Here is a 461,373-nt window from a genome sequence, read left to right as displayed (position 1 = left end):
CCCTTCAGCAACAACGATAATTGCAAACTTGCGATCGCAGTTGTGTCTGAGTTCTTGGAGGTGCGCACAGATACCTTTGATGGTGTAGGGGATTTCTGGGATTAAAATTACATCTGCACCACCCGCAATACCTGCATGTAGTGCTAAATGTCCAGCACTGCGTCCCATGACTTCAACTATCATCACCCGGTCGTGACTGGCTGCGGTGAAGGTGAGACGGTTGAGGGCTTCGACGATAGTATTAACGGCGGTATCGAAACCAACTACATGTTCAGTAATTGCCACATCGTTATCGATGGTTTTGGGAATACCAATAAATTGCCAATTTCCAGCGATGCGAAGTTGATTTAAGATAGCGAGGCTACCATCTCCACCAATTCCAATGAGTGCATCTAGGGCTAGTGTGCGATAACCTGCGAGAATTTGCTCAATTTGATTAAGGGTATCGCCTTTGTTGATACTACCAAGAATTGTCCCCCCCATATTGAGTAATGGGTCAATTCCCCGTAGGTTTAAACTGTGTATTTTTAGGGGGATGGCTTTAGCTGACAATAACCCTTTGGTGGCGTAGGGAATGCCTAATACTTGCCAATTATAGTTGAGGGTGGCGTGGTTGACAACGGCGCGAATTACTGCGTTTAATCCAGGACAGTCTCCCCCACTGGTTAAAATTCCAATTTTTTTTTGCATATTATATTATACCTAACTCTATTTAGCTTGTAGTAGCACTTTAGCGCTATAGGTAGAGAATATTAGGAGACAAAATTGATTTAGCTCATAGTAGCGCTACACACGCAGCGTTCTCGCTACGACAAAAAATAATTATTTTCACAAGGACATCTTGATATGTGGGAATATGTTGCAGCAGACCTAGTGCTAAAGTGCTACCACGAACAAGTGATGATTACACAATTTTCTATCCACCTGATTATCTTGGGATTGCGTAACGATTTTGCAGGGGTATCGTCGCTTTGACAACACTTGGGTCAGTGGTTCGTTGGATGGTAAATCCTAGTTTTTCACATACCCTTTGCATGGCATGATTTTCTAATAAAATTTCGGCATTTATTTCTGTGAGGTTTTCGTTTTCTCCCACTTGTAAGAGACGTTTTAATATTTCACTCCCTAATCCCTGACATTGGTAAGAATCAGCGACAATTAAGGCAAATTCTCCTTTATTTTTACCATGTAGTTTACTCAATCTACCCACTGCTAAAATTTCCTGTTGTCCTGTTTCAGGGTTTTGATAATCGGCGACTAGGGCCATTTCCCGGTCATAATCGATAAAGCATAATCTGGTTAATCTTTCGTGGGCAATTCTTTGACTTAGTTTAATAATATGAAAATAACGAAAATAAACACTTTCCTGGGATAATTTATGATGAAATTGAATGATTAAAGGTTCATCTTCGGGACGAATTGGTCGAATTATGACTTCCATGCCATTTTTCATTTTCCAGGGGGAAACGTATTGAATCGGATAGGGAAGAATGGCTGGTTTGGGTATGTCTTCTGGCTTGGTATCTAAGTCATGTAAAATAACTCTTCCATCTAAAGCAATTAGGGAATTTTCATGACCTGGTTTCACCAACAGAGGATTAATATCTATTTCCTTAATCGCTGGTTGCTCCACTACTAATTGACTAAAACGCACCAGAATTTGTTCTAATTGTGATAAGCCAATTTCTCTTCTACCTCTGACTCCTTTTAAAGCTTGATAAATGCGAGTTTGTTCCATCATCCGCCTTGCTAAGGTGGTATTTAAGGGCGGTAATCCCAAGGCTCTATCTGCAAATACTTCTACTAATTCTCCTCCAGTTCCAAATAGTATGACAGGTCCAAATTGAGCATCAATACTACTACCTAAAATTAGTTCGTAGCCATTTTTTAAATCTACCATCGGTTGCACTGTCACCCCAGCAAAATCCCTTGCTCCTACTTTTGTTGTCACCGATGTGTGAATTGCATTATATGCCTCTTTTACTGCCTCTGCGCAATACAAATTAAGGTGTACACCCCCCACATCTGTTTTATGGGTAATTGTTGGGGAATACACCTTTAATACTACCGGATAGCCAATTTTTTCTGCTTTTTGAATTGCCTCTTCCACACTGGTAGCTAAATAGGTTTCTACCGTGGGAATTCCATAGGCTGCTAATATTTTTTTGGATTCAGTTTCTGTTAGCAAATACCTTCCCGATTCCCGTGCTGTTTGGATAATATTCTCCACCTGTTTGCAGTTGGAAAAATCCACACTAGAACTTGCTAAAGTTGGCGTTTCATACAAACTGCGCAAATTATAACTATAACGCCACATATAATTAAAAATACGCGCAGCAGTATCGGGATAGGGAAAAGTGGGAATGGAAGCTTGATTGAGAATTTCTGCTCCAGCTGCGATATCTGCATCACCCATCCAACTTGCTAAAACTGGTTTACCAATTTTGCCATAGGGTGCTAACAGTTTGGCGGTTTCCGTCGGATTTGTCATGGCTTGGGGTGTCAAAATTACCAGAATCGCATCCGTATTTTCATCCTGACTAATAATTTCCAAAGCTTTTTGGTAACGCTCTGGTTCCGCATCTCCCAATAAATCAATCGGATTATTATGATTACCAGTCATGGGTAACACTTGATTTAATCTCTCCCGTGTTTTCCCTGATAAATCCGCTAACTCTCCTCCCCCCGCAATTAACGCATCCGTCGCGAGTACACCTGGTCCCCCAGCATTGGTAATAATTGTCATCCGTTTACCTTTAGGTCGGGGTTGTTTGGCTAACACCTCAGCCATATCAAATAATTCGGAAATCCGTTCAACCCGCAATACTCCACAACGTCGAAAAGCCGCATCAAAGACCGCATCGCTACCCGTCAAAGCACCCGTATGGGAAGTCGCAGCAGCAGCAGCAGCAGCAGTCCGTCCAGCTTTAATCACAATAATTGGCTTGGTTAAAGCAACTTCCCGCGCTGCGGATAGGAAGGAACGGGCATTACCGACAGATTCCATGTAAATAACAATACTTTCGGTGTGAGGGTCATCACCTAAGTAATAAATTAAATCTCCCCAATCCACATCCAACATGGAACCGATGGAAATGAAAGCACTGAAGCCGACATTTTCCCGGAAACTCCAATCCAAAATTGCTGTACACAAAGCGCCACTTTGACTAATAAAACCCACCTTCCCCGGTGAAGGCATACTACTAGCAAAACTAGCATTTAAACCCAGGTGAGGATTAATCACACCCAAACAATTAGGACCAATTAAGCGCATGTCACCGCGACGAAGTTCCTGGAGAATGCGCTGTTCCAACTCCATCCCCGCACTTCCAGTTTCCCGAAATCCTGCGGAAATTGCGATCGCGCCTTTGACCCCTGCATTCACGCACTCAGCAATTATACCAGGAACAGTCGCCGCCGGGGTGGCAATAATTGCCAAATCCACGACATCAGGAACATCAGCAATTGTGGGGTAAGTTTTAATACCCATGACACTGTTGCGCTTGGGATTAACAGGAAAAACAGTTCCTCCAAAGGGATGACTAATGAGGTTCCACAGCAGAGTTCGTCCCACACTACCTGGTTTTTCCGTTGCACCGATGACAGCGATATTTTTGGGTGCAAAAATCACATCCAGAGGATGATGTTCGGAACGGAGAATATCATAAGCACGGTCTGAAGCTATTTTGATCGACGTTTGCATATATAATCCTTGCTTGTAAATAGGAGTAAATAGGAATGGGGTTCTGTTTTGTGTGTATGCAGTTTTCTCCGGGAGGGTTACATCTATATGATGTAGTAACCCCTCCTAGTGCGATCGCTATACCTTATAAATCCTCATCTTCTGCAACTTTCAAGGGAGGAGTGGATACGCAGTATGGGAAAGCTCATACTTTGAAGGGGGTTTGCGATTTTCAAAATCTATAATTAACTCTACGCTCACATTTGCTGTATGGGAATTCCCTCCTGTCTCCCGTCTCCCCTTCAACTTACACAGTTTGCAACATTAAATTTTCCGATTCATCGCTATAGAAAAGTGCTGCATCAGTGCGACAACCAGCATAGGCTAGTACATACAATTCTCGTAAATCATTAATTAAGGGATAACGAGGATTTGCACCAGTACATTGGTCATCAAATGCTTGTTCTGCCATTACTTCCAAACGACTATAAAAAGCTTGATCATCGCCTCCTAATGCTTCTTTAATGGTCAGGGGAATATCAATTTGTGCCTTCAAATTTTCCACTGCTTCCACTAATTTCTCCACCTTTTCATCCAAACTATTACCACCTAATCGGAGAAAGTCCGCAATTTCTGCATAACGCTGTTTCGCATTGGGATATTTGTACTGGGGAAAAATAGCTTGTTTAAAGGGAACATCAGTGGCATTATAACGAATTACATGGGATATCATCAACGCATTTGCTAACCCGTGGGGGAGGTGAAAAGTTGCACCTAATTTATGGGCTAGGGAGTGACAAACTCCCAAGAAAGCATTTGCAAATGCCATTCCCGCAATTGTCGCTGCATAGTGAACTTTTTCCCGTGCTTCTGGGTCTTTTGCTCCATATTTATAGGCACGCGGTAAATACTTAAATAACAAATCAATTGCTTGCAAAGCTAACCCATCAGTAAAATCAGTTGCCATCACCGAAACATAGGATTCTAAGGCATGGGTTAGGGCATCAATTCCACCATAGGCAGTTAATTTTTTCGGCATTTCTAACACTAATTCTGGGTCAATAATCGCCATATTTGGTGTCAAGGAATAATCCGCCAAAGGATACTTAACTCCCTCTTTTTCATCCGTAACAACAGCAAATGGTGTGACTTCCGAACCCGTACCAGATGTGGTAGGAATTGCCACTAACATTGCTTTTTTTCCTAATTCAGGTAATTCATAAACACGCTTGCGGATATCCATAAATCGCATGGCTAAACCCGCAAACTCCACATCTGGATGTTCATACATCAACCACATTACCTTTGCTGCATCCATCGGGGAACCACCACCAATGGCAATAATTACGTCCGGTTGATAACTTCTTAATAGTGCTAAACCTTGGTTAACATTCCCTAACGTTGGGTCAGGTTCTACATCATGGAAGATATCGTATTTAATCCCCATTAGGTCCAAAACCTGAGTCACCTTCGTGGTAATTCCTAAGTCAAATAGGGGTTTATCGGTGACAATAAATGCTCGTTTTTTACCTGCTAAATCACCTAAAGCCACAGGTAAACATCCATACTTAAAATAGACTTTGGGAGGAACACGAAACCACAGCATATTTTCCCGACGCTGGGACACAGTTTTAATATTTAGTAGGTGACGGGGTGTAACGTTACCGGAAATAGTATTACCACCCCAAGTTCCACAACCTAAAGTTAAAGAAGGGTCTAATTTGAAATTATATAAATCCCCAATCGCACCTTGGGAAGATGGGGTATTAATCAGAACCCGTCCGGTTTTGATTTTATGCTCAAAATAGGCAATATCATCCAGATTTGCTGGGTTTGTATATAAGACAGCCGTATGTCCAGGACCTCCAAATTCCACTAAAGCTTCAGCTTTTTCAACAGCTTCATGGAAATTTTTAGCTCTGTACATGGCTAAAATTGGTGATAATTTTTCATAGGCAAATGGTTCACTGGCATCAATTTTTTCGACCTCAGCAATCAGAGTTTTATAACTACTTGGTAAAGGACAATAGGTATCAATACCTGCTTCGGAAATCTCATGTTTTAAATTAATTCCTACTAGTTTGGCAATATTTTCTACCGACTGTCCAACAATAGCTGGATTTAAGCGACCATCTTTGAGGATGAAATTACCAAGTTGATTTTTTTCCTCTTCATTGAGAAAGTATGCACCACGATGGATAAATTCCTGCTTCACTTGATGATAAATTTCATCCACAACAATGACTGATTGTTCCGAAGCACAAATCATCCCATTATCGAAGGTTTTACTTAATAAAATTGAACTGACAGCAGTCGGAATATCAGCCGATACATCAATCACTGCGGGTGTATTTCCTGCTCCGACACCTAAAGATGGATGACCAGAAGAATAAGCAGCACGTACCATTCCTGGTCCACCTGTTGCTAGGATTAATTTAATCTCCGGATGCTGCATTAAAGCTTGGGATAATTCAACTGTTGGTTCATCAATCCAACCGATAATATCTGTGGGAGCACCAGCTGCAATTGCTGCTGCAAGGACAATTTTTGCAGCTTCAATTGTACATTTTTTGGCTTTAGGATGGGGAGAAAGGATAATTCCGTTGCGGGTTTTGAGTGCAATTAGGGTTTTAAAAATGGTAGTCGATGTGGGATTGGTGACGGGGACAATTCCCGCAATAATTCCTACGGGTTCGGCAATTTTTTGAATTCCGAAGGATTTATCTTCTTCAATTAAACCGCAGGTTTTTTCACTTTTGTATTTGTTGTAGATATATTCAGAAGCAAAGTGGTTTTTAATCACTTTATCTTCTACGATACCCATACCTGTTTCGGTGACAGCTAATTTTGCTAGGGGTATTCTTTGATTGTTAGCTGCTAATGCAGCTTGTTTGAATATCAAATCAACTTTTTCTTGAGAATATGTAGCGAATTCCTCTTGTGCTGTTTTGACTTTGGCGATTAATAATTCTAACTCTTGAATGTTGGTAACTTGCATGGTGTACCTCAAGGTTTATATGCAGAGTTTTGTGAATTCGTAATTTGTAATAGCCTGCGGCAAGCCGCTTCGCGTAAATACCCATTACGCGGGAAGTAAGCTGCGTGATTGCCTACGTAATTACAAAATCTGGATGTAGCAATGATTTTGTAGATTCCATCTATTGCCTAATTTTAGATAATTGGTCAAAGTAGGTGGGTACTAAAATTATCCTTTCTTCCTACACCCTACTTACCACTGTCTACTTCCTTTGATGTTCGATGGTTAATATTAGGAGATTGCCATAACACCCTGATTTCGGAAAATATTTAATGCTTGTTCAACTTCATCTGGGGTTGGTGGGGGAGTGTCTTGGAGTTGATATTCATAACCAAGTTGTTCCCATTTATATTCTCCCATTTTGTGAAATGGTAAAACTTCAACTCGTTCGACATTCTTTAATGTGCTGACAAATTTCGCTAATCCAGCAATATTTTCTGGGTCATCGGTTAAACCGGGAACTAAAACGAAGCGAATCCAAGTCGGTTTATTGATATCACTAAGGTATCGAGCTAAAGTTAAAGTTGGTGCGAGATCAACACCTGTGACTTTGGTGTAGGTTGCTGGGTCAAAGGATTTAATGTCTAGTAATACTAAATCGACAAATTCTAAGACTGATTTAGCTATTTCTAAATGACAAAATCCGGAAGTATCTAATGCGGTGTGTATTCCTAATTCCTGACATTGTCGAAAGATTTCTCTGACGAATTCTGGTTGATATAAAGGTTCACCTCCACTTATTGTGACACCTCCACCAGATGCTTGCATGTAGGAAGTATATTTTTGTATTTCCCTAATTATTTCATCGACAGTCACTTGTTTACCATTTTCTAAATAGCGACAATCGGGGTTGCTACAGTATAAACAACGGAGGGGACAACCTGTTGTAAAGATTACAAAACGGATACCAGGACCGTCAACTGTACCGCAGGTTTCCAGGGAGTGGATATAACCAGAGGTGGTGGGTTTTGACCTGATGTCGTGGTCTGTAGCAAGGGTGGGGATAGCTCTATTTTGCATTATGCCTACTTGAATGAGGTTTTCTCGCTGCCTGTGAATCCAAGTATATTTATAGGTAATAAATGTGAGGAAGTTGTGAGGGTACCTGTGGTACAGTTGTTTTGTCAGGGAATGGATACAGCAATCTGATTTAAGTCGTGAAAAATAGCATGCCGTTGACTGTTAAGTGTTAACTGTCAACCGTTAGCAACCCTACATGTAATATTTCACAAATAATTTAGGACTGCTGTATATAGCAGGAGACAGAAGACAGGAGCAGTAAGAACAAGTTGCAATTAGGAGGCAATATAAACTATGTAGGGAGCTAAATGATGGCAAAATTAACGATTAAAATACCTGACGAATTAGCCTTACATTCACTAAACACAATAACTCTCAAAAATCTGCCATCTGCTGTATATTAATTTTCCTATTTTCTACCTGGTCTTCAAGGGTTTTTCTTAATAAAGATGTGTGCATAAAGCAATACAGTTCAGTTAGACTTAAAAGCCTGATTATTGGGTAGGTTGGGTTGAAGAATCGAGAAGCAGAGCTTCGTAGAAATATAAACTATGTAGGGAGCTAAATGATGGCAAAATTAACGATTAAAATACCTGACGAATTAGCCTTACATTCACTAAACACAATAACTCTCAAAAATCTGCCATCTGCTGTATATTAATTTTCCTATTTTCTACCTGGTCTTCAAGGGTTTTTCTTAATAAAGATGTGTGCATAAAGCAATACAGTTCAGTTAGACTTAAAAGCCTGATTATTGGGTAGGTTGGGTTGAAGAATCGAGAAGCAGAGCTTCGTAGAATGCGTCCCCACGCGGAGCATAGGGACGAGATGAAGGGAGCTAAATGATAGCAAAATTAACGATTAAAATACCTGACGAATTAGCCTTACATTCACTAAACACAATAACTCTCAAAAATCTGCCATCTGCTGTATATTAATTTTCCTATTTTCTACCTGGTCTTCAAGGGTTTTTCTTAATAAAGATGTGTGCATAAAGCAATACAGTTCAGTTAGACTTAAAAGCCTGATTATTGGGTAGGTTGGGTTGAAGAATCTAGAAGCAGAGCTTCGTAGGATGCGTCCCCACGCGGAGCATAGGGACGAGATGAAGCTGTTTTTTCACACCTTCTTGTTTTCCTAGATAATCATGAAATTTTAAGTCATATATTCAGCAAAAAGCCCACATCAGTGGGCCGTTAAAATCTAATAATTCAATAGTAATTCAAATGATTGGAGAAGCCTAGCCTAAATCAAACAACAAAATTTCTCCCCTATCTTGGCTGCTAATCTCTAAATGTTCTGCACCGCGAATTTCTAATCCATCACCTCCATATAATTCAATTCCATTCACATTTACCGTTCCCTGAGCAACCTGTACCCAACCATAGCGATTAGCACTGACATCAAACTCCACCACATCACCCTGACCTAAAATAGATGTGTACAAATCCACGTCTTGGTAAATTTTTACTGCCCCATCTCGTCCATCCTTGGCTGCAATCAAGCGTAATTTTCCTTCTCTTTCGTTGAGGGGAAAAGCTTTTTGTTCGTAACGGGGTGTTAATCCTTTCCTTTCCGGTAGTATCCAAATTTGCAAAAAGTGTACAGGTTCGGTTTGGGAATGATTAAACTCACTGTGCATAATTCCCGTTCCCGCACTCATAATTTGGGCTTCTCCCGGACGTATCACTGAGCCAGTGCCTAAACTATCTTTGTGTTCTATAGCACCAGACAGGACATAGGTGAAAATTTCCATATCCTTGTGACCGTGGGTTGCAAAACCTCCTCCTGGAGCAACTTTGTCATCATTAATAACTCGGAGACTGCGAAACCCCATATGTTCAGGGTCATAATAGTTACCAAATGAAAAGCTGTGGCGACTATCTAACCAGCTAATTTGGGTGACACCCCGGTGATGGCGATCGCGTACAATCATGTTTGCTGTTGTTGTCTTGGTCATTGTTTACCTCGGTCAAAAAATTTAGCGATAAAATCTGTAATTACAATATTTATTTAATGGAAATTGGGTGTGGTTTAAATATTTGTTGAATTAGAGAGTTTTATTGGTCATCAATCAAAATTTATTATTCATTTAACATGTTTTTATTCTATAGAAACCACAAGAAAATGAAAAGTACGCACTTGCAAGTAAGATAGTTACAAAAAAGTAAGTATAGAAATCATATTTAATGTTTTAATCTATTTGTTAGGGTTAGGGAGTAGGGAGTATACTATATTTAATGCTTCTCTATACCAAAGCCTGAGAGGTGTGTAGAGCAGCTCTTCTTTAATGTAAAAGCGCTTTTTTCCCTACTTCCTGTTCCCCACCCCCTACTCCCTTTCAATCCAAAATCTCAAATCTCAAATCCCAAAAAATATGAACTATTACGTTATCTACGATGGTGACTGCAATTTATGTGTCACCCTGGTGCAATTACTAGAACAAATTGACGCTGGCAAAGAATTTTCCTATGTACCCATGCAAGATACCCAAACCCTAGCACAATGGCAAATTCAACCGGAAGATTGTGAATTAGGGATGATATTAATTGATGCGAAACAAACTCAAAGACGTTGGCAAGGAAGTGATGCAGCTGAAGAAATTGGCCGCATTCTACCACTTGGAAAGTTATTTGTTGATGCTTACCGTAGTCTCCCCGGAATGAAAAATATCGGCGATCATATTTATGCTCAAGTACGTGACCACCGCTACCAATTATTTGGTCAAAGGCAAACAACTTACTTCTCTAATTTTTGTCCCCAGGGGGAATGTCAGCTTTAAACATAGATTTTTATTCATGAATAACTTGAAATTCACTTGGCTTCAAAGATAATACTAGGTTCATCTCCGTTACCAAAATTAACCAACGACTACTAGGTTTGTTGTCGGCTAAAATTTCCTGGCCACAAACCTCTCCCCGCATCCCTGCGACATATGCGGGTCGGATCACGATGACTTTATCACCTGTTTTGATGTTTCCTGAACTTTCCAAGGGTAGTGAATATGACACGAGTAATTGTAGACTTTCCATCATATAATCTTTCCTTAACCTCAGCTGCCTATTTTTCTTAAACATTTATATAGATAAAATCCTATGTTGGAGGTAGATTGACTCGAATGCTTGGCTAGGAAGGGTTTTCATGGGGTAACTCCTTGGTTTCAGGGATGGGGACAAAGGGAACTTAGTAGAAGTTTCGCACTATACTTGATTGATTACTGATTACGTGATGAATGAAAATGACGATTGCCAAAATTATTTGACAAGTTCTAATTCATTTAGCTTCAGATTTCTCACAAACCTCTAAAACCTTCAGGGTGTGAGGAGTAGGGAGCATCAACCCCTTACTCAATACCTGTTACTCACTCGTGAGAAATACAGGTAGCGTGCATGTAACAACCTGATATCTAGTATTCCCAACAAGATATGGAAAACTAGATTGACAGGGTAGAAATTTTTGGTGACTTGACCCGAATGATGGGAATTCCGTCAGTTGTTTGTCTGACAGGACTGTTTGCAGGCAATTATCATAAAAATGTATTTCAGATATCAAAGGGTGACTTATGATTTTAATCAATTTACATCCCAGTTGTGCATCATCCTTTGATTAGATTTTTGCTGTATGGGTACTTGGGTGCCGTTTCAAGTAATGTATCAAAACACTGGTGTTATGCGTGAAATTACTGTGTTAATTCGGCGATCGCCATTCATGAGCAAATAAATTTAGCACCGCGTTTCTACTGAAATCCCATCCTATACGGCAAAATCAAAAAAATCGAAGATAAAGTTACAGTAGTCTTCCTGCATTTCTCACAAGGGAGTGATAAGCCTTGAGAGTAATGGGTTAATTTTCCTACTACTCCCTACTCCCCGCTCCCTACTCAGTGAAAGCTTTAGGAGTTTGTGAGAAATCCGAGTCTTGTTTAGCTTTAACATTAAATAGGGACTTATAGTTTTATCCTGAGTATTTTAATTTTATCAATAGCCCTACTATCCAAACATGAAAAAATCCCCATATATCAAGTAAAAACAGATAAAATTGGGGATTTAGTAGATTATTTATTCAAGAGATTTTGAGTCATCGAAGTGTAAATTCACGGTCGCAATTTGTGGTTGATAGTTATCAAAATAACTAATAGGAGCAGGTTTCATTTCTCCTCTAGCATCGAGAAAAAAGACAATAATCAAATAGGCTAATGCTAGCAAAATCGAAATTGCTCCAGTCAGGATAGCGATAATTTTAGAACGGGTCATGGGATTTTAGATTTTGGATTTTGGATTTTAGATTACTGCTTTTTTGCGTTGCATAATCAAGGGATGATTTTAATCTATATGCAGAAATTTTTTTTAATTTAACAAAAGTTTCAGCCTATGCAAATTGGATTATCATCCCGCAAAGATGCAATACCGTTTTTTTAGGTGTGAACCTTCTCTGTCAGAAGTTAATCCGTACTATATGCTTCTATGGATTTGTGAAAATATGATTAACGTTAGATACTAGCAAATCCAGCTATTAGTTGTAAATTCTGGATACGGATCAGTTCTTCTACAGTAAGTTCTGTTCTGCCTTCTATTTGGGCAATTGTTTTAATTGTACTCAGTAATGCTTCGGCGGCGCTAGTTGCGGTGTATCCCTTTTGTTGGGCGATTTTAATTGCTGTTTCATCGGCGTTGATCGCATTTTGCTGGGAGTTATGGTTACGCCAAATGCGGAAGATGCTGACGGTGAGTAACCCGCAAGCGACGGTTATTCCAATTGGCTCAACTTGAGTAATTTCCACGATTGTGGTTCCGCAACCAGCAATAAATAAAACGTGATTTATACTGGGTTGAAACCATTTGATGTTGAGTAACCAGCCAACTGTACGTAGTAACAACAAATCACGTTGCGATCGCGATAATTTTTGCCACAGGTCAAAGTTAATGTATATGGGACGGGTAAAACTCCAGGGTAGGGGAAATTCTGCTGCAATCACTGATTTCTGTTCTGGTTTACTAATAATTGGTGTTAATATCCGTGCAGATGTGGGTATCAGCTCAAGTAAACGATTTATTTCGACTTTTGGCTCCATAGGTCAATTATTGTCCATAATAGGCTAGGAATCTAGGATGTTTGTGACATGGACGCATTCGCTACCCACCCCCCGGAATGGACAAATTCTGCTATTCATTCGTTTACTTTTACCTGTCCCCAATGTCATGCTAGCAGTCGCGAAGCTGTCAATGTTTGGCTGAATCGTCATTCACCTGTGATTACCTATGATTATCGCCGTAAATGGCAAGAATTTTATTACTGTCATTGTGGGTGTGCTTGGTGGGCTTGGAGTACGGATCGTCCTCCTAGTAGTTTAATTAAACCCCAGGATATTGAAGGATAGTTGGATTTTAGATTTTGGATTTTGGATTAAACAAGCGTGTAAAGAAAGGCACGTAGTAGTGCTCATAGCGCCTTTATCATAAAGCTTTTTTGGAGCTAGAGCCACAAACTAAGAACCCCTCAGAACGAATGACACAGACCACTAGCCGCTGACACCTATATGGATTTTGCGGAAACCGATTTCCGAAACTAAATAAATATAAAAATATGTAAACAGTTCTAGGGGAAATATAGCGATTAATAGTTAAATAGTTGTGATAGAAGCCTGCATGGTTGGTTAAAGAATCAATATTAAATTATTTAGTACTCTGACCAGTCAGCACAAGCAGGGTAAATACAGTATTGTTTTCTTTTGACCCAATTACCAATTATTCATTAATAAATTTGGATGTAAATCAATGGTTTCCCAACTTCCTAGTGGTGTGAAATTTGACATAGATTTAATTAAAAAATACGATACACCAACACCTCGATATACTAGTTATCCTCCAGCGACGGAATTAACAGAACAATTTACCCATGATGATTTTGCACAAGCGATCGCAGACTCAAATCATCGACAAAACCCTTTATCTTTATATTTTCATATTCCATTTTGTCAAAGTGCTTGTTACTTTTGTGGTTGCAATGTTATCGTCACCAATAGTCAAAATGTTGCCCAACCCTATGTAGAATATTTAAGTCGAGAGATTCACCAAACAAGTCAACTACTCGACACCAATAGACCTGTCACCCAATTACACTGGGGGGGAGGAACACCCAATTTTCTGACTATTAAACAAGCTGAGTTCTTATGGCAACAAATAAATCGTCATTTCCAAATTAGTCAGGATGCAGAAATTTCTCTAGAAGTCAATCCTCGCTATATCCAAAAGGATTATATTTTTGCTTTACGGGACTTAGGTTTTAATCGCATTAGTTTTGGTATTCAAGATTTTAATCCCCAAGTGCAAGCGGCTATTAATCGGGTACAACCGGAAGAAATGCTGTTTAATGTGATGGAATGGGTGCGTCAAGCTGGGTTTAATAGTGTCAATGTGGATTTAATCTATGGATTACCCTATCAAAATTTGCATAGCTTTCATCGGACAATTCAAAAGACAATTGATTTAGATCCAGATAGAATTGCTGTCTTTAATTTTGCCTACGTCCCTTGGGTAAAACCAGTGCAAAAAAATATTCCCCAAACAGCCCTTCCTAGTCCCGAAGAACGCTTAGATATCCTACAAATGACCGTGGAAGAACTTACCCAAAGTCATTATTTATTTATTGGCATGGATCACTTTGCTAAACCCACCGATGAATTAGCCCTAGCGCAACAACAAGGCACACTCAAACGTAATTTTCAGGGATATACAGCCCTGGGAAATGCCGAATTAATCGGTTTTGGTGTCACATCAGTGAGCATGTTAGAAGATGCCTATGCCCAGAATTATAAACGGCTGAAGGAATATTACCAAGCCGTAGATCAAAAAATTATTCCTACCCATAAAGGCTATGCCCTCAGCCATGATGATATGATTCGTCGAGATGTGATTATGTCGATTATGTCAGGAACATGGGTAGATAAACAGGAAATTTCTCAGCAATATCAAATTGATTTTGATGATTATTTTATTGCAGAACTGCAAGAATTAAAACATCTGCAAGCGGACGGTTTAGTGAATTTATCACCACAAAAAATCCAAGTCACCGAAATTGGTCGTTTATTAGTACGTAATATTGCTGTCATTTTTGATGCTCACAAAAAACAACGCGATCGCATTTTATCTCGCGCTATTTAAACAACCCCTTCAAAATCCTACTTGTCAACAATTTCCAGCCAATTTAAGCTACAATACACACAGAAATCAACTCCTAAACCCGCTTCTAGTTCTGGAATATACTGGAGACCCCAATGACCCCAGCAACCATCACCAAACCCAGAAAAGAACCACCCTTTCTATTTGAGGGATTGACCTGGAGAGAATTCAAAGCCGTTGAGCAACTCCTGGAAAATCCAGGATATCGGCTTTCCTTTCTAGATGGAGTTTTAGAGATTCGACAAATGCCTGGTGAACCCCACGAAATCGTCAAAAAAAGGATTGCAGCACTGGTTGAACTGTATCTACTGGTAGCAGGTTTTGATTTTACTCCCACTGGTTCAGTAACCCTGGAAAGCGAATCGGGTTCTGTCAAACGAGAAGCCGATGAATCCTACAAACTTGCTCCCGGTCGAGTGCGTCCAGATTTAGCGATTGAAATTATCTTTAGCAGTGGTGGGATCAACAAGTTAGAGTCCTATAAACGCCTAAAAATTAAGGAAGTTTGGTTCTGGGAAGATGGGGTACTAGCAGTTTATCACCTACGCGGTGAAGGAAATAACCTCAGTTACGAAAAAGTTTCCAGTAGTGAAGAAGTTGAAGGAATTGATTTAGATTTATTATCCCGTTGCATCAATATGCTCAACCACGTAGATGCAATTAAAACCTTTCAAAAAGCACTGCAAAAATAACTACAAAAACAACGATTTGAGATTTTGGATTACTTCGGGTTTGCTGAATGAAGGTATAACGCAATCTGTGACTCAGCAAACCCAACTTAAACCATTAACTTATTTCTCCTGTCTCCTAACATCTTTGCAACTGCGCTAACAATACAACCACTTCATCGATTGCTTGACGAATATTACGGATGGAATCTTCGCTTTGATTAACAATAATACTAAACACCAATGGTTCGTATCCGGGGGGATTAATATGACCAGCTAAAGCCACCACTCCCGTCATTGTTCCCGTTTTGGCTTGGACGATACCTGCTGCGGGGGTATTGCGAAAACGGTTGCGCAGAGTACCCGTTTGTCCCGCAATTGGTAGGGAAGCGCGAAACTCGGTTTTATAATTAGTTTTGTCTACGGCTTTGAGTAGCTGTACCAAGGCTTGGGGACTAATGAGATTTTTCCGAGATAAACCGGAACCATCGATAATTTTATAACTTGCGGGATCAACACCCAAAGAAGTGAGGGTTTGACGCAGAACATTTAAACCGATACTGACACTGGTTTGATTCGGTTGACGGGTTTGTCGAAATGCTAATCCCCTCAATAAGGCTTCTGCATAGGAATTATCGCTATCGATGTTAGTTTTAGCTACTAATTGGGAAAGGGGTGGTGATTGGACTGCGGCAATTTCTTGACTACCAGTTCCTGTCCCCACACTAGTTTCCCCTAAACGAATATTTTCCCTTAGTAAAGCAATCCGGAAACGTCGCAAGAAGAAATAACTGGGGTCAACCACGGGTAAAGTAACTTTAACCGGATTGGCATTTACGGGTAATTGTCCTCGAATGCGTAACACATTTCCCGATAAATCGCGAGTCACATTTACCCCGGAGGATTGATTAGCTGCAACCGTAGTCGATTGGTTGACAATTCGCCACAAACGGGTTTCGTAGATATCATCCCAAGTCACCCTTAAGGGTTGAGCGATCGCAACTGGTGCTAAATTAATTGTAAATGTGTTTTGATTAACAATAAAACTACCCACCGGTGCGCCATAGTCGGCTTGAATATCTTCCCATTGCCAACTTGACTCTACCACATCTCCCTCAACGAAACTATCATCGGCAATAATTTTACTAATGTTGGTAATGCCTTGCTGACGCAATTGCTGGGCTAAACGAGCCAACTGAGCATCATCCAAACTGGGATCACCCCGACCAATCACCCGCAAAGTATTATTTGCTTCCCGCACCACGGAAGTCCGAAATTGGAAATTACTTCCTAATTGTTGCATCGCCGCAGCAGTCGTCAACAGTTTAGTCACCGATGCGGGGGTAAACATTTTTTGCCCATTTTGGCTATAGAGGGTTTGTCCAGATGCTAGGGGTTCAATAATTATCCCCCAATGCGATCGCACTAAATTCGGTTTGTTGATAATTTGATTGATTTTCCCCGTTAACTGTGCCGGACAAACTTGAGTTGTGGTGGGTGGAGTGGGATTGGGAACCGGAGTTTGCCCTAACACCATTAAAGGTTGCAGTCCCAGAGATGTCCCTAAGATAACTGGTAAAAATCGACAGGAAAGGTATTTTGACATGTTCAATATTCGATTTTAGATTAGAACTGTTTGCTGTTTGAAGTTAATCTACTACAACACCGTGTAAATAAAACTACTATTTGCGATCGCATTAAAATCAAGTATAAAAATAGGAAGTATGAAATCTTGACAAAACAAAACAGAAATTTTCTGGACTATCGCCCTGGACTGGCCAAAAACTTGATACCCTAGACTAAACATACATAGCAAAACTAATCTCCTATCCTGTACTTTCAGCGAGGGAGCCATAAATCTAGTACCACACGGTGTCAATACACCTGCCATCCTCTCTAGCTCCCATGCTGCGTGTGGGAGTTCAAGGGTGTGAGGTTCTTAACTCGTGAATGAAGGCGGTAGCCTTCACGCACTGGATGACTACGCAAAGCATAGTCACCAGATAAATGGTCTGGATATTTCCGCCAACTTGTACTAGAGTAACCAATTGGGGTTGGTTTCCCCAATACTCCCCACTCCCTAATCCCTACTCCCTGTAAACTTTAGGGACGTGTGAGAAATCCAGGGTATGTTGATCAAGATTTTGCTACATAATTCGCATCAGCACAATTTTTCGTGACAAGGAAGGGAACGTGGGAATTCGCTACGATTGGCAAGAAGCAGAAATCCAAGATATCTACAATAGACCGTTTCTGGAATTAATTTACCAAGCTGCAACCGTACATCGTCAATATCATAATTCGCAAGAAATTCAAGTTTGTAAATTAATCTCCATTAAAACCGGTGCGTGTCCGGAGGATTGCGGATATTGTGCCCAATCATCACGCTACAAAACAGAGGTGAAACCCCAAGCCTTGATGGACAAGGAAACCGTCGTGAATATTGCCAAACAAGCCCAAGCTAACGGTGTCAGTCGGGTGTGTATGGGTGCTGCTTGGCGAGAAGTTAAAGATAATCAGCAATTTGACCAAGTGTTAGAAATGGTACGCGAGGTCACGGATATGGGGATGGAGGTTTGCTGTACCCTAGGTATGCTGACGGAAAATCAAGCCCAACGTTTAGCAGAAGCAGGTTTATATGCCTATAATCATAACTTGGATACATCCCGTGAATACTACAGCACAATTATTTCCACCCGTACCTACGATGACCGCTTAAATACAATTGAAAATGTCCGCCAAACCAATGTCACCGTTTGTTCTGGGGGAATTTTAGGATTAGGGGAAAGCGTCACAGACCGGATTTCCATGTTACATACCCTCGCTCATCTCCAACCCCATCCCGAATCCGTACCCATCAATATCCTATCTCAAGTTCCCGGTACACCCCTAGCCAATAATCCCGATGTCCCCATTTGGGATGTGGTACGAATGATTGCGACAGCAAGAATTATTATGCCCACATCCGATGTCCGTTTGAGTGCTGGTAGAGCTAGACTTTCCCCAGTGGAACAGGCTTTATGTTTTATGGCGGGAGCAAATTCGATTTTTTCCAGCGATGACGGTAAAATGCTAACGGTGACAACCCCCTGTCCGGGATATGATACTGACCACGAAATGTTAAATTTACTCGGCTTAACGATGCGTCCTCCCTTTGTCGGTCAGCAAAAGCGACAGGAAAGTTGTGAATTATGTAGGGAATAGGGAGTAGGAAAAACTACATTAATTTCACGCAGGGGTGAGAAGGTGGGTTTTTGGATAGATATCTGTGAATAAGTAGTCATCATGAACTGCGTACACCAGGACGTATGAAAGTGATTTTTCTCCCACTCCCGACTCACTACTCCCGTACAGACGCGATATATCGCGTCTCTCCCTAACACATGACACAAATAGAGAAAAATAGAGAAGATTTCATGAAATGATCCGGTTTGCGGACATAGCCCCAGGAAAAACAGGTTAACTTATATACTATGCTCCAATAATAAATCATTAGTTTGAACAAGGGATGTCATAGATAATCCATTCAGACCTGGGTGAAACGCGATCAATGGAAAATAATAAAGAAATTTTCGACTACTGGCACAAACGGGTAAAATTAAAACAGCACCGATTGATCGGTGCGGCAGAACATGTCACCACCTATCAACTACGTCACGAATGCACTAACTATGATGATTTACGTTGTTGTGCAGAAGTGATGGCTTTACCAGAGGCAGAAAGAGCTAAAATTATAGCTATTATTAAATATGAGTGTACTTCTCGTGTCCTCCAAGCGCGAACCGGTTTTCTGCGGGAAAAAGCCGAAGAATATCAAAATATTTTTCAAGAACTAACCGCAGAGCGATCGCGACTACACAGATTGTTTAAAATTCTTCAGGAGAAGCTATTTGGTAAAGACAATGAAATTAAACAGTTAGAAGCAAAAGTTGCAGCTTTAGAAGTCCAAAATCAAGCATTACAAGCTAAACTAGAGGCTAGTCATGCCTATACAGAACTACTCCAAGAATTTGAACAGCTAAAGAAACAATTTGAGCAAACCCAAAAAGCTAGAGAAAAATTAGCGAAGAATAACCAAAGTTTAGGAGGGAGGGTTGCTCATACCCTCAGATTCCAACAGGAACGAGACCAAGCTCGTCAACAAGTTAAAGAATTACTACAAGAAAATAAAGCTTTGAAAGTAGAGATTGATAAGTATAGAAAAATCTTAAAAATTCATCCTCATGTCTAAAACAGGAATTTACCTGTGGTGTTGCAATGACCTAAAAATACTGGGTGATAATCGACTGCAAATGTAGGGTTCAAAATTACGGGAAAAAAGGCTTATTGTTTTGATAAATTTATCTGGGTGCATGATTTGTTCATCGGTACACAGCCGCATACTGTTACATGTCATGGTTTGCAATTATATTTGAAATTCATGAAAATGGTTCACAAGATTTATTTCCAGATTTGAATATATACAACACTGTAGGAGTCGTACTTGAATCTTGATCAATATTCAGCCAGACTCAATGTCGCTTCTATCACCTGTTCCCTAGCTCAAAAAAATATATAAATCTTTTCAAATTAATCAGGATAATGAGATGAAGCTACAACAGTTAAAAAAAAAGCATTCGAGTTAGCCCAAGTCACAACAACTCGGGAATTGAAGGGTAAATATACCGAGTTGCAGTTCAGTGATTTTCGTTATAAACTCACTTGGGAAAAGGCAATTAATATTATTCAATTGAAACAACAGCCTTTCGATGAATATCAAGGGATTTTTGCCGAAATAGAAGCCAGTTTTCAGCAGTTAGATCAAAAGCTTGCTGAAGGGAAGCATTTGGTAGAGGGAATTAACTTGATTGCGGATGACCTAGAACAGTTAACCCATGAACTAGAAGGGGAAGCTAGTAATTTGGAAATTGAAGTTCAATTGGCTAGTGAACACAGACAACAAGGGGAATTAAATTAACCTTCTTGAGTTGCAGTTATGTCGCTGACCCTACAATTTAGTACAAAAAAGAATCCCCATTTAGAATCTATCTGGGAAGTTTTGGCGGAAGAATAAATCTCCCCGAAGTTTACCGGAAAGCGCAAAGTCTGTGGGGGGATACTCCCCCCGTAGAACTTTGTAAGGAGAAAATCTTCCCGGTAACTTCTCTTCCCTGACTTTCCGTAAAATCCAAAATCTAAATTTAGGGTATTATTTGTACCCTCCCCCTGTATTTACCTCACATTTCTCACTGGTTGCACACCCTGAATTCGAGCTTGTATATCTTGCCACGTTACCGAAGCCAAACTCGGTAAAACTACGTGGGCATGTCCTACCCGCTCCTGGGGACCTAAGCCAATGGCACACATTCCCGCAGCTAAAGCCGCATCAATTCCGGCACTGGCATCTTCCACTACCACGCACTGATTCGGTGTCAGTTGCATTTCGCGGGCAGCGTATAAAAACAAATCAGGGGCAGGCTTGGGATTCACCACACTATAGCCGTCGGCTACCACGTCAATTTTGTCGGCGATTCCCAACTTTTCCAGGACAGGACGGGCATTCTTACTGGCGGAACCAAGCGCGATTTTTATACCAGCACTACGCAATTCATCTAGTAATTCCCCCGCACCAGGTAGTAAATCCGCTGGAGTAATATTCTCAATCGACTCCACATAGTAGTTATTTTTACGTGTCATCATGATTTCTAGTTCCTCCTCGCTGTATTTGCGATCGCCGATAATCCGTAGCAGGGAAGCACGACGAGAAACCCCCCGTAATTCTTCGTTGATGGTGCGGTCAAAGGGTATGCCTTCTTCGTCGGCGAGGCGTTGCCAAGCGCGGTAATGGTATTCGGCGGTATCCGTAAGTACGCCATCCAGGTCAAATATAAAACCTGCAATATCTGTATTTTTTACCATGGGTGTGGGCTGAGGGGTATGGAATTCGGTTACTTGGGCGGAGCTTTGGGTAATATCAATTTCGTGCCATTTTCCACACCAATGGATTTTGAATTGTAGTCGGTTCCAGGTGGGGGGTAGTTGGGGTTTGGCGATGGGGCCGGAGTTGCTAAATTGGACACCACCAAAGCCAAATACAACCGCTTGCCAAATTCCGCCGGCACTGGCTCCGTGGATACCTTCATGGGCATTTCTACGGGTATCCTCGATATCGACTAGGGCTGCTTGGATAAAGTTGTGGTAGGCTTGTTCCGATTGATTGAGGTCGGCGGCAAGAATGGCGTGAATCGCCGGTCCCAGGGAGGAGCCGTAGGTAATATCGGTGCGGGGAGCATAGTATTCCCAGTTGACCCGGAGGTTTTCGGGTGTATAGGGAAATTCCTGGGATTGGCGCATTAAATATAACAGCATTAACACATCCGGTTGTTTGAGGACTTGGTAATGATTCGCACCTTCAATTCCCAGGATGGTTTGCATGGATTTGTGACGGGGTTCGTAGGATTGTAAATCGATGTCCTTGAGTTGGAAAAAGCCGTCGTGTTGTTCGATTAAGCCGGTGTGGGCATCGTAATTAATGGTAATATTGTCGATGATGTCTTGCCAACGGTTACGGCGAGCAACGGTGATTTGCAACTTCGTATCTAGTTCCCCCGCCTTTTGGGGATAGGCTCCCCGCAGCCAATCGTGAACCCGTAGGGCTTTTTCCAGATGCCACTGCACCATCCGATTGGTAAAAGTGTTATTATTGCAGTTTTCGTGGTATTCATCAGCACCAATCACACCCTTGATTTCATACTTTTCATTTTTGGTGTTGTATTCTACCCGACTACCCCAAAACACCGCCGTATCGAGGATAATTTCCGCTCCACAATCGCGCATCCATTCATCGTCCCCCGTTGCTTGCCAATAGCTCCATACTGCATAGGCCACATCGGCACTAATATGAATCTCGCGATCGCGACACCAAATGCGAATATCTTCACCATAGGGGTCGTTGGGGGGCAACCACCGAGGTGTAATTTCATCCCCCGTATCACCACTTTCCCAGGCATACATTGCTCCTTTGTAGCCGTAGTGGGCGGCTTTCCGCCGTGCCCCATCTAAGGTTTTATACCGATAGGTGAGTAAATTTTTCGCTAGTTCTGGTTGGGTAAAAATAAAAAAGGGCAAGATAAAAATTTCTGTATCCCAAAATACATGTCCTCGATAACCAAATCCACTGAGGGTTTTGGCGGCGATGCTCACCCGGTCATCGTCGTGGGGTGCAGCAATTAATAGTTGGAAGAGGTTGTAACGGACGGCTAAGGCTGCGCGGGTTTCACCTTCAATGGCGACATCACTGTATTGCCAAATCCGATTCCAAGCTCGGATATGGGCTGTTTTCAAATGGTAGTAGCTAGGTAATACCGCCAATTTACCCTGGGCTGATTTTAAGGGTTTTTCCCCATAGCGGGATGTGGAAAATGTGACTAATTTTTCGACAGTCACCCGTTGTCCTGGGGTGACAGAGAAACTGGCGATTTGGGTGGGATAGCCGGGGGGATTAGCTACGGTGATGGTTGCTCCCGTACCCACGACGTGAAGACGACTAGCCATACCTAATTCAATGCGGGAACTGCGGGTACGTAGGTGTAGCCAAATTTCGCTAGTTGTAGCCGATTGATCCAATAATTCCCAGTGATTGTAGCCTTGGTTTTCCGGATAGCCATTGAGACTAGCTTGTACCTCAATTTTGCCGCTAAAATCCACCGCAGCGATCGCGCATTGGATGGCGAGGACACGGGTATCAGCACGACTAGCAAAGCGTTCAAATTCCAAATCGATTGTTTTGCCACTGGGACTACGCCAACGCATTTTCCGTCGCAACAAAGCCCGTCGTAAATCTAGTAACCGTTCATATTCGAGGATTTCTCCCCGGTCAAGGCGAAACCGTTCGCGAGTCACCTCACCGGGAGCATCACCGGTAATAATGGTGATTTCTAAAGGCAACCAATCTGGACAATTGGCCAATTCTGTGTAGACAATGGGTACATCATCGAAAACACCATGTATTAAGGTTGCTTGGTTTGAACGGGGATAACCTTCCTCAAAACCACCTCGCGTTCCCAAGTACCCATTACCGATAGTAAAGGTGGTTTCCCGGTGATGGATTTGCTTGGGGTCAAACCGCGTTTCAATCAAATTCCAGTCAGTATAAACAAAATCTCCGTGCTTCCAAGTCATATCCATCAGTTTCGCTTCTCCCAACTTCCATAGAACCAGTTACAAGTAAACAGTAATTATTTAATTAGGGAATGGGGAATGGGCAATAGGGAATAGGTGGTAAACAGTTGACGTTGCTGAATATGAATATGAATAAATTGAAAATTTGATGTTGTGTCGAGACGTAGCAGCGCTATATCTCCGGGATAGATTGGGAATTCATACCTAAATTTAGCAACGCCACGCAGTTTATTCCTCTGCGAGTTCTTCCCTTCTCTGCTGAGGGAGTGGGGACACAATTAGCAAAACTCTTGTTTCTTGTTCTGTGCTACTAGCCAAGTCTCCCATGTCGTCACGGCAAAGCCAAACATCAAAATCACCCATTCCTACTCCCTACTCTCCACTCCCTATGTATCCAGCCATGAAAAATACCTATTCCACATGGGTAGTTTTCGTGGTTTGAATCATTGCCGCGCGAGGTTTATAAACAAAATGATACAAAGTATCCAGATACCGCCATAAACCTTGTCTTGCACCTTGAGCATAGCCTTGAGCGGTTTCTCGCTTGACAAAATCCCAGAAGCGATAAATTTTCGCCAGCAGAGATAATTGTTTTGTATGTACTTCCCAGGAATAATGCGATCGCACTCTCTCAATTTGATGATTTGATATTTTTAACCAGTATTCGGGGTTGGTATCACAATCATCTAAAAATTGGCGAATTTTTGCGGCAGTACCCTCCAGGTCAGTCGGGTTGAGATGGAAATTTTCATCATCAATTACCTCGGATGCACCACCAAACTTTGTCGCAAAGGTTGGTAAACCAGAAATCATCGCTTCGATTAAAGTGCGTCCAAAGGCTTCAAAGCGAGCAAAATGGACAAACACACCCTCCCTATCTGCAATGATGCGATATGCCTCGCCAAGTTCCATTGTCGGAATCCGCATTCCTACCCAACGGATACTATTTTCTAAATCATAGCGGTCGATAATTTCATGTAGTTTCGCAATTTCTCCTGCTTCTTCTGGGTGGGTAGCTTGTTCCGGGTGTAACTTACTAGTTAATAAAATTAAATTACACCGAGCTTGTAATTCCGGACTTTGCCCAAAACATTCTGCTAACCCAGTTAAATTTTTAATGGTATTTATGGGTGCTACAGCTAATAATGGACGTTTTTCCGGATTAGTCAAGTGACCACGAATACTGCTGTCGGTACTGGTAAATAACATTTCTCGTACCCTGTCCCGTAATTCTAAATCCCGTTCCGGTGACGAATAGGGGAAAAAGGCCGTTTCATTAATACCTGGTGGTACATAATTAAATTTGGGATGGAATAAATCAATCCCATCTACCACATGGTACAACTGGGGCATGGTAAAACATTGGTAGGATTCGTATTGACCAATGGTGTCGGGAGTACCGACAATTTCCTGGTAGGAAGAAGTAATAATAAAATCTGCCCCATTCATACCAATTAAATCGGCTGTAAACTGGGCGGAAAAGTGATATTGCTCCTCCAAGTCTTGCCAATAGAGATTACTAAATAAATACTTCGGCTTTTCCAGGGAATGGGCAATCTGACAATGGAGGGTTTTTAACCGCTTACTCAATAGATAGGCAACCAAATTCCCATCACTGTAATTACCAACAATTAAATCCGGTTTACCCCGTAACTGAGCAAGGATTTCCCGTTCCGCTTCCAGGGCAAAATTTTCCAAATAGGGCCAAATTTCAAACTTCGACACCCAATCCTGGACTATTTGCCCCTGTTGATCCACAAATGGTACCCGGAGAATCCAACCATTTTCCGTACCCTGTAGCTTTTCTAACCGTAAACCACAGGCAGTACCTTCACAATTGGGAATTAACCGGGTGAGAATCACCACTTGGGGATGGATATCCAAACTATCCAAACCAGCCAATTTTACTTCTTCCCGTAATTTTGCCTCCAAAGCTCGTGCTTGTTCTAACACATACATTACCTGTCCTGCTGTTTCCGGTCTACCTAATACCCCCGATTGACCGACCCAACCATGAACAGAAACCAGAACCACCCGAAAAATTGCCGGAACACGAGCGACAAAAGCCTCCAATACGGCAGATTCTGCCGATTCCATCAACCGATTAAATAATTCTAAAGTTTCCCTGACCCTTCCTGCCGTATTTCCCCAACCCGGTTCCAGACCCAGGGACTGTAAATCAAAGCGGAAATTGGCAAACGGTTCATTATCTGGGCGATCGCGCAGATAATTAATCGCCTGAGTTACTTGTTCGGAAAACTCCCGACCGGAACGAATGCGATCGCCGATTAAAAGTTGGACACCGTTATAGCGAATCCGATGGAAAACTTTATATAACAATTCCAGCCAATATTCTGGATTACTCGCCATTTCATCACAGAGATGATGGTTGAGAAAAGCTAATCCCTGGCCAATTTTGCGCGGATCATCCAAATGGGGATCACCCTCATAAAACGGACGGAAATTCACCTCCAATAACTGGGGTTGGTAACGATTCACCAAGCGATCGCGTACATCCAACAAGTCTTGAGCGCTCATCTGCTCAAAACAGGTCATCTCATTTGCCAGCAGCCAAACCTCCTGATAGGCTATCCGGGGACGCACCACAAACCAGACATTCTCCTCCTCCAGAATAATTTCATGGGTATAGTGGATCAAAGTACCTAAAGCCGATGCATGGAAAAAATACGCGGGCTTTTCTGAACTACGACAATATTCCCCAAATGCCTGCAAAATCTCATTTCGCAGTAAATAGGGCTGCTGTAAACGACGAAAAACCGAAACGAGTTGGCGCAAAGCCACCTTTTCATCGCTATTTAACAACGCTTGAACCAAGTCATGCATGGGCTTACACTCCCCAACATTAAGAACAACTGTGGACAACTTGGGCATTCCCTCACAGCCCAGTGGGTTCATAACACATACGTTAGCGTAGAATCCTCTCCTTGACCGTCAAGAAGGGTAAACAAAAGTTGGGGGAGTAGAGAGAGAAGCGATATATCGCGTCTGTACGGGAGTAGGGAATGAGCTATGTTCTTGTTTGGTTGTGTCCAAACGACATGTAAACCCGTAGCCACTTGCCATCGGGTGTCACCTTGATGTACTCAGCCAAAATCACACTACAAAACATACCCCTTTAGGGTATTGCTTTTAGTTAAGGGTTTGTTCCAGGATGAAATATATAGTAGGTAATACCGTTTTACTTACAGATTGATGTGTTGCTGCAAACAGGGTAAATACAGGGAAATAACAGTATCAAGTTTTCGGGAAATGGTATAAACCGTGTATTCTACAGAATCAAAAAAAATGGTTGGGATGGGAAAAAATCACAGAAGTTATCTTGGTGTTGTTTGTGATCAGGTCTAAGGATTATCATCTCGATGTTAACTCCTATTTTCACCCTAACCCCCACGTCCGTTTGACATCAGCACATCTGTAGTGACTTCATAGCGCTTTGCCAATTCTTTTGAATTGCTCGCTGTGATTTCTCATTCCCTCGCAAGTAGATGTTACGGAATAATTATTATATAGTAATAAATGCTTATTTATTGCTGGTAAATATCCTCAGTTACAAAAAAATCAGCGATCGCAGGGAAATTATTCGGGAATTTTTTCCGAGAATCCCCCCTTGGCTCAAGTAGTTTAAATCAAACCATTCATGATTATTTAATTAACTCAACTTTTTCCATTTCTACCATCCTGTAGGATATATCAGAGGAGTCGCCCTATCAACTAATTTCCGGTTATTATGGGTTTTGGTCAACCAACCCTACCCATATACTCCGATCGCAAACGCCAACCCAACCCAAATCGCCCAGACATGAAACACCCAAACCATCAATTAAGTCCAGAAGTACACCCTTAACAAATTGTGATGTCATGATGTTTTCCCCAACCACCAATTTGCCAGTAATGTCCCATACCCAGCAATCTCAACAATCCGTGTAATCTAGACTTAATCTAGTTATTGAGGTCTTTTGAATTTTACTTTTTTCGATCCAACCTGGAATCGTCGAGTGTACGTCAATAGTTCCACCTAGCCCACCCTCAGTCAAAAACACGCAGATTATGTCCAGCCAAAATCAGCGCCATCTCAGCTATCAAGACGCAAGAAAAATCCTGAATAAATTTAACTGCGTCGATATTGCCCCAGCAATTAAAAATTCTGATAAACCCCTAATCCGTCAGTCACTAATCCTCATGACACGACTCTCGGATTACTTGATTCTGGGTATTTGTGCTGATACCGCAGAGGAGGGATTACTGGCGATGAAAACCTATTCCCTAGCTCTAGGATACGAACCTCCCAGCAATCTACCAATGATGGAAGGTCCGGTATACATCAAACTGAACGGTAAAAACGGTCTCTGCTACATCGATTCCTACTCCGGACATCATCGCGGTGTGTTAATTTCCTGTCAGTCTAATTCCCAAAATGGAATCAACGAAATGTATGGTCATCTACCACTAGACCTATTTGTCTAAGTATGGGTAAGTGGAGGCATATTCACTGCGTCCCGGTTCCAACCCAAAGTTTGTTAGTTTGTCAAATTGGTGTCAATCAAAACACCCCGTCTCCGAGGAAGGGATGTAGAGACGTTCCAGCGCAGCGTCTCTATTCCTAAATCCTCCTTCTTGGGACTTACATCCCATTCATTTCCCACAAACTCCGGAAACTTGCTTCCTAATTAGGAACAAGTTCAAATCAACCGCGATCGCCAAAAAACTAGGTTAAACTCAAACACATACCCCCATTGGTTATTTCCTGTCAATGCATCAATCTAAAATCCAAAATCCAAAATCCTTTACCCTCCAATCTGTTCGCAAAATTAGGAACAAGTTCAAATCAACCGCGATCGCCAAAAAACTAGGTTAAACTCAAACACATACCCCCCATTGGTTATTTCCTGTCAATGCATCAATCCAAAATCCAAAATCCTTTCATCCCATGAGTCTGATAACCCTCCAATCTGTTCGCAAAGACTTTGGCATCAAGGAAATTCTACGTGATGCCAGCTTTAGTATTGATGCTGTTGATAAAGTGGGATTAATTGGTACAAATGGCTCTGGGAAGTCCACTTTGCTGAAAATAATTGCCGGGATCGAACCCATTGATGGCGGGGAAATTATTGTTAATAGTGGTGCAAATATCGTTTATCTACCCCAGCAACCCGATGTTAACCCAGAAAATACCGTTCTGGAACAGATTTTTGCGGACGCGGGTGAGCGGATGAATTTAGTGCGGGAATATGAAGAGGTTTCCCAACAATTAGCCCATGAACCTGATAATAGCCAATTATTAGGACGTTTATCATCCCTGACGCAACAAATGGATGGGAATAATGCTTGGGATTTGGAAACCAATGCGAAAATGATTTTGTCAAAGTTGGGAATTACTGATTTCCATGCCCCAGTTGGTAGTCTTTCTGGTGGTTATCGCAAGCGAATTGCTCTGGCTTCTGCCCTACTACATGAGCCAGATTTACTCTTAATGGATGAGCCAACCAACCATTTAGACGCAAATTCAGTGGAATGGCTGCAAAGTTACCTAAATCACCGTTACCGGGGAGCTTTATTTGTAGTCACCCACGACCGCTATTTTCTCGATCAAGTCACAAATCGCATTATCGAAATTGATCGGGCTGATATTTTTAATTACTCAGGTAATTACTCCTACTATCTAGAAAAGAAAGCCCAAGCCGAGGAATCCGCAGCCAGTAGCCAACAAAAATTTCAAGGTGTATTACGGCGAGAGTTAGAATGGCTCAAGCGTGGACCAAAAGCCCGGAGTACTAAACAGAAAGCCCGGATTGAACGCATTCGGGCAATGCAGGAAACAGAATTTAAACAAAGTCTGGGTAAAGTAGAAATTTCGGCAGTAAGTCGGCGTTTAGGAAAAAAAGTCATTGCCCTGGAAAATATCACCAAAGCCTATAACCAGCGAGTTTTAATCAAAGACTTTACCTACGAATTTAGTCCCGAAGACCGCATTGGAATTATTGGTGGTAATGGGGCTGGTAAATCAACTTTAATGAATATTATTACTGGGAAAATTCCCCCAGATACCGGAAATGTAGAAATTGGTGCAACCGTCCATATCGGCTATTTTGACCAACACTCCGATGATTTAATCGCTGCTAGTCACGACAATCAACGGGTAATTGATTACATCAAAGCCGAAGGGGAATTCGTCCAAATCGCCGATGGGACAAAAATTACCGCTTCCCAAATGTTGGAAAGATTTTTATTTCCTCCCAATCAACAATATGCACCGATTAGTAAACTCTCCGGTGGGGAAAAACGCCGACTATTTTTATTACGTGTGTTGATGGGTGCGCCGAATGTACTCATTCTGGATGAACCGACCAATGACTTGGATGTGCAAACCTTGGCGGTATTGGAAGAATATTTAGAGGATTTTCGTGGTTGTGTCATTGTCGTCTCCCACGATCGCTATTTTCTAGACCGAGTGGTTGATAGTATATTCGCCCTAGAATCCGATGGCAATATCCGTCAATATCCCGGTAATTATTCAATTTATTTAGACTATAAACAAGCTGAGGAACGGGAACAAGAAACAACTACAGCCAAGACCCAGACACAAGCGCAAGAATCAAAACTCAACAGCGAACCCAAGAAGAAAAAACGCTTATCGAACTGGGAACAAAGAGAATTTGCCCAACTCGAACAAAAAATCGCCCAATTAGAAACGGAAAAAGCCGAGATTGAACATGCGATCACTCAATTACCTGGCGAAAAGTACACCCAAATCCAACAAATGTATGAACACATCGAAAATCTGAAAATCGCCATCGAAAAAGCCACCGAAAGATGGATGGAATTAGCTGAAATCGATTCTATGTAAACATCTTTTCCGGAAATTTATCCCTACCACCGCTTATGAATCAAGAAAATCAAACCCAAACAAATCAACCACCTACTTCCCCAAACACCAACAACCAGGAAGCGCCACGGGAAGAAATACTATGTCACCACTGTTTACGTACCGCAACTAATGGCATCAAATGCAAAGGAATATGTGTCGCTGATAGTGATTATTAATTGATGCGTTAATACTACATAGCTCTGGCAGTAATATACACTATAGTACATATATTTTGTCAAGATGTCAATTATCAGTCTTGAAAGGATGATGATTGCGTCAGAGAATTGAGAATAGAGTCAATAATCTTGAGAATAGAGCCATTTTTTTGTCAATAAGTTGCGAAGCCGGGGAAAAGCACTATTTTTGATTTTCACAGATTTAAATAACTAATCAATCACAGGAGGAATTTATCAGATTAATTTCTGAGACTTTTCCCAGGAAATGCAGCAAATGCGATGAAGTCAGATGTGTTACAGATAATGACTATTAAATAAATCTATATGAAATTGTTTCTTAAAAATTTAAAAAGCTCTGGCAACAATCTACACTATAGTACATATATTTTGTCAAGATGTCAATTATTTTTGTCAAGATGTCAATTATCAGTCTTGAAAGGATGATGATTGCGTCAGGGAATTGAGAATAGAGTCAATAATCTTGAGAATAGAGCCATTTTTTTTGTCAATAAGTTGCGAAGCCGGGGAAAAGCACTATTTTTGATTTTCACAGATTTAAATAACTAATCAATCACAGGAGGAAATCATCAGATTAATTTCTGAGGCTTTTCCCAGGAAATGGATCAGAATGCATAAATAGGGAAATTATGGATAGATTACGGTGAAAAATTGATAATAATTTATATGATGAAAAATCAACTGGATTGAGGGAAAAACCGATATCATAATTATGGCTAACACTTTGATACCAACCCTAACACCCTCAAACACTAAAATTTCCCATGCCTAGACGCGTCCCATCTCCAGCGCAGAAAAAGACTTCTCAGGCAACAGCTGCAACCCTAGCATTGTCTTCTCTCCACATTGAACTAGAAAACCTCGAAAAAGAGCATCAATCACTTTTGAAGCAAATCAAACGTAAACGCACCGAGTTAAGCAACTTTGTCGAACAGATGCGTAGCGTCGCCACGAAAATTTTCCATCAAGCGAGTCCGATTGTGAAAAAAATGTCGGACATCGATCAAGAGATTCACCAGCTATTTCAAGAAATCCTTAGCAACCGGAAATTAGGCAAACAAACTCGTAGAGGAATCGAATCAGTTTACCGGAATTTACAATCGGCGGGAATAGTTAGTCCCAAGGGTGAATTTGATGAGGATGATGACGAAGAATTAGATGAAATGTTTGCAGAACGGGAACATGAAAAATTCGACCAGGAATTTGATGACGAATTTCGAGAGCAATTTCGTCAATTTCGCGAGAAAATGGGACAATCCCCAGAAGTAGAGGGAGAATCTGCACCTCGTAGTAGTGAATCGAAACAAATTCGCTCTTATTTTTTACGATTAGCAGAAATTTTCCACCCGGATAAAGTCACCGATGCTGAAACTCAAATGCGGCATACGGAAATTATGAAGGAAATTAACCGTGCTTATCAGGAAGGTGATTTAGCCAAGTTGTTGGAGATTGAAAAACAACATGAAGCGGGTGAGTTGATTGATAGTAATAGCGAAGATGATTTAAGCCGTGCCTGTAAGCGGTTAAAGGTGCAAAATCAACTACTTAAAAAGCAATATGAGGAATTAAAGCGCGAATTACGGTTAGTGAAAAATACCCCTGAAGGGGCAATGGTTGCTGATTATCGCAAAGCCACTAAGCAGGGGATTGATGTTGTGCAGATGATGTTAGGTCAAATAGAGCAGCAGGTGAACATAATTGCTGAAATTCGTGATTTTGTCAAAGATTTTCATGATAAAAAAATCACAGTTAAGCAATTTTTAGCAGGACCAAGAGTTTTACAATCAATGCAAGAGGAAATGATGGAAGAATTATTGGAACAAATGCTAGAAGAACTAGGTGGTAGAATTGTATTTTAAACCTATATAGGTAGTGGTTAGCTATTTAAACAAGTTAAGAGGCAAAATAATTATTTTTACTTTGTCCTTTTCCCCTTAATATAAGGAAATTATGGCAACCTGGAAAATTTAATTTCTAGCCATTTAATATAGCTAACGTCTGTTCAGTTTAAAGCTATTTCATAATGCTTTCCACAATATAATTGGGCTTATAGGCAACTATATAATCAGTATTTCAGCTGATCTCTAACTCAGAATTTAGAGTTCATATCCTATGATCATATATTTTCTCAGAGAATGTTGATCAAGTATTAATAAACACTTGAGCCATCACTTAATTGAAGACGGTCAATAGGCTCAAATGGTATATTTTTCTTTATAAACTACTCCCGATTCCCGTACAGACGCGACATGTCACGTCTCTTACAGCACTTTCGAGGTAAATGAGGTACACTTGTTATTAGTGCATCAAAAATTAAAATGAAACCCTACTCAATCGATTTACGAGAAAAAATAGTAAGTGCTTACGAAAAGGGTGATACATCAATTCGAGGAGTAGCTGTGCAGTTTGGTATAGCAAAAAGCTATGTGCAGAAGCTAATCAGGCAAAAAAGATTGGAAGGGCATCTAGAACCCAAAAAGCAAGGTGGAGCAATGAAGGGTAAGCTAGATGATTACGGTAGCGAATTAGCAGAAATGGTTCAAAGTTACCCGGATTTAACTTTATTGGAATATTGCGAGTATTTTGGAGAAAAATATAACATTTGGGTGTGTGCAAGTGTGATGTGTTGTGCATTGCAAAAACAAGAATTAACTCGAAAAAAAAGACTTTACGTAGCAGCCAAGCGAAAACAGAAAGAGTCCAAAAACTGAGATTAGAATATTGGGAGAAAGTAAAACACATAGACCCAGAAAACCTTGTGTTTATAGACGAAATGGGTGTTTTGCTTGGTTTGACTAGAACTCATGCTCGAAGCGATCGCGGGAGTAGAGCTTATGATTTTAAACCATATTACCGAGGTGCAAAAATAAGTGTAATTGGAGGAATTAGCTTCAAAAAAGTCTTAGCTGTGATGACTTTAAATGGCTCAATGAATGGAGAAGCTTATAAAGTTTTTGTAGAGCATTTTTTACTTCCACAATTATGGGTTGGTGCAGTCGTTGTAATGGATAATCTGCCAGCACATAAAGTCGAAGAGATTAAGCCTTTGATTGAATCTGTAGGAGCAAGTGTTCTTTATCTATCTCCTTATTCCCCTGAATTTAATCCAATTGAACATTGGTGGTCACAATTAAAAGCGTTCTTAAAACAGTTTTCTCCTAAAAGTGCATCTGTAGTTGATGGTTTAATTAAAATTGCACTGACATTAGTTGATCCAAAGCATCTAAAAAATTGGTTTACTAATTGTTGCTACTGTACCTCATAAACCTCGAATCTGCTGTAAGCATTAAAATCGACTTTTAAAACATCCTCTAACTCTGGCTATAAATTTAATATTAAATTTATATTAAAAAAGGGCATCGAAAGAGATGCCCGTTATGCAGGAAAATCCCTAGATAAAGGATAAACCTACACCTTCCCAACAATCAGCAACAGTGGCTAGTTTTAGTTAGCCACACTCACAGTCATAGACGTGACTATAGGTTATATTATTAACTATTTATATGGAGTGACTTCAGTAGATGTGCTGAATTATTCTGACGGTAAAAAAATCTCAATATGGGAAAATTTTGCTGTTGACAATCAAAGGGTAAATATTGAAATATAATTGAAACATTCCAATGAATATAATGAATATTTTGAAACGAAAATGAAAATGATGATTTCACTAGCTGTAAAAATCTTTTAGTTAGTGTCGGGAATTCAGAACAGGTAAGAGGGAATAATTTTTACTTTTACCCTCTATTTCAACTTTTCACAGATCCAAAAAAAATTACAGATGCAAAATATTGCAGCCCGATGTGTCTATTATGACAGCATTTTCGGCGGTCAAAATAGCCTTGCAAGGGTTTTGAATTGCCAGATGTGAAATCAGCGCACTTGTTTTTGAGAAAAATGCTTGAATCTGTAGGAAGGAGTTATATTGATTCTCTTGTACTTTGCAATAAATAACACTAGAATAATCAACGGTTACAGCCCCTGATATGTAGCAAGCATTAGCGTAAACGATATTATACATTGACAGAAAAACCAAAATAACAGGTAGAGTTTTCAAGGCTTATAGCTAGATATTTAATCAGATTGAGGGTGATACTCCTTCTGAAGTCGCTAGGCGATCGCAGAACCTCATGGGTGATCGATCAAAGTCTGAAGTAACCTATTTGCGTTAATCCATATAGGGTCTGCGGTTAAAAGTCTTTTCGTGGGGATAGGGAACAGGGAGAGACGCGACATGTCGCGTACAGGGAATAGTTGTAACCCAATTATTCCACTTTTCACAAAACCCCAAAAATGACAAATGACAGGTTTTTCAGCCTTACATACCTACTGGGAAAGCACCTTTAATCCCTGGTGAAATATAGAGACGCGATATATCGCGTCTTTACTATTTTGCCGCAAGCCCTACATAGTTATTTTGTACGGTGCGTAAGTCTGATATCGATTCTCTTGTACTTTGCAATAAATGAAACTGGAATAATCAACGGTTACAGCCCCTGATATGTAGTAAGCATTAGCGTAAACGGTATTAGATACTTTAAGTATTCAAATCGACTTTTAAAACCTCCCCTAAATAGACTTTACCCAAACTCCGTCATCCTCAATTTTCACCCCATAGGTTTTCAAAGCTTGGGTTGCAGGATCTGCTAACCGCTTGCCATCGCGAGCAAATGCAGACTGGTGACAGGGACAGAGGAATTGTTGGTTTGTGCTTTGCCAATCTACCTTACAACCTTGATGGGGACAGGTGGGGTCAACGGCAATAATATCAGTTTTGGATGTCCCTACAACTAAAACTGGACCAATGGGGGAGTTTGGGGATTGTAACTGACCCTTTTGATCCAATTCAGAGACTGTACCGATATTTTGCCAATCAGAGGATGGGGATGTTTTAGTTGGTTCTGAGGAAGTGCAAGCAGCGATCGCAATTGGTAAACTGGAGGCAATGCTGCCAATCCCAAATAGGGTGATAAATTCGCGACGGTTCATAGATCAACAGGGGATATTACAGGATATCGAAGCAGCCTACCAAAATACCGGGATGATGGGGGATATTGGGAACAAAAATTAATTTCTCATGGGGTATGATTAACAAATCGCCTAATATGGAAAACATACCAAAATAAGTTTGTGGGATGTAGAGGTGGCAATAATGGTCAAAATTGTTGCACGTAAATCATTGGGACTCCATCACGTGTATGATATTGGTGTGGAGCAAGACCATAATTTTGTCATTCATGGTGGGTTGGTGGCATCCAATTGTTTTAATAAATCCCACTCCACTGCCTACGGTTATGTCACCTATCAAACAGCCTACCTCAAGGCTAATTATCCCCTAGAATATATGGCAGCCTTGTTGACTGCTAATAGTAATGACACCGACAAGGTACAGAAATATATTTCCACCTGTTTGAGTATGAATATCCAAATCGAACCACCGGACGTGAATCGGTCAGGTTTGGATTTTACCCCCGTTAATGGGAAAATTTTATTTGGTTTATCAGCAGTACGCAACCTCGGTCAAGGTGCGATCGCATCTATTTTATCTGCACGAACTGAAGGGGGTCCATTTACGTCTTTAGCAGATTTTTGCGATCGCGTCGATCTGCGAGCGGTGAATCGACGTACCCTGGAATCCCTCATTTATTGTGGAGCCTTTGACCAGTTTGATCCTAACCGTCAACAACTGCTAAAGGATGCAGAATTGGTTTATGAATGGGCTCAATCCCGTGCTAAAGATAAAGCCACAGGTCAAGGGAATATTTTTGATTTATTAGGAGGTAGTTTCGGTAGTCTGGATAATGGACAGGGGACAAAAAATACCTACGACAGCGCTCCCAAAGCCAAACCAGTACCAGACCTCCCCCCCCAAGAAAAATTACGGATGGAAAAGGAACTTCTTGGTTTTTATGTTTCTGACCATCCCTTAAAAAGTATTCGTCAGTCAGCGAAAATTTTAGCACCCATTAATCTAGTTCAACTGGGTGAACAAGCAGAAAATAGCCTTGTGTGTGCAGTGGCCATGTTGAATGGGGTGAAAAAAGTTGTCACCAAAAAAGGTGATCCAATGGCAATTCTGCAAATCGAAGATTTAACTACCACCACTGAAGCTGTGGTTTTTCCGAAAACCTATGAACGAATTTTTAATTTATTACAGGTTGATGCGAGATTGATTATCTGGGGTAAGGTCGATCGTCGCGATGAGCAAACCCAATTAATCGTGGAAGACGCAGAAACAGTAGAAAATATCCAAATGGTGATGGTAGAGTTAACTCCCCAGCAAGCGAGTCAACTTGAAGAACAGGACAAACTCAGAACCATTCTCAAAGAACAAGCTGGAGACAAAGATAAACCAAAAGTTCCCGTCATCGGAGTCATCCAAGCTGGGGGATATCGTCAATTAGTACGCCTAGGTCGCCAATTTTGGGTACAAGATTCTATTAATGCTGTTACTGCTTTACAAAGTGCCAATTTCCCTGCACGCATTCAACCTTTAGTTAATTAGGATTTGCTGTCAAAGTCTTGTTGGGAGGGTAGGGAACTGGGAGAAACCTGGGGGGGTGACGAAAAATTCTGAAACTACTATGCAGCAATAGTTTTAAACCGGTCTGTTATTATAAAGATAAACTTCATTTTCCGTTTTATTGATTCTATTATCAATAAGCTTCGGGCAAAAGCCTTATTTTTCCGTTGAACTTGGCTCTGAATTTAGTTTGATCGTTAAGGCGATACTCCTTCTTGAGTCACTGTGCGATCGCTATTCTATAATCCTTGCTGCATAAACCTTTGAATCTAGATTGTCACCCCCCAGGGGAGAAACACGACATGTCGCGTCTGTACAGGTAATACTCATGAAATATAAAAGTTTTTAAAAACCTCCTCGTCTATTGAAAAATTAAATCGTTGACAAGGATTATAGAGTTGAAAATTCGTTCAATTCACCTTCACCTCAGAATTCCACTTTTCACAGGCTATGAAAATTACAAATGCCAGGTTTTTCAGTCTTTCGTTGTCAAGCTTTTTTCTGGTACTGACGATGATAAACGAAATAACTTCCTAGTAGCAAAAACCCGGCGATCGCTGTTGGTTCGGGTACTGACATATCAGGAGCTATAACCCTTGATTATTCTAGTTTCATTTATTGTAAAGTACAAGAGAATCGATATTAGTTGTAAGCCTTGAGTAACGAATTCATTTTCCTTCTATTCACTACTCCCTACTCCCTAATCCCCACTCCCTGTATTTCTAAAAATTAGAAATTCAAGGAATCCAGGGATTGCTCTATATCCAATTCTAAAATGCGATCGCGTACTTTTTTATGTTCTCCTAATTTTCCTTGGTGACGATAGATTTCCGCAGCACGGTGCATATCTGCAAGTGCAAGTTGTTTGTTTCCCTTTGCGTCGTAAATTTCACCACGCAGGTAATATGCGTCCGGTTGATGGGTGTCGAGTTGGATGCTACGATTGAGGTCTTCTAGTGCAGTATATTCGTCCCCCCGTTCATGGTGGACTTTCCCACGTTGGTAGTATGTGTCTGCGTCGCTGGGATGAATTTGCAGAGCTTGGGTATAGTCAGCGATCGCACCTTCGTAATCTCCCAGGTCGTAGCGAGAATGGGCACGTTGTTTATATTCTACGGCTGTGGTGGGGTTGATTTCAATATTTGCCAGGATTTGCTCGATGATTTCTTGGTGCTGGTTGGATTGATTTGTGTCGGTTGCAGGTGTGTGGGATTGCAGTTGAATGGCGTAGGTATAGTCTTCGATTGCTCCTTGGTTGTCGTGGAGTTGGGAGCGAGCGTAGGCGCGGTTGATGTAGGATAGGATATCATGGGGATTGATTTGAATGGCACAGGTGTAATCTGCTAATGCGCCTTCATAATCGCCGATTTGATATCGAGCTAGTCCCATTTTTTGATAGGCTGGTGCATAATTGGGATTGATGGCAATGGCATTTAGATAATCACTAATTGCTCCTTCGTAATCGTGCATTTGTTGACGAGTTAGCCCGATTTTATAATAAATCTGCACGTCGTCCATACTTTGATGACTCAGGTTTAAGGCTTGATGATAGGCTGTAATTGCGGCTTCTAATTCGCCTTTTTCTACATAATCATCCCCTAATTTTATTTGCAAAGTCATTAAATCTCGATAATATTGGATGTAGTTATCTGGGTTGATATCATGGTTTAAGGGGGTAAAATTAATTCCAGATTGCGATTGTTGTGGTGTTGATAACGAATTAGCGGATTTCTCCCCCATTGATTGCTGGTTAAGCAACTCTAGATACGCAGCCATCCCCCCACCATACAATAGCTGATTAATCCCAAAGAAAATCCGACCCGTGCGCAATTTTACCATCTCACTAGGCAAAAAACCCGCCAAATATAGATGATACTCATTTTCAGCTTCGCTAACTTCCTCTTGAATCAACACACAAGCGATAATTGCATTTTTTTCCACTTCCTGGGAACTTACAGCCCAGCGCACCCGATCAATATCACCACATCTGGACTTAACGGCGATCGCAATTTCCGGATTACTAGTGAGGGTAAAGTCGATTTTATCATCCCCACCCCAACGTTTGGCATAATCCACTTCCGAAACCAACCCCCCCAATCTTTCCTTGATCACTTCTTCCCCCAATTTCCCCTTGAGAAAATTCACGAACACATCCCGTACAGAGGAAACCCGCTTATACTTTTCCGCCATTTTCCAGCAGAAATCCCGCAGGTAAATCAACCTTTCACCAGTAATTACCGTCAATTCACTATGTAAACCCACACAAGGGTTGTGGAGTACATAACCAGATGCAAACCGCTTTACAAAGTCTAATTGCTGCTTTTGCAGTAATGTTATCCACTCCATCTATCAAACGGTTATCACATTTTAATTGACTTAAGTATAAGTAATTTTACTGATATAAATTGGCGATCGCATTTTTTGTATTGTTTCTTAACTTGAACTTGAATTTGACGCTGCATCAAAAATCTGCTGTGCTGTCAGTTGCAATTCTGGAAAAGTTGGAGACAGTAAGCGTGGAATAAGTAGGTAGGTGCTATTAAACATAAAACCCGACGTAACCGATCATTCGACTCAAAGCCTTACTCCCGTACAGACACGATATATCGCGTCTCTCCCTACTCCCTGATCTCAACGACAATTTTTACCACCCACCTACTTAAATGACTTAATTTTGTTCTCCTCTCGATTTCCAATGCAGAAACCAGTTTGAGGGATTTACTCCCCATCCGAATTGATTAATTTTCCACACCAGTATCACTTTCAGCCATACTTTCTTTTAGTGCTTGACGAGCAATTTTACTGAGATATATAGTAATTGCGATCGCGGCAATTAAACCTATTCCCTGCAACAACCATTGTCCAATTTGGGCTGTGGTATTTGTGGGTAAATTTTGAGGATTCATAGTTGAGATATTACCCACCAAGGTACCAATATAAACATATAATATTATACCAGGAACCATGCCGATGGAGGCATAGATATAATCCTTCAGGGAAACCTGGGTGACACCGAATATATAGTTTAATAAGTTAAAGGGAAATACGGGCGATAATCGGGTTAGTAAGACAATTTTAAATCCTTCTTTCCCAACTGCTCGATCAATGGCTTGAAAGTGAGGATAGCGACTAATTTGTCTATGTACCCAATCCCGCGAAAAATAACGACCAATCAGAAAGGCAAAAGTTGCACCAAAGGTTGCAGCAATTAACACATATACCGAACCCCAGAATAAACCGAATAAACAACCCCCCTTAATTGTTAAAATGGAACCGGGAACAAATAATAAAGTCGCCAAATTATATATCGCCATATAACCAATTGGTGCCCAAACTCCCCAATTTTGAATAGTAATTAATCCACGTTGATAAAGTTGTTGCAAATCAAATTGTCTGGAGAGGACTACCATCCCAGCGATCGCGATCGCCATCAGCAGGAGTTTGAGTTTCGATTGACCAGAAGGTTTGGATTGATGATTCATGGGTTGGGTTTTCTCAGCAAATAACTCAACGATAGGAGAATTGAGGATAATGAACTGCTGAAGATAGACTTTTTTTGACTGATTCGCTGATAATTTACTGCTACTGCTGAATTTAGGTAATTAAGTAATGTGTCTTTTAGTTGTATATTGTATGACTCTTAACTAAAGATAATATTATCCATCGGATAAACGGTTAAAAATTCAGATTTGATTGCGGTATTCAGTTTTTATTACTTCCAAAATTTAATAATTAAGTCAGCAATTAAAAAAAACATAGATGCGCAGCATCTTCTCCAAGATTACTATGTAACGAAAAGCAAAGCCTAGGTATTTGACTCGTAGTTGTACTTTAGTGCCATATTTAGCTACCCCTTTGCAGGCGATCGCACCGACTTATTTACCAATTTAAAAAAGAATGGGACAAATGGAAAGATGAAACCCGGATATAAAAAACTACTCCCTCCTCCCTGGAAATTTTAGGGTTTTGTGAAAAATCCGGAGTAAGAGTCATCCAAAATTATTTGCCGATATTTGAAGCATTGTGAATAAACTTTATTAAATCCAAATCAAAGCATATGAATATTTTCCCCCAGATCAAAAAAATCCTACCCGGAATAGCCGTAGCTTCCATTATGACATGCTGTTTATTTTTCACACAGACAAAAGTAACAGCCCAGCCATTTCCAGAAGCCTATATTTTTGGAGACAGTCTCTCCGATGACGGGAATTTATTTAGAATTACTGAGGGACAAATTCCTCCACCTCCCTATTTTCAAGGACGTTTTACCAATGGATTTATTTGGGTCGAACGTTTAGAAGCATTATTAGAATTAGACCCAAATCAAACGACTAATTTTGCCCTTGGTGGTGCAACATCGGGAACACGTAACACAGTTGTTGATTTCCCTTTGGGATTACAAACCCAAATAGGTAATTTTGTTTCCACTCCAGGTCAAGCTAATTCCCAAGCTTTGTATATAATCTGGATTGGTTCTAACGATTATCTCGGTTTACGAGCAACAGATACCACCAGTGTGATTAACAATATTACCGGTTCCATTAATGCCCTCAAAGACAAAGGTGCGAGAAACTTCCTGGTGGTCAACCTACTCGACCTGGGGAAAACGGTGCAGGAAAATGCCCTAGGAACTGCTGTTAGTAGCACTGCCCTGACAAACACCCATAATAGCGAATTACAAGTTGCCTTGCAAGGATTAGCCCAGCAAAACCGGAATCTAAATATTATTCCCCTAGACGTAAATGCTTTGCTTTCCGAAGTATTAGCAGAACCGGGTAAATTTGGTTTTACCAACTTGAGTGAACCTTGTTTTAATCGTGAAGCGGGTACTGTTTGTAATAATCCGAATGAATATTTATTTTGGGACTTTATTCATCCCACAGCACGGGGTCATCAACTAATTGGGGAATATGCAGCAGCAGTAATTAATGCACCCCAAACGATTATCCCCCAGAGCGAGATTGCCTTGGGTATAGCTCAACGCCAAACCCAGCTGATTGATAGTCGCTTGCAAGCACTGCAAATCCAATCCTCCCAACCAACTAATCAACCCTGGGGAACCTTTGTCAATGGTAATATTAACTTTGGCGATCGCAATTCTAGTAATGACAACCCCGGTTATGACTTCACCACTTCCGGTGTCACCGTCGGAGTTGATTATCGGGTCGCAGATAATTTAGCTGTTGGTGTAGCCTTTGGTTTAGTAGGTAATGAAACCAACTTCAATCGCAACCGGGGTAAATTGGAAAGTAATGGTTACGGTATTTCTTTATATAGTAACTACAGCCAAACCAACTTCTGGACGAATGCCATTCTCAGCTACGGAAATAACGACTTTGATATTAACCGCAAAACCAACTTTGATAACCGGACAGCCACAGCCACAACCAACACCAGTCAATTTTCTGCTAGTCTGAAGGGAGGATACATCGTCCGTTCAGGAAATCTTGCCTATGGGCCAATTTTAGGTGTCCGATATGACCGTGTGAATATCGACGGTTATACCGAAACCGGCGCACAAAGCCTCAATTTAAAAGTCAACGACCAGAATGCGGAAGCATTTACCTTAAGTATTGGTGCGCAAGCAGCCGTTGAATTTAATACTGGCTCCACTAAAATAATTCCCCATCTCCGTGTTAGTTACGAACGGGAATTAGGAGAAAACACCCGCACCATCACCACAGAACTACTGAATCAACCGGGAATACCACGACGGATTAACACACCAGAACGGGACAAGGATTATCTCAAGCTAGGAGTGGGAACCCAAGTTGTATTTTCCCAAAATTTTGCCGGAGCAATCGATTATGAAACGGTGATCGGTAGGGAAAACTTTAGTGATAACCTAGTCAGAGGTGAGATTCGGTACTCGTTTTAAGGGAATAATTTATCAAGTATTTTGCAAAAATATTTTTCCAGTAAATCCTAAGTATTCCTTTGCATTAATTTTGTTGGATGGATATAACACCAATTTGGAAAAAGAATGCGACAGATGAATTTCGTTGGTAGAGACGTAATATATTACGTCTCCAGATATAATATATTGCGTAATATATTACGTCTCCAGAATATATTACGTATCATATTGAGTATATGTTGCAAACATTTTTGGAATTGGTACAGGTAGTACGACTTACGCGACAAAGACTTCACAATCCATAGACACACCTTAGTCTAAAATCCAAAATCCCATCATTCCTCAATAAGCACCACTCTTCTGCAACACTACTCGTACCGTCCGCAACAAAATCCGAATATCCATCCATAAAGACCAATTTTCAATATAAGCAATATCCAACTTTACCGCATCCTCAAAATTATCAATATCCGAACGACCAGAAACCTGCCATAAACCCGTAATTCCCGGTAACACCTCCTGACGAATAAAATGCATCTTCTGAAACCGTTCCACATCCCGAATCGGTAAAGGACGCGGACCGACTAAACTCATTTCCCCAAACATCACATTAAATATCTGCGGTAACTCATCCAAACTATAACGACGCAAAAACTTTCCTAACCGAGTTACCCGTGGATCATCCTTGAGCTTAAACAACACCCCATCCTTAATTTCATTTTTCGCTTCCAAATCCGCTTGTAACTTCTCTGCATTCGTCACCATTGTTCGGAACTTCCAAATTTTAAACTTCTTGCAATGCAAACCAACCCGCTCTTGACGGAAGAAAACCGGACCCGGAGAATCCAACTTAATTAACAACGCAATAGTTAAATAAACAGGTGACAGCAAAAATACCAAAATTAGTGAACAGCACAAATCAAAACACCGCTTCACCCAAAAATCACTACCAATAATAATTGGTGCTGGAATTGTTAAACAATTCATATCCCCCAAACTCCAATTCAATGACTTCGGGTAACGAAACTGCTGTTCACTCGGTAAAACCCGTAGCGTAATCCCAGCCGTGTAAAAATGCCAACACACATACAACCGATTCTTGATCGCATCCCAGGAAACAAACGCTTCAGTAATACCCAACTGACGCAAATACGCAAACGTCTGTTCACGATTACCTAAATCTAAACAACCCGGTTCATCCACCCCCACAATCGTGTAACAATTTTCCTTTTCAATCAAACCGATATCATCCAGTTTCCGATTTGCTTCCGTAATTACAAAAGCAGAATGACGAATTACCCCGTTTTCTCGCAATAAACGGGTTCCCCAATCAAAAAGTAAACGTGATAAACAAATAGCAGTAATGGAAAATATCCAAAACAGCAAAAAACTCGAACGAGACAGATACTGCTCTGGTTCATAGAGAAAAGCAAGCAGCAATAAAATAATATTTGCTAGTGATACAGTTTTACAAATTTGTCCATAATTACGGCGATACACTCCAGCTTTATACAAACCAGACGAGAGAAAAATACTAATTACAACAATCAGACTAACCAGAAAAAAAGAACTACGTTGCGTCCAAGGAGAAGCTAGAGGAGTTCCATAATTAATTGCTAAACTCCATGCTATTGATAACGCAATTACATCCAGTCCAATCAACGTGAAAACTCGAATCACCCGAATTGGTAAACCTCTTTGAATTCCCCTTGATTTGGGAGAACGCAGGTCGGATTTTAAGTCAGATAGAGAGAGGGATTTATAAGCCATAGGATGACACTTATACTGATGGAATATATCCACTGAGAATGAACATATTACTAAATCAATTACTCAGTTTCATTCTGTATTCAAAATGAGACTTAAGTGATTTTGAATTTTTAAAAACCTAATTTCCAGAGTAACGCACAATATTTTTCATCGAGCTTTTCGGTTGCATTAACAAATGAGCATAAGCATCTAACAATTTAGGAGCTTGATGTCGCCATTCCAAAATTTCTTCCATTCGTCTTTGTCCTTCTGCACCAATTTTTTGCCGTAGTTCAGGGGATTCAACTAATTCAAGAATTTTCTCTGCAAATTCCTGTTCATCATTCGGTTTAGCATATAAAGAAGCAGACTGCGCAGAACGTCTTCCCTCAATTAAATCAAACTGCACAATGGGTTTTCCCAGCGCCATATATTCAAGAATTTTATTCATCGTACATTTATCGTTATATGCAGATTGAGGTGAAGGTTCGACACATAAATCACTGCTAGAAAGACGCTCTAAAAGCTCTTTACCTGTTTTGAACCCCGTAAACTCCACAAAATCAGTTATTCCTAACTCTTGAGATAAAACTTGCAGTTTTTCAAAAGCAGGACCATTCCCAATCAACATGAAATGCATATCCCGTCGATTCTTCTCCATAACCAGATACTGAATGATTCGCAAAAGATAATCAATTCCTTCCGGTTCACCCATTACACCCATATAACCAATCAAGTATTTTTTGCCTCGTTTATAACTTTCATTCACAGGCATTTTAGTAAATCTCGATAGATCGGGAGCGCTCCTCACCACAAAAACCTCATCAGCTTTCTTACCTCCCCTAGTCAGAGCAACCTCTTGGTGAGATTCATTCGTTGCGATCGCTAAATCTGCTGTCAGATAAGTCAAGCGCTCCACCAAGCGTAAACAGTAGTAAAAAATATCACGGCGATTATACTTGGCTACGTACATTTCCGGACTCAAGTCATGGTGATCGAAAATAACTTTAACTCCATGAAATAACTTAAACCATCCTGCTGTTAAGAATAACAAGTCGGGAGGATTGCAAATATGGACAACATCAAAACCCCTTTCTTTCCATACCTTGTGTGCAAGACGAAATTGCCAAAAAACGGCAGCAGCATACTCTCGTAAATAACCTTTAACTGAACTTTCCTCTTTCGGTAAAGGATGACGATAGATATGAATTCCTTCAATTATCTCGTAATCTTTCTCGTAATTTTTACCAGTAGGACAGATTACGGAAACATCGTAGCCAGCTTTTTTCAAAGTCGTGGCTTCCATCCATACCCGTCGGTCAAAAGGAACAGGTAAATTTTCAACAATGATTAAAACTTTTTGTGGAGCAATCATCTATTTTTACTTAATTAACTAAATTACACTCAATTGCAACAATAGGTTGAAGATTTTTGGAAGTAAATGTTTTAGCTTTTAATGGCTTGTTCAGAGATGCTTTGAGATAACAATTTACAACACAAAAACTAATTTTTAACTTTATTTATTTGCTCCTTTCTCCTGTATTCTGTATCCTTCAATGCTCCTGCATTTACTTTTTTTCGCCAGGAATCAATTGCCTTTTGATAAATACTAATCAGCACTTGATGATTCTTTTCTAAAGAATAATCAGTTTCATACTGATGACGTGCTAAACTACCCCGACGTTGAATTTCCACCGGGTCAGACCACGCAGACTGTACCACACGAGCTAAATCTTTCGGGTCTCCCACTTGAAAATGCCAACCTGATTTTCCATCTTGAATAATCTCACCCATTCCACCTAAATTACTAGCGATAACAGGTAATCCCGTAGCAAAAGCTTCCGCAATAGCCATCGGAAAGCATTCATACCATTCCGAAGGAAATATTAAAAGTCGCGCATTTTGCATCAGTTCTATCACTTGATGACGAGGTACAGCACCTAAATATTCGATTCCCGGTGGTAAATCATGATGAAATAAAGATTCTAGTACTCCCCTACCAACCACCTTCAACGGAATAGAATCATCTAAAAGATGCCAAGCTTTTAACAGAGTTTTCACCCCTTTTTGGGGTATTAATCTACCAGCAAATAGTGCATAGTTTCCCTTGTGTTCACCTACCCTAATATCTGAATTTACAAAATTAGGCTTCACTGCTATTTTCTCCGCAGGTAAACCCCCTTGAATAAATTTTTGACGAGCGAATTCTGTCAGGGCAATATAAGCATCTATATCATTTTCATAGGTTCCCCTCAATCGATGAAATGTTAAACCTTGAACTGCAAAAATAGTACTAATTGTACTCCGACGATAGCAACTATTAATCAACGCAGGATAGGTAAAACTCTTATCAATACAATCTTCACAAATACTTTCGTTGCGATATAAATTAGAACCAGGACAGATAAATTTGTAATTATGTAATGTTTGAACTACGGGTACATTACAATCATGGCACGCAGAATATATTGATGCAGATATTAAAGGAATTGTATTATGAACATGAACAATATCCGGTCGAAAATCACCTATTTTCTGTTGAAGTTTAATATAAGCATCCTGAGACCAAGTAGACTGAAATGACAATTTCACTTTATCTACCAATCCCAAATCATCAAGAACAGAATTTTTAACAATCCACTGCTTGACTTCATGACCATAATGATTCAGCATCCGATACTCAGCATCAACAACCGCTTCTTCCCCACCTGAGTGTTGATACTCGTTATGTACTTGAAGTATTTTCATGACATTGGTATTACTAATTTCAATAATATTGACATTCGACCCATAGTTAATTACAAAAAATCATCAATATACAGCAATCCTATTTAAGTCGTGAAAAATAGCGTACCGTTGACTGATAACCGGTGATTGTTAACTAACCGTCAACTGTCAGCCGTTCATAACTCTATATGTAAGTATGTAAGATTTCACAAATCCTGCTCAAACTGCTGTTTTTAGTAAATAAGTGGTAATAAATGAGTAACAGATAGATTTTTCTCTGACCCTAAAAGCTCTACCTATCGACTTGAAAATTGACCTGAATTTCTCACGAGTAATTTGTCAGCCGTTAGGGATTGATTTGTCTTCGACTCCCTTTTCCCTGTGAATTTTATGTAAGAAATACGGATTTAGATTTTTCTTACCAATAGCATCCTGCTGCTAGTTTCCAAGAAAGTCGTATTCCTTTAGCAAATATCTTTTTAGCTCTGACAGCATAATTAGACTCATCTCCATAGTATTTTTGTCGCAGAATCTTTTTTTCTAAGTTCTTTTGTGATAGCAGACGATAGGTCTTTTGTTCAGGATATATTCGCATTCGAGACCAAGGTCTACGTCGGTGATATAGATGGGTAATCTCGCTAAATCGTAGCCAAAGGTCAGCATCCATAGCCACATCAAACTTCGTATTGAGTCCACCAACTTCCTCATATAAATCTCTGCGCCAAAAAGTCGAGGGTTGGGGAATAAAATTATGCTCATATAACAAGATAAATCGATTGAATGCTAATTCCTTTCTAATTTTTAGCAATCTATCTTTAGTATCAATCCAAGTAGTATCACCATAAACTACACGTGCTTGAGGATTTTGAGAGAAAAACTCAGCAACTTCTTGAAAAGTCCAAGGTTCAAGTAAATCATCAGAACATAACCATCCCAAAATATCACCTGTTGCTCGATTAAAACCCTTAATCAAAGCATCAGTTTGTCCATTATCTGATTCGCTAACCCAATAGGTTAAATATTCCGCATATTTATGAATAATATCAACACTGCCATCAGTAGAACCGCCATCAATAATTATGTATTCTAAATTAGGATAATTTTGGCTCAATACGCTTTGGATAGTTGCTTCCAGGAAAGGAGCTTGGTTATAAGACGGAGTAACAATACTAATTTTGGGTAATTTCATATATCTCAAAGATTATCTCGGAATCTGAAAAATTCGAGTGTATTTAAGTAGCTAAAATCAGCTTTATTTACTATTTAAGACAAGAGGACGATTAATTATATCTACACATCAATTTATGTAATTAATTGTTTGAGGAGATGGTGAAGACGCTCAACATCTACTATCATGTCACCCTTTCCTTTTCTCAGCTTCTGTAGATAAGGTTGATGACATTCAAAACACCAGTAAGTAAAACCTAATATGGTTGATATAAGATAATAATGGGGGCTAACCCAAGGGTTAACAAATTCAATCACTGTTATTGGTTTTTTAGAAAAAATGATATTTGTCAAACCTGCACCATGAGGAGCAATGACAATTTCTGCTGATGAAAATAATTGTATTTGTTCCCACAAACTCATATCTTCTAAGGTATAGCGAACAAATCCAAATTGACTGAGAAGCTGAATTAATTTTTCCTCATTTATCACTCTACGTCCGGATGCTTTAGAGCGTGAAATATATATCCTTGGGGAGAATGAATACTGATTTTTATTAGCATTCTGGTTCTGGATATTCCTCAATATCTGTCCACGTAACCAATGTAATGCTGAAGGGGATATCCAATTTCCGGGTTGTCTAAATGTTGGGACTATCAATTTTTTTAAATGAATTTTTTTTCTTTTGTCCCAGTGGATATAAGTACCTGGTTCATAACCTAAAAGTTTTAAAGATTCGATTTGCCATGAAGTTGGATTTGAGTCAATAATTAATAGAGGTTTGTCACCAGTATACTTTTGATAATACTCAAGTCCTTCTAGACGTGTTAAACAATCTAAAAACCAGTGATAATAACTTTTACTCCTGAAGTTTACTAATGAACAAGCTGAACCCAAATGATATCCGTTAGCAAAAGGTATTTTTTTAAGAAATAAACTTTCTACAGATATAGAACCATCAAACCTAGGACTTAAATCACCAAGAGGGGGTTGAGTAGTTTCGGAAATAATATTTCCTTCCTTATCAAAACCTACTGCTATATCTCCTATCAGTTGAGCATTTTCTATTTCCGACACAATAGGTCTATTTATACTAAAGGGAAGACTTGTTACTTTGATTGATTCAGGTATTTCTCCAATGTTGTTAGGTCGTTGAGGTGAAATATATTCTTTCAAACCATAAGTTAAATTTACATATCCTTCTTGATTTGTTAATAACTGGTTATTGGTGATAATTTTGATACCTAATAATTTTAATAATAATGGAAAGACAAACTTATCTCTTTGGTTTCTTCTTAGTAAATTTAGAGTCATTTTTATCAATTGATTGTTCGTGAGTCCCGTTACATAATCAACTATGTATTTTCAGCAAGATTCGGATAAAAAATATTTCATGTAAATCTATGTTAGTTGACTGTAAAGAGACATGTAACGACGTGCTTGAATTTCCAGAGAAAATTCCCTTTCAGATTTTTCACGAGCGCGATCGCATAATTTTTGATGTCGCTGTGGATTCTCCAATACCCAAGCTATTCCTTGAGCTAAATCTTCAATGTCAAACGGTTGAGCCAAGTAACCATTTTGCTGATGCTCAATCATATCTGGTACACCACCAACATTAAATGCAACTGCGGGAGTACCACATGCGATCGCTTCTAACACCGTATTTGGTAAATTATCTTGAATCGATGGAGCAACAAATACATCTACAGCAGCATATATTTGGGACAAAGAAATATCATCTCTTAACTTACCTAGAAAGTGAGTTTTAAATCCGAGAATTTCATCACCATTGTTTTGAGAAGCACCAATAACCACTAACTCTATCTTCTGATTCCATCCTGAATTACATAATTGTTGTAAGGCAGATTTGAGAAAATTAAATCCTTTCCGTGGAGAACTTGTTGCATTCACAGCAACAAATAAAACTAATTGCTTATTAGTCGGTAAATTCAGTAATTGTCTAATTACCTGACGATTAATAGGTTTATATTGTTGTATATCTAAACCGTAGGGGATAACTTCTATTCTCCGATTTCGGAAAAGAGAACTATTAGCAGCACATTTACTCAGCCATTGACTAGGAGTAACAATGGTTAAGTTAAGATTTTTCCAAGCTTGACGTTTTCGATACCATATTAAACGGGATAAATCTAAACTGGTGTGACTATTTAACTGAGGACAATTACCACAATTAACCATATAACGACCACAATCTTGGTCGTAATGACATCCTCCCGTAAAAGCCCACATATCATGAAGAGTCCAAACGATGGGACAATTTATTTTTTTGATTGTCTCAATTTTCAAGAAACTTTCATTTATCCAATGTAAATTGATAATATCGGGAGCAATCCGCGAAACCTGTGAATGAATAGAGTCTATAAACCATTGAGTGGAGAATTCTGATTGGGGACGCTGACGATATAATTTAGCTGGTACAGCATCTAAAGCATGGCCTACTTTTGCTAGTAATTTATGTGAACTCTTTTGAGGTGCTATGATATTTTCATGACTACTTGACTTCGATTGTACTAACATTAGGGACTCTGCTTGAATCTCTAATAAACCTTGATGTAATCTATAAGCAGAGCGAGCAGCACCACCAATGATGTCATAAGTGCTCACATGTAATATTCTCATATTTTTGATCAGCTTGAATAATTTAAATTTTTATATTTATTGTATTTAGGATTAACTGTTGGAGAAACAACTGCGCTTGAATATGCAATTGATATGTATAAAACCCACAATAAATTGCGGTAATCAAGGAAACCCATAGAGTCATAATAACTAATAATAGTTATGAGTAATAAGAATTGGAGCATCCAAAAAAACTCTATTTGCTTAGTTAAAGCTAGTAATAAAATAACTCTCCCTAAAGTTATTGATAAACTAATTAACATCAAAGATAACCCTAACCACCCTAACTGCAAAAAGGATTCAATGTAACTACTGTGAGAGTTACCACCTCCTTCTCCTACTCCCCCAATCCAAGAGAACTTCAAGGCTACACCGAGACTTTCGGTTGGATTCGTCCAGAAACCAGCATATCCATAACCCAACCAAGGTCGCTCCAAACCCCGATCAATTAAATAATTCCAAAGAGGTTCTCTTCCTGTTAAGTCCATTTGTTTGCCCAACAAATCGACCACAATAAATTCTAAGTTTGTGAAAATAGTCAAAGCAATAATTCCACAAATCAAAATTGCAAAAATTCCCAGGATTATTTTGAGCTTATATCCTTGTTTTACAATCTTATAAAAGGGTAAGAGAGGTAGTAGACCCACAAAAATTCCCAAACTACCCCGACCTTGAGATAATAGAAGGATCAAAAATGCAATTCCCGCTCCGATTAATGCCTTTAAACGATACCTATGACCATAAAAATATATATCCAAAAAAAGCATCGTAGCCATGACCATTGTTGCAGCTAAGGAATTTTTGTAAGTGCTGATTCCCCTCCACCCTCCTTCTATGCCGTAGGATGGCATTGCCAGAGGTACAACTAAATTAATCAATGTATATACGCTCAATAACCAGATTAATAGTCGCACTTGTTCCTTGGGAGAGTAACGTGTAGCTAAATATATCCCAAATGCAGTAGAAAAAATAAAAGCTCTTGAATAGGTTAAGGTAATATCAGGATTAGTAGACCACAAGAATGATAAAGGTACATAGGCTATTAATACCGACAAAATGAAATCCTGTTTTAACACCCAAACAAACTGTTTCCAGGAACTCAAAATTAATAATGGAATTGTCAAAAAACCAAATAAAGCCCAAGCTTGAATTACTGGTCTAGGTAAATTAGGTCCAAGATAATAGAAAAATAGTAAAAAAATAGTGGCAATCTCTATTTTATTTACCAGTTTCTTCTTGATTTTTAATGATGAATACATTGAAATTAGAGTAATAAGTTTTATCTCCCGAAGATATAACTTATAAAAGCGTGTAAATTATGGTATGGTATTGAGTTGTAATTGAAAAAACTAATGATTGTCAGCAGATTAATTCTACTTATTGAACCGAAAGTGTTTGTGGCTTTATTTAAGCAATCCTCAAGCAATTACTTTACCTTTCAAAAAAGATTAACTTTTCTTTTAATTTATAAGTAATGGTTTTCATGAATAAGCGAGATAATTGCATAATGACTCGTGATGAACAGCCAAATTGCAATGCTTCTTTGACTGGAATAAGTGAATCTCTGACATTACCTGTGCGAGTAAATATTTGATAGCTACTACTTATAGCCCAAGATGCATAAGTTTCTCTTGCTCTTTTAGAAGCCTTCCTCGCGATTGTTTCTTGAATGTAATTAGGTAAGTATGATTGAATAATTTCGTCGGCCTTACGCAAATCTTGAAAAAACTTACCAGTACGCATAGAAGTTTGGGTCAGAGACCCTAATGTTGATTGGCGATATACGGCTAAAGGTTGCACTTCGTAGGCTACTGGGTATGTAGTTGCAATTCTTACCCACATCTCCCAATCTTCCCCTGTACAAGTGAAGCGACTGTCAAATCCTCCAAGTCTTTCATATACATCACGTCGTACCACAATAGATGGGGTTGTGATTCTCTGTTCAGAAGCTATTCTTTCTAGCCAATTACTCAAAACTCCACTCTCAAATTGTTCTAAAGGAGAAAAACTATGCCAGTATCCCTGATTGTCCATATATATCTGACGACAGAAAGCAGCACCGATATCTGGGTGTTGAGCAAATAGCAGTTCCATTTTTTTGTAGAACCCGTTAAGTACGTAGTCATCACCATGTAATATATGAATAATCTTACCTCGTGCCCTTTGTATGCATGTGTTAAAGTTCCTAATATAGCGAACGTTCTCTGGTTGACAGTAAAACTCAACGCGATCGCCTCCTAGTTCTTTAACAACTGCTTCCGGATCGTCTTTAGTTGAATAATCATCAACTACCTGAATTTGCATTACCTCCGGTCCCGGATCTTGAACCAATACGCTTGCAAGAGTCTCACGCAAGAAATTAGCACAGTTATAGGTAGGTATCATTACTGACCACAAGGGACGTGATTCTCCGAGTGGAATCGGTTTAATATGTTCGCGGAAAGATTGTTGATATTTCATAATCGATGAGTTCTAGATTTGATTAAATTATTTTTTTAATTACTTTCAGTATATTTACTTGGTGATGAATCAACCCAAATATTCTCAGCAATTTTTGGTAATTTCTGAAAAATCAATCCTATATATCCCCTTAATAAAGCTAAATTGACTAAGATACTAAAAATAAAAGAGTTATAATACTCTAGCAAGGTGTATATCTGTAAAGTTGCAGATTTTCTGGCTCCAAGTTTGAATAAAAATGATGATTTATCTAAAAAATAGATAGCATTCTTTTTTCTTGCCTTACAAATTATTTCTTCTGGTAAGTATGATTGGAAAATATCAATTGCCTCATATGTCTGGCGGATAATATCAGCATTATTTTGGGAAATTTGAGTCAGAGAAGCGGGTCTTTGACGGTATAAAGCTAATGGTTCCACTTCGTACCATATTGGATAATGAGCAGCAACTCTTGTCCACATTTCCCAGTCTTCAGTAAAACGTAAGCGTTGATCAAATCCACCTATACTCTCATATACTTCACGTCGTACCGCAATTGAAGGTGTCTGAATTATTTGTATCGTTGCAATACGTTCTAACCAATTATTCAAAATCCCACTTTCAAGTTGTTCTAAAGGCGATAGATGCAACCAATGGCTATGTTCATCCATAAAAATGTGTCGGCAAAATGCAGCGCCAATTTCCGGTGCTTCCTCAAAGGCTTTTTGCATCTTGCTGTAAAATCCATTTAGTACACAATCGTCACCGTGTAGTAAATGAATTATCTTGCCTCGAGAAAGTAGTAAACCAGTTGCATAGTTTTTTGTATTACCAACATTTTGTGGTTGCCTGTAAAACTCGACGCGACCTTGACCTAAATCTTCGACAATAGCTTGTGGATTATCTATTGTTGAGTGGTCGTCAACGACTAAAATTTGCATAAAATCCGGTCCTGGGTCTTGAGCAAGTACACTAGCTAGTGTTTCTCCCAAGTATTTTGCACAATTATATGTAGGAATTATGACTGACCACAGGGGTCGTTTTTCTCCATCTGGAATTGGTGCTAATTTGACATGATAAATATCTTGATGATTCATATATTAAGTGCTGAAAATTTTATTTAATTAATTTATTATTAGTTATTAAGTTATTAATCATTAACTATCTCAAAAACTTTTTGTGAAAGCTCGAATTTACAAAGTACAACTCCATCCCCATGAGGTCTAATCCCAAGACCGTCAGCATTGAGGTTAATTATTTCTAGTTCAAAGGCTGCTTCTACATAATCAAATATGTGATTTCCTAGAGGATCTGCAAGCCATAGGGCAACTGTGTAAAACCCAGGGTTAAGGTATACACTATTAATCTTAATTTTGATGATGTTACTACCTTTATTCAAATTAATCACTTCACCAATTGCTAGAGAGTCAGCATTGACTAAAGTGTTTCCTAATTTATCACACAGGGAAATTCCAAGACTACCTAAACTTCTGGCTGAATCGGAGACAATATCAATCAAAAATTCCAATGGTCCTTCGGAATAGGGCTGAAAATCTGCTAATTGATTGAGGCTACTATATTGAACTTTCTCAAATCGGGCTTCTCCACTGCCAATTCTACTCGCTTGAGATACATCAATCCATTTCCTTGGTGCTGCTTTCAATAAATTAGTTGAAAGATAGCGTAAAACAATACTATCTGTATTACCTTGAGTAATAAAGCGGCCTTTTTCTAACATGATACATTGAGAACATAATCTCTGAATTGCATCCATATTATGGCTGACAAACAAAACTGTTCGTCCCTCATCCTGAGAAACATCCTGCATTTTACCTAAACATTTTTTTTGAAATTGTGCATCACCAACTGCTAATACTTCATCTACAATTAATATTTCCGGTTCGAGATGGGCTGCTACAGAAAATGCTAGTCGGACATACATCCCTGAAGAATACCGTTTGACTGGGGTATCTAAAAACTTTTCTACTTCGGCAAAATCAACTATTTCATCAAACTTACGTTTGATTTCTGCCTTACTCATTCCCAAAATTGCACCATTGAGGAAAATATTTTCCCTACCAGTTAATTCAGGGTGAAAACCTGTACCAACTTCTAGTAAACTAGCTACTCGTCCTTTAATTGAAATTCTGCCATTCGTAGGTTCAGTGATGCGACTTAAAAGTTTCAATAATGTTGATTTTCCTGCTCCATTACGACCGACAATACCAACACGCTCACCTTGCTGAATGTCAAATGAAATATCTTTTAATGCCCAAAATTCTTCCAGAGTGCCTTTTGATTCATTCCTTGTTGAGCTTAGTTTATTTGCAAGTGATTTTGCCTGATTAGTAATTACTTCTCGAAAGGATTTATATTTAGATTTAACATCTTGTTGATGATTTAGAATGTATTTTTTACTTAAATTTTCGACTCTAATGATATTATTTGACACTGACTTCACTCCTATTTTAACCACAACTTCAAATTACGTCGGCAAATGTCCGTTCCATTCTGCGGAAATACCATATACCACTCCACAATAGTGCTACCACTAACCCAGTTGACAAGGCAAAACCGGGTAAAAATATCTGAGATTCTCCACCTAAAATAGCCCAACGAAAACCGTCGATTACCCCTACCATAGGATTGAGAGAATATAACAAACGCCATTGTTCTGGTACGACTTTGCTACTAAAGCCAACTGGAGAGATATACAAACCAAACTGAACTAAAAACGGAACGACGTAGCGAAAGTCGCGGTATTCAACGTTTAAAGCCGCAAGCCATAATCCGACACCCATTGATGCGGCAAAGGCGATTAAGATAAACAGTGGTAAAGTTAAAATTCGCCAATCAGGTACAAAGTTATACCAAGCCATTAATCCTAATAAAATCATGCCTGCAATCATAAAGTCTACAAAGCTGACTATGACTGCACTAGTCGGTACAATTAAACGGGGAAAGTATACTTTAGAAAGTAAGTTACTATTGTTGATTAGACTGTTGCTACATTCACTCAAGGCACCAGAGAAGAATTGCCAGGGTAGCATTGCTGCATATACGAGGATCGGATAGGGTGTATTACCTTCGGTTGGTAGCTTCGCTAGTCCGTTAAATACAAAGGTAAACACTACCATTGTTAAAAAAGGACGTAGTAATGCCCATGCCATGCCGATAACTGTTTGTTTGTAGCGAACTAGAATGTCACGCCAAGCTAAGAAGTAAAATAATTCTCGGTATTTCCACAGGTCTCTCCAGTACTGTCTTTCCGTCCGACCTGCTTCAATAACTAATTCTTTGGTGTTCATTATTCTTGATCTAATCTAAATATTTAATCAATTAACTAAACTTTAAATATCGTTTTTGTTTCACAATCTAGCTCTTTTGACCAAGACTGGATTGACTATTAAGTGATGTATTTCGATAGGTATGATTGTACTCAATTGATTCTCGCGAGTAATAAAAATAACTATCGGGTTCCCGCTTCACGTTTACCCCGTTAATCACCATTCCCAGCACATTCTGCTCGGATTGCGTCAAGAATTCCCTTGCAGCACTGGCGCTGTTCCAATTGACTACTCCGGGACGGACTACTAATAACAGTCCATCTGCTAACTTACTCAATACGGCTGCATCTACCATTCCGGAAAGGGGTGGAGTATCAAAGATAACTAGGTCATATTCCTGGGCAAAGGATGCTACTAGGGCTGCCATTCTCTGGGAATCGAGGAGTGCGACGGGATTGGGTGGTACAACTCCTGCTGGTAAGAGGTGTAGATTGGGAATGACTTCTTCCACAGCTAGGCTTAAATTTACTTGATTAACTATAACGTTAGATAAACCGATGGTGTTGTTTAATCCCCAGATGTGATGTTGAATGGGACAGCGCATGTCTGCATCAATTAGGAGTACCCGTCGTCCTAGTTGGGCTACTGTGACTGCTAGGTTTGCTGAAACTTCGGATTTTCCTTCCCCGGAAACGGAACTACTAACAACAATGGTTTTTAATTCGTTGTCGGAAGCCAGAAATTTGAGGTTGGCTTGCAGCATTTGATATGCGTCGCTGAAGGGGAATTGGGGTGTGTCCCGTCCGACTATTTGCGGTAAGTTGCGCTCTGGTTGTTCTGATTTTCGTTTGCTATTGCGGGGAATTTGGGGGATGACACCAAGTAAGGTGTAGCGAAATAGCTCCCGTGCTTCTTGAACGGTTTTGAGGGAACTGTCAATTAAATCAAGAGCAAACGCAGTAATAACTCCGCACAGGAAACCCGCGATCGCACCTGCGGCAATGATGAGGATTTTCTTTGGTCCTGCGGGTGTATCTGGTACTAGGGCGTAGGAAACAATCCGTGCGTTCCCAATGTTTTGGTTCTCGGCGATACGAATTTCTTGTTCTCTGTTGAGAAGGTTTTCGTAGGTGGTTTGAGCTGCTTTGAGTTTACGTTCGAGTTCCCGTTGTTTTTGTTCTAGTCGAGGAAGGATGTTGGCTCGTTGTTTGTAGGTTAGCCATTGTTTTTGCAGGGAGACTAATTGTCTGGCTAATCCGGAACGTTCGGCTTCTGCACGAGCGTAGTCTTCCATGAGCTTTTGCCGCAAGTCACCGAGTTGGAGATTGTCTAATTGAATTTGTTGATTGCCATCTACTTGATTGATGCGCTGTTGAAGTAGGTTTTGCAGAGTGGCTACTCTTGCTTGTAAATCCTGAATTGAGGGGTGTTCTGGGTGAAAGCGGGTTTGTTGTAAAGCAAGTTGACTTTGGACTTCTTGGAGTTGGCTGAGTACTTTTTGAATACCGGGAATCTGGCTGAGGGAACTGGAGGTGATGGCTTGCTGGGAATTAATGTTGGCTTGCTCTTGTAATGTTTTTACCCTCGCAGTGGCATCAACTAGTTTGGCTTGGACTTGGGTAATTTGGTCTTCGAGTCTGGCGATCGCATTTACGGAGGCTGTTGCCTCTTCTTGGAGGTTAATGACTTTGTTTTCTTCTTTAAAGCGACGTAGCTCTAGTTCAGCTGCTTGAACTATTCTCGCGGCATTCGGACGTTGGTCATCGAGAAATGTGCCGGCGGCGCTTGCTTCGGCTCGATTTTCTCTGATATTATTTTGTACGTACACTTCCATGAGTTTATTGACAACTTTGGCTGCCAACTCTGGGTCGTTGTCTTGATAGCTGACTTGGATGATGTCTGTCCCTTTGGCACTATCAACCTTGAGCTTGCTCCTGAATGCTTTTATCTGCAAGGGGTTTCCTTCGCTATCTTTCAGACCTAATCGTTGGATGGTTTCTTGGATTACTTGATTGGAAGTAATAATTTTTACTTGTGTGTCCGAAGGATTACTGTCGCGAGTTAGGGATTCCAGTTTGCCGATTGCTTCTCCTAAACCCGTGAGGGAGGGGGTGTTATTGGTTTTAATCAATAAATTTCCTTCAGCTTTATAGGAAGGTTGTAGGGAAAAAGCGTATATTGTCGCTAATGTCACACAGGTTCCAAAGATTGCCAATCCGGGAAGCCAACGTCTTTGTAGAACTTGAACATATTTTTGCAAATCAATTTCTTCGACATTTGTAGTTGATGTAACTGAATCCATTGTCGCAAGTATCCCAACTATTGATTATTTGATGATTGATGAATTTTAGACGATGTGGATCAAGAGCGAAAGGTCAACATTTTGGACTGTTTACGGGTGTATTCGCTAACGCTGGGATTCCCATCAAGGGGAACTGTACCCATTGCTTGTTGCCATAATTCCGGGGGTGCTAAGGTTACTTTGTAAACTCGCTCATATTTCTGAACGTGATACCATTTAATATCTTGGCAATGTTTGCACCAAAAGGCTTCTAGCCATTCACCGGTTAAGGGGATAGCTGTTTGACTTGCAATTAAAATCAATGCATCCCGACGAGATACTCCTTTTTGCTGCAATTTTCCGGGTTGGTCTGTGTACAAAGGATATTTAGGAGAAGCACTATCTAAATAACATCCGTGAATCGGACAAAAGATCGCTCGACGTTTAGAACGCTTACGGTTGCGATCGCATCTTCGTGGCAATTTTTTACTCCTGTGCTTTTTACAGTGATATGATATCTGCTTGATGATTGAATGTGTGAGTATTTTGAGTAAGTAGTCGTTGTGAATTATTGGGGTGGTCAGAAAGTAAGCTACAACTCTTCGGTGTATCCATCCGATTTTCCCTATTCCCCGTTCCCTTAAATTAATAATTTACCCTAGTCTAACGACCCATATTATATTCAATCAAATCCAAAGATGAGTGACAATAATCCTGTTCTTCCTCTTCCTAGACCATAATTTCGTCGTCCATCAGAAGGTAGAGGTTGGGGAGACTGAGATTAAAAAACCGTCGAAGTCCCATCACCAAAGTAAATGTAGTAGTTTGAAGTTTTGGAAGTTAAGTTAGATTTTACCTGCTGAGGTCAGCATCACACAAAACAGGCAATGACACTTGATATCAACAGGAATAAGTCACTAGCAATATATGGTACGTCATCGCAATATTAAGCAAGCAATCTCAAGACCTAATTCCCTCATCACGAATTGCGTGAGTCATAATGGAGAATACAAAAAAATACATACTTGCAAACAGCCAAATACTAAAAACCATAAATTCGTCACAACCTGCAAAAATCAAAGCGATTCCACTGAGACAAAGACAAGTTACATCTCTTTAGCACCCCATTCATAGATAACTAATTTTTTTCCTACGTGGTTGCCAAGTTGGCATATTTTTTTCCTCTGGACTCAGAGTTATTGCCGAGAAAATGCGTAAAAATATTTCCCTTCACTTTTTTGTGGTAGGTAAATGGGTATTTTTGTAATGATATTGTCTAGACCTAACTTTGAGCAGTTGTTCGGACGAGTATTTACATAGGGTGTTCCCTGATAATGTAAATTTCCTTGCACCACTCGCTGATGATTATATATCAATAAATATATATTTAGCAATACAAATATCACCACAAATATATAGTTATTTCGTATTTGTACTGGAGAGCTTTGAGGTGTATATGTGCTATTTGGAGTGTAGTCAAGAGTTGTTTTTTTGACTTCCAAGAAAACTGATATTAATCACTTTTAAAAAATAGATGTTTACTATATTACAAATTCTGCTGATATCGACTTCGCTCATTTATAAATGTAAATACCCATAAGTCAGTTCAGACATGATATCGCTGTAGTTCACACCTGTAAACCGGTATCATCAATTAGTATATTTTATTGCGATAAAACTTACGAAGTATCAAAACTGTCAGATGTATATCTTTACATGCCTATTTACAGATATAAGTCAAATAATATACTCATCGACTGCTACGGAAAAAAATAAAATTTTGTTTAAATAGTTGTCTAAAATCAAGCTATTTACCTACACGTTAATCTCTAGCTAGATACAGAGGGAACAGGGGAAACTATTTTTCGTTTTGATTTTATTGAAGCAACAGGTTAGACTTACTAGTACCACGGGGCATAAATACGCCTACCTGTTCCCTCGCAACCATGCTCCGCGTGGGTGCAGCATCTACAAGGCTCCTGCCTCGTGAATGAAGACAGTAGCCCTCGCTAACTGAGTAACCACGTAGAGCATAGTCACTAGATGAAGTTGTGACGAGGTTAATACTCGGTTTATTTCCCCCAACCTGTACTAGCCGTAAGTTAATCCGAAGGAAGAAAACTTATCAGAACTAGAAATAAATAAAAATAATTTCATCCCCATAGATCAGGGATGAACGAATCAAAACAGACTATGCTTGGAGAAACAAACGAATATCACGCTTTTTGCGTCGTAAACGCGCGATCGCTTGACGTTGAAGTTGACGTGCTTTATTACTGGGGATGTTCATCCGTTTTGCAACTTCCGTAAGAGTTAATTGTCGATTGCTAGACAAACCATAGCGAAGGGTTAACACTTCCCTTTGCTGGGAGGTTAACTCACTCAGTAGTTGCTGAATGTATTCCTGGAGGGAATTATCATCGATTTGTTGCTCCAGGGAAGAATTTGTATCTTCCAACACATCCTGTAGATTACTTTGTCCATCATCACCAATTCGGACATCTAGTGATACAGGTTTACCAGACATGCGTAGATAAGTCTGGATTTGTTCTGGTTCTAAATCGAGTTCTTCAGCAAGTTGCTTGATGGAAGGAGGTTTGCCGTATTGTTGATAAAATTCCCGTTGTAGATGTTTGATTTTTTTGAGTTTGCCACAAATATGGATTGGTAAACGAATTGTTCGACTGCTTTGGTCAATTGCTCTGGTCATTGCTTGTCGAATCCACCAGTAAGCGTAGGTGGAGAATCGATAACCCATATTTGGGTCGAATTTTTCGATACCTTTTTGTAAACCGATATTACCTTCCTGGATGAGGTCGAGGATATCTATATTTAGATTTTGATATTTTTTGGCGATCGCAACCACTAAGCGGAGGTTGGCTTCCAGCATTTTGCGTTTGGCAATTTCTCCTTGACGGATAATTTCCTGTAATTGGGGGACTGTGATGTTTGCTGCTGCTGCAATAGAATTGGTTGAGGGTGGAGTGGTGGAATTTTGTGTTAACTCCGCTTCTATTTTCAGCAACTTCATCATTTGCTGAACTTGTTTAGCGTATTTAATTTCTTGCTCTGGCGTTAATAAAGGAATTCGACCAATTCTAATTAGGTAGTTTCCTAATGTATCTGCAAATTTTGTTTGTGATGTAGATAAACTCATACCATTTTAGATTTTAGATTTTGGATTACTCCAGACTACTGTACTATGCACGATAAAATCGGAGTATGGGTACGTTTAGCGTTGTCGAAAACTAACAGAAATATGTAGGTATATGAATCAGGAAAACCTGCTTATATGGAGGTTTCATTTTTTTTATCTGTTGCCTTCTTTTTTAAAGTTGGCATCATAACTATCAGTAAATAGGAAATAGTTGTTTGGCTGTGAGTGAAAGTAATAATATATTCGATTTACATGTCAATGGAAGTAAGTAGTTATGAACTTCAGAATTTATAACCTATAGCTCTATAGCTACTCAAAACAGAGGTTAAACACACTTGGGGATAAATTAGATTGGGAAATTGATTTTTAACCGTAAAATTTAATTTTTAATAAAAAATAAGTGACAGTGAATTATAATTAAGTATAATATGTAATCAAGAGAAAAACAGTATCATTAGATAGAGTGTTTTCTATATCTAAAGCATGAATCAACGGGCAAAAACACAACTATGATTTTTACTTTGCTACCACAGTCCTAAATAATTTGTGAAATATTATATGTAGGGTTGTTAACGGTTGACAGTTGACAGTCACCTGTCATCAGTCAACAGCACGCTATTTTTTACGACTGAAATCGGTATTGCTATAGCAGATTCAAGTATCATTAGATCAAATGCTTACTATGGGAATGACAAATCAAGATAGTTTGCTAGAAACGACACTGGGGTTTTTACTTGCTTTCTGATAATAATAATACTGATGATTAATTTCCCTCTTCAAGATACCGAAAACTTATTGCAAATGTTGGATTATCCTGCGGTGCTACATTATTCAACCTAACCAGTGTAATTCTGCATTTCTCACAGGTAAATGGTAACAATGGTAAGCATTGAGTAATATCAATTCTCTTGTACTTTTAAATAAATTAAACTAGATAATCAACGGTTATAGCCCCTAATCCCGCATTTCCCACAAAACCCTAAAACTCACAGAGAGTAGGGAGTAGAAGGAAAATGAATTCGTTACTCAAGGTTTACGACTTACTCGCTCAAAATCCAGGTAATGTGTAGCAAGCATCAGCGTAAACGATATCACAGCTGATACTAAATACAGCAGATTCGAGGTTTATGAGGTACAGTAGCAACAATTAGTAAACCAATTTTTTAGATGCTTTGGATCAACTAATGTCAGTGCAATTTTAATTAAACCATCAACTACAGATGCACTTTTAGGAGAAAACTGTTTTAAGAACGCTTTTAATTGTGACCACCAATGTTCAATTGGATTAAATTCAGGGGAATAAGGAGATAGATAAAGAACACTTGCTCCTACAGATTCAATCAAAGGCTTAATCTCTTCGACTTTATGTGCTGGCAGATTATCCATTACAACGACTGCACCAACCCATAATTGTGGAAGTAAAAAATGCTCTACAAAAACTTTATAAGCTTCTCCATTCATTGAGCCATTTAAAGTCATCACAGCTAAGACTTTTTTGAAGCTAATTCCTCCAATTACACTTATTTTTGCACCTCGGTAATATGGTTTAAAATCATAAGCTCTACTCCCGCGATCGCTTCGAGCATGAGTTCTAGTCAAACCAAGCAAAACACCCATTTCGTCTATAAACACAAGGTTTTCTGGGTCTATGTGTTTTACTTTCTCCCAATATTCTAATCTCAGTTTTTGGACTCTTTCTGTTTTCGCTTGGCTGCTACGTAAAGTCTTTTTTTTCGAGTTAATTCTTGTTTTTGCAATGCACAACACATCACACTTGCACACACCCAAATGTTATATTTTTCTCCAAAATACTCGCAATATTCCAATAAAGTTAAATCCGGGTAACTTTGAACCATTTCTGCTAATTCGCTACCGTAATCATCTAGCTTACCCTTCATTGCTCCACCTTGCTTTTTGGGTTCTAGATGCCCTTCCAATCTTTTTTGCCTGATTAGCTTCTGCACATAGCTTTTTGCTATACCAAACTGCACAGCTACTCCTCGAATTGATGTATCACCCTTTTCGTAAGCACTTACTATTTTTTCTCGTAAATCGATTGAGTAGGGTTTCATTTTAATTTTTGATGCACTAATAACAAGTGTACCTCATTTACCTCGAAAGTGCTGTATTTGTGATATCGCATAGAATTCTACCCCACCCTCTAAACGCGAAGCGTCTTCTCGCAGAGTACTTTTACTTAAGCTCGGGGAGGAAACTGGATTTCTGTTCCCCCTCCTTACGAGTGAGGTAGGGTTATTTGTATGCATTTTCAGATGAAATTGGGATTAATTTTCTTTCTACTCCCCATTTTCTCTTCCCTCTCAGTTTGAGAGATTTACTCCAAATGCAGGTAGAATATATTTGATATTTTTATCATTTTGTATCATCAACAGATAAACATGTTGCCACGGGATGAATTACTCAAGGGTGTAGAAAATCGCGAAACTGTTGCGAGGGTTATTGATTTAGCCGAACAAGCCATCAAAACCTGGGAAATCGTCCCCACTGATTTTCTATCCCCCCCGGAACAGATGGAAATTCAAACCGCATTTAGCCGTCTGGTGGAAATACAATTAGTCGCATGGGGTGGTTATCCCCAAGCAGAACGGAAACGGATGGCGATCGCGCGTGCAGAAATTCCCCTCGATCCATCCCAAGTGGAGTTAACAGCCTTAGATATAGCTGGAAATTTTTTGTTTGACACCGCATCCCATCGGGATTTTTTAGGAGCAATTTTAGGAACGGGAATAGTTAGGGAGAAAACAGGGGATATCATTGTCCTGGGGGAACGGGGTGCGCAGGTAATCGTTGTTCCCGAACTCGCTCCTTTTTTAGAAATGAATCTCAAGCAAGTTCGTTCTGTTCCTGTTCAAGTTCGACCCATCGACATCAGCGAAATCAAAATCCGCGAACCGAAAACGAAGGAAATTACCACCGTTGAAGCGTCATTACGCTTAGATGCGATCGCTTCTGCTGGTTTTGGCATGTCCCGCAGCAAAATGGTAGACTTAATCGATGGTGGAGATGTCCGGGTTAACTGGAAGGAAGTCACCCAACCCTCATCCCAACTTAAAAGCGGTGATTTAATTGCTATTCGTGGTAAGGGTCGATTGGAAATTGGTGAGATTGCAGTTACCAAAAAAGAACGCTACCGCATCCAAATGACTAGATATGTTTAAGTTCCTACTTGACGTTCAAGAGCGATCGCTAAATCATTAATTTCTATGATTGGGCTATAGTTAAGAGGAAGGTGTAATCATTGCCAACTACTCAGCAGGCGTTTCGATGCTTCCAACTTTGCCAAAATCTCACCAGCATGTATGTTCCTGTGGAAATAGTACGTTTAGATGAAAGAACTGGCAATGTCATCCTGATCACAGGAGAGGAAATTTTGATTGAGATATATCCGAACGGAGATTGGAGGTTTGTGGATGAAAGTGAACTTCAAAACCATGACAATGGGTGAACTGAAAAAATATGTTCTTGAACATCGCCATGACCAAACTGCATTTCAAGAATTAATGGATCGTATTGACGCTCAACCCCAAAAGCAGGTTTATGGTGAGGTGGATGCGGAACAGTTCTCTGCCCTCTTACAACAACATCGTCGTCAGAAAGGTTGAGGATATTCCGAAAAATACTACTATACTTTCCACGCTAATATGTTCGTTTTTTTTGGGTGAAAAGCATATGTAGGACTGAAACAACTGGCACATTTATTAGTGTCGGGTGTGGGAAACTTGGATATAGTATGTGTGGTATGCTAGGGACTGCCGTGTCACTCACCGATAATTAGAGTCAGATTCAAGTCATTAATTAAATGCTGGAAAAACTCAGAGTTTTCGTTTACGGAACACTCAAACCGGGGGAAGCAAACTATCAAGGCTATTGTGCAGCCCAAATAATCAACACCGAACGTGCATTTACGTTCGGTACTCTCTATGCTTTACCCGCAGGATACCCAGCAATGACTTGGGGTGAAACTCCTGTACATGGCTATATCTACGAATTTGCTGACCCTACCATTCTAATTCATTTAGACGAATTAGAAGATTATTATCCCTCGGCTCCACCAGAAAATAATTTGTACAATCGTCACCAAATAGAAGTTTTCCGATACCCAACATCTCCCAAACGACCAAAAGATTTACAGTCACTGGGCTATGCCTGGGCTTATATCATGGATGACCACAAAATTCAACAACTCGGTGGACAATTACTTCCAGACGGCTGGTGGTCAGGTTGCAATTTAACCCTTGAAATAAATGAGTCAAAATTACAATAAAAAACTATGAGAAACAGTTTAGCCCCTGATGTAAACAATTTAATTTAAAGATAACAAACACAACAAATAAAATTAATTGCACACCACACTCGAACCAGAACCTAATTAATCTCTCGATCTACATTATCATCCAAATTCACATCGATTTGATCGGATTCAGGAGATGAATTATGGGTTTTGGGAATCGGGAAAATAGGGTCATTAAGAGCCACCATCAACGGAGCTGATGGTTTCTGATACGTTTGGGCTTGTTCTAGGGGTTCATGGGCTAACTGGGGTGTACCAGAGCCGTTACCATTAAATAACCCTATACCCCCTAGCGCACAAGCCGCGATCGCAGCTCCACCAAATAGAAGTGTTAGCCGTCCACGTCGTTTCACCCTCTTGAGTACCCGTTGTACCGTTTCTTCCACAGGTTGGGAAGGTGTCGGAACAGGAAGTGTCCGTACCCCTTGCCGCAACCTTAATAATCTTCTGTATAATTGCTTCATCTCTGGGTCGTGATCCAACCAAGCTTGCACCTGTTGGCGCTCACTGGCCGTCACTTCCCCGTCTAAATACGCACTTAATAACTCGAAGCGATCGCGCTTTTCCATATCAAAACCACCCGTTTGGTTCTTGGTATGCATTCCATTCTTCCCTTGTCGCGGTGACAAGTGAGAATGTTCATTCAAGTTGGAGTTAGTATTCATCTTAACATTATTACCAATTGATTCACGGGTAAACACAGGGGGCAAAGCGTGAGTTTGATTGTTGATTGTTGAGAGCGTGGCAGAAGCACTCACGTTAATTATTTTTATGCTGCTTTATTATTGATGGTAAATTTTAAGCATCAAGATAATTTTGTAATTGCGATTGTAAACGCGATCGCGCTCTGGCAATTCTTGATTTAACCGTACCTAGCGAGACACCTGTAATTTCTGCAATTTCTTCGTAGGCCATCCCTTCAATTTCTCGTAGTACAATAGTAGTACGGAAAACTTCCGGTAAATCAGCGATCGCCTCACGCAGTTGCTCGTAAAATTCCCGTGTGGTCAGTTCTTCCTCTGGTCCTGGAGTATCCCCAGCAATTTCCCAATCCATCTCCCCATCATCCATTGAGCGGGGAGCATCCAAAGACAAGGGACTAACAACGCGCTTACGTTTGCGCAGTTCGTCATAGAACAAGTTGGTAGCAATTCGACTCAACCAACCTTGGAATTTACCAGGTTCTTGTAACTTACTGATATTGCGAAATACGCGAATCCAAACCTCTTGAGCCATGTCAGCACGGTCAGCCCAATCTGGAGCCAGATGGTATAAAACTCGCTCAACATGAGTTTGGTAACGGCGCATTAACTCCGCAAAAGCAGCGCAATCAGGACGCAGCCCCTCTTGACAGCGCAATATCAAATCGTGGTTTGTGAGTTTGTCAACTTGCACCGATGGTTCCACATTCCTGGGTACAGCTGTTGACCAGGATACAGCAATCGATTGACTCATAGATCGTACTGGTTTTTGAAACATCCCTACCCATTTAGACATTTTTCTGATGGGTATGTTCCCCCAGCGAGTGACGGATTTCCGACTGGAACACCGATGTATCTATAATCATGGGTCAAATCGATTTTGCCAACCAATGGACAACCTGTTTAACTGCTCTCGAATTGTTTTCCAATCAGACTTTACCCGATTTTTTTCAGAAATTCCCAATTTCCGTATAGATGTGCAATATTTACAACCGTCATAGAAGGAAGCAGGGAGTAAATCCCACGTCCTCAATCTTTAACTTGATCCCTTTCCAACTTTAATCACTCATGCTATATTGTGAAAGAGGTTAAAAACCTAGAGTTTACAACTCTCCCCTTTGAGACTAAGACCGTTTAGGCAACAAGGAGGTGATGCCCATGATAGAAAGTAGTAAACGCATGGGTCATCAGGTTGTAGTTAGCCGGCTGTGTGCCGGGGCTGTTCTCGCTTAGGTTAGTTTTAGTAGTTTGAAGGAACTAAATTTCTTTCATCACACTAAGATTAGCCAGGGGTTCCTTCCGGCAGTCTGGTTACAACCTTGAAGACCCAACTAGACCGCTCCTATTTTAGGTCATCTGATCTAAACTAGGAGCGGATAGTTTTATAGTTTTTAAGAGAGAAAATTCTTAAAAATCCGCAAACCTGCGCCAAACCAGTTTATCATCTTGAGTGCCGACAATACTGGTTAGGAGAGCAGAAAGTGAAAGTCAAAGCCGCAGTTGCCCATCAAGCCGGTCAACCTTTAACGATTGAAACTGTAGACCTAGCTCCACCGTTAGCAGGGGAAGTACTAGTAGAAATTAAAGCCAGTGGGGTTTGTCACACCGATGCGTATACACTTTCGGGTAAAGACCCAGAAGGTTTGTTTCCAGCAGTACTGGGACACGAAGGTGCAGGAGTTGTGGTTGAAGTCGGTGATGGAGTCACCAGTTTGCAACCAGGAGACCATGTAATTCCCCTATATATTCCCGAATGTCGCCAGTGTGAATACTGTCTGAGTCAAAAAACCAATTTATGTCAAGCAATACGAGTCACCCAGGGACGGGGAGTAATGCCAGATGGCACAAGTCGGTTTTCCATTGATGGCACACCACTCTTCCATTATATGGGTACTTCCACCTTTTCCAATTATACAGTAGTGCCGGAAATTGCTTTAGCTAAAATTCGTGAAGATGCACCCTTTGATAAGGTTTGTTATATCGGTTGCGGTGTAACCACCGGGATTGGAGCAGTGATTAACACAGCAAAAGTCGAACCGGGTGCGAATGTAGTGGTATTTGGGTTAGGGGGAATTGGTTTAAATGTGATTCAAGCATCCCGAATGGTGGGTGCGAACATGATTATTGGGGTAGATATTAATCCAGAGAAACAAGCGATCGCCGAAAAATTTGGCATGACCCATTTTGTTAATCCCCGCGAATTGGACACAGACATTGTTTCCTACCTGGTAGATTTAACCAAGGGGGGTGCAGATTACAGCTTTGAATGTATTGGTAACGTGAATGTGATGCGTCAAGCCCTAGAATGTTGTCATAAGGGTTGGGGTGTAAGTGTAATTATTGGGGTAGCAGGTGCTGGAGAAGAAATTCGCACCCGTCCTTTCCAATTGGTAACGGGAAGAGTTTGGAAAGGAACTGCATTTGGAGGAGCGAGGGGACGAACTGATGTACCGAAGATTGTAGATTGGTATATGGATGGGAAAATCAATATCGATGATTTGATTACCCATGTAATGCCTATTGAAAAAATCAATGATGCTTTTGAATTAATGCATCGGGGTGAGTCAATTCGCAGTGTAGTGACTTTCTAGTTGGAAAATAGGGAGTAGGGAGTAAGGAGTAGGAATGAGCTATTGAGATGCTTCTCTGGGTGTCTGCCTATTCATTGAGGATGTCTAATGTATCCTGTGTTCTGTCTCCTGTCTCCTTTTTAATTATCGCCATTTCCAAGGGAGATTATATATTCTTGAACTTGATTATCTAAAGTATGCTGCTGAAAGCTGCCGTGATTTTGTTCACAGATAATGTAATTAACCATCATCAATTTTAAGTCATCCGTAGCTGAATTGGCTGAGATATGTGCATGGGGTAATTTTTCCGGAAATTGATAAGTGATTTGGATGTTAATTTTTGTTGATTCTAACTGTTGAGTGTTCACTTTGATAATTTTTTCATCTATTTCTTGAGCATTGAAATGGTCAATCATATATTCAAACAGATAAAATAAAGCGTAGTGAATATACCTGGCATAAATTTGTAGAGGTAAATCACTGATGTATTGTTTGACAATCTGAATATGATGGCTTTTGAATTGAGATTGAAATAGATTTAAAATCCCCTCTAATAAATCATGAATATCAACTAGTTTCCCATCCATATCGCTAGCAAAACAGAAATTTTCCAGCAAATATAAACTGTTTTGCAAAGCCTTAATATTCAACTTAGCAGAGTTCGTAACCTTATGTAAATCATGGGTTAACTTCTCAAGATTAATTCGATGTAAAGCCGTTTGAATATTTGCAGGAGCTTGGGGATAACTTTTTTGGTATAAATTGACGAGATAGAGCAAATCATCACTAGAGCGGGAACTGCGTAAAAAAGAAGCAGCGATCGCATTTGTCGGGTTTTTGATTTCTTGGGTGATACCCAGAGCAAACCGATCTACCGTTTGCTGAATTTGTTGATGCATAGTTAATGCATAACTTTGTTGTAACTTTTGTAAACTTTCGGCTCGATGTTGCGATTGTTGGCGAATTGTTTCCAATTGTAATAAAGTCTGTTCATGAATTTTTGAGTGTGCTAGCAACAACTGCTGAACACTGATAACACCTGTTTTTCCATTGGTGACAGCAACAACAATAGGTTCGTAAACAAGTTGGGGAGAACGTTCCAAAGCCATTTGGGTTGCTGTGGTAATTAAAGTTGTATCAGGGATAACTAAAATTTCTGGCTTGAGGAAATTATAGAGATTTGCGATCGCTTTATCCGCAAACAACCCTAAACTATACTTGCGACTCATAAATTCAAAAAACACCCGTCGCGATATCATCCCCAGGTATTGATCATTGGACGTGAGAATTATCCCCGGTATTAGGGGTTCCTGCTGAAATATTTGCGCTAAAGTCTCACTAGGAAGTTTCACATCCACATTGATTTTCCAGTCAGACAAATCCTTGAGTTGTGAATCTTGGTGGTAGTTTTGTGTTTGCGGATCAAGTATTGTTTGCATCACTAATTCCCTGGATAAAATGACTGACAAAGGATATAATCGACAGAAGTCAAGTTGAGGATATTAATAGCTGTCAAGGATGAAAATGACTAATACGGAATAGAAAATCATAGAAAATAGAATATTATTGTATAGATTTTCGACCCCAAAATCTCCGTAGCCACAATACATTTCCCCTGTTTTTAACAGTTAAAATCAGCCAAAAACTAGAAAAATGTCTCTAAATCTCAAAAAAATAGTGATATAGCGCTCCGCAAACTCCCTACTTAGATGGAGTTAATATTGATTTTCTTGTACTTTGAAATCAATACAACTAGAATCATCAACGGTTATAGATCCTAATATGTAGCGACCATTAGCGTAAACTCAATAACATAGGACAAGCAACTATACTCGACTCGATGCTTGATACATACCTCAGTACTGTCGATCCATCTACACTATTTATTTTTGGCGTTGCTGAATACAAATATGAATTGAAAATTTGACGTTATGTAGAGACGTAGCGACCCTACGTCTCTACGTAGACCAGCGTAGCGCGGATCGACCGAAGAGACGATTGTGGTTTCAATACAAAATGTAAATCATCATAATTCATACCCAAATTCAGCAACGCCTTTATTTTTTATCTAGAAAATTAATATTAGTCTTAATCTTTTCACAGGTTGACCTAAAATTTCATTTCCTCTGAGAGGATGTTTGTCAAGCATTAATTATCACTATTTTGACATTTTGACTATCGTCCTGACTCTCAACATGGGGTTATAAAGCTGATTTTTCCTTCGAGAGTACAGACGTGACATGTCGCGTCTCTTCCTATTCCCAAAAACGATAATTCAAGTATTAAAAATGACTTTTAAAACAACCTTTTAGGAGATACGAATAAATGTCAATACCTCTATGGATTGATATAATTCAGGAAATAACCCCTGATGTCAAATCATACCCCCAGAGGTTCTCACCATTCATTATTCATACCCTCACATTCCCCAACCCCTACCCATACTCACCCCCAATCCCATTTATGACATTCATCCCCTAGAATACTTGGTCACTTTCTATATGGTTTTGTTTGATGATCAAAACAGGGGTAGCAATCATGAATGGCAAACACAATGATGATTTACTGAGGTTCTTGCAGGACGAATTGGCAATTCCTACAGATGATTTAAAATTAGCAATTCGACGAACGGATGAAATTCCTAGTATGTTACCGATGGTGCTGTGGCAATATGGATTTGTTTCTATTCACCAATTGGAGAAAATTTTTGATTGGTTACAAAATTAATCAGTTATGGGAAATGTATTTTTCGGGAATGGGAAGAGACGCGACATGTCGCGTCTGTACTCTCGAAGGAAAAATCAGCTTTATAACCCCATGTCCAGGGTCATGACGATAGTCAACATAGTGATAATTAATACTTGACAAACATCCTCTAATGAAAGTGAATTGTCGCCAAAAAACCGAGGATTTCTTGTTTGAGGATGGTAGATTCTTGAATAATATCTTCCATCGGTTCATCCTCTGCATAACTAAATTGGCTGGTGACCACATAAAAAAAATGATGGAAATCAAAAGCCAAAAATCCTCGGTAAGCATTTAATCTCACCATTACTCCTTGGGGATTTTGTTGACACAGATGGGAACCCTTCGGCATTTTCATCACCACAAAATATCCCCCAGCGAATATATCTGGGCAAAATTCCGTATATGCAACACTTGAATCAGGTATATTTGCCAATATTACCTGGGGAATATATTTTGACCATAGCAGTGTTTGAAAATATTTTTCCCGTCCACAGATGGCAATTTGCTGATGAAATTCCCTGGAAATTGGATAATAATCAATCCGTAAAAGTAAACCTTGAGCATCAGTAAAAGCAACAGCACCATCATGGACTTGAATTTTGCCACCTAATTCCATATCCACGGGTATAGGTAAGCTAAAATTCCCCAAGGGAGATGTATATATTTCGCTGGAACTATTCATCATCCCTGGGATGACAGGTGTAAGTTCCTCCTCGTTTTCATTTTCATCAACATTTGCTTCTGTTTCATCCCAAGTAACTTCAAAAGCAGTTAAAACATCCTCTATTACCTGTTCCGCTTCTGCATCAGTAATTTCTAAGCTGATTTGGAGTTGTTTGAGCAATCGCAAATGGGGACGGGGAATAGTAATGTTTTCTGTATCAATGAGAACACTAACTCCCGCCGCAAACCCATCCAGGGTAAAATTATCAGTCAGCACCTCACTTGCGGCATTAAACAAAGCTCCCACACCCTCCGTTGCAGCAGTTGCAACTAGTTTGTCAACCATTTGCCACAATTGTGCATGGGAATAGAACTCAAATATTTCAAAACCCGACAGAATATCCACCAGCCAATTAACATCGATATTCGCAAGGGAATATGCACCAGAAAAACTAACCACCGCGATCGCAGCGACCGCTTCCTCTGAAGTCAGTATATCGACGGCAATATCATTTGATTGAAAAATCCAGTCGTATTTACCCATAATATGTGATTGCTTGCGCGCTCCGTGTCAGTTCGCGCTCATAAAAACAGTATCACGCTGGGAAAAATTAACAAAGTTTACCTATTAACCCAAAGGTTCAGGTCAGTCGATCTCGTAGACAAGTTTTAAAACGTTGTTGTACAAAGACTCTGTAATCCAAAACCCAGCCTCATTAATCAACGCATCCAACAAAGGTTTCACTTCTAGGATCAAGCCTTGGCTTTTAGCCTCGACTAAAACCCCCAGGATACCTGTATAGGGAAGGTTTAGCCTACTTGCGATTAGCCGACCTCGACGCTCATCAATCAACACCTGGTCAGCTTGAATTTCTACAGCTAAGGCGATCGCCTCTGCTTCTCCAATATCAAGTTCATTGCTCGAGGCTTTGACTAGAGTGCGATCGCGAACAGCACACATTTAAATCCAGTCACAAGTTTGTACTTCGACTGCACCTGCAACAGGAAAGTTAGGATCAGTGAGTTCTCGGAAAACGGCTTCAGGGATGAGAAGCGTTCCATACAATTGGTGGAGGAGATAAAGCTGATTAATTGCGGCAAGATTGTTAATCGGTGATGTGTCGCTAACAATAATCACAACCGACCCATCTCCCGAAGGTTTTGAATATCCTGCTCAAAATCTTCTAACCCATAATGCACTGGTATATGGCGACTAGCAAGTAGGTGTTGAAAGGCGACACGGTGCATTCCTGCGAATCGGCTTGCTTGAGCAAGAGTAAGCTTGTCACGCTGAAAGAGCATAACAGCAATTTCTTGCCGCATTTGAGTCTCATTCATGCCGGTTGCAGTCAAAATCTCATCTGGGACAACAACGCTCATAGCTAAATTCCTCCCAATTTAGCCCATTTTAATCGATCTAAGAGACGGCCCGTCGGGTCGTCTCTACTTTGGGATTATCGATCTAAACGTCCTTCAATTTCAGTCGCACAAACTGTACCAGGAGTATTTTCCAATCGAAAGCGATCGCAATCACGTTTTTGCTCCCGTTGTAATGACCAACCGTAGGGTTTGTCTGAGGTGACTACCGTACTTGGCATTGTTGTTAAGCGGAAGTAAGCTCCACGAAAATTGGTCATTTGTAATTTTGCACCCTTGAAGTTGGCTCCTTCGAGGTTTGCACTCATGAGACTGGCAAAACTTAAGTCGGCATTTTCAAATGATGTTGATTTGAGAATCGCACCTGTTAAGGAAGCTCTTTGCAAGTTTGTATTATTCAATACAGCACCCTCCATATTCACACCCGTCAGGTCAGCGTTGCGGAGGTTGGAACCTTCTAACTTCGCTCCTCTGAGGTTGGCTTCCCGTAGTACAACCCCTTCTAGATTTACTTGAGTCAGGTCAACACCGCTCAAATCACACCGGGGACAGCTTCTAGTGGTTTTGAGAAGTTCTAGGTCTTGGGGGTTAAAAGCGTTTGCTTGTCCGACTAAACCTAATCCTGCGATCGCGAGTAATGTGGCCGAGATTGTTAATTTCATATGTTTTACGGATATCACTTACGTGCCTATTGTCTTACTTAAGATATACGACTTTTTACGGATAAATCATGGATAAAGCTTTAATCAAGAAATAAGTACTGATTATGAAATATCCATAAAGCAGCCCCTTCAAGATACAAAAAAACCCATCAAAATTGAAGTGATGAGTAGATAAGGGTATTATATTTGACTTTGTATGGAAAATATAGCGTGATATCGGTAATTCCGGCAATATTCCTCCGTTTAAACTTTGTTGATGGAAAAATCTTCAAAGTGGTTTTTCAAATTAACCCTAGAGAAGCTATGGGAATCCGACTTGAACCTTGTTAAGTATTCTGAGTCAGAAACCTTTGTATCGCAAGCTGCTAGTCAATTTATGTTTTCAAAAATCAAATAGGAATCCTAATATCTGGTAATTGCGAATCAAAGCGACAGTTCCCCAGTGGATCGAACTTCATTAAACTTTACCTGGAAAAGTTAGCTACACCTATGTATTCAATTATCATTGACCAATAAATATAAATATTGGGGGCTAGGGTACAATGCTAATTTACGCCCAGGTTAATTTTGGAACTAACTTTAGTCCAATCATAGGCATATCCTATATTGTGTTAGGATTGACAAAAGTATTCTTCTTAATACAACAAAATCGCCTCCGGAGTTGGTTTCTATTTATCTATCTATTCGAGCTTAGTTTATTGGCAATCATTGCCTTGACTCAATCGCAAAACCTATCCATTATTGTCTGGATTATTGGTTTTATCTCACTGTTAATCTTGACATCATTAATAATTTTGATTGCTGCTTGGGTTCAGAATTTTAGTAATCCAACTTTTACGAATATATTTGAAGTTATTTTTATCCCCAATTTATTTCTCTGTGCTGGTTTGATTGTATTATTTCATGGTTGGCGCTTAGATCCGATATTGCAAGCTCAAGCTCTGGGAATATTGATACTTGTCACCTATCTATTTTTGAAATCAAATCTATAGAAGTCGGGTTTCTGGGAAAATTTCCAATCCTAAATTAAATTTAAATCTAATAAATAAGCTAAAAACGCACTACCCAAAGGTACTGTGAGATTATCAACACCTAAAAAAGAGAAAACTTCTAATATTGTTGCAAATATTGCCACCACCGCAGCAATTACCCAAACTTGCCACATACCACCGTGGACAGAGTATAAAATCAGGCTACAAACGATATAACTACTCACAGTTACCGTGAGAGAACCTTCCCAACTTTTTTGTCCACCAAAAACCTGATATTTATGCTTGCCAAAACGTTGTCCAACCAGTGCAGCTAAACCATCACCCCAGCACATAACTAAAATTCCCAAAGCAGCATAATACTGCTGTTCTACAGACCAGAAAAAAGCAACCAAAATGCCAATACTTACAGAATAAAAAAAAGTACCCAGACTTTTACGACCAATACTATCTAGACCGGGAAGAATAGGCAGATAATAGGAAATTAGGGTGACAATACTAGCAATAAATGCAGCAACAATTCCTAAGATTGCTGGAGTATCAAAACACCATGCAAACAGAATGACATGACCCGTACCAATATGAACTATTTTACGGCTAATCTCTGTATCAGTTCGGAAAATGCGGCGAATAGTGAAGGCAACAACTAAGACAAAACCCAACCATAACAGAACCACAACACCCTGAAACCATAAAGACATTGAACCTACGCTTGAATCGAAATGATAAAATAAATCAAACAAAGTATTTTTATACAACTTAACGCCAAAAAATTAATTCTACAGAATCAGAAAATTTATCATATATATTGACACTCTTAAAGTCTGGACAAACCTGGATTGATGACTTCCCATTTGCTACATCCTACACCTGCATTTCTCTTGAATTAACGGTAAGCGTTGAGTAATAGCTTAGTTTTATTTCTATTCCCTACTCCCTAAAAGTTTTAGGGGTCCGTGAGAAATCCAAGTATAGGTATATTTATGCCAAACTACAAAGCAGTGCTAATTTTTTGATAAATTTGAATCCTAAATCCAATGTAGAGGATTTGTGTACCAAAAGAAATACATGATGAAAATATTACTAATTTGGTTAATTCGCGGTTATCGCACCTTTATTTCTCCCTTGTTTCCTCCCACCTGTCGTTATCAACCGACTTGTTCGATGTATGCTATCCAAGCCATAGAAAGATTTGGTGCATTGCGAGGTGGGTACTTAGCCATTCGTCGCATTCTTCGCTGTCACCCCTTCGGTTCCAGTGGATATGACCCCGTACCGGAAACCTGGGGGAAAAAACCACACAAGCATGGATGTGGATGTGGTGAGGAAACCAAAAAGTAAGCTTTTCGTTCGTTGAGATGGTAAATGCTTCAAGGACACCCGTCAACTGTCAACAAATCACAAGGGAAATATATCAATCTGCAAAGTACAATTCATCCCAATTTGGTATGGCTCCCCGTTGACTGATAAGTAACTGTTGGATACCTTTTTCACCACAGTCGAGTAATTGATTCATTTGTTCGCGGGTAAAGTAACCTGATTCTGCGGTTCCTTGAACTTCGACAATGGCTAGATGGTGATTCATCACAAGATTAAAATCAACCGTAGCAGCGACATCTTCAATATAATTCAAATCTAACAACGGTTCTCCTTCAACTAATCCCACAGAAACAGCCGCTATTTGCCCGATTATAGGTGATTTCTGCAAAACTCCTTGCTGCATTAGTTTGGATACAGCATTCGCCAAGGCTACAAATCCCCCTGTAATTGCGGTTGTTCTGGTTCCTGCATCGGCTTGCAGTACGTCCGCGTCGATGGTTAGGGTGATTTCCCCTAAAAGGCTCATATCTAAGGCTGCACGCAAACTACGCCCAATTAGCCTTTGGATTTCCTGGGTTCGTCCTGATAACTTCATAAATTCCCGTGGTTGTCGCTGTTGAGTGGCAGAAGGTAACATACGATACTCAGCAGTCAACCAACCTTGACCTGTCCCTTCCAAAAACTTGGGAACTCCCGGTGTGACACTAACTGTACACAAAACTTTGGTATCCCCACATTTAGTTAGTACCGAACCGGGTGCAAAGCGGGTAAAATCTGGTTCAAAACTAATCGGACGAAGTTGATTTACCTGCCGACCATCCGGACGCTGCCAAATCATTGCTGTTTGCCTCCTATAGGTGCTACAAGAATACAGCATACAGGATACAGTAGGGGTTGCAGGAGAGGAAAGAAACCCAAACGTCATGGGGGACTAGTACAAGTCGGCAGAAATACGCCTACCATTTTCCTTGCTCCCATGCTCCGCGTGGGAATCCAAGGGTGTGAGACTCCAGCCTTCATCATTGGGTGACTACGCAGAGCATAGTCACCAGATAATTATGAAGTATTACCAACAATTGTTAACTAATACTGCAAAACTCGACCTTGGGTTGACGTTTTTTGGTAATTAAATTCAAAAAGATAGTTATAGCACTCATTCATCAATCCATAGGAGAAATCAACGTGTTAACACCGATTTTGCTAACTACGGCAGCAACCACCCCCCTGGAATGGAGTCCAATAGTTGGGGGTATTATGATATTTGCGAATATTATTGCGATCGCATTTGCGAAAGCAACGGTAAAATATCAAAACGTTGGTCCAGCCATGCCTTCTCCTAACATGTTCGGTGGTTTTGGCTTAGGTGCTGTGTTAGGAGCAACTAGCTTTGGTCATATCCTCGGTGCTGGATTAATTTTGGGTTTACACAGCATTGGTAGAATTTAACCAGAGCCAATATCCATATCCGGTGTCTCTCAAGTTTTAACCAAAATCCTGTTAAACAAAAGGGAGGTGAATTATGATGATCCACCTCCTTATCTTTAGGTATTTATCAGTATTAATATCTAATACCCAGACTACTAGGACATACCTCGCATTTGTCGCAGGGTGTTGAGACATGCGGGACAATCGCAACCAAAGAGAGCGATCGCAGCATCACTTTCTTCCTCTGTAAAGTTCAATTCACCCCCTTGATTGGGAATAACTTGATCAGGACGTAAAAAGTCCGGTGAGGATGCAAGGGTGGTGGCTGACTTGTGACGACGCTGACAGACAAAGTTAGGTACGACACCATAGTTAGTCGCAGTTATGCAAGAGTTGCTATTACCAGTATTGTTTTGTCCGGCACTAGCTGGTTGAGTAATAACCACTAGAGAAATAATCGAGGCAAATAGGGCTGGACTGGAAAGTAATGTGAGAGCAAATTTTCTGTTCATTTAGCTGATAACTGGGTTTTTGACTAAATTTTCAATCTTTACACACTCATTTCTGACTGCTCAGTAGATTTTATATAAACTTTGAGCTAATGTCACTGTAAATACGTATCAAGAGTGTGATTTGATCATAGATTAACCCTGATTGCCTCATTCAGTTTAAAACTGGAACTACCAAATCAAGTGACTACAACAGAATGTCAACTGAAGCAATTTTAGAGCAGAGACTACATAGATTGCAGTCAAGTTCCCTACCCTTTATGGAATTTTGGATTACTCCGCGTAGGTGTCATATCGTTTACCCTAATGGTCGCTACATATCAAGGGCTATAACCGTTGATTATTGTAGTTTCATCTAGTTTAAAGTAGGTAGGTAGGTGCAATTAAACATAAAACCGCAACGTAACCAATCATTCGGCGTAGAGACGCGATATATCGCGTCTCTCCCTGATCTCAACGACAATTTTCACCACCCACCTACATACAAGAGAATCGATATTACATCCCCAGTCGATAAAAGCATTGGGAATCAGGCGAAAACGTTAAAATCCAATTAAGTTCCACGAACGGTTGGGTAAAAAGTAGTTCAAAAACAAGAAAAGTAAGATTAAAATCAAACTCATCATCCCAATCAAATACTCAAATCGCTCAAACAAACGCGGTAAAGCCACCACATACCGTTTAAAAAGTAAAAAATATCCCATCCAACCCATACCAACAATGGCTAGGGCTTTTACCAAATTCCCAACAGTATAGACCTTCAAGTCGAAAACACTTGTTACCATCAAAGTAGCCACTAGAGCCATAATTGTCACCCAAGTACCAGGTCTAATACTTTTCCATCCCTGATGGGGTAGAAAAATAAATTTGGCATACACAATTGCTGTTGCGACAGCAGCAACATTCATGATAATGGTTTGGAAAGGTAGGAGATGATCTAGCGTCAAAATTTTTGACCCATAACCGATAAAGAAGGGAAAACCAGAAATCGACAGAGCTGGTAAAAGCAAGGCAAACCAGTGTCCGCTATTTATCGGTTGAAATTGTAGTTCCCGGAAATTTCGACTGGGTAATTTACCAACAGTCAAGAAAATAGCTGACTTTGCTAGTCCGTGGGCTAATGCGTAAAAACCCCCTACCGATGGAGCTGCAAGTACCCAACCTAACTGGGAAATTGTACTGAATGCTAGTGTACGCTTGGTATCTCTCTCCAGGATGGCACAGGATACCCCAAAAATCACTGAGGCTAGGGAGATCATTCTCACAATCGGATCGATTTCTTCTAAAATCAGGGCACAACGGACAATGGCAAATGTGGCAGCTTTTTCCACAACCCCCGAAAGCATAGCGGATACAGGTGTTTCTGATTCCGAGTTAGTCAATGGAGACCATAACCCGGAAATGAAAATTCCCCCTTTAGTTAATAACCCAAGAAAAATTAAGGCAATAGCCTCGGTTGTTGTCTTCGTTAGTCCCGCAAAAGCAAAGGAATTATTCGCCTCATAGACCAATACTGCACCTAGCAAATAAAACAGCATGGAGGTATTACTTACGAACATATAGCGCAGTGCAGTCCAAATCGAGCGATCGCTGCGAGGATAGGCTACTAATAAAAAGGTTGTAATCCCGATCATCTCTAAGGCGACATACAAACTGATAAAATCTGCACAGATAAATACGGAGTTGATGCTTCCGTGTAAAATAGTTATCTGGGTGTAAAAAAAATTAGCTTTATTTGTTTGCCAACAGTAGAGAATTACAATTGCCGTGATCAGACCATTAGTCAAGATAAAGTAGCGACTAAGATCATCTATCATTAAGGAAATGCCAAAATTATCGATTAATACCAAGTTCAATGGCAATTGGGTGAAAAATAAGTTTAATGCATAGCCAATGGTAACTAGGGTGACACCTAGGGCAATATATCGATCCAGTTTCGGTATCAAATAAATGACTAATCCGCAAAATAAGGAAATTACAACCCAGATAATAGTAAGTTTAATCATGGTAAAGTTTTACTCAGTTTCAGCACCTTTGGTTCCAATTCATTGTGGGACTTGAATATCAACAGAAATTATTCAAGATTTAGCAAGACAAGTATTCAGGAATAAACTTTAATCGCATTTTCCATTCGTATCGCGGTCAGCGTTGATTTTCCCACTCCCTTGTAAATAGGGAGTGGGGCACATACGTGAACATATCGCGTCTCTACGGGGAGTTGTGAGTAGTGTAATGATTCAGATTGACCGGAGGGGAAAAGCTACTTTCACAGGTTCTGCTGTCAGCAGTACATGTAGGCTACTCCCTATACCCTGATAGTTTTAGGGTTTGTGAAAAATCCGGGTTTGACCGTGATATGTAAAATTTCAAACCCTACATAAAAACCAAAAAATAATTGTGATTTACAACAATTATGTAAGATCCACACAATCGTAATGATTGCGCAATTCTTAAATTAAATTGGTTTTTATTTGAGTTATTCTAAATTTATTGTATGATAGATAACTTTAGTATTTTTTACCAAAAATAACGAATATCCGATGCATTCCATAGACAAAAAATTATCTTAAGCAAGATAGGATGGGGGCATGTGTCTGTTATATCCACACTTTAGTGTCAAGACCTGAAAATTACGGGAAAAGTTCCTTTCTTTTTGGTAGGGAAAGATGGATAAAGCGCAAAAACAATGTATTTTGTCAATATGTCTAAGTATATAAATTATTGGGATATATTGTAGTTTTTGGTCAGGAAAGGGTTAATAATATTAAGGTATGGGGAGTGGGAGTAAGGGGTAAGAAAAGGTATCGAAATTTTAGTGAAATGGTATTACCGCGATCGCTGGGTTATTGGGTTTGGCTTGTGGCTGATCAAAGAGATGTTTGAGATGGATTTTTAGGGGACGAATGCAGCGATGGGTGTGTTGTGGAGTCGATAAATTGTAATCAAAAAAGTTAGATGAATTTTGATGCTATTAGAATTAAGACAACTGAGGATTCAACCGGGACAGCAACTATTACTTGAGGATGTTAGTTGGGAACAATTTGAAAATATTTTGGCGGAATTAGGAGAACATCGTGCCGCCAGAATATCCTATAGTAATGGTTTTCTAGAAATTATGGTTCCCTTACCCGAACATGAAAAAGCCAAGGAAATCATTGGCGATATGGTGAAAATTTTATTGCAGGAACTAAGTATTAATTATGATGCTTTAGGTTCAACCACCCTCAAAAATGAAGCCATGAGTCAGGGAGTGGAGCCAGATGCTTGCTTTTACATTCAAAATCAAGCGGCAGTTATTGGTAAAAATCGCATAAATTTAAATATGGATCCACCTCCAGATTTAGCGATAGAAATTGATATAACTTCCCGCACACAATTGGGTAACTACCAAATGTTGGGAGTTCCAGAACTGTGGCGATATGAAAAGCAAGGGTTAAAAATTCATGTTTTGGAAAATGGGAAATATGTAGAATCAAATTGTAGTCCTACTTTTCCAGGTATCCCGATAATTGAGTTAGTAAACCAATACATCCAGCAGAGTCAATTTATTGGTAGCAGCCAAGCAATTCGAGCTTTTAGAGATTGGCTGCGAGATCACATTTAATTTTAGTTTTAATCTGGAATGGGAGTCAGGTAAACTTTCCTCCGTAGCGGTCGGGGAAAAAGTCCCCCTATCTCCCGTCTTCTCAGATTTTTATTGTGTTACAACCGACATATCCATATCATTGCCCGATTTCGCAACACCCCTTCCCCACATCACCACAACAAACTGGGCAAACTCGCAATTACCGTCGCAACTAAAGTCCATAACGAAAATTTAGGAATATCAGCATCTTCTAAAGCAGATGACATTTGCGAAAATGAGGCCAACATCCCCGCTAACAAAACGACAAAAAAAGATAAATATCTTCCTATAGACATATTGACTCCTCGTTACTTATTCACCATACCAATAGGTAGTAAAGTTGGCAGTCAGCTTGAATACAAAGCAATTCTTGTTTAATAAATTTTTGAAAAAAATGAAGTTATCGTGATCTGAGTAGTCGAATTGACAACAAGTGGTTTTGGAGAGACTTCACGATTCCGGTGAGATTAACAGAGATTTTAGATTGGCAAGAAGATTGTATCCGGGCTATATACTCTAGACTAGAATAAATAGTTCTGCTGTTAACATAGACAAAGTAAGCCATCGTGAATCCAATAGTCAAACCAAAGTAAATTACCTAGAATCAAACACCAGTGGGCATCTGAACCAATTACGATGGGGAAACCAAATCAGCTTGTCAAAAGTCTGGTTTCAAAATGGGTAACAGCAACAGCCCCTACCAGCCCGATAGCCTATGCTAAAAGTTATGCACCCTGCCGCGAACTCACCCACCCCGACATCTCAGTGGGAGGATCTAACTCAAATAACTACCCCCGGTGTAGTTGAATGGACAAATATTAAAACCCAGCTCGATTTAATTTTATTGGCGCTGGAGGCTTTAACTGGCATTGGTTCGGAAGCCATGCTAGCTGCGGCGATTGATCTTGGTTTAGAGTCAAAAGTTCCCGACCGTGTGGCTTTGTGGCGGTTACGCCAATCAAATCCGATGCGCAAGGGACAGGGAGGGCGAAAGAAACTGGATGTCGAAGAAGCGCGATCGCTTGTTTTGATTACCTGTCATCTAGCCAAACAAAACCAGGAATTAATTCGACGTGCGGTGAGTTTACTTGAACAAGTAGCAGAAAGCGATCGCGAACCCCATCAAACCGAATTACTGGGAGATTACATCGATGAGTTTTGTAATACCTATCAAGAAAGGATGGAGGAGGAAGTCCCCACTGCAATCGACTCACTGACCAATTTGGCATTGAAGTTGTTGATCGATCTGCTATTTTATAGCGGTCCGGGCGGACATCGTCGTCTTTGGCTCGCATTAATTGACCGCTCAACTAATTTTTAGATTTTGGGTTTGTGTTGCATCCAGATTCATAATCTATCGCTTTTAGACAGAACTTCCTCACAAACAAGTAGTACGTCTTACCAAATCCAAAATCCACCCATTTTAATGCAATTCTGCCATGCCTCGATCAAATCCTGTTATCCGTCGCTACACACCACCCACATGCACCCTAGAAGTGCTTGCGGAAAATTCGCCACTCTCGAAGTGGATGAATAAATCGGTACTTAAGCAAGTCAGATTTGAATTACGGCTCCTAGAACCCCAAACTACGGCTTCTCTTCCAGACAAACCCCATGTCAACGAAGATGGATCAGTCATCATTCGCGGCGATCGCGATCAGCTGGAAGCTCTGAGTACAGCCGTCCGCGATTATGTGCAACGTTTTATACAAACTCCTCCCGATAGCTTTTGGGATATCTACGGAAATAAAAGTTCATCAGAAAAGACAATTCAAGATTCCCCTGGACAGGCTGAATCCAAAACAGTGCAGCAAAAGTTACCACCAACTGCTGTCTTAAATAATCAGTATTTACAAAATCCTGGTTCACAAATCCATTTACAACCCAGTAATTATCTCAGCCACAATTTGTTTTTGGGAAATTTGTCATCCTCCCAACCCCATCCCAGTGTGAAACTGAGTTTATTACAATTATTTGACCTGGCTTCAGCTTTGGATCAATATAGTAGTGATGTGGTGAGTTTACCCGTCCTCAACGAGCAATCCAGTAAAGGTTGGCGAATTCCCAATTGGGCACCTGTTGCGGCTGTATTGGCTGTGAGTGTGGGTTTAACCCCTTTAACTATCAATTACGTTAATAATACCCGTAGACAACAAACTGCGAATCAAGTCCAAAATGACCCAGCCGATCAACAAATAGCCCTGAAAGCCGACCCGGAACCAACTATTCCCCCAACTCCCACCACACCATTACCGACCCTAGAGGGATTACCAAGCGTACCTCCTCCCGGTGCAACTGTAAATGTTCCCAGTGCAGTGAATACACCCACACCCCAAGTATCACCTAATGCTAGTATTCCTACCCCTGGAACCACACCAAATACAGTTGATCCAAACCAATTAGTTTTTCCCACAAATGCACCGGGAGTCGGGGGAAATATAAATATACCGAATACAGTCCCCGCACCTCCAACAATTGCCAGCGCTCAACTACCAAACACTAGCACCACAAGACAAAGTTCGTCATCCACAGCACAAAAATACACACCACCTACTCCTGGTAGTTTACCACCGGAGATTGCCAACTTACCGAGGGTCAAAGAAGCTCCACCAACTACGGGAACTACATCTGTGGCTGGAAAACAACCTGCAAATTCACCAATACCGAATGATACCGTAGATACCTCCGAATTAATTCGCCGGATTCGCGAAGGTAAACCTGTTGCCACAGCCGAAAACACAGCTATCCGCAATAGTGATAGTACCCTATTTGACACACCCCAAATTGCCGAAGCGCGGCAATTTTTGAGCAAACGTTGGCAAGTACCAGCTGGTTTAAAACAAAGTTTGGAGTACAGTTTAACTGTAGGTGTGGATGGGACAATCGAGCGGATTTTACCTTTAGGAAGTGCAGCTCGCACCTATGTGGATCGCACAGGAATTCCTTTGATTGGTGAAAAGTTTGTTTCCCCTAATCGCAATGGCCAATCAGTTCGGATTCGAGTGGTGTTTCGTCCGAATGGGAAGGTGGAGACTTTCCCGGATAACGATTAGTTTTTTTAGTGATAATACCGCGATTTTCTACAGAAATCGCGGTAAACTACTTTTTGAAAAAAGCAATTGTACCGGATTGATCACAAATTCCTAGACTTTTTAGGGATTTGGGAGTAGTGCGAAAATCAACCTTTAGCGATCGCTTGTTCAAAATGCAGGGTTCTGTGTTGAGAGAAACGACAGGAGAGGGTTCAACAGGCAGTTATTTTGGATGAAAATGGGATAATTTTTCCTTGGGAATTTCCAGATTTGCAAATTCCTATCCAGCAAATACTACCACCTGGGAAATAAATTATCCTCGTGTATCATCAAAATATATCAGGACTTATGCCAAGAAGATTTGTCCGCAGCGTCAGTCCTAACATCTAATCAAATCCAAATTCTGCGATCGCCCAGCAGTTGACCATATCCAGCTATGCAAACCCGTGAAACTACCTTTAACCTTCGTTTGTGGACTGTCGATGAATACCATCGCATGGCTGCTAGTGGTATCCTAGATGAGGATGAGAGGGTGGAACTACTAGAAGGTAAAATTATTTGGATGAGTGCGAAAGGTACCGCTCATAGCTCTGCTGTCGCAAGAAGTTATAAACTATTTGCCAGATTATGTGATAGTTTTGCTTGGGTAATTAGTCAAGATCCAATTACTTTAAATCACTATTCAGAACCGGAACCAGATATTTCAGTGGTCAAAATTGACCCCCTTGACTACGCTGACCACCATCCAAGACCAGAGGAAATTTATCTCATTATTGAAGTTGCTGATAGTAGTCTAAAATTTGACCAGGAAATCAAAAGTAAATCCTATGCTCAAGCGAGAATTCGGGATTACTGGGTTTTAGATGTGGTTAATCGGCAATTATATGTGTTGAGAGAACCGACAGACGAGGGTTATCAACAAGAATTTATTCTGGATGAAAATGGGATAATTTCTCCTTTGGAATTTCCAGATTTACAAATTCCCGTTCCACAGATGTTACCACCAATTAAATAAACTACCCTCCTATATCATCAAGACATAACATCAAACCCAAATAATGCGATCGCCCAGCAGTTGACCATATCCAGCTATGCAAACCCGTGAAACTACCTTTAACCTGCGTCTGTGGACTGTCGATGAATACCATCGCATGGCTGCTAGTGGTATCCTAGACGAAGATGAAAGGGTGGAACTGCTAGAAGGTAAAATTATTTGGATGAGTGCGAAAGGTACAGCTCATCGTTCTGCTGTAGTCAGAACAGATTATTTCCTCAAGGATGCTTTGAGAAACCGAGCATGGTTATCTTCTCAAGAACCAATTACTTTAAATCAATATTCGGAACCAGAACCAGATATTTCAGTGGTCAAAATTGACCCCCTTGACTACGCTGACCACCATCCAAGACCAAAGGAAATTTATCTCATTATTGAAATTGAAGTAGCTGATAGTAGTTTAAAATTTGACCGGGAAATCAAAAGTAAATCCTACGCTCAAGCGGGAATTCGGGATTACTGGGTTTTAGATGTGGTTAATCGGCAATTATATGTGTTGAGAGAACCGACAGACGAGGGTTATCAACAAGAATTTATTTTGGATGAAAATGGGATAATTTCCCCTTTAGAATTTCCAGATTTACAAATTCCCGTTCCACAGATGTTACCACCAATTAAATAAATTATCTTTCTATATTATCAAAATATAACATCATGGGAAATTTTTCCGAATTGTTTATGTAGACGCGATATAGCCTCTTTCATCGGAGCTGAACGCTAACGCGTCTCTACATCCACAATTCATCTGTCACATTCTTGTTTCAAATTGGTATTTAGGTAGGTACAATTAAACATAAAACCACAATGTAACCAATCATTCGGCGTAGAGACGACCCGTCGGGTCGTCTCTACGCCCTGTTCTTAACGACAATTTTCACCACCTACCTAAATTATTGCAAATTTTCCGAAAATTATATCTAAAGCAATTAAAAACAGAAATTCATTATTTTCAAATACGAATTTCCACTAAAAAGGGATGTAACAAATTTTATTTTCTTTAGGTTATTTTAATAGATTCACGTAGAACCATGTGTTTGAATTTAACTTAAATCAGTAAATTTTGTAAAATACAATACTCAGGAGAAGTTTATGACTGTATTAGTAAATCCTCTTCCCTTGAAGGAAGGTTCTAGGGGTGATGCAGTATATAGAATTCAAGAGATGTTAGGGGTCTTAAAATTATACACTGGACAGATAGATGGACATTTTGGTTCAAGAACTAAAGAAGCGGTGTTGACATATCAAGCGGGAAAAAACTTGACAAGAGATGGAATTGTGGGTCAAAATACTGTGATCGCATTAGATAATGATGCTTGGGCTGCACAACAACCCGTAATCAGGGAAGGTTCCAGGGGAGAAGCAGTCAGAGGATTTCAAGAAATGTACAGTAATTACTTGGGTTCATTGACCATTGACGGTGTATTTGGTCCGAAAACCAAAGATGCAGTTATGAATTTTCAGCGATCGCGCGGCTTAACACCAGATGGAGTCGTCGGTTCCAAAACCTGGTCTGAGTTGCGCTCCTACTCTACCCACGACATTCCCACGGATCAACGTATAAGTTTTATTTTTGAACCGCAAGGTTGTTAGGGACATTTTCCCGGATTTCTCACTAGCTAAGTTATAAGTCTTGAGTGACGGATTAATTTTCCTTCTACTCCCGATTTACTACTCCCTGTAAGTTTTAGGAATTTGCTCCAAATGCAGGATTGTGAGAGGAATGTCCACACAGCTATACTTTACACGGTCAATAAATAAGCTTTCTTGTTTAGATGGTTAATGTTTGAAGAAACTTAGCAATGCTACATTTCTACTCTGTCAACAAACCGAGAGAATACCAGCCTGTAAGATATAGCTTTCCTCCTCTACATGTCTGCAAGCACAAAGTGTAGGCTAATTAGTGGCAGTAGTTTCTTGTGATAATTCTATGGATGGCGATTCCTCTGATGGTGAGTCAAATTTGATTTCCCATCCCAAATACTCTTTAATAAAAGAGGCAGCCCATGCATATACCCGCTCCAATGGTCGTGCAAGGAATCTGAACAATGCAGAAGTCAATTCTTCCAGATTCGGTTGTTTTATTTCTAGCCAATTTCGTAAACTTTGACCACTCTGGAAAGCAATACCCCATACCCAAATTACTAAAGCGACGACTAAAGCCAATAGAAATAAAATCACTGCGATCGCTTGTTTGAAAATCTGCCAAGTTTTATTACCTGCTTGTTGATAAACGATTGCGGTATCCTTGTCTGAGAGGGTAGCCCACAGTTGCATTGCTCCTTGAATCGGATTGTATTCTGTGGGTTGGGTATTGTCCCTTTTGTACAGGACTGGAAGATTTGGGGATTCCGTACTCTTTGTCACCAAAGTTTCTTGCATAGTTTTTGAATCCATTTGTTTAGATTTATTATAGAATCCCCAATCGGCAGGAAATAAAATTGATACATTAGTTAATCAGTTAAAAACTTCACCTTTTTCCTTGTAAGTAGTAGTGCAAAATTAATTTTACACTTCGAGACGCTGAAATCTTTGGGATTACTACTCTTCGAGAAGGCTTCGCCAAGGTTTCTTGCTGCGGACATTATATATATTTATGTATATTTATATATATTATTTTGCATCAGCACTTATTCAGAGATTTTTATTCGGAGATTTGCAATCCCAAACCAATAATGCTATCAAATATCCATACCTTGGAAACGGGGCTAAACTATTTGGCGGAGGTGATTCAATGGCGAATGGATGGGGAATTTCATGGCAACGGGAAGTCCCACAGCCAGCTACCAAATCCACCAGCAGATTGGCTAACAACCGAGAGTCCCCTCACCCGCTATATTCGTAAGTATCAATTAGACAATGCCGCCCTGTTAACTTTACTGATTGCCCTAGCTCCCCACCTGCAACCAGATTTTTTCGACCGCCTGATTATGGCTCAGTTACCGCAAGCTGGTGACTATCCCCAAATCGGTGGTTGGCGTGGTAAATCCCATCGGGGATTTTTACCCACGGGGGAAACGGTAATATTTATTCTCAGTAATCATGACTTGGGTCAACGTCTATTACTTCAGCAAATTTTCAGTCAGGAACATCCCTTTGCTCGCGATCGCGTCCTGTATTTGGAACCACCTGGTGATGGCGAACCTGTGATGAGTGGGAAATTGGTGATGACCCAGGATTATATTGACTTATTTACCCAAGGACACTTTTCCCGCCCCCATTTTAGTCTGGATTTCCCTGCTCAACACATCACCACGGAGATGGAGTGGGAGGATTTAGTCCTTAATTCCCAGACTTTACAACAAATTCGTGACTTGGAAGCCTGGATTACCCACGGTGCAACTATTCTCTACGACTGGGGAATGAAAAGAAAGTTAAAATTGGGATACCGTGCCCTTTTTTATGGTCCTCCTGGTACTGGTAAAACCTTGACAGCTAGTCTTTTGGGTAAATATACAGGTAAAGATGTTTACAAAGTAGACCTGTCGATGGTGGTATCAAAGTTTATTGGGGAGACGGAAAAAAATCTGGCAAATCTGTTTGCAAGGGCAGAAAGTAAGGATTGGATTTTGTTTTTTGATGAGGCTGATGCTTTATTTGGTAAGCGCACAAATGTTCGAGATGCCCATGATAAGTACGCGAATCAGGAGGTAAGTTATCTGTTGCAGAGGGTGGAAAATTATGATGGATTGGTGATTCTGTCTTCCAATTTCAAAAGCAACATTGATGAAGCTTTTCTGCGAAGATTTCAATCATTGATCCAATTTCCCATCCCCAACCCCAAAGAGCGATCGCAGCTTTGGCAAATGGCTTTTCCTCCCCAGGTCGAACTGACTCCGGAGGTGGATTTAGGTTATCTTGCTAGTACTTACGAGCTGACGGGTTCGGAAATTATGAATGTGGTGCAGCATTGCTGTTTGCAAGTATTACAAAGTGGTCATGCAGTGATTAACCAAGAACAGATAATTAAGGCTATTAAACGAGAATTTAGCAAATCCGGTAAGATTTTATAACTCTCAATCAACACAGGTGATAGTGGTGGATGTACAGAAAATGAAAATATTTATTACATTCAGTCCCATCAAAACAAAAAAAGTCTATTGTTTTTAAGTAGGCAGCACATAACAACACTGAAGATTTTACCTATTCCTCCGGGGTGTTTTCGCTTATACTCGTTAATTTCAAGCTGTTCCTGTCAATTTTCCCACTTCTGTGCTGCAATCATTCCCCTGTTCACAGTTGGAATTTCCGTTTATCAGACCTTTAGTAACTAGCTTCTAATCGTCTGTCAATTTGATTTTGATGAATGTGTACTGAACTTGTCGAAGTACGGTAATGGGGGTCATTTTACCCGTGTCTGAGTTCAAAATGAAATGATGATATATCCATCATTTGATTTTGCTGTAAGTTTAAGTTGGCGTGCATAATTATCACTTGTTTGCTTGTAGTTGGGCAAAGAGCGCTCTAGGCGCAACCGCAAGCTAAATAAAGAGACTTTTCTTTACATAGTACTCTTCAATCTAAGAAAGAAGATGCTGCGCATTTATGGTTATTTCTCGCCAACTTACTTATTTTGTTCATATTGACAGGTCACTAGTAAATGTAAACCATTTAAGTGATTGCTGTCTAAATGGATTGCGGAAGTTGGGTTAATCAGGCAATCGCCATCAGAAAAATCTCATTTCTTGATTGTGAATTAGTTAAGTTCAACGGGGAAACCTGAGCAAAATATGAGTCTCCTCATCAATTGTTGATGTTTCCCTGAGTCGCCTACATGTACTACTAAAACCAGAATATATGAAAGTAGTTTTTCCCTATTCCCTATTTACAAGTCAGATAATTCTGTAACATCCGGAAATCTCCAACTTTCATGATTATTGATGCAATGCGGCTAATACAGCTTGCTTTACAGCGTTATATTCGAGAGGTTGAGCCACAGCTTGAACCAGCTCAGATTGTCATCATTGATAATATTGCCACAGCCCAAGAACTAGGTGGTACTAATAACCAACTAAATGGACATGTAGTGATGAGTCTGGTTAATCTTCAGGAGGAGACTACACTCAAGAATGGTTCTAATTATCGTTTAGAAAATGGTCGTGCAGTTTACCAAAATCCCCCCGTTCACCTGAACTTATTTATTCTCTTTACCGTTCTCCACAACCAGCACGAAACAGCTTTGCAACTCCTATCACGAGTGATTGAATTTTTCCAATTCCAGAGGGAATTTTCACCACTGACAACACCCACCGGTTCAGGGATGTCACAAAATGTCCGAGTTATTTTAGATTTGTATTCTTTGACCTTTGAACAACTGAACCATCTTTGGGGGACTTTGGGGGGTAAACAGATTCCTTTTGTTATGTATCGCGCTCGTCTAGTTAGCTTAGAGGTGCAAAAACGGCAAGCAGAATCACCTGTAATTAGTGAAATGAATTTGAATGAGTCAGGTCGGGGCTAGATGATGAAGATTTTATATAAACAAATTCTGAATTTGCAACTCTGGCATGATTATTACTTGGGTCAACCCGATCCATCAACCTTACCAGGAGTAAATTATGAAATATCATCGATATTAACTCTGGTTCCGACTGCGCATTGTCAACGGGTGCTGAAAAATCTGCGCTGGATTTTTCGTCCCCAACCCTGGGGAGCAAGTATTTTTGCTGATGTGGAGAAAATAAATTCTGCTAGTTCCCATCCTGATTATCAAACCCAGATACCAGTAGATCGTCCGCAACGATTAACATTTTGGTTAGTAGTGCGCGATCGCTATTTTAGTAATTACACAAATTTATCCCTGAGTACACCTGGTCAGCAAATTTATTATTTTTCCAATTTATCGGCGAATCAAGGTCATGCTTTATTTCTGAGCCAACCCTTACCAGTTTACGCTCCCCGCACAAGCTATCAGCTGGGACAATTGGTAACCCATGATGGTAAAACCCTAGAGGGATTACGGAATCATACATCAGTTGATGATATTCCTGATACTCGTGATTGGGATAGTTTTCCCGGTAGTCAGTATGTTTCCTCCCTAGATAGACTAGCAAAACAGGTATTATTGAAAATACATACCTTGAGTCGAGCAGACCCCGGTGAGACCTTTCACTTCACCTTGGTAGATGCAAACCAACTGGAAACCTGGAAACAAAAGGTGACAGTACCGGAGAATCATATTTCCGGAAATGCGATCGCTGTGAACCTGAATTTTTCTGGTCAACTCCCTGGTTGCTATCAACTACATCTAAACAATACTCCTGTGGAAAAATTTATCCTTTATGACCCGATGACCAGGAGTGATGCATTTGCCTTAGTAGAAATTATTCTCAATCAGAATTTAGTTCCACCGGCTTTTTCCCTATTGCAATACCAGGAAGGAAAAACCCGAATTCGTCCCCAAACCTACGTAATTCGCTTTAAAAACCGGGCTACCCATTGGCGATATCGCTACGAACAACCCCACGGATTCAACCAAGATGAGCTACCTGATTTTCAATTACAAGATGATAAAACCTACTTTAGTCAGCGTCCCCAAGGACTGCGACGACGACCCCAGCGTCTACTGAGCGACGGCAAAGGCCAACCTTTACCAGCACCAGGAGTGACACTGATTAAACCAGAAACCAAAGAAAATGCGATCGCCATTTTTTCCGATATCCACTTGTAACTAATCACTGATTACTAAGTATCCAAATATGCCAAGTACCTACAAAACTCCAGGGGTTTATATTGAGGAAATCACCAAATTTCCCCCCTCCGTTGCTCAGGTTGAAACCGCGATTCCAGCCTTCATTGGCTACACTCAAATGGCTAAGTACGGTGTCGAAGACTTTCACGCCGATCCTGCTAATCCCATACTGCGACCAATACGGATCACTTCGTTGCTGGAATACGAATTATTTTTTGGTAAAGCCAACAGTGAAACGACTATCCAAGTTTTAATCGAGGACACGAATAAAAATGGCAACCTAGTTGAACGAAAGGTAAATGCTCGTATTGGTACTCCCAGTCCCAATAACTTGTATTACGCAATGCAGGCTTTCTTCGATAATGGTGGTGGACCTTGCTACATTGTCTCCGTTGGTCCAATGAACGGTACTATTGATGTTAACGCCCTGCGAAACGGTTTGGCGGAAGTTGCCAAGGAAGATGAAGTGACTCTGCTGGTTTTTCCCGAAAGTCAAATTCTAAGTGATGCAGACTACGCGAGCTTAATGACTGCTGCTTTAGATCAATGTGATAAATTACAGGATCGGTTTACAGTCATGGATCTCAAACTTTTGGCTCCACCCCAAACCATCCTGGATGCAGCAAACGCTTTTCGGGATTTAAGCCTACCTTTAGAGAAGCTAAAATACAGCGCCATTTACACCCCTAATGTTGAAACCATCTTCAACTATCTGTATAACGAGGATCAAGTTAGTATCTTTCGCCGTGTGGATGGGGGGGATGAAACGGAAGAAGGAAAGATGAATGCTTTCAACCCTGTGTTAACACCTGGTGCAGACGGTACTCAATATGCTTTGATCAAGGCAGCCATTGATCAAATGCCCCTAGTTCTACCCCCTTCGCCATTAGTGGTGGGTCAATATGCAAGTACCGATAATACCCGTGGTGTGTGGAAAGCCCCAGCTAACGTCGCTCTTGCTTCAGTAATCAAACCAACCCTGAAAATTACCAACGACCAGCAGGATCAACTAAATGTTCATCCTACAGGTAAATCAATCAATGCGATTCGTGCTTTTACCGGTAAAGGAACCTTAATTTGGGGTTCCCGTACCCTCGCTGGTAACGATAACGAATGGCGGTATGTTCCGGTACGAAGATTTTTCAATATGGCGGAAGAATCGATCAAGAAAGCCACGGAAGGGTTTGTGTTTGAACCGAATGACGCTAATACCTGGGTGAAGGTGAAGGCGATGATCGAGAATTTTCTTACCTTGCAATGGCGAGCTGGTGCATTAGCTGGAGCGAAACCAGAGCAAGCGTTTTATGTGAAAGTGGGGTTAAATGAAACGATGACGGCACTGGATATTCTCGAAGGTCGGATGATTATCGAAATTGGTATGGCTGTGGTACGTCCGGCTGAGTTTATTATCCTCAAGTTCTCCCACAAGATGCAGGAAAGCTAATGGAAGTAAGGGGGTAAAACCTCTGTTTTGCGTGGGGTGTGAAGTTGGGTTGGAGAGTTTCACGACAAAAAATAAATTTTATTTGGGATGCTCTCGGTAATTTAATGACCTCACCCTAAGACTCTCAGAGGATGTATTAAAAGTCGATTTTAATACTTAACAAGCTCGTTTTTTGGGAGTAGAGACGACCCGTCAGGTCGTCTGTACAGGCAGAAGAGAATCGGGAGAGACACGACATGTCTCGTCTGTACAGTTTCTAACGACAAATATACAGTTTGAGCCTATTTACTCTCTTCAATAAGTGGTTGATGAAGTATTTATTGACGCTTTCCAAACATCCTCTCAGAAGGGAAGATAATGCTCAAAATCTGGATTCATACTCCAATTGAGAATCCAAAATCTCAAATCTAAAATTCAAAATCCAAAATCCAAAATCCTATGACTGACATTAACTATCCATTACCGAAGTTTCATTTCCAAGTGGACTGGGGTGGTAAACGTATCGGCTTTACTGAAGTTTCGGGACTGAATGTGGAAACTCAGGCAATTGAGTACCGGGAAGGAAACATGCCTCAGTATAACAAGTTACAAATGCCAGGAATGCAGAAGTATGGTCCAATTACAATGAAAAGGGGGACGGTGAAGGGAGATAATGAGTTTTTTACTTGGTGGAATACGGTGGCATTGAATACTATTGAACGGCGGGATTTAACGATTAGTCTTCTGAATGAGAAGCATGAGCCAGTGGTGGTTTGGAAGGTGAATCGGGCTTGGCCAACAAAGGCTACTTCTACCGACTTGAAAAGTGATGGGAATGAGGTAGCAATTGAGACGATTGAAATTGTGCATGAAGGATTAACAATTGAAAACGGTTAAGTAGAGACGCGATGTATCCTGTCTCTACAAGCAAAATTCATCTGTTGCATTTATTGCCAGAACAGTTTAGAAGTCTGTTTTGCCGAAGTTGAGGAGAGCGATGGTATATACTTATCCTCCTGTTAGTTTCTTTTTTGACGTGATATTTCTGAGTGAAAGCCTGGATAAGCAAAATGTCGAAACCCGTTTTCAAAGTGTTACTGGTTTGAGTGTAGATATGCAAACGGAATCCCTTAAGGAGGGAGGGGAAAATCGGTTTGAGCATACCTTACCAGTACGCAGTAAATATAGCCCGTTGGTACTGAAGCGAGGCTTAGTAAAAAATTCCCAGATGGTGAATTGGTGTATGGATGCCATTGTCAAATTTGATATCCGTCCGATGAATTTGCTGGTAAGGCTGTTACATGTGCAAGGTGCTGCGAAAAATTCTGCTGCCAATATCGAACCACTCGTTACTTGGAATGTGATTAATGCTTGGCCGAAGAAATGGTCAGTTTCAGATTTTAATGCCGAACAAAATGCGATCGCCATTGAATCTCTGGAGTTGAATTACAGCTATTTCGAGAGGCAAAAATAGCCCTTAAGCAATTGGAGAATTATATTATGCCACTGGAAATCAGAGAGTTGGTGATCAAAGCCTCCATTAATGATGGGGGACAGGGGCAAAACACAAATCAAAGCCAAGCAGCAAATAATACAGAAAATCAGAATCACGCTGATATTATTGCTGCCTGTGTAGAACAGGTATTAGCCATCCTCAAGGAACAATCGGAGCGCTAATTTATGCCACCAACAGGTGAACTAACTAAGGTAAAACTGGAGATATATAAGGACGATCGCTACCAAAGTAAGATTGGGTATTTCGATCTACCCATCAATCCGGAGCAGTTTTCCCAACAGTTTCAAGTTGAATACAATCGCAAGCAAGCTCAAGGTTCTCAGCAGAACGACTTAACATATAAATTTACTCCACCCCAGGAAATTAAGCTTGATTTTATCTTCGATGGAACTGGGGTAGTCCCCGACAAGCAAAATCCGGGTAAATTTCACCGAGATGTAGTTGGACAAATAGAGAAATTTTTCCGACTGACCTACCAAATGAATCCTGATACCCACAAGCCGAATTTTCTGCGTCTGTTGTGGGGGGAGTTTTCTTTTGGCTACGGTAAGTATGGCTTTGACTGTGTTCTCACCAATGTCCAGGTTAATTACACCCTCTTTACCCCCGATGGTAAACCCCTGCGAGCCAAGCTGAGTGCAACCTTTACCAGCTATGTTGAGATGAAAAAGAGGCTACAGGAGGAAAACAAGAAATCTCCCGACCTCACCCATCAGCGCAAGGTGACAGCAGGTGATACTTTACCTGTGATGACCTATCGCATCTATGACGACCCATCCTATTATCTACAAATTGCTAAAGTTAACGGTTTGGTTAATTTCCGCTGTTTAAAGACTAACACCGATTTGAGATTTCCCCCACTGGATAAAACGGAATTATGACCGATCTAATTATTCCAGAAAATGCACTTTATAATGTCGCCACCTTCAAGTTACTCTCTGAGGGGAAAGACATCACGAATGATTATACTGTGTTGTCTTTGACGGTACATCGAGCGGTGAACCGTATACCCACAGCACAAATTGTCTTACGGGATGGTGCTGCTGCTTCAGAAACCTTTGCAGCTAGTGACGGAGCAGACTTAATTCCCGGTAACAAGGTGGAAATTACCATTGGTTATGATGGCAATGACAAAAGTATGTTTCAAGGGTTGATTGTTAAACATGCGATTAAAGTCGGCGCAAATGGGGACTCGATACTCATCCTCGATTGCAAAGATGTTGCTACCAGGTTAACCATCGGTCGTCACTGTCGGTATTTTCGCGAACAAAAAGATAGCGATGCGATCGCCGAAATTATTGGCGGTTACAGTGGTATATCTGGGGATGTGGCAAGTACTTCTGCGACACATCCGGAAATTGTCCAATACTACGCCAATGATTGGGATTTTATTCTCTCGCGGGCAGAAATAAATGGGTTGATTGTTTTAGTGGAGGATGGAAAACTCAAGGTTAAAGCTCCTAATACCAGTGGTAATCCCACAGTCACCCTCACCTATGGGGTGAATCTACTGGAATTTGCTGCCGAAATGGACGCAAGAACCCAGCACCAAACAGTTAAAGCTAAGGCATGGAATTATACCAACCAGAACTTACTGGAAGTGACCGCAACCGAACCACAAGTTAACAATCAGGGTAATTTATCAGGTAAAACATTGGCAAATGCGATCGCTCCCGATGCTTGGGAACTACGTCACGGTGGTCAGGTGGAACAGACTGAACTCAAAGCTTGGGCTAATGCTCAACTGTTGAAAAGTCGATTGGCGAAAATTCAAGGTAAGGTGAAGACTGTTGGGTTCCCTAATGCTAAACCTGATACTTTAGTAGAACTGAAGGGAATGGGTAGACGTTTTAACGGGTTAGCCTATGTTTCTGGTATACGCCACGAAATGATTGCAGGCACTTGGTATACTTACATGTATTTGGGTATGGAGCCTCAGTGGTTTTACCAGGTGACAGATATTGGAGAACGACCTGCATCCGGACTCCTTCCTGGTGTCAACGGCTTGCAAATTGGGGTGGTAGTGCAGTTAAAGGATGATCCCAAGGGGGAAGACCGCATTCTCGTGAAAACCCCGATAATTGATTCCCAAAGTGAGGGGGTTTGGTCGCGGATTGCGACTTTGGATGCAGGGAATAATCGTGGTTCCTTCTTCCGTCCGGAAATTGGCGATGAGGTAGTACTGGGTTTTCTCAACGACGACCCCCGTGACCCGATTGTGTTGGGAATGCTCAACAGTAGTGCTAAACCAGCTCCCCTCAAAGCTCAAGATGAAAACCATCATAAGGGCTTTTTTACGCGATCGCAAATGAAAGTTAGCTTTGACGATGGGAAGAAAATTATCACTTTGGAAACACCGGGAGGTAACAAAATTATCATCTCCGATGAGGATAAAGGTATTACTTTGAAAGACCAAAACGGTAATACCATGACCATGAATGATAAGGGTATCAGCATCAAAAGCCCTAAAGATATTACTTTGGAAGCTACTGGTAAACTGACACTCAAAGCTACACAAGATACCAGTATTGAAGGGTTGAATGTGCAGGTGAAAGCAAATGCTCAATTTAAAGCCCAAGGTAATGCAGGAGCGGAAGTTTCTACCAGTGCGATCGCGATTTTAAAAGGTTCATTAGTACAAATTAATTAAAATCAGTTACTAAATATACAAAGGGAAGAGAACACAATGGGAAAACCAGCAGCTCGTCTGACGGATATGCATATTTGTCCAATGGTGACAGGGGTTGTCCCCCATGTGGGTGGACCAATTATTGCTCCGGGAGTTCCCACTGTTTTGATTGGTGGACTACCAGCAGCTGTAGTCGGTGATACCTGTACCTGTACTGGACCGACCGATACGATCATTTTGGGTTCAACAACGGTGATGATTGGAGGAAAACCCGCAGTTCGGATTGGAGATACCACTGCTCACGGAGGTTCCATTGTCCTGGGAGCATTTAATGTGTTGATTGGAGGGTAACAAATGTAGAGACGCGACATGTCGTGTCTTGTGAAGCATTTGTCAAATATCCGTAATTCTGGATTTTGGATTGAGTTGATCTAAACAAGAAAATTCAAAATTATTTAACATGGAAAACAATGACAAAGCTTTTTTAGGAACTGGTTGGGGATTTCCACCCACCTTTGATCGAGGTTCTCGGAATGTACGGTTAGTGAGTGGGGAGGAGGATATTTGTGAAAGTTTGCAAATTTTGCTATCCACCAGTTTGGGAGAACGAGTAATGCAACCTACCTATGGTTGTAATCTCCAAGACTTTGTGTTTGAACCTCTTAGTCCCACTATCACTAGTAGTATTAAAGAACAGCTGCGTACTTCTATCCTCTATCACGAACCGCGCATCCTGCTGAACAGTTTAGACCTAAGTCTGGATGAACAATTGGAAGGACGTGTAAAGCTCACCATCGACTACACAATTATTAATACTAATTCTCGCTTTAATTTGGTCTATCCCTTCTACCTCGAAGAAAGTACTGGTAGTTTACTTCCAGCTGTGAATACAGGCGAAATCCCCGTGAATCTGCGATTAGGGGGTGTAACCAATGTTACTGATATTTGATTTCTTTTGCTCCAGAAACCCATGAACATCCGCCGCGAACCACCGAAAAATCCATTAATCCGCGATGGTGTGAGTCAAGGACAGCGACAACTTCCAGCTCTGTCACCTGATTTCGTCAAAATTGACGAGGGTGATTTGGCTGATTTTTTGGTTTTTGCTTACAAGCTTAGTCAACAGGTTAGTTATTACAAAGATGACAATACAGCAGATGGAAATTGGCAGGAATTTTTTACTCATAGCACCCCTGTGCAGATCGCCTTGATTAGCAAAAACCGTCCAGAAAGGGTCAAGGACGAGTATCGGCAGCATTTGGAAAAATTCCTCGAAAATCCATCTCGTGAGGCTCTGAAGCCGATATTGGCTGGCTGGCGTGGAATTTTGCTGCGCATTCAAGACTGGTATGAGAATTTAGAAGATTATACTCCCCTCAAATCTGCGATCGCCGGATTGGTGCAAACTAATTTACGGGAACCTCTCAAAAGGATGTATTCCTTTGATCGGGTTACTTTAGAAACACCAGATTTTTATCAAAAATTTGTGGAGGTATTTTTTCCAGAGTCAATTAGTTGGGAGATAGAACCTACTGAGATACTTGTGACTGGTACAGTTTTAGAAGCACGAGCAGAATTGGATTTTGTTTTTCAAGCACTGTTTCAAAATTATCGTCAAGTTATCCTCATAGCTCCTAAATATCTTCGGGACAGTTTAGAAAAACGACAGGATCATCCACCCCATTTATCCTTATATTTTGCCTTTTGGGAGGTGATGCGACCAGTTCGGGATGACCTGAATCGCATGACCCAAAGACATCTGGACTTTTTCTATCGTCAAGTATTAAGGTTGCGCGATCGCCCTGGGGAACCTGATAGCGCTCACTTAATATTTGAACTAGCTCAATTCCCAACGGAATATAAACTGGATGCTAAAACTCGCTTTCTTGCTGGTAAAGATGCTAGTGGTGCTGATTTATTTTATCAGTTGGATGAAGAAACGGTAATCCACAAAGCCCAAATAGCTAGTTTGAAAGGGTTGTTTTTAAATTCTCAGGAAATTGCTACAGGTAATCAACCGGAAAATTTACTGGGTTTACATACCTCATCCCAAGCGAACAGTTTTGACGGTGAGGGTGGAGATTTTCCCAAGGAACAAGTAGTTAAAGCGTGGTTGCCCTTTGGCGATAATACACGGAAACATGGTCAAATAGGGTTAGCGATCGCCTCAAATATTTTTTATTTGCGGGAAGGAAACCGTACCTTAGTTTTTACTTTGACTTTTGAGCAAAAAGTTGTAGCAGTTAAAGCCAGCGATTTACCTCAAATTTTTACGATTGAATTTAGTGGTAAAAAAGATTGGATTGCTGGGGAGATTATCATACCACAAATCAGTGAAACCAGCTTAGAAAATAATACCCTCAAATTAGAAGTTAAGCTGACATCTGAGCAGGAAGCAATTGGTATTTACAATCCCGAATTACCTGGAGCAAAACTTTCCCTAGATAAACCAGTGGCAAGATTATTATTAAAAGATGATGTGCTAGTAAATGGTTTATCTGCCTATAGTTATTTTCGTCAGCTCAAACTGACTAAGTTAAATATCCAAGCCAAAGATATAGAAGTCCGTAACTTAGTATTGCAAAATGATTTTGCAATATTAGACCCGACCAAACCCTTTCAACCTTTTGGTATCAGACCCAAAACCAAAGCAAACTTTTACATTGGTAGTCAGGAAGTATTTCAGAAGCACTTGACAGCACTTACTATTTATCTGGAGTTAGAGAAAGAAAAACCCAAAAACTGGTTAGATATTTACGCTGCTTATGATGGTGCTTCTGATGTTAACAACCCAGATCAAGTTACCCTAAACTCTAATTTTCAACCGGGGAAATTAGCGATATCTTCTCTTGGTAACAAAATCTGGAACACAGCTACCACACAACCAAATTTATTTGATAGTGGGGAAATTTCCCTTACAGGTGAGTTAGCAAACCTAAAACTAGATTCTGTTGCTAACGCTGAAATCGTGGAAGCTTTCACCCCCGATAGTCAAAATGGCTTTATACGTCTACAGCTAACTGGTAGTGATTTTCTCCACGATGAATATCCTGCTGTGTTAGCACGTCAGGTTTTAGCTGCTGCAACTAATAATAAAATTAACGTACCGAATGTAGGTCTGAAAAGACAAGCAGTTATTGGAGCTTATTACAGAAACAATAATGGCATCTTTAAAGCTACTTCTTCCAGATACTACGTAGATTTTTCTGACGAGGCAATCATTCCCCAAGAACCATTAACACCAGTAATTCAAGAAATATCTCTCAAATATACAGCAGTAGCAGAGAAAAAAGATTGTAAATTATTCCATCTCCACCCATTTGATGGATTTGCAAGTTGGGATGAACAAAAACCCTATTTTTTACCCCAGTTTCTCAACGAGGGAGAATTACTGATTGGATTGGAAAATCTCGAACCACCCACAGCATTACCCTTGTTATTTCAATTAGTAGAAGAAAGTGCAAATGGAGAGTTAGAAAAGGCAGAGGTGGAGTGGTATTATCTCCAAGATAATAACTGGATTTCCTTGCAAAAAAGCATTATTATTGACAACACGAATGGGTTAATTGCTTCCGGTATCATTAATGTACCAATTCCCCAGGAAATTAACAAGCATAATACGATTCTCGACTCAAATTTACACTGGATTAAAGCTAGTGTAAAATCCCGCATTCGAGCTATTTGTAAAATTATTGGTATTCATACCCAAGCTGCAAGGGTAACTTTTATCGATGCAGGAAATGATGGTCAACATTTAGCAAATCCCTTAGAACCTGGAACCATTACTAAATTAGCTGTTCCCACCGCAGCTATTAAAAAAATTGACCAACCCTATAATTCCTTTGGTGGCAAAATTAAGGAACAACCGAGTTATTTTTACACCCGCATTAGCGAACACTTGCGTCATAAAGGTCGAGCTGTCACCATCTTTGATTACGAGCGGTTGGTATTAGAAAAATTCCCGCAAATTCATCAGGTACGTTGTATTAACCACGGAAAAATAGAGGGTCAACAGTTGAATGAACTTGCACCTGGAACTGTAACTTTAGTGGTAATTCCCAAATTGTCACCGGAATCCATCCTCCAGCAACTAGAACCTAAAGTTAATCTGAACCTACGGGAGAAAATCAAGAAATATTTGCTCACTGTTTGTTCCCCTTGGGTTGATATTCAAGTTGTTAATCCGATATATGAAGGTATTCAAGTCGAATTTTCAGTCAGATTTAAATCTCCCTATGACAACAACTTTGGCTATTATTCCCGCGAGTTAGATCGAGGAATAATTCGTTTTCTCACACCTTGGACGGTCGATCCGGGGACAGAAATGCATTTTGGTGGTGTTATTTATCGTTCTGCAATTCTCAATTTTGTTGAACAGCAATATTACGTTGACTATGTGGTGGATTTTCAGATGCATCACCAAAATCAACGAGAAAATCAACGGAATGTTCGGGAAGCGATCGCTTCTACTTCCCGTTCTCTACTGACCTCGATTCCCGTTGTCAGCAATGGTCAAACTCATATTATTAACGAAATCAATGCAACTAGTGAAGTTGTTCCGAATGAAAAACTAATTTCGGGAACTCTGGGTTATGAAGCTTTAGAAAAGATGATTTTATTACCACTAAAAGAGGAGGGAGGGGAAGGAGGAAATGGGAATGAATAATTACCCAGCTTTCAAATTCCTATGTTTGGTAGTTAGGAGCTACAATTAATCACCATAAAAACAACAATCAATTCTATTTTTAACCATGATTAATATAACTACTGCATCAAAAACTCAAACTAATATGACTTTGAAAAATCGCAACGAACTGAAGAGTTTATTTAAAAATAACACCCATCTTTCGGTGACGCATTTTCACGAGTTAATTACCTCCCTACTCAATAAAAAAGAGGATAAATTTCATGGGGTGTGGAAAGCGGGACAAACCTATCAAACCGGGGATGTGGTCTATTATGAACGTACACTTTGGGAAATGGTTGAACCCAAGGAAATCTGTGCAAAAGGTGGAGAAGAACCAGATAAAAGTGAGAAATGGAAATCCCGTCTTCGGGAATTGGAACAGAAAGTAGAGACAATCCAACAGGATTTACAAGCTTTATGCAAGGAATTTACTGAGTACAAACAGCAGATGGATTTGCGGTGGGAGCAACTACTGAAATATTTGACTTTACTGACTTTGGGAATTGCGATCGCTCTTGTCTGGTTATTTGGTGGTGCGATTTATCACTTCTGGCAATCTTAGGTAAAACCAGAAATACATTATCTAATAAGTAGTCTATCAACAAAAAAAATGATGGATATATTCCTTTATCACTTAAACTACCACCATCCACCAAAATCAAGTTCACAAACTAGTAGGTTACAGACTATCTTCCTCACCCACCCCATCAATTAAATCCAAAATCCAACATTTTTTATGCTCCCCTATCCAACCATCTCCAAACTGAAACCGAAATTCCCCGATTATCTTGATTTTCAAATCCTACGGGATATCGGCATTAAACATCTACAAACTCTTTCGGGAAAAATTTGGACAGACTATAATTTACACGACCCTGGTGTCACGATTTTGGAGGTGCTATGTTATGCTGTCACGGATTTAGGTTATCGCAATAACTTAGATATTCAAGATTTATTAGCACTCGATTCCCAACAACGAGAAAATAACTTTTTTACCCCTGATCAAATCCTCACTTGTAATCCAGTTACTGACCTGGATTTACGCAAGCGTCTGATTGATATTCCCGGTGTGCGTAATGCTTGGATTGAAATATTTACGGAAGTAAAGTCAAAAGAAAAAACTGAAGAAATTACAAAAGAAGAAGCTAAAAAAATATCAACTTATCATCCACCTATTTACATTAATTATGCAAATAACCAGTTACAATACAATCCCCCCAAGGGTTACACAGAAAAAAACGCACCACGTCTACACCCCCGTGGACTCTATACCGTTTATGTTGACCTCGATCGGGAATATGGCAAAAATGCCTGTGGACAGATTTATAATTCCTGGTCACATACCCTCGACTCAGTGAAAGCTGTGTTGTGCAGTCACCGCAATCTCTGTGAAGATACTTACGATATTGTGGTGTTAGGTGCAGAAGAAATAGGACTTTGTAGCGATATTGAACTGGATGCTAACGCTGAAGCGGAAGATGTGCTGGTGGAAATTTATGTGAAGATACAGGAGTTTTTGTCGCCTAGATTAAAATTTTATACCCTACAGGAATTATTGGATAAAGGTAAAGGTATAGAAGAAATCTTTGCTGGTAGACCTTCTGTAATTGACAATTATGAGAGTCATGGTTTTATTGATACCACCGAACTCGAAGCACTTACCCCACCAGAAGTGATTTACACTTCCGATTTATACCAAGAAATCTTGAAAATACCAGGTGTAGTGGCTGTAAAGAGACTGAGTATTATTAATTTTATCAACGGTTTAGCCCAGTCTCAAAGCCCCTGGCATTTAAAATTAACGAAAGGGTATAGTCCAGTATTGGGGATTGAACAGTCAAAAGTCACCTTATTCAAGGGGGTATTACCCATATCACCAGATGGGAATGAGGTTAAACGCCGTTATTATGAACAACAAACCGCACATATTAAGGTATTACGTCATGGGAACGACCTGGATTTAACCGTACCGCAGGGTAGTTATTATAACTTAGCTGACCATTATTCAATTCAGCATGATTTTCCTTTAACCTATGGTATTGGGGAAGAAGGACTACCGGAAGGGGCTTCAGTATTACGTAAAGCCCAAGCTCGTCAGTTAAAAGGATACCTGGTATGTTTCGACCAACTGCTTGCCAATTATTTAGTTCAACTTGCTCATGTACGGGATTTATTTTCCTGGGAAGTTGACGAAACCCAGGGACGGAACAACGACCACATGAATCGTCCTCCAGATAAATCCCACACCTATTTTATTCAGGAACTTGATTTTCCAGAGCAAAATGCCATCCTTGGGGAAGGTGGGGGATATCTGCAAGCAATTCAAGAAGAACCAGAAACCTATCGCGATCGCCGTAATCGTTTCTTGGACCATTTGCTGGGACGTTTTGCTGAGTCCTTTGCTGATTATGTGCTAATTAACTACCGGATAATTCAGGAACGTGGGGATCAATTCCAGGATGAAGTCGAGGTAATTCAAGACAAAGCTCAGTTTTTACAAGATTATCCAGCTTTGAGTCGCGATCGCTTTCGTGCTTTTAATTATTGCAACTATCAGCAGGTTTGGGACACAGAAAATGTCTCTGGTTTCCAAAAACGGGTTTCTCGTTTACTGGGTTTTGAAGATGTGCATCGTCGCAATCTCTGTCATTATGAGGTAGATGAGGTATCTGGTGGGTTTGTCTCTTTTGTGGTTACTTGTGGTGATGAGGAGCAATCATTAATTAGCTTGCAGACATATGTTAACCAAAAAGCTGCTCAAGCAAGTATAGAAAAGTTTTTGTTGTTTGCTTTACATGAAACTTTTTACCAGCGTCTTTCCTATAGTTACTTTTATCACTATGGTTTGGAAGTCGAGGTGAAACCGGACAATAAAGATGAGGAAAGCATCACAGCTAGATATGAGTCTGCATTTTTTTCCCAAGCAGAAAGACTTGCTGGTTTGAATTTTTTGATGGAAAGTTTACCGAGTCTCTTGAATTGGAGAGAACAGGAAAATGATGTGATTTCAACTATCTCCCAGGAGAGTGTAATTAAAACTGAAAAAATCAAGGAGGAAAATTTATATTATTTCCAATTAAATATACCAGTTAGTTCTTCAGCAACATCCACCCCAATTCGGTTTGTGGGAAATCAACGCTATTTTTCGGAACCACTTGCTCATCAAGCTGCGATCGCGATTCTCAAGCAAATTGCTACTAGACAAAATTACTACCCGATTTTGTTTCGTCAAGATAAAAGTTCAGAACGGGAAACTCTTAACCCTAGCGATGAAACTAGATTTATCCATTATGGCTATGCTTTAGTAGATCAGGAAGGAAAGGTATTAGGAGAAAGTGGAAAACGCTTCCCAACAAAACAAGAAAGGGAAACAGCACTACAAAACTGGTTAAGTTGTCTTCAATTCAATCCAAATCAATTTCAGGAATCAGATGAGCGTTTTTTGCAAATCGAGGAAGTAACAGGAGAAACCTCTGGTTATCGCTTCCGATTAATTGACCGGGAAGGGGTGACAATACTACGAGGTTTACAACTATTTGCGGATGAAAATACAGTTCGCGATCGCTTTTATGAAAATGTACTGAGTGTGTTGTTTGAACCGGGTGCGATTGAAGCAACCGTGAGTGATGAGGGTTTTGGTTTTCGAGTCTTAAGTAGACCCCGTGTTCCTCGTAGTGCAGTTGCAACTTCTCCCCAATTGTACCCTTCAGAAAGTGAAAGGGATGCAGCGATCGAACATCTGTTTTTACTAGTACGTACAGCCCATCTCAATATTACTTGGACTGGATTAGAAAATTCCTCTAACCCTAGTTATATCGGTCGAGTTTATGACCAAAATCGGAATATCTTCCTAGAAGCAAGCCAACGTCATCCTACACCGGAAACCGCTTGGGAACAAGGTAATGTTTTAATGAAACTTGCTGGGGAACAAGCGGAATTTTCTGAAAATGGAAAGTCAGACGCTAAAAATTTCCGACTCATTGATGGGGAACCTGCTGACAGTGGAAATAATTCTGATCCGAATCAAAGTGTTCCAGAAACCCACGGTTGGGAATTAACAAATCGGGGAAAAGACAACATCCTCGCTACTCATTACTACACCAGCAAAGAAGAACGAAATCAATCCATCCAAGAACTACAAAAATTAGTTAATGATGAGGGATTTCATGTGTTGGAGCATATTCTCCTGCGTCCCAGAACTACCTCAGATAATTTTTTACCCATCTGCGTGAACACGGATGATGCTACAAGGGGAGAACCAAACCAGTTAACCTATCAAGACCCCTATTCTTTCTGGATCACTATAATTTTACCCTACTGGTCAGAACGCTTCCGCAATATCGATTTTCGTCGCTTTGTAGAACGGACTTTGCGATTAGAAGCACCTGCTCATGTAGCGTTAAAAATTGCTTGGGTGAATGTTCAACAAATGAGGGATTTTGAAGTTGCTTATCGCAATTGGTTGGAGCAATTAGCTTGGGAAACTGGAAATGGTAGCACCTGTAATCTTTCAGGAACACTGAATGATTTAATCCAAATTATCTCCCAACTGCGAAATATTTATCCCCAAGGTATCTTATACGACCCCCAATTTGTCTCTCAAAATCAACCGATTATTCTCAACCAAACTGCTCTTGGAACTGCAAGTGAGTAAAGTTATGAATACCACGATCAATCAAACTGGCTATCCCATATTTACACCTAATCAGGTATTAAAAAATAATGACCTGAATCAGGTTGTGGAGTATCTTGATAGTCAAAATTATCTGACCCGCACCCATCTGATTGGGATGGGAATTATTGCAGGGATGGAAGTGAGTAGTAGCTATACCCAAGAAGTTACAAAAGTCAAGGCAAAAATATCTGTTTCTCCAGGATGTGGAATTACTTCAGAAGGATATGTAATTTCTTTTGACTCCAAAATTCAACTCACCCATTATCAAGATGTTAAAGTATCATCTTCGTTGTTTACACGTGAGAATTTAATAGCAGCTATACAACCTTTAACCTCTGAGGTAATCGAACTGTTTCCGGAAGCTGGAAATCAAAGGATAATTCTGCATAAAAATCCGGATGGTACTCAACGGGATGTCCAGAAATTTCAGGAATTTATTAGCGATCGCGTCTTGGTCGTATTATGTGAAATTGAGGATTTGCACAATGAGTTCTGTTTTTTTGAATACGATGAGTCCAGTAGATACCGTAATTTTCGCTGGCGATTTTTTCTGCTTCCCCGTACTCAAAACCCTGACTCATCTCAAGCTCAACAATTGAGTGCTGACACTTTACTAAAAACAGCTTATCAGATTCCAGAACAGCCTTGGCAGGGACTGACTGTGGAAAATATTTTTAATGCACGCAATCATTTTCTTCAAGAGTTTGACCGTACAACTAAGAAATTCCAGAATTTCGCTCCCCAGGTGGAAAGATTTGGTTATGTCAAAGCGAAAAAAAGCGTTGACTTGAGTGCAATCAATCACTATCAAGCATTTTGGGATAATTACTATCAAATTTGTACCCATGCGATCGCTGCAATTGATCGGTCTTTCCCCAAGCTATTTTGGCTGTTTTCGCCTTTTTTTCATGCTTTCCAGCCTAATTCTGGTCGCGATTTCAATCAACTCCAGCAACGTCTGCAAACACGACTAGAAGCTTTTCGCAGACAAGAAACAACATCTACATCAGAACAAATCAAACCTCCCGAACCACCCTATGGAATACAATATTTTTACGATTATCTTAGCCAGCTAGTTGCTGCTTTCTACGAACTAGCAGAGACTGTTTTTGACCTAATGGATGATTACCCCCCAGAGACTCGACGATTTCCTAAGTATCTCATGTTGGGATTGGTTCCTCCCCCATCACCAGTTACAACCGAACCAAACCAGGGATTAATACTTACTTCTCCCTACCGCAGTTATTTTACCCAACCCCCAATTTACAACAGCAATCAGGTGCGTTTACAACGGGTTCGTCACCTATATGAACGTCTGTTAAAATTATCAGCAAAGGATAGTTTTGACTTGCTACCGTTTTATATTACCCCACTTAAAATTACACCCAGTCTAGACCGCTCCGCACCCCTGAGCAAACAAGCAATCCCCTACTACCTTAATTATCCCAATCTATACAAATACTGGAACTACGACGCTTACCGCAAAGGAATCAGCGATCGCCATCCTGCTTATTTTTACCCAAAGCGCAATCCAGAGGAAAATTTCCATGAGTTTCAGGATTTGAATTATCGCTTGGATAATTACAATTTTTACCGGATTGAGGGACACATCGGGAAAGGGAATGACCAGGTTTTTAAAAACCTTCGAGACTATCAACAACGATATAATTTAGCCTTTGATGTGATTACTTTGAAATTAGGGAATCGAGCAAGTCTGGAGGATTTAAATATTTCTGGTCAATTTGCTGACCTGGAAGCAGATTTTCGTCGGATTAAGGGTGCTTTCCAAAAACTTTGGACTCAGCATGAACATGAATGGTCAAGAAATGTGTTTTTACAAACCCTGAAACAATCTTTCTTTGATAAATCTGATTTGAAGGACATGGATAGCGGTCAACTATCTAATTTTATTTTAGAGCGTGCTGGTAAACCAGAAGCCTATGAATTTGTTAAAGTTGAGAACACAGAACAGCAATTTCAGATATATATACGTGACGAAAATAATATTCGTATTGCTCGTTATGTCACCCAAATAGCTGATACTAGGGGAAATAGCCTCAGTGATTTTCGTAACTTAATAATTGATTTTGCAGAAATTTCTCTTGATGAGATTGACCAGGAAAAACAACGGATCATCAAAGAAATCGCCTTCAGTATATCTTCCCCGGAAGTCACCTATGATTTAGTTATTGATCCAGCGAGTAACCCAGAAAAATATCACTTGAAATTTTCGACTGATGATACGATTGTGTTACCATCTGTCAATCTGAGTTATTCCCCCATTTTGGTTTCCTTGAGTCATTTTGCTGTTGGTCAACAAAACAATCAACCCATCATTCCCCAGAAAGAATTTCAGGACTTTGAAACCCTTTATAGTTTATTACGAGATAGTTCGTTGGTATATGGTCCAACCACATTAGCTCAAAATAATCCCCAAAGCTACTTAATGGGAGATAAACAAGTTGCAGAGGAACTAAATGATTTAAATCTGACAGAATTAATTAAAACCTATCAACTGCGATTAGAACAACTGAAAAAATTGCATTTATTCCCAAATTTTGCGCAACAACATCCAGGAATGGAACACTTGGGGGGAGTTACCAAAGGGGGTACTTTCGTCTTAGTGTATGTAGATGGGAAGGAAGTGGATGAACTTTTAGTTGGGGATAGAGACCCTGCAATTCATCAATTACGCAGTGTACACACCGAAGCCATCCGAAAATTTGTTGCTTTACCAGAAGACTTGTATACAGAGAATATTGGTAACTGGAAAAGACTATTTGAGGAATTAGAGAAGCGTAAAGATATTGTGATTGCAGATTTTTGTCTTCCCTATCGTTGTAGTAGCGACGCACCCGCAGTTAGTTATGTATTAGCGCGATCGCGTCCCATTATCTTACTAGAAAAAACCAATTTAGTCTTTTGTGAAGGTGATCAACGTCGGTACGAGTTTATCCTGGAACCAGAAGGTGGTACGGTTCGGGGTGAAGGTATTGTATTTGCTGGTTCCAAACAATTTTTCCAACCAAGTAGTATTGACCCAGGAAGTCGAGAGGATTTAGCAAGGGGATTGGAAGTTGCGATTACTTTCACCTATGCGGTTGATGACACCTATGATACCCTTACTGTTACTATTTATCCTTTACCCAGACCAAATTTATCAGTTAGTGATGGTCAAAGTTTCTGTCACAATGCAGCACCTGTAGAGATTAAACTGGCTAATGGGACACCTGATAATTTGCAATTAATCCAGGTAAAAATTAACGATGTAGAAACAAATATTCTCAATCCGAGGGGATATGCAACCGAGGGAGAAACGGAAACAGTCATAATTACAGCACTGATTCGTAATCAAACCACGGAATGTGAAAATACCCTCACCCATACAATTACAATTTATCCCCTTCCCCAAGCTGATTTATCAGTTAGGGACGGACAAACATTCTGCAACAATGCAGATTCCCTAAACATCACCTTAGCTGACGATACACCTGAAAATATAGAACTAATTCAAGTCAAAATTAACGACGTAGAAACTAATCTCCTCAATCCGAGGGAATATGCAACCAAGGGAGAAACGGAAACAGTGACCATTACAGCACTGATTCGTAATCAAACCACAGAATGTGAAAATACCCTCACTCGTATAATTACAATTTATCCCCTTCCTCAAGCTGATTTCCAACTAGAAATTGACAATATCAACAGCAATGGATTTTCTATCCGGGTGTATGATATTCAACCAACTGGAGAAAATTCCTTTACCTTCCACTGGGAACATGATGGTATTTCCAATCCCATTAATCCTGGTAATAATAATTTCATTATCAGCTATGCATCCGATTCTCATCATTGGGTAGCCGATGCTGTGGTATCAATTACTCTGCGCGTACAAGCACCACCAGAACTCGGTAATTGTATCAGTGAACCAGTTACCAAAACAATTCCCATCCCCATCGGTGGTGTACAGGGATTGCAATTATTAACCATTAGTAATAATCAAATAATTAATACCCTAACCCTGGAAAGTGATTCAAACTTCAATATCTCCGACTTTCACCCCAACAATGAATATGCGATCGCAGCTTTAACCATTCCTCCCCTAGTTGGCAGTGTCGTATTTGAATATACTCCTCCCAATGCCAATTCAGAGGTCATTCCAGCAATTAATCCTCCCTATATTCTACCTAACTGGCAACCAACAGTAGGTATGCACCGAATCACAGCACAAACTACTAGGGAAATAAACAGCGATCGCATAGAAGGAAATACTACCACTGTAACTATTCATATCCATGATGATAGTAACAGCGAACCGGAGCTTACCCCTAACCAACCCACACCAAGGTCACTAAAATTACCAAATCAATTACGTTTTTTCCTCCCACCCAGCGATGAGGAAATCGCTCAATTCAAGCCGATAATCCAGCAAGAGAAGATTCAATCAAGTCAAATATTAACCCTTTATCAACCCCATATTGACAGGTGGAGACAAACAAACACAACCAAAGAAAAAAACTTGATGTTTTCACTCCTAACCAGACAAAATTACCGGAATCAAATACTAGCACTAGGAGCAGCAACCTTACTATTAATCATGGGATGGACTTACACCCTATCCAGACAGACCCAAACTCCACAAAACCCCGAACCACAATCAAATTTGAGGTTTTAGCACCAAATGATAGGTAGATAAACACACACCCGACAGTACACCTTCTATTTCCCATGAGTAAACAACGTCACATCATCGCACGCACTGTCATAGAACTCGATACCCAGCAACTAGCAGATGTATGGAGTTTACAGTCAGACGTGAGTCACTTATTTCAACAACAGGGAGTGGAGGCGATCGCAGAACTTTTTGACCAACTGGTGGAAGAGGGGGAAGTAGTGCGATTAGAACGGGTGGAAGTAGATATTGGCGACCTTGACAGCAGATTGTTAGCCGATGAATTTATACACAAATTGCAGACTGCTTTGCGGGAGACTTTAGGCGATCACTTAACGGATTTATCCCTGGGAATCCTCACTGCCAAAAGTATCCATAATAGCGAAAATTCCGATTGGGAAGTATTTATCTACTTTCTCCAATATGGACGATTCCCTTGGTGGTGTCCAGTTAGGGATTGGCAGGAATGGCTATCATCCTGGTTAGACGCAATGCAAATTGATACCAATCAACAAGAAAAACTGCGTCAATTACTGAGACATCACCCACCAACACAACAACGCCTAATAGAACAATTCCCAGAATCTTTCCGACACCAGTTAGTATTAAAATTACAGCCAACCTGGATAAATTGGCATCATCTGCTCACCCAAGCCAAACAAATCATCCAGTCCTGGGTATGGGTAATGAGATTGGATAACAGTGTTAGACTACACCAAGAAAAACAAGCCTGGCTACTACTACTGAGAGAAATAGATGCAGACACCACCTTAACTAGAGCATTTCCAACCACCTGGACTCACAACTGGCTGACCCAACTCATGCAATTTTGGCATTTAAATCAAGCCAAGCACCAAACCCCAACTTTCCCAAGTGTAACACCTCAACCCATTACCCAACGATTACGTACCATTCTCACAGCAGTTCCCCAGAGCGAGCAATCCCTGTGGTTGACAGCCTTAGAACAGGTGTTAAATCTCACCTCCCATCTATCGAATTCGGATACTACATACCCACTCCCTGGGGAAAGTCAGGAACAGACAGAACCTTGGAGACCGAATCTGCAATCTGGTGACAACAGAGACAATCACACCCCTAATCTCCCAAGGGATGGAGAAGTTTTGCTACACTTTTTGCAGTATGGTCGTTTACCCTGGGGTGAAATATCCGCAGATTGGCACATCAAATGGGAAAATACGATTCAAACCGAAAAATCGTGGCATTTACCCCTACGGAAATTACTGAGGAATAACCCCACCGCACAACAGCGATTAGTCACTCAATTACCAGAAAAACTTCGATATCAGCTAGTACAGCAACTACAACCAAATTGGACAAACTGGTATAAATTGCTAACACAAGCCAGGGAAATAATACAATCTTGCAACCTGAGTAACTACACCAGTCAACAATTAATTGACCAAGCATGGCGATTACTCCTAGCTGAAATGACCTCAGAGAACCCACCACCGACCTTCCCCGCAGCAACTTGGACCCGCAATTGGCTCACCCAACTCCTACAAACACCGGAATTAAATCGATTAATCCCCACATCTGACCCTGAAGAGCAAGCAAGCGTCAATCAAACCCCATACCAACACTTACATACTATTATTACCACCTTACCAATTGCCGAACATCTACCTTGGTTAACAGCCCTGGAACAAGTACTATCCAATATATCTAAAAATACACCGACAGTACCCACAAACTGGCAAGAAAACCCTTCCCAAACCGATAAAACCTCAATATTATCCACAGCAGAAGCAACTGCGGGACTATACATCACCCAAGCAGGACTAGTATTACTGCATCCATTTATACCTTTTTATTTCAAAGCCATCGGTTTGTTGAATAACGAATTATTCCCAGATGAATCTGCTCAACAAACAGCCATATACTTACTGTATTACCTCGCAACAAAGCAAACCGACACACCCGAATCCGAACTAGTGTTACCAAAATTACTGTGTGGTTGGCCACTCAATCAACCAGTAGCACGGGGGTTAGATTTACCAGACGCAGCCCTAGAAGAAGGGGAACGCTTATTGCAGACGGTAATTAACTATTGGCAAGTGCTAAAAAGTACCAGTCCCGATGGATTACGGGAGGGATTTTTACAAAGACAGGGGAAACTGACCCCCACAGGAGATGGTAACTGGAAACTCCAGGTAGAACAACAGGCGATCGATATTTTGTTGGGTAGTCTTCCTTGGGGAGTGAGCATGGTGACATTGCCGTGGATGGAGGGGATTTTAATAGTGGAATGGACATGATATTGCAAAAGTCAAAAGTCCGAATTATTTTGTTGCCGTGAAATAAAAATAATCCCTGTGGTGCGGGTATTTTACCTGCACACAACAGTAGCCAGTAGCCAACAATTAGGTGTCACCTGTCAGTCAATCATTAAGGTATGCCTTGCAGAACGGCTGGAAAAATTATCTCGCAGAAACATGGAACATCTAGACATGTGACAAAGGTATTCAAGATGACTTCGCCACCAAAGGAAAACAATGAGAAACCACGAGCGCAAAACCAGTACAAATCACTCAACCACACCACAAAAACCTTTTTTTGATGCATCCCCAGACCATGCTTTCTTCTCAACACACAAGCCACAACCGACACCTTTTTTTCAACCCCAAACTTCAACCATCCAAGCAAAATCTGCTACTGGTGAGGAAGAAGTGCAACGGATGCCAGCCTTTGACAGCGAAGTCACCACCAATGGGGAGGTACAGAGAAAACTGATTAATTCCCCCCAACATTCACCAGTATTACCCATCCAAGCAAAATTAACCATTGGGGAGCCAGGGGACAAGTACGAACAGGAAGCGGATCGGGTGGCATCCCAGGTGGTAGAACAGATTAATACACCTGCACCAGCCCAGTCAACCCAGGGGCAAATGGTACAGCGTCAGGGGGGAGAAGAAGAGGAATCGCAGGCAAAACCGGAGATTACTGCACTGCAACCTCAGGGAGAGAATAAACAGGAACTACAGGCAAAGTCAAACCTCCAGCACGGGGAAGCATCAACCGATTTGACATCAGCCATTAACACTGTCAGAGGTGGTGGACAACCCCTAGATGCAGGTTTGCAACGCTCAATGGGACAAGTGATGGGGGCAGATTTTAGCAGAGTACGGGTGCATACAGATACACAGGCTGACCAGTTAAATCGGTCAATTCAGGCGAAGGCATTTACAACAGGACAGGATGTGTTTTTTCGGCAGGGAGCCTATGAACCAGGGAGTCGAGGGGGACAGGAGTTGATTGCCCATGAGTTGACCCATGTGGTGCAGCAGAATGGGGGGGTAGTAATGCGATCGCCACAAATGCAAGAGCAATTACAGCCACATCCCGACAAAAAAACGCCAGCAAGAATTGTACAAACTCAAAATACGCAGGTCATCCAGCTTGCAACTGATCCTGTAGGCAACTTTGCCTCCTACGATGCAGCTAATCTGCAAATTGTTTCTAATAACACAACAGCCAATCCGACCGAAGCTAAGGTGTTAAACAGTGGCATACAAGGACCTGTTTCCGCACCTCAAGATCCTGGTGGATTTGCGACTCTAACTCATGACGATTATGAGCAAATGACAGGTACAAGCCATCCACCGAAACGAACCATGTATAATCTCGATCTAAACTGGGACCGAGATTACGGTAACACGAAACGGCAATACACTCGGATGCACGCCGTTAACTCATTTCTTGCCCAAAACAGCAATGTTTCCGGTAATATTTTTTCCGGTCGCCAAAGCTATAACAAGAAGCATGAGCAGCGTGCGGAAGGATTTGCCAAGGGGTTTGTAGATGAGCAAAGTTGGCAAGTAGTCGCAGGTGACACTTTAGTCAATACCCTAAATAGCACAGATAAAATCGGCAAAAATGCTGCTGGTAAATTGTATTATAAACCTGGTATCAACAATAACTTCCCTGTTGCGTTTGTTGACAATAGTACACCCATAGTTGGAAATGATGGTGCTAAATATTCTGGGGTCAACGTTGATAAATTAAGCAGCGTGTGCGTTATAGAATATATTGTGAAGCCTACCTACGGACTAAATCTAGCAACCGTAAAGACTAGTATTACAAACTCCCTAAATCCACTTTATCAGAATCTAAATATCGCTCCTAACGAAGATGGGACTCCTGGGAAGACAGAAACAATCGATTCCAATGGTATCCTGAACACCGCAGCAAATGCATTGGTTAATACATACGCTACCAGCATGACAATTGATATTATTAATTGGGTGTTTAACCCGAATGGGATTACAGCTAACACGGATGTTGCGACTAATGCTGTTCCGTGGAAAGATAACCCTGTGCGACCTTTGATAAATATTTCCCCCGATCCTCCACAACCAGGAGCAAAAGTGGAGTTTCGATTCTGGGATAGCAGCAACAGAAAGCTAACATCTCGTCCTGCTGCATTTGATATATAGACCATACAGTAGTAGAAGGATAATATCGCCAAAAAGAGACATTTTTTAGCTATCTAAAGGGCTGATATCAATGTTATTACTGAAGAATTGACTAAATATTGTTTATTTGGGAGTCTTTACCTATTTTTGTTTTTGCAGAATGTATTTTATTTTTTCAGCAGGTGATAGTTGATGAACTTCCGGGGGAATATCGAAAGGAAAATTATTTTTTTCTAGCAAGAGACGAGTGAGATTGGTCAGGTTTTCCATATCTGGTGGAAGTTCTGTCAACTGATTAGAAATGAGACCGAGTTCTCTGAGGTTCGTTAGCTTGGTGAAATCCGGTGGTAGTTGTGTAAGCTGATTAAAACTGAGGTTAAAAACCGTCAGATTAGTTAAATGTCCAATTTCTGGGGGTAGTTGTGACAGCTGATTCAAACCGAGGTCAAGCTCCCAAAGGTTGGTAAGGTTTCCCAGTTCTGGTGGTAGCTGTGTCAGACGATTAGAACCGAGGTTAAGCCGTTGGATCTTGACTAACTTACCAATTTCAGGATCTAATTGCTCAAGAGAATTATGACTCAGGTCTAGCTGAGTCAGGTTGGTAAGCTGTAGAATTTCTGCTGGCAGGTGTGTGAACTGATTATAGGAGAGATTGAGTTGTTGCAGGCTAGTCAGCTTTCCAATCACTGGTGGGAGTTGCTGTAGATTATTAGAACCTAGTTCGAGATGAGTCAGGTTAGCGAGATTTACGACATCTTCAGGAATAATGAGAGACGGGTTAGAACCGAGGTTAAGTCGCTGGAGGATAGGAAGATGAAATAATTCTAAAGGCAGCTGAGATATTTGATTCTCACTCACATCAACAGCAGTGAGGTTGACCAAGAGATCCAAACACGAAGGTAGTTGCGAAAGCTGATTATTCCAGAGATAGAGGTGAGAAAGATTGATTAACTGTCCAATCTCAACAGGAAGTTCTGATAACTGATTATTCTGTAGTTCAAGTTTAGTGAGATTAATCAGATTCCCGATTTCTGGAGGTAAATAGGTGAGTTCGTTCTCGCTGATGTAAAGTTGAGTGAGATGAGTCAGAGTTCCAATCTCCTTTGGGAGTTCGGTTATCCCCTTATCACTCAAATCTAGCTCCTCCCACTCCTCCTTATCTGCCCTGGCGATCATCTCCAGTAACTCTCGCTTTTCCATTTCCACATCCTTGAGCCTACTAAGACTCTATCTTTGCTGTATTGAAAAGGGAACCTAATACAACAATAGCGCTGATCTTAAAAGTGCGATCGCTTAACAATCAAGACAGTCTCTACATTATTTATAACTTTATTATATTGGCGATCGCTTTTTTTACCCTAGGCATCTCGTCTTTGGCTAACTTCAGTGGTTGATTCAACAATCAGGATGCTTTGACCAAATGCACCGTTCATGTTCACATCTAATACTATTCCCACATGGGAGTAACAGGAATTAGTGACTCGTCGAATTAGATCAGAAAATATATCATTTCCAGAAAAAGCAATAATATCACCATTCTGAATGCGATCGCGACAATTCTCATAGGTTGAGAAGGAACTGACAGGTCTTGATAATAATTGCATATTTCTTCCTCCGTTAAATTCACTAACAGCAATAAATACAAGTGAACATCAATGCCAATTTCCAATTAATTCGCAATTAATACTGATGTAGCTTGCATGTCTGCAACAAAAGCTAACAGCTTATACTCATTGGCGCAGCCGTCCTTTCAAGGGTAGAGAAGCCTTAATTTGTATGTAAGTACAGCGAATTATTCGGTCATTGATACCGCTTGTGGGTTAATTTCTTCGTTATCAAGGATACAAACCCAGATAAATGATTTCTGCTGCTTATGGATCAAGAGTTCTGAGCAGATAATTTTGCCGAATCCCTGATATGTTTTGCAAAGTGGTAGAGAATAAATACCAGTGAATCTTCAGGTATATTTAATATCTCAACCATGATGTAGATGCTTCAGCAAGTTTGATGCACTCTAATTCTCGAAAAAACTTTTTCTTGACTTGCCCATAGCTTTCTATACTTTAAGTATAAGTATAAATTGTGAGGAAGTTGGGAGATTTTTGAAAGGTTGCTAATCTGTAGCAAACTTTAATACTTCGGCTTGCGTCCTAATTTTAATACCTTGACTTTGATTACATTAAACTCGGAATTGACTTTGCCATAGTTAATCAAAGATAGCCTGTAGGGGCGATCACTCAAACAGAAGCCGTTGCCTAAAATACTGCTAGTGCTTGGCGAAAGGCACTTCCTACAGGAGTATTGCTCACAGACACCCTTTAATTTGATGGGAAATGAAGAAGTGCGATCGCTCACTATCCATACATATAATCACTGATATAATTTGCTCAGTATAAATTCCCAAATAATTGATTTAGAAATGTGGATTAAATAAAGTGCAACAGTAGGGTGTGTTAGCGGAGCGTAACGCACCATTCCAAGTCGAACCAGAATTGCAGGTTATTAAATTCGCGTTCCTTAGCGCAAAAATCAGAATAATCATGTAGCTTTATCGCACTGATTGTGACTAAGCTATTACGTAGACCGGGGCAATCTAAAGAGTTCAAAAAGCGATCAATACTTTATTTGGGTAACTTGCCTGGGGAAATAAGTATGGTGATGTTGCCCTAAATAAACAAACTTTTGCTTGTGGAATGGCATCAACCAGCAAACTATCTTTACTGGAAAAGGGCAAACTGATGAAAACCAGCAAAATCCAAAAAAGTAGCCATCATCAGCAGCAGCGATCGCGTAGCGTGTCGCTTCTGCGACTCAGCGACTCCCCAGGAGTATCGCTCAAATCCGAGCAGCCTTTTTTTAGTACTGATCCGGAACATGCCTTTTTCTCTACACAAAGGGCAGTGCCAACACCTTTTTTTCAACCCCAGACATCATCAACTGTAGCCCTTCAAGCCAAACCTGTTGATAGTGATGGGGAGAAACTCAACCAGGAAGCGGTAGAAGAGCCAGAAACACCTACGCTGCAAAGGATACAAGAGTTTGCCAGTGACAACAACCAGGTACAACCACCCAGGGAACATCCTCTGTTAACGCTACAACGGCAATTGGGAAATCGGGCTGTCACCCAGATGATTCAGGCAAAGTTGACAGTCGGCAAGGCAAATAACCATTACGAACAAGAAGCCGATCACATTGCTAATACGATAATGCGAATGCCCGATCCGCTAGTCCAACGTCAAAGTGGGGACAAACAAGAAGAAATCGCCCAGATGCGATCGCAGGTTGTTCCCATTTCTCGGTTGGTGCAAAGACAAGTCGATGAAAAAGAAGAACCAGCCCAAGCAAAATCACTGATTGGCAGTATTACCCCAATTGCCCAGCGCCAACCTCCTGAAGAGAAGAAAGAAGAACCTATTCAAACTGTACAACGGCAAGTAACGGAAGAAAAGCAAGAAGAACCTGTGCAAACCCTTCAACGTCAAGCAGTTGAGGAGAAAAAAGAAGAGCAGGTGCAAACCCTTCAACGTCAACCTACTGAGGAAAATAAAGAAGAACCTAATCAAAATTTACAACGGCAAGCAACAGAAGAAAAGCAAGAAGAACCCCTTCAAACCAAAGAAATGCCTCCTGTTGTACCTCAAGTTAGCGCCGATATGGAAAGCAATATTCAAGGGATGCGGGGAGGGGGACAACCGCTTGAAAATTCGACCCGTACCTTCTTTGAATCCCGGTTTGGCTATGACTTTGGTGGGGTGCGGGTGCATACAGGGACTAATGCCAGTGAGGCAGCTAACAGTCTAAATGCTCAAGCTTTTACCGTGGGACAGGATATTTTCTTCAACAGTGGACGCTACGAACCTCAAACCATTAATGGAAAATGGTTGCTGGCACATGAATTAACCCATACGGTGCAGCAACAACCCCAACCCCAATCGATACCGAGTAATTCTGAACAAGCTACAGCTACTCCCTCATTTCCAAACTTCCAACGCAAACCACTTCCCCTCAGTACAGCATCCCCTCAAATCCAGCGTTTCGATTTTGGACTACCAGGAATAGATACGGTGCGTAACTGGGCAGCTGATCGCGCTGCCAATATTCCCGGTTTTACAATGTTGACGGTGATTTTGGGCAGAAATCCCATCAATAATCGCCCAGTAGAACCTAATCCGACCAATTTAATTCGAGGAGCATTGGGGTTAGTTGCTGGCGGAGAATTGATTTTCCAGGGACTGCAAGCATCGGGAGCGATCGCACCAGTTGCGACTTGGTTGGAGCAACAAATTACTCAACTCAATATTTCCTGGGAAAATATCGTCGGGCTATTTAGTCAAGCATTGCGATCGCTCAGTGCTAGGGATATTTTAGATATTGGGGGAGCGGCAGAACGCATATTGAATATCTTCCGTCCCACTTTGGAGCGGATTCGTGTTTTTGCTGCTGGGGTAGGTAGACGGGTAATTCAATTTATCAAAGAAGCTATTTTGCGTCCGGTAGGACAGTTTGCTCAAGGGCTTCCCTTCTATCCTTTATTAACTGTCATTTTGAATAAGGACCCCATTACCGACGAATTTGTAGAACGTAATGCCACCAATGTGATTCGCGGGATTTTAATGATTCTTCCAGGTGGAGAAGAAAAGTTTCAAAACCTGCAACGGTCTGGAATTATTGATCGTGCCTACAACTGGTTTAACGAGCAACTTACCCGCCTTAACCTGACCTGGAATTACATCAAATCGATTTTTGTCCGGTTGTGGGAAACCCTTTCGATTCGAGATATTCTCAGTCCCCTCGCGGCTTTTGAACGCATTCGTAATATTTTCAGCGAACCTGTGCGGCGCATTACCACCTTTGCTGGGGCAGCTTTTCGCAAAGTCGCGGAATTTATCTTTGAAGGTGTGTTGACCCTTGCAGGTGGTTTAGGTCGTCAGGTATTAAATATTTTCAACCAAGCTCGCAGTGTTTTATCAACAATTATTGAGAATCCCATCGGATTTATTGGTAACTTAGTAAATTCCGTGAAACGCGGGTTCCAGCAATTTGCTGGTAATATTTTGACTCATCTGCAAGCGGGATTGATTGGCTGGTTATTTGGAGCGCTAGCTGGTACGGGATTACAATTACCGGAACGCTTCGATCTGCGGGGAATTGTTTCCCTGGTAATGCAAATTCTCGGTTTAACCTATCAAAGATTACGCGGTATTTTAGTGCGATTGTTGGGTAGTGAGGAACGGGTGCAACGGGCAGAACAAGCCTTTGATTTTCTCGTCACCCTGGTTCGAGATGGCATTGCCGCAGCTTGGCAACGGATTGTAGAATTTGTTGGTAACCTGCAAGAAATGGTCATTGGTGGCATTCGTGACTGGGTAGCAAGGACAGTCGTTGGGCAGGCGATCGCTCGTTTAGTCACCCTATTTAACCCAGCCGGAGCCGTGATTCAAGCCATCATGGCTATCTACAACACCATTGTATTCTTCATCGAACGTGCCCAGCAAATCGGCGCAGTGGTCGAGTCAGTGTTTGGCTCCATTGCAAGTATCACCGCAGGTAACATCGGTGCAGCAGCCAACTTGGTGGAACGTACAATGGCGCGGACAATTCCCGTAATTTTAGGTTTTCTTGCCCGTTTTATCGGCTTGGGTAATGTCGGGGAGCAAATTCAGAACCTGATTAGGAGGATTCAAGCTCCAATTGAGCGAGCTATGGAGCGGGTAGCAAACTGGATTGTAGAAAGAGTTAGAGGTTTGTTGGGTAGAGGAGAGCAAAGAGGAACTGCTGCTAGCCCCGAAATTCAACAACGCTGGTTACAGGGTATGCAGTCTGTCGAAATATTGAAAACACGAACTCAGAGTGAAAGATTTTCCCCAGAACAACTTCAGACAGCTTTAGACCAGATCAAAACAGATTATGGTTTTAGAGAGTTGCGCGCTTTTCCCCATGGTCAAGAAATGCGTGTACACGCTATTATGAATCCGAATGAGGAAGTAGATGGATTAAGAGTTTATTCTGGTTTTGATGCTCACCTACTTGTTGGCTCTGAAAGACATCATGCCTTTTTCGGATTTCTACGTAGAGCCATTAGAGCAGCTACTAGCACCTCAAATTCTCCTGGACTTGGAACCACTTCTCAAGGTCGCCTACGTCCTCAGCGACTAGTTCCACTAGGTACAGCAACTCACCAAGAATTGCATGCTCTATGGGATCAACTTTCTAGTCCTGGAGGTCCTTATGAAGGGCTTGGTCGTGGGATGGGAGCATCACGGAGAGTCGCAGAATTAATTCGCAGTGGAGAGTGGACTCCCACTAGTATTGCTGATGCTCTAGAAAATTTCTATACAGTTGCTTTAGTTGATTATCGCCAGGAAAGAGATGCAATTTTAAACGAGGTGCGACGAATACGTGACCTTACAGGCATTTAGGGAAATCACAGTCAAAAATCAACCTATGCAAAACTTAACAGGCCCGGAAATAGAAAATTCTATTTCAACCATGTGATCGCTCAAATGCCCGTCTTGTAGGTTGCATTCCATCCAGCAACACCAATTAGCGTCACAAATCAATGATGTTAAACTGCGATCGCTCCACTATGTACGGAAAACGATGATTTTTTAAGCGATCGCGATCAAATTTGCGAATTGCTTGAAAATCCGCAGTACTGGATACAAATCATTGCCGCGATTCAACAATGAAAACACATCCGACAATCCATACTGGGGAACCTCACCCCGCACCAGTTTGATAAACAAAAACTCACTGCCGTTCAATACTGCACCAAACAGAGGTCGTTCTGGATTGGGTGATGCCAACATATAAGCAAGCGCTTGGGGAATTGCCTTGGTTAACGAAAACTCTGAATTCTTTGCCTCAATCACCGTCACCCAAAACTGTTCCTGGATCACCAGCACGTCAATGCTCCCTTGAATTACCTCTCCCTCATCCTCTGCTGAAACTTGTACATTCGTCTCACCATCTACCCGGAAGGGAGGTTCATAAAACCCCGCTAAATCCAAAAGTGGCGATAGCACTACCATTTTGTTTGACAATTTGACAATACTCTCCATCACCGGATATTCCAGAAGATAGAGATAGTTACGCTGCAAACGATCTAACGCCTGTTTTTCCACATCTGTTAACTCAGGCAGATTATCCAACCATTCCCGAAAAAAAGATTCGTCATGCACACGCTGTAACCCAAACTTGACTTTTAGGTCATACAGTTTCACATTCCTTGCTGCGATGGTTCGTACCATATTCAAGGGCTTCGGCGGTTTCGTTAGCTACGTCAAATTATAGCAAATCTTGTTTGAGTACCTTTTTGTGAACGTAACGATTGCTACTCAAATTTGTCTACTAAAATAAAATATGTAACTTACGTGACAAAAACTTAGGAGGCTTTTGTTCTCTCCACCAAACTCTGAGTAGCCTTCATTAGTCATCTCCCTAAAAACTCAGCCGATGCAAAACTCAACCAACCCGGAAATCGAAAATTCCACTGCTCCCCATATCGCCAGCCAAATTTTTGATCGTGCGATCGCAACCCTTACCCATGACGATAATCAACTAATTGAATGCGACTTAATTTGTCAAATTCCCCTGGATGTCTATCAAATCATTGAAAAACAAGGGCTTTTCAACTTCAAACCAGAATTTTGCAGCCAGTCCGTCACTTTTACAACTGATAGCAATATTACCCTGAAAGTCACTCTCCATCCTGATCGCTTTCCTGACCTTAAGGAACATACTACTACACCGGAAACTACCCGACAATATCTCCAGGAACTGAGCCATAACCAACCCGATGATCCCCTACTCAATTTTGACAACTGGTTTATTCTTTCTGCCCAACAAGGTAATTTAAGTTACACAACTCTTTGGGATACCCTGAATCCCAGCAAACTTGCAGCAGGAGAAATTCCCAAAGCGGAACTGACTGAATCCCTGAGCAAATTTTTCGTCAATATTGCCGAAACCGAGTTTAACAAAGCCTTTGGACAGTTGGGACAGGATATCTTAGCGGATTTGAGCAATCTATTTCTACTTGATAACCAGGAAGTAAGCAACCATCCAGTTACCAACATTATGGTTGCATTTTTTACCAATGATGATTGGACTTTTACTAAAATCCAGGGAAAACCAATTTTGCAAATGGGCTATCAAGGGGAAAACGGACAATTTATTTGTTACGCTAGAGCCAACGAAAATCCCCAACAATTTGCCTTTTATGCGATTTTCCCCATGCTTACACCCGAAGACCGTAAATTAGCGATCGCTGAATTTATTACCCGCGCTAACTACGGTATGGTCATTGGTAATTTTGAATTCAATTTTGATAGTGGTGAAATCTTATACAAAACCAGTATTGATGTAGAGGGCGATCGCCTGACTGCTGCTTTAATTAAACGATTAGTTTACACAAATATTGCGATCGCAGATCGATATCTTCCCAGCATCCAAGCTGTTATCGATGGTACATCCCCAACGGAAGCAATTCAGACAATCGAGCAGCAGAATCTAACTTCTTGAACAAGAGAAGTCAAAGTCAACTACCAATTAAAATAAAAGAAGCCCAAAAGTAGGGGTGATTATATTGGGTGTGTTGCAGGAGGTAAAGTTGGGCTTGGCGGAGGGCTTCAGCTTTTGATACACCTGGAGTCAGTAATTGTTCGTAGAATTGAACCATAAATAGAGGTGTGGATTCGTCGTTAATTGTCCAGAGGGATGCGAGGGTGCTATCGGCTCCGGAGCGGACTGTTACTCCCGCAAGTCCGAGGGTTGCGCGGTTATCTCCTTGAGCGGTTTGACAAGCACTGAGTACAAGTAATTGTAGGGAAGATGGGTCAGATAATTGACGCTGGGAAATTATTTGGTCAAGGGTGCTAATGTCTAGTTTGCCGTCGTTGGTGAGGATAAAATTATTTTCTGCTTGGGAGCTAAATTGTCCGTGGGTGGCCAGATGGATAATATTATAGGATTGGTTGCTAATTTTTTGGGTGAGGGCTTGGGTGGTAAATTCCTGATCTAGGAGGGTTTGAATTGTTCGTCTTGGTTGGGTGTTGCGAAATAAGTTGTAAATTTTTTCGATTTCAGTTTTGACTCCCGGTAGACTGGTAAATCCCCGATTACTTTGGCTTAATCCGGCTAGTAATACTTTTGACTGATATTGACTGAGGGGGGGTGAGTTGAATCTTTGTCCAGAAGGTGCAATCTTACCTTTGGGAGTGGCTAATGCTAAAGCAATTTGATAATTTTCTATTAGATACTGTTTCCCATCAAAGAGGGCAGAGACGGGGATATTACGGAGGGAACCGTCTAAAACAAATACTAGGGTTTTAATTTGAGATTGTTTTATTTGGGGAATGATGGGTTGTATCAACCAAGTATAAATTTTTTCGGCAATTGCCTGGCGTTCCTGGAGGAAGGAAGTACGACGCAGAGATTGACGCATGGTTTGGATATCCTGTTCAATCTGTGGTTGGGGGATGAAAGTAGCATAGTGGCTAAGGGGTTTTCCGGGTAGGGATAAAATCACCTCCAGGCGATCGCTGAGGATAATGGGATAAATTACAGCAGCATTAGTATCAATTTGATTAATGTTGCGGGGTTGGTCGTCTACGCAAGCTTGACGGAAAAAATTAGTGAGTTCAGCTATTTGCAGGTCTTCAATGGTTTGACGAGCTTCCAGCAGGTTTGCTTGGGAAGTGGGGATAGATGGAGTTAATAACAAATCCACGAATTGACGATAAACAGGTTCAACGCGATCGCGGAAGGAAAATTGAATATCTGAACTAATCACAGCTAAATCTTGACGGAGCGATCGCAAAATTGTCAGAGCTTGACGATAATGAATGATTGCTTCTGCTTTTGCTCCGGTATAATTAGATAATCTCCCCATCTGCCATTCCCACTCGTAGGCAATTTCCGGTGCGGTGGTGGCAGAAACTAAGTTCAAGGCTTGCTGGGTAAGTTTTTTGGCTTCCGACCACTGTCGATTTTGTTCGTAGATTTTGCCTAATTCTCCTAAAGCGTAGGATTCTGCACGGGGATTACCAATAATCCGAGCATTTTTAGCTGCTTGGGTCAAGGTTTCAACGGCAGGTATTAGTTGTTTTAGTCTAGCTAAGTATCGACCTAATTCAATTTGAATATACACAATTGTTTGGGTGAGGGGTTGTTGTTGCAGTTGGGTTTGTAGTGGAGGAATAATCTCTTTTACCTGATTATATGCTTGGGTTTTAATTAGTAATCCTAGTAGTTTTACCTGGGTTGATAGTTTCAATTCCGGGTTAGCATTTTGCTCTGGACTATCAAGTATTTGTTGGTAATAATCTATGGCACGAGCAAATTCTTGCTGGTCTGCTGCCAAATTTCCTAAATTAAATAAGGCTAATAATTGACGCTGAATATCATGGGATTTCTGCGCTAATACTAAAGCTTGCTCTAAGTTAATTTGTGCAGTCTTAAAACTCCCTGTTAATCGCAATATATTTCCTAATGAAATCAAACCATCTATCTGCAGTGAAGAAACTGGCTGTTTTTGCCAAGATATACTCAGGGACTCCAAGAGATTACGAGCGCGACGATACATTCCTAAACCTTGTAAGGCTCTTGCTTGGTTAATTTGTGTGCCTAGTTCACCAGATTTATCTCCTAATCGCTCGTAAATATTTTGAGCTTGTTGCCAAATCTCTACAGCCATTTCTAGTTTTCCCTGACGGTATAAAACTTCACCATAATGATTGAGAATTTGGGCATAAATAAATTGATTATGTGCCGTTTTTATTAGAGATAATCCTCTCTGGATATAAGTTTCTGCTAATTTAGTTTGACCTAAATTTTGCTCTGCTAAGGCTAAATAACTATAAACCAAAGCTTGATAGGATTGATCTAAATTCGGCTTTACCTGAAGCCAAATCTGCACCGCTTCCGAAAATCTTCCAACTTCATATAAGTACTGTCCTTTTTTTATTTGTTGAATATATGTATAATTATCGGCACGAAACTGAATTTCATCTGCGTTCACTAAACCTGTATAGGTATTGATTAGTATCAACCAACCTACACAAAAACCCAAACATAAAATCCATAACCTACTAAATAGTTTCAATCCCAACATCCTAGAAAATAGAGTGAGTAATCAAAGGAAAGACGAACCGACTCCATGAGAAACCGCACTACGCATGTTTACGAGTCATCCTTACCTGGGGAATAGTCCGTGACGGGAGTAGTGTAGACGCTATGCGTACCCGTAGGGTGTAGAGGGAAAATCAATCCGTTACTCAAAATCCAGGTTACGAGTCATCTTGAACTAGCGAATAGGGAATCTCAATATACTGATCAAGAAGTTTGTAGTCAGGACTTTAGTTCTGATTTCGGAAACATGTACTCCTGTGTTCGTTTTCCCAGAGTAACCCTTACTACAAACCAAAAATCATCATGATTTGTGACACGCAACTTCATCCGGACAAGCTACCTGTCTCAAATTCAATGTGAATATCCTTTTAAGGTGGTAAATTATGACTAGCACTTACGCACTCGTTAGGAGAAATCAGGTGTTTGGGATTGCCACGCAAGCAAGTCGATCCCCTGCGCATCTACCTGACAACCCTACGGTCGATCCGCTACACGTCTGGTACAATGACAGTGTTTACGTTTTCCTTGCGTAAGTCCTGATGACAAAATTACAGAATCAATTGCATTAATTGGAATCAAAGAGACAAAGTAAGTCGGCGAGAAAAAACCATAGATGGGCAGTGTCTTCTCTGAGAGTGCTATGTAAAGAAAAATAGCAGCAAAGAGCTATACTTTACACGGCAATAAACTGAGCTTTTTGTTTGGGTCGTTCATGCTTAAAGGTAAACTCTCAACAAACCCAAAGGTAAATATATCACCATGCGAAGTATAAACATGATTAACTACAGCCAAGCAAATTAGCTTGCTTAGGTATTTACTTGTGATATGTAAGATTTGAGATCACTGTACATTTCGTACATTTTCATTATGATTTTGAAAGGAGATTCAAAAAAACCAAAAAGCATTCTCATATACTAAACTAAGAACTCCCAGTAAGCAAATAGTGTGTTAGTTTCCGCTAAACTCCACAAGCCTAATCAAACTTTCCTCAACTGGAATCTGCACTCTCGGAAACACTAATAAATTAAGGGAACTCAAATATTAATTAGAAGCTTTGACTATGAATCTCCACCAGTCATCTATATGCTATCATACTACCATTCATTTGAAATGATGACAACTGGTTGAAATTTATATGAATTGTAATAAACTAGTTAGACAATTCCGTGTAAAGAGATAGAACACTGTAACATAATTAATTCATCTGAATCGTAAAAATAATTAGGGTCAAACAAATGTCACAGAGTTCAGGTTTTTGGCGAATTCATTTTGTGCAATCGATATACATCCAAAAAAACCAACTTCTCACTATCAAAAAATAAAGGTTTTGCTGTTTTTACCCTAGCTCAGAAGATACAAGTTCAAGATTGTTACAGCAAATTTCTACTTCGTCGGGTCAACCATGTATAAACCTGTTAAATGCAGCTTTACTTTCCCCACAATATATATTTACCGCTTTTGACAAAAATTGCGATGGAGAAACCGCCACTCCGCGATCGCCCTCTTCCGGATTAACGGTGGCAAGCAAGTTTATTATAGATACGACTTACGCAATTATTAGCGTAAAACAAGACTTTGAGATTGCTACGCCAGCAAGTCGATCTGCTGCGCGTCTACCTAGCGTCGCAATGATGTAACTGTGTAGCGATTGCATAGGTCCTGAATATATTGCCAATTAGTCCTCAGCCCAAAGAGATGAAAATCCAACTCAAGGAGCTGGGAAGTGGTATGAATGAGCCTATTCAGGAACTAAATACAATCATGCATATCGCTTTGGCAAGAATGAGTTCCGCGATCGCGTGTTAGTCTATGTATGACCTAATATAATCCAATCCCCAGGCATTTTATTCCTGTTTGAAGTATAATATGGTGATCTACCTTGATTTTTGAACTGACTTGCGTGGACTGGCATCAGGATGTATAAAAACAAGCTCTTATTCAAAATAATTACTAATTCGTAATTAAAAAAGTGTACAGAGCGGCTGAATTTATTTATGAAGATCCAAAAAAGTGTAGCATCAATATTCCCAGTCCCCGGATACCCTTGTAGGGAAGTAAACTATAATACTTGGGTACTAATTACGTAGGCGTAGCCTTGCCATAGGGATATTATAAATGACAAATTATAGTGACAGGGGTACTACGCCTCGGTGACAAGCAACATCAGGTACATCATATACAACTGAAAGCTTGATTTTCCATCATTTCTATGACCGTACCCGGTATTTTGATATACTGCTGTCAATTGTGAAGCGCAGGTTTAGTTTACGTAAGTTCTGGAGCAAAAGTACAAAAATCTGCGGAGGAGTCCCATTAAAGGTTTATTGCGTCAATGTTGCATTCTTATTTTGATACAGAAAAACCCCATCATAAATCTTTTGAGTTACCTGGAGCGCGACCCCATTATAATCCTGACCGCCCTGGACAGGTAAAGCATATTTTTTTAGATTTAGATTTAGATATTCCTCACAGTCGCTATAGTGGTACTTGTACAATCACCCTTGTACCAATTCGGGATGGGGTTAAAAGTGTGACTTTGGATGCAGTTGATTTGACCATTGGTTCAATTCAGGTCAATCAAGTTCCTCAACGCTATGATTATGACGGCGAAAAGTTAACTATTTATTTGGAAACTGCAACCGAGATCAATGTCCCCCTAGAAATTGCGATCGCCTACAGTAATCAAAATCCGCAACGGGGTATTTATTTTATTCACCCAGACCCATATTATCCCCATAAGCCGGTTCAGGTGTGGACCCAGGGGGAAGATGAGGATTCCCGGTTTTGGTTTCCCTGTTTTGATTATCCAGGACAGTTATCCACGAGCGAAATTCGTGTCTGTGTTCCCCAGGATTTTATGGCGGTTTCCAATGGGGAATTAATCAAGACGGAGGAATTGGCGGAGAAGAAGATTTACCATTGGTTACAAAAGGAAGTCCATCCCACCTATTTGATGACCTTGACCGTGGGTCGGTTTAGCGAGATTCGCGATGCATGGCATGATAAACCCGTCACCTATTATGTGGAGAAAGGACGGGAAGCGGATGCCAAACGGAGTATGGGTAAAACTCCGCGAATGATGGAGTTTTTGAGTGAAAAATACGGTTATCCCTACCCTTACGCTAAGTATGCCCAGGTTTGTGTGGATGATTTTATTTTTGGGGGGATGGAAAATACCTCGACGACGGTGTTAACAGACCGTTGTTTGCTGGATGAACGTGCAGCAATTGATAATCGCAATAGTGAAAGTTTGGTGGTTCACGAACTTGCTCACCAGTGGTTTGGTGATTTACTGGTGATTAAGCACTGGTCCCATGCTTGGGTCAAGGAAGGAATGGCTACCTATTCGGAAACCATGTGGACTGAATATGAGTATGGGAGGGAGGAGGCTGCGTATTATCGGTTACAAGATATGCGTAGTTATTTGGCGGAAGATGCAGACCGCTATCGCCGACCAATGGTGACTCATGTCTATCGAGAAGCGATTGAATTATATGACCGCCATATCTATGAAAAGGGTGCGTGTGTGTACCATATGATTCGCTCCGAGTTAGGGGAAGAGTTATTTTGGCCAGCGATTCAACAATTCGTCCGGGACAATGCCCATAAAACTGTAGAAACGGTTGATTTATTGCGAGCCATTGAAACGGCAACTGGACGAAATTTATTATTTTTGTTTGACCAGTATGTGTATCGCGGTGGACACCCGGATTATGAGGTGAGTTACAGTTGGGATGGGGAAAGTCATTTAGCGAAATTAACTGTTAAACAAACTCAACCGGGTAAGCATAATTTATTTGATTTGCGCATACCCATCGGTTTTGGTTATCAAGATGGGGAGGGTCTGGTGGCTCTGCAACAGTTCACGGTGCGAATTCACGAAGCGGAACAAAGCTTTTATTTTCCCCTGACAGAAAAGCCCCTATTTATCAGCTTTGATATTGGCAATAATTACCTCAAGACTGTCACTCTCAAATATCCAGTTGTCGAACTCAAAGCCCAATTAGAACTTGACCCCGACCCCCTATCACGGATTTTTGCAGCCCAAGCTTTAGCCAAAAAAGGCGGATTAGAAGCTCTTACCGCTCTGACGAAAGCCCTCCATCAGGATAAATTTTGGGGTGTGCGGGTGGAAGTTGCTAAACAAATTGCCAAAATCAAACTTGACCAAAGTCTTGATGCCTTATTATCTGCTTTAGGCGATACAAATCCCTACGTGCGCAAAGCGGTAGTGGAAGCACTTTCCCAAATCAAAACCCACCAAAGTTATCAAGCCCTGAAAAACTTACTCAAAAACGGCGATCGCAGTTACTATGTGGAAGCCGCAGCTGCAAAAGGACTTGGTGCGGTCACCACCGGATTTGACAGCGATAAATCTCAACCCGACAAAGTTATTAAGCACCTGACCAAGGTCTTAGCTGAAAAAGCTGGTTGGAACGAAGTTGTCCGCAGTGGTGCGATCGCTGGATTGGCTGAACTCAAAACCAGTAGTGCAGCCTTGGATATTATCCTGGAGTATACTAAACTCGGTGTACCCCAACCCCTACGTCTAGCTGCAATCCGCGCTCTCGGTCAAATTTCCACCGGACAAGCTTCCCCTGATGTGGAACGAGTTCTCAACCGTTTAAGCGAACTTGCTCAAGAAAGCTTTTTCCTCACCCAAGTGGCAGTCTGCACAAGTCTAGGGAAAATGGAAACACCCAAAGCAATCACCATCTTGCGATCGCTCTCCCACCAAACCCCTGATGGTCGTGTCCGCAGACTTGCTGATGAGGAAATTAACCGTATCCAAGAAAAAATCGGTAAGGATACTGCCCTACGTCAATTACGTACAGAAATTGACCAACTCAAGCAGCAAAATCAAGAACTGCGCAGTCGTCTGGAAGAATTAGAAGCTAAATCCAAGTCATGTTAGATGTGGCGGTTGCTGGGAGATTTATGCTTCCAGCAATCTTTGTCTATATTTTTGACTTTGAAACCAAAATTCTTCCACTATTGGTCTACCACATTAATTTTGATGGGTGAGGGAAGGTTCGCAGTCGCGCTCATAGTCCCTTTAGAATCAAACGTGAATGCGACGGATTTCAAATATTTTCAAAATGGTTATAGTAAGCCCATAATAACAGATAGTACTAACATCTTATCACGGATTGGTTACTGACATCACAACTAAAACTTATTTACAGCAATCCGATTTAAGTCGTGAAAAATAGCCTGCCGTTGACTGATGAATGGTGACTGTTAACTGTTAACTGTCAACCATTAACAACCCTACATTCAAGATTTCACAAATCCCGCCCGGACTCCTGTATATCCAGACAAATATTTTCAAAATGGTTATAGTAATCCCAAGATAACAGATAGTACTGATATTTTATCACAGATTGGTCACTGACATCAAAACTAATTTATCTCCACACAAATGACTGTCAATGCACTTTTTGTGCGGTAATCAACACTTTCTTAACAAAAAACAATTTGTCTTCAAACAATACAATTAATCTTAAGAAAAAATCAAGATTTGAGCTTAATAAAACTTAATAAATAACAACTGATGAGTAACCCACTATTGGCTGCATTGGCAGTATAGATAGGGTTATCACGAATGTTAACCATAAACAAAACCTCAATTTCATCCCTGCGAGAGTTGTACTTTTATGAACTATAATTAATGAAAAGATATAAAAACACGAAGTTGATCCCGGCGGTAATTGCACCGATTACAGCCCGGAAATGCGTATATTTTCGTTGTTTTAAATAAGAGGCTGCGGTTATTTTAAACCTGGGGGACTAGAACTCCTATTTAGGCAGACAAAAAGTCGCGTACATTAGTAAATGAGAGGCAAAGGTCGGCGTGGGTCAGTATCAACCTGCTCAATTAAATCGCTACAGTCCCGATGCGATCGCTCGGTATTATCGATACCGTCCCTGGCGAGCGTGGGGACGAGCATTGAAGATAATCTGGTATTTTGCGGGATTTATCCTGGCGTTGTTAATGGATCGGTGGTTTAATCGAGAAGAAGCGAATAAGTACAAACGTGCTGCTCGATTACGGGAGATTCTCACCGATTTAGGTCCAACATTTATTAAGGTGGGACAAGCCCTGTCAACGCGTCCAGACTTGGTGCGGAAGGATTTTTTAGAAGAACTAATTAAGTTACAGGATCAGCTACCAGCTTTTGATAATGCGATCGCCTATCACATTATTGAAACCCAGCTGGAGCGTTCGATAGATGAAGTTTTTCGGGAATTGTCGCCGACACCCGTTGCCGCAGCGAGTTTAGGACAGGTTTATCGTGGTCGGCTGGTGACAGGAGAGGAGGTTGCAGTTAAGGTGCAACGTCCCCATTTGCGTTCTGTATTGACCCTGGATTTATATTTATTGCGTTGGGCTGCTCAGACGTTTGGCTGGTTGTTACCCTTGAATTTGGGACACGATTTGACCTTGATTATTGATGAATTTGGGTCGAAATTATTTGAAGAAATTGACTATTTGAACGAAGCTCGAAATGCGGAAAAGTTTGCGAGTAACTTCCGCGACGATCCCCATGTCAAAGTGCCGATGATATATTGGCAGTATACTACAAATCGGGTGTTGACACTGGAATGGATCAACGGCTTTAAACTCAATGATACAGAACAAATCCGTGCAGCAGGAGTTGACCCGGAAGCAGTCATCGAAATCGGTGTGACATCTGGTTTGAAACAATTACTAGAACATGGCTTTTTCCATGCCGATCCCCATCCTGGTAATTTATTTGCCATGCCAGATGGACGCATGGCCTACATTGATTTTGGTATGATGGATCAACTGGATGAGATGACGAAGGAAACCCTTGTTGATTCCATTGTCCATCTTGTAAATAAGGATTACGCCGAACTTGCCGAAGATTACGTTCGCCTGGGTTTTTTGACCCCCGACACCGATATACGTCCCATAATTCCTGCGTTGGAAGCGGTTTGGAGTGATGCCATCGGTAAAAACGTCGGTGAATTCAACTTTAAAACCATCACCGATAAGTACTCGGAAATCATGTTTGATTATCCCTTCCGAGTTCCCGCGAAATTTGCTTTAATTATTCGTTCACTGATTACCCAGGAAGGTATAGCCCTTTCCTTAAATGAGAACTTTAGAATAGTGGAAGTAGCCTATCCCTACGTTGCACAGCGATTATTAACTGGAGAATCACCGGAACTGCGTCGTCGTTTAATCAATATCCTCTTTAAAGACAATAAATTCCAGTGGGAAAGACTGGAGAACCTGATTAATATTGCTAGAACCGACGGTGATTTTGATGTTTTGCCCACAGCCAAATTAGGCTTACAGTATTTATTTTCTGATGAAGGTAAATATCTCCGTCGTCAATTAATTTTCGCTCTAACAGAAGATGATAGACTGCATACCGAAGAAGTCGAACGTTTGTGGAATTTGGTCAAAAATGACTTGAAACCCGATAGAATATTTGGTGCGGCGGTTAACTTTCTGGCAGAAGTGTCTCGGGAAAGTGTTGCGGCAATTATTCCCAAAACTAAATTGCTAGCAATATTTGGCATTCCCACAGCGACAAACAGCAAACAGTAAAAATCGCAAGTACTAGGGAGAGACACGATATATTGCGTCTTTACGGGGGTAAGGCTTTTCGCCGAATGATTGGTTACATTGTGGTTTTATGTTTAATTGCACCTACTTAACCTCAGTTATTAGTTGAGAACAAAGTCGATTCATTAGGGTCTGCTGAATAAGTCTTTTAGTAGGGGTAGGGAATAGGGAATAGTTTTCAGCTTTCCCCTTCCACTTTTCAAAAGACCCAAAAAAATTACAAATGCCAGATTTTGAAGTTTGATATACCCATGTATTTGCACTTTTTCTCAGCCAAAATAGCCTCAACAGCTTAAAATATATAAAGTCTAAATATCGTTTACGCGAATGCTTGCTAAATATCAGGGGCTGTAACCATTGATGATTCTAGTTTCATTGATTACAAAGTACAAGAGAATCGATATAACTATTTTTCAGCAAGTCCTAATTAGGAGGTTTTTAAAAACTGGGAGCATCCCAAATATGTAAAAATATATTTTGTGATTGTGTAGACGCGTAGTGGATCGACCCTAGGGTTGCAGCGTAGACGCGCAGAGGCTTCTTGCAAAGTAGCGATCGCAAAATCCATCACTCAGAATAAGTCCATCGATTGCTGAAGGTCATACTTCCAATATAACGATAAGATTATTCTGTTATACCATTTCACCCAAATTTTGATACATTTTCTTACACAGCATCCCCTACTTCCCTTCCTCCCTTAAATGTATCAACTCCAAAGTAAAACAGTACTACCGAGCAATAAAATTATTTTCGAGGAATAATACTGGACAAGGGTTTTATTATTTGGGACTCATCGTTGTGAGTTCTTTGATTAGGATTACTCACGTCGATTTATGAAAAAATCCGTAGACTGAAAAAGTTGTTTCTACACCCTACTCCCACAGACAATTTTCAAAATCAAAGCGGATTCCTGTAGCCTATTTCCTGTCTTTGTCTGAAAGAGTACAATTAATTTTGTTTAACAAATTACCAATTTACCAGGAGCTTACGTGTACTACTTCCCATCCCAACCACCATATCTGTTACTTGCATTTGGATTATTCACAGCAGTCACATCTGGAGCAGCTTTATCCGGAACACTACAATCCCTTGTTGGAGCTTGGCAAAATGCAGGTGCGGAAAATTCGGAAATTCAACTGACTAAAAAACCCTTAATTTTCCCATTTTTAGGAATCACATTGGGTGTGGGAGTGTTTTTAGTATCGGGATTAGAAATCTTTGGTTTTCCCCCCTTACTTGCTTATGGGGTGGGATTACCGATGGGTATTTTGACCTGTTTACTGATTTGGTTACAACTAGGTAGCATGATGACATTTATGCAAAGTAGAGGGATGAGTTCTTTGGATTTAGATTCCATGAGTTAATAATTAAATTTTTGATGCATTATGGGAAAACAAGGGGTAGAAACCTCTTGTTTTTTTGTATTTAGGTGTTTTTGCGATAGACAAATATGATTTCGATGTTAAAACTGATTTAGTCAATTTCGGAATACAGGAGACAGGATATAGGAAGTACCAGCTAGCGAATATTACCGTAAAAGGAAATCGACAGTTTAGAGATGCTGTTAACAGGGAAGCAAAAAATCTCCAAATATTCAACTACCCTCTTGTCCGATAGGGGTTGAAAATAACTGTCTCAGGTTTAAAGTCCGTTAAAATCGACTACAAATAAAACACAGATAAGGAGAGTAATTATCACTAAATAAATATTTATGGATTTATGTATTTACTGGTAAGGTGCAAGATTTAGATTTACTTCCCCTGCTTTCCATCAGATATCAACCATAAAGAGATGTAGCAATGCTACGCTTCTACAAAATTAATCTGTCGCATTCTTTTTTCAAATTGGTATCACTACCCCCTACTCCCAAAAAACAGAAAATCAAGCTATAACAACAACTATTCCAACTATATTCAAACAATCTCTTAATCTCAAACCTATATGCGTATCTTAATGCTATCTTCCACCTTTCCCTATCCACCGAGTCGGGGAGGGACGGAAATTAGAACTTTTAATTTAATTAAATATTTACACTTTAAGCACGATATTACTTTAGTCACCCAACGTCATGAAGGGGTGAGTGATACGGAAGTTGAGGAATTACGTCAATGGGTGAGAGAATTAATTGTCGAACCCCTCATCAACGATAGTAATTCTTCCCGTAATTGGTTGGGGAAAGTAAACAGATTTGCAACATCTCTCATCACAGCGACTCCAGCTAATGTTTTACATCGCTACTCACCACGAATTCAAGCCATTGTTGACAAATACGTTTTAGAACAAAAATGTGATGTCATCACTTGTGAACACAGTGTGAATGAAATTTATATCCGTCCGGAATTTCGTCATCGCCTAAAAACAGTAGTGGACATCCATAGCTCCGTATATGGGTGGACACGAGACCATTTATCTGCTGGAGCTTCCGCAAATGTGTTGCGCGATCGCTTATATTTAAATTTGATTCTCAATCGTTACGAACGTCGTTATAGTCGGAAGTTTTCCCATCTAGTTGTCACTACCCAGGATGATAAAAGTGAGTTTTTAAAACTACGTCCGGATTTGGATATTCAGGTGATACCGAATGGTGTGGATTTAGATTTATTTCCCGAACGGGGATATGACCAAGGGGGACATAGGTTAATTTTTGTCGGAGCAATGGATGCATCCCACAACATCGATGCAGCGAAATTTTTTGCTCTGGAAGTTTTTCCCCATATCCGCGATCGCTATCCGGATGCTAGTTTTAGTATTGTTGGAGCAAGACCTGTTTCGGAAATTCAGGAGTTAGGTAATCGTCCAGGGGTGATTGTGACAGGGAAAGTTGCGTCGATGGTTGATTATTTACACCAGTCTACTGTTTGCGTTGTCCCCTTGAGAACCGGATTTGGGATTAAAAATAAAACTTTGGAAGCAATGTCTGCGGGTGTACCGGTGGTGGGAAGCGATCGCGGTTTAGAAGGTTTGGTTGTGGATGATGGTAAAGTACCCTTACGAGCATTGCGTGCTAACCAACCCCAAGAGTATGTACAAGCGATTTGTCAGTTATTTGAAAATTCGGCTTTGCGTCAGGAATTAGCTCAAAATGCACGACAAATGGTGGAAATGGAATTTACTTGGGAAAGTGCAGGAAAGCGCTATGAACAAGTTTTAATAGGGAATTGAGGTTGAGAAAACAGGAATAGGTTACCAAAAAAATGGATTAAAGCCCCGTACTTTTAGGACGGCTTTCTGATAAAATAATGGGATACAGGCAAGGCCCAGTCTGTTGGGCGAGGTGGTATAAGACAGACATAGCCTGCAACTGCTGTTTGAGTCCAGAATCTCCGCACTTTTAGGGTGGGGAGTATATCAAAGATACCCTAAATTAGATTTAGGATGAGAAACCCTTTTTTTCAACTTTGTCCATAATCACAACTAGAGTTTTCCCCCTTCCCCGATGAAACACATATTTGGATTGTATTGTAAGGTGCAAGATTTAAGATAAATTTTATATCAGGGTTTTATATTTCCATCTGTCCCATTATTTTTGCAAATTGGTATTCAAGAACTTCTTTCTCCTTTTCTGAATCCAATCTCCTGTATTCCTACTGTTGCATAGAGGGAACGAAAGGGAAAAGTTTACTGGGGATGGGAATACGGGGATTAGCGGGTGCTGCTGCTACAGGTGCTGGTGTATCGGGATTTTCGGTTGATTGTGCAGTTAAAGGTGTATCTGGATTACGGGTACTAGCTGTTGCGGAAATATCAGCAGTGGGGGTGGTATCTGTTTCGCCATTGGTAGGGTTTGTTTGCGCACAACAGGGAGATGCGATCGCGAATACAGCGATGGAACAGAGTAAAGTTAATAATTTACAGAGATTTGAATTCATTTTTGTTGCCTTTTTGAATCGATGCAATTTTTGTTTTAAAAGTTTTTAAAAAGTTCTTCTCCACAAGAAACTGCGCTATACGCGTCTACGTCAAACTTTGACAAATATGTAGATAAGGAGTAGCCGAATCATCTAGTTGGGGGAACAAACCTTCTAGAGATAATTCGGCTGATTCAATTTATTTATGCACAAATCACTCACAGGTGATGGTTAAAAAGTCTTGTCTTCAACGCTCATAGCACTCGGCACTCAGTTTAAATAACTGCTTATTTTCAGTTAGTTTGAGTACAACTGTGTTTAATATAATCAGCACCGAGAAATATTTGTAGAGAATTTCTACGGAAAAATAAAATGTTTGATTTACTGGATATTTTAATATATTTATGTGTAATTTATGGGACGAGATTGAATATCTTTATATTGATAGGATGAAATTAAATAAATTTAAGATGAATGTTCCAGGGAATGAGTAAACTCCAATGAGCTGACACCTTACACCTTGGGGAAATAGCTATATCTCTGTGAAAATACAGGTTGTTTGAGTGATTTGAGGAAAATATCACCGAGAATGTTGTTTTTGTTGAGAAATAGGGAATATTGAAATTAGATATTATTCCTTAAATTTGAATGCACTATTTATGTCACAGCCACGTATTTTAGAGCTAGCAAAGCAGGGTAATGCTCAAGCGATCGCATATCTCATAAATCAACAATTACAGCCGAAAGGAATTACTGCTAAAGTAACTATTTAATACATCAAAACAGATCAAAAATCAGGGATGTTATATACTCCCCATCCTTTCCATCTCCTCTTGAACGATGGCAACAAGCTTTGTTGCAGCACCTGGTTCACCGCGACTTTGACGAAGTTGGTCACGCATTGCTTCTAAACGCTGGGGATGGTCTAAATAATCAATCACCATTTCTGCTACTATCTGGGGTTGTAATTTACCCACTAATTCTGGAACAATCTCTTTCTGTGCCCAAATATTTGGCCATGCTAGTAAACCCTTACGTCGCAAAAACCACCAATTGATTAACTTCGCAAAACTCGAACCTACCCCAGGTAAGTTTGCTAAAATCCCCGGTAAACCATCCCAAGAACGCATGGCATCCAGTTGTTGAGTTGGTAATAGTACAATCATTGGTACGGCAAGGGAACCTAACTCGGCAGTATTTGCACCGACCGTCGTTAAACAAATGCTACATCTTGCTAACCGATCATAGGCTGGATGGTGAGTATGTAATTCCACTGATAAGCCTTGGGATGTTTGTAAAATAGGTTGTTGGAGATTGTCAGTAATTAAACTTGCTCCTTGGAAATTAAAATATTTACCCACCGGATTCGTATCTAGATTGGCAAAACTAGCTAATTTCTCTAAATCCAGGGTTGGAGCAACGGGAATGATAAATTTTGTTTCCGGTTTTTTGGCGTAAATATGTTCAGCGATCGCAAGGGTTAATGGCACACCTTGGGCTAGTTTTGCAGCTTTGGAACCGGGTAAAATACCGATCAGGTGGGTAGTAGCAATTGATTGATTATAATTATCGTTACTAGGTCTTTGGAAATCAGTTTCCGCCATTAAATCACCAATTACGGTAAACTTATGGGTATACTGGGGTTTTACTTTGGCTGCGACATCGGCTTTCATGACTGCAAATCGATCAATGAAACGATGCCATCGAGCTTCCCATTCTGCATAGACGATAGTTTTATAGCCCATTCTTTTACCAATAATGACAGGGAAAAATTGATCACCTCCGAGAAAGATGATGATACCCTGTTTACGCCAATCCCATTTTTCCTGGGTTTCTCCAGAGATTAAAAAACGAAAAAAACCTTCTGCACCCTGGGCTCGATCGACTTCGGGATAGGATAGAGCGATTTGTGCTTCTTTCCCACTAGCATTAGGACAAGGTGAGAGAATTACGGAAATACGTAGGGTATTGCGGTCATGACCTAATGTTTGCCGTAAAGCTTTTACCACTGGACGTACCCAAGTAGTGATTTCACCTGGACCATTGGAAAGGATCAAAATATCTACGGAAGTCATGTTTTTGGTGAATACAGGATACAGGATATAAGATACAGGAGAAATTGAAAACTGGATGGGGGATGGAGGTTATTTTTGGAATATGAGAGCGAGAATGATGACAAAACCGATAGAGAGGATGAGTAACCAAATTTTCAGGAAATTCTGTTTTTGAATTTGTGTATCTAGTTTCGTTTCTAGACGTTCAATTGCTAAATAGGCATTTTGGATATTTTGGTGATTATTTGCATAGTCCTGTTGGATTTTTTCTAATCCTTGCTGACCTCCGATTTGGGTGAAGATACGTTCCAGATTTTGGAGGATTTCTTGGGATTTAGTATTTGTCTGTGATATTTGTTGAATTTGTGCTTGCAGTTGAATTTGGTCTTGATGGATTTTTGCTTCTATCTGTTTGATTTCCTCCAGGTGTTGGGGTAGTCTTTGGTTCAGTGTAGGAATTTGTTGTTCAAAGTGTTCTAATTGGGTTTGGGTGATTGCTAAACTGGAACGGATATTAATTAATTCTTGGTTTAATTGGGAGATGTGATTTTCATAGGTTTTAATTTGGTTAAGGTGTAATTCCACATCGTCATGGAATTGGTTAGCAATATTTACATGAGTTTGAAATTCCGATTGTAAATTTTGAATATCTCTCGCAGTGGATTTTACCTCCTGGTATATTTGTAATAATTCCGATTTAAAACTAGTTAGCCTTTCCGTTTCCGTATAAACTTCTGTCTGAATTTGCTGTGCTTTAGCTAAAACCTCATTCGCAGAGTTAATCCCGGTTTCAATAGTTTGAGCTAGTTGTTCTAATTGTTGAGCAATTTCGATATCTGTAGGTGTTTTCATGATGATTTATTGCTAGAAAATAGGGAATAGGGAGTAGTGATTAGTGAGTAGTTGGTGTTAGTCTTAGAGATTGTTTAAAAAATCATTTTTAACACTTGAATTATCATTTTTGGGAATGGGAAGAGACGCGACATATCCCGTCTATCCTCTTGAAGGAAAAATCAGCTTTATAACCCCATTTCCAGATTCAAAACGATAGTCAAAATAGTGATAATTAATACTTGACAAACCTCCTCTTAACATATAGGCTAACCCCTAAAATTTTTAGGTCTTAGTAATAAAACCAGAATTCATAATTACGTAGCTTGCCGCAGGCTATTACGTAGCTTGCTTCCCGCGTAGCGGGTATTACGTACGCGAAGCGTTGCCGCAGGCTATTACAAATTATTAATTCTGTCCATAAATGCTTGACAAAGTAAACTCACTAAAGGCTTATCCGGTGAAGATTGGGAAATAATATCATTCCCAAAAGGCAGATTTTGCTGACAATGATTACCGTAGATGAAAGTACGTACCCTTGCAGCTTCATAGGGTAAACCTTTGCGTTCAAAATCATGGGCAATACTTTTTAAAATACTTTCAAATTCAGCTTTATCTACATCTTTGAGTGATTCCGCTTCAACAACCGCTTGCCAACTATGTCCTAATGCACGTAATAATAAACATCTCAAGGGGATATTTTGAGTTTGGGATAATTCTGCTTGTAAATGGTCAACAGAATGACGGGATAATCGGGAAATAGCTGCTAATTCCCAGGTTGATTTTTCCATTCCCACAATACCAGCAAATTGCAAAGCCAAATAGGTATCCCAATATAAATAACCACTTTCACAACGCTTGAGTAATCGCTGTTGAACATCGCTAGTAATTTGGTTCAAATCAGCATCACTGACAACTTCCGTAATCCACTTGATTGCATTTGCAGGAGTAACGCGATCGCATTTTTGAAAATAATCGGTACCATCGCCATTTAAACGGTCAATTTCTGCTTGGGTTGCGACTACTAATAACCGCGATCGCGCTCTTGTAAGTAGGGTATACCATCGAAAAGTTTCTTCCAGGGTTGGGGTTCCTGTTCCTGCAAATAAACAAAATGCCACACAAGCTTCAAATTCCCGACCTTTAGCTCGTTCCGGGTTTAAAATCACTAAATTATCATGATTGGCGATGGGTTGGGTACTTAAAATTTTGACTGCTTTAGCCAAATCCCGCAATAAATAGCGACGATTTTCTTCTTTACCACATTCTCCAGCTAATTTGTCCAGAAATTTGAATGCGTCCATTTGGGAATTACATACCAATAATCGCACATTTTCGCCATTTTCAAAAGCATGAATTGGGTTGGCGGGAGTAGGTAATTCCTTACATTTATGTTGGGATGTAATTTGTTGAGCGAGTTGCCAAAATTGATTGGCAAATTCTAAAATCTGACGAGAATTGCGATAATTACGTAATAGTTCGATTGTGTTGCGAATATGTAATTGTCCCCAGGTAAAATCCGTTGGTTGAATCCGTTGATTTAAATCTCCTAACAACCATAAAAATGTCTGATGTCCTTGTGCAGCCCATGATTTACAAACAGAAATAATTGCTTGTAACTCACTTAATAGATAATCCTGGGCTTCATCAACTATTAATAACGTACACTCCGAATTACTCGGATTCAGATTACTTGTATTTTGCACAATTCTCGCCGCATCTAATCGAGATATCCTACAAGCTAAAGCCTTATAAAAGTGTTTTTTACTGATTTTAATTAAACTTTCCAAACGCTGACTATTCGCTTGGTACATAATATTTTTGTGCTGCTGCTGTTGATTTTCCTCCAACACAAAAGCTTGGTACAACAACATATCACTTTTACTCACCTCACCCTCCTTAGTATATTTCATTGCTGCACGCAATGCGGCTAATTCCTGTTGGGGTGAAGCCAGTTTTTCGTGTAAATCTGGATTAATTTTTCCTAACCATTGGGGAAAGGTTCCTAACCAAAAATTTTCATCAGCTAAAGCCGTTTTTACCTCTGCAAATTCGGAAATATCCCGTCGCAATGCTTCCGGAACAATTAACATGGTATTCCAGTTAAAAGCTCGATGAATTTCACACGCAAATAGGGTCGCACACACCGTTTTCCCTGTACCCGGTGCGCTTTGAATCACCACGCAGGAACTATCTTCATACTCATCAATGGTTGCACTTTCCCAATGGGAACATAGTAACCGTAAGGGTTCATCTAAAACATGACGTTGATAGTGGGTCAAAATTGGTGAATACCGATAACTGCCATACACAAACCGATACCAGTCCCGCTCCTGCTCGTAATTCCACTGATAGGCAGGATTTTCAGATAACTCCGTACCCTGGGGATTGAGTAACTCCTGAATCACTTGGGGATGGGCGCGATCGCGATCGAAGGCATCATCATAAATACCTCCCCGTAAACCAGCTTTAATCACAATCAGCGTTTCTTCCCCTTCACGATGCCAAATCACTCGCCATCGACCCGACCGAGTTCGCAGCAAATTTTCAAACCCGCGTAACGGCTTAGTATGCCGTTCGTCCCCATTACTCAAACGATGCAAAATTTGATACACACGCTGCAAGTCACCGGGAGGTAGCTTTTGGATTTCTCGAAACGCAGCCCGAATTATTTTAATCGTCCGCATATCCACCACCATTTCGCCCCTGTCCTTCGCAATTTTATTTTATTATTCCCGTGTAAAATCGAAAATATCAGGGTCAATTAGGATGTCATCTTGAAGTTAAACTACGTGTAGACACCCAATCTGGAAACGGTATCAAACCTTGAGTAGTACATTTTGTCATCGTTGTCAGCGACAAGTTGATTCCCAAGCCGTGACTTGTCCTTACTGTCAAGCGGAATTAAAGGCGTTTGGTCATCCTGGCATTACTTTACATCGAGCGCAGGGAGATAGGTATCTGTGTCCGGGTTGTACCTACGATCGAGATGATAGTTGTAATTTTCCCCAGCGTCCTTTTGCGAAAGAATGTACTCTCTATGACGATTGGGAACAACGCCAAAATAAACGCATGGCAGCCACTCAGCAACCTAGTTGGGGAAAACGCTTACAAATATGGATGCGGCGTTATCAAAGTTTACTATTAATTTGTGGCTTATTGATAATTTGTTTGATTATAGTTATTTCTGCTTCCTAGGATAGGGGAGTAGGAATGAGCTATTTTTTGTTTGGCTTTGCTGTGAATAGGCTACATGTACTGCTGACACTAGAACCTATGAAGCAGTGTTTTCCCTACTCCCTACTCCCTACTACCTAGGTTTCCTAAGAATCTTGAAGGATGGTCTTGGAGACAATGCGGGTTTTCTTGCGGTCAGCATCAGACAACTCCTCACCAGCTTGGAGACGGGTGGCAGAAGTTTGTAAGACCGTAGCTGCATTTTGATCACCCATTTGCAAAGCTGTCTTCGCAGCAGTTTGTAACATGGTTGCAGCACCAGCGCGATCGCCTTGCTGTAATTTTGTCTCCGCTAGTTGGGTTTGGCGGTATTTCGCTAGGGCTAAAATATGTTGTTGGACTTGCGGATTGGGTTGGGGTTGATAAACCTGCTGCACATTAACTTCCACAGGAATGGTTTCCGATAACAAACCAGTTTGGTTGATGGCTGGGTCATCGTAACGTACCTGGAGTTTGGCAATGGTTTGTAAACCGGGTTCCAGTTGGGCTGTATAAAGGTTGGCTAGAACCACCCGTTCCGCATCCTTCATTAAATCCCCTAAGCGCACGGAAAAACGTCCATCGGCTTCCTGTTGGGTAGCCAACTCAATGGTATCAGGGGAGACCTGAGCCACGGGTTTCAGTTCCGCAAATCGCACCTTGGGCATGAGGGAAAATAACAAATAGGCATTAGTTAAACCAACGGTTTGAATCCGGTCAAACAGTTGACTAAAGCGAGCTTCTGCCTCTTCTGGGTGTTCAATATGGGTTAGGGAACCACCAGCAGCATCAGAAATACTTTCCAAGACATCTTGGTTCCAATTATCACCAAACCCCAAAGTATTTAAAGTTAAATTGTAGCTAGCGGCAAGTTGGGCAAACTTTAAACAGCGATTATTATCACCGTGTTCATTTTCGCCATCGGTAAGTAGAAAAGCCTGGGAAATAGTTTCCTTTTTACCCTTTGCCAACTCCTCAATCCCTAAACGCATTCCTTCATCAATAGCCGTTCCCCCATCAGCAGTTAAGCGCTTAATTTGCTGCTTAATTTTTTCCGGATTCTCAATTACTTGATTGGGAACCAATACCTTCGCTCGGTGATCAAAAGCCACCACACTCAAGCGATCGCCAGGACTTAAACGATCGACAATCCGCATAGCGGCTTGTTTGACGGTTTCCAATGGTCGTCCAGTCATTGACCCGCTATGGTCGAGGATCAAACAGAGATTTAAGGGAGCGGTTCGATCCAACGATTCCGCGATCGCAGAAATGGAAATAGCTAACTGACGTTGACTATTAACTTGATTTCCATCCAAGTTGCCATCATTCAACACAGGCTGCAAGCTAACCTTCATAAACCTTTCTATCCAGGCGATACTGACATTTTAATAACTTCACCGCTTCATCTCAACACTACGGATTTTAAATATTCGATCTGAGATGGGGATGTTTGCCGTTAATTAACCTCTGGCTGAGGTCTTGTTCTAGATTATCTAATCAGCTACTTGAAAAAGATGTTTTTTTATACATCGTTACTCAATCACTATAATCTTTAATCCATCCCTAGCACTCAATTCAAAACCACCAACCCCCCATTACCCATCCCCAATCCCCCATCGAAATAATTTGAGTAGAATTGAGATTGCGGATATATTCATGATATTCACAAAAATCCTGGCATTGCTGCTTGTATATCGAGGAATCCACACCTCCACACAGGTATGCCAAAGCGCTAGGATGTATTACAGTTAACGGCATTATTTCAAGCAACGGAAGCTCATGGATATTTCCCCGAAGAAAGCTGTGCAAGCCCAATATTACGGCGATAACTTCTACCGTACCCCACCCCCAGACCTCCCCTCATTGCTCCTGAAGGAACGAATTGTTTACTTGGGAATGCCTTTAGTTCCTGCGGTGACAGAGTTAATTGTTGCCGAGCTTCTGTATTTACAATCTGAAGACCCCGAAAAACCGATCAAAATCTATATTAACTCCACTGGTACTTCCGGTTACAGTGGCGACCCGGTTGGCTTTGAAACCGAAGCTTTCGCCATTTACGACACCATGAAGTACATCAAACCTCCCATCCACACCATCTGTATTGGTACGGCAATGGGAATGGCAGCAATGCTGTTGAGTGCAGGAACAAAGGGTTGCCGTGCGTGTTTACCCCACGCCACAATTGTTTTACATCAACCCAAAAGCTATGCCCAAGGACAGGCTACAGACATCCAAATCCGTGCTAAGGAAGTTTTAGCCAATAAAGCTACCATGTTGGATATTCTCTCCCGAACCACAGGACAACCCAAGGAGAAAATCGAAAAAGACATGGATCGGATGTTTTATATTACTCCCCAGCAGGCAGTAGAATACGGAATAATTGACCGAGTATTCGAGACCAAACAAGATATCGCTAAAGCGCAAATTCCTGCCAGTATCCTCTAATCTGAGATTTTGAGCCAACCCCTAAAACTTTACAGGGAGTAGGGAGCAGTCGGAAAATCAATTGCTTAGGGATTTTGTATTCCGCATTCTGTGTATTGCTCAATAACTAAAAAAGAGCCCGATCCAAACCTATAGAAATTGGAGTTAAAGAAAATGCCTATCGGTGTTCCGAAAGTCCCTTACCGGATGCCAGGAGAACAGTATACTCAGTGGGTAGATATTTATAATCGCCTGTATCGCGATCGCATTATTTTTCTTCCCCGCGACGTGGATGATGAAATCGCCAACCAAATCGTTGCTGTTATGCTTTACCTCGACTCGGAAGAACCTGGTAAAGATATTTTCCTCTATATCAACTCCCCCGGTGGTATGGTGACATCTGGGTTAATGATCTACGACACCATGCAACATATCAAATCCGATGTGGTGACGATTTGTGTGGGATTGGCTGCATCAATGGGTTCCTTTCTCCTCGCAGGGGGAACCAAGGGTAAACGTTTAGCCCTCCCCCATTCACGCATCATGATTCACCAACCTTCCGGTGGAACACGGGGACAAGCAAGTGATATCGAAATCGAAGCTCGCGAAATTATCCGCATTCGCCATCAGCTTAACAGTATCTACGCCCAAAATACCGGACAACCATTAGAAAAAATCGAAAAGGATATGGATCGAGATTTCTTCATGTCCGCCCAAGAAGCCAAGGAATATGGCTTAATTGATAAGGTGATTGAAGAACGAGTTTAACTACTGGTAATTTTGGAAATATCCCCAAGAATATTGTTGACTGCCGACTGGTAACAGTTCACGGTCAACAATATTTGACGTTATTTTACCTTCCTTTATATCTTGCACCTTTACGTATACATACGTTGAATTTCAAAATATACGCGATATAGCTACAGTACTATTGTTTGTTTTTAATGCTACAATAACACTTGGAGCTTTATACTGAGTATTCTATTTCCATCAGCTTTTCTTGGTGCAAGATGTGAGTTCCCTCCATAGACTTCAATTTTTGTCCCGCATCTGCCCAGTGGTCTGTCAACTTTAATTTTGATAGATGGTGGTAGTGTGGGCATCCTGCCCACATTTGAGTTATATATATCTTTATCTATACATTTCTGTTGTGACAAACCACTAGAGGTCGGGGTTTTATATTTTTAATGATTTTGTAATAATATTCCTAACCTGCATTTCTCACAAGTAAGCGATAAGTGTTGAGTAACGGGTTAATTTTCCTACTAATCCCTACTCCCCACTCCCAACTCAGAAATAATTTTTCAGGATTTGCGAGAAATGCGGGTTAAATATAAACATCATCGCGAGTTTCCAATTCCCCATTAAAATCTATGGATGCAATGCAATTTTTTCAACTGAGTGCTGGTCGCTGGAAATCTGCACGTACAACCCACCATTTAGCATTCAAACGCTCCGAATTTGGCGAATCAGAAATTCAAGTTGAAACCCTAACAGCTGATGACCCAGAAATTATTAACCTGTGTCAGATGCATGACATCGATCCCGCTCTATCTATCGGTGGTTCACGGGTACGTTGGTTAGGAACAATGGCTTGGGACAGGGAAGGAGAAGAAAACCACGAAGGTAAAACTGTATTCGCGATTGTCCCCGATGCGGGTAATCCCCGTGCAGGTCGTTTACTCAGAGAACGGGGTTATGCAGAAATAGTCCCCGTGGTTGGACAATTTCATTTAGATGAGGAAGATGGATTAGTTTTAACCACCGAATATGAAACCATGAGTTCCATCGAACGATTTTGGTTTAACGGTGAAAATCTGCGGATGCGCACCAGTACCGTTAAGCGCTTCGGTGGATTTAGCACAGCCTCTTTCTGCGTGGAAACTCGCTATGGAGATGAAACTGCTTTAACCAGCAGCAGTGTGGAGATTACCCAACCCTCCCTCCTCGGTTGGTAGTTTTCAAGTTAAACAGTTAACAGTCAACAAATTCTAGTACTTGACCATATAAGCAAGCTCTGAGGGGTTCGTTGTAGTAGCTCTAACTCCGAAAAAGATATAATATGAGCCACTATACCCACAGGGTTGTCCTAGACTAAGCCATGAAAATTTATGTGGTGAAGTATTGAAGTAGTTAGGGAATGATTTAATTACCGCTTACTGTTTGGATGAGCCATCCTGATGTAAAATTTGATGCATTTTGGCGTGGGATTAGCTACCTGCGACAAGTTCGCCGTTTAGCTTTATCCCCCTTGATGATTGATGTGATCGATGATGGAGGTCTAGCCAATTATCATCATCATCGAGAGATTTGCACCTGGATTGGCGAAAATATCCAAGCAGTAAACGCGACCTTAACAGATTATTTAGATGCTTGTCACCAGTGTTTTGCTCTTTGCGATCGCCCGGCAATTCAAATTTTCGCCACACCCCTAGCAGAGCAATTTGGGATTGATGGGTTATGCAATATTTTTGTCAATCCTATCGCCATTTTAATCGATGTTGGTCGCACCTCACCCAATCATTGGTTGGGTATTGTTGCCCATGAGTATGCCCATGCTTGTGTGGGTGATGTTGGTCACGGGGAACAGTTTGCCAAGATTCTCACCCATTTATGTCTCGGTTTAGGACTGGATTTACCAATTTGGGAACCAGAAACAATGGAAGCATGGTTGTCTAATTATCCCCATTGTCAGTTAATGATTGACCCATTAGCTTTTTGGTTTGGACAACCATATAACCCGGATTTCTCACAAGTAAGTTATACGTCTTGAGTGAGGGATTAATTTTCCTTCTACTCCCTACTCCCTGTAAGTTTTAAGAATTTGTGAGAAATACAGGATAAGACTGATGCCGTACTTCGTCTTATTCAATATTTAAGTAGGATTCCTATAGAATAGAGTTAGTAGCGATGAAAGTTAATATTTGTTATGCATAAATCATTGCAGTATATTATTAATCAAGACGGAGAAGCAGTTGGTGTGCTGTTAGATTTACAAACTTACCAGCAACTAACCGAATTATCGACAGATGATGAAATTTTAACTAGTTTAAGCTGGGAAGAATTACAAGCTTTGTCAGAAAGTATGTTGTCCTCGAAAAAACAAGAAGAGTTAAATGATTTACTAGCCAGAAATGCTGATAACACCCTATCCGTCGAAGAAAAAGATAATTTAGACCATTTATTAGCGCAGGTTGACCAATTAAATATTCTGAAAACTCGGGCTAGATATACTTTGCAAATGAAAAGGAATCAAAACACTGCGTGAGTGTTTATATTTCTGTTGATTTACAACGTCAAATTAGAGCTAAGTTTGCTGCTTGTTGTGCTTATTGCCATACGGCTGAATACCTGACGGTAACAAATTTTGAGTTTGAACATATCACTCCCCTCTCATCTGGAGGAGAAACAGTTTTTGAAAATCTCTGTTTATCTTGCCCTTCTTGTAATCGTTATAAAGCATCCCGTCAAAGTTTTTGGGATGAAGAGACTAAACAACAAGTTTCTTTATTGAATCCACAGCAACAAATATGGTCTGAGCATTTTGCCTGGAGTGAGAACGGAACAGAAATTATTGCTTTAGACTCTGTTGGTAGAGTGACAGTTTCCGCTTTAAAAATGAATCGCCCACAATTAGTTCGTGTACGGAAAATGTGGGTAAGATTAGGAGAACATCCGCCAAATATATAATCAAAGTTGATTGCAAATAAAACTGTATATATATATTTATTTACCGAAAATTATCGGGAATTGTGAGGGATTAACAATCAATGACCACAGATTAGTTGTTAATAAAATCAAACTCAATTTTTCCCACAAAGCCAGTGGAGACGGTAAACATGGCACTTCCTTTGTTAAATTATGCACCCTCTTCCCAAAATCAACGGGTGACGGCATATGAAATTCCTGGAGACGAGCAACCCCGTATTTTTACCACGGATAATTTACTCACAAACTCCGAATTAGACACCTTAATTGCGGCTGCTTACCGGCAGATTTTTCATGAACAACAAATGACTTTATCCGCACGACAAACATTTTTAGAATCCCAATTACGAGCTGGACAAATTAGTGTTCGCGACTTTATCCGTGGACTTGCTACCTCTGACCAATTTCGTCGTCGCAATTACGAAACTAATAATAACTACCGCTTTGTCCAAATGTGTATCCAACGCATCTTGGGACGGGAAGTTTATAATGAGCAAGAAAAACTTGCTTGGTCAATAGTTTTAGCAACAAAAGGTCTAAACGGCTTTATTGATGAATTACTAAATAGCGAAGAATACATCAACAATTTTGGCTTTCACACCGTCCCCTACCAACGTCGCAGAATCCTACCCCAAAGAAGTATCGGAGACCAACCCTTTGCGCGGATGGCTAGATACGATTCCTACTACCGCGACAGTCAACCCCGTGGTAAGATTTACCGTTTAGATAGGGCTACCCAACCCTTCAATCCCCCATTCCTCCGCAATGCTAATTGGCAAGCCGCAGTTGGTGTGTTGATGATTTTTGCTGCTGTCGCAATTCTCACCCTAGCCATCGGATATGGGTTCAACCCAGCCTAATTAACCCCCACTGAATTAAGTTTCGTTAATTTTTATCATCTTCCTCAGAATAGGCCCCGGAGACTCCCTTAAGATATGTTGTAAACTTGTTAATTTTAATTAACCTCAAGGGAGGTTCTCTGTGGCGATTCCTCTTTTAGAATACGCACCCAAAAGTCAAAACGGACGCGTTGCTGGTTACGAAGTTCCGAACGAAGAGCAACCGAGAATTTTCTCGACCGATAACTTGCTCTCAGCTTCGGATATGGACGCTTTAATTGAAGCAGCCTATCGTCAGATTTTTTTCCACGCTTTTAAAGCAGACCGGGAAAGATTTCTCGAATCCCAGCTACGTAGCGGACAAATCACCGTCCGTGACTTCATTCGGGGGTTATTGCTTTCAAACACCTTTAAAAAGAGCTTCTACGATTTAAACAGCAATTACCGCTTCGTTGAGCATTGCGTCCAAAAGGTCTTAGGTCGTGATGTTTACAGCGAACGGGAAAAAATTGCTTGGTCGATTGTAGTTGCCACCAAGGGGATTAAAGGATTTGTAGACCAATTACTAGATAGCGATGAGTATCTAGAGAACTTTGGCTACTCCACCGTACCCTACCAACGTCGTCGTGTTCTCCCCGGTCGTGCGGAAGGTGAACTGCCATTCAACATCAAATCACCCCGTTACAACGAATACTATCGTGCGAAACTGGGTTTCCCCCAAATTATTTGGCAGACCATTGTCCGCAGCTATGTACCCCAAGAAAAACAACCCAAAGCGGGAGATCCACGCAATTTCTTGGCAATGGCACAAAGTATCAACCCATCTGTAAATATGCCACAGAAGGTTTCGCCGCTTAACATTGACTACGACCGCGAGGTTCCCTATCGTCAGTTAGCGGGTATCAGATAAGTATTCAAAAGTCCTAGGTAAGTAGTACTTATTTTCTAGTTACCTAATACATTTGAATGCAACTGGTCATTAGTCGTTAATCAAGAGTCTAGAGTTATAAATCCAAATTTTGTGTTTGGTTTACAGCTTTGATTTTGGATGTCGGCTAATGACCTTAGTTTTTGGGGATTTGTCAAAATTGCAGGGAGTGGGGAGTAGGGAGTAGTGATAAATAATCTCAAGTCGTTTGGGTGGAATGAAGTGGTAGCTTGCTTCTTTTAGAGTACCCAACAAAACTAATATGGAAGACAAATAAATTCACCATAACAATAAATATGATAATTAATCAAAATAGGCTACATTTATCGCTGAATCACTCGACAAGATGAGGTTGAAATGTTGGGTTACGATGCAGAAAATTAGTAATATCGCTGCAAATTGATTTATGCACCGGAACCTAACCTACAATTATCTACAACCTTAACGGAAGTGTATTGGGGTTGGGGGTAGACTTTGGATGTGTGTATGTGTTGGTTAGTGAGAGGTTTGGACTATGGATGTTGACAAATATTTCTATGTCTAAAGAATCACCATATAAACATCTCAAGATAGAGCAATATTTGTACTTGAATACCTATACTAATCAGTTGAAGCTGAATCACCTGACTTCTCAAAAAACATATTCCCTAGATGTTTCTTGAAAATTACGAGAAACAAAATATCGCGAAATTATAGTTAAATTATTTTTACCACCTGATAAATCCAAAATCCATAGACGCGTTGGCGAAAGCCATGCCTTTAGGCTAGCGGATCGACCGAAGAGTAATCCAAAATCCAAAATCTAAAATCCAAAATCCAAAATGAGTGTACGGTTGATTTTTCGGTTATTAAAAGAAACATTTCATGAATGGCAACAAGACGGTGCATCTCGTTTAGCTGCTGCTCTTGCATACTACACAATTTTTTCCCTAGCACCCCTATTGATCATTGCGATCGCAATTGCTGGGGCTATTTTTGGGGAGGAAGCAGCACGGGGGGAAATTGTCGGTCAAATTCAAGGTTTGGTGGGTACGGAAGGCGCTAAAGTTATTGAAACAGCTATCCAAAATGCTAGTCAACCCGATGTTAGCAGTGTGGCTTCCATTATCAGTATTATTGCGTTATTATTTGGTGCTTCCGGTGTATTCGCAGAACTCCAAGAGTCTTTAAATATCATTTGGGATGTGAAAGTTAAACCCAAGCAGGGATTGATGGTCATAATTCGCAAGCGGATTTTATCCTTTTCCGCAGTCTTGGGAATCGGTTTTTTGTTATTGGTATCCCTAATTGCCAGTGCCATTCTCTCGGCGATTAATACCTACTTTAGCGGTCTTCTACCTGGTATCCCTGGGATATGGCGGTTGGTTGACTTCCTATTTTCCTTTTTCAGCATCACGGGGATGTTTGCACTAATGTATAAATTCTTGCCCGATGTGAAAATTCGCTGGAGTGATGTTTGGGTGGGAGCAATTATTACGGCTTTACTGTTTACCATTGGTAAATCAGTATTGGGAATTTATTTAGCACGGGGAAGTTTTGGTTCTACCTACGGTGCTGCGGGTTCCCTGGTGATTATATTGGCTTGGGTTTACTATTCAGCCCAAATTTTATTTTTCGGAGCCGAATTTACCCAGGTGTACGCTCGTAAATTTGGTGGACGTATCCTACCGGATAAATACGCAACCTATGCGAATCGCAAAAGCTAACCCGATGGGATGAAAGGATGTTCGATTTTAGATTTTGGATTAACACCAAAATTATTGTCGCGTAGAGACGTAGCAAGTGAATTGAGAATTTATGCGATCGCAATCCTAATCCTAGATGTTGAACCCACTTAATTATAATTATATATTCTTGCCATCAAAAACAGGTTTACAGGAATAGTAAGATTAGATACCTCCGATTTTCTATCTCTGTTCCACACCTCCCACAACTGGGGTAAATTCGTCTCCTGCAAACGGATCGGTTCCCCCAGTCCAGTTAAAGTCACTGATGCGGAAACTAATTCCACCGAGTTCCAAAACCGGGTTATAACGCAGTGTCACCCCGTAGGTGCGACGACTGTATTCTAGGGAGTATTCTGTACTGCTACTTTTACCGTTATCCAGGTTGAGGGATGTTTGGAAACCAAAACGGAATGGTCCATAAATTTGCTGGACAATACCAAAATTTAACAAGCGGTTATCCACAAATCGATCAAATAAAAATGGTGATTTCCCATCACGTACCCCTTGGGAATAACTCAGACGGAAACCAGTGTAATCTAAAACCTGTTTGGAAAAATTACCAATTTGTCCCTCCAATCCAATTGTCCCAATTAAGGTATTTTGACTATCACCATTGGTATAATAGGTAGCCGTCCCATTGACTTCTCCAAAGGCATTTAAATAGGGTAAAACTGGGTTCGCCGTATATTTCAGTCCCTCGGTGGAGGTCGCTGGTAGGGTTTGACCGCGCCAAATGGGGATACTACCAAAGATTTTGGCGTTTCCCTGAAATCTCCCCAGAGAAATTAAATCATTATTGCGAATTGGTTCAAGTAAATCCAAGCGGTCAGTGTTAGCATTGATATATTGGGCACCGGCTTGGTAAGTTGCATTTAAGCCGGTTTTACCCAGGGGAATAACTGGTGAAAGAATTACCGCTCCTAAACTGCTTTGAACACGTTGAAAACCCAGGGTACCATTGTACAGGCGATCGCGGTAATTAAAATCCAGGTTGAATAGGTGGGGTCTGGTATCCCCAATCACTTGCTGAAAGCGTAAATTTGCCCGCAGGTTGTTATCAATGTCTCCTAAATCCAGACTCTCTAAACTTGCTTGACCATCAACTCGACTTTGAGGACCAAGCAAAGCTGTGACTTGACTTTTTAAGCCGAATAGGGAGGCAAAATTACCAGCATTATTAGTCACTGCTTTTTGGGCAAAAAACTGGGGGGTGATGCTCCATTGCACGGTTTCCGTATTTACCGGTTCAAATCTCCGTTCCAAAAACAATCCTCCCCGTCTGTCACCATCAAATCCCGGTGATGCGATTAAGGGTGTGACATTCCGTCCCCGTCGGTCGATTACCTGTTGGTTATAGGGTATGGGTAAGGAAAAACCTCCATCGAAAACTAATCTTTGTCCTTGGGTGCGAACTCGATCTCTAAATGGAGATTCACGGGTAAGGGTGACACGGTTTGCCCGTAATTCTAATTCAGGAGGAGAAAAGGGATCATTAGTTAACCGCACATCTTCAGCTTGCCAACCACGGGGAAAAAAGTCAATGCGTCCAGCTTCAAACCGGATACGTCTGACTTCTCCTCCCTGTCTCGATAAATTCAGATTACTGACATCAGGATTTCCCCCCAAGTTAACATCAATTCCCCCCGGACTCCCCACACCCGTCAATGGTTGGCGTTGACGAATGCGATCGCTTAAGGGTTGACGGGGAACACCACCAGCTACACTTGGTGTAAATGACAAGTCTGTCCCCGCGCTAGGTATAAATATTTCGCCGCTACCACGCTGAATTTCACCACTGTCCTGAATAAAATTGTAAACAAAGCGTCCCCCCCGCAAAACTTGATCCCCACGGGTGAGAGCAACATTACCATCCCCAACGGCAATTAAATTATCCAGGCTAACTTGCACCCGATCCGCATCCATCACTGCACCATCAAATCGGACAACGACCTTACCTTCTGCTGTCACCACCCGTCTTTGTTCATCGTATTCTTGACGGTCGGCAATCACTTCAACTATTCGCCGTGTATTTTGGTTGTTGGCTGGTGTTTGATTATTTTGATTGTTTTGGCTTTGAATTACTGGCTGCTCCTTGGAAGTAAAATCAATCGTTGTCGGTGTACTGTTAGTTCCTGTCCGTGATTTAAATTCCAGGGTGGAGGGACGGGGGTCGTCGTGATTGGCAAGGGTACTAAATTTTACCCTTAGAGGTTGTACTGTACTTACTTGATTGGGAGCAGAATTAGTATAGGTGGTTTTTTGTGAAGGTAAGTAATTAGAATTAGAAATATTTTGACCAGCCTCTGATGGCCGATTTTGAGAATTATGTGTAGTTTTTTTGATAGTATCAAGATTAACCGCAAATGATGTTGGCGATCGCCAAGATTCACCGCTTTCTAAACCAGGTAAAATGGGGATACCTATTTCTAGACCAGAGCCTAATAACTTGGCACTATTTTGAGTTGGTTTGTCATCATTGGGGGTGAACTCCGGGGGGAATATTTCCGGGATACTACTAGGATTTATAGTACTTTTATTGACATTTTGATTCCGTGAATTTAACCCATCAACCCCTGATTTTACCTGTCCAGCACCATCTACAATTTCAACATGGCTGGATGTAGGAGATTCAGTTGGGGATAATGGAGAATCTAGCTGTTTGGAATTGACCTGTTCAACCTCCGGGGGTTGAATTTGGTCATCCTTTGCATCTACACTAGTGGAAACCACACTTGCAGATGGAAACGTTGCTACAGCTAAGGACAGGTGAGGTGGCACAAAGGGGTAAACCATATTGCAGCAAAGCTATGCCTAATAAGTAGTCAACAAATAGTCGGAAGGAACAACCTCCCGACTCGACAATTTTGCCTGAACATCAAGCAATTTGTTTAGTTACAGCTACAACACTTTTGCTAGGAATTCGATTCATTTGTCATTTTCAGACAGATTTTCCCATTGAGCGATCGCATTTGTGATGAAAGAAATTAATGTATCAGTCACAACAACATCTGCCTAGAGAAAAACGATTATACCCAGCATTTTATATGTGCCAAATTTCCAGTCCAACCTGCCATAATACGCAAAACATGCACAAAATTTGGACTGGAAAACATTGCCGCAGTATTACTCGAAATCACGACGACCGGGGTTACGAGCAGGGTCATTGGACAAAAATCCAAACACAAACAATGAAACAAAGAAGGCAACAACAATGTAAACAACTACTTTTAAAGCCAGCATAACCTTAAATTCCTTTGGGTATATTTTGAAAGCGCTAATCACAGCAAAAACCAGGATATAGAGTTGAAAAAACCAGGGAAAACACCTAGTCATCGCACCCCTTTCACCTCAATGCTGCATCCAGAACTGGAATTTTAGTGACTCCAGGAATCATGAAAAATCCCCTTTTCCTCAGCGCTTTGGCAATGCAAAAACTACAACTCTAATTATCTTACCCAAATCTCACCCCTTTTTGGCGGAAATTTACAGTTGTGACTCAGTGAGTTTCAGAAATGTTTACAGCTGGTTAGCAACCAATGAATTCCTAGCTCCAAGTATTGACTCTTGTGCTTGTTGACGTTAAATGGTCTGCTAGGTTTCCCAGTCTATCTTCTCTAAAAACCTATTGGAGCAAATCCCGAAAATTCACGGGGATTAGCCTATATGTACTGCTGACACCAAACCTATAGATGCACTTAGCCCAATTTGCTGTTTGAAATCAGAGCAGTTTTCCCACTTAATACTCACTTTCAAGTGAGAAAGAAAATCAAAGCGTTACTTCAGGTTGATCCCGGATTTTCTCCTAGGGGATAGTCCGTACAGACGACCCGTCGGGTCGTCTGTACAGGGAATAGGGAGTAGAAAGCATATTCAGTTATTGCTCAACGTTTACCGTTCACCGATGAGAAGACAGGTTATATAATTACCACGTTCATCCACTGAGCTTTCAATAATACGGATAATGCTCACAGATAAACTATCATCCGTCAACTGTCAACAAAACAAAAAGGAAATATTCAGTATACGAAGTATAACTTACTCGCTCAACATCCAGGTAAAACACTTTGTCTGTAATTCCTATCTACTAGAAATGCGTTCTATTCTCATCAACTGTTCCATCTCTATCCTTTCTCGTTGCTGTACTTCCTCCGACTGATTCAAGGTTGGTTTTCGTTGTCTAATTACTTTCGCTGGAACCCCAACCGCAACCGAATAGGGGGGAATATCCCTAGTCACCACAGAACCTGCACCAATTACACAACCTTTACCAATCGTCACTCCATCGATAACTGTGACACCATGACCCAACCAACAGTCATCACCAATCACAATCCCTTTCCGGGTTACTCCTTGGGAAGCAATATCAACCGTTGGATCGGCAAAATTATGGTTGTTCGCATGTATACCCGTATGGGCGGCGATTAAACAAGATTTGCCAATGCGGATATTTCCTGGACCAGCAAAACAAACATAGGGACCAATATATGTATCCTTATCTATAAAAAAGTATGTGTTATCCAAAGCACGAATATCGACCCCGTATTGAATCTGAACACCATCTTCAAAAATGACTCTGTTGTTATCCCCGATGGCATTCACATTCACATTTCTTAGGATTTGTACTCCATCACCCAATTCAATTGCTGATGTATTCATAAAATCCACATTATGTTGAATCCAGGTGTTTTTACCAATCCGTCGAAAAATTAACCGATAAAACCACACTCGTAAATGGGAACCGATAATCCGGGTGGGAATTCCTGAAAGCAAATTGAGGAGGATGAATTCGAGAAGGCGATGAATTTTTTTATTCGTGATTCTTCCATTCATGATGCGAACACAGATGTTACTAAAAAATTTTGGCGAATAAAAATGGCAAAATGTACTTTTCAAACCAACTAGATACAAAAAACACTTTTGATATTTTCAGGACTTACGCAAGAACAATGTCAATATCGTCATTGCACTTCTTCGCGTAGCGGATCGACCGTAGGGTCGTAAGGTAGCAATCCCAAACACCTGATTTCTCACAACGAGTGTGTAAGTCCTATATTTTTTGAGATTTAATTCTCTATACAGTGATGATTTAAAGGCTAAATGGCTAAATATTCTCTTTGAATCATCACTCACACAACTAACTCAATCAGCTATTTAATTAGAAGTAGTCAAACTTTGCTTTACCAAATCACTAAATTTAATTCCCTGATTTGGTTCACCATCAACAAGACGATTTTTAATTACTTTAGCTGGGACACCCACTGCAACCGAATAGGGTGGAATATCCTTAGTCACAACTGCACCAGCACCAATCACACTACCTTTACCAATGGTGACACCATCTAATACCGTTACAGCATGACCTAACCAACAATCATCTTCAATTACTATACCTTTACGACTAATTCCCTGAACAGTTATAGGTTCTTCTATATTGTGAAAACGATGGTTGTTTGCATAAATTCCACAGTGAGCAGCAATTAAACATCTTTCCCCAATTACGATATCACCAGGTCCTGTGATACAAACATCGGAACCGATAAATGTGCCTTTCTTAATCGTAATATTGGTGTGGTCTAAACAGCCAATATCAACGTTCCTTTCTAATGCCACACCACTTTCCAAACGAATATGATTGTTCTCACCAGCAGCATTGAATCGGACTCCCCGAAAAATATGCACACCATCACCGATTTCCGCGCAATATGCATTTACCAGTTCTACTCCGTCTTGGATATACACTGATTTACCTAAACGAGCAAAGATGGTTCTATAGATTACATTTCGTAATTTGGGTCCCAGAAATAGGGTGGGGATAGCGCCAAACAAAGTTGTGATTAGCAATTCATAAAATCGTTTCAATTTATTCATACGTCTTCCCATGATTATTGTTAAAATCGGCTTTTGAAGTCTTGGATTGATAGTTATTTATCTTGATTTATGCCTAATCCAAATGGCAGATAGTTTTTGATTTGAAATCGAATACACAGAGATATCTAGGAATTATATTTAGGCATTTTCAGCGAATTATCCAAATAAATCTGTTTTGATTTACCCTTAGTCTTAAAAGGAACAAATTTTAGAGCAATTAGACAACACAAGTAATACAATTATTTTCTCAGAGAATCAAAAGAAAGAATGGAAAAAATTAATTTTTGTTTTCCATCTCAAAATTATTTATCTCCCTCCTTAATTACCTGCTAATGGGTTTCTCTAGTTAGCACTAAATCCGTGAAAATAACAGGTTGAAATTCATCATCTGTTAAATATATAAATTTTGGATATTAGTTACTCAAACCTCACCATAACAGTTTTCTTCGGGTTATCTAAAAACTAGTAATATTCTGTTATTTAACTATTTTTGACGAATTTACGACAAGTTTACACAAAAGCCGAGCTGTCAGTAAAAATGAGAGCCAAACAAATACTATACTGACATGACTATCACTAAATAGTTCGGAACAAATTTCGTTTCCAACTAGGCTCGAATCAGCTACCGAGTCATGGATACAGAACACAATATAACTCCCATTACTTGGAAGATATTTATTCATCAAAAATTCAGCCCGTATTTCTCACAAACTCCTTCAACTTTCAGCGACTAGGGAAATTAGGAGTAGTAGAAAAATCTGTTCATTACTCAACGCTTGTCACGCACTTGTAATCACCACAGGCATATAGGGTGCGCAGCTAAGACACCTGAAAATTTAACTTATTATAAACACTTCCCCAGAGCTATACCGTTTAGATAATTTAATTATGCAAATATTTCTGAACTCAATGGCAAACCTTACCCAATATCAAGGGGGAGCGTCTCCAACTTCTGCCATTACATTAAAATCCACCATTGGGGCAAACAAATATAATCTTCCCCGATTCAAGTAACGGCTTAGTTGCAGCCAGTTATCGTGTTGTGCTGCTACTTTCATTAGTAAAACCCATTCCACAAGACTAGATGACCCAGCAACTCCGATGAAATTGAACAATTAGGCAATAATTGATTCAGAATACTTTTGTATTCTAGGCTATCACCGCTACTCAAACATTAATATATATCAAGAGTAGTGATTTAATATTACCGATATAATATCGCAAAACTACTTAATTTACCAAAACTATACAAATAATTTATGAAATTTTTGTTTTTATAGCCATTGTCCTCCGCGAAAACGCCAACGGGGGAAAATGATTCGCATCACACTTTGGGAACAGATAAATACCCCTAACCAAACTAGACTGTAGTGGGATAGAAAGGCCAAAGAGTCTAATTCTTCTTTGGGAATCGGAATTGGTAAAAAGCCGAATAGCTTGACCCCGCAAAACACAAAAACCATCTCCCAGATACCAGCCATTAACTGATACGCTGCTGGCCAATCCCGATCCCATCGGTATTTTTGTATCTGGTTATACAATATATCCCAAGCTAAACCAAAAATGGCGACATATCCAAGTATCCAGTAATAAACTGAGTTTGCACCAGGACCGATAATACCCATTGCAAAGGGTAGGGAAATTAGGATTCCTACTGTTCCTAATAGTAGTAAACGTGTTTGCCAACGGCCAAATAATGTTGGAGTCATTTGATTTTGGATTTTGGATTTTGGATTTTGGATTACTTTTCGTCTTGTTTGCAAACGATGATAAAACTTACGCACTCGTTACTTATGTACATCTAGCTCCATCTTCTACTACTCCCTACTCCCTACTCACAATACTTACAATCTATACAAGCTTTAATAGTTAAATACTAGCCTGACAAAGGGTTTTACTGGAGTATTGAGTGGGAATTGCGTCCCAATTTTTGACAGCATTCAGCAAAGTTTGATATCCCAGAGCGTTTGGATGTAAACCATCATTGCTTAAACGTGCGTTAATCCAATCCTGGGAATGTGCCATCCATTGTTGAAAAATATCCAAATAGGGTATACGGCGATCGCAACATGCTTGACGAGTAATTTCCTTATATATGTATTGGTCGGCATGATTGTAATATAAACAATCGAGAAATGGCATTTTTTCTTCGTTCACGGGAACCATACCTACAAATAAGACGGGACACAGCTGACTTGCATGGTCAAGTAAGTCCCCAATCTGGGTTTCAAATCGGCTTAATTCCGTGTAGGGTTTACCATCTAAACGTCCCACCCGTGCAGAATCGTTGACACCAACCGATAAAATAATCAAATCGGGGACACGATTGCGCAGTTCTCCTCGATGACGAAACTCAGTTTCTAGACGTTGAGCAACTTGACTAGTGCGATCGCCCCGTACTCCCAAGTTATATAAAATATGACCTGGACGCTGTGGACACATCCATTCCCGTCGCAATCTTTCTACCCAACCACCACCTTCTGGGTCTCCAAATCCATATACAAGGCTGTCCCCCAAAACAACTATTTTTAAAGGCTGTTGCTGCTTCGAGATTAACAAATGCTCCATGTTCGCAGAGGCTTCCAATAAGTGCATATTTCAAAATTTATTTTAGATTATCTTCAAGATTCTATACATTTGCATACCATTATCGGTATTCTTCATGGGGATTTTATAAATGTACTGGGTATTTTTCGGCAAGTGGCGATCGCAAGTAGTGTTCTGTCCCATTCATCGTTGATGGGTAAATTAAAGTCACGTAGTAGCGCTAGTCTACGACAACCCTGCGGGTATAGCGCCCTATATTAAAACTTTTTCCTCCCTCAAGCCACTATACGAACCCCTCGGAAACTATGGGATGAACCAGTAGCACTCAATCAACCCCAAAAATACTGGGTGAAGGTAAGCTTTCTGGAGTCGAAGAAGCAGGACATTCGTGACAAGTTAAGGTGAAATTAGTTTTGTCAACTCGTAATTATCCTTAAAAGTGAGGTGAATAAAAAGTATTAAATTTACCTTTGCACTGGGTTTTCCGCACCAGAATAAATCATGCATTGAAAATTTAGCGATCGCATCCTTCAAAATCATGTTTATTCTATTCATCCAGATTTTGAGAATATTTTGAGCATTATTATTTATTGACAAAAGACTAATGAGCTTAACTTGTCAGCAATGGATGTAGGGAAAGAAGAAAACTTGAAGTTTTAGCACAGGGTGATGGGTTAAAAACTATTTGGTGACAATTTCTGTAGCATGGAGGGGAGTATCCAGATTAACCTTGTGAATGTTGACTTAAACCAGACAAAAATTCAAAATCATCGAAAATTATGGCGAAAAAAATCGTTACCGGAGCAGGTGGTTTTATCGGTTCCCATCTGACCGATACCTTACTTCAGCAGGGACATGAGGTAATCGGAATTGATGAATTTAATGATTACTACGATACCAACCTCAAACGCAAAAATATTGCCCATCTTCAAGACCACCCCCAGTTTGAATTAATTGAAGCGGAAATCCAAACCCTAGATTGGCACAAGTTGCTAGCCGATGTGGATGTAGTCTACCACCAAGCTGCTCAAGCTGGGGTACGTGCAAGCTGGGGACAGGGTTTTCGCATGTATACTGAACGCAATATTAACGCTACTCAGGTAATACTCGAAGCCGCCAAAGATGCCAAAAACCTGCAACGGTTCGTATTTGCTTCCACATCCAGTGTGTATGGCGATGCGGAAACCTTACCCACCCACGAAGGTATTTGTCCAGCACCGGTTTCTCCCTACGGTATCACTAAATTAGCGGCGGAACGGTTATGTATGCTGTATCACAAAAACTTCGGTGTTCCCTTTGTCTCTCTCCGCTATTTTACCGTTTATGGACCTCGCCAACGTCCTGATATGGCTTTCCACAAATTCTTTAAAGCTGTTTTGGACAACCAAGCCATTCCCATCTACGGTGACGGCGAACAAACCCGTGATTTTACCTTTGTCAGCGATGCTGTTGCAGCTAATTTAGCTGCTGCTAATGCTCCGGATGCGGTGGGGGAAATTTTTAATATCGGTGGTGGGAGTCGGGTGGTTCTCTCCCAGGTTTTGCAAACTATGGAGGAAATTGTCGGCCAACCCATTCAACGTAACCATATTGGCAAAGCAATGGGAGATGCACGCCATACAGCCGCAGATATTAGTAAAGCCCAGAAACTACTTGGTTGGCAACCTCAGATTTCCCTACGCGATGGTTTAACTCAAGAATGGGAGTGGATTCAGAGGCTGTATTGATTTACCAAGTTGCCCGCTATTATCGAGTGTAATTGCAAAAGTCCTCCACAAGAGGACTTTATCAGAAAATTATCAAGGCGATCGCTTTTAATCCATTTCTATCTGGAGACGCTTGTAATGTTGCCGTGTTAACCTGTACTCATATCCACTAATTAACGATTCCAAAAATGTTTGCAACACATACTCAATATGAGACGTAGTAATGCTGAATCTCTACACGATTCATCTGTTGCATTCTTTTTCAAATTGGTATAAATTCTCTCCATAATCTATTAGCTCCAGTGCTTCTAGTAAAATTAAATCCCCAATCTCACCCGAACAAACATTTGATGTATTTCCATACCTTCACCACGCGATCGCAGTTTGGGGAATCAAAAAATTCAGAAAAGGAGTTGATTTAAATAGGGGTTATTGTTAACATCAAGTTATGGCTCCAAGGGTTTATTATTTTCTTGCCGTGATAATGATAATCACTTCACAGCCTCTAAGTCCCTCACCGCAAGTCTTTTAGGGAAAATATCCTTATTGTTCACCCGGTTTTGGAGAGTATCCCAGGTATGAAGGATGAACATTTTTTTGAGCGGTTTCGATGGGAGAAGTGCTAACACCTAAATCACCTCAACTAGGATGTCAGTAGGGAATGACTTAGAGAAACATAGCTTGACTACTCACAAAAGCTTTTAAATAAAGAAAACCCTAATTAACGTGAATACTCCTAGGTCGAAGCTCGCTACGACTAATTTTAAACGCTACAATTCCTGTGAATCAATGATTTTGAAAGTTAAGGTTCAAAGTAACCTCATTCAATTGGTTGAGAACAAACTCAATAACTGACTGATTCCAGGTTTACCGATTTTATTCTCAACATACTAGTGCTGGTTGGCTGAAATAAACCGAGTATTAACTTTTGATCTAGTGACCATGATCCGCGTGGTCACTTAGTCAGTGAGGGCTACTGCCTTCATTCACGAGGTAGGAACCTCGCAGATCCTGCTCCCACGTGGAGCATGGGAGCGAGGGAAAAGGTAGGTATGCAGTGTATTTAAGGATGATTACATAACCCAATTATGCGATCGCAACCCAACAGTAATAACTTAAAATTTTTCAATTAACCCAACTATTCCGCTTTTCACAAGACCTAAAAAATTAAAAATGCCAGTTTTTTAAGAGGATGTTTTAAAAGTCGATTTTAATACTTGAATTATCGTTTTTGGGAATGGGAAGAGACGCGATATGTCGCGTTTGTACTCTCGAAGGAAAAATCAGCTTTATAACCCCATGTCCAGAGTTTGGACGATAGTCAAAATAGTGATAATTAATACTTGATAAACATCCTCTTACCATAGACCATTACGAATTATTTAGCTTGCTTCCCGCGTAGCGGATATTACGAATTAGACTAAATTTAACCCATCAATAATTTTGACCACATCATCGTCTTCCTGCATTTTAATTAAATCTAAAGCCTTATCAATTATCCGACTTGGACTGATAATTATTTGTCCTAAAAAAGCAATTTTCTCATCCAATTCTTGAATCCTTTTGATTTGTTCATCCGCACTTAATACTGCGAAATACTCTGCAACTTTCCAAGCTTGAGCGCGAGCTTTTTTAAAACTAAACTTGATGATTTCCTCATCTTTTCTACCACCAACTCGATCTAATATATCTAATAAGGGCGAAAATTGATTAACTACACCCTGAACATCCTCTAAAATATCTATTAATAAAGTATTAATTCCCTGAAAATCGTGCTGAAAGTCCTTTAATTTATCCCCTGGACAAATTTGAGCCGCAACTATACCTAAATCTAAGTTTATATGAGCATTAATACCCAATAAAAGATGTTGGAGAATAATCACGTCGGTTTGATTGGTAGCAGTAAAGGCTATCTCCCAGCTTTTGGTGACAAATTCTCCCTCTCTATAACCAATTAATGCATCAAAATAACGATTGGCAAACTCAGCACTAAAATGGTTCATGCGTTGATTATCATCAAAAAAACCATGATTCATCCCCGCAAGTATTTTCAACGTTACCTGTCGATATAGTGCTGCAAAAAAGCCGATACGACTACGTTCGGCTTTACTTGTATGAATTATTTCATCTAGAAAAATCAGCACATCATCAATACTATTTGCACGCATTATTTTGACCTATAAAGCACCCCAAAAATCACTATTTAGTTACAAATATGTCGCAGTTCAAGGAATAAATAAATCGAACCTATTCCGGATTTAGTCAGAGGATGTTTTAAAGGTCGATTTTAATACTTTACCTCTCATTTTTTCGGCAGTAGGCAGGAGGGAATCGGGAGTAGTTTATTACGACAAATATACCGTTTGAGCCGATTTACTCTCTTCCAGAAGTGGTTGATAAAGTATTTATTGACACTTTCAAAACATCCTCTCAGTAGCAAGGCTTGATTATGAATTTTACCACCACTCTCTATTGCGCTCAAGCACAACTAAAAACAGATTATTTACATCCAATTACTTACTCCCTACTCCCCGCTAATTTGAATTTAATTTTTCACATCTTGAGGTTGAATACTGCCATTTAAAGGTGTTAATAAATGATGCTCGACCTGATTCCCTTCCATTAGCATGGCTGCTTCCTTTAACAATTCTGTTTGCTCCTTTTGAATCTGTACCAAGCGCATGGATATTTCCGCTAATCGCTGTTGGGTTTGCAATTGTATCGGCACAACATCAACCTTTACCGCAGTCTCTACAGTACCATCAACTTCTTTATCCCCAGAAGTTTCTGTTTCCTCTGAGGATTTTGTTGTCAACTTTTTCCAACCGAACCATACACCCTTTCCTAATCCTTGAAAAATTAACTTTATCCCTTGCCAAATTAATTTCAAAGGTGTTTGCAAAATAGTAACACTAATAGATTCAATCCCGCGAACAATTGCCCGAATTATACTCCAAACAACGGCAATTGATAGCAATCCAATTACAACACTCCATAGGGGATGACTACTCACCCAAGCGAGAATATTCATCATTCCCGATAGGCTCTGATGTCCAAACAACCATCCAGTTAGGGAACCGATCGATAACAAGAACGAGGTTTGTACTTCCATTGCGATCGCATTTGATTTACAACTCCTACGCACGGAGTATGACACATCCTCCCCATAATTGCCACTAACCCTTCACAATTCAAGCAAACTTCGGTTGATTCACATAACTTAACCATTTGCAGATTTTTTCGTTATACTTAACTCATAGTCGTTATGAGTTTATTTTTCTTGATTAGCTAGGAGCGTAGATATGGTGAAGATAGTTGGTATCGCTGGAAGTTTGAGGACTGATTCCTATTCCCAGGTAGCATTGCGTCTTGCAGCACAGCGAGTATCAGCACTAGGTGCAGAAGTCGAAATTTTAGACTTACGGGAGATGAATTTACCATTTTGTGATGGAGGGGATGAATATCCCGACTATCCAGATGTGGAAAAACTCAGAAAAGCTTTCCATGATGCGGATGGTTTGATTCTGGTGACACCGGAGTATCACGGTAGTATTAGTGGTGTGTTGAAAAATGCTTTAGATTTGATGAGTTTTGATCAACTTGCAGGTAAGGTTGCAGGGATGATTAGTATCTTGGGTGGACAATCAAACAGTAATGCACTCAACGATTTGCGGGTAATTATGCGCTGGGTACACAGTTGGGTAATTCCCGAACAAATCGCAATTGGACAAGCTTGGAAAGCATTTGATCAAGATGGGAAATTGCTCGACGAAAAACTCTCCCAACGTTTTGATCAGTTTGCCCAAAGTTTAGTGGACAACACTCAAAAGTTACGACAATAGTTTGTCAGAGAATCGGGTCGCTGCTGAGATAAAATTCAGACTATTCTTTGTTAGCTATCTTGATTTCCATGTGGAAAGCTGAATCTAGGTCAAGCTTTCCACCGCAGTGTTTTATCTTTCTCCAAGGAACTGACTGGCTAAATAACATTATTTTGATTAAATGCGTAAAAATTATAGCCAGTCACGATATGCTGAGATTTCATTGACACTAATTTCAAATGGCATACCCTTTCCTGTTGGAGGATAAACACGTATTTTTGCTTCTGGGGAAATGCGTTGAAGATGGTTTCCCAACTGGGGGATATTGCTAACTATATGCCAATAGGCAACAATATCTGGACAGTCAATAATGAGTGTCACCAAATTTGCATTCAGGGTGACATACCACTGACAATTGGAGAGTAGTGCTTGTGTAATTTGGTCACATGCTTGGTAAAAACATCGTCCAATTCCACGCTCAAATTCTACACGCATGAATTTATCATGGGGTGTTAGTTGAACGGGAGGTAAATCATCGGGTGGAAGAAAAGCTTTATTCATAGATTTAGGTTTTTCTCGCTTGATGTAGAGGGAGTAGGGAGCGGGGAATGGGGAGTAGGGAATAATTAAAAGCGCTCCAAAACTCCAGCTAGTAACTAACAGCTTTTTCATTATTTAGCTTGCACTAGCATTGACCACTAATATCGCTATGAATCTAACCAGATATATAATTACTTATCGCCAACTTAATTATGAATTAGGAATGAGAAATAATAAAGTCTTAGAAAATAGTTTTTTGTATTTTTTGCACCAGGAAATTAGTTATTTTTATCTAACTAATTTATCAACGCCACCTGAATATTGTACTTCTCCTGGTTGTAGCGATACTGTTTATTTACCTTCTAAAGCAATTGATTATGCTGCCACATAATGTAACTCTAACCACAAGCGAGGGTCCGCTTGCTTGAGTCGAGATTTTGGGTCGCGTAAAAGTCTAGTTGCATTCAAAAATACAACCTGCATTAGCCCCATGTTTTCCGCAATTTCTCGCAAATACTCTTTTTTTTCTTGTATTTTTGGCATTAATTCCTCCGAACAATAGATACCCACGTATCGTAAACGTTTTGGAGGTCTTCCCCAATAGGATGTAATGACCTTTACATAACACCCATCTAACAATTCACCCATAGAGGGGTAGTATTGCTTGATTATGCGTGAAAACTCTTTCGCCAATAAGTCTTCTGTTATCATAATGAACAGGTAATCGTAGCTTACATTACATAACAATATCAATATAACATAAGATTTTAGCGACTAACATTTATCCCGAATACTTTTGATTTTTTGTAATATGTTTATTGAGTTTTATTGATTTTTAGTTTGATTCTAAAAATCTGTTATATAGGGATTAATTATATATTTTCAGTTGATTAATTGGCTGAGAAGTTAGAAATCTTTTTGTATCAGGAGAAAATTATAGTTATATACAACTGGAAAAAGTGTTTCAGTTTGTGAAAAGTGAAAAAAATCTCCATTTTGAGAACACAATGGAGATAGATTCATGGTGAGATAATTCAACTGGAAGTCTCACAAATACCTGAAACTTCCAGGGAGTAGACAGAAAACTAATCTATTACTCAAGACTGACAGTTAACTCGTGAGAAATACAGGAACTGTCACCCGTCAACTGTCAACAAACTAAAAGAGAAATATATCGACGTGTCAGATATAAATATACTTAGTTTTATATCCTCAGCGAGAATTCCTTTCTGAGGATAAAACTTCGGCGATGATTGCTGGAAATTCACCTAAGTCAGTATCAATCTCTGTACTTTTGATGGGTGAGACAAAAGTGTAATTGGGGTCACATTCACCAGTGTCATAAACCTGGATATACCATCTGTCTGGTAGTCCGGCGATACCAATTTCAACGATATACCAATACTGACCCATGAGTCGGGAACTAATTACTACAAACCAGTCGCTAATTGCGTCAGGAATATTCCAATCTTGCAAGAGAAATTCAAGGGCGATTTGTTGAGCTTCTGTTGCACTAAGTTGCATTTTTACTCCTTGACAGATAGGTCTGGATAGAATCCTAGTGCTTTGGATAATTCACGAGCAACATGTACGAGAAATTCTGCACCGTCTGAATTACCTTCATGGGCAAAAATTGCACTTACTCTCAGCATGGTTTGGATTAAACCAGCATCTAATAGTGTGCTATTTGCTTCTAAAATTTCTGGTTCTTGTCCATTGGGACAAGTTAGTAATTTATCAATTAGTTCAAAGTATTCATGGAGACGTTCTTGAGGGATTTCTGGGTTGGTTTGAGAGTCAGTTTGGTTCATTTTGGAATGAGATAATAAGTAATTGGGAAGTTAGGGACTGTTCCACTAAAGTTGGCTAGTTATTAAATTGGATTACCCTGATTGAAAAAAATAAGTTTATTCGTGGAAACTGGGAGTAGGGAACAGATAAATAAGGTATGTAATTAATTTTGTTGAATTACGTATAATCGATAAAATATTTCTGGAAATTTGGCAGTAAATGATATTTTTTTTAAAGTTCTTGATAACAGACAAAATTAGATAATTTTGACTAGATAAATTTAAGACAGATGAAATCATTTTTTATCTAGCTATAATAATCATGGGATATATTAGTGATTAAGTTTGTTCTGGCTGAACGAATTTAAGTAATTTCAATAACTGTATAAATAACTGTATGATAGATTCCTTTTCCTGGATTGCTGACAAATCAGTTACGAGCCTTGAGTAACCCCTTGATTTTCTTTCTGAATTTAAAGTGAGTCGGGAGTGGGGAAAAAACACGGCGTTGCTGAATTTGGGTATGAATTATGATTATTTACATTTTGCATTGAAACCACAATCGTCTTAGAGACGTAGCGACCCTACATCTCTACACAACGTCAAATTTTCAATTCATATTTGTATTCAGCAACGCCCTAAAAAGAAGCCCCCCCAGTAACGGGGGGGTAGAGGGGAATCTCTGCGTAAATCCTATAGTTGTTATATCAGAAGGGTAGTTTAGGGGTAGGATTATTTGCCTGGATCAGAATTATTGATTTAATTAGGTTGGTACTTGTGGTGTTGATGTGGTGATGGTGAAAGGGTTTGAGAAATTTGTTGGGGTTAGGGTGCGGGTGTTTTGAGGGTGGGGTACGGGATATGTTGTGGAGGGGTGCTAGTTTTTGGTACTCAGGTTTTGATTGCTTTCTGCGTTGATCTAATTTGTAATAGCCTACGGCAAGCCGCTACGCGTCTACGTAATAGCCTGCGGCAACGCTTCGCGTACGTAATTTGTAATACCCGCTACGCGGGAAGCAAGCTACGTAATTCGTAATTTGTAATAGCCTGTGGCAACGCTTCGCATACGTAATTACAAATTAATTAATAATTTAGTAATTAATTCGTTTGGTTCTCAAGCTCCTGGTTTCAATCATGGAGAAACAAAAAGTGCGTGGTTCTATTTTTTCAAGTTTCTATTACCACGCGGCGTAAATATGCCTACCTTTTCCCTCGCACCCATGCTTTGCGTAGGTGCGGAACCTACAAGGTTCCGACCTTGTGAATGAAGGTAGAGCCTTCTCTGACTGAGTGACCACCCAGAGCATAGTCACTAGTACCACGCGGCGTAAATACGCCTACCTTTTTCCTCGTACCCATGCTCCGCATAGATGCGGAATCTACGAAGCTCCTACCTCGTGAATGAAGGCAGTAGCCCTCGCTGACTGAGTGACCACGCAGAGCATAGTCACTAGATAAAAGTTGTGACTAACTTAATACTCGGTTTATTTCCGCCAACCTGTACTAGATAAAAGTTCTGACTAATTCAATATTCGGTTTATTTCCGCTAACCTGTACTAGATTGATCTATGCCTGAATTTCTCACGAGTAAGTTATAAGCCTTGAGTAACGGATTGATTTTCCTTCTTCTACGGACTATCCCTACTCCCTATTCCCCATGAGTTTTAGGGTTTTGTGAGAAATGCGGGTATGGGGTATTGATTACGTAGGTGTAGCCTTGTCTTAGGCTATTCTATTACCGCTTTGCTGCTTGACTTTTTGACCGTGTAAAGCGTAATTTACCTTTTTGCTGAAGAATTTGTGATTTTGCTAGAGATTTTTCTTTCCGGGCATTTTATTTGTAGTAAATTGGGGATTTATTAGGAGTAAAGGTCATGGGAATTGCGGGTGATGTGACTGAATTGATTGGCAAAACACCATTGGTAAGGTTGAATCGGATTCCTCAAGCTCAGGGGTGTGTGGCGGAAATTGTCTTGAAATTGGAGGGGATGAATCCTGCGGCTTCGGTGAAAGACCGAATTGGTGCAAATATGGTGTTAGTTGCAGAACAAGCGGGTCTAATCGCACCCGGAAAGACCGTATTGGTGGAACCGACTTCGGGTAATACGGGGATTGCTTTGGCAATGGTGGCTGCGGCTCGGGGATATGAGATTATTTTGACAATGCCGGAAACCATGAGTATGGAACGTCGAGCAATGCTGCGTGCTTATGGTGCTAAGTTGGAGTTAACTCCAGGAAGTGAGGGGATGAAAGGGGCGATCAAGCGGGCTGAGGAGATTGTTGCCAGTATGCCTAATGGGTATATGTTACAGCAGTTTAAAAACCCGGCGAATCCGCAAATTCATCGACAAACAACTGCGGAGGAGATTTGGATTGATACGGATGGGAAGGTGGATTTTGTCGTCGCAGGTGTAGGTACGGGGGGGACAATTACGGGTATTGCGGAGGTGCTTAAACAACGTAAACCCAGTTTTCAAGCTGTAGCGGTGGAACCAGTGCAAAGTCCGGTGATTTCTGGAGGGAGTCCTGGACCCCATAAAATTCAAGGGATTGGGGCTGGATTTATTCCTGATGTGTTGCGGACTGACTTGTTGGATGAGGTGATTCAGGTTAGTGATGAAGACGCGATCGCCTATGGCAGAAAATTGGCTAGGGAGGAAGGTTTATTGTCGGGTATTTCGTCGGGTGCTAACTTGGCTGCGGCGATTCAAGTTGGTAAGCGTCCAGAAAATGCTGGGAAGTTAATTGTGGTGATTCAGCCTTCTTTTGGGGAACGGTATTTAAGTACGGTGATGTTTCAAGATTTGTGAAATCTGTTAACGGTTAACCTTCACCTTGTTGCTGACTCAGTAAACGGGGGTTTGCTGTTAATATGGTAATATTGGAGGCAGTAAAATCGGCATCGTGGGTGACTAGTTTTAAATCGTTAGCGCGACACAGTTCTGCTAAAACTTGGTCATTAAAGTCTGCCTCGCCCCCCGCATATTCACTTAATATAGATATGATTTCTTTGGATTCAAAATGACTTTTCGCTGGTTCGGATTTATCTAAAATTTTTTTGGCTCGACGGGCAATTTGTTCTGCTACTGGCTTAAAATTTATACTATTACGAAATATTTTAAAATCGCCGGGTTTTTGGTCGTTAGGTAATTTGTTATAAAAAAAACGGGCATATGCGTTAATGAATTCGGATAACACTAACGCGTCGAGAACAATTCGACACCCGGCACCACGAATACGTCTGAGGGCAGATGTATAGGCGTATCGATATTGGGAGGAAATATGACTTGGTGGCCCGTAAATATACATCCAAATATTGGCATCAAATAGGACACCATCCTCGGATGTAAATTTATAGGATTCAATGGGGTAGACGGTTCTACTCATTCCAAGTCGTCACCTAGAACTTCGATCATTGCCTCCCGAAACCGTTGAGGGTCTTTTAAATAATCTTTGACATCGTGGATTACGCAGGCAATATCGGCAGCATCTTCTGGTTCGACATCCACAAGACTGAGACTATTTTCGATTTTTGCTTCTGAGAAGCTGGTGTATAAACGTAAAAATACCTCCGCTAAAAAAGCAGAGGAGATTTCTTCGCCATTTTTGAATGATAAACAAACATGTTTTCCTGCTAAGAAGGCTCTGGCGATATGTTCGTAGACACGCTTTCCATCCTCGCAGACAACGCAGTAGACATCTCCAAGGACATCGGTGACACAAATTGTGACGCTATTTTCAGCGTGTGGGGCTGGGAGGGTTGAAAGACTCATGATAAAACTGGTAATACCATTATCATTTTTGGATTGTAGCTGGAGGTTGGTTGACATTCCGGTGTGTGCGATACTTGTTGATTTCAAGTTTTGTTTTAAGGGATATGGTTCGGATTTCTCACAAACTCCTCAAACCTCACGGTGAGTAGGGAGTGGGGAGTGTGAATGAACTATATGTGGGACTCCCTTGTGAGAAATGCAGGATAGGAGTTTTTTATCTGTATTAGAATCACCACTCATCACAAGCTTGCCAACATCAAGGAGGGAAATTGATTTGACCTTGAAGTCCTGCCAGCTATTATTATTCTCGTATAAGTTAGGCCAATTTTCCAGCTAAATAACGTCTTAATAAATCAAGGGCTGCATTTGCACTGAGGAAACGGATAAAATTGCGATCGCGGTTACTACCAAATCGATGTTCTTGGCTGAGAATACTACCGTCGGGTGCTGCAAGACCAATATAAACTAAACCAACTGGTTTGCTGTCCGTACCTCCAGTTGGTCCAGCAATCCCGGTGATACTTAATCCCCAGGATGTTCCTAATCGCTGTTTCACTCCTATTGCCATTGCTTTGGCTACTTCCGCACTGACGGCTCCATAATGGTGAATATCATCAGGATTTACACCCAATTGTTGGATTTTCACTGAGTTTGCGTAGGAAATAATCCCCCCCCAAAAATACTCGGAACTACCGGATATTTCCGTTAACATTTGTCCTAAGCCACCACCAGTACAGGATTCTGCCACTGATAGGGTTTGTTGTCGTTGCTTGAGCATCTCTCCCACCACGGTGGCTAGGGTGTCATCATCGACACCATAAAAGTCTAAGCCGGCAATTTGTTTAATTTCCTCCTCCACTGGTAAAATTAGGGCTTGGGCATCAGCTACCGTTTTGGCTTTGGCGGAAATTCGCAATCTCACTTCCCCTTTCCCCGCATAGGGTGCAACGGTGGGATTGGTCAGGTCAAAAAAGGAGGAAACTTTCTCCGCTAAAGCCGATTCGCCAATTCCCCAAAATCGTAAACTGCGACTGTAGATAATTTCGGTTCCCCAACCTTGGCTACACAGATAGGGAATAGCCGTATCCGTCCACATGCGATGCATTTCTGAGGGTACACCGGGAAAGGTGAGGATATGCAAATGTGGACGGGGATTCCAAATCATTCCCGGTGCGGTTCCGGTGGGATTGGGGAGTATTTGCGCACCTTGGGGAATTAAAGCTTGTTTGCGGTTGCTAGGACTCATCACCCGTCCCCGAACTGCAAATTTAGCCCTAATATCTTCAATTATTTCTGGATGTTCAATCAGGGGTGTGTGGAAAAATTCGGCAATGGTTTCGCAGGTCAAATCATCGGGTGTTGGTCCTAGTCCCCCGGTAAATATTAAAATCGATGCTCGCTTGATGGCAATATCAATTACTTGCTTAATTCGGTCTTTATTGTCGCCAACAACTGTTTGGAAATGATGGGGAATACCTAATTGGGCTAGTTGCTGGGCTAGATACTGGGCATTACTGTTAAGAATATCACCCAGTAATAATTCAGTACCGACGCAAATAATTTCTGCACTCATGGGGATGGTAAATTAAGGAGTGGGAATCTACATATATAGATTTAAACTCATAGGTTTGTAAATAGGGAATGGGGAGTGGGGCGTTAAAAATAAGTGCTTCTCTTCAATATGTGAAGTAATCGTGAAAAACTCTGGGATTACTTCCCGACGATAGGTTCCGGTCGCGATGACTAATTCTAACAAGCTTGTTCTGCAAATGTTTGATAGTGTTTTTCACCCTCTCAGAACTAACCGTATTGGAATACAGCGCTCTTGGTCTGTGCTATGGATTCCCAGGCAGAGCATGGAGACGACGAAGATACACGAAAATGAAACAATTTTTCTCCGGGCGATCGCAGAATTTTATTTAGTGTTTTTTAGTGTTGACCAATCAGGGTAAATGCAGCCCAGTTGACGGGTTCAGGATACTTTTTCATGGTTTTTAACATGGCTTGACGTAGAGCGGTGACTCGATCGGGTGTATTGAGTTTTTGGTGGTAAAACTCTTTCATTAATTCCGCAGTAGGTTCATCAGGAACAGCCCAAAGGGAAACAATTACTCTGGGAACTCCGGCAACCATGAATGCTCGTGCTAATCCGACTACCCCATCTCCCGTAATTTGCCCACGACCAGTGTCACAGGCACTTAAAACGGCCATTTCTGCTTGCAATTTTAAATCTAGAACTTCCAGTGCAGTAAGCATCCCATCCTGTCCAGGGGAGGAAACTAGGGCTAATGCACTTTGTAAACCTTGTTTTTCGTCGAATAAACCGTGGGTTGCTAGGTGAATAATACCAGCGCTGGGTAATTTTGCCAATACTTCGGCTTCGGTGGCATTTTTTCCGGTGATGGCGGAGGTTTGCAAAAGTTGGGCGATCGCTTTTGCTTCTGCTTCTGCACCGGGAAGGGGGGAAAGGTCTTGCGGCATTGGTTCGGGATTGCCGATAATTAATGGTGGAGAGGGGGATTTGTGCGGGGGTTTTTGATTGATTAGGGAGAGAATTTGCAGTGAAGGTGCGGTGGAGATTGTGTATTTTTCGATTAAGTATTTGCCTTGATTGTCTACAAGAGCAGCAAAGGGGACAAGGTTCAGGGAACCTTGAGGAATAAAGATTATTTTGGCATCGGTTTGTTGGGGAAGCAGGTTGACGATGGGTTGTATCAGGATTTGATAACTTTTTTGCCCATGGATGGAATTGGGTTCCTGAAAGTTGCGTTTAACTATTCCATTGCGGGTTTGTTGTACAAGACTAGTCAAACCGCGATCGCGACTCGCTGTATCTGGGGTTATATTTGCAAGGTTGAGTTGGTGGATATCTTGGGAGTGAAATTTGATTTCCCCTTGGGGATTGACTACCCAGGTAAACAGTTTTTGCTCCTGTCCTTGACTGTTGTGAATGATGGAGTAGATGACGAGGGTGGAATTGAGTTTTTTGGCTGTGGCTTGGATTTGCTCCCCAGAGGGAATTGTGAGGTCAATTGGGGTAGAATGGGATTGGGAAAGGCGAATGGCTAATTGTTCGGCAAAGGCTCTGGCTCTGGCTTTTTCGGCTACACTCAAAGCTGTTTTCACGTCACCCTTGGCGATGAGAGCGGTTTGTAACAGTCCGTAGGCATAGGATTGGGTTTCAAACAGGGAAATTTTTTGTTCATCCCGTAGTCCCGGACGTAAGGATTCAAAAACACTTATTCCTCGTTGCAAAGTCGCGATCGCTTGGGGTAGCTGTTTCATTTCTAATTGGGTTTCCCCTAGAGCGTTTAATGCTTTGGTTTCGTTGAGGCGATCGCCATTTTTTTTCGCCCAGGCTAATCCTTGTTCATAATAGTTAATGGCTTGTTCATACTGTTTTTGGGAGCGATAATAAAAACCCAGGTTAATTAAACTGACCACAGGAGTGATGCGCTCCCGTCGAGTAATCGCTAAAGCTTGTTGAAGGTTTTCTAAAGCTTTGGTTTTATTTCCTGTTTGTAAATAAACTAACCCCAATTCATTTAATATTACTACTTGTAAACCTGTTGCACCAATTGCCTTGGCTTGTTGTTCTGCTTCTGCGTATAATTTTTGTGCAGCTGGGGTTTGCCCTAAAATCAACTTGATCTTAGCCAAGTTTCTCTGAGCGCGAGCAGCACCCAAACGATTACCAACTGATAAATAGGTGGATAGTGCCTGTTGATACTTTTCAACGGCGGGTTCGTAGTTTCCCAGGTCAAACAGCACATCACCCAAAGTGTTTAAAGCCAAGGCTCGACGGTTTTGATTCCCAGGCGATCGCACTGCTAATTCCAAATAAAGCTGCGATTTTTGATACCACCCTAAGTATCTGTAAGCCATTCCCAAACCGATTCGATTGAGGTTGCTAGCTGCAATATCACGGATTCCGGTTTCTGCTCTTTGGAGATAATTGAGTCCTTTTAAGTATTCTCCAGTTTCTAGGGATATTAAACCTTGAATTGTCAATAATCTTTGTCTTTGTTGGTTATTGCTAGTTCTATCAATGGTGGATTCGGCTTGATTAATAAACTGTTGGGCTTGCCAAAATTTTTCTTGATAAAAATTCAGGGTTGCTAATTGAATTAAAGCCTCAGTTTGTCCCTGTTTATCTCCGTTTTGTGTATATATTTTTAGCGCCTGTTCCAACTCCCCCTGGGCTGCCAAAAACACATTTTTTTCCATCAATTCTATGCCTTTTCTTAAAGCTGTGTCAGCCGATTGTTGGCGATTGTTGGCAACAGAGACGCGATATATCGCTTCTCTGGGATTAATAGATATAAAATTTTGGGCATATCCAGGCAGAGAATTTCCTAGGAATAATGGGAGGAAAATCAATATCAAATTCCATTTAAACATGTTGTTTTAATTCCCAAAAATTTTATTTGTATGGACACGATGTAGACGCGATATATCGTAGTAGTAGAGACGCGATATATCGCGTCTCTACACGACACAACGATGATTTGGGTTTGATTATAAAACGTAAAAAATATAATTCATCCCCAAATGCAGCAACACCCCACCTGTATCCTGCATTCTTTACCTAACCACCGCATCCACAGCAGCTTCAGCATTAATTAAACCCCGACCAAAGAAAAAGCGTTGAGCATCCTCCGCAGACTGAACCAAACCCCGTTGTTTCAACATTTGATATTGTTCAACCTCTTGAGGTGTCAGAGTTAAAGGTTGATAACTAGCTGTAGACTGAAGGATTTGCAAAATGCGATCGCGGTTCAGGGTTTTCTTCCTGTCTTCACCCTTCATCAAAGCCACAACTCCAGATACAGCAGGTGCGGAAAATGACGTACCCTGTACCCACCAATACCGACCACGATTATCGATAACCGGACCCCAACGCTGTTGCGCAGCTGGTAAACCTTGCCAATATGCTTCCATCCACGTACCCCCTGTAGTCGCAATTCCACCAAACCAACCTGGTGTTTCGATATCTCCACCGGGTGCAATCACGTCTAAACCAATACCATAGTTACTATAGGCAGCACGATTTCCCTGTAAGTTGCTTGCACCGACCGATAGTACCCCATCATAACCCGCAGGAAAGCCGACTTGGGGATAATTACTGTTTCCCGATGAAGCAACTATAACTAAATTGGGTTTTTCCTGGAGGATTTGTTGAATTAGCTGCTGTTCGCTATCATTAGGCATCATTGCCCCTAAACTCAAATTAATGACATCTGCACCCCTTGCTGCTGCATAGGCTAGGGCTTCTAAGTAAGATTCGATAAAAATACTACCATTCAGACCGAATACTCTTACTGGTACAATCTTGGCGTTAGGTGCGACTCCAATTAATCCTTGGGAGGTGCTGGGTTTTGCCGCAATTACCCCACTTACCCAGGTACCGTGATATTCGCTACCAATTTCCAGACGGAAATATTCCCGTAGTTTAGCTGCTGCTGCCCTAGGAGATATACCGGGAAAATATCCCCTCACAGCTTCCGCATACCGGGGATAGCGAGCAAGAAATTCCGCGTCCGATAACTGAAATGTTTCTTGAAACCTGCGTTTGAGGATAGTTAATTCCAAAGGGTTAGCGCGGGTGTCGTTGTCACCAATTGCACAGGGGTTAGGATTATTGAGGGGGGGTGGTTCAGAAAAATCCCAACCGTGTTTTTCCCCAGGACATTGATCAGCAGCAGTGATGGTGTGTAGGTTAGCCTGTAAGTCTGGGTGATTCCACTGGATTAAACTGTCGATCACCGCGACAACTACATCCTTACCCTTGTTAGGACTGCGTACCCAAGCTTCCTTAACTCGCAAGTCAGTACGTTGACTGACATTTTTTCCCTGGTCACGGGAAGATTTACTTTTGAGACAATCAGGAAGTTGCTCCAAAGAAGCATTCTGTTGTAGACACTGTTGCAGAGGGGTACTATCAAGATGCCATTGAAAACCTAAATAATCTTCTGCCGGGAGAATACTTTTACTGGTTTTTAATTGCTTGTTTGCAGATCGGGAGCGACCGAAAATACTATCAAGTCGAACAGGTGAAGTGGGAACCGACTGAATAAAATTGGGTGTTGCAGAACTAACACCCCTAATTTGACCCAGTTTTTCGGAAAGACCTAAAATTCTTGTACCAATTGAGTTGTTTGGTCGAACCAGATAAAAATTTTTGGCATAGCGTAAACTGCGAACCAGCTTGAGGTCATGTTCCGCGAGAATGCGATCGCGATCGCGTTGACTCATTTCCGGTGCAAAGCGCAGAATTATTTCCTGGGGTAAAACGATGGTTTCCTGGGAATTTTCCCGTGTGAGTACGGGTAAGGTTCCTTGGACGTAGGGTTGCTGTTGGATATTAGCTTGAATGGTACTAACACTTACACCCCTGGGAATATTCACAATTGCGTAATTTGTCCCCAAAGAACTCACCTGCGGTTTACTCCCACCCCCTCGCACCCCCGTTTTCTGCAAATCCTGCTCCAACTGAAAAATCAAAGGAGAACTAGAACTAGTTCCCCTGGTTGTCACCTGCTTAAACGCAACCGCGATCGCATCTTGGCGTTGTCTGAGTCGGATTTTTTCCCCTTTGAAGGTGTAAAATAATTCCTCCGACGGGGATGGATTTGTTTGCGCGATCGCTGGATGAATAGCTATTAAGGGGGCAAAACTGGAAATAAATAGGCTACTAATAAGGAAAATAGGTGGTAAATTCGGTTTCATATCCAAATAATTGGGATTTTAGTCAATGAAATAAATTAATGTAATGTCTTTCATTGATAGCACCTCCCCACCTATTCCCACCAACGGAATTTACACCTATTCTCCATGAAGATTGCCTGTAATTAAGACGCGATATATCACGTCTGAAATTATTGCAAATATTTTTGAATAGGTATGAGGTTGAATTTCCCCAAAACAAAAAGGCGCGAGCGATCGCGCCTTCAAGACTATCAAAAATCACTAATTTCTACTTGGTTTCCGTAAAATCCGCATCAATCACATCGTCACCACCGGAAGTAGAACCGGTACTACCTGCACTAGAACCATCAGTTCCAGCATCACCAGTTCCCTGTTGTTGGTAAATATTGCTACCAACTTGGAATAATGCCTGTTGTAATTCCGGCATTAGCCGCTTGATGGTGTCGTCGTCCTCTTTTGCCACCGCATCCTTGAGTTCTTTGACTAAACCGTTAATTTTCTCTTTGTCGGCTGCGGGAACTTTGTCACCAAGCTCTTGAATTTGTTTCTCCGCTTGGTATGCAAGGGAATCAGCTTGGTTTTTGCGGTCGATTTTTTCCCGACGTTCTTTGTCAGCAGCAGCATTTTGCTCTGCATCCCGTACCATTCGTTCCACATCAGCTTTATCCAAGGTGGAAGCACCGGTAATACTGATGGATTGCTCTTTACCAGTACCCTTATCCTTTGCGGTAACGTTCAAGATACCGTTAGCATCGATATCAAACACAACTTCGATTTGCGGTACACCACGGGGTGCGGGAGGAATTCCATCTAAACGGAAGGTTCCCAAGCTCTTGTTGTCGGCAGCCATTTCCCGTTCCCCTTGGAGAACGTGAATTTCCACGTTGGTTTGTCCATCGACTGCGGTGGAAAAGACCTCGGATTTCTTGGTGGGGATGGTGGTGTTGCGAGGAATAATTTTGGTCATCACTCCACCCAAGGTTTCCACACCCAAGGACAAGGGAGTCACGTCTAATAACAGAATACCTGTAACATCACCCGCTAACACACCAGCTTGAATGGCTGCACCAACTGCAACTACTTCATCGGGGTTGACGGTTTGGTTGGGTTCCTTACCCAACATGTTTTTAACTAACTGTTGGACTGCGGGAATCCGGGTGGAACCACCCACTAAAACCACTTCATCGATGCTGTCTTTGCTGAGTTTAGCATCACGCAGGGCGTTTTCTACGGGAACACGACAACGGTCAATCAAGTCGGAACAGAGTTCTTCAAATTTGGCTCTAGTTAGCACCATTTCTAAGTGCTTGGGACCGTCTTGAGTTGCGGTGATAAATGGTAGGTTAATTTCCGCTTGAGTAACGCTAGAAAGTTCAATTTTGGCTTTCTCTGCTGCTTCCGTTAACCTTTGTAGGGCTTGACGGTCTTTACGTAGGTCAATACCTTCCTGTTTTTTAAATTCTTCCGCCAAATAATCAACGATTTTTTTGTCAAAATCGTCACCACCTAGGTGGGTATCACCGGAAGTGGCTAATACTTCAAAAACACCGTCACCAACTTCCAAAATTGATACGTCAAAGGTACCACCACCAAGGTCAAATACGAGAATAGTCTCGTTACTCTTCTTATCAAAACCGTAAGCCAAGGAAGCTGCTGTGGGTTCGTTGATAATTCTCAGAACTTCAATCCCGGCAATTTTACCTGCATCCTTGGTGGCTTGACGCTGGGAGTCGTTGAAATAAGCAGGTACAGTAATTACCGCTTGGGTGACGGTTTCACCCAAATACTTACTTGCATCTTCTACAAGTTTACGTAAAACTTTGGCAGAAATTTCTTCCGGTGCAAATTGTTTTCCAGCACCAGGACAATCTAATTTAACATTATCACCACTGCGGATGACTTTATAGGAAACTTCTGTAGTTTCGTTTGTAACTTCTTCGTATTTGCGACCAATAAAGCGTTTGACCGAATAGAAAGTATTTTCGGGGTTCATTACGGCTTGACGCTTGGCGATTTGACCAACCAAGGTATCGCCATTTTTGGCAAACGCCACAACCGAGGGTGTTGTCCGAAAACCTTCTGCGTTAGCAATAACCGTGGGTTTACCACCTTCCATTACTGCTACGCAGGAGTTAGTTGTACCTAAGTCAATTCCAACTACTTTTGCCATTGTAGGTGCTGGCTCCGTTTACTACAAAAAATTCAATGGGAGTTAATGCCATTTTGGATTTGGGATTTGAGGTTTAAGATTGCAGAAGTCTTCCTAATTCAGAATTCTGTCAATCTGTTGTTCACTCGCAATCTTACTTCCAAATTGAGATGGCAAATAAAGACTAAATGCTTGAACCTGCCGATCTGAAAAAATCAGCCTGTGCAGCTAGATTAGTTTTGGATTGGCAATGCTTGGGGTAAAACCCACGGCTATGCTGTTATATATACTGGGCCGATGCAGCCTTGTCCATGAAGGGTGGTTTCCCGAACCTGGGATTGGTCGGTTCAACCTGTGCTTATGTTTTGCGGTCACACATATTAATTTCATTTACTCTGTCTAATGTATGAGAATTAATACATTAAGTAATTCGCAACAACCGTAATCTGTAGGTCGTGTTTGCCGTCAAAATAAAAGGTGACAGGAGATTTGGAGATTTTGGATGGGGAATAGGAGGGAATGGGAGGGAAACAGGAGATTGGTTTTATCGCCAACAACTGAAAGATATAAATGTTGGAAGATGTTGCGATGTAAGGGTTTTTAATCCATAGATGTCCAATGGCGTTTTCTCCGACAACCTTGCACGTATCCGTAAGAGGTTGTTTTAAAAGTCGCTTTTAATACTTAACTTATTGTTTTTTTGGGAGTGGGGAATTGGGAGGAGTCGGCAAAGACGCGATATGTTATGTAGCGTCTCTGCCGATTCCCTGTTCTTTATCCTTACTAAGAGGATGTTTGTCAGGTATTAATTATCACTATTTTGTCTATCGTCCTGACTCTGGACATGGGGTTATAAAGCTGATTTTTCCTTGGAGAGTACAGACGCGACATGTCGCGTCTCTCCCTATTCTCCACCCTCACTAAAAGACTTTTTCTACAAACCCTACTTAAATCCAAAATCCAAAACTCCCTGTCACCGGAAACAGTTTGGACTGCGATTTAGGCATTAGAATTAATAGTTATTCACGACCTTGGGATTATGGATACATCTTCACTGTTTTTAGCTGCTGATGCTTGGCGGTTGTCGTTGAATGGGGAATCGATTGATTTACCTCCTTCTGACTCTGGGTCGGGGGTGGGTACGGATTTTGACCGCGCGATGATGCGAAGGTGTTTGGAGTTGGCGTTAAAGGCAAAGGGATGTACTTCTCCCAATCCGATGGTGGGTGCGGTGGTTGTGCGGGATGGTAAGGTGGTGGGGGAGGGTTTTCATCCCAAAGCTGGGGAACCCCATGCGGAGGTGTTTGCACTGCGTTCTGCGGGGGAATTGGCTCGTGGTGCAACGGTTTATGTGAGTTTAGAACCCTGTAATCATTATGGTCGGACTCCCCCCTGTTCCCAGGCTTTGGTGAAGGCTGGTGTGGCTAAGGTCGTGGTGGGGATGGTGGATCCCAATCCGTTGGTTGCGGGTGGGGGGATTAAAACTTTACGGGATGCGGGGATTGAGGTGGTTGTTGGGGTGGAGGAAGCGGCTTGTCGGAAGTTAAATGAGGGGTTTGTCCACCGGATTTTGTGCCAACGTCCTCTGGGTATTTTGAAGTATGCGATGACCCTAGATGGGAAAATTGCGACCACGACGGGTCATAGTGCTTGGGTGACAAGTCCGGAGACACGCAAAGTTGTCCATGAAATTCGTGTTGGCTGTGATGCAGTGGTGGTGGGGGGGAATACGGTGAGGAAGGATAATCCCTATTTAACTAGCCATCAAGTTGGTAAGCGGAATCCCTTGCGGGTGGTGATGAGTCGGACTTTAGATTTACCTGTGGATGCTCATTTGTGGCAAACGGAGGAAGCTGCTACTTTGGTGTTAACAGAGCCTACTGCGAATTCAGGTTTACGGGGTCAGTTAGAAGCTTCGGGGGTGGAAGTAGTTAATTTAACTCCCCTAACTCCAGGGAATGTGATGCAATATTTCTATGAACGGGGATTTTGTAATGTATTGTGGGAATGTGGTGGACAGTTGGCGGCAAAAGCGATCGCTGATGGTTCAATCCAAAAAATTCTCGCCTTTATTGCTCCGAAAATCATTGGTGGGAACAGTCATACACCTACACCTGTTGGCGATTTAGGTTTGACACAAATGACCCAGGCTTTGAATTTACACGATATCACAGTGCGAGCGATCGCTTCTGATTTGTTGATTGAAGGCTATTTATCCCCTCAAAATAACAGTCCGTGACGGGAGTAGCAGGAAAATCAACCCACTACTCAAGGCTGATCACTTCTTTGCTCTAAGTGCAGGTCAAGTGTATCAACAACATATGGTAGTGGTCTATCGCATCAGTTCTGGGGGTTGGAAGTAGTGGTTTTAGCCTCGAAAAGGTTTTAATATCAAGGTGCTATACCCGCAGGGTTGTCGTAGACTAGCGCTACTACCTGCCTTTTCTCACCCATCAAAATACTAGACTAGGTAGGGTGAACTAATTGCAGCAACGCGATTTTGTCCAGCTAATACCTGGTAGACCATGACGGTGACTTCTGCGCGGGTTGCGTCACGGTTGGGGTTGAGTTTGTTTAAATTGGGGTAATTCACGATTATTCGGTTGTTGAGAGCGATGAGAACTTGTTCTTTGGCGTAGGCGGGAATGTCGGTATAATCATCAAATCTGGTTAAATTTTGGCTGTAGGCAGCGTTAACACCAGCTCCGTTGACGAGGGAAACGATGACTTGGACACGGGGAATATTCTGGTTAGGATGGAAGGTGTTGTCGGGATAGCCAGATAGAAAACCTGATTCGTAGGCTTTTTGGATGACTTCATTTGCCCAAAAGTTATCGCTAACGTCGCGAAATTTTTTCCCTTGACGAATGGGACGGGGATTAAAAGCTTTGACAATTAAAGCCGCAAATTGAGCACGGGTGATGGTTGCGTCCGGTTTAAAAGTGCGATCGCGAAATCCAATTATAATTTCTCGCTGGTTTAATTCGCGAATAAATTTTTCCGCCCAGTGACCAGAAATATCCGTTAAATTACTGCTTGGGGGAGTAGGAGTTGGTGTCGGTACGGGGATGGGGACAGGTGCTGGTTCTGGTGTTGGATTCGGTGGTGGTACGGGGATGGGGACAGGTGTCGGATTCGGTGGTGGTACGGGGGTGGGTGTTTGGGTATCAACAAACTGAATATTACCTCTAGTCCGACTGGGGTTAACTTGATTGCCGACGGAAACTAATTGGTTATTACTTGCATTTTGAATATCAAATTGACCGTTATCACGGAAGATATTACCACCAGGACTGGATGTGGAACCAAAATCCACCTGAACATTACCTAACAAAGTCATACCATCCTGGGTATTGCGATCGCTGATATTGTCACGTAAAGCCGGACGGGAATCATCGTAAAAGATTAATCCCGTGCGATTTTCCGTAGTCCGATTCCCAATTAAACTTGGTGTTGCTGCTCCATTGACAACAATTCCAAAACCCGTGCGTAAGCAAGTGTTTCCTTGAATAATCCCTTTAGCATTATTGGCGATCGCAATTCCATTGGCATCATTTTCGATCAAGTTGTTATGGAGGATTTGTGGATTCCCCTCACCAGTGATAAATATTCCTTCCCGCTTACACTTAGTAAGGGTACAGTTGGCAACAATCGGAGCTGTTGATTCAATCCAAACCCCCGTACCTCTCGTTTCTGGGTTTGTCACTGTCACCCCCCGTAGCTCAGACCGATTCGTCAACACAAAAGTGACATTTTGACGGGCAAAGGTTCGACTCAAAAAATTACCACTTCCCTGAATCAGGATACCAGAACCTTTATTTGCTTCGTTTCCCAGGATTTTTACCCCCTCTGGAGGTGTGAGGGGGTAAACTTCACCACTATCTGTGTTATATGTGCCATTAGATAATTGAATGGTTGTTCCCGGTACAGCACCCCGCAAAGCGCGAGTAATGGTTTTGAAAGGAGCTTGCGGAGAATTCCCCGCATTCCCGCTATCGTTCCCAGTCACTGGATTTACGTAAATTGTATTTGTCATATTTATACTTTAAAAAATACATAGACATGGTAACGTCTAAATCTTAACAGTCAAGGGATTTTGGATTTTAGATTTTGGATTATCCGTTAATTTCTGACTCCTGTCCCCCGGATTTCTCACAAGTAGGTTATAAGTTAATACAGTTCAGTTAGACTTAAAAGTCTGATTATTGGGTAGGTTGGGTTGAAGAATGTAGAGACAGAGCCTCTGAGAATGCGTCCCCACGAGGAGCATGGGGACGAGATCATCACAAAAACTGTGTGAATTTATGGGTAAATTTCCACAAAATCAACAGTCTATGGAAAGCCTCAACCCAACCTACAGTTATCTTTAACACCAAGCGTATTGAGTTATAAGTCTTGAGTGACGGATTAATTTTCCTTCTACTCCCTATTACCTACTCCCTATAATTTTGAGAAATTTGCGAGAAATGTAGGTCTCCTATCTCCACACCAAAATAGTTTAAATTTAACTAATTTTGTATAAGCAACTTGTATCTAATTAACGAAATACTTCTAACTCTTTAGATAGATGAAGTTGCCTGGCAATTGCTCCTATAATGCATTTGAATCAATTAACTTCCTATCTCACTCAACGAAGGAGAAAGTTAAAAAGGTTCGGTTCGCGCCTAATCACATCTAAGTCCAGATTGTCAAAGTGGTGTATTTGGATTAGTTGCATTGAAGTCAATTCAATGTTGTGAATCTGAGCTTTCATAGCCGAAACCTATAACAACGTATGAAAATTGCACAAATTGCCCCCCCTTGGGAACAGGTTCCCCCCATTACCTATGGAGGGATTGAACTTGTAGTTAGTCGCTTGACCGATGAGTTAGTTCGTCGTGGTCATGATGTGACTTTGTTCGCGTCGGGAGATTCGCAAACCCTAGCTAAACTTGAAGCCGTTACTCCACGGGCATTACGATTTGACAGGGAAATTCGCGAACCCATGATGTACGAGCTAGCTGAAACCAGTCAGGTGTACCAACGTGCGGTGGAATTCGATATTATCCATTCCCACGTGGGGGTTTGGTCATTGCCTTTAGCAGCAATGGTTGATACACCAACTGTTCACACGTTACATGGTCGGTTTACCCGTGATAATAGCAGGGTTTTTAGCCAGCACAAAAATCAGCCGTTTATTAGCATTAGTAATGCTCAACGTCAGCTGGATTTAAACTATGTCGGGACAGTTTACAACGGTATTTGTGTTGAAGAGTTTCCGTTTATTGAAAAACCTCAACAACCGCCCTATTTAGCATTTTTAGGGAGATTCTCACCAGAAAAAGGACCTCAACACGCAATTAAAATTGCGATCGCAACGGGTTGGCATTTAAAATTAGCAGGAAAGGTAGACGTTGTTGATCGAGAGTTTTTTGAATCAGAAATTGCTCCCCATATTGATGGGAAACAAATTGAGTTTTTAGGAGAACTTAACCATACTCAGAAAGCAGAATTGTTAGGGAATGCGTCTGCAACCCTATTTCCCATTACCTGGGATGAGCCATTTGGTTTAGTGATGATTGAGTCAATGGCAACGGGAACCCCGGTAATTGCGATGAAAATGGGTTCTGTTCCAGAAGTGATTGCTCATGGGGAAAGCGGTTTTATCTGCGAAAGTTACGAAGAGATGGCATCACTAATTCCAGCAGCACTTCAACTTGACCGCAAAAAATGTCGTTCGTGGGTGGTGGAAAATTTTAGCGTTGCAACGATGGTGGATGGATACGAAGCTATCTACGAGCAAATTCTCAAATATCGCCATCCGGGAAATTGGTCTTTGCAGTCTTTAAAAGCATCTTTGGAGTCCCTAATGACGTTAAAGTTTGAGCGTTAATTGTTTTTTGCCAACTGCGATTAACTGGAAATAGTTAATTGCAGGGGAATAATTTTTGATTATTCTCTGAATCTAATTCACACAACATAAATTTCAAGCTCAGATTCACTCTAAACACCACTTACTGACAAATCTCTGCACAAAAACCTTTGACGATAGTAAAAATACGCAAAAACACGGCTCCAAACCGTGTTTTTTCCTTATTTTTCTCTATCTTATGGTCTATAGCGTTTCCTCATTAAATAAACGTGAATTCAACAGATACAAATAATCCCTCTCCAAAGCTCTCTTTCTTGGGAACAGAGGTTTTGCAAGAATTGATTATTGATTGAAAACTCCGGATTTCCTGTCCCTCTGGGAAGTCACAGAGGGGTTGGGGTGAGGTTCATCGAACTCACTTTAAGTAACATTAAAGGTGCAGGGGTATTCGTGATAAGTTAAGGTGAAAGTTAGTTTTGTCAACTCTTAATTATCCTGAAAAGTGAATTGAAAATTTAGCGATCGCATCCTTCAAAATCATGTTTATTCATCCAGATTTTGACAAGATTTTGAGTATTATCACTGAGTATTATCACTTATTTACAAATGACCAATGAGATTAACTTGTCAGCAATGGTGCAGGGGTAGCTTACTTCCCCTAGAGTACCCAACTAAACCCATAGGTCAAACAAGTAAAACCTGAACAACAAATCGGAAATTAATTAAAATTAAAACGGTTATCCTTGACTGAAAGGATAACCCTATTGATTTATCTTCAATTTTTTGATTGTATAGCACCGGCGGCATTTTACTATATACTACCTGGGATTTGTCAAGATGTCAATAATCAGTCCGGAAAGTACTATAATTTCGTTGGTTTATTGACAATAAAATCATTAATATTGAGAAAAAGCCGAAATTTATTGACAAAAAAGCGTCAAGATGGGAAAGTGCAGAAATTTGCGTTTTCGTATATTAAAATAACTAATCAATCAGGTGTTGCGGAATACGGAATACAGTATTGTTGCGATCGCCAAGTATTTTGCATAAGAAAAATTCCTCTGGGTTGACACTCCCCCTCCTAAAGTACTTATGCGTTTATTTGATTGCACTAAAACTACCCCATTATGGATGCCCAGCGATGGGGGGGTGTATCTACAGCCGGGAATTACTCTCCGTCAAGAATATATGGCGCAAGGTGTTGTTGTGCAACCTGAATAAACGTAGCAATGCTACGTCTCTAGGAGAATATTGGTTTGAATACGAATTTAATACAAAATTGTAAATTAGGGTTTGCGGAAAAAAAAGACGCGATATATCGCGTCTCTATATTTCACAAAGAATTCGAGGAAATTTTAGTCGCAAAAAGTGCTTTCTAAGTAGGTATGTAAGGCTGAAAAACTTGGCATTTGTCATTTTTTTGGTCTTGTGCAAACTAGAATTATTGGGTTAAAGCTACTCCCTTTACAGACGCGATATATGGCGTCTCTCCCTATTCCCTACCCTCACGAAAAGACTTTTTCCGCAGACCCTGACCTAATTATAATCCATGCTCAAATTCAGCAACACCACCGACTTATATCGATTCTCTTGTACTTTGATATAAATGAAACTAGAATAATCAACGGTTACAGCCCCTAATATAGAGCAAGCATTAGCGTCAACGATATTAATCGGTAATTGCATTCAACAGCACTTCCGATAAACTCATATCTTCTATATCTTCCATTGTGATGGTGTCGCAAATGTCAAATTTTGCCCCTGCACTTTGTAACTCATCGTCTAGAACCTTGAGAAAACGGGTTGCTTGCGGGTCTGTACCAACTTGGATAAAGGAAATAGCTAATTCCTCATCCCGTTCCATTTGGCGTGAGGTTTCAATTATAACCCGCATCACCGCTTTCCGGTCATCAGGTTCTCCATCAGTTATCACCAGAATTGTCTCTCCATTTGGTTTGGTTTGTCCAGCCCGTTTGCGTTGAAAGTAGTTATCTGTAGCATGTTTTAAAACCCCGGCTAAATCAGTGGTTCCCGAAGGGTCATTTTCCATAAAAATTTGGGATACCTTACTAGATGTCACATCTTCATAGCGCTTAAATTTACCGGAAAATACGTAAACAGTAATTCCATCGGGGTCAAATTGCTCACATTTGGCAGCGAGGGCAAAGGTTGATTCTTGAGCTGCGACCCAGCGACTTTTCCCTCCTTTCTGGTCAGGTGTGGCCATGCTGCCGCTTTTATCGATGATGAGGGTGTAATCACGATTTTCCAGCATTTTCATACTCCTTTCTGGTTATACTTTCGTGATTAGTTTAACCCACATTCTCCGATTCCGATGCAATTCGCAGCAATCATGAGTGTAATAAAATTATACTTTGGAGGTTTGGAGGCTAATATATTTCTCTTTTGGTTTGTTGACGGTTGACAGGTAGCAATACGGGGACTTTGATATTTGATATTTTTGAGGCTAAAAATAGCCTGGGAAAAGTTGAATTAATTGTAATTAATTGTTATATCGATTTTCTTGTACTGTGCAATACATGAAACTAGAATAATCAACGGTTAGTTACAGCCCCTGATATGTCGCAAGCATTAGCGTAAACGATATTAGGTGACAACTATTCCCTACTCTCACTCCTAGGATTTTTTCCGCAGACCCTGAAGTATACTAATGGTCTATCCTCATTGCTAACAAATTAAGCTCATTGCTCTTTTGTCAATAAGTAATAATGCTCAAAATCTTGTCAAAATCTGGATGAATAAACATGATTTTGAAGGATGCGATCGCTAAATTTTCAATCGATCAAAATAAAGTTGACAGACCACTACGTTCCATTCTTTACTCATCAAAATTAATCACACAGACCACTAAGCCGTTCTTAAAGCGACAATGGGGTCTAATTTTGCAGCACGACGGGCTGGAAAAACACCGAAAAATAAACCAATTGCTCCAGATACACCCACCGCAGTAGTAATTGCGGACACGGAGATTGCTGCCTCCAAAGGAGTAAGTAAAGCTACCAAGTAAATTCCCGATACTCCAATAGCAACACCAATCACTCCTCCGACAGCTGAGACGATTACCGCTTCAATCATGAACTGTAGGAGGATATCCCGTTGGGTTGCGCCGATGGCTTTGCGTAAACCAATTTCTTGGGTGCGTTCCGTCACCGAAACTAACATGATATTCATAATCCCAATACCGCCGACAAACAGGGAAATACCCGCGATCGCAGCTAACATAATTGTTAAAGCTCCGGTGACTTGTCCCAGGGTTTGCATTGCGTCTTTTTGAGTACGAATTGTAAAGTCATCTTCTCCGGTAACTTTGTGCCGTAGTCGCAGGAGGTTGGTAATTTGAAACACAGCCGCATCCACGTTTTCCGTGCGGTCAGCGGAGGCGACTAGGTAGTCTAGAGCAATTCCGTAGGGGGAGTTACGACCGATTAACCGATTGGCAGATGTAGTTAAAGGTACAATCGCCGCTTTGTCGTAATCCGCACCCACACTGGAACCTTTGGCTGCGAGTACACCAATGACTTGAAAGCTGGAATCCTTGATTCGCAGTTGTTTGCCAACTGGATTGGTATTACCAAATAATTTTTCTGCTGTATCCGCACCTAGGACTACGACCTGATTATTGCGGGTCATATCCACTTCGGTAAAAAATCGTCCCTGCTTGACTTCAAAAGCTCGTACAGTCAAAAAACCTGGTGTTGTACCGATAATATTCAAATTGGTACTGCGATTTTGGTGTACTACAACAAAACGACGATTTAACTCCGGAGCTACACCCTTGACAGTGGGAACCTGTTCGGCGATCGCGTAGGCATCTGCTAACACGAGATTTTTGGGAATTTCAAAGGAAATCCGTTGAGTTTCCTCATTTCCCGGTATTACAAACAATACATTCGGTCCGAGTGATTCCAACTCCTTGGCAACAAATCTTTGTCCAGCTTCACCAATGCCGATCATGGCAATTACCGACGCATTACCGATGACAATACCTAACATGGTTAGTAAACTGCGGAGTTTATTTGCTAGCAGGGTTTTTCCTGCCATTTTCATGCTTTCGGCGATGTTCATTGGTGTTAGGGGAAAGGGAAGAAAAGGTTGTTTCGGGACTATATTTTGGCGTATATAAGTTCATGATAGGAGATTTCTCACATTCTCACCCGGCAATGAATTTACTCCAGCAAGAATTAAACCGTTATCATCAGGCGATCGCTCACAATCCCAATAATCCTCGAAACTACGTGTTGCGGGGGATGGTACAGTTCAAATTGGCGAATATTGCCGCATCAATTGCTGATTTTGACCGAGCGGAAGAACTAGATGCAAGTATTACACCCTATTTGTGGCAACGGGGATTATCCTACTACTATGCTAATCGGTTTGAGGAAGGTGCAAGGCAGTTTGAAGTTGACTTGCAAGTGAATTCTCAAGATGTGGAAGAAACTGTTTGGCGTTACCTATGTGTGGCGAGGTTGGAAGGGGTTGAGATGGCGAGGAAAAGTTTGTTACCTGTGAAAAATGATCCACGCCGGGTGATGCAGTTGGTATATGATTTCTATGCAGGCGATTGTCAAATTGATAGTGTGTTAGGGGTTGGTAATTTTTTTGCTCCACACCCAAAATTTTATAGTCATTTGTATGTAGGCTTATTTTTTGAAGTTGCCAATCAGCCAGAAAAAGCCAAATTTTATGTTAGTAAAGCCGTTGATGATTTTCCCATTGATGATTATATGTGGCATCTGGGAAGAGTGCATAAAATATTACGTGGTTGGGATGTTTGAGTAAATAATTCGTAATCGTCTACGGCAAAGCTGCGCCTAGGTAATACCCCCCATAATAACAGGCTTCTAGCCTGTTATTAGCAGACTAGAAGCCCTGTAGCCTGGGCATCCAGTTAAATAACCATTATTCTTCTGGTTTTGGACGCTTAATGGGTTTAGGAGTAGGTCGAGGGGTAGGACGGGGAGTCGCATTTCCAGAGGGTGCATCGCCCCTTTTAACAGGACGGGGGGTTTCACCTCCTCCGGGTGGTCTGCGGTAGGGCTTTCTCGGAGGACCACCGGATCCTTTGGCAAAACGTTTTCCACCCCCTTGTTTGAAAGTGGGACGGCGTTTTTTGGGTAAGTCGGCGATAAATTCGGCGGTTTCGACTACCAATCCAGTTTGTTCGCGCTTGGCTTGGATATCCCAAAACTTACCAACGGCTTTACCCTCTAATTTGCCCTTGAGTTTGAGTTTAAAATATTTGGGCTTATCGGTTGATTTGCGCGGTGCTTGTTTGATTTTGATGACTAGGTTGTTAGCATCATTAGCTTGATAGACGACTTCTCCTCGGACGGAAAATCCACCATCGGGAACTTCTGTGGAGGGAATGATTTCGCTACTACTAGGCTCCGTTGTGGAGGAATTAGTTGCTAATTCCTTTTGGTTGTCAGAGGGTTTGGCCAGATTTTCTGGTTCCCATACCCCAACAATTTGCAGATGGAGTTCATCATTTTCTTGGCGGGTACGTGGATAAACGACCCAGAGGTGGTCTTTGTCTAAATCAAGATGATTTTTCACTAGACTCATGATTCGTCCTAGGAGGACGGCGCTGAGTTCGACACCATCGGGGGTGTGTAACGAACCTTGGGTAAATTGCTCGCTACTGGCGACGTAACGACCTCGGACTAGCCCAATGGCACGATACTGCATCGGTTCGCTTGGCGGTGGAATCGGTTGGTTCCGATTGGCAGCCAATTCTTCGCTGGAAATGTGGTCGCTTTCTGTTTCGGGTGTATCGGGCGATCGCGTTTCCGGTTGAGCAGCATCATTGTCAACTGACGTAGTTTCGGTTTGGTCAGCAGCAACGGGATTAGTAGCTTCGGTGCTAGTTTCAGATGAACTGAGATTTGTTTGATTTGATGGTTCTGGCGACGGCATCAGGTCGGAATTCATAAACACTCCTTGCGGCGGAGACAGATCCCATTGTGGGATTTAATCAGGGAAACTGGAAAGAGCGTTTGTGCGGCTGGTTAAAGTATACTTTTTTCCAATCGCCACTCTCATAAGTGTCCAATTGTAATTGCAAATACCCAATACTATATATTCCCATTTAGGAAGATTCTTCCCCAAGAATTTAGTTGGGACTTTACAATCTAAACACTAAATGTGTAATTTAGCGCTTTTATACTAGTTTCGGAAGCATACCACAGTTACAATTCTGACGGTTCCTCCTCAGTTTTTTACGCGCTTTGGCGACGGAGACGACTATTTGTTATAAAGTTCACAGTCATTTCACGGTATTCCGCAAAGTTTTTCAAATTTTTAATTTTTCCGATTTTTGTCCACCATAATCTAATTACAGTTGAGGAAGATTTTGTGTCTCAATCGCGCAATAGCTGGATAGTTAAAGTTTTGCTCGTGTTTTCAATTCTGGCGTTCATGGCAGTCTCAGCACTTCCCATGATAACTAATTTCATGGAATCTAGTGCTGACGGTGGCAGTGCCCAGGCAAATGGTAAAGCTGCCGATGATGCGATCGCCAAACTCAAAGATGAGGCTCGTGGCTATGAGTTAGTACTCCAACGGGAACCGGATAATGAAAATGTACTCAAGGGTTTGTTGGAAGCTCGGTTAAGGTTACTTAGTCTGAATCAAGGTAGTGTCAATGATGTGATTATGCCTTTGGAAAGGTTGGTGAAGGTTAACCCCAATCAAGTGAAGTATGCCGTATTATTGGCACAAGCCAAGGAAAAAATCGGCGATCGCGAAGAAGCTGCCAAAATCCTACGCACGGTTTTAGAAACTAAACCAGGCGATATGGATGCTTTACAGTCTATGGTTACACTCCAACTCAATCAACAGCGACCAGAAGCTGCGATTGGCATCCTACAGGATACTTTAGGTAAAGCACCCCAAGCCAATAAAATCCAACCTGGTAGCATCGATACTGTTGGTGTGCAAGTGTTGCTCGGCAATGTCCATGCCAGCCAAAAACGTTACGAAAAAGCTTTTGAAATTTACGACCAAGCTGCTAAAGACGACCCAAAGGATTTCCGTCCCCTCTGGGCTAAAGCTTTAGTCCTCAAAGAACAAGGTAAAATTGAAGAAGCTAAACCCCTATTTAGCAACGCCGCAGCCCTAGCTCCAGCCCAGTTTAAAGACGAAATCAACAAAACTGCCACATCCACCCCATCTCCGACTACTACCCCCTAGTACTCTGCCACACCAACTTTGTCTAGTTCATGGTAAAAGGATGCATTTCTTTTGTCCCCCTGCATCCAAAAGCTTCCCTGACCTACCTCGACCCAGTATTATTGATTTGGTCGAGTACTAGTCTCCAAATACCATTTCACTAAACACAAGTTTTGATCCATTTTCTTCCCTTGCTCCCAAAAGCTCCTCTTTAGGTATCAACTCTGAAGTAAAACAGTACGACCACTGGCTATTTTGGCGTTTGTCAAGTACTAGATATACTTGTATTCAAACAATCGAAAAACATTTAACATTTAAATGATTGCAGCCTCCAATCAACTACTTTGGTCAATGATTGGTTTACTCCTGACTATCGGAGGAACTTATCTGGAAGCATATTTTACGAGTTTCCCTTGGATTTGGGGTCAACAGGGAATTCACCCTTTCCCCTTGGGTGTTTCCTATCAAATTGCCGGAGTCCTACTAGTTGGTTGTCTAGGGGGACAAAATGCTGGAGTGCTTTCCCAAATTGCCTACGTGGTCATGGGGTTGACCCTATTACCTGTTTTTTCCCAGGGAGGAGGTATCGGTTATCTCAAGCTCACCCAATTCGGCTATATTTTAGGATTTATCCCCGGTGCTTGGATTTGTGGTTATTTGGCATTCCGCACCCGTCCTCGCTTAGAAACACTTTCCTTTAGTTGTGTTTGCGGGATATTTACGATCCATCTGTGCGGCATTATTTACCTGATTTTGGGCTATTTCCTCCAATGGAAAGGGGTACAAACCTTTTCTTTACTGTGGCAAGAAATCCTCAAGTATTCCTGGTCTCCCCTACCAGGACAGTTGGCGATCGCCTGTGCTGTCACCTTAATTGCGTTTGTTTTACGACATTTAATGTTTTACTAGTAATCGAGCAACCTTTCGCAGTTATTCCCTCTGTTTCCCCTTGATCCATGCATATTCAAAAAAACCGTCAATTCTGGATTGTGGCAATTATTGGCTTTGTTGTAGACCAGATTACCAAGTATATAGTCACCCAAACAATGAATTTAGGGGAAACTTTTCCTATCATTCCTAACCTATTCCACTTTACCTATGTTCGCAATACTGGTGCTGCCTTTAGTTTATTTACAGGTCAGGTCGGTTTATTGCGTTGGCTCTCTTTAGCTGTAAGTTTAGGGTTAATTTTACTCGGTTTGTTTTATTCTGGCTTAAATAAATGGGAAAGAATTGGTTATGGTTTGATTTTAAGTGGTGCCCTCGGTAATGGCATTGACCGGTTTATCCTTGGTTATGTGGTAGATTTTCTCGATTTCCCGTTTATTCTCTTCCCCATCTTTGACAAAAATAGCTTCACCTTCAAGTTAATTAATTTTCCTGTCTTTAATTTAGCGGATGTATTTATCAATATCGGTCTGCTTTACCTCATTCTCAACAGTTTTCGCCGACCCACCTTACCACCTCGACAATCATCCTAACCCTGCTTTTGATCCATTACAAATACGCTGTTGAAAATATTATATTCTGGCGCGGAAAACTCAGTAAAAAGGTAAATTTAATACTTATTATTTACCTTACCAATTTCAAATTTGGCAAAAGTTGGACAATTAAGTCTAATCCAAAAAATTTATGGCACAGTTCTGATCCCCTACGCAGTGCATGAAGAATTATTGGATGAGAGGGCAGGGGAAACTGTGATGATGGCAGTTCAATCAGCAACTTGGCTGGAAGTTCATTCAGTACAAAATCAACAATTGGTTGCTGAGTTAAGGACTCGCGTTAATATTGGTGAGGCGGAAGCGATCGCACTTGCTGTTGAAGTCGGAGCCAGCCGATTGTTAATTGACGAGCGGTTAGGTAGACAAGCCGCAAAAGATTTAGATATTAAGATCGCTGGTATTCTGGGAATTTTGCTGTTGGCAAAAGGCCAAAATTTAATTGAGGCAGTTAAACCCATAATGGACGATTTAATCAGTCAAGCCCATTTTCGAGTCAGCAGCCAACTTTGTGCAGATGTTTTGAAGACAGCAGATTGAGTTATGAGATTTATCTCACAGGAATTTTCATCTGTGATCGCAAATCCAAGTATCCCCAGGGAAAATAAAGCTAAGGGATATAAACCCAGCTAACAGCTTTGTAATTGCTATTGCCCAAAGATTCTCGATGTACACTTACAAGCAGTAACAATCGGCTTTCCAAAATTTGCGATCGCGCATTCGCACCAAAATATAATTAGGGTCTGCGGAAAAAGTCTGAAGTGTGAGGGTAGGGTGTCGGGAGTAGGGACAACTCATCGGGTCGTCTGTACAGGAAATAGTTTTAACCCCAAAATTCCACTTTTGCTTGGCTACACAAAATAACAGATGGGAGGCTTTTTGAATTATATACGCCTATTCCGACACATCTTTTTGCGAATCAAATACCCTTCAAAACTTACAGGATACAAAGAGGCGATATATCGCCTCTTAACTATTTTTCCGCAAACCCTAAATACAAAACCCAAAAGACGTAGTACTGCTACGTCTTTTGAGTGAAACTAGAATCAATAAAAACCGATCATAATCCTAAAGCTTGTAAAACATCGGTTGCATGGGTTGTGGTGTTCACACTGGCATCCACATGGATAATTTTTCCATCAGGACCAATCACATAGGTGACACGTTTGGCATAACCACCACCATCAACATCATAGGCTTTGATGAGTTGTTGCTCAGTGTCAGCTAACAGGGGAAAATTCAAATTATACTTTTGGGTAAAAGCCTGGTGGGAAGCTTCATCATCCGCACTTACCCCTAACACAACCACATCTTTACTCTGGTAATCAGGTTGGGCATCTCGAAAACTACAAGCTTGTTTGGTACATCCAGGAGTATCATCCTTGGGATAAAAATATAAAACTACCGTTTTGCCAGCAAAATCAGATAGGGAAACGGTGTTGCCATTTGTATCCTTGACGGTAAATGCAGGTGCATCCGAACCTACTGCTAAAGCCATAACTTACTTTCCCTGTTTGTTGATGTTCACTATACAGTCGTGATTTTACAATAATTTACAACTGGAGGTTAACCAATACTATTAAGATAAAAATGTACTTTGGCAACCATAATATATTCACACCCAAATTCCTCATAAATCCCTGAACATTTTAGGGATTGGCGAGTAAACACGACCCGGTAGGTCGTCTCCAGGGAAGTAAAGATTAGTGGGAAAATCAACCTGCTACTCAATGCTTACCGCTCACTTGCTCCAATGCAATCAAAGTGGTGCAGAACGGCAATAAGATGGGAAAAATATCGACACCGGTTAAGTCCTAATAATTCTCCATTATTAAACTCTGCACACTCCTCATTTTCAGAATCAAACAGATTGGGTACACCAGGACAGATGAAAAGCCTATCGATTTTTCCCCATACCCCAACTTTGTCAGAACACCAACAGTATCTTCAAGATCCAGTATTGCCTCAGATGAATGAGATTGCGATCGCAATTCAAGATAGTTGTGTGGGAAAGAAGTTGCCTGAAGCTTTTTATGTCCATGTTTCGGCCTTATCTGAGCTTCCTCCCAAATTGCAGGAATACGAAGGTAGTGCCAGAAAAGTTGTACCCCAAGCCCATGGTGCCACTTTAGTAAAATTTTCGGTAATGGAGCCAAAAATCTCCTACCTGTTCTATCCCAGTTTTGACACAGACCCCCATCCAGCCTTAAAAGCAAGCATCCAAGTAGATTTAATCACCTTCATGGTGTCCTACCGGGACTATAGCACCTCCACCAATCCGCCGATTCTCCACCGTAAGGAAACTTTTGTTAGCTCCACCTACCCGTTATATCAACAATTTGCCCACCTCACCCAAACTGAAGAAGCTTTAGGGCTATTAAAAAAGGCTAACACCATCGGCACACGGAAGGGTTGGGAAGAACGCCTCAGAGCCAGGCATGTGGAAATCCACGGTCATCACGTAATTCAGCACGAAATCCCCCTGGCAAACACCAGACAAATTGAACGCCACAAAGCCGCCATTATTCGCCATGACCTATCCCGTCCGGTGCGTACAGCCCTAGAGGCAGGATTCTTTACCCCCGATACTACCTTTTTTGATTATGGGTGTGGTCACGGGGGTGATGTTGCCCGTATCCGTCAAAAAGGTTTTACCAGTTCCGGTTGGGACCCTTACTATGCGCCGGGTTCTCCCCAAGTACCGGCGGACATCGTCAATTTGGGTTATGTAATTAACGTGATTGAAGATCCGAGTGAGCGTCGTCAAGCCTTAATTAATGCTTGGAAATTAGCCGAAAAAGTGTTAATTGTATCTGCCCAAGTTAGTTTAGATGAGGGCGATCGCCGTGGTAAGGGGACAATTGCCTATGGTGATGGAATTGTCACAGCTCGCAATACCTTTCAAAAGTATTTTGAACCCCAGGAATTAAAAGCCTATATTGATCAGGTTCTGGGTGTGGATGCAATTCCTGGGGGTTTAGGGATTTACTTTGTATTTCGAGATGAAATCCAAGCTCAAAGTTTCCGAGCTTCCCGTTTCCGTTCACGAATGACAACTCCTCGGATCAGAGTCAAACTGAAGCGGTTTGAAAATTATCGAAAATTACTGACACCGTTGATGGAGTTTGTCACGGAACGGGGACGTTTACCCAAAAAGGAGGAATTACCAGAAGCAGCAGAAATTTGTGCGGAATTTATCTCCATCAAACGAGCCTATGATGTGATTTTACAGGCAACAGACCCAGAAGAATGGGAGGCGATCGCCCGTAAACGTCGGCAGGATATGATGGTGTATTTGGCTTTGTCCCATTTTGACGGAATTCCCAAGTTGAAGGATTTGGCTCCTTCGGTGCAGATGGATATTAAAGTCCTGTTTGGTAGTTATAAGCAAGCCTGTCTAGAGGCGGAGGGAATGTTGTACAGTGTGGGGGATTTAGCTAGTATTGCCCAGTGCTGTCAGCAAAGTCCGATCGGGAAAAAGTCTGCCAATTCCCTTTTAGTACATATTTCGGCTTTGGAGCATCTCGATCCGTTATTGCGGTTGTATGAGGGGTGTGCTAGTCGTACCATTGGCCGGATGCAGGAAGCGAATGTGATTCAAATCCACACCCAAAGTCCAAAAATTTCCTATTTATATTACCCTGATTTTGATACTGACCCCCATCCAGCCCTGCTAACAAAGATGACCATAGATTTACAGGATTTACATGTCAGTTATCGAGATTATGATTCAGATGATCCGCCTGTGTTGCATCAGAAGGAGAGTTTGGTGACTAGGGAGTATCCTCTCTACGAAAAGTTTGCTCGCCTGACTCGTCAGGAACAAGATTGGGGATTATTGGATGATGAACGACAGATTAAGTACCGTTCAGGATGGTTAAAGTGTTTGGCTGATAATTGTGCAACTCTTCGCGGTTATCAGTTGTCACGCCGTCCAGACACAGACCCCTATCGATTGAAGGTTTTACGTTCCCAGGTACGTCAACGTCGGCAGCAGTTAGATTGATTGCCATAATCTACGTCCTGTGCGTCCTTGTAGACGGTTGTGGGTATCTGCAAGTAATTTGGGTATATTTAGGTTTTCCGGACAGCGAGGCAAACATTCGCCGCATTCAGTACAACGATTGGCTTTCATTCCGGGAAACCAATGTCCAGCATTTTCAAACATGCCATAACGATATTGTCCGTAGTCGGTCATGTGGTAGGCAACCGCTAGATTTCTTAATCTGAGGACTTCGGGGATATGGATATTTTCTGGACATGGTAAACATTTATAGCATTGGCTACATTGCTCTGTCCCTAAAACCTGTTTTTGGTGTTGTGCTAATTTTTGCAAAATAGCTATTTCTTGTGGTGATAATTCCTGGGTTTGCTCTGCCATTTGCAGGGGTCTAATTAGTTCTGCGGGATTACTGGCACCTAAACTTAAAGTGGTAATACGTTGGTCACTTAATAAAAAACGATAGGTTAATTCTAAAGGTTGAAAGGGTTGGGTTAATTTCTCTAGTTCTGGGGATGGTTGATATAACTTACCACCTTTATCGGCTGGGGAAATAATAAATATCCCCATATCTTTGGTGCTTGCAAGGTGAATGATGGGAGCGTGACGCTGGAAAAAATAATAGTAGTGAAGGCTGACAAATTCAAACAAATCTGTGGTGATGGCAGCTTGAATTAATTCTTGGGAACCGTGGCTGGAAAAACCAAGATGGTGAATGCGTTTGTCCTCAAGGGCTTTCCCTACAGCCTGCAGACAACCATTTTTCGCCAGTACTAAATCCAGATGCTCAAAAGTATTCAAACCGTGGATTGCCAAACAATCGATATAATCTAATTGCAGACGCTGTAAAGATTCGTCGATATAGCGACCCATTGAGTCCCCATCCATCGTCGGGGAAATTTTAGTCGTAATATGTAACCGCGATCGCTCGACTCCCAATCCCCCAGTCAAAGCCGCACCCAGATACTCCTCGCTGCGACCATAACCCCTGGCTGTTTCAATATGATTAATTCCTAACCTCACAGCCGCTTGAATCGTTTCCACCGCATTTTCCTGGGAAGCTAAATAACGCATTGTCCCCAGGGAAAATACTGAAAGTTGAAGATTGGTCTTACCAAAGCGTCGGTAGTGCATTTACAGGAAAGGGGAAAGGTCGGAAACAGAATACAAGAGGGAAATGGGGAAATGGTTAATAGTAACCTGATCTCGATATCAACTGAAATGCTGATTCTATCGTTGGCTATAGGTCTGATTATTTCGTGAAAAGCATTACGAAATAGCCTTAATCCAAACTGATCTTAAATATTACTAAAGTACTGGAGATATATTAATATCCTATTAATATCCTATCTCCCCCACTTCCTCATTCCCTACTCCCCACTACCTAACTGTTACTACTACCAAACCGCTTAATCAAGTCCTCTGGGCGTAAATTCGAGACAAACTCTCGAAAAGCCTCCTGTTCTGCCTCATCTGCATCCCGATCGACGGGAATCGAAGCATCAGCGATGACCTCCTCCATCACCCAAATGGGAGCGTTAACCCTCAAGGCGATCGCGATCGCATCGGAAGGTCGAGCATCGATTTCTTTCTTAATTTCGCCTTGACTTAAAATTAGGGCCGCATAAAATGTATCCTTCTGTAATGAATGGATAATCACTTTTTCTAAGGTCATATTCCACGACTCAAACACATTTACCATCAAATCATGGGTCAGTGGACGGGGAGGTTTTTGATTTTCCAATGCTCCCAATATTGCTCGTGCCTGCTCTTGACCGATATATATTGGCAGTGCGCGACGTTCGGAAGCGTCCTTCAACAATACAATCGGACTGCGGGTTATGGCATCTAATGCTATGCCAGCGACTCTCATTTCAATCATTGGCGAAGCCTCTATTTCCTTTGAGCGCTAAGGGAGTGTGTAATGAACTATACCCTTGACTGGGCATGACCAAGGCTGATACAAGCATAAGTCATAATTCTATGATTGTTGCTTCTATTAAACTCCCAAATAAATGGGAATTCCAGAGTAAATCTCAGAAGTTGGCTTTGACAATAACATCACTAATTCAAGTATGCCTCGAATTGAGGATGAATGCATTGATTCCCTATACAAAAACAGGTAAATATTTATACTGGTATTTTCGGCTTGACAATTCAAAATCGCTAATTATGACTACGATTTTAATCTGCTCGAATCAAGGTAGCTTTGAAATTATAAATAATTTTTTCGCACAAAATAGTAAAAAAGAGAGTTTGGGAGGAGAAAAATTATGTTTACGGGATTAATTCAAGCTTTAGGAAGGATTAAGCCATTAGGTGGTGATAAGTGGCAGATAAATTGTGTTGGAGGCGATATTTCCGCGATTATGCAGGATTTAGCTCATGGGGATAGTGTGGCGGTGGATGGAGTATGTTTAACGGTGGAAGATATACTTCAGGATGGTTTTATTGTCACTGCTTCTCCAGAAACCTTACGAAAGACAATTTTAGTGGATGTCAACGATAGTCACTACGTGAATTTAGAGACATCATTACGGGTTGGGAGCAAAGTTGGTGGACATTTTGTCATGGGACATGTGGACGGAGTTGGGCAGTTAGTAGCAACATTACAAACGGCAAGCTCCTGGGAAATGACCTTTACTGCTCCTGATGCGATCGCTCGATATTTAGTACCCAAAGGTAGTATTGCCATTAACGGTATCAGTCTGACCATTGCCGACTATCAACCGGAACAAAATCAATTTACCGTCGCCGTCATTCCCATCACCTACACTGAAACTAATCTTAGATACCTTACCCCCGGTAGCCCAGTTAATCTAGAAGGGGATATCATCGGTAAATACGTAGAAAAATTTACTAGATTAGCAACAAAAGATTCCCAGTATTGTGTTCCGACCCAGGAATTCATCACCCCGGCTTTTTTGAGTGAAAACGGTTACTTGTGAACGGGGGATGTAGGGGATGCAGGGAAAGTAGAGACGGACATGTCGCGTCTACAGGGAATAGTTTTAACCCAACTATTCCTCCACCTTTCACAAGACCTAAAAAATTAAAAATGCCAGGTTTTTCAGCCTTGCATACCTATTAACCATCTTAACCAAAAACTCACTTGTTGAGCGTGTAAAGATACGCAAATTATTTTGTATCCCTCCCGTATTCTGTATTTCCCCTGGGGAGGTGACGAAAACAACTGAAACTATGATACAGCAATAGTTTTAAGCCAGTTTGCCATAAAAAAAAAGATAAACTACATTTTCCGGCTCTATTGATTCTATTATTAATAAGCTTTGGGCAAAAGCCTTATTTTTCCGTTGAACTTGGCTCTGAATTTAGTTTTATAGTTAGGGCGAACGCTATTCTATAATCCTTGCTGCATAAACATTTCAAGCTAGATTGTCACTCCTCCAGGTATTTCCCCCATTGCCTAATCAGTGCCCAACAAACTAGCAAGTAAAGCCTTTTGCACGTGCATTCGATTTTCAGCTTGATCCCAAATACGGGAATGGCTTCCTTCCATTGCGGCATCGGTAATTTCTTCACCACGGTGAGCAGGTAAACAGTGCAATACAATTGCCTCATTATCAGCCAAATCAATTAACTCATCGTTAATTTGATAGGGTTGAAAAACAGGCATTCGATTCTCTGCTTCCTGTTCCTGTCCCATACTAGCCCAGACATCCGTATATAGAACATGGGCATCCTTTGCTGCGGCTTGAGGGTCATGGGTAAATATCACCTCACTTTTACCAGCAGCTAAATTTCTGGCTTGCTCAATAATAGCGGCGTTTGGTTCGTAACCGCTCGGAGTCGCAATCCGGACATTCATCCCCGTTAAGGCGCAACCCAACATTAAAGAATTAGCCACATTATTACCATCACCCACATAGGTCAAAGTCAAACCAGCTAAATTACCAAAGTTTTCTTGGATAGTCATCAAATCCGCTAGAACCTGACAAGGGTGTTCCAAATCCGTTAATGCATTAATCACAGGGATTTTGGCATAACGGGCGAAGGTTTCTAATTCTTGCTGGGCAAAGGTTCGCACCGCCAAAATATCTAGATATCTGTCCAAGACCCTAGCAGTATCTTGCACTGGTTCACCCCGACTAACTTGGGTGACATTGGGGTTTAAATCAATCACCTGTCCCCCCAGTTGATACATTGCCACCGTAAAACTTACCCGTGTGCGAGTAGAAGCCTTAGTAAACAGTAATCCCAAAACGCGATCGCAGCGTAAACTCAATTTTTTCGCCTTGAGTTGACTTGCCATCGATAAAATGTGCCCAACTTCGTTGCTATCAAAATCAGCCAAACTGAGAAAATCTCGTCCCTGTAACCCTGCCATTTAACACCCTAAAATCATCACAAATATATCAAATTCAACAATTAAACAATCAAATCAAACAGTCTGCAAATACCACCATTTCGCAAACGATCATAAAACAATATCGTGCCAGTATACTTACAGTTTGATACTTTCCTACATCATCCTCAAGAGAGAAAAGGCGATTCCCTAATCCCTCACTGGAAAATAGGGAATGGGGAGCTAGGTTCTTGTTTGCTTGTGTCCAAATGACATGTAGACACACCAGAGATAACCCCAGTTGGTGGTGTCATACCATTTCACTCAAATTTTGAGACATTTTCTGACCCTGCTGCCAAAAGCTTCCTGTCAGGTATCAGTTTCCGTCCCGCCAAACTAGGGAATCGGAAGCATTTGTCGTCGGTTGGTACTCCCTGGATGGAGAGGCAGTAGCCATCATGAAGCATATACACTAGAACCGATAGGAGTGGTTGTTCCCACTACTTACTACTCCCAGCTAGATAAAAAATGGACGTGCGAGGAAAAAACTGGAAATCGATTTTGCATCCACAGGTTCACCCTCCAAAATCGCCTTCTCTAACTCTTCCGGTGTCATCAATACCGTTTCTATATCCTCGTCATCATCTTGGGTGGGGGGTTGCTCTAATTTTTCTAAATCTTGAGCGACGAAAGCATAAATAATTTCATCCGAATATCCAGGTGCGAGGGGAAATTCGCCTAATTTTTGCCATTTATGGGCACGATATCCAGTTTCCTCTTGAATTTCCCGCTTCACCGTATCTAAAGGTTCTTCCCCTTGTTCGACTGTTCCCGCTGGAAATTCTAAAATTCTGCCAGCCACTGCAAAGCGATACTGACGCACAAGTATCAATTTTCCATCCGCAGTCATCGGCACAGCAAGGGCTCCACCCGGATGGCGTACACATTCCCACTCACCTTCATTCTTGTTCGGTAAACGCAAACGGCTAACTTCAAAGCTAAATTTACGCCCCTGGTAAAACAGACGTTGCTTTAATAACTGCGGTAATTCTCTACCTAATGGCATACTTAAATCTTAATTATGGGTTGAAATTGCCCAAATATAACCGCAAAACCATGATGATGTCTGCGGCGCTTTGTGCTGGGAGTTGGTAATATTTTTTCACGAAGTGGGAATTTATGGGCAAATAATTCTACAATTCTGCAGAGGGACATAAATCCGCTAGCTGACAAATACCACATTGGGGCGATCGCGCTTTGCAGACAGCCCGACCGTGGTAAATTAATCTGATTGACCAGTTTTCCCAATCTTCCTGTGGTAATAATTTCATCAAATCCCGTTCGATGCGTATCGGGTCTTCGTGTTTGCTAAAGCCTAAACGGTTGCTTAATCGTTTCACATGGGTATCCACCGTTACTCCGGCATTAATACCAAAGGCATGGGCTAGAACTACGTTTGCTGTTTTCCTCGCCACACCCGCTAGAGTCAGTAAATCATCCATCCGTTGGGGAACCTCTCCCCCAAAGTCTGTAACTATCCGACGACAAGCAGCTTGAATATTTTTCGCTTTGTTGCGGTAAAATCCCGTTGATTTGATTAACTCTTCAATTTCTGTGACATCCGCATTGGCGATCGCGACTGCATCGGGAAAGCGGGCAAATAATTCTGGTGTCACTTTATTTACCCGCTCATCCGTACACTGGGCGGAAAGAATCGTTGCCACAAGTAATTGGACAGGGGTAGAGTAGTTTAAAGAACATGTTGCATCGGGATAGATACGTTTGAGACGCACGAGAATTTCTAGTGCCCTTTGTTTTTGTGACGAGCTTTTGCGTGTACGAGTTAGGGTCATTTTGATGGATTTGTCGGAGACTGGAGGGTATGGGGGCAGAGGAGAAATTTAATAATGCGAAAAGACTTTAGGGTCTGGGGAAAAGTCTTGGCGTGAGGTGAGGGAATAGGGAGTAGGTATTCGTGACAAGTTAAGGTTAAATTGGTTTTGTCAACTTGTAATTATCCTTAAAAGAGACGTGAAGATGAAGTATTAAATTTAAATTGACACTGAGTTTTTAGTGCCAAAATAAATGATGGACTCAAAATTTAGCGATGTGAACTTATGGGTAAATTTCCACAAAATCAACAGTCTATGCAAAGCCTCAACCCAACCTACAGTTATCTTTAACACCAAGCGTATTGGATTATAAAGACCTGATATATCGCGTCTTTACCTTTTTCCGCAAGCCCGAAAATCCTTCCCACCCCCTAATTTTTAGGGAAAAAGAGTTTCCTTCACAATCAGAAAAATTCCCAATCCTAAAATCAGGACTAAACCTGTTTGCATCACACCATCTTTAACTTGGGTGGGTAGGGGTCTACCGCGTACTCCTTCAATTAACAGGAATGCAAGTTGTCCGCCATCAAGGGCTGGGAGGGGCAGGGTATTAATAATTGCCAAATTGACACTGATTAATGCTGCGAACAAGAATAAATCTTCGGCATTATTTCTGGCAATGTCCGCACCCATTTTGACAATTTTCACCGGACCAGAAACTTGGCTTGCGGTATCACGGAAGTTGGTAAACAGTTGTCCGAAGCCTTGAATTGTGCCAATGAATATCTGTTGAAAGCGGTTGGCAGCAGTGTTCAAAATTTCACCAATACCGTCTGCCCGACGATAAATTTTTTCCCCATTGGGACTTAGGGCGATGCCAATTACACCCTTACCTTGTTCGTTGGGTTGGGGGGTGACTCTCAATACTAATCGGTCATTTTGACGCTGGATTTTGAGGGTGATTTCTTGGTTTGGGTGACTTTGAATTGCCTCGGTCAGGATTTTTGTGGCATTGGCAGAAGCGGGGATTTCCTGGTCATTTACCGCCAAAATGATATCGCGATCGCGAATTCCTGCTACATAGGCAATTGATTGCTCGCTGCTCGGTTGCACCACAACACCTGGTTGAAACTGAAATTCCTGGGGAATACCCACCACACCAAACTGCAACACCAGTAACAGGTAGGCGAAAATCAAATTAGCAATCACACCAGCGCTAATCACAATCGCCTGGTCAAGAATTGGACGATTACGCAATAGATTGGGGTCATCTGCGGGAAATTGACTATCGGGGTCATCATCGGGAAAGCCGACAAAACCACCTAAGGGAAAAGCCCTAACTGCGTATTCGGTTTCCGTTCCTTGATATTTCCACAAAATTGGCCCAAACCCCAGGGAGAAACGATTGACATGAATACCCTGGGAACGTGCTGCAATAAAATGCCCGAACTCATGCACAAGGATTAAAACAGCTAAAACTGCGATCGCCGCTAAAAATGACATAGGATATATTTTTTTTCAACCAGAAAACTACTATAACTAGATATTTTTAATTGTAAAGCGCCAATTGGTGTACATGGGCAATATTTGTGTTTTTCAGCAAAACTTTCTTGGGTTACTCCTTGGAAGTGAAAATAGGGAATCGGGAGTCGGGAGTAGCCTAACTTGTAACATCAATAGCTAAAACTAAATTTTGTGAAGGATACTTGACAGTCAACAAAAAAAATTCCTTCAATCGACCTGGAGGGTGACAATCTAGCTTCAAAGGTTTATGCAGCAAGGATTATAGAATGGCGATCGCACAGCGACTCCAGAAGGGGTATCGCCTTAACGATAAAACTAAATTCAGAGCCAACAACGGAAAAATAAGGCTTTTGCCTGAAGTTTATTGAGAATAGAATCAATCAAGCCGAAAAATGAAGTTTATCTTTGATAATGACAGACCGGCTTAAAACTATTGCTGCATCCTAGTTTCAGAAGTTTTCATCACCCCCAGTCCATCGACACTCGTTTCCCAGGGATTCTGGTGTTGCAGTTAACAGTTGCCAGTCAACAAAAAATAAATTTCTCCTGTATCCTGTATTCTGTATCCTGTATTCTTTTTCCGACTATCCCCACCATTTTAAACAATCATTCAGGTATATACTCATGCCCCTGGATTTTTCTATCCTCCCCCTAGCCTTCCGTTTTCAATCCCCTGGACCCACCCTTGGACCGTTACCGATTCGTTGGTATGGCATCTTAATTGCCAGCGCTTTGATTATTGGGGTGACTTTATCACAAAATTTAGCAAAAAAACGGAATATAAATCCGGAATTAATCGGAGATTTATCAATTTGGCTGGTGCTAGGAGCAATTCCTGCCGCACGCTTGTACTATGTTGTCTTCCAATGGTCAGAATATGCCCAAAATCTGGGGAAAATTTTTGCTATCTGGGAAGGGGGAATTGCCATTCATGGAGCAATTCTGGGGGGAGTGATCGCGGCAATCATTTTTGCCAAAGTTAGACATTCTTCATTTTGGCAGTTGGCGGATGTGGTTGCACCATCCCTAATTTTAGGACAAGCCATTGGAAGATGGGGTAACTTTTTTAACTCAGAAGCCTTTGGTAGTCCGACGGATTTACCGTGGAAATTGTATATTCCCCGCGATCGCCGTCCCCTGGATTTAATTAATTATGAATATTTCCACCCCACATTTCTGTACGAGTCGCTGTGGAATCTGGGTGTGTTTGCCCTCTTGATTTTCCTATTTGCCAGGGGTTTACAAGGTAAACTCAAACTCAAACCAGGTACATTATTTTTAGTCTACTTTGCAACCTATAGCCTAGGGCGTTTATGGATTGAAGGATTGCGCACCGACAGCTTAATGTTAGGTTGGTTGAGAATGGCTCAGGTGGTGAGTTTGATGGGTATTGTTTTTGGTCTAGCAGGTTTGTGGTGGTTGTACATCGCCAAGCGTTCCCTACCAGATGTTGTTACAGACGAGTCTAATCAGGGGGAAAACGGACAAAAAGTGCAAGAATAGTCATTCAACGTGAAATTTGATGAACTTTGTTCCCATCCTCTCCAGAATGGAGACACGATATATCGCGTCTCTACGAATAAAATTCATCTGTCCCATTCTTGTTTCCCATTGGTATCACATTAATCCAAAATCCAAAATCTAAAATCCAAAATAAAAAATGCCCCAGAGTTTTCTCCAGGGCTTAACCAGGGTGCATCTACCAATCACTTCTACTCTGTTTAGGGGTTTAATCCGGAAAACAGCCCAAAAAAATCTGAAAAAACTTGGTTATTCAAGAAACAAAACAACTATCCTATGTAATCATAACTAGCTTTTTCGCATGAAAAATAACTATAAAAATCATGTTCCTGGTGTTTACATAGTCGGTGCTGGTCCCGGAGACCCAGATTTATTAACCATCAAAGCCCAAAAATTGATTCGCCAAGCCGATGTAATTTTATTTGCTGATTCCCTGATTCCCCTGGAAATTTTGGATTGCTGCCGTTATGATGCGGAAATTTTGCGAACAGCCAGCGAAACATTAGAAACGATTTTGCCCATTATGATTGACCGGGTAAATCGCGGTCAGATTGTGGTGCGACTGCATTCGGGAGACCCTAGCTTATACAGTGCTATTTATGAGCAAATGCAGCTATTAGCCGAGGCAAATATTCCCTTTGAGGTGATACCCGGAATTAGCGCTTACCAAGCAGCAGCAGCCAAACTCAAGGTGGAATTAACTGTTCCGGGGTTAGTGCAGACAATTATTTTGACAAGAATTAGTGGACGTACCCAAGTACCAGCGACGGAAGAACTAGCATCCCTAGCAGCTCATCGAGCTAGCTTATGCCTATATTTGAGTGCGAAACATGTGGATATTGCTCAAGCCAAATTAATGGAACATTATCCCCCCCATACACCTGTTGCCGTTTGTTTTCGGATTGGCTGGGAAGACGAGAAAATAGAAGTCTTGCCATTGAAGGGTATGGCTGAATATAGCCATCAGCAAAAACTTCTGCGGACAACACTGTATATTATTAGTCCAGCTCTGGCTAATCAAACCTTAACAGAACAGAAAGAACAACAAGAATTGCGATCGCGCCTTTATCATCCAGACCATACCCGTCTATTTCGAGATATTCAGGAGTGAGGGAGGATAAATAATTATTTATCATGCCGAATCCAAAATCAAAAAGTTGAACCGTTCCAACCCCACATATATCCCTGAGCATCGGCAAATTCGATATATATCCGATTGGTGGGTACACCTAAACTTTGATTTAAAGTGGTACAAAAGTCCTGACTCATGGCTTGGGTTTGTTCCGGTTTCATTTTACCAATACTTTTGATTTCCACATAACAAGCAGGTTCGGTGGTTCCAGCGAAAGTCATCGGAACTTCGGCTTCAAAGGCTGTCATGACGTAGGATTCTGGCTTTCCTGTGTGTTGAGCGAGCTTTGCGGATAGATTTTTCAGCATTGCTTGTACATCTGGAGTTGCAGGTGCAGCAGTGGAAGTTTTGACTTGAATTAAGGGCATAGTAAACCAAATTTATTTATCAACGTCTACAACTTTATTTGTTAACAATATCAAGTTTTGAGAATAGTTTGAGAACTCCCTATTTACAAGCGAGAATTCACTACTCATCTCCAGCAAATTCCGGTATTGATAGCGCTAAATTATACACATATCGACGTGACAAAGATAGGCGTTTAGCCACCTCTCGACTTGCTTGGGAGCGGGATAAACCATCTTCTAGAAGTTGGATTAATTCGGTTTGAATTTGGGTGTCCGAAACTTCCACTGGTTGCGGTGTAACTCCGGCAACAATTACCGTATATTCTCCTTGGGGTTCCCGTTGTTGATAGTAATCAATCGCTTCCTCAACAGTTCCCCGCCAAAATTCCTCATGCATTTTGGTTAATTCTCTGGCGAGGACGATTTCCCGTTCTCCACCCAAACATAATTGTAAATCCGCTAACATGGCTCGTAGACGGTGGGGTGACTCATAAAAGATTAAAGTTCGAGTTTCTGATTGCAAAGAAGTTAAAGTCTGACGACGCTGATTTGATTTCGCGGGTAAAAACCCCTCAAACACGAATTTATCAGTCGGTTGTCCCGATGCACTCAAAGCTGTAATTGCTGCGGTGACACCGGGAATAGGGACAACAGTAATCCCAGCGTCAATACAAGCTGTGACCAATTCATAACCGGGGTCAGAAATACCTGGCATTCCTGCATCTGAAACTAATGCGATCGCGCGACCATGATGTAATTTTTCGACTAATTCGGGAATCCGACTAGTGCGGTTATGTTCGTGGTAGCTAATTTGGGGAGTTTTGATTTGAAAGTGTTGTAACAGTTTACCAGTGTGACGGGTATCTTCCGCAGCAATTAAATCCACATGTTGGAGAATCCGCACCGCTCGAAAGGTCATATCTTCCAAGTTACCAATCGGTGTACCAACAATGTATAAAGTTCTTGGTTTGGGTTCGTTACTTGCCATATCATTAATATAGTATTGGGATCTACACCTAACTCCCGCAATTTCCCAGCTAACAAGTCAGCACGTTCTTCACCCGTCAACAATAAGTTACCTGTATCATCCTACCAACACAACCAGGGTAAAGTCATATTTTGATATGTACTCTCCCAAATTCCCAATTCTACACCCAATGGAGAAATGGAAAAATCTCCACGTCTGGTAACTGGGTATGGTTAGGAAAAGGAACTATTGGAGATGAAAATAAGATTTCTGCTGTGGAAGACATTTAGGTTTTGGGTTTTGGATTTCCATAGAGATAACCCGACGGGTCGTCTCTAGGATTTAGGGTTTGATCAACAGCGTTAATTTATAAATAAATAATTAATTAATTCTTTCGACTTTGCTGATTTAGGGGATGATTTTGCTGAATATTAAACGAAATAATAATACTTTTAGCCTTCAGTTCATCCCGCATTTATGCAACGCCATTCTTGCTATGTCTTGCACGGTCAAATGGTTCATGTTTGAAAAGATGTCGCATTGCTAAGTCTCTACTGTCACCCGTCAACTGTCAACAAACCAAAAGGGAGATATATCAGCGTGCAAAGTATATCCCCTATTCCCTACTCCCGATTCCCTAACAATTATGTCTCCTAATGGATTATTTATTGGTCTGATTACCCTTGATTTAATTTATTTAGCTGACAATCCTCCCCAAGCCAATCAAAAACTAGTTGCAAGGGATAGTACGATTGCCGCAGGTGGTCCAGCAACTAATGCTGGGGTGACATTTAGTTATCTAGGTGGTCAATCTACCATTTTAGGTGTGTTAGGAAAACATGCGATCGCCCAATTAATCAAAAGTGATATTTGTCAATTTCCCATTACCGTGGCAGATTTAGCACCGGATACCACCAATTCCCCACCAGTCTCATCCATCATTGTCACCCAATCCACCGGAGAACGGGCTGTAATTTCTCTCAATGCGGTCAAAACCCAAGCAACCATAGAGTCTATCCCTCCCCACATCTATACCCAACTAGCCAATCACACCTATCAAATCCTGCTGATTGATGGACATCAAATCCCCGTGAGTCGAGAACTGGCTCAAATTGCCAAAACCCAAAATATCCCCGTCGTCATCGATGCTGGTAGCTGGAAACCAGGATTAGAAAGTTTATTACACCTAGTGGATTATGCCGTTTGTTCCAGTAATTTTTATCCACCCAGTTGCCAATCAAATGAGGATGTATTTACCTACCTCCAAACCTACCATATCCCCCACATCGCCATTACCCGTGGCGAAAAACCGATTCAATACCTAGATAATCACAAAGAGCAACGGGAAATACATACCATCCCCATCCCTCCAGTCCACACCGTTGATACCCTAGGTGCTGGAGACATTTTTCATGGTGCATTCAGCTATTATATCCTTAACCATAGTTTTCCCCAAGCCCTCACCCTAGCCACCCAAATTGCCGCAAAAGCCTGTAGCTGCTTTGGAACAAGGAAATGGATGGATTGGGGGAAGGTCGGAGACAGGAGACAGAATACAGCAGGGGAACCATTGGTCACAAATGAAGGTAATTAATAATTTGTCAATCAGTAATAATGCTGAAAATATTATCCATATTTGAGATTGGTAGCACAAATTTTTAGCCAGCGATCGCGTCAAATTAACATGAATTCGACGGATTTCAAAGGCTACAATCCTCGTGAATCAATGATTTTGAAAGTTAAGCTTCAAAGTAACCTCATTCATGAGTTGAGAACAATGTCAATAACTGACTGATTCCAGGTTTACTGATTTTATTTTCAACATATTAGGAGGTTTTGAGAAACTTCTATATTCCTAAGAATGATATTGGACAAGAGTTTCAGGCTTTACAACTCACCGGTCGTAGCCATTTCTCTCCGTAGAAGTACTCACGTCTCAATTCAAAAGCATTGTTCATGCTCCCGCAAAACCTCAGTACAAAGCTGAATTGGACACTAAATAACGTAGTCTATTTAAAGTTCCTACTCCCTGAAAATCTTTGGAATTTGTGAGGAGTCAGAGGTTAATGGTAATTTGACAACACAAACAGTTCCCACCCCTGTCTCACTAGTAATCTGAATCGTGCCTCGATGTAAGTCCACACACTTTTTGACTACAACTAATCCTAAACCTGTACCGGGTATGCTGCGGACATTTTTACCACGTTGAAAAGGTTCAAATAACTGTTTTTGCATATCTATGGGCATTCCGATTCCCCAATCTTGCACTGTTAATATTACCTGCTGATTTTGAAAATTAATATTTAAATCTACATGACCTCCATCGGGTGAATATTTAATGGCATTTGAGAGTAAATTGGCCAAAATTGAACGTAATAACTTTTCGTCAAAGTATGCAGAAACAACTTTGCCTATGCAATTAAAATTTAATTGATGTTTATCACCGATGCTCAATCGAAGTTCTTCGATAAACCCCCGGCAAAAAGCTTCTAAATCTAACAATTTAGGATTAAATTCTAACTTTCCCGATTCGGCTCGATTAATAGTTAAAATATCATCCAGTAATTGCACCATATTCTTGATGGATGTCTGAATTCGCTGTAAATTACGCAATCTTTTGCCTGAATTATCCCACTCATCCTGACAATTTTCTAATAATTGGGCAGCGGCTAAAGCTGTACTTAAAGGGGTGCGAAATTCATGGGAAGCCATTGCAAAAAAACGAATCTTTAACGCACTTAATTCCTTTTCCCTTTCTAAAGCCGAACGCACTTCTTCTAATCGCTTGCGTTCGGTAATATCGGCAATTACTGCAACCAATCCATTAATCTGATTTTCCGTATCATATAATGGAGCCGCCGAGAAAATTATATCTATCGGTGTACCATCTTTTTTATAACGTTGTAACTCGACTCTGGTATAGGTCGTCCCGGCAAAAATACTTGCTTGTAGTTTTTGATACTCTTCCGATTCATCATCCCCAAAAATCGGATTAGGACGATTGATTACCTCATTTTGTGTCCAACCAAACATCCGTTCGGCCGCTGGATTCCAAATTTGCACATTTCCAGCCAAATCCAGGGTAAAAATGGCCCGAGGAGAAGCCATAATTAAAGCCATCAACGCTGCTTCTGTACGTTGACGTTCAGCAATTTCTGCCCTTAAAAAGCTATTTGCGAGGGCTAATTCTTGGGTACGTTGTTGTACCCGTAATTCTAGTTCTGCATTTAGGGTTTGTAATTGTTGATAGAGTTCCGATTGTTGAATAGCGATCGCTACTTGGGTGGCAAGTTGTTTCATTAATTCTACTTCCCAGGATTCCCATTGGCGAGGACTGCGACATTGGTGAGCAATTAATAATCCCCATAGATGGGGGTTTTGGTGGGGATTTTGGCGATTTTCCTGCAAAATCGGCACAACTAACTTAGCTTTGACCTCAAATTGTTTGACAAATTCCGCTAAACAAGGCTCCACATCTGCTTGTTCGACGCTGGTAATTGTGCGAGTTTTACCCAGGGAATAGGCTTGATGATACTCCCCTGGAAATACCTCCGCCGGGAAATTTTCGCCTAAAATTTTTGTATACTCAGGTAGTACTGTCTCGGTAATGGCGCTACCTGTGCCATCAGACCAAAGTCGATAAATCAAGACCCGATCCGCTTGCAAAAAACTCTGTACCTCCGCCACTGTTGTTGCTAAAACTGCGCCTAAATCCAAAGATTCCCGGATATGCTGGGCAATCTGATTGACTAATCTTTCCCGTTGGGTTTGTTGTCGCAGTACCACCTCAATTTGTTTACGACGACTGACTTCCCGGTGAAAGAAATAGTAACCAATCCCCAAGGCGATCGCAATCAAGCCAATACCAATGAAAAGTAGATTGGGGATGGGGAAATCGGACATGGGTATGCATCAAGTATCGGGAACAGGTTATATCATTAATTTTGGATTGTAGATTAGTGTTCTGCCAAAATAAAAATGATGGACATATTATTTTTATAATTCAAACGCAGGCTTTTCAACCTGCACTACTACAAGTCCACATTATTTGTGGCAATTATTCCTCAAATTAGTACAACTTTTCACAAAATCCATAACCCGCATTCGCTGCTTTTGGAGAAGACTTAAGCCTACGTCAGAGTAATCTACAATTTACAATCTACAATTCAAAATGAAACAGATTTTATTATGTACAGATGGCTCCGTTTTTTCCCAGAACAGTTATCGCTACGCAGCATGGTTAGCGACCCGATTCAGAGCCGCAATAAATGTATTATATGTCACGGATATGCGACATCAGTCCACGGAGGAAATTGGGTCATTGAGGGGTAGTATGGATGTAAATACCTCCGATATGCTCATGAAGCAATTAGTGGCATTAGAGCATGAAAAAGCCAAATTATACAATCAACGGGCAAAATTAATTTTACAGGATGCCGAGGAAGCTCTTACCCGCGGTGGAGTCGAAGCGGTTCAAACCGTTCATAAAACAGGTTTTTTAGTGGATTACGTGCCAGAATTAGAACCGGAAGTTGATTTAATTGTTTTAGGTAAACGGGGGGAAACGGCGGAATTTGCTTCTGGACATTTAGGGTCAAATGTGGAGCGAATAATTCGCGCTAGTCGTAAACCTTGTTTAATCACTTCTCGTCAATTTCAACCAATTGAGCGATTTTTATTGGCTTACGACGGGAGTAAAAGCTGTCAGCAGATATTGCAACTTTTACAATTATCTCCTGCTTTTCAAGGCTTAGAGATGCACATAGTTACTGTTGCCAGAAATCGAGAAGATACAACTGCCAATTCACACCTAGAATTTGCCCAAGCACAGGCAATTCTTGCTGGATTTACACCCATAACTTCCCTCATGGTAGATAATCCCGAACATGCGATCGCGGATTATATCGAAGCCAACAATATCCATTTACTCTTGATGGGGGCTTATGGACATAGCCGCATTCGTCATTTAGTAATTGGTAGTACTACGGCTCAAATTCTTCGTAGTAGCAATATTCCGGTTTTAGTATTTCGTTAATGTCACCTTGGGAAGCTTTAGTTAACTGTTAACAGTTAACTGTCAACAACGGGAATAGAATTTAAATTAATCAGTAAATAGGGCTTGCTGAAAAATAGTAAAGACGCGATATATCGTGTCTCTATATCTTGTAAGCTTTAGAGGGTATTTGAGTTCCGGACAGTGCTTTCCCAATAAGTGCATAGAAGCTCAAAAAGCTGATATCTGTTGTTTTTTGAAGTCAAGCAAAAGTGGAATCGGTAGGGTTAAAACTACCCCCTATTCCCTACCCTTGCGAAAAGACTTTGACAGCAGACCCGAAATCAAACGTGAGTACTCCTCGGTCGTAGCTATCTACGATGAGTTATAAAGCCTGAAACTATTGTCCAGTATCATTCCTAGGAAATAGAAGTTTTTAAAAACCTCCTAGTATATTGAGAATAAAACCAGTAAACCTGGAATTAGCCAGCTATTTCTGGATATCTCACGAGTAAGTTGTAAGCCTTGAGTAACGAATTCATTTTCCTTCTATTCACTACTCCCTACTCCCTATTCCCCATGAGTTTTAGGATTTTGTGAGAAATGCGGGTATTGACTTTGTTCTTAACTAATGGATGAGGCGACTTTAAATCTTAACTTTCAAAATTATAGATTCACAGTAATTATAACGTTTACAATCCGTCAAATTCACATTAAATCAAAATATTTTGACCTGAAAAACTAAGTAATAAATTTCAGGTGAAATATAGGATAAATTTTGTTGATACACTTAGCTGATTGTATTAAACCTTCCCGAAAACAGAGAGCGTATCAGGTGTCCATTAATCCCATCAACAAAATCAATTTCCGCAATTGGCGGGGTGACCTATTTGGAGGTATTACTGCTGCCATTGTCGCTCTCCCCCTAGCCCTAGCCTTTGGGGTTGCTTCCGGTGCAGGAGCGATCGCGGGACTCCATGGAGCGATTATTGTCGGTTTTTTTGCAGCCCTATGTGGGGGAACACCAGCCCAAGTATCTGGTCCGACAGGACCGATGACGGTGGTGGTGACAAGTGTGATTGCCACCTTAGTCAGGCGTTATCCCGATACCGGGTTAGCAATGGCCTTTACCGTCATCATGTTAGGAGGGCTACTACAAATCCTGTTTGGGGTGATGCGTCTGGGACAATATATCACCCTCATGTCCTACACAGTTATTTCCGGCTTCATGTCTGGAATTGGTGTAATTATCATTTTACTAGAATTACCCCCTATATTAGGTCACGAGGGTTCAGGTGGAGTCGTAACCACCCTGCAAAAATTACCAACATATATCAGTAACCCCAACTGGATCGCAGTCGGTCTAGGATTGTTAACCCTGGTAATTGTTTTTGCCGTACCACCGAAACTGAATCGGGTTTTACCCTCTCCCCTACTGGCATTGGTAGTGGTGACAATTATCTCCGTCATTCTATTCAAAGATGCCAATATAGCTCGCATTGGTGAGATTCCCAGGGGATTACCCAGTTTGAAAATGCCCACCTTCACTCTGCCTGAGTTAGACGATATGCTCCGCTACGGATTGATGTTAGGGGTATTAGGAGCGATCGATTCTCTGTTAACCTCCCTGGTGGCTGACAATATTACCCGTACCCAACATGATTCGGACAAGGAATTGATTGGTCAGGGAATTGGTAACATGTTAGCAGGTCTGTTTGGGGGTTTACCCGGTGCTGGTGCAACGATGCGCACCGTGGTCAATGTCCAAGCTGGGGGGAGAACACCCCTATCGGGGATGATTCACGCCTTGGTATTACTATTAGTGGTATTTTGGGCAGGACCATTAACAGCCCAGATTCCCAATGCCGTCTTAGCTGGTTTATTACTGAAGGTCGGAATTGATATTCTCGACTGGGGATTTATCAAACGCGCTCCCCGTCTGTCTTTGAAAGGCACGGGCTTGATGTATTTAGTGCTATTTTTAACCGTATTTGTCGATTTAATTACAGCGGTACTGGTAGGAGCATTCATCGCCAATGTCCTGACAATTAAACGCCTTACTGATGTTCAAAGCGATAATATTCAAGTTATTACCGACTCCACTGAACGTGACAAACTTACCCCCGCCGAACAGAAAATTCTTACTGAAGCAAAGGGGGATATTTTATTACTGAAATTAGGTGGGCCAATGAGCTTTGGCGCAGCTAAAAGCATCTCCCGACGCATGTCCTTCGTGCAAAACTACCATGTACTGGTGTTAGATTTAACAGAAGTTCCCCACATTGGTGTGACAGCCGCATTAGCAATTGAATCAATAGTTGAGGATGCGATCGCTCACCACCGTCATATTTGGATTGTTGCCACTTCCCCCCAGGTACGATGGAGACTAGAACAATTAGATTTACAACGCTTTTGGGAAGTTCGTCAGGGAGAAAATCGCTGCCAAGCTCTAGAATCAGCATATAACCTAATTCAGAGGGGAAGCTTAACCTAATGGATACATGACCCCATTAACTAGGGCTTGCTGAAAAATGGTAAAACTTTTATATTGCAAGAATTAGAGGGAATTTCAGTCGTAAAAAGTGCTTTCCAAACAGGTATGAAAGGCTTAAAAACCTGGCATTTGTAATTTTTACAGCCCACTATAAAGTGGAACTGGAATGGTTAAAACGATTCCCTGTACAGACGCGACATGTCGCGTCTCTCCCTGTTCCCTACCCTCACGCTTCAGACTTTTACAGCAGACCCTAACTATTTTTATTTCCCTGCTTAATACTTGTAACTTGTTCAATAATTTGCGTAACTTTTTGCATATCCTGTAAATCATTCACATTACCATTAACCAAACAGGGTTCCTGGGAAAGCAGATCCATGTAAGTATGAAATGCTTGACGGTCTTCAGGATGTTTAGATATGTATTTCCGTAATTCGGTACGATTCATTAACTGAAAATTAATAGAATTCATAGGATTTTGGATTTTGGATTTTAGATTACTCTTCGGTCGATCCGCTAGCCTAAAGGCATGGCTTTCGCCAACGCGTCTATGGATTTTGGCGTTACTAAATAGCACCTGAATTTTATCCCATTTCCTCAAAATGTTGATACACCTTCTTACACAGCATCCCCTGCTTCCCGTCATGTATAAACTCCGAAGTAAGTAGATAGGTGCAATTAAAGATAAAACCGCAACGTCACCAATCATTCGGCGTAGAGACGACCCGACGGGTAGTCTCTACTCCCTGATCTGAACTACAATTTTTACCACCCACCGACTCAAAACGATATGACTTACTAAATATCTGTTGATTTAGAGAAACTGCCATCCCCCCTCTCGATCAACAATAATTTCGGTCTCCTCACCCACTAACATGTAAAGTAAATTAGTTCGCTCATCCATAGTTACGTATGAGACGGGTTTAGACATGCTAGTAACTTGTTCGCAGAGTATATAAAAAACAATTACTTGGGTAGCGCTAGGCAAATTCACTTTTTGTCTCTGGGTCTGGTGAAAGATTTAAACAAACTAACTTTTATCATCACAACAAAATCACTACCTATAAATCAAGCTAATTTGACTACAAAAAGCTTTTTATTTTCATTTATCACGATAAAAATTGAGAGATAATAACTATTCGGAAAACAGACGTTTCTGTAATTCTAAATACTTTTCTTGACTTAAACGATAGATTTCTGGTTCCGGTTTACCAACTAAATGCCCCTGAATATAGGTGACACCCATTTTGCGCAAAAGATTCAGACTAAAGGGACTAGTCTCGTCAACACCCTCCACAATCACACGAGCTGGACTTAGGGTATTAGCTGCTGCTAGTTCATGAACAAATTTGATAATAATTGGACTGGGTTGGTGAAAAAGAATTTCCCGATCAATTTTGATATGGGAAGCATTTAAACCAGCTAAACGGGAAACCGATGCATGACCAACCCCAAAATCATCAATTGCAAATCTAATATTAAAAGTACGGACAAATTCCAGTAACCGGTTTTTAAAAGCTTGTAAAGGATTATGTAATTTAATCCCGTCGATAAATTGGGGTAACTCGGTTTTTTCTGATATTTCTAAAATCAAATTTCGCGGAGTAATCACACCTTCGTGGATAATTTTGTGGAGGGTTTGAAAATATTCCGGATGCATCAATGATTCTGGATAGACATTCACCGACAGGGGAACCATATCACTTGCACGACGCTGTTTAGGGGGACGGGATTGACGGTAACTAGAGGTGGCAACTTTGAGGAAGTGTTGATCCAGTTCTACGATAAAACGGGAACCCCATAGTTCGGCTGCATGGAATAATTCAAACGGTGCGCATAGACTTTCAGGATTTCTTGCAAGAGCTTCCCAACCACAAATAAACAGGTCATTGGGGTCTAAATGCAAAACCGGTTCAAAGTAAACCACCATTTGCCGCAAGCGATCGCAAAATAATTCAAACCGACGTTGGTATAGCGATGGAGAAACAAACCCCAGATTACTTTTTAAATCATCGAGAATTTGTGCCTCTACCAAATTAGCTAAGTTCACAGGGGAAAGGTTTTGCTCTAACCCAAAAATCGAAGCTGATGTAAAGTTTGCCGCCGCTTGATAAAAACTAGCAATAATTCGTCCATAAATATCCGTCAGAAAATGGGAATCTACTGGTAATCCACCCACAACAATCGCTTCGACCTGAGATTGCATGGGAATCACGGCAAAAGCTTTATATTCCCGTCCCTGTTCGTAAAATTTGTATGTCCCGTGACAAGCTGGATCAAAAATGACTTCTGCGTGAATCGTGGATAAAAATTGGTTTTTTAAATCATCAGAAAAATTACTTAAATCGGTATCTGAGTGATTATATTTACTCAGGTGACTTTGACTGAGAATTTGCCATTCCTCTGCTTCTGTATAGCGAATCAAAAAGGCAAATTCCGCACCGGAGATATGACTCACAATATCTAAAACAACTTCCGGTATCAATACACCAGTAAGTCTAGAGCTATTTCCCTCTGACTGCAAACTCTTGACCAGTTTATGAATAAAGACTTCATAGGGTTCTAAAAAGTTATGTAAATAATTAGTTGACACACTAATCACATTGGTCGATTCAGTTGAATCTCCGGGAATTGAACCATGAGATGGGTTTTCTTGTTGACGAGCAAAACTTAAATGAAATTTTGGTGTTGAGGTCATAAATTATACGATACAAGCCTATTTTGTACCAGTAACTTCAGGATATCCTGGAAAACATGAAACTGCCCACTCCACTTAGGTGGTCTGTTTACAAATCCAGAAAAAACATTTTTCTATCCTACATTTTTGCAAGATAAGTTAACAATTAGTTAAAGTTACCATGAATATTATCTGGAGAAAGACTTGTCTCACCCCTCGTCAACTTTTTAACAAAGTCCGATGGGATTGTGAGAAAAAATCCTACTGGAGATCAATTAAGAGAATGTTGAGAAAATGCTAATTAGGGTCTGCTGTTCGCGAAGTGCAGCGCTAGCTGTAAAAGTCTTTTCGTGAGGGTAGGAAACAGTCCGTGATGGGAGTAGGGAGTAGGGAGTAGGGAATAGTTTGAAACCAACAATTCCACTTTTCATATGGCTAAAAAAAATTACAGATGCGAGGCTTTTTGAACTCTATAGGTCAGCAGGGTTCAGTGAAAGATAACTGTAGGTTGGCTTGAGGCTTTGCATAGACTGTTGATTTTGTGGAAATTTACCCATAAGTTCACACAAGACCAACAGCCCTACTCCTATCTACGAGGAATAATTGGTAAAAAAAACAACAAGTCTCCCTAATCTAACTGAGCAAACTCACAGATTCGATGAAAGGGACAATAGCGACAATGTTTGCCAGGGTTAGGGGGGAATATCTGACTAAATTGACCACTATTTTTGTATTTTTGCACGTCTTGATAATGCTTAGTAGCAATCAGAGCCAATTCACCTTCAACTTGATCTAATTCGCGATTACTAACTCGAATCACTTCAGACTTATGGCTATTTTCCAAATTATAAAAAGAGGCAATCATCCGATAACCCGGATACAAATAACGTGCAGCCAATAAATAAACTAAAGCTTGACGTTGATCAAAGGGGGATTTACCAGTTTTAAAATCCAGAATGTGCAGGGTATTATCCGGTTCCATGACCACACAATCCATCATGGCATATAGTCGAAATCGGTAATTTTTGCGGATAATCCAAATTGGCTTCGGAAAACCCTCATCCCCCCGCGTCATTAATAAAATCCGTTTGCGGCGCAGGATTGGCTTGGTATAATAACGGTGTAGAATGTTAAGGACGCGAGTACGCACCTGTACACTCAAACCATCTAACTCTAGAATCGATGCAACTCTCTCTACCCCGTCTGCTACTACAAATAAATCTCGATTGCGATGAAACTCGTAGACACCTTGCTGTGCAAGTAAGCCAATTTGTTGTGCGGCTGTAATTTGGCTTCGCAAAGCCTGTACCTCTGGTTCATTTTGCCGAGCCTTCATGAAACCCCGTCGCATTTGACAATGCCAATGTTGTTGTCCTTGATTCGGGACAACGAGAGACCACAGATGATAACTTGCAAATGGTCGCTCAAGATTGGACATTGCTAAGTTTTTGGGAAAAAACATTAAATTCGGTAATTACACCGTTGCACTTAAACCTTAACCATAGCTTAAATTTGCCACCATAAATGTGACATGGTGAACTTTTTATAAAAAATTAACCTCAATTATATTTTCCGCCAGCAGGAAGTAATAATGATGAATTCCGTTGTAGGTATAATCATATCCTTAATTGTAGCGATTTGGGTGAGCGCGATCGCAATTATCGCCTTTCAAAATCCCAATAACGTTTCCCTGAAGTTTCTCGGGATGGAATCAATTCAACTTCCCTTTGGGGTGTTACTTTCCTTCTGTGCTAGTGGGGGAATGGTGGGGATGGCGATTCTGGAATTAATTTTACGGGCTAGTAATAGTCGGCACAATCTTAGTCGTGATGATGACCCTGATTTTTTCACCGATGATGAGGTTTATTAGATGCTATTTTCCCGATTGTTCCTGATTTGATGACGGTTGAAAATCTTGATTAGTCCTTTGCTGCGTCAAAGTCAATGTTCCCAGCAATACAGCCGTTCCCAGCAAAAAAGCAACTACAGGACGTTGCATAAACAACAAATCACGGATAATTCTGGCCAAGGGATGGCTTTGTCGGCGCAGGGTTGTTGCTAAAGCTACTTGTTTAAACACAAAGGGGTCACGGACATAATGACCACTCTTACTGATGACAAATTTTTCTTGACAATACGGACAGGAAAACAAGCCGACACATGTCTTGACTTTTTCCGAATCGATATGGTGATGACAGAGGGGGCAAGTTAAGTAATGATTATCAAAGATGTGTGTATTCATCTACTTTGTCCGTTTAGTCCAATTACTCACTAATGCAAAATATTGAACGAATCATCGAGCTACGCGTGCATATATTCAGCGTTTTTCGGTTGTTTTTTATATATTTTAAGTGCTAGAGCAAAATGAATTGTACATTTACCGAAATCTCAACCTCCTTCTTCGTCTTTGCTTGGCTATACTAGCTAGCTCAAGACCTACAGTCTCTTTTTTCTCCTCTTCAGGATTGGCAAAAGCAAGGAATTGAGAAACTTCAGCAATCTCAGGATGTATTTGATTTTGCCTAACTACTTAATCTGAATTCACAATAATGGCTGCAAAACAGTTGTCAATTTCCCAGTTGAAAAAGAATAATCTGAAAAATAAAGTGCTAATCACATTCGGGTAAATACTGACCAAAGATAGCTGCACTCTATATTAGTAATTCACTTTCATTAAAACACTTTCATCATCAAAATGCTGCTGTTGGATATTTTTTTACAAAAGCTTAGTAAATTGCAACAATAAATATTGCTTGGGGATTTGTAGTTGTCGAACAGTCAAGCCATAACTGAAAATAAAGAATAGCATTCCCTTGGGGACACACCACTTTGCACCACTAATGAATACCTTGCCTCCAGATAAATTCAGGAAGTCGAATCAGCAAATTCGCAATTCTCCTCCTCTTGACTCAGTTTTTGCGTCCCTAACCCATTTCCTCAATCGTGTCCAAATTTCTCCAGAAACTGTTGTACTAGTTTTAGGGGTAATTATTGGCAGTAGCACAGGAATGGGGGTTGTCACGTTTCACTATTTGATCCAACTTTTCAGTTATACCCTGTACGAGCAGCTTTTGCTAGTGATTGGCGGATGGGGTATGTGGACTTTGGCGGTTGTACCCGTCATCGGTGGTATCGCCGTAGGTTTGATGCGCTGGCGGAGTCAAGATTTTGGCCCGAGTTTATCTTCACTGATTGCCGTATCCCAGGGGAATTCCCTCCAACGACCCCTGCGTCCCGTGATGAAAATGGTTGCAGCTGCTTTTTCCCTCGGTAGTGGTGCGTCCCTTGGTCCGGAAGGTCCAAGTGTGGAAATAGGGGCTAATTTTGGCATGTTACTGTCCCAAATTTTAAAAGTATCCCGTGAACGACAGCGTTTATTGTTAGGAGCTGGAGCAGCAGCTGGTCTCGCTGCTGGTTTTAATGCTCCCATTGCTGGGGTGTTTTTTGCCCTGGAAGTGGTATTAGGTGCGACATCTTTGGCAACCTCTGCCGTCAGTGTGGTGGTATTGGCAGCAGTTTTAGCTGCCTTAATTGCCCAAATTGGCTTGGGTTCCCAACCCGCATTTGCCCTCACCGCCTACCAAACCCGTGGTTTACTGGAGTTACCTCTGTACTTGGGCTTGGGATTAGCTGCGAGTCAGGTATCCTTGGCCTATACCCAAGCATTGAAATTCGCTAAGGCAAGTTTTGCCGGAAAGGTGAGCTATTTGAGTTGGTTGGGACGCATTCCCCGCTATTTTCATCCAACCCTGGGGGGTGTAATTGTTGGGGTGGTGGCTCTACAGTTCCCCCAAATTTTAGGTATTGGCTACAGCACAATTCAGGCAATGTTGCAAGGTATGGATATGTCTTGGCAATTATTGGCTGGATTACTAATTTGTAAATTACTCATGACAGCCATTAGTGCTGGTAGTGGATTTGTGGGGGGAGTATTTGCACCAGCGATGTTTTTAGGTGCGACCTTGGGTGTTTTTTATGCGAAAGTGATACATCTACTCATACCACAAGTATCGATGTATATGGCAGCACCGCCAGCCTACGCAATGGTCGGGATGGCTGCGGTTTTAGCTGCTAGCGTCCGCGCACCGTTGACATCCATCCTCCTATTGTTTGAGCTAACCCATGATTATCGCATTGTTTTACCCTTAATGGCAGCGGTGGGGTTGAGTTTTTGGTTGGTTGAGACAATCAAACCCCGCACTGATGCCAATAGCAACTTACAGCAAATCGGTTTATCGGAATTGGGGGATGACCATGCGGAAATAATTCATCAAATTACTGTCGCTCAAGCGATGCAGACTAACCCGATGATTTTACCCGCAACGATGAATATCCTGGAAACGGCTGTAGAAATGTCGCGATCGCGAATTCGCAGTGCATTAGTTATTGATGAGCAAAAACAATTAATTGGAATTATCTCTTTGGAAGATATTAACCGTTATCTGACAATCTGGCAGGAAAATCCCCAACCTCCATCCATTCCCATCCTCAAAGATATTTGCACAACTGAAATTATTTATGCCTATAGTGATGAATCCCTGTTCGAGGCATTAAATCGCATGACATTACGTGGTTTACACCAGCTACCTGTTGTGAAGCGTAACCACCATGAATCGATTTTAGGCCTACTTGAACGCAGCCAAATACCCCTTGCGTGTAATTTGACCCTTACCCGTAATCTTTTAGCAAATTTTCCAGTTGTTGTTCTCGAAAATGAACATCAAAACCCCCCCCTAACCCAACTTGAATATCAAGCAGTGGAGAAAACGAATCTAGCCGAGCCAAGAATAGATATACATGTTCCAGAACTAGAAGCTACGAATTTAGTCCTACAGCCAAATCCAACTCCCAGCTTGGATAACAATTGACGAACTCAATACTAATTAAATCTCTCTTCTACATCTGACAATGCAGTCAGCTGAACTGAGTTGTACCACTCGAAAATCGAGATAATGGATTGTTGCTTGCTAATTGAATTACAAACAACTAGACAGCATTCAAAAGTTATAAGTTAGGTATAATTAGCCATTAAGTCAATAGTCCAAGCGACTAATGACTCATGACCTACATAATTGCTTCAAGATTAAGCAGTTGCTTCAACAGTTTCGTCGTCTTCCCGTTCCTCAGAGTCTACCTGTCTGAGGCGAATATGTTTTTTGCCAAGGGTAATGATAAACTCATCGCCGGGGTGAAGACCCATCTGTTTTGTATAGGCAGAACCAATCAGCAAATTGCCATTAGATTGGACGCTGATGCGGTAGCTGGCACTACGACCACCGCGTCCATTTGCCCCTCCAGAAGTATCTAATTGAATGCCCTCAGCATCAATCAAGGCATTCAAGAATTTCATCATATTGACGCGCTCAATACCGTTTTTGGTGACGGTATAGTAGCCACACTGTTTCGCTTTTTCTTCCTTACTCAAGGATTCTAGCTCTTTGACTTTCTTGAGTAATTCTTCACCGACTAGGGGTTCAATTTTTTTCTGTTTAGCCATCAACTTCAATTGTCCATTAAAGATGTAATTGGTTGAATCGATTTTATTTTAACTGATGATTTGCTAAGGTGAGCATTGGCAGTTTTATTTTTAGATCAACCTAGCCAAGTATATTACACAAGTAGGTAAAAATGTTGCCCAATTGGTATTTTTTTTCGGAAAATTTTACAGTTAGATTCCATCAGCCAATTATCATCTAGAAGTCTGGTTTGATTTTTGAATCTAGCTGTTGAGATTTGGGTCTTGGGGGTAGGGAGTTGGGTGGAATATTTAAGTTGTAATCTGGTATTTCCCATTGTTTGGGAGATAACTCTATGGTTCGTTGTTTAAGTTCAATTACAAAAAGCAAAGAAGGTTATAGGAATCTGGTTGGGCGATTGAATCTATCTATTGAATTCAGAAAATCTAGAGACGACCCATCGGGTCGTCTCTAGCCGATGGGTCGTCCCTCGGGGTTAGTCGGCAGATGATTTTGATTGCTACTTTAGAAAGATGGCACAATTCAGTTATTTTTTAGTCAATGAAATTAACAACCAAGGGACATTACAGTGTCAAAGCCCTATTAGATTTGAGTTTACAGGTTCCCGGTGTACCAGTGACAACAAAAGCGATCGCAACTCGTCAGGATATTCCTGCTCCTTACCTAGAGAAGCTATTAATCGAAATGCGACGTGCGGGATTGGTAAAATCTATCCGTGGTAGTGTTGGTGGTTATCTGTTAGCTAAACCTCCATCCCAAATCACAATTGGGGAAATATTGGAAGCGGTGGGTGAAAATATTAGTCACATTCCCCAAATGTCTCACCTTCCTCACCATGCTGAGGATTGGGTGACGCTATCCCTGTGGCGACGTTTAAATCAAAAATTAAAGGAAGCACTATATAATATTACTCTGGCTGACCTTTATTATGATGCCCGTAGTTGGCAAGCATCCCTGGGAGAAGAGGCAAGTTTTATTATTTAAATTCAGCAAGACTATACCAATTTCAAAAAAGAATGGAAAAGATGGAAAGATGAAACTCTGATACAACAATGGTTTCCCAATTCCAAATCCACAATTCATGGACGCACATAGTGCAGTGTTTTCTGCAACAACGCCTTGCAGTGTACACTCCTGACAAAGATTAATCCCAAATCGTATTAGGTAGGGTTGTTGCGGTGTACACTCCTGACAAAGAGTAATCCAAAATCCAAAATCATATTAGGTAGGGTTGTTAATGAGTTATGGGGTTCTAGTTGTTGTTATTGCCGCAATTCTAGACTATTTGATTGCTGACCCCATTGGTTGGTTACACCCCGTCCAGGTGATGGGATGGTTTATTTCTCAGTTAAGTCAGTTGGCATTTAAATATTGCCAAACTCCATTAACTCAAAGAATTGCCGGGATTTTACTTGGCTTAATTGTGATTATCGGTAGTCTGCTAATCAGTCTAGGTATAACCAGAATTGCCCATCAACTCCATCCCCGTTGCGGCATATTTATTGAAAGTGTAATGTTGGCAAGTTGTTTTGCTGGTAAAGGTTTACGAAATGCCGCGAACCTGGTAATCTCACCTTTAATTGCTGGCGATATTGACCAAGCACGAACTATTTTGAGTCAATATGTAGGACGAGACACGGAAAATCTGTCATCTGCTGAGATTTATCGTGCAGTTTTAGAAACAGTGACGGAAAATGCCACCGATGGGGTTACGGCTCCCCTATTTTATGCCATCGTTGGTTTATTTATTCCTACTATTGGCGCTGTACCGATGGCGTTTGCCTATAAGGCTAGTAGTACCCTAGATTCAATGATCGGCTATCGCCAACCACCCTACACCTATCTCGGAACCTTTAGCGCCAAACTGGAAGATTTTTTCACTTGGCTTCCCTGTCGCTTCACAGTCCTAACTTTAGGTTTAATTTCATTGCGACCTCTACAGGTATGGCGAATCTGTCAACGGGATGCACCCAATGACCCCAGTCCCAATTCGGGATGGAGTGAATGTGTCTACGCAGCCATTTTAGGGGTACAAGTTGGTGGTAAAAATACCTATCGCGGTGTAGTCAAGGAAAAACCACTATTAGGTGATAATCTCCGACCAATTACCAGTGATGTCATCAATCAAGCTTTAGATTTGACTCGCACATGTGTTTTGGTTTGGCTGGGATTACTAGTAATTTGGGGAGTGGGGAGTAGGAAGTAGGAAATCCCAGCAAAATCATCCCATCTATGCACACCCAACAATCCCATCATTTTGGTAAGTACAGCTTTGCATAAAGTTCGTAGCGTCATTGAGTCTCCCAAAGTTTTACCGATTAGGTTGTTTATTTCGTCACTGATCTACGAAATGCTGTAGTAAGTCCCTAAACCCTCCTTCGCATAACCGGAACCTCCCACAAAAGGAAAACGTCACCAAAAAGCAAGGGAATGTTCCCGGATATTCTTGACAGCAGGAAACAATTTCCGATCATGTCATAAACTTGATCTACGTGTTTTCTTATGATTTTTAACTGACAGTGCCCTCAAATTATGCCTTAGTACATGAATGGCTTACTCCTAAAGCCACTGGTGGTTCAGAACTCGTCGTGCGTGAGATTCTGAATCATATCGATGCGGATTTGTACGCGCTGATCGACTTTGAATCAACTAATCCGGATAGTTATCTCTATCAAAAGACAATTGGTACTACTTTTCTTCAACATTTTCCCGGCGCTCGTCAAGGCGTACAAAAATACTTGCCTTTATTACCTTTGGCCATAGAACAATTGGATTTACGGCAGTATGAGGTGATTTTATCCTCCTCCCATGCTGTAGCCAAAGGGTTGTTAACAACGCCAGACCAACTACATATTTGTTATTGCCATAGTCCCATGCGTTATGCGTGGGATTTAACGTTTGATTACCTCAAGGCTAGTCGAATCGGTAGGGGTGTACCAGGATGGTTTGTGCGTATGTTACTACATCAATTACGCCAATGGGATGTTGTGTCGGCGAATCGTGTCGATTATTTTATAGCCAATTCCCAGCATACCCGCAGGCGAATTTGGCGTTGTTATCATCGTCACGCTGAGGTAATTTATCCACCCGTACAAGTGGATAAATTTCCATTAGTGGAGGAAAAAGAAGAGTTTTATCTCACCGTCTCCCGGTTAGTGAGTTATAAGCAAGTATCTTTAATAGTCAATGCCTTTAATCAAAATCAAAAACCATTGGTAATAATTGGTACTGGTCCTGAGATGGGAAAAATCCGTAGCATCGCCAAATCTAATATCCAAATCATGGGGTGGCAACCAGATGAGGTGGTCAAGCAGTACATGGGTAAAGCCAAAGCCTTTGTTTATGCAGCTTGTGAAGATTTTGGTATTGCCTTGGTGGAAGCCCAAGCATCGGGAACACCGGTGATTGCCTACGGAGTTGGTGGTGCAGCCGAGACAGTTCGTGATTTGCGCTACTCCCCCCCCCATACCGGGACAGGTATATTATTCAGCGAACAGACAGAAGCCGCTTTAATTGAAGCGGTAGAACTGTTTGAAGCCCATCGCCATCAATTCGATCCAGAATATGCGCGATCGCACGCAGTCCAATTTGATGCTTCATGTTTTGCGCGCAATTATCTTGAATATGTAGATAAATGCAAACAAAAACAACAAAAATTCCCTTTCTCCGGCTCTTTTGCAATGCTTTCCCAGAATAATGGATGCAACAGCATCCGCAAAAAAGCTTAAGATTGGGACTATGTGTGGTGTGGATAAATAAGGAGTATGATGACTGCTCAGAGTTCGCTCCTCTCCGGTAAACGATTCCCGAAGCAGCCTAACAGTACGGCTGATCGTAGTACTGTTACGGACAAAGGTGGATTTAACCAAGGTAGCGCTAGTCAGTCGTTAACACGAGCAAAATCGGGCAATAGGCGTTTGCCCTCAATCCGACGTGTGTTAACGTACCGAAGAATGGCGCGGTGGCAAAAACCACTTTGGATAGGAATGTCCCCTGCCAATTGGAAACAAGGACAAGCTCTCTCAAATCTCAAGCTTGTACCGAAACATCCGGCGTTTCCAGACATTAACGGAGAGTTTGCTAAAAGATTATTTGACATTGTTTTTTCGTTGTTCGTACTGGTGGTTTTTTCCCCCGTTTACCTCATCATTGCCCTGATTATTGCCCTCAGTTCCCCTGGACCAATTTTTTATGTCCAAGAGCGGGTTGGCAAAAATCATCGGCGCTTCAATTGCATCAAATTTCGGACAATGGTTTGTAACGCGGATGCAGTCCTATCGGAAATGATGGAAAATTGCCCCCACTTACGGGCTGAGTTTGAAGATTGTTTTAAGCTCAAGCAAGACCCTCGCATCACGCCTATCGGTCGATTTTTGCGAATTACTAGCCTTGATGAATTTCCCCAATTCTGGAATGTCCTGAAGGGGGATATGAGCGTAGTCGGAGCTCGTCCCCTTGTCCCGGAGGAGTTACCGAAATATGGTCATCATATCGATGAAATTTTGACCTATCGACCCGGTATTACTGGTCTATGGCAGGTTTCTGGACGAAACGACATTCCCTACCCCCGTCGAGTCCAAATTGATTTGCATTACACCCGGTTTCGGACCTTTCTCCTCGACCTCCAGATTGTGATCAAAACCATTGGTGTGGTGCTAATTCCCAAAAATAACGGAGCTTATTAGATGCGTATCATGTCATGTTCGGTAGTATGACCATAATCAAAACTTACTTGAAACCTTGGTGTCTTCACGGCTACCCTACAGGAACCCTTAACGGCAATTAGGTGAGTTTATCTGTGGTCAGCGGACATGATATTATTCCTTCTAGCGATAGGTTATGTCAGGCATAAAAACCTGGCATTTGTAATTTTTTGGGTCTTGTGAAAAGTGGAATCCGTAGGGTTTAAACTATTCCTGTATAGACGCACATGTCGCGTCTGTACTGCCTACTCCCTACCTTCATGAAAAGACTTTTACAGTTGATCCGACGTTAGAGTAATCCAAAATCTAAAATCCCAAATCCCATAACCTAACGACCGAGGAGGGAACCATACAAATCTGGACGGCGATCGCGGAAAAAACCCATCTCCGCCTGAAATTCTCCCTGGGCATGAAAATCCAATTCCGCCGTAATTATACAGTTATCCTCTCCACCCCCATCGGCAATAATCTCACCTCGGTAATCAGCAATAAAGGAAGTACCATAAAAGTCCATTTCCCCCTCCTGACCGACTCGATTTGCGGCTCCAATATATACCGAATTAGCCACTGCGTGTCCCACCATTACCCGTCGCCACAGGGCACTGGTATTAATTGCACCCGCTTCCTCTGGCTCCGAACCAATTGCTGAAGGATACAACAGCAAACCAGCCCCCATTAACGCCATTGCCCTAGCACATTCTGGAAACCATTGATCCCAACAGATGGCCACCCCAATCTTGCCGTAGCGGGTATCATAACAGCGAAATCCCGTATCTCCCGGTGCGAAATAGTACTTTTCCTCATACCAGGGACCATCGGGAATATGAGCCTTACGGTAAACACCTAAATCCTTGCCATCCGCATCAAACACCACCACGCTATTGAAATAAGCAGTGCGATCGCGTTCAAAAAAACTCACAGGTAGGACAACTTGTAATTCGGCTGCTAATTCCTGGAATACCCCCAGAAAGGAATGGTCATCCCGGGGTTGAGCCAAGGCAAAGTATTCCCCTCGCTCCCTTTGGGGAAAATAATGATTGGCAAACAGTTCCGGCATCAAAATCACCTGCGCTCCTTCCTGGGCTGCTTTTCTAATGGCAATGGTCATTTTGGCGACATTATCCTCGGTTTTTGGAGCAAAGGAGCTTTGTATGATTCCTAACTTCATTTGTCGTTATACCCTGAGTTGGATTTTGGATTTTAGATGTTGGATTGGGAATCCCTTTGTGATTTTTATGTAGTAAAGATGTAGCACTGCTACGTTTCTACCATGATTGTGGTTTGAATACAAAATGTAAATAAACACCCATTTGATTTTGACAGACTATTATCCCTGGGGTACTTGCTGCGCCAAACAGTTGAAAATACCCCCCCCATACTGCAAAATCGACCTCGCTGGCAAACTTACCACCTGATGGTTAGGGAAGCAACCGCTAATAATTTGGTGTGCCACTTCATCCGCCGGGTCAGCAAAAGCAGGTACAATGACGCTACGGCTTGTAGTATAAAAGTTGGCATAATTGGCACAACTTAATTCAGTGAAATCTCCATCCACAGCAAATTCAATGGTTTGCTCCGGTAAGGGAAGACAAAGCAAACAACTCCCATCGAACTCCCGGCTTAACTGCTGATAATTTTCCTGTAACACTTGATAATGGGGATTGTGCGGGTTCTCCGTGTGATTAATCAAAATATGACCACTAGGGGTAAAACGGGCAACCATATCAATATGACCATCCGTGTGATCACCAACCAACCCCTGATCCAACCACACTAGTTTTTCCAACCCAAAATAATCTTTGATAATTTGGCTGAATTCCCCTTCATCCAATCCCGAACGATTGGGATTTAACAAACAGGAGCGAGTTGTCATTCCATTACCCCTACCGTCCACCTCCACTGCTCCCCCCTCTAAAATAATCGGTACATCAAAAAAATTACTGACACCCGTAAGTTCCATCAGTTGATAACCAACTTCGCTGTCATGATGATGGGAAAACTTACCACCCCAACCATTAAACTGCCACTTGACAGCGATTAATTGCTGAGTATTTTTACTGATGAGGTGAATCGGAGCAATGTCGCGCATCCACACATCATTCAGGGGTAAAGTGACTACACGTAGATTCCCTGCATGGGCCAAGTCCAACTGCAAAGCTCCTTGAAGCTCGGTAAAACTAGCCTCTTCCCCCGGAGCGACAATCAACAGTACAGGTTCATCTACCACAATTTGCTGCAAAAAACCCATAAATTCCCGTCGCACCGGGAGCAATCCACCTTGCCACTCCTCTTCCTGGAAGGGGAAAGCCAGTATTGTTAATTGGTGGGGCATCCATTGAGCCGGCATATAAAAGCCTTGCTCCTTCGCATTACCATTCAGCCTTGGCATCGGCAAACATTATCCCAGATTCAGATTAAACCGTGACATATTACCACACAGACTAGGACGAGCAACTTAATTTCCCTTTGCAAAAAAACGCATAAATTTATGCAATCTTCACAATTTACAGTAATAATTTAATTTTTAATCAAAATCAGCGACTTTGCCCAGGGTGGGAACATTCCTGACAGTTAGGCTAGTATGGGTTGAGCAAATATAGACATTTCCCGTAAGTGGATTTACCAACCCAGTCAAGGCAGGCTACCAATACTAGTAGTTTTTCGATTGGGAAATCAAGCCTTTGCTTGCTAACTTATACCAGGTTGCATGTGTCTATAATTCTTCATTAACACTACAAGGAATATTTAGCATGACGCAAAAAAAGCGAGCGCTGATTACTGGTATCACTGGTCAAGATGGTTCCTATTTAAGTGAATTTTTATTAGAACAAGGGTACGAAGTCCACGGTATTATTCGTCGTACCTCCACATTTAACACCGATCGGATTGATCACGTTTACGAAGACCCCCATAAGGAGGGTGCCCGTTTATTTTTACATTATGGTGACTTGACCGATGGTACTACCCTGCGTCGAATTTTAGAAGAAGTTCAGCCTGTAGAAATTTATAATCTTGGTGCCCAGTCCCATGTGCGTGTTAGCTTTGATTCCCCTGAATATACAGTAGATTCCGTCGGCATGGGAGTATTAAGGCTCCTAGAAGCTATCCGTGATTACCAGCAGCGTACAGGAATTCAAGTCCGTTTCTATCAAGCAGGTTCTTCGGAGATGTTTGGTTTGGTGCAGGCAGTACCCCAAAAAGAAGATACTCCCTTTTATCCCCGTAGTCCCTACGCTTGTGCAAAAGTTTACGGTCACTGGCAAACCGTTAATTACCGTGAATCCTATAATTTGTTTGCTTGTAATGGAATTTTGTTTAACCACGAATCACCTCGTCGTGGGGAAACCTTCGTTACCCGCAAAATTACGATGGCTGTAGCTCGAATTGTCGCTGGTAGACAGAATAAACTTTACATGGGTAATCTGGATGCCAAGCGTGATTGGGGTTATGCCAAGGATTACGTCAGGGCAATGTGGTTAATGTTGCAGCAAGATGAGCCAGACGATTACGTGATTGCGACAGGCGAAACCCACACTGTGCGGGAATTTTTGGATTTAGCCTTTAATTATGTGAACTTGAATTGGCAAGATTATGTCGAATTCGACGAGCGTTATTTACGTCCTGCGGAGGTTGACTTATTGATTGGTGATGCGACTAAAGCCAGACAAAAATTGGGTTGGACACCATCGGTAACATTTGAACAACTTGTCGCTCTGATGGTAGAAGCGGATTTACGGGCATTAGGTTTATCATCGCCGAATAATAAACTGGCTGATGTGGTGAAAGATAATGCGATGGTGCGTCAAGAGTTGGGTGTGTTGCATTTTTAAGCTAATTCGTAGTTTGTAATTCGTAGTTCGTAATTAGTAATTCGTAATAGCCTACGTAATTACGAATTATCAATGACGAATTACTAATTATTTTTAGATACCGACAATAAGGAATATATGAAACCATGAGCGCCTTACAACTACAAGACAAACGAATTCTCGTCACTGGAGGGGCTGGATTTTTAGGTCGCCAAGTGATTGAGCAATTATGTCAGGCGGGTGCAACCAGAGATAAAATTACAATTGTGCGATCGCGTGATTGTGATTTGCGGAAAATGGAGAACTGTCAACGGGCTGCTGACCAGCAGGATGTTATCATTCACTTGGCAGCCCATGTGGGTGGTATCGGTTTAAATCGCGAAAAACCCGCAGAGTTGTTCTACGACAACTTGATGATGGGAGCTCAATTGATCCATGCTGCTTACGAAACGGGTGTGGAAAAGTTTGTTTGTGTCGGGACTATCTGCGCCTACCCCAAGTTTACTCCGGTTCCGTTTAAGGAAGATGACATCTGGAATGGTTATCCAGAGGAAACTAATGCACCCTACGGTATTGCCAAAAAGGCGTTGCTGGTTCAACTCCAATCCTACCGTCAACAGTACGGGTGTAACGGTATCTATTTGCTACCGGTGAATCTGTATGGTCCAGAAGATAATTTCGATCCTCGCAGTTCCCACGTAATTCCCGCTTTAATTCGTAAAGTCCATGAAGCTCAGGTGCGGGGTGATAAACAACTCCCGGTTTGGGGAGATGGTAGTCCTACCCGCGAGTTCCTCTATTCTGAGGATGCTGCACGGGGAATTGTCATGGGTACGCAGTTCTACAATAGTTCTGAACCCGTGAATTTGGGTACGGGTTACGAAATTTCTATCAAGGATCTAATTAATTTAATTTGTAAGTTAATGGATTTTGACGGGGAAATTATTTGGGAAACTGATAAACCTAATGGACAACCCCGACGCTGTTTAGATACTCAACGAGCTAAAAAAGAATTTGGTTTTACTGCTCAAGTTGGGTTTGAGGAAGGATTGAAAAATACGATTGATTGGTGGCGCAAAAATGCTCAGTAAAATCTGGTAGTTAACTAACTTATAATTTTTTAGGGAGTAGGGAATGGGGAGCAGGGAGTAGTAAACATTTACCCAGCTTTTGCTGACTTACCAGAAGTATTAGTTAATTTATCATTCTCAATTTTTCAATGGGACGAGCAAGAATCGTCCTATTTTTGATTTATGGCTGGAAAAACCAATTAAAAAATGTTTTGAATACATCCGGTAGAGACGCGATATATCGCGTCTACCAAATTAATATTTTCCACCGAGACGAGGTTTATTGAATTATATTAAGATAAGCAAACCTGCAATTGGCAGTTGGGAATATCGTTAATTCATGTCAATACCACAAAATACTAATGCAACAAAGCCTGGATGGTCGTTAGAGAAACGCGATCCCGAATTTATTAAGTCGATGCTGCCAGTTATGGGTTGGCTGTACGAAAATTATTTCCGTGTCCAAGCGAGTGGCTGGGAAAATATACCTCGGAATGAAAAAATATTGCTGGTTGGTTCCCATAGTGGGGGTTTAGCTGCACCAGACATGCTGATGATGATGTATGACTGGTTTCGGATTTTTGGTGTGGAGTCTCCTGTTTACGGGTTGATGCATCCTAAAGCCTGGATTGTTGATAATCCCATAAGTCAAATGGCTGCTAAATCTGGAGCGATTATTGCCCACCCGAAAATGGCTAGAGCAGCTTTTGCTAGTGGGGCTAGTGTCTTAGTTTACCCTGGTGGCGCTCAGGATGTGTTTCGTCCCCATGCGATGCGTCATCAGATTTACTTTGCAGGAAGAAAAGGTTTTATTAAGTTAGCCTTGCGGGAGAATGTACCGATTATTCCCATCATTTCCGTCGGCGCTCATGATACCTTGTTTGTGTTGGCTGATATTTACCCCATCTTAGCCCAACTCAACTCTTGGGGAATACCTTGGTTAGGTGGGTTTGACCCAGAGGTTTTTCCGATTTATTTGGGTTTACCCTGGGGGTTAGGGATTGGTCCACTACCCAATATACCCTTACCAAGTAAGATTTATACCCATGTTTGCCCAGGGATTAAATTTCCCCACTATGGTCACCAAGCAGCTTGCGATCGCGCTTATGTTGATGAGTGTTACAACCTAGTAGTTGAGACAATGCAAGCAGAGTTAGATAAGTTAGTTGCCATTAGCAAGCTATAAATAGGTCTTACGTAAACTCCTAAAATTAAAGACGCAGTTATACCGCGTCTCAGATCAATCAAAAGTACAACAATAGCTGCTCTTGAGGAAAAATAGGGTGTAGCCAAAATACTCAAAACCTAGCCTAACGGGAATGATACTTGCCTACGCTTACCCGCAGGATAATCCAAAATCTCAAATGCTAGTGGTCTTTCCCCTACGTTCTGATGGTTTTGTAGTTGCGGCTCTAGCCTCAAACAAGCTTTAAGACAAAGACGCTATACCCGCAGGGTTGTCGTAGACTAGCGCAACTACGTGCCTTTTTTAACCTATCAAAATTAATGACATGGAGTACTAGTACAGGTTGGCTGAAATAAACCGAGTATTAACTTTTTATCTAGTGACCACGCTCCGCGTGGTCGCTTAGTGAGTTGAAGGCTCTGCCTTCATTCACGAAGCAGGAGCCTCGCAGATTCTGCTCCCACGCGGAGCATGGGAGCGAGGGGAAAGGTAGGTGTATTTACGCCGCGCGGTACTAGTAATTTTTCTTTTCAGCTGGTTCTCCTTCAAAGGGTTGGGGTCCAACTTCTGGATAGTTGTCATCTGCGGGTGTAAAAATTCTCTTCACACCTCCAGAAATAAAATTAATCACTTTTTGAGGAATTTCTATGATTGCTTGCCAAAAACCTTTCCGCGTCGTGTTGTCAGTCATACCTTTGTCCTCTTGATTTTTCTGGGTTTAGCCACTGGAAACTATTTTGCAACCGGATCAATACCCACTTCCTTTGCTGCGCGGGTATGCATTGTTTCTTCTAAATGTTCTTGATGTAGACGCTTTTCCACCATTGCTGCTCTTGCAGCTTCGTCAATATGTTCGGTATTGTTTCTTGCTAATTCTTCTGTAGCTCGTTCTTGCATATTGGCTTGTAAGTGTTCCTGATGTAAGCGTTCTTCTGCCATTGCTTCTCTGGCTTTTTCTTGAACACTTAAATCCACTTTCACCACATTACGTGGAGATTTTTCTGCTTTGGGTATGGTCAATGTGACTATTCCATCTTTAATATTGGCTGCAACCTGTTCTTGTTTAACGTTTACTGGTAACGGAACAATCCGTTGAAATTTGCCGTAACTAAATTCAGATCGATAATAACCTTTTGTATCGCTGGTTTTCTCCTCCTCATACTCCCCGGCGATCGCAACTGCATTTTCGCTGACTTGTATATCCAAATCCTTCGCGTCTATCCCTGGTACTTGGATTTTCAAAATAATATCTTGATCTGTTTCTTTCAATTCAATGGCTGGATTCCAAGCCAAATTATCCATTTTTGGGAATATCCCCTGTGTTGACTCCGGATGCATGATTTCATCAAACAACCGATTCATTTGTTGACGGAGGGTATTTAGTTCTTTGAGCGGTTCCCAGTGTATTAAAGACATATCTATTCCTCAAAATATGCTTTGAGTTTTTTGGATGTCGAGCCTAACCCTGGCTCTACTATCAAAGTAGAAAAAGATTTTGAGGAAATTGTGAGGATGTCTCTCTTTTATATGAATAAGTATTAATTTATATTGCCAAAAATTACGGAATGCGGCAGTTTGGGAGAATTTTGGCAAATAGGTAATCGGAAATAATCCAATTACCAATTCCTCATTCCCAATAATCGTAAAATCCCCCTAACTTGAGTTGGAGGATAAACTGAGGTATCTAAAAACGGTTTAAACCAAGACAGGACAAATTACCAAAGTACCATTGGGTAAAGAAAGTTACCAAAGTACCATTGGGTAAAGAAAGGTTTTTCCCCTTAAGGTACAGCGTTCGAGCAAACTGTTCGCAGGATAATTCGTGGGAAATTCAGGGGAATTAAACCACAGTGTCTGTTATTTCCGGTCAAACTGCTTCTGTGTTCTTTTCTCCGGTACGAATGCGCACAACTTGCTCTACAGGTGAAATGAAGATTTTCCCATCACCAATTTCTCCCGTCCGTGCTGCCGAGATAATTTTATCTACAACCATATCAACTTGGTTATCTTCGACAACGATTTCCACTTTCAGTTTTTGCAAGAATTCTACCGTGTATTCAGAACCCCGGTAGCGTTCGGTTTGTCCTTTTTGTCGTCCAAAACCACGGACTTCAGATACGGTCATCCCCACAATTCCAGCGTTAACCAGGGCTATTTTCACTTCATCAAGCTTAAATGGACGAATAATTGCTTCTACTTTTCTCATTATTTAAGTCTCCAGTTTGAAGTTTGATTTGACTCCAGTTTATTGGTGTTGGTGTGTCATTTGCTTTGTTTTACTATCTAACCAGATTATTTGCGCAAGAAACCAACCTGTACGGTTGTTTTTTGACAACTAACTTACAGGTGAATATCAGTCCCCACGAAAATAGATGATAAAACCACGATTTTCAGTCAGTTCCACTCTGCTTCAATTTATCAACCTATATCTGTGCATTGTAAACATTGCTTAAGTTGAACTCCTATCTCCATCTGAGTATCCCGTAATTATTCGCTAATCTACCACTTTTGAGTAGTTTTTTTAATATTTTCAACATCCCCAAAATTACCGGTATTTACGAGATTAGAATAAAAAACCAAACGTACTCATCTATAAATTTGAGGCATTAGCGTGTTTGACTATCAATCAAGGGTTTGACCACCAAGTAGCCAGCACCAAAGGCAGAGACTAAAATAAATGCGATCGCTAGCAACATCCACCAGCTATGGATGGCTGATTTTTCTGGTTCGGAATCACTGTAGTAGCTAATCTCCTGTTCTTCCACATAAACTGGTTGTGGTTGAGGAATGTAGACTGAAGGGTTTTTTCGAGATTTCCGTTTTGCTTGGACTGGACGAGGTACTTTAGTCACTTGAGGTTTTGTTTTTGTTGGTTGCTGACCACCAGCATGACTAAATGTAGGTAATTCTTCTTTCCCCCCATAATGAGGTTGGGGATTGCCTGGGGTCGCCTTACCACTATTTGCGATATTTTGCAAGTGCATCACAGCCTGGACTACATTGTGAATTTCCTGACGTAGTTGCTGATTTTCCTGGAAAAGTTGCAGATTTTGCCTTTCTATCTGTTGTAATCTTGCTTGTGTGGCTTGTAGTTCCATCGCTAAATCACGATACACCGACAGTGGAACTGTCGCTGGATAGTCAGATTGGGGGATGTGGTTAGTTGCTGTTTGCATTCTGGGGTTAGATAGGGATTAGTTCAGCTTCGGTGGGTGATAATCACAGGACTTAGTTTGCATCATGGCGTAGACACGCAGAGCTTACTGTGAGGCCGAAAGGCAATTTTATACCTTTGTAGAGGGTTTTCAAGGTTTTCAATTTGAGATTTTGGATGATAAATCCCTGTACGTCAAGGACTCCATAGCTCAATTTGTCCTATTTTTATCCAGCTTTGAGATTCTAATTTTCCATTTTGAGAGCAAAATCTGATTCTAAAAGTGTATTAAGTCCTAAATTATCTACTAGGTAGATATAGGGCATATCACCGTAATTGGGAATACTTCATTGGAAAAAACTCAAAATTTTTATTAATTATATGAATATATTTTTCTTAAATGCCAAGCCACCCTTAATCAGTGTCGCAGATACTACACTTATCAAAACAACACTTTCAATAATAGAAAATACTCTATAAACCAGTATTTGCTAGTTAAACTGAGCTATGCTATGTATTTTGTGATATATAACCCTATTTCAGTTAATTATTGCAGATTACTGCTATCTCGCGCATAAATATTATTGCATATGCGATACTTTCTACCTCATAGAAACTTGAAGTTCATTTGTCACCCATCGACTGGCAATAAATCAAAAAATAAATCAAAAGAGAAATATAAGCTGTTGAGCATTTAAACCGTCTCCATTTTGAGAACTGTTTTTCATTCGTGATTACTTGAGATTGCTACGCAAGCAGGAAGTCGCTGCGCGTCTACCTAACGACCCTACGGTCGATCCGCTACGTGAAGAAGTGCAATGACTAAAACTCCGGTTTTGATTATGGACGAGGTTTAATACCGTTTTAATGTGAAGTTGTACATAACAGTTTGTCCGAAGCGAGGAGGAACGACGAAGCAATCTCATAATCTTCAATGTTAACGAGGTGCTGAGATTACCGCGCTCCACTTCATTCCGGACTGCTCCCTCCGCAAAAAAAGCAAGCTACGCAATGACACGCAAAAAAATTATATGCAGCTTCATCTAAAATTGGTATGAGTTGTATATTTACTACTTTTGATGGATGACTGCTACCTGTTAGCTGTCAACAGCAGTTCAATTAGTTATGCGATTTATGGGAGTTTCTGATTATCAGCGTGCTAGATATAGGAGTTCTATGGGGTTTGTGTTCACAATGAGGATAATTGAACTATTTATAACAGCCTAAATTCAAATTTTATGACAAGGTAGAAACTTCCTCTGGCAAATCAAATAGTACTGTTGTCATATAATGTTCTGCCCATTTTGAGCCAAAGGCTTTTTCTAATACCCGTCTGGTTTTATCATTTTTTTGTTGTTTTGTGCAATAATTGCGTTGTCCAGCCAGAATTTCCGTCGCTTGTTGGGGAGGAACAGGTTGGGATGACCGTGCATTTTGACAATGAATGGTTAAATAATCGACGACCCGTTGTAAAAATAATTGTTCTTCCTCTAGGTTTGCTGGTTTAATAAACAGGCAGAATTCCGAGAAAATATCCCCCCAAGCAGGTAATTCCCGTGGTTGAGTAAAATTCACTGTGGGTAATGCAGCTAAAGCACTGGTATAAACACCTGGTAAAACATGGTGGGAACCAACGGGAGATAAATCCACAATCGCTGCACTGATTTGTCCCCGTCCTCCCACTAGGTCACAGCCAAACATGGGTAAATCGTATTCAGGACGGGGAAACATCACACAATGGAGGATATCTAACATATTTCCCACCCGTGCTAGTTCCATATGCATCTTGCGGAACTGGGGGGTTTGGTAGCAGCGATTTTCGATAATTAATTTTTCCCCTTCTAATTTACCTTCCACATAGCCTAATTCTGCGGGTAAATCATAGGGTGATAATTCCAGGTTTTGTTGCCATGTGGCTTCAATGGAGTCCGCTAATTGACGAATTAGAGGGTGCTGCTGCTGACGTAAAGATGGAATCGAAGAACTTGCTGACATAATTTTTAGGGGCAAAATTTCTGCTATAGTTCAGTCTAACTTCCTATCAGCCTGATTCATCCCCTTTTGCAACAGAACTTTTGACATCACTAAACGGGTGTTGCTGAATTTCGGCATAAATTATAATTGTTTACATTTTTTATTAATTTTTATTTTATTAATTTTTATGAAAAATAGAATCGTCGTAGGGAGATGTAGCAATGCTACGTCTCTACGATGTCAATTTTCCCCATTCCCTGTTCCCTATTTCCTTGCTGACTATTTTCCAAATAAACTACAAATATTAGAAAACTCTTGTTAAAATCTCAGTTAATTTTTAGTAAAGTTTCATACCCGACTTCCATGCAAGACACGATTCTCGATGTACGGAATTTACAAGTTGAGTTTTCAGGTGATGGTAAAAGCGTTAAGGCTGTTGACGGTATTTCCTTTCAAGTCCGTCGTGGTCAGACTTTGGGGATTGTGGGGGAGTCGGGGAGTGGAAAGTCGGTGACTTCTTTGGCTGTGATGGGTTTGGTGCAAAGTCCGGGACGGGTGAGTGGTGGGGAGATTTTGTTTTCTAGCCAACCGGATAGTAAACCGATTAATTTGCGATCGCTCCCACCGGAGGAAATGCAGCTGTATCGGGGTGGGGATATTGCCATGATATTTCAAGAACCGATGAGTTCCCTCAATCCTGTCTACACAATTGGTTTTCAGATGACGGAGGCTATTTTACGTCATCAAAATGTGACTGCGGGGGAAGCTAAACAAAAGGCTTTAGCGGGGTTGCAGGAGGTCAAGTTATTACCAACTGATGAGCAATTGTGTCAAGAGTATATTCAAACGGGTATAAATCCCCAGGATGAGGCTAAGTTACGGGAAGTAATTTATCAGCACAAGGAGTCAATTTTAAATCGTTTTCCCCACCAACTTTCGGGGGGACAGTTACAACGGGTGATGATTGCGATGGCGATTTCCTGTAATCCGTTGTTGCTGATTGCGGATGAACCTACAACCGCTCTAGATGTAACTGTACAGGCGACAATTATTGAATTGATGCGGGAGTTACAAATCCGTCGGCAGATGGGAATGATTTTTATTACCCATGATTTAGGTTTAATTGCCGAAATTGCCGATCAAGTTGCGGTGATGTATAGGGGGAAAATAGTTGAATATGGGGATGCGGTGGATATTTTTCAAAATCCCCAACACCCCTATACGAAGGGATTGGTAGCTTGTCGTCCCACCTTGGAAAAGCACCCAGAAAAGCTGTTAACGGTGTCGGATTATATGCAGGTGGAGGAATCGGAGGATGGGGAGATTGTGATTCGTCCTCAGCAACCCCACCAACCGATTGAAGTCTCCAGTGGGGAAATTGAACAGCGTTTGCGGTATTTAGATTCCCAACCAGCTTTGGTGGAGGTGCGGAATTTGCAGGTAGCCTATCCAGTTAAGGGGGTATTTGGGGGAACAAAGCGTTATTTTATGGCGGTTAATAATGTTTCCTTTGAGATAAAGCAGGGGGAAACCCTGGGGTTGGTGGGTGAGTCGGGTTGTGGAAAAACAACTTTGGTGAGGACATTATTACGGTTGATTGAACCGACTGCTGGTCAAATTATTTTTGATCAGTGTGATATTACCCATTTGAAGGGACAGGAATTACAAAAATTGCGTCGAGAAATGCAAATTGTGTTTCAAAACCCCTTTGCAGCTTTAGACCCCCGGATGAAGGTGGGGGATGCGGTCATGGAACCGATGGTAATTCACAAACAAGGAAATTCCCGTCAACAGCGTTTAGAACGGGTTGCATATCTACTAGAACGGGTGGGTTTAAGTGCGGATGCCATTAATCGCTATCCCCATCAATTTTCTGGAGGACAACGACAGAGAATTTGTATTGCTAGGGCTTTGGCATTAAATCCCAAATTTATTATATGTGATGAGTCCGTATCTGCCTTAGACGTATCCGTCCAAGCCCAGGTTTTGAACTTGTTAAAAGAATTACAACGGGAATTTGGCTTGACCTATATTTTTATTTCCCACGATTTAAGTGTGGTCAAATTTATGAGCGATCGCATTTTGGTGATGAATCGGGGGGAAATTGTCGAACAAGGCAAAGCTGAAAGTATTTACCGCACACCCCAACAGGAATACACACGCAAGTTAATTGCTTCCATCCCCACTGGAAGTCCCGAACGGATGAGGAGTAAACGGCTCAAAACCTTGTCGCAATTAGAATGGGAGTTACTCGAATTATTACAAGGTGACGAGGAAACTGCCTTAAGATTATTACGCACACAACGAGATAAAACCCCCGACCAGTCCCCCGAATGGATTACAGCCAAGGTGATTGAGGATTTATTGCGCGATCGCAATTAAATTAACGTGATACCAATTTGAAAAAAGAAGGCGACAGATATTTTGTAGAGACCTAGCAATGCTACCTCTCATATTGAGTATGTGTTACAAACATTTTACGGTGAGAGCTAACTGTATCTAAACAGCCAAAAACCCAGTCAAAATGACCGGGTTTTTTGGGATATAAACTCCCACTGGCTCTGTATATTGTATGAGTTATATTTTGAAATCCTTCCTATCTATGAATTCAGTTGCGTAACCCAATTTCCGGAAAAATAGATGTATTTATTTTGTATTTTCTCTGACAAAGATTAAAGCTATTGTTAAGATAAGGATTTATTGGATTTTAGCGCGATCGCAGACCGAGAAAATTGGTTCGCTACTCATACAAGTGATACTAACTCGTAATTTGTAATACCCCCTACGCGGGAAGCAAGCTACGTAATAGCCTGCGGTAAGATAAGAGGAAGAAGTTATGGAAATTGTTACTAGTTGGCAACGTCAAGGACGAATTGAAGGACGAATTGAAGGAAAACGAGAGATGGTTTTACGCCAACTCAATCGTCGTGTCGGAACTTTAACTCCCCAGTTGCAGGAAAGGATTCAACGGTTATCGGTGTCCCAGTTGGAGGACTTGGGTGAGGCTTTATTGGATTTTAATGCGATCGCAGACCTAGAAAATTGGTTAGCTACCCATACAAATGATACTAATTCGTAATTCGTAATCACAAAAGCTGTAGGAATCATATTTGATTTATGAAAATACCTATTACGCCGAAGCTTGTCTGACAAAGCTTTATTTCTTGATATCCCTAACAAGATTCAAGTAGGATTCCTATAGATATATAACCAATGATTCTGTCGGTTCTATATCTTGCTTGTCCAATTTTAGCTTACACTACCCCAAAAAAGTCAAAAACATTACCACAATCATGGTAATGTCCGACAAAAATATTTAGCTACCCACCAAGAAATTGAAATTCCTGAAAAAATCAATCCAAAATCTAAAATCCATAGACGCGTTGGCGAAAGCCATGCCTTTAGGCTAGCGGATCGACCGAAGGGTAATCCATAATCAGTTCATTTTCTCGGTACGCGTAAGCCACGACGTTCGAGCATTTGTCGCACCTCTGGACTGGGGTTGTAGTTGTAGCCATAGGAGCTACGTTCAGAATCATCGAGAATCTGGGGTGTGAGTAAGACGATTACTTCATTTCGTTGTTTTTCGCGATTGGTTCTTCTAAACAGTGAACCAAGTAAAGGAATATCACCCAAAATAGGCAACTTAGAAACACTTGTTCTATCTTGGTCTTGGATAATACCGCTTAGAACAAGGGTTTGACCATCACGTAAACGCACTGTTCCAGAAGTTAAGGAACGTGTAGAAACCAAGAATATTCTTTGACTACCATTGCCTGTATTAATAAAATCTGGGGCTTGAGGAGATGCTACGGTAGGAGCAACAGATAGTGAAATAAAGCCATTATCGTCTATTCGATCTACCTTGACAGCTAAAGTTAAACCAACAGTTTCTTTCTTCGCTGTGATTGTTTCAGAAGAAGTACCATCACCGCGAGTGATTTGCCTTTCAATATTGCCTACCACCTCTTGAGTTAGTCTAACATCGGCCGTCTGACCCTCTTGTACGATCAAGGTTGGATCGGTCAGAATCTTCGCATTTTGGTTACGTACCTGAGTTTGAATAGAAGCCAAAAAACGTTTAGGAAACTGGTATAAAGATGGTTGGTTGAATGTGTAAACATCCGGACTACCGGGTGTACCTGGCTGAAAATTGGTAATTCCAACACTGAGAGGATTTCCACTCACTGAGGGGTCAGCAGATGGTCTCCCGTTACGATCAAAGAATCTATCCCCTAAGAAAACTTCATCTGCTCTAATTGGGTTAGGAATTACTGGTGTACTGGTTACACTATTAGCTGCTTCAGTTGGGTTTGCGGGTCGGGAACCTCCAAAGTTGGCAGAGGCGTTACCTCCATCAACAGAAAAGAAATTATTAACTATTCCAAAGGAGAAACTAGAGTTGAAGTCCTTAATACCCGTGAGGTTAACATCAACAATCTTGACATTAACAGCTACTTGACGACGGCGAACATCAAGGGGAGTTATCTGAGATAAGGCAATTTCAACTAATTTGGACGGCCCAACTAATGTTATTGTATTGGTTCTAGTATCTCCTGACACTTGTAGTCCTCGCAGAATCGGTACTGAATCAGTAAAGATTATTCGTTGAGCAGTTAGATCCGTATCTTCATTTGTTTCTCTTTTGTCATTTTCTTGACCAACGACTTGAGTTGTCACTCTTCTGGTTTTCTGTTCCGCATTGACAGCACTTTCTGCTCCCAAGTTAACTAAAACTCTTAATATTTCTGGTACTGCTGCTTGGTTAAGTCTAATATTACGTACAACCATGTCACGAGTTGAGTTTGGAAGCCTTGGTCCAACAAATATCGTGCGTCCACTGCGATTTGCTTCTAAACCACTTAAGCGTAATACGTGATTGAACACATCTTGTACAGGTTCATTCTGTATATCTAATGATATTCTTTGGTATATGACTCTTTCTGTACTACCTGTGTTTTCTTGAACAACAGAAGTTCTCGCGCCATCTTTACCTTCTTCACTTGGACCAGCAAAAGCCAAATTCATATTTGCGGCTCGTGCCAACAACGAGAGGACTTCCCGAACTGGCGCATCCCGCAACACCAACCGGGGTACTCGTTCTTGGGTTCCCAGGTCGATCGTGCTAGGTGACGCATCGGTGTTGGAAATCGCAATGTCGCCAACTGGTGGCGCGACGGCGCGGGGCAGAAAGGGGGGTGCGGGATAGGATGGTTGGGTTGTCCCAGCTGCTGGGGCTGGTTGGGTGTTCATTCCCGGTGAGGGAACGGGTATTTGGGCTACGGGGGTATTGGGTGTGTTATTTGCTGTACTGGGTGCGGAGGAGGGTGTCACGCTTAAGGTGAGTCTGGATGGACCACGCATGATGGGTAATGCTTCGGGGGCGTTACTTTCCCCGGTGACTGTCACCCGAACACTGTTGGCATCGAGTTGGCTAACTTCCACTGCGGCAATCCCAGGGGCGGGATTTGCTTGACGAAAGTTATTCCCTTGTGGTAAACGTAATTGCGTATTAATGATGTCCGCGACTAGGGCGTTACCTCGCCGAGTCGTAAATACTTGGGCGCGATCGCCTGCTGCGGTGTTTAAGACTAAATTCACTCCACCGTCAGCTTGGCTAACTTGCACGCCTGTAATCTGAGATATCTGTGCCGCTACTGGTTGTGCTGCCAACACAACCATCGCAACGGCACTTATTGTTAAACCATTACCGTGAATCTGTTTCACAGTTCATTCCTCACCTGAAATCGATTTAGTGATTGTGCATAAGTATCTAGCTAGCAGCATAGGTAATCTGCTATCAGTGCTGGGAGCTTTTAGTAGTTTTTACTACCTCTTTGTTAACGCTTTACTGTTAACGATGATTGTTTACTGTATTATTCCCATCACTACCGCGAAAGTAACTACGTAATTTCCGCAATTTGGAAAATTAGGGAGTGGGGAATAGATACGAGCCGTCGGGTCGTCTCCTGGGGAATAGGGAACAGAGTATTTATCTCTTGAATAAAGAGCGAAAGCAATTACTACAAGCTTTAAAATTAATTCCTTAGACTACTTCCCTTCGTCTAGTTCCCCTACTGTTGAGGTTGAGCTTCACCTTCTGCATTTGCCGCATTCGCCTTATTGGCGGCTGCGACTTCTTCGGGGTTGAGAGGCATCAGAGCTTGAAGTTGAAAGCTGCTATTTATACCAACTGGTCCAATGCGACGGATTGGTTTGTTGCCAATCATCTCGACTTCTTGGTTCAGTTCCGATTTGTACTCTTTCACCAATAGTAGGGGTTGGAGACGCTCGATATTGCGTAAAATTGACTGGGTTTGTTCGTAGGTTCCTGTGACTTGAATGTTGATGGAACTGCGTTTTAATTTACCGTTGATGGCTGCACCGAGGGAACCGTCGGTAATTACCTCAGTTTTTTGTCCTGTGGGTTCAAATTTACGTAATCGGGAACGAACGGCGTTGGCTGGTAGTAGGTTGTTTCCCGCTTCTACAACGCGGTTAAGGTCTAACAGGAGGGTGTCGAGGGTTTTTTCGTTGGCAAATAATCCTAGAACCTGGAGGTTTTGCCGTTTTGCTTGGGCTAGTTCAGCTTTAACATCATCGATTTGGGCGATACTGGCTTTTTTTTGCTCAATTTGGGTCTTTAAATCGGTTTGTTTGGCTTGTTTGCTTTGAAATTCTTCCCAAGCTGGCATGGCTAAATTCAAAGCCATGTAGGCTGCTCCTGCTACCCCTAAAAATCCCACCAAAATACCAATCACTTTGGGGGTAAAGGTAATACCAAACACCACAGGATAACCAGGATTGTCACCTAGTGCGCCTTCCTCGATAAAATTCATCTCATCTGTGAAAGTCATCTTTTTAACGCTCCTGTTTGCTGTAAATTCCGAATCCGAGCCACTAAGCCGACGGTTCCTTTTTGTTCCAATTCCCGCATTAATTCGGAGGCGGGAACTTCACTTAAACTCGATTCGATAGTATATTTAACTACTTTTGGTAGTTTAATTATGGCATTATTGCTGGTATCAAGGTTAGGGGGTATGGGTGCATCTCCCAATTCAGCGGAGGTAATGCGGGTGTCACCGGCTTTGAGGAATCGGGATTGTTGTAGGGTCAAGAGAAAATCATTGACATCGTTGAATGTCCGAGCATAACCGCTAATTTTCACCCCTCCTGCGGGATTGGGACTGGGTTTACCTTCCTCTGCTGCTGCTGGGGGAGTTTGTTCGATATTACTCAGTTGTACCGAAGTGGGAATGCGATCGCGTACGTCCTGTAACATGGCTGACCAGGGACGAATTTGGTCAAAAACTGTCACTAGGGCTTGGGTTTCACCTTTAACTCTGGTGATTTCTTCGCGGATTTTATTGATGTCGCCAATTTCGGCTTCCAGTTTTTGATTTTCCTGTTCTAACAGGGCAATAGATTCATCTAGCTGGCTATTTTGGGCTTGGAGTATCCACCAACCAGTTCCCACTAGTGCGAGGGAAAATAGTCCCACCCCCACACCAATAAATAGAGGTGTCATACTACCAGGTTCTGCGGGTGGTCGCGAAGCACGATTAACTTTGCCACCCCCACTCGGATTATAGGCAGCTCGGTCTTTGAGAAAATTAATATCTAATCCATACATGGGTTTAAACCTCCCGCATTCCTAAACCTAGAACAATTCCTAAACCCGGTCTTTGGACTGGGGAAAATTTTTCCTCATCTATTTGCAAGGACAAGGCACTCACCGGGTCAATTTGGGTGGTAGGTAAACTCAAACGTTGGGTAAAGAATTCATCCAGTTGGGCTATTCCCCCACCAGAACCAGCGAGGAAAATTTGGGCTACTTCCAGATTTTCACTTTGGTTGAGATAAAAATCGATGGAACGACGCAATTCATCGGTCAGTTCACCTAAAACCCGCATCATTGCTGCCATACCAGGGTTGACAGCAGTCTGTCCGGTTTTCCCCCCATCCATTGATGTCGCAGGGATGGTCATCCCCAGGAGTAAATCGATATCCCGCGATGGAGGTAAACTCATGGCCCGTGATAGGGCTGTTTGCATTTGGTATGTACCAATTGGCACTGTCCGGGAAAACTGGGGTACACCGTTGACAATAATGGCAATTTCCGTACTATCAAATTCAATATCCACCAGTACCACGGCTTCCTGGGGTCCGAATTGACGCAGTTGTTCACGGATTGTCCGAATTAGGGCAAAACTGTTGATTTCCAGTGCCTTAACCTGTAAACCAACCTGTTCAAAGGTACGAATATAGGTGTCAACAATGTCCTTGCGGGTTCCCACCAACAGAACTTGTACCTTTTCAATCCCATCCTCATCGACAAAGTATCCCAACTTCTGGTAATCTACATCAGCCTCTTCGCGGGGATAGGGTAAATACAAACCAGCTTCATGGTTGAGTACCATTTCCCGCAATTCCTGGTCATCAAGTTCAGCTGGAACCGGAATCAGACGCACAATCGATTCCCGTCCCGGAACCCCACTGATGACATGGGAGGCTTTGATCTTGTTTTCTGTTAGCAATTGCTGGATAATTTTTGCCATTGCTGGTGGGTCGGCAATTTGTCCGTTCTCAAATACGCCTTCGGGAACTGGGGCAGAGGAAATTGCTTCTAGTTTTAAACCTTGGCGCTGTTTGCGCAGACAAGCCAAATTAACTCTTTCTGGTGAAAGTTCGATGCCAACCGTTTGACTTGATTTTGCAAATAATTTATTTAAGCTTTTAATCACTGTTTTGCCCGTAGGACTGCTACTCTGTACTACTTTGTAAATTTGCTCAATTAATTTCAGTTCATCTAATCGATCATAAAAAACTTCACTTGCCACGAAGTAATTCGTTGAGCTTATAATCACGAAAATTCCACATCAGTACTTCACCCCATTTTTGTTAAATAAATCACAAACGCCATGATACAAATCCGACAATTTCGACGCATGACAATTTGGGCATTGTTAGGCATCTTTACAACCTGGATTGTCAGTTGTAGTAATCCCCAAAGCAATACCAATAATCAGGCTTCCACCAGTTCTAACTCCGGTCAAATTGAGTTTTGGACAATGGCCCTCAAACCCCAATTTACTGACTATTTTCAAACTGCGATCGCTGCCTTTGAAAAGGAAAATCAAGGTATAAAGGTAAACTGGGTTGATGTTCCCTGGGATGGCATGGAAAACAAAATTTTAACAGCTGTTTCCGCCAAAACGCCACCGGATGTGGTTAACCTAAATCCCGATTTTGCTTCCCAATTAGCTGGTCGCAATGCTTGGCTAGACCTAGATACAAAGATTAGCGATGAAGTCCGTTCCTCCTATTTACCTAACATTTGGAAAGCCAGCACCCTCAATGGTCGGAGTTACGGTATTCCCTGGTATCTCACCACCCGGCTAACCATTTATAACACCGATTTACTGAAACAGGCTGGTATAGATAAAGTACCCAAAACTTACGCAGAACTTGCACAGGTTGCCAAAGAAATTCGCGAAAAAACCGGAAAATATGCTTTTTTTGCCACTTTTGTACCGCAGGATTCCGGAGAAGTGTTAGAATCCTTTGTGCAGATGGGTGTGGATCTAGTTGATGACCAGGGTAAGGCTGCCTTTAATTCCCCTGCTGGGAAGGCTGCTTTTACATATTGGGTAAATTTATACAAACAAGGATTATTACCCAGGGAAGCTTTAACAAAAGGGCATCGACAAGGAATTCAGTTATATCAGGCAGGACAAACGGCATTTTTAACATCAGGGCCCGAATTTCTCCGTCAAATCGAGAAAAACGCTCCGAATGTAGCTAAGGCATCCCAAACCGCACCCCAAATCAGTGGAGATACGGGTAAGAAAAATGTCGCAGTGATGAATATAGTTGTGCCCCGTGACAGTAAAAACCCGGATGCGGCGTTAAAATTTGCCTTATTTATTACCAATGCTCAAAATCAATTAGAATTTGCCAAGGCTGCAAATGTGTTACCTTCCACCATTGCATCCCTGGAAGACCCCTATTTCAAACAATTACCACCGAACCCCACCACCCTTGATCAAGCTAGAATCAACAGTGCAGAACAACTCAAGCAAGCAGAAGTTCTCAAACCCACCCTCAAGGACATTAAACTGTTGCAAAAAGCTATCTACGAAAATCTGCAAGCTGCCATGTTAGACAAAAAAACCATTGAACAAGCGATCGCGGATGCGGAGTCGGAATGGAATAGTCGAACGTAGGATTTTGGATTAGAAAAAACGGTGTTGTTGAATTTGGGCATGAATTATATTTGCCTACATTTTGTATTCAAACCAAAATCATTGTAGAGACGCGATATATCGCGTCTCTACACAATGCAACGTCACAATGTTAAATTTTCGATTCACATTCCGATTCAGGAATACATCAAATCTGTTCCCTGCGATAATTCCGTAACAAATTCCCAATCAAATACAGGGAACCGCATAGCACGACCAAATTCCCTGTATCCTCACCGGAATCACTACAAGCATGATTTAAAGCCTCCCTACAATCATCAAACACCTGACAATCCCGTAAATCTGGACACACCTGTAAAGCCAACTGCTGTAAATCGATCGGTTGAGCAGAACTGTGGTCAGGAACTGGTACTAGATATAATTGGTCGTGCGATCGCAAGAGGTTTTTAAAAACCTCCCGATGCTCTTTAGTACTTAACATCCCCATGACCCAAGTCACATGGGGAACCACTAAAGAATCAATATAATCCCGTAAAACCCTAGCTGCGTCTGGATTATGAGCTCCATCCACTAAAATTTTTCTGAAGCTAGAGCTATTCTGAATTGGCCAATCTAACCATTGCATCCGTCCTGGCCATTTCGCTTGACCCATTCCCTGGGCAATGGTTGCCCTATTAATTTTATCCCAACCTTGCTGCTGTAGTATTTCCAAAGTTGCCACCGCTAAGGCAGAATTACTTAGTTGAATCTGCCCATTTAAAACCAAAGGATAGGTTATCTCCTCGAAACTAAACAAAGATTTGACCCGAACCAGATACTCCCCTTCACTACCATTGACTAATTCCCCCGGTAAAGGTGTATAAATCGGACAATTTAACTCCTTCCCTCGAATCTCTACTATCCCTTTAGCATCATCCGGTAATTGTCCCACCACCACCGGACAACCAGGTTTAATTATACCAGCCTTTTCCCTAGCAATATCCGCCACCGTTGGTCCCAATTGCTGCCAATGTTCCCGGCTAATAGATGTAATTACTGATACTAAGGGATTATCAACCACATTCGTTGCATCTAACCTTCCCCCCAAACCCACCTCAATCACCGCAATATCAACCTGCTGCTGGGCAAAATATAGCCAAGCAGCAGCCGTAATCACTTCAAATTGGGTTGGTGATTCCCCGTTTTCTGGTGTCGCTTTTCTCACCTGCTCCAAAACTCGCGACAAATCCACTGGGGAAATCGGTTGCTCGTTGATACAAATCCGTTCATTCCAATCGATTAAATGGGGGGAGGTGTAGCGTCCGGTTTTATACCCTGCCGCCGTCAGGGTAGCAGAAAGATAGGCACATACGGAACCTTTGCCATTACTTCCAGCTACGTGAATAATGGGAACTCGATGGTGGGGATTAGCTAACGCTGATAGTAGGCTATGAATGCGTTGGAGTCCCAAATGAACGCCAAATCGTTGAAAAGGCTTGAGGATAGCATCAATTTGCATGTAACAGTGTGAGGATTTTTTGGGGAAGATTATGCCACTAACACTCGACCATCCACACAAGCAATCCATGTGCCATCATGAAGTTGGTGAGGGTCAAGATGGTGCATACCCGAACCATTCCACCCTTGACCACTGGGGACTAACACCGGATGAGGTGAAACTTCTTGTTCGTGATAGGTGGTGGTGGATAATTCGTCAATGGCGAAAGCTCGCACTTGAATACCATAATCTGGGTCGCAATCTTGAGTATAGCGAATGATTTGATGATTATGCATAATCACTCGACCAGCGGGTCTAGCTATATGACCATTACCTTGAATTATTGGACTTAAGGGATGTTCCTGCCAATTTCCCAGTAATTCGTCAGCATAAAACAATCGGAGGGTGTCGTATTTATGTTCTGGGTTTGTTTCCGTAAATAGCCACCACTTGTCAGCATAGCGAATTAGGGAAGCATCTAAAAAAATACCTCCACTCATCAAATTACCGACAAATTGCCAATGGGTGGGAAATTTTGAGGCTTTATATAAACGAATTGATTTAGCTTCAAAACTTTCTGGAATCAGATAATATTCTCCCATCCACTCAAATACATGGGGATAGGAAAGGTGAAATGGTTCGGCGATCACGATTTTTTCGTATTTCCATTTTCTTCCATCGGGACTGGTGGCTAATCCAATTTCACCACGGGAGGTTTCATTATTAAAAACTTCAAAAAACATATACCAGGTTTGCTCCACCTGAATCATGAAGGGATCGGCAATAAATCCAGCGCGGACATCCGTCACATCCCGACGACTTAAAACGGGATTTTTGATGTCTGGTGGTGATTTTAAATCAAAAGGCGATGAACCTGTGTAGATACCAATCGACCATTGTAATGCTTTATCTGGTAATCCAATGGGAAGTTGATTTAACAACTTGGGAGGTAAGCTGTATACTAAGGGTTTAATTGATTTTTTGATGACTGATTTCACAATACTCATTTTGGTTTTTTGGTTACGGAAAGTTATTTTTGATTTTTTAATGAATTGCTTGAGACTGGGGAGTAGGATTCTAGAAGGTTGTTTAAAAAGTCATTTTTAATACTTGAATTATTGTTTTTGGGAATAGGAAGAGACGCGACATGTCGCGTCTGTACTCTCGAAGGAAAAATTAGCTTTATAAGGCCATGTCCAGAGTCAGGACGATAATCAAAATAGTGATAATTAATACTTTCCAATCATCCTCTAAGGTGTGTTTACTCACTTGAAATACAGAGAGTTGGAGGTGGGGACTTAGGAATAGCCATCACGTAAGGATTACACCAAAACCCGTGAAAGTGGTCTACTCCGACTCCCGACTCCCTAGCTAATTTTCCCAGGACTCAATTAGTAATTTCAAACCCTGACTGAGGGAATACTGGGGGAAGAAACCCAAGTAGGAATTGGCTTTAGAAATATCCGCAAGGGAGTGGGGGATATCTCCGATTCTCGGTTCGGCAAAACTTGTACCTGCTGACCATTGGGGAAATAGTTCATTGAGGGTGATGACTAATTCCCTTAGAGAAGTGGATTTCCCGGTTCCGATATTGCAACTAATACAAGTACCTGGGGACAATTCTGTCGTTAAAGCTTGGGAACATGCGATCGCCACATCCTTGACGAAGACAAAATCCCTTGTCTGACTACCATCTCCGTAAATTGTAATGGGCAATCCCTGTTTCATGGCCGCACTAAAAATCGAAATTACCCCGGAATACTGGGAATTGGGTAATTGTCTTGGACCATAAACGTTAAAAAACCGTAAACCCACAAAGGAAAACCCTAAATTCTGGCTAAATAAATTGGCGTACTGTTCGCTGACTAGTTTTTGCAAACCGTAGGGGGAAAGGGGTTTGAGAGTTAAATCTTCATATATCGGTAAGGTGGTTTGATTTCCGTATACCGCAGCAGAACTAGCAAATACCAGTCTGGGTATGTTTAAATCCCGACATAGCTCAATTACAGCCATTGTGGCTGATAAATTGTGATCATGGGCTGAACGGGGCTTTAACCAAGATTCCGTCACCGAAGGACAAGCTGCCAAATGGGCTATTCCATCAATTTTCTCATCAAAATCTGTTGTTTGACAATCGAGAATATCTTTGCGGATAAACTGTAAACTGGGGTGTTGCGGTAGATTATTGATTGACCCAGTGGATAGGTTATCAATAACTGTGACTCGATGACCTTGCTCCAGTAATACCTCAGTCAAATGGGAACCAATAAAACCCGCACCACCTGTAACTAGAAAATGCATGGGATATTTACCTGTGTTTCTATAATATCCAAGATATCCAAAATCTAATCTAAAATCTGTTAACTCCAACTGGAAGTTTTTGAGGATTCAGTGATTGCCGTGAATTATGATTTTGCTGGATTTTCTCAATAGTTTCTTTGTAGACTTGGGCAAATCTTTCTTGGGTATGATTTGCTCTTGCGTATTCCCAAGCTTGGCGCGACATCCATTTTAAATCAGCAGTTGACACCTGGGAAATACGGTTTACGGCTTGTTTAATTGCCGGAATTGAACAATTAGGAAGAATCAAACCAAAATTATCAACGGTAACTCCCGATTTATAGCTGAGAATAGGGATTAATCCTTGATGTAAACAGCTAATTACTGCTCCTGATTGACCTTCAGAACAAGATGGATAGACTAAACCTATACAATTATCAGCAATTTCCTGAAATTTATCGCTGCTGACATCAACCCATCCCACAGTATGAATATTTTCTGTTTCATATAATTCTCGATAATATGCTTTCACAAAATCATCTTCCTTGTCAACTGGTCCGCAAATTGTCAGATGAAAATCTGGCATTTCTACAAACGCTTCTAAAGCCAAATCTAATCCCTTGTGAACCATTCCTCCGCTACTAAAAAATAGGAAGTTTTTTCGACATTTATCAAAATCTTTGCTTTCATTCCAAGGATAAGTTACTGGTGTCGAGACAGATATAGGATAAATCGGTTTGTTGGCATATTTATATGTACCAACGGTAAATTCGTTACCCAATACCATCGCATAATCAGCATGCTCTAAAGCATGGTTTGGTTGTTCAAAACGACGGGGTGCGAGGGTGACTCCTCGTCTTTGTTGTAGGTCTAATAGTCTTTTGGCTTCGGCGGCGTTGTGAAAGAGAATATGGGCTGTGTCAGCGTGAAATATTTTAATGCAATCTGGATTTAAATAGGGTGCAGACCGTTGTAGGTTCCAGCGTGTTTCAATAAAGAAATCGTATCTTTTTTCGGGGATAAATATATCATTATAGAAATTAATTACATCCACACAGTAACCCATATCCAGGAAGGTTTGAGCCATTTGCTGGCATTCCCACATTTGGGTATGGGAACGAATTTGCTCCGGAGTAATATTGGGTAAAAATGGTTTGGTAATATAGGATATTAAAACATTTCCAATGGATGATTTTTCCGGCTTTAGGGTAATAATTCTTCGTCGTTCAATTCTGTCTTGATACCGCTCTAATATTTTTTGAAATAGTTGATAAAAATCGTTAATTTTCCGCCTGCTGAATTTGACCATTTTGCACCTCAATTATTTTTTTGATAGGGTTGATTACCTGTAAATGTATAAACAAAGGTGATTTCTCATCTCTGGAGAAAATGAGATATTGATAATATTTTGAAACTAGCCGCGAAAAATAGGTGACAAAAAGGTTTGATGACTGGCGCACTCGTCAGTCATAAATAAGGTTTTAAAACAGCTAGCGCGCAACAACCTACTTACCCATGTACACCACGAGATGGATAGATAGTTTGTACCTAATCCTGGGTTAAGATGGACTAAACTTCCCGTATTTGGCAAATTATTACTAGCTGAAGCTAGTTTCTGCCAACTTTAACCAAGTTAAACTAAGTTATACTAAGTTTGCTGCACCAACCCTCAAGGAACAGTAATTTTTTATTTTTTAACTCTGTTATACTGACTGTATGTTACTACCTAAACAGGGATTAGCACTTAGTATTATGGGAAACTTTATATGAAAATTTGATGAAGCTATGGGTGAATTCAGATAAATTCCAGCAGATACATTGCGTCAATAGAGAGCAACGGGTAACCGAGACTATTCAATCAATACCAACTTACGGATAGAATTATGATGAAGACGGCAGCGACGAGCGATCGCAGCAGTAATCAGTAAACGCCACGCAGTCAAAGACAGTAACGAGAGATCAACTATTTCCAGTACATAGCTGAGATTACGATTTTTGATAGCTACCATCAACCAATGCAATCGTAAATACAGACGAACCGCATCAAAGCTAGGCATTCTCGGACGATGGATACCATCTACCAACTGGTAGATTTTCTTCTTCATCAAAATATTCGTATCCAAACGGTCTTGCAGAGAAAACTTGGCATTCAATGCACCAGTCCAAATTGTCCGAAAAGCCAAACATTCATTAATAAAAATCGCATCCCCAAACTGGGCAATCCGAATCCAAGAATCGATATCATCACAATTGGTATCCAAACTCGAATCCCAACCCCCCGTACTCAAAAAAGCATCACGACGACATGCAACCTGTACCGGTGTCCCAAAGGGCAATAACTCCAACAGCATGGCATAATGGATATCCACCTGGGGGACATAGAATGCCCTACCTGGGCCAAACACCGGAGTCCGACTGATTTCCGTTTCCATCGGGTCAACCTGAGCTGCAACACAGGAACAAATCACCGCATCCGGATGTCGAGCGATCGCGTCACTCATTTTTTCTAAACAATCCGGTGCTAAATAATCATCATCATCTAAAAACTTAATCCAATCCCCACTACTTACTTCCACTCCCACATTCACACTGGCCGCATGTCCCCTATTTACGGAATTACGATGGTATACTAACCGAGACTCCCCACGCTGTTGCATCTGTGTACATAAATTGCGCATGTATTCATCCGTACCATCCTGAGAACAGTCATCCACCACCACAACCTGGCAGTCAATCGTTTGATTTAAGGCCGAATCAATTGCCCTCCGCAACCACTCCAAACGCTGATAGGTTGTAATTACCACACTAAACCGCATACCCCACAATCCCAATATAAAGTTTTATCTTATACTTTCATCCTTAAAGCAATGCACTCCGAAAAACCCTCCCATCCAAGATAACTAGACTAAAAAGCATTTGTCGATTTATTATTATTGATTGTGAGTTTTTGAAAATGAGCATGAACGCGCAAGAGATTATCCGCTCCATTGAAGCGGAACAGCTAAAGTCAGATATCCCCGATATCTATATTGGTGACACAGTTCGTGTCGGTGTCAAAATTAAAGAAGGCGACAAATTCCGGGTTCAGCCCTACGAAGGTGTGGTGATTGCCCGTCGTCACTCCGGTATCAACGAAACCATTACCGTGCGTCGTGTCTTCCAAGGCGTGGGAGTAGAGCGGGTGTTTTTGCTCCATTCCCCCCGGATTGATGGTATTAAAGTCATCCGTCGCGGTAAAGTCAGACGTGCCAAACTGTACTATCTACGGGAACGAGTTGGGAAAGCTACCCGGATTAAACAACGTTTTGATCGTCCTTTGTAATTGGAGAATTCGCTTGGTTTGGCAATAAAGCAGGCTTGATCGAGCGCCCCTTTGTGAAAATAAATTGTACCCACCATCAAAAAACCGACAAAAATAATTTAAAATAATGCCAAGTTGCGTTATAATAGTAAAAGTCAAGCGCAATAAACTGAATTCAAGATACATTTAAGCGCTCTTAGTTCAGTTGGTAGAACGCAGGTCTCCAAAACCTGATGTCGGGGGTTCAAGTCCTCCAGGGCGCGCTCGTATTTTCAAAAGACTGCTACCCGGAATTGACGCATTCGCTGTAAAATAGTACAGCAAGAGCAATCCTATTTCGGGTAATATTTTTGTTTATACCCTTAGAACCTTGATGTCAGGGTGGCAATCAAATTGAGTATCTTCTACTCACTTCTAACATTTAGGTCAAAAAATTATTTTGTAGATCGGGGAGATACGCGGTTATGGCGAAGAAAAGCGAAGCGGAAATGCCAGAAACCCCGAGTGGTTTCAGCATTGGTAACTTTTTGCAAGGTACCAAAGAAGAATTTGAAAAAGTAGTTTGGCCCAGTCGTAAACAGTTATTTAGTGAATCGGCTGGGGTGTTATTGATGGTGACACTCTCCGCATCGTTGATATATCTAGTAGATAACTTTTTTATATGGGCAGCTAAACAGGTATTCTGATGAATTCTGCTACAGACGAAGGACATAACTCAGCATTGCATTCCGACGATACAAGCGATCGCGAATTGGGCAATGCAGTCCGCGAAGCCAGATGGTATGCAGTCCAAGTTGCTTCGGGTTGTGAGAAACGCGTAAAAACCAACATCGAACAGCGGATTCAAACATTCGATGTTGCCGATAAAATTATTCAAGTGGAAATTCCCCACACACCGGCGGTAAAAATCCGTAAGGATGGAAGTCGTCATCACAGTGAGGAAAAAGTCTTTCCCGGCTATGTGTTGGTGAAGATGATCATGGATGACGATAGCTGGTCAGTAGTCCGCAATACTTCCCATGTGATTAACTTTGTGGGTGCAGAACAACGACGGGGAAGTGCTAAAAGTCGCGGTCACGTCAAACCAGTTCCCCTGAGTCACTCAGAAGTGGAGCGGATATTTAAACAAACCAGCGAACAAGAACCTGTTGTCAAAATTGATATGGTTACAGGTGATAAAATAGTCGTGCTTTCTGGTCCATTCAAGGACTTTGAAGGTGAGGTAATCGAAGTGAGTCCAGAACGGAGTAAACTAAAAGCCTTACTTTCAATTTTCGGACGAGAAACACCCGTCGAATTGGAATTTAATCAGGTTCAAAAGCAGAGCTAACTAGAAATGGCGAAAAAGGTTGTAGCCCTTATTAAACTGGCATTACAAGCGGGTAAAGCCAACCCCGCACCACCAGTTGGTCCAGCTTTGGGTCAACATGGTGTCAATATCATGGCGTTTTGTAAAGAATACAACGCCAAAACCGCAGACCAAGCGGGTATGGTGATCCCGGTAGAAATTTCGGTATTTGAAGACCGGAGTTTTACCTTTGTTCTCAAAACTCCCCCCGCATCGGTATTGATTAAAAAAGCAGCGAAAATCGAAACCGGTTCCAACGAACCCAACAAGAAAAAAGTCGGTTCCATTACCCGTGAGCAATTAAAGCAAATTGCCCAAACCAAAATGCCAGACTTAAATGCGAACGACATCGACGCAGCGATGAAAATCATTGCCGGAACGGCGAAAAATATGGGTGTGGCAGTTGTGGACTAATCACAGCCTATTAATCCCATCCAAAATTACAAGTACAACATCACAGAATTGGGGGAGAGAATATTCTCGCAGCACCCCAGGAGTAAAAAATGGCCAAAAAAGTATCCCGTCGCTTGCGTGAATTACAAGCGAAAGTAGAACAGCGAGATTACGCACCATTAGATGCACTCGCATTGTTGAAAGAAACAGCAACAGCGAAATTTCCCGAAGCAGCCGAAGCCCATATTCGCTTAGGTATTGACCCCAAATATACCGACCAGCAACTGCGGACGACCGTAGCCTTACCTAAAGGAACTGGTAACGTGGTGAGAGTAGCAGTTATTACTCGTGGAGAAAAAGTAACCGAAGCGAGTAATGCGGGTGCGGACATCGTAGGTTCAGAAGAACTGATTGACGAAATTTTCAAAGGGCGGATGGATTTCGATAAATTGATAGCCACCCCCGATGTAATGCCCCAGGTCGCAAAATTAGGTAAATTACTCGGTCCACGGGGTTTGATGCCATCACCCAAAGGTGGTACAGTGACACCAGATGTCGCGGCTGCGATCGCAGAATTTAAAGCTGGGAAACTAGAATATCGAGCCGACCGGAGTGGTATCGTCCACGTTATGTTTGGTAAAGCTTCCTTTTCCCCAGAAGACTTATTAATCAACCTCAAAGCTCTGCAAGAAAGCATCGACCGTAACCGACCTTCTGGAGCCAAAGGTCGTTATTGGCGTAGTCTCTATGTTGCCTCCACAATGGGACCCTCCATCAGCGTTGATATCAACGCCCTCAGAGACATGAAAGCAGAAGCCTAATCTCGCAATAATTTAGGAGATGGGGTTGCATCGGTGTCAATTATCTGTTAAAAGTTAATTTGGTAAACCTATGGATAATTTCCCATCTCCAATTAAAAATATTTGAGATTGCGCTCAATGCCGGAGACAGCAGGTGCTTAATAGCTTAATTTCCTGCCGAGGTAAAAGCAAAAATTATAATTAGATTTTTGTTGTGGAAATGTATAATTTTCTTTCCACACAAATTTAGATTTAATCTAGCTAACCTCGAAACTCGATCTGACCCCGGCTTTTTCAGGAAAAATTAGCCGGGGTTAACTTTATTGCGACTTGGAGATGTGCATGATGCACCATCATCAAAAACTAACCCATGACCCATCAATTACCCATACACAGGAGGTGAGAACGGATGGGTAGAACAATAGAAAACAAAAGGGAAATTGTTGAAGAACTTAAACAAACCCTCAGCGAGTCAACCTTGGCATTCGTCATTGATTACCAAGGATTGACAGTAGCAGAAATCACCAACCTTCGGCGGAAACTACGTCCGAGCGGGGCAGTTTGTAAGGTGACAAAAAACACCTTCATGGGTATTGCCATCAAAGAAGAAGAAAAATGGCAACCTCTCAATGATTTGTTGAAAGGTTCTAACGCCTTTGTTCTCGTCAAAGAGGATTTTTCTTCCGCCATTAAAGCTTACCAAGAGTTCCAAAAAGCCACCAAAAAAACCGAACTTCGCGGTGGTGTCATGGACGGACAACTGCTAAAAGAAGCAGATATTAAAGCCCTTGGTGACTTACCCTCGAAAGAGCAACTCATGGCTCAAATTGCTGGAGCAATCAACGCAGTTACAGCCAAAATTGCTATCGGTATCAACGAAGTTCCAACTGGTTTAGGACGCGCAATTCAAGCTATTGCCGACAAAGAAAAAGGTGACGGTGAAGCTGCGTAATTTCCCTTGCTATTGATTTTGGCAATTAGGTTTGCTGCAATCAATCAATAATTCAATTATCGACTATTAGGAGTTTGAAAAATGTCTGCTGCAACCGATGAAATCTTGGAAAAATTGAAAGGTTTAACCCTTCTCGAAGCCTCTGAACTTGTGAAACAAATTGAAGAAGCTTTTGGAGTTAGCGCAGCTGCACCTGCTGGTGGAATGATGATGATGGCTGCACCTGGTGCTGCACCTGCTGCGGTGGAAGAAGAGAAAACTGAATTTGATGCAATTCTTGAGTCTGTACCCGCAGATAAGAAAATTGCTGTTCTCAAGATTGTCCGTGAATTAACCGGTTTAGGTTTGAAAGAAGCGAAAGACCTGGTAGAAGCTGCACCGAAAGCATTATTTGAAGGTGTCGCGAAAGAGAAAGCTGAGGAAGCTAAGAAGAAAATCGAAGAAGCTGGTGGTAAAGTTGTAATCAAGTAATTTGATTATTTTTATGCCAAAGTAGCGGTATTTTATAGATTACTGCTACATCATGATGAATTTTTCAGCTTTATTTGAGAATCATTAAAACCTGTGTATTTCCACAGGTTTTTTTGTAAATTAATGTGAGTTCGGTGAACCTCACCCCAACCCCTCTCCGACTTCATAGAGGGGTAGAAAATCCGTAGTTTTCAATCAAGAATCAATTATTTCAAAACCTCTGTTCTCAAGAAAGAGAGCTTTGGAGAGGGATTCTTTTTATCTGTCGAATTCACGTTAGATTAACTCAAATCTTGCAGTTTAAGAATTAATGCTAAGGGTCTGCGGAAAAAGTTTTTTAGTCAGGGTAGGGAATAGGGAGAGACGCGATATGTCGCGTCTGTACAGGAAATATTTTTAACCCTACGGATTTCACTTTTCACAAGACCCCAAAAATGACAAATGCCAGGTTTTTCAGCCTCTCCTTACAAAATATAGAGACGCTATATATCCCGTCTTTACTATTACTATTTTTCAGTAAGCCCTACTTAAGCCTTAATTACTCTAAGCTCTAAAATCCATAGACGCACGTAGTGCGGCTTCCCGTAGGGTAATCTAAAATCCAAAATCCAAGAGTCCGAGTAGGGTTTCAATTTCTGTTAACATTGTGTCTATATCTTTTGCTATTTCTGCAAAACATTGGGGTGGAGGTGTATCGGGTTGAAAATAAATCAATTTGATTTGTTCGTTCCCAATGGCAATCATGAGAACTTCAATTTCTGGGTTATAGTGTTCAATTAAACCGAGGATTTCCTGCAATCTATTTTCAACGTTATCGTTGAGTTTCTGAATCGCCTCATCCGGACAATAAACAAACCGAGGAGGTTTGGGTTTTAAATCAATCCCAATAGTTCCTTGATTACGTTGATTTTCTAACCACAATCCCCAAGCTAAAGCAGCTAAATTCCTTTGATGGTCTTTCACAAATCGATCCAGTTGATGCTGCCATTTGCTATCAGATGTAGGGGATGGGTTAGATGCAAACATAATTGCCAGTGGAGAAAAGTTAATGATGTTAAAAGCAATTATACCAATTTTTGGTAACTTTCATACATCGAGGTAAAATAACTAATTCCTAAATTAATAATTTCGGAATTTGCTGTCACTAAGGCATATTCTTCATCGCAATATTTGATGCAGACAGTAAAGGATTTCATCAAAGGGCTACGGTTAATTACCAGATATTCGCCAATGTTGAGATTTTTGTCACAATCACATAATCTTAACCAAACCGGAAATGGGTAATTAGAGTTTTGTGATGGCAGTGGTAGGGGTAAATAAACTGTAACCATGAGTCAAGAAAGATAAATATAGGGAATTGAAACGGTCGAGAAATGTTGGTAATTTTTCTCGCCTCAATATAGCTAGCTTCCGATTTGGATTTAATTCATGATTTCCTAATTTTATTAGTTTTTTAAAATCAGAAATAAACCGTTACTAAAATTAATTTAATTTACGTACTATTACTGAGGTGATGCTTCTAATAATTTACATCCTGGGGACAAATTATTCATGAGTATATTAATTCGAGAAATATGAAAATCACAAGATAGTCAAAATATCGGCAAAACAGTCTTTTTGGCGCAAAAATCCGTATTTCTCCCTATAATTGGTGACACATTAATTGGGAACCATAGAACGGTAGTTATGGTTTTCGGTGTGTAGACAGCGTGAATATTATTAATTATCACCCTAGTCGTTCTCAGCGATGCTGGTATTTCATTTTGATGATTGCGCTTACAAGTATGGGAATAGGAGTAGGTGCATTGATTTACTTGCTAAAGCTACCTGATGTCACAAGTTGTGATTCAGCAGTTCAAAATGATGCTGGAGAGTTGATATATTGTGCAACGACAATGGTGGATGTGCAAGATGCACAGAAATTAGTCACCGCGATTAATTTAGCTAATCGGATACCGCGGGATAACCCTTTACGGGAAAATAGCGATCGCTTAATTAATCAATGGTTAAATGCATTATTGGAAGTGAGTGAAAAATCCTTCCATCAGGGAGATTTTCCCACAGTTATTGAGACCCTAGAGGAGGTTTCAGAAAATATTCCTAACTATTCTATAGTTAGAGAAAAAATTCAATTTTGGCAAAGTGTATGGGAACAGGGAGAAAGTATTTATGAACAAGCCAAAAATGTGGTAAATCTGCAAGAACGAGATACATGGTACAAGGGACTGGAAATGGCTAAAGGCTTAAAAAAAGTCAAAAATGAATATTGGTCTGGTAGTCAGTATTACCAATTAGTTCAGCATATTCAAGGGATACGGGAACAAGCAGAGAAAATAGAACAAGAAGAAAAAATTACCCAGCAGCAAGAGAAGGAAGCAGAAATTGCTCGTAACAAGTCTAGAAATCAGGATTTGTTATCCTCAGATGTAGACGGGCTACGGGGGGATTCTCACAGAGATTCGGTACAATTAGAGAAAGCCCGTAATCTGGCCAAAAGTGGTAAAGTTCATGATATGCGTCTAGCGATTAGTGAAGCTAGTTTAGTAATTAGTGATACACATTATCAAGATGCACAACGACTAATTAGTAGCCTAGAAAAAAGGCTAGAATCAGCAGAAGATAAATCCTATCTGGAAAATGCTCGTAAAACTGCTATAAATGGTGATATTGTGTCATTGCAATCTGCAATTAATGAAGCTAGCTTAGTGAGGAAAAATAGTCCTTTTTATCAACAATCTCGTCAACAGATACAGCAATGGCAACAGCAAGTAGTCAAGTTAAATCAAAACCGCTCCCAAGTTTCTGTATCAGCAAATTCCAGTTATCGTCAGCGATATAATTCAAATTCAACCACAACTAATTCGAGTAATTTACAGCAAGGATTTCAGCGAAGTGTTACCAATCCAGAATCAACATCTATTCCCGTTTTTTCGTCTATTCGTGATATTTCTCAAACGACATTTCAGCCGTATTTTCAAACTAGCGATATTGAGAAACTAGAACGAGATTTGATTAATCAGGAGTTAGCTTCTCCAACTAGGAATTAATGACCATGATTTGATTAGGTATCTCTAATATTTAGTATTTAGCCTCAATTGGGTGTATTTACTATTAAAAATCATCTGATATCAGAATCTAATTTAAATATTGAAATGACTGAGGTCTTTAGGAAATAGGTGACTATTCAAAAAGGTGTAATTATTTTTTAGCGCTAGTATAGGATATGCAACAAAAATCAAATACAATTTCTATCTAATCAACAATATTTACAGAGAATACTGAAAAAATAATCCCACAAATAAATACTGTCAAGATTACACATGTCCCTCTCCTTAATAGTGAATGGGGTATCTCTGGTATGGAGATTTTATCAATAAGATAGGTCTTAGTATATAAGGATGTTTTAAAATTCGACTTTAATACTTAACAAGCTCGTTTTTTGGGAGCAGGAAAAGACGCGACATGTCACGTCTGTAGGGGAATCGGGAATAGTTTATAATGACAAATATACCGTTTGAGCTTGTTTACCCTATTAAAAAAGATGCTTAAGTCAGTAGTGATTAACACTTTCCAAACATCCTCTAAGTAGTTGTGCAAATAAATAATACATTTAAGCAAGGGGACAATGGTACGGGAAGAGACACGACATGTCTCGTCTGTAGGGGGAGTAATTAAAAACTTTATCTCGTTAGAAAATAGGATGTAGGGAGTAGTAATTGGGAATAAGCGATTTTCTTGTTTGCTTGTGTTTAAACGATATAGGGGACTGCGTTGAAAAATATCTATTATTTATATTATGTACATGTATTATTCTCGTAAACCTTTCTAGTTATTTTCGTTACCTTTAGAGAACTAGAGAGAGAATTGTACCAGTTAACCTAGACATGGGTAAGTTGGCTCTGTAAGATATTTTCAGCCATTGGTATAGATGTTATCACCTCGCGATACTCCATATAAATCGCTGAATATTAAACGTACAAACTACGCGTTTGCGCATTATATTGAAGTTAGGGCGATCGCAAATAGGGTCTGGTGGTTTTTACCCCAGGGTCATAATCACAGCTTAACTTAAACATTTTGACCTTTATTCAAGTCATAACTAAATTTTCAACCATGTCTCAAAATTTATGGGAGAATAATTTTCTGCAAATTGGGATATTATCATTTATTTGCAGTTTTATCAGTTTAATGATTTTCCAAAAAAGTCAACTGATATTAAATTTATTTACTTCCCTAATTAATCGATTATTTTCTGCTGATTTCGCCTCTAAACTACAAATTTTGACTATTGAAAGTCAACAATTAATTGGTGTCGTTGTTGTTTTATTCATAACTGATATTATTCTGTGGATATCAACTTTAGCTGGTAAGTTTCCTAGCCTTGAATTAATGGTAAGTTTGTCGTTAGTAATTACGACTACTTGGTTAGTTTTTCAAATCATTAAACAGATATTCGATATCTATTTGCTGGAAACGGCTGTTGAAAAAGGTAAAAAAGTTAATAGCGAATTATTAATTATTGGTAAATATGTTGCTAATCTGCTAGCAATTATTCTCATAATTATTGTTTTTGCTGAAACCCATGAAATTAATGTTTTTGGTTTAATTGCTAGTTTAGGAGTTGGAGGAATTGCGGTTGCTTTTGCAGCACAGAAAATTTTAGAACAAATACTGGGAGGTGTGGTAATTTATTTGGATCAACCTTTTGTTGTGGATGATTATATCGGTTTACCAGATGGAACTTTTGGTCGGGTAGAATCGATTGGTTTGCGTTCCACAAAAATTCGTACTTCTGGTAAAGGAACTATTGTGATTGTCCCAAATAACTCCTTGATTCAAACCAATATTGAAAACTTTACGGGTGCAAAAAAAGTCATGGCAATTATCAATTTGACTTTTCACCAGGTTATTAATCAGGAAGAGCAGGCTTTAATTAGGCAAATTATTATTGATAGTACAAATAATATTTTTGGACTGGATTCACGTAATACGGATGTTAATTTCCGGGAAATTAGTAATGGCACAGAGGAATTGCAAACTCAAGCTCAAATTACTTTTTTTATTCTTGGTTCTGGAGAGGTTTCTTTTGAGTTACGTCGTCAATTATTGGATGTGGCAGCTCAAACAATGGCCACAAAACTTCATGAGTATGAACTGGGATTTAAAATTGAAGAACCAACTATATATATTGATGCACCAATTACTATTTAAAATCCGTCTAGATAGGAATTTTAGAGAATTTTTTAAAGGTCGATTTCAATCCTTAATAAGCTCATTTTTTGCGAGTAGAAAGAGACGCAACATGTCGCATCTGTACGAAAATCAGGGATAGTTTATAACGAAAAATATACTGTTCGAGCCTATTTCATGTCTTCAAGAAGTGGTTGATAAAGTATTGATTGACACTTGACAAACATCCTCTTAGATATTGGAAATCAAAGAATTGACGAAGTTACATGATGATGAAAATTATTATTTAGTATTTAGTAAATTTTCAATAGATATAAATGATGATTTTTTCTTGGATAGAAATGGGAGTATTCCTCAAAAGCGAAACAGGAGAATCGATTTTAACTCGATTGGGTTTATTTGTCGGATTTCTTTTGCTTTCCTTTGTGATTGGTCGATATACTCCTTGGTTCCTGAGAATTACCTTACGGAGATTTTTACCTCACCAAGCTGGTGTTATCTATGATAATTTATTAGAGCCGATTCGCGGAATTCTGAAAGTTTTTGTCACCATTATCCTGATTTCTCTGTCTTTAAAATGGCTGGAACAATACCAACAAGTATATGATTTTCTGCAATTCATTGCCGATTTTGCCGTCATTGCTAGTGCTGCTTGGTTCGCTTCCCAACTCATGCGTCAAATTTTGCGTGTGTATGCGATCGCAATTGTCCAAAGTTTCGGTCAGGGAATCGATGAATCCCTCAACATCATTGAAACTGTCATCAACGTCCTCATCGGATTGATTGCTGTTCTCACCTTTGCAAATCAACGCTTTGACCTATTTGGTCTCTTCGCTGGTTTGGGTATCAGTGGAATTGCGATCGCCTTTGCTGCTCAAAAAACTTTAGAACAAATTATTGGTACTATAGTACTGTATTTAGATCGACCTTTTCTACCGGGTGAATATATTCGCATACCTTCTTCATCTCGATTATTGGAGGAAGTATTTGGTCGGGTTGAGTCCATTGGTTTGCGTTCGACAAAAATTCGGATTGCAGCCAAAAGTACTTTGTTAATAGTACCAAATTCGATTTTAGCGACTTTAGAAATAGAGAATATTACCCGTGGTAAAAAAATTATGGTACTGTTGAATTTTAACTTTACCAAACTCTTAGATGAACGGGAAGAAGCAATTGTCCGACAAATTATTCAAAGCAGCACAGATTTATTGTTTGGAATTGACCCAGGAAGTACGAATATTGCCATTGTCCACGAACAGGAAAAAAGTCGAGCGCGGGTGACATTTTTTATCCTGGGTTCGACGGAAAGTTCGATACAGTTAAGAAAAAGATTATTAGAACTTGCTAACGATGAGATTTTTCACCAATTTAAAGATTATGGGATTGCCTTTAGTATGCAAGAACCCAATCTCTATGTCGAAGCACCCGTAACCATTTAAAACAGGACTGATACTGTTTTATTTTGAAGTTGATACAGCAATCCTAAATAGTTAGTGAACAGAATTATCCCACATAAGTGCTTTCTCAAATCATAACACTTGATGGTTGACGGCAAGATAATACTCTTTCAACTCACAATACCGTACTTGCTGCTTGTTCACAATTTATTATTGCTGTACATTTATTTAGGAGAGCTTTCCCTACATTTCTCACAAGGGAGTGATAAGCCTTGAGTAATGGGTTAATTTTCCTACTACTCCCTACTCCCATCACGGACTACTCACTGAAAGCTTTAGGAGTTTGTGAGAAATCCGGGTTTCGGGAGTAGAGGAAGAAAATGTATCAAAATTGTCGTGAAATAGTATTATTCAAGGACAACCCAAATACCCTCATTGCGACGCAAAGTAGCAATGCTAAACACCTAAATTTCTGGTAACTAGTGCGTAAGTCCTATTACACTATAAAGATATAAAGAAATGTTAACAAATGCAGTGGTGGTATGGATTGGAAAGAGATTGCTGGTAACTGGGTTTTAGTACCTATTAGACCGAGGGGTATTGTACATTTTTTAGGCGGTGCATTTGTCGCTACTGCACCCCATATTACCTATCGTTTATTACTGGAAGCTCTTGCGGAGGAGGGATATATGGTGATTGCGACTCCATTTATCAATACCTTCGATCATAGCGCGATCGCACAGCAGGTTTTGCGTAACTTTGAACGAGGGTTAATCCGTCTAGAAGACCGGGGAATCATTGGTAGCGGTTATTTACCAATTTACGGGATGGGACACAGTATGGGTTGCAAGCTCCATCTGCTGATTGGTAGTATGTTCCCTGTGGAACGGGCTGGTAATATTTTTATTTCTTTTAATAATTTTGCCGCCCGTGATGCTGTACCCTTAATACAGCAGTTGAACACCACCTTTGCTAATACCACACTAGTGACAGAATTCACACCAACTCCAGCCCAAACTAATGACATGATTCGCGCTAGCTACAATGTGCGTCGCAATCTAGTCATTAAGTTTACCAATGATACCCTAGATCAATCCCTGGGGTTAAATGAAGTTCTGGAACAGCGATTTCCCGGAATGGTAGTGACTCAAATCCTTCCTGGAACCCATCTTACCCCCTTGGGACAAGATATAAAATGGCAAGTTGGTACGGATTTTAATCCTTTTGATGCGGTGGGGCAATGGTTTCGTCAAGAAATTCTGCGGGATTTTAATCAGTTAAAAAAAACCGTATTGTTTTGGTTAAATCCACTCCGATAGCAGACAATTCCAATAATCAGTTATGCTGGTTGAACAAAAAATTTTTGCCACCCATCCAGAAAGACAATAAATCACCTCCCGACCTAAAATCCCATGACAAAATAAATTATTTTGATGTAACATCCTCTCAGCAACAGTTTAGTTGTATTTATTTAGGGATGTTAATTGTGCTACTAAATACAAAAAATCGGTTAAAAATATTGAGCATCCTCTGTGCTGTTTTGTTAATTATCTGCACAGGATGTAATCAACCTACTAATACCACTCAAACAGGTGAGAGTTCCACTAAGACTCAAACAAGTGACAATCGTACTGGTAATGTCATATTCATACATCCTGATGGTACCAGCCCTTCCCACTGGGGTGCAGCGCGGATGTTATACTTAGGACCAGATGCTCGGTTGAACTGGGATAAAATGTCCCATTTAGGGGTTTATCTGGGACATATGAAAAATCAACTGACGGCTACTTCCAATGGAGGTGCTGTCACCCATGCGACGGGTGTGAAGGTGAATGCGGATTCCTTTGGTTTAGATGAAAACCAGCAACCAGTAGTTGCAGCATCGGGACAAGCAAAGACAATTATGGAAGAAGCGATCGCAACTGGTAAGGGAACTGCTTTAATTAATTCGGGGATGATTCATGAACCAGGTACAGCTGCATTTGTCGCAAAAGCCTCTGGACGGAGGTTGTTTCCAGAAATTACGAAGCAGATAGTGGAGTCGGGAGTAGATATTATTTTGGGAGGGGGAGAAAAGTGGTATCTTCCCAAGGGTGTGAAGGGTTTTCATACTAGTCCAGAGGAAGGTGAACGTACTGACGGGGTAAATTTGATTGAAGTTGCTAAAAGTAAAGGTTATACGGTAGTTTATACCCGCGATGAGTTGTTAAAGTTATCCCCTAATACCAAGAAGGTGTTAGGGGTTTTTGCTGCGGATGATACCTATAATGATGATACAGAGGAGGAATTACAAAAGAATAATTTACCTTTGTATGTACCGACTGCTCCGACGGTTGCAGAGATGTTGGATGTGACTTTAAAAATTTTGTCCCCCCAAAATAGACCGTTTTTGATTGTGTTAGAGGAGGAAGGTACAGATAATTTTGGTAATTATAATAATGCTAAGGGAACCTTAGAGGCAATGAAACGGGCTGACGATGCGGTTGGTGTGGCGATGAAGTATATTGAAAGTAATCCAAATACCTTATTGCTGACAGCTGCTGATAGTGATGCAGGGGGAATGGAAGTGATTGGAGTGACGGAAAAAGATTTTCCCCTGGATCAACCCGTACCGGAAAAAAGCAATAATGGCGCTCCTTGGGATGGTAGGGATGGAACGAAAACTCCTCCGTTTGTCTCTGCACCGGATCGAGAAGGAAAACGCTTTCCCTTTGCTGTGGGTTGGTCAAGTTCGGGGGATAATACGGGAGCAATTGTGGCGAAAGCACATGGTTTAAATGCGGATAAATTACCGACGACTTTGGATAATACGGAGATTTATCGGATGATGTATTTGACTTTATTTGGTAAGCGAATCGAGTCGAAGTGATTTTTTGGTTTTTAAAAACCATAGTAAATTTTGGGTTTGATTTCGTCAGGACGCGGTAGGTCGCGTCTTTTTATTTTGTGAGGGGATTTCGATTTTGTTCGGCATAAATTACGATTTTTTCAATCCGATTTAACCTGGTTTCTAAGCGTTTCGCACTAGTCAGCCATTGCAGAATATTTTTTTTCGTAGACCGATTAAAAGCCAGAAAATTTTGTTGAGCGATGGAATTTGCGGTGAGCGCTTGGTTTAAATCTGGTGGTATAATTAAGTCCTCAACAGCATCTAAACTATTCCAGGAACCATCTTGTTTGGCTGCGGTAATTTTTGCTAACCCAGCTTCAGTCATTAAATCTTGGCTAATTAATTCTTCGATATACTTTTTATTTAATTTTGACCAAACACTTTTTGGTTTCCGAGGGGTAAATATTTGTGTATATCTTTCCTCATCGATGGATTTAACCTTGCTATCAATCCAGCCAAAACATAATGCTTCTTGGACAGCTTCACTGTATTTCACACTGGGTTTACCACTGTTGACCTTATAGTAAATAAGCCAGATTCCCACAGATGTTTGATGATTCTGGATTAACCAATCTCGCCATTCCTGACGACTCTGGGGACAAAAAGTTGCTAATTGCTCTTCAAACTTGACCATAATTCATACTGAATTGTAAGTTGGGAGTTGGTAGCAGAATTGCGTAGGTTGGGTGGAAAGCAGTGGAACCCAACAAAACTGACTGCGCATCAGCTTACTAATCGGGAATTTTTTCCTCTTCCTGATATTCCTGTTCCCTCAACGGTTGAACTACCCGCGCGATCGCATCTTGAATAAATGCTTTAATAAATTCATCCCGTTTGTTGAGTTGGAATTGCCGTTGAACAACTTCGGTCATCCCTCCGTCTCCCCAATCCTGGTCATTACGAAAATATTCAATAAAGCTTTTTCCCGCAATCCTAGTTAAATAGGCAGCTGTAATCCCTTGAATAGCACGACCAATGATAAATGTACTCACATTCAATTGTAAAGCCGTGGTGACTAACTGAATGGCTCCCTTGACTATTCCTAAACCCGCAATGGTTTTCGCCAAGGATAAAGCCAATTCCCTTCCCCGTTCCAAATTCAAATCACAACCGTATACCCGACCAATTTCCACCACCATTTGGGCATTTACGGCTGCGGTGGCCAATAAATCAACTACGGGTAGGGGTGTCACCGAAACCACACCAGCCCCAATCCACTGATACCGCTCGACAATTTTATCAGCTTGTCGTCGCCGTTGTCCATCGATAAGTTTGCGAGCTTCTTCCCCTAAGCGCAAGGATTGCAGTAAAATATTATCTGCCACTAAATCCTCCCCTTCCGCTCGTAAAATTGCCGCCATCCGTCGCAACAAAGGTAAAATTTCCGGTTCCGGTTGACAAATTTCTCCCCCTTCCAATTCAATTGGTTGGGGATTAGCCGTGACGGCAATCACATCATTCACACTCACAAAACCCTTGAGACGCTGACGTAACCTCGCTAAAATTGCCTCCCTATCCTCATCCGTATATAAATCTATCTTATTCAAGACAACTAGCGATCGCTTACCAATTTCTGCTAAACTACGCAACGGTTCGTATTCGGAACGGCGTAAATCGTTATCCACCACAAATAACAACAAATCTGCCTCCGTAGCCAGCTCCCGCGCTAACTGTTCCCGTTCCGTTCCCGCTACACCCGCTTCTAATATCCCCGGTGTATCGGTAATTAATATTTTCCGTTCTAAACCCTTAAGACGCAAACAATAGGTTTCCCCAGCTGTAGTGGTTCCCATTGGTGCATCCACCCGTCCCACCATCCGTCCCATAATCGCATTCACGAGGGAAGTTTTCCCTGCGCTACCCGTACCAAAAACCACAACTTGGATTTCTCCCTGTCGCAGATTAGCTTCAATTTCCCTGGTTTTACTAAGTAAGGCTTGACGGGTGACTTCGTCTTGTATTTGGGAAACCTGTTGTTGGACAGCTTTAAGGGTAGAAGAAGCAGCTTCCGAGCGAGCTGCGGGAATCTCTGCTGGGGTGACGCGTTTTCTAGTAGTGCGTTTTTTCCTTTCCCCCTTTTGCATTTCCAGCACATAATACACAAAGGCTGCAATTAGCAAACCGATCAGAACCACCAGGAGAAATACCAGTAAATTTCCTAAAAACGGGGAATAGGAAAGTTGCCATGATAAACGCGACAGCGAATCAATCAGCCACAGACTTAGGGCTAAAATGACGATTAATCCAACTATTAGTGTAACTAGACGCGGAACTGGCATGGAAATTTAATTTATAATTTGTAATATCCGCTACGCGGGAAGCAAGCTACGTAATAGCCGTTGGGCTTGACTGTGCCTACGTAATCATTGAATTGAATGGATTATCCCCGGATTTGGAGTAAATTCCTAAAACTTACAGGGAGTGGAGGGAGACGCAAATTATGATGACAATCATCCCTTCATACCATTTCACAAAAATGTTGATACGAAATTGTTTTTCTGCTTTCGCAAGCTTCCCATCAGGTATCAACTCCAAAGTCAAACGGCATTACTCAATGCTTACCCTCCCTCACAAATGTAGATATCGATTGAGCATAACGCAGTAAAACCTAACGTACAGTTACGGTTTTGATTTTATTATAAGCGCCTACAGGGTTTGAAATACGCTCTCGCCATATTGTAAAAGAAACACACAGATAAACCTCCTCCATAATCAAAAATCAAAATTGGAGTTTTCGTCATTGCACTTCTTCCTGTAGCGGAGCGACCGTAGGGTCGTAACTTTCTTACTTGGGTAGCAATCTCAATAATCATGAGTGAAAACTACGGTTCTCAATTCAGGGACATGGTTTAAATAATGCTGTCACCAAGTTGGGTCGCTAAACACGTTTACAGTCAATTGTTGACGACCAGGGGGAACTGAGTAAATACAAGCACGAACGATTTCTTCTCCATCTAATTCAACTGTACAAGCGTGACAAGAACCCATTAAGCAACCTGTGGGGATGGATACACCAGCACGGTCTGCCACATCTAGTAGGGGTTCGCCAACGGTAGCTGCAACGGTGATATCTTCGGGGAGGAAACGAATGCTAACAGACATAATATTTTCAGGGTGTAACTTCTGGTTGAGGAATAGTTAATTGATAAATCTTTATAACTTGTTACATTAACGCACATTTTGATTTTCGACATTTTTTTCGCTGTCAGCATCCAAGGGTGATATGCTCCCCTATTCCCTACTCCCTAAAATTTTGAGAGATTTGCTCCAAATCCGGGTTTTGCGATCGCATAGCATAATTGTTGTATTTCACGGGTATAAACTACTGAAATCCTATTTTCCTACTTCTACTCCATTGACCATTAGGGGGATTTGCATTGATCCACAAAACCTGGATTTCTCAAGAGTAAGTTGTCAGCCTTGAGTGACCGACTAATTTCCCCTATACTCCCTATTCCCCATAGCCATTTCTGTGATAACCATTTATTAACATTCTATTAAACTATTTTTGTATAGTTATGATGAATCCGAAAAAATCAACGATTTATTCACATTAAAAATTTGTATTAAGGGACAAAATTTGCTTGAGTATTACTAACTATTACTGGGCGATTCCCAGAAAATCTACCTATAATAGTCCCAATCATTGATAAATTAACCCTGAAACGTATATGACTAAAATAGGATTAGAGAATAAATTGGCTCAATCCTCGGAGTTAGAAACCTTATCTTTCCTTAAAGACCAATCGACAGCAAGTTTAATTATCCTAGATTTTGACGAAACCCTATTACTAAGGAATTCCACAGAAGAGTATCTCGATACAATTCAACCACGAGCGATCGCAGCCATCATTCTCTACATTTTAGATGCCATTAAACCGTGGAAATTTCTACCAGGAAAAATTGGTGGAGATACCTGTCGGGATTGGATTCGTGTCTTAGTTGTAACAATTTTATTTCCCTGGAATATATTTCTGTGGCGAAATCACGCTCGTCAATTAGCAGCAAACTTTATAAATACGGAATTAGTTGCAGCTATTACCACCCATGAATCCCATAAAATAGTTGTAGCTACCAAAGGATTTGAATTTATTGTTCAACCAGTTATTAAACACCTAAATTTCGCTATCCACGAACTGATTGGTTGTCGATTTTGGTTAGGATCTATCGATAGACACAAAAATAAAGAGGATTTAATTGCTAGCAAAATCAGTTTACCGGAAATCCAAAAAAGTGTTGTAGTCACCGATTCCCGCGACGATGCATCCCTATTAGCAATCGTTAAACATCCTTTTTTAGTAATTTGGGACAAGGCCAAATATATCCCCGCAATGCAAGATGCCTATATTCCCCTATTTTATTTAGAAAAAGTCAAACGTCCAGGTCAACAAACCATCAAGCAAGTAATTCTCAAAAATCACCTTTTTTCCCTGATATTAGCCCTCAGTTTAATTAGTCCTCATCCGATTTTCCATATAGCTGGATTGACCTTACTTGTCATAGCTTTCTGGTGTATCTATGAATTGGGATACTACGAAAATGACCAAATTGCCGAAAAATTTGAGGAGAAACCCGTTCTCTCGGCAACCTACCATCAGTATAAATCGAAAATGGATCAATGGCAGCCGTGGTATTGGGCTGTTATTCTCTCATTTTTCGGAGTTGGCTGTATCGAAGCGAGTCAAATTGATATTTGGCAAGGTAATCATCTGGTAATTTCCGAATTATTCGTCAAAGAGCATATTCAAGATTTATTCATCAAATTATCTTGCTGGTTATGTATACTTTTATCTACTCGTCTCACCTACGTTGCTTATAACTATCTCGATGAACAAACCAGAATTTGGATCTACCCGATTTTACAGGTTTGGAAATTCTTTGGTTTCCTCGCAGTGAGTGTGAGTAATCTTATCGGTGTGATATTATTATTCAGCCAATTATTAGTAGAATGGATTCCCTACAGCATATATCGATGTGGAGGTAATCGCCGTCAATTTAAAGAGCAAACTTTTCGTTTATTGATTTACATCTTCCTGTGTCTAGCGATCGCTACCGGAATGCATGATATATCGCTACTAACCAATCCCCAATTTGTGATTATCCTCATTTGGGTTATTTTGCGCAGTAAGTCAGAATTGATAGAGTTGTGGAATAATGCTTACCTACTTTCCTCAATCTCCCCAAGCCATACTCTGAAGTCTGATTAAGGTCTGATTGAATGGTGAAATAACATCTTACCGGAAAAAACAGACAAAACCCGAAATCTCACAAAGCAGTTACGAGCAACGCGACTGTACCCCGTGCGACCAGCTGAACGACAATGCCTTGCTTTGTAATTCCATGAACCGCCACGCGATAACTTACAAGAATGATTATCACTGTCATCATACCAAGCAATACCGTCACTAGGTGCTGAATGGTAGTTTTCATACCAATCATCTTGACACCGCTCCCAAACATTACCGTGCATATCATACAAACCGAAGGCATTTGGAGGAAATAATCCTACTTTGGTTGTTTGCTGACGATACTATCCTTTCGGAGCAGAATCATAAATGACCATAAAATTTGGAATATAAAAATACAGGAATAAATACAGAATATACGATTGGTGATGGATGACAAAGATGGTATCAAAAGAACAAGTGGGAATTGATTTTTTACAAAGTTCCCGACCCCAACGTCAACAAATCCTGTGGCAATTGGGGATTAGTCGCTTTGATTTTTTACTAGCAATACCCAATCATCTTGATAATATTGCCTGTGTGAGCGATTTTCTCAATCATCCTCACCAAGTTAAATTTCCCCGTTTGGTAGGTGCAAATTTAGCAAATATGAATTTGCAGGGGGTAAATTTGATTCGTGGTGATTTATCTGGAGCTAATTTACAAAATACCTGTTTCATCAATGCAGATTTATTATTTGCCAACTTCAGCCATGCGGATTTACGGGGGGCAAATTTGACGGGAGCTACCCTGAATGAAACAATATGGAATAATGCCCTAGTTGATGGTTGTCAATTCGGTAATGGAAGTGGTTTGACTGCTGACCAATTTCATGAATTATCCCAACGGGGGGCTGTTTTTTGGTTGAAAGATGGAACAGATATATGAATGGTTCGGTGCAGCTACCTCGGAAATTAATGTTGTTGGGTGCGGGGGAATTGGGAAAGGAGTTTGTCATTGCCGCCCAACGTCTAGGTAATTATATCATCGCTGTGGATCGATATGCCCATGCACCGGCGATGCAGGTTGCTGATGCCTTTGAGGTGATTTCCATGCTCAACGCTGAGGAATTGGAAGCAGTGGTGAGTAAGCATCAACCAGATTTAATTATTCCCGAAATTGAAGCGATTCGTACCGAGAAACTACAGGAATTTGAACAACGGGGAATAACAGTGATTCCGACGGCGGCTGCCACTAACTATACCATGAACCGCGATCGCATTCGTGAATTGGCCCATACCCGGTTAGGAATCCGCACTGCTGAATATGCCTATGCATCTTCTTTGGATGAGTTAATCACAGCTTCCCAACAGGTGGGTTTTCCCAATGTGGTCAAACCAGTGATGTCTTCCTCCGGAAAGGGACAATCGGTAGTTAAGGATGCAGCATCCGTAGAAAATGCGTGGAATTACGCAGTAGCTAATTCGCGGGGGGACACCCGCAAGGTGATTGTGGAGGAGTTTATTGATTTTGAAATTGAAATTACCCTGTTGACGATTCGTCAGTGGAATGCACCAACTATCTTTTGTCCACCAATTGGTCATCGTCAAGAACGGGGAGACTATCAAGAATCTTGGCAACCTGCGGGGATGGATCAGCAGAAAATTATTCTAGCCCAGGAGATTGCCAAAAAAGTTACCGATGCTTTAGGTGGTGCAGGTATCTTTGGGGTGGAGTTTTTTATTACCAAGGATGAAGTGATTTTTTCGGAATTATCACCCCGTCCCCACGATACGGGGATGGTGACGTTAATTTCCCAGAATTTAAATGAGTTTGAATTGCATTTGCGAGCCGTTTTAGGTTTACCAATACCGAAAATAGAAGTGTTTGCACCTGCTGCGAGTGCGGTGATTTTAGCGGAATCCACATCGACACAGGTTTCCTTTACAGGAGTTGCAGAAGCCTTGAGTCAACCAGATGTGGATATTCGTTTATTTGGTAAACCGACAGCCCATCCCTATCGTCGCATGGGTGTGGCTTTAGCGAAAGGTGCAACGGTGGAAGAAGCACGGAAAAAGGCAATTTTTGCCGCATCCCAGGTGAAAGTTATCGGGGAATAGGGAGTAGAGACGCAATATATCCCGTCTCCAATGGTTGTCAATTTAATTTTGGTGGATAATTAGTTGAAATTGGCATTGCTGAATCCAAAGATGAATTGAAAATTTGACGCTGTGTAGAGACGTAGCAATGCTACGTCCGCAACCAATACGGTTCGGTTAATGATGTTTCATTGTGCTTTCGGGAGACGCGATATATCTAGTCTCTACAATTATTTGGGGTTTATGAATTTTCTTATCCGAACCCTATTGCGTCTGCACCACCAAATAAATTTATCCATCATTTCTATTTTGACAGTTCACTACTTCATTTCAACCAAAAGACTAGACAAAGCAGTAATCAACAAGTCATTTTGTTCATCAGTACCAACGGTGATGCGTAACTTGTCAGCCAATCCCGGTTGTTTGAAATATCGCACTAAAATACCCTGGGCTTTTAAACCTAAATATAAACTTTCCGCATCTATCTGGGGTTGGACAAGGAGAAAATTCGCTTGGGAAGGCCAAACCTTAAATCCTAACTTTGTCAATCCTGCTGCCAACTTACTGCGGGAAGCCTTCACCTTGTTGACACACTGATTTTTGTAATCTTGATCCAACATCGCTGCCGTTCCCACCGCATTGGCGATCGCATCGATATTATAACTATCCTTGACCTTAAATAAACCAGATAATAATGCCGGATTCGCGATCGCAAAACCTAATCGTAAACCAGCTAAACCATAACCTTTGGAAAGGGTACGCAAAATCATCACATTATCAAATTCCCTCACCAAAGGGAATGCACTCTCTTCCGCAAAATCCCCGTAGGCTTCATCAATCAACAAAACTCCAGCTAATTCAGATGCTAGTTTGCGTAAATCATCGATTGCCACCAAATGTCCAGAAGGACTGTTGGGTGAAGCAATAAATGTCACCGCACCCTTAGCTCTGACTAACTCTACAATGGGTAAATCAAAGTTCTCGTTGTAGGGGATTTCCACCACCTCCGTGGGTTGAATTTCCGCCAGGGTTTTATATAAAACATAAGTAGGTGTGGGATAAACTATTTTGCGTTCACCTTCCGTACAAGCCCGGACAACCACATTTAAAATTTCATCACTACCATTACCAACCATCACCCAATCATAGGGGACATCAAAAACCTTGCTAACGCTGTGACGAAAATCATCAGCAAAGGGATGGGGATAACGTCTTAACCATTCGCTATCAATTGTCCGTAGTACCTCCATCGCTTGAGGTGAAGGAGGATAGGGATTTTCATTTGTATTTAATTTGATGATTTTTGTCCCCGGTTTCGGTTGTTCCCCTGGAGTATATCCAGTCATCGCATCAACACTGGGACGAAAGTAGGAAGCGGTCATGGTCAGTCGTAAATATATTTAGCCTAGCTTTTAGATTTTAAACCGATTTACCGTTCTTGTATCAATCAGTGTTATATCAATTCTTTGTGTTAGGATGGGAAGTAAAATTTAACAAGTCACCGGAGGAATCATCATCGGAACTTCTCCATTAATTGGGTCATTTTTTGGTAATTTCTTGTATCACCTTGCTGTTGAAATAAATTTGCGGCTTTTTGAATATCCGCGATCGCGTTTTTTTTATTGCTTAACATCCCATAGGCTAAACCTCTATTGACGTAAGCTTCGGCAAAATCTGGCTTGAATCGAATTGCTTGGTCATAGTCCGCGATCGCAACTTTGGCATCACCTAACTCAAGAAAGCGAAAATTTCCGCGGTTGTAGTACGCCTTAGCATAATTTGGCTTGAGTCGAATTGCCTGGTCAAAATCCTCAATAGCACCTTTTCGATCGCCTAAATTCAAACGGGTAACTCCCCGATTATTGTAAGCCTCGGCAAAATCCGGTTGGAGTTGAATGGCTCGGTTAAGGTCCTGGATTGCACCTTGTTTATCACCTAAATCGCTACGAGCATTACCTCGATTCATGTAGGCTTTGGCATAACCTGGTTGGAGTTGAATGGCTCGGTTAAGGTCTTGGATTGCACCTTTTCGATCGCCTAAGTCCAAACGGGTAACTCCCCGATTGTTGTAAGCTACGGCATTATTTGGTTGGAGTCGAATCGCTTGGTTATAGTCGACGATCGCACCTTTTTTGTCGCCTAATTCCGAGCGGGCAAGTCCTCGATTATTGTAAGCTCTGGCACTATTTGGATCAAGTTGAATCACCTGGTTAAAGTCGGCGATCGCACCTTGGTAATCTTGCTTGTTATACTTCTCCAATCCTCGGTCAAAAAACTCCTTGGCACTCATTCGCTGGGAAAGTATTACACCAGGTTGTATTGTTGCTAAATGGGATGATTGAGCTTGTACTTGAGGAGATATACACACTGCGATCGCTAAACTCATGGGACCTATCAATACGAATTGGTAGCGAACTAACAAAGGCGATCGATATTTCTGATTCAGTCGTCTCATTATTGTCTGCACCACAATCTCACAATTTTTTAGGAAGTTGATACTCAAACATCAATTTCTGAATATGATTCACTATGCTCTGTCTTTTGCAGCCGATGATAGGCAAAAGTCCCTCGCACCGAATTAACAAACGCCAGCGTGATCAAGATTGTGACAAAACCAACCTTATACTTTCCTTCCGATGCGGAGAACATGGAAATTTGCCCAATGATGTAGTAGATCAATCCTGCAAGTGCAGCTACCCGTGACATCCGATAAATACGCCAAGCGATGATACCCATAATTACCGCATCAATCAGCGACCAAACATTAACTGGAATACCCAACGGCAAGGGTGCAAAAATTGAACCCAGGACCAATAAAGTTGTCATACCAGCAACAAAACAAGCTGCCCAAGTACCTTGACGACCTACCTTCTGTGCATCACTGATACTTTCAATCCTAGGCAAGAGTCCAAAATTTTTTTTCTGATTCGAGTTCATTGTTATCTCCTAAAACCAGTTTTATTAATTTTTCACACTGATCATCAACCTATATTTCGTGACATCGAGCACTTATGCACCTATATAAGAGATTTTCTTGAGCGGTCTATCCGATCATTGCGTCAGGAGCTTAATAAGCTCTAATTGTTCTTATAATCCTCGAATCATTTTCATGCTGCTGAACTTTCAGAACATACGAGCAGGCATTTCTGTTGCCCTGTCTACACCCACTCATGAGGACAGATTGAATTTGCTCTAACCTTGCACAACTCACTGGATCATCGGTTAAGCCACAGGTGGAAGCTGCACTCAATCCATCAATGAAGACAATGTTGTACTGATCGGATTGCCTAGATTGAACCCCTTGATTTCTGAGTCGCCGCTTTCTCAGGGAACGCTTTCGTTTAGATTTGATTTCTTTGGCGTGAGTTGTTACCTGCTCGGAAGTCGAAATTTGATCAACCTCCATGCTAATTGCAGGCTTACAAGTGAAAAGCGTTATCACTGCGATCGCTACTATTTTTATTCCCAGTTTCATGATTGTAATTCACTATTTGTTTGTATAAATTTCATCGAGCAATACTCTGGGGCAACTCTCAATTAACCAAAACTCATCCTTGAATCAAAAAGAAACAGGATTGATATTTTTGCCCTTTCCTTAAGCCCCACCGACCGGTGAAGGGACGTACACCCGGTACATCCCGTGAGGCTATATTTGTAGGTGTATGCGACCCATAATTCTGTGTGGAAACACTTTCTTGGATTGCTTTGACCAAGACTTCATAATTTCCAGAATCGATCTTGTAGCGGGCAAGTGGACCTTTAGCCGGACAACCCGAAGGCTTGCTCGATGGGGTATATACTTGACATTCTTTACAAGCAGGCATCTCCTCAATTCGTGAAGTTGATCCAGCTAACGTAATCCGTAAGGGATAGGGTGAATCATTGCGAATCTCAATTACTGTGGAGCCGTCTGCCGTTCTCGCACCCGCAATAGGAGCAGGAATTTTTCCCGTTGGTTGGCGTTTTGCCTCCTTAATTAGTTGCATTGCATAGGCACGCTTTACTACATTCACATTCGGATCGTTTGGGAATTTATCGATGGATTGCTCAAATAGGGTCATTCCTGCATCTACTTGCTTCATGGCAATTAAAAAATGTCCACAGTACAGATATAAGCGTGGTAGCGATTGTTGAGCTTGAGGCAAGATGTCGGATTTTTCAATGGGTTCCAGTCGCTTGCACACATCCGTACTCAACCAGTCCTTCATATTTTCGGGTTTGAGATAGCCGTTGAAACGATTCCGTAACCCTGGTAATAGGGGATTCACGGCTTTTGAGTCACCGATATACGGATTATGGGGTGCATGTTTTTCGACAAACTCAGCAGCTTTACCCAATGCCTCGAAGGGCTTTTGGGTTGCGGGATCGATGTTCTGATAGTCACGGCATTGTTGAAGGATTGTCTCAGCTTCATCGTTACCTTTAAACTCACTGAAGCCAGCGATCGCACGTTGACAATCGCCCGATTTATATGCCTGCATCGCTGTATCAAATTGCCGTTGTCGCCACCAACCTTGCAACCAAATAAAGCCAATCAGACTAATTCCCATGAATATAAGCAGAAGTTGCCAATTAGGTGGACGACGGAAGATAGGATTAGGTGTGTGGTGCGGTGAAGCAGATGTTTTCATATTTAAAAACCTCTATCCGAAAACTTTACTTTGAGTAAAGAAATACATAAAACCAGAGATGTTTCGATATCTTTGCGAACAACTCATTGGGCTAGGTAGAACAAGAAGCTAATTAGTTTCTTCTCTAACCAGGTAAATTTATTCAATTCTTTACAAAAGTTGATGTTATTTTCTTGCTTTAGACAAGGTATATTGTCAGTGTTTTTTCTGATATAGTCAAATATCGTCAGCGATACACTTAGAAAGATTTTTATGAACCTGCAACAGTTGAGTCGATTCGAGTTACGCCAGATTTGTTATTTTGTAGCCCTGGTGCAAGCAGAAAATAACTTTACAGTTGCAGCCCAGCGTCTTGGTATTAAGCAACCGCCATTGACGCAGCGCATTCAAGCCCTAGAGAAACTACTAAGTGCGGATCAAGGTTCTTCTAAAGTCAAATTATTCGATCGCAGTACACGTCCAATTACGCTGACGGCTGCTGGTCAAGTGTTCCTGGAAGAAGTTCAACAAGCCCTATTGCATCTAGATCGAGCCATTGTGCGATCGCAGCAGGCTCATCAAGGTCAGATTGGTTGTCTCGCCATAGGTATGACAAATTTCATCGCCAACAGTCTATTGCCTGATATTGTGCAACAGTTTCAGCAACGCTTCCCGAATGTCACCTTGGAAATGCGCGAAAGTCCCGTTGAACAACGATGGAATATGCTTAAACAACGGCAAGTGGATGTGATATTTGAACAAGCCGAAAAATTCGATCACATCGATCCAGAATTCATGTTTCAACCGATTTTTCAAGAATATTTTATCCTGGCTGTAGCAGTGGAGCATCCATTGGCTGCACAAGCGAAGGTTGATTTAAAAGACCTGCAAACAGAAAAAATTATCTTGCCGCCAGTAGAGATATTTCCATCTTACCAAAAGGTGATTACCCTATGCCAAGATGCAGGTTTTGACCCCACCATCGTCAAAACCGTAACCGCAACTGGAGCAGTGACTTTACTCAGTCTTGTGGCTGCGGGTGTGGGCGTTTCCATCTTGCCGAATCATGTGCAAAGTTTGCAACGTAAGGGTGTGGTGTATCGACCACTAACGGGTGTGCATTTAAAACGGCAAGTTGCTGCTGTCTGGCGAGAAAACGATAGTTCGATAGTTCTAGGCCACTTTCTCCAAGTGATTCAAGAATTAACCCATCTGCCATTGCAAGATTCATGGTGATAGATACAGTTTGCGAGTAAGCAGATATTGCCTCCATCGATAGCAGAATGATAATTGTAACGACTGTGTTCAAAGTCAAGGGCGATCGCCATATATTATCTCAGTCCTCAACTATCTCCGTACTGAGTTCCCCTCCTTTAGTTAAATTCCATACCATTTGTTAAAGAAATGTAAATCAGTTTCCCCTAGGTGAACCAGAAAAAAATATCTAAAAAAAACAAATATTCAGTAAATATACTGATTTGTTCCGTGTTTTTTCCATTTTCTCTACAAATGTCTATTTTTAAACTTTACGTAAATGTATCATCCTACCTTCACCAAATTGAAGTTTTTCATTCAAAATAGGCTTTAAATGGCAGGGAAGTATTTATCAATACATTCCAACAAGATATTTTATTCTGTGTAAATGAAAAAAGTAGTTGATATTTGGTTTCTAGCTAGCTCCCAAAATACGGCAATCAGCAAGCAGATGAAGTGTGATGTAAATTACAGTAATGTCCCGAAAATCTACCCGAAGATTTATCTGTAGTTATACTACCTATGCTTCTGGTTTATATGTGGGGAGTTTGTAGCCAATATGTATCGCTATAAGCGTGAAACCCTATTACTTTTCATGTAAATAAATAGAGGTTAATCTACCAAATACTTAAGTATATGCACTGAAGTCGAAGTGCATATATAAACATGCATACGTTAATTAACTAAAACATCAATATTTTCAGAGGATTTTCCAGTGAGTAATAATCCGGATAATTTCAATAGTGCTGGACTAACTACAGAAATTCGTCCCCAGTCTGCTTCACCATTAGATAACTCCCTAATCCGTCAATCTAGCTCTTCTGGACCGATTTTATACAATGGGAATTTCTATGAATTAGTCACAGTCGGAAGTGATATTTCCTGGGAAGATGCGAGAACTCAAGCAGCAGGACGTACCCACGAAGGTAGACAAGGTTATCTTGCCACTATTACCTCTCAAGGAGAGCAACAGTTTATCCAAGGTCTTGTCAATAATGCTGGTATTAACGTTTGGTTAGGTGGAAGCGATACTGCGGTTGAGGGAGATTGGCGTTGGGTGACAGGACCTGAAGGTTTAGCGAATAATGGTGCTGGTACTCCTTTCTGGAGTGGTGGTGTCAACGGTCAACCCGTTTCTGGTAGCTATGTCAACTGGAGTAGTGGGGAACCCAATGACGCAAATAATAACAATCCAGCAGAATCAGAAGATTATCTAATGATGATTGGTAGTCCGACACTCGTGAATCAAAACCGAGTCCTGGGAAGTTGGAATGATTTCCCCAACACTAATGGTGTAGATAGTTTCCGTCCCCAAGGCTTTATCGTTGAGTATGGTGGTTTAGCAGGGGATAACATACCTGGAAACGGTGGCTCTGGAAATAATGGTTCTGGGAATAACGGTTCTGGGAATGGCAATTTACCAAGTCCCAGCTTGAAAAATGACCTGTATTGGCGTAATTACAATAACGGAGAAAACGCCTATTGGGAGATTGTTAGTTCCACCACCGAAGGACAGTTGTCAGTTGATATTGGTGCATCTAATTTCCTAAACCAGCTTCCAGGTAAGGAATGGGCTATGGATTTAGTTGCCGATTTTAATAAAGACGGTCAAAGTGATATTTTCTTCCACAATTATTCGACCGGTGAAACCCAAGTTTGGCTACTACAAAAAAATCCCACAACTGGAGAAGTTTCACGCATCGGTTCTGCTATTGATATCATCAGAATTCCCGAAGCCGGTTGGAGAATTGTGGGTGCAGCCGACTTTAATAAAGATGGTGTGACAGATATTGTCTGGCGTAATCAAAATACCAGCAAAAATGGTGTTTGGATAATGGGATCTAATGGTAATAATTCTAGTATTACTGCTGGATTTTTCATCGATTCCGATGCACCTTCCGAGTGGTTTATTGAGTCTGTTGCGGATATTGATAATAACGGTAAATATGATTTCGTGTGGCGGAATGATAATGGAGACCTAGCCATCTGGGAAATGACCTATAATTCCCAAATTAATCCACCAACCGCTACTAGCAATGGAATTGTACAAGCTGTTGCAGCAAATGCACCAAATAATCCCTTCTCTCGATCTGCGGCTTATTTCCTGAGAATCCGGGAGAGTGTTGATTCCGTTTTAGGTGCTGTTGCCGATTTTACCGGAGATGGTATTCTCGATTTTGCTTGGCATAATGATAAAACTGGTGTGGCAAAAATTTGGACATTAGCTACTGCAACTAACGGAGAAATTTCTCGCAGTCGGGAAACAGTTTTATCTCCGAATACTGGTGCAAATTCTGGTTGGGAAATTGCTGGAGTAGGTAAATTAAATCAAGATACAACTCCTGATTTGGTTTGGCGTAATTATTTAACTGGTGAAAATGCCGCTTGGACAATCAATCATAGTGCGCAAAATGGAGTCACTTTTGGTACTGGTGTCTTCTTTTCAGGTGTTGGACGTGTTATTGATATTAACTGGGAACTTGAAGCTGTAGAAGCTCCTAAAACTCCTACTGCTGCATAGTTGAATTTGAATATCTTTGTTGGTTGTCATAGAGTGTTCCTAATTATAGATTCGGCTAGTTTATTTAGAAGTATAGAACTAAATTCACTCCAGAAATTTTGGATATTTTTGGAGTTTCCCCAGTTTTGTACTTGATTAAATTATATCAATCAGGACTTACGTAACTGGCATATTATTTTAAGTTCGTAGTGAGGACTTTAGTTCTCAAAGTAAGTGCTATACGCGCTGACTACAAACAAAAAATCAGAATTTTGATGACACTTGCGTCAGTCCTAAAAAATTATACAGAGGGGTTAATTCTATTTAGCCTCTCTGTTTTTTCTTAATCTTCACCAGACTTGCGTGAGCAAAAATCAAATCAAATTCCGATAGCAATCCTAGGTCAGTTGTACATGCTATCCTTTTCCAGGACTTGATTTAAGGCGCTCCTGCGTTCACGAATCGTTTAGGATGACTGCATATAACAATAACTTAATAACGTTACCAATCCAAAATCCAAAATCCAAAATCCTCACATAACCTAATTTTGTTAACACCTTTACAAAAGTTAGTAAAGATATGTTAAAAAGAAAAAAATAATCTTGACGAATTTAGAGATTTTTTCGACATAAATGGCAATTACTGCGGTAGTCTAGATCCAGTAAATATATCTCCTGATTTGAAAAACTGGATATTATGACATCAGTTGTTTCCACTTCGTTACGTACAATTCGGATTGGTTCGCGCAAAAGCCAATTAGCCCTAGTTCAAACCTATTGGGTACGCGATCAACTTCAAAAATGTTTCCCGGATATGAAGTTTGAAGTGCATACCATGTCTACCCAAGGGGATAAGATTCTGGATGTGGCGTTGGCAAAAATTGGGGATAAGGGTTTATTTACCAAGGAACTCGAAGTTGGGATGTTGAATGGGGAGATTGATTTTGCGGTTCATTCTTTGAAGGATTTACCGACGAAGCTACCCGATGGTTTAACTTTGGCTGCGATTACGGAACGGGAAAATCCAGCTGATGCGCTGGTTGTCCATGAAAAGTTTAAAGATTACCAATTAGAAACCTTACCACCGGGAACTGTAGTGGGAACATCTTCTCTACGCAGGTTAGCTCAACTGCGCCATCATTTTCCCCACCTAGAATTTAAAGATGTGCGTGGTAATTTAAATACCCGTTTAGCCAAGTTGGATGCGGGTGAATACGATGTGCTGATTTTAGCGGTTGCAGGTTTGGAACGCTTGGGGATGGGCGATCGCATTCATCAAGCTATCCCCAGCGAGTTTTCCTTACATGCTGTCGGTCAAGGTGCATTGGGAATTGAATGTCGCGCAGATGATGATGATTTGATTGCCATGTTAAAAGAGGCTATTGAACACAGCGAAACCCGCGATCGCTGTTTGGCAGAAAGAGCTTTCTTACGGGATTTAGAAGGTGGTTGTCAAGTACCTATCGGTGTAACTTCTACAATTGATGGCGAAACTTTAACATTGAGTGGTATCGTAGCCAGTGTGGATGGACAAAAATTAGTTAAAGATACCGTATCTGGACCTGCGATCGCGGCTGAAAGTTTAGGAACCCAATTAGCCCACAGTCTACGGGAACAAGGAGCGCAGGCTATTTTAAACGAAATTTTCGCTGAAATCCAACGTTAATAGCTTTCTGTTAGTTTTCAGTTATTGCGGTAAACTGTCGAAAATAGAGCATTTTCATCATCATTTGTGAATAAACATGAAGGTGCTAACTTTTTTGATTCAGCTTGAGAAGGTCAGGGTGAATTAGGAAAGTTAGCACTAATGTTTTTATATGAGAATGCAGGAAACAGAATACAGGAGGAAATTTCTTTTTATCATCCTCTCTATGCCTGGTAACGCTACCTGGGAGGCTCCGCTTTAATCCACGATATCATACAAATTTGAAAAACGATTGCGACGGATGAAAATGAGAAAAGCAACTTCTCTTCCCCAACTTTCCGTAAAATCCAAAATCCAAAATCCAAAATCTAAAATCTAAAATCGATTAGTCCAAACCATCTCCCCTATCCTGTATTCTGGAACATGCAGAGTCGGGAAAAAGCAAAAATGCGAATTTTATTTGTAGCAGCAGAAGCAGCACCAATTGCCAAAGTTGGAGGAATGGGTGATGTGGTGGGTGCATTACCAAAGGTGTTGCGGCAAATGGGTCATGATGTGCGAATTTTTATACCATACTACGGGTTTTTACCCGACAAAATGGAAATCCCCCAGGAACCCATTTGGAAGGGTTTTGCCATGTTTCAGGACTTCCATGTTTACGAAACAGTTTTACCGGGTACTGACGTACCGTTATATTTATTTGGTCATTTAGCCTTTTCCGGTCGACGTATTTATGGTGGTGAGGATGAGGGTTGGCGCTTTACTTTGTTTGCCAATGGAGCGGCAGAATTTTGTTGGAATTACTGGAAACCGGAAATTATTCACTGTCATGATTGGCACACCGGGATGATACCTGTGTGGATGCATCAATCCCCGGATATTACCACGGTATTTACGATTCATAATCTCGCTTATCAAGGACCGTGGCGCTGGTATTTAGAACAGATTACTTGGTGTCCTTGGTATATGCAAGGTCATAATACAATGGCTGCGGCTGTCCAATATGCTGACCGGGTAAATACGGTTTCACCAACCTATGCAGAACAAATTAAAACACCGTTATATGGCGAAGAATTGGAAGGGTTAATGTCGTTTATTAGCGGCAAATTATCAGGTATTCTTAATGGTATTGATACAGAGGTTTATAATCCGGCAACGGATAAATATATTACTCAGCAATTTGATTTTGATACTATAGATAAACGCAAAGCAAATAAAATCGCCTTACAGGAGGAAGTTGGTTTAGAAGTCAATTCCCAAGTTTTTTTGATTGGGATGGTGACACGGTTAGTGGATCAAAAAGGGATTGATTTAGTGATTCAAATCCTAGATCGATTTATGGCCTATACGGATGCACAATTTGTGTTATTAGGTACTGGAGATAGGTATTATGAAAGTCAAATGTGGCAAATGGCTTCCCGCTATCGTGGACGGATGGCTATTCAATTGCTGTATAACGATGCTCTAGCACGACGAATTTATGCTGGGACAGATGGATTTTTAATGCCAAGTCGGTTTGAACCCTGTGGAATCAGTCAAATGCTGGCTTTACGTTACGGTTCTGTCCCCATCGTCCGTCGAACAGGGGGATTGGTGGATACGGTATCCCATTATGAACCGATGCTGGAGTCTGGTACTGGTTATTGTTTTGACCGCTATGAACCGTTAGATTTATTTACCTGTTTAGTTCGAGCTTGGGAAGGTTTCCGCTTTAAACCACAATGGCAAGCTTTACAACAACGGGGAATGAAGCAGGATTTTAGCTGGATACAGTCAGCGAAGCAGTATGATGCTTTGTACCATTCAATGTATGGTGGAAATCCCTAATTCGATTGGGGATTTTGCGGAAAGTTGGGAAATAGAAGTTACCGGGAAGATTTTCTGCTTACAAAGTTCTGCGGGGGGAGCGTCCCCCCGTAGACTTTGTGCTTTCTGGTAAACTTCGGGGGAGATTTATTCTTCCACCAGACTTTACCCTCACGGATTTGGGATGAGGAGTTGAAGTCATTGCGTTGCAATTCGCTTGTTTTTGCAGAAAGTTGAAGGAGTCGTTTTTTCCGCAAACTTCCTCAGATTTTTTGGTTCTAGAAGTCAGGGTTTCAGCACAATCATCTTGTTCCATCGAGATTTATCTTAAAACCTAACTTTTTACCAATGATTTTAAATGCGGAATTTGTACTAAACAAGAAGAATACGTCCAAAACCCTAGCGACATATATGAAAATAACGGTTTTGTCAATCTTTTCCCTTACTTAATTTCGACCGACCCTGGGAAAAATATTAAAAAATTATTAATAATGAATACACAGATAAGTAATTCCAATATTAAAAAGGGTAAATAGTTGGACTAATAGCGTTAAGCTAATTTTGTGTTCGCAAGAAATATATGTGAAACTTAACACAGTATTTTCAGGTGAGCGCAATTAGATAAAATCTCAACCATCAGCATTTTCGGATGTTGCGAGATTAGATGTAGTGCTAATTTCCCATGACTGAAATAGCATTACCAAAAAAGTTTAAATTTTTCAATTATCTGAGTTTTATCATTGACTCAGTAATTGCAGTATTTTGACAGCATTTAGTTGACTTTGTTCCTGGCCAAATTAAGGTTAGTTTAAGGCATTTATATGACTATCGGACTTAATCTCAATCAGGGTTGTAATCTCAAGTGGAAGCTGGGAGACAAAGATAGATTTCTTTCCACATCTAAAATTCCCCTGAATCACATTTTGCGATCGCTTTGGTGGAAATAATTCATCTCAAAGGGATTCGCAACTTGAGATTTTGGTATTAATTTGGTCAATATAATTTAAATTGACTCTGTTACCATATCAGCAGCTAAATCAACTAGTAATTCGTAGGTTATAGTCCGTAATCATGTTTTAGATGGGGATTTGAAACATTCGTCTGAACTCACGGCGAAGTCCCACCTAGACCATAACTGGTTATAGGAGTAGGGTAATGAAACCCTTTTTAATTACGGATTATGTCGCTTGCTTTCCGCGTAGCAGGTATTAACAATTACGAATTAACCTCAAGTTTTGATTGGGATGAAATTGAAAGCAGATGGGATATTAGGGCTGATTTTTTCAAATTGAGCTTCTTTCCCCATTTTATTTACTAAGTCTGTCGGCACAAATCAGCGTCAATCCAGTTGGATACGGGTCGCTGTGAATCTTGGGATTCAACGTTTCACCGACGTTATGTAATTGATGGGAATGGATGCAAATCTCTCTGATGAATTAGCTTGATTGAGGACGATTCACCAATTGCTCTAATTTGGGCTGAACTTTCGGATATTAGGAAAAAGCCAGTTTCCCAGATACAGTGAATGGTAGTTGCTTCCCTTGGAGGTCGTAAATACCATTCCTGTTGACACTGGTTTAATCTGGTAGAGCAGCACTAATATTTAAAAGTCATAGCAAAGTTTAGTTGGCAGTTCAAAAGGCTTTATTTTGGATCAGCTTTTGACTCCACTACATGTCGTCCTCTTCAAGATAATGAATTTCATTTGCAATCCCAATTCGACCACATCCCTGACAAATTCGCGAGAAATAATATCCTGACCAACATCTGGTTTCAAAGGGTAGAACCCTGTCTGAATCTGCATTTCGAGTAATCTGTCCCCTAGAATTTGCTAGTCAATGGGTTTTGTACTACGTACATGAATCATCAGCTTTATTAGTAATTTAAACCTATTCCTGAAGGAGGATAAAAAAATGGGTATTCCCCACGCAACTTTCACCGCAACAGATTCAGCATTTCATGTCACCGGGTATGAAAAGATTGAATTTGACTTGTTATATGTAAACGGTGCATTCAGTATTAAGAATCCAGAAATAGCTGACACTTATCAGAACTTTGGACGAGTAATAGCAGTTGTGGACGCTAATGTCAACCGTCTCTATGGTGAACAAATTCGTGAATACTTCCGTTATTACGAGATTGATTTAACTCTGTTTCCCGTCACAATTACCGAACCGGAGAAGAGTTTGACAACCTTTGAGAAGATAGTGGATGCATTTGCAGATTTCGGTTTAATTCGTAAAGAACCCGTGTTAGTCGTCGGGGGTGGACTGGTGACGGATGTGGTCGGATTTGCTTGTGCTGCGTACCGTCGTAGTACCAATTACATTCGTGTACCAACAACTTTGATTGGTCTAATTGATGCAGGAATTGCCATTAAAGTCGCAGTGAATCACAAAAAGCTCAAGAATCGTCTCGGAGCATACCACGCACCGAAACAGGTGATTCTCGACTTTTCCTTCCTGAAGACCTTACCTATTGCTCAGATTCGCAACGGAATGGCAGAATTGGTGAAAATTGCTGTAGTTGCAAACGTGGAAGTATTTGAGTTGCTCTATAAATATGGAGATAAACTTTTAGAAACCCACTTTGGTTATGTGAATGGAACTCCAGAATTACAAGCGATCGCTCATCAAATCAACTACGAAGCGATCAAAACCATGTTGGAATTAGAAACTCCCAACCTACATGAATTAGACTTAGATCGGGTGATTGCCTATGGACATACCTGGAGTCCGACCCTGGAATTAGCTCCCCGTGTGCCTTTATACCACGGTCATGCAGTGAATATTGACATGGCTTTATCGGCGACAATTGCTGCAATAAGGGGATATATTAGCAACGAAGAGCGCGATCGCATTTTAGATTTGATGAGTCGAATTGGTTTATCTTTAGACCATCCTCTGTTTGATATTGATCTAGCTTGGCGAGCGACAGAATCAATTACTCAGACTAGAGATGGTAAACTCAGAGCAGCAATGCCACGTCCAATTGGTAATTGCTTCTTCGTCAATGATTTAACAAAAGATGAATTAGCAACAAGTTTACTAGCTCACAAGGAATTATGTGCTACCTATCCCCGTGGTGGTGAAGGAGTAGATGCATACATCGGTACAGAAGAAATAGAAATGGTGGGAGTGTAGGAGATTCCTGGTTATACCAATTTCCAAAAAAATTAGAGACGCGATATATCGCGTCTAGCATGACAATATATCGCGTCTAGCATGACAATATATCGCGCTAGCATGACAATATATCGCCTCTAGTTTGGAATCGGTATAAACACCCCATTTTTGAATGGTTGTCAGTCTTCAGGCTGTCAGGGCAAAATCAAAAGTAAGCTTTTTCTATACTAAAGCCCCAACTACAAACTTCTCAAAACCTATGTAGTCGAGTAGTAGTGCTTTGTCCCATTAATTTTGATGGGTTGCAGGAGTAGCTATAATTCTTGATTTAAGGGATAAATCCCTCATATGGGACAGATCAATAGTAGTACTCCACCACATTAATTTTGCCGGATTCATGGTGAAAGCATTCATATTTTTCTTCTCCTACCCGTTAATTTCCGATCCAATAATCCAAAATCTCAAATCCAATGGTTCAAATCGTCAAAAATAACACTTCACGTCCGGTGACTCCCCACGGGATTTTAGTGGAAAAACTAGGACAAATTACCGAAAAAATTGCCAAGGGAGAAAGTATTCAGGAGATTCAAACCATAGTTGAAGATGCGTATAATTTAGCTGCTGGTTTAGAGCCTTATATCAGTGCTTATACGACTAGTGAATCTCCCGAATTGGCAGAATTGACTCGGAAAACCGCATCAGAAGACTGGTCAAAACGTTTTGAAGATAGGGAAACGGTGCGACAGTTAGAACAGGAAATGTTGTCAGGACACGTGGAAGGACAGACACTAAAGATGTTTGTGCGGATGGTAAAAGCCAAACGGGTGTTGGAAGTAGGGATGTTTACCGGATATTCCGCTTTAGCAATGGCGGAGGCTTTACCCGATGACGGTTATTTGCTAGCCTGTGAAGTGGATGAGTATGTAGCTAGATTTGCTCAAGATTGCTTTGCTCAATCTCCCCACGGTTGCAAAATCCAAGTGAAAGTTGCACCCGCTTTGGAAACTTTGCAAAACTTAGTGGATGTAGGGGAAAGTTTTGATTTAATATTCATAGATGCGGATAAAAGGGAATATATTGCCTATTATCAGATGATTCTGGATGGGAATTTACTTGCACCGGGAGGAATTATCTGTGTGGATAACACCCTCATGCAGGGACAAGCATATCTAGAACCCGAAAAACGGAGTGCAAATGGAAATGCGATCGCGGAATTTAATCGATTAGTAGCAAATGATGCACGGGTTGAGCAAGTGATTTTGCCTTTGCGCGATGGTGTGACACTGATTAGTCGGGTGATATAGGTATTACTCATGATAGATACGGTTTCTTTGAATAAATCCCTTGCTGAGAAAGGTTTTGGTAGACGAGAGATAGGTGTCATTGGACGTAATTTAGCAACTTTGGGTTTACTGTTACTAGTCCTACCTATTAATTTGTTGTTAACAGGAGTAGGACTTATAAGTCGGGTTTCTTTGAGAAACCCGATTTCTCAGAAAACCATCCTGATTAGCGGGGGGAAAATGACCAAAGCGTTACTAATTGCGCGGAGGTTTCACGCTGCTGGACATCGGGTAATATTGATTGAATCCCATAAATACTGGTTGACAGGACATCGTTTTTCCAATGCAGTTAATAAGTTTTATACTGTTCCTGCACCGGAAAAAAATCCATCTGCATACATCCAAGCATTACTGGATATTATTAAGCGGGAAAAAGTAGATTTATATGTTCCCGTTTGTTCTCCCGTTGCTAGTTATTATGATGCGTTGGTTAAGTCGGAAATGGGGTTTCTTACACAAGTCTTCCATTGCGACCCGGAAATGGTGAAAATGCTCGATGACAAATTCACCTTTGCGGAAACAGCAAGGAAACTGGGATTGTCAGTTCCTAAGTCATTCTTGATTACCCATCCCCATCAAGTCATTAACTTTGACTTTCAGAAGGAAACCCGTCCCTACATTCTTAAAAGTATTCGTTACGACTCAGTGCGACGCTTAGATTTAACCAAACTACCCTGTGAAACTCCAGAAGCAACAGAAAGATTTGTCAGGAGTTTACCCATTAGTCCAGAGAATCCCTGGATTATGCAGGAATTCATTCCTGGTCAAGAATACTGCACCCATAGCACAGTCAAAAACGGGGAATTACGGATGCACTGCACATCCAAGTCTTCAGCTTTTCAAGTCAACTATGAAAATATAGACCATCCCCGTATCCAGTCATGGGTAAGTAAATTTGTCAAAGAGTTAGGAATTACTGGACAGGTATCCTTCGACTTCATTGAAACAGAAGATGGGGAAGTATATGCAATTGAATGTAATCCCCGTACCCACTCCGCTATTACCATGTTTTACAACCATCCCAGGGTTGCGGATGCTTATTTAGATGAGGGAGTTTGGGAACAACCAATTCAACCCTTACCTGACAGTAAACCCACCTATTGGTTGTACCATGAGATATGGCGGTTGACGGGTATTCGTTCCTGGAAGGATTTACAGTATCGCTGGAAAGTATTATCTACAGGAGTTGATGCGATTTACTCCTTAGATGACCCCTTACCCTTTTTGATGGTACACCATTGGCAGATACCTCTGTTATTGTGGCAAAATCTGTTGCAATTGCGAGGTTGGGTGAGGATTGATTTTAATATCGGTAAATTGGTAGAATTAGGGGGAGATTAGACGGTTAGGATACAGGAGACAGAATATAGGATACAAAACCTGGGTTTCTCACGAGTAAGTTGTAAGCCTTGAGTAAGGGACTGATTTTCCTTCTACGGATTATCCCTGTGAGTTCTAGGGTTTTGTGAGAAATGCGGGAAAAAATATCTTGTGTTTGCATCTTCGTCAGAATTCAAGTTTTTTAGATTAGTCCTAATTAAACCTGACTACCCCTAGGTCGAAGCTAGCTACGATGGTTTATAAAGCTTGAAACCTGTGTCCAGCAATATTCGTGGTCAATAAAAGTTTTTAAAAACCTCACATTAATTTTGATGAGTAAAGAAAGGCACCCAGTAGCGCTATTTTACGACAACCCTGAGGGTATAGCGCCTTTATGATAAAGCTTTGTCGAAGCTAAAGCCACTAATACAAACCCTTCAGAACTTATGTGATGAACCACTAGTCTATTGAGAACAAAATCAGTAAACCAGGAATCAATCAGTTATTGAGTTTGTTATCAACTAAATTTAAAGGTGACTTTGAACTTTAACTGAAAAAATCATTCATTCACAAGGATTGTCGCGTTTACAATCCGTCGTAGCGAGCTTCTCCCTAGGAGTATTCACGTTTATTTACATTTGGTATGCAATCAAAATTATAGACGTAGCAATGCTACTTACACACGTTAATCCAAAATTACATTATAGACGTAGCAATGCTACGTCTCTACACACGTTAATCCAAAATCAAAATGGTTCAAATTCAACCTTCTTTACCAACCAACTCCACACCTACCCAACAATTACGGGTTCTACACCTAGCAGGTTCTCGCGTTTCCGACTTTTACTATAATCTTTCCATCATATATACCCAAGCAGTCATTCAACCTGCTGGAGTAATTAACTATTATGCAGTTGTTCATCCAGACGGACTTTGGCAAATCGGTTCATCCCTAGAGTTATTATCGGCAAAAATTTCCCTTTCCGAGATGATATCCCGACTACCACAGATAGATGTGGTGATTCCCCATATGTTTTGTTTTCCAGGGATGACCAGTTATCGAGCATTCTTTGAAGATATTTTGGGCATACCTGTAGTCGGTTCCCCGTCCCATTGTACAGCTGTTGCTACCAACAAATCCCAAACCCGTAGTGTTGTTAAAAGTGCAGGTGTATGTGTTGCTCAAGCTCAACAACTCCGTCGCGGTGATATACTGACGATGCAACCTCCTTTCGTTGTCAAACCGAATTCTGAGGACAACTCTTTAGGTGTGACGTTAGTGAGGGAGAAAGCAGAGATAGATACTGCATTGCAAACAGGTTTTCAATTCGATGATACTTTGCTAGTGGAAGAGTATATACCGGGAAGGGAAATACGTGTTGCAGTCATTGAACGGAATAATCAATTAGTAGTTCCCTCCATGATTGAATATCTATTCACACCAGAACATCCTATCCGTACTACCCAGGACAAACTGGAATTGCAAACAGACGGCACACCCAAAAAACAACCAGACCAACCGACAGCAAAACCCGTATGTCCAGCAAATGTGACACCAGAGTTATTTACAGAACTTGCAGAAGCAGCGAAAACAGCTCACATTGCTTTAGGATGTCGGGATTACTCTTTGTATGATTTTCGCATCCATGCAGATACAAATCAACCCTACTTCTTGGAAGCAGGTCTATTTTGGTCTTTCGGTAAGATTAGTATGATTTCGCGAATGCTAGAAGCTGACGGGGAAAATTTAGAACAGGTCGCTGGGGAATTATGGTATCGCGCTGCAAATAGAACTCGTGTCGCTTGTGGTTCCCTGTTTAAGGGGATATAAGTAGGGTCTGGGGAAAGGGAGAGACGCGACATGTCGCGTCTGTAAAGGGAATGGTTTTAACCCAACTATTCCACTTTTCACAAACTGCAAAAATTACAAATGCCAGGTTTTTAAGCCTTACATCATTCCTGACAAGTTAAGGTGAAATTAGTTTTGTCAACTCGTAATTATCCTTAAAAGTGAGGTAGAGAAGAAATATTAAATTCACCTTTGCACTGAGTTTTCCACGCCAGAATCAATTATGCATTGAAAATTTAGCGATCGCATCCTTCAAAATCATGTTTATTCATCCAGATTTTGACGATATTTTGAGCATTATTACTTATTGACAAAAGACCAATGAGTTGAAATTGTTCGCAGTGACCTTACATATCTATTTTCTCCTCAATCCCTCGCAAGATATGGAGACGCGATATATCGCGTCTTTTTTTCAGCAAACCTTAAGTAAGTCGGCGTTAAAAAATCAAGGTATGTCCGAAACGAGTAGAACGCAGTGACAGGAAGCCATCTTAAGGCTTTGAATATTGTTTACAATCCGTTACATAATCGTTACATAATTAGGTTTATTTGTGACGACTTACTTAGGTGGGGTAGTTTCTGTGTTGAACTGAATCGATTTTATTAAGAGTATATAAAGATACTCAGTGATTCCGTAATTGATAGTAATTAACCTGTATCTTCTGAATGAAAGAAAACAGCACCTCAAAAGCAACAGGAGATACAAAATGATGGTAGGGAAGGCATGTAAATTAACATTAGCAGGTTTGGTGTTAATGCTATCAGTTGGTTTTCCGAAAGCGCAAGCAATTAGTGTAAATAATACAGAAATTAATCAATCCGAATCAAAATCTTTCGCACTAGTTAATAATCATCAAACAACAGCCAAACAACCTATCTTGATTGCACAGAATGATACCTATGTGGGTGCAGATGGAGATTTTGAAATTAGAATTCCCGGTGTAATCCAAGAAAATAAAAATCAGAAATTAGTTTCATACAGCAATAACACTCAAACAGTTTATGTTATTCATTACCGAGACCTGCCATCCGAAGTATCTTATCTCCCCGGTAATGCAGTCGCTCAAGTATTACGAGAGACCCTTAAAGAATCATTTGCGAGTGAAGGGAAAATCATTAGCACCACTGATTTGACTATCGCTGATAAGTATCCGGGAATCGAGATATTGGTGCTAAATAATGATGGAACAAAAGGAAAATATAGAAGCTACATAGTTCAAAGAAGAATGTATATTATAGGAGCAGTGACTCCGAAGACACTGACTGGGGAAGTGGATGAATTTTTAGATTCTTTTGGAATTTATACAAATCGTTTACGTTAAAAAGATAACTGATGAATTCCTAATCCTAAATAATATGTTTGGTATTTCAATATAGTTTATTGGTTTATTGAAAGGTAATTAAATTGTAAATATTACTTATATCAAAAAAACACACTTATATTGATAATTACCATTACTGACAAATGCGATCGCCTGTTATCCCAACCAAGCGATCGCATTTTGTGTGGAGATATTATACTTGATACGGGGTCAGTGACCAGTAGATTGCTACGCTACAGGTCTACATAATAGCTTATTCCCACTTCCTACTCCCTACTCCCCACTCCCAATACGGTTCGGTTAATAATTTTTCGTTGTGGTTTCGGGAGACGCGATATATCTCGTCTCTACAATGTTTATGAATTTTCTTATCCGAACCGTATTGTCCCCACTCCCTCCGCATCAAACGAATTACTCGCGAGAAATCCAGAATAACAAAATACCGAGAAGATAGTCTTCCCGGTATATTTAGCCAACGATCTAGGAGATTTGCAAGTACATCCCTGTTTTTATTCAGACTGATGTTCGTAGGATTCGTAGCTTTCGTGGGTATAGGATTCATGTTGTTTCTTGTGTCCGAAAGGGAATCCTTCTTTATCAATCAGGTCAAATTTGATTGGACTATGGGGAGTTGAGGGTGTGGTTGGTAAATAACCGAATCCATACCCGTAACCAAATCCACCTGCAACGCTATCCAGTTCACTAACTGATAGTTCTACTGCTGTAATTTTGATTTTGTGCGACATGACTGTGACTCCTGATATAAATGAGTTAGTTTGTGAGTTTGAATGAGATTTGTTGGGAGAAGGGCAAATATTTGGTATTTATTAATTTGCCCAGTTAAGTTAGTTAAACTAGTTAAATTAGTTGAACAAATTCAGAGATTGGCCAGAATTGCTCTTAATTTCACGAGCTTGAACAACTAAAGCGTTACCAGCACCACCGGGACCTGCAAAGGTTTGTTGCGCAACTGCTAAATCCTTTTGTTGGAAGTTAGCATCGGTATCTAAATCTAAAGCTTGAGCGGGAGCGAGGATAATTCCAAATCCACCTGCTACTGTTTCTAATTCGTCGATAGAAAGTTCTACTGCGCTGTTTTTAATTTCGTCAGACATGGTTTTCGTTCCTTGTTTAATGAGTTAGTTTGTGAGTTTGAATGAAATTTGTGGGGAGAAGGGCAAATATTTGATATTTATTAATTTGCCCAGTATATTTAGTTAAATTAGTTGAACAAATTCAGAGATTGGCCAGAATTGCTCTTAATTTCACGAGCTTGAACAACTAAAGCGTTACCAGCACCACCGGGACCTGCAAAGGTTTGTTGCGCAACTGCTAAATCTTTTTGTTGGAAGTTAGCATCGGTATCTAAATCTAAAGCTTGACCGGGAGCGAGGATAATTCCAAATCCACCTGCTACTGTTTCTAATTCGTCGATGGAAAGTTCTACTGCGCTGTTTTTGATTTCGTTAGACATGGTTTTAAATCCTGGATTAATTTAATAATGTTGTTTGTTTCTTAATTTGCGAGGAAGATGCAGCGAGAGAAAACTTTGAATATTTGTTTTTTATTTATCTTCGCTGCGGTTCGTTTCGCTTGATGTGTTTATAGTATGCAATTCAACCTAGGTTGAACATCGGAAAAACGTTGTATTTACAGCTATACAACTATCGAAGGAAGAGACTCATACTTTAGTTGGAGAAAATTAGGATGGCAATTTCCTCCCCACAGGCGCTGGAAAATGGCACAATGGGATGTGCGTTATTGTGATCGATAAACCAGAGTTAGTTGAAAATATATGAGTAGGCAGCGTATTTTATCCGGAGTCCAACCAACAGGAAATTTGCATTTAGGGAATTATTTTGGTGCAATCCGTAACTGGGTAGAAATACAAAGCCAGTTTGAGAATTATTTTTGTGTAGTTGATTTACACGCGATTACCGTACCCCACAATCCCGCAACCTTAGCCCAAGATAGTTATAGTATTGCAGCGTTGTACCTTGCTTGTGGTATTGATTTGCAATATGCAAATATTTTTATCCAGTCCCATGTTTCCGCCCATGCTGAGTTAACTTGGTTACTCAATTGCATTACGCCACTGAATTGGTTAACGGATATGATCCAGTATAAAGAGAAGGCGCAAAAGCAGGGTGAAAATGTCGGGGTGGGTTTGTTGGATTATCCAGTGTTAATGGCTGCGGATATTTTGTTATATCAAGCGGATAAAGTTCCGGTGGGGGAAGACCAAAAGCAACATATCGAGTTGACGCGGGATATTGTTGATCGGTTTAATCATCTGTTTGGTAAGGGTGAAAAAGTTCTCAAATCCCCAGAACCTTTGATTCGTAAGGAAGGTGCAAGGGTGATGAGTTTGACAGATGGGACGAAAAAAATGTCTAAATCTGACCCTTCGGAATTGAGTCGGATTAATTTACTGGACTCCCCCGAAGAAATTACGAAAAAAATTAAGAAGTGCAAAACCGATCCGCAACGGGGTTTAGTGTTTGATGACCCGGAGCGACCAGAGTGTAATAATTTACTGACTATGTATATGTTGCTTTCGGGGAAATCGAAGCAAGAAGTTGCGGATGAATGTGCTGATATGGGTTGGGGACAATTTAAACCGTTGTTGACAGAAACGACGATTAATGCACTAAAGCCGATTCAGGAAAAATATCAAGCTGTAATGGATGATAGGGGTTATTTGGAATCGGTGTTACGGGATGGTAGGGAGAAAGCGGAAGCTTTGGCTGTTTCGACTTTGAATGAGGTTAAAAAGGCGATGGGATATTCTTTACCAATCTAGATTTTCAATAAATACAGTGAGTAGGGAGTAGGGAGCAGGGAGTAGTGAATTCTGTAGACGTGCGTTATACTTTCCACGTCCGTAAACTAAGCTTTTCCTTTAGACAGTTAATGCTTAAAGGTCAACCGTCAACTGTCATCTGTCAACAAAACAAAAGGGAAATATATCAGCGTGCGAAGTATATTCTCCTGTCTCCTGCATCCTCAAGATAACCTCTGTCAGGGTGAGGTTTCCTGATGACAGGATTGTATGCTATAGCTGTACCTAGAGTCCATTCACTCGATGTTATGGCTGATACTTCAAATTTTCTTTCATCAATTTCTTTTCGTGATGCAGCTAGGAACGGTGATTTTTTAATTACTGCTGAGGTTGCTCCTCCTAAAGGAGGTAATCCAGAGCATATGTTGAGAATGGCGGCGACCCTTAAGGGGAGGGTTCATGCCGTCAATATTACTGATGGTAGCCGTGCGGTTTTACGCATGACTCCGTTGGCTGCCTCCGCAATTTTGCTGAAGCATGGAATTGAGCCAATTTGTCAATTTGCCTGTCGCGATCGCAATCGAATTGCCATGCAGGCTGATTTAATGGGCGCTCATGCCTTGGGTATTCGCAATATTTTAGCATTAACTGGAGACCCGGTGAAGGCGGGTGATCATCCAAATTGCAAGGGTGTGTTTGATTTGGAAGCGGTACGATTGTTACAGGTGATCCAAAAGTTAAATTTGGGTGTGGATTTTAATGACAAACCGTTGACGGACGGGGAATTGGATCTATTCCCAGGAGCTGCGGTTGACCCCCAATGTTCCAGTTGGTCGGGTTTGCAAAGTCGGTTTGAGAAAAAATTGGCCGCAGGTGCGCAGTTTTTCCAAAGTCAGTTAATCACCGATTTTGACCGTTTACAAAAGTTCATGGATGGAATTGCAGCTGGTTGTAATAAACCGATTTTGGCGGGGATTTTTCTGTTAAAGTCGGCGAAAAATGCGGAGTTTATTAACCGGATGGTTCCAGGTGTGAATATTCCCCAAGATATTATTGACCGTTTAGCAGCAGCACCAGATCCGTTACAGGAGGGGATGAAAATCGCCTCGGAACAGGTGCAATTTGCCAAACAGTTGTGTCAGGGTGTGCATTTGATGGCGGTAAAGCGGGAGGATTTGATTGCACCAATTCTCGATATGGCCGGAATTGCACCCATTGGTAAGGTGTATGCGCAAGTCGATGGGAATTTTTAGATTTTAGATTTTGGATTAACGTCTGTAGAGACGTAGCATTGCTACGTCTGTGGGAATTTTTAGATTTTAGATTTTGGATTTTGGATGAACGTCTGTAGATATGTAGCATTGCTACGTCTGTGGGAATTTTTGGATTTTAGATTTTAGATTTTGGATTAACGTCTGTAGAGATGTAGCATTGTTACGTCTGTGGGAATTTTTGGATTTTAGATTTTGGATTATCGTAGAGACGTAGCATCGCTACGTCTCTACGTTGCAGGTTAATTTAACTGGAAAAAACTTTGGTTTTGACGGGTTTTTCAGCTTCTAGGGTGGGGGGTATGTGGATTGCTAATGCCACTATGGTAATCACCATGTAGCTGACTAATCCCATCCACAGGATATGGTTGTTGTGCTGGTAGGAGGCTATGGTGGCTAAGGGAATAAATCCGCAGATAAAGGCTGTGAGGACGGCGTTGCGGAGGGTGATAACCTGCTTAATACCGATAAAATAACCTTCTAGCATAAATGCGATCGCAGTGAATCCCAGTAGGGGTAATAGCCAGAGGGTGTAATTAGTGATTTCACTGTTAACTTCTGTATGGTTGGTCAACAAACCAAATATGGTATCTGGAAAAATTACTGATATGAATGCGATCGCAGTGGCAATGATTAAACTGGTAAATAGGGATATGAGTAGTAATGGGATGAGTTTGTGTTTGTCTCCTTTGGCTTTGAAGTTACCTGTGAGGGTTTGGGTGGTTAAACCTACTCCTTGGATTGTAAATTGACTAAATAGGGCTATTTGCAGCAATAAACCGTTTTCTGCTAGGGTAGTTGTCCCCATTTTCGCACTTAGGTTGGTAAATAGGGCGTAGGTGCTAATTAACACAAGAAATCGAATGAGAATATTACCTTTAAGACCAATGGTTTTTTTCAATGCTTGTGGTTCCCAGACTTCCCGACATGCAACAAAAAATACCTGCCAATTGATGGTGAAACCAGCCCAAACTAAACCCACAATTAAGGCTAAATATTGACTAATTGCGGTTGCCAATCCCGCACCCATACTTAGCCAACCCCACTGGACAATCATCAAGTAATCCAACAACACATTTATACCGTTACCAACAATTGACATCAGCAGGACTGCACCGTTCATTTCCCTTCCTAGGAACCAACCAATGAGGACAAAATTAATTAATACTGCGGGTGCGCCCCAAATGCGAGCGTAAAAATAATCAATTCCCGATGCTTCAATTTCCGGAGAACCACTTAAAACCCAAAATCCCAATTTTTGTAAGGGGTATTGCAGACTTAAAATCAACAAGCTAATGCCCAAGGCGATTAAACCACTGCGTAAACCCGCAAGGATGACTGCTTTGTTATCATCTAAACCAGTAGCTTGGGCTGTAATTGCGTTGGTGCTGGAACGGAGAAATTTCAAAACCCGGTATAAATAGTCAAATAGGATAGTTGCTAAAATTACACCAGCCAAGTGTCGAATGTCTGCCAAGTGTCCTAAAAAAGCCACATCAACTATCCCTGCAAGGGGAACCATCATGTTTGAAAGGACACTGACGCTGGAAAGACGATAAAAACGCGGTAAAAAGTCGTATTGGGTGGGAATAGCAGAGGTCATAAATTGCGATCGCTGGGTTTTTTAGTAAATTTTAAGAAGTAGAGACGTAATATATTACGTCTATACATATATTCTGGATATATTACGTCTATACATATATTCTGGATATATTACGTCTATACATATATTCTGAAATATATTAAGTCTATACACATATTCTGGATATATTACGTCTCCAGGTGACATATATTCTGAATGTGTTGCAAACATTTGAAAATTCATCGTAGAGACTTAGCATTTCTATGTCTCTACTATTTTCGACAAATTCGTCTTTGCCAATTTGCAGGTAATTGACTGCAAGCTTGTTGAAAGGATTGGGGTGCATATCTCCACCAAGCAAATAAACCAACACTGGAAAGGGTGGCTAAAATTAACAACACCGCGATCGCAGTCACCACTGGATTCCATCGGGATTTTTTGGTTTTACTGTTGACTGGGGAAGGATTTTCTGAGTTTAATTCCCCTTGCTCGTCGCTGATAAAGTAATCTGGTTGCTCCGTACTTACTGGGGGTTCTAAATCTATATCTGTTGTATCTGTTGTTAAATTTTCTTTGATTAATTCCAGTTCTAACTCTGATGGTTGTTCAGCTTCAATACTTGCTGGTTCGTCAGTACTAACACGATAATAGGTTAATACCAGGGAAATATTATCATGGCCATTAACAGCGATCGCGCGTTTTAACCAAGCATACAAATTTTCTTCTAAACTGCTTTGGTGATTCAGAATTGGTAAGGCAAACTCTTCCCAGGTGCGTTCTACCAGGAAATTATCACTTAAGCCATCGGAACACAGTAATAAAACTGCGTCTTCATCGATAATTATTCTCTGGGTGTGGGGATGTAAATATTCGCCATCCTTCGCACCCAAGGCTTGAGTTAAACCCGTAGCATCCGCCCGCTCCAGTGCCTTTCGATACAAACTGCGTCCAGCACACACCTCACGGGTGCTAACATCATCATCAATTGTCAGTAACTGACAGCCATCACGGGTGATTAAATAGGCACGGGAATCACCCACCGTACCAACATAAACCTCATGGGAATTTTCCCCATCCCAACCCGTAATCGTTGTCACTCGTTGGGGAACTTGAATGGCGATCGCAATTGTTGTCCCCATCCGTTGTTTTCCTTGGCGTTGTTGAGTATTATTCGCAGTACAAATTAAATTATTCACAACCCGTAAACTGGCTGCTAATTGCTTGGACAAAATTTCTGGAGGGATAATTTCGCCGGTATTCTCAACTTCATGCAAATAGGCCCGTGCCTGCAACTTTAATGATTGTACCGCCATTTGACTAGCCACTTCTCCCCCTTCATGACCACCAATCCCATCAGCCACAATTGCCACACGGGGTAATAATGGGTCATCAATTACATCTTTATTAGTGGGGAAACAGGCATCTTCGTTTTGTAGAGATTCCTCCCCAGCATCCGTCACTCCCATCACCTGCAATCGTAACGGTAATTCTGCGGCAGCAGCAAGTAGTAATTGATTTAAGTGAAGGAGGATTTCTGATAAATCGGGATTGGTAGACCGTAACATTCCCAGGATATGCTGCAAACCTGCCGCTACGCTATCATGGGCACTGGCTACCAAACTTTCCCACCTATCCCCCATCTCTTTCAGTTGGGGTACATATTCACCATTAAGTTGAATTAAACGTACACACCAACCCTGTACCCGCAAATTTTCGGGATTAAGTAAACTTGCAGCCACCCCCATATCCAGTAAAGGTTGCCATAGCTGTAAAATTTGCCACAACCAGTAAACTTGACGTACCCCACTAGCAGTACTCCAAACCTCGGCTAATCCTGGATGTAATCGACCTTCCCCATCCAACGGTACGTTTTCCAACAATAAAATTTCCTGTTCCTGTTCCCAAACCACTCCATACACCTGGGGAAGGTGTAAGCGATGGGGATACAAGCGTAGATAGGGCAAAATTGCCGCATCAATTTCCCCTGGTATCTGGGGAGTTAAACCGGGTTGGGTATCCAACCAAATATGGGGAGCAATCACTTCATACCTTTGACCAACTAATTCCCCGACGGGATACCTAGCTGCGGCTTCATTAACCGCAATCACATAACGACGAATTAAAGGAGTTTGACAAGCTGCACAAACTAAATTAGTCGCTGGATTTTCTGGATGGGGACAATGGGGATTGACGCACCGTATAATTTGCTTAGTCACAAGCATAGGGTTTATTTTCGGGAATTTTTGCTGCTTTCGGGAATCGGATAATATATTTTAGGGAGACACTACACCTGATTCAAGTTGCCCATTTGATAGTGTTGACTGTTAATTGTTGACAGTCAACGGTCAAAAGTCAACAAACCGATCAATATTGATGATGCAGTGGATAACCAATTTGTAAAAAAGAGTCGGTAGAGACGTAATATATTACGTCTCCACATATATCCCCATATATTACGTCTCCACATATACTACGTCTCCACATATATCCCCATATATTTAAGTCTCCACATATATCCCCGTCTCCACATATATCGCGTCTCATCTTGAGTATGTGTTACCAACATTTTTGAATCGGTATGAGTTTTTGGTTATTAGCCTAGTAAGTCAAGCTGACTGGGTATTACATTAACCTCGATCTCTCACGAGTAGGTGAGCTTTTCATTTAGATGGTTAATCTTTAAAAATCAACTGTCACCTGTCACCTGTCAACAAATCAAAAGGCTAACTAATCCCTGTTATCTGCTCCCGTACTGTTAGCGCAACAACTCAGACACCTGTATCGGTCGATTGGTCAAGGCTGATTGCACAGGTGCAACCGGTGCGCCACCACTAGCAGGTAGACTAGTTAATTGAGAGCGATCGCCCCAACCCCCATTTTGGTCTTCTGGTTTGATTCCGGGGGGGACTGTTTTTCCTGTAGGGATACTAACAGCAGCAGTTTGAGTCGCTTGGACATAACGTTCACCGTCACCGGTAAACCGTAATCTTGGCCCTTCAATCTGGGGAATATTAGTATTTGTTTGAATTGATTCGTTGGATTCCGGATTCACTCCCACGTTATTTGTCGGTTGGTCTTTCACCTCCTGACTCATTTGGTCAAAAGTTGCGATGAAAGTAACTTCATTTTCGGGGATTAGTTGGGTCTGGGACTGGCTTTGCTGCCAAAATTCTTGATAACTACCATCGGGTGCAACTTGCCATAGATTTAAATCCGCTTCCCATTTACCATCCTTAACTTCAACAATTTGTCGAGCCAAAATCGAACGATTGCTACGCAGTTCCATTCCACTAATATTGGCTTGATTATCCTCCGGTTTTGCCAGATAACGTACCGCCGAAACCGCCACCCGACTAGTGTTGGGTAAATTGGTCGTCCCCTCCACCCGGTATAAACCATTGCTTTGCACTGGCTGTACTGATTTTATCTCTAGCTCGATTTCCTTTTGTGTATTTTTATTACATCCATAGGATGTCGTAATTAAAACCATAGAAATTGCTAGCAAACAATTTCTAATTGTCAAGGGGAGTAATTTAGATTTAGGCAGAGAATAATTGTGATCGAGCATAAGCAATGTGGTATGAATGGTTTAAGACAAAATCAGATTCAAGTCAAAATCAAGTTTTTCTTATTGTGCCCGTTTTTGGGGATAAATTATCTAAAACTAGATAACATTCACTTATTCTTTACGTGCTTGATATTCAAACACAAAATCTGTACACTGTTCGCCAATATACTTTAAATTATTTGCTAAAGTGGCGACATCTACCAACTAAAATTGTTACCTACTATTAAACAGGCTAATGCGCCAACCAGTATTTGATTGTCATAAATTTACCCCTAATTGCTTGTGCAGACTCTCTCTGTCATCCCTAACTGTGGCCACGACGTTAGTTTTGACAGTATCAGGTTCCCAGTCAGTCTTAGCTCAAGTCAATTCTGCTCCCTCACCAGGAACTAACTATTTTGCCAATTCCCAATTCGGATTTGGAGGTCTTTTACCCGTACCCCAATCGCCAAAAGTCAGAGGTCGTCAGAGGAATTCCCAACTTCCCCCTCCACCGACAAGTACAGATTCACCACTATCCTCAACAAATAGTTTGCATGGTGGGAATACAGCTAGTCTCACCATGCTAGAAAATGAAATTATTCAGCAGCAGGGTGGTAAAAAAACCACTAGTCCCAGTTCAATTCCGGCTTTGTCATCATCATCTTCAACATCGGAAATGGCTGCAACGAACCCAACTCTGAATCAGGGGAATTTTGCCTCCCTAGCTGTCACCCCAACTGTTAACAACCCTGCGGATAAACAATTAACCAATAAATTAGCAGTACCCCATACCCCTGCAAATACTTCCACTGCAAATCTCTTTGCCAATCAAACAGCTAACTCCACCAGGGAATTTGTCGCTCCCGGAGTCAGTAATAATCCAGTTAATCATGGCACTCCACCCACCTTTAATCAATTACTCAATTCCTCCCCAACTCACGTTGCTCCCCTACCACCCCTACCAGGTGAAACAGTTCCCAGTAATTTAGGTGTAAATACACCAGCCAACTCCAACCTGACATTTAACCAACTTCTCAACGGCGATCGCAACCCCACCCCAACAGCCACCAATCCACCCACCTTTAATCAATTACTCAATTCCCGTAGGGAACCAGCCACACCAGGGATTAATCATCAAAATCATCAAAATCATCAAAATCATCAGTCCCCACCTCAGAACCCGACATTTTCCCAATTATTCAGCGCTCAAGGGGGAAGTCAAGCAGGGGTAAACGAGTCAATCAGAACCAATCCGACCACAACCACTCCCCTGGCAAATAGTAATCGGAATCCTGTCAACCAACCCCTAATCAAAAGTACAGCCCTAACCCAACCTTCCTTGACCCTACAAGGTGTGTACGTCACCCAGGGAGGGGATACATCAGCCAGAGCGCGATTATCAGGAATTTTACCATTGACACCAAATGCCCTATTTGGAGCCACTCTGGATTTAACGAGTGATGGTAGTTCCTTTGATGACTCGCGACGGGAGGGTTTGAACATCAATGAGTTGTATTTTGCTACTTCCCTCGCAGGTTTACCGAATTTGCGGTTTACCATTGGTCAGTTGGATTTAACTTCCTATTTTGACCGCAATAGTTTTGCCAAAGATGGTGCGAGCCACTTTTTTAATCCGGTCTTCCAAACCAATCCAGCTTTAGCGGTGGCAGGTATTTCCTCCCGCACGGGAATGTTGGTGAATTGGAGTGTTACTGATAACATTGATGCCAAAGCAGCAGTCTTTTCTTCCGCCGATAGATTAAGTAGTTTTGCCCTCGATGGGTTTGCGGGTGAAATTGGTATCCGTTACGGGAATGCGATTATTCGTGGAACCTACGTCACCAACCGTGATGCAGGGAATCGGGATTCCTTCCCGGAAAGTTTTTCCATTGCGCGGGGTGAGAATCGATTTGGACCCCAACGGGATGACCGGGAAGAAGCCTATGGTTTAAATGCGGAAGTATTTATCCCCAATCTAAAAATGGGTTTATTTGGACGTTACGGACGATTTGAAAACCGTGATTTAGGTCGAGGTGCAGATACCTATTTATTGGGAGCAAGTTTCCTGGATGTATTTACTGGGGATGACCGCATAGGAATTGCCTACGGAAGGGAGTTATCCAACGATAGTCTGCGTAGGGGAGCCTATCCGGATGTGGTGGAATTATTCTATGATTTCAAATTTTTACCCAATTTACGCTTAGGTTTTACGGTTCAAGGACGGGACAACCTGGAAGAAACCGTGATTGGGGTAAGGGTGAAATCAGAGTTTGATGTGACTCCTCGGGGAAGCATAAATCGATGATGGGGACTAGGCACAGAAAAAAGATGAACGTGAAGAAATTTACACCAATTTCGCTATTAGTGCTGTGGGTGCTGGTGGTGACGGGAACAGTAGAATTACCATTGATTAGTGGTATAAAACCTGCTGTTGCCCAAAGGTCAAACCCCGCAGTGCAACGCGGCTATAACTTACTGCAAAAAGGTTGGGTTAACGATGCGATCGCGGCTTTTCGGCAAGCATTGCGACGGGACCCCAATTCCTTGCGGGCTAAGTTGGGGTTAGCAATTGGTTTGAAACGAGCAGGAAAGTTAGATGAAGCTTGGAATGCCTATCAAGGGGTGTTAGCCCAAGACCCGAATAATCAATTAGCCTTGAAAACCGTTGGTTTATTTGGAACCTACAGACCAAGTTGGCAGGTTCAGGGGATTCAAGCGTTAACGAAATTGTTAACAATAACCCCCAATGATATGGAAGCACGTAGTTTGCGGGCTTTGTTATATTTATACCAGGGTCAGATGGGGGCATCCATCGCTGATTACCGGATTGTTCTGGACAACAATCCTAGCGATGAGGCAATTTTAGGAGCAGCTCAAGCATTTAGTTATGCCGGGGATTTCGCCAAATCCTTGGAACTATTCAACCGTTACCGCAACAAGGGTAAACCAATTACCGACTTCGCCGCGATCGCCTATGGTCGAAGTTTACGGGAAAGTGGTGATAGTGCTGCTGCCGTTCGTATCCTGGAAGCCCAATTACAACGTTCTCCCAGTGGAAATATTGCCATTGAAACCCGTAAGGAGTTGGCCATTGCCTATTTGGATAACCAACAACCGGAAAAAGCGGTGAGTGTATTACAACCCCTCCGGGGACGCAATGATGCCATTTTACCCCTAGCCCGTGCCCTAAATGAAATTCGCAAGCGCACCAATGATGCGGGTTTGAGTAGTCAAATTAGTAGCTTGTATCAACAGGCGCTGCAAAATGAGCCAAATCCATCACCATCCCTTATCCGTGAAGTTGCGGATGTATTTACGGGACTGCCGGGGGGTGAACAAACTGCCCTCCAGTTATACCGCCAACTAGTGCAACGCCAACCCAATGATAAAAGCTTAGTGGTACGGCAATTAGCATTGGAGGCGAAATTAGGGACAATTAGTCGGGATAACCTGCGTAGCCAACTCGCATCAGCCCTCCAACCCTTACCGAGGGAAGAGGGGGAATTACAGCAATTAGCCTTAGCATTAGCAGAGATTACTACCCCCGACCCGGAATTTTTGCCCATTTATCAAAATTTGGTACAAACCCAAGCCACAGTACCTTTGTTACATTTCCGGATTGCTCAAATATACTTAGAAATGGGTGATACGGCCGGAGCCAGAAATGCCCTAGCCGCCTATACAAATACACCCCAAGGTCGCAAGGACATGGCCCACCAATTATTAGCCGCCGAAATTGAACGTCGGGAAGGGAATTTTGACGGTAGTGCTAAACGTTACATCGCCATTATTAACGCCAATCCCGACCGTGCAGATATCGTCAACGGAGCCTTACGGGGGTTAGCCGGATTACGCCGTCAGCAAAGACGCTTTGACGAAGCATTGGAAATCTACGACCAACTGATAGTTCGTAATCCCCAAAGTCAGAATTTACAACTAGGTCGCACCGCGATCGCCTACCTAGGACGACGCATCAGTGAAGCCGAAGCCAGAGCCGTGTTGGAAAATTGGTTAGCCACCCAACCTGCCACCAATGCGCCACCGGAATTATACACCTTAGTGGAAGCTTTACCCGTATATCCGGAGCGGGAAGCTCTGTATAATTACCTAGCTGAGTTGGAGCCAAATAATATTCCGATGCAGCTGCGATTAATTCAAGCGATCGCTATGCGTAATCCGGCTGAAGCTAGAGCCAGGGTGAGACAAATCAGTGCCAGATTACCGCAAACACCCAGTTCCTTCAACCTCCAAGCTCAGTTTGCCAGAGCCGCAGGGGATTTAAACTACGCCGCCAAACTCTATGAACAGTTAGTGGCAACCCAACCAGACGACATGGAAGCCCTAGCAGCATTAGCAGGAATTCGGTTTGAACAGCAACGCTTTGAAACAGCCCGGAATATTTATTCGCGCATCCTGGAGGAAAAACCCCAAGACCGGGATGCACGTAGAGCTGTTGCCGATTTGACCGCCATTTTAGATCAGCCCTTAACGGCTTTATCCCAAATGGAACAATTACAAATTGAACAGATGCGTGAAGGAGCAAGCGATGAAGAACTAGCCCAAAGAATGCAACAAATCCAAGAAGAGTTTCTCCTACGACGTGGTTTTCAACCCCCCTGGGAAGATTATCAGCGTCGTCGTGGGAATTAGAGAAGACAGGATCAGGATACAGGAGGTATTTAGTTGGGTGCGAAGTGCTATTAGCTAGTCTCCCATGTCGTTGGGATATATAGTGTTTTCCAAGCAAATGGAAAAGAGCGCACCCTCCTCGACAACCCTGTGGTCAGCAGACTACGGGGAGGGATGGGGAAGGGTTCTTATTCACCAGGATGAGAAAGGCAATAGCCAAGTGATAGAGGACTTAGGCACTCATTACGAGAAATTAGGTGTTTGGGATTGCTTCCCTACAACCCTACGGTCGATCCGCGACGCAAAGAAGTGCAATAACAGTATTTATGTTGTTCTTGCCTAAGTCCTGTAATCAATTCAAGCTCTATGAATAGCTACAATGTCTCTCAATTGGGATATGTAGCTATAGGCGCAACCTTCCGACAGGATGTAGCTAACCGCGTTTTGTATCTCAATCGGGTCTACTGGAAAAGTATTTTAGTTGGGGTAGGGAACAGGGAAAGGTTTTAGATATCCACTTTTTCCAGACTCCAAAAAATGACAAATTTAATTGCAATTTTTGCAACTAAAATAACCTCAACAGTTTGCAATGTCAGGGTTTTAATCTTTTCAGCAAGCTCGAAAAAAATTCTGAATTACTGTTTCCTGTTCCCTGATTTAACTAAATTCCTGTAATGAAAGTTAATTCACCAGATTTGGTTGGGAATAATTACTTTAGATGCGGTATATCGCGCTTCTAGATCAAAATGATGGAATTTGGACTGACGAACTACTTATTCGCGTTTTTGTACCAGACGCGTAAGCTGAGAAGGAGTCCCTATATTGCTGGTTCCAGTCAGATGATTACCTATCCCAACCCATGCTCAAACCAATGCGCCATTTATCCTATTTGACGCTTACTATCTTGTCTTTAACCTTAAGTTCCTGCGTTTCTGGATATTCCCTGATCAAAGAGACAAATCCAGACATGAACCCACAGGTATTCAAATCTCAACCAGGAGGAGAACAAAATTCCGCAACCGTACTTTTAGCCGCTCTCCCAGAATCCATCCCCAATCGTCAGTTACTTGCACAAAGTTGGGACGAATATCGACGAAGATTCATTCAGAGTGATGGCAGAGTCATTGACTACGAAGCCAAAGACCGCTCTACCAGTGAAGGACAAGCCTATGCCATGTTACGTGCAGTCATGATTGATGATGCAGCCACCTTCGCCCTCACTTTAAATTGGGCTGAAAATAACCTCCAACGTCTTCAAGACGGCAAAAAAACAGACTCCCTCTGGGCTTGGAAATGGGGCAAGCTAGCCGATAATAAATGGGGGGCAATTGATGGCAATTTTGCCAGTGATGGGGATATTGATGCCATTACCGCCCTAATTTTTGCGGCTCGACGCTGGAATCGTCCCGAATACTTGGAACTCGCTCGTACCAAGCTCAAGGATTTGTGGGAATTATCCACAGTCGTTGACGCGAAGGGTAAACGCTATTTACTCCCAGGTCCCAAGTCAGCATTTTTACCCAACCCATCCACAGCCTACCTCAATCCCTCCTACCTAGCTCCCTACGCATTTCGTTTATTTGCCCAAATAGATCGCGATCGCAATTGGTTGAGTTTAGTCGATACCAGCTATGAAATCCTAAATGAGTCGAGTCGGATTTCCCCGGTGGGTTTACCTAGTGATTGGGTTGCCTTCGACTTAAAAACTGGTAAATACCAACCGATTCCCAGTACTAGCCCATTACAAACAGTTTACAGCTTTGATGCCTACCGGGTTTGGTGGCGAGTTGCTCTGGATGCGGTTTGGTTCAATTCATCCCCAGCCAAACGCTATCTGCAAACCTCGACCCAGCACCTCAAACAGGTCTGGCAAAAACAGGGCAAAATTCCCGCCCGTATTAGCCTAGATGGTAAAAGCTTGGTTGACTATGAAGCGACTTCCCAGTATGCCATGTTATACGCTGCTTGGCGGATTACCAACCCTCCCCTAGGTGAAGCGATTCTCAATCAAAAATTACTACCCAACTACAAAAACGGTATTTGGGATGACCAATCTGCTTATTATACCCAGAATCTTGCTTGGTTAGGGCTAATTGATGCCACCGTAATTCCTCCCCGATTGCTTTCACCTAAGTAAAAACCACAATTTCTTCTTTATGTCTTCAAAAAATAATAAAATATAAAGTCTAATTTTAGGTTATAAAAAGAACAAAATTCCCATTAGTGAATGCCAGGAAGAAAAACAATTTAAATTGTTACTTTAAAAACCATTTAATCTACCATACCCTTACCCAATCATGAAGCAGTTACTATTTATTTCCAAAGTCAGCAAGCAAGCAATTCTCATTACTTTCTGCTGCTTTTTATTTCCCCATTCTTTACCTGCAAGGGCGATAAATCAGACTGGTTCTCCCCTACTGCTAGCCCAAGCAACCCGTAGCAACCAGCGCAACAACACCAATGAGGAGACCGACAGCCAAACCCCCAAAAATCTCGTCACCTACGAACTTCAATTTAATCGTAGTCCCATCGTTGGCAATAGTTTGCGACTACGGGGTTCCTATGCCGAAACACGGGTTGCCTTCACCCGTCCCCGGGGTTGGGACTTAAAAAATGGTACAGTCCAAGCTCTTGTGCGCTTTCAACACTCACCTTCCCTATTTGCCAATCGCTCAAATCTCACTTTTTTGGTCAATGGGAGAAGTGTTGGTAGTGTCCAACTCAACCGCAAAGCATCCCAAATCGGTCAGCACCTAGTTAATATCCCCACTAGTATTCTCAACGATTACAATGACTTAACAATAGTTGCCCAACAACACAATTCCCAAGAATGTACTGACCCCAGCAGTCCCGACCTGTGGACGGAAATTTTACCGGACTCCAGAATTGTTTTTAAATACCAACGTCAACCAATTCCCCTCAATTTCAGTCGCTACCCCTACCCGGTTTTTGATGATTTAGGTCTGGAAGCTAACCGCCTCGTTTATTTACAGCCCACCCAAGCCAACCAATCCTGGTTAACTTCTGCTGCACGTTTTCAAGCATCCATTGGTCGTACCGCAGAATTCCGTCCGGTGGAAACTGGGATGATTTCTAGTATTGATGATGTCAAAGAAAACGAAAGATTAATTATCATCGGTACTCCCAGCGAACAACCAGCCTTGGCAACCATGAAAGATTTGCCCCTGAAAATTGCCGGGGGTCGAGTTTTAAATGCTAGTCAACAACCCGTACCCCAAGACCACGGGGTATTAATGCTGACCACATCTAAACCTGATGGTGGTGTTCCTGTACTAATTGTCACAGGGAATAGCCCGAAAGCCGTGGAAAATGCGGTTCAGTTTCTAGCAAAACCTGATGCTCGCAAAATGGGAACAGGTCAGGTGGTGATTGTGGATAATGTCGCCGATGTGGCAACACCAGGAGTACGTCAATGGCCGCGACACCTACCGGAACAAAATCAATTCCGACTCAGCGACCTGAGAACAGCAGTTAACGGTGAGCCCTTTAATGATATTACAGTCCGAGGTGCGGGTGCGCCGGCGGTGGAGATAGATTTTCGAGCCTTACCCGATGACAGGTTTTTGCGCGGTAGTTCAATGAACTTGGTCTACAGTTATGGACCCCAGTTAAATCCGCGAACTTCGGCAGTACAGGTATTTTTGGATGATAACTTCATTGGTGGAGCGAGGTTAACGAATGAATCGGGAGAGAGGGAAAAAAATCTCAAGGTTGATCTACCGCCAAACTTGATTAAACCGGATTCCAAAATACGGGTATTTTTCCGGATGAATGCGCGGGAAGTGTTTGACCGTCAGCGTTGTGTCCAACCACCTGACCAACAATTAACAGGTACAGTTCATGCTAGTACCAATTTTGATTTAAAACGGGAAACCTCGGCGCAAATTCCCGATTTGGGTTTATTGAAGTTTGGTTATCCGTTTGCTGCACCCCAGGATTTATCACGTACAGCCGTCGTCCTACCCCAAAATCCCTCAGTGGTAGATATCTTAACCTTGTTGGAGTTTAGTGAGCGTCTGGGAAGATTGAGTGAAGCGGATGGTATCAAACTTAGTGTTTATTTCCCAGATGGATTAACCAACTCAATTCGTAGTAATGACCATTTGGTGGCAATTGGAACCTATGGTAAATTCCCCTTACCAGAGGTATTCAAATCACCTGGGTTTAATTTAGGACAGGCATTTACCCGTCAATCGGCGAATGCGAGGGTGCAAACACCTCAAGATGCGCAGGGGATGATGAAACAGGTTGTTTCACCCTGGAATAATCAACGGGTGTTATTAGCCCTGACAGCTCAAACTGACACTGGTTTAGATAAGGTGCGGCAAATTCTCAATCTTGACCCGTGGTTCTTCCAACTTAAGCAGGATACGGTGTTGATTAGTAGTGATAAGAAAAATCCTGTACCCTACGACCCGGATGCTTATCAGTTGGCATTTTTCCAGGAAGCACCATCCACTAGTCGGGTTGAGAACACCACACCCTTGAGTAAAGCTTCCCGGATGATTCAACAAAATTGGTTACTGTTACCTGCGGGATTAGTGGGTGTGTCTTTGTTGCTGTATGGAATTGTCCAGTTGTATTTGCAGCGTTTAAGTCCGAATGAACGGAAGTAGGGATTTAGGTGATTAGACGCGATATATCGCGTCTTTACAATCTGCAATTCAAAATCCACAATCTCAAATCCAAAATCTCAAATCTTAAATCCAAAATATGTCTTCTTCTTCAGTTCAACCCCCAAATCCGCAAAAACAAGCTTTAACAACTTGGCTAACGGAATTAACACCCCGTTTTTTTGAACGAACTTTAGGCAAATTTGACAATCGCGCCTTAAAGTTGCTGGTGCTGTTATTATTGGCTTTATCAATTCCTTTGATTGTCACTCCCCTAGAGGTTTGGCAACAGGGCGCGATCGCAGTATTCTTAATTATCCTCGGTCAAATTGTAATTCGGGCTGAGGAGCAGGAATCGTCGGAGCAAATTAGCCAATATTACCACCTGTTCATGGTTTGGCTAAGTTTGGTGACGACTTTACGATATCTGTATTACCGTACTAGTTATACCCTGAATTTTGATACTTGGGTAAATGGTACGGCTTGTGCGTTGCTATTTGCTGCCGAGTTATACGCTATTTTGACCCTGGTTTTGGCCTATTTTCAAACCCTGAAAATTAAAGAACGTAAACCCGTCAATTTAGCGACCTTTTCCGAGGAAGAATTACCCACGGTGGATATTTACATTCCCACCTTTAACGAAGATGTGGAAATTGTCCGCAAAACGGCTTTAGCTGCGATCGCCTGTGAATATGTACCGGGGAAAAAGACTGTCTACGTTTTAGATGATGGTCGTCCCGAACGTTATCCGGAAAATGACCCCCGTCGGGAGAAGTTTCGCGCAAGACGGGAAGAACTGCGACGCATGTGTGCAGAAATCGGTTGTGTCCACATGACGCGAGATAATAATGAACATGCTAAAGCTGGCAATATCAACACTGCTTTTCATAAAACCCAAGGCGATTTAGTCCTAATTCTCGACTGTGACCACATTCCTTCCCGACAATTTTTATTACATACCGTGGGCTTTTTCCGCGACCCGAAGGTTTCCTTTGTGCAGACACCCCACTGGTTTTATAACCCTGACCCCTTTGAGCGCAATTTGGTTACGGGGGGACATATTCCCGTTGGTAACGAGCTATTTTATAAAGTTTTACAAAAAGGTAATGATTTCTGGAATGCCGCCTTTTTCTGTGGTTCGGCTGCGATTATCCGTAAATCCCACGCTTTAGAAGTGGGGGGAATCGCTGTCGAAACGGTGACGGAGGATTGTCACACCGCTTTACGTTTACATTCCCGGGGTTACAAGTCAGTGTATTATGACAAAATCATGGTAGCAGGACTAGCCCCGGATACCTTCTCCGCCTATGTTGGTCAACAGGTACGCTGGGCTAGGGGAATGGCACAGATTCTACGCCTAGAAAACCCCCTATTTAACCCCAAACTCAAATTAAACCTAGCCCAACGGTTGTGTTATTTAAGTGCTACATCCCACTTTCTCTACGGATACCCGCGTTTAGTTTACGCGATCGCACCCACGTTATTTCTGCTATTTGGCATTAACTCTGTCCAGGGTTTGGGGATTGAAACCCTGGCTTATGCGGTTCCCCACATTCTCCTATCTTTGTACACGAACCATATTATCTACAAGCACGTTCGCTTTTCCTTCTGGAATGAAATCTTTGAATTTGTAATGGCATTCCAATCGGGATGGGTGACACTACTGGCTTTAATTAACCCGAAACTGGGTTCCTTTAACGTGACTGATAAAGGGGTGAACATCAGTAAACGCACCTTTGACTGGAAGTCGATGCGGGGATTAGTGATTGTCACCCTTTTAGTGGTCGCTTCCCTATTAGCGGTTCCCTACTGGATTCTCCTACGTCCGGAAGATTGGCAAGCGGTGCTAGTAAACACGATGTGGTCAGGATTTAACTTGATTTTGTTGATTGCCGCTTTACTGGTAGGATTTGAACAACCCCAAGTGCGCACAGCCCACCGTCTCCAGCGCCAACTCCCCATAATTATCAGTAGTAACGGTCAAACAATTATGGGTGAAACCGTCAATATTTCTGAAACTGGTGCCCTAGTTAGGTTAGAATCATGGCCCAATCTCCCCGATGAAATCAATGTGGAGATTGTCGGCGACTTTAACACCCGTGCTAAATTTAAAGCTAGTGTAGTTCGCCTTTCTCCAATTAGCGAATCCGAAACCCATTTAGCTTTAGATTTTGTTGACCTTTCCCGTCAAGAAATGGATGCGCTGATACTAGTTATTTACTCCGATGTCCGGGAGTGGTATTCCCAAAGTCGTTCTGATACTGACCACCCTATGTCCTCCCTAGGATTTTTGGCTACTAGCCTGAAACGTAGTCTGCGTGATGTCACTTATAATACCCCACCCAAAAAAGTTCGCAAACAAGTTCATAGCCAAGGTCAAGTTTATTGGGACGGACACTTTTTCGCTGGAGTTGCGACCGAACTAGGGGTCAGTGGTTTACGCCTAGAATTAGAGAGTCGTCGGTCTGTATCTTCCCAGCGACTAATCGGCGAACAAGACTTACATGTGATGCGTACAGTTAAACCCCTAGTTGGTCTTGTCCTAGGTGAAAATCACCAAACACTACAACCAAGTAAATTAGTAGCCGAAATTACCTCCGTCGAGGAAAAACCCGGTGGTGCGATCGCTATTGAAATGAATTTCCCTGACAAGTTTAAAGACCGGCAATCACCGAAACTGAAACAGTTGTTAGAGGTGTTGTAGGTATCTGTAGAGACGCGACGTGTCGCGTCTCTACATTGCACATCGATAAAAATTTATCTGCAAAATTTTACCGTTGAATCCCTGACCGAAAAGCGTCATCAGAATTCAACGGTATTTAAATAGATTCGATGGATTTGTAAGAGTGAAATTCAGTGGAAAACTCAAATAAGGTGGACTCTATACTGCAATCAAAGTATTCTGGCTCCTATGCATCCCTATCGACTTTGCAGCTAGGCAGGCATTTTGGCTGTACTTTGAAAACCTCCAAAAACTCTTTACAACAAAAGTGAAATTCTTTACTCAAGGCGAAAACACATTTACGTTTTTGGATGCACTCACAGAATCTTGATTGCCGTTGCGTATTAGATAACAGGAGGCACGGTATCTAATACAAGCAGAAAATTCGGTTTGTTAGTCATTTCTAATGACTTGTTTAATTCCTTTCCTGTGCCTATTTATCAGGTTAGCACCATTAACTAAAAAAACAACCCCTATTTACTATCTGTGATTCATATTTACTTTTCTTAATTTTTGTTTGGCTTTCCCATATAAACAGGACAGTGATAAGTATAAAAGATGTGTATTAATTTTGAGGCATGAATAAATTTGGGGATAGGTAAGAGATCAGGGAGTAGAGAAGACCCGTCGGGTCGTCTCTAAGCCGAATGATTGGTGATGTTGCGGTTTTATTTTGAATTGCACCTACCTACTTAGTTAGGGTTTGCAGAAAAAGTATTTTAGTTGGGGTAGGGAGTAGGGAGTAAGGTAAACTGATTAAGCAGATATAAGCAATCAAGGTAATTACAAAATGGTAATTACACCCCAAAAGCTAACGGAATGGAAACGACAAAAACGTCCAATTGTGGCATTGACAGCGTGGGATTATATTACAGCCCAACTTTTGGATGCTGCGGGGGTGGATTTGATTTTGGTGGGGGATTCGATGGCGGTGATGTTGGGTTATCAAAATACCTTACCAATTACCCTGGAAGCGATGCTACACCATGCTCAAGCAGTATGTCGGGGGGTAGAGCGATCGCTAGTTGTGGTAGACCTACCGTTTTTAACCTATCAAGAAAGTATTCAGCAGGCAATGCATTCAGCAGGAAGGGTATTCAAGGAAACGGGTGCGCAAGCTGTGAAACTAGAAGGTGCGTATCCACAGATGTTGGAAACAATTAGCAGGTTAGTACAAGCTGGAATTCCCGTAATGGGACATGTGGGTTTGACTCCACAATCAATACATCAGTTAGGATTGCGACAACAGGGACAAACCCCAGAACAGGCTGAGCAGATTTTAGAACAAGCTTTAGCTTTAGAACATGCAGGGGTATTTGCAGTTGTGTTGGAGCATATTCCCGCCGAATTGGGTTTAAATATTACCAACAAGCTGAGTATTCCGACCATTGGTATTGGTGCGGGGGTAGATTGTGATGGACAAGTTTTGGTCACCTCCGATTTATTAGGATTATCACAGCGACAGCCACCTTTTGCTAAAGTTTATACAAATCTCCGTGCGCAAATCACTCAAGCAGTACAGGATTTTTGTGTGGAAGTGAGAAACAGAGAATTTCCCAGTAAATAGGGAGTAGGCAGTAGGGAGGGACATGGGGGAATAGGGGTTTATCTCTTCTCTGGGAGAAGACGCACTATTAGTCCATCGCATTAATTATTCAAGTTTGTAGTAGTAGTTCTAGCCCTTGATTTAAGCAATAAAAGCGGCTGAGAAGATGGGAAAAGTGCAATTTTAACTTTTCCCCTACCCTGTGATGATACTTTTCGCTGTCATCTCTAAACACGGGTCTTATTGGCGTTAACAATGCTAACTAAATGCTCATTAAATTCATGGATATGATTGTCTAAAATACCGAAAAAATTGCGGTCAATAGCGTCTACAATTTGGGTTGCAGAAATTGTTATTTCATAACCTTCTGGAGTAATTTTCAAAGATTTAGCTCTCGTATCTTTTGAGTTAGTTTCTCGCTTAATTAATCCCCGTTTTTCTAAGGCGCGTAATACCTTTGAAGTCATCATAATATCAGTTTTGGCATGGGCTGCTAATCTCGCCTGGGTAATAGTTTCTTCGGCTTGACTTAGCCAAATAATCCCAGCTAATAGAACGAATTGGACATGGGTTAGTCCTAATTGATTTAGTCCTGCATTCATTTTACGTTGCCACAGGTTAGAAACTTGCCAAAGTAAAAAACCTGGACTGTCATCTGGACTTTGAAATTGGAAGACCGTGTTTTGGTTAGTTACGTTCAAAAGATTTTACCTCAGCTCCATTATCTAACGCCAACCTATGGCTGATAATCAATTTAAAATTCGGTATTTGTATTGCCAAGATACCGAATCTCAAGTGATAACCCTAGTTGCGTTTATTAGTTATGAAATTTAAGTTAGTAATTAATGGAGTGACTGATAGTTACCAGCAATCAAAAAATAGGAACATCCTATAGGAATCTCGCTTGATGTAGAGGGATGAGGAGTGGGGAGTAGGAACAAACTACTTTCTGGTGTAAGCACTCGCTATTTTTCACAACTTAAGTAGGATTGCTGTATATGATTAGCATTTGTATAGCATTTGCAGTTTCCGATTCCCATAGCGATCGCATTTTACCTGCATTTCTGGTGAGTCATCGGTAAGCTTTAAGTAACGGGTTGATTTTCCCACTACTTCCATACAGATGCGACATGTCGGGTCTCTACCCACCCCCTGCAAATTTTAGGGATTTGTGAGAAATTCGGGATTATAGCTATTGAAAAACTCCAGACTGCGTAACACCAGTAATTTTACTTAAATCATATGGCAAGTTCAGAACATGGTCTGATTCTCGATTTAACGACTGTTTTGGGAACATCGGCATTGGGTGGATACATTGCTAACCGTTGTCGACAACCTGTACTACTGGGTTACTTAGCCAGTGGTTTTTTGGTTGGACCGTTTGGATTGCAGTTGTTAAATGATTTACCTCGGATTAAGGCTTTAGCGTCGATGGGGGTGGCGTTTTTGTTGTTTGCCTTGGGTGTGGAGTTTTCCATTGCAGAATTAAAACGGGTACAGGATATAGCAATTAAAGGAAGTCTTTTACAAATAGGTTTGACAACGATTTTAGTTGCTTGTTTGACGATATTTTTTGGTTGGGTCAAGGGTATTCCCCAAGGCATATTTTTAGGTACTGTTTTGTCCCTTTCTTCCACGGCTGTGGTTTTAAAAACCTTAACGGAGAAGGGAGAAATTAATACTTTACATGGGCAATTAATGTTAGCAATTTTGATTGCTCAGGATTTAGCTTTGGGGGTGATGTTAGCACTTTTACCAGCGTTACAACAACCAGAAAATTTTCTCCCGGTTTTATTTTCCGCCCTCATGAAAGTGGCTATTTTTGTGTTGGTGGCATTTGCAGTTGGCAAATGGGTAGTTCCAGTTCTGATTCGACATATTGCTGCTACTGAAAGTACAGAGTTGTTTATTTTAAGCGTAATTGCCCTTTGTTTAGGGGTGGCTTTAGTAACGGCTGCTTTGGGATTATCGGTGGAAATGGGGGCATTTGTTGCTGGTTTAATGATTTCTGAAGTGGAACATTCCGACCATGCTCTGGCTAAAATTTTGCCTTTGCGAGATACGTTTGCCTGTTTATTTTTCGCTTCGATTGGGATGTTAATTGACCCGAATATTCTGGGAGCAAATTTATTCTTAATTTTGGAATTAGTGGCTGTGGTCATGGTGGGAAAAGCCTTGATTGTTTTGGCGATTATTTTAATCTTTGGCTATTCCCCAAAAACTGCTATTATCACCAGTTTTGGTATCAATCAAATCGGAGAGTTTTCCTTTGTATTAGCTCTAGCTGGTTTGCGACAAGATTTAATTAGTCAACAAACCTATTTATTATTACTAGGAACCACCGCTATTACCCTAGTCTTAACTCCCATTGGGATGAACCTTTCCCCCAAAATTGTGGATTATCTCCTCCAAGCACCCTTTTTTGCGAAGTGGATGCAGAAATTTTCTGAACCCAAACTCCTTTCTGTTCCTGAACATATTAGCGGTCATGTGGTTGTCGCTGGATACGGAAGAGTCGGACAAGTAATTGTTAATATCCTCATCACTCAGGGTTATCCCGTGGTTGTGATCGAAAACAGCGAAGCTGGTATTCAACGCTTACGAATGCAAAAAATACCCTATATTTTTGGTGATGCTGATTCCGAACTGGTTCTGGAAAAAAGTCATCTGAATACAGCTAAAGCTTTGGCGATCGCTCTACCTGACCCTGCTAGTACGCGTATATTACTATCCCATGCTTTGAAAATCGCACCAAATCTGGATGTAATTGCGCGATCGCATTACGACCAGGAAATAGATTTACTGACTCAGATGGGAGCAAAGGAGGTTGTGCAACCGGAGTTTGAAGCAGCTTTGGAGTTGGGTACCCATTTGTTAACGACTTTGGGTGAACCAGAAACCCATATTCACCAAATTATTGATACTATCCGCATTGGTAAATATCGCAGTGTGCGCTCTAGTATGGGAAATTAATCAGATGCGATAATTTAGACGCGATAATTTAGACGTGATAATTTAGACGTGATAATTTAGATGCGATAATTTAGATGCGATAATTTAGACGCTATAATTTAGACGTGATAATTTAGACGCGATAATTTAGATGCGATAATTTAGATGCGATAATTTAGATGCGATAATTTAGATGCGATAATTTAGACGTGATAATTTAGACGCGATATATCGCGTCTCTACTAACTAATTGGTATTCCCAGGGCAAAATTCACCGTGTAGGGTTCTGCTAGGGATTGTTGATTGCTACTTTGAATGGTGTCGAGATAGCGACGGAGAATTTGGATTTGTTGGTAATTGGGTTGGTAGGAAAGGCTACCTTGTTTACTAAATAGGGGGTTGGCTGTAATCGCTCGATATTCATGGCTATCGAGGGAACTTGGGGTTAACCAAAGGGAATCAATGCTGTTGGGAACCACACCACTGGGAAGTTCGCCTTCGAGAAACGCTAAAATTCTTTGCTGACAGGTACGGGTATTAATCCCCTTGGCTTCCAAGCGACTGATAATTTCCCCAAAGGTGATGGGACGTGCTTGTGGGGTGTGTTCTGGGGATGTGGGAATCAAATTGAGTAATTCGGTAAACAGGAAATAATCGGTGTATTGTTGACGGGGGATGTCAAGGATTTGGGGATGGAGGGGTAGGACTGATAATCCGTAGGCGACACGGCTACAGTTGGGACTGTTGTTTTCACTGGTGTGGGGGTGTTGAATAATTTGGGCATTGGGAAGTTTTTGCCTTAACCAACGATTGACTGCTGTTAAATTGGCCACACCTCCACTGAGAATTACCTGGTCGATGGCTTCGGTGGGGATACCACGAGCTACTAGGAGGCGATTCAGTTCGCGGTTGAGACGACGGACAAAGGGGACAAATACTTGACTTTCCAGGTCGCGACGGTGGAGCAACCAGCGTTGGTCTGCAAGTTCAAATGTAAAGGTTTCCTGGTGTTGGAGAATAAGTTTAATGGCGTTGGCCACATCTAGGAGTGCTTGACCGAGGGGGTAGGTTTCTAGACGTTTTTGAAGATGGATACGTTCGGGAAGGTCTGGTTCTCCGGGGTGGGGAAGGGAAATTTCTGACCATTTGAGGCTAGATAGACGGGTTTGTTCCAGTCCGGGGATGGTTGGCAACCAATGCCAAGGGGTGATGGTAATGGTGTCGTCCGTATTTTTGACGAGGCGGGATTGTCGCCATTTTTCGGGGAGGAGAAGTTGGCAAATGATATCCTGTTCGATGCCTTTACCGCCGTAGGCGAAACTGTGGAGCATGAAGTCGCTGTGGGCAAGTTCTAGGAGGTTTTCGGGGATATCAACTAGGGACATTTCTGTGCCACTAGCACCGAGATTAATCGCTAGGGTATTACCGAGGATGGGTGCTTCTTGGCTACGGGTGGGTTGGAGTTGGTTGGCGGTGTGGGTGTATACTTCTTCCCCATTGGCTCCATCTAGTTCGCAAATGAGGCTGGCGATCGCTTCTTCGACAAAGAAGACTTCCTGGGGATGGGAGACGAGTTTGGCTATGAGTAAAGCTTCCCGGATATTAAATCGGTATTGTTCTGACCAATTGGTGGGACAGTTACAAATTACACCACTCAAGTTCTCTATAATTTGGGTGAAGTTGGCGGCGGGTAAACCCAGGGCAGAGGCGGTTAAACCAATGGTGGTGCTGTGGGTATCGGATTTGAGGGTGAGGAATAATTTGGACAGCGATCGCACTATCCAAGCTAGGGATACGCTGGCAGCTTCGTTGAGTTGGAGGGTGGGTTCCCAGCTATTTTGTTGGTTGCGGTAGGGTAGGGCAATTTGCAGGTATGGTTTGAGTTGGGCGGTAAATTGATGAGAGTTATCACTGGTATGGTTAGTTTGTAAATATACTTCTGCTGGTAGGCGGAATGTGCGTTTTGTGTTCGCCAGATCAATTTCTTCTCGAAGAGGAGCCGTACTATTGGTGTCTAAACCGGTAGACCAATAAATGGGATAAATTTCCGTGGTGGTTCGATTTAGTAAAGCAGCGGAAATTCCGGTTGTACCAATATCAATTCCTAGATACCACACCGTTTCTGCCGAATCTGCGGCTGCATTTTGCGCGTCGTCATCATCGCTGGATTGGGTGATGGAAATAATTTCCGGTTCCGGTAGGGGTGTAATTTGCGTATCCCCCATGGGTACTTTTTCTAAGTTGGGTGTGGGTAGGGTTGGGGTACTAGCTATTTCTGAGGGTGTTTCTAGGGGTAGGGGAATTACTGGTTGAGCTTCAAATTGGGTTAAATCAGCGTGGAGTTGGGCTTGTTGCTGGGAATCTAGGGATATTTCGGGAATAATCTGGTCTAAATCCAGGCTAGCTGTTGCTTGCGCAATTAAATTATCCCGTGATGTCGCGGAAGAAAGTGGGGTTTGGTGGGATTGGGAATTGGTGGTTAATTCGGGTGTGGGGGGTTGCGGTTTGATTTCCAGGTCGGTGAGGGTGGTAATTATGTCTGATGGTTCGGGTGGTTGTGCTGCAATTGTTTCCGACGGATTAGATTCTTCTGGGTCATCTAACCAGGGGTCTGTTAATTCTTGGGGAAGGGAAGTTGGGGAATTGGGGTTGCTGGGGAGAATTTTGACGACAAGATTGGGATCTAAGGTGGTGGGTGGATATAAATCTTGAGCTGATTGGCTAATTTCTGAAGATGTTTCTGGAGGGTTTTCGATGGTTGTTTCTTCAACTACTAATTCAGTTTGTGATGATTCTGTGACAATGATTTCGCTGGGATTGAGTGGATGGATTGCAGGTGTGGTTGTTTCCACTTCCGGGGAAGTATGTTCAACTGTTTGTAAATCAATTTCCCCATTTCCTGGGTCTGCTAATATGGTGGCTATTTCATCAACCCCATTGATGATGTCGGAATTACCCCTATCGGTGATAGTATCTTGAACAACATTTTGCTCCTGATTTGGCTGGAAAATGGTCTCGGGTTGCGGTGGGGTGTGGAAATTCGCATTGTAACTAGGTTTGATATCCGTGGTGAATAACCCCGCATATAAAGCGTCGATGGCATCACTCCCCGGTATATTTTTACTAGTTCTGGGTTGATTGGCAATATTAGAGGAGGTGTCCATATCCTGACTTAACTCCAGCAATAGTGCATCTAAATCCGGGGTATCGATGGAGGTTGAGGGGGAAGAAATTGAAGTGCTTTCTTCCCCAGATTGCTGTTGGGGATTTGACTGGGGAGTATTTACCAGCGGATCTGCACTAATAATTCTCGTGGGACTATTGCTAGAGCTATTACTAGAACTACCACTGGAAATATTCCCAGGGGGAACTTGAGTTGGGATTGCTTGGGTTAAATTCCGAATTAAGTTAATTAAAACCTCCTCACCTTGCTGACTAGTGCTTTGCATCCTGGTCAAACTTTGGGAAAGGGATTCCCCATAGGTTTGAATATTGCGTTGCAGTGCATCAAACACCACATTCACAGTTCCATCTAGTGCTAATAAACGTCGATCTAGTTCTTCGGTTAATCTTGCGAGTTTTTCCGTCGATGGATGATTACCTATCGCTCCTACAGCAGCATGAGGAATATCAGGGAGATTAAATTCTGGTGATGGCGGAATTACGGTATTATCCCAATTTCCTAACCCGGTTGACGATGGTGGTAGGGGAAATCGAGCATCTAAGCGATTAGTTAAGACTTGTAAAAATTCCGCAATCGTTTGTTCTTGCTGGGCTAACTGTTGAGTAAGGGAATGATTTTTTAAGCGTTGTTGTTCTAGTTCCCGAATTTCCTGAACCAAATTTTGACGTTCTGCGAGTAAAGCTTGAATTTCTTCCCGCAAAGGTGTGATGACTTCGTTAATTTGTTCCTGGGGAGAGGGTAAATCCTCCCCCCGCAACTTAGCCAATATCGGTGAATTTGTTGGCAATACCCCAGCAACCTCACGGTTCCCATCGCCATTTTCCGAACTTAAATCAATCAAGAGACTGCGAACACGTTCTAAAATCTGCCGAGGTTGAGAATTAGTATCATCAACCGAACCAGAAGCTTTTTGGAATAAAGAACGGGATAAACGCTTACCAGTATTTGCCAGTAAACCATCAATATCTGCAATCAACGATTGAATTTCAGTTGTGCGGGAAGTCACTTTTTTTACCTTAACTCGAAAATATAATTAGATTAATTTTGCTAATGCTAGCTTGAAAGTAGAGTGAGTAGGGAGTGGGGAATAGAGATGATCCGGTGGGTCGTCTCCAGGGGAATAATTGGAACAAAGAACTTGACAGACAGAAATTGATAACTGTTGCCGTATCGACTGATGACAATCCAATTTAGGATATTTTACTCAGACAATAATTGGCAAACATAAATTTTATGTCTGTACTGCCCAAATTTATAACTTCAACGGCAGAAAAACATCAACAGCACAAGAAGGATTCTGTTGCCAACAGTCAAACTTGGATGTGCCACGCCTAGAGCAGAAATTGACACCTAAATAAAAAAGATTACGCGATCGCTTGCTTTTAGTCCAGCATTTTTTACGTCTTAATTAATACCAACTGACTTGACAATAATCTCTTTTGCACCCAAATATTAACAATTTCACCAATTACATCTAGTCAGAATTGAGACTAAAACAAATATACTTTCACTCCTTTGACCTCCCCATTGTCTGTATCATCCTTTGTCATCGCAATTAGCTAAAAATCTTACGTTAACAAAAATAATTTGCCTTGGGTATATGGAAAGTAAGGTTAAACACATTTGGGGATAAAAGGATTTGAGATCAGGTTACAGGAAACACACTAATACATACAAGGTGAGTACTCTGAAGAAAAAGCTCTATAACCAGAATTTCTCACAAGTAAGTTATAAGCCTTGAGTAACGGATACTCCCGTCACGGACTGTTCCCTGTGAGTTTTAGGTTGCGTGAGAAATGCGGGTGTAAGAGGAGTGATCAAGTCTGAAGAGGTGCATAATACCATTTTGCTCAAATTTTGATACATTTTCTTACACAGCACCCAAAAGCTTTCCGTCAGGTGGCTTTTCTTCGAGGGGGGTCGGGATGAAAATCAAAATATTTTTTCCCCAGCACCCCTTTTAATAAAAACTTCTTTGCTATGTAACATAGTTTAGCTTTATCTTGGAATGTGACTGAGCAATAATGGCTGGTGCTGGGATTGCCGACTGAGTTGTGGTGTAAATCGCAACTTCTATACTGTTGATGTGCTGTTCTCGGCTATTGGGAGAGATATTGACATGGAAGAATGGAAGAACCCCCAGGAGTATATGGAAACTTGGATGCGTTTGGCTCCTTTTTTTCAAGGATTGCCAGAAAATTTGATTGAGTTAGCATTAGCAAATATGGTGACGCGATCGCATCCTGCAAACCAAGTGATTTTGTTGGAAAATGATTGGGGTGGTTCTGTCTATTTCATAATTGATGGCTGGGTGAAGATTCGCACTTACAATTTGGAGGGGAAGGAGGTTACACTCAATATCATTGGCAAGGGGGAGCTATTTGGCGAAATGGCTGCACTGGATGAGGTACCACGTTCTACCGATGTGATTACCTTGACTCCGACTAATATTGGTAGTATGCCAGCGCAGGATTTTGTGAAATTACTCCATACTGAACCAATGGCTGGAGTGAGACTAGCGCAGTTAATGGCGCGTCGCTTACGTCAAGTTAACAGACGTTTGCGTTTACGTGAGTCTGATAGCCAATCACGGGTGGCAGATACTTTGTTATTTCTGGCTGACGGTCAAGGGATTAAGGCGAAAACGGGTACGGAAATTCCCAATTTACCCCATCGCGAACTGAGTAGTTTGAGTGGGTTAGCGCGGGAAACGGTGACACGGGTACTAACCAAACTGGAAAAAAAAGGACTAATCCATCGTCAGCAAGATATAATTTGTATTCCCGATTTAACAGCGTTAGAAAAAATGATAGTGTAACCACCAATCCGTAATAATTTGTTATGAGCATTGCCGATAATCCCTCCGATGAGACTGCGAAACCATCTCCGAATCTAACCCACTCCTTCCAAATCGGTTCCCATTCCCCCCGACTACAGGTTGAAGCACCGTTACGATTGGTGGAAACTGCCTTTTTAGCCAGCACAGCAAGTCTAATTTGGCTGATTAATGTTTATTTTCCGTTAGGGCCAGTTTTACGGATTTTCTTCCCCCTTCCCATTGCGTTAGTCTATTTACGCTGGGGTCATCGTGCTGCGTGGAAGGCTGCAATTGTCTCTGGTTTGTTACTAACTGTCTTGATGGGACCGGTAAGGAGTATCCTGTTTGTGATGCCTTTTGGGGTAATGGGGGTGTTATTAGGAGCTACTTGGCATAGACAAGTAGGATGGTTGGTGTCAATTAGTTTAGGATCAATACTAGGGACTATCGGTGTATTTTTCCGCTTTTGGTTACTTTCCCTGCTCACTGGTGAGGACTTGTGGGTTTATCTCATTAATCAAGTTACTGGTTTTCTGGAATGGCTATTCCTCAGATTGGGAATCCTACTATCACTTAGTTCCATCACCATTCAAATTTTTGCGATCGCTCTGGTCATTTTTCAAAATTTTATTTATTTGTTCCTTGTCCACATTGGTGCTTGGCTACTCCTCGATCGTCTTGGTAATCCCATCCCCCGTCCACCTCGCTGGGTACAGGTGATGATGGATTACGAGTAATTAACAATTTTCGAGTCAAGCTAACTGCTTCAGCTAAAATCGATGCAGCTAGTTTAATTTCTGGGAGAGTTGTAAACTTACCAATTCCAATACGTAATGCTCCTGCGATCGCGTCTTGGGGTAAGCCAATTGCAGTCAAGACATGGGAAGGTGTTTCTACACCTGATGAGCAAGCTGCACCAGTTGAAATTGCTAGTTTGTGACGGACTCTAGCAATAATGGCGCTGTTCGGAACATCGGGTATGGAAATGTGGAGATTTCCTGACAAACGGGAAGAAATATCACCATTGATGATTAAGCCGGGTATATGATCGAGCAGTAAGCTTTGTAATTGATCTCGAAGAAGTGCGATCGCTTTTTCATCTTCTTCCATTTCCAATTGGCGTAGACGACAGGCTTCTCTTTTATTTCATGCATCTTCTTGCTCGATATTCTGTATTTTCATATACATTTTAAGATGCGCTTACCCTGGGAGTGCTTCTTTTTCCATACCAAGAATGGGTGCAAGTCCCATTTTTTGATCTAGGATGTCAGAGGTTAGAACTGAGGCTGCGTCACCTTGACGTTAGATACAACCAGTCTGCCACAAAGCCTTGATTAATTGCCAGAGAAATAAGAGGAATCACCGTACTTTCATAAGCCTTTCTCAAAATTATTATATTTAATAAATTATTTCTATCAATTTTTAAATCAGCTAGATAAGGTTCAATATATTTATTCCATTGGTTCTCATTCATAAGATTATTGCTAATAGTTAAACCAAGATATTGAAGTTCAATAAACTTTTGAAAATATTGGTCTATAGAAGGTATATTGTTAGATTTTGATGAATTCACTGATGGAATAGTAGGAATTAAATTCCAAAGCTGATCATGAGCAACAAATGACCAAGGTAAATAGTGATCCAGAGATAAATTATCTGTAGTTAAAACTAAGTTAGAGTAAATACAGCGAACTTCAGTATTTTCTAAAACCAACTTCCAGAATTTAGTTTGACTAGTTAGTGATTCTCTTTTTTGTGGTGGAAATAGTTTATTAGAAACAGCAGGTACACTAGGGTTGCATTTTTGCATATAACCCAGCCATTTCCAAGATACCCAACTTCTGACGATGGAATAGTTTTCCGAAATATATTCTACCCAGTCTTGATGTAGAATAATTGCATTACAGTCTTTTAAAGATAGATAATTAAAGCAATAGACGGGTTTTATTTCTTCAAATAGATTATTAGCAAGATTAATAATAGTTTGATTAACTTTCGCATCTAGTAAACCTCTAGTTTCTTGAGCAAAGAAAGGACGAATCAGGCGAAACGGAACGTATTTCCCAATAAAAGCAATAATGTCCTCAAGATACTGAGACTGAATTGCTTTTCTTAATAACTTTTTATCTGTATCTCTAAATTTTAAAATTGGCTCTGTGATTTCTAATTCCAGAGAATCTAATTTATGAGTAATCTGGTCTTGTGTTCCAAAAGATAGTTTAAAGTAATTATGAGGATACCAAGCATTTGCTAGCATCTCTATAATAATTTCTTCAAAACTAATTGGCGATAAAGTATCAAAATATCTTCTTTTAAGAATGTCTAAAAGGGATAAAAAAAATAAGTATTTGTAAGAGTTGGTAGTATTATTAAAAATTTGAGCTAAAACCCCAATATTAACCCGTTCTGATTGGGGTAGTTCCTGAGTGGAAGCTGTCTGTGGGGTATGTGTCAAACTACCTAAATATGCTTGCACAAAATCTTTAGCAGCAGATGAATTGATATTATGTAAGGCTTGGACTATCTCTGCAACAGTTTCCGCTGTGGGGTCTGTCTGTTCGTGAAACCAACGGAAGAAAATCGGACGTTCCACACCTAACCCTATAGCCAGTTGACTTTGGCTGATGCTGTAAGAATCTAGTATTTGTCTGAGTGCTTGACCTGCTTTTCCCATAATTCCAATTATGACATAGCAGGTAGCTTTTTTGTTAACTTATGTATTAACCCCAAAAATAGTGTCTGTTATCATATATGATAAAAAAATATCGATAGGACAGTTTGATAGGTATTTTGAATATGTATCGTTAAATTGTCCAAAATCCGAGTAATCCAAGTCTTTCTTCATCTAATTGTGAGAAATCCGAAGTCAAATAGGTGTAATTCAATAATTCAATCTAATTCAGTTTCCCAGAATCAAAATTAAGAAGGACTTAGTTATAGTAACTAAGTCCTTTATCGTCATCAATAGGGATAAAAAAAATTTATTTAATTTATACTTTCATCAAAATTATGCCAAAACAAAGTCAACATCACTTGTACCAACAGTTTCCGACTGTCCAGATGTTAACAAATTACCATTGACACTGACTGCAAATGGAGTTCCCGATAATTTCAGGTTATAGTCAGTTTTATCATTGGTGTAGCCAACGCTAGCAATCATTTTTCTTTCACCACCTACATACTGAAAAGCCAGCATTTGGTTTTTTTGTTGTTTATTGTCGTATGCCCAAATAACCATATACTGTTGACCTTGATAGTCAAAAACTTTGGGTGGACGATTGGGAACATAACGTCCTGCTTCACCAAAACTAGCATCTAAAAACGATTGTACAGAACTTGGCTCTACGGTTGCGTATGCTACTTCATTCGGTGCTGTTTCTTGCGCATCTCCTTGACTTTCATCGACGACTTCTTCCTTACCACGGTTGCGGAAGTAATCGACAGCTGCTTTGGTTCCAATTGCACCTACCGCAGCAATTCCTGCTCCTGCAAGAACATTGCGCAGTAAATTACCCTTGTTCATATTTTTCTCCTAATGGTAGAAAGCATCGTGGTTAATACTATCACCCCTAATCACTTTTGAAGCAAGTTAATGGTTTTTTTTTTACGGAAGTATTAATCAATGATACAAAATTCTCCGATTCTGGTATTACTGAATACAATAAATCGGCTAGAGACATCTACTTTGGGGGATAAGTCTGGTAAATAAATGTCAGTTATATTACATATCAGGAGTTACTAATTGTTGAGAATTATCGGTTTTTACTGGTATATTATGCTTTAGGTAATTTCAAAATGAATTGAACTTTTTCTTCCGCAAACCCTAAATATTTTAACGACAAATCCTTCGGTTTTTTTTATTATCATACGCCTACCTTTTCCCTCGCACCGATGCTTCGCGTGGGTGCGGAACCTCGTGAATGAAGTGACCACGCAGAGCATGGTCACTAGATAAAAAGGCGCAATTACAGATACAAAGGCGCAATTACGTGTCTTCTATCAACCATCATAATTAATGTAGGAGTACTAGTAAAACATGGTGTGAATGAGGTTACTATTTGAAACCGCTGAGAAGTTGAAAAGATAACCTTTATGAGTGCCTTTTACCGTCAGGAGTCAGGGACAAGTGACAGTATTATGTGACAGTATTATGGGGTTCTTTGAATGAATTATTAGGGAAGCTTTTTTCGCCTCCCTTGGATACTGTATTCTTAAATTTGGCTGTATATTTGGCTTCCTTAAGAGAGTTGGGAACCCTGATGCACGGTTTTGACCCATTTTAATTTTTTGGGAAAAATACACATGCGTGCGGTGGTACTGCCCATCACCACTACCCAGTGCAACATGTATAAAGTACCACGTAAAGTTTGCAAGGCGATCGCAAAATAATTTAAAGGACGTGCTTCCAATCTTTGGATTCGCGCTAAACCGACTGCCATTCCTGTCATGGACATGGTAAAGGCCAAACTAGTAACAGGTACTAACATGGGTGGACGATGGCGAATCGCAGCCATCAATAAATCGGGGATTGCGGCTGTTGGCAATAAATATTGCATCAACATAAACAGGAACATATCCCATGTTTTCCATCCTCCCATGCGATTTTTAAGAATTAAATCCCAGTAATCCAAGTATCTTTGATAACCGCCTTCTGCCCAACGATTACGTTGATGCCAAAGAGCGATCGCATTTGTCACACCTTCTTCTTGGACAGCAGGATGGAAAACACATTCAATATCCCAGCCATTCAAATGTAACCGCATGGTTAAATCTAAATCATCGGTAATGGTTTCTTCATTCCAACCACCAAAGCTTTCTAAGGCTTGGCGACGGACAAATTGACCATTACCCCGCAGTTCCCCAATACCACCAATACAAGTGCGTTGATACTGTAAATAGGTATCCACAGCCATTTCTGCCATTTGACCCTTTGTCCAGAAATTTTTCGGTGCATTGGCGATCGCTTTACGCATTTGTACAGCACCTATTTGGGGACGGGAAAATAGGGGTACAACTTGGGTGAGTGTATCTAGGGGAACTTGAGCATCAGCGTCAAATACGGCAATAATTTCCCCTTTAGTTAGAGGTAATACTTGGTTTAATGCCCCAGATTTACCGCCACCGGCGTTAGCGGAACGACGTAATATTTTGAGATGCTGATATTTTTGGGCAAACTTGCTCAAAATTGCGGCAGTACCATCACTACTACCATCATCAATCATCCAAACCTCATAAAGGTTTTGAGGATATTTGAGATTACAGAGATTTTCGACTAAATTGCCAATTACCGCCTCTTCGTTTTTGGCCGAAACCAAAATTGACACAAACGGTAAACTATCCGTAACGACATCTGTAGCGGTTCGTGGGCGAGTAAACACGACCAAAAATGCGTGTATTCCTAGTAAAGTAGTTAACCCCAATACCACAGATGAACCGAAGGATAGCAAATGCAGAGCAATGGTGCTACTCCAAACAATTGTTAACGCGATCGCGGCTTTGCGACGGCGATTTTTAAACCGGTATGGTGATGACACCGAAGACGTTCTTGTTTCCAGGGAATCATCTTCAACCGCTAACTCCGATAACAGTGAGTTTAGCGGATCGAGGTCGTTGTAAGAATCGTTTTCGGGCCAGGAATTCGCTGGCATAGGTAAATTATTTAACTACCAATACTTACTTGTACATAAATGCCGAAAAAAAACCCGATCATAGCAGCGTATACATAAATATGCTACTTCGATCTGTTCCATCTTAGTCCGAAGATATGCGGAATTTATCGACCTTTTCCAGTTCGTGACTCAGATGAGAACATTAACCCCTATGGGGTAGGCTTCTTTTGCAAAATGATAACACGACACAGGTCGAATCCAAGATTTCTTGCTGGTGGATCGGACTCAATAATCCACCAAACTAACTTTGACTGGTAAATGTAATTTTACTACTTCCTAGGAGAAGTCGCTATGGGTCTACACAACGAACCTGAACCTAAGCTGTCCTGGAGGGGTTAGTGGATTACTAATGTGAGTCCAGCCTTGATTTCTGGGAATAATGAGGTCAGCCAGATTTTCACGATTCAACCAACTAGAGGTGTATAGTCAAAATGTCTTTTGAACAGCTCCAACCAGCTTCACAACAACAAGCTAGCGTTTACTTACCCTACGTCCAAGGTGCGAAACGAAATTTTCTCCCCTTTGCCATCGGTCTTTATCAAAAAGGCGTTTTAGAAGGGGAAAGGAAAATAGAAGGTAGCGAGGATATTCCTTTTGTGGCAACCTGGAATGTAGCTACCCTCCCATCCGATTTAACCCGTTGTCGCATCCAGTTCGCTGGTGATGCGGAACTCAGTTATGAAGTAATGACATCTAGTTTTGAATTTGTTAATTTTTTAATTGAACTGCTGGAAAATTACAAGCGCAATCGGATTAAGGATTTCTCGCAAGTTTTTTATCGTAAGCTATTACACATCGATGAGTAGTTTATTTTTGGTCTGAGTTCAGTTAAATGCCTAACTAGGGTCTGCGGAAAAAATCTCTTTGCGAGGGTAGGGAATGGGGAGTAGGGAGTAGGGAGTAGTTTTATAATCCAAAAATTCTACTTTTCACAGGCTTCAAAAAACTACAGATGCCGGTTTTTTGAGCTTCTGTACACCCATTGGGAAAGCATTTTCTGGAACTAAACCCTCCAAAGCTTACAAGATAAGATTTTTAGTATTTTTCACCCATCCCTAACTATGATTAAATTTTGGAACAGGTTAGAAGCCTGTTCCTGTGAAGTCCCTTTTTTAAAACTATTTGAGTTCGATTTAGTTCGGATTGGTCGGGTGGTACTTTAAAATAAAAATAATTTTGATGTTTTCGCCTATTTTCTTGCCTCAGAGCTGATATCACGAAAATTTTAGCTGAAAATTTAGATAATTAAGTCATGCCCATTAACGGTCAAAATATGAGAATGCAAGTTAAGCTGGGAATATGCCTGTCCAGCAAACACCACCTAACTGCTAATTCATGGGTAAATATATATAACCGTTAATTGATGAAATGTTGTTATTTTTGATTTAGGAGTGCGGGCGTGCCAAAAGTTGCAAAGTATTTATTGGTTGCTTCCGGTGAGGCTTATAGCGGCAAATCAGCGACGATTTTAGGTCTATCCCATCAACTTCAAGAACGGGGGTTAGACATTGCCTATGGTAAACCAGTAGGTACTTGTCTGCGCGTATCAGAGGGTACGCTAATTGAAGAAGATGTTCAATTCATCCAAAACAGCCTGAATTTGACTGAACAGCATATACTACCGATGATGGTTGCACTGGATGAGAACACTGTTCACAAGCGTTTACAGGGTGATGATAATACTGATTATCAGCAAGCTTTAGCGCAAGAATATTTACATTCTTTACCAAGTGATTTGGTTTTATTGGAAGCACCAGGTACTCTAGATGAAGGCAGTTTGTTTAATCTTTCCCTTCCCCAAGTCGCTACCATCCTTGATGGTAAAGTATTATTTGTTGTTAGGTATAAATCGTTATTATCGATTGATGAAATTATTGCCGCTCAAGGTAGAATTGGCGATCGCTTAGTGGGTGTAGTGATTAATGACATCCCAGTCCAACATCTATCCACGGTCAACGACACCATGCGTCCCTTTTTAGAAGCACGGGGAATCGCTGTACTCGGGATGTTACCTCGTAGTGATTTAATGCGGAGTGTCAGTGTCGGGGAATTAGTTAAGCAACTCAATGCGGAGGTTTTATGTCGTAGCGATCGCTTGGATTTAATGGTGGAAAGTCTGGCGATTGGAGCCATGAATGTCAATGCTGCGGTCAAATATTTCCGTAAGCGTCGGAATATGGCAGTTGTCACTGGAGGCGATCGCGTTGAGATTCAACAAGCAGCTTTGGAAACTTCAACCCAATGTCTGATTTTAACAGGTCAGCTACCCCCCCCAGATTTTATCCGCAATCGCGCGGAAGAATTGGAAATACCAATTTTATCTGTAGATTTAGATACCCTTACAACTGTGGAAATTGTGGATAGGGCTTTTGGACAGGTACGGGTTCACGAAGCTATTAAGGTGGAATATATGCGCCACTTAATCTCGGAAGTTTTTGATTGCGACAGATTACTGGAAAAATTGGGCTTAAATCCAGTTGCGGTTAGCTAATTTGTATTTTATTTAACATATGCGGTCGTTTGCGAGGAGGAATGTGATTTCCCACAAAACATGCGATCGCATTGTGTTTAGATTGTGTTGATCCGTGAACCAATTCACTAGCATCAAGCTCCTAGGCTAATTTTAATTTCTAATTTGAATTCGCTATTTCAATCTGAAATTTCAATAAGTTTGTATAAATTTTATTTTCTTTCTTTTCGCTTACTCGATGGGTTTCCTCTCTGGATTCATGACGCTGGTATTTAACAGCGTCTTTTTTATTGACCGGAAATAAAAAAGCCCCCGTCGCAACAGGAGCTAAATCGCTAAATCACTATTATTCCCAGAAACTTGATTTACGAGCTTTCAAAACGAGCCTAGTCAAGTTCCTTCATTGCCATTGCGGGTTCATTCTCACGGTCAATACCTTTCTCGAAACCACCAGCAGCAGCACGAGCGCGTCCTGCATGCCATAGGTGACCGACGAGGAAGAAGAAACCTAAAACGAAGTGGGAAGTTGCCAACCATGCACGGGGAGATACATAGTTAAACGAGTTGATCTCGGTTGCTACACCACCTACAGAGTTGATCGAACCTAAAGGAGCGTGGGTCATGTACTCAGCCGCACGACGTGCTTGCCAAGGCTGAATATCATTCTTGATTTTATCCAAGTCAAGACCGTTAGGACCACGTAATGGCTCCAACCAAGGACCACGGAAGTCCCAGAAGCGCATGGTCTCACCACCGAAGATGATTTCTCCAGTCGGCGATCGCATTAAATATTTACCCAGACCGGTAGGACCTTGGGCAGAACCGACGTTCGCACCCAGACGTTGGTCACGGATGAGGAAGGTTAAAGCTTGTGCTTGGGAAGCTTCGGGACCAGTAGGACCAAAGAATTCACTAGGATAGGCAGTGTTGTTATACCAAACCATAACCGAAGCAATGAAACCCATCATTGATAAGGCTCCAAGGCTGTAGGAAAGGTATGCTTCACCAGACCAAATGAATGCACGACGTGCCCAACCAAAGGGTTTGGTCAAAATGTGCCAAATACCACCACCGATGCAGATGAAGGCAATCCAAATGTGACCGCCGATAATATCTTCCATATTATCAACGCCGACAATCCAACCATCTCCACCGAAGGGTGATTTGATGAGATAACCAAAAATAATCGCCGGGTTCAGTGTGGGGTTGGTAATCACGCGTACATCACCACCACCGGGTGCCCAGGTATCGTAAACACCCCCAAAGAACATGGCTTTCAATACCAATAACAAGGCTCCACAACCCAAAATAATTAGGTGGAAACCAATGATATTGGTCATTTTGTTCTTATCTTTCCAGTCATAACCAAAGAAGGAAGAATACTCTTCCAAGGTTTCTGGACCACGAACTGCGTGGTAAATACCGCCAAATCCGAGAACGGCTGATGAGATTAAGTGGAGAACCCCTACCACAAAGTAGGGAAATGTGTCAATAACTTCACCACCAGAACCCACACCCCAACCAAGGGTAGCAAGGTGAGGCAGCAAAATTAAACCCTGTTCATACATGGGTTTTTCTGGGATAAAGTGAGCAACCTCAAATAGGGTCATTGCTCCAGCCCAGAATACAATCAAGCCAGCGTGGGCAACGTGTGCGCCCAAGAGTTTACCAGAGAGATTGATGAGACGAGCATTTCCAGACCACCAAGCGAATCCGGTGGATTCTAGATCGCGTCCTCCCATCATCATTGAAGAACGATTAGAGAGCGTTACCACGGGGTAGTACCTCTTCGGGGAATACAAATTTTTCGTGAGGCTGGTCTTGAGGAGCCATCCAAGCGCGGATACCCTCATTCAGCAGGATGTTTTTCGTGTAGAAGGTTTCAAATTCCGGGTCTTCTGCGGCCCGTAATTCCTGGGATACGAAGTCGTAAGCCCGCAGGTTCAATGCTAAACCCACGATTCCGACTGCGCTCATCCACAAACCGGTTACTGGCACAAACAACATAAAGAAGTGTAACCAGCGTTTGTTACTGAAGGCAATCCCAAAGATTTGCGACCAGAAACGGTTCGCTGTCACCATTGAGTAGGTTTCTTCCGATTGGGTCGGGTTGAAGGCACGGAAAGTGTTTGCTGCTTCTCCGTCTTCAAACAGGGTGTTTTCCACTGTTGCACCGTGAATCGCACACAACAGCGCTCCTCCCAATACCCCTGCGACTCCCATCATGTGGAAGGGGTTGAGTGTCCAGTTGTGGAACCCTTGCAGGAATAACAAGAAGCGGAAAATTGCTGCTACTCCGAAGCTGGGGGCAAAGAACCAGGAGGATTGTCCCAAGGGGTACATCAAAAACACGCTGACGAATACCGCAATCGGAGCCGAAAAGGCGATGGCGTTGTAGGGACGGATACCCACCAAACGGGCGATTTCAAACTGACGTAGCATGAAACCGATTAATCCGAAGGCTCCGTGGAGGGCTACAAATGTCCATAATCCACCTAATTGTACCCAGCGAGTAAAGTCTCCTTGGGCTTCTGGTCCCCAGAGGAACAACAGGGAGTGTCCCATGCTGTCTGCGGGGGTGGATACGGCTACTGTGAGGAAGTTACATCCTTCCAGATAGGATGATGCCAAGCCGTGGGTGTACCAACTGGTGGCGAAGGTGGTTCCGGTTAGCCAACCGCCCAGTGCTAGGTAGGCGCAGGGGAAAAGTAGGATTCCTGACCAACCTACAAACACGAAGCGATCGCGCTTTAACCAGTCGTCGAGTACGTCAAACCACCCACGTTGACTGGGGGCGCGTCCTACTGCGATGGTCATCTGCGATAAATCCTCTTTTTACTAAAATTGCAACGCTTTCAAGTCCAAGATTTTGTGAATCTTTGTGCCTAAATCGCGTTATACAGGGGAATTTATGAGAGTATGCTACTGAGCATTTGTAGTCTCTCAGGGTTGAGTTCACAACCCTACTGCTTACCCAGATTTTGAGTCAGCAGTAACTTAATTGTTCTTAACTTATCACAATCATACAGGTTTGCGCCTAGTCTTGTACATAAAGAATAGGTATAAAACTCCAACCTGCCTATTTATATCAATATCAGAAAATTTACAATTTGACACACCTTTTCTCAGAAATCGCCGATATTTAGGGTGGACAGGTAAATTGTCTCAAAAGTCAGGGAGTGGGGAGTAGGGAGTGGGAATAAGTTATTTTCTTGTTTGGTTGCGTCCAAACTGGGGGACTGAATTTCAAAATTAGACCTGTAGCGGATTGATCAAAGGGTTTGTGAAAAGCCACTTGCACGGGTTGCTGGTGTCATCTCTAACATGATGGCTACTCCCTACTCACCACTCCCAATTCCCTGTTTTCCTGGGAAGTTGCAATCTGGGTACTAGTCTGTCAAACTGGGAAGGAGGGAAATTAATCAATTTAAGTTATTAAGTTAAGGCTTTTAAAATGGCTGTTTCTGCAACTGAAACCTCAAATAATCAAATTTTGCGTCAACAAGTGTTGGGTTCGCGTCGGTTGAGCAATTACTGGTGGACTTCAGTTGTCACAATTGGTGCAACTGGATTTTTGCTGGCATCCATATCTAGCTACTTGAAAATAAATTTACTCATAGTGTCTGACCCTACCCAGTTGATTTTTTTCCCCCAAGGGTTAGTGATGGGTTTGTATGGCGTTGCGGGTCTGCTTGTTGCTATTTACCTGTGGTTGACAATCCTGTGGGATTTAGGTGGTGGCTACAATGAATTCAACAAAGAAACAGGAGAGATGAAAATTTTCCGCTGGGGTTTTCCTGGTAAGAATCGGCAAATCCTGATTGAAGGAAAAATCCAAGATATCCAATCGGTTCGGGTTGAAATCAAAGAAGGACTGAATCCCAAGCGATCGCTATATTTACGGGTGAAAGGTCGGCGCGATATTCCCTTGACTCGGGTGGGTCAGCCTTTGTCACTGCAAGATTTGGAAATTCAAGGTGCGGAGTTAGCACGGTTTTTAGGTGTACCTTTGGAAGGAAAAGGTATTTAATCTGGGTTTGTGTCCAGCTCGGTAAGTTTTCTGTTTATCGGTTTGCCTGGAAATACTAAGTCGTGATTGAACAGCAAATTATCGAGCGCCTAGGTATTAATATCGAACGCTTTTTTGAGGATGTGGAGCGAAGTCTTGATCGGCAACTGCTCTCGGAACGGGACAAGCAAATGATTGGTCTGTTTCTATTGGGAAAGCGACGTAAGCAGGTTGCGGATATAATTCACCTGAGTGATGCGGAAATTGGAAATCGACTCTCAAACCATATTTATCCGAAAATTGCCCATTTGATGCAAATAGAACAGGGGGAGATTGCGAATAATTGGACATTGATTCTGAATTTTCTGCTTGATGCTGGGAATGGGTATAAACTAGAACCCCCTCCGGATTTAAATAGCGACCATTTTCAGGGTAGCTTCGGAGGTCAGGTGTTTTTGCATCCGAGTCATCCACAAATAGCTCAACTCCAGATTAGAGCTACCCAAAGGTATCAGCAGGGATTTTACTACCAAGCTTTGTTATTCTTTGCCAAAGCCTGGTATGGGGAGCAGCAACGCTATGGTAGGGGAAATCCGGAGATTGGTATCTACCTGAATAACTGTTTACTGGAAACCCAACGAGCATTTTTGCAGCAGAGGAATATCATAATTTATACCTTGGCAGTTGTTGTTCCCTTCTACCACAATCAAGGTGCGATCGCTACAGAAATTTTGCGTGGAGTGGCACAAATTCAATCCATTGTTAATTATCAGCATTTTGATAGAACCCCATTAGGGATGGAGTTTTTTCCGGAACAAAACCCTTGGGAGTCTTTATTTTCCATCTGTGGTGATAGTTCTCTCCCCATTGGTCGCAGGATTGCTCTGCGGATTATGGTTGTCAATGATACTAACAACGTTTATGCTCCCTACAATCAAACGGCGGAAAAGCTAGCAACCTTAGCTGATGAGATAGAATTAGTGGCTGTGGTGGGTCATTATTCCAGTGAAATGACTCAAGCTGCCCTCAAATTTTACAATGGGAAAGGTATTGTGCTGGCGAATGCTTCCAGTACCTCCAATCAACTTTCCCACCTGGAAGATAGTATTGGTTTTTATCGACTCACTACCCAAGATCGAATTAACGCAGCTTACCTAGTTGAGTATTTAGTTAACACCCTAGTCAAGGGCAAAATCGCGATTATTTACAATGAAAATAGCAGCTACAGTTGTTCCTATCGTCATTCTGTGAAGGAAAATCTCGCCAAGTATCTCCATTCCTTAGAACTGCACTCTGAATATGGACAGCTAGGGGGAGATATTTACCATCTTCAGAACTTTCTCCAGAGGATTCAAGGACAGGTTGATGGAATTGTCTTGATTCCGGACGGGGGAATCGAACCCAACTCCCTTCACAATATTGGTTTGGTTAGCAGATTAAGTTTAAGTCGATGTTTGATTGCTGGTTCGGCAACCTTTTATCAGGAGAATGTGCTGCACTGGATGCAAGAACGGGATTCGTCTGAGTTTTCCCGAAGGTTAATAGCCTGTATTCCTTGGCATTGGGACAGTCCAGAGAATGGGTGTAATGGTAAAAATACTGTAGCCCAGGCCTTTTGTCAACTGGGAACTAGGTTGTGGGGGAGCAGAAACTTAACTTGGCGCAGTGCTACTGCTTTTGATGCCATCTTACTGATTCTCAAATCCTTGGAAAGACATTCACCGCAGCAAAAATTGCTCGTAGAAATGCGCCAATTTTTCAAAGTGCAACATCAAAGCATCCAGGGGGTGACTGGGTTGCTCCAGTTCCATGAAAATGGCGATCGCGTCTGTCCTCCTGTGGAAATTGTCACAGTTGCTCGCAATCAAGTATCTCACCCTAAATCCGCTACAGACAATATATCCCAGGAATGGCAATGGCAACATTTGCGATCGCACGAATTTAAAAACACCTAATCTCCCCGTCTACCTTGATCCAGAGGAGTAGGAGCAAGCCTTAATTAGCCTTAATTAACGTTAATCCAAAAGGGTACTGTGGTAATTTTGCCTTGACGCTGAAATTGTAGCCACATCTTGTAAGTACCTTTTTGCGGTAGTTGGGATTGAAATTGAATTTCAGATTTTGTTTCTGTATTTAAGGAATGGACGTGAATATAGTCATTAGCTGTCAGGGGTGATGAACTGCGTATAATTACTAAATGGGCTTGTCTGCCTAGGTATGTTTGCAAATCAGTAACTGGTTTTTTACTAACTGTATCAATCAAACTAAAGCTAAATTTACTTTGCTGTCCCGATTTGAGTTGGGAGGGGGAAGTTTTGAGTTGAACTTTTGTATTCCCTACGGTTTGGGTATCTGAGAAGGTTTCTAAACTGCTGGGAAGGGGAACATCACCGGGAATACTAATTTTTTCCACTGAAACCTGTTCCCTTTGTCCAGAGGGTTGGTAATCTGTAAATAAAGTGTAATTCCCTGGTGCAGGAAAATCATGTTTAATGGCAAATTTACCCTGTCCCTGATAGTCGGGGTGAATATGATTAAAGAAGCGTAAATCATCACTCACCACAATCATATGCATTGGCTTTTCTTGGGGGGTGGCAAATTTTTCCACTGGTTTTCCAGCTTGATTTTTAACTTGAATTTCTAGGGGTACTCCCTGGGTGGAAGAGACTTGTGGTGTGGAGGTTAATTTGGCTGTGGTGGTTTCTGGGGGTGAAGGTGACTGACTAGTTGTTCCCTGGTGATTGTGTGTACTATCTAAGGAAATTGGGGGAGTATTATTTTTAATACTTTTTTGAATATTTGCATTGTCCGATGTTGGGTTTTGAGCTGGTTGTTCTGGTTGGTTTCCACACCCGTGGACAACCAGTAATCCCAGAGCGACTGCAAGTTGTACCACTACTAATTTCATAAACTAAATGGATCATCTCAGGTTTTTGAACAACCCATGATTACATATAAGTTTACTGAATGTCCTGGGAATACAAAGTAAAATATTACACCAATATATTTGCGGTATTTGATAATTATTCAAAGACAACGGTTTTATTGTCGTAAACTAACACGCGATCGCGCAAATGTAAACGTACAGCCCGCGCGAGGACGACCCGTTCTAGGTCTTTTCCCTTGCGAATCAAGTCTTCTACCGTATCCCGGTGACTAACTCGTACCACGTCCTGTTCAATGATTGGACCTGCATCTAAATCGGCTGTCACATAATGAGCGGTTGCACCAATGATTTTCACACCCCTTTCAAAAGCTCGATGGTAGGGATTTGCACCGACAAATGCTGGTAAAAAGGAGTGATGAATATTAATAATCTGGGGGAACTTGAGGATAAAATCACCACTCAATACTTGCATGTACTTTGCTAAAACCACCAGGTCTATTTGGTAATCCTTTAACAGTTGTAATTGTTTGGCTTCCTGTTCGGCTTTGGTTTCTTTTGTAATTGGTATGTGGTGATAGTCAATCCCGAATTGTTCTGCTACGTATCGTAAATTTTCGTGATTACTGATAATCAGGGGTATTTCCGCAGAAAACTCACCAGCACGATGTCGCCAAATCAAATCCCACAAACAATGATCCTGTTTACTCACCCATATGGCTATACGCGATTTCACATCGGAGAAATGCAATTCCCACTTTGCATTCAAAGGTTGAGCGATCGCATTAAAAGCTGGTGCAATCAGTTCCCGTGACAGGTTAAAACCTGCTAGTTGCCACTCAATCCGTGTTAAAAATAATCCCGCAGTAAAATCCGTATGCTGATCTGCATGAATTATATTACCACCGTTAGCATAAATAAAATTAGCAAATTTAGCAACTAGTCCACGCCGATCGGGACAAGAAATCAGTAACGTTGCTGTCGGAATCGACATGATTTTCCTTTACTCCAGTGCCAAATCATCACCTAAGAAAGTATATCGGAATCCGCTCGGATTATTTATGCAAGTTTCAACTGTTCACCAAAATTTCAACAATGGGTATAAATAAAAACCTTAGCAAACTTTCTATGGGCTGATTAGGCGATCGCTTGCGTTTTCTTGTAGAGCGTAAAAGATAAAGTCGGATTCATATATACAGTAGAATCCTCAATAATTGAGGATAAATTCAGTAATTTCCAGGTTTACGGGATAACTTTGATAATTACCTTATAAGTACAATCACACTAGACAAAAAGGAATTAATATTATTAATTTTAAATGGGAACTTGTTGATTTTCTCAGCAAAATCGACCAAACAACTAACTAGCCTAGGTCGATGTTCAAAGGAAGCGCTGAGTCATATAATACAAGTAATTTTGGTTTCCAGCTCCAGTGACTACCCCTCACCAGGTATGTAAAGCATGATTCATGTGACTCAAATCTCTATCATGAAACTGGGCAATATTGATATCGGCAGTTCATAATATAGTTAATAATATTTAAACTCTTCTTATTTTCCCTATTCAATCAAATCATACCAAATTATTTTTTCACCATGATTTATCTATTATTTGGATTTTATATCTTGATAGCACTACTCCTATTAAAGGAGTGGACTGTTTTTTTTGATACAGATAAAGAGATGAGTGTGCAAATGCGCTTTTTTTCCCAAATCATCCTCATCTTTGCAACCATACTCTGGCCTTTCATTGTTCCCTTTGCCTATCGTGAATTACTGAAATTCCATCAGAAACACAGGGAAGTGATTAGATTGTTAATAAATTTACCCGACCTCAAAGTGATAGATACTGAAAGATTATTAAAACCAACAAATCCAACACCTAACCTCAGTAGGGAATAGTAAAGACGCGATATATCGCGTCTCCAAATATATCTTGTCTCCACATATATCCCGTCTCTATATCTTGCAAGGGATTGAGGAAGTTTTAGTCGCCAAAAATGCTTTCCAAGTAGATATGTAAGACGGAAAAACCTGGCATTTATAACTTTTGGGGGTCCTGTGAAAAGTGGAATAGTTGGGTTAAAACCATTCCCTGTAGAGACGACCATCGGGTCGTCTCTAATCCCTGTTCCCTACCTTCAGGAAAAGACTTCCCCAGACCCTAAATAACTCTCAATAAACTGGGGATAGCATGGATTGCCGGGAATTGTTCAATTTCGGTTAAAGCTTGGCGTAAATTGCCTTCACGCACGTCATGGGTGACAACAACAATTTCGGCGAATTCTCCTTGTAAACCTGTTTGGACGATGGATTCCAGACTAACTTCGTGGTTGCCAAAACAAGTACCTAGTTTACCAATGACCCCCGGTTCGTCTTTGGTTAGGAAACGAACATAGAACCTGGTCACCAGGTTGTCGATGGATGTAACGCGACTGTATTGTTCGTGGGAACAGGCAAATAGGGGGTCTAAAATTAATTCCGTATTTGTATCGCTGGCTTTTTGGGCTTTAATCCGTGCCACTAAGTTCATAATATCAGAACAAACGGCGCTGGCGGTTGCTCCTGCACCTGCTCCTGGTCCGTAGAGCATGACTTTCCCTAGGGGTTCTCCCTCCACCAGGATAGCATTAAATACTCCGTTAATGCTCGCTAGGGGATGGTCATTGGGAAGCATGGTGGGGTGGACACGGACAAATAGGTCGGGGGGAGCGCTATGGGAACTGGGGGTATTTTTGTCAACTCGATTGGCGATCGCTAACAATTTTATCGTAAATCCCAGCTTTTCGGCATAGGCGATGTCGGTTTGACTGACTTGACGAATTCCTTCACAGTAGACTTCTTCCCGCTTCACCCGTCCCCCAAATCCCAAGGATGCAAGGATGGCGATTTTATCTGCCGCGTCCCAACCATCTACGTCTGCGGTGGGGTCTGCTTCAGCATACCCTAATTTCTGGGCATCTGCTAAGACATCGGCAAAGTCACTGCCTTCGGTTTGCATCCGGGTCAAGATATAATTGGTTGTACCGTTGACAATGCCGGTTATAGCTTGAATCCGATTCACACTTAAGGACTGCTTCAGGGGTTGAACTACGGGAATCCCTCCCCCCACAGCTGCTTCCAACATCACATATACCCCAGCTTGATTTGCAGCCGTAAAAATTTCATCCCCAAACCGGGAAATTACCGCCTTGTTAGCTGTCACCACATGTTTTCCGTGGGCGATCGCTTGTAAAATCAATTCCCTAGCTGGTTCTAAACCACCCATCAATTCCACAATAATATCTATCTGGGGGTCAGTGACAATCGCTTCTAAATCTGTTGTCAAAATGCGATCGCTAAATGTGACGGGTCGAGGTTTATCCAGCGATCGCACACCAACTCGACAAATTTCAATTTCCTGTAACAGAGGATTACGACCAATCCCATCCTGTAACAGCTGTACAGTACCGACACCAACCGTACCGAAACCAAGAATACCTAACTTTACACCCACAATTTTGACACCAATTTCAATAAACCTATTAGAAGCCAAGTATGGCAGAAATTTCGACCAAAAAACCATAGGGTGCAGCACTAGCCACACCCCATAGTATTTTATTCAATTTTTACACATCGCTTTGATTGCAAACCCAGTATACAGTGAGATATTAACAGCACTCAAACAAACTAATTCTAGTAATTTTAGTAAGTTTCTACGTGCCAGCGACCCGCCTTCTTGAGTTCTTTTTGATAATCACTCCAGGTTACGCCTTCTTTGGCTGCTGCTGCTGTCAAAGCCGCATCGATACCATCTTCCATGCCTCGCAAACCGCAAATATAAGTATGGGTTTTCTCGTCTTTGATCAACTTCCACAACTCATCTGCATGTTCCGCAACACGGTCTTGAATGTACATTCTGCCACCCTGAGCATTTTTCTGCTCACGGCTAATGGCGTAGGTCAAACGGAAATTATTCGGGTATTGCGATTGCATCGCCTCCAACTGCTCTTTGTATAAAATGTTCGCAGTTGTGGGAATCCCGAAAATCAACCATGCAAAACCTTGGAATTGATAATCGGTGTTAACAGCTTTTTCTCTAGCTTCAAACATCCGCCATAAATAGGCACGCATGGGCGCAATCCCTGTACCCGTTGCCATCATAATCACATTGGCATCCGGATCGTCAGGTAACAACATTTCCTTACCTACGGGCCCAGTAATTTTGACTTCATCACCGGGTTGCAGATTGCACAAATAGGTCGAACAAACACCATACACGGTTTCCCCTGTCTCAGGATGTTTGTACTCTAGCTGACGCACACACAAGGAAACAGTTTTATCATCGACATCATCCCCATGACGAGTTGATGCAATGGAATATAATCTTAATTTCTCTGGTTTACCGTTTTTATCCAAACCCGGAGGGATAATTCCAATACTTTGTCCTTCAATGTATTTTAAATTACCACCGGATAGATCAAATTTCAGATGCTGAACCTTACCAATTCCACCTGGAGACACCAACGCTTCGTTAGAGATACATTTGCCAATAAATGGCGCATTCGGGCGATAGATGTTTACAGGAACGTCAGCGTGCGCACCTTTCTTGGCTTTCGCTTGAGTCATGGTGTTGCCTTCTTTATCTTGTTTCGCTTCTAACTTCGATGTGGCTTTACCATTCCCTTGATTGTTCCCACTTGCCGTTGATACCGAACCATTCGATGCTGCACTACCGTTAGGACTATCGAATAAATCAACAGGATAAATGTTCACAATCTTGCCGCCGAGGCGAGCGATACGCCGCATTTCTTGATTCATGCGGTTGTAAGGTACTCGGATGAAAACGCTGCCACTTTTGCGAATAGGGTAGTTTGTCGAAACCGAGTCTTCACCCTGACGCAGACCCACTACTTCGTAGAGGAAGAGACGACTACCTGATGCTGTAATCGCAGCACCATCAACCGTACCTTGATTGTACATTTCGCGTTACCACTCCGATGTCTAATTAACCGTTAATCTCAAAAATCTTTCTCAAGATTACCGCTATAGGCGTACATCCTACAACTACTGCGATCGCATTCACTGCCAAAATTTAACTCAAAATTTAAATTTTGTTGCGAACCGATTGTCTTGAGAAATCAGCATTTATACCATTCTTAAATGGATCATGCTGAAAGCTTATACACTCGCCACGGACAGGCAGGTATGGCAAAAACACACCTGTTCACCTTCTAAGTTAGAGGATATGTCGGTCGGAGAATGTTAATAATGAATCAATTTAAGCTTTTTTTTGCTTGAACCGTTCCGAATAATTCGGAAATTCACCTATTTACAATGATTACATTGCGACTACCCCTATGGGGTAAGCAATGTCGGATACAAACTATTAAAACACTATTTTGAAAAATTTTGAATGGTCTATCTATGATTGTGCCGAAAATCGAGTGAGTAGGAAGTCAAAGGAAATCATTTGCATACATTCTGGTGTCATATCATTTCACTAAAATTTTGATACATTTAATGAGGTGGGTGGTGAAAATTGTCGTTGAAATCAGGGAGTAGAGACGACCCGTCGGGTCGTCTCTACGCCGAATGGCCGGTTGTATTGCGGTTTTATGTTTAATTGCACCTACCTACTTACTCCCCCTGCTCCCGGAAGTTCCCGGTCAGGTATCAACACCTAAATAAAACGGTATAACCATTACATGTAGGCGACTCCCCATTGACAAGCTAGCATTTGACCACATGAATTCTGAAGCGTTTGTAGTTGTGGCTCTAGCTCCGAAAAATCTTTACTTTAAGGTCCTATACCCCTACCTCTGGAGATTTCCCCGTTTCCTCTGAATTGAAAATATTTTCTCTCAACACACTTGGTATTTTGATTTAGCTTCCGATTATACTAAATAAATAGTGTATCAGAGAAAATAATCCCGTCAAAATGCTCCATTAGGGTTTTTTTGTTAACTGGACTGTTTTTCTCTTGCCAACGGCTGTCGTTGGATTGAGCGATGGTTGATGCATCTGTTTTGCGTCTGATAGCCATTTAAATCAAGCTTGTGATTGATACCTCGTTCTGTTACAATTCGATGTATCACTAAGATTATATACTTATCAGCAATCAATTTAAAGGGTTAAAGTTAAGCGTAGATTGGCTATGCTTGGCCGTGTTCGCTTGCTCATATTTTAATTTGAGTGCTGTTGGGTGGCAAGGACGCAAGATTAAGCCAACGGGATAAGCTCCTGGCTTCTAATAAATTGTTTTGCAAACGGATTTTGCAAGAATATATTCAACTGACTTGATTTGTAGTAGTTTCGAGGAGATATATGAGCAGTAAGCCAGAACGGGTGGTGCTAATAGGAGTTGCTGGAGACTCTGGTTGTGGTAAATCTACGTTTTTGCGTCGCCTGAAGGATTTGTTTGGTGAGGAGTTAATGACAGTCATTTGTTTAGATGACTATCATAGCCTGGATCGGAAACAACGCAAGGAAACAGGTATTACAGCCCTTGACCCCCGCGCGAATAATTTTGACCTGATGTATGAGCAAATCAAAGCGCTCAAAGATGGTCAATCGATTATGAAGCCAATTTATAACCATGAGACTGGGATGATTGACCCCCCAGAGTTAGTGGAACCCAATCACATTGTTGTGGTGGAAGGTTTACATCCTTTATATGATGAGCGTGTACGGGAGTTAATTGACTTTAGCGTGTATTTTGATATCAGCGATGAAGTCAAAATTGCGTGGAAAGTGCAACGGGATATGGCGGAACGTGGACACACCTATGAGGATGTAATTGCTGCCATTAATTCCCGTAAACCCGATTTTCAGAAGTATATTGAACCCCAGCGAGAGTTTGCGGATATAGTTCTGCAAGTGCTACCCACAAACTTGATTAAGGGAGATACGGAAAGGAAAGTATTACGGGTGCGGATGTTACAACGCGAGGGTAAAGAAGGGTTTGAACCAGTTTATCTGTTTGATGAAGGTTCAACAATTCACTGGACACCCTGTGGACGTAAGTTGACCTGTTCCTACCCTGGTATGCAAATGTACTATGGTTCTGATGTCTATTATGGACGGTACGTGTCTGTGGTGGAAATCGATGGTCAATTCGACAATTTAGAAGAAGTAATTTATTTGGAAACCCATTTAAGTAATCTTTCGACTAAGTATGAGGGTGAAATGACCCACCTGTTGCTACAACACCGTGAGTATCCTGGTTCTAACAATGGTACTGGTTTATTTCAGGTGTTAACAGGCTTGAAGATGCGTGCAACTTATGAGCGTTTAACATCACAGGAAGCGAGAATGGCCGTTAAGGTATAATTGTTTGAAATATCCTCAATTTTCACATTGGGAATTTAATTGATAGTCTTGATTTTTTGTACCGAAAGGAGTTTTTCTTTTCGGTCTTTTTTTTGAGGATACAGGAGAGAAGTCGAGTTTTTGAATTGAACCTCACCCCAACCCCTCTCCAGAATGGAGAGGGGCAGAAAAATCTCTCGTTTTCAACCAAAAATAAATGCTTTCAAAACCTCTATTCCTTTGGTGGAAATATTTGGAGAGGGGTTCATGGAATTCGTTGTCGCTAGCTCTCTCCCTAGGAGTAGTCACGTAGGTCGATTTAGGGTATGAAGTAGGGGAAATAGCTAGTTTTTTTGGCGGAGATTGGTTAAACTCTCAGAATTCTGATGTTGAGTCTTTTGATTTCTAGAATTTTGATAGTTGAGGTTGGGTGATAGACGTGGGTAAACAGATGAATGTAATCTCCAGAATTCGCTTAGGTTTAGCTGTGAGTATTGCCAAGAGTGTGACCACCTTAGTGCGATCGCTGAAATTAGGAGCAGCGAGTGTATTACCAGGTGCGATCGCGCGCAAAATAGCACCACAGGTTTTGGAGTTGTTAAGTCAACAGGTACAGCAGGGTGTAATTTTGATTGCAGGGACAAATGGGAAAACTACGACTTCCTTGCTATTGCGGGAAATTTTGCAACGGAAGGGTTTTCGAGTTGCGCATAATTCCACCGGAGCGAATTTAGAAAATGGTCTAGTGACGGCTTTAATGGAAAGTGCGGATAGTTTTGGGGGGTTGAAGGTCGATTATGCGATTTTGGAGGTAGATGAGAATATCGTTCCCAAGGTGTTAGCACCGATTCAACCCCTAGCAATTTTATGCTTGAATCTGTTTCGCGACCAATTAGACCGTTATGGGGAAGTGGATACAATTAGTAAACGCTGGACAAAAGCGATTTCCACTGATGCACCTAATACTACCGTCATTACCAATGGGGATGATCCGACCCTATGCTATTTGGGACAGCAATTGTCTCAAAATGTGATCTTTTTCGGTTTGAATGAACCAAGCAAATATTTAAAAGCCATACCCCACGCAGTCGATTCGATTTATTGTCCCAGTTGTGGACATTCCCTGGATTACGAAGGTGTGTACCTATCTCACCTCGGTAACTTTAGCTGTCCCCAGTGTGGTTTTCAACGTAGTCAACCCCAGCTTGATAGTAGTCAATGGTCACAAATTCTCGTCGGTATCTATAACAAATATAATACCCTCGCAGCTGCCACTGCGGCGATCGCTCTTGGGGTGGATGAGAAAACCATTCGTGAAACCATTCCCACCTTCCAAGCTGCATTCGGACGTGCAGAAGAATTAAATATCAATGGCAAACAGGTGCGGATTCTCCTATCCAAAAATCCCGTTGGTACAAACGAAACCATTCGGGTTGTCACAGAAAGTGAAGATAAAACCACTTTATTGGTATTAAACGACCGAGTACAGGACGGTGAAGATGTATCCTGGATTTGGGATGTGGATACGGAACCCTTAGTGGAACGGGGAGGGACTTTGATTGTCAGTGGCGATCGCGTTTACGATATGGCGTTGAGACTACGTTATAGTGATACGAATGTTAACCCTAATTTTCAATTGATTGTGAAAGAAGACCTACGGGAAGCGATTAATACAGCTTTGGAGTATACCCCTGCGAATCAAACCCTACATATTTTACCTACTTACACAGCCATGTTGGACGTGCGGGAAATATTGACAGGGAAAAAGATTAGATAGCATTAATTTTGATGGGGTAAAAAAAGGCACGTAGTAATACTTTAGCGCCTTATAACATCCTGTCTCCCCATCTACTGTTGCTCCCTCACTCCCTCACTCCTGTATCCTATATCCTGTATCCTTAAACTCAAACCTGCGATGCAAATTCTCTGGGAAACCGCTAAAACTTACGAAGATATTCTCTATCACAAGGCTGATGGAATTGCCAAAATTACGATTAATCGTCCCCACAAACGGAATGCCTTCCGTCCAAAGACGGTTTTTGAACTTTACGATGCCTTTTGTGATGCACGGGAAGATAGGAGTATTGGTGTAGTTTTATTTACTGGAGCCGGACCCCATACTGATGGAAAATATGCTTTTTGTTCCGGTGGAGACCAAAGTGTTCGGGGTCACGCGGGTTATTTAGATGATGATGGTACACCCCGTTTAAATGTGTTAGATTTACAGCGTTTAATTCGCTCCATACCGAAAGTTGTAATTGCACTGGTTGCGGGGTATGCGATTGGGGGTGGACATGTTTTGCATTTAATTTGTGATTTAACTATTGCCGCCGATAATGCAATTTTTGGTCAAACAGGGCCAAAAGTTGGTAGTTTTGATGGTGGGTTTGGAGCAAGTTATTTAGCACGAATTGTGGGGCAAAAAAAAGCGCGGGAAATCTGGTTTTTATGTCGTCAATATAATGCCCAGCAAGCTTTAGAAATGGGTTTGGTAAATACGGTTGTGCCGGTGGAACAGTTGGAAAATGAAGGGATTATTTGGGCACAAGAAATATTAGAAAAAAGTCCGATTGCCATTCGTTGTTTGAAGGCTGCTTTTAATGCGGATTGTGATGGTCAAGCGGGTTTACAAGAGTTGGCAGGAAATGCGACGTTTTTGTATTATATGACTGAGGAAGGGGCGGAAGGAAAACAAGCCTTTTTGGAAAAGCGGAAGCCGAATTTTCGTCAGTATCCGTGGTTGCCTTAAAAAGGCTATAATTTGGGTTTTTCCGCAACACATTTATGTAGAGACGTAATATATTACGTCTCTACATACTAAAAAAATCCAAAATCTAAAATCCAGCGACTGTCTCAATAAATTGTTTTCGTTTGGGTATTTGAGACTTTTGCTGGGAAACTAATTTAGATTTGCGATATTTGCTAACGATGCGTTGTCCAGTCAGATAATTCTCACTGGTCAAAGTTTCATCTCCGGTTGCACGGTCAAAATCGCGGACATCCTTACCAATTAATACAAGTCTTTGGGAAGGTTTATCTAACCAAAAACGATGAACGATTTCGTTGGCAAATCGAGAACCAGTTAATTGGGAGACCGTAATCACTCCCTTTTGGATTTTAATATCAGTGCTTGGGGTTCCATCGACTCCAGAAATAGCACCACCGCAGCTTGCACATAATAGGAACTTATTGGCCACTGCTAAACGGCGTAAATTACCATTTGCTTGCTTGAGTAAAACCACAAAAGCACGAGCGCGCTCCTTTGTTGTATCCGATTCAATTAGGGTGAATGCGGTATCAGGAATGCGATCGCTATTTATATCCCCTTCAATTCGCTCTTGAATTTTCCAGCCTTTGGGGACAAAATCTGAAACCGCTTTCCCTTGTCTGGGGACTAAATTCGGGTCAATGGGTCGTACTGATTGGGCTTTTACCCCTGTCACCATCATTAAAGATAGGGATACCGATAGGATAGTTACATCAAACCACGGTCTGATTTTTCTGGGATTCATAAAATTGGCATGTTAAGAATTTTATGTATAGCAGTCGAAGTAGGGCTTGTGAGTAAAACGGTATAAGTATTCACAACGGTGACTGAAAGCTGACTAATTAACAAGGGTATCACGTAACAACTGGGCCAATTTGTCCGCGCTATCGGGTAAGGCGATTTTTTTGGCATTTTCACCCATCACCTTTAGGCGATCGCGTTGTGTTAACAAGTTTAAAACTTCTTGAGTTAATGTTTCCGCACTAAGTTGGGATTGGGAAAACATCACAGCCGCATCGACATCGGTGAAAACCTTGGCATTATAGGTTTGGTGGTCTTCGGCTGCATAGGGATAGGGTATTAATATCGCTGGTGTGCCACAAATTGCTAACTCCGTTAAACTCCCCGCACCAGAGCGACTAATGGCTAAATCCGCACGCTGTAACAGGGCTGCCATATTATCATAGAAAGGCAAGCGAATATACTGAGAGTGTTGTAGCGAATCTGCCTCCGGGTCATTATCTCCCGTCAAGTGGACTAACCAAGCACCTGCGGCAAACCATTGGGGGGCACACTCCCGGACTAACTTATTGACAGCCACCGCACCTTGACTACCACCAAAGACGACAATTAAGGGTACATCACCGGGAATCGGTAAATCTAAAGTGTTAATACTACCAGGGTCGAGAAATTGCGATCGCACGGGTGTACTCGTATAAATTGTCCGAGCGCGAGGTAAATATTTCGCCGCCACGTCAAAACCAACTGCCACAACCGTACACCAAGGACCAAAAAAACGTGTTACTTTTCCAGGTAAAGCATTTGACTCGTGTAAAATAACGGGTAAACCAAGGGAACGGGCTGCAATTACCGATGGTCCAGCAATATAGCCACCAGTGGTAAATACACCTTGAAAATTACCTTGTTTTAACAATCGACGAACTTGTAACACCGAACCGACAAGTTTACCAAAAATAGTCAAAGACTTGAGACCAAATCGTTGCTGAAATCCCTCGACTTCAATCGTATTCAGCTTATACTGTTTGGGTACAAGCTGAGTTTCCAAACGATTTGGTACACCTAACCACTCGATATCATAATCTGGTAACTGCTGGGCAACTGCGATCGCAGGAAATAAATGCCCCCCAGTCCCACTTGCAGCTATTAATAATTTCTTGGGTGCGTTTGCCATCAAACCTATACCATCCGTGTGCCTAGCTTAATTAAGATAAAACAAATTCCCTGATTTCTGTAGTCAAATATCTCACCTATCAGCAATGTTTAACCTAACTAATGTATTTTTCCGCTCCTCTAGTTCATTCCGTCCCCAACCCCAATTGACCAAACAACTGATTTTTTTCACACTTACACTAATTTCCATCTCCGGATGGCAGTATACAAGAGCTAACGCTCAACAACAGCCCCCCGCACAATTACAAAACTTAATCGCCCAAATTGATAATGCTGCCAACAAAGGCGATGTCAAAGGAGTCATCCAACACTACAGTCCCAACTTTACCCATACCGACGGACTCAACCGTCAACAAATGGAACAAGCCCTGACCAGTCTTTGGAAACGGTATCCTCGACTACGTTACAATACCACAATCCAATCCTGGAAAAGCGAAGGGAACACAATCACAGCCGAGACAATCACCAAAATATCAGGATTACCTTCCAGTAACAGAAATAATTTTGCCCTCAATTCTACAATTCGTTCCCGTCAACGCATCGTCGGTACAAAAATCGAATCCCAAGAAGTTTTATCCGAACGCACCCTAATTACTGCGGGAGCAAAACCTCCTCAAGTAGAAGTCAAAGCTCCCGAAAAAGTTAAAGTTGGTCAGCAATTCAGTTTTGATGCCATCGTTCAAGAACCAATGGGGGATGATTATCTATTAGGTACTGCCCTCAATGAACCAATTCAACCGGAAAGGTTCTTAAACCCCACCTCCGTAGAATTACAATTACTTAACGCCGGAGGATTATTCAAAATCGGTCGCGCACCCAATAACCCCGGTAGCCATTGGCTTTCTGCCGTCATTATGCGCGGTGAAGGAACCACAATGGTGACACAACGTATACAAGTTGTGAAGTAATCATACGCTGATTTTGGATTTCGCTCATTCCTACGCTCTGCGTAGGAATCCATAAGGCAAGACTCTCGAATCAGAAAACAGCCCTTGGAAGCGGCTGTTTTCCAAGCTAGTCCTTCCCCACTCCCGATTCCCAAACAAGTAATTTGTCATCCAGAGAATACAGCAAATATGCTGTGGTATGATACGCTCTATTTTGCATTCGACAGAGTGAGGTAGGTAATTTCGATGACAAAGTTGCGGGTTGGCTTGTTATTTGGTGGACGTTCGGGAGAACATGAGGTTTCAATTGTATCGGCACGGGCAATTTGGAATGGATTAAAAACTGGCAGAAATCAAGAAAAGTACGAAGTGATTCCGTTTTATATTCAAAAAGATGGGATTTGGCAACCGGAATCAATTGCTCAAGAAGTTCTCAGCACTGGAAAACCCCTCGAAAACACTAACTATCCAGGGAACCGATGGCAATTTCCTCCCCAAGTAGCCAATATTGACGTGTGGTTTCCGATTCTCCACGGTCCAAATGGTGAAGATGGGACAATTCAAGGTTTACTCACATTGATGCAGGTTCCCTATGTTGGTTCAGGTGTGCTGGGTTCGGCTGCGGGTATGGATAAAATCGCTATGAAAACCATATTCTCCCAAGCGAATATTCCCCAAGTTAATTATATGAGTGTGACCCGTGAGCAAGTTTGGTCGAATCCCTGTGTGTTTCCCAAACTCTGTGATCAAATTGAAGCCAATCTGGGATACCCCTGTTTTGTCAAACCAGCCAATCTCGGTTCCTCTGTAGGTATTGCCAAGGTTCGCAACCGTCAAGAGTTAGAAACAGCCCTGGATAATGCCACAAGCTACGACCGGCGGATTATTATTGAAGCGGGTGTGGTAGCGCGAGAAGTGGAATGTGCCGTGTTAGGAAATGAACACCCAAAGGCTTCCATTATTGGTGAGATTACCTATGATGCGGATTTCTATGATTATGAAACAAAATATACTGAAGGGAAATCAAATTTACTAATACCAGCCCCCCTTCCAGAGACTGTAAGTGAAAGAATTCAGGAGTTGGCAGTACAGGCATTTGCAGCAATCGATGCTGCTGGTTTAGCGCGGGTTGACTTTTTCTATGTGGAAGCGACTGGAGAAGTTTTAATTAACGAAATTAATACCCTACCGGGATTTACTGCCACTAGTATGTATCCCAAACTGTGGGAAAAAACGGGTGTTCCTTTCCCAGAATTGGTGGATCAGCTGGTGCAGTTGGCTTTAGAACGCCACCGTTCTCCAGAATCGGCATCAAAATAGTACTTAACGGGGGAGAAAATAAGGATTGATTGACATACTCCCCCTCAAGTGTGGAGATTCTAAGAGGATGTTTTAAAAGTCTATTTTAATACCTGAATTATCGTTTTTGGGAATAGGGAGTAGGCAATAGGGAGAGACGGGACATGTCGCGTCTGTACTCTCGAAGGAAAAATCTGCTTTATAACCCCATGTCCAGAGTCTGGACGATAGTCAAAATAGTGATAATTAATACTTGACAAACAACCTCTAAGTCCCAATAGCAATTGCAGACCAATATCTAACATCAGTTAACAATCAGTTAACACCCTAACCGTTATGGTACTCTAACATACAGAAAGCCGTCCTCCAATAACCTTGCTCTAGACCTAGTTTTTTTGGTAAACCCCTATTTTATTTGGGGAGGTAGAAAAATAGATTTTGGGATTTGAGTGTCATTAGCTACTCAGTAACGACGAATATCATTGTTACATGTCACCTAAATAGCAAAAAAATAATACCTGTATTTGGCAATTTGCTACGGATAGTATGGGTGTAACTCCTCCGGTACAATCTAATGATTGGAGGGGTTAATGTGGATTTTTATGGAAAATAAGCAAAACTTACACCAGGAAACGTCCGCCCGTCAAACCACGATAGGTGATTCTCCGTCTGTCAACTCCGTAGTGAAGGGGGAGACGGAGAAGGCGAAAAACACGACATCGAAACCCAAGGCAATTATAGATTTTTCCATCCGTGTACTGACTTATTGTCCGTGGTTGCCGATTACAGCGCTGCTATTAGTATTCATTGGTAGTGGGATGCTAGCCCTGTACAGTTTAGGTAATGTCGGGAAGGATGAAACGCCCAAAGCCGAGGAACTAGTGCCGACAGATGGTCTGGAGGAGATTCCAGCACCATCACCCCAGGAAGATGGAGACCCGATTCCCCTGTGGATGGTGTTTGCGATCGCCATTAGTTGTGCGGGTGGATGTGTTCTGATTTTGCGTTTGATTCGTCCTGCGCGTCCATTGGATGGGAAGGGGAAACCAGTTAATCGTTATCAAGCAAGGATGGCACAACGTCAACAACCGAATTTAACTGTACGCCAAGTTCCAAAAACATCCCTTGTGGTTCCACCTAAATCCACAAGTCCCCAACGCCAGTCCTTTATAGTTCCCCAAGCAAATTACTTACAAAAACCATATCAAACGCCGATTAATTCAAAATCCTATACCAAGGTGACTGTTTCCAAGTCAAATCCATCTTCCCCTCCCCCAGAAGAGTCTTTGGCTGATTCTTTGGACCTACGCAAGCAAAGTCCCCTTTCTTCTATTCTCCGACGGGATTGATGGTGAGGAGACAGGATACAGAAGATAATTGTAGCGAACGTAAGTCAGCCAAACGATTTCCTCTCACCTTCTAGCCTGGATACTCGTGGGAAACAAAAGGTACAGCAACCACTTCTGCGGGGATATTTTCGATGCTAACTTTGAGACCAACTCCACCCACTTTACTACGGATATAAGCCAAACCAAAATATCCGTCGGGGGTGGGAGTAAGACTGGTGAGTTTTCCGACTTTTTCTTCCGCGACATAAATATCACTGGGTACGGAAACAGGTTTATCTAGTTTAATTCCCCAAAGAAAGGTTTTTACACCTCTATAAGTATTTAGACGGGCAATGGTTTCCTGACCGATGTAGCAACCTTTCGTAAATGAGACGGTTTGCCATAGTCCTACTTCCAGGGGGTTATAATCCTCTGTTAGTTCCTGGTCGGGGACGGGACGACCTTGGATAATTCTCAAGCTTTCCCACGCAGTTTCATCCATGACCGTTGCTCCTGCACTGAGAATTTTTTCCCATACCTGGGTTTTCTGTGTAACTGGACAAATTATGTTATACCCGTGGAGAGCTAAATCTGTACCCACTCCCATGCGTATTTGCTGTTCATTTAATATATGTGTACCATTGGGTTGACCAATTAATTCTGCTCCACCAAGTTGACGAATCACCCCATCGCTATCGGGTCCAATGAGGGTTAATAAAGCCGTATCTGGGGTGACATTCACCACTTGAACGCGGTCGGCAAAGAAGATATATCTATCTAGCCATTGCAATAGATATTCGCAGCGATTGGGGGAGACAATTAGTAATACTGTATTATCAGTAACATAGGCTGTAGCCAGGTCGATGGTACGAGCGGTAGAAGTAACGAAAACCGTTTCACATCCTTGACCTGGTTGTAGAGATTGGAAATCGTTGGTACTTTGATTGTGGAGAAACCGTAAACGGTCATTATCCCTAACTTCGATCCGTCCCCAATGGCTGCGATCGCAAACAGCGAGGGTTTGTTTTGCAGCAGCGATCGCGTCCATTTGTTCCGGTGTTAATGCAGATATTGTCATGGTGTCGAATTTACAGATCATCTCGTGTCCGGTAATATGACCATCATAAAACAAGCTGAAAACCTTTGCTTCTTACCATCTATCCGACAGGATCAGCGAACGGCGATCGCCTGTGTTCTCGACAAGTGTATGAAAGGACATGATATTAACCATTCATTTGGGGTTGCGATACAAGTATTGAGTGTAAATACGGTGACAAATAGTTAAAGTTACGACAAAGTAGTCCCCATACCCTTGACAGTCACCGGGAACAACAGGCAAGCTAATCGGGAAGCCGTCATCAGAAAAATAAAGAAATTCTGGTTTGCTAGTGTTAGCATAAGCTAGTGAAGTGCGCCTTCACCCATGAAAATCCAAATATATATTGAGGAATCATTTAATGGTTGCAACATCTCCCCGATTAGAGCACGAGGTTAAAGACCTCGCCCTAGCTACCTTGGGAAGACAGCGCATCGAGTGGGCTGGTCGAGAAATGCCAGTTCTCAAACAGATTCGCGATCGCTTTGCCAAAGAAAAGCCCTTTGCGGGTATCAAAATTTCCGCTTGTTGTCACGTCACTACAGAAACTGCCCATCTGGCGATCGCTCTCAAAGCTGGTGGTGCGGATGCATTATTAATTGCCAGCAATCCTCTGTCCACCCAGGACGACGTAGCTGCAAGCTTAGTAGTCGATTACGGTATTCCCGTATTCGCCATCAAAGGTGAGGATGACGCAACCTACCACCGTCATGTGCAAATCGCCCTAGACCACCGTCCTAATATCATCATCGACGATGGTTGTGACGTAGTAGCCACCCTAATCCAACAGCGTCCCCATCAAATCGCTGACCTGTACGGAACCACCGAAGAAACCACCACAGGTATTGTCCGCTTGCAAGCGATGTTAAAAGATGGTGTGTTAACCTTCCCAGCCATCAACGTCAACGACGCAGATACAAAGCATTTCTTCGATAACCGTTATGGTACTGGTCAATCCACCCTCGACGGTATCATCCGCGCAACTAACGTCCTCCTCGCAGGTAAAACCGTAGTTGTCGCAGGTTACGGTTGGTGCGGTAAAGGTACAGCCATGCGCGCTCGCGGTTTAGGTGCGAATGTAATTGTCACCGAAATTGACCCCATCAAAGCCATCGAAGCAGTTATGGACGGCTTCCGCGTATTACCAATGGCAGAAGCAGCACCATTAGGCGACCTATTTATCACCGTTACCGGAAATAAACACGTAATCCGGGGTGAACACTTCGACGTGATGAAAGATGGCGCAATGGTTTGTAACTCCGGCCACTTCGATATCGAAATCGACCTCAAAACCCTAGCAAGCAAAGCCAACGAAATCAAAGAAGTTCGTCCCTTTACCCAAGAGTATAAATTAAATAACGGTAAATCCGTAGTTGTACTCGGCGAAGGTCGTTTGGTGAACCTCGCAGCAGCCGAAGGCCACCCCAGTGCAGTTATGGACATGAGCTTTGCCAACCAAGCAATGGGTGCAGAATACCTAGTTAAAAACAAAGGTAAATTGCAACCCGGTATCCATTCCATCCCTGCGGAAGTTGACAAAGAAATCGCTCGCTTGAAGTTGCAAGCAATGGGTATTGTCATTGACACTTTGACGGATGAGCAAATCGAGTACATCAACTCCTGGACTTCGGGAACTTAATGTTTTTTGAATCGTGATAATTAGGGGTTTTTAAAAACCTGCTAGTTACTAAGAAATAGTCTAATTTGATTATTTTGTTTTTGAGGATGGGCATAGCTCATTCTCTTTTTGTTAGCCATTTCATTTAACGTGAATTCGACGAATTATAAACGCTACAATCCCTGTGAATCAATGATTTTAAAAGTTAAGGTTTAAAGTAACATCATCCATTAGTTGAGAACAAAGTCCATAACTGACTGATTCCAGGTTTAATGATTTTATTCTCAACATTATACTTGGAGGTTTTTAAAAACTTCTATTTTCTACGAATGCTACTGGACAGGAGTTTCAGGCTTTATAAATCATCGAACTCACGTCTAGTTAAAATGCCAAATTTATTAGTGCGCCTCCATTAAACCAACGCCAAGTCTATTTCTGATTACTTATAAATATAGTTATTATAAGATTCCCCGTCCTTCTCTCCGCCTCAAATAAGCAGCTAATTGAGCCGGTGACTTCAACTTGACAATTTGTTGACATCCAAAATGAGGACACGCCAGAAAAAACATATCCAGGGCAACACCTGAATGATTACGTTTTTCCCTTAAAATCATAGGCACATTATGAATTGGGCATAGTATATCATCATCTTTTTCCTTAATATGGTATTTGATTCGGGAAACAATTGATTTCTGAATAGAAGTATCATTAAATATTATAGATAAATCTTGGCTTGAAACTTGGAATTCAAAAATATTAGAACGATGAAGAAGACCTACATCTTTAGTTGTAAATTGTTGTGTATTTTTGCATTGTACAGGGGGATTATTGTAAAAACCAGTGCAAGCCCAAAAGAAGTCATTAAGTTGGCAAATACTGCCATCTAAACGCTGTTTAGATTGTAAAATCATGGGTCTACCACAACTACATTTTTTATCCAGAACTACTTGACCCATATGAAATTGTAATATATGAGTCTTGTCACTTTTTAATTGAGAAGTTTCAAAATTTTCAGGACTTACACACTGTTCATCTGCTATTTCCATCGATTTCAGTTTTTGATATTCACTAAACTTCTCAGAACGTAATAGCTCTAATTCTTCTTTGCGTTCCTCATCTTGTCGAGAAGAATAACCATCGAAGTTTACCTTTCTCTCTAGTTCAACAAACTCTGAATCAATAATCTCAAGTTCATTGATAACATCTTTAGAAGCTTTATTATATGAGCGGGTATTTGAATTAGTATAATTATGTTCATTTTGCCATTTTGAGACGCGCTGATGAATCTCGTGTATCGCGTAACGAACAATTTCTATCGTTGCAGTTCTGACAAACTCACTAATAATAATAGTACCAATATTAAATATTGCATCTAACATAATTAGAATGAACAAATATGTTTATCTGATGTTTTCGTATACATTGTAAAACCCAACAATTGAATATTAATTAATAATCATTTGTTGGGTTAAGTTACACTTAATTCAATCTACACCAATCTATTTATTCTTACCGCCCCCAAAAAACTTATATATCCCGTATCCAACCCCAGCAGCAACAGCAACAGGAGCAGCAGCAACTACCACAGTACCAGCGATCGCACCACCACCAACAACGCCACCAATACCTGCTAGTGTACTCATGATTGCCGCACCAGATGCACCTCCTGCAACTGTAACCATACCAGCACCAGCAACACCAGCAGCAGCAGCAATATTTGTAGCTGTTCTAGCAGCAGAACGAGCATCCCGTTCTTCTCCAGATAAATTTTCTTCGTCCTTAAACAAAGTATTATTAAGTATCTTTGCCCCAGCATAAGCAGGACCAGCAGCTAGTACAGCAGGAGCAGCAGCCATCCCACCACCAACAACACCACCAGCAGCAGCTAAACCGGAAGTAATTCCCGCACCTGAAGTTGCAGCAACAGATAAACCCGTAGCAGCACTAACAGCAGCACCAGCAGCAGCACTAGTTTCAGCAACAGCTTTTACTACTTTTAAATCACTACCAATTATTTTTTCCACTGCTTTGTCAGCAACTTCTTTGGCAATATCTTCAAAATCCATAAGTCAATCTTTTTTTAGTTAAATCAGAATTTTTTTAATTGTATTTATAATTATACGTAGTCAGAGAAAAATAATGTGATTTTAATCACAGACTTTTAAGTGTCTATATGTAAAACTTTTGCAACGTTAGTTATTCGTTGTGTCAGTAGGTGTTGGTTCGGAAGTGTGAAGCTTATGCAACGGAAGTCTTTCGCTGTTTTATTAGGTGTTAGTTCGGAAGTGCGATCGCTCTAGTTGTAGTGATGAGATTACGATCACGCTGATTATTGTGTTGGGATGGCGATCGCGTTTCGTTACGGATTTGGGTGCGATCGCTATTTTTTTATGTACTAGTTTGAATTGTGCGATCGTAATGGTACGTAGCGACTATCTGAAATGTCAAAAGCTTCAACAGCAGAACAAAAAACGCAATTTTTCTTTTTATGTGTCTGGTTTAGCAAGCCCTATTTAGCCATCAATTTAGTCCGTATCGATGAGCGCACAGGAAATGTTATTCTCATTGCTGGAGATGAGAATATCATAGAGATATATCCCAATAAAAAATGGAGGTATGTAGCATGAGCAAACCTGATCTAAAAGCAATGAGCCGCAAAGAACTACATACTTATGTTCTCACTCACCGAGAAGACAAAGAAGCTTTTCAAACATATGTTGATCGTTTACATACAGAAGCAACCTGGATCGAAATGCCTGCATTAGAATTACCAGAAGATTGAGAAAAATATCCAGAATTTATCGAACGTACTAAAAAAAGCATTTAGTAGTAAGGTTAGGGTTATCGTCAGATATTGCAAATCGATGTACTCAATGAAATGGCATGAACTACCATTCTCGAAGGAAAAATCTGCTTTATGACTCCATGTCCAGAGTCATGACGATAGTCACAATAGTGATAATTAATACTTGACAAACAACCTTTAATATCGTTTACGCCAATGCTTGCTACATATCAGGAGCTGTAACCGTTGATTATTCTAGTTTCATTTATTGCAAAGTACAAGAGAATCGATATAAGTCCTGATTCTAATGAGACGCGATTGTTGTTTAGCTATTTATTATGATGATTTTGTGTCCAATTTTAGATGACTACGGAAATGAGATTCCAAGTAATTAGCTAGAGTTTTTTGAAAAGATGTAAATCCAAAGGAATCAATTACTTTTTGTCGCAGCATCTCTGGTTCATACATAAGGGGATTAGGGTAATTTCTTTTTAAAATTTGAATAATAGTTTGAGCTATCTCATCGATATCATCAGGATTAATTAATGCACCAAGTTCACCATGACAAAGCGCATCTACTGACCCATCTTGATTCCCAGCCAATACAGGTTTACCACAAGCTAATGCTTCTAAATAAACAATGCCAAAACCTTCTCGTTTACCGGGCATAGCAAACAAGTCGCAGAGGTTATAATAATCACAAAGCTGTTCATCCGCTACGAATCCGACTAAAGTGACGTAATCTTGCAGTTGCATTTTTAAAATTGACTCCTCAATTCTTTTGCTATCATTACCTTTGCCAACAATTAGATAATGAATATCGGGAATAACTTGACGGATTAGAGGAATTGCTTTGAGAATTTGGTCATATCCTTTGAAACGTTTTACCTCTACAAGTCTGGAAACTGTTAGGATAACAGGCTGTTCCTTGGTGAGTTTATATTTTTCCAGTAAATATTCCGGTTTTTCCTGGGGTATAAAGCGATGAATATCAAATGTATTCGGGATAATAACAACTTTATTTGGGTCAAGCTGTTGTTCTAAAATCAGGCGTTTTCTGGTGTAGCTACTAACAGCTAAAATTAAATCCGCATGGTATAAAGCATTTTTTAAGCCAGTATTTTTGATATCCCAAGCTTCGATTCCATGAGCAACAATCCAGTAGGGAATGTTTCTGAATCGTTTTAACCAGTAAGCAGCAAGGGCAAAGTTTAAGTGGGTAGAAATGATTAAATCCGGCTGTTGTAAAAACCCTTGACTAATTATTTTATAAGCAAAACTAGAGGTACGCAATTTTGATGAAATAGCACCAGAAAAGTGAAAGCGAGTGTGGGGTAAATAGGGAATCTCAGATGAAGTATTGACATCATGTTTCAGAAAAATATCATACTGGCTTTGGGGATCAATATTTTGTATTGCTTGTAAAAAAAAAGCGGAATAGACTTGGATACCGCCTTTAAATCCAAATATGTTCGGAAACCATAGATGGAAAGTATGATTTTTCATTGTTTCTGGCTAAGTACAATACCGTTGAAAGATAAAATAGGCAATAATCAGGCTGTCAGCACAACTTTTGGAAACATATTCCCTAATCTAAACCGTATTGTCCTAATTTATCGTCACGAGTGCGTAAGTTCTAAATAAAACTGGTTAAAGTTTCTAAATACAAGTTTGGCATACCAATGTCAAATAATTTACCATCGACCAGATACCCGGTCATACCTTCAGCTGCACGTAATTTTTCTAAACAAGTAGTTAGTTGAAATTCTCCTTTCATGCGGACATTATTTGCAATATCGGCTGCTAATAAATCAAATATGGTGGGAGAAAGGATATATAAACCAAATATACTTAAAAAATTATCTTCCCCAATTCCGCTAACTTGCAGCTTTTCTCGCGCATATTCCAGACTAGGTTTTTCGGCAATTTCGCTAATATTTAAAGTTGTATTTTCCTCCTGCCAATTTCCGGTGACACAGCCAACTTTATGTAATAAATCACCCTTAACTGTTGCTAAACCGATGACATTATTTTGATGGCGATGATACACTTCCATAAGTTGTTGAGCGCAGGATTTATCTTGGTGAGAGCGATAAATGTGGTCTCCCAACAACAATAAAAATGGCTGATTATCCACCCATTCCCGCGCACAGTAGACAGCGTGACCGTAACCTTCCTGTTGTTCTTGGGTTAAAAATGTAATGCGATCGCCTAAATCCACCAGGTATTTACTAAACTTTTGATTCTCCGGGGTCAGTTTTTCAAATAACTCTGCACTGGGGGGACGATTAAATAGGGTTTTAAAGGTTTTTTTATCTTGGGGTTGGACAATAATGGCGACTTCTTCAATTCCCGCACTTATCGCTTCTTCGATGATTAATAAAATCGCTGGTTTAGCTCTTCCATCCCGGTCAATAATGGGAAAAAGTTCTTTTTTCACAACTTTAGTTGCGGGAAATAACCTGGTTCCGAACCCCGCAGCAGGGATGACAGCTTTTTTGATTTTTGTTACAGGTTCAGTCACGGGCATAAATGGTAAGTTTAAATGGATGCATATGGGGAAAATCCCGTTTAATTATATCCATTACCTGTAGTTGTTCCACATCCGATTTCACAATAAATTGGACTGTCCCATCCCCCTGGGAACCCACTCCTTTTCCACCCCAAATATAGGTTTGGATGGGTTTGTAGTCGAGCAATTGGTGTAATATGGGGGCTGTTAACTGCTGGGGAGATGCGGGAACCATGTATCGATCGAATTCTGTTTGTGCATAGCGCATCAACTCCCCCAAAGTTTGACCATCTCCAGCTTGCAGAGCAGCGATCGCATTTTTGGTAATTTGATAACTAATATTGCCTAAATAATTTTGCACATCCCGATGAATTTGATTTTGCGCAACCGGATAACAAGCATTCAAATCCGCGAGAATTTTCTGGGTGTCCTTACTTGCAGCTAAATCCACCACCACAAAATAGAGATTTTTTCCAACCTGTAGCTCCTCAATCGTCACGCGATCGCCATCAAACAACATCGCTATGGGTACATTCCCATAGGCACAACCCTGATCCATCCTCCCACATTGAGATCCGGTTGTAATTTCCCCTAAATAGGCATATTCCATTTCTTCCCGAATCCCAAGTTGCAAATTATACGCCAAATTCCAAGCCCTAGCCACTAATACGCAAATTGCCGCACTCGACGATAAACCCTTTTTAATTGGTAAATCAGTATGGTAATTGTTGATTTTTAATCCTCCCACAGGAAAATCTCGGTGAATTCGGTACGCAACCCCCGCAGCATAGCTAAAAAAATCACCTGCTTGTGCTGCTTCCAGTAAAAGTTCCGGGTGCATTTTCACCTCAAAGGACTTCTGTGTCCCATCATCCAAACTCACCTCCATGACTAAACTATCAGCATGGGGTGTAACATCTGCATATAAACCCTGATTTGTTCCCACCAATAGGGTGTATCCCACACCCAAGTCAGGATTAATTCGACGATATCCTCCACTCCAATCACTATGTTCACCAAATAAACACAACCTACCAGGTACGAAAAGTTTCATTGCTATTGAAAATTACACCAATTGGAAAAATAAATGCCACGGATAACAAAGATAAGGCGTTGCTGAATTTGGGTATGAATTATATTTATTCAGATTTAGTATTAAAATCAAAGTTATCGTAGAGACGTAGCATTGCTACGTCTACACAAAGTTGTTATCGTAGAGACGTAGCCACGTCTACACAACGTAAAATTTCCAATTCATGTTTGTCTTCAGCAATGCCAAAGATAAAGTTCTAATATAACCATTCGGTTTATTATAAATTATGTTTAAAAATCAGGAATATTTTATGCCTTAGCTTGTCACCAATAGATATACCGCAGTCAGAGCGGGATTTGTAAAACCTTACATGTAGGGTTGTTAACGGTTGACGGTTAACAGTCACCAGTCATCAGTAAACGACGCGCTATTTTTCACGACTTCAATCGGATTGCTGTAAAAAGGGATTCTCAATCCAAAATCTCAAATCTAAAATAGCATTACCGATGAGAAACGTGAATTTCTTCCATAGCCAATTTACGCTGTTTAATTGGTTGAGCAGGATTACCCCCATATACAGTCATCGGTTCGAGGGATTTTCCTGCAACTCCCCCCAACACCAAAACCGCACCCCTTCCTACGGTCACACCTGGACCGATTACGGATTTTGCCGCAATCCAGCAACTTTCTTGAATATGGATGGGAGCGACAATTAATTTAAAGTCAGGATGATTCCAATCATGGTTTCCGGTGCATAAATAAACACCTTGGGAAATGCAAGCGTGAGCGCCAATAGTCACTTCTGCTAAATTATCAATCCATGCATCTTCCCCTAACCAAGCATAATCACCCACCGTTAATCGCCACGGAAATTTTACCCGTAATCCCGGTTTAATTCGCACTCCTCGACCAATTTTGGCTCCAAATATTCGCAGTACCATGACCTTAAATCCCGACATGGGTATCCACCGTGTTGCTAATAACGGTGAACCGAGAAAAAACCAGAGCATTTGTTTAATAATATTTGCACCGGGTTTATACGTACCTGTTGAGTAATTATCTAAACGCATAAAATTGAGGAGAATTATGGGGATGGAGACTTGCACCCGTGCGTCCCGTGACAATCCACAATAGCGATCGCCCACTATCCCGAATTACCCGTAACAGGGATTCGCGCGGTTGTTGGGTGGGAATGGCGATAGGGGTAAAAATAATACCTTGACTACCTAAAACCAATGTGGCGATCGCTCTCGCTCGACGCATATGAAAATCGGAGGTAATTAAATAAAGATGACGAAAACCAAGTCGATGGAAATCTTCTGCAAGTGATGTAAAATTGGTTACAGTATCAATGGCACGATAATCGAGATGCACCCTTTCTTTGGCAATCCCAGCATTGGCAAACACTTCCTGTGCTTGTTGAGGAGGAACCCCACTTGATACCCAAATATCCAAATCTGGGTAGAATTGCGCAAACCGTGCGGTGTATTGTTCCCGTTCAATCCCACCTCCAAGGGTGAGAATTGCTTGGGGTTGGGGATACTGGTAGGATGCGATCGCGATGCGTACGGGGATAATTGCGACGGAGAGGATGAGTAAACCGATGATACCGAAAAGTAGATATTTAGAAATAAAAGGATGACGGTAGAGCTTCATAGTTACTTTCGTCTGTTGCTAACAGTACTTTTATAGCTTAGAGAAAATAACTAATCAATTTAGGGTTATGCGATCGCTGAAGAAGGGGTATATTGTCGGTTTCTCACAAAGTGGTAAGTGATGGATTTTTCTCCTACTTCCTCAACTGACTACCCTAAACTCAAAATCGCAATTAACCCTTTAACTTCTCTGCTTCCATTAGACGAATTCCTAACAAAATTTCCGCTAACACTCGCTGAAATGCATAATACCATCCATGCCAACCGTCAAGAATTCCACCTTTGATGATCAGGCAATAAAATAGGATAATTGCAGGAGCTAAGATTTTTTGTTTGCGAATCCTATCCCCCAAGCTAAGTTGACTGTTTGGTGTTTCTAAAAGTTTTTTAACTTCAATAATCATATAGCGGTCTTGGGATGAAAGCCAACGACTTAAGGATTTGCGGTCATCGTGGTGAATGCAAGTTCTTAAATTACTAGACTTGCCAGTAAGTTCTAAAAGTTGAGTATGCCCATCATCAATATAAATAGCTTTTTCTTTACGAAATAAAACCAGACGAGGTGGTAGTATTGAACCATGTAAAGGCTTACCAAATATACAATATTTAAAACTAGCAAAATAGCCGTTTATTTCTTTATTCGACAACACAGAAATTATTTCTGTAACGAATTCTTTTGTAACAATATAATCCGCATCAAGAGACATTATCCACTCAGTTTTTACTTTTTCTAAGCCATAATTCCATTGATTTGCGTGGGTGTCAAATTTTCGTTGAAATACTTGAACTTGTGGATAAGAGGATAGAATATCTATAGTTTCATCTGTACTGAAGCTATCAATCACAACAATTTGCTGCGCCCAAGTTAAACACTGAAGCGTTCTATTGATGTTGGGAGCCTCATTATATGTCAAAATTAATGGTGTAATTTTTTCTAACATCATAATTAATTATCATTTTTATTGGTACATAGAATTGTCCTGCGAAATGTCCTAAAAAATATTTGTAGAAATCTGCTGTAAATCGACAGTAATTTTTTTACAGAGAATATTTTTTAGAATAATTTGACGAGTGTGTATACCCATTCCCCTTGCGGGATAAGGCTCACTGAGATAGAGTTCGAGATTAAAAGTAATACTCAATAAATTTAGAATTGCGCAGGTCGGGTTGAGGAAGGAAAACCCGAAGAGATCGGTATACTAAAAGGTTGCGCTTACTTGATGGAGAATCAAACTTACAATTATTCATAACTAACTGTATTGATATATCAACTACAAATTACCAATTATAAGCAATTTAAGTTAATTTTAAGTTCTACTTGTATAGATGAAAAGTTTGTAATTTATGTCGAGCATATTTTCAGTCACGGAATCAATCGATAATTATTTATTCATCGGAAAATGATTATTGAATAACCTATTTTAATTACTACAAAATATCTTCAAAATAGTTTTGTGATTAAATCAATAGTTTTGATTTTTGAGAAATAATCTCCTGATATATATGATTTAGATGATTAGCTACACTATCCCAAGTATAACTTTGTGAAACTAATTTTTGACCTCTATTTCCCATCTCTTTTGCCATTTGAGGATAGCGAAAATATCCCTCGATACAACTAGTAATCGCCTTCACATTTAGTTCAGATACATAACCAGCTTCATGTTCCGATACAACTGAAGCTAAAGCAACACCAGGAGTCACTAATACTGGTAAACCAGATGCCATTGCCTCGATAACTGCAACTCCAAAATTTTCTGAATGAGATGTCAATGCAAATAAATCTGAACCTTGAAGTAATAAATTTTTCATCTCCCCGGTAACAAAACCAGGAAGATAAGTACGCTGACGAATCCCGGAAGAAACTAACAGAGACTCTATTTCCGATTTATATTCTTGGGAACCATCACCACCAATAATCAAAGTAAAACGCTCGTGAGCTAAATTTCCTAAAGACGGAATTAAGTATTCTAACCCTTTTTTCGGATGTAAACGGGATAAAAATAAAATTATTGGTTCATCAAGAGGTAAATTAAAAAACCGTCTGAGTTTATTTCTCGCATCGGGAATTAGACTGGGAAGATTTAGTCCATGCGGTAAAATAAAGCTAGGTGCAGAAATTCCCAAAGGATGAATTTCCTGTTGCTCCTGAACAGAAGTTAGATGAAGTCCCCGACTTCGATTTAAATTGGCTTTTTCAATCAACTTTAAATAAATCTGTTTTTTCTGAGCGCTTTGTTGAAGTGACCATTGACAAAGTTGACCCAAAGGACGAACTATATAGGGAACTCCTTGAAGACGCGCGATCACCATTGTTGCAGTGGAAGCGTAGGAAAAAATGGCATGAACGTGTAACAAATCATATTTTCGGATATTTTGCCATAACCATTGTGTCATTTCTCGCGAAAATGCGAACTCCTTAACGGGATGATAATTTGGGGAAAAACGGGGAAAAAACCAAATTGGAACCGATTTATCCCCTTCAATTGTACCCAAAGGATAATTAACACATTTTCCTGTCGGTACATCTAATAAATCAACACCATTATCATTAGTAGTAGCAATCTCTGCATTGATTTCAGCAGAACGTAGCGCATTCACCATGGCCAAAATAGCTTCCGAAGGTCCCCCCCTCACAGGTGCAACGGAAGGAATTACATGCAAAACTCTCATAACGAAATTTCCCTCCACCAGTAATTAATAATTGCCAAACTCCAACGACGATACCAAGGTTTGAGAGAAACGTGAGGAGGATATTGGATATCAGAAAATATATCCTGCCATTCTGTTTGCATCCATGCTTCGTAAGGAAACATAAATCCTCGCTTCGGACGATTAAAAATCCAATCGGGTATTTCCGGAACAGCTTGTACCAAAATTTTTTTACCAAGTTGTAAGCGTAAATTACTGGGAATAGAAGCAATCGATTCTAATAGTTGTTTATCCACAAATGGCACCCTCAATTCTAAACCCCAACCCATACTCATCACATCACTATCTTTGAGTAATTGATTTCGCATGTAACGACTAATTTCTAACCAGCTAATTTCGTCCTCCAAAGAAGGAAAGCTTCGAGTAACAATTGAATTATTCCTTTCTGGAAGTGATTCGTAATGAAAGTAAGACTGAATAATTTGACGAGCTTCCCAGTGAGAAAAAATTCCTCTAAAACTACGATAGGCTGTTTCAGTAGTAGGATTACATTGAAGAAAATCTCCTAAACGTCGCACTTGCGTAGATGTTCCCCAACGTTCTAAACCCATTCCAACACTAGCTAACATCGGCTGTAAAGTTTTTAATTTTTGGCGTGTGTGTATCATTCGTGGAACTGTTTGAAAAGATTTATATCCTCCAAACATTTCATCCCCACCTAATCCAGATAGAACAACTTTTGATCCAGATTGATGCGCAACACGAGAAACACAAAATGTATTAAAACCATCAATACTTGGTTGGTCAATTGCAGCTAAATAGTGTGGTAATAATTTTCTTCCTTCACTTGCAGTAATTTTATACTCAGTATGCTTTGTCTGGAAATGATTAGCAACATTTTGTGCTAAATCCCCCTCATTCCATTCCTTTTCTGCAAATGCAATTGAATAGGTATGGAGAGAACCGGATTGAACTTGACGAGAAAGAGCAACAATAGCTGTTGAATCTATTCCTCCACTGAGAAAAACGCCTACTGGTACATCACTCACAAAGTGATGCTGAATTGAATCTATCAGCGCTTTCCTCACTTTTGCAATTGCATCTTCTTCAGAAATAGACTCAGGGGAAAAATCAATTTGCCAATAACAACTTTTAGAGACCTGACCAGCTTCCCAAAATAGGGTATGTCCTGCTTCTAAACAGTAAACACCTTCAATCAGAGTATGGGGTTCAGGTACAGAACCACTAACTAAATAACCATATAATCCTTCTTTGCTTAGGGTTTTTTCAATTAACCCAGAAGCAAGGACTGCTCGCAACTCAGAAGCAAATACTAGGGTTGAATGGGATTGCCAATAGTATAAAGGTTTTATACCTAAAGGGTCTCGTGCTAAAAAACAGGTTTGTTCTAAATTATCCCAAATCGCAAAAGCAAACATACCCCGTAACTGTTTAACACAGTCTGTTCCTGTTCGCTGATAAAGCTTGAGAATAACCTCCGTATCTGTACGGGAAGAAAATTTTTCCCCAAGAGCTTCTAATTGCGATCGCAATTCCTGGAAGTTATAAATTTCCCCATTAAAGGTAATCCAGTAACGTCCATCTGCTGTGGACATGGGTTGATGTCCCGCAGAACTTAAATCTAGAATCGCAAGACGGGTATGGGTAAAAGCGCAATTACGATTTTGAGCAATATAAATACCCTGGTCATCTGGTCCCCGGTGGAGTAAAGCCTTTTCCATACGTTTGACCAACCACTCCAATTGCTCTTGAACAGTCCCAGTCACGAGAATACCTGCAATTCCACACATTTTGTTTTTTCGATGTTAGGTTTTGAATCTAGAAAAAGTCTGCATCAAGTGTTTGCAAGACCAACAGAAGAATAGATGACCACCAAGCTCACTTGATAAAATAATGGTAGATATTTGTACTTCAATTATCATGTAAATTAAGACACTCTTTATTTAAAACTTTATCTAAATTTTGAGATAATCGATAAAGAAGAAAAAAAGAATTAAGCCTTGTTGAACTTGATAACAATATTATATAAAAATATTGTTATTATTCACGCTGACGGAGCGAAAATCTAGCTCGAAAAGCTTATGTTGTGAGGATGATATAAGAGTTACTTGAAATAAAGATAAAAGTAAAAGTAAATTTAGAACCTTACACAACGAAAAAATAAGACTTTCGCAATATACTTTTTGAGAATAAAATCAATACAGATGGAAAAGCATGTTTATCTTTTTTGTTACACTAGCTTAAAATCTTTACTGCGTCTTTTTTATAGAGATTTTTATCACCCCACTAGATTATTCACGACAAATAGTTATGCATCCATACTAATGTCAAAATAACATATTTAAATAGCGAAAATAGACTCAGGTTTTTCTGATAGCGAGGTTTATCTTCAAGAAAATTGATATCTCAAATAACTGCCAAGAGTCTGTTGAAAGCTTTTAAAACCAAACCTGTTAATTGCTTCTTTCCTGAGCATTTGTGGTTGATAAAGCAAAGGATTAGGATAGATTTTTTGTAAAATTTGAATTAATTTGTCCGCAATGGCCTCTACATCATCTGGATTTACCAACACACCTAACATGCCATTACACAAAGCATCCTGCGCTCCATCTTGATTTCCTGCCAAAATTGGCTTACCACAAGCTAAAGCCTCTAGATAAACTATCCCAAATCCTTCCTTTTTACTAGGCATAGCAAAAACATCGCAAAGATTATAATAATCATTTAATTCCTTTTCTGCAACAAAACCAGCTAAGGTTACACAATTCCCTATTCCTAAATCAAAGATAATTTTTTCGACTCGTTCTCGGTCGTCTCCCTCACCAGCAATCACATAATGAACATCAGGAATAGATTGGCGAATACGTGGAAGAGCGAAAAGTATCTGATCATAGCCTTTATAACCTTCCGATTTACTCAAACGAGCAACGGTTAAAATTACTGACTGGGATAACTGTAAATTATGCCTATTTAATAAATGAGATGGTTTACTGCTAATTTGAAAGCGGTTATGGTCAAATGTATTAAATAGCGTAGAAATTTTTGCTGGATCAATCTTTTCTTGTCGTAATAGAATCTCACGAGTATAGTTGCTACCACAAATAATTCTGTCTGCCTCATGTAGCGACTTTTTTAAAATTGGATTTTTAATATCCCAAGCTTCAATTCCGTGCGCGATCGCCCAGTAAGGAACTCCAGTAACTGTTTTTAAATAGTACCCTGCAACAGCAAAATGTAAATGAGTCGCAATCACCAAATCAGGTCTTTCTAATATACCTCTACCAATAATTTGAGAAGCAAAAAATTCTGTACGAATTTGCTCCGGATAACTACCAGCAAAATGGAAATGAGTTTGTTTTAAGAAAGGAGTATTCGCTGGAGTTTTTTGGTCATGTTTGAGAAAAACATCATACTTACTATCCGGGTATAAATTTTGTAAAGCTTGCAAAAAAAAAGTTGAGTAAACTAAAATTCCGCCTTTCAATGTAAATAAATTAGGTGTCCAAACATGAAAATGCATTGAACTTATACTTTCTCCTGCCTCCGGCTATATTTTTTATCTGATATCGAGAGATTATGTGCAGTTTAGATTCATCAAAAAAGTAATAAAAATTTTTTCGAAAAAAGAAACATTAACTTAGAAGCTATACAGCACATAATTTTAATTTTTATCATTGACCCAATTAAAATCTGGTTTACTAGATTTCACTATTAATTTAGAATCAGCAAACTTATGTTTTAATAACATATCTAGCCTACTTTGAAAACTTTCAAAACCAAATTGCTCAATTGCCTTTTCTCGGAGCGTTTGTGGTTGGTAAAGTAAAGGATTTGGATAGGTTCTTTGTAAGATATTAATCAATTTTGTCGCAATAGCTTCTATATCATCTGGATTTACTAACACACCTAATTCTCCCTGACATAAAGCATCCTGCGCTCCATCTTGATTCCCTGCTAGAACTGGTTTACCGCAACTTAAAGCTTCCAAATACACGATACCAAATCCTTCTTTTTTACTAGGCATAGCAAAAACATCGCAAAGATTATAGTAATCGTTTAGCTCTTCATCTGGAATATAACCAGTTAAGGTTACACAGTCTTTCAGATCCAGTCGAGAAATGATTTCCTCAATTCGAGGTCGGTCATCTCCTTTACCAACTAAAACATAATGCACATCCGGAATATATTTACGAATTTGAGGTAAAGCATTTAAGATTGAGTCATAACCTTTATAGCCTTCAGCTTTTGAAAGTCGAGCAACAGTCAGAATTATTTTTTGTTCAGCTTTTAAATTATATCGTCTGAGCAAATGTTCCGGTTTGCTCCCTTTTTGAAAGCGATTATAGTCAAATGTATTAAATAATATGGATAATTTGTCTGGGTTACAATTTTGCTGTTTAATTAAAACATCACGAGTAAAGTTACTAACACAAAGTATTTGTTCCGCATTGTGTAAGGCTTTGATTAAAGAAAAACTCTGAATATCCCAAGCATCAATACCATGAGCAACAACCCAATAGGGTGTACCAATTACACGATTTAGCCAGTATGCAGCTTGGGCAAAATTTAAATGAGTTGAAATGACTAAATCAGGTCTGCTCAGTAAAGCTTTTCCAATCAATTTAGCAGCAAAACATGGCGTACGAATTTTAGACGGATAAGCTCCGGAAAAATTGAACCGAGTGTTTGATAAATAAGGTTGATTTTCTGGTATTTTTTTGTCATGTTTGACAAAAACAGAAAACTGACTGTGAGGATAAAGCTTTTGTAAGGCTTGCAGAAAAAAATAAGAGTAAACTTGAATCCCACCCTTACTAGCAAACAGTTCGGGAATCCAGATATGAATGTTCATTGTATTAAATTCCTAAATCAAATATTGAATAGCCTGTATTAGCCCCTGAGTAGTTTGATTATAGCTATAGTTTGATATAATACTCATACTTTTTTCTCCCCAACTTTTTAAACGCTTTCTATCTTGAAATGCTTCAGAAAGTGACTTAGCTAAAGCTGAGACGTTACCTGCTTCAAAGACAAGTCCATTATGATAGGGATGAACTAGATCTTGAGTGCAACCGACATGGGAACTAACAATAATAGGTAAACCTAAGCACATAGCTTCATTTACAACTAAACCCCAAGTTTCTCCTTCTCCGTAGCTAGGTAGCACTAGTAAATCAGCAACAGCATAAGCACGAGGGATTAAACTTTGATTTTGGAAAGGTGCAAAATAAATATTAGGATTTCCAGCAGCCTTTTGTTTCAGATTTTCTTCCAGGTTTCCTGCACCAACAAATAAAAGTGAAACATCTGTTAGTCCTGCTTGTAAAAATGCATCAAGTAAATCTAATGGGCGTTTTTTCAGTTCAAATTTACCAACAAATATAATGACTGCATGGTTCTGAGGAATACCCAACTCCTGTTTCCATACTTCTGCTTGCAGTTTTGCTGTTGCAGCTTGAGCAATAAAGCGCTCATTATCTACAGAATGGGGAGAAAAAAACAACTTATTTCTAGAAACACCATGATAACGAAAATAGTCATAATTTGCTTTACCAACATAAAGACAAGCGGCAAAATGGCGATAAATTAGGGAAATAAACTGTCGTCTTGCCCAAGATTTAATACCTTTATTATCAATTAAACGATGGGAATCTCCACGAAATATTAACGGTATTTTATCCCTATTCCAAGCTACCAAAAAACGATATATGCTAGCATAATTATAAACCATTAGTAGAACTACATCTGGATTATAAGCAGCCACCTGTGCCACCAAAGACGGATTTTGCAAACCCCAGAAGTGATGAGTACCAGGATTCTTACTCACGTTCGCAACAAATTCATAATCATATCCATCCAACAGCGGAATGTCCCATTGAATAGCTTGTTGAAAATTGACATCAATAGTTTTTTTAATGCCGAAATCCCAGAGATAAAAAACTTTAATTTCTATATTACCTAAATGTGCTAAATACTTATACCAAGGAGCATAGTATTGAATCGGATGAGAAGAGATGATAGCTAACTTTTGCATGAAGTGAATAGGTCGATATTTAGGGATGGTAAATATAAATTTTTCTTACTATCTTATAATTTTTCATACAAAAAATTGTCACTACACCAAGTACAGTTAGAGATTGCAACAAAGACACTACATAGACTCCAACTGTCCATTCACTTTGCAATGCAAAAGTCATCATTAACACTGCTAATAAAGCTTGGGCGGAAACAATTGGAGCATTGATACTCCAGCGAGTAACCGACCCATAAAGGCTTCCCAGCACGATACCTAATCCAGCACAGCCAAACAATCCAAAATTAGCATAGGATTCCGCAACTAATCCCCAACTAATTGTAGTGGTAAATGTATCTTTATATTTTTGCAGTCCGTAGTAAACACTTAGAATATGTGTTCCTTCATGACTTCTAATTTTATTAGTATTGAAAAAGCGAGGTATTAAAAGTTCCGGAATAATCTCATAGGTTTTTCCATACAAAAAAGGTTTTATTTCCGGACTTTTTTGTTGAGCTAACATCAGCATATGAATCATGCTAGAGCGTTCTATTAGTGTCTCACTTCTCTGAGAATCAGGTAAATTATCTTGTTTATTAAATATATCTATTGAATAGCCAATCCATTCACCATAACGAGCAGGATACTCCCAGGGTTGAACGTAATAAGTCTGTCCACTAAACCAGTATTTTGCACGCATTTCTCCTTTCCCATAGTGCAGTAGAGAAAAACAGATAGCAACAATTATAATTGGTAAAATAGGTACTTTTTTTCTACCTATTATGAATGCAATTATAGCCACTAAGAATAGGGATGCAGAAGATACTAATAGTAGAGTCAGAGCATTGGCAATCATGTCAACCGCAAGTAATATTATAAACAATCGACCTTGTGATTTTTCCAATTCAAAGCAACCAAAGCGATAGGATAATACAAAAACAGATAATGCAGTTGAGGCAATGACTGCCCCTGTCACAATCGAAAATAAACCCTGGTTAAGAAATAGAAGCCACCCCGCAGAATTGGAAATACTAAAAAGAACGCTTACCAATAAGATAGATAAGAAAAAATTATTATCTAATTTTTTAGTTAAAATTCGATAACATCTAGGTGTTCGAGGAGTTGATTTCACAAATTGAAACCAAACAAAAGTTCCTAAGATTAAAAAAATAGCTATAGTTTGAGCCGCAAACAAGTGTTCTGCAGGAGAGTAAGTGGTTATCTTATTAGAATCATTAACTAGGGGCAGGGCATAGGCCCAAATATAAGTAATGGCAAAAAATGGGAAAATTGGCAATCCTTGGGCACGTCCAGAACACCATAAATAGCTTGGTATAAGTGCAGCACAAGTAATGAATACGGCTCCAAAATTACTGAGCAAAGAAACTGTTTTTACTAAAAAAAGTTCGTATATAATCAATCCGAAGAAAACCAACCAAAAAGCACCTAATAAATTTTTTTGCCGTTGTTGTGGGAGGTTTGGTAAGTGGGGTAATGGTGGAGAAATTGCCTGCATAAATTGGGTCATAATAAATATTTCTATATTTTCATGAGCATGCAGTTGTCAAAAATACTACATAACTTTCGGGTCATTTCTCTTGATGTATAGGGTTGAAAGGCTGACCAATTAGTTGGCGGCTTAAACCCTTTTGGTAGAGATAATAACCAATTTAGTTGACTGATTATTTGAGGTAATAAATTTTCTGGTTGACTTTCTGATTTAAAAGTAACTGTTTGACCAGCTTGACAGCGTTGAAGAATATCAACTACAGAACTTTGATGGTGAAAAATTGCTAAAATAGGTTTGCGGGATAAAATGTAGGGATAAAGTTTAGACGCTGTATAGCTCGGGTCATCAGAACCGATCATAATAATAGAATCGCTGTCAGCTAAAACTTGTAAAGCTTCAAAGTAAGGAATTCGATGAGGATGTTCCATAACTAAGTCCTCCACACCAAATTCTTGGGCTATTGGCTCCACTGTTTTAGTTGCGCGATCGCCAGGAGCATAGCTCGTACCAACAAAGTGTAGTTGCACTTTTTGCCATAAATTGGGGTTGCGACGACGCTCTGTTTGAATAGCCAGAAATAAACACCGCAATGCCAAAGCCATATCTTGACCAGCTCTTCCCACATAAACCCAGTGTAGCTTGCCATCATTGGGGTTAAAAATATTTTGTTTAATATTTAAATTAGGTAACAACTCAAAATCATTTTCCGCAGCGCCAAAAGGTAAAACACTAAACTGTTCTCCACATAACCATCCGTAGCGCTGACATAATGTTTTTGGGTATTCTGGTGAAACGCTGATGACGTGGCAGACTTTTCGTAAAGTTAAAGATTCCAGAAATTTTGCCATTACCTGTGATAGCTTGTATTTTAAGTTACGTCTAGATTTGCGATCTTGACTCAAATTTCCATAATAGTCACTCAACCAAGGGTCTTGAAAATCTAGTACATAGGAAATACCATGCCGATAATACCAGTAAATTCCTAAAGACATTAGGGGAAACATTGTTGTTGAAAAAAAAACTACATCTGGCTTTTCTTTTTCAATGATTTTACTACCCAAATCAGCTAAATGAAAAAAGCTTCGTAGTCCAACATTTCTCAACCCAAACCATTGTGTCCAAGTCTTTTTGATACAACCAGCTTGCCAGATACGGGTATTAGTAGGGATAGTCCTTTCAAGTATTTCATCCTTGATTCCTTCTTGCTCATTAGGATCAACCTTTAAAATTAAAGGTTCCCATCCAAACTCACCAAAAAACGAAACCGACATCCGAGCGCGATGCATATCTGGATAAGATACAGGTGGCCAATTTGGTGTCACAATCAAAACTTTTTTTTGCGGCTGTTTGATAGATGTATCCGATTTATTTTCTAGCTTTAATTGCATATTCAAGATAATCACCTGATGTATTATAAATTACTTTTTTATGTAATCATAGGTAAAAACTACTAAATTCTGTCTTTTAGGCTAGTTTCATCAGAAGAATAACCACAAGCTGGACGAAATTCAAATGGTAGTAAACCTTGATTCATTTTGGTTATTCGGTTGAGATAAATTTAATTCCCTTAACAAGCCTCTAAAACGCTTTTCCCAAGTGTGATGCAGTAAACAATAATTTTGGGCTGCTGTAGCTATTTTCTGTCGTTCTGTTGGATGATCTAAATAGTATCTGATTTTATCTAGTAAATCCGCTGTATTATTCCAAGTAGCAATATTTTCTCCGACTTGAAACAGTTCTTGCAACTCCTGGCAGTCTTGTGTCAGATAAAATCCTCCATACATGGGAATTTCAAACTCTCGCAGTCGAACTTGCCGACGTTCTCCTGGTGTTCCTGGTGTACCGAGAAAATGGGTAAATCCCAAGTTAATTGCAGCACCTTGTAATAGTGTTGTAAAATCAGCCCATGCATACGAACCTTTTATACAATTGCTGGGGATATCACTATCAAGTCCTGGAGGTAAAGGTTTTGGCTGCATTCTTTTTTGAATTACTTTCCATAACCTCCCTAGCCCTTCTTCTTGGATGCGCGGTAACATGTAATAGCGCATATCGTGAAGATTTTTTGCTAAAGGTTGAACTTCAGCAGGATCAAGCGTTTGCCGCAGCCAATTATGACCATATATTTCTAGAGGAATACCTTCTTGAGCCAACCATGCAAGCACTTGACGGCGAAAAAGCCAAGGCGAACCTAGATAACGTACTCCTGGGAATGGAGCAATTTGCGCTGGGGATGTTTCGGAATTAACAGGAGGATTTGCAGCCATTGGCATATAGTAGGGGCGAATACCTGCGCGACGCAATCCTGACCAAGAATCTCTTTGAGCGCAAGCAACTAGGTCAAAGTACTTTCCTGTACGCAGAACTCGATACCACTGACCAACCAAATCCACATGATAATTTACCATTGGCACATCAAGAGCACGTAGCTGTTTTGCTGTTTCGACCTCTAGAACATCATCATAGATAACAGCAAAAATCAAGTCTAGACAGCCTTCAGCTTTTAGACGCTTGGCTGTTGCCAAAAGTTGAGCATTTAGTTGATGGTTCGCTCGCAAACCCTCAGTACTCCAAGATTTACCCATATGAGTACCGTAGAAAAATTCAGAAACTGAACAACCTAAGCGTCGCCAACCTTCTGAGAGATTGATTGGCATCCAGCCACCTTTACAGAGAATGGTGAGAACGTGCATAAATTATTAAGCTCTATTTCGATAAAAGAGTTTTGTATAGTTGCTCATACTGCTCAACAATGACAGAGGCAGAAAAATTTTCCTCTGCTCTCTGACGACAATTTTTACGGTCAATATTGGACAATTGATTAATGGCTGCGACAGCTTCTTCTGCATTATTAACTAAGTAGCCATCAACACCGTGGCGTACAATCTCTGGCAATGCTCCCCTAGGACAGGAAATAATAGGTGTTCCGCAAGCTAAAGCTTCCGCAAAAACGATACCAAAAGGTTCATCCCACTCAATAGGGACAATCATTGCAGCAGCTTTACCTAATAGTTCATTCTTTTGCGTATCGTTTACCGAACCAACATACTCGATACCATCTTTTCCTAAATAAGGGGCTATTTCCTCTTGCCAATAGGCTTTACCCTCATCTGAGTTAACTTGATTACCTGCTATCAACAATCTACGACCTGCTTTTCGTGCTACCGCGATCGCTGTGTGCGCTCCTTTTATTTTTTCTACCCGACTCAAAAATACTAAGGGTGAATCTTTTGGAACTTCTGGCACAAAGGTATATTTTTCTAGTTGCACGCAATTTTGGATAGGATGCCAAGTACCACCACTAGCCCTACCTATATTACATATGTAATTACTGCAACCTGTAAAAGTTAGCGAGCCTTGAGCTAATTTTGTTGCCCAGTTAGTGCTGCGTTTACTAGGATAGCGTTGGAAAGACATTACCTTTGGTAACCGACTTCCCAAAATTGGTAATAAATAAAGAATTCGAGAAAAGCTGTGAACTATATCTGGTTTCCATTGCTGAACGGCTTTTGTGAGGGTAATTGTGTTTGCAAAAGCATCTAATTTATCTTGAGAGCGCTTTCCAACCCAAGGAAACAGTTGATCCGCTAGCGAGGTAGACTCTGAATGAGCTACAAGTGCTACATTATGACCTCTTGATTTTAGTCCAGTAACGAGTAAATCGACTATGCGTTCTATACCACCGTAGAGTTTTGGGGGTACTGGTAGTTCTGGATCTGCGGTAATTAGTAATCTCATGTGGCTATTTATGAGTTTTTTGTATTATTTGTATTAGCTAAGTTTAAAAAACGCTCCCATGCAGATAGATTAATATCTGCATAACCTTCTTGCTCATTCGGAACTTGACCTGCTAAAATAGCCTCCTGAATACGTGGTAAAAGTTCTAAGTAACGAGTTGGTTTGGTCGCTGGATGCAAAAGCCATGCTCTTTCTGTATCCATGTTTAACTGCCAACCACCTGCGCTTCCTATTCGCTTATGAAGCATAATTTCAGGCGACCTTGGATAGCCACGATTCAAATATTTAATCGCTAATGTTTCTAAGAGTAAATGTCCTTGAATTAGGGGTAAATAACTGGACAGTTTTGTGATATCAATTAAAAAACAGCGAGTACTAAACCAGTCGTTACGCCAGCCACTTTCCACCTTATATAGAGGTCGTCCTTCATGTAAACTAGGAGCATCAACCAGTTTTTTTTCTTTACTAAAAGGTGGGCTAATTCTTGGGGTAGCTGCTACTGCTTTCTCTTCTTTATCAATCAAATTTCTGGCTTCGATAGACCAGTCATAATTTGGTGCTTGATAAAGTAGCATATCTGCATCATAGTGGATAAGATAGCGAGTCTTGGTCACCTCAAAAGCTGCTAAGTAGGACATCAGAGCACAACCACCATAGTCGTGCGTTTCGTTTACCCAGTCACCCAAATACTTATGAGCTAAAATAGGTTGTATGGAATTATTGGGATGTAAATATACTATTGTATCTATGTAACCTTTTGACTTTAAATTTTCAGTAATTATACTGATTTTTTCAACTCTCTCACTGAAGGATGGTTCGGGAAAACGTTTCTCTGGGTCAATAATTTTTGTTTTTTGCGGTCGGCAACAATCTACTATTGCTAGTACTTCGTCAACATTTTCACGGTGAGATTTTACAAGCGGTGGAACTGTAAGATGAGCGTAGTTAATATCACCAGGCGAAAGATTTATTTGTAAAGTTACATTATACATATTAATTAACAGTTCTTCAATTTTACTCTATTTATAGAACTTGAGATATTAATTTATAAATATCAACCCTTTGTTTTTCCCAAGAAAATTTTTCTTTGGCAGCATCTAAAGCTGCTGCTTTAGCGGCATTTAATTTGTGAGAATTTACTAATAAATCTTCTAAAGCTTCAGCTAAAGCCAGATGATTATTGTTTGGAATTAATTTACCTATTTCTGGTCTTATAGAAAAAATTTCTCTTTGTCCAAGCGTGTCAGTTGCAATAACAGCTAAACCAGCTTGAAGATATTGAAAAATTTTATTAGTTACTGTTAAATTCCGGCTGACAATATCACTAGTCTCCAAACCCAAACCAATATCATGTTCAGCAATACGTGAAAGTAATTCATCATTGGGAACGGTAGAATGGATAAATAAGTAATTTCGCCATGTAGGTGGAATTTGCTTTTCAAGCCACTGACGCGCACTTTCAGGATAGTTACCCCGTATATGAATTTCTACCGGTATAGTTAAATGAGGTAGAGCTTGGAAAAGTATTTCCAATCCCCGTCCCGGTCCAATAGTCTGAGAGAACCAGTGTAGGGAGGGTAAATTCAAATTATTTCTATCACGTTTTCGCAAATCAATCTTTGCCCGTTCAGCCCAAGGGAAGGTGTTATAAATTACTGTTGGTTTCGGAACTTGGTAGGCTTGAGCGAAAGCATCTGCTAAAGCATGGGATGTAGTTAAACAATAGGAACAGTCACGAGCTAAACGTTCTTCTAAAGCCTTCAGTTGTGAAATAGGGCGTAGTTTGCGTGCTGCTAGCGGTAAATCTTCGGAAAACCAGTCTTCAAAGTCTACTCCAACACGAAAGCCTTCATTAAGCAGTTGGTTTCCAACCCATAACCCAGTTTCCGAATGTACTATCGTCAAATCGGCATTTGTTTGGTGAGCAACTTTAAGCATTGCTCTAGTACCAAAACCAAGTAAATCAGGTGAAAAAATTTGAAATCGCTGATAACATTCCCTGGCTATGCGCCCTTGTAAACGTATAAGTAAGTTATTAAAGCGCTGGCTAGGTTGCAAATCTAAAATGGGTTCAAATCGCCATTTTTTATTAGCCATTAATACGCGATCTCGCTCGACCAACTCTGGGTCAAACCAGAAACCACGCACTGTTACATCATGACCTGCATCAGCGAGAGTCTCTGCTTCTTTTTGAGGTCTGGGTGCAGTGCAAAGATGAGCACCTATAAGGATAAGAATTTTTGCCATTTATGATTTTAGTTGTGGCTTTCGTTAACCCGATCTAAAATTTCAACAAAATCTTTGGCGCATTTTTCTAATGTGAGATTTTCCAAGATATATTCACGGGGTGCAAATTTTTGATAGTTAAGTTTATCTAAAAATTCCTCTAATTTCATGGGGAATTCGCTGATATTTTTGAACTTGACTCCACAACGTTCATCCCAAAACGGAACGGATGTTGCAGGAATATTTGGAGTTCCCCATTTAAAACGATTTGGGTCTAAACATTTACCTTGATCCCAAGCAATGATAGGAACACTACTAGATAGGCATTCCTGATATGCTAAACCCTGACTCTCGTGTTCACATAAAAAAATCATTGCTCGACAACGGTTGAGAGCCTCTTGATAGTTCAGGGAATTATACTTTCCGTAACAGATTTCTTCAAAACTCAGTTTGCGTTGTTGCAAAAGTTGACGAATCGGCGTTAGTAAACTTTCTTCATATTCATTCTGTTTCCATCTAATTTTGTTATATATCAAAAAATCAACTGACTTACTTAGGGAGGATACTGGCTGCCAAGTATTGGTATCGATACCAACAGCCCACATATCGCAACGCTCATGAAAGTAAGGAGTATAAATATCTACAGCCCACTGGGAGTGTTGTAAGTATTTAACTACTGGGTAGTCCTGACACAAGCTCGGCCATTCACTGGGATGGGTCATTAATCCAATACCAGCAACTATAGGATTGGGATTGTTATAACCATTTAAGCAATTTCTACCTCGACCCAAAATTCCAACGCGATCGCCACTTTGAAGGTACTTAAATGGTAAATTTACGTCATATTCAATACCCAACTTATCTAAACCTAAACAGAGATTGATAAAAACCTTATCAACTCCTCCAACACGAGGGGTACCCCGAAGAATGCGGCGAATAACAGGTCGTAAGTAACGGTCTCCAGGTAAAATTCGGTCTTTTTCTTGCTCTTGGATATAGTAGAGACACAAGCGGCTCATGTTCATTAATTCCTTTCGTAAAATCCTTCACTGAATTACTTGTGCAACCCTAGAGTTATACAAATTTTATTAATACTATTAGCTACGCTATGCTCTGTTAATGCTCTTTTTTGAGCTTGACAACGCATTTTTTTTCTTTTCTTAGGGTCAGCTTGTAGCATACGAATTTTCTCTATCATTTCCTCCGCATTAGAGAAAGTTTCAATTTCCTCTCCCAATTCATATAAATCATCAAGTCCTTCTGTCCATTCAGTTAAATAACAAGCACCCATCATTGGTGCTTCAATATCCCGCATCCGAGAGTAAGTATTAGGATAAGAAAATGGATAACGATAACTAGGATAACGGTTAATCCCTAATGAAATGGTACTTTGCTGAATAATCGCTGTATATTCCTGACCATTTGGTTGTTTTTTGACACAATCAGCAAACACTTCATCTGGAATCGTGGGCTGAGATTTGGCTTGTATTTTTCTTAACCAAGGAATTATTCCTTCTGTCTTCAGATATTTCAACTGATTAACGGCTGTTTGCCAAATATTTTGAGATGGAAGATTAAAGTTCTGAGAAATATGTGAGTCTGAACTCCAAGCAGCACCTCGAATTTCTAATGCTATACCAGAGTTTATTACCTGGGCTAATAAAGCAGCTCGCTGTATATCTCGCGAACCTATAAAACTAACACCATAATTCTCTCTATGTTCACAGGTTCTCAGTTCCTTTGATATCCACACAGGCATCGGAGCGTAGATATAATTTAGCTGTGCTTGCTGATACATTTTTAGTGCTTTAAACTCTGGCACCCAGTGAAGATCAAAGCAATAAAACTCCTTGGGAACCTTGATATATTCCCTGACATTATCGCAGAAGAAATTTACACAGGGAATTCCTAAGGATCGAATTTCTTCAACAGCTCCTATTTCTATTTGTTTTGGGAATAAATAACCTAAAAATAAATCAATACCCTGATTTTGATGCTGCTGCTTAATAGAAGATAAAACACAATTCCAAGTACGTTGACGCCATTTATGTAAATCATCTGGATGATAATAAGATAATGCTTCTGCCCAGTCAACGTCCGGAGCTTCGACCCACTCATACCCAGCCTCTTCAATACCTTTTTTGAGATAAGTTTCCCAAAAACTATAAGCTGGAATATTATGCTTTTTTCGAGCCTGCTGACAACTAAGAAAGATTCGCATAAAATTAGCAGTCACTCATTATTATAATTATTTACGCATGAACAAAACATCAGTTTGTGATAACTCTTTTCCAAGCGGGGTATTATTGCCAAATGCATGTAAATAGAAATTTCTTTGTTGAAGAAATTCGACCATGTTATGAAAGAGAGGTTGTCCCCGATAAAACTCGATAAAGCTAACTTCCAAAATTATATATTTAGCATATTTGAGGCAATTTTCTGCACCTTTGAGTGCCTCTAACTCATAACCTTGAATATCCAATTTTATCAAGTCTGGTAATGGTAATTTATTAGCCGATACATACTCATCTAAAGGAATTACTGTGACTTCTTCTTCTCTATCTTTATAGACACCGTATATTTCTTCCGTTGCAGGAGCAATCTCTAGAAGGCTGGAAGCATCAGAAAATGTAGCTACTTGCATTCTTAAGCTACAAAAACTAGAGCCTAATGCAACTTTATGTAAGTAAACATCAGAAATATTTTGAGTATTTTTTTCAAAATATTTAAAATGAATTTTTAACGGTTCAAAAGCATCAACCCTTGCATCTGGAAATAAAGCTTTTGCTAGCAGTAACCAAGTACCGATATTAGCTCCAATATCATAAATTACTTCAGGAGGCTGAGATTTTATTAATTCTAATAATTCCAAGGAATCAATATGTCCTAGTTTTAATTCCGCCGCTACTGTATTTTTCAGTCTACCTAATCTTCTCCGCCTTTGAGATTCTATTGCAATGCGTTCGATTAGCAAACGTGGGTTATATAGAAGTTCTAATCTCATTACACAATGTTTGATACTAATAATTCTTGTATGTTGATAGTTAAAAGGCAACAAGTATTGAAAACTATAAATACTAATAGCATAATCAATACTATTTTTTGTTGAAATTAACGGCTGATAATTTTTTGCATCTGTTTTGCTAATTTCCAGCCCACTATGCTACTAAGAAAATTAAATATAGTACTTCCTTTTGGCTTCAAATCATAGCCACCAAGAGAACGTACATTAACTTGTGCTTTTTGCACTAAATCTGGTGCATCAGGATAAGTAGAATAAACAAAATTTTGGAAAACATTAGCGCACACACGACGAGTGCGGGGGCTATTTTCTACTGCAAGTAAATATTCAGTACAGAGTTTTAACGATTCATACTCAGATTTTCGTGCAGCAATTGAGGTCAAGCTACTTAAACTGCCAGCTAATCCAGAGCGATAGTAGACTTTTGCACCATGACAGAATTTCACTCCTTTACTTACTAAAATAGCTCGGCAAAAGTATTCACCATCATCATTGAGGGATAAATCTTCATTCCAGGGGCCTGCTTTTTGTGCAATAACACGAGGAATCAACCAAGCAGCAGGGTGCATCATTCCCCCCCCCTGCCAAGAACTGATCAACCAATCAACAGGAGACATATCCTGCCAAACTGCTTCAGGAGTGAATGTAGCATCATTAGGACAAATATAAAATCGGCCCCATTCTCCTGATGCAATAAAATCAGAAGCAGTCGAAGATAGAAGATGTATCTGACGCTCAATTTTATCTGCTGCTAACAAATCATCTGCATCTAAATATTGAATAAAATCCCCTTGTGATTCCGAAAATGCTCTATTTCTGGCTGCACTAGCACCTTGATTTGTTTGACTAATAACCTTGACGTAATGAGAATCAAATCGTTTGGCTATAGCTAAACTATTGTCCGTAGAACCATCATCCACCAAAATAATTTCAATATTCTTCCATGTTTGGTTCAAAGCAGATTCAAGAGTTTGCACTAGCCAATTCTCAGCATTATAACAAGGAATAAGAATGGAAACTAAAGGTTTCATAAGTTAACCCTGGTTAGGGTACAAGATTTTATCTATCAAACAGAGGTGGGAAATTTATGACGAATTTGAGGTTTGAAAATTCTGATCAACTTCTCTCGCAAACGAATTGCCAAATGTGGATTATATTGGCATAGAAGACGGAAAAAGTAACTCAAGCTTTGAGGTGGATTTCGATCTAGAGACAGAGCTAAATTAATACATTTATCTGCTGTTTCCCAGTCTAAATGGGCTGCACAAACTCCAGCAATTCCCCATAAACGATGAGAAATTTCCACGGAATAGTTTTCAGCAAGTTTAGGTGTCACCTTTTCTAAGACATGATACATAGAACGGGTTGCTCCCAATACATTGCTTGTAGTCATAGAATTAGGTCGAATATAATTAATGACTGTAACAGTAGTGTCAGCAGCAAACTTCAAATCAGACATTGCTAATTTTATATGTGTTGCTTGGTCTTCACTCTGTAATATTAACGGATCTGTATCCCATCCACCAGCAGCTAAAAAAGCTTCACGACGGTATAATCCACAAAAGGGATTTATTTGCTCTTGAATTGCATATGAAATACTATCATTTTTTAGTCTTTCATCATCAAAAATACGTACACCATATTTTTCTTCAGTTATAAAATCTCTTACTTCGTATGCAAAAAGTACAACATCAGGAGCATCTTTTAGTTGCGTCCAGCGATAGGCTTTTTCAACGAAATTTGGATACAAAACATCATCAGCATCATGAAAATGAATCCAATCACATGTAGTTCGTTGAGCTAATATATTTTTACCAAAAGAACAACCACTGTTGATATTACCGACAACAACTTTTGCACCAAACTCTTGAGCTACTTTTGCGGTTTCATCATTACTACAATCATCGTAGACCCATATCTCATCAAAAGAGACTGTTTGCGATAAAGCTGACTTGAGGAGTTTTGGTAAATAGGAAGCAGAGTTATAAGCTGGAATGCAAAGAGAAATATTTGTTTTATTCATAATTTGTCTAGTAAATTTAAAAACACGCTACTTACACATAAGCTAGGGATTTACGTCGTGGTCTTCTAAAGTACTTTATCAGAGATTTACAATCCTATAAGTCAATATTCTCGTCACAAGTGCGTAAGCCTTGCAATATTAAATCATTAATACCAGACTTCATTATTTTCTTATGGATAAAATAATAGAAACGTTGCACTAAATTATTTTCCCACCACTTCAAACTATATACTTTTGGAGGATAGCCATATACAGACCAAATTTTCAAATTATCTTCATCCCATAGAGCGCGATAGCGTTCATTGGTTGTCTTTTGTTCTGATTGAATTCTACATGCTCCCAGAGCTTTCTTAAGATGCTTTTTAGACCTACCAGCAACTAAGCGTTGCCAAAGTTCACCATCAATATTGCAATTCATTTCTTCCCAAATGGGAGCATGAATACTACTTTTCCAGAAAGCAGAATGAGAGGCAATTATACCGCCAGAATATAAATAACGGTCAAGAACAAGTTGAGCATACCAATAGGTGGGTGTACGATTATCTTCGTAAACAGTTAAAGCATCTCCATAAATAAAATCAATATTAGTTACAAGAAATTTTTGAATGACATCTTGAAAACAATTAGGTAAGTAAAAATCGTCACTATTAATCCAAGCAAAATAGTCTCCACTACATAAGCTAAATCCGAGATTAATAGCGTGTCCTTGTCCTCTATCTTTTTGACTTTGCCAAAAACTCAACCAAGGAGAATATTTCTCTAATATTTCTTTAGTCTCATCAGTGGAGCCACCATCGCAGATAATAAACTCTAGATTCGGATAATTCTGTAATAATACAGAACGGATAGTTTCTTCGATAAATTTTCCTTGATTATAACTTGGTGTTACGATAGAAATTTTTGGCCAAGGTTTTCCATTCGCCATTGTGGGTGGGAGAGGTTTTGATTCAACAGTCCAAGGCCATCCAGTTTTACTGCTAGATGGAGTTGGAAGTTGTGTTAATAATCCTAACTCAGTAAATGGTACTGTCTGAAGAGGAGTTTGAATTCCCTTGCGTGCAAAATCTTCCCGATATTTATTTAAATCTGGCAATTGAATTTTACTGTGTTTTTTCATCTGAAAAAATACTATTTAATGAAAGATAAAAGTCAAGAAAGTGACTTTTTTGTTCATTTAAGTGTGAATTCACTTTAGGCAAACATTTACTTATTTACGATTTACGCTTTAGCAGACCAGTTAGTTTTTATTTCTTTTAAAGCCAGATTTATACCTTCCTGTGCAGCATCAAAAAATTTTCTGCTTCTTCCATCCATTTTCCAACGAATATATTTATGTAAGATTATCTGCTTTAAATTTGGTGGAGCAGGATTTTTTCCTCGTAAAAATTCTAAAATCGTACCGGAGTAATTCAAACCAGATATAAGCCTGAGTAAATATTCCTCTTCCAGTCTTGAAGATGGTATTAAGTGAGTTAATTTTAAAGAAGTAAATAACCCTGTACCCATATTAATATCATATGCTGTAAATGCAAGGTCAGAATCACCACAAGAAGTGAGCATCTTTCCTTTTCTGTCCATATTGCCCCGTCGAGGGTCTGTTTTAATTATCTGTGCATATTTTTCTGCTATGATTCTTCTTACACAAAAGCCAGCACCACAGGGTATAGCTTCATTTTGATGTGGTAAATTAGACCATTTATCTACATTGAACTCTCGTATTGCTAGTAATGGCCAGTAAGGTTTTGTCCATTCAGGAGGATCTTGTTCAAACTCAGCTCTAATTTGTCCACCCCAAGCTCCCAACATCGGCCATCTTGCAGCAATTTCCAAAGTTATTTCTAGATAATCACTATCTAAAACATTATCATCATCAACAAAAATTATTATTTCTGATACGGCTTCTTTAATTCCTCGCAAGCGTGCCCAAGTCAAACCTAGTTTTTCTTCTCGAATACATCTTGCTTGGGTATGCCAACTTAAACTAATTTCTGCTTCCAAGGGGTGTTTACTAGCATTATCAACTAGCAATAGCTCCCACTTTTCTTGGGAAAGAGTTTGATGTTTTAGTGCCTGTAAAACTCTTTCTAAATAGTCTCTTCGTGGATTATAAGTGCAAATTACAACGCTAATGGCAGTTTTATTCATATTTTCATAAGATATAAAGTGAGTATAAAATCCGACTGCCTGACACATCACCTCAAACCTTTGTTTTGACGTTCCCGATTGCGTTCATAACGTAAAATCAAGGTTCCAGGCAATAAATCTGGTTTAAATAAGCAGACTAAGTCTAAAAATAAAATCCTTGCCATATAAGCATTTCAATAACTCTGCCAGGCAGCCAGGTATAGAATATAAGGGTTAATTTCTGTTAGGTTTAATGTATAAAATAGCTAGAGGGTTGACGAAAATCCCTATAACAAAGCCCTAGCAAGGATTTGAAGCTAGTGTAACAAAAAAAGATAAACACGCTTTTCCGGCTGTATTGATTTTATTATCAATCAGTATAGTGCGAAAGTCTTGTTTTTTCGTTGGGTAAGGTTCTAAATTTACTTTTATCTTTATTTTATATAATCCTTACAAAATAAGCTTTTCGAGGTAGATTGTCACCTCGTCAGATAAAATAGCCCTGAACATAATACTAAGTAATGAAATTATTGGGCCAGGTCAATACTTAATTTTAAGTTGGTAGGTATTTTTGACAAATACACCTACTAATTAGCATTAAAAATATTTATGTAGAAAACCATTCTGTTCTTAGTAATATCTTACACTTCTGTGGCATCCCATAACTACCAGTTCCAAAAAAGTCACCACCATCAACTGTTATGCTTGCAGCGTCATTTACCCAATCTAAAATTTCTCGCTCACCATGAGAAATGAAACTTATAAAACGGTACGAACCTTGTGCTAAAGGTAAATTTTTCACGAAGCATCTGATATAACCTTTATTCGCATTGATTGTAAGATTACTATCGGTAAAGTTAGTCCTTAGTAACAAAATTGTGTTTCCCTTTTCATCGAGAAAATCAAAACTGACAACAATATCATTTAGAGATTTGCCTGTATTATTGAGATAACCTACCTCAAAATAATAATCTTTCCCTGACTGCAAAGAATTTACTTCCTTTTCATCCACATCTAGAATTTTGAAATCAACAGCTTTGACCTTACCAGAACCAGTTCTGTCTTGACGATGAGCAAGAGGTGTTTCTGTAAGACTGTAACTTTTTTCTAGATAAATATTGATAGCTTGTTTTACATCAGCATCTAAAAATAACCTACCAGATTCTAGTAAAATACCTCTGGTACAAAGGGCTTCAACTGCACTCATATTATGGCTTACAAATAAGACTGTTCTCCCCTCTTTTCCAACATCTTCCATTTTACCAATACATTTTTTTTGAAATTGGGAATCACCAACCGCTAAGACTTCATCCACTATTAAAATTTCTGGTTCTAAATGAGCTGCTACTGCGAATGCTAATCGCACATACATTCCGGATGAATAACGCTTTACAGGGGTATCTAAAAATTTTTCAACTTCTGCAAATGCGACTATTTCATCAAATTTACGTTGAATTTCACCCTTACTCATACCCAAAATTGCACCATTAAGAAATATATTTTCTCTACCAGTTAATTCTGGATGAAATCCTGTACCAACTTCTAATAAACTTGCAATTCTACCCTTAATATTAATACGACCTCTTGTCGGCTCTGTGATTCGACTTAATATTTTTAATAATGTTGACTTTCCAGCACCGTTACGACCAATTATAGCTACTCTATCACCTTTTTTAACTTCAAAAGAAATATCATTGATTGCCCAAAATTCTGAATTTTTAATTTCAGGTTTATATTTATTATGACTAAATGTTTTTAATACAGCTTTTGTCCGATTAGCAATTACATCTCGCAGTGCTGTATAGGGTTCTTGTCGATGCCCAAGGATGAATTTTTTGCTTAAATTTTCAACTCTAATTACCGTATCCGACACCTGCTTACTCCTACTAAATTACATCTGCAAATGTACGCTCGGTCTTGCGGAAATACCAAATTCCACTGAAGAAAAGTAAAACCACTAGTCCCAAAGAAAGAAAAAATCCTGGTATATATAGATATGATTCACCACCCAAAATAGCCCAACGGAAACCATCAATTACTCCTACCATAGGATTCAGGGAATAAAACAAGCTCCATTTTCCCCATTTTTCGTAAACAACACTACTGCTAAATCCAACAGGAGAAATATACAATCCAAACTGGACAATAAAGGGTACTATATAACGAAAATCTCGGTATTTAACGTTGAGAGCTGCTAACCACAATCCAACTCCCATTGAAGCAGCAAAAGCAATTCCAATAAAAAAGGGTAGGGTTAATATTCGCCAAGTAGGCAAATAGTTATACCATGCCATTAAACCCAACAAAATTATTCCTGAAACCATAAAGTCTACAAAGCAGACGATCACTGCGCTGGTAGGGACTATTAAACGGGGAAAGTAGACTTTTGAAATTAAATTAGCATTGCCAATTAAACTACCGCTGCACTCAGACAAAGCGCCAGAAAAAAACTGCCAGGGTAACATGGCAGAAAATACTAAAATTGGGTAAGGCGCTCCTCCTTCACTAGGTAACTTGGCGATATTACCGAAGACTACGGTGAAAACTATCATTGTCATAAACGGTCGAATTAATGCCCAAGCAAGACCAATTACCGTTTGTTTGTAGCGCACTAAAATATCTCGCCATGCGAGGAAATAAAATAACTCTCGATAACGCCACAAATCCTTCCAATATTGACGTTCCGTGCGTCCAGCTTCGATTACTAATTCTTGACTACTGGGAGTAATTTCTTTACTTTTCATCCCTGGCTTAACCTATAAATATAAAATCTTTGATACCTTGATATCTATTCATACGAGAATGTCTGAGTGTGAATTCTCCCACTGAAGGATTTCCTTGGGTGCTTTTGACACCGATTGCTTGCTGCCACAGTGCAGTTGGTGCAGGGGATATTTCAAACTTCCGGTTGTCAAGTTTTTTGACATAGTACCACTTTGTTTGTTGACAATGTGGACACCAAAATGCTTCTAACCATTCTCCTACTAGAGGAACTGCGGTTTGACTGGCCACTAACATTAAAGCACTCTGACGGTTTATTCCTCTTTTTTGAAGTTCTTCTGGTTTTTCAGTGTATAGGGTATATTTTTGACTCACGCTGTCGAGATGGCATCCATGAATTGGACAGTAAATTGCCCGGCGTTTTGAACGTTTCCGATTTTTGTCACACCTTTTCTGCACTCCGGCCTCCTTTACCATTTAGGGATAAAATCGATAATCAGAAGGTTGCGAGGGAGAGACTGAGATCAAAAAGACCATCGAAGCCCACTCCTATCACTTGTTAATTTTTTGGTTTTTTTGCTAATTTATTGACGGAAAATAATCTGGGTTTGAGAAGGAATAATCCCTAGTTAGTCTGAGTTTAAATGTTTTCAAAGGTGTTTTTCTTGATTTTTCCTCCAATTCATAATTGATGTATTTTTTACATACAGCTTTTGTGTCAAGAATTAAATCGTATTTTTACGTGCTAATCAAATGTGAAATTCATTTTTTGAATAGTAATTTACTTTAAGATTCTAGCTACATATTTGATTTTGTTTAAACAATATGGCAAACTGACTTAAATTTTGTAATCCCTTGCTTGATTACTATAATGACGGCAATTAATTTTCAGTATCTAACAATGTAAATCATAATTTTATTTACTTACCTATCAAATAACCACACACCCTGTATTGAATTTATTTAATGAATGTACTAGTAAAGTGATGAGATTTCTTGGTCAATATAAATAGATTATTTTGTTATTAAAATAATCTATTTATTCATCAAAGTACGGCAAATAAATACTATTGATTGTAGAAATTTTCCACACCTTTAACTCTTAGCGGCACAACCCATTACCATTTTAATTGATTTGCATAACTATCAGCTATTTAAAAAATGGTATTTGGTGATGATGTTACAAAATACTTTGACGTAACACCTCCAAATACTCCTTGGCAATCACCTCTGATGTAAAGTGCGATCGCATATACTGCCTTGCTGCTTTACCCATCCCTTCTACCATTTCCGGGTTTCTACTGAGTATCCGGAAAAATTCTGCTAATCCTTTAGCATCACGGTTGTTAAATGTAGCACCACATTTCATTTCTGCAATCATGCTTTGTAAATACGAATGTTGCGGACAAATGACTGCCATTGGTCTACCTGCTGCCAATGCGCTGTAAACTTTGCTAGGTGCGACTAGACTTTCCATCCCATCCTCAACACTTACAAGGGATACATCACAAGCGGTGAGTGAATAGGGTAAATCTTTTTTATCCTGATAAGGAAGGAACTGGAAGTTTTGTAGTCCTAAGCGTTTTACTTCTTCTTTGAGGAGTTTCGCTTTAGCACCACCACCAACAAAGAGGAAATGAATTGGTTCATCTTGCAATTCTTGAGCAGCAGCTAAAATCGTCTCCATGTCGTGACAACGACCTAAATTTCCGGAATACAGAACAGTGAACTTATTCACTAAATTATGCTTCCAGGCAAACCAGTTATACTTTTTGGGTATGGGAACAATTAAATCCGGGTCTGCCCAACTGTGAATTACGTGGGTTTTATCGGCTACCTCCGGACAATGGTTGACGATTCGTTGTTTCATGTCCGGACTCAGGACAATTAACCCATTAGCCCTACGCCAAATCGCCCGATTTAGGGATTGCCACACCCTTGTTAAAATATGCTTTTCGGGGATAACTTTTAAAGCTACAGCAATATCTGGATATAAATCATAAAGAATGCAGACATACGATATTCCGAATAGTCGATTCGCCAAATATCCCAAAATAGGTAAAAAAGGTGGTGCCGTCGTCACTAACATAATATTATGCTTCCGACGATGGCGAATCATATGGGAAATAGCCCGTAGGAAAAACATAACTCCATTCACAGCCTTACCACGAATCCGTCCAGAAAACATCTGACTGGTGCGGGAGCGGCGAATCTTAACTCGACCAATGCTTTCACTCCCAGGAGCATTAGCTGTTCTAAAAGCGTATCCTGGTTGTCCAGTAAATACTTCAATATCTAAGCCCTGTTTCCCCAGTTGCAATACTAATTCTTCTACTAGTTGACCTGTTGCAGCATAGTCCGGTGGGAAAAACTGGGTGATAACAGCTAGTTTAATAGATTTTTCAGTTGTTACTGAGTGCTGTTTAAGTCCGTAGAATGAATTCAGTTTGTTGGGAAGGAAATTTTTACTGTCTTCACTTAAAGTCAAGATATCTATCCTCCTGTAATTATTTGGGCCGCAATTCAGTCGTACAAAAATGCAGTACTTCGTAGCACCGACAATTCTTTATCAGTTTGACTGTGTTCGTAATCCAGTGGTAGATACTATGCTCTGAAGATAAACCCTTACAGTTGCATCCTGCTTCTTATTTTTTTGCTGAAAGCAAATTTATATCTTGTCGAATCTAGAAGTACTTGTATAGAGTACTTAGGATAAGCCACCAATATACTGTATACGCACGCACAAGGATATTAACTTAATACTTGCTAGAGAGGTTAAAGATGAATATATCACTCTATTACAAAAATTAGAAAGGCAAAAGAAATAATAACTAATGTATAAGCTTTTTAGGCATTTTACAGCATTTTCAATGTTAATGAGGTATAACCACTTCATGGAATATCAATCACTACAAGCCTCTAACTAAATTTGGTATACCTCACGTACCTCAAAAGGACTGTAAATAGTAAAATTTATTTCTACCATGCTGCACTAGTCTTCTTGGCAAAAATTGGTAATCTTACTTAGAAGTAATCTTACTGATGTGACATCATCTGCAATCAATGGAATCAACACTCTCTCCTCGCTAATTCGATTGTTTATTTGGGCTTCAGGCTGTTTTTCTCACAAATCCTGGGAAAAAACTTAAGCTTGATGTATTATTATTTAAGTAAATTTACACAAAGCAGGTTGTTCTCAAGCCATACCCTTCTGTATAAAATGTAAATCATAAACTAGTTAGTAAGCACAAACCTATCTTCAATTCATTTAAACTTTACCTTTTTATCAATAATCATGAAAACTATTTAAATCTTTATGAAAGTTTATATAAGATTTGCCTGTTTCCATTAGCTTATATGTAAGTAAGTAGTCAAGATAAAGCCTCTGGATGTTGCGTTTTGTCAAATAACTCAAGGACTCGTCTTTGTGGAGGACGGAAATAAGTGCTATTACCTATCAACTGGTAATAATTGTCTATTCTAATTTAGTATTATCTTGAACGAAAGAGAGATTATCCTATGACCTTTCTGCTGATGTTACCCTGTGTCAAGCAATTTTGGATTACCCGGTAATGTCCACCCTGACTACCTGACAAATCTCCTCAAAGCCTTGATTTTACCTTCCAGTCTTGACTGCGTTGATAAGGTAATATCAGGGTTATAGGCAATAAATAAGCATCTAAATGACCAGACACTAAGCTTAGAGATAAAATCCTTGCTAGATAGGTATTTCAAGTGTTATGTTAGGCAGCCAGGTGCCCACCTATTGACCCCACATTTAAATTTGGGGTATCGTACCATCACGGAATAGCTGATAATACTAAGTAAATTTTGTGAATTTGTTGCTTCTATATTGATTATTACAGGGTTGGTCTGGTGCATTCTCTCATTATTCTGGAAAATCTACGATTGGCAAAAAATCTGGTCTGAAAATATCTGGTTCCAACTAATCATTAATTGTCCCAAATAGATGGTGGGTTACTCATGAACACATCTGGAAATCCTTTATATCCTTCGCTAGTACATAATAACGGTAATAATGGGGATAATAATATACCCCCATATGGTACGGTAATGAGTTTTACAGAAATTGTTGAAGAAGATAATAACATTCGTGATTTTTTGGAGGTATTACGTCGTCGAAGTTTGATTATTGTGGGTGTAAGCACTGCTGTAATGTCTGGGGTGGTGGGACTGACGCTTCAGCAGGAGACTATCTATGAAGGTCGGTTTCAATTGTTGGTGGAACCAGTTAAGGATGATAGTTTACCGAAGATTACAGACCCAAATCAGGGTAGTGGACAAAAGAGTGAATTGGATTATGAAACCCAGATAGAAGTGTTGAAAAGTCCTGAACTGATGAAGGGGATTGTCAAGCAGATTCAGGTCACGTATCCAGAAGTCGATCAAAAAACTCTTTTAGGAAATTTGACTATTAATCGAGTTGGAGAGACCAAAATTATTGAAGTCAGATATCGCAATACTAATCCAGATAAAGTGAAAACAATTTTAGATAAGGTTTCCAATGCCTATCTAGAGTATAGTCGAGAAGACCGTCAAAGTAATCTGAAACAGGGTTTAAACTTTGTGAAGCGAGAACAACAGGGTGTACAAACCCGTGTGGACAGGTTACAAAGACAATTACAAATTTTCCGTCAACGGAATAACTTTATTGACCCTGATTCTCAGCAAGCTCAAATTGCTAATCAAATCAAATTATTATCTGAGCAGAGATTGAATATAGAACAACGTTTAGCTAAAGCGCAATCAGAGTATAGTCGTTTGCAAACTGTGGATGGTGCGCAAGCTGTGTTACGGGATGCAGACACCTATAAGAATATAGTTAATCAGATTCGTCAAGCAGAAGCAGAAATTGCTAAGGAATTGACCCGATTCCGGGAAGATAGTATCCAAATTGAGATTTTGCGGGAACGTCGAGAAAATTTACTGCCATTATTGGAACAGGAAGCACGACGTATTTTGGGAATCAGGATGGCTGAAGCTGCAACGGAATTGCAAACACTACAAAGACAGCAACAACAGCTTCTACAAACTCAATCGTTTTTGGAACGTCAAATTAAGCAATTACCCATACTTGCTCGTGAGTATACTGAACTGCAACAAAAACTGAAGGTTGCGACTGAAAGCTTGAATCGCTTATCCGAAACTCGTGAAAAACTGCAAATTGAAGTTGCTCAGAAGGAAACTCAGTGGAGAATTGTAGAAGAAGCGGTGCAACCAGAAAACCCGACATCACCGAATATTCCCCGTAATGTGATTTTGGGATTAGTTGCAAGTACTTTAATGGGAATCAGCGCAGCTCTGATTCTGGAAAAACTGGATACGACTTACCATAGTGTTGATGCACTGAAGGAAAAAACCAAATTACCGTTGTTAGGAACCATACCTTTCCAGCGTAAACTGAACTCGAAGAAACGCAATAAACGTCTACCGGGAAATCAGCAGCAGGAAGATTTACCTTTGACTAGTCTATCACGTCGTCGTGTGGGGGTAGGGAATGGTTATGGGTACGATGAATCATCGAAATTTCTTGATGCATTGAGGGTACTTTATACAAATATCCAATTGTTAAGTTGCGATCGCCCGATTTCTTCTTTGGTGATTAGTTCAGCTTTACCGGGTGATGGTAAATCGACTTTGGCTTTTCATTTAGCATTGACCGCTTGTGCAATGGGACGGAGAGTATTGCTGGTGGATGCGAATTTACGTCGTCCGACGATTCACGATTTAGCTCAAACCAGTAACTTGGGTGGTTTGAGTAGTTTAATTGCTGGTTCTTTACCTGCTCAAGAAGCAATTGTACCAATGCCTGGGGTGACGGAACTATCAATTTTAAGCGCTGGTCCGACACCTCCCGATCCAGCGAAACTGCTCTCTTCCATGAAAATGCGCCAATTAATGGAGGAATTTAAACGTCATTATGACTTGGTGATTTATGATACTCCTCCCTTGGCTGGCCTTGCGGATGCGAGTTTACTTGCATCTGCTACCGATGGGATGATTTTAGCTGTGAGCATGGAAAAAACCGATCGGAAAATTCTTCAGCAAACCTTGGAAAGTTTAAAAATGTCCCAGATACCTTTGTTGGGAATGGTTGCGAATCGCGTGAAAAATGATTTACTGGGTGATAATTACTATTCTTATCATGTTGATGTTCCAGGAATTGAGGTGGAAGTTTAGGGACAAAATATAGGGAAAAAAATACTATTTTAGATTTGGTGATACAGCAATATCTTCCAATATCTATCTGTCGTATTTATTTTTCAAATTAGTCTAATTAACGTGAGTCGGAGACGTAGCATTGCTATGTCTCTACGAGAAATTTTCAAAATAGATGATATTTCATCTAAGTTTAATCAATTCTTGTTTGCTTCAAGACATTGATAATAGCTTGAATACAACGGTTATCTGTTAACATCCAGGGATGGGTGAATGCAGGAATTATAATTTCTCTACCGAAGGGCATTTTTGAACTCCTCGGAGGTAAAATCATTAAATCATAGGGTGTCCAAATTGATGTAAAGTCTAATTTTTTGAGTTGGTCAATATCCGAGTTTAAATCTCGTAAAAAAGCGCTGTTCGGACGCATTTGTACACATCCAGGTTTGTTAGAAGCGTAGGCTAAAATTGTGCCTTGGTGGGGTGAGGAAATGGTGATAAATCGCTCCACCAAATCTAACCCACCGAGACGTTGTAAGTAGTAACGACTCACAATACCTCCCATACTAAAGGCGACGATATCAAATTTTTGTTGATGACTAAAACTACGCTGACAATATTCTTGAACTTGTTTAGCTAATACTTCTAGTGGTTCGTCCCCGTTGTTGGGAATTAAATCTAAATCGTGGGTGGAAAAACCTGCTAACCTGAGTTGGTTAGCCATTTTGGTAAAGACTTTACCTGTGTCGGTAATTCCGTGAACTAGTAATACGGGATTTGGTGATGGGGAAATTGGCATTTTAGATTTTGGTAGATTTTGGATGTTTGTGTCAAATAATTTGCCTTTAAACAGCAACAAACATTTTATACACCCAGCCAAAAATAGCGCCACCAAAAACTAACCAAGCTGCGTTTAAACGCCAACGAATGATGATGATGGCAGAAACTAGGAAAATAAGACTGGCAAACCAATCAAATTGATTCCCTGGGAATAGAATTTCTCGTCCTAATTGAATGGTTACTGCTATCATCAGAGCGATCGCACTGGCATTAATGGCATCTAAAAAGGCGGACATGTATTTGGATGCTCGTAATTTGGGTACAATGGGATTGAGTAGGGCTACCAGTACGAAGGAAGGAAGAAAAATACCGATGGTGGCAACGATGGCACCAGGTAATCCACCAATTACATAGCCGATAAAGGTAGCTGTAGAAAGAACTGGTCCTGGAGTAAATTGACCAATTGCGATCGCGTCTAATAATTGTTTCTGGGTTAACCATCCTAATCCTTGCACTAGCTCACTTTGTAAAAATGCTACTAATACGTATCCACTCCCGTATAATACACAGCCTATCTTCAAAAATACTAACCCTAACTGCCACAGGGAATAATTAGGGGGATTCGTGGAACTAGACACATTTACAACTAGGGTGGAACTGAGGGGTGATAAAATGGCGGCAACGGGAGGACTTATACTTCTTAGTATTACCATCCCCCCAATTCCACCGAGAATTAAAGCCAAAACCTCGTTTACACCCATAAAAACAGCTACCACTACGGCTAGGGCAATCAAGATTAAAATTCGCTTTTTGAATGCGGTTTTACCCAAACGCCATACTGCTGCACCAATTACTGCTAATACTGCGGGCTTAATTCCGTATAATAAGGGTGCAACCTGGGGTAAAGTTCCAAAAGATACATAAATCCAGGCAGCTAACCCAGTCAAAAGTACCGCCGGAAAAATGAAGCAAACTCCAGCTATAATTAAACCAGGCCATTGGGCGTAGGTATAACCGATATGAATCGCCATCTCCGTAGAGTTTGGCCCGGGAATTAAATTTGTAGCCCCAACTAAATCGAGAAAATGCTCCCGTGTCAGCCAGTTGCGACGGTTCACCACTTCCTCTTCCATCATGGCAATATGGGCAGCTGGACCACCAAATCCAATTATACCCTGTTTGAAAAAGAGTTTCGCCAGTTCGATTAATTTGTTTTCCCGTGGTAAAGTTTCCATCAGTTGAGTTAAAAATGGTTGCAATAATTCTCAGGTGATATTACCAAGTTGAGGTTAAGGCTTGGTTGATCCAGCTAATCTATCCTAAAAACCTGATAACAACCTGACTTCTCGCTAATTGTTCCTTAAATCCCGGAAACAGGTTTCCAAGTACCGTGGAAACTGGGGGGAATAAAACTGGGTAATTGTAAACGACACACGGGTTCATCTTGGAGGCGATCGCAATCGTAGATCCAAACTTGGCTACTATCTAGGTTCCCATCATAAACAACCGTCAAAATCCAGCCCTGTTCAGGGTTTTCGTTGTTGCTGACAAAAATTGGCTCCGATGGGTAACGGTTTTCTCCCATATCCGCGATACAGAAACCACTGGTTTTGTGATCAAAACGGGCGATCGCATTGAAAATTTCTGTTTGGGTGTTAGTACCAGGACGGTATGCTGATAAGTAGGTATGGCGAGAATATTTACCGACATTGACTGGGGGAACGCTGGGAAATTCACAGTGATCATCGAGGATTTTTTCGACTTTTACTACCTTTGCTGTTTGGGGTTGCAGATAAACCCGTGATAAACAACTAACTGCTAGGGTGTGGGTATTGCCTGTGGCGACCTGTTGTAAATACTGATTGGTTTGAAAATCCTGATACTGGACGAAATCAATTCTTACTAGTCCATCGGTATCCACATAACCGTTGGCAAAATGCCATTGAAACCAAGCGTCGGTGACACTTTTGGCAACTAATTGTAGGTTTTGACGGTCAAAAACTAAAACCTGTGTACCTTGGTTGGGTTGCCAAGTTAAGGCATCACTGTAACTTTTTTGACCCAGCATAATCGACCATAAATTTAATCGTACTGGGGGAACTAAAAAAATTAAATATTCCCCAGCCATGACAAAATCGTGAATTAGGGGAATTCCCCCAACTTGATGGCTGACAGCTTTGCTAATTTTGCCACTGGGATGACTACGGTAAATACGTAACTGACTATTTAAACCTGGAGTCAAACCAAAATTCCAAATCTCCCCGGTTTTTCCATCCCGTTTATAATGGGCTGAATAGCTCCATTGGGATTGCAAAGCACCTAGATCATCTTCACCCAGTGTCGCCAAAGTTTCCAAATCCAGTGCGTAGGGTTTCCCCGCTTCCCATAATGCCAATAATTTATCAGGTAAAGCCAATACAGAAGTATTTGCCGTATTTTTGACCGGAGTAAACAAACGCTGCCAAAAATTTCCCGGTGCAGTCATGCCATAATTACCATACAAATACCGATTCGCTGCAACTTCCCGTTGATAACCCTGGGTTTGCACAAATCGATAGGTCGCTGCTACCCCCCCACGATGAAAATTGACAGCCAAAATTGCTCCATCACCATCAAACCAATGACCAACGGGAACACCCCCCCGTTGTAAACAACCGGGTCCATTGCGGTACAAAGTTCCTCGCAAACCCGTGGGAATCTCCCCAGAAATTACAGATAAAGGAGTAGAATCAAATTCCTGTGCTGGTTTGAGAATAGCCTGCGACCATTTATTGGTTTGTGTTTGAATGTTAGATATGGCAGTCATTGAATTTTAGATTTTGGATTAATTTGGTAGAGACGATCCGTCGGGTCGTCTCTACGAAGGGGTCGTGTAAATACAATTAAATTTGTGGTTCCAATAAACGGGTTTGTGGACGTGCAGTTAATATATCCTGAACCACCTGTAAACCAGCAACCAACATCAGCGAACCAATTACAACAATTGGTAATAACCCATGTCCCAAAAATGCGATCGCGATCGCAATTATTCCAGCGATCAAACGATATTTAGCCCGCAATCGACAAAAACGGATCAAACCTAAACGGTGAAATATAGCCATGGAAAACCAACACAACGCTGCTGCTCCACACAATAGCCAACGAATTGCATCCGGTAAGGGTTGAGTTTGTGTACTGAGCAAGACTTTTTCCACAGCCACCCCAACACTGGTGACACCGATAACTTATGCTTTTATTATCGGCAATTAGGCTCAACTCAAGCAAATTATTTGATTTGACTGTTAATCCACTCAATCACCTTTTGTCCTAAGCGAACACCATTAAACCGGTCAATTTCCCGAATACCCGTGGGACTTGTCACATTTACTTCCGTCAAATATCCACCGATGACATCAATCCCGACAAAAATCAACCCATCTTCCCGCAACTTCGGAGCTAATTGACTACAAATCTCATACTCTCGCTCCGTAATTTCCGTAGCTGCCACCGTTCCCCCCGTGGCCATATTATTCCGGAAATCCGCCCCAGAAGACAAACGGTTAATTGCCCCAATCGGTTCCCCATTCAGCAAAATAATCCGTTTATCCCCATCCTTGGCAGCAGGTAAGTATTCCTGTACCATCACCGGAACCGAACCTTGATGGGTACTTAACTCCAGAATTGAATTAAAATTGCGATCGCCTGGTTGCAAAAATAAGATTCCTTCCCCCGCTTTGTTTCCTAGAGGTTTAAGAATTGCTGCACCTTTAGCTTCCAAAAATTCACGGATAACTTTTTTATCCGCACTCACAATTGTTTCCGGGATGGCTTGGGTAAATTGGAGGGCGTACATTTTTTCGTTGGCTGCTCGAATCCCTTGAGGGTGGTTGATTACCAGGGTTTGGTTGGGGTCGATATAATCCAGGATATAGGTGGCAAATAAATAGGGAATATTTACAGGTGGGTCAGTACGCATGAATACCGCGTCAAAGTTTGCCAAGGGTGTAAACTCCTGGGGGGATAAGCGATACCAATCTGCAACTGCAATCCACCTGTCATCAACTAGTTCAATCGGTGTCAACTCCGCACGCTGAACATAAGCATAGGCTTGATTATTGATTACACTTAAATATTCAGCTTGAGTAATCCAAACCTCATGTCCTAACACATGGGCTGCTTCCATCAGTGCTACACTCGTATCATGGCAAGGATCGAGCTTGTGGATGGGGTCAATAATAAAAGCAAGTTTCACAGATTTTCACCTTGGACAGACGATTTTGGATTTTAGATTACCCTACGGGAAGCCGCACTACGTGCGTCTATGGATTTTAGATTAACCCCCTTTGCCAGCTGTAGATTAGGTAGAGAGTCCCGTAGAACCTCTATACTTAGCTCGTAGTAGCGCTCCTTGCGCTACAGCAAGAGCGTTCTTCTAGAGTAGCGCTACTACAAACAAAATATTTAACCATAATATGGCGCTGGACTAGGCAAACAGCAGCTTACCGTTTACTAATGCATCCTAAACCAACATCATGTCCAACTTTCCTTGTGCATCCAATGCATAAATGTCATCACAACCCCCCACATGAACATCATTAATAAAAATCTGTGGAAGACTACGTCGTCCATTTGCACGAATTGCCATTGCATTCCGCGCTTCCTCATCTCCATCAATTCCGTATTCAATAAAATCCACCCCTTTACGCTTCAGCAAGTTTTTCGCACGAATGCAAAAGGGACAGCTAGACCAAGTATAAATTTCTACTCTAGAAGTCATAGTATTTTGACAGATAGTAACATTTCTTAATTTTAAAACGTAGCCAGCCAGGAATCAAAGTTCGGTTTTCCTGTCCAGATATAAATCCCCGACTTTTTGTCAAAAGCCGGGGTATATTAATTATTATCAATCAAAGAGTAATTTATTCAGCCACTTGAGAATTTTCTAAGTTTAGTTTCTTTTTCATTTTCAATGCACCGAGAGCCATTAAACCGAGTGCAGCAGTGGTTGCAGGTTCAGGAACTTTTTGGACAGGGTTTTTAGGATTGACTACCGTGGTGGATGGAGGGGGAGAAGAAGGTTGCTCCGGTACGATTGGTGCAGGTGGTTGCTCTACAGGTGGTTGTTCTACAGGTGGTTGAGCTACGGGTGGTTGTTCTACAGGTGGTTGAGCTACGGGTGGTTGAGCTACAGGTGGTTGAGCTACAGGTGGTTGAGCTACAGGTGGTTGAGCTACAGGTGGTTCGGGTGGTTTAGGTGGTGCTACGTAAGGTGTGTAGTTAGCCACGAATATGGAAGCGTGGGATAAGGCTTGAGCGTTTCCTCTTCCATTCACCGATGTACCGATGGTATTGAAAGTACCTGTGAGGGAAGATAGGCTGGATAAATTCACATTTTCAAAGAGATAAGCTGCGTAGCTGTTTGCAGCTTTGAGGGTGATCACGAAGGTGCTTAAGCCATCTGTATGGCCACTAGTAAATAAATCTGTGAAAGATAGACTTCCTGAAGTTTGATCTTGTTGAGCAGTGAAACCGATATTGGAGCTACCATCGGATTTTCCTTGTAACGACCAATTTAAACCGGAACCTAAGTTAAAGCTACTGCTTAGGCTTTTGGTTAGGTCAACAGTACCAGTATCATTACCACTGGCATTATAGCAGGATGTGGCGCTGATTCCAGCAAATATGATATCAGTTAGGCTACACTTTGCACCTGAAGAAGTAGAGGTTGTTGTAGTAGAAGTAGTGGTTGAAGGGGTGGAGGTGGTTGTAGTAGAAGTAGTGGTTGAAGGGGTGGAGCTTGAAGTTGTAGTTGAAGCTTTGTTCCCGTTTCCATTACCGTTTCCGTTTTTTGCCATTGCAGGATTGACGTTTAGTAAGGAGACAGAAACAGCCGTAAGACCGACAATGGTTTTGAGATAAATTGATTTTTTCATTGACTGATTTATTTCCTGGGATAAATGTGATTTTATTTGCAAAACCAATCTAGTGATGAATATGACCATTTGTCGATGAAATACTCTTACTTTTATTTATTCTTTATCAAAATAATTACAAGTATATTGCTTTGAAAAAATATGTATAAATTAGTTAATTATACGGGTGACAATTATGAGTGTCGAAGTTTCAGGTAAATATTTGGCTGACATGGATGGTGATTAATTGCGTATTTATTGGGAGTATTCAGAAGTTGGATTTCTCTGAGAAACCCGACTTCTCAGGCATCAGTTAAGTTGAATGAAATTTATTCTTGAATTTACGATTATTCAGATATATTTTTTGCAACTCTTGTTTTTTGACTAATTAATTACTAATTTCAGTATTTCTCACATTGATAAATTGACATTTATGTATAAGTTATCTTTTTTGTTTAGTTTCCGGATAAAGAAACACATAATAATTATTCTCAAAATTAAACTTATATAAATAGATTTCGGGAGGGAGACGCGATATAACCTCTTTCAGAGGAGCTGAACGCTAACGCGTCTCTACAATTATTTTGGGTTTACTAATTTTCTTATGAACCGTATTAGAGTATAGGGATGCTGATGGAAAACATCCCTATGAATCAATCCAATACAGTCCATCAAGCAAATCAATATTTAATACGTAACCTTGACAAATCCGCCTTCCATTTTTACCGATTTGATGGGTGGTAAATTCAAGCTAGATAAACCTTGCTTGGTGACACTAGCCATTTTATCCTTGACTTGGGTGCTACTAAGTTGGGTTTTGACAGAATCCGCGATCGCATTTTTAATTTTGCCCTTGTAACCAGTAAAGTGGTTACAGATGTCTTTGCCGATTTTACAAATTCCGTTCATTTGGAATTCCCCTCCCACATCCACTTTGGTCAGTTGGAGGATAATACCACCTTAATCGCGAATTAAAACCTAGTTACCAAAAAGTAACTACTTTACTTCCCCAGAAAAATCTTTTAGTATCAACACCTGACGGAAGAAAACTACCAGGTTCATATGTCTAACATTGCCATCGTCTACTTTTCCGGAAGCGGTCATACCCATTTAATGGCAGAAGCGATCGCAACTGGTGCAAATCAAGTTCCCTCCACCCAAGTAGAGCTATTGCGGATTCAAGGTGAAGATATTACTAATGGTCGTTGGCGGAATGACGAATATATGGCCAAATTAAATCAAGCTGATGGGATTATTTTTGGTTCCCCTACCTATATGGGTGGTGTTGCGGCACAGTTTAAAGCTTTTATCGATGCAGCGAGTGAAGCTTGGTTCCAACAAGCTTGGAAAGATAAAATCGCTGGTGGGTTTACCCATTCCAGTTCCCAAAGTGGAGATAAACAGGGAACTTTACTTTACATGGCCATTAACGCCGCCCAACATAGTATGATTTGGGTAAATGCGGGTGATATGCCCAGTCATTACCTTGGCAAGGATGATGGTGTTAATCGTCTTGGTTCTTTTATGGGGGTAATGGGATATACACCAATGGATACAAATGGTAAACCAGCCGAAATTTATGAAGGCGATCGCCTAACTGCAATCAACTATGGTAAACGGATTGCCGAAATTGTCCAACGCTTCCAAAAATAACTACTGACAAGGGTCTGCTGTAAAAGTTTTTTAGTAGAGGTAGGGAATGGGGAGTAGGGGGTAGGGAATATTTTGACAAGGGTCTGCTGTAAAAGTTTTTTAGTAGGAGGTAGGGAATGGGGAGTAGGGAGTAGGGAATATTTATAAGCTTTCCATTCCACTTTTCCAAAGACCCCAAAAATTATCAATGCAAGGTTTTGAAGTTTTATATACCCATGTATTTGCACTTTTTTCAGCCAAAATAGCCTCAACAGCTTACAATATGAAAGTCTGACTATTTTTCAGAAAACCCTAACTATCCCGTGGGAACATTACAAATTATCGTCATTGGTGGAGGTGCAGCTGGTTTTTTCGGTGCGATCGCTGCTGCTAAATCTCACCCTCACCCCCAAGTCACTATTCTAGAAGCGAGTCCCCAGGTTTTGGGTAAAGTGCGTATTTCCGGGGGTGGACGTTGTAATGTCACCCACGCTTGTTTTGAGCCAAAACTATTAGTTCAGAACTATCCCAGGGGAAATAAAGCTCTATTAGGTGCGTTTTCCCGCTTCCAAGCTCAGGATACCGTAACTTGGTTTCAAAAACATGGTGTCCATCTAAAAACGGAAGCTGACGGACGCATGTTCCCCATTACCGATACATCGGAAACCATTACCAGTTGCTTAGTTAACGCTGCAAATGCAGCCAAAATCAAAATTCAAACCCGCACCCCCGTAAATCGTGTCACCTACCACCGGGGTAAATACGAAATTACCCTGAAATCAGGGGAAAAACAAGAATGCGATCGCCTTCTCATGGCTACAGGTAGCAACCCAATTGGTTATCAAATTGCCCAATCCTTGGGACATACTATCATTTCTCCCGTTCCCTCCCTATTTACTTTTAATGTTCGCGATACCCAATTAAACCAGCTTGCAGGAATCAGCCTTCCCAATGTCAAAATTAAACTATCCGTTCCTGACCATCCGGGATTGGAACAAACCGGTGCATTCCTAATTACCCATTGGGGATTTAGTGGTCCTGTCATCCTCAAATTATCTGCATGGGGAGCGAGGATATTACACCAACATCGCTACCAAGCCAAGTTACAAATTAATTTTCTTCCCCATCTTTCCCCAGAGGAAATCCGTCAACAACTAATTCAAACTAAAGAGGAAGTACCTCGCAAAACCATGTTTTTATATCGGGGTGTGGAAATTCCCCACAGACTGTGGCAATATTTACTTTCCCGTGCCAATATTCAGGAACAAGTCCGGTGGGCTGAAGTTTCCAAAAGGCAAATTAACCAGTTAATCACCGAACTCACCCAAGGACAATATCTTGTCAGTGGAAAAGGGGTATTTAAAGACGAATTCGTCACCTGTGGAGGAGTTGATCTCAAGGAAATTAACTTTAAAACAATGGAAAGTAAAATTTCTCCCGGTTTATATTTTGCTGGAGAAATCCTCGATATTGATGGTATCACGGGGGGGTTTAATTTTCAAAGTGCTTGGACAACTGGTTATTTAGCTGGTTGTGCGATGGCTATTTAATAATGCTTCCACCAGTGCTTGAGCCGTTTTTAACCGTTCTCTATCCTTGGATTTCGCTACCCAAATTGCCAATTCATTTAAGGCTCCATTGACCAAATGGGCAAAACCCTCCACATCGATGGTATGTAATTTGCCCTCCTCTACCACTACCTGAATCCCCTGATGCAGCAAACCAAACCCATATTGATCAAACTCTACCAAGGTATCCGCCGCTAAAACTGCGGGTGCTTCAATGTACACAATTCTCTGTAAATCACCCCGTTGAGCAATTTCTAAAAAAGCCTGACAACCAACTACTAATTGCTCCCAAGAATCTTCCAACCCTTCTATTTTATGACCAATATAATCCGTCATTTCGTCATAGGCTTCAGCCACTACAGCCTTAAATACCCCTAACTTATCGCCAAATTGATGATACAACGCTCCACGGGTAATCCCCAACCCCTCGATAATCTCCTCAGTCCCAGTCGCTGCATACCCTTTGGTCGCAAACAAATAACGCGATCGCTCGATTATCGCTCGACGGGTACGGAGGGTCTGTTCGGCTTTGGTTAGTTTACTGGACATGGTTGGTGGGAGAATACAGGAGACAGGAGAAATAATCCCTCTTTAATTTCACTTTTGTCAAATCTTGCACCTTACTGATAAATACGTAAATAATCTAACTTAGAGTCATCAATTACTCTCATTTTTTACGTTTGATTTATAATCCATTTTAATGGACTTAATCTGTGAGACAGGAATTTCCAATCCCTGGCAGACAGGAGCGTAGTTGAGTATTTGAAAAATACTTAGTTAAATTTATTTCTAACTTCACCTGGCGCAAGGTGTCAGTGCTTAACTCACCGCGTTTTTCGCCGCTAGCAAATCATCAAATTAGCACATTTGTTTCTTAAAAGCTTATGTAAAAATGATATAAATATCAAGAATTTTAGTATATCTGACAAACATACATACAGAATGTATATTAACAAACTCAGCTTAATGTCCATATAGTTAGATACATACAGATTGTATCTTTTAGAAAAGAATCTCAAGGAGCTTGTCATGACGAATGGATTGACTACCCGGACAGCGACGAATGCGGATATTCCCTTTCTAGCGAGAATAGAGTATGAAGCCTCCCTACCACCTTTGAATCGGTGTTTTTGGGAGGATTTGTTAGAAGACACCCAGACGAGTGCATTAGCATTGATTGAAGCGGTGATGAGAGCGGGAGCATCCAATTGGGGGGAGGTGACAGACTTTTTAATTTTAGAAGAAAATGGAAAGCCTGTTGCAGCAGCAGCAGGATATGAACCGAATCAGGAGGATTATTGTCCCTTGCGGATATCTCGGTTAGCCAAAGTTGCACAGGAATTAAACTGGTCAGAGGAAACGATGGCAATATTTCGTGATCGCTATGAGTTATTGTGGGGTGGTAATTACCGACCCTTTTTTTTGACACCCCATGCACCTTGGATCATCGAAAATGTTGCCGTTTTACCAGAAGCAAGGGGTCGGGGACTGGGGAAAATCTTACTCAAAGCCCTATTAGAAAAAGGGCGATCGCAACACTACACCCACGCAGGTATTATGGTCATCAATGGTAACGAAATTGCCCGTCGTACCTACGAATCGATTGGGTTTAAACCCTACCAAACCTTTTATGGGGATTACTTCAGCGAGCAGTTTAATATACCATTTCCCGGTGTCACCAAATTCGGTTTTTGTTACTAGTACTCCACCACATATAGCAATCCGATTTAAGTAGTGAAAAATAGTGTGCCGTTGACCGATAACTGGTAACTGTTTCATGGGTTCCCTCTCCGGTCGAGACAACTTTTCTCTACTCCCTACTCCCTTTACTTAAATACATAAAATGGAATTTGGAACAATTGTAGTTGCAGGTGCAAGTCGTGGGATGGGATTAGCAGTTGCGGAACATCTACAACCTCGAACAAAACGTCTGGTGACGGTTTCTCGAACACAAGCACCCGTAGGAGAGTGGATTGCAGCTGACCTGTCGGAACTTAACGGCGTAGAAAAAGTCACACATACAATCGGTAGCGATCGCCTAGATGCATTATTGTATATGGGGGGAACCTGGGAAACCCATGCATTTACCAGTAGATATAGCTTTGAAAACTGTTCTGATGCAGATATCACCAAGGTCATTGCCGTAAATTTAGTAGCTCCGATACATTTAGTTAAGGCGTTGTTACCAGCTTTACGACGGTCTGATAACCCAAAAATCATAATTTATGGGTTCCCTCTCCGGTCGAGACAACTTTTCTGGACGAGAAGTAGCCAACAGAGCTTCTAAATTTGGTTTACAGTAGTACATTCCCTCCGGGAAGAATTGCGATCGCAACAAATCGGTGTCACCGTCATCAACCCTGGTTATGTCGCAACACCAGAGGTTTTAGCAGATTTAGCAGCCAATAATTTTTTCCGAGGAATTCATTGCGTTTCCCATGTCGTTTGGAGACAGCCAAATCAGAAAGTAGTCCCTATTAATGGTTCTAGTTGACAAGCTAGATTCACAGCTAGCTGTCTACCATTTGCTATAGATTCTGCTCCGACCAGAAACTTTTACTATGGATATTTACGTCCTTTTAAGAGACGAAGTGCATCTGCTTTGTTCATATTCAATTAACATATATAGAAACTAGGCAACGGACACAATTATCAGCGTAGGGAAGGTAAACAGTGGTGTAGATATTTTTTCCAGGTTATCGTTAGTGTTGTGTAAAATTTTGATAGATTATGTACCCTAAATTAGGATTTATAGTGTCACACATTAACAACCAATGGTGACAATATCATAAATCCTGATATAGAAGTTCATAGCGCGTCTACACAAATATATAAAATAATTGTTATCAGGTATTTAATTAGAAAATATTATAGAAATCAGATTTGATTAGTGAAAAACATGTGGCGAGGCAACTTATAACGTGGATATTCTCACGAAAAACCGCACTTATAAAGATAACCTCCTCCGTCACTTTGACTATAGCCAACTGGGAAAAAATATTAGCTGTTAATTCACTCCCATTCCCAAATCCTGATTTAAAAAACGTTTGCAACACATACAACAGGAGACGTAGCATTGCTACATCTCTACAAGATTCATCTGCTGCATTCTGTTCTCCAATTGGTATAACTAATCCCAAATCTCGAACCAAATAATTGGAACCTTTGGGTAAAATTTTCGACTTAAATTGTAAAAGCAACACCTACAAATTAGGTCTCAAATATGAAAGGTTTACTAAAGAATTTTGTGGCAATTTCTGCATTGTCATCCTTGGCTGTAATGCCTTTATTTTTAAATGCTGGTGAAGCAGCTGCTAGTCCGAGAAAAGGCACAGATGCTAGCTACATTGGAGCAGGATTTTCTGCAGGTGTAACTAATGGTGGACAGGATGGAGATGCGGCTACTTTTGGTGGCAATATCCACGGTCGATTAAAGTTAGGAAATACCCCCTTTTCTGCACGGGGACAAATTAATTTCAGTGATGAAACTAGCGCCATTATTCCCCATGTAACAGTTGATGTTCCCATCGGTGGACGCACAAATGCTTTTGTCGGTGCTGGTTATCAATTTGTCGAAAAAGACGGCAGACCCACCCCCAGTGGAAACAAAGATAGCGTTGCTGTCGTTGCCGGTGTAGAAAGCCAAGTTAGCAATAATGTGTTGTTATATAGCAATGTCACCAGTGGTATTAATGCCTATAGAAATAGTTCTGCCTCCAGTGTCAGCATTAATGGTGGTGTTGGCTTCAAATTTAGATAGACTTTAGATCGAAGCTATTCACGGAATAAATGATTTTTATTGATTAAATTGCGATCAGCAAAGCTTAATGCCTTTGGCATATCGCTGGGTTGTTTTTCGATCAACCCGGCTTTTTGGCGTGGTAGAATTAAAATATTCTGCTTAATCCCGACCGGATTACAGGAAATCATCGCCGAAGGGTGCTTCTAGCTTCAGAAGATTGAGTTGATGGCTCAGTGTCAATCCTCACTTGAGTCGTAAACTTTCATCGCTTCGGCGTTTAGCGATGCCTTAAAACGAGAATACGAAGTATCGAACGCCAATGGTAAACTCTGCTCCTCCCGCTCCCACCCGTAAACCCTCCAAAGTCGAAGGAATTAAAGAACGCAGTAATTTTTTGCGCGAACCGGTCGCGACGGAGTTACTTCAAGACACAAACCATTTTAGTGAAGAGGCGGTACAAATCCTCAAGTTCCACGGTTCCTATCAGCAAGATAACCGTGACAATCGGGTCAAGGGACAGGAAAAGGATTACCAAATGATGCTCCGCACCCGCAACCCTGGAGGATTTATTCCCCCCCAATTATATTTGGCACTAGATCGTTTGGCCGATGAATATGGCAACGGGACGTTACGAGCAACAACACGTCAAGGTTTCCAGCTACACGGAATTTTAAAGCAAAACCTCAAAGCCACAATTGCCACAATTGTACATAATTTGGGTTCGACTTTAGGTGCTTGTGGTGACTTAAACCGCAACGTGATGGCTCCTCCTGCACCCTTTAAAACCAAGCCGGAATACAATTATGCTTGGGAGTATGCCAATAATATTGCCGATTTGTTAACACCCCAAACTGGTGCTTACTATGAAATTTGGCTAGATGGGGAAAAAGTGGTTTCTGCTGAAGAAAATCCCGCAGTCAAAGCTGCACGTCAACAAAACGGTACGGGAACCATTATTCACAACAGCGAAGAACCCATCTATGGCACTCACTATATGCCACGTAAATTTAAAATTGCCGTGACGGTTCCGGGGGATAATTCCATTGATTTATACACCCAAGATTTAACTTTAGTGGTAATTACGGATAGCGATGGCAAACTGGAAGGATTTAATGTCTTTGCTGGTGGAGGTTTAGGACGCACCCACAACAAGGAAGAAACCTTTGCTCGTGTTGCTGACCCCATTTGCTATGTTGATCAAGCCGATGTCTACAGCTTGGTCAAAGCCATCGTTGCGACCCAAAGAGATTATGGCGATCGCACAGACCGTCGTCATGCTCGCTTAAAGTACCTGATCCATGATTGGGGTGTGTCCAAGTTCAAACATCAAGTTGAGGCTTTTTTTGGGAAACCCCTACAGCCCTTTAGAACCTTACCAGCTTTCAAATACGAAGACTTTCTTGGTTGGAATAAGCAAGGTGATGGGAAGTTATTTCTCGGCATTTCCATCGTCAATGGTCGCATCAAAGATGAAGGGAGCTTACAGCTAAAAACCGCACTACGGGAAATTATTGAAAAATATGAACTTCCCATGCGCGTCACTCCCCACCAAAACGTACTGCTGTACGATATCCCTCCCAAACACAAATCAGCCATCCAAGCCATTCTCGACCGTTGCGGTGTCATTGCCGACCCCAGCAAAATTGACTCCCTAGTGCGTTATAGCATGGCATGTCCAGCCTTACCCACCTGTGGACTCGCAATCACCGAATCGGAACGAGCAATTCCCGATGTCCTAGAACGGATTCGCACCCTACTCAACAAATTGGGTTTAAAGAAAGAACACTTTGTCATCCGTATGACCGGTTGTCCCAATGGATGTGCGCGTCCCTACATGGCAGAATTGGGATTTGTCGGTAGCTCTCCCGAATCTTACCAGGTTTGGCTGGGTGGTTGTCCCCACCAGACCCGGTTAGCCCAACCCTACACTGACAAAATGCACATCAACGACCTGGAAAGTTTGTTGGAACCCCTATTTGTGTTTTTCAAAAAATCCCGACAAAAAGGTGAAAGCTTCGGTGATTTTTGTGCTAGGGTTGGTTTGGATACGTTACGGGAATTTGCTAGCAATTATCACCCCAAAAGCGATAAAAATAACATGCTTGCTGGAAAAGTTCACTATCGTGTCGGTATCCGTGATGCCCTATACAGCGAACTTAAGGCTGCATCAGCACGTCAAGGTAAGTCAATGACGGATATTGCAGAAGTAGCTATTCGCACATACCTCCAGAATCTTGAAGATGCCAATAATGTTCATGATTAGGGTATGGGTGTATGGAGGGGATTTGTAAAATCTGACATCTAGGGTTGTTGACTGTTAACCGTCAACAGTCAACACTCAACAACCAACAGTCGGTAGTCATTAAGCGCAGCCTTTCTGCAGGGTATTACCAAAACCGATGAAACCAAAGTAGTAGTGAGTATTTTCCGACGGCTCTCCCCACCCGTAGTGCGATAGGGGAAGAGCAGCGATGAAACCAAAGTAGTAGTGAGTATTTTCCGACGGATATCTTTATTTTTTCTGGTAATTTTGGCAATTATAGGATTAATTGCCGGAATTTTGCTTGCTTCTCCCGCAATTATTATTCCCCCAGTTGAACCAGTGCAACCAGTTACTGCTTATGTGGTTGATGTGGGATTACATGCGAGATTGGTTTTACCTGACGAAGAGGGAGGATTAGTACAGTATGCCTATGGAGACTGGCATTATTTTGCGTTGCATCAGCAAGATTGGGGTAGTGGAATTGCAGCACTGTTAATTCCCACTCAGGGAACTCTGGGAAGAAGGAAATATCAAGATATAGCTGAGTTCAAGCAAGGGATAGGTAATCATATCACCGTTCTCAACTTTGCTGTCTCTGGAGTGCAAGCCAAAAAATTACAAAAATCCTTGGAGCAACGCTTTCAGCAAAATATGAATACACAAGTTTTTAACCCAGTTAATCAAATGAATTTTGTCAAAGATGACATGGAATATACCATATACCACAACAGTAATCACGAGTTAGTTGTATGGTTAGAAGATTTAGATTGTCGGGTTGAAGGTTTTGTGCTGCTGGCTAATTTTCAAGTTAAATCTTCTTAAATCCCCTCAAAAGATATAGCCTTTTCTAAGTAACTGAGGTACATCTCAAATTCTCTAGCTTTGATCAAAATACAAGCAGAATTACAATCGTACCTCACCAGACCGGGAACCGATATAGACGAGGTTTGAGAATTAAGTTTTATTTTGCTTAATTTATCAAAAAAACCGAATCTAGAGCTACGTCCTTGTCGGACGGCTTTCTGTATGTTAAAATGCTAAGACGGTTAGGGCATTAACTGTTAGGTTAGGTAATGTAAGGATAGGCATTAGCCTGCAATTGCTGCTTGAACCTAGAATATCCGCACTTGAGGGCTAGGAGTATGTCAATTGATTTTATCTAGCCTAATTGTCTCAATAATAGTAATACCTGTTGTTCAATTTGTCCTAGTGCTGTGGTTGCCACGGTTTTATCCACATCGTGAACTAACCAATACTCAATTTTATCCTCCCATTCCGGAAAGCGATCGCTCATTAAGGGACGATGTTCGGATTCATCTAAAGCAATCACCCTGGAAGCACTGTGAAAATCTGCTAAAGTGACAGCAGTGGGAAAACGCTCATCCTCAGTAATAATTATTCCCCTTTCTTGTAAAGCGTTTTTGGCGTATATCGAGATTGCTCCCACATTATTTATACCCCTTTCTATTGCTAGTCCACGGGAGTCGGCAAACCAATCTAATTCTTGTTTATGGGCATAATAATTAAATAGGTGTTCAGCAAAGCGACTGCGGTAATAGTTACCTGTACAGAGAAATAGAATTTTATCCATAATGAATGTGTACTTGGCTTTCATTCAAATGCTTGAGCGACCGTAACACATTCAGATTAACTTTGTCTTAAGAGGTTGCTTTGAATACTTAGGGTCTGCGGAAAAATTCTTTTCGTGAGGGTAGGGAACAGGGAGTAGGAAATAATCTACATATACTGCGTACACCAAAACCCATGAAAGTGTTTTTCCCTTATTCCCCCACTCCCTATTTTCTCGCGAGAAATTTATATGTTGGGTTACGGTACAGAGAATAAACCAGAAGGAAGCAAATCTATTTATGCACCTTCACCCAACCGACGCTAAACCCAATTCAATTTTTAGATAATTTCACCTACCTATCGAGGTAGTCCTGGTACTCCGAAGGGAAATACGCATAAAGTATCATTTTGAACTACTCTTCCGGAATTGGTGGAAACTGAACTTTGGTAAACTTCCGCACTTGAATGTCTACCGCTAATTGATTGGGTTTGTTTGTTGATACTGATTGTGGTAGTTGTAGGCATGTTACTAAATAAATCAGTATTAGTTGTATTCATGCAGTCAGGAGAATTCCCTGTCTGCTCCACTGGAATGGTTTGAATTACAACTGAATTAGGGTCGGCTAATGCTACGGACGGAATGATTAAACCTAGTGCGGTTAGCCCTAGCAGATAGTATCTTTTCAACATTTTGTAGACCTCATTGGTTATTAGTTGTGTGGTGTGTTTCGGGAAAACGCTGGAACAAAAAGTAGTAATTTTGACTAAACTTTTTCAGTTAGCAGGCGATATGGTGACATATTAACAACTACCGATGTATCAACTTTCAAGTTTAAACGCGAGTCGGATTGAGGCTTATGACTGAATCCTAAATTATCAAACCTGCCTACACATAATATTTTTACCCAAAAAGTTTAGGTTTGTCCATGCAGAATATTAAGAATGTTTTTGATTTCGGGTGTTCCCTGGCGCTCCACCACATTATTTACGACTAATTTGTAAAGTAGAAACCACCCTTTGAAATGCTTGTTGATGCTCTTCACCTTCGGGATGGCTAATGACAATCATTCTACTGCCATCCTCTATTGGGATCACAATATGTTCAAATTCCAATAATCCCACTGAGCGAAAAGCTACAGCTTGTAGTCCGGCAACTGTTTTGGGAGAAAAGTTTCCTGGTGAGTCAAAAGTTGGATTTTGTGCAATCCATTCATTCACGGGTAGTTTTTGGAGATTATCCTCCACCGTGATATTTAGGTTTCCTGGTGGTGCAGAATTATCAAATTTGCCAGCTTTGAAAGCTTGATAATCTTGACTTTGCCAAATATCCACAGATTTTTGGGGTTGATTGACTTGAACGACGTAATCGGGTGGATACTCAAACTTAATTCCTAAATCTGGGTTTTGATAGATATTACCAGCTTTACTGATAATTTGGGGGGAAGGTTGTGGTGTAGGTGTTGCTGGGGTTGTTGGTTGGGGTGTGGAGATATTGGGGTTAGGAGTTGGGGTTGGTGTAACTGTGATGGGTGCAGGTGTTGTCGGGGGTGAATCCGATGGAACCTTGAGGGTGATAGTTGGAGCGGGAGCGTTGGGGATGGTTGCGTCGGGGGTAGGAGTTGCAGTGCTAGTAGTGGATTCGCTCACTGGGGATGATTCTGGTTGACAAGCAGCCATCAAAGAACCGAGACACACACCAATTAACAAATAACGACGAAGAACCATAGAATTTGCTTGGCAATAAAAATTTAGATATACTTCAAGCGGTGAGTTATTAGCTATACCCTACGGGAAAGCTTACGCCTATAGTCAGAAGTGCAGGGGCGTTGTCCCTCTAGAACATCAGATGATGACCGTGTAAAGTATATACTAAATTCGGCAAAATTTGCGATCGCGATCATGCTGGGGGAATTGCCAGGAGTAGGCAAAATGGCTGATTCCTTCAATGCGATTGGCATAGCGACGCAAAGCTCGCATTTGTACTTCTAAAGGAGGACGATTGCCAATACTTGTTCCCCAATTTCCAGCGATCGCGGGAATCACCTTGGTTCCTGGTCGAACTGTGTTCACAACCCGTTGCACTTCATCAGTAATACAGGTATGGCTACCACAATTAGCATAAGACATCGCGTGGAATTCCAAATTGCGGGGGAAGCGATCCCAAGGTTGTAAACGGGAATCGTAACCCCGACCGACAATTTGATTGCCATAGGGAAAAAACACCGCACCAGCAGGAATACCCAGTTGTTGAGCAGGATAAGCAGCCATCTCTAAAAAGTCTACTATGCCCTGCATTGTATGGGCTACCGATAACTGCCACAAATCCCATTGCAATTGGGGTTGACGTTGGGCATTGGTTAAAGCTTTACTACTATTTTGAGTACGACCTTGCCACATTGGTTCCCCTTCTTGAGGAAACAGTTGATCGACCTGGTTGATATCACTAGCAGAAACGTAACCTTGAGCAAGAAAACGACGTACCAATTCCCATCCCTTGCGGTTTTGGACTCTCTGTAGTAGAGCTTGTTGAGTTGCTGGTGAATATAACCATAGATCCGTCACCCTAGTTGCAATGGAATTCGTACCAGCTTGGCGGGGATAACGGATATAATCAAACAAAATTCCATCCGGACGACGACGCAGAACCTCCTGTACCATTAAGTAATAATCGCGACGAGCTTGGGGATGGTAGGGGTCAATAAACACCTGGGTTCCATTATCAACCACATATAAACTAGTTTGTCCTTTGCCATTGCGAGCGATCACATCTTCCCGATCTTCCCTCTGGGCATAACTAAATCCAAAATTAGTCGTATACATCCACGAATAGACTTTTAAACCCCGCTCCCGTCCCCTTTGAATTGCCGTCGCCAACAAATCCACATGCTCTGCACCAGCCGTCTGAATCACCGAAGGCCAAACCGTGGGATTACTTCGCAGAGGAAGTAACACCCGTCCATCGTAAAATGTTTCCACATACACCTGGTTATAGCCCTGATTCACCACCCGATCCATGATTTGCTCAATCGCACCACCGGCGATGTCACACGGGTATAAACGCAACCATACTGCTTGATTCTGTGGCCAGGTACGACGACGACAATCCCTAATGATTTGAGCATGTTGTTTCAGTAAATTTTGGTAGCGAGATTGGGCAGATTTATCACCTTTAAAACTGGCAATCCGTAAATTTTCCTTTTCCCGTACCGCAGCAGGAGACAGTTGGCAAAATTCATTCACAGCTTGTGCAGAACTGGATGTATTATCAATCCACGGCACTAACAAGAAACTGATGAAACCAAATAAGATATGCCAACCCAATCGTGATTTTTTGACCACTCCACTATTCCTTCTTTTTTAAGCTCTATGCCTACTACCCTGTTTTTTCTGAGCAGGTTGGCAATATCCTCATTTACCACTTGATGACAAATTGTGCGTCATGTCACAATTATGGGAATCTTTACTGTATTAACACAAAACCCATAAAAATAGACAGAATCTCTCTAGTTTCGAGTTCCTGTCTGGAAATTAATTCAATTTGGGTGGTTTATCATCTATGCACCACGTTGCAGAGCATTTTCCACCTGTTTAAATTCTTGTTCTAAACGGGTTTTGAGTTTTTCCGGAACAGGACGATTCGGATAGGAACTATAATGTCCAGCCAAAGAGTTTAAAGCTGTCCGCATAGTTGTAAAAGAATTTAAATTTGCCACCGAACCATCCCGTTGATACCTAGCAGCAAAATCATTAATTTTTTTCCGTGCTTCTGCCTGAATTGCTGCCTTATTTGGAGCATCATTGGGTAACTCAATCGCGCTACGAAGGATATTAACTACAGCCAGTGTATCTTGTCGATAATCTCCAGTTAAAGCTGTTGGATCAGAGGAACAACCCATCAAACCCACAACCACCACCAGCACTAATGCAAGTAAACGTGAAAAATAGCGCTTCATAAACATCCAGTCAATAAATACCTAAATCAAAAACCATCCTATCTCGGATTGGTATCATCGGGATCGGAATTAATACGAAGAATGCAGGAGACCTCCCTCGGATTATGATTGGGGGGTTAGTGCATTTTTACTTTGTCCAGGAAATTATCCAGGGAAAGGAAATTTTACCCAGGGAACGCGATCGCATTATTGACGGATTGATCTATATTGCTAATGGCTGCGACTCAATGTTGTCCATAAACCAGTGAAGGGTGCGCGATCGCACAACTTACCAATGACTGATACTGGTCTTTGTTAATTCCTAACAGTTGTTTGACTCGAGTGGGGTATTTTCTGATTTAATCCAAAACTATATTCATTTTTATTTTGAGTGGTAGATGTGTATTTTCTTTTTCTACCACTTTTTTGTGCCCAATTTATATTTAGAAGGGCTCTAATGTAACCCACCATTCGGCAAAAAGCCTTACCCCTACTTACTGTACAGACGACCCGACGGGTCGTCTCCAATCCCTGATCTGAACGACAATTTTCACCACCCACCTACTTACTACCACTAATCCCACATCTGAATATATATAGCAATCCGATTTAAGTAGTGAAAAATAACGTGCTGTTGACTGGTGACTGGTGACTGGTGACTATTAACAGTCAACTGTCAATCGTCAACAACCCTACATGTAAGATTTCACAAATCCCGCTCGGACTGCGGTATAACGGGGAGATTAGTAGCAGTTTGTGGTGTTAATCGATGTAATCTACCACGTCTTCGGTTTTATATCGAACTTTAGGTCGTTGTGCTTGCGGATCATCCGATGCACGATATCCCGCAGGGCAAACTACAACTGCGCTGTATCCCTGTGCAGTCAATCCTAAAACCTGATTATACTGGTCAGGAACAAAACCTTCCATAGGACAGGTATCTACCCCTAACATCGCCGCAGTGGTCATAAACTGGGCTAAAGCAATATAAACTTGGCGTGCAGACCATTCGTTTTTATCTAGGGGATAGGGAGGGTTGTTTAAAAAGCCTTTAACAACTTGGGCGAACTTTTCCAGGTTTTCTACCGGAACACCTTGAACTTCCGCCATTCTCCTGACGTAACGATCCACATCTGCGTCGTCTACATCTTTTTTAATCGCAAATACAACCAGATGGGAAGCATCTACTACCTGTTTTTGTCCCCAGGAATGGGGTAGCAAGGCTTGACGAATTTCTGGATTTCGGACTACAAAAAACTTCCACGGTTGTAAACCAAAGGAGGAAGGAGCCAACACTAAACTTTGTTCTAGGACTTTCCAGATATCATCGGGGATTTTTTTACTGGGGTCAAATTTTTTAGTAGCATAGCGCCACTTCAACTGTTGTAGAACGGTATCGGCTGCGGAAACTGCGGTAGTCATCGGTAAACCATCGAATCATTTCTCAATCAATATAACGATACATCGGTCATTTGAACAACATTTTTCCAATTTCCAAGTAAGTTAAATCCCAGTACCAAGTTCGGGACAATTTTTAAACTGGCTTAAACCAGTGGAAAATCTGGTTTATTTCTTGATATTGTCATACTTACCAATTGAATAAGCTTGACTTTTATATAATGGGAATGTGGCTTGCCCAAAAAATTTTACAACTATCCCATTATGTTACATATAAACTAATCATCCCACAGAAAAGACCAAAAATATCATTTATTAACAATTTGACAAAATCTACAGGCAATACATCTTAATTTTCTTTTCTTTAACAGACTCCAGTCAGATAACCCGATTTTAGAGGTTCTGATTACTATTCCCTATTCTCAAAGCAAGGAATTCGCCTCTGCATAAACCTAGTACCACACGGCGTAAATACGCCTACCTTTTTCCTCGTACCCATGCTCCGCATAGATGCGGAATCTACGAAGTTCCTACCTCGTGAATGAAGGCAGTAGCCCTCGCTGACTGAGTCGCAGAGCATAGTCACTAGATAAAAGTTGTGACTAACTTAATACTCGTTGTGACTAACTTAATACTCGGTTTATTTCCGCCAACCTGTACTAGCTCAAATATCATTTCCAGACAAAATACCTGCTATTATGTGCTTTTTTGCCCTTTTGACTAGGTATAAATTATACACTCGTCACCTCTGAACCTGGAGATTTTATCAGTCCTTAAGTCAACAAAACGAATGTACTTACTTAGTGGCGGCAAAAAGTTCAGCTAGTTAAGCGTTCGGACTTTCTAGCTTACTTACAAATACTTAATTTCCTGAGAATTTGAAATATTTGAAACACTAAAATAACTTTCACAATTGAAAGTGAAAATACAGACAAAATACCTGGCGTTTGATAAAGAAAAAGACATTCATGAGTATTGACTGAGTTAGGTAATATACATCAAGATGGTGATGTGACAACCAAATACAATTCAAGGTTGCACAACAAAAGCATAGAAGCAATACATTGCAGAACAAACTTTCTTTTCTTTCAGGAGAATAAAACTATGGCAAGTATCAAAGTTGCGGAATTACGTCCCGCAGGTTCTGAACTTTTTCAAGATTCAGAAAGCTTCATGAATGAGTTAAACGAAATGGACACCCTCTCCGTTCATGGCGGCTATGATAGCGGTTACGGAGTATTCACCAACTACCTTTTCCTCGGATATAAAGATCACCTTGCATACGACATCAACAAGTATGCGATTGGTGTGATTGCTGGTTTAGCAAGCAAATTCAACTTTAGTGGCTACTACTATCCCAGCTACTACTAAATTTCATTTGTTTGATGATCAAGAATGAATACATTTATGACTGGGAATCCAGAAACAAGGAATAAGAATTCTACGCAGAGCATAGAAATCTCAATCCTTGCAAATAAATAGTTTTTAACCTATCCCGATTATAAGTGAACTTCTTGATCAAGTCAAGAATTATGGGTCTGTTGTCACTTCATTGCTGTCTATTGTAATGGAGGTGATAACAGCTTTTTATGCAATTTTTTCAAATGCAGCAATCCGATTTTAGTCGTGAAAAATAGCGTGTCATTGACTGGTGACTGTTAAACATCAACTGTCAGCCGTTAACAACCCTACATGTAAGATTTCACAAATCCTGCTCTAACAATTGTATGTAAATATTATTTTTCCGTCATTGATGATGTCATTTGAAAATTGGAATTGTTGTAGTAGGTATGTAAATTTAACGCTGATGACAGCATTGATGATTAGATTGAGTGATGAGGATGAACATGGCAAGAATTGAAGTTCAAGATTTACACATATTAAGAAGTGATGCCAAAAGTTTTATCAATGAAATTAGCGATTTAGATGCTAGTCATATTCATGGTGGGAGGAATAGGTTAGGTCGAAGAGAGATATTTTTGTTAAATTTATTTAGTATTTGGATGGAAGGATTTATAACATTAGCTGCGATGGATTATATCTTCCGATTGGCTTCAAATTTCTCTCCGACAAATTCTCCTAGACGAAGATTCCCATTTCCCTAATTCTTGAATACATATCTATTTGTGATTTCAGCAATCAATTGATTTATTTGATGGGTGTATCTGAAATTCAATATTTTACATGGCACTAAATTATCAAACTATAAGATTTCATTTATATCAAAACCAAAATTATGCATAATCAGGGGAAGTATCAATGATAAAATTCACACTTAGTTCTCAAAATCTTGATGAATATCTCATCGAAAAAAATATCTGTACACCATCCGAGTTAACTAACATTGATATTCAGCAGAAAAAAGCTAAAAACTTTAACCTACTTGTAAGTTTCAACACAGGACGTAAATTACTAGTTAAACAAGAACCTATTAATCGTGAAGGTAAAACCCTAGGAGAATTTCATCGCGAATGGCTCATTCATAATTTTTGTCAGAAATTTTCAGAAACAGCCGAAATTCGTAATTGGATTTCCGAAGCATTATATTTTGACCAGGAAAACTCAATAATCATATTTAATTACTTGCAAAACTATCGAGATGTCAGCACATTTTACTTAGATGAGAATAAATTTCCCACAGAAATTGCTGCATCAATAGGTTGGGCTTTAGCAGCTATCCATCGTCGTACTTTTACAAATCAAACATATCAAAATTTTTTTGCGGAAAACTCCATTGAAGGAGTCAAAAACTTTAACACCGACTTATGTAGAGATTTGGAACGAATTACCCCAGAGGTTTTTGGTTCTATTCCCGATGAAGGAATTAGATTTTTTAGTTTATATCAGAAATTTGATAGCTTAGGAAAAGCGATCGCAGAACTTAGAGAAGCTTTTTTACCCTGCTGTTTAGCCCATAATGATTTAAAATTGAATAATATTTTATTAGCAGATAATTGGCAAGAAATTACTCCTGAGAATGAAAGTATAGTTCGCATTATTGATTGGGAGCGTTCTAGTTGGGGGGACCCTGCTTTTGATTTAGGTACAATCGTTGCTAACTACCTACAAATTTGGTTATTCAGTTTAGTTGTAAGTAGTAGTATGGCTATCGAGGAATCCTTGAAACTCGCAACCATACCTTTGGAGCAGCTACAACCATCGATAGCTGCTTTAGCGGTTGCTTATTTTAGTAATTTTCCGGAAATTGTTGAGTGTCGTCCTCACTTTTTAAATCGAGTGATTCAATTTACAGGATTAAATTTGATTCAATCGATTCAAGCCATGATTCAGCATCAAAAGACTTTTGGAAATCCGGGAATTTGTATGCTGCAAGTTGCTAAAAGTTTAATTTGTCGTCCAGAGGAGTCTGTTTCTACTGTGTTTAGTAGTGCAGCTGTTGAATTAGCTGAAAAAAGCTATTCTCGGGTTTAATTTTATGCTATGTAATTTATCGCAGTCCAAGCGGGATTTGTAAAATCTTACATCTAGGGTTGTTGACTGTTAACCGTTGACAGTAAACAGCCATAGACGTAGACACCTGTAGCGCAACTTCTCTACGATAAGACCTCCAGTTACAGCTAAAACCAATATTCTTCACTACCTAAATCGGATTGCTATAGTCTTCATGGATTGAAAATATAGGATTCATATTGGATTGATTTTAGTATAGCTTGTTTGCAGGATATAACAACTCCCTAGACTTGAGAAGTCTTTTTCCCTACTCCCTATTTACACAGATAATTTCCCACCAAATTGAAAATATTAGAAAGCTAGATTATGCCATTATTAAATTCCCCACAACAATCATCATCAATGGAAGATATCCAAGTATTGGATACTCTCACAGAAATTGCTAGTAAAATTCTATTGCATGAAGATTTTCGGATTGAGCATTCAGATTTTCCACCACTAATTTCTACACCAGAAATGGTAGAAAAGTTAAACAAGTTACCAGAATCATTGCAAAGGAAATTTATCACTTTACAATTACGCGGCTTTTTGTACGGTGTTTATTATAATGGCAGTCTGCGACATGGTTTGGCATTAAATAGGGAAACACCACAAGTTAATCAGCAACAAAATTTAGAAAATAATACTTTTTTAGGTGTTGATTTAGAATTTTCAGACCAACTGCATCACCAGAATTTAGGTCAAGGCTATTATGATTATCATTGGCGCATAACTAGGAAAGAAGAGGATGGTTATATCGCTGTCAAAAAAGGTGATTTAACTTTACATATCAAAGGGGAAATTCATCTACATTCCCATCATATTCATGCCAAAATCGGCGATGAAGTTGGAATTTTAATGCCGAAAAATTTGATGCAAAATGGCTTTTATATGGCTGTTGGGAATGCTGGAAAACCACACTCAACAACACATCATGGTGAATTAGTACGAGTTTACTTCCACCTTCAACCAGAAGGTGCGATCGCCTTAATGAAAGCTATCACTACAACGCTCAACCAATCTGCCATCCCTTTCTGTTTTAAAGCATTATATAATCCTGGAGATTATCAGCGCTACGATTCAGCCGTTCTCTATTTTGATAAATCAAGTTATCCAGTGGTACATCAGGCTTTAACATCAATTTATGCAGAGTATCACGGATATTTTCACCCAGAAGTACCCCTATTTACGAAGTATCTTGCTCCTGGTTTAGGATTAGCAGAAGAGCCAAATCAAAGAATATCCAAGCAAGAAAGTTTTGGATTAAATCGTTGTCAAATTGTCGCCAATGGCTATCTTGCAGCTTGGCAACGGGGGGATAGAACACCTAACCAATTACTCAATTCTATCTTACATCATTTTGAATTATTCAACTTAGATTGGCAACGTCCTTACCTGAACCCAAATGCCGATGATATCTACATGAGTTTAGTAATTGATTCCGAAAATTCATGATTTTTCAGGTTTTATCATTATCCTGATAGGGAGACGTAGTAATACTACGTCTCTACACCTAATACCTTGTTAAACTGAACCGACACATCCTTGGGAATCTGGTGCAGGTGTTTCCATATCCAATAATGCCATAATTTCCACATCAATTAATTCTTGTTTCAGCCAATTTGATAACATATCGGTCATTATTATCATCCGCAAATTATCATCTAATTCAGGTTTGATAATCTCTTCAACCCAGATTAGATGTACACCCTTCGATGTAACAATGGGCTTAATTAACTGGGGTGGATTACTGGCAAATATTGCCGCAGAAACTTCCGGACGAAAATCTTGACGATAACGTATACCTCGATATCCTCCAGCGCGTCTAATTTCTGGTTCTTGAATATACTGACGGGCTACTTCTTGAAAGCTGATTTCTCCAGCTTGTAAACCATAAAATAGCTCCATTGCCATATCTTCTTCATCGATAATAATTTCATAAATAGCAGCACCTGTATAACCAAGTTGATTTTCGTAAAAATAGCTTTCTACTTTATCTGCAAATAGATAATTTGCTAACTTCTGGGATAACAATTTATGATAGGCAATTTCTTCCAAATCATCTAAAGAAAGTTGATATTTTCTCAGCCAAGACCAGGTATCATCGGCTTTATAAAGTTTATTAGCAATACGTAAATTATCTGCGGCTGCTTGCAATTCATCTAATTCAACCTTAATGCCTAATTTTTCCGCTTGATTAATAATTATCTGACGATGGGCAACAGCCTCCATAATTTTTGGTACTTGTAAGCTTTGTTTTGTATATTTTATAATATCTGCAATTTGTACATTAATTGTTTTCATTCTTTTCTCCTGATAAGATAGAAGCATGACCTTTAGTAATCGATGGACTCGTTCTGAGTGATGGATTTTATGATTGCTACTCTTCGAGAACGCTCCGCGTACGTTGCACTCGCTGCGGACAAAATATTTTTTTTACAGATTAGGGATGCTCCTGGTAGAGGTGTGTAGTGTCACTTTATTTATTGATAAAATCCAAAATCCAAAATCCATAGACGCACTTAGTGCGGCTTCTCGTAGAGTAATTCAAAATCAAATAACCTGATATCACAATCATTTTGCAATGGGAGGATTACAACTTTAATCCACCTTTTTGTAATTGTTTAAACGGATCAAGAACAAAATCCATTAAACGTCGTTGACGGGTAATTACTTCCGCAGTTGCTGTTTGTCCAGGGGTCAAAGCAATTTGTTGTTTGCCATTTTGAATATAGGCTTGGTTCAGACTAACTTCTAATTCAAAGGTTTCTAAATTACCTTGGGGAGTCTGTTGAATTTCTGAATCAGGAGACATCCAAATGACCTTACCTGTGACAACTCCGTATTCCTGGAAGGGATAAGCATCAAATTTGAGTTTAACTGGCATTCCGATTTTTAAAAACCCACTGTGTTGAGTAGGCATTTTGGCTCTGAGGACAAAAGGTGTGTTGTCAGGAGCGATTTCGGCAACTTTTTGACCCGGTTGGAGAACAGAACCAGGTTTTTCAATGGGTAAGTCAAAAATAATTCCATTCACAGGCGATCGCACTTGTCTTTGCATGATTTGTAGTTGTAGAGATTGAATTTGGCTACCTGTTTGGGCAATTTCTGAGCGTAAACTAGTAATTTGGGTTTGCAAATCTTTGAGTTGCTCTTGATGTTTCAGTAAGGCTAGTTTTCCAGCATTAATTACACTTTCATAACTACTTTTTTGTTCCTGAACTCGTAGTTTGGCTTGCTCAATATCAGCTTGAGCTTGGGTTATAATCCCTTGATAACGATTTTGTTCCTCCTGGAAACGTAACTGTGCTTGAAGTAAATCTGCTTGTGCTTGTTCATATAATCTTTGACTTTCTTCGGCAATTTTTTCGAGTTCTATGACTTTAATTTGGGGAATTGCACCATTTTTTAACAGTTGACGATAACGTTCTACTTCCTGAATATCTCTTTGCCAACGACTTTTAGTTAACTTCACTCCTGTTTGAGTTGTGGAAATATTTTGTTTGGCTTGTTCTACTAGTGCTAATTTTTCCAGTTTCTGGATATGATAATTACTTTTTCTGGCATCTAAATTTTGCTGGCTTTGATGAAGTTGAGCTTGTTTTTCTAAGGCTTGAGATTGGTTTTGTTGTTCTTGGGCTGCGATTGATAGTTTTAATTGATTTTGTAATAATTGCAATTGGGATAGGCGGTTTTTTTGTCCTTCTAATCGGCTTTGGGTTTGTTGTAAATCGGTTTTTAAGACATCGGATTCTAACTCTAGTAAAATTTGTCCGGCTTTGACATGTTCACCTTTTTTCACATGAACATTAATCACTGCACCGCTTGCTTGACTATCTAGACGTTGTGTTGTTCCTTTTGGTTGGAGTTTTCCCCTAGCTGCACCTGTTTCATCTATTTTTGATAACATCGACCAGGGTAAAACCAGAGCAATAAAAATAATTAAAAAATAGAGTAAAGAACGAGTCCAAGCTCTGGGTAAAGCATCGAGTAATTCTTCGGTTCCATAAAACCAATCATTTGCGGTTTCGGTTGTTGCTAGGGAAACTTGAGAGTTAACCGGAGATTCGTATTTCTCTGGTTGATTGACGAGGGATACATTTGGTTGTGGCATAGTTTTAAAAAAGGTAGTGCAATTTATTTGTAAATAGGGTAGAGACGACTCGTCAGGTCATCCGTACGGGAGTGGGGAATAGTAATAGGAGCTTAACTACTATGTAGACAAGTAGCGACTGGAAATAGTTTGTAATAGTTATACCAATTTGCAAAAATGCGAACAGTTTATACAGCAAATATTCCACCATCAAAAATGGTATTAGATTAACTCATGACTAATGAGTCAGAGGGGTTTAATTGTTGTTGATTGAGGTAGAAATAATGACCTTTTTTAGCAATTAATTCTTGATGGATTCCACTTTCTACTAATACCCCTTTATCTAAGACTAAAATCAAGTCCGCATTGCGTACTGTAGATAAGCGGTGAGCAATAATTAAACTGGTACGTTCTTTGAGGATGGTTTTGAGGTTTTCTTGAATCACCCGTTCTGATTCGGAATCCAGATGACTAGTGGCTTCGTCTAGAGGTAATAAGCGGGGATTTGCAAGTAATGCACGAGCAATTGTTAAACGTTGTCGCTGTCCTCCAGATAGCATTCCTCCCCCTTCACCAATTTCAGTTTCATAACCCATTGGTAAGCGTTTAATAAATTCATCTGCACCTGCTAAAGTTGCAGCTTCGATAATTTCTGATAGACTTGCTTGGGGATGGGCAATACTGATATTTTCACGAATTGTTCCTCCAAATAAAAAGCTTTCTTGATTTACTACTCCTATTTGGGAACGTAGCGATCGCAAGGAAATACTATTAATATCTTGACCATCTATTAAAATTCTACCACTACTTGGTTGATACAAACCTAAAATTAATTTAAGTAAGGTAGTTTTTCCGGAACCACTACGTCCAACTACAGCAACTGTTTGCTTTGGTTGAATTTCAAAACTGAGGTTTTCTAAAACATTAGTTTCGCTTTCAGGATGATAACGGAAGGTGACATTTTCAAAGCGAATACTTCCTTGTAAAGTTGGTAGCGCTTGACGGGGTGAATAAATTAAATCTTCCTCTGGTTCGGCTGCAAGAACATCGTTAATGCGCTCGGTGGAAACAATTACTTCCTGAAATTGATTCCACAGTTGACTTAAACTTTGAAATGGTTGGATCACATTGCCTAACAACATATTAAAGGCAACTAATTGTCCAATGGTCAGTTGATTTTGAATTACTAACCAAGCACCAAACCATAGCAAACAAGCACTGACTAAAGTTTGAATAGTTGCACTGGCAATTTGTAAGCGATTGGCAATAATTTGACCAGAAAAGGTTTTTTTGATTAAATGATGTAATTTTTCCTCCCAATTCCAGCGTACTGTCTGCTCAATTGCCATTGAACGAATGCAGTTGATCCCACTTAAGGATTCAATCAAATAGCTATTTTCAGCCGCTAAGGCATTAAATATTTCCTTGGATATGCGTCGTAAAAACGGGGTAGCTAATAATGATAAAATCAGAAAAGGGGGTACAATTGTTAAGGTAATTAATGCCATTTGCCAGCTATACCAAAACATTAAACCCAGGTAAATAAATACGGTGAGTAAATCGAGAACGATCGATAATGCCTCCCCAGTTAAAAAACGTTGAATTTTTTGATTTTCTTGGACACGAGAGATAATATCACCAACATAACGGGATTCAAAAAATGCAATTGGCAAACGGAAAGTATGTTGAATAAAACCGACCTGGAGCGCTACACCTAAGCGATTTGCAGTATGGTCTAAAAGATATTGTCTCAATCCGGTCATCGCTACTCGAAATAAACCAAATAAAACTAACCCTAAACCAACCGCATTCAAGGTTAAAGTGCTACCTTGAACCACCACCCGGTCTAAAAGTAATTGGGTAAAAATCGGTGTAATTAATCCAAATAATTGAATAAAAATCGAAGCCACAATGACTTCTAAAATTAACTGGCCGTGGGGTTTAACTAAATCAAAAAATTGCCAAAAAGGAGTATTCTGATTTGGAGTCTGAACAAGTTGATTGGTTGGTTCCAACAGCAACGCAAAACCAGTCCAACCAGCTTGGAATTGACTGACACTCAAACTCCTTTGACCAATTGCGGGATCACCAACAATTACCCGTTTTACAGTCACCTCGTAGACAACAATGTAGTGCTTACCTTCCCAATGGGCGATCGCAGGTAGGGGTTGCTGTGCTAACTGGTCAATACTTGCTTTGACGGGACGGGTTGTAAAACCAATTGACTCTGCTGCTGCTGCTAAACTCCGTAGGGATGCACCAGCTTTACTAGTATTGACGATATCTCGCAATCGATTCACACTCAGACGCTTACCCCAATAGCTCGCAACCATGACTAAACAAGCAGCACCACAATCCGCAGCACTTTGTTGAGCAAAAAATGGATAGGTCTGGGTGAATTTTCCCCACCAATGGGAGACTTTGACCCGAGGACTGGGAAAATATGCACGATTTTTTTGACGTGGGTTGATGGTATCTTCTGCTTGGGGAAAGGGGATGATTTTACGATGACGACTGGGGTGAGTCACTCTGGAAATTAGCTCTGTTTGCAATGCTTCAGAGCGATTAGGTTGTATCCTGCTAGATTCAAGTTCAGTAACTCTTGGTTCTAAATGGTGTCGCGGAATTTCGGTAATTAAATCGACCAATTTTAAACTCTCTAGTTGGCAATTATAGTCATCTAATCCATAGACAACTGTCGGTTGTTTCACTTGCCAACCTGCGAGGTTGTCACACCGATAAATACAACCATTTCTCAGGGAGCAGCCATCATAATTTTCTAGCAGACCTCGATGAATCAACATCAATCTACAGTCTGATAATTTCTGGGGAGCAACTTCACCAACTCCTAATTCTAATCTTTCCCAGCGAGAAAACATGTCTAGTATCTCTGGAACTAAATTAGGACTTTGATCTAGGTAATATTGACCAGCCAATAGCAAATCCCATAATTCGGCTTTGATTAACAAATTTTGCTGTATCTTGCTATCTTTCAGTAATAAAGGTGACAATATCTCATGGCTGAGAAAGGCAAGTTTCAGATTAGTTGAAGCCCTAGCTCCATAGGGAATAAATTCAATTTCTGGGAACAAAGTCCCTTCCCCAAAACAAGCTCCTGTCTTGAGGTTATTCACCAAATTATCCCCTTGATCTAAAAGCCGTAACTTCCCGGCTAAAACAACGTAAATCCCAGCTTGACTATGATGGGAATGCCAAAATTTTTTCCCCACTCCTGGCTCAATTATTTCGATTTTACGGGCAAATTTTTGTATAACTGATTCGGGGATTATTGGACTCAAAGCAGTCGCAACTTGTGTAGATACTTGTTGATGGGAAAACACAGTTTTTACCTACTAAAAATTATTTGTAAACAACAGTTTTTCTGGATTTCAACACCAATCTCCATTGTCTTGATTTAACAGTTAAAACAGTTAACATTTAACCGTCAACCCCAGACAAAGCTCCAACAGAATAATTAACTTTTTATCGCAATCCGTAATTAGTTCACCATCAAATGCTCACTTGATTCTGGAACTTGCAGGTCCCGAATCGTAATTCCTCCGCTTATTTGCGGTTTCAATGGCGGTTTTTGCTTCGTCGAAAGTCCCATTTGTTTCAATAAGCGATGGATGTGGCGATCGCTGAATGTAAATCCAAATTCTTGAGCTAGATGTTTGCTTAACCACTGAGCAGTCCAGGAAGAAAAACCATACCCATAATCCCGTGGACTACGACCAACTAATTCCTGCAAACGCAATAAATACTTCTCATTCGCTGTTCTCGGTCTACCAGCTAGGGGTTCGTTCCACTTATGAGCTAATCCCGCTTTAGTCAAGTTAGCCCAATAACGAGCCATTTCCCGTGAACAACCCACCAGACGGCAAATTTGAGCTTGGGTTTTACCCATATCTGCCATTAAGATAATTTGAATACGTTTTTTATACTCTAAGTCAATATCCGATTGCATCGCCTTCATCAAGGCTTTCTTTTGAAAATTCGTCAAATATCTGCCAAAAGACTCATTTTTCCCCTGGAGCAATTGATACTCCAAGACTTGTTTTTCTTGATAAGAGTGTGACATAATCTTATTCTGTCCAGTTACAACAAAATGTCCCAATGAATCTAGGATGGTTGTTATTGTCCCCGCCAAGGTTGTAACAAACACCCGTTTAACTAGCTCTCAACAGCTAATTAAATCAATAAATTCGTTGAGGAATAAACTTCTGGGCAAGTTCCTAGACTCGATTGGGTCTAGGAATTTATAAATGAGTTTCATTCCGAAGTAAGTCGTAAGCAATAAGCACACAGCTAACTCTTTGCTGGTCTTATTAATCACAACAAGCGAACTTATATTCTGATTTTAACTCCTTTATAGTTAGTTATTATCTAAATTTATTGCTATTCCATCTATAGGAATATTTTGGGAAAATCGTAACCCGATTTTGAGTTTACCTATCCTTGCCAAGATATATCCAAGTCGATATGCGTAACCTTTGCCTTGAAAATTCAATTTTTACCTAACATCCACATTGTCTGCCATCTAATTGCCATTACCTTCAGAAATTAGACGTAACACAGAATTTAATACAATTTATCTGGGCAAAAATTAATTATTTTCAAGGAAAATCAAAAGCTATATCTATCAAACCTGAACCGGGCAATTCATCTCAAACTCGCCCTCCGTAATCAAGCCGGAAATAAGGAAAAATCTGGATAAGGCGGATACCAAGAGAACACTCAAGAAAAATATACCAAAGATAATTCATATACGTTAGAAATAGCTAAAAAATATTCATAAATATTCATAAATAATTACTTTGTAGAATATTCATAAAACGCATCTTTTTAGCTAAGACTAAACCTCCAAGCGCGATACCCCAAAGCCCGCATTCCTCACAAAACCCGAAAACTCACAGGGAATAGTCCGTGACGGGAGTAGGGTAGACGCTACGCGTCTGGTCTACGACAAGGTCGCGTGTACCCGTAGGATGTAGAAGGAAAATTAATCCGTTACTCAAGACCTACAACTTACTCGTGAGAAATCAAGAATCAGGAGTTTCTGCGCGATCGCAAATACAAGATTAACTCACAGAACACCATTTCATTTCCAGCATAATGAGCAAAAAGGGCTACAAGGGTTATAACTGATTAGCTTTTCAGATATTGGTCAACCTGAAACAATCCTTCAAAAAACTGATTAAATAACTTAACTCCTGAGAATACTAGTTTTAAAACAAAAATGGAATTTAATTCGGATGACACACTACTTATTATTAGTGAATGTACCTACGCATTGTCAATCCACTTGTAATTTTGTTTAAATATTCACAAATCACTCCATATCCTTCATCAAAAATTTATTTTTCCAGACAGATACTGATGTGTGTTGAGATACCATCCCCTACGGAAGACGTAACATTTGTCGAGTATTTTGTTCAAGAGACTAGTCCTCTGTCCTATGGGTTATGAGGGGTTTGTTGTAGTGGTTTTAGCCTCGAAAAAACTTGATGATCAAGGCGCTGTACCCGCAGGGTTGTCGTAGGCTAGCGCTACTACATGTCCTTATTCACTCATCAAAATCAATGGGACACACCACTAGAACAATACAAAAAACTTACCTGGGATTTCTCATCAAACTTCAAACCCTTTTCAAATCAAGATTTTTATATTTCCCCCTCATCGGAGGTTGAATTTTTGCCGAAAAAGAGTTATCATAGCTGGGAGAATTAGCTTCACCAACGAAGCATTGTCAATCGACAAGCTCGGCGACATCGCCAAGTGGTAAGGCAGAGGTCTGCAAAACCTCCATTCCCCGGTTCAAATCCGGGTGTCGCCTTCTTATGGTTCTCCCTGCGGCGTAAGGGTTTTAAGGCGAGACACCTATCTCAAAAACCCTTTTGGCTCAAAATTCGCTCAATCCCAAAAATAGCACAGGAGTCTTGAGCGATTAAATAATTACACTTATATTGGCAAAGTATGTGATCGCATATTGGGGGTATGCCATATCTGCCCCAAGCGGATTAATTGCTTATTGTCACCAACTGAAGAAGCCTAGCCTTTAAATAGATTGGGTTTTATCTCAATCTGCTTAACCCGAACTCAGGTTATGTTTGGATTGATTAAATCTAGGCGTAAGCACCACTGAAAGATTGACGCTTACACCCAGCAAGTTTGGGCTTTGTCTTCCTTATACCAATTCTTTATGAAGCTGCGCTAAATAAAGCTTCAAAAATGAATTCATCAGAGGTGAGAGAAGGAATTATTTCTGGGGTTATAGTTTCTAAAATCTCATCTAATTTTTGACGCAGTTGGGCAAGAGTTTTACAATTTTCCCATTGGAGTTTGCTCTTCAGAAATTCCCAAAATCTCTCAATTTGGTTTAGTTCTGGAGAATGGGGTGGTTGAAAAATAGGGATAATATTTTCTGGACAATCAAGAGTTTTTATTTTGTGGAACGAGCCTTGGTCAAACTGAATAACTAGAAATTGGTTTTGGTAGAAGCACAGTTATTGACCTTGAAGCTGATAGAGGTGATAAGACTGATTGGGATGGCAGAATCAGGCAAGTTGACCATAGAACCTTAAATTGGTTAATTTTCAAGAATGTTAAATACATTGTCAAAAAATAAAGTCAATATCCGTTTGCAGGAATTGGGAGTTTTATTCGCAATCAACCAATCCCGAATTGCGATCGCATCCCCAACCAATTTCATGGGAAGGTCTATTTCAATGCAGCGAGTGATTCTTTTGACATCCTTAGCCAAAGTGCTAGGAGATAAACTACTATTTTCACAACAATCAATCCACCATCAATGGCTGGAATGGGGTTTTTGGAGAAATTAAAAACCCCTGTAAGGCTTGCTTCACAGGGGTTTTGTGATTATGCCAGGAACGAGACTTGAACTCGTGACACGAGGATTTTCAGTCCTCTGCTCTACCAACTGAGCTATCCCGGCGAGGATAAGTTTATTCGCAACGATTAATAAATATAGCAAAGAATTATGGATTTTGCAAGAGCTTAGGGAAAAAACTTTTGCAGGCTGGGTTTAACTACTGAATCTAGGTGTTCACCCTTGTCTATAAAAGTTTTAATTTTGTATTGCAAGGGCGATCGCATGGGTGAGTCAAGTGTATCTGGGTTGGTTTGCGATCGCATGTTTCCAATCCGTTATTGTGATGTCATAATTATGCGATTAATTCTGATTCTATTTCTGATGAGTTCAATGCCCGACCGATAAATACTAGTTTGGTTTGGCGTTTTTCTGTGGGGGACCAGGGTCGGTCGTAAAATTTTTCGATTCGGTTTCCGACTCCTTGCATGACTAGGCGCATAGGTTTATTGGGTACAGCAACGAAGCCTTTGACTCGATATATTTCTTGCTTATTGACTAGGTTTTGTAGTTTGGCGACTAGTCGTTCTGGTTCAAAGCTATGGTCAAGAATTAGATGGGTGGAATTTATTTCTTCGTCATGGTCGTGTTCTGTTTCGCTATCATGGTGGCTGGGACGGCTGTCTAGGTTATCCTCAACTGCGGCGTTAAATCCCAGGATGATGTTGGGGTCAATTTCTCCGTTGGTGGATTCGACGATTTTGACGACTCTGGGTAACTCGTCTTGAACTATTTTTTCTACTTGGATTTTGGTTGAGGTGTCAACAAGGTCTGTTTTGTTCAAAATTACTAAGTCTGCACAGGCTAATTGGTCTTCAAATAGTTCTTGAAGGGGTGTTTCGTGTTCAATGCTGTCATCGGCTTGACGTTGGGTTGCGATCGCATCTAAATCGCTGGCAAATGTGCCAGCTGCAACTGCGGCACAATCGACTACTGTAATCACTGCGTCAACTGTGGCTGCGTTGCGAATTTCTGGCCAACGAAATGCTTGCACTAGGGGTTTGGGTAATGCTAATCCTGATGTTTCTATGAGTATGCTGTCTATTTGCTCTCGACGTTTGAGCAGTTGTTGCATTGTGGGTAAAAATTCTTCTTGAACTGTGCAACATAGACATCCATTGGTCAGTTCATAGATGTTATTGATGCTTTCGTTTCCTTCTTCTTCTGGACAAATTTGACATGCTTTCAGCAAGTCTCCATCGATACCTAGTTCTCCAAATTCGTTGACCAGAACTGCGATACGTCTTCCAGCATTGTTTTGAAGAAGATGACGGATCAATGTGGTTTTTCCACTACCGAGAAAGCCTGTAATTACTGTGACTGGGATTTTTGTGGCCATAGGGTGGATATAGTTGCACCATCGGTGTTTAATTATTTTTATTATCCCATAATTCTTGATTGCAGTTTTTCTGAGGATGTTTTCAGAGTCGATTTTAATACTTAAGAGACGGGACATGTCGCGTCTGTATGGGAATCGGGAGTAATTTATAACGACAAATATGCCGTTTAGAATCCTCACCATAGATGGTGGGGAGAGGTCAAATTCCCAAAATATTCTGCTTTGATGCTAAACGCGCTCTTCCAGAAATAGCCCATTCTTGAAGTTTTTGAATTTGTTCGCTAGCGGTACGAGCTAGGGGTATGATTTGACTTGCAGCTTCGAGGATATCATCGGTGGTAAAATCACGATTTTGGCTAAATCCGATGTGCATGGCTTCAATCAGGGTTTGTTCGATTTCTGCACCGGAAAAATCGGGGGTTTCGTAGGCTAAACGGTCGATATCATAGTTTTTGATATTGTGTAAACGTAATCGGGATAAATGGACATTGAATATGGCTTTGCGTTCTGCTTGGGTGGGTAAACCCACAAAAAATATTTCATCAAAGCGACCCTTACGTAACATTTCCGGTGGTAAAGCTTGAACATCGTTAGCGGTTGCAACTACGAAAACCGGGGAGGTTTTTTCGGCTAACCAGGTAATTAAAGCTCCAAAGACCCGATTTGCAGTACCTGCATCACCCTTGCTCCCCAAACCGGAAAAACCTTTATCGATTTCATCTATCCACAGGACACAGGGAGCAAGAGCTTCCGCGACTTGAATCATCTGTCGGGTACGGGATTCCGACTCCCCCACCAAACCACCAAATAACCGACCCACATCCAAACGCAATAAAGGTAAATGCCATGTGTGGGCGATCGCTTTTGCGGTTAAAGATTTACCTGTTCCTTGAATCCCCACCAATAATAAACCCCGGGGATAGGGTAAACCATACTGACGCGCGCGATCGCTGAAGGCATTTCCCCGACGCAATAACCAATCCTTGAGGTTATCTAAACCACCAATATCCGAGATTTGCTCTGTTGCAGGAATAAAATCGAGAATTTGGGTTTGGCGAATTGTTTGCCGCTTTTCTGCCAAAACTAATTCGACATCATCTGGTTGCAATTCCCCGTGGGTTGCGATCGCTCTGGCTAAAACCCGTCGAATTCGCTCCATACTCAATCCTTGACAGGAACGCACCAAATCGTCAACTGTTTTGCTGGATAAATTACTACCTGTCACCTGTATTATTTTTTCTATTTCCGCCTGAATTTCTGTTGCTGTTGGTAGGGCAAACTCAACAACTGTCAATACCTCCATCAAATCATCCGGAATGGCAATGCGTGGTGCAAGTATAATCAGATTCTTTGGTTGGGACTTGAGCAAGCGGGAAATATTGCGTAACTTGCGCGCGATCGCCACATCTTCTAAAAACCGATGATAATCCCGTAAAATAATCACAGCCGGAGCAGTTGCTGGTAACTTCTCCACAAATTCCAGCGCTTGTAGGGGGTTACGTTTACCAAAACCCGCATCGTTGGGGTTCCCCTGAAAGCCATCCACAAAGTCCCAAGTATACACAGGACGATTACCCACCATTGCTGCTTCATCCCGAATTATCCCCTCGACCCTTTCTTCCTCATAGGTGGGGATATAAATCAATGGATAACGCGATCGCAGTAGTAACTTAAATTCCTCACGAAAGCCCATAATTAAATCTGAATCTTACCCTTATTTTGCCATTTATCATCTATTGTGACACTGTTGGTCTGCTTGATGGGTATCGGCAAAAAGAATACACACTACATAAACTGCATTTCTCACAAATTCCTCAAACCTACAGGTAGTAGGGAGTAGAGGGAAAATTCATCCGTCACTCAAGACTTATAATTTACTTGTGAGAAATCCAGGATAAGTTCTAAGTAGGTGGATAGAAAAATTTATAACTATAGTCCGCAGCGAATGAAAGGAAGCGGAATGTAGGCAAAGCCTTACCGTAGGGTAGCAATCACAAGATTTTCAGCGTTTTTACTTTTCTTGATGTAGTTTGGTTTATTTATGCCTACCTACTTAATTGATATTACTCATGGATTGAAAAAAATCTCACCTTTAAACCATCTCGTGGACGGGGAGTGGGAATCATGACGTATCCTAAATCCTGTTCTGGTAAGATTTGCCACCGATAATTCCTGATTAATAAAGCCGCAAATATTTTCATTTCCAATTTAGCAAATTCCTTACCAAGGCATTCTCGCATCCCTCCAGCAAAGGGAATATAACTAAATAGTTGATTTTTATCTTCTGCACGTTCAGGACTAAATCGATCGGGATCAAACTTTTCTGGTTGGGAATATATACGATTATCCTGATGGGTAAAACCTATTTGATACAAAATTGTCCATCCTTGGGGAATTTGATAACCTTTGAATTCACAGGTTTCTACAACTTGGCGAAAACCACCACCCACAGGAGGTATCAATCGCATTGTTTCCTTCAAAACCTGGTCGAGATAGGTCATTTGGGAAAGGGTTTCCAGGGTGAGTGGTTGCGCAAAACCGAGATTTTTTTGCTCCTGATAAATTTTAGTAAAAATCTCTGGATGTTGGGCAGTTTGTAGGCAAAATGAAACTAAAGCCGATGTCAACGTTTCATGACCAGCAAAGAGTAAAGTGATAATTTGATCCTTCAGTTCGTCTATACTTAGATTGTTTCCTTCTTCATCTTTGGCGTTAATTAATAAACTTAAAGCATCACGATGTTGAATACTATCAATACCATCGGTATCTTGAGTTAGTTTCTGGCGTTGGTGGATTATTTTTTCAATTGCGGCTAACAGTCGTTTTCGTCCTTGACAAGCTTGACCAAATCTTGTCCAAGGCAAATTAATTGGTATCGAAAATAAGCCATTAACAAATTTTTCGTAATCTTGACCCAATTGGGTTTGGGAAGCACCATCTGTACCCACAAATAATTTACAAGCAATATCTAAAGTATAGTTTTTTAACTCTGGATACCAAGCAAAATCCTGCAATTTTTGCCATCGCTGAAAATACTCATGACTAATCGATTCAATAGTGGCAATATAACTACTTAAAGCCCTCGGTTGAAAGGCTTGAGCAAGAACTTTACGACGTTTTTGATGTTCTCCCCCTTGTTGGACTGACAGGGAACCGGAACCAAGTAATTGTTTGGTACTTTTTGGCCAAGTGCTGTTAAAGTATTTGTTTTCGTTGGTAAACAAAAATCTATTTGCTTCTGCACCCATAAGAAAAACTGTGGGATTCCCAAATAAATGGGTTTTAAAAACCTCCCCATATTTTTGGTGACGCTGTTTGGCAAATTGGGGATTACGAAAAAATTCCAGGGTTTCACCGATAATTGGTAAGCCAAAATTTCCTGGTGGTAAAGGTAGGGTTGAGTGGTGGGAGTTGGTGTTCATGGGAAGGATATAGGGTCGTCAGAACTTTTATCTAGTGACTACGCTTTGGGTGGTTACTCAGTCAGGGAGTTTTATTATCTAATGACTAGGCTCTGGGTGGTTACTCAGTTAGCAAGTTTTATTATCTAGTGACTAGGCTCTGGGTGGTTACTCAGTTAGCAAGTTTTATTATCTAGTGACTAGGCTCTGGGTGGTCACTTAGTTAGCGAAGGCTCTGCCTTCATTCACGAGGTCAGAACCTCGTAGATTCTGCACCCACGCAGAGCATGGGTGCGAGGGAAAAGGTCGGCGATGGGTGCGAGAGAGATTAGATTCTGCACCCACGCAGAGCATGGTGCGAGGGAAAAGGTCGGCGATGGGTGCGAGGGAGATTCTGCACCCACGCAGAGCATGGTGCGAGGGGAAAGGTCGGCGATGGGTGCGAGGGAAAAGGTAAGTGTATTTACGCATAAACCACTTATTGAAGACGGGAAATAGGCTAACTGGTGGGTGGTTTGATTCCCGGTATGGTGACATCAATGGGGGTAACTTGGTTAGCAATTTGGGTTAAAGGGGGTTTAATTGCAGTTTGATTACCAACTACCAGTGTCACCAGGTTATCTGGTTTGAGGTATTTTTTGGCAACTGTTTGGATATCTGCTGCGGTGGTGGTTTCAACTTTTTCGCGGTAACGGAAGAGGAAATCTTCTGGATAACCGAAATAAGCATACCGCATAATCCGGGTGAGGACTTGCAGGGGATTTTCAAAGTTAAAGACAAAGGAATTTAAAGTTGATTCCTTCGCAAGTTTTAGTTCCCTGTCACTAACGGGTTCGGTTTGCAAGCGTTTAATTTCGGCTTTGAGAGCTTGAATAAATTGGACAGTTGCATCGGAACGGGTTTGTCCACCAGCGATAAACAGACCTGGATAGTCGTGACGGGGACTCCAAACACCGTATACAGAATAGGCTAAACCTTGACGCGATCGCAATTCGTTAAATAATCTCCCTCCGAAACCGTTCAAGACACTGGTCATCACATCTAATGCAGGATAGTCGGGACTGTTAAATTGACCACCGAGATGACCAATGAGGATATTACTTTGGGTTAACTGGGGTTGATCGACGAAAAATACTCCCCCTAGATTTGCTTGGGAAACTGGGGGTAGTTGGGGTTTAATTGGTTTAGGGGTGGGTCGCCAATCTGCAAATTTTGCTTGGATTAAATTCTTCATTTTGGCGGGTTCAAAATCCCCTGTCACCCCTAAAATCATGTTGTTGGGGTAATAATACTGCTGATAAAACTTAATTAGGTCATCACGGCTAATTTTATCGATGGTCGCAATTTCGGTTGTCCGTGCGTAGGGACTATTTTTGCCATAGATTAACTTGCGAAACTCTCGTCTGGCGATCGCGTCGGGATTGTCATTGCGACGGGTAATTTGTCCTTTTTCTTGGGTTTTAGCTAGCTCCAATTTGTCTTCTGCAAATACCGGTTCCCGCAAAATTTCCGCAAATAAACCCAGTACGGTGTCAATATCCTCCGTCAAACTTTGGAAACTGGCTGTTCCCATACTTTCATTCATACTGGTTTCCACCGATGCTGCACGTTGTTCCAACAACTGGTTCAACTCATCCCCAGTATGTTTTTTAGTTCCCCCAGTACGCATCACCGTACCCACCAACTTCGCTAACCCAGTGCGATCGCCAGGTTCTAATCTTTCACCGGTGCGGATCATCGCTGTCCCCGTAATTAATGGTAACTCCCGGTCGGGCAATAAATACACCGTCATCCCATTTTTTAACCGGAATTTTTCATATGCAGGTAGTTTAACTTCTGGTAAAGGTGGTAATTCCAACTCCGTATAATGTTTCGCTGCATTCGGTGTCGCTGCTTGTGACCAATCGAGTCCGACAAATAGTAAACTCAAGGTCAAGAGGAAAGCACAGATTACAGATTTTAATCTCATTTTTGCAAATTTTTGACGCTTTTTCATGATTCTTGACAGGGATTAGGTATATATAATTTCGTAATTACGCATTACGAATTAAATTAGTTTTTCGACAATAATTTGCCCACGGTACGATTATTCTCTGTAAAAGTGGCCTGCGCGACCCTTTGAATATCTTGGGGTGTCACCTTGGCAATTTGTTCGACTCGCTGGAATAAATTTCGCCAAGAACCAGTTTTAACTTCGTATTCTAATAACTGTTCTGCCATCCCCATGTTGCTGTCTAAACCACGGATTAAATCTGCACGAGCTTTGGTTTTTACCCGTTCTAATTCCCTGCTAGAAACAGGTTCGGTTTTGAGTCGGTCTATTTCTTGTCGTAATCCGATGGCTACTTCATCAACCGTGCGTCCGGGGGCTGTAAGTGCATAAAACAACATCAAACTTGGGTATTTATCCCCAGGAAAACCGCTAAATCCCTGAGCTGTAAGGGCTAATTTTTTATTTTGTACCAGGGATGTATACAGGCGAGAAGTACGTCCATCACTGAGTAAACGACCGATGATATCGTATACAGCTTCATCTGGGTGGGAGAGGGCTGGACGGTGATAACCTTCTAAATACCAAGGTTGGGAAGGTAGTTCTAACTTGATTTCCCGGGTTTGGGTTTGTTTGGGTTCTGCGGGAATTTTACTGGCGATTTCGGGTCTAGATTTATACCGACCAAAGTAAATCTCGGCTAAACGTTTGACTTCCTGGGGGTCCACATCCCCGACAATGGCGATCGCAATATTTTGGGGTACATAATGGGCTTGGAAGAATTCCCGCAGGTCTTGGGGGGTCAAATTCCGAATATCTTCTTCGTAACCAATCACGGGACGTTTGTAGGGATGGACGCTAAAGGCTGTTTCAATGAATTTTTCAATCATTGTACCAATGGGGGAATTATCAACCCGCAACCGTCGCTCTTCCAGAATCACCTGTTTTTCTTGGTAAAATTCCCGCTCTAATACTGGTTCTAAAAACCTTTCCGATTCCAGAGACATCCACAATTCTAATTTATTGGCGGGGAAACTGTATAAATACCGGGTTGCGTCCGCAGAAGTATTGGCATTTAAACCCACACCCCCAGCTTGTTCGACGATTTGTCCAAATTCGTTCTGATTGGATATTTTCATCGCTTCCGCTTCCACTTTGGCAAAAGTCGCTTCTAGTTTGGCTACTTCCTCCTGTTTCCCTGCTTTACGTGCTGCACGGATTTGCTGGTCAAGTTTTTCTAGCTGATCCAGTAAAGGTTTTTCTGCTTGGTAATCTTTTGTACCAATTCTCGTTGTACCTTTAAATGCTAAATGCTCTAAAAAGTGCGAAATACCAGTTTTCCCAGCAACTTCATCGGAACCACCTACGTCTACATAGGTCATAAAGGAAACGACGGGTGCTTTCTGCCGTTTTAAAACCAAAAATTTCATCCCGTTCTCTAGACGAAATTCCGTCAGGTTTTTAGTCACTTGGTCGAGATAGGGTTGAATCGAAGTACTTGGCTGGGTAGTCCCGGAATCCGGTTTTTTTGTCAATATCTGGGAACTACCACCATCCCGATATTCCTGGGTTAAATTCGTAGATGTTGCAATCGCAGGAGCGAGTCCCCACCCCCAAAATGTAAAGATAAGTAAAGCTAGGAAAATTTGCCGGTAAAGAGCAAAAAGTCCTGGTAATTTGCTTGAAATCCAATCAGAGCAAGGATTTCTCGCAAATTTAGTTTGTAAAAAAAAATGGCGATAATTTGGCATAACTACGGGTAAATGTAACAGTACGTAAGCGTTCTCACCCATAATTGGGTTATCAGGCTTAATCTGGTATATAAGTTTAAGGTTTTTGTGCTTGTCCTACTCCCAGTTAGACAATAATGCTACAAATCCTGTTCCGGGTATATCATAATAACGGATGACGGTCATGCGCCTATTTAATTCTCCTCCTACTTCCGAAGCACAAACCCGCGATCGCATTTTGCAAGCGGCACAAAAATTATTTGCAGCCCAAGGATATGACGGTACAACAACCCGTGACTTGGCGCAAGCCGCAGGTGTCGCCGAAGGAACCCTCTTTCGTCATTTTGCCAACAAAAAGGCCATTTTGGTGGAGGTGGCAACCAAGGGATGGGTGGAAATTCTCACCGATTTGTTGACGGAATTGAGTGAAATGGGTAGCTATAAAGCTGTCGCCCAGGTCATGCGCCGACGGATGTGGAATATGCACAAAAACTCGGACTTGTTACGAGTTTGCTTTATGGAAGCCCAATTCCACCCCGATTTACGCGATCGCATTCAGGAAGAAATTATTGAAAAGATGTCTGGAGTTGCCGAAGCCTATTTCCAAGAAGCGATGGATAAGGGAGTATATCGGCAGATGGATGCGAAATTGGTGGCGAAGGTATTTTTAGGTATGTTTGCGATCGCGGGATTCTCCGACAGCACGATTATGTCTCCCGAATCCTCCCCCCAAGAACTACAAAAAATGGCGGAAGGACTGGCTGATATCTTTTTAAATGGTGTTCTTTGTCATTCTTGATTAAGGAACAATACGGATTAAATTTACAAGTAGAGAAAAATATATTTAACGATATGATGAAATAGGATATATGAACCGTCTTTACTTGTTGGCTCAAGGCTGGGGGGTCTTTGTGATTACCAGTTTACTCTTGGTTGGATGGGGACTTGGGGTATCAATCGGGCGATCGCCCCGTGAAGTCACCGAACAAATGATCGGAGTCCCCCTTCCACAAGGTGTCAAACCGGAGGTTCGCTTTCAAGGGCTACTCGGTTCCATTCCCATCAATGTTGAATATGAAGCCCATATACGTTTTACCATGCCATCAGATGACCTCAATTCATTCGTCCATCGTCTAGGTTGTCCATATCCCACAAAGGAAAATGGATATGAATGCAATTTGACCTATTGGCAAGGTCTTGGCGGTCGTCCACCAAGAAATGGAACAGCAGAATCTCGTCTATACCAATTTCGATTCCGTGAAGATAATACCGTATTGGTTCAGATGCGCCTGCTATCCACTTAATATTTAATAATTTAATATGTTTTATTAATCAACACCCTCAGAGGATATTTATTTAAATTAGAGACGTAGCAATGCTACGTCCCTACCACAAAAAATTTTTTATTTGTCTTCAGCAACACCAAAATATCTACTGTTGAACCACACCAATCGGACAAGCAACGTTAGTCCCACCTAAACCACAATATCCACCGGGGTTTTTTGCTAGATACTGTTGATGGTACTCCTCGGCATAGTAAAATTCGGGTGCATCCAAAATTTCCGTAGTAATCTTGCCGTAACCAGCTTTAGTTAATGCTTCCTGGTAAACTTGACGGGACGCTTCCGCTAGTTGACGCTGTTCTGGAGAATATACATAAATACCGGAACGATATTGGGTTCCCACATCGTTTCCTTGACGCATCCCTTGGGTGGGGTCGTGATTTTCCCAGAAAATCTTAAGTAAATCCCCATAGCTGACAATTGCTGGATCAAAAACCACAAACACCACCTCGTTATGTCCAGTCATTCCCGAACAAACTTCCTTGTAGGTAGGATTCGGTGTGTAACCAGCAGCATAGCCGACCGCAGTTGTAAATACTCCTTCCTGTTGCCAAAACTTCCGTTCCGCACCCCAAAAACAACCCATACCAAACATCGCCGTTTCCATCCCTGGGGGAAAAGGTGGTTGGAGAGGATTTCCGTTCACAAAGTGGGTTGCAGGAACAGGCATTTTAGTTGTTCTTCCCGGTAAAGCCTCCTCTGGACTAGGCATAGAGGCTTTTTTCCCAAATCCAAATAGCACCATTTTGATTATTTTGTCTTTAAGTTTTGTTACTTTACTTTACTTTTAGTTTAGCCTATTTTCTGTGCTGCACTTCCCCTTCCCTTGCACCTCATCTAGGAAACTCCTTCAACAATTTGATTTTCTTGACGCAAATAGGCTTGGATAAACATATCCAAATCGCCGTTCATCACATCGGCGATCGCAGTGGTTTCCGTGTTTGTCCGTAAATCCTTCACCAGTTGGTAAGGATGGAATACATAGTTCCGAATCTGATTACCCCAGGAAGCTTCGGCTATATCACCACGAATTTCAGCCACTTCCTTGGCTTTCTGTTCCTGAGCGATTACTAATAATTTCGCTTTCAACCGTGCTAGGGCTTTTTCCTTATTTTGCAGTTGACTCCGTTCTTCTGTACAGCGAACAGCAATTCCCGTGGGAATGTGTACAACCCTCACCGCAGTCTCCACCTTGTTGACATTCTGTCCACCCTTTCCCCCAGACCGGGATGTGGTCACTTCCAAATCCTTTTCCGGTATTTCTAGTTCCACAGAATTATCAATTTGGGGCATTACCTCCACCCCAGCAAAACTGGTTTGTCGTTTACCATTGGCATTAAACGGGGAAATTCTTACCAATCGATGGGTTCCCATTTCCGAGCGTAAATAACCATAGGCATAGCGTCCAGTAATTTCAATGGTGGCAGACTTAATCCCCGCTTCATCGCCTTCCGAGCGTTCCGTTAACGTCACCCGGTAATTATGGCTTTCTGCCCAACGAGTATACATCCGTAACAACATTTCTGCCCAATCTTGAGCATCGGTTCCACCTGCACCCGCATTAATCGTTAAAACAGCTCCCTCTTTGTCATAGGTTCCAGATAGTAACTGTTCTAACTCCCACAAATCCAACTCGCGGTTAAGGGTTTTGATCGTTTCTTCCGCTTCCGTCAGTAAAGCTGGATCGGTCTCCAACTCCAGCAATTCCACCACCGCTTTGGTATCTTCCAAGCTTGCGTACCACTGCTGATGCTGTTGTAGATGGGCTTTTAAATCATTCAACTCTTGCAAGATACGCTGGGCTTTGGTTTGTTCGTCCCAAAAGTCCGGTTGAGCTGCGATTTGCTCTAAATCTTGAATTTTGGCTTGCAGTGCAGGAACGTCAAAGATAGTCCTGGGTTTTACCCAGGCGACTCGACAAAGCTTCAATTTCCCGTTTTAATTCTAAAATATCCATAATCTCTCTATACATTCGTTCCCAACCTTCACGGGTGGGAACTTTTTGCGGTACTGATATAGGTAAAATACATTACGCAATCTATACAGGCAACTATTCTAGCTGGATTTAGGTGAGAAAAGCAATTTTTCACTAATCCATATCCTGAAGGTACTGCTGCTACAGAAATTGTAACTGTGTTGATTGCAGACGGAGAGGGGGGGATTCGAACCCCCGTTAGGTTTCCCTAAAACGCATTTCGAGTGCGCCGCATTCAACCACTCTGCCACCTCTCCATTGGGTATGTTCTTGATTTTGTGTTACATTTACACGTCGCTAACCACATCAGCATCAATAATCTTCACTATTGATGCGGCTTAACTAGCATTAACTACTCCATCAGACATTATACACTATTTAACCACTACAAATCAAAAAAATAGGGAGTAGGGATTAGGGAGTGATGGAAGTAGAGATGACCGTCGGATCGTCTGTACAGGGAGTAGTCATCATCAACTGTATACACTAGAACGGATGGAAGTGTTTTTGCCCCTATTCCCTAATCCCCATCTCCGAAGATTGTGTATCCTAGAATCAGTGTCCTGTATTCTTGAATTGCGTTCCCACCAAGTTTAGAGGCAGAGATCCATATGTCAATTGAACGTATTTCTCCGAAACACTATCCCCGTGTTGGTTTTGCAAGACGTGCAGGTGCGTGGATGGTTGATTTTTTGATTACTTGGTCAGTCAGTTCGATTTTAGGACATGGTTCTTTTGGGATTCACTTGGGACAAATTTTGCTGTTTTTTCTGGTGTGGGCGATTTTGCGGATTTTGGTAGTTTATAATAATCAGGGGCAAAGTCTAGGAAGGTGGGCTTTCGATATTAAATTATTGACAGTCAACCGTGGACGAGTACCCGACCTACAAACCCTTTGCCAACGAGAAGCAATCATTGGTGTTGGTGCTCTACTGGTGGCGATCGCATTGAACAATCTGCCTCGCAATCCCACTATCATCCTATTTATCCTTCCCTTGGCAATCGACTGTGGTGTAGCTGTTTCCGATAAACAACTACGTCAAGCATTGCATGACCGTTTCGCTGGTACTATGATAGTCTCGTCCCAACGGGGATATTCCCTCGACATCAAGCTCAAGCAATTAGTTGAAACTGTGCGGCGTAATGTGCGAAGATAGGGATTTGTGTTAATTCTCTTCTGACTGAAATAGTTGTAATAAATTATGGCAAAGAATAAAGGTGTCCGAATTATCGTGACACTCGAATGTACTGAATGTCGT

The 461,373-nt window shown here is 40.9% G+C and carries 365 protein-coding genes, 4 tRNA genes, 2 pseudogenes and 1 other annotated feature (2 of these 372 cut by a window edge); of the genes and pseudogenes, 165 read left to right on the top strand and 206 right to left on the bottom strand.

What is annotated here, in order from left to right; genetic code table 11:
• The 5 genes from CDC37_RS02610 to CDC37_RS02590 all read right to left on the bottom strand — a co-directional run.
• Positions 1-690 carry the 5' portion of an ATP-dependent 6-phosphofructokinase gene (locus tag CDC37_RS02610; protein WP_096620354.1) on the bottom strand. Its footprint begins 366 nt before the window's first position, so only the first 690 of its 1,056 coding nucleotides appear in the window; its start codon is at positions 688-690; its stop codon lies off the left edge, out of view.
• A gap of 238 nt (positions 691-928) precedes the next feature.
• Positions 929-3,703 (bottom strand): bifunctional acetate--CoA ligase family protein/GNAT family N-acetyltransferase, encoded by a 2,775-nt coding sequence (locus CDC37_RS02605; RefSeq protein WP_096620353.1) that lies wholly within the window; start codon positions 3,701-3,703, stop codon positions 929-931.
• Between the two features lie 286 nt (positions 3,704-3,989).
• Entirely contained in the window at positions 3,990-6,680 is a 2,691-nt protein-coding gene (gene adhE / locus CDC37_RS02600) for a bifunctional acetaldehyde-CoA/alcohol dehydrogenase (RefSeq protein WP_096620352.1), read from the bottom strand.
• A gap of 270 nt (positions 6,681-6,950) precedes the next feature.
• Positions 6,951-7,739, bottom strand: coding sequence for a pyruvate formate-lyase-activating protein (gene pflA, locus CDC37_RS02595; RefSeq protein ID WP_096620351.1), 789 nt, complete (start codon positions 7,737-7,739; stop codon positions 6,951-6,953).
• 1,240 nt (positions 7,740-8,979) lie between these two features.
• Positions 8,980-9,699, bottom strand: coding sequence for a pirin family protein (locus tag CDC37_RS02590; protein WP_096620350.1), 720 nt, complete (start codon positions 9,697-9,699; stop codon positions 8,980-8,982).
• 417 nt (positions 9,700-10,116) lie between these two features.
• Between CDC37_RS02590 and CDC37_RS02585 the strand changes: the two genes are divergently transcribed.
• Positions 10,117-10,521 (top strand): thiol-disulfide oxidoreductase DCC family protein, encoded by a 405-nt coding sequence (locus CDC37_RS02585; RefSeq protein ID WP_096620349.1) that lies wholly within the window; start codon positions 10,117-10,119, stop codon positions 10,519-10,521.
• Positions 10,522-10,531: 10 nt separating this feature from the next.
• On the opposite strand, the gene CDC37_RS02580 is transcribed toward CDC37_RS02585, so the two are convergent.
• The 3 genes from CDC37_RS02580 to CDC37_RS02570 form a co-directional block, all read right to left on the bottom strand.
• Positions 10,532-10,750, bottom strand: a complete 219-nt coding sequence (locus CDC37_RS02580; protein WP_231943198.1) for a hypothetical protein — start codon at positions 10,748-10,750, stop codon at positions 10,532-10,534.
• A gap of 1,047 nt (positions 10,751-11,797) precedes the next feature.
• A complete protein-coding gene (locus tag CDC37_RS02575; RefSeq protein WP_096620348.1) occupies positions 11,798-11,992 on the bottom strand; it encodes a hypothetical protein in 195 nt (64 codons plus the stop codon).
• A 236-nt stretch (positions 11,993-12,228) separates the two neighbouring features.
• Positions 12,229-12,810 (bottom strand): DUF3318 domain-containing protein, encoded by a 582-nt coding sequence (locus CDC37_RS02570; RefSeq protein ID WP_096620347.1) that lies wholly within the window; start codon positions 12,808-12,810, stop codon positions 12,229-12,231.
• A 48-nt stretch (positions 12,811-12,858) separates the two neighbouring features.
• Here CDC37_RS02570 and CDC37_RS02565 point away from each other — a divergent pair, with 48 nt between their 5' ends.
• The 3 genes from CDC37_RS02565 to CDC37_RS02555 all read left to right on the top strand — a co-directional run bounded on the left by CDC37_RS02565 (position 12,859) and on the right by CDC37_RS02555 (position 15,609).
• A complete protein-coding gene (locus CDC37_RS02565) occupies positions 12,859-13,116 on the top strand; it encodes a hypothetical protein (RefSeq protein WP_096620346.1) in 258 nt (85 codons plus the stop codon).
• Positions 13,117-13,513: 397 nt separating this feature from the next.
• Positions 13,514-14,899: an oxygen-independent coproporphyrinogen III oxidase gene (gene hemN / locus CDC37_RS02560; protein WP_096620345.1), complete on the top strand. Its 1,386-nt coding sequence runs from the start codon at positions 13,514-13,516 to the stop codon at positions 14,897-14,899.
• 113 nt (positions 14,900-15,012) lie between these two features.
• On the top strand, positions 15,013-15,609 hold the full coding sequence (locus tag CDC37_RS02555) for a Uma2 family endonuclease (protein WP_096620344.1): 597 nt from the start codon (positions 15,013-15,015) through the stop codon (positions 15,607-15,609).
• Positions 15,610-15,724: 115 nt separating this feature from the next.
• Here CDC37_RS02555 and dacB read toward each other — a convergent pair whose 3' ends face one another.
• Entirely contained in the window at positions 15,725-17,191 is a 1,467-nt protein-coding gene (dacB, locus tag CDC37_RS02550) for a D-alanyl-D-alanine carboxypeptidase/D-alanyl-D-alanine endopeptidase (protein WP_096620343.1), read from the bottom strand.
• A 587-nt stretch (positions 17,192-17,778) separates the two neighbouring features.
• Here dacB and bioB point away from each other — a divergent pair.
• The 3 genes from bioB to CDC37_RS02530 all read left to right on the top strand — a co-directional run bounded on the left by bioB (position 17,779) and on the right by CDC37_RS02530 (position 20,542).
• Positions 17,779-18,789 carry a biotin synthase BioB gene (gene bioB, locus CDC37_RS02540; RefSeq protein WP_096620341.1) on the top strand — a complete coding sequence of 337 codons (1,011 nt, stop codon included), beginning with the start codon at positions 17,779-17,781 and terminating at the stop codon, positions 18,787-18,789.
• A gap of 346 nt (positions 18,790-19,135) precedes the next feature.
• A complete protein-coding gene (locus CDC37_RS02535) occupies positions 19,136-19,816 on the top strand; it encodes a hypothetical protein (protein WP_096620340.1) in 681 nt (226 codons plus the stop codon).
• A gap of 417 nt (positions 19,817-20,233) precedes the next feature.
• Positions 20,234-20,542, top strand: coding sequence for a hypothetical protein (locus tag CDC37_RS02530; protein ID WP_096620339.1), 309 nt, complete (start codon positions 20,234-20,236; stop codon positions 20,540-20,542).
• A 254-nt stretch (positions 20,543-20,796) separates the two neighbouring features.
• On the opposite strand, the gene pgmB is transcribed toward CDC37_RS02530, so the two are convergent.
• The 3 genes from pgmB to CDC37_RS25385 form a co-directional block, all read right to left on the bottom strand.
• Positions 20,797-23,751 (bottom strand): beta-phosphoglucomutase, encoded by a 2,955-nt coding sequence (gene pgmB / locus CDC37_RS02525; RefSeq protein ID WP_096620338.1) that lies wholly within the window; start codon positions 23,749-23,751, stop codon positions 20,797-20,799.
• A 405-nt stretch (positions 23,752-24,156) separates the two neighbouring features.
• The gene (locus tag CDC37_RS02520) at positions 24,157-26,589 is read right to left on the bottom strand and encodes a sucrose synthase (RefSeq protein ID WP_096620337.1); all 2,433 of its coding nucleotides are present in this window, start codon (positions 26,587-26,589) and stop codon (positions 24,157-24,159) included.
• Positions 26,590-27,491: 902 nt separating this feature from the next.
• Positions 27,492-27,626, bottom strand: a complete 135-nt coding sequence (locus tag CDC37_RS25385) for a hypothetical protein (protein WP_255408883.1) — start codon at positions 27,624-27,626, stop codon at positions 27,492-27,494.
• A gap of 187 nt (positions 27,627-27,813) precedes the next feature.
• Here CDC37_RS25385 and CDC37_RS02515 point away from each other — a divergent pair, with 187 nt between their 5' ends.
• The 6 genes from CDC37_RS02515 to CDC37_RS23890 all read left to right on the top strand — a co-directional run bounded on the left by CDC37_RS02515 (position 27,814) and on the right by CDC37_RS23890 (position 34,090).
• Entirely contained in the window at positions 27,814-28,230 is a 417-nt protein-coding gene (locus tag CDC37_RS02515) for a DUF1824 family protein (RefSeq protein WP_096620336.1), read from the top strand.
• A gap of 463 nt (positions 28,231-28,693) precedes the next feature.
• A complete protein-coding gene (locus CDC37_RS02510) occupies positions 28,694-30,610 on the top strand; it encodes an ABC-F family ATP-binding cassette domain-containing protein (RefSeq protein ID WP_096620335.1) in 1,917 nt (638 codons plus the stop codon).
• Positions 30,611-30,645: 35 nt separating this feature from the next.
• A complete protein-coding gene (locus tag CDC37_RS24660; protein WP_172892746.1) occupies positions 30,646-30,807 on the top strand; it encodes a hypothetical protein in 162 nt (53 codons plus the stop codon).
• A 782-nt stretch (positions 30,808-31,589) separates the two neighbouring features.
• Entirely contained in the window at positions 31,590-32,684 is a 1,095-nt protein-coding gene (locus tag CDC37_RS02505; protein WP_096620334.1) for a J domain-containing protein, read from the top strand.
• A gap of 459 nt (positions 32,685-33,143) precedes the next feature.
• Complete coding sequence (locus tag CDC37_RS24845) at positions 33,144-33,536, top strand: helix-turn-helix domain-containing protein (RefSeq protein WP_096619923.1); 393 nt, start codon at positions 33,144-33,146, stop codon at positions 33,534-33,536.
• Positions 33,434-34,090 (top strand): IS630 family transposase, encoded by a 657-nt coding sequence (locus tag CDC37_RS23890; RefSeq protein WP_330220810.1) that lies wholly within the window; start codon positions 33,434-33,436, stop codon positions 34,088-34,090. Before CDC37_RS24845 ends, CDC37_RS23890 begins: the two co-directional genes overlap by 103 nt.
• A 1,301-nt stretch (positions 34,091-35,391) precedes the next feature.
• Here CDC37_RS23890 and CDC37_RS02490 read toward each other — a convergent pair.
• The gene (locus CDC37_RS02490; protein ID WP_096620333.1) at positions 35,392-35,811 is read right to left on the bottom strand and encodes a QcrA and Rieske domain-containing protein; all 420 of its coding nucleotides are present in this window, start codon (positions 35,809-35,811) and stop codon (positions 35,392-35,394) included.
• Positions 35,812-35,974: 163 nt separating this feature from the next.
• Here CDC37_RS02490 and CDC37_RS02485 point away from each other — a divergent pair, with 163 nt between their 5' ends.
• Positions 35,975-37,327, top strand: coding sequence for a helix-hairpin-helix domain-containing protein (locus tag CDC37_RS02485; protein WP_096620332.1), 1,353 nt, complete (start codon positions 35,975-35,977; stop codon positions 37,325-37,327).
• Between the two features lie 507 nt (positions 37,328-37,834).
• Here CDC37_RS02485 and CDC37_RS02480 read toward each other — a convergent pair.
• From CDC37_RS02480 to CDC37_RS02470, 3 genes are all read right to left on the bottom strand, one after another.
• Positions 37,835-37,924 (bottom strand): PEP-CTERM sorting domain-containing protein, encoded by a 90-nt coding sequence (locus tag CDC37_RS02480; RefSeq protein ID WP_096620331.1) that lies wholly within the window; start codon positions 37,922-37,924, stop codon positions 37,835-37,837.
• 150 nt (positions 37,925-38,074) lie between these two features.
• Positions 38,075-39,691: a tetratricopeptide repeat protein gene (locus CDC37_RS02475; RefSeq protein WP_096620330.1), complete on the bottom strand. Its 1,617-nt coding sequence runs from the start codon at positions 39,689-39,691 to the stop codon at positions 38,075-38,077.
• A 392-nt stretch (positions 39,692-40,083) separates the two neighbouring features.
• A complete protein-coding gene (locus CDC37_RS02470) occupies positions 40,084-40,827 on the bottom strand; it encodes a TVP38/TMEM64 family protein (protein WP_096620329.1) in 744 nt (247 codons plus the stop codon).
• Between the two features lie 575 nt (positions 40,828-41,402).
• Here CDC37_RS02470 and CDC37_RS02465 point away from each other — a divergent pair.
• A complete protein-coding gene (locus CDC37_RS02465; RefSeq protein WP_197707038.1) occupies positions 41,403-43,223 on the top strand; it encodes an autotransporter domain-containing protein in 1,821 nt (606 codons plus the stop codon).
• A gap of 321 nt (positions 43,224-43,544) precedes the next feature.
• On the opposite strand, the gene CDC37_RS02460 is transcribed toward CDC37_RS02465, so the two are convergent.
• The 16 genes from CDC37_RS02460 to CDC37_RS24840 all read right to left on the bottom strand — a co-directional run bounded on the left by CDC37_RS02460 (position 43,545) and on the right by CDC37_RS24840 (position 64,724).
• Entirely contained in the window at positions 43,545-44,972 is a 1,428-nt protein-coding gene (locus tag CDC37_RS02460) for a sugar transferase (RefSeq protein ID WP_096620328.1), read from the bottom strand.
• Between the two features lie 118 nt (positions 44,973-45,090).
• Positions 45,091-46,326 carry a glycosyltransferase family 4 protein gene (locus CDC37_RS02455; protein WP_096620327.1) on the bottom strand — a complete coding sequence of 412 codons (1,236 nt, stop codon included), beginning with the start codon at positions 46,324-46,326 and terminating at the stop codon, positions 45,091-45,093.
• Between the two features lie 128 nt (positions 46,327-46,454).
• Positions 46,455-47,699 carry a glycosyltransferase gene (locus CDC37_RS02450; RefSeq protein WP_096620326.1) on the bottom strand — a complete coding sequence of 415 codons (1,245 nt, stop codon included), beginning with the start codon at positions 47,697-47,699 and terminating at the stop codon, positions 46,455-46,457.
• A 397-nt stretch (positions 47,700-48,096) separates the two neighbouring features.
• Positions 48,097-48,867, bottom strand: a complete 771-nt coding sequence (locus tag CDC37_RS02445) for a glycosyltransferase family 2 protein (protein WP_096620325.1) — start codon at positions 48,865-48,867, stop codon at positions 48,097-48,099.
• 113 nt (positions 48,868-48,980) lie between these two features.
• Positions 48,981-50,159: a glycosyltransferase family 61 protein gene (locus tag CDC37_RS02440; RefSeq protein ID WP_096620324.1), complete on the bottom strand. Its 1,179-nt coding sequence runs from the start codon at positions 50,157-50,159 to the stop codon at positions 48,981-48,983.
• Positions 50,160-50,246: 87 nt separating this feature from the next.
• A complete protein-coding gene (locus CDC37_RS02435; protein ID WP_330220828.1) occupies positions 50,247-51,473 on the bottom strand; it encodes a glycosyltransferase family 4 protein in 1,227 nt (408 codons plus the stop codon).
• A 23-nt stretch (positions 51,474-51,496) separates the two neighbouring features.
• Positions 51,497-52,747, bottom strand: a complete 1,251-nt coding sequence (locus CDC37_RS02430) for an O-antigen ligase family protein (RefSeq protein WP_096620322.1) — start codon at positions 52,745-52,747, stop codon at positions 51,497-51,499.
• 172 nt (positions 52,748-52,919) lie between these two features.
• Positions 52,920-53,948, bottom strand: a complete 1,029-nt coding sequence (locus CDC37_RS02425; protein ID WP_096620321.1) for a glycosyltransferase family 2 protein — start codon at positions 53,946-53,948, stop codon at positions 52,920-52,922.
• A gap of 35 nt (positions 53,949-53,983) precedes the next feature.
• Positions 53,984-55,024, bottom strand: coding sequence for a glycosyltransferase family 2 protein (locus CDC37_RS02420; RefSeq protein WP_096620320.1), 1,041 nt, complete (start codon positions 55,022-55,024; stop codon positions 53,984-53,986).
• Between the two features lie 53 nt (positions 55,025-55,077).
• Entirely contained in the window at positions 55,078-56,379 is a 1,302-nt protein-coding gene (locus CDC37_RS02415; protein ID WP_096625843.1) for an ABC transporter ATP-binding protein, read from the bottom strand.
• Between the two features lie 28 nt (positions 56,380-56,407).
• Positions 56,408-57,235 (bottom strand): ABC transporter permease, encoded by an 828-nt coding sequence (locus CDC37_RS02410; protein ID WP_096620319.1) that lies wholly within the window; start codon positions 57,233-57,235, stop codon positions 56,408-56,410.
• A 67-nt stretch (positions 57,236-57,302) separates the two neighbouring features.
• Positions 57,303-59,516, bottom strand: coding sequence for a GumC family protein (locus tag CDC37_RS02405; protein WP_096620318.1), 2,214 nt, complete (start codon positions 59,514-59,516; stop codon positions 57,303-57,305).
• A 59-nt stretch (positions 59,517-59,575) separates the two neighbouring features.
• Entirely contained in the window at positions 59,576-59,977 is a 402-nt protein-coding gene (locus tag CDC37_RS02400; RefSeq protein WP_096620317.1) for a hypothetical protein, read from the bottom strand.
• Between the two features lie 1,709 nt (positions 59,978-61,686).
• Positions 61,687-62,652, bottom strand: a complete 966-nt coding sequence (locus tag CDC37_RS02395) for an RNA polymerase sigma factor, RpoD/SigA family (RefSeq protein ID WP_096620316.1) — start codon at positions 62,650-62,652, stop codon at positions 61,687-61,689.
• Between the two features lie 1,125 nt (positions 62,653-63,777).
• On the bottom strand, positions 63,778-64,419 hold the full coding sequence (locus CDC37_RS23885; protein WP_197707004.1) for an IS630 family transposase: 642 nt from the start codon (positions 64,417-64,419) through the stop codon (positions 63,778-63,780).
• Positions 64,332-64,724, bottom strand: coding sequence for a helix-turn-helix domain-containing protein (locus tag CDC37_RS24840; RefSeq protein WP_096619923.1), 393 nt, complete (start codon positions 64,722-64,724; stop codon positions 64,332-64,334). Before CDC37_RS24840 ends, CDC37_RS23885 begins: the two co-directional genes overlap by 88 nt.
• A 327-nt stretch (positions 64,725-65,051) precedes the next feature.
• On the opposite strand from CDC37_RS24840, the gene CDC37_RS02380 reads away from it, so the two are divergent.
• From CDC37_RS02380 to CDC37_RS02365, 4 genes are all read left to right on the top strand, one after another.
• Positions 65,052-65,831, top strand: coding sequence for a photosystem II S4 domain protein (locus CDC37_RS02380; RefSeq protein ID WP_096620315.1), 780 nt, complete (start codon positions 65,052-65,054; stop codon positions 65,829-65,831).
• A gap of 80 nt (positions 65,832-65,911) precedes the next feature.
• The gene (locus CDC37_RS02375) at positions 65,912-66,118 is read left to right on the top strand and encodes a DUF6888 family protein (protein WP_096620314.1); all 207 of its coding nucleotides are present in this window, start codon (positions 65,912-65,914) and stop codon (positions 66,116-66,118) included.
• Positions 66,105-66,275 (top strand): DUF6887 family protein, encoded by a 171-nt coding sequence (locus tag CDC37_RS02370; protein WP_197707037.1) that lies wholly within the window; start codon positions 66,105-66,107, stop codon positions 66,273-66,275. The genes CDC37_RS02375 and CDC37_RS02370 overlap by 14 nt, the downstream gene beginning before the upstream one ends.
• A 197-nt stretch (positions 66,276-66,472) precedes the next feature.
• Positions 66,473-66,937: a gamma-glutamylcyclotransferase family protein gene (locus CDC37_RS02365; protein WP_096620312.1), complete on the top strand. Its 465-nt coding sequence runs from the start codon at positions 66,473-66,475 to the stop codon at positions 66,935-66,937.
• Between the two features lie 101 nt (positions 66,938-67,038).
• On the opposite strand, the gene CDC37_RS02360 is transcribed toward CDC37_RS02365, so the two are convergent.
• Together CDC37_RS02360 and CDC37_RS02355 are read right to left on the bottom strand one after the other, a co-directional pair.
• The gene (locus CDC37_RS02360; protein ID WP_096625841.1) at positions 67,039-67,629 is read right to left on the bottom strand and encodes an anti-sigma factor family protein; all 591 of its coding nucleotides are present in this window, start codon (positions 67,627-67,629) and stop codon (positions 67,039-67,041) included.
• Positions 67,630-67,762: 133 nt separating this feature from the next.
• Positions 67,763-68,419, bottom strand: coding sequence for a sigma-70 family RNA polymerase sigma factor (locus tag CDC37_RS02355; protein ID WP_096625839.1), 657 nt, complete (start codon positions 68,417-68,419; stop codon positions 67,763-67,765).
• Between the two features lie 727 nt (positions 68,420-69,146).
• On the opposite strand from CDC37_RS02355, the gene CDC37_RS02350 reads away from it, so the two are divergent.
• Positions 69,147-70,256: an S-(hydroxymethyl)glutathione dehydrogenase/class III alcohol dehydrogenase gene (locus tag CDC37_RS02350; RefSeq protein ID WP_096620311.1), complete on the top strand. Its 1,110-nt coding sequence runs from the start codon at positions 69,147-69,149 to the stop codon at positions 70,254-70,256.
• Positions 70,257-70,375: 119 nt separating this feature from the next.
• On the opposite strand, the gene CDC37_RS02345 is transcribed toward CDC37_RS02350, so the two are convergent.
• The gene (locus CDC37_RS02345) at positions 70,376-71,674 is read right to left on the bottom strand and encodes a hypothetical protein (protein WP_096620310.1); all 1,299 of its coding nucleotides are present in this window, start codon (positions 71,672-71,674) and stop codon (positions 70,376-70,378) included.
• Positions 71,675-72,773: 1,099 nt separating this feature from the next.
• On the opposite strand from CDC37_RS02345, the gene CDC37_RS02340 reads away from it, so the two are divergent.
• Complete coding sequence (locus CDC37_RS02340; RefSeq protein ID WP_096625837.1) at positions 72,774-72,962, top strand: DUF2949 domain-containing protein; 189 nt, start codon at positions 72,774-72,776, stop codon at positions 72,960-72,962.
• A gap of 148 nt (positions 72,963-73,110) precedes the next feature.
• Here the strand turns inward: CDC37_RS02340 and CDC37_RS02335 are convergent, their stop codons facing one another.
• From CDC37_RS02335 to CDC37_RS02320, 5 genes are all read right to left on the bottom strand, one after another.
• Positions 73,111-74,190, bottom strand: a complete 1,080-nt coding sequence (locus tag CDC37_RS02335) for a hypothetical protein (protein ID WP_096620309.1) — start codon at positions 74,188-74,190, stop codon at positions 73,111-73,113.
• A gap of 102 nt (positions 74,191-74,292) precedes the next feature.
• Positions 74,293-74,607: a DUF3368 domain-containing protein gene (locus CDC37_RS25085; protein WP_231943197.1), complete on the bottom strand. Its 315-nt coding sequence runs from the start codon at positions 74,605-74,607 to the stop codon at positions 74,293-74,295.
• Positions 74,608-74,784, bottom strand: a complete 177-nt coding sequence (locus CDC37_RS25080; RefSeq protein ID WP_231943196.1) for a hypothetical protein — start codon at positions 74,782-74,784, stop codon at positions 74,608-74,610. It abuts the gene before it with no gap.
• Complete coding sequence (locus CDC37_RS02325; protein ID WP_096620308.1) at positions 74,781-75,026, bottom strand: UPF0175 family protein; 246 nt, start codon at positions 75,024-75,026, stop codon at positions 74,781-74,783. Before CDC37_RS02325 ends, CDC37_RS25080 begins: the two co-directional genes overlap by 4 nt.
• 74 nt (positions 75,027-75,100) lie before the next feature.
• Complete coding sequence (locus CDC37_RS02320) at positions 75,101-75,685, bottom strand: pentapeptide repeat-containing protein (protein WP_096620307.1); 585 nt, start codon at positions 75,683-75,685, stop codon at positions 75,101-75,103.
• A 713-nt stretch (positions 75,686-76,398) separates the two neighbouring features.
• Between CDC37_RS02320 and CDC37_RS23880 the strand changes: the two genes are divergently transcribed.
• A complete protein-coding gene (locus tag CDC37_RS23880) occupies positions 76,399-76,677 on the top strand; it encodes a hypothetical protein (protein ID WP_157780625.1) in 279 nt (92 codons plus the stop codon).
• A 29-nt stretch (positions 76,678-76,706) separates the two neighbouring features.
• Here the strand turns inward: CDC37_RS23880 and CDC37_RS02310 are convergent, their stop codons facing one another.
• Positions 76,707-77,375, bottom strand: coding sequence for a diacylglycerol/polyprenol kinase family protein (locus CDC37_RS02310; protein WP_096620305.1), 669 nt, complete (start codon positions 77,373-77,375; stop codon positions 76,707-76,709).
• Positions 77,376-77,745: 370 nt separating this feature from the next.
• Here CDC37_RS02310 and yidD point away from each other — a divergent pair, with 370 nt between their 5' ends.
• Positions 77,746-78,015, top strand: coding sequence for a membrane protein insertion efficiency factor YidD (yidD, locus tag CDC37_RS02305; protein ID WP_096625835.1), 270 nt, complete (start codon positions 77,746-77,748; stop codon positions 78,013-78,015).
• A 73-nt stretch (positions 78,016-78,088) separates the two neighbouring features.
• On the opposite strand, the gene rph is transcribed toward yidD, so the two are convergent.
• On the bottom strand, positions 78,089-78,832 hold the full coding sequence (gene rph, locus CDC37_RS02300) for a ribonuclease PH (protein ID WP_096620304.1): 744 nt from the start codon (positions 78,830-78,832) through the stop codon (positions 78,089-78,091).
• A 344-nt stretch (positions 78,833-79,176) separates the two neighbouring features.
• Between rph and psaK the strand changes: the two genes are divergently transcribed.
• On the top strand, positions 79,177-79,440 hold the full coding sequence (gene psaK, locus CDC37_RS02295) for a photosystem I reaction center subunit PsaK (RefSeq protein ID WP_096620303.1): 264 nt from the start codon (positions 79,177-79,179) through the stop codon (positions 79,438-79,440).
• Positions 79,441-79,574: 134 nt separating this feature from the next.
• Here psaK and CDC37_RS02290 read toward each other — a convergent pair whose 3' ends face one another.
• On the bottom strand, positions 79,575-79,931 hold the full coding sequence (locus CDC37_RS02290) for a hypothetical protein (RefSeq protein ID WP_096620302.1): 357 nt from the start codon (positions 79,929-79,931) through the stop codon (positions 79,575-79,577).
• A gap of 539 nt (positions 79,932-80,470) precedes the next feature.
• Positions 80,471-81,934 carry a cation:proton antiporter gene (locus CDC37_RS02285; protein ID WP_096620301.1) on the bottom strand — a complete coding sequence of 488 codons (1,464 nt, stop codon included), beginning with the start codon at positions 81,932-81,934 and terminating at the stop codon, positions 80,471-80,473.
• A gap of 959 nt (positions 81,935-82,893) precedes the next feature.
• Between CDC37_RS02285 and CDC37_RS02280 the strand changes: the two genes are divergently transcribed.
• Complete coding sequence (locus tag CDC37_RS02280; RefSeq protein WP_096620300.1) at positions 82,894-83,532, top strand: Uma2 family endonuclease; 639 nt, start codon at positions 82,894-82,896, stop codon at positions 83,530-83,532.
• 152 nt (positions 83,533-83,684) lie between these two features.
• On the opposite strand, the gene CDC37_RS24655 is transcribed toward CDC37_RS02280, so the two are convergent.
• Positions 83,685-83,849 (bottom strand): hypothetical protein, encoded by a 165-nt coding sequence (locus CDC37_RS24655; protein ID WP_172892745.1) that lies wholly within the window; start codon positions 83,847-83,849, stop codon positions 83,685-83,687.
• A gap of 419 nt (positions 83,850-84,268) precedes the next feature.
• Between CDC37_RS24655 and CDC37_RS02275 the strand changes: the two genes are divergently transcribed.
• The 5 genes from CDC37_RS02275 to CDC37_RS02255 all read left to right on the top strand — a co-directional run bounded on the left by CDC37_RS02275 (position 84,269) and on the right by CDC37_RS02255 (position 89,229).
• The gene (locus CDC37_RS02275) at positions 84,269-84,874 is read left to right on the top strand and encodes a DUF3038 domain-containing protein (protein WP_096620299.1); all 606 of its coding nucleotides are present in this window, start codon (positions 84,269-84,271) and stop codon (positions 84,872-84,874) included.
• Positions 84,875-84,992: 118 nt separating this feature from the next.
• Positions 84,993-86,606, top strand: a complete 1,614-nt coding sequence (locus tag CDC37_RS02270; protein WP_096620298.1) for a DUF4335 domain-containing protein — start codon at positions 84,993-84,995, stop codon at positions 86,604-86,606.
• A 415-nt stretch (positions 86,607-87,021) separates the two neighbouring features.
• Positions 87,022-87,600 carry a Uma2 family endonuclease gene (locus CDC37_RS02265; protein WP_096620297.1) on the top strand — a complete coding sequence of 193 codons (579 nt, stop codon included), beginning with the start codon at positions 87,022-87,024 and terminating at the stop codon, positions 87,598-87,600.
• A 76-nt stretch (positions 87,601-87,676) separates the two neighbouring features.
• On the top strand, positions 87,677-88,261 hold the full coding sequence (locus CDC37_RS02260) for a Uma2 family endonuclease (RefSeq protein WP_096620296.1): 585 nt from the start codon (positions 87,677-87,679) through the stop codon (positions 88,259-88,261).
• Between the two features lie 467 nt (positions 88,262-88,728).
• Positions 88,729-89,229 (top strand): peptidoglycan-binding domain-containing protein, encoded by a 501-nt coding sequence (locus CDC37_RS02255; RefSeq protein ID WP_096620295.1) that lies wholly within the window; start codon positions 88,729-88,731, stop codon positions 89,227-89,229.
• Between the two features lie 303 nt (positions 89,230-89,532).
• Here CDC37_RS02255 and CDC37_RS02250 read toward each other — a convergent pair whose 3' ends face one another.
• Positions 89,533-90,018, bottom strand: coding sequence for a hypothetical protein (locus CDC37_RS02250; RefSeq protein ID WP_096620294.1), 486 nt, complete (start codon positions 90,016-90,018; stop codon positions 89,533-89,535).
• Between the two features lie 293 nt (positions 90,019-90,311).
• On the opposite strand from CDC37_RS02250, the gene CDC37_RS02245 reads away from it, so the two are divergent.
• From CDC37_RS02245 to CDC37_RS02170, 17 genes are all read left to right on the top strand, one after another.
• Positions 90,312-91,649 (top strand): ATP-binding protein, encoded by a 1,338-nt coding sequence (locus CDC37_RS02245; protein WP_096620293.1) that lies wholly within the window; start codon positions 90,312-90,314, stop codon positions 91,647-91,649.
• 857 nt (positions 91,650-92,506) lie between these two features.
• On the top strand, positions 92,507-93,097 hold the full coding sequence (locus CDC37_RS02240) for a DUF4255 domain-containing protein (RefSeq protein ID WP_096620292.1): 591 nt from the start codon (positions 92,507-92,509) through the stop codon (positions 93,095-93,097).
• Positions 93,098-94,306: a hypothetical protein gene (locus CDC37_RS02235; RefSeq protein ID WP_231943195.1), complete on the top strand. Its 1,209-nt coding sequence runs from the start codon at positions 93,098-93,100 to the stop codon at positions 94,304-94,306.
• A 28-nt stretch (positions 94,307-94,334) separates the two neighbouring features.
• Positions 94,335-95,771 (top strand): phage tail sheath family protein, encoded by a 1,437-nt coding sequence (locus CDC37_RS02230; RefSeq protein WP_096620291.1) that lies wholly within the window; start codon positions 94,335-94,337, stop codon positions 95,769-95,771.
• Positions 95,772-96,209: 438 nt separating this feature from the next.
• On the top strand, positions 96,210-96,647 hold the full coding sequence (locus CDC37_RS02225; protein ID WP_197707036.1) for a phage tail protein: 438 nt from the start codon (positions 96,210-96,212) through the stop codon (positions 96,645-96,647).
• Positions 96,648-96,747: 100 nt separating this feature from the next.
• Positions 96,748-97,224 carry a phage tail protein gene (locus CDC37_RS02220; protein ID WP_096620290.1) on the top strand — a complete coding sequence of 159 codons (477 nt, stop codon included), beginning with the start codon at positions 96,748-96,750 and terminating at the stop codon, positions 97,222-97,224.
• A gap of 26 nt (positions 97,225-97,250) precedes the next feature.
• On the top strand, positions 97,251-97,427 hold the full coding sequence (locus CDC37_RS24650) for a DUF5908 family protein (protein ID WP_172892744.1): 177 nt from the start codon (positions 97,251-97,253) through the stop codon (positions 97,425-97,427).
• 3 nt (positions 97,428-97,430) lie between these two features.
• Positions 97,431-98,147 carry a CIS tube protein gene (locus tag CDC37_RS02215; protein ID WP_096620289.1) on the top strand — a complete coding sequence of 239 codons (717 nt, stop codon included), beginning with the start codon at positions 97,431-97,433 and terminating at the stop codon, positions 98,145-98,147.
• The gene (gene vgrG, locus CDC37_RS02210; RefSeq protein ID WP_096620288.1) at positions 98,144-99,916 is read left to right on the top strand and encodes a type VI secretion system tip protein VgrG; all 1,773 of its coding nucleotides are present in this window, start codon (positions 98,144-98,146) and stop codon (positions 99,914-99,916) included. The genes CDC37_RS02215 and vgrG overlap by 4 nt, the downstream gene beginning before the upstream one ends.
• Positions 99,917-99,952: 36 nt before the next feature.
• Positions 99,953-100,246, top strand: coding sequence for a PAAR domain-containing protein (locus CDC37_RS02205; RefSeq protein WP_096620287.1), 294 nt, complete (start codon positions 99,953-99,955; stop codon positions 100,244-100,246).
• Positions 100,247-100,355: 109 nt separating this feature from the next.
• Positions 100,356-100,844 carry a GPW/gp25 family protein gene (locus CDC37_RS02200; protein WP_096620286.1) on the top strand — a complete coding sequence of 163 codons (489 nt, stop codon included), beginning with the start codon at positions 100,356-100,358 and terminating at the stop codon, positions 100,842-100,844.
• A gap of 21 nt (positions 100,845-100,865) precedes the next feature.
• Positions 100,866-104,561 (top strand): hypothetical protein, encoded by a 3,696-nt coding sequence (locus tag CDC37_RS02195; RefSeq protein WP_096620285.1) that lies wholly within the window; start codon positions 100,866-100,868, stop codon positions 104,559-104,561.
• An 85-nt stretch (positions 104,562-104,646) separates the two neighbouring features.
• Positions 104,647-105,144, top strand: coding sequence for a carbohydrate-binding protein (locus tag CDC37_RS02190; protein WP_231943194.1), 498 nt, complete (start codon positions 104,647-104,649; stop codon positions 105,142-105,144).
• Between the two features lie 174 nt (positions 105,145-105,318).
• A complete protein-coding gene (locus CDC37_RS02185) occupies positions 105,319-109,236 on the top strand; it encodes a hypothetical protein (protein ID WP_096620283.1) in 3,918 nt (1,305 codons plus the stop codon).
• 4 nt (positions 109,237-109,240) lie between these two features.
• Positions 109,241-113,932 carry a hypothetical protein gene (locus CDC37_RS02180; protein WP_096620282.1) on the top strand — a complete coding sequence of 1,564 codons (4,692 nt, stop codon included), beginning with the start codon at positions 109,241-109,243 and terminating at the stop codon, positions 113,930-113,932.
• Between the two features lie 53 nt (positions 113,933-113,985).
• Complete coding sequence (locus CDC37_RS02175) at positions 113,986-116,205, top strand: contractile injection system tape measure protein (RefSeq protein WP_096620281.1); 2,220 nt, start codon at positions 113,986-113,988, stop codon at positions 116,203-116,205.
• Between the two features lie 237 nt (positions 116,206-116,442).
• Positions 116,443-118,383, top strand: coding sequence for an eCIS core domain-containing protein (locus CDC37_RS02170; protein ID WP_197707035.1), 1,941 nt, complete (start codon positions 116,443-116,445; stop codon positions 118,381-118,383).
• Positions 118,384-118,503: 120 nt separating this feature from the next.
• Here the strand turns inward: CDC37_RS02170 and CDC37_RS02165 are convergent, their stop codons facing one another.
• Complete coding sequence (locus CDC37_RS02165) at positions 118,504-119,562, bottom strand: leucine-rich repeat domain-containing protein (RefSeq protein WP_096620280.1); 1,059 nt, start codon at positions 119,560-119,562, stop codon at positions 118,504-118,506.
• A gap of 158 nt (positions 119,563-119,720) precedes the next feature.
• Positions 119,721-119,966 carry a hypothetical protein gene (locus CDC37_RS02160; protein WP_096620279.1) on the bottom strand — a complete coding sequence of 82 codons (246 nt, stop codon included), beginning with the start codon at positions 119,964-119,966 and terminating at the stop codon, positions 119,721-119,723.
• Between the two features lie 1,089 nt (positions 119,967-121,055).
• Here CDC37_RS02160 and CDC37_RS02155 point away from each other — a divergent pair.
• Positions 121,056-124,781, top strand: a complete 3,726-nt coding sequence (locus CDC37_RS02155) for an eCIS core domain-containing protein (RefSeq protein WP_096620278.1) — start codon at positions 121,056-121,058, stop codon at positions 124,779-124,781.
• 189 nt (positions 124,782-124,970) lie between these two features.
• On the opposite strand, the gene CDC37_RS02150 is transcribed toward CDC37_RS02155, so the two are convergent.
• Positions 124,971-125,612 carry a restriction endonuclease subunit R gene (locus tag CDC37_RS02150; protein ID WP_096620277.1) on the bottom strand — a complete coding sequence of 214 codons (642 nt, stop codon included), beginning with the start codon at positions 125,610-125,612 and terminating at the stop codon, positions 124,971-124,973.
• Between the two features lie 205 nt (positions 125,613-125,817).
• On the opposite strand from CDC37_RS02150, the gene CDC37_RS02145 reads away from it, so the two are divergent.
• On the top strand, positions 125,818-126,885 hold the full coding sequence (locus CDC37_RS02145; RefSeq protein ID WP_096620276.1) for a YbjN domain-containing protein: 1,068 nt from the start codon (positions 125,818-125,820) through the stop codon (positions 126,883-126,885).
• 16 nt (positions 126,886-126,901) lie between these two features.
• Here CDC37_RS02145 and CDC37_RS02140 read toward each other — a convergent pair whose 3' ends face one another.
• A complete protein-coding gene (locus CDC37_RS02140; protein WP_172892743.1) occupies positions 126,902-129,382 on the bottom strand; it encodes a CHAT domain-containing protein in 2,481 nt (826 codons plus the stop codon).
• Between the two features lie 1,477 nt (positions 129,383-130,859).
• On the opposite strand from CDC37_RS02140, the gene CDC37_RS23875 reads away from it, so the two are divergent.
• From CDC37_RS23875 to CDC37_RS02115, 5 genes are all read left to right on the top strand, one after another.
• Complete coding sequence (locus tag CDC37_RS23875; RefSeq protein ID WP_157780623.1) at positions 130,860-131,129, top strand: hypothetical protein; 270 nt, start codon at positions 130,860-130,862, stop codon at positions 131,127-131,129.
• 695 nt (positions 131,130-131,824) lie between these two features.
• Positions 131,825-134,407: a M1 family metallopeptidase gene (locus tag CDC37_RS02135; RefSeq protein WP_096620274.1), complete on the top strand. Its 2,583-nt coding sequence runs from the start codon at positions 131,825-131,827 to the stop codon at positions 134,405-134,407.
• 939 nt (positions 134,408-135,346) lie between these two features.
• Positions 135,347-137,074, top strand: coding sequence for an ABC1 kinase family protein (locus CDC37_RS02130; RefSeq protein ID WP_096620273.1), 1,728 nt, complete (start codon positions 135,347-135,349; stop codon positions 137,072-137,074).
• 1,007 nt (positions 137,075-138,081) lie between these two features.
• A complete protein-coding gene (locus CDC37_RS02125; RefSeq protein ID WP_096620272.1) occupies positions 138,082-138,456 on the top strand; it encodes a hypothetical protein in 375 nt (124 codons plus the stop codon).
• A gap of 577 nt (positions 138,457-139,033) precedes the next feature.
• The gene (locus CDC37_RS02115) at positions 139,034-140,254 is read left to right on the top strand and encodes a glycosyltransferase family 4 protein (protein WP_096620270.1); all 1,221 of its coding nucleotides are present in this window, start codon (positions 139,034-139,036) and stop codon (positions 140,252-140,254) included.
• Between the two features lie 422 nt (positions 140,255-140,676).
• On the opposite strand, the gene CDC37_RS23870 is transcribed toward CDC37_RS02115, so the two are convergent.
• The 4 genes from CDC37_RS23870 to CDC37_RS02095 form a co-directional block, all read right to left on the bottom strand.
• Complete coding sequence (locus CDC37_RS23870) at positions 140,677-140,961, bottom strand: hypothetical protein (protein WP_157780622.1); 285 nt, start codon at positions 140,959-140,961, stop codon at positions 140,677-140,679.
• A gap of 782 nt (positions 140,962-141,743) precedes the next feature.
• Positions 141,744-143,015 carry a lipid-A-disaccharide synthase gene (locus tag CDC37_RS02105; RefSeq protein ID WP_096620268.1) on the bottom strand — a complete coding sequence of 424 codons (1,272 nt, stop codon included), beginning with the start codon at positions 143,013-143,015 and terminating at the stop codon, positions 141,744-141,746.
• Positions 143,016-143,084: 69 nt separating this feature from the next.
• The gene (locus CDC37_RS02100) at positions 143,085-143,846 is read right to left on the bottom strand and encodes a hypothetical protein (RefSeq protein WP_096620267.1); all 762 of its coding nucleotides are present in this window, start codon (positions 143,844-143,846) and stop codon (positions 143,085-143,087) included.
• Between the two features lie 377 nt (positions 143,847-144,223).
• A complete protein-coding gene (locus CDC37_RS02095) occupies positions 144,224-146,524 on the bottom strand; it encodes a hypothetical protein (RefSeq protein ID WP_231943193.1) in 2,301 nt (766 codons plus the stop codon).
• A gap of 127 nt (positions 146,525-146,651) precedes the next feature.
• Here CDC37_RS02095 and CDC37_RS02090 point away from each other — a divergent pair, with 127 nt between their 5' ends.
• Entirely contained in the window at positions 146,652-147,023 is a 372-nt protein-coding gene (locus CDC37_RS02090) for a zinc ribbon domain-containing protein (protein WP_096620266.1), read from the top strand.
• 125 nt (positions 147,024-147,148) lie between these two features.
• Here the strand turns inward: CDC37_RS02090 and CDC37_RS02085 are convergent, their stop codons facing one another.
• Positions 147,149-148,396 carry a vWA domain-containing protein gene (locus tag CDC37_RS02085; protein WP_096620265.1) on the bottom strand — a complete coding sequence of 416 codons (1,248 nt, stop codon included), beginning with the start codon at positions 148,394-148,396 and terminating at the stop codon, positions 147,149-147,151.
• 424 nt (positions 148,397-148,820) lie between these two features.
• Here CDC37_RS02085 and CDC37_RS02080 point away from each other — a divergent pair, with 424 nt between their 5' ends.
• From CDC37_RS02080 to CDC37_RS02040, 9 genes are all read left to right on the top strand, one after another.
• Positions 148,821-149,486 (top strand): ATP-dependent Clp protease proteolytic subunit, encoded by a 666-nt coding sequence (locus CDC37_RS02080; RefSeq protein WP_096620264.1) that lies wholly within the window; start codon positions 148,821-148,823, stop codon positions 149,484-149,486.
• 153 nt (positions 149,487-149,639) lie between these two features.
• The gene (locus CDC37_RS02075; protein WP_096620263.1) at positions 149,640-150,233 is read left to right on the top strand and encodes an ATP-dependent Clp protease proteolytic subunit; all 594 of its coding nucleotides are present in this window, start codon (positions 149,640-149,642) and stop codon (positions 150,231-150,233) included.
• Between the two features lie 605 nt (positions 150,234-150,838).
• Entirely contained in the window at positions 150,839-151,423 is a 585-nt protein-coding gene (locus tag CDC37_RS02070) for a phycobiliprotein lyase (protein WP_096620262.1), read from the top strand.
• Positions 151,424-151,632: 209 nt separating this feature from the next.
• The gene (locus tag CDC37_RS02065; protein ID WP_096620261.1) at positions 151,633-152,238 is read left to right on the top strand and encodes a hypothetical protein; all 606 of its coding nucleotides are present in this window, start codon (positions 151,633-151,635) and stop codon (positions 152,236-152,238) included.
• 156 nt (positions 152,239-152,394) lie between these two features.
• Positions 152,395-152,733 carry a hypothetical protein gene (locus CDC37_RS02060; protein WP_096620260.1) on the top strand — a complete coding sequence of 113 codons (339 nt, stop codon included), beginning with the start codon at positions 152,395-152,397 and terminating at the stop codon, positions 152,731-152,733.
• Positions 152,730-153,155, top strand: a complete 426-nt coding sequence (locus CDC37_RS02055) for an HNH endonuclease (RefSeq protein ID WP_096620259.1) — start codon at positions 152,730-152,732, stop codon at positions 153,153-153,155. Before CDC37_RS02060 ends, CDC37_RS02055 begins: the two co-directional genes overlap by 4 nt.
• A 149-nt stretch (positions 153,156-153,304) precedes the next feature.
• Positions 153,305-154,033, top strand: a complete 729-nt coding sequence (locus tag CDC37_RS02050; protein WP_096620258.1) for a phycobilisome rod-core linker polypeptide — start codon at positions 153,305-153,307, stop codon at positions 154,031-154,033.
• 121 nt (positions 154,034-154,154) lie between these two features.
• Positions 154,155-154,922: a phycobilisome rod-core linker polypeptide gene (locus tag CDC37_RS02045; RefSeq protein ID WP_096620257.1), complete on the top strand. Its 768-nt coding sequence runs from the start codon at positions 154,155-154,157 to the stop codon at positions 154,920-154,922.
• Positions 154,923-155,761: 839 nt separating this feature from the next.
• Complete coding sequence (locus tag CDC37_RS02040; protein WP_096620256.1) at positions 155,762-156,646, top strand: YihY/virulence factor BrkB family protein; 885 nt, start codon at positions 155,762-155,764, stop codon at positions 156,644-156,646.
• A gap of 201 nt (positions 156,647-156,847) precedes the next feature.
• Here the strand turns inward: CDC37_RS02040 and CDC37_RS02035 are convergent, their stop codons facing one another.
• The 7 genes from CDC37_RS02035 to CDC37_RS02010 form a co-directional block, all read right to left on the bottom strand.
• Complete coding sequence (locus CDC37_RS02035; RefSeq protein ID WP_096620255.1) at positions 156,848-159,460, bottom strand: DUF3769 domain-containing protein; 2,613 nt, start codon at positions 159,458-159,460, stop codon at positions 156,848-156,850.
• 330 nt (positions 159,461-159,790) lie between these two features.
• Complete coding sequence (locus tag CDC37_RS02030) at positions 159,791-159,907, bottom strand: photosystem II reaction center protein I (protein WP_096625825.1); 117 nt, start codon at positions 159,905-159,907, stop codon at positions 159,791-159,793.
• 837 nt (positions 159,908-160,744) lie between these two features.
• A complete protein-coding gene (locus tag CDC37_RS02025) occupies positions 160,745-161,497 on the bottom strand; it encodes an acyltransferase (protein WP_096620254.1) in 753 nt (250 codons plus the stop codon).
• Positions 161,498-161,818: 321 nt separating this feature from the next.
• A complete protein-coding gene (locus CDC37_RS02020) occupies positions 161,819-162,535 on the bottom strand; it encodes an acyltransferase (RefSeq protein ID WP_231943192.1) in 717 nt (238 codons plus the stop codon).
• Positions 162,536-163,464: 929 nt separating this feature from the next.
• Positions 163,465-163,593, bottom strand: coding sequence for a hypothetical protein (locus tag CDC37_RS25380; RefSeq protein ID WP_255408882.1), 129 nt, complete (start codon positions 163,591-163,593; stop codon positions 163,465-163,467).
• Positions 163,594-163,809: 216 nt separating this feature from the next.
• Complete coding sequence (locus CDC37_RS02015) at positions 163,810-164,244, bottom strand: hypothetical protein (protein ID WP_096625823.1); 435 nt, start codon at positions 164,242-164,244, stop codon at positions 163,810-163,812.
• 160 nt (positions 164,245-164,404) lie between these two features.
• On the bottom strand, positions 164,405-165,130 hold the full coding sequence (locus tag CDC37_RS02010; RefSeq protein WP_096620252.1) for a GDSL-type esterase/lipase family protein: 726 nt from the start codon (positions 165,128-165,130) through the stop codon (positions 164,405-164,407).
• A 731-nt stretch (positions 165,131-165,861) separates the two neighbouring features.
• Between CDC37_RS02010 and CDC37_RS02005 the strand changes: the two genes are divergently transcribed.
• On the top strand, positions 165,862-166,809 hold the full coding sequence (locus tag CDC37_RS02005; RefSeq protein ID WP_096620251.1) for an NAD-dependent epimerase/dehydratase family protein: 948 nt from the start codon (positions 165,862-165,864) through the stop codon (positions 166,807-166,809).
• 1,394 nt (positions 166,810-168,203) lie between these two features.
• Here CDC37_RS02005 and CDC37_RS02000 read toward each other — a convergent pair.
• Together CDC37_RS02000 and CDC37_RS01995 are read right to left on the bottom strand one after the other, a co-directional pair.
• Positions 168,204-168,956, bottom strand: coding sequence for a DUF5995 family protein (locus CDC37_RS02000; protein ID WP_096620250.1), 753 nt, complete (start codon positions 168,954-168,956; stop codon positions 168,204-168,206).
• A gap of 377 nt (positions 168,957-169,333) precedes the next feature.
• A complete protein-coding gene (locus CDC37_RS01995; RefSeq protein ID WP_096620249.1) occupies positions 169,334-169,900 on the bottom strand; it encodes a hypothetical protein in 567 nt (188 codons plus the stop codon).
• 190 nt (positions 169,901-170,090) lie between these two features.
• Between CDC37_RS01995 and CDC37_RS01990 the strand changes: the two genes are divergently transcribed.
• Positions 170,091-170,630, top strand: a complete 540-nt coding sequence (locus CDC37_RS01990; protein ID WP_096620248.1) for an NADPH-dependent FMN reductase — start codon at positions 170,091-170,093, stop codon at positions 170,628-170,630.
• Between the two features lie 171 nt (positions 170,631-170,801).
• Here the strand turns inward: CDC37_RS01990 and CDC37_RS01985 are convergent, their stop codons facing one another.
• From CDC37_RS01985 to CDC37_RS01970, 4 genes are all read right to left on the bottom strand, one after another.
• Positions 170,802-171,170, bottom strand: coding sequence for a hypothetical protein (locus CDC37_RS01985; protein ID WP_096625821.1), 369 nt, complete (start codon positions 171,168-171,170; stop codon positions 170,802-170,804).
• A gap of 354 nt (positions 171,171-171,524) precedes the next feature.
• Entirely contained in the window at positions 171,525-171,860 is a 336-nt protein-coding gene (locus CDC37_RS01980; RefSeq protein WP_096620247.1) for a hypothetical protein, read from the bottom strand.
• 501 nt (positions 171,861-172,361) lie between these two features.
• Positions 172,362-172,673: a hypothetical protein gene (locus CDC37_RS01975; RefSeq protein ID WP_096620246.1), complete on the bottom strand. Its 312-nt coding sequence runs from the start codon at positions 172,671-172,673 to the stop codon at positions 172,362-172,364.
• Positions 172,674-172,675: 2 nt separating this feature from the next.
• Positions 172,676-172,960: a hypothetical protein gene (locus CDC37_RS01970; RefSeq protein ID WP_096620245.1), complete on the bottom strand. Its 285-nt coding sequence runs from the start codon at positions 172,958-172,960 to the stop codon at positions 172,676-172,678.
• Between the two features lie 1,853 nt (positions 172,961-174,813).
• Here CDC37_RS01970 and cysK point away from each other — a divergent pair.
• Positions 174,814-175,749 (top strand): cysteine synthase A, encoded by a 936-nt coding sequence (gene cysK / locus CDC37_RS01965; RefSeq protein ID WP_096620244.1) that lies wholly within the window; start codon positions 174,814-174,816, stop codon positions 175,747-175,749.
• A gap of 13 nt (positions 175,750-175,762) precedes the next feature.
• On the opposite strand, the gene CDC37_RS01960 is transcribed toward cysK, so the two are convergent.
• From CDC37_RS01960 to dnaK, 6 genes are all read right to left on the bottom strand, one after another.
• Positions 175,763-176,326: a type II toxin-antitoxin system VapC family toxin gene (locus CDC37_RS01960; RefSeq protein WP_096620243.1), complete on the bottom strand. Its 564-nt coding sequence runs from the start codon at positions 176,324-176,326 to the stop codon at positions 175,763-175,765.
• On the bottom strand, positions 176,323-176,799 hold the full coding sequence (locus CDC37_RS01955; protein WP_231943191.1) for an STAS-like domain-containing protein: 477 nt from the start codon (positions 176,797-176,799) through the stop codon (positions 176,323-176,325). Before CDC37_RS01955 ends, CDC37_RS01960 begins: the two co-directional genes overlap by 4 nt.
• Before the next feature lie 229 nt (positions 176,800-177,028).
• A complete protein-coding gene (locus CDC37_RS01950; RefSeq protein WP_096620242.1) occupies positions 177,029-178,285 on the bottom strand; it encodes a competence/damage-inducible protein A in 1,257 nt (418 codons plus the stop codon).
• Positions 178,286-178,641: 356 nt separating this feature from the next.
• Positions 178,642-181,113 (bottom strand): CHAT domain-containing protein, encoded by a 2,472-nt coding sequence (locus CDC37_RS01945; protein WP_096620241.1) that lies wholly within the window; start codon positions 181,111-181,113, stop codon positions 178,642-178,644.
• Between the two features lie 183 nt (positions 181,114-181,296).
• Positions 181,297-183,441: a S8 family peptidase gene (locus tag CDC37_RS01940; RefSeq protein ID WP_096620240.1), complete on the bottom strand. Its 2,145-nt coding sequence runs from the start codon at positions 183,439-183,441 to the stop codon at positions 181,297-181,299.
• Positions 183,442-183,688: 247 nt separating this feature from the next.
• A complete protein-coding gene (dnaK, locus tag CDC37_RS01935) occupies positions 183,689-185,590 on the bottom strand; it encodes a molecular chaperone DnaK (RefSeq protein WP_096620239.1) in 1,902 nt (633 codons plus the stop codon).
• Positions 185,591-186,728: 1,138 nt separating this feature from the next.
• Here dnaK and ribD point away from each other — a divergent pair.
• Positions 186,729-187,808, top strand: a complete 1,080-nt coding sequence (gene ribD, locus CDC37_RS01930) for a bifunctional diaminohydroxyphosphoribosylaminopyrimidine deaminase/5-amino-6-(5-phosphoribosylamino)uracil reductase RibD (protein ID WP_231943535.1) — start codon at positions 186,729-186,731, stop codon at positions 187,806-187,808.
• A gap of 222 nt (positions 187,809-188,030) precedes the next feature.
• On the opposite strand, the gene CDC37_RS01925 is transcribed toward ribD, so the two are convergent.
• Entirely contained in the window at positions 188,031-189,605 is a 1,575-nt protein-coding gene (locus CDC37_RS01925; RefSeq protein WP_096620237.1) for a DUF1565 domain-containing protein, read from the bottom strand.
• Positions 189,606-190,343: 738 nt separating this feature from the next.
• Here CDC37_RS01925 and CDC37_RS01920 point away from each other — a divergent pair.
• A complete protein-coding gene (locus CDC37_RS01920) occupies positions 190,344-191,441 on the top strand; it encodes a glycosyltransferase family 4 protein (protein ID WP_096620236.1) in 1,098 nt (365 codons plus the stop codon).
• A gap of 1,648 nt (positions 191,442-193,089) precedes the next feature.
• Here the strand turns inward: CDC37_RS01920 and CDC37_RS01915 are convergent.
• Positions 193,090-193,695: a vWA domain-containing protein gene (locus CDC37_RS01915; protein ID WP_096625817.1), complete on the bottom strand. Its 606-nt coding sequence runs from the start codon at positions 193,693-193,695 to the stop codon at positions 193,090-193,092.
• Positions 193,696-194,288: 593 nt separating this feature from the next.
• Positions 194,289-195,506: an ABC transporter permease gene (locus CDC37_RS01910; RefSeq protein ID WP_096620235.1), complete on the bottom strand. Its 1,218-nt coding sequence runs from the start codon at positions 195,504-195,506 to the stop codon at positions 194,289-194,291.
• Positions 195,507-195,601: 95 nt separating this feature from the next.
• Between CDC37_RS01910 and CDC37_RS01905 the strand changes: the two genes are divergently transcribed.
• Positions 195,602-196,216, top strand: coding sequence for a tetratricopeptide repeat protein (locus CDC37_RS01905; protein WP_096620234.1), 615 nt, complete (start codon positions 195,602-195,604; stop codon positions 196,214-196,216).
• 124 nt (positions 196,217-196,340) lie between these two features.
• Here the strand turns inward: CDC37_RS01905 and CDC37_RS01900 are convergent, their stop codons facing one another.
• Positions 196,341-197,372 carry a hypothetical protein gene (locus CDC37_RS01900; RefSeq protein ID WP_096620233.1) on the bottom strand — a complete coding sequence of 344 codons (1,032 nt, stop codon included), beginning with the start codon at positions 197,370-197,372 and terminating at the stop codon, positions 196,341-196,343.
• A 423-nt stretch (positions 197,373-197,795) separates the two neighbouring features.
• Between CDC37_RS01900 and CDC37_RS01895 the strand changes: the two genes are divergently transcribed.
• The 4 genes from CDC37_RS01895 (at position 197,796) to CDC37_RS01880 (ending at position 200,650) form a co-directional block, all read left to right on the top strand.
• Positions 197,796-198,632, top strand: a complete 837-nt coding sequence (locus CDC37_RS01895) for a tetratricopeptide repeat protein (protein ID WP_096620232.1) — start codon at positions 197,796-197,798, stop codon at positions 198,630-198,632.
• A gap of 297 nt (positions 198,633-198,929) precedes the next feature.
• Positions 198,930-199,520, top strand: coding sequence for a biotin transporter BioY (locus CDC37_RS01890; RefSeq protein WP_096620231.1), 591 nt, complete (start codon positions 198,930-198,932; stop codon positions 199,518-199,520).
• Between the two features lie 47 nt (positions 199,521-199,567).
• The gene (lspA, locus tag CDC37_RS01885; RefSeq protein WP_096620230.1) at positions 199,568-200,092 is read left to right on the top strand and encodes a signal peptidase II; all 525 of its coding nucleotides are present in this window, start codon (positions 199,568-199,570) and stop codon (positions 200,090-200,092) included.
• Between the two features lie 111 nt (positions 200,093-200,203).
• Complete coding sequence (locus CDC37_RS01880; protein ID WP_231943190.1) at positions 200,204-200,650, top strand: DUF3368 domain-containing protein; 447 nt, start codon at positions 200,204-200,206, stop codon at positions 200,648-200,650.
• A 135-nt stretch (positions 200,651-200,785) separates the two neighbouring features.
• On the opposite strand, the gene CDC37_RS25375 is transcribed toward CDC37_RS01880, so the two are convergent.
• Together CDC37_RS25375 and CDC37_RS01875 are read right to left on the bottom strand one after the other, a co-directional pair.
• On the bottom strand, positions 200,786-200,908 hold the full coding sequence (locus tag CDC37_RS25375) for a hypothetical protein (RefSeq protein WP_255408881.1): 123 nt from the start codon (positions 200,906-200,908) through the stop codon (positions 200,786-200,788).
• Positions 200,909-201,170: 262 nt separating this feature from the next.
• A complete protein-coding gene (locus CDC37_RS01875) occupies positions 201,171-201,608 on the bottom strand; it encodes a peroxiredoxin (protein WP_096620228.1) in 438 nt (145 codons plus the stop codon).
• A gap of 390 nt (positions 201,609-201,998) precedes the next feature.
• Between CDC37_RS01875 and CDC37_RS01870 the strand changes: the two genes are divergently transcribed.
• Positions 201,999-204,116: a DNA phosphorothioation-associated putative methyltransferase gene (locus CDC37_RS01870; RefSeq protein ID WP_096620227.1), complete on the top strand. Its 2,118-nt coding sequence runs from the start codon at positions 201,999-202,001 to the stop codon at positions 204,114-204,116.
• Here CDC37_RS01870 and CDC37_RS01865 read toward each other — a convergent pair.
• Both CDC37_RS01865 and CDC37_RS01860 read right to left on the bottom strand, forming a co-directional pair.
• Positions 204,108-205,244, bottom strand: a complete 1,137-nt coding sequence (locus CDC37_RS01865) for an aldo/keto reductase (RefSeq protein WP_096620226.1) — start codon at positions 205,242-205,244, stop codon at positions 204,108-204,110. The two genes, CDC37_RS01870 and CDC37_RS01865, sit on opposite strands and share 9 nt — an antisense overlap.
• 250 nt (positions 205,245-205,494) lie before the next feature.
• A complete protein-coding gene (locus CDC37_RS01860) occupies positions 205,495-205,992 on the bottom strand; it encodes a bifunctional nuclease family protein (RefSeq protein ID WP_096620225.1) in 498 nt (165 codons plus the stop codon).
• 391 nt (positions 205,993-206,383) lie between these two features.
• Here CDC37_RS01860 and CDC37_RS01850 point away from each other — a divergent pair, with 391 nt between their 5' ends.
• Positions 206,384-207,058 (top strand): riboflavin synthase, encoded by a 675-nt coding sequence (locus tag CDC37_RS01850; RefSeq protein ID WP_096620223.1) that lies wholly within the window; start codon positions 206,384-206,386, stop codon positions 207,056-207,058.
• A gap of 479 nt (positions 207,059-207,537) precedes the next feature.
• Here CDC37_RS01850 and argF read toward each other — a convergent pair whose 3' ends face one another.
• The 4 genes from argF to rseP form a co-directional block, all read right to left on the bottom strand.
• Entirely contained in the window at positions 207,538-208,458 is a 921-nt protein-coding gene (gene argF / locus CDC37_RS01845) for an ornithine carbamoyltransferase (protein ID WP_096620222.1), read from the bottom strand.
• A 475-nt stretch (positions 208,459-208,933) separates the two neighbouring features.
• A complete protein-coding gene (locus tag CDC37_RS01840; RefSeq protein WP_096620221.1) occupies positions 208,934-209,482 on the bottom strand; it encodes an NUDIX hydrolase in 549 nt (182 codons plus the stop codon).
• Between the two features lie 127 nt (positions 209,483-209,609).
• On the bottom strand, positions 209,610-210,269 hold the full coding sequence (nth, locus tag CDC37_RS01835) for an endonuclease III (RefSeq protein WP_096620220.1): 660 nt from the start codon (positions 210,267-210,269) through the stop codon (positions 209,610-209,612).
• 417 nt (positions 210,270-210,686) lie between these two features.
• Positions 210,687-211,751 carry an RIP metalloprotease RseP gene (rseP, locus tag CDC37_RS01830; RefSeq protein WP_096620219.1) on the bottom strand — a complete coding sequence of 355 codons (1,065 nt, stop codon included), beginning with the start codon at positions 211,749-211,751 and terminating at the stop codon, positions 210,687-210,689.
• A gap of 645 nt (positions 211,752-212,396) precedes the next feature.
• On the opposite strand from rseP, the gene lgt reads away from it, so the two are divergent.
• Both lgt and cobM read left to right on the top strand, forming a co-directional pair.
• Positions 212,397-213,275: a prolipoprotein diacylglyceryl transferase gene (lgt, locus tag CDC37_RS01825; protein WP_096620218.1), complete on the top strand. Its 879-nt coding sequence runs from the start codon at positions 212,397-212,399 to the stop codon at positions 213,273-213,275.
• A 319-nt stretch (positions 213,276-213,594) separates the two neighbouring features.
• Complete coding sequence (gene cobM / locus CDC37_RS01820; RefSeq protein ID WP_096620217.1) at positions 213,595-214,404, top strand: precorrin-4 C(11)-methyltransferase; 810 nt, start codon at positions 213,595-213,597, stop codon at positions 214,402-214,404.
• A gap of 38 nt (positions 214,405-214,442) precedes the next feature.
• Here the strand turns inward: cobM and CDC37_RS01815 are convergent, their stop codons facing one another.
• From CDC37_RS01815 to CDC37_RS25075, 3 genes and pseudogenes are all read right to left on the bottom strand, one after another.
• On the bottom strand, positions 214,443-214,793 hold the full coding sequence (locus CDC37_RS01815; RefSeq protein WP_096620216.1) for a phenylpyruvate tautomerase MIF-related protein: 351 nt from the start codon (positions 214,791-214,793) through the stop codon (positions 214,443-214,445).
• A gap of 100 nt (positions 214,794-214,893) precedes the next feature.
• Positions 214,894-215,760 (bottom strand): 16S rRNA (cytidine(1402)-2'-O)-methyltransferase, encoded by an 867-nt coding sequence (gene rsmI, locus CDC37_RS01810; RefSeq protein WP_096620215.1) that lies wholly within the window; start codon positions 215,758-215,760, stop codon positions 214,894-214,896.
• A gap of 17 nt (positions 215,761-215,777) precedes the next feature.
• Positions 215,778-215,966, bottom strand: a pseudogene (locus CDC37_RS25075) (Uma2 family endonuclease); the annotation flags it as partial.
• Between the two features lie 419 nt (positions 215,967-216,385).
• Between CDC37_RS25075 and CDC37_RS01800 the strand changes: the two are divergent.
• Positions 216,386-217,333, top strand: coding sequence for a sugar kinase (locus CDC37_RS01800; RefSeq protein ID WP_096620214.1), 948 nt, complete (start codon positions 216,386-216,388; stop codon positions 217,331-217,333).
• A gap of 428 nt (positions 217,334-217,761) precedes the next feature.
• Here CDC37_RS01800 and CDC37_RS01795 read toward each other — a convergent pair whose 3' ends face one another.
• Complete coding sequence (locus CDC37_RS01795; RefSeq protein WP_096620213.1) at positions 217,762-219,642, bottom strand: sensor histidine kinase; 1,881 nt, start codon at positions 219,640-219,642, stop codon at positions 217,762-217,764.
• A 268-nt stretch (positions 219,643-219,910) separates the two neighbouring features.
• Here CDC37_RS01795 and CDC37_RS01790 point away from each other — a divergent pair, with 268 nt between their 5' ends.
• Positions 219,911-220,774 carry a universal stress protein gene (locus tag CDC37_RS01790; protein WP_096620212.1) on the top strand — a complete coding sequence of 288 codons (864 nt, stop codon included), beginning with the start codon at positions 219,911-219,913 and terminating at the stop codon, positions 220,772-220,774.
• A 793-nt stretch (positions 220,775-221,567) separates the two neighbouring features.
• Entirely contained in the window at positions 221,568-223,226 is a 1,659-nt protein-coding gene (locus tag CDC37_RS01785; protein WP_096620211.1) for a SulP family inorganic anion transporter, read from the top strand.
• Positions 223,227-223,479: 253 nt separating this feature from the next.
• Here the strand turns inward: CDC37_RS01785 and CDC37_RS01780 are convergent, their stop codons facing one another.
• The 5 genes from CDC37_RS01780 to CDC37_RS01770 all read right to left on the bottom strand — a co-directional run bounded on the left by CDC37_RS01780 (position 223,480) and on the right by CDC37_RS01770 (position 227,341).
• Positions 223,480-223,698: a DUF6887 family protein gene (locus tag CDC37_RS01780; protein WP_096620210.1), complete on the bottom strand. Its 219-nt coding sequence runs from the start codon at positions 223,696-223,698 to the stop codon at positions 223,480-223,482.
• A gap of 226 nt (positions 223,699-223,924) precedes the next feature.
• Complete coding sequence (locus CDC37_RS25370; RefSeq protein ID WP_255408880.1) at positions 223,925-224,056, bottom strand: hypothetical protein; 132 nt, start codon at positions 224,054-224,056, stop codon at positions 223,925-223,927.
• Positions 224,041-224,157, bottom strand: a complete 117-nt coding sequence (locus tag CDC37_RS25690; protein WP_442861058.1) for a DUF6888 family protein — start codon at positions 224,155-224,157, stop codon at positions 224,041-224,043. Before CDC37_RS25690 ends, CDC37_RS25370 begins: the two co-directional genes overlap by 16 nt.
• A gap of 204 nt (positions 224,158-224,361) precedes the next feature.
• Entirely contained in the window at positions 224,362-225,924 is a 1,563-nt protein-coding gene (locus CDC37_RS01775; protein ID WP_096620209.1) for an EAL domain-containing protein, read from the bottom strand.
• Positions 225,925-226,531: 607 nt separating this feature from the next.
• Positions 226,532-227,341, bottom strand: coding sequence for a PD-(D/E)XK nuclease family protein (locus CDC37_RS01770; protein WP_096625815.1), 810 nt, complete (start codon positions 227,339-227,341; stop codon positions 226,532-226,534).
• Between the two features lie 153 nt (positions 227,342-227,494).
• Here CDC37_RS01770 and CDC37_RS01765 point away from each other — a divergent pair, with 153 nt between their 5' ends.
• Positions 227,495-227,773: a DUF1049 domain-containing protein gene (locus CDC37_RS01765; protein WP_231943189.1), complete on the top strand. Its 279-nt coding sequence runs from the start codon at positions 227,495-227,497 to the stop codon at positions 227,771-227,773.
• A 3-nt stretch (positions 227,774-227,776) separates the two neighbouring features.
• On the opposite strand, the gene CDC37_RS01760 is transcribed toward CDC37_RS01765, so the two are convergent.
• Positions 227,777-228,145 carry a hypothetical protein gene (locus tag CDC37_RS01760; RefSeq protein ID WP_096620208.1) on the bottom strand — a complete coding sequence of 123 codons (369 nt, stop codon included), beginning with the start codon at positions 228,143-228,145 and terminating at the stop codon, positions 227,777-227,779.
• Positions 228,146-228,743: 598 nt separating this feature from the next.
• Between CDC37_RS01760 and CDC37_RS01755 the strand changes: the two genes are divergently transcribed.
• A complete protein-coding gene (locus CDC37_RS01755) occupies positions 228,744-230,771 on the top strand; it encodes a chloride channel protein (RefSeq protein WP_096620207.1) in 2,028 nt (675 codons plus the stop codon).
• A 215-nt stretch (positions 230,772-230,986) separates the two neighbouring features.
• On the opposite strand, the gene CDC37_RS01750 is transcribed toward CDC37_RS01755, so the two are convergent.
• A complete protein-coding gene (locus tag CDC37_RS01750; protein WP_096620206.1) occupies positions 230,987-231,400 on the bottom strand; it encodes an AbrB family transcriptional regulator in 414 nt (137 codons plus the stop codon).
• Positions 231,401-231,920: 520 nt separating this feature from the next.
• Here CDC37_RS01750 and CDC37_RS01745 point away from each other — a divergent pair.
• The 4 genes from CDC37_RS01745 (at position 231,921) to CDC37_RS01730 (ending at position 236,065) form a co-directional block, all read left to right on the top strand.
• The gene (locus CDC37_RS01745) at positions 231,921-232,364 is read left to right on the top strand and encodes an Rrf2 family transcriptional regulator (protein ID WP_096620205.1); all 444 of its coding nucleotides are present in this window, start codon (positions 231,921-231,923) and stop codon (positions 232,362-232,364) included.
• Between the two features lie 253 nt (positions 232,365-232,617).
• Positions 232,618-233,586 (top strand): adenosylcobinamide-phosphate synthase CbiB, encoded by a 969-nt coding sequence (cbiB, locus tag CDC37_RS01740; protein WP_096620204.1) that lies wholly within the window; start codon positions 232,618-232,620, stop codon positions 233,584-233,586.
• A gap of 313 nt (positions 233,587-233,899) precedes the next feature.
• Positions 233,900-235,108 carry a glycosyltransferase gene (locus tag CDC37_RS01735; protein WP_096620203.1) on the top strand — a complete coding sequence of 403 codons (1,209 nt, stop codon included), beginning with the start codon at positions 233,900-233,902 and terminating at the stop codon, positions 235,106-235,108.
• Between the two features lie 39 nt (positions 235,109-235,147).
• On the top strand, positions 235,148-236,065 hold the full coding sequence (locus CDC37_RS01730) for a sugar transferase (protein WP_096625811.1): 918 nt from the start codon (positions 235,148-235,150) through the stop codon (positions 236,063-236,065).
• Between the two features lie 346 nt (positions 236,066-236,411).
• On the opposite strand, the gene CDC37_RS01725 is transcribed toward CDC37_RS01730, so the two are convergent.
• Entirely contained in the window at positions 236,412-237,251 is an 840-nt protein-coding gene (locus CDC37_RS01725) for a nitrilase-related carbon-nitrogen hydrolase (protein ID WP_096620202.1), read from the bottom strand.
• Between the two features lie 159 nt (positions 237,252-237,410).
• The gene (locus CDC37_RS01720; protein WP_231943188.1) at positions 237,411-238,472 is read right to left on the bottom strand and encodes an agmatine deiminase family protein; all 1,062 of its coding nucleotides are present in this window, start codon (positions 238,470-238,472) and stop codon (positions 237,411-237,413) included.
• Between the two features lie 361 nt (positions 238,473-238,833).
• Between CDC37_RS01720 and gmd the strand changes: the two genes are divergently transcribed.
• From gmd to CDC37_RS01705, 3 genes are all read left to right on the top strand, one after another.
• The gene (gmd, locus tag CDC37_RS01715) at positions 238,834-239,913 is read left to right on the top strand and encodes a GDP-mannose 4,6-dehydratase (protein WP_096620200.1); all 1,080 of its coding nucleotides are present in this window, start codon (positions 238,834-238,836) and stop codon (positions 239,911-239,913) included.
• Positions 239,914-240,038: 125 nt separating this feature from the next.
• On the top strand, positions 240,039-240,983 hold the full coding sequence (locus CDC37_RS01710; RefSeq protein ID WP_096620199.1) for a GDP-L-fucose synthase family protein: 945 nt from the start codon (positions 240,039-240,041) through the stop codon (positions 240,981-240,983).
• 319 nt (positions 240,984-241,302) lie between these two features.
• On the top strand, positions 241,303-242,148 hold the full coding sequence (locus CDC37_RS01705) for a 1-acyl-sn-glycerol-3-phosphate acyltransferase (protein WP_096620198.1): 846 nt from the start codon (positions 241,303-241,305) through the stop codon (positions 242,146-242,148).
• Positions 242,149-242,662: 514 nt separating this feature from the next.
• On the opposite strand, the gene CDC37_RS24645 is transcribed toward CDC37_RS01705, so the two are convergent.
• The 5 genes from CDC37_RS24645 to CDC37_RS01685 all read right to left on the bottom strand — a co-directional run bounded on the left by CDC37_RS24645 (position 242,663) and on the right by CDC37_RS01685 (position 247,297).
• The gene (locus tag CDC37_RS24645) at positions 242,663-242,839 is read right to left on the bottom strand and encodes a hypothetical protein (protein WP_172892742.1); all 177 of its coding nucleotides are present in this window, start codon (positions 242,837-242,839) and stop codon (positions 242,663-242,665) included.
• Between the two features lie 41 nt (positions 242,840-242,880).
• The gene (locus CDC37_RS01700; protein ID WP_096620197.1) at positions 242,881-243,564 is read right to left on the bottom strand and encodes an Hsp20/alpha crystallin family protein; all 684 of its coding nucleotides are present in this window, start codon (positions 243,562-243,564) and stop codon (positions 242,881-242,883) included.
• 451 nt (positions 243,565-244,015) lie between these two features.
• Positions 244,016-244,354 (bottom strand): P-II family nitrogen regulator, encoded by a 339-nt coding sequence (locus tag CDC37_RS01695; protein WP_096620196.1) that lies wholly within the window; start codon positions 244,352-244,354, stop codon positions 244,016-244,018.
• Between the two features lie 400 nt (positions 244,355-244,754).
• Positions 244,755-245,324 (bottom strand): hypothetical protein, encoded by a 570-nt coding sequence (locus CDC37_RS01690; protein WP_096620195.1) that lies wholly within the window; start codon positions 245,322-245,324, stop codon positions 244,755-244,757.
• A gap of 1,214 nt (positions 245,325-246,538) precedes the next feature.
• A complete protein-coding gene (locus CDC37_RS01685) occupies positions 246,539-247,297 on the bottom strand; it encodes a phycocyanobilin:ferredoxin oxidoreductase (RefSeq protein ID WP_096620194.1) in 759 nt (252 codons plus the stop codon).
• A gap of 342 nt (positions 247,298-247,639) precedes the next feature.
• Between CDC37_RS01685 and CDC37_RS01680 the strand changes: the two genes are divergently transcribed.
• The gene (locus CDC37_RS01680; RefSeq protein WP_096620193.1) at positions 247,640-249,658 is read left to right on the top strand and encodes an ABC transporter ATP-binding protein; all 2,019 of its coding nucleotides are present in this window, start codon (positions 247,640-247,642) and stop codon (positions 249,656-249,658) included.
• Positions 249,659-250,112: 454 nt separating this feature from the next.
• Positions 250,113-250,355, top strand: coding sequence for a DUF4351 domain-containing protein (locus tag CDC37_RS01675; RefSeq protein WP_096620192.1), 243 nt, complete (start codon positions 250,113-250,115; stop codon positions 250,353-250,355).
• A gap of 362 nt (positions 250,356-250,717) precedes the next feature.
• Here the strand turns inward: CDC37_RS01675 and CDC37_RS01670 are convergent, their stop codons facing one another.
• The 4 genes from CDC37_RS01670 to pilM all read right to left on the bottom strand — a co-directional run bounded on the left by CDC37_RS01670 (position 250,718) and on the right by pilM (position 256,020).
• Positions 250,718-253,003: a type IV pilus secretin family protein gene (locus tag CDC37_RS01670; RefSeq protein WP_096620191.1), complete on the bottom strand. Its 2,286-nt coding sequence runs from the start codon at positions 253,001-253,003 to the stop codon at positions 250,718-250,720.
• A gap of 347 nt (positions 253,004-253,350) precedes the next feature.
• On the bottom strand, positions 253,351-254,133 hold the full coding sequence (locus CDC37_RS01665) for a pilus assembly protein PilO (protein WP_096620190.1): 783 nt from the start codon (positions 254,131-254,133) through the stop codon (positions 253,351-253,353).
• Positions 254,130-254,909 (bottom strand): PilN domain-containing protein, encoded by a 780-nt coding sequence (locus CDC37_RS01660; protein WP_096620189.1) that lies wholly within the window; start codon positions 254,907-254,909, stop codon positions 254,130-254,132. Before CDC37_RS01660 ends, CDC37_RS01665 begins: the two co-directional genes overlap by 4 nt.
• Before the next feature lie 4 nt (positions 254,910-254,913).
• Complete coding sequence (gene pilM / locus CDC37_RS01655) at positions 254,914-256,020, bottom strand: type IV pilus assembly protein PilM (protein ID WP_096625809.1); 1,107 nt, start codon at positions 256,018-256,020, stop codon at positions 254,914-254,916.
• Positions 256,021-256,197: 177 nt separating this feature from the next.
• On the opposite strand from pilM, the gene CDC37_RS01650 reads away from it, so the two are divergent.
• Entirely contained in the window at positions 256,198-257,502 is a 1,305-nt protein-coding gene (locus CDC37_RS01650; RefSeq protein WP_096620188.1) for an ABC transporter substrate-binding protein, read from the top strand.
• A 166-nt stretch (positions 257,503-257,668) separates the two neighbouring features.
• On the opposite strand, the gene CDC37_RS01645 is transcribed toward CDC37_RS01650, so the two are convergent.
• The 5 genes from CDC37_RS01645 to CDC37_RS01625 all read right to left on the bottom strand — a co-directional run bounded on the left by CDC37_RS01645 (position 257,669) and on the right by CDC37_RS01625 (position 264,054).
• Complete coding sequence (locus CDC37_RS01645) at positions 257,669-258,979, bottom strand: bifunctional folylpolyglutamate synthase/dihydrofolate synthase (RefSeq protein ID WP_096620187.1); 1,311 nt, start codon at positions 258,977-258,979, stop codon at positions 257,669-257,671.
• A 29-nt stretch (positions 258,980-259,008) separates the two neighbouring features.
• Positions 259,009-259,965 carry a glucosamine inositolphosphorylceramide transferase family protein gene (locus CDC37_RS01640; RefSeq protein ID WP_096620186.1) on the bottom strand — a complete coding sequence of 319 codons (957 nt, stop codon included), beginning with the start codon at positions 259,963-259,965 and terminating at the stop codon, positions 259,009-259,011.
• A 364-nt stretch (positions 259,966-260,329) separates the two neighbouring features.
• Positions 260,330-261,259 (bottom strand): NAD-dependent epimerase/dehydratase family protein, encoded by a 930-nt coding sequence (locus CDC37_RS01635; protein ID WP_096625807.1) that lies wholly within the window; start codon positions 261,257-261,259, stop codon positions 260,330-260,332.
• Between the two features lie 49 nt (positions 261,260-261,308).
• A complete protein-coding gene (locus tag CDC37_RS01630) occupies positions 261,309-262,547 on the bottom strand; it encodes a glycosyltransferase (protein ID WP_231943187.1) in 1,239 nt (412 codons plus the stop codon).
• A 541-nt stretch (positions 262,548-263,088) separates the two neighbouring features.
• Entirely contained in the window at positions 263,089-264,054 is a 966-nt protein-coding gene (locus CDC37_RS01625) for a glycosyltransferase family 2 protein (protein ID WP_096620185.1), read from the bottom strand.
• A gap of 143 nt (positions 264,055-264,197) precedes the next feature.
• On the opposite strand from CDC37_RS01625, the gene rplS reads away from it, so the two are divergent.
• The 8 genes from rplS to rplL all read left to right on the top strand — a co-directional run bounded on the left by rplS (position 264,198) and on the right by rplL (position 268,503).
• Entirely contained in the window at positions 264,198-264,560 is a 363-nt protein-coding gene (rplS, locus tag CDC37_RS01620; protein WP_096620184.1) for a 50S ribosomal protein L19, read from the top strand.
• A gap of 169 nt (positions 264,561-264,729) precedes the next feature.
• Positions 264,730-264,802, top strand: a tRNA-Trp gene (locus CDC37_RS01615).
• 201 nt (positions 264,803-265,003) lie between these two features.
• Positions 265,004-265,225: a preprotein translocase subunit SecE gene (gene secE, locus CDC37_RS01610; RefSeq protein ID WP_096620183.1), complete on the top strand. Its 222-nt coding sequence runs from the start codon at positions 265,004-265,006 to the stop codon at positions 265,223-265,225.
• Positions 265,225-265,869: a transcription termination/antitermination protein NusG gene (gene nusG / locus CDC37_RS01605; RefSeq protein WP_096620182.1), complete on the top strand. Its 645-nt coding sequence runs from the start codon at positions 265,225-265,227 to the stop codon at positions 265,867-265,869. The genes secE and nusG overlap by 1 nt, the downstream gene beginning before the upstream one ends.
• Before the next feature lie 6 nt (positions 265,870-265,875).
• Positions 265,876-266,301 (top strand): 50S ribosomal protein L11, encoded by a 426-nt coding sequence (rplK, locus tag CDC37_RS01600; RefSeq protein ID WP_096620181.1) that lies wholly within the window; start codon positions 265,876-265,878, stop codon positions 266,299-266,301.
• Between the two features lie 89 nt (positions 266,302-266,390).
• On the top strand, positions 266,391-267,101 hold the full coding sequence (gene rplA / locus CDC37_RS01595; protein WP_096620180.1) for a 50S ribosomal protein L1: 711 nt from the start codon (positions 266,391-266,393) through the stop codon (positions 267,099-267,101).
• A gap of 102 nt (positions 267,102-267,203) precedes the next feature.
• Positions 267,204-267,340: a sequence feature (ribosomal protein L10 leader region), on the top strand.
• A 149-nt stretch (positions 267,341-267,489) separates the two neighbouring features.
• On the top strand, positions 267,490-268,032 hold the full coding sequence (gene rplJ, locus CDC37_RS01590; protein ID WP_096620179.1) for a 50S ribosomal protein L10: 543 nt from the start codon (positions 267,490-267,492) through the stop codon (positions 268,030-268,032).
• An 81-nt stretch (positions 268,033-268,113) separates the two neighbouring features.
• Complete coding sequence (gene rplL, locus CDC37_RS01585) at positions 268,114-268,503, top strand: 50S ribosomal protein L7/L12 (protein WP_096620178.1); 390 nt, start codon at positions 268,114-268,116, stop codon at positions 268,501-268,503.
• Between the two features lie 594 nt (positions 268,504-269,097).
• Here rplL and ccmS read toward each other — a convergent pair.
• Both ccmS and CDC37_RS01575 read right to left on the bottom strand, forming a co-directional pair.
• A complete protein-coding gene (gene ccmS, locus CDC37_RS01580) occupies positions 269,098-269,529 on the bottom strand; it encodes a beta-carboxysome assembly chaperone CcmS (RefSeq protein ID WP_096620177.1) in 432 nt (143 codons plus the stop codon).
• Between the two features lie 38 nt (positions 269,530-269,567).
• A complete protein-coding gene (locus tag CDC37_RS01575) occupies positions 269,568-269,834 on the bottom strand; it encodes a hypothetical protein (protein WP_096620176.1) in 267 nt (88 codons plus the stop codon).
• Between the two features lie 435 nt (positions 269,835-270,269).
• Between CDC37_RS01575 and CDC37_RS01570 the strand changes: the two genes are divergently transcribed.
• The 5 genes from CDC37_RS01570 to CDC37_RS01550 all read left to right on the top strand — a co-directional run bounded on the left by CDC37_RS01570 (position 270,270) and on the right by CDC37_RS01550 (position 277,959).
• Positions 270,270-271,550 carry a hypothetical protein gene (locus CDC37_RS01570; RefSeq protein ID WP_157780621.1) on the top strand — a complete coding sequence of 427 codons (1,281 nt, stop codon included), beginning with the start codon at positions 270,270-270,272 and terminating at the stop codon, positions 271,548-271,550.
• Between the two features lie 1,066 nt (positions 271,551-272,616).
• Entirely contained in the window at positions 272,617-273,714 is a 1,098-nt protein-coding gene (locus CDC37_RS01565) for a mechanosensitive ion channel family protein (RefSeq protein ID WP_096620174.1), read from the top strand.
• Positions 273,715-274,010: 296 nt separating this feature from the next.
• Positions 274,011-275,132, top strand: coding sequence for a mechanosensitive ion channel family protein (locus CDC37_RS01560; RefSeq protein WP_096620173.1), 1,122 nt, complete (start codon positions 274,011-274,013; stop codon positions 275,130-275,132).
• Positions 275,133-275,632: 500 nt separating this feature from the next.
• Positions 275,633-276,409, top strand: a complete 777-nt coding sequence (locus tag CDC37_RS01555; RefSeq protein WP_096620172.1) for a DUF1350 family protein — start codon at positions 275,633-275,635, stop codon at positions 276,407-276,409.
• A gap of 158 nt (positions 276,410-276,567) precedes the next feature.
• On the top strand, positions 276,568-277,959 hold the full coding sequence (locus tag CDC37_RS01550) for an alkaline phosphatase (RefSeq protein ID WP_096625803.1): 1,392 nt from the start codon (positions 276,568-276,570) through the stop codon (positions 277,957-277,959).
• Between the two features lie 70 nt (positions 277,960-278,029).
• On the opposite strand, the gene CDC37_RS01545 is transcribed toward CDC37_RS01550, so the two are convergent.
• From CDC37_RS01545 to CDC37_RS01535, 3 genes are all read right to left on the bottom strand, one after another.
• Positions 278,030-278,614 (bottom strand): YdeI/OmpD-associated family protein, encoded by a 585-nt coding sequence (locus tag CDC37_RS01545; RefSeq protein WP_096620171.1) that lies wholly within the window; start codon positions 278,612-278,614, stop codon positions 278,030-278,032.
• Positions 278,615-278,711: 97 nt separating this feature from the next.
• Positions 278,712-280,259, bottom strand: a complete 1,548-nt coding sequence (locus CDC37_RS01540; protein WP_096620170.1) for a YcjF family protein — start codon at positions 280,257-280,259, stop codon at positions 278,712-278,714.
• A 583-nt stretch (positions 280,260-280,842) separates the two neighbouring features.
• The gene (locus CDC37_RS01535; RefSeq protein ID WP_096620169.1) at positions 280,843-281,082 is read right to left on the bottom strand and encodes a 2Fe-2S iron-sulfur cluster-binding protein; all 240 of its coding nucleotides are present in this window, start codon (positions 281,080-281,082) and stop codon (positions 280,843-280,845) included.
• A 569-nt stretch (positions 281,083-281,651) separates the two neighbouring features.
• On the opposite strand from CDC37_RS01535, the gene CDC37_RS01530 reads away from it, so the two are divergent.
• Positions 281,652-283,187 (top strand): haloacid dehalogenase-like hydrolase, encoded by a 1,536-nt coding sequence (locus tag CDC37_RS01530; protein WP_096620168.1) that lies wholly within the window; start codon positions 281,652-281,654, stop codon positions 283,185-283,187.
• On the opposite strand, the pseudogene CDC37_RS01525 reads toward CDC37_RS01530, so the two are convergent.
• Positions 283,184-283,492: pseudogene (locus CDC37_RS01525) on the bottom strand (formylglycine-generating enzyme family protein); the annotation flags it as partial. The gene CDC37_RS01530 and the pseudogene CDC37_RS01525 overlap by 4 nt on opposite strands.
• A 115-nt stretch (positions 283,493-283,607) precedes the next feature.
• Between CDC37_RS01525 and CDC37_RS01520 the strand changes: the two are divergent.
• Entirely contained in the window at positions 283,608-284,093 is a 486-nt protein-coding gene (locus CDC37_RS01520) for a pentapeptide repeat-containing protein (protein ID WP_330220827.1), read from the top strand.
• Complete coding sequence (gene purT, locus CDC37_RS01515; RefSeq protein ID WP_096620166.1) at positions 284,090-285,265, top strand: formate-dependent phosphoribosylglycinamide formyltransferase; 1,176 nt, start codon at positions 284,090-284,092, stop codon at positions 285,263-285,265. Before CDC37_RS01520 ends, purT begins: the two co-directional genes overlap by 4 nt.
• 299 nt (positions 285,266-285,564) lie before the next feature.
• Here purT and hisC read toward each other — a convergent pair whose 3' ends face one another.
• The 4 genes from hisC to CDC37_RS01490 all read right to left on the bottom strand — a co-directional run bounded on the left by hisC (position 285,565) and on the right by CDC37_RS01490 (position 289,875).
• Positions 285,565-286,626, bottom strand: a complete 1,062-nt coding sequence (gene hisC / locus CDC37_RS01510) for a histidinol-phosphate transaminase (RefSeq protein ID WP_096620165.1) — start codon at positions 286,624-286,626, stop codon at positions 285,565-285,567.
• A 131-nt stretch (positions 286,627-286,757) separates the two neighbouring features.
• Positions 286,758-287,699 (bottom strand): tetratricopeptide repeat protein, encoded by a 942-nt coding sequence (locus CDC37_RS01505; protein WP_096620164.1) that lies wholly within the window; start codon positions 287,697-287,699, stop codon positions 286,758-286,760.
• A gap of 44 nt (positions 287,700-287,743) precedes the next feature.
• Complete coding sequence (locus CDC37_RS01500; RefSeq protein ID WP_096620163.1) at positions 287,744-288,181, bottom strand: hypothetical protein; 438 nt, start codon at positions 288,179-288,181, stop codon at positions 287,744-287,746.
• A 611-nt stretch (positions 288,182-288,792) separates the two neighbouring features.
• Positions 288,793-289,875, bottom strand: a complete 1,083-nt coding sequence (locus tag CDC37_RS01490; protein WP_157780620.1) for a hypothetical protein — start codon at positions 289,873-289,875, stop codon at positions 288,793-288,795.
• A 252-nt stretch (positions 289,876-290,127) separates the two neighbouring features.
• On the opposite strand from CDC37_RS01490, the gene CDC37_RS01485 reads away from it, so the two are divergent.
• From CDC37_RS01485 to CDC37_RS01445, 10 genes are all read left to right on the top strand, one after another.
• Entirely contained in the window at positions 290,128-291,090 is a 963-nt protein-coding gene (locus CDC37_RS01485) for a LysR family transcriptional regulator (RefSeq protein WP_096620160.1), read from the top strand.
• A gap of 733 nt (positions 291,091-291,823) precedes the next feature.
• Positions 291,824-293,629 carry an FG-GAP-like repeat-containing protein gene (locus tag CDC37_RS01480; RefSeq protein ID WP_096620159.1) on the top strand — a complete coding sequence of 602 codons (1,806 nt, stop codon included), beginning with the start codon at positions 291,824-291,826 and terminating at the stop codon, positions 293,627-293,629.
• Positions 293,630-294,304: 675 nt separating this feature from the next.
• A complete protein-coding gene (hemC, locus tag CDC37_RS01475) occupies positions 294,305-295,273 on the top strand; it encodes a hydroxymethylbilane synthase (RefSeq protein WP_096620158.1) in 969 nt (322 codons plus the stop codon).
• A gap of 426 nt (positions 295,274-295,699) precedes the next feature.
• Positions 295,700-297,079 carry a glycogen synthase GlgA gene (gene glgA / locus CDC37_RS01470; RefSeq protein WP_096625801.1) on the top strand — a complete coding sequence of 460 codons (1,380 nt, stop codon included), beginning with the start codon at positions 295,700-295,702 and terminating at the stop codon, positions 297,077-297,079.
• A gap of 800 nt (positions 297,080-297,879) precedes the next feature.
• Positions 297,880-298,005 carry a hypothetical protein gene (locus CDC37_RS25365; RefSeq protein ID WP_255408879.1) on the top strand — a complete coding sequence of 42 codons (126 nt, stop codon included), beginning with the start codon at positions 297,880-297,882 and terminating at the stop codon, positions 298,003-298,005.
• Positions 298,006-298,971: 966 nt separating this feature from the next.
• Positions 298,972-300,201 carry a sedoheptulose 7-phosphate cyclase gene (locus CDC37_RS01465; RefSeq protein WP_096620157.1) on the top strand — a complete coding sequence of 410 codons (1,230 nt, stop codon included), beginning with the start codon at positions 298,972-298,974 and terminating at the stop codon, positions 300,199-300,201.
• A 452-nt stretch (positions 300,202-300,653) separates the two neighbouring features.
• Positions 300,654-301,487, top strand: a complete 834-nt coding sequence (locus tag CDC37_RS01460) for an O-methyltransferase (RefSeq protein ID WP_096620156.1) — start codon at positions 300,654-300,656, stop codon at positions 301,485-301,487.
• Between the two features lie 9 nt (positions 301,488-301,496).
• A complete protein-coding gene (locus CDC37_RS01455) occupies positions 301,497-302,867 on the top strand; it encodes an ATP-grasp domain-containing protein (protein ID WP_096620155.1) in 1,371 nt (456 codons plus the stop codon).
• A 730-nt stretch (positions 302,868-303,597) separates the two neighbouring features.
• Positions 303,598-304,677, top strand: coding sequence for a D-alanine--D-alanine ligase family protein (locus tag CDC37_RS01450; protein ID WP_096620154.1), 1,080 nt, complete (start codon positions 303,598-303,600; stop codon positions 304,675-304,677).
• Between the two features lie 725 nt (positions 304,678-305,402).
• Positions 305,403-306,017: a hypothetical protein gene (locus CDC37_RS01445; protein ID WP_096620153.1), complete on the top strand. Its 615-nt coding sequence runs from the start codon at positions 305,403-305,405 to the stop codon at positions 306,015-306,017.
• A gap of 509 nt (positions 306,018-306,526) precedes the next feature.
• Here CDC37_RS01445 and CDC37_RS01440 read toward each other — a convergent pair.
• From CDC37_RS01440 to CDC37_RS01430, 3 genes are all read right to left on the bottom strand, one after another.
• Positions 306,527-306,763, bottom strand: coding sequence for a hypothetical protein (locus CDC37_RS01440; protein WP_096620152.1), 237 nt, complete (start codon positions 306,761-306,763; stop codon positions 306,527-306,529).
• A 117-nt stretch (positions 306,764-306,880) separates the two neighbouring features.
• Positions 306,881-307,132: a CTB family bacteriocin gene (locus CDC37_RS01435; protein ID WP_096620151.1), complete on the bottom strand. Its 252-nt coding sequence runs from the start codon at positions 307,130-307,132 to the stop codon at positions 306,881-306,883.
• 107 nt (positions 307,133-307,239) lie between these two features.
• Positions 307,240-307,491, bottom strand: a complete 252-nt coding sequence (locus CDC37_RS01430) for a CTB family bacteriocin (RefSeq protein WP_096620150.1) — start codon at positions 307,489-307,491, stop codon at positions 307,240-307,242.
• 321 nt (positions 307,492-307,812) lie between these two features.
• Here CDC37_RS01430 and trpS point away from each other — a divergent pair, with 321 nt between their 5' ends.
• Positions 307,813-308,820 carry a tryptophan--tRNA ligase gene (gene trpS / locus CDC37_RS01425; RefSeq protein WP_096620149.1) on the top strand — a complete coding sequence of 336 codons (1,008 nt, stop codon included), beginning with the start codon at positions 307,813-307,815 and terminating at the stop codon, positions 308,818-308,820.
• 287 nt (positions 308,821-309,107) lie between these two features.
• The gene (locus tag CDC37_RS01420; protein ID WP_096620148.1) at positions 309,108-310,052 is read left to right on the top strand and encodes a methylenetetrahydrofolate reductase; all 945 of its coding nucleotides are present in this window, start codon (positions 309,108-309,110) and stop codon (positions 310,050-310,052) included.
• A 265-nt stretch (positions 310,053-310,317) separates the two neighbouring features.
• Here the strand turns inward: CDC37_RS01420 and gntT are convergent, their stop codons facing one another.
• The 3 genes from gntT to CDC37_RS01405 all read right to left on the bottom strand — a co-directional run bounded on the left by gntT (position 310,318) and on the right by CDC37_RS01405 (position 315,142).
• The gene (gntT, locus tag CDC37_RS01415; RefSeq protein WP_096620147.1) at positions 310,318-311,673 is read right to left on the bottom strand and encodes a guanitoxin biosynthesis MATE family efflux transporter GntT; all 1,356 of its coding nucleotides are present in this window, start codon (positions 311,671-311,673) and stop codon (positions 310,318-310,320) included.
• A gap of 251 nt (positions 311,674-311,924) precedes the next feature.
• Entirely contained in the window at positions 311,925-313,874 is a 1,950-nt protein-coding gene (locus CDC37_RS01410; RefSeq protein WP_096620146.1) for a PP2C family protein-serine/threonine phosphatase, read from the bottom strand.
• Between the two features lie 533 nt (positions 313,875-314,407).
• Positions 314,408-315,142: a hypothetical protein gene (locus CDC37_RS01405; protein WP_231943185.1), complete on the bottom strand. Its 735-nt coding sequence runs from the start codon at positions 315,140-315,142 to the stop codon at positions 314,408-314,410.
• Between the two features lie 388 nt (positions 315,143-315,530).
• Between CDC37_RS01405 and CDC37_RS01400 the strand changes: the two genes are divergently transcribed.
• The 6 genes from CDC37_RS01400 to panB all read left to right on the top strand — a co-directional run bounded on the left by CDC37_RS01400 (position 315,531) and on the right by panB (position 328,754).
• Complete coding sequence (locus CDC37_RS01400) at positions 315,531-317,507, top strand: porin (protein WP_330220826.1); 1,977 nt, start codon at positions 315,531-315,533, stop codon at positions 317,505-317,507.
• 23 nt (positions 317,508-317,530) lie between these two features.
• Positions 317,531-319,852 carry a tetratricopeptide repeat protein gene (locus tag CDC37_RS01395; protein ID WP_172892741.1) on the top strand — a complete coding sequence of 774 codons (2,322 nt, stop codon included), beginning with the start codon at positions 317,531-317,533 and terminating at the stop codon, positions 319,850-319,852.
• Between the two features lie 838 nt (positions 319,853-320,690).
• A complete protein-coding gene (locus CDC37_RS01385; protein ID WP_231943184.1) occupies positions 320,691-321,968 on the top strand; it encodes a glycosyl hydrolase family 8 in 1,278 nt (425 codons plus the stop codon).
• A gap of 160 nt (positions 321,969-322,128) precedes the next feature.
• Positions 322,129-324,468: a cellulose biosynthesis cyclic di-GMP-binding regulatory protein BcsB gene (locus tag CDC37_RS01380; protein WP_096620141.1), complete on the top strand. Its 2,340-nt coding sequence runs from the start codon at positions 322,129-322,131 to the stop codon at positions 324,466-324,468.
• 97 nt (positions 324,469-324,565) lie between these two features.
• A complete protein-coding gene (gene bcsA / locus CDC37_RS01375) occupies positions 324,566-327,169 on the top strand; it encodes a UDP-forming cellulose synthase catalytic subunit (RefSeq protein ID WP_096620140.1) in 2,604 nt (867 codons plus the stop codon).
• A gap of 808 nt (positions 327,170-327,977) precedes the next feature.
• Complete coding sequence (panB, locus tag CDC37_RS01370) at positions 327,978-328,754, top strand: 3-methyl-2-oxobutanoate hydroxymethyltransferase (protein WP_096620139.1); 777 nt, start codon at positions 327,978-327,980, stop codon at positions 328,752-328,754.
• 206 nt (positions 328,755-328,960) lie between these two features.
• On the opposite strand, the gene CDC37_RS01365 is transcribed toward panB, so the two are convergent.
• The gene (locus tag CDC37_RS01365) at positions 328,961-329,434 is read right to left on the bottom strand and encodes a MarR family winged helix-turn-helix transcriptional regulator (RefSeq protein ID WP_231943183.1); all 474 of its coding nucleotides are present in this window, start codon (positions 329,432-329,434) and stop codon (positions 328,961-328,963) included.
• Between the two features lie 541 nt (positions 329,435-329,975).
• Here CDC37_RS01365 and CDC37_RS01360 point away from each other — a divergent pair.
• Entirely contained in the window at positions 329,976-331,706 is a 1,731-nt protein-coding gene (locus CDC37_RS01360; protein WP_096620138.1) for a cation:proton antiporter, read from the top strand.
• A 221-nt stretch (positions 331,707-331,927) separates the two neighbouring features.
• Here CDC37_RS01360 and CDC37_RS01355 read toward each other — a convergent pair whose 3' ends face one another.
• Positions 331,928-335,875, bottom strand: coding sequence for a hypothetical protein (locus tag CDC37_RS01355; RefSeq protein WP_096620137.1), 3,948 nt, complete (start codon positions 335,873-335,875; stop codon positions 331,928-331,930).
• 1,113 nt (positions 335,876-336,988) lie between these two features.
• Here CDC37_RS01355 and CDC37_RS01350 point away from each other — a divergent pair.
• Together CDC37_RS01350 and CDC37_RS01345 are read left to right on the top strand one after the other, a co-directional pair.
• The gene (locus CDC37_RS01350) at positions 336,989-337,687 is read left to right on the top strand and encodes a Crp/Fnr family transcriptional regulator (protein WP_096620136.1); all 699 of its coding nucleotides are present in this window, start codon (positions 336,989-336,991) and stop codon (positions 337,685-337,687) included.
• 23 nt (positions 337,688-337,710) lie between these two features.
• Entirely contained in the window at positions 337,711-338,424 is a 714-nt protein-coding gene (locus CDC37_RS01345) for a DUF2232 domain-containing protein (RefSeq protein ID WP_096620135.1), read from the top strand.
• Here CDC37_RS01345 and CDC37_RS01340 read toward each other — a convergent pair.
• The 4 genes from CDC37_RS01340 to CDC37_RS01325 form a co-directional block, all read right to left on the bottom strand.
• Positions 338,315-338,797 (bottom strand): hypothetical protein, encoded by a 483-nt coding sequence (locus CDC37_RS01340; RefSeq protein WP_231943182.1) that lies wholly within the window; start codon positions 338,795-338,797, stop codon positions 338,315-338,317. The two genes, CDC37_RS01345 and CDC37_RS01340, sit on opposite strands and share 110 nt — an antisense overlap.
• A 181-nt stretch (positions 338,798-338,978) precedes the next feature.
• The gene (locus CDC37_RS01335; protein WP_172892740.1) at positions 338,979-340,361 is read right to left on the bottom strand and encodes an HNH endonuclease domain-containing protein; all 1,383 of its coding nucleotides are present in this window, start codon (positions 340,359-340,361) and stop codon (positions 338,979-338,981) included.
• 333 nt (positions 340,362-340,694) lie between these two features.
• Positions 340,695-341,210 carry a hypothetical protein gene (locus CDC37_RS01330; protein ID WP_096620134.1) on the bottom strand — a complete coding sequence of 172 codons (516 nt, stop codon included), beginning with the start codon at positions 341,208-341,210 and terminating at the stop codon, positions 340,695-340,697.
• A gap of 715 nt (positions 341,211-341,925) precedes the next feature.
• A complete protein-coding gene (locus CDC37_RS01325; protein ID WP_096620133.1) occupies positions 341,926-343,335 on the bottom strand; it encodes a glycosyltransferase in 1,410 nt (469 codons plus the stop codon).
• Between the two features lie 452 nt (positions 343,336-343,787).
• Between CDC37_RS01325 and ebsA the strand changes: the two genes are divergently transcribed.
• Positions 343,788-344,162, top strand: coding sequence for a type IV pilus biogenesis protein EbsA (ebsA, locus tag CDC37_RS01320; protein WP_096620132.1), 375 nt, complete (start codon positions 343,788-343,790; stop codon positions 344,160-344,162).
• A gap of 593 nt (positions 344,163-344,755) precedes the next feature.
• Complete coding sequence (locus CDC37_RS01315) at positions 344,756-345,847, top strand: phosphotransacetylase family protein (RefSeq protein ID WP_096620131.1); 1,092 nt, start codon at positions 344,756-344,758, stop codon at positions 345,845-345,847.
• A 365-nt stretch (positions 345,848-346,212) separates the two neighbouring features.
• Here CDC37_RS01315 and psbC read toward each other — a convergent pair whose 3' ends face one another.
• Together psbC and psbD are read right to left on the bottom strand one after the other, a co-directional pair.
• A complete protein-coding gene (psbC, locus tag CDC37_RS01310) occupies positions 346,213-347,601 on the bottom strand; it encodes a photosystem II reaction center protein CP43 (protein ID WP_096620130.1) in 1,389 nt (462 codons plus the stop codon).
• Positions 347,585-348,643 carry a photosystem II D2 protein (photosystem q(a) protein) gene (gene psbD, locus CDC37_RS01305; protein ID WP_096620129.1) on the bottom strand — a complete coding sequence of 353 codons (1,059 nt, stop codon included), beginning with the start codon at positions 348,641-348,643 and terminating at the stop codon, positions 347,585-347,587. The genes psbC and psbD overlap by 17 nt, the downstream gene beginning before the upstream one ends.
• Positions 348,644-349,280: 637 nt before the next feature.
• On the opposite strand from psbD, the gene CDC37_RS01300 reads away from it, so the two are divergent.
• Positions 349,281-349,856: a photosystem I assembly protein Ycf4 gene (locus CDC37_RS01300; protein ID WP_096620128.1), complete on the top strand. Its 576-nt coding sequence runs from the start codon at positions 349,281-349,283 to the stop codon at positions 349,854-349,856.
• 62 nt (positions 349,857-349,918) lie between these two features.
• Positions 349,919-351,790, top strand: a complete 1,872-nt coding sequence (locus CDC37_RS01295; RefSeq protein ID WP_096620127.1) for an ABC transporter substrate-binding protein — start codon at positions 349,919-349,921, stop codon at positions 351,788-351,790.
• A 50-nt stretch (positions 351,791-351,840) separates the two neighbouring features.
• On the opposite strand, the gene CDC37_RS01290 is transcribed toward CDC37_RS01295, so the two are convergent.
• Both CDC37_RS01290 and purU read right to left on the bottom strand, forming a co-directional pair.
• Positions 351,841-352,743 (bottom strand): hypothetical protein, encoded by a 903-nt coding sequence (locus CDC37_RS01290; RefSeq protein WP_096620126.1) that lies wholly within the window; start codon positions 352,741-352,743, stop codon positions 351,841-351,843.
• Between the two features lie 115 nt (positions 352,744-352,858).
• Positions 352,859-353,713, bottom strand: coding sequence for a formyltetrahydrofolate deformylase (purU, locus tag CDC37_RS01285; protein ID WP_096620125.1), 855 nt, complete (start codon positions 353,711-353,713; stop codon positions 352,859-352,861).
• A 688-nt stretch (positions 353,714-354,401) separates the two neighbouring features.
• Here purU and CDC37_RS01280 point away from each other — a divergent pair.
• A complete protein-coding gene (locus tag CDC37_RS01280) occupies positions 354,402-354,620 on the top strand; it encodes a hypothetical protein (RefSeq protein ID WP_231943181.1) in 219 nt (72 codons plus the stop codon).
• 262 nt (positions 354,621-354,882) lie between these two features.
• On the opposite strand, the gene CDC37_RS01275 is transcribed toward CDC37_RS01280, so the two are convergent.
• From CDC37_RS01275 to CDC37_RS23865, 3 genes are all read right to left on the bottom strand, one after another.
• A complete protein-coding gene (locus tag CDC37_RS01275) occupies positions 354,883-356,214 on the bottom strand; it encodes a homoserine dehydrogenase (RefSeq protein WP_231943180.1) in 1,332 nt (443 codons plus the stop codon).
• A gap of 188 nt (positions 356,215-356,402) precedes the next feature.
• Positions 356,403-357,680: a ferredoxin--NADP reductase gene (petH, locus tag CDC37_RS01270; protein ID WP_096620122.1), complete on the bottom strand. Its 1,278-nt coding sequence runs from the start codon at positions 357,678-357,680 to the stop codon at positions 356,403-356,405.
• 919 nt (positions 357,681-358,599) lie between these two features.
• A complete protein-coding gene (locus tag CDC37_RS23865; protein WP_157780619.1) occupies positions 358,600-358,743 on the bottom strand; it encodes a hypothetical protein in 144 nt (47 codons plus the stop codon).
• A gap of 281 nt (positions 358,744-359,024) precedes the next feature.
• Between CDC37_RS23865 and CDC37_RS01265 the strand changes: the two genes are divergently transcribed.
• The 3 genes from CDC37_RS01265 (at position 359,025) to menB (ending at position 362,757) form a co-directional block, all read left to right on the top strand.
• The gene (locus CDC37_RS01265; RefSeq protein ID WP_096620121.1) at positions 359,025-360,029 is read left to right on the top strand and encodes a phosphoribulokinase; all 1,005 of its coding nucleotides are present in this window, start codon (positions 359,025-359,027) and stop codon (positions 360,027-360,029) included.
• Between the two features lie 430 nt (positions 360,030-360,459).
• Positions 360,460-361,785 (top strand): Mur ligase family protein, encoded by a 1,326-nt coding sequence (locus CDC37_RS01260; RefSeq protein ID WP_330220825.1) that lies wholly within the window; start codon positions 360,460-360,462, stop codon positions 361,783-361,785.
• 138 nt (positions 361,786-361,923) lie between these two features.
• Positions 361,924-362,757, top strand: coding sequence for a 1,4-dihydroxy-2-naphthoyl-CoA synthase (gene menB / locus CDC37_RS01255; RefSeq protein WP_096620120.1), 834 nt, complete (start codon positions 361,924-361,926; stop codon positions 362,755-362,757).
• Between the two features lie 85 nt (positions 362,758-362,842).
• Here the strand turns inward: menB and CDC37_RS01250 are convergent, their stop codons facing one another.
• Positions 362,843-363,520, bottom strand: coding sequence for a hypothetical protein (locus CDC37_RS01250; protein WP_096620119.1), 678 nt, complete (start codon positions 363,518-363,520; stop codon positions 362,843-362,845).
• Between the two features lie 93 nt (positions 363,521-363,613).
• Entirely contained in the window at positions 363,614-364,687 is a 1,074-nt protein-coding gene (gene murG, locus CDC37_RS01245) for an undecaprenyldiphospho-muramoylpentapeptide beta-N-acetylglucosaminyltransferase (protein WP_096620118.1), read from the bottom strand.
• Between the two features lie 85 nt (positions 364,688-364,772).
• On the opposite strand from murG, the gene CDC37_RS01240 reads away from it, so the two are divergent.
• From CDC37_RS01240 to CDC37_RS01230, 3 genes are all read left to right on the top strand, one after another.
• Complete coding sequence (locus tag CDC37_RS01240; RefSeq protein WP_231943179.1) at positions 364,773-365,594, top strand: nuclear transport factor 2 family protein; 822 nt, start codon at positions 364,773-364,775, stop codon at positions 365,592-365,594.
• Between the two features lie 225 nt (positions 365,595-365,819).
• Complete coding sequence (locus CDC37_RS01235) at positions 365,820-366,893, top strand: D-alanine--D-alanine ligase family protein (RefSeq protein ID WP_096620117.1); 1,074 nt, start codon at positions 365,820-365,822, stop codon at positions 366,891-366,893.
• A 581-nt stretch (positions 366,894-367,474) separates the two neighbouring features.
• A complete protein-coding gene (locus CDC37_RS01230) occupies positions 367,475-368,221 on the top strand; it encodes a hypothetical protein (protein WP_157780618.1) in 747 nt (248 codons plus the stop codon).
• A gap of 70 nt (positions 368,222-368,291) precedes the next feature.
• On the opposite strand, the gene ygfZ is transcribed toward CDC37_RS01230, so the two are convergent.
• Positions 368,292-369,278, bottom strand: a complete 987-nt coding sequence (gene ygfZ, locus CDC37_RS01225) for a CAF17-like 4Fe-4S cluster assembly/insertion protein YgfZ (RefSeq protein ID WP_096620115.1) — start codon at positions 369,276-369,278, stop codon at positions 368,292-368,294.
• A gap of 36 nt (positions 369,279-369,314) precedes the next feature.
• On the opposite strand from ygfZ, the gene CDC37_RS23860 reads away from it, so the two are divergent.
• On the top strand, positions 369,315-369,485 hold the full coding sequence (locus tag CDC37_RS23860; protein ID WP_157780617.1) for a hypothetical protein: 171 nt from the start codon (positions 369,315-369,317) through the stop codon (positions 369,483-369,485).
• Between the two features lie 172 nt (positions 369,486-369,657).
• Entirely contained in the window at positions 369,658-370,935 is a 1,278-nt protein-coding gene (gene ahcY / locus CDC37_RS01220) for an adenosylhomocysteinase (RefSeq protein ID WP_096620114.1), read from the top strand.
• Between the two features lie 437 nt (positions 370,936-371,372).
• On the opposite strand, the gene CDC37_RS01215 is transcribed toward ahcY, so the two are convergent.
• Positions 371,373-372,293 (bottom strand): hypothetical protein, encoded by a 921-nt coding sequence (locus tag CDC37_RS01215; RefSeq protein ID WP_096620113.1) that lies wholly within the window; start codon positions 372,291-372,293, stop codon positions 371,373-371,375.
• Between the two features lie 120 nt (positions 372,294-372,413).
• Entirely contained in the window at positions 372,414-372,980 is a 567-nt protein-coding gene (locus tag CDC37_RS01210) for an RNA polymerase subunit sigma-24 (RefSeq protein WP_096620112.1), read from the bottom strand.
• Positions 372,981-373,355: 375 nt separating this feature from the next.
• Between CDC37_RS01210 and CDC37_RS01205 the strand changes: the two genes are divergently transcribed.
• Both CDC37_RS01205 and CDC37_RS24640 read left to right on the top strand, forming a co-directional pair.
• The gene (locus tag CDC37_RS01205) at positions 373,356-373,541 is read left to right on the top strand and encodes a DUF6888 family protein (RefSeq protein WP_096620111.1); all 186 of its coding nucleotides are present in this window, start codon (positions 373,356-373,358) and stop codon (positions 373,539-373,541) included.
• Positions 373,538-373,696 carry a DUF6887 family protein gene (locus tag CDC37_RS24640; protein ID WP_172892738.1) on the top strand — a complete coding sequence of 53 codons (159 nt, stop codon included), beginning with the start codon at positions 373,538-373,540 and terminating at the stop codon, positions 373,694-373,696. Before CDC37_RS01205 ends, CDC37_RS24640 begins: the two co-directional genes overlap by 4 nt.
• A gap of 339 nt (positions 373,697-374,035) precedes the next feature.
• Here the strand turns inward: CDC37_RS24640 and CDC37_RS01200 are convergent, their stop codons facing one another.
• The 28 genes from CDC37_RS01200 to CDC37_RS01065 form a co-directional block, all read right to left on the bottom strand.
• Positions 374,036-375,205: a glycosyltransferase gene (locus tag CDC37_RS01200; protein WP_096620110.1), complete on the bottom strand. Its 1,170-nt coding sequence runs from the start codon at positions 375,203-375,205 to the stop codon at positions 374,036-374,038.
• Positions 375,206-375,335: 130 nt separating this feature from the next.
• Entirely contained in the window at positions 375,336-376,223 is an 888-nt protein-coding gene (locus CDC37_RS01195; protein ID WP_231943178.1) for a sugar phosphate nucleotidyltransferase, read from the bottom strand.
• Positions 376,216-377,265 (bottom strand): mevalonate kinase family protein, encoded by a 1,050-nt coding sequence (locus CDC37_RS01190; RefSeq protein ID WP_096620108.1) that lies wholly within the window; start codon positions 377,263-377,265, stop codon positions 376,216-376,218. The genes CDC37_RS01195 and CDC37_RS01190 overlap by 8 nt, the downstream gene beginning before the upstream one ends.
• A 479-nt stretch (positions 377,266-377,744) precedes the next feature.
• Complete coding sequence (locus tag CDC37_RS01185) at positions 377,745-378,314, bottom strand: putative colanic acid biosynthesis acetyltransferase (RefSeq protein WP_096620107.1); 570 nt, start codon at positions 378,312-378,314, stop codon at positions 377,745-377,747.
• Positions 378,301-378,900: a YdcF family protein gene (locus CDC37_RS01180; protein ID WP_096620106.1), complete on the bottom strand. Its 600-nt coding sequence runs from the start codon at positions 378,898-378,900 to the stop codon at positions 378,301-378,303. Before CDC37_RS01180 ends, CDC37_RS01185 begins: the two co-directional genes overlap by 14 nt.
• Positions 378,901-379,072: 172 nt before the next feature.
• Positions 379,073-379,840, bottom strand: coding sequence for a glycosyltransferase family 2 protein (locus CDC37_RS01175; RefSeq protein WP_096625789.1), 768 nt, complete (start codon positions 379,838-379,840; stop codon positions 379,073-379,075).
• Between the two features lie 517 nt (positions 379,841-380,357).
• Positions 380,358-381,572, bottom strand: a complete 1,215-nt coding sequence (locus tag CDC37_RS01170) for a glycosyltransferase (RefSeq protein ID WP_096620105.1) — start codon at positions 381,570-381,572, stop codon at positions 380,358-380,360.
• Positions 381,569-383,362 carry an asparagine synthase (glutamine-hydrolyzing) gene (gene asnB, locus CDC37_RS01165; RefSeq protein WP_096620104.1) on the bottom strand — a complete coding sequence of 598 codons (1,794 nt, stop codon included), beginning with the start codon at positions 383,360-383,362 and terminating at the stop codon, positions 381,569-381,571. Before asnB ends, CDC37_RS01170 begins: the two co-directional genes overlap by 4 nt.
• 599 nt (positions 383,363-383,961) lie before the next feature.
• On the bottom strand, positions 383,962-385,092 hold the full coding sequence (locus CDC37_RS01160; protein WP_096620103.1) for a glycosyltransferase: 1,131 nt from the start codon (positions 385,090-385,092) through the stop codon (positions 383,962-383,964).
• 141 nt (positions 385,093-385,233) lie between these two features.
• Positions 385,234-386,424: a glycosyltransferase family 4 protein gene (locus CDC37_RS01155; RefSeq protein ID WP_096620102.1), complete on the bottom strand. Its 1,191-nt coding sequence runs from the start codon at positions 386,422-386,424 to the stop codon at positions 385,234-385,236.
• A gap of 12 nt (positions 386,425-386,436) precedes the next feature.
• On the bottom strand, positions 386,437-387,606 hold the full coding sequence (locus CDC37_RS01150; RefSeq protein WP_096620101.1) for a glycosyltransferase family 4 protein: 1,170 nt from the start codon (positions 387,604-387,606) through the stop codon (positions 386,437-386,439).
• Between the two features lie 19 nt (positions 387,607-387,625).
• Positions 387,626-389,113: a hypothetical protein gene (locus tag CDC37_RS01145; protein ID WP_096620100.1), complete on the bottom strand. Its 1,488-nt coding sequence runs from the start codon at positions 389,111-389,113 to the stop codon at positions 387,626-387,628.
• 11 nt (positions 389,114-389,124) lie between these two features.
• Positions 389,125-390,483 (bottom strand): hypothetical protein, encoded by a 1,359-nt coding sequence (locus tag CDC37_RS01140; RefSeq protein WP_172892823.1) that lies wholly within the window; start codon positions 390,481-390,483, stop codon positions 389,125-389,127.
• Between the two features lie 120 nt (positions 390,484-390,603).
• Entirely contained in the window at positions 390,604-391,788 is a 1,185-nt protein-coding gene (locus CDC37_RS01135) for a glycosyltransferase family protein (protein ID WP_096620099.1), read from the bottom strand.
• Positions 391,789-391,801: 13 nt separating this feature from the next.
• On the bottom strand, positions 391,802-392,833 hold the full coding sequence (locus CDC37_RS01130; protein ID WP_096620098.1) for a glycosyltransferase: 1,032 nt from the start codon (positions 392,831-392,833) through the stop codon (positions 391,802-391,804).
• Between the two features lie 8 nt (positions 392,834-392,841).
• A complete protein-coding gene (locus CDC37_RS01125) occupies positions 392,842-393,825 on the bottom strand; it encodes a hypothetical protein (RefSeq protein WP_096620097.1) in 984 nt (327 codons plus the stop codon).
• Between the two features lie 31 nt (positions 393,826-393,856).
• Positions 393,857-395,080: a glycosyltransferase family protein gene (locus CDC37_RS01120; RefSeq protein ID WP_096620096.1), complete on the bottom strand. Its 1,224-nt coding sequence runs from the start codon at positions 395,078-395,080 to the stop codon at positions 393,857-393,859.
• A gap of 8 nt (positions 395,081-395,088) precedes the next feature.
• The gene (locus tag CDC37_RS01115) at positions 395,089-396,078 is read right to left on the bottom strand and encodes a glycosyltransferase (RefSeq protein WP_096620095.1); all 990 of its coding nucleotides are present in this window, start codon (positions 396,076-396,078) and stop codon (positions 395,089-395,091) included.
• Between the two features lie 35 nt (positions 396,079-396,113).
• Positions 396,114-397,295, bottom strand: coding sequence for a glycosyltransferase family protein (locus tag CDC37_RS01110; protein WP_157780616.1), 1,182 nt, complete (start codon positions 397,293-397,295; stop codon positions 396,114-396,116).
• Between the two features lie 12 nt (positions 397,296-397,307).
• Positions 397,308-398,063, bottom strand: coding sequence for an FkbM family methyltransferase (locus CDC37_RS01105; protein ID WP_096620093.1), 756 nt, complete (start codon positions 398,061-398,063; stop codon positions 397,308-397,310).
• Positions 398,064-398,170: 107 nt separating this feature from the next.
• Positions 398,171-399,112 (bottom strand): glycosyltransferase family 2 protein, encoded by a 942-nt coding sequence (locus tag CDC37_RS01100; RefSeq protein ID WP_096620092.1) that lies wholly within the window; start codon positions 399,110-399,112, stop codon positions 398,171-398,173.
• Between the two features lie 35 nt (positions 399,113-399,147).
• Positions 399,148-400,104, bottom strand: a complete 957-nt coding sequence (locus CDC37_RS01095) for a glycosyltransferase family 2 protein (RefSeq protein ID WP_096620091.1) — start codon at positions 400,102-400,104, stop codon at positions 399,148-399,150.
• Positions 400,105-400,198: 94 nt separating this feature from the next.
• Positions 400,199-401,221: a glycosyltransferase family 2 protein gene (locus CDC37_RS01090; RefSeq protein WP_096620090.1), complete on the bottom strand. Its 1,023-nt coding sequence runs from the start codon at positions 401,219-401,221 to the stop codon at positions 400,199-400,201.
• A 101-nt stretch (positions 401,222-401,322) separates the two neighbouring features.
• The gene (locus tag CDC37_RS01085; protein WP_096625785.1) at positions 401,323-402,249 is read right to left on the bottom strand and encodes a glycosyltransferase; all 927 of its coding nucleotides are present in this window, start codon (positions 402,247-402,249) and stop codon (positions 401,323-401,325) included.
• Positions 402,250-402,835: 586 nt separating this feature from the next.
• Positions 402,836-404,101 (bottom strand): ABC transporter ATP-binding protein, encoded by a 1,266-nt coding sequence (locus CDC37_RS01080; RefSeq protein WP_096620089.1) that lies wholly within the window; start codon positions 404,099-404,101, stop codon positions 402,836-402,838.
• A 13-nt stretch (positions 404,102-404,114) separates the two neighbouring features.
• The gene (locus tag CDC37_RS01075) at positions 404,115-404,972 is read right to left on the bottom strand and encodes an ABC transporter permease (protein ID WP_096620088.1); all 858 of its coding nucleotides are present in this window, start codon (positions 404,970-404,972) and stop codon (positions 404,115-404,117) included.
• A 7-nt stretch (positions 404,973-404,979) separates the two neighbouring features.
• The gene (locus CDC37_RS01070) at positions 404,980-405,408 is read right to left on the bottom strand and encodes a hypothetical protein (protein ID WP_096625783.1); all 429 of its coding nucleotides are present in this window, start codon (positions 405,406-405,408) and stop codon (positions 404,980-404,982) included.
• Positions 405,409-406,129: 721 nt separating this feature from the next.
• Complete coding sequence (locus CDC37_RS01065) at positions 406,130-407,437, bottom strand: glycosyltransferase family 4 protein (protein ID WP_096620087.1); 1,308 nt, start codon at positions 407,435-407,437, stop codon at positions 406,130-406,132.
• A gap of 1,496 nt (positions 407,438-408,933) precedes the next feature.
• Between CDC37_RS01065 and CDC37_RS01060 the strand changes: the two genes are divergently transcribed.
• The gene (locus tag CDC37_RS01060) at positions 408,934-411,150 is read left to right on the top strand and encodes a GumC family protein (protein ID WP_157780615.1); all 2,217 of its coding nucleotides are present in this window, start codon (positions 408,934-408,936) and stop codon (positions 411,148-411,150) included.
• Between the two features lie 172 nt (positions 411,151-411,322).
• On the opposite strand, the gene CDC37_RS01055 is transcribed toward CDC37_RS01060, so the two are convergent.
• The 8 genes from CDC37_RS01055 to CDC37_RS01020 form a co-directional block, all read right to left on the bottom strand.
• Complete coding sequence (locus CDC37_RS01055) at positions 411,323-411,928, bottom strand: esterase/lipase family protein (protein WP_096620085.1); 606 nt, start codon at positions 411,926-411,928, stop codon at positions 411,323-411,325.
• 46 nt (positions 411,929-411,974) lie between these two features.
• Positions 411,975-413,144, bottom strand: coding sequence for a chromate efflux transporter (chrA, locus tag CDC37_RS01050; protein WP_096620084.1), 1,170 nt, complete (start codon positions 413,142-413,144; stop codon positions 411,975-411,977).
• Between the two features lie 125 nt (positions 413,145-413,269).
• Positions 413,270-414,715 (bottom strand): carotenoid oxygenase family protein, encoded by a 1,446-nt coding sequence (locus CDC37_RS01045; RefSeq protein WP_096620083.1) that lies wholly within the window; start codon positions 414,713-414,715, stop codon positions 413,270-413,272.
• A 76-nt stretch (positions 414,716-414,791) separates the two neighbouring features.
• A complete protein-coding gene (locus CDC37_RS01040) occupies positions 414,792-415,103 on the bottom strand; it encodes a hypothetical protein (RefSeq protein ID WP_157780614.1) in 312 nt (103 codons plus the stop codon).
• A gap of 71 nt (positions 415,104-415,174) precedes the next feature.
• Positions 415,175-416,140: a glutathione synthase gene (gshB, locus tag CDC37_RS01035; RefSeq protein ID WP_096620081.1), complete on the bottom strand. Its 966-nt coding sequence runs from the start codon at positions 416,138-416,140 to the stop codon at positions 415,175-415,177.
• 267 nt (positions 416,141-416,407) lie between these two features.
• The gene (gene grxC, locus CDC37_RS01030; RefSeq protein ID WP_096620080.1) at positions 416,408-416,665 is read right to left on the bottom strand and encodes a glutaredoxin 3; all 258 of its coding nucleotides are present in this window, start codon (positions 416,663-416,665) and stop codon (positions 416,408-416,410) included.
• Positions 416,666-416,807: 142 nt separating this feature from the next.
• Complete coding sequence (locus CDC37_RS25070; protein WP_096620079.1) at positions 416,808-417,821, bottom strand: PEP-CTERM sorting domain-containing protein; 1,014 nt, start codon at positions 417,819-417,821, stop codon at positions 416,808-416,810.
• Positions 417,822-418,487: 666 nt separating this feature from the next.
• Positions 418,488-418,709, bottom strand: a complete 222-nt coding sequence (locus tag CDC37_RS01020) for a hypothetical protein (RefSeq protein WP_157780613.1) — start codon at positions 418,707-418,709, stop codon at positions 418,488-418,490.
• A gap of 153 nt (positions 418,710-418,862) precedes the next feature.
• Between CDC37_RS01020 and CDC37_RS01015 the strand changes: the two genes are divergently transcribed.
• Positions 418,863-419,453, top strand: a complete 591-nt coding sequence (locus tag CDC37_RS01015; RefSeq protein ID WP_096620077.1) for a flavodoxin family protein — start codon at positions 418,863-418,865, stop codon at positions 419,451-419,453.
• Positions 419,454-419,755: 302 nt separating this feature from the next.
• Positions 419,756-420,982: an NAD(P)/FAD-dependent oxidoreductase gene (locus CDC37_RS01010; RefSeq protein WP_096620076.1), complete on the top strand. Its 1,227-nt coding sequence runs from the start codon at positions 419,756-419,758 to the stop codon at positions 420,980-420,982.
• Here the strand turns inward: CDC37_RS01010 and CDC37_RS01005 are convergent.
• Complete coding sequence (locus CDC37_RS01005) at positions 420,956-421,549, bottom strand: TetR/AcrR family transcriptional regulator (protein WP_096620075.1); 594 nt, start codon at positions 421,547-421,549, stop codon at positions 420,956-420,958. The genes CDC37_RS01010 and CDC37_RS01005 overlap by 27 nt on opposite strands.
• Before the next feature lie 480 nt (positions 421,550-422,029).
• Between CDC37_RS01005 and CDC37_RS01000 the strand changes: the two genes are divergently transcribed.
• From CDC37_RS01000 to CDC37_RS00985, 4 genes are all read left to right on the top strand, one after another.
• A complete protein-coding gene (locus tag CDC37_RS01000) occupies positions 422,030-422,701 on the top strand; it encodes a GNAT family N-acetyltransferase (protein WP_096620074.1) in 672 nt (223 codons plus the stop codon).
• A 142-nt stretch (positions 422,702-422,843) separates the two neighbouring features.
• A complete protein-coding gene (locus CDC37_RS00995; RefSeq protein WP_197707033.1) occupies positions 422,844-423,287 on the top strand; it encodes an SDR family NAD(P)-dependent oxidoreductase in 444 nt (147 codons plus the stop codon).
• 36 nt (positions 423,288-423,323) lie between these two features.
• Complete coding sequence (locus CDC37_RS24830) at positions 423,324-423,494, top strand: hypothetical protein (protein ID WP_197707032.1); 171 nt, start codon at positions 423,324-423,326, stop codon at positions 423,492-423,494.
• A 729-nt stretch (positions 423,495-424,223) separates the two neighbouring features.
• Positions 424,224-424,760, top strand: coding sequence for a hypothetical protein (locus CDC37_RS00985; RefSeq protein WP_096620072.1), 537 nt, complete (start codon positions 424,224-424,226; stop codon positions 424,758-424,760).
• 14 nt (positions 424,761-424,774) lie between these two features.
• Here CDC37_RS00985 and CDC37_RS23855 read toward each other — a convergent pair whose 3' ends face one another.
• Entirely contained in the window at positions 424,775-424,930 is a 156-nt protein-coding gene (locus CDC37_RS23855; RefSeq protein WP_157780612.1) for a hypothetical protein, read from the bottom strand.
• Positions 424,931-425,061: 131 nt separating this feature from the next.
• Between CDC37_RS23855 and sir the strand changes: the two genes are divergently transcribed.
• Both sir and CDC37_RS00975 read left to right on the top strand, forming a co-directional pair.
• On the top strand, positions 425,062-427,005 hold the full coding sequence (gene sir, locus CDC37_RS00980; RefSeq protein ID WP_096620071.1) for a sulfite reductase, ferredoxin dependent: 1,944 nt from the start codon (positions 425,062-425,064) through the stop codon (positions 427,003-427,005).
• Between the two features lie 267 nt (positions 427,006-427,272).
• Positions 427,273-427,827, top strand: a complete 555-nt coding sequence (locus tag CDC37_RS00975; RefSeq protein ID WP_231943177.1) for a DUF2459 domain-containing protein — start codon at positions 427,273-427,275, stop codon at positions 427,825-427,827.
• A gap of 337 nt (positions 427,828-428,164) precedes the next feature.
• On the opposite strand, the gene CDC37_RS00970 is transcribed toward CDC37_RS00975, so the two are convergent.
• The 6 genes from CDC37_RS00970 to CDC37_RS00945 form a co-directional block, all read right to left on the bottom strand.
• The gene (locus CDC37_RS00970; protein WP_096620070.1) at positions 428,165-428,596 is read right to left on the bottom strand and encodes an arsenate-mycothiol transferase ArsC; all 432 of its coding nucleotides are present in this window, start codon (positions 428,594-428,596) and stop codon (positions 428,165-428,167) included.
• A gap of 335 nt (positions 428,597-428,931) precedes the next feature.
• Complete coding sequence (locus tag CDC37_RS00965; RefSeq protein ID WP_096620069.1) at positions 428,932-429,264, bottom strand: hypothetical protein; 333 nt, start codon at positions 429,262-429,264, stop codon at positions 428,932-428,934.
• Between the two features lie 291 nt (positions 429,265-429,555).
• Positions 429,556-430,299 (bottom strand): hypothetical protein, encoded by a 744-nt coding sequence (locus CDC37_RS00960; protein ID WP_096620068.1) that lies wholly within the window; start codon positions 430,297-430,299, stop codon positions 429,556-429,558.
• Between the two features lie 144 nt (positions 430,300-430,443).
• Positions 430,444-431,913 (bottom strand): family 10 glycosylhydrolase, encoded by a 1,470-nt coding sequence (locus tag CDC37_RS00955; RefSeq protein WP_172892737.1) that lies wholly within the window; start codon positions 431,911-431,913, stop codon positions 430,444-430,446.
• A gap of 215 nt (positions 431,914-432,128) precedes the next feature.
• Positions 432,129-432,527 carry a photosystem II protein Psb27 gene (psb27, locus tag CDC37_RS00950; protein ID WP_096625777.1) on the bottom strand — a complete coding sequence of 133 codons (399 nt, stop codon included), beginning with the start codon at positions 432,525-432,527 and terminating at the stop codon, positions 432,129-432,131.
• 741 nt (positions 432,528-433,268) lie between these two features.
• Positions 433,269-433,928, bottom strand: coding sequence for an NAD(P)H-dependent oxidoreductase (locus tag CDC37_RS00945; protein WP_096620067.1), 660 nt, complete (start codon positions 433,926-433,928; stop codon positions 433,269-433,271).
• A 1,080-nt stretch (positions 433,929-435,008) separates the two neighbouring features.
• Here CDC37_RS00945 and CDC37_RS00940 point away from each other — a divergent pair.
• From CDC37_RS00940 to CDC37_RS00930, 4 genes are all read left to right on the top strand, one after another.
• Entirely contained in the window at positions 435,009-435,275 is a 267-nt protein-coding gene (locus CDC37_RS00940; protein ID WP_096620066.1) for a hypothetical protein, read from the top strand.
• A gap of 470 nt (positions 435,276-435,745) precedes the next feature.
• The gene (locus CDC37_RS23850; RefSeq protein ID WP_172892736.1) at positions 435,746-436,009 is read left to right on the top strand and encodes a hypothetical protein; all 264 of its coding nucleotides are present in this window, start codon (positions 435,746-435,748) and stop codon (positions 436,007-436,009) included.
• Between the two features lie 154 nt (positions 436,010-436,163).
• Positions 436,164-437,336 carry an aminoglycoside phosphotransferase family protein gene (locus CDC37_RS00935; RefSeq protein WP_096620065.1) on the top strand — a complete coding sequence of 391 codons (1,173 nt, stop codon included), beginning with the start codon at positions 436,164-436,166 and terminating at the stop codon, positions 437,334-437,336.
• A gap of 345 nt (positions 437,337-437,681) precedes the next feature.
• Positions 437,682-438,809, top strand: a complete 1,128-nt coding sequence (locus tag CDC37_RS00930; RefSeq protein WP_096620064.1) for a T3SS effector HopA1 family protein — start codon at positions 437,682-437,684, stop codon at positions 438,807-438,809.
• A 69-nt stretch (positions 438,810-438,878) separates the two neighbouring features.
• Here CDC37_RS00930 and CDC37_RS00925 read toward each other — a convergent pair whose 3' ends face one another.
• The 4 genes from CDC37_RS00925 to CDC37_RS00910 all read right to left on the bottom strand — a co-directional run bounded on the left by CDC37_RS00925 (position 438,879) and on the right by CDC37_RS00910 (position 445,528).
• The gene (locus tag CDC37_RS00925; RefSeq protein WP_096620063.1) at positions 438,879-439,658 is read right to left on the bottom strand and encodes a peptidylprolyl isomerase; all 780 of its coding nucleotides are present in this window, start codon (positions 439,656-439,658) and stop codon (positions 438,879-438,881) included.
• A gap of 289 nt (positions 439,659-439,947) precedes the next feature.
• Entirely contained in the window at positions 439,948-441,468 is a 1,521-nt protein-coding gene (locus tag CDC37_RS00920) for an HlyD family efflux transporter periplasmic adaptor subunit (protein WP_096620062.1), read from the bottom strand.
• Between the two features lie 206 nt (positions 441,469-441,674).
• Entirely contained in the window at positions 441,675-444,788 is a 3,114-nt protein-coding gene (locus tag CDC37_RS00915) for an ABC transporter transmembrane domain-containing protein (RefSeq protein ID WP_096620061.1), read from the bottom strand.
• Positions 444,789-444,946: 158 nt separating this feature from the next.
• Entirely contained in the window at positions 444,947-445,528 is a 582-nt protein-coding gene (locus CDC37_RS00910) for a helix-turn-helix domain-containing protein (protein WP_157780610.1), read from the bottom strand.
• A 1,683-nt stretch (positions 445,529-447,211) separates the two neighbouring features.
• Here CDC37_RS00910 and CDC37_RS00905 point away from each other — a divergent pair.
• Positions 447,212-447,283, top strand: a tRNA-Cys gene (locus tag CDC37_RS00905).
• Between the two features lie 364 nt (positions 447,284-447,647).
• Here CDC37_RS00905 and CDC37_RS00900 read toward each other — a convergent pair.
• Positions 447,648-447,923 carry a transposase gene (locus CDC37_RS00900; RefSeq protein ID WP_255408933.1) on the bottom strand — a complete coding sequence of 92 codons (276 nt, stop codon included), beginning with the start codon at positions 447,921-447,923 and terminating at the stop codon, positions 447,648-447,650.
• Between the two features lie 126 nt (positions 447,924-448,049).
• Between CDC37_RS00900 and CDC37_RS23845 the strand changes: the two genes are divergently transcribed.
• Positions 448,050-448,289, top strand: coding sequence for a hypothetical protein (locus CDC37_RS23845; protein WP_157780609.1), 240 nt, complete (start codon positions 448,050-448,052; stop codon positions 448,287-448,289).
• 40 nt (positions 448,290-448,329) lie between these two features.
• Here the strand turns inward: CDC37_RS23845 and CDC37_RS00890 are convergent.
• The 5 genes from CDC37_RS00890 to CDC37_RS00875 all read right to left on the bottom strand — a co-directional run bounded on the left by CDC37_RS00890 (position 448,330) and on the right by CDC37_RS00875 (position 453,097).
• A tRNA-Phe gene (locus tag CDC37_RS00890) sits at positions 448,330-448,402 on the bottom strand.
• Positions 448,403-448,464: 62 nt separating this feature from the next.
• A complete protein-coding gene (locus CDC37_RS23840; protein WP_157780608.1) occupies positions 448,465-448,602 on the bottom strand; it encodes a hypothetical protein in 138 nt (45 codons plus the stop codon).
• A 29-nt stretch (positions 448,603-448,631) separates the two neighbouring features.
• Complete coding sequence (cobW, locus tag CDC37_RS00885) at positions 448,632-449,675, bottom strand: cobalamin biosynthesis protein CobW (RefSeq protein ID WP_096620060.1); 1,044 nt, start codon at positions 449,673-449,675, stop codon at positions 448,632-448,634.
• A gap of 199 nt (positions 449,676-449,874) precedes the next feature.
• Positions 449,875-451,368, bottom strand: coding sequence for an AAA family ATPase (locus CDC37_RS00880; protein WP_096620059.1), 1,494 nt, complete (start codon positions 451,366-451,368; stop codon positions 449,875-449,877).
• A 370-nt stretch (positions 451,369-451,738) separates the two neighbouring features.
• A complete protein-coding gene (locus CDC37_RS00875; protein ID WP_096620058.1) occupies positions 451,739-453,097 on the bottom strand; it encodes a cytochrome P450 in 1,359 nt (452 codons plus the stop codon).
• Between the two features lie 291 nt (positions 453,098-453,388).
• Here CDC37_RS00875 and CDC37_RS00870 point away from each other — a divergent pair, with 291 nt between their 5' ends.
• On the top strand, positions 453,389-453,574 hold the full coding sequence (locus CDC37_RS00870) for a hypothetical protein (RefSeq protein ID WP_096620057.1): 186 nt from the start codon (positions 453,389-453,391) through the stop codon (positions 453,572-453,574).
• Position 453,575: 1 nt separating this feature from the next.
• Here CDC37_RS00870 and CDC37_RS00865 read toward each other — a convergent pair whose 3' ends face one another.
• Together CDC37_RS00865 and CDC37_RS00860 are read right to left on the bottom strand one after the other, a co-directional pair.
• Entirely contained in the window at positions 453,576-455,045 is a 1,470-nt protein-coding gene (locus tag CDC37_RS00865; RefSeq protein ID WP_096625773.1) for a M16 family metallopeptidase, read from the bottom strand.
• A gap of 83 nt (positions 455,046-455,128) precedes the next feature.
• Complete coding sequence (locus CDC37_RS00860) at positions 455,129-456,859, bottom strand: M16 family metallopeptidase (RefSeq protein WP_231943176.1); 1,731 nt, start codon at positions 456,857-456,859, stop codon at positions 455,129-455,131.
• A 121-nt stretch (positions 456,860-456,980) separates the two neighbouring features.
• Here CDC37_RS00860 and CDC37_RS00855 point away from each other — a divergent pair, with 121 nt between their 5' ends.
• The gene (locus tag CDC37_RS00855) at positions 456,981-457,595 is read left to right on the top strand and encodes a TetR/AcrR family transcriptional regulator (protein ID WP_096625771.1); all 615 of its coding nucleotides are present in this window, start codon (positions 456,981-456,983) and stop codon (positions 457,593-457,595) included.
• Between the two features lie 70 nt (positions 457,596-457,665).
• Positions 457,666-458,100 carry a hypothetical protein gene (locus CDC37_RS00850; protein ID WP_096620055.1) on the top strand — a complete coding sequence of 145 codons (435 nt, stop codon included), beginning with the start codon at positions 457,666-457,668 and terminating at the stop codon, positions 458,098-458,100.
• A gap of 127 nt (positions 458,101-458,227) precedes the next feature.
• Here CDC37_RS00850 and msrA read toward each other — a convergent pair whose 3' ends face one another.
• From msrA to CDC37_RS00835, 3 genes are all read right to left on the bottom strand, one after another.
• Positions 458,228-458,884 (bottom strand): peptide-methionine (S)-S-oxide reductase MsrA, encoded by a 657-nt coding sequence (gene msrA / locus CDC37_RS00845; protein WP_096620054.1) that lies wholly within the window; start codon positions 458,882-458,884, stop codon positions 458,228-458,230.
• A 92-nt stretch (positions 458,885-458,976) separates the two neighbouring features.
• A protein-coding gene (gene prfB, locus CDC37_RS00840) for a peptide chain release factor 2 (RefSeq protein WP_157780607.1) occupies positions 458,977-460,096 on the bottom strand; the annotation gives its coding sequence in 2 pieces (ribosomal slippage) (positions 458,977-460,023 and positions 460,025-460,096; 1,119 coding nt in all).
• Positions 460,097-460,286: 190 nt separating this feature from the next.
• A tRNA-Ser gene (locus tag CDC37_RS00835) sits at positions 460,287-460,371 on the bottom strand.
• A 354-nt stretch (positions 460,372-460,725) separates the two neighbouring features.
• Here CDC37_RS00835 and CDC37_RS00830 point away from each other — a divergent pair.
• Positions 460,726-461,271 (top strand): RDD family protein, encoded by a 546-nt coding sequence (locus CDC37_RS00830; protein WP_096620052.1) that lies wholly within the window; start codon positions 460,726-460,728, stop codon positions 461,269-461,271.
• A gap of 45 nt (positions 461,272-461,316) precedes the next feature.
• Positions 461,317-461,373: the 5' end (the start) of a 50S ribosomal protein L33 gene (gene rpmG, locus CDC37_RS00825; protein ID WP_096620051.1), read on the top strand. The gene runs 138 nt beyond the window's last position; only the first 57 of its 195 coding nucleotides appear in the window; the start codon lies at positions 461,317-461,319; the stop codon falls past the right edge of the window.

Origin of the sequence: Calothrix sp. NIES-3974, from assembly GCF_002368395.1 — a bacterium.
Taxonomy (GTDB): domain Bacteria; phylum Cyanobacteriota; class Cyanobacteriia; order Cyanobacteriales; family Nostocaceae; genus NIES-3974.
The sequence above is the reverse complement of the archived record's forward strand: the minus strand, read 5'-3'. Positions and strand labels throughout refer to the sequence as shown.

Excerpts from the sequence above, each read along its gene's own strand:
- CDC37_RS02605 (WP_096620353.1), bottom strand. The coding sequence starts at position 3,703 with ATGCAAACGTCGATCAAAATAGCTTCAGACCGTGCTTATGATATTCTC.
- adhE (WP_096620352.1), bottom strand. The coding sequence starts at position 6,680 with ATGCAAGTTACCAACATTCAAGAGTTAGAATTATTAATCGCCAAAGTC.
- pflA (WP_096620351.1), bottom strand. The coding sequence starts at position 7,739 with ATGCAAAATAGAGCTATCCCCACCCTTGCTACAGACCACGACATCAGG.
- CDC37_RS02590 (WP_096620350.1), bottom strand. The coding sequence starts at position 9,699 with ATGACCAAGACAACAACAGCAAACATGATTGTACGCGATCGCCATCAC.
- CDC37_RS02585 (WP_096620349.1), top strand. The coding sequence starts at position 10,117 with ATGAACTATTACGTTATCTACGATGGTGACTGCAATTTATGTGTCACC.
- CDC37_RS02575 (WP_096620348.1), bottom strand. The coding sequence starts at position 11,992 with ATGACCCGTTCTAAAATTATCGCTATCCTGACTGGAGCAATTTCGATT.
- CDC37_RS02570 (WP_096620347.1), bottom strand. The coding sequence starts at position 12,810 with ATGGAGCCAAAAGTCGAAATAAATCGTTTACTTGAGCTGATACCCACA.
- CDC37_RS02565 (WP_096620346.1), top strand. The coding sequence starts at position 12,859 with ATGGACGCATTCGCTACCCACCCCCCGGAATGGACAAATTCTGCTATT.
- hemN (WP_096620345.1), top strand. The coding sequence starts at position 13,514 with ATGGTTTCCCAACTTCCTAGTGGTGTGAAATTTGACATAGATTTAATT.
- CDC37_RS02555 (WP_096620344.1), top strand. The coding sequence starts at position 15,013 with ATGACCCCAGCAACCATCACCAAACCCAGAAAAGAACCACCCTTTCTA.
- dacB (WP_096620343.1), bottom strand. The coding sequence starts at position 17,191 with ATGTCAAAATACCTTTCCTGTCGATTTTTACCAGTTATCTTAGGGACA.
- CDC37_RS02535 (WP_096620340.1), top strand. The coding sequence starts at position 19,136 with ATGGAAAATAATAAAGAAATTTTCGACTACTGGCACAAACGGGTAAAA.
- pgmB (WP_096620338.1), bottom strand. The coding sequence starts at position 23,751 with ATGGATATGACTTGGAAGCACGGAGATTTTGTTTATACTGACTGGAAT.
- CDC37_RS02520 (WP_096620337.1), bottom strand. The coding sequence starts at position 26,589 with ATGCATGACTTGGTTCAAGCGTTGTTAAATAGCGATGAAAAGGTGGCT.
- CDC37_RS25385 (WP_255408883.1), bottom strand. The coding sequence starts at position 27,626 with ATGACATCACAATTTGTTAAGGGTGTACTTCTGGACTTAATTGATGGT.
- CDC37_RS02515 (WP_096620336.1), top strand. The coding sequence starts at position 27,814 with ATGTCCAGCCAAAATCAGCGCCATCTCAGCTATCAAGACGCAAGAAAA.
- CDC37_RS02510 (WP_096620335.1), top strand. The coding sequence starts at position 28,694 with ATGAGTCTGATAACCCTCCAATCTGTTCGCAAAGACTTTGGCATCAAG.
- CDC37_RS24660 (WP_172892746.1), top strand. The coding sequence starts at position 30,646 with ATGAATCAAGAAAATCAAACCCAAACAAATCAACCACCTACTTCCCCA.
- CDC37_RS02505 (WP_096620334.1), top strand. The coding sequence starts at position 31,590 with ATGCCTAGACGCGTCCCATCTCCAGCGCAGAAAAAGACTTCTCAGGCA.
- CDC37_RS24845 (WP_096619923.1), top strand. The coding sequence starts at position 33,144 with ATGAAACCCTACTCAATCGATTTACGAGAAAAAATAGTAAGTGCTTAC.
- CDC37_RS02490 (WP_096620333.1), bottom strand. The coding sequence starts at position 35,811 with ATGAACCGTCGCGAATTTATCACCCTATTTGGGATTGGCAGCATTGCC.
- CDC37_RS02485 (WP_096620332.1), top strand. The coding sequence starts at position 35,975 with ATGGTCAAAATTGTTGCACGTAAATCATTGGGACTCCATCACGTGTAT.
- CDC37_RS02480 (WP_096620331.1), bottom strand. The coding sequence starts at position 37,924 with ATGTCAGTACCCGAACCAACAGCGATCGCCGGGTTTTTGCTACTAGGA.
- CDC37_RS02475 (WP_096620330.1), bottom strand. The coding sequence starts at position 39,691 with ATGGAGTGGATAACATTACTGCAAAAGCAGCAATTAGACTTTGTAAAG.
- CDC37_RS02470 (WP_096620329.1), bottom strand. The coding sequence starts at position 40,827 with ATGAATCATCAATCCAAACCTTCTGGTCAATCGAAACTCAAACTCCTG.
- CDC37_RS02465 (WP_197707038.1), top strand. The coding sequence starts at position 41,403 with ATGAATATTTTCCCCCAGATCAAAAAAATCCTACCCGGAATAGCCGTA.
- CDC37_RS02460 (WP_096620328.1), bottom strand. The coding sequence starts at position 44,972 with ATGGCTTATAAATCCCTCTCTCTATCTGACTTAAAATCCGACCTGCGT.
- CDC37_RS02455 (WP_096620327.1), bottom strand. The coding sequence starts at position 46,326 with ATGATTGCTCCACAAAAAGTTTTAATCATTGTTGAAAATTTACCTGTT.
- CDC37_RS02450 (WP_096620326.1), bottom strand. The coding sequence starts at position 47,699 with ATGAAAATACTTCAAGTACATAACGAGTATCAACACTCAGGTGGGGAA.
- CDC37_RS02445 (WP_096620325.1), bottom strand. The coding sequence starts at position 48,867 with ATGAAATTACCCAAAATTAGTATTGTTACTCCGTCTTATAACCAAGCT.
- CDC37_RS02440 (WP_096620324.1), bottom strand. The coding sequence starts at position 50,159 with ATGACTCTAAATTTACTAAGAAGAAACCAAAGAGATAAGTTTGTCTTT.
- CDC37_RS02430 (WP_096620322.1), bottom strand. The coding sequence starts at position 52,747 with ATGTATTCATCATTAAAAATCAAGAAGAAACTGGTAAATAAAATAGAG.
- CDC37_RS02425 (WP_096620321.1), bottom strand. The coding sequence starts at position 53,948 with ATGAAATATCAACAATCTTTCCGCGAACATATTAAACCGATTCCACTC.
- CDC37_RS02420 (WP_096620320.1), bottom strand. The coding sequence starts at position 55,024 with ATGAATCATCAAGATATTTATCATGTCAAATTAGCACCAATTCCAGAT.
- CDC37_RS02410 (WP_096620319.1), bottom strand. The coding sequence starts at position 57,235 with ATGAACACCAAAGAATTAGTTATTGAAGCAGGTCGGACGGAAAGACAG.
- CDC37_RS02405 (WP_096620318.1), bottom strand. The coding sequence starts at position 59,516 with ATGGATTCAGTTACATCAACTACAAATGTCGAAGAAATTGATTTGCAA.
- CDC37_RS02395 (WP_096620316.1), bottom strand. The coding sequence starts at position 62,652 with ATGAGTTTATCTACATCACAAACAAAATTTGCAGATACATTAGGAAAC.
- CDC37_RS24840 (WP_096619923.1), bottom strand. The coding sequence starts at position 64,724 with ATGAAACCCTACTCAATCGATTTACGAGAAAAAATAGTAAGTGCTTAC.
- CDC37_RS02380 (WP_096620315.1), top strand. The coding sequence starts at position 65,052 with ATGTTGCCACGGGATGAATTACTCAAGGGTGTAGAAAATCGCGAAACT.
- CDC37_RS02370 (WP_197707037.1), top strand. The coding sequence starts at position 66,105 with ATGACAATGGGTGAACTGAAAAAATATGTTCTTGAACATCGCCATGAC.
- CDC37_RS02365 (WP_096620312.1), top strand. The coding sequence starts at position 66,473 with ATGCTGGAAAAACTCAGAGTTTTCGTTTACGGAACACTCAAACCGGGG.
- CDC37_RS02360 (WP_096625841.1), bottom strand. The coding sequence starts at position 67,629 with ATGAATACTAACTCCAACTTGAATGAACATTCTCACTTGTCACCGCGA.
- CDC37_RS02355 (WP_096625839.1), bottom strand. The coding sequence starts at position 68,419 with ATGAGTCAATCGATTGCTGTATCCTGGTCAACAGCTGTACCCAGGAAT.
- CDC37_RS02345 (WP_096620310.1), bottom strand. The coding sequence starts at position 71,674 with ATGCAAACAATACTTGATCCGCAAACACAAAACTACCACCAAGATTCA.
- CDC37_RS02340 (WP_096625837.1), top strand. The coding sequence starts at position 72,774 with ATGAATGGCAAACACAATGATGATTTACTGAGGTTCTTGCAGGACGAA.
- CDC37_RS02335 (WP_096620309.1), bottom strand. The coding sequence starts at position 74,190 with ATGGGTAAATACGACTGGATTTTTCAATCAAATGATATTGCCGTCGAT.
- CDC37_RS25085 (WP_231943197.1), bottom strand. The coding sequence starts at position 74,607 with ATGTGTGCTGTTCGCGATCGCACTCTAGTCAAAGCCTCGAGCAATGAA.
- CDC37_RS02325 (WP_096620308.1), bottom strand. The coding sequence starts at position 75,026 with ATGAGCGTTGTTGTCCCAGATGAGATTTTGACTGCAACCGGCATGAAT.
- CDC37_RS02320 (WP_096620307.1), bottom strand. The coding sequence starts at position 75,685 with ATGAAATTAACAATCTCGGCCACATTACTCGCGATCGCAGGATTAGGT.
- CDC37_RS02310 (WP_096620305.1), bottom strand. The coding sequence starts at position 77,375 with ATGTCTTTATGGTTTCAGGGTGTTGTGGTTCTGTTATGGTTGGGTTTT.
- yidD (WP_096625835.1), top strand. The coding sequence starts at position 77,746 with ATGAAAATATTACTAATTTGGTTAATTCGCGGTTATCGCACCTTTATT.
- rph (WP_096620304.1), bottom strand. The coding sequence starts at position 78,832 with ATGATTTGGCAGCGTCCGGATGGTCGGCAGGTAAATCAACTTCGTCCG.
- CDC37_RS02290 (WP_096620302.1), bottom strand. The coding sequence starts at position 79,931 with ATGAACAGAAAATTTGCTCTCACATTACTTTCCAGTCCAGCCCTATTT.
- CDC37_RS02285 (WP_096620301.1), bottom strand. The coding sequence starts at position 81,934 with ATGATTAAACTTACTATTATCTGGGTTGTAATTTCCTTATTTTGCGGA.
- CDC37_RS02280 (WP_096620300.1), top strand. The coding sequence starts at position 82,894 with ATGCTATTAGAATTAAGACAACTGAGGATTCAACCGGGACAGCAACTA.
- CDC37_RS24655 (WP_172892745.1), bottom strand. The coding sequence starts at position 83,849 with ATGTCTATAGGAAGATATTTATCTTTTTTTGTCGTTTTGTTAGCGGGG.
- CDC37_RS02275 (WP_096620299.1), top strand. The coding sequence starts at position 84,269 with ATGCTAAAAGTTATGCACCCTGCCGCGAACTCACCCACCCCGACATCT.
- CDC37_RS02270 (WP_096620298.1), top strand. The coding sequence starts at position 84,993 with ATGCCTCGATCAAATCCTGTTATCCGTCGCTACACACCACCCACATGC.
- CDC37_RS02265 (WP_096620297.1), top strand. The coding sequence starts at position 87,022 with ATGCAAACCCGTGAAACTACCTTTAACCTTCGTTTGTGGACTGTCGAT.
- CDC37_RS02260 (WP_096620296.1), top strand. The coding sequence starts at position 87,677 with ATGCAAACCCGTGAAACTACCTTTAACCTGCGTCTGTGGACTGTCGAT.
- CDC37_RS02255 (WP_096620295.1), top strand. The coding sequence starts at position 88,729 with ATGACTGTATTAGTAAATCCTCTTCCCTTGAAGGAAGGTTCTAGGGGT.
- CDC37_RS02250 (WP_096620294.1), bottom strand. The coding sequence starts at position 90,018 with ATGCAAGAAACTTTGGTGACAAAGAGTACGGAATCCCCAAATCTTCCA.
- CDC37_RS02245 (WP_096620293.1), top strand. The coding sequence starts at position 90,312 with ATGCTATCAAATATCCATACCTTGGAAACGGGGCTAAACTATTTGGCG.
- CDC37_RS02240 (WP_096620292.1), top strand. The coding sequence starts at position 92,507 with ATGATTATTGATGCAATGCGGCTAATACAGCTTGCTTTACAGCGTTAT.
- CDC37_RS02235 (WP_231943195.1), top strand. The coding sequence starts at position 93,098 with ATGATGAAGATTTTATATAAACAAATTCTGAATTTGCAACTCTGGCAT.
- CDC37_RS02230 (WP_096620291.1), top strand. The coding sequence starts at position 94,335 with ATGCCAAGTACCTACAAAACTCCAGGGGTTTATATTGAGGAAATCACC.
- CDC37_RS02225 (WP_197707036.1), top strand. The coding sequence starts at position 96,210 with ATGACTGACATTAACTATCCATTACCGAAGTTTCATTTCCAAGTGGAC.
- CDC37_RS02220 (WP_096620290.1), top strand. The coding sequence starts at position 96,748 with ATGGTATATACTTATCCTCCTGTTAGTTTCTTTTTTGACGTGATATTT.
- CDC37_RS24650 (WP_172892744.1), top strand. The coding sequence starts at position 97,251 with ATGCCACTGGAAATCAGAGAGTTGGTGATCAAAGCCTCCATTAATGAT.
- CDC37_RS02215 (WP_096620289.1), top strand. The coding sequence starts at position 97,431 with ATGCCACCAACAGGTGAACTAACTAAGGTAAAACTGGAGATATATAAG.
- vgrG (WP_096620288.1), top strand. The coding sequence starts at position 98,144 with ATGACCGATCTAATTATTCCAGAAAATGCACTTTATAATGTCGCCACC.
- CDC37_RS02205 (WP_096620287.1), top strand. The coding sequence starts at position 99,953 with ATGGGAAAACCAGCAGCTCGTCTGACGGATATGCATATTTGTCCAATG.
- CDC37_RS02200 (WP_096620286.1), top strand. The coding sequence starts at position 100,356 with ATGGAAAACAATGACAAAGCTTTTTTAGGAACTGGTTGGGGATTTCCA.
- CDC37_RS02195 (WP_096620285.1), top strand. The coding sequence starts at position 100,866 with ATGAACATCCGCCGCGAACCACCGAAAAATCCATTAATCCGCGATGGT.
- CDC37_RS02190 (WP_231943194.1), top strand. The coding sequence starts at position 104,647 with ATGATTAATATAACTACTGCATCAAAAACTCAAACTAATATGACTTTG.
- CDC37_RS02185 (WP_096620283.1), top strand. The coding sequence starts at position 105,319 with ATGCTCCCCTATCCAACCATCTCCAAACTGAAACCGAAATTCCCCGAT.
- CDC37_RS02180 (WP_096620282.1), top strand. The coding sequence starts at position 109,241 with ATGAATACCACGATCAATCAAACTGGCTATCCCATATTTACACCTAAT.
- CDC37_RS02175 (WP_096620281.1), top strand. The coding sequence starts at position 113,986 with ATGAGTAAACAACGTCACATCATCGCACGCACTGTCATAGAACTCGAT.
- CDC37_RS02170 (WP_197707035.1), top strand. The coding sequence starts at position 116,443 with ATGAGAAACCACGAGCGCAAAACCAGTACAAATCACTCAACCACACCA.
- CDC37_RS02165 (WP_096620280.1), bottom strand. The coding sequence starts at position 119,562 with ATGGAAAAGCGAGAGTTACTGGAGATGATCGCCAGGGCAGATAAGGAG.
- CDC37_RS02160 (WP_096620279.1), bottom strand. The coding sequence starts at position 119,966 with ATGCAATTATTATCAAGACCTGTCAGTTCCTTCTCAACCTATGAGAAT.
- CDC37_RS02155 (WP_096620278.1), top strand. The coding sequence starts at position 121,056 with ATGGCATCAACCAGCAAACTATCTTTACTGGAAAAGGGCAAACTGATG.
- CDC37_RS02150 (WP_096620277.1), bottom strand. The coding sequence starts at position 125,612 with ATGGTACGAACCATCGCAGCAAGGAATGTGAAACTGTATGACCTAAAA.
- CDC37_RS02145 (WP_096620276.1), top strand. The coding sequence starts at position 125,818 with ATGCAAAACTCAACCAACCCGGAAATCGAAAATTCCACTGCTCCCCAT.
- CDC37_RS02135 (WP_096620274.1), top strand. The coding sequence starts at position 131,825 with ATGTTGCATTCTTATTTTGATACAGAAAAACCCCATCATAAATCTTTT.
- CDC37_RS02115 (WP_096620270.1), top strand. The coding sequence starts at position 139,034 with ATGCGTATCTTAATGCTATCTTCCACCTTTCCCTATCCACCGAGTCGG.
- CDC37_RS23870 (WP_157780622.1), bottom strand. The coding sequence starts at position 140,961 with ATGAATTCAAATCTCTGTAAATTATTAACTTTACTCTGTTCCATCGCT.
- CDC37_RS02105 (WP_096620268.1), bottom strand. The coding sequence starts at position 143,015 with ATGACTTCCGTAGATATTTTGATCCTTTCCAATGGTCCAGGTGAAATC.
- CDC37_RS02100 (WP_096620267.1), bottom strand. The coding sequence starts at position 143,846 with ATGAAAACACCTACAGATATCGAAATTGCTCAACAATTAGAACAACTA.
- CDC37_RS02095 (WP_231943193.1), bottom strand. The coding sequence starts at position 146,524 with ATGGTGGTGGATATGCGGACGATTAAAATAATTCGGGCTGCGTTTCGA.
- CDC37_RS02085 (WP_096620265.1), bottom strand. The coding sequence starts at position 148,396 with ATGAAGGTTAGCTTGCAGCCTGTGTTGAATGATGGCAACTTGGATGGA.
- CDC37_RS02080 (WP_096620264.1), top strand. The coding sequence starts at position 148,821 with ATGGATATTTCCCCGAAGAAAGCTGTGCAAGCCCAATATTACGGCGAT.
- CDC37_RS02075 (WP_096620263.1), top strand. The coding sequence starts at position 149,640 with ATGCCTATCGGTGTTCCGAAAGTCCCTTACCGGATGCCAGGAGAACAG.
- CDC37_RS02070 (WP_096620262.1), top strand. The coding sequence starts at position 150,839 with ATGGATGCAATGCAATTTTTTCAACTGAGTGCTGGTCGCTGGAAATCT.
- CDC37_RS02065 (WP_096620261.1), top strand. The coding sequence starts at position 151,633 with ATGAGCCATCCTGATGTAAAATTTGATGCATTTTGGCGTGGGATTAGC.
- CDC37_RS02060 (WP_096620260.1), top strand. The coding sequence starts at position 152,395 with ATGCATAAATCATTGCAGTATATTATTAATCAAGACGGAGAAGCAGTT.
- CDC37_RS02050 (WP_096620258.1), top strand. The coding sequence starts at position 153,305 with ATGGCACTTCCTTTGTTAAATTATGCACCCTCTTCCCAAAATCAACGG.
- CDC37_RS02040 (WP_096620256.1), top strand. The coding sequence starts at position 155,762 with ATGAGTGTACGGTTGATTTTTCGGTTATTAAAAGAAACATTTCATGAA.
- CDC37_RS02035 (WP_096620255.1), bottom strand. The coding sequence starts at position 159,460 with ATGGTTTACCCCTTTGTGCCACCTCACCTGTCCTTAGCTGTAGCAACG.
- CDC37_RS02030 (WP_096625825.1), bottom strand. The coding sequence starts at position 159,907 with ATGCTGGCTTTAAAAGTAGTTGTTTACATTGTTGTTGCCTTCTTTGTT.
- CDC37_RS02025 (WP_096620254.1), bottom strand. The coding sequence starts at position 161,497 with ATGAATGGAAGAATCACGAATAAAAAAATTCATCGCCTTCTCGAATTC.
- CDC37_RS02020 (WP_231943192.1), bottom strand. The coding sequence starts at position 162,535 with ATGAATAAATTGAAACGATTTTATGAATTGCTAATCACAACTTTGTTT.
- CDC37_RS25380 (WP_255408882.1), bottom strand. The coding sequence starts at position 163,593 with ATGAAAGTAGCAGCACAACACGATAACTGGCTGCAACTAAGCCGTTAC.
- CDC37_RS02015 (WP_096625823.1), bottom strand. The coding sequence starts at position 164,244 with ATGACTCCAACATTATTTGGCCGTTGGCAAACACGTTTACTACTATTA.
- CDC37_RS02010 (WP_096620252.1), bottom strand. The coding sequence starts at position 165,130 with ATGCACTTATTGGAAGCCTCTGCGAACATGGAGCATTTGTTAATCTCG.
- CDC37_RS02005 (WP_096620251.1), top strand. The coding sequence starts at position 165,862 with ATGGCGAAAAAAATCGTTACCGGAGCAGGTGGTTTTATCGGTTCCCAT.
- CDC37_RS02000 (WP_096620250.1), bottom strand. The coding sequence starts at position 168,956 with ATGCGTGCAAATAGTATTGATGATGTGCTGATTTTTCTAGATGAAATA.
- CDC37_RS01995 (WP_096620249.1), bottom strand. The coding sequence starts at position 169,900 with ATGGAAGTACAAACCTCGTTCTTGTTATCGATCGGTTCCCTAACTGGA.
- CDC37_RS01990 (WP_096620248.1), top strand. The coding sequence starts at position 170,091 with ATGGTGAAGATAGTTGGTATCGCTGGAAGTTTGAGGACTGATTCCTAT.
- CDC37_RS01985 (WP_096625821.1), bottom strand. The coding sequence starts at position 171,170 with ATGAATAAAGCTTTTCTTCCACCCGATGATTTACCTCCCGTTCAACTA.
- CDC37_RS01980 (WP_096620247.1), bottom strand. The coding sequence starts at position 171,860 with ATGATAACAGAAGACTTATTGGCGAAAGAGTTTTCACGCATAATCAAG.
- CDC37_RS01975 (WP_096620246.1), bottom strand. The coding sequence starts at position 172,673 with ATGCAACTTAGTGCAACAGAAGCTCAACAAATCGCCCTTGAATTTCTC.
- CDC37_RS01970 (WP_096620245.1), bottom strand. The coding sequence starts at position 172,960 with ATGAACCAAACTGACTCTCAAACCAACCCAGAAATCCCTCAAGAACGT.
- cysK (WP_096620244.1), top strand. The coding sequence starts at position 174,814 with ATGGGAATTGCGGGTGATGTGACTGAATTGATTGGCAAAACACCATTG.
- CDC37_RS01960 (WP_096620243.1), bottom strand. The coding sequence starts at position 176,326 with ATGAGTAGAACCGTCTACCCCATTGAATCCTATAAATTTACATCCGAG.
- CDC37_RS01950 (WP_096620242.1), bottom strand. The coding sequence starts at position 178,285 with ATGAGTGCAGAAATTATTTGCGTCGGTACTGAATTATTACTGGGTGAT.
- CDC37_RS01945 (WP_096620241.1), bottom strand. The coding sequence starts at position 181,113 with ATGTTTAAATGGAATTTGATATTGATTTTCCTCCCATTATTCCTAGGA.
- CDC37_RS01940 (WP_096620240.1), bottom strand. The coding sequence starts at position 183,441 with ATGAAACCGAATTTACCACCTATTTTCCTTATTAGTAGCCTATTTATT.
- dnaK (WP_096620239.1), bottom strand. The coding sequence starts at position 185,590 with ATGGCAAAAGTAGTTGGAATTGACTTAGGTACAACTAACTCCTGCGTA.
- ribD (WP_231943535.1), top strand. The coding sequence starts at position 186,729 with ATGATGCGAAGGTGTTTGGAGTTGGCGTTAAAGGCAAAGGGATGTACT.
- CDC37_RS01925 (WP_096620237.1), bottom strand. The coding sequence starts at position 189,605 with ATGACAAATACAATTTACGTAAATCCAGTGACTGGGAACGATAGCGGG.
- CDC37_RS01920 (WP_096620236.1), top strand. The coding sequence starts at position 190,344 with ATGAAAATTGCACAAATTGCCCCCCCTTGGGAACAGGTTCCCCCCATT.
- CDC37_RS01915 (WP_096625817.1), bottom strand. The coding sequence starts at position 193,695 with ATGCTGGAAAATCGTGATTACACCCTCATCATCGATAAAAGCGGCAGC.
- CDC37_RS01910 (WP_096620235.1), bottom strand. The coding sequence starts at position 195,506 with ATGAACATCGCCGAAAGCATGAAAATGGCAGGAAAAACCCTGCTAGCA.
- CDC37_RS01905 (WP_096620234.1), top strand. The coding sequence starts at position 195,602 with ATGAATTTACTCCAGCAAGAATTAAACCGTTATCATCAGGCGATCGCT.
- CDC37_RS01900 (WP_096620233.1), bottom strand. The coding sequence starts at position 197,372 with ATGAATTCCGACCTGATGCCGTCGCCAGAACCATCAAATCAAACAAAT.
- CDC37_RS01890 (WP_096620231.1), top strand. The coding sequence starts at position 198,930 with ATGATTGCAGCCTCCAATCAACTACTTTGGTCAATGATTGGTTTACTC.
- lspA (WP_096620230.1), top strand. The coding sequence starts at position 199,568 with ATGCATATTCAAAAAAACCGTCAATTCTGGATTGTGGCAATTATTGGC.
- CDC37_RS25375 (WP_255408881.1), bottom strand. The coding sequence starts at position 200,908 with ATGAGTTGTCCCTACTCCCGACACCCTACCCTCACACTTCAGACTTTT.
- CDC37_RS01875 (WP_096620228.1), bottom strand. The coding sequence starts at position 201,608 with ATGGCTTTAGCAGTAGGTTCGGATGCACCTGCATTTACCGTCAAGGAT.
- CDC37_RS01870 (WP_096620227.1), top strand. The coding sequence starts at position 201,999 with ATGAAAAGCCTATCGATTTTTCCCCATACCCCAACTTTGTCAGAACAC.
- CDC37_RS01865 (WP_096620226.1), bottom strand. The coding sequence starts at position 205,244 with ATGCACTACCGACGCTTTGGTAAGACCAATCTTCAACTTTCAGTATTT.
- CDC37_RS01860 (WP_096620225.1), bottom strand. The coding sequence starts at position 205,992 with ATGATTGAAATGAGAGTCGCTGGCATAGCATTAGATGCCATAACCCGC.
- CDC37_RS01850 (WP_096620223.1), top strand. The coding sequence starts at position 206,384 with ATGTTTACGGGATTAATTCAAGCTTTAGGAAGGATTAAGCCATTAGGT.
- argF (WP_096620222.1), bottom strand. The coding sequence starts at position 208,458 with ATGGCAGGGTTACAGGGACGAGATTTTCTCAGTTTGGCTGATTTTGAT.
- CDC37_RS01840 (WP_096620221.1), bottom strand. The coding sequence starts at position 209,482 with ATGCCATTAGGTAGAGAATTACCGCAGTTATTAAAGCAACGTCTGTTT.
- nth (WP_096620220.1), bottom strand. The coding sequence starts at position 210,269 with ATGACCCTAACTCGTACACGCAAAAGCTCGTCACAAAAACAAAGGGCA.
- rseP (WP_096620219.1), bottom strand. The coding sequence starts at position 211,751 with ATGTCATTTTTAGCGGCGATCGCAGTTTTAGCTGTTTTAATCCTTGTG.
- lgt (WP_096620218.1), top strand. The coding sequence starts at position 212,397 with ATGCCCCTGGATTTTTCTATCCTCCCCCTAGCCTTCCGTTTTCAATCC.
- cobM (WP_096620217.1), top strand. The coding sequence starts at position 213,595 with ATGAAAAATAACTATAAAAATCATGTTCCTGGTGTTTACATAGTCGGT.
- CDC37_RS01815 (WP_096620216.1), bottom strand. The coding sequence starts at position 214,793 with ATGCCCTTAATTCAAGTCAAAACTTCCACTGCTGCACCTGCAACTCCA.
- rsmI (WP_096620215.1), bottom strand. The coding sequence starts at position 215,760 with ATGGCAAGTAACGAACCCAAACCAAGAACTTTATACATTGTTGGTACA.
- CDC37_RS01800 (WP_096620214.1), top strand. The coding sequence starts at position 216,386 with ATGTCTCCTAATGGATTATTTATTGGTCTGATTACCCTTGATTTAATT.
- CDC37_RS01795 (WP_096620213.1), bottom strand. The coding sequence starts at position 219,642 with ATGTCCGATTTCCCCATCCCCAATCTACTTTTCATTGGTATTGGCTTG.
- CDC37_RS01790 (WP_096620212.1), top strand. The coding sequence starts at position 219,911 with ATGAAACAGATTTTATTATGTACAGATGGCTCCGTTTTTTCCCAGAAC.
- CDC37_RS01780 (WP_096620210.1), bottom strand. The coding sequence starts at position 223,698 with ATGAATTCTATTAATTTTCAGTTAATGAATCGTACCGAATTACGGAAA.
- CDC37_RS25370 (WP_255408880.1), bottom strand. The coding sequence starts at position 224,056 with ATGGCAGTTTCTCTAAATCAACAGATATTTAGTAAGTCATATCGTTTT.
- CDC37_RS25690 (WP_442861058.1), bottom strand. The coding sequence starts at position 224,157 with ATGTCTAAACCCGTCTCATACGTAACTATGGATGAGCGAACTAATTTA.
- CDC37_RS01775 (WP_096620209.1), bottom strand. The coding sequence starts at position 225,924 with ATGACCTCAACACCAAAATTTCATTTAAGTTTTGCTCGTCAACAAGAA.
- CDC37_RS01770 (WP_096625815.1), bottom strand. The coding sequence starts at position 227,341 with ATGTCCAATCTTGAGCGACCATTTGCAAGTTATCATCTGTGGTCTCTC.
- CDC37_RS01765 (WP_231943189.1), top strand. The coding sequence starts at position 227,495 with ATGATGAATTCCGTTGTAGGTATAATCATATCCTTAATTGTAGCGATT.
- CDC37_RS01760 (WP_096620208.1), bottom strand. The coding sequence starts at position 228,145 with ATGAATACACACATCTTTGATAATCATTACTTAACTTGCCCCCTCTGT.
- CDC37_RS01755 (WP_096620207.1), top strand. The coding sequence starts at position 228,744 with ATGAATACCTTGCCTCCAGATAAATTCAGGAAGTCGAATCAGCAAATT.
- CDC37_RS01750 (WP_096620206.1), bottom strand. The coding sequence starts at position 231,400 with ATGGCTAAACAGAAAAAAATTGAACCCCTAGTCGGTGAAGAATTACTC.
- CDC37_RS01745 (WP_096620205.1), top strand. The coding sequence starts at position 231,921 with ATGAAATTAACAACCAAGGGACATTACAGTGTCAAAGCCCTATTAGAT.
- cbiB (WP_096620204.1), top strand. The coding sequence starts at position 232,618 with ATGAGTTATGGGGTTCTAGTTGTTGTTATTGCCGCAATTCTAGACTAT.
- CDC37_RS01730 (WP_096625811.1), top strand. The coding sequence starts at position 235,148 with ATGACTGCTCAGAGTTCGCTCCTCTCCGGTAAACGATTCCCGAAGCAG.
- CDC37_RS01725 (WP_096620202.1), bottom strand. The coding sequence starts at position 237,251 with ATGAAGTTAGGAATCATACAAAGCTCCTTTGCTCCAAAAACCGAGGAT.
- CDC37_RS01720 (WP_231943188.1), bottom strand. The coding sequence starts at position 238,472 with ATGCCAAGGCTGAATGGTAATGCGAAGGAGCAAGGCTTTTATATGCCG.
- gmd (WP_096620200.1), top strand. The coding sequence starts at position 238,834 with ATGACGCAAAAAAAGCGAGCGCTGATTACTGGTATCACTGGTCAAGAT.
- CDC37_RS01710 (WP_096620199.1), top strand. The coding sequence starts at position 240,039 with ATGAGCGCCTTACAACTACAAGACAAACGAATTCTCGTCACTGGAGGG.
- CDC37_RS01705 (WP_096620198.1), top strand. The coding sequence starts at position 241,303 with ATGTCAATACCACAAAATACTAATGCAACAAAGCCTGGATGGTCGTTA.
- CDC37_RS24645 (WP_172892742.1), bottom strand. The coding sequence starts at position 242,839 with ATGACTGACAACACGACGCGGAAAGGTTTTTGGCAAGCAATCATAGAA.
- CDC37_RS01700 (WP_096620197.1), bottom strand. The coding sequence starts at position 243,564 with ATGTCTTTAATACACTGGGAACCGCTCAAAGAACTAAATACCCTCCGT.
- CDC37_RS01695 (WP_096620196.1), bottom strand. The coding sequence starts at position 244,354 with ATGAGAAAAGTAGAAGCAATTATTCGTCCATTTAAGCTTGATGAAGTG.
- CDC37_RS01690 (WP_096620195.1), bottom strand. The coding sequence starts at position 245,324 with ATGCAAACAGCAACTAACCACATCCCCCAATCTGACTATCCAGCGACA.
- CDC37_RS01685 (WP_096620194.1), bottom strand. The coding sequence starts at position 247,297 with ATGTCAGCAAGTTCTTCGATTCCATCTTTACGTCAGCAGCAGCACCCT.
- CDC37_RS01680 (WP_096620193.1), top strand. The coding sequence starts at position 247,640 with ATGCAAGACACGATTCTCGATGTACGGAATTTACAAGTTGAGTTTTCA.
- CDC37_RS01675 (WP_096620192.1), top strand. The coding sequence starts at position 250,113 with ATGGAAATTGTTACTAGTTGGCAACGTCAAGGACGAATTGAAGGACGA.
- CDC37_RS01665 (WP_096620190.1), bottom strand. The coding sequence starts at position 254,133 with ATGACTTTCACAGATGAGATGAATTTTATCGAGGAAGGCGCACTAGGT.
- CDC37_RS01660 (WP_096620189.1), bottom strand. The coding sequence starts at position 254,909 with ATGTATGGATTAGATATTAATTTTCTCAAAGACCGAGCTGCCTATAAT.
- CDC37_RS01650 (WP_096620188.1), top strand. The coding sequence starts at position 256,198 with ATGATACAAATCCGACAATTTCGACGCATGACAATTTGGGCATTGTTA.
- CDC37_RS01645 (WP_096620187.1), bottom strand. The coding sequence starts at position 258,979 with ATGCAAATTGATGCTATCCTCAAGCCTTTTCAACGATTTGGCGTTCAT.
- CDC37_RS01640 (WP_096620186.1), bottom strand. The coding sequence starts at position 259,965 with ATGAGTATTGTGAAATCAGTCATCAAAAAATCAATTAAACCCTTAGTA.
- CDC37_RS01635 (WP_096625807.1), bottom strand. The coding sequence starts at position 261,259 with ATGCATTTTCTAGTTACAGGTGGTGCGGGTTTTATTGGTTCCCATTTG.
- CDC37_RS01630 (WP_231943187.1), bottom strand. The coding sequence starts at position 262,547 with ATGGTCAAATTCAGCAGGCGGAAAATTAACGATTTTTATCAACTATTT.
- CDC37_RS01625 (WP_096620185.1), bottom strand. The coding sequence starts at position 264,054 with ATGCGGTTTAGTGTGGTAATTACAACCTATCAGCGTTTGGAGTGGTTG.
- rplS (WP_096620184.1), top strand. The coding sequence starts at position 264,198 with ATGAACGCGCAAGAGATTATCCGCTCCATTGAAGCGGAACAGCTAAAG.
- secE (WP_096620183.1), top strand. The coding sequence starts at position 265,004 with ATGGCGAAGAAAAGCGAAGCGGAAATGCCAGAAACCCCGAGTGGTTTC.
- nusG (WP_096620182.1), top strand. The coding sequence starts at position 265,225 with ATGAATTCTGCTACAGACGAAGGACATAACTCAGCATTGCATTCCGAC.
- rplK (WP_096620181.1), top strand. The coding sequence starts at position 265,876 with ATGGCGAAAAAGGTTGTAGCCCTTATTAAACTGGCATTACAAGCGGGT.
- rplA (WP_096620180.1), top strand. The coding sequence starts at position 266,391 with ATGGCCAAAAAAGTATCCCGTCGCTTGCGTGAATTACAAGCGAAAGTA.
- rplJ (WP_096620179.1), top strand. The coding sequence starts at position 267,490 with ATGGGTAGAACAATAGAAAACAAAAGGGAAATTGTTGAAGAACTTAAA.
- rplL (WP_096620178.1), top strand. The coding sequence starts at position 268,114 with ATGTCTGCTGCAACCGATGAAATCTTGGAAAAATTGAAAGGTTTAACC.
- ccmS (WP_096620177.1), bottom strand. The coding sequence starts at position 269,529 with ATGTTTGCATCTAACCCATCCCCTACATCTGATAGCAAATGGCAGCAT.
- CDC37_RS01575 (WP_096620176.1), bottom strand. The coding sequence starts at position 269,834 with ATGGTTACAGTTTATTTACCCCTACCACTGCCATCACAAAACTCTAAT.
- CDC37_RS01570 (WP_157780621.1), top strand. The coding sequence starts at position 270,270 with ATGATTGCGCTTACAAGTATGGGAATAGGAGTAGGTGCATTGATTTAC.
- CDC37_RS01565 (WP_096620174.1), top strand. The coding sequence starts at position 272,617 with ATGTCTCAAAATTTATGGGAGAATAATTTTCTGCAAATTGGGATATTA.
- CDC37_RS01560 (WP_096620173.1), top strand. The coding sequence starts at position 274,011 with ATGATGATTTTTTCTTGGATAGAAATGGGAGTATTCCTCAAAAGCGAA.
- CDC37_RS01555 (WP_096620172.1), top strand. The coding sequence starts at position 275,633 with ATGGATTGGAAAGAGATTGCTGGTAACTGGGTTTTAGTACCTATTAGA.
- CDC37_RS01550 (WP_096625803.1), top strand. The coding sequence starts at position 276,568 with ATGTTAATTGTGCTACTAAATACAAAAAATCGGTTAAAAATATTGAGC.
- CDC37_RS01545 (WP_096620171.1), bottom strand. The coding sequence starts at position 278,614 with ATGGTCAAGTTTGAAGAGCAATTAGCAACTTTTTGTCCCCAGAGTCGT.
- CDC37_RS01540 (WP_096620170.1), bottom strand. The coding sequence starts at position 280,259 with ATGCCAGTTCCGCGTCTAGTTACACTAATAGTTGGATTAATCGTCATT.
- CDC37_RS01535 (WP_096620169.1), bottom strand. The coding sequence starts at position 281,082 with ATGTCTGTTAGCATTCGTTTCCTCCCCGAAGATATCACCGTTGCAGCT.
- CDC37_RS01530 (WP_096620168.1), top strand. The coding sequence starts at position 281,652 with ATGACTAAAATAGGATTAGAGAATAAATTGGCTCAATCCTCGGAGTTA.
- CDC37_RS01520 (WP_330220827.1), top strand. The coding sequence starts at position 283,608 with ATGGTATCAAAAGAACAAGTGGGAATTGATTTTTTACAAAGTTCCCGA.
- purT (WP_096620166.1), top strand. The coding sequence starts at position 284,090 with ATGAATGGTTCGGTGCAGCTACCTCGGAAATTAATGTTGTTGGGTGCG.
- hisC (WP_096620165.1), bottom strand. The coding sequence starts at position 286,626 with ATGACCGCTTCCTACTTTCGTCCCAGTGTTGATGCGATGACTGGATAT.
- CDC37_RS01505 (WP_096620164.1), bottom strand. The coding sequence starts at position 287,699 with ATGAGACGACTGAATCAGAAATATCGATCGCCTTTGTTAGTTCGCTAC.
- CDC37_RS01500 (WP_096620163.1), bottom strand. The coding sequence starts at position 288,181 with ATGAACTCGAATCAGAAAAAAAATTTTGGACTCTTGCCTAGGATTGAA.
- CDC37_RS01490 (WP_157780620.1), bottom strand. The coding sequence starts at position 289,875 with ATGAAAACATCTGCTTCACCGCACCACACACCTAATCCTATCTTCCGT.
- CDC37_RS01485 (WP_096620160.1), top strand. The coding sequence starts at position 290,128 with ATGAACCTGCAACAGTTGAGTCGATTCGAGTTACGCCAGATTTGTTAT.
- hemC (WP_096620158.1), top strand. The coding sequence starts at position 294,305 with ATGACATCAGTTGTTTCCACTTCGTTACGTACAATTCGGATTGGTTCG.
- glgA (WP_096625801.1), top strand. The coding sequence starts at position 295,700 with ATGCGAATTTTATTTGTAGCAGCAGAAGCAGCACCAATTGCCAAAGTT.
- CDC37_RS25365 (WP_255408879.1), top strand. The coding sequence starts at position 297,880 with ATGACTATCGGACTTAATCTCAATCAGGGTTGTAATCTCAAGTGGAAG.
- CDC37_RS01465 (WP_096620157.1), top strand. The coding sequence starts at position 298,972 with ATGGGTATTCCCCACGCAACTTTCACCGCAACAGATTCAGCATTTCAT.
- CDC37_RS01460 (WP_096620156.1), top strand. The coding sequence starts at position 300,654 with ATGGTTCAAATCGTCAAAAATAACACTTCACGTCCGGTGACTCCCCAC.
- CDC37_RS01455 (WP_096620155.1), top strand. The coding sequence starts at position 301,497 with ATGATAGATACGGTTTCTTTGAATAAATCCCTTGCTGAGAAAGGTTTT.
- CDC37_RS01450 (WP_096620154.1), top strand. The coding sequence starts at position 303,598 with ATGGTTCAAATTCAACCTTCTTTACCAACCAACTCCACACCTACCCAA.
- CDC37_RS01445 (WP_096620153.1), top strand. The coding sequence starts at position 305,403 with ATGATGGTAGGGAAGGCATGTAAATTAACATTAGCAGGTTTGGTGTTA.
- CDC37_RS01440 (WP_096620152.1), bottom strand. The coding sequence starts at position 306,763 with ATGTCGCACAAAATCAAAATTACAGCAGTAGAACTATCAGTTAGTGAA.
- CDC37_RS01435 (WP_096620151.1), bottom strand. The coding sequence starts at position 307,132 with ATGTCTGACGAAATTAAAAACAGCGCAGTAGAACTTTCTATCGACGAA.
- CDC37_RS01430 (WP_096620150.1), bottom strand. The coding sequence starts at position 307,491 with ATGTCTAACGAAATCAAAAACAGCGCAGTAGAACTTTCCATCGACGAA.
- trpS (WP_096620149.1), top strand. The coding sequence starts at position 307,813 with ATGAGTAGGCAGCGTATTTTATCCGGAGTCCAACCAACAGGAAATTTG.
- CDC37_RS01420 (WP_096620148.1), top strand. The coding sequence starts at position 309,108 with ATGGCTGATACTTCAAATTTTCTTTCATCAATTTCTTTTCGTGATGCA.
- gntT (WP_096620147.1), bottom strand. The coding sequence starts at position 311,673 with ATGACCTCTGCTATTCCCACCCAATACGACTTTTTACCGCGTTTTTAT.
- CDC37_RS01410 (WP_096620146.1), bottom strand. The coding sequence starts at position 313,874 with ATGCTTGTGACTAAGCAAATTATACGGTGCGTCAATCCCCATTGTCCC.
- CDC37_RS01405 (WP_231943185.1), bottom strand. The coding sequence starts at position 315,142 with ATGGTTTTAATTACGACATCCTATGGATGTAATAAAAATACACAAAAG.
- CDC37_RS01395 (WP_172892741.1), top strand. The coding sequence starts at position 317,531 with ATGAACGTGAAGAAATTTACACCAATTTCGCTATTAGTGCTGTGGGTG.
- CDC37_RS01385 (WP_231943184.1), top strand. The coding sequence starts at position 320,691 with ATGCTCAAACCAATGCGCCATTTATCCTATTTGACGCTTACTATCTTG.
- CDC37_RS01380 (WP_096620141.1), top strand. The coding sequence starts at position 322,129 with ATGAAGCAGTTACTATTTATTTCCAAAGTCAGCAAGCAAGCAATTCTC.
- bcsA (WP_096620140.1), top strand. The coding sequence starts at position 324,566 with ATGTCTTCTTCTTCAGTTCAACCCCCAAATCCGCAAAAACAAGCTTTA.
- panB (WP_096620139.1), top strand. The coding sequence starts at position 327,978 with ATGGTAATTACACCCCAAAAGCTAACGGAATGGAAACGACAAAAACGT.
- CDC37_RS01360 (WP_096620138.1), top strand. The coding sequence starts at position 329,976 with ATGGCAAGTTCAGAACATGGTCTGATTCTCGATTTAACGACTGTTTTG.
- CDC37_RS01350 (WP_096620136.1), top strand. The coding sequence starts at position 336,989 with ATGGAAGAATGGAAGAACCCCCAGGAGTATATGGAAACTTGGATGCGT.
- CDC37_RS01345 (WP_096620135.1), top strand. The coding sequence starts at position 337,711 with ATGAGCATTGCCGATAATCCCTCCGATGAGACTGCGAAACCATCTCCG.
- CDC37_RS01340 (WP_231943182.1), bottom strand. The coding sequence starts at position 338,797 with ATGGAAGAAGATGAAAAAGCGATCGCACTTCTTCGAGATCAATTACAA.
- CDC37_RS01335 (WP_172892740.1), bottom strand. The coding sequence starts at position 340,361 with ATGGGAAAAGCAGGTCAAGCACTCAGACAAATACTAGATTCTTACAGC.
- CDC37_RS01330 (WP_096620134.1), bottom strand. The coding sequence starts at position 341,210 with ATGAACAAGGGTAATTTACTGCGCAATGTTCTTGCAGGAGCAGGAATT.
- CDC37_RS01325 (WP_096620133.1), bottom strand. The coding sequence starts at position 343,335 with ATGCCAGCGAATTCCTGGCCCGAAAACGATTCTTACAACGACCTCGAT.
- ebsA (WP_096620132.1), top strand. The coding sequence starts at position 343,788 with ATGTCTTTTGAACAGCTCCAACCAGCTTCACAACAACAAGCTAGCGTT.
- psbD (WP_096620129.1), bottom strand. The coding sequence starts at position 348,643 with ATGACCATCGCAGTAGGACGCGCCCCCAGTCAACGTGGGTGGTTTGAC.
- CDC37_RS01300 (WP_096620128.1), top strand. The coding sequence starts at position 349,281 with ATGGCTGTTTCTGCAACTGAAACCTCAAATAATCAAATTTTGCGTCAA.
- CDC37_RS01290 (WP_096620126.1), bottom strand. The coding sequence starts at position 352,743 with ATGAAATTAGTAGTGGTACAACTTGCAGTCGCTCTGGGATTACTGGTT.
- purU (WP_096620125.1), bottom strand. The coding sequence starts at position 353,713 with ATGTCGATTCCGACAGCAACGTTACTGATTTCTTGTCCCGATCGGCGT.
- CDC37_RS01280 (WP_231943181.1), top strand. The coding sequence starts at position 354,402 with ATGAGTGTGCAAATGCGCTTTTTTTCCCAAATCATCCTCATCTTTGCA.
- petH (WP_096620122.1), bottom strand. The coding sequence starts at position 357,680 with ATGTACAATCAAGGTACGGTTGATGGTGCTGCGATTACAGCATCAGGT.
- CDC37_RS23865 (WP_157780619.1), bottom strand. The coding sequence starts at position 358,743 with ATGGCTATCAGACGCAAAACAGATGCATCAACCATCGCTCAATCCAAC.
- CDC37_RS01265 (WP_096620121.1), top strand. The coding sequence starts at position 359,025 with ATGAGCAGTAAGCCAGAACGGGTGGTGCTAATAGGAGTTGCTGGAGAC.
- CDC37_RS01260 (WP_330220825.1), top strand. The coding sequence starts at position 360,460 with ATGAATGTAATCTCCAGAATTCGCTTAGGTTTAGCTGTGAGTATTGCC.
- menB (WP_096620120.1), top strand. The coding sequence starts at position 361,924 with ATGCAAATTCTCTGGGAAACCGCTAAAACTTACGAAGATATTCTCTAT.
- CDC37_RS01250 (WP_096620119.1), bottom strand. The coding sequence starts at position 363,520 with ATGAATCCCAGAAAAATCAGACCGTGGTTTGATGTAACTATCCTATCG.
- murG (WP_096620118.1), bottom strand. The coding sequence starts at position 364,687 with ATGGCAAACGCACCCAAGAAATTATTAATAGCTGCAAGTGGGACTGGG.
- CDC37_RS01240 (WP_231943179.1), top strand. The coding sequence starts at position 364,773 with ATGTTTAACCTAACTAATGTATTTTTCCGCTCCTCTAGTTCATTCCGT.
- CDC37_RS01235 (WP_096620117.1), top strand. The coding sequence starts at position 365,820 with ATGACAAAGTTGCGGGTTGGCTTGTTATTTGGTGGACGTTCGGGAGAA.
- CDC37_RS01230 (WP_157780618.1), top strand. The coding sequence starts at position 367,475 with ATGGAAAATAAGCAAAACTTACACCAGGAAACGTCCGCCCGTCAAACC.
- ygfZ (WP_096620115.1), bottom strand. The coding sequence starts at position 369,278 with ATGACAATATCTGCATTAACACCGGAACAAATGGACGCGATCGCTGCT.
- CDC37_RS23860 (WP_157780617.1), top strand. The coding sequence starts at position 369,315 with ATGACCATCATAAAACAAGCTGAAAACCTTTGCTTCTTACCATCTATC.
- ahcY (WP_096620114.1), top strand. The coding sequence starts at position 369,658 with ATGGTTGCAACATCTCCCCGATTAGAGCACGAGGTTAAAGACCTCGCC.
- CDC37_RS01215 (WP_096620113.1), bottom strand. The coding sequence starts at position 372,293 with ATGTTAGATGCAATATTTAATATTGGTACTATTATTATTAGTGAGTTT.
- CDC37_RS01210 (WP_096620112.1), bottom strand. The coding sequence starts at position 372,980 with ATGGATTTTGAAGATATTGCCAAAGAAGTTGCTGACAAAGCAGTGGAA.
- CDC37_RS01205 (WP_096620111.1), top strand. The coding sequence starts at position 373,356 with ATGTCAAAAGCTTCAACAGCAGAACAAAAAACGCAATTTTTCTTTTTA.
- CDC37_RS24640 (WP_172892738.1), top strand. The coding sequence starts at position 373,538 with ATGAGCAAACCTGATCTAAAAGCAATGAGCCGCAAAGAACTACATACT.
- CDC37_RS01200 (WP_096620110.1), bottom strand. The coding sequence starts at position 375,205 with ATGAAAAATCATACTTTCCATCTATGGTTTCCGAACATATTTGGATTT.
- CDC37_RS01190 (WP_096620108.1), bottom strand. The coding sequence starts at position 377,265 with ATGAAACTTTTCGTACCTGGTAGGTTGTGTTTATTTGGTGAACATAGT.
- CDC37_RS01185 (WP_096620107.1), bottom strand. The coding sequence starts at position 378,314 with ATGCGTTTAGATAATTACTCAACAGGTACGTATAAACCCGGTGCAAAT.
- CDC37_RS01180 (WP_096620106.1), bottom strand. The coding sequence starts at position 378,900 with ATGAAGCTCTACCGTCATCCTTTTATTTCTAAATATCTACTTTTCGGT.
- CDC37_RS01175 (WP_096625789.1), bottom strand. The coding sequence starts at position 379,840 with ATGTTAGAAAAAATTACACCATTAATTTTGACATATAATGAGGCTCCC.
- CDC37_RS01170 (WP_096620105.1), bottom strand. The coding sequence starts at position 381,572 with ATGAGAGTTTTGCATGTAATTCCTTCCGTTGCACCTGTGAGGGGGGGA.
- asnB (WP_096620104.1), bottom strand. The coding sequence starts at position 383,362 with ATGTGTGGAATTGCAGGTATTCTCGTGACTGGGACTGTTCAAGAGCAA.
- CDC37_RS01160 (WP_096620103.1), bottom strand. The coding sequence starts at position 385,092 with ATGCATTTTCATGTTTGGACACCTAATTTATTTACATTGAAAGGCGGA.
- CDC37_RS01155 (WP_096620102.1), bottom strand. The coding sequence starts at position 386,424 with ATGAACATTCATATCTGGATTCCCGAACTGTTTGCTAGTAAGGGTGGG.
- CDC37_RS01150 (WP_096620101.1), bottom strand. The coding sequence starts at position 387,606 with ATGCAAAAGTTAGCTATCATCTCTTCTCATCCGATTCAATACTATGCT.
- CDC37_RS01145 (WP_096620100.1), bottom strand. The coding sequence starts at position 389,113 with ATGACCCAATTTATGCAGGCAATTTCTCCACCATTACCCCACTTACCA.
- CDC37_RS01140 (WP_172892823.1), bottom strand. The coding sequence starts at position 390,483 with ATGCAATTAAAGCTAGAAAATAAATCGGATACATCTATCAAACAGCCG.
- CDC37_RS01135 (WP_096620099.1), bottom strand. The coding sequence starts at position 391,788 with ATGCACGTTCTCACCATTCTCTGTAAAGGTGGCTGGATGCCAATCAAT.
- CDC37_RS01130 (WP_096620098.1), bottom strand. The coding sequence starts at position 392,833 with ATGAGATTACTAATTACCGCAGATCCAGAACTACCAGTACCCCCAAAA.
- CDC37_RS01125 (WP_096620097.1), bottom strand. The coding sequence starts at position 393,825 with ATGTATAATGTAACTTTACAAATAAATCTTTCGCCTGGTGATATTAAC.
- CDC37_RS01120 (WP_096620096.1), bottom strand. The coding sequence starts at position 395,080 with ATGGCAAAAATTCTTATCCTTATAGGTGCTCATCTTTGCACTGCACCC.
- CDC37_RS01115 (WP_096620095.1), bottom strand. The coding sequence starts at position 396,078 with ATGAGCCGCTTGTGTCTCTACTATATCCAAGAGCAAGAAAAAGACCGA.
- CDC37_RS01105 (WP_096620093.1), bottom strand. The coding sequence starts at position 398,063 with ATGAGATTAGAACTTCTATATAACCCACGTTTGCTAATCGAACGCATT.
- CDC37_RS01100 (WP_096620092.1), bottom strand. The coding sequence starts at position 399,112 with ATGAAACCTTTAGTTTCCATTCTTATTCCTTGTTATAATGCTGAGAAT.
- CDC37_RS01095 (WP_096620091.1), bottom strand. The coding sequence starts at position 400,104 with ATGAATAAAACAAATATTTCTCTTTGCATTCCAGCTTATAACTCTGCT.
- CDC37_RS01090 (WP_096620090.1), bottom strand. The coding sequence starts at position 401,221 with ATGAAAAAACACAGTAAAATTCAATTGCCAGATTTAAATAAATATCGG.
- CDC37_RS01085 (WP_096625785.1), bottom strand. The coding sequence starts at position 402,249 with ATGAATAAAACTGCCATTAGCGTTGTAATTTGCACTTATAATCCACGA.
- CDC37_RS01075 (WP_096620088.1), bottom strand. The coding sequence starts at position 404,972 with ATGAAAAGTAAAGAAATTACTCCCAGTAGTCAAGAATTAGTAATCGAA.
- CDC37_RS01060 (WP_157780615.1), top strand. The coding sequence starts at position 408,934 with ATGAACACATCTGGAAATCCTTTATATCCTTCGCTAGTACATAATAAC.
- CDC37_RS01055 (WP_096620085.1), bottom strand. The coding sequence starts at position 411,928 with ATGCCAATTTCCCCATCACCAAATCCCGTATTACTAGTTCACGGAATT.
- chrA (WP_096620084.1), bottom strand. The coding sequence starts at position 413,144 with ATGGAAACTTTACCACGGGAAAACAAATTAATCGAACTGGCGAAACTC.
- CDC37_RS01045 (WP_096620083.1), bottom strand. The coding sequence starts at position 414,715 with ATGACTGCCATATCTAACATTCAAACACAAACCAATAAATGGTCGCAG.
- grxC (WP_096620080.1), bottom strand. The coding sequence starts at position 416,665 with ATGACTTCTAGAGTAGAAATTTATACTTGGTCTAGCTGTCCCTTTTGC.
- CDC37_RS25070 (WP_096620079.1), bottom strand. The coding sequence starts at position 417,821 with ATGAAAAAATCAATTTATCTCAAAACCATTGTCGGTCTTACGGCTGTT.
- CDC37_RS01020 (WP_157780613.1), bottom strand. The coding sequence starts at position 418,709 with ATGAACGGAATTTGTAAAATCGGCAAAGACATCTGTAACCACTTTACT.
- CDC37_RS01015 (WP_096620077.1), top strand. The coding sequence starts at position 418,863 with ATGTCTAACATTGCCATCGTCTACTTTTCCGGAAGCGGTCATACCCAT.
- CDC37_RS01005 (WP_096620075.1), bottom strand. The coding sequence starts at position 421,549 with ATGTCCAGTAAACTAACCAAAGCCGAACAGACCCTCCGTACCCGTCGA.
- CDC37_RS01000 (WP_096620074.1), top strand. The coding sequence starts at position 422,030 with ATGACGAATGGATTGACTACCCGGACAGCGACGAATGCGGATATTCCC.
- CDC37_RS00995 (WP_197707033.1), top strand. The coding sequence starts at position 422,844 with ATGGAATTTGGAACAATTGTAGTTGCAGGTGCAAGTCGTGGGATGGGA.
- CDC37_RS00985 (WP_096620072.1), top strand. The coding sequence starts at position 424,224 with ATGAAAGGTTTACTAAAGAATTTTGTGGCAATTTCTGCATTGTCATCC.
- CDC37_RS23855 (WP_157780612.1), bottom strand. The coding sequence starts at position 424,930 with ATGATTTCCTGTAATCCGGTCGGGATTAAGCAGAATATTTTAATTCTA.
- sir (WP_096620071.1), top strand. The coding sequence starts at position 425,062 with ATGGTAAACTCTGCTCCTCCCGCTCCCACCCGTAAACCCTCCAAAGTC.
- CDC37_RS00970 (WP_096620070.1), bottom strand. The coding sequence starts at position 428,596 with ATGGATAAAATTCTATTTCTCTGTACAGGTAACTATTACCGCAGTCGC.
- CDC37_RS00965 (WP_096620069.1), bottom strand. The coding sequence starts at position 429,264 with ATGTTGAAAAGATACTATCTGCTAGGGCTAACCGCACTAGGTTTAATC.
- CDC37_RS00960 (WP_096620068.1), bottom strand. The coding sequence starts at position 430,299 with ATGGTTCTTCGTCGTTATTTGTTAATTGGTGTGTGTCTCGGTTCTTTG.
- psb27 (WP_096625777.1), bottom strand. The coding sequence starts at position 432,527 with ATGAAGCGCTATTTTTCACGTTTACTTGCATTAGTGCTGGTGGTGGTT.
- CDC37_RS00945 (WP_096620067.1), bottom strand. The coding sequence starts at position 433,928 with ATGACTACCGCAGTTTCCGCAGCCGATACCGTTCTACAACAGTTGAAG.
- CDC37_RS00940 (WP_096620066.1), top strand. The coding sequence starts at position 435,009 with ATGGCAAGTATCAAAGTTGCGGAATTACGTCCCGCAGGTTCTGAACTT.
- CDC37_RS23850 (WP_172892736.1), top strand. The coding sequence starts at position 435,746 with ATGAACATGGCAAGAATTGAAGTTCAAGATTTACACATATTAAGAAGT.
- CDC37_RS00935 (WP_096620065.1), top strand. The coding sequence starts at position 436,164 with ATGATAAAATTCACACTTAGTTCTCAAAATCTTGATGAATATCTCATC.
- CDC37_RS00930 (WP_096620064.1), top strand. The coding sequence starts at position 437,682 with ATGCCATTATTAAATTCCCCACAACAATCATCATCAATGGAAGATATC.
- CDC37_RS00925 (WP_096620063.1), bottom strand. The coding sequence starts at position 439,658 with ATGAAAACAATTAATGTACAAATTGCAGATATTATAAAATATACAAAA.
- CDC37_RS00920 (WP_096620062.1), bottom strand. The coding sequence starts at position 441,468 with ATGCCACAACCAAATGTATCCCTCGTCAATCAACCAGAGAAATACGAA.
- CDC37_RS00910 (WP_157780610.1), bottom strand. The coding sequence starts at position 445,528 with ATGTCACACTCTTATCAAGAAAAACAAGTCTTGGAGTATCAATTGCTC.
- CDC37_RS23845 (WP_157780609.1), top strand. The coding sequence starts at position 448,050 with ATGTTAAATACATTGTCAAAAAATAAAGTCAATATCCGTTTGCAGGAA.
- CDC37_RS23840 (WP_157780608.1), bottom strand. The coding sequence starts at position 448,602 with ATGCGATCGCAAACCAACCCAGATACACTTGACTCACCCATGCGATCG.
- cobW (WP_096620060.1), bottom strand. The coding sequence starts at position 449,675 with ATGGCCACAAAAATCCCAGTCACAGTAATTACAGGCTTTCTCGGTAGT.
- CDC37_RS00880 (WP_096620059.1), bottom strand. The coding sequence starts at position 451,368 with ATGGGCTTTCGTGAGGAATTTAAGTTACTACTGCGATCGCGTTATCCA.
- CDC37_RS00875 (WP_096620058.1), bottom strand. The coding sequence starts at position 453,097 with ATGAACACCAACTCCCACCACTCAACCCTACCTTTACCACCAGGAAAT.
- CDC37_RS00870 (WP_096620057.1), top strand. The coding sequence starts at position 453,389 with ATGGGTGCGAGAGAGATTAGATTCTGCACCCACGCAGAGCATGGTGCG.
- CDC37_RS00865 (WP_096625773.1), bottom strand. The coding sequence starts at position 455,045 with ATGAGATTAAAATCTGTAATCTGTGCTTTCCTCTTGACCTTGAGTTTA.
- CDC37_RS00860 (WP_231943176.1), bottom strand. The coding sequence starts at position 456,859 with ATGGGTGAGAACGCTTACGTACTGTTACATTTACCCGTAGTTATGCCA.
- CDC37_RS00855 (WP_096625771.1), top strand. The coding sequence starts at position 456,981 with ATGCGCCTATTTAATTCTCCTCCTACTTCCGAAGCACAAACCCGCGAT.
- CDC37_RS00850 (WP_096620055.1), top strand. The coding sequence starts at position 457,666 with ATGAACCGTCTTTACTTGTTGGCTCAAGGCTGGGGGGTCTTTGTGATT.
- msrA (WP_096620054.1), bottom strand. The coding sequence starts at position 458,884 with ATGGTGCTATTTGGATTTGGGAAAAAAGCCTCTATGCCTAGTCCAGAG.
- CDC37_RS00830 (WP_096620052.1), top strand. The coding sequence starts at position 460,726 with ATGTCAATTGAACGTATTTCTCCGAAACACTATCCCCGTGTTGGTTTT.